The organism is Rothia amarae, from assembly GCF_014705945.2.
Lineage (GTDB): Bacteria > Actinomycetota > Actinomycetes > Actinomycetales > Micrococcaceae > Rothia > Rothia amarae.
The window spans coordinates 1,552,993-2,014,365 of sequence record NZ_CP061538.1; the positions used below are offsets into that span (position 1 = coordinate 1,552,993).

The 461,373-nt window shown below is 52.8% G+C and carries 401 protein-coding genes, 6 tRNA genes, 3 rRNA genes, 10 pseudogenes and 3 riboswitches (2 of these 423 cut by a window edge); of the genes and pseudogenes, 140 read left to right on the top strand and 280 right to left on the bottom strand.

The genetic code is table 11. The features are described 5' to 3' along the window. A protein-coding gene (locus tag IDM48_RS07360) for a class I SAM-dependent methyltransferase (RefSeq protein ID WP_238398075.1) crosses the window boundary here: on the top strand, positions 1–443 show its 3' portion. Its footprint begins 169 nt before the window's first position; the window shows 443 of its 612 coding nt (coding positions 170–612); the start codon falls outside the window, past its left edge; the stop codon is at positions 441–443. 158 nt (positions 444–601) lie between these two features. On the opposite strand, the gene IDM48_RS07365 is transcribed toward IDM48_RS07360, so the two are convergent. Together IDM48_RS07365 and relB are read right to left on the bottom strand one after the other, a co-directional pair. Next, positions 602–871, bottom strand: a complete 270-nt coding sequence (locus IDM48_RS07365; protein WP_151148153.1) for a type II toxin-antitoxin system RelE family toxin — start codon at positions 869–871, stop codon at positions 602–604. Continuing rightward, positions 868–1,113, bottom strand: coding sequence for a type II toxin-antitoxin system RelB family antitoxin (relB, locus tag IDM48_RS07370; protein WP_068171814.1), 246 nt, complete (start codon positions 1,111–1,113; stop codon positions 868–870). Before relB ends, IDM48_RS07365 begins: the two co-directional genes overlap by 4 nt. 425 nt (positions 1,114–1,538) lie before the next feature. On the opposite strand from relB, the gene IDM48_RS07375 reads away from it, so the two are divergent. The 3 genes from IDM48_RS07375 to IDM48_RS11880 all read left to right on the top strand — a co-directional run bounded on the left by IDM48_RS07375 (position 1,539) and on the right by IDM48_RS11880 (position 3,893). Continuing rightward, the gene (locus tag IDM48_RS07375) at positions 1,539–2,372 is read left to right on the top strand and encodes a transposase family protein (RefSeq protein WP_190616741.1); all 834 of its coding nucleotides are present in this window, start codon (positions 1,539–1,541) and stop codon (positions 2,370–2,372) included. Between the two features lie 263 nt (positions 2,373–2,635). Next, a complete protein-coding gene (locus tag IDM48_RS07380; protein ID WP_151147363.1) occupies positions 2,636–3,253 on the top strand; it encodes a hypothetical protein in 618 nt (205 codons plus the stop codon). 451 nt (positions 3,254–3,704) lie between these two features. Continuing rightward, a complete protein-coding gene (locus IDM48_RS11880; RefSeq protein WP_420803884.1) occupies positions 3,705–3,893 on the top strand; it encodes a LexA family protein in 189 nt (62 codons plus the stop codon). An 819-nt stretch (positions 3,894–4,712) separates the two neighbouring features. On the opposite strand, the gene IDM48_RS07390 is transcribed toward IDM48_RS11880, so the two are convergent. Beyond that, positions 4,713–8,162, bottom strand: coding sequence for a pyruvate carboxylase (locus IDM48_RS07390; RefSeq protein ID WP_145177037.1), 3,450 nt, complete (start codon positions 8,160–8,162; stop codon positions 4,713–4,715). A gap of 306 nt (positions 8,163–8,468) precedes the next feature. Between IDM48_RS07390 and IDM48_RS07395 the strand changes: the two genes are divergently transcribed. Beyond that, entirely contained in the window at positions 8,469–9,548 is a 1,080-nt protein-coding gene (locus tag IDM48_RS07395; RefSeq protein WP_190616743.1) for a ParA family protein, read from the top strand. Positions 9,549–9,612: 64 nt separating this feature from the next. Here the strand turns inward: IDM48_RS07395 and IDM48_RS07400 are convergent, their stop codons facing one another. From IDM48_RS07400 to IDM48_RS07420, 5 genes are all read right to left on the bottom strand, one after another. Beyond that, the gene (locus IDM48_RS07400) at positions 9,613–10,206 is read right to left on the bottom strand and encodes a MerR family transcriptional regulator (protein WP_145177049.1); all 594 of its coding nucleotides are present in this window, start codon (positions 10,204–10,206) and stop codon (positions 9,613–9,615) included. A 277-nt stretch (positions 10,207–10,483) separates the two neighbouring features. Beyond that, the gene (gene ftsR, locus IDM48_RS07405; RefSeq protein ID WP_083147291.1) at positions 10,484–11,269 is read right to left on the bottom strand and encodes a transcriptional regulator FtsR; all 786 of its coding nucleotides are present in this window, start codon (positions 11,267–11,269) and stop codon (positions 10,484–10,486) included. Continuing rightward, positions 11,269–11,721 carry an FHA domain-containing protein gene (locus IDM48_RS07410; protein WP_190616744.1) on the bottom strand — a complete coding sequence of 151 codons (453 nt, stop codon included), beginning with the start codon at positions 11,719–11,721 and terminating at the stop codon, positions 11,269–11,271. Before IDM48_RS07410 ends, ftsR begins: the two co-directional genes overlap by 1 nt. Before the next feature lie 214 nt (positions 11,722–11,935). Further along, positions 11,936–12,322 carry a glycine cleavage system protein GcvH gene (gene gcvH / locus IDM48_RS07415; protein WP_068171799.1) on the bottom strand — a complete coding sequence of 129 codons (387 nt, stop codon included), beginning with the start codon at positions 12,320–12,322 and terminating at the stop codon, positions 11,936–11,938. Positions 12,323–12,558: 236 nt separating this feature from the next. Continuing rightward, positions 12,559–16,041, bottom strand: a complete 3,483-nt coding sequence (locus tag IDM48_RS07420) for a bifunctional proline dehydrogenase/L-glutamate gamma-semialdehyde dehydrogenase (protein ID WP_190616746.1) — start codon at positions 16,039–16,041, stop codon at positions 12,559–12,561. Positions 16,042–16,199: 158 nt separating this feature from the next. Here IDM48_RS07420 and IDM48_RS07425 point away from each other — a divergent pair, with 158 nt between their 5' ends. Further along, complete coding sequence (locus IDM48_RS07425) at positions 16,200–17,099, top strand: LysR family transcriptional regulator (protein WP_238397929.1); 900 nt, start codon at positions 16,200–16,202, stop codon at positions 17,097–17,099. 99 nt (positions 17,100–17,198) lie between these two features. Here IDM48_RS07425 and IDM48_RS11735 read toward each other — a convergent pair whose 3' ends face one another. Both IDM48_RS11735 and IDM48_RS07430 read right to left on the bottom strand, forming a co-directional pair. After that, the gene (locus IDM48_RS11735) at positions 17,199–17,324 is read right to left on the bottom strand and encodes a hypothetical protein (RefSeq protein ID WP_274382295.1); all 126 of its coding nucleotides are present in this window, start codon (positions 17,322–17,324) and stop codon (positions 17,199–17,201) included. Positions 17,325–17,435: 111 nt separating this feature from the next. Then, entirely contained in the window at positions 17,436–18,386 is a 951-nt protein-coding gene (locus IDM48_RS07430; RefSeq protein ID WP_068171792.1) for a sugar-binding transcriptional regulator, read from the bottom strand. A 102-nt stretch (positions 18,387–18,488) separates the two neighbouring features. Between IDM48_RS07430 and IDM48_RS07435 the strand changes: the two genes are divergently transcribed. The 8 genes from IDM48_RS07435 to IDM48_RS07470 all read left to right on the top strand — a co-directional run bounded on the left by IDM48_RS07435 (position 18,489) and on the right by IDM48_RS07470 (position 28,045). Further along, the gene (locus IDM48_RS07435; RefSeq protein WP_190616747.1) at positions 18,489–20,255 is read left to right on the top strand and encodes a glycerol-3-phosphate dehydrogenase/oxidase; all 1,767 of its coding nucleotides are present in this window, start codon (positions 18,489–18,491) and stop codon (positions 20,253–20,255) included. A 113-nt stretch (positions 20,256–20,368) separates the two neighbouring features. Further along, entirely contained in the window at positions 20,369–21,154 is a 786-nt protein-coding gene (locus IDM48_RS07440; protein ID WP_190616749.1) for an MIP/aquaporin family protein, read from the top strand. Positions 21,155–21,205: 51 nt separating this feature from the next. Beyond that, a complete protein-coding gene (gene glpK / locus IDM48_RS07445; protein WP_190616750.1) occupies positions 21,206–22,765 on the top strand; it encodes a glycerol kinase GlpK in 1,560 nt (519 codons plus the stop codon). A 67-nt stretch (positions 22,766–22,832) separates the two neighbouring features. Further along, positions 22,833–24,530: an ABC-ATPase domain-containing protein gene (locus tag IDM48_RS07450; RefSeq protein ID WP_190616752.1), complete on the top strand. Its 1,698-nt coding sequence runs from the start codon at positions 22,833–22,835 to the stop codon at positions 24,528–24,530. Between the two features lie 244 nt (positions 24,531–24,774). Continuing rightward, positions 24,775–25,887, top strand: a complete 1,113-nt coding sequence (locus IDM48_RS07455) for an SLC13 family permease (RefSeq protein WP_238397930.1) — start codon at positions 24,775–24,777, stop codon at positions 25,885–25,887. A gap of 123 nt (positions 25,888–26,010) precedes the next feature. Continuing rightward, entirely contained in the window at positions 26,011–26,529 is a 519-nt protein-coding gene (locus tag IDM48_RS07460; RefSeq protein WP_068171774.1) for a methylated-DNA--[protein]-cysteine S-methyltransferase, read from the top strand. Then, on the top strand, positions 26,530–27,279 hold the full coding sequence (locus IDM48_RS07465) for an alpha-ketoglutarate-dependent dioxygenase AlkB family protein (RefSeq protein WP_190616754.1): 750 nt from the start codon (positions 26,530–26,532) through the stop codon (positions 27,277–27,279). 10 nt (positions 27,280–27,289) lie between these two features. After that, positions 27,290–28,045: a DNA-3-methyladenine glycosylase I gene (locus IDM48_RS07470; RefSeq protein ID WP_151147398.1), complete on the top strand. Its 756-nt coding sequence runs from the start codon at positions 27,290–27,292 to the stop codon at positions 28,043–28,045. A gap of 17 nt (positions 28,046–28,062) precedes the next feature. Here IDM48_RS07470 and IDM48_RS07475 read toward each other — a convergent pair whose 3' ends face one another. Then, the gene (locus IDM48_RS07475; RefSeq protein ID WP_190616756.1) at positions 28,063–29,412 is read right to left on the bottom strand and encodes a YjiH family protein; all 1,350 of its coding nucleotides are present in this window, start codon (positions 29,410–29,412) and stop codon (positions 28,063–28,065) included. A gap of 258 nt (positions 29,413–29,670) precedes the next feature. Between IDM48_RS07475 and IDM48_RS07480 the strand changes: the two genes are divergently transcribed. The 6 genes from IDM48_RS07480 (at position 29,671) to IDM48_RS07505 (ending at position 37,014) form a co-directional block, all read left to right on the top strand. Further along, complete coding sequence (locus IDM48_RS07480; protein WP_068171763.1) at positions 29,671–30,318, top strand: IclR family transcriptional regulator; 648 nt, start codon at positions 29,671–29,673, stop codon at positions 30,316–30,318. A gap of 51 nt (positions 30,319–30,369) precedes the next feature. After that, complete coding sequence (locus IDM48_RS07485) at positions 30,370–32,379, top strand: urocanate hydratase (RefSeq protein ID WP_190616758.1); 2,010 nt, start codon at positions 30,370–30,372, stop codon at positions 32,377–32,379. 79 nt (positions 32,380–32,458) lie between these two features. Next, the gene (gene hutI / locus IDM48_RS07490; protein WP_190616760.1) at positions 32,459–33,661 is read left to right on the top strand and encodes an imidazolonepropionase; all 1,203 of its coding nucleotides are present in this window, start codon (positions 32,459–32,461) and stop codon (positions 33,659–33,661) included. Further along, entirely contained in the window at positions 33,658–34,635 is a 978-nt protein-coding gene (hutG, locus tag IDM48_RS07495) for a formimidoylglutamase (RefSeq protein WP_190616762.1), read from the top strand. Before hutI ends, hutG begins: the two co-directional genes overlap by 4 nt. Continuing rightward, the gene (gene hutH / locus IDM48_RS07500; RefSeq protein ID WP_190616764.1) at positions 34,628–36,187 is read left to right on the top strand and encodes a histidine ammonia-lyase; all 1,560 of its coding nucleotides are present in this window, start codon (positions 34,628–34,630) and stop codon (positions 36,185–36,187) included. The genes hutG and hutH overlap by 8 nt, the downstream gene beginning before the upstream one ends. A 173-nt stretch (positions 36,188–36,360) precedes the next feature. Next, a complete protein-coding gene (locus tag IDM48_RS07505) occupies positions 36,361–37,014 on the top strand; it encodes a hypothetical protein (protein ID WP_190616766.1) in 654 nt (217 codons plus the stop codon). Between the two features lie 73 nt (positions 37,015–37,087). On the opposite strand, the gene IDM48_RS07510 is transcribed toward IDM48_RS07505, so the two are convergent. After that, positions 37,088–38,392 carry a cytochrome P450 gene (locus tag IDM48_RS07510; RefSeq protein WP_190616768.1) on the bottom strand — a complete coding sequence of 435 codons (1,305 nt, stop codon included), beginning with the start codon at positions 38,390–38,392 and terminating at the stop codon, positions 37,088–37,090. Positions 38,393–38,466: 74 nt separating this feature from the next. After that, positions 38,467–39,138 (bottom strand): class I SAM-dependent methyltransferase, encoded by a 672-nt coding sequence (locus IDM48_RS07515; protein ID WP_190616770.1) that lies wholly within the window; start codon positions 39,136–39,138, stop codon positions 38,467–38,469. Positions 39,139–39,263: 125 nt separating this feature from the next. On the opposite strand from IDM48_RS07515, the gene IDM48_RS07520 reads away from it, so the two are divergent. Both IDM48_RS07520 and IDM48_RS07525 read left to right on the top strand, forming a co-directional pair. Continuing rightward, positions 39,264–39,434 (top strand): PTS sugar transporter subunit IIA, encoded by a 171-nt coding sequence (locus IDM48_RS07520; protein ID WP_190616772.1) that lies wholly within the window; start codon positions 39,264–39,266, stop codon positions 39,432–39,434. 26 nt (positions 39,435–39,460) lie between these two features. After that, positions 39,461–40,912 carry a glycoside hydrolase family 1 protein gene (locus IDM48_RS07525; protein WP_190616774.1) on the top strand — a complete coding sequence of 484 codons (1,452 nt, stop codon included), beginning with the start codon at positions 39,461–39,463 and terminating at the stop codon, positions 40,910–40,912. 367 nt (positions 40,913–41,279) lie between these two features. On the opposite strand, the gene IDM48_RS07530 is transcribed toward IDM48_RS07525, so the two are convergent. Next, entirely contained in the window at positions 41,280–41,657 is a 378-nt protein-coding gene (locus tag IDM48_RS07530; RefSeq protein WP_190616776.1) for a DUF1304 domain-containing protein, read from the bottom strand. 189 nt (positions 41,658–41,846) lie between these two features. Here IDM48_RS07530 and IDM48_RS07535 point away from each other — a divergent pair, with 189 nt between their 5' ends. The 3 genes from IDM48_RS07535 to IDM48_RS07545 all read left to right on the top strand — a co-directional run bounded on the left by IDM48_RS07535 (position 41,847) and on the right by IDM48_RS07545 (position 43,264). Beyond that, complete coding sequence (locus IDM48_RS07535; RefSeq protein ID WP_068171735.1) at positions 41,847–42,089, top strand: type II toxin-antitoxin system Phd/YefM family antitoxin; 243 nt, start codon at positions 41,847–41,849, stop codon at positions 42,087–42,089. Next, the gene (locus IDM48_RS07540) at positions 42,083–42,355 is read left to right on the top strand and encodes a Txe/YoeB family addiction module toxin (protein WP_068171732.1); all 273 of its coding nucleotides are present in this window, start codon (positions 42,083–42,085) and stop codon (positions 42,353–42,355) included. Before IDM48_RS07535 ends, IDM48_RS07540 begins: the two co-directional genes overlap by 7 nt. Positions 42,356–42,697: 342 nt before the next feature. After that, positions 42,698–43,264, top strand: coding sequence for a hypothetical protein (locus IDM48_RS07545; RefSeq protein WP_190616777.1), 567 nt, complete (start codon positions 42,698–42,700; stop codon positions 43,262–43,264). A 266-nt stretch (positions 43,265–43,530) separates the two neighbouring features. Here the strand turns inward: IDM48_RS07545 and IDM48_RS07550 are convergent. The 9 genes from IDM48_RS07550 to IDM48_RS07590 form a co-directional block, all read right to left on the bottom strand. Next, positions 43,531–43,604, bottom strand: a tRNA-Pro gene (locus tag IDM48_RS07550). 168 nt (positions 43,605–43,772) lie between these two features. Further along, the gene (gene der, locus IDM48_RS07555) at positions 43,773–45,377 is read right to left on the bottom strand and encodes a ribosome biogenesis GTPase Der (protein ID WP_190616779.1); all 1,605 of its coding nucleotides are present in this window, start codon (positions 45,375–45,377) and stop codon (positions 43,773–43,775) included. A 53-nt stretch (positions 45,378–45,430) separates the two neighbouring features. After that, entirely contained in the window at positions 45,431–46,099 is a 669-nt protein-coding gene (gene cmk / locus IDM48_RS07560) for a (d)CMP kinase (RefSeq protein ID WP_190616780.1), read from the bottom strand. A 13-nt stretch (positions 46,100–46,112) separates the two neighbouring features. Continuing rightward, positions 46,113–47,264, bottom strand: a complete 1,152-nt coding sequence (locus IDM48_RS07565) for a prephenate dehydrogenase (protein ID WP_190616782.1) — start codon at positions 47,262–47,264, stop codon at positions 46,113–46,115. Between the two features lie 30 nt (positions 47,265–47,294). Then, positions 47,295–48,356: a pseudouridine synthase gene (locus tag IDM48_RS07570; protein ID WP_068171714.1), complete on the bottom strand. Its 1,062-nt coding sequence runs from the start codon at positions 48,354–48,356 to the stop codon at positions 47,295–47,297. 85 nt (positions 48,357–48,441) lie between these two features. Further along, entirely contained in the window at positions 48,442–49,275 is an 834-nt protein-coding gene (gene scpB, locus IDM48_RS07575) for an SMC-Scp complex subunit ScpB (RefSeq protein WP_190616784.1), read from the bottom strand. Then, positions 49,272–50,129, bottom strand: coding sequence for a segregation and condensation protein A (locus IDM48_RS07580; protein ID WP_190616786.1), 858 nt, complete (start codon positions 50,127–50,129; stop codon positions 49,272–49,274). The genes scpB and IDM48_RS07580 overlap by 4 nt, the downstream gene beginning before the upstream one ends. 192 nt (positions 50,130–50,321) lie before the next feature. Further along, a complete protein-coding gene (locus tag IDM48_RS07585; RefSeq protein ID WP_190616787.1) occupies positions 50,322–51,182 on the bottom strand; it encodes a ParA family protein in 861 nt (286 codons plus the stop codon). Between the two features lie 94 nt (positions 51,183–51,276). After that, positions 51,277–51,987 (bottom strand): GAP family protein, encoded by a 711-nt coding sequence (locus IDM48_RS07590; RefSeq protein WP_145177564.1) that lies wholly within the window; start codon positions 51,985–51,987, stop codon positions 51,277–51,279. Positions 51,988–52,270: 283 nt separating this feature from the next. Between IDM48_RS07590 and IDM48_RS07595 the strand changes: the two genes are divergently transcribed. Then, a complete protein-coding gene (locus IDM48_RS07595; protein ID WP_145177567.1) occupies positions 52,271–53,692 on the top strand; it encodes a cation:dicarboxylate symporter family transporter in 1,422 nt (473 codons plus the stop codon). Positions 53,693–53,813: 121 nt separating this feature from the next. Here IDM48_RS07595 and IDM48_RS07600 read toward each other — a convergent pair whose 3' ends face one another. The 4 genes from IDM48_RS07600 to IDM48_RS07615 all read right to left on the bottom strand — a co-directional run bounded on the left by IDM48_RS07600 (position 53,814) and on the right by IDM48_RS07615 (position 58,719). Next, on the bottom strand, positions 53,814–54,512 hold the full coding sequence (locus IDM48_RS07600; RefSeq protein WP_190616790.1) for a GntR family transcriptional regulator: 699 nt from the start codon (positions 54,510–54,512) through the stop codon (positions 53,814–53,816). Positions 54,513–54,521: 9 nt separating this feature from the next. Next, positions 54,522–56,267 (bottom strand): acetyl/propionyl/methylcrotonyl-CoA carboxylase subunit alpha, encoded by a 1,746-nt coding sequence (locus IDM48_RS07605; protein ID WP_190616791.1) that lies wholly within the window; start codon positions 56,265–56,267, stop codon positions 54,522–54,524. Beyond that, complete coding sequence (locus IDM48_RS07610; protein ID WP_238397931.1) at positions 56,260–57,876, bottom strand: 5-oxoprolinase subunit B/C family protein; 1,617 nt, start codon at positions 57,874–57,876, stop codon at positions 56,260–56,262. The genes IDM48_RS07605 and IDM48_RS07610 overlap by 8 nt, the downstream gene beginning before the upstream one ends. Positions 57,877–57,954: 78 nt before the next feature. After that, a complete protein-coding gene (locus IDM48_RS07615; protein ID WP_190616793.1) occupies positions 57,955–58,719 on the bottom strand; it encodes a LamB/YcsF family protein in 765 nt (254 codons plus the stop codon). A gap of 209 nt (positions 58,720–58,928) precedes the next feature. Between IDM48_RS07615 and IDM48_RS07620 the strand changes: the two genes are divergently transcribed. Continuing rightward, entirely contained in the window at positions 58,929–60,125 is a 1,197-nt protein-coding gene (locus IDM48_RS07620; RefSeq protein WP_238398076.1) for an NRAMP family divalent metal transporter, read from the top strand. Between the two features lie 81 nt (positions 60,126–60,206). On the opposite strand, the gene xerD is transcribed toward IDM48_RS07620, so the two are convergent. The 17 genes from xerD to IDM48_RS07705 form a co-directional block, all read right to left on the bottom strand. Then, the gene (gene xerD, locus IDM48_RS07625; protein WP_151147466.1) at positions 60,207–61,181 is read right to left on the bottom strand and encodes a site-specific tyrosine recombinase XerD; all 975 of its coding nucleotides are present in this window, start codon (positions 61,179–61,181) and stop codon (positions 60,207–60,209) included. Next, entirely contained in the window at positions 61,181–61,924 is a 744-nt protein-coding gene (locus IDM48_RS07630; protein WP_083147286.1) for an NUDIX domain-containing protein, read from the bottom strand. The genes xerD and IDM48_RS07630 overlap by 1 nt, the downstream gene beginning before the upstream one ends. A 26-nt stretch (positions 61,925–61,950) precedes the next feature. Continuing rightward, the gene (gene recN, locus IDM48_RS07635; protein ID WP_190616795.1) at positions 61,951–63,660 is read right to left on the bottom strand and encodes a DNA repair protein RecN; all 1,710 of its coding nucleotides are present in this window, start codon (positions 63,658–63,660) and stop codon (positions 61,951–61,953) included. Beyond that, positions 63,657–64,637, bottom strand: a complete 981-nt coding sequence (locus tag IDM48_RS07640) for an NAD kinase (RefSeq protein WP_151147470.1) — start codon at positions 64,635–64,637, stop codon at positions 63,657–63,659. The genes recN and IDM48_RS07640 overlap by 4 nt, the downstream gene beginning before the upstream one ends. Positions 64,638–64,724: 87 nt before the next feature. Further along, entirely contained in the window at positions 64,725–65,462 is a 738-nt protein-coding gene (locus IDM48_RS07645) for a TlyA family RNA methyltransferase (protein WP_190616797.1), read from the bottom strand. Next, positions 65,459–65,638, bottom strand: coding sequence for a hypothetical protein (locus tag IDM48_RS07650; RefSeq protein WP_068171672.1), 180 nt, complete (start codon positions 65,636–65,638; stop codon positions 65,459–65,461). The genes IDM48_RS07645 and IDM48_RS07650 overlap by 4 nt, the downstream gene beginning before the upstream one ends. Next, positions 65,628–66,620, bottom strand: coding sequence for an HAD-IIA family hydrolase (locus IDM48_RS07655; RefSeq protein WP_190616799.1), 993 nt, complete (start codon positions 66,618–66,620; stop codon positions 65,628–65,630). Before IDM48_RS07655 ends, IDM48_RS07650 begins: the two co-directional genes overlap by 11 nt. Positions 66,621–66,622: 2 nt before the next feature. Further along, positions 66,623–68,164 carry a hypothetical protein gene (locus IDM48_RS07660; RefSeq protein ID WP_190616800.1) on the bottom strand — a complete coding sequence of 514 codons (1,542 nt, stop codon included), beginning with the start codon at positions 68,162–68,164 and terminating at the stop codon, positions 66,623–66,625. Between the two features lie 241 nt (positions 68,165–68,405). Beyond that, a 5S ribosomal RNA gene (gene rrf, locus IDM48_RS07665) occupies positions 68,406–68,522 on the bottom strand. Between the two features lie 102 nt (positions 68,523–68,624). Next, a 23S ribosomal RNA gene (locus IDM48_RS07670) occupies positions 68,625–71,715 on the bottom strand. Between the two features lie 340 nt (positions 71,716–72,055). Then, positions 72,056–73,585: ribosomal RNA gene (locus IDM48_RS07675) — 16S ribosomal RNA — on the bottom strand. The 16S, 23S and 5S rRNA genes sit together here, the layout of an rRNA operon. A gap of 774 nt (positions 73,586–74,359) precedes the next feature. After that, the gene (tyrS, locus tag IDM48_RS07680) at positions 74,360–75,670 is read right to left on the bottom strand and encodes a tyrosine--tRNA ligase (protein ID WP_190616802.1); all 1,311 of its coding nucleotides are present in this window, start codon (positions 75,668–75,670) and stop codon (positions 74,360–74,362) included. An 84-nt stretch (positions 75,671–75,754) separates the two neighbouring features. After that, positions 75,755–78,064, bottom strand: a complete 2,310-nt coding sequence (locus IDM48_RS07685; RefSeq protein ID WP_420803871.1) for a HelD family protein — start codon at positions 78,062–78,064, stop codon at positions 75,755–75,757. A gap of 105 nt (positions 78,065–78,169) precedes the next feature. Beyond that, positions 78,170–78,721, bottom strand: coding sequence for an adenine phosphoribosyltransferase (locus tag IDM48_RS07690; protein ID WP_190616804.1), 552 nt, complete (start codon positions 78,719–78,721; stop codon positions 78,170–78,172). A gap of 163 nt (positions 78,722–78,884) precedes the next feature. Beyond that, positions 78,885–80,333, bottom strand: a complete 1,449-nt coding sequence (gene argH, locus IDM48_RS07695) for an argininosuccinate lyase (protein WP_190616806.1) — start codon at positions 80,331–80,333, stop codon at positions 78,885–78,887. 75 nt (positions 80,334–80,408) lie between these two features. After that, entirely contained in the window at positions 80,409–81,611 is a 1,203-nt protein-coding gene (locus tag IDM48_RS07700; RefSeq protein WP_190616807.1) for an argininosuccinate synthase, read from the bottom strand. A 132-nt stretch (positions 81,612–81,743) separates the two neighbouring features. Then, positions 81,744–83,267 carry a long-chain-fatty-acid--CoA ligase gene (locus IDM48_RS07705; protein ID WP_238397932.1) on the bottom strand — a complete coding sequence of 508 codons (1,524 nt, stop codon included), beginning with the start codon at positions 83,265–83,267 and terminating at the stop codon, positions 81,744–81,746. A 146-nt stretch (positions 83,268–83,413) separates the two neighbouring features. Between IDM48_RS07705 and IDM48_RS07710 the strand changes: the two genes are divergently transcribed. Then, positions 83,414–83,821, top strand: a complete 408-nt coding sequence (locus IDM48_RS07710) for an ankyrin repeat domain-containing protein (protein ID WP_190616809.1) — start codon at positions 83,414–83,416, stop codon at positions 83,819–83,821. Positions 83,822–83,883: 62 nt separating this feature from the next. Here IDM48_RS07710 and IDM48_RS07715 read toward each other — a convergent pair whose 3' ends face one another. The 4 genes and pseudogenes from IDM48_RS07715 to IDM48_RS07730 all read right to left on the bottom strand — a co-directional run. Continuing rightward, positions 83,884–84,363 (bottom strand): arginine repressor, encoded by a 480-nt coding sequence (locus tag IDM48_RS07715; protein WP_190616811.1) that lies wholly within the window; start codon positions 84,361–84,363, stop codon positions 83,884–83,886. Positions 84,364–84,399: 36 nt separating this feature from the next. Further along, positions 84,400–85,332, bottom strand: a complete 933-nt coding sequence (argF, locus tag IDM48_RS07720; RefSeq protein ID WP_190616813.1) for an ornithine carbamoyltransferase — start codon at positions 85,330–85,332, stop codon at positions 84,400–84,402. Between the two features lie 184 nt (positions 85,333–85,516). Then, positions 85,517–86,668: pseudogene (locus IDM48_RS07725) on the bottom strand (aminotransferase class III-fold pyridoxal phosphate-dependent enzyme). A 26-nt stretch (positions 86,669–86,694) separates the two neighbouring features. Next, a pseudogene (locus IDM48_RS07730) lies at positions 86,695–87,348 on the bottom strand (NAD(P)-binding domain-containing protein); the annotation flags it as partial. Positions 87,349–87,476: 128 nt separating this feature from the next. On the opposite strand from IDM48_RS07730, the gene IDM48_RS07735 reads away from it, so the two are divergent. Further along, the gene (locus IDM48_RS07735; RefSeq protein ID WP_190616816.1) at positions 87,477–88,457 is read left to right on the top strand and encodes a quinone oxidoreductase family protein; all 981 of its coding nucleotides are present in this window, start codon (positions 87,477–87,479) and stop codon (positions 88,455–88,457) included. Between the two features lie 6 nt (positions 88,458–88,463). On the opposite strand, the gene IDM48_RS07740 is transcribed toward IDM48_RS07735, so the two are convergent. The 14 genes from IDM48_RS07740 to IDM48_RS07800 all read right to left on the bottom strand — a co-directional run bounded on the left by IDM48_RS07740 (position 88,464) and on the right by IDM48_RS07800 (position 104,747). Next, on the bottom strand, positions 88,464–89,099 hold the full coding sequence (locus IDM48_RS07740) for a hypothetical protein (protein ID WP_190616819.1): 636 nt from the start codon (positions 89,097–89,099) through the stop codon (positions 88,464–88,466). Positions 89,100–89,231: 132 nt separating this feature from the next. Next, positions 89,232–91,784 carry a phenylalanine--tRNA ligase subunit beta gene (gene pheT / locus IDM48_RS07745; protein WP_190616821.1) on the bottom strand — a complete coding sequence of 851 codons (2,553 nt, stop codon included), beginning with the start codon at positions 91,782–91,784 and terminating at the stop codon, positions 89,232–89,234. Positions 91,785–91,786: 2 nt separating this feature from the next. Then, positions 91,787–92,911 carry a phenylalanine--tRNA ligase subunit alpha gene (pheS, locus tag IDM48_RS07750; protein WP_145174948.1) on the bottom strand — a complete coding sequence of 375 codons (1,125 nt, stop codon included), beginning with the start codon at positions 92,909–92,911 and terminating at the stop codon, positions 91,787–91,789. Between the two features lie 130 nt (positions 92,912–93,041). Next, entirely contained in the window at positions 93,042–93,620 is a 579-nt protein-coding gene (locus IDM48_RS07755; protein ID WP_068168109.1) for a hypothetical protein, read from the bottom strand. A gap of 177 nt (positions 93,621–93,797) precedes the next feature. Further along, on the bottom strand, positions 93,798–94,340 hold the full coding sequence (locus IDM48_RS07760) for a hypothetical protein (RefSeq protein ID WP_190616822.1): 543 nt from the start codon (positions 94,338–94,340) through the stop codon (positions 93,798–93,800). Positions 94,341–94,458: 118 nt separating this feature from the next. Continuing rightward, complete coding sequence (efeB, locus tag IDM48_RS11645; protein WP_068168102.1) at positions 94,459–95,787, bottom strand: iron uptake transporter deferrochelatase/peroxidase subunit; 1,329 nt, start codon at positions 95,785–95,787, stop codon at positions 94,459–94,461. 9 nt (positions 95,788–95,796) lie between these two features. Further along, positions 95,797–96,975, bottom strand: coding sequence for an iron uptake system protein EfeO (gene efeO / locus IDM48_RS11650; RefSeq protein WP_068168099.1), 1,179 nt, complete (start codon positions 96,973–96,975; stop codon positions 95,797–95,799). A 49-nt stretch (positions 96,976–97,024) separates the two neighbouring features. Then, positions 97,025–97,864 (bottom strand): iron uptake transporter permease EfeU, encoded by an 840-nt coding sequence (efeU, locus tag IDM48_RS07770; RefSeq protein ID WP_068168096.1) that lies wholly within the window; start codon positions 97,862–97,864, stop codon positions 97,025–97,027. A 109-nt stretch (positions 97,865–97,973) separates the two neighbouring features. Then, positions 97,974–98,840, bottom strand: a complete 867-nt coding sequence (locus IDM48_RS07775) for an HpcH/HpaI aldolase family protein (RefSeq protein WP_238397933.1) — start codon at positions 98,838–98,840, stop codon at positions 97,974–97,976. Continuing rightward, a complete protein-coding gene (gene hpaH, locus IDM48_RS07780) occupies positions 98,825–99,610 on the bottom strand; it encodes a 2-oxo-hept-4-ene-1,7-dioate hydratase (protein WP_190616824.1) in 786 nt (261 codons plus the stop codon). The genes IDM48_RS07775 and hpaH overlap by 16 nt, the downstream gene beginning before the upstream one ends. A 183-nt stretch (positions 99,611–99,793) precedes the next feature. Further along, complete coding sequence (gene hpaD, locus IDM48_RS07785; protein WP_145174936.1) at positions 99,794–100,906, bottom strand: 3,4-dihydroxyphenylacetate 2,3-dioxygenase; 1,113 nt, start codon at positions 100,904–100,906, stop codon at positions 99,794–99,796. 87 nt (positions 100,907–100,993) lie between these two features. Further along, on the bottom strand, positions 100,994–102,514 hold the full coding sequence (hpaE, locus tag IDM48_RS07790) for a 5-carboxymethyl-2-hydroxymuconate semialdehyde dehydrogenase (protein ID WP_190616826.1): 1,521 nt from the start codon (positions 102,512–102,514) through the stop codon (positions 100,994–100,996). A 27-nt stretch (positions 102,515–102,541) separates the two neighbouring features. Continuing rightward, positions 102,542–103,234: a GntR family transcriptional regulator gene (locus IDM48_RS07795; RefSeq protein WP_190616828.1), complete on the bottom strand. Its 693-nt coding sequence runs from the start codon at positions 103,232–103,234 to the stop codon at positions 102,542–102,544. 31 nt (positions 103,235–103,265) lie between these two features. Further along, positions 103,266–104,747, bottom strand: a complete 1,482-nt coding sequence (locus tag IDM48_RS07800) for a fumarylacetoacetate hydrolase family protein (RefSeq protein WP_190616829.1) — start codon at positions 104,745–104,747, stop codon at positions 103,266–103,268. A 90-nt stretch (positions 104,748–104,837) separates the two neighbouring features. Between IDM48_RS07800 and IDM48_RS07805 the strand changes: the two are divergent. Further along, positions 104,838–105,176: pseudogene (locus IDM48_RS07805) on the top strand (hypothetical protein); the annotation flags it as partial. Positions 105,177–105,393: 217 nt separating this feature from the next. After that, positions 105,394–107,289: an FAD-binding monooxygenase gene (locus IDM48_RS07810; RefSeq protein ID WP_190616833.1), complete on the top strand. Its 1,896-nt coding sequence runs from the start codon at positions 105,394–105,396 to the stop codon at positions 107,287–107,289. Positions 107,290–107,356: 67 nt separating this feature from the next. On the opposite strand, the gene IDM48_RS07815 is transcribed toward IDM48_RS07810, so the two are convergent. Continuing rightward, entirely contained in the window at positions 107,357–108,271 is a 915-nt protein-coding gene (locus IDM48_RS07815; RefSeq protein WP_068168074.1) for an AraC-like ligand-binding domain-containing protein, read from the bottom strand. A 166-nt stretch (positions 108,272–108,437) separates the two neighbouring features. Between IDM48_RS07815 and IDM48_RS07820 the strand changes: the two genes are divergently transcribed. Then, positions 108,438–109,859, top strand: coding sequence for an aldehyde dehydrogenase family protein (locus IDM48_RS07820; RefSeq protein ID WP_190616835.1), 1,422 nt, complete (start codon positions 108,438–108,440; stop codon positions 109,857–109,859). A gap of 67 nt (positions 109,860–109,926) precedes the next feature. Next, complete coding sequence (locus IDM48_RS07825) at positions 109,927–111,453, top strand: GMC family oxidoreductase (protein WP_190616837.1); 1,527 nt, start codon at positions 109,927–109,929, stop codon at positions 111,451–111,453. Positions 111,454–111,506: 53 nt separating this feature from the next. Here IDM48_RS07825 and IDM48_RS07830 read toward each other — a convergent pair whose 3' ends face one another. The 6 genes from IDM48_RS07830 to infC form a co-directional block, all read right to left on the bottom strand. Further along, the gene (locus tag IDM48_RS07830; protein ID WP_190616839.1) at positions 111,507–111,947 is read right to left on the bottom strand and encodes a (deoxy)nucleoside triphosphate pyrophosphohydrolase; all 441 of its coding nucleotides are present in this window, start codon (positions 111,945–111,947) and stop codon (positions 111,507–111,509) included. After that, on the bottom strand, positions 111,940–112,848 hold the full coding sequence (locus tag IDM48_RS07835) for a TrmH family RNA methyltransferase (RefSeq protein WP_190618714.1): 909 nt from the start codon (positions 112,846–112,848) through the stop codon (positions 111,940–111,942). The genes IDM48_RS07830 and IDM48_RS07835 overlap by 8 nt, the downstream gene beginning before the upstream one ends. 75 nt (positions 112,849–112,923) lie before the next feature. After that, positions 112,924–113,187 carry a hypothetical protein gene (locus tag IDM48_RS07840; RefSeq protein WP_141669314.1) on the bottom strand — a complete coding sequence of 88 codons (264 nt, stop codon included), beginning with the start codon at positions 113,185–113,187 and terminating at the stop codon, positions 112,924–112,926. A 110-nt stretch (positions 113,188–113,297) separates the two neighbouring features. Next, positions 113,298–113,681 carry a 50S ribosomal protein L20 gene (gene rplT / locus IDM48_RS07845; protein ID WP_068168058.1) on the bottom strand — a complete coding sequence of 128 codons (384 nt, stop codon included), beginning with the start codon at positions 113,679–113,681 and terminating at the stop codon, positions 113,298–113,300. A gap of 114 nt (positions 113,682–113,795) precedes the next feature. Continuing rightward, positions 113,796–113,990: a 50S ribosomal protein L35 gene (gene rpmI, locus IDM48_RS07850; protein WP_068168056.1), complete on the bottom strand. Its 195-nt coding sequence runs from the start codon at positions 113,988–113,990 to the stop codon at positions 113,796–113,798. A gap of 191 nt (positions 113,991–114,181) precedes the next feature. Then, positions 114,182–114,937 (bottom strand): translation initiation factor IF-3, encoded by a 756-nt coding sequence (gene infC, locus IDM48_RS07855; protein ID WP_338019216.1) that lies wholly within the window; start codon positions 114,935–114,937, stop codon positions 114,182–114,184. A gap of 243 nt (positions 114,938–115,180) precedes the next feature. Between infC and IDM48_RS07860 the strand changes: the two genes are divergently transcribed. Further along, positions 115,181–115,597 carry a DUF1844 domain-containing protein gene (locus IDM48_RS07860; protein ID WP_068168047.1) on the top strand — a complete coding sequence of 139 codons (417 nt, stop codon included), beginning with the start codon at positions 115,181–115,183 and terminating at the stop codon, positions 115,595–115,597. 79 nt (positions 115,598–115,676) lie between these two features. Here IDM48_RS07860 and IDM48_RS07865 read toward each other — a convergent pair whose 3' ends face one another. From IDM48_RS07865 to IDM48_RS07895, 7 genes are all read right to left on the bottom strand, one after another. Beyond that, complete coding sequence (locus IDM48_RS07865; RefSeq protein ID WP_190616841.1) at positions 115,677–116,573, bottom strand: SseB family protein; 897 nt, start codon at positions 116,571–116,573, stop codon at positions 115,677–115,679. 47 nt (positions 116,574–116,620) lie between these two features. After that, the gene (gene priA / locus IDM48_RS07870; protein ID WP_151146554.1) at positions 116,621–117,349 is read right to left on the bottom strand and encodes a bifunctional 1-(5-phosphoribosyl)-5-((5-phosphoribosylamino)methylideneamino)imidazole-4-carboxamide isomerase/phosphoribosylanthranilate isomerase PriA; all 729 of its coding nucleotides are present in this window, start codon (positions 117,347–117,349) and stop codon (positions 116,621–116,623) included. A gap of 19 nt (positions 117,350–117,368) precedes the next feature. Then, on the bottom strand, positions 117,369–117,539 hold the full coding sequence (locus IDM48_RS07875; RefSeq protein ID WP_190616843.1) for a hypothetical protein: 171 nt from the start codon (positions 117,537–117,539) through the stop codon (positions 117,369–117,371). After that, positions 117,536–118,243 (bottom strand): imidazole glycerol phosphate synthase subunit HisH, encoded by a 708-nt coding sequence (gene hisH / locus IDM48_RS07880; protein ID WP_068168038.1) that lies wholly within the window; start codon positions 118,241–118,243, stop codon positions 117,536–117,538. The genes IDM48_RS07875 and hisH overlap by 4 nt, the downstream gene beginning before the upstream one ends. Beyond that, complete coding sequence (gene hisB, locus IDM48_RS07885; protein WP_190616845.1) at positions 118,244–118,867, bottom strand: imidazoleglycerol-phosphate dehydratase HisB; 624 nt, start codon at positions 118,865–118,867, stop codon at positions 118,244–118,246. A gap of 77 nt (positions 118,868–118,944) precedes the next feature. Then, positions 118,945–120,060 carry a histidinol-phosphate transaminase gene (locus IDM48_RS07890; protein WP_190616846.1) on the bottom strand — a complete coding sequence of 372 codons (1,116 nt, stop codon included), beginning with the start codon at positions 120,058–120,060 and terminating at the stop codon, positions 118,945–118,947. A gap of 35 nt (positions 120,061–120,095) precedes the next feature. Continuing rightward, on the bottom strand, positions 120,096–120,521 hold the full coding sequence (locus tag IDM48_RS07895; RefSeq protein WP_190616848.1) for a LysM peptidoglycan-binding domain-containing protein: 426 nt from the start codon (positions 120,519–120,521) through the stop codon (positions 120,096–120,098). 245 nt (positions 120,522–120,766) lie between these two features. On the opposite strand from IDM48_RS07895, the gene lexA reads away from it, so the two are divergent. Next, complete coding sequence (gene lexA / locus IDM48_RS07900) at positions 120,767–121,483, top strand: transcriptional repressor LexA (protein ID WP_068168024.1); 717 nt, start codon at positions 120,767–120,769, stop codon at positions 121,481–121,483. 93 nt (positions 121,484–121,576) lie between these two features. On the opposite strand, the gene IDM48_RS07905 is transcribed toward lexA, so the two are convergent. Together IDM48_RS07905 and hflX are read right to left on the bottom strand one after the other, a co-directional pair. Beyond that, positions 121,577–123,640, bottom strand: a complete 2,064-nt coding sequence (locus tag IDM48_RS07905) for an ATP-dependent DNA helicase (RefSeq protein ID WP_190616850.1) — start codon at positions 123,638–123,640, stop codon at positions 121,577–121,579. Further along, entirely contained in the window at positions 123,637–125,250 is a 1,614-nt protein-coding gene (hflX, locus tag IDM48_RS07910; protein WP_190616852.1) for a GTPase HflX, read from the bottom strand. The genes IDM48_RS07905 and hflX overlap by 4 nt, the downstream gene beginning before the upstream one ends. 123 nt (positions 125,251–125,373) lie before the next feature. Between hflX and IDM48_RS07915 the strand changes: the two genes are divergently transcribed. Continuing rightward, a complete protein-coding gene (locus IDM48_RS07915; RefSeq protein ID WP_145174890.1) occupies positions 125,374–125,994 on the top strand; it encodes a class I SAM-dependent methyltransferase in 621 nt (206 codons plus the stop codon). Between the two features lie 50 nt (positions 125,995–126,044). Here IDM48_RS07915 and dapF read toward each other — a convergent pair whose 3' ends face one another. The 3 genes from dapF to miaB are packed head-to-tail and all read right to left on the bottom strand — an operon-like array spanning position 126,045 to position 129,485. Continuing rightward, positions 126,045–126,971: a diaminopimelate epimerase gene (dapF, locus tag IDM48_RS07920; protein WP_068168009.1), complete on the bottom strand. Its 927-nt coding sequence runs from the start codon at positions 126,969–126,971 to the stop codon at positions 126,045–126,047. Between the two features lie 37 nt (positions 126,972–127,008). Then, the gene (gene miaA / locus IDM48_RS07925) at positions 127,009–127,974 is read right to left on the bottom strand and encodes a tRNA (adenosine(37)-N6)-dimethylallyltransferase MiaA (RefSeq protein ID WP_190616854.1); all 966 of its coding nucleotides are present in this window, start codon (positions 127,972–127,974) and stop codon (positions 127,009–127,011) included. Further along, positions 127,974–129,485: a tRNA (N6-isopentenyl adenosine(37)-C2)-methylthiotransferase MiaB gene (gene miaB, locus IDM48_RS07930; RefSeq protein WP_151146535.1), complete on the bottom strand. Its 1,512-nt coding sequence runs from the start codon at positions 129,483–129,485 to the stop codon at positions 127,974–127,976. The genes miaA and miaB overlap by 1 nt, the downstream gene beginning before the upstream one ends. A 34-nt stretch (positions 129,486–129,519) precedes the next feature. On the opposite strand from miaB, the gene IDM48_RS07935 reads away from it, so the two are divergent. Further along, positions 129,520–130,641, top strand: a complete 1,122-nt coding sequence (locus IDM48_RS07935) for a phosphotransferase (protein WP_190616856.1) — start codon at positions 129,520–129,522, stop codon at positions 130,639–130,641. Here the strand turns inward: IDM48_RS07935 and IDM48_RS07940 are convergent. From IDM48_RS07940 to dapB, 12 genes are all read right to left on the bottom strand, one after another. Further along, a complete protein-coding gene (locus IDM48_RS07940) occupies positions 130,622–131,632 on the bottom strand; it encodes a winged helix DNA-binding domain-containing protein (RefSeq protein ID WP_190616857.1) in 1,011 nt (336 codons plus the stop codon). The two genes, IDM48_RS07935 and IDM48_RS07940, sit on opposite strands and share 20 nt — an antisense overlap. A gap of 11 nt (positions 131,633–131,643) precedes the next feature. Next, the gene (locus tag IDM48_RS07945; protein ID WP_190616859.1) at positions 131,644–132,621 is read right to left on the bottom strand and encodes a regulatory protein RecX; all 978 of its coding nucleotides are present in this window, start codon (positions 132,619–132,621) and stop codon (positions 131,644–131,646) included. Positions 132,622–132,747: 126 nt separating this feature from the next. After that, entirely contained in the window at positions 132,748–133,866 is a 1,119-nt protein-coding gene (gene recA / locus IDM48_RS07950) for a recombinase RecA (RefSeq protein WP_068167991.1), read from the bottom strand. 204 nt (positions 133,867–134,070) lie between these two features. After that, the gene (locus IDM48_RS07955; RefSeq protein WP_338019221.1) at positions 134,071–134,265 is read right to left on the bottom strand and encodes a DUF3046 domain-containing protein; all 195 of its coding nucleotides are present in this window, start codon (positions 134,263–134,265) and stop codon (positions 134,071–134,073) included. 151 nt (positions 134,266–134,416) lie between these two features. Then, positions 134,417–134,869: a helix-turn-helix domain-containing protein gene (locus tag IDM48_RS07960; protein WP_068167989.1), complete on the bottom strand. Its 453-nt coding sequence runs from the start codon at positions 134,867–134,869 to the stop codon at positions 134,417–134,419. 204 nt (positions 134,870–135,073) lie between these two features. Next, positions 135,074–135,574: a CinA family protein gene (locus tag IDM48_RS07965; RefSeq protein WP_141669313.1), complete on the bottom strand. Its 501-nt coding sequence runs from the start codon at positions 135,572–135,574 to the stop codon at positions 135,074–135,076. Between the two features lies 1 nt (position 135,575). Beyond that, positions 135,576–136,175, bottom strand: a complete 600-nt coding sequence (gene pgsA, locus IDM48_RS07970) for a CDP-diacylglycerol--glycerol-3-phosphate 3-phosphatidyltransferase (protein ID WP_238397934.1) — start codon at positions 136,173–136,175, stop codon at positions 135,576–135,578. A gap of 19 nt (positions 136,176–136,194) precedes the next feature. Continuing rightward, positions 136,195–139,284: an FtsK/SpoIIIE family DNA translocase gene (locus IDM48_RS07975; RefSeq protein WP_190616861.1), complete on the bottom strand. Its 3,090-nt coding sequence runs from the start codon at positions 139,282–139,284 to the stop codon at positions 136,195–136,197. 109 nt (positions 139,285–139,393) lie between these two features. Continuing rightward, on the bottom strand, positions 139,394–141,106 hold the full coding sequence (locus IDM48_RS07980; protein WP_068167979.1) for a ribonuclease J: 1,713 nt from the start codon (positions 141,104–141,106) through the stop codon (positions 139,394–139,396). Between the two features lie 86 nt (positions 141,107–141,192). Then, complete coding sequence (gene dapA / locus IDM48_RS07985) at positions 141,193–142,128, bottom strand: 4-hydroxy-tetrahydrodipicolinate synthase (RefSeq protein ID WP_068167977.1); 936 nt, start codon at positions 142,126–142,128, stop codon at positions 141,193–141,195. Between the two features lie 110 nt (positions 142,129–142,238). After that, a complete protein-coding gene (locus tag IDM48_RS07990) occupies positions 142,239–142,835 on the bottom strand; it encodes a hypothetical protein (RefSeq protein WP_420803872.1) in 597 nt (198 codons plus the stop codon). 21 nt (positions 142,836–142,856) lie between these two features. After that, a complete protein-coding gene (gene dapB / locus IDM48_RS07995; protein WP_145174864.1) occupies positions 142,857–143,612 on the bottom strand; it encodes a 4-hydroxy-tetrahydrodipicolinate reductase in 756 nt (251 codons plus the stop codon). Between the two features lie 229 nt (positions 143,613–143,841). Between dapB and IDM48_RS08000 the strand changes: the two genes are divergently transcribed. Continuing rightward, positions 143,842–145,854, top strand: coding sequence for an acyltransferase family protein (locus tag IDM48_RS08000; protein WP_238397935.1), 2,013 nt, complete (start codon positions 143,842–143,844; stop codon positions 145,852–145,854). A gap of 14 nt (positions 145,855–145,868) precedes the next feature. On the opposite strand, the gene IDM48_RS08005 is transcribed toward IDM48_RS08000, so the two are convergent. The 5 genes from IDM48_RS08005 to IDM48_RS08025 form a co-directional block, all read right to left on the bottom strand. Beyond that, positions 145,869–147,200, bottom strand: coding sequence for a M16 family metallopeptidase (locus IDM48_RS08005; RefSeq protein WP_068167967.1), 1,332 nt, complete (start codon positions 147,198–147,200; stop codon positions 145,869–145,871). A 119-nt stretch (positions 147,201–147,319) separates the two neighbouring features. Then, on the bottom strand, positions 147,320–149,557 hold the full coding sequence (locus IDM48_RS08010; protein ID WP_190616863.1) for a polyribonucleotide nucleotidyltransferase: 2,238 nt from the start codon (positions 149,555–149,557) through the stop codon (positions 147,320–147,322). Positions 149,558–149,817: 260 nt separating this feature from the next. Next, entirely contained in the window at positions 149,818–150,087 is a 270-nt protein-coding gene (gene rpsO, locus IDM48_RS08015) for a 30S ribosomal protein S15 (protein ID WP_068167963.1), read from the bottom strand. Positions 150,088–150,317: 230 nt separating this feature from the next. After that, the gene (locus IDM48_RS08020) at positions 150,318–151,751 is read right to left on the bottom strand and encodes an amino acid permease (protein ID WP_190616865.1); all 1,434 of its coding nucleotides are present in this window, start codon (positions 151,749–151,751) and stop codon (positions 150,318–150,320) included. Between the two features lie 200 nt (positions 151,752–151,951). Further along, positions 151,952–152,254, bottom strand: a complete 303-nt coding sequence (locus IDM48_RS08025; RefSeq protein ID WP_190616867.1) for a hypothetical protein — start codon at positions 152,252–152,254, stop codon at positions 151,952–151,954. A gap of 187 nt (positions 152,255–152,441) precedes the next feature. Between IDM48_RS08025 and IDM48_RS08030 the strand changes: the two genes are divergently transcribed. Genes IDM48_RS08030 through IDM48_RS08040 form a run of 3 tightly spaced genes read left to right on the top strand, consistent with a single transcriptional unit; the run spans position 152,442 to position 154,506 of the window. After that, a complete protein-coding gene (locus IDM48_RS08030) occupies positions 152,442–152,900 on the top strand; it encodes an S-ribosylhomocysteine lyase (protein WP_190616869.1) in 459 nt (152 codons plus the stop codon). Beyond that, positions 152,900–153,679 carry a 5'-methylthioadenosine/S-adenosylhomocysteine nucleosidase gene (gene mtnN / locus IDM48_RS08035; RefSeq protein WP_238397936.1) on the top strand — a complete coding sequence of 260 codons (780 nt, stop codon included), beginning with the start codon at positions 152,900–152,902 and terminating at the stop codon, positions 153,677–153,679. Before IDM48_RS08030 ends, mtnN begins: the two co-directional genes overlap by 1 nt. Next, positions 153,679–154,506, top strand: coding sequence for an aldo/keto reductase (locus tag IDM48_RS08040; RefSeq protein WP_190616870.1), 828 nt, complete (start codon positions 153,679–153,681; stop codon positions 154,504–154,506). Before mtnN ends, IDM48_RS08040 begins: the two co-directional genes overlap by 1 nt. A gap of 255 nt (positions 154,507–154,761) precedes the next feature. Here IDM48_RS08040 and IDM48_RS08045 read toward each other — a convergent pair whose 3' ends face one another. The 9 genes from IDM48_RS08045 to IDM48_RS08085 form a co-directional block, all read right to left on the bottom strand. Beyond that, the gene (locus IDM48_RS08045) at positions 154,762–155,718 is read right to left on the bottom strand and encodes a bifunctional riboflavin kinase/FAD synthetase (RefSeq protein ID WP_190616872.1); all 957 of its coding nucleotides are present in this window, start codon (positions 155,716–155,718) and stop codon (positions 154,762–154,764) included. An 82-nt stretch (positions 155,719–155,800) separates the two neighbouring features. After that, positions 155,801–156,229, bottom strand: a complete 429-nt coding sequence (locus tag IDM48_RS08050; RefSeq protein WP_068167949.1) for a hypothetical protein — start codon at positions 156,227–156,229, stop codon at positions 155,801–155,803. A 48-nt stretch (positions 156,230–156,277) separates the two neighbouring features. Further along, positions 156,278–156,649, bottom strand: coding sequence for a hypothetical protein (locus IDM48_RS08055; RefSeq protein WP_068167948.1), 372 nt, complete (start codon positions 156,647–156,649; stop codon positions 156,278–156,280). Beyond that, complete coding sequence (gene truB, locus IDM48_RS08060) at positions 156,646–157,671, bottom strand: tRNA pseudouridine(55) synthase TruB (protein WP_151146499.1); 1,026 nt, start codon at positions 157,669–157,671, stop codon at positions 156,646–156,648. The genes IDM48_RS08055 and truB overlap by 4 nt, the downstream gene beginning before the upstream one ends. Before the next feature lie 5 nt (positions 157,672–157,676). Beyond that, positions 157,677–158,117 (bottom strand): 30S ribosome-binding factor RbfA, encoded by a 441-nt coding sequence (gene rbfA, locus IDM48_RS08065; protein WP_190616874.1) that lies wholly within the window; start codon positions 158,115–158,117, stop codon positions 157,677–157,679. Positions 158,118–158,265: 148 nt separating this feature from the next. After that, positions 158,266–161,166: a translation initiation factor IF-2 gene (gene infB, locus IDM48_RS08070; protein ID WP_190616876.1), complete on the bottom strand. Its 2,901-nt coding sequence runs from the start codon at positions 161,164–161,166 to the stop codon at positions 158,266–158,268. Between the two features lie 262 nt (positions 161,167–161,428). Continuing rightward, the gene (locus IDM48_RS08075; RefSeq protein ID WP_145174836.1) at positions 161,429–161,683 is read right to left on the bottom strand and encodes a YlxR family protein; all 255 of its coding nucleotides are present in this window, start codon (positions 161,681–161,683) and stop codon (positions 161,429–161,431) included. A gap of 129 nt (positions 161,684–161,812) precedes the next feature. Further along, positions 161,813–162,838, bottom strand: a complete 1,026-nt coding sequence (nusA, locus tag IDM48_RS08080; RefSeq protein WP_068167938.1) for a transcription termination factor NusA — start codon at positions 162,836–162,838, stop codon at positions 161,813–161,815. A gap of 139 nt (positions 162,839–162,977) precedes the next feature. Beyond that, positions 162,978–163,559, bottom strand: coding sequence for a ribosome maturation factor RimP (locus IDM48_RS08085; RefSeq protein WP_145174830.1), 582 nt, complete (start codon positions 163,557–163,559; stop codon positions 162,978–162,980). A gap of 163 nt (positions 163,560–163,722) precedes the next feature. Here IDM48_RS08085 and IDM48_RS08090 point away from each other — a divergent pair, with 163 nt between their 5' ends. Then, positions 163,723–164,535 (top strand): hypothetical protein, encoded by an 813-nt coding sequence (locus IDM48_RS08090; RefSeq protein WP_190616878.1) that lies wholly within the window; start codon positions 163,723–163,725, stop codon positions 164,533–164,535. A gap of 3 nt (positions 164,536–164,538) precedes the next feature. Here the strand turns inward: IDM48_RS08090 and IDM48_RS08095 are convergent. The 6 genes and pseudogenes from IDM48_RS08095 to ispG all read right to left on the bottom strand — a co-directional run bounded on the left by IDM48_RS08095 (position 164,539) and on the right by ispG (position 173,412). Continuing rightward, positions 164,539–165,329: pseudogene (locus tag IDM48_RS08095) on the bottom strand (TSUP family transporter). Positions 165,330–165,417: 88 nt separating this feature from the next. Continuing rightward, on the bottom strand, positions 165,418–167,229 hold the full coding sequence (locus tag IDM48_RS08100; protein ID WP_190616880.1) for a proline--tRNA ligase: 1,812 nt from the start codon (positions 167,227–167,229) through the stop codon (positions 165,418–165,420). A 185-nt stretch (positions 167,230–167,414) separates the two neighbouring features. Continuing rightward, a complete protein-coding gene (locus IDM48_RS08105; protein WP_190616882.1) occupies positions 167,415–168,824 on the bottom strand; it encodes a hypothetical protein in 1,410 nt (469 codons plus the stop codon). A 93-nt stretch (positions 168,825–168,917) separates the two neighbouring features. Then, positions 168,918–170,663: an LGFP repeat-containing protein gene (locus IDM48_RS08110; protein ID WP_190616883.1), complete on the bottom strand. Its 1,746-nt coding sequence runs from the start codon at positions 170,661–170,663 to the stop codon at positions 168,918–168,920. Between the two features lie 400 nt (positions 170,664–171,063). Then, a complete protein-coding gene (locus IDM48_RS08115; RefSeq protein ID WP_151146474.1) occupies positions 171,064–172,194 on the bottom strand; it encodes a GNAT family N-acetyltransferase in 1,131 nt (376 codons plus the stop codon). A gap of 51 nt (positions 172,195–172,245) precedes the next feature. Then, complete coding sequence (ispG, locus tag IDM48_RS08120; protein ID WP_068168169.1) at positions 172,246–173,412, bottom strand: flavodoxin-dependent (E)-4-hydroxy-3-methylbut-2-enyl-diphosphate synthase; 1,167 nt, start codon at positions 173,410–173,412, stop codon at positions 172,246–172,248. Between the two features lie 157 nt (positions 173,413–173,569). On the opposite strand from ispG, the gene IDM48_RS08125 reads away from it, so the two are divergent. Next, a complete protein-coding gene (locus IDM48_RS08125; RefSeq protein ID WP_151146468.1) occupies positions 173,570–174,268 on the top strand; it encodes an MOSC domain-containing protein in 699 nt (232 codons plus the stop codon). Between the two features lie 3 nt (positions 174,269–174,271). On the opposite strand, the gene IDM48_RS08130 is transcribed toward IDM48_RS08125, so the two are convergent. After that, positions 174,272–175,663: a M50 family metallopeptidase gene (locus IDM48_RS08130; RefSeq protein WP_238397938.1), complete on the bottom strand. Its 1,392-nt coding sequence runs from the start codon at positions 175,661–175,663 to the stop codon at positions 174,272–174,274. A gap of 345 nt (positions 175,664–176,008) precedes the next feature. Here IDM48_RS08130 and IDM48_RS08135 point away from each other — a divergent pair, with 345 nt between their 5' ends. The 3 genes from IDM48_RS08135 to pflA all read left to right on the top strand — a co-directional run bounded on the left by IDM48_RS08135 (position 176,009) and on the right by pflA (position 179,371). Next, positions 176,009–178,129, top strand: coding sequence for a pyruvate formate lyase family protein (locus IDM48_RS08135; protein ID WP_068167911.1), 2,121 nt, complete (start codon positions 176,009–176,011; stop codon positions 178,127–178,129). Positions 178,130–178,203: 74 nt separating this feature from the next. Continuing rightward, positions 178,204–178,458, top strand: a complete 255-nt coding sequence (gene grcA2, locus IDM48_RS08140; RefSeq protein WP_068167909.1) for an autonomous glycyl radical cofactor GrcA2 — start codon at positions 178,204–178,206, stop codon at positions 178,456–178,458. Between the two features lie 28 nt (positions 178,459–178,486). Then, positions 178,487–179,371 carry a pyruvate formate-lyase-activating protein gene (gene pflA, locus IDM48_RS08145; RefSeq protein WP_145174803.1) on the top strand — a complete coding sequence of 295 codons (885 nt, stop codon included), beginning with the start codon at positions 178,487–178,489 and terminating at the stop codon, positions 179,369–179,371. 120 nt (positions 179,372–179,491) lie between these two features. Here the strand turns inward: pflA and dxr are convergent, their stop codons facing one another. From dxr to rpsB, 10 genes are all read right to left on the bottom strand, one after another. Then, positions 179,492–180,796 carry a 1-deoxy-D-xylulose-5-phosphate reductoisomerase gene (dxr, locus tag IDM48_RS08150; protein ID WP_190616885.1) on the bottom strand — a complete coding sequence of 435 codons (1,305 nt, stop codon included), beginning with the start codon at positions 180,794–180,796 and terminating at the stop codon, positions 179,492–179,494. 84 nt (positions 180,797–180,880) lie between these two features. Continuing rightward, a complete protein-coding gene (locus IDM48_RS08155) occupies positions 180,881–182,698 on the bottom strand; it encodes an ABC transporter ATP-binding protein (RefSeq protein WP_145174797.1) in 1,818 nt (605 codons plus the stop codon). Between the two features lie 127 nt (positions 182,699–182,825). Beyond that, on the bottom strand, positions 182,826–183,089 hold the full coding sequence (locus IDM48_RS08160; RefSeq protein ID WP_190616887.1) for a GlsB/YeaQ/YmgE family stress response membrane protein: 264 nt from the start codon (positions 183,087–183,089) through the stop codon (positions 182,826–182,828). Between the two features lie 250 nt (positions 183,090–183,339). Beyond that, positions 183,340–183,930: a DivIVA domain-containing protein gene (locus IDM48_RS08165; RefSeq protein WP_190616889.1), complete on the bottom strand. Its 591-nt coding sequence runs from the start codon at positions 183,928–183,930 to the stop codon at positions 183,340–183,342. Positions 183,931–184,020: 90 nt separating this feature from the next. Beyond that, positions 184,021–184,869, bottom strand: a complete 849-nt coding sequence (locus IDM48_RS08170; protein ID WP_068167900.1) for a phosphatidate cytidylyltransferase — start codon at positions 184,867–184,869, stop codon at positions 184,021–184,023. Between the two features lie 3 nt (positions 184,870–184,872). Continuing rightward, positions 184,873–185,430 carry a ribosome recycling factor gene (gene frr / locus IDM48_RS08175; protein ID WP_145174787.1) on the bottom strand — a complete coding sequence of 186 codons (558 nt, stop codon included), beginning with the start codon at positions 185,428–185,430 and terminating at the stop codon, positions 184,873–184,875. A 114-nt stretch (positions 185,431–185,544) separates the two neighbouring features. Next, complete coding sequence (locus IDM48_RS08180) at positions 185,545–186,162, bottom strand: maltokinase N-terminal cap-like domain-containing protein (RefSeq protein ID WP_068167898.1); 618 nt, start codon at positions 186,160–186,162, stop codon at positions 185,545–185,547. Between the two features lie 90 nt (positions 186,163–186,252). Beyond that, positions 186,253–186,996 carry a UMP kinase gene (gene pyrH / locus IDM48_RS08185; RefSeq protein ID WP_145174784.1) on the bottom strand — a complete coding sequence of 248 codons (744 nt, stop codon included), beginning with the start codon at positions 186,994–186,996 and terminating at the stop codon, positions 186,253–186,255. Between the two features lie 192 nt (positions 186,997–187,188). Further along, entirely contained in the window at positions 187,189–188,019 is an 831-nt protein-coding gene (gene tsf / locus IDM48_RS08190) for a translation elongation factor Ts (protein ID WP_068167893.1), read from the bottom strand. Positions 188,020–188,139: 120 nt separating this feature from the next. Next, positions 188,140–188,970 (bottom strand): 30S ribosomal protein S2, encoded by an 831-nt coding sequence (rpsB, locus tag IDM48_RS08195; RefSeq protein WP_068167890.1) that lies wholly within the window; start codon positions 188,968–188,970, stop codon positions 188,140–188,142. A 583-nt stretch (positions 188,971–189,553) separates the two neighbouring features. Here rpsB and IDM48_RS08200 point away from each other — a divergent pair. Next, positions 189,554–190,111, top strand: a complete 558-nt coding sequence (locus IDM48_RS08200) for a M23 family metallopeptidase (RefSeq protein WP_145174781.1) — start codon at positions 189,554–189,556, stop codon at positions 190,109–190,111. A 186-nt stretch (positions 190,112–190,297) separates the two neighbouring features. On the opposite strand, the gene IDM48_RS08205 is transcribed toward IDM48_RS08200, so the two are convergent. From IDM48_RS08205 to dusB, 8 genes are all read right to left on the bottom strand, one after another. Beyond that, positions 190,298–190,371 (bottom strand) — tRNA-Ile (locus IDM48_RS08205). 85 nt (positions 190,372–190,456) lie between these two features. Beyond that, positions 190,457–191,668, bottom strand: a complete 1,212-nt coding sequence (locus IDM48_RS08210) for a glycosyltransferase (protein ID WP_068167887.1) — start codon at positions 191,666–191,668, stop codon at positions 190,457–190,459. A 202-nt stretch (positions 191,669–191,870) separates the two neighbouring features. Continuing rightward, positions 191,871–192,803: a phage holin family protein gene (locus IDM48_RS08215; protein ID WP_190616891.1), complete on the bottom strand. Its 933-nt coding sequence runs from the start codon at positions 192,801–192,803 to the stop codon at positions 191,871–191,873. Positions 192,804–192,961: 158 nt separating this feature from the next. Further along, a tRNA-Asn gene (locus IDM48_RS08220) sits at positions 192,962–193,034 on the bottom strand. Between the two features lie 103 nt (positions 193,035–193,137). Next, positions 193,138–195,045 carry a DNA primase gene (dnaG, locus tag IDM48_RS08225; protein WP_068167886.1) on the bottom strand — a complete coding sequence of 636 codons (1,908 nt, stop codon included), beginning with the start codon at positions 195,043–195,045 and terminating at the stop codon, positions 193,138–193,140. Between the two features lie 69 nt (positions 195,046–195,114). After that, positions 195,115–195,321, bottom strand: coding sequence for a hypothetical protein (locus IDM48_RS08230; RefSeq protein ID WP_068167885.1), 207 nt, complete (start codon positions 195,319–195,321; stop codon positions 195,115–195,117). 11 nt (positions 195,322–195,332) lie between these two features. Next, positions 195,333–196,658: a deoxyguanosinetriphosphate triphosphohydrolase gene (locus IDM48_RS08235; protein WP_377148848.1), complete on the bottom strand. Its 1,326-nt coding sequence runs from the start codon at positions 196,656–196,658 to the stop codon at positions 195,333–195,335. Between the two features lie 97 nt (positions 196,659–196,755). Beyond that, positions 196,756–198,024, bottom strand: a complete 1,269-nt coding sequence (gene dusB, locus IDM48_RS08240) for a tRNA dihydrouridine synthase DusB (protein WP_190616893.1) — start codon at positions 198,022–198,024, stop codon at positions 196,756–196,758. Positions 198,025–198,108: 84 nt separating this feature from the next. Between dusB and IDM48_RS08245 the strand changes: the two genes are divergently transcribed. Further along, positions 198,109–198,654, top strand: a complete 546-nt coding sequence (locus IDM48_RS08245; protein WP_190616895.1) for a hypothetical protein — start codon at positions 198,109–198,111, stop codon at positions 198,652–198,654. 349 nt (positions 198,655–199,003) lie between these two features. Continuing rightward, on the top strand, positions 199,004–199,336 hold the full coding sequence (locus IDM48_RS08250) for an MGMT family protein (protein WP_190616897.1): 333 nt from the start codon (positions 199,004–199,006) through the stop codon (positions 199,334–199,336). 6 nt (positions 199,337–199,342) lie between these two features. Here the strand turns inward: IDM48_RS08250 and IDM48_RS08255 are convergent, their stop codons facing one another. The 3 genes from IDM48_RS08255 to IDM48_RS08265 all read right to left on the bottom strand — a co-directional run bounded on the left by IDM48_RS08255 (position 199,343) and on the right by IDM48_RS08265 (position 202,501). Next, positions 199,343–200,227: an SDR family oxidoreductase gene (locus IDM48_RS08255; protein ID WP_151146450.1), complete on the bottom strand. Its 885-nt coding sequence runs from the start codon at positions 200,225–200,227 to the stop codon at positions 199,343–199,345. Positions 200,228–200,353: 126 nt separating this feature from the next. Further along, positions 200,354–201,223 carry a DUF2382 domain-containing protein gene (locus IDM48_RS08260; protein WP_068171499.1) on the bottom strand — a complete coding sequence of 290 codons (870 nt, stop codon included), beginning with the start codon at positions 201,221–201,223 and terminating at the stop codon, positions 200,354–200,356. Positions 201,224–201,535: 312 nt separating this feature from the next. Next, positions 201,536–202,501 (bottom strand): GNAT family N-acetyltransferase, encoded by a 966-nt coding sequence (locus IDM48_RS08265; RefSeq protein WP_190616899.1) that lies wholly within the window; start codon positions 202,499–202,501, stop codon positions 201,536–201,538. Between the two features lie 188 nt (positions 202,502–202,689). Here IDM48_RS08265 and IDM48_RS08270 point away from each other — a divergent pair, with 188 nt between their 5' ends. Next, positions 202,690–203,316, top strand: coding sequence for a GNAT family N-acetyltransferase (locus tag IDM48_RS08270; RefSeq protein ID WP_202939866.1), 627 nt, complete (start codon positions 202,690–202,692; stop codon positions 203,314–203,316). A gap of 85 nt (positions 203,317–203,401) precedes the next feature. Here IDM48_RS08270 and IDM48_RS08275 read toward each other — a convergent pair whose 3' ends face one another. After that, the gene (locus tag IDM48_RS08275; protein WP_190616901.1) at positions 203,402–204,784 is read right to left on the bottom strand and encodes a glycine--tRNA ligase; all 1,383 of its coding nucleotides are present in this window, start codon (positions 204,782–204,784) and stop codon (positions 203,402–203,404) included. Positions 204,785–204,901: 117 nt separating this feature from the next. Between IDM48_RS08275 and IDM48_RS08280 the strand changes: the two genes are divergently transcribed. Continuing rightward, complete coding sequence (locus IDM48_RS08280) at positions 204,902–205,126, top strand: RNA-binding S4 domain-containing protein (RefSeq protein WP_186303172.1); 225 nt, start codon at positions 204,902–204,904, stop codon at positions 205,124–205,126. Between the two features lie 53 nt (positions 205,127–205,179). Here the strand turns inward: IDM48_RS08280 and IDM48_RS08285 are convergent, their stop codons facing one another. From IDM48_RS08285 to IDM48_RS08295, 3 genes are read right to left on the bottom strand one after another with little or no spacing between them, the layout of a single operon-like run. Further along, the gene (locus IDM48_RS08285; RefSeq protein ID WP_190616903.1) at positions 205,180–205,851 is read right to left on the bottom strand and encodes an alpha/beta hydrolase; all 672 of its coding nucleotides are present in this window, start codon (positions 205,849–205,851) and stop codon (positions 205,180–205,182) included. A 15-nt stretch (positions 205,852–205,866) separates the two neighbouring features. After that, a complete protein-coding gene (metX, locus tag IDM48_RS08290) occupies positions 205,867–207,030 on the bottom strand; it encodes a homoserine O-acetyltransferase MetX (protein ID WP_420803873.1) in 1,164 nt (387 codons plus the stop codon). A 60-nt stretch (positions 207,031–207,090) separates the two neighbouring features. Next, complete coding sequence (locus IDM48_RS08295) at positions 207,091–208,440, bottom strand: O-acetylhomoserine aminocarboxypropyltransferase/cysteine synthase family protein (protein WP_068171520.1); 1,350 nt, start codon at positions 208,438–208,440, stop codon at positions 207,091–207,093. Between the two features lie 115 nt (positions 208,441–208,555). Then, a riboswitch (SAM riboswitch) is annotated at positions 208,556–208,671 on the bottom strand. A gap of 247 nt (positions 208,672–208,918) precedes the next feature. Between IDM48_RS08295 and IDM48_RS08300 the strand changes: the two genes are divergently transcribed. From IDM48_RS08300 to IDM48_RS08310, 3 genes are read left to right on the top strand one after another with little or no spacing between them, the layout of a single operon-like run. Further along, on the top strand, positions 208,919–211,114 hold the full coding sequence (locus tag IDM48_RS08300) for a S9 family peptidase (protein WP_068171523.1): 2,196 nt from the start codon (positions 208,919–208,921) through the stop codon (positions 211,112–211,114). Next, the gene (locus IDM48_RS08305; RefSeq protein ID WP_190616905.1) at positions 211,101–212,135 is read left to right on the top strand and encodes a hypothetical protein; all 1,035 of its coding nucleotides are present in this window, start codon (positions 211,101–211,103) and stop codon (positions 212,133–212,135) included. The genes IDM48_RS08300 and IDM48_RS08305 overlap by 14 nt, the downstream gene beginning before the upstream one ends. Before the next feature lie 3 nt (positions 212,136–212,138). Next, positions 212,139–213,083, top strand: coding sequence for a hypothetical protein (locus IDM48_RS08310; protein WP_190616907.1), 945 nt, complete (start codon positions 212,139–212,141; stop codon positions 213,081–213,083). 386 nt (positions 213,084–213,469) lie between these two features. Here the strand turns inward: IDM48_RS08310 and gatB are convergent, their stop codons facing one another. From gatB to IDM48_RS08355, 9 genes are all read right to left on the bottom strand, one after another. Continuing rightward, positions 213,470–214,975 (bottom strand): Asp-tRNA(Asn)/Glu-tRNA(Gln) amidotransferase subunit GatB, encoded by a 1,506-nt coding sequence (gene gatB, locus IDM48_RS08315; protein WP_190616908.1) that lies wholly within the window; start codon positions 214,973–214,975, stop codon positions 213,470–213,472. Continuing rightward, positions 214,975–216,564: an Asp-tRNA(Asn)/Glu-tRNA(Gln) amidotransferase subunit GatA gene (gene gatA, locus IDM48_RS08320; RefSeq protein ID WP_145174728.1), complete on the bottom strand. Its 1,590-nt coding sequence runs from the start codon at positions 216,562–216,564 to the stop codon at positions 214,975–214,977. Before gatA ends, gatB begins: the two co-directional genes overlap by 1 nt. A gap of 11 nt (positions 216,565–216,575) precedes the next feature. Further along, positions 216,576–216,872 carry an Asp-tRNA(Asn)/Glu-tRNA(Gln) amidotransferase subunit GatC gene (gatC, locus tag IDM48_RS08325; RefSeq protein WP_190616911.1) on the bottom strand — a complete coding sequence of 99 codons (297 nt, stop codon included), beginning with the start codon at positions 216,870–216,872 and terminating at the stop codon, positions 216,576–216,578. 187 nt (positions 216,873–217,059) lie between these two features. After that, positions 217,060–217,806, bottom strand: coding sequence for a LysM peptidoglycan-binding domain-containing protein (locus tag IDM48_RS08330; RefSeq protein ID WP_238397940.1), 747 nt, complete (start codon positions 217,804–217,806; stop codon positions 217,060–217,062). A 654-nt stretch (positions 217,807–218,460) separates the two neighbouring features. Next, positions 218,461–220,653 (bottom strand): NAD-dependent DNA ligase LigA, encoded by a 2,193-nt coding sequence (ligA, locus tag IDM48_RS08335; RefSeq protein ID WP_068171542.1) that lies wholly within the window; start codon positions 220,651–220,653, stop codon positions 218,461–218,463. Positions 220,654–220,743: 90 nt separating this feature from the next. After that, positions 220,744–221,826 (bottom strand): PP2C family protein-serine/threonine phosphatase, encoded by a 1,083-nt coding sequence (locus IDM48_RS08340; RefSeq protein WP_068171545.1) that lies wholly within the window; start codon positions 221,824–221,826, stop codon positions 220,744–220,746. Continuing rightward, on the bottom strand, positions 221,823–223,037 hold the full coding sequence (locus IDM48_RS08345; RefSeq protein WP_338019217.1) for an adenylate/guanylate cyclase domain-containing protein: 1,215 nt from the start codon (positions 223,035–223,037) through the stop codon (positions 221,823–221,825). The genes IDM48_RS08340 and IDM48_RS08345 overlap by 4 nt, the downstream gene beginning before the upstream one ends. Positions 223,038–223,068: 31 nt before the next feature. Next, positions 223,069–223,563: a PH domain-containing protein gene (locus IDM48_RS08350; protein WP_190616913.1), complete on the bottom strand. Its 495-nt coding sequence runs from the start codon at positions 223,561–223,563 to the stop codon at positions 223,069–223,071. 32 nt (positions 223,564–223,595) lie between these two features. Beyond that, positions 223,596–224,462 (bottom strand): biotin--[acetyl-CoA-carboxylase] ligase, encoded by an 867-nt coding sequence (locus tag IDM48_RS08355; RefSeq protein ID WP_190616915.1) that lies wholly within the window; start codon positions 224,460–224,462, stop codon positions 223,596–223,598. A gap of 135 nt (positions 224,463–224,597) precedes the next feature. On the opposite strand from IDM48_RS08355, the gene IDM48_RS08360 reads away from it, so the two are divergent. The 5 genes from IDM48_RS08360 (at position 224,598) to IDM48_RS08380 (ending at position 230,059) form a co-directional block, all read left to right on the top strand. Next, entirely contained in the window at positions 224,598–224,888 is a 291-nt protein-coding gene (locus IDM48_RS08360) for a YciI family protein (protein ID WP_190616916.1), read from the top strand. Between the two features lie 198 nt (positions 224,889–225,086). After that, positions 225,087–226,709 (top strand): acyl-CoA carboxylase subunit beta, encoded by a 1,623-nt coding sequence (locus tag IDM48_RS08365; RefSeq protein WP_238397941.1) that lies wholly within the window; start codon positions 225,087–225,089, stop codon positions 226,707–226,709. A gap of 48 nt (positions 226,710–226,757) precedes the next feature. Beyond that, positions 226,758–227,165, top strand: coding sequence for an acyl-CoA carboxylase subunit epsilon (locus IDM48_RS08370; RefSeq protein ID WP_233126029.1), 408 nt, complete (start codon positions 226,758–226,760; stop codon positions 227,163–227,165). Between the two features lie 50 nt (positions 227,166–227,215). Continuing rightward, a complete protein-coding gene (locus tag IDM48_RS08375; protein WP_190616918.1) occupies positions 227,216–228,946 on the top strand; it encodes a DUF885 domain-containing protein in 1,731 nt (576 codons plus the stop codon). Positions 228,947–229,021: 75 nt separating this feature from the next. After that, on the top strand, positions 229,022–230,059 hold the full coding sequence (locus tag IDM48_RS08380) for a Gfo/Idh/MocA family protein (RefSeq protein ID WP_190616920.1): 1,038 nt from the start codon (positions 229,022–229,024) through the stop codon (positions 230,057–230,059). 97 nt (positions 230,060–230,156) lie between these two features. On the opposite strand, the gene IDM48_RS08385 is transcribed toward IDM48_RS08380, so the two are convergent. Together IDM48_RS08385 and IDM48_RS08390 are read right to left on the bottom strand one after the other, a co-directional pair. Further along, complete coding sequence (locus IDM48_RS08385; protein WP_238397942.1) at positions 230,157–231,560, bottom strand: dicarboxylate/amino acid:cation symporter; 1,404 nt, start codon at positions 231,558–231,560, stop codon at positions 230,157–230,159. A gap of 468 nt (positions 231,561–232,028) precedes the next feature. Next, entirely contained in the window at positions 232,029–232,805 is a 777-nt protein-coding gene (locus IDM48_RS08390; protein WP_190616923.1) for a transposase family protein, read from the bottom strand. Between the two features lie 138 nt (positions 232,806–232,943). Here IDM48_RS08390 and IDM48_RS08395 point away from each other — a divergent pair. Next, positions 232,944–233,938 (top strand): annotated as a pseudogene (locus IDM48_RS08395) (YeiH family protein). Here the strand turns inward: IDM48_RS08395 and IDM48_RS08405 are convergent. The 4 genes from IDM48_RS08405 to IDM48_RS08420 form a co-directional block, all read right to left on the bottom strand. After that, positions 233,919–234,752: a transposase family protein gene (locus IDM48_RS08405; RefSeq protein ID WP_190616925.1), complete on the bottom strand. Its 834-nt coding sequence runs from the start codon at positions 234,750–234,752 to the stop codon at positions 233,919–233,921. The pseudogene IDM48_RS08395 and the gene IDM48_RS08405 sit on opposite strands and share 20 nt — an antisense overlap. Positions 234,753–234,991: 239 nt before the next feature. Continuing rightward, on the bottom strand, positions 234,992–235,228 hold the full coding sequence (locus IDM48_RS08410; protein WP_068170523.1) for a helix-turn-helix domain-containing protein: 237 nt from the start codon (positions 235,226–235,228) through the stop codon (positions 234,992–234,994). A 116-nt stretch (positions 235,229–235,344) separates the two neighbouring features. After that, entirely contained in the window at positions 235,345–235,941 is a 597-nt protein-coding gene (locus tag IDM48_RS08415) for a hypothetical protein (protein WP_145177611.1), read from the bottom strand. Between the two features lie 325 nt (positions 235,942–236,266). Next, positions 236,267–238,465: a glycoside hydrolase domain-containing protein gene (locus tag IDM48_RS08420; RefSeq protein ID WP_151147867.1), complete on the bottom strand. Its 2,199-nt coding sequence runs from the start codon at positions 238,463–238,465 to the stop codon at positions 236,267–236,269. 267 nt (positions 238,466–238,732) lie between these two features. On the opposite strand from IDM48_RS08420, the gene cmtR reads away from it, so the two are divergent. Together cmtR and IDM48_RS08430 are read left to right on the top strand one after the other, a co-directional pair. Continuing rightward, entirely contained in the window at positions 238,733–239,092 is a 360-nt protein-coding gene (cmtR, locus tag IDM48_RS08425; RefSeq protein ID WP_190616927.1) for a Cd(II)/Pb(II)-sensing metalloregulatory transcriptional regulator CmtR, read from the top strand. Continuing rightward, entirely contained in the window at positions 239,093–239,686 is a 594-nt protein-coding gene (locus IDM48_RS08430) for a cadmium resistance transporter (protein ID WP_190616929.1), read from the top strand. Positions 239,687–239,820: 134 nt separating this feature from the next. On the opposite strand, the gene IDM48_RS08435 is transcribed toward IDM48_RS08430, so the two are convergent. From IDM48_RS08435 to IDM48_RS08465, 8 genes and pseudogenes are all read right to left on the bottom strand, one after another. Further along, on the bottom strand, positions 239,821–240,129 hold the full coding sequence (locus tag IDM48_RS08435; RefSeq protein ID WP_238397943.1) for a recombinase family protein: 309 nt from the start codon (positions 240,127–240,129) through the stop codon (positions 239,821–239,823). Between the two features lie 115 nt (positions 240,130–240,244). Next, the gene (locus IDM48_RS08440) at positions 240,245–240,847 is read right to left on the bottom strand and encodes a recombinase family protein (protein ID WP_145177614.1); all 603 of its coding nucleotides are present in this window, start codon (positions 240,845–240,847) and stop codon (positions 240,245–240,247) included. A 303-nt stretch (positions 240,848–241,150) separates the two neighbouring features. After that, a pseudogene (locus IDM48_RS11655) lies at positions 241,151–241,321 on the bottom strand (trehalase-like domain-containing protein); the annotation flags it as partial. A gap of 168 nt (positions 241,322–241,489) precedes the next feature. Further along, positions 241,490–242,173: a DUF305 domain-containing protein gene (locus IDM48_RS08445; protein WP_068170538.1), complete on the bottom strand. Its 684-nt coding sequence runs from the start codon at positions 242,171–242,173 to the stop codon at positions 241,490–241,492. A gap of 48 nt (positions 242,174–242,221) precedes the next feature. Next, positions 242,222–244,456, bottom strand: coding sequence for a copper-translocating P-type ATPase (locus tag IDM48_RS08450; protein ID WP_068170542.1), 2,235 nt, complete (start codon positions 244,454–244,456; stop codon positions 242,222–242,224). A gap of 51 nt (positions 244,457–244,507) precedes the next feature. Further along, positions 244,508–244,834: a heavy-metal-associated domain-containing protein gene (locus IDM48_RS08455; protein ID WP_068170546.1), complete on the bottom strand. Its 327-nt coding sequence runs from the start codon at positions 244,832–244,834 to the stop codon at positions 244,508–244,510. A gap of 114 nt (positions 244,835–244,948) precedes the next feature. Beyond that, on the bottom strand, positions 244,949–246,076 hold the full coding sequence (locus IDM48_RS08460) for a sensor histidine kinase (protein ID WP_068170549.1): 1,128 nt from the start codon (positions 246,074–246,076) through the stop codon (positions 244,949–244,951). Further along, positions 246,073–246,795: a response regulator transcription factor gene (locus IDM48_RS08465; protein WP_141669382.1), complete on the bottom strand. Its 723-nt coding sequence runs from the start codon at positions 246,793–246,795 to the stop codon at positions 246,073–246,075. Before IDM48_RS08465 ends, IDM48_RS08460 begins: the two co-directional genes overlap by 4 nt. 405 nt (positions 246,796–247,200) lie before the next feature. On the opposite strand from IDM48_RS08465, the gene IDM48_RS08470 reads away from it, so the two are divergent. Beyond that, positions 247,201–247,776: a CueP family metal-binding protein gene (locus tag IDM48_RS08470; protein ID WP_068170555.1), complete on the top strand. Its 576-nt coding sequence runs from the start codon at positions 247,201–247,203 to the stop codon at positions 247,774–247,776. 71 nt (positions 247,777–247,847) lie between these two features. Beyond that, entirely contained in the window at positions 247,848–249,341 is a 1,494-nt protein-coding gene (locus IDM48_RS08475) for a multicopper oxidase family protein (protein WP_190616930.1), read from the top strand. 421 nt (positions 249,342–249,762) lie between these two features. Here IDM48_RS08475 and IDM48_RS08480 read toward each other — a convergent pair. After that, positions 249,763–250,469 (bottom strand): annotated as a pseudogene (locus tag IDM48_RS08480) (IS6 family transposase). Positions 250,470–250,499: 30 nt separating this feature from the next. Between IDM48_RS08480 and IDM48_RS08485 the strand changes: the two are divergent. After that, positions 250,500–251,734 (top strand): IS3 family transposase gene (locus IDM48_RS08485; protein WP_145177647.1). Its coding sequence is split into 2 segments (ribosomal slippage): positions 250,500–250,824 and positions 250,824–251,734, totalling 1,236 coding nucleotides; the frame shifts between segments, so codons are not numbered across the junction. A 35-nt stretch (positions 251,735–251,769) separates the two neighbouring features. After that, positions 251,770–252,915: a glycerol-3-phosphate dehydrogenase/oxidase gene (locus IDM48_RS08490; protein ID WP_238397944.1), complete on the top strand. Its 1,146-nt coding sequence runs from the start codon at positions 251,770–251,772 to the stop codon at positions 252,913–252,915. 229 nt (positions 252,916–253,144) lie between these two features. Here IDM48_RS08490 and IDM48_RS08495 read toward each other — a convergent pair whose 3' ends face one another. The 4 genes from IDM48_RS08495 to IDM48_RS08510 form a co-directional block, all read right to left on the bottom strand. Further along, positions 253,145–254,530, bottom strand: a complete 1,386-nt coding sequence (locus tag IDM48_RS08495) for a Dyp-type peroxidase (protein WP_068172563.1) — start codon at positions 254,528–254,530, stop codon at positions 253,145–253,147. After that, positions 254,530–255,246 (bottom strand): Rossmann-fold NAD(P)-binding domain-containing protein, encoded by a 717-nt coding sequence (locus IDM48_RS08500; RefSeq protein WP_145177641.1) that lies wholly within the window; start codon positions 255,244–255,246, stop codon positions 254,530–254,532. The genes IDM48_RS08495 and IDM48_RS08500 overlap by 1 nt, the downstream gene beginning before the upstream one ends. A gap of 24 nt (positions 255,247–255,270) precedes the next feature. Next, positions 255,271–256,350, bottom strand: a complete 1,080-nt coding sequence (locus IDM48_RS08505; RefSeq protein WP_145177638.1) for a catalase family protein — start codon at positions 256,348–256,350, stop codon at positions 255,271–255,273. Between the two features lie 82 nt (positions 256,351–256,432). Further along, complete coding sequence (locus IDM48_RS08510; RefSeq protein ID WP_068168382.1) at positions 256,433–257,527, bottom strand: ISL3 family transposase; 1,095 nt, start codon at positions 257,525–257,527, stop codon at positions 256,433–256,435. Positions 257,528–257,674: 147 nt separating this feature from the next. On the opposite strand from IDM48_RS08510, the gene IDM48_RS08515 reads away from it, so the two are divergent. Then, a complete protein-coding gene (locus IDM48_RS08515; protein WP_068168379.1) occupies positions 257,675–257,920 on the top strand; it encodes a VOC family protein in 246 nt (81 codons plus the stop codon). 66 nt (positions 257,921–257,986) lie between these two features. On the opposite strand, the pseudogene IDM48_RS08520 reads toward IDM48_RS08515, so the two are convergent. The 3 genes and pseudogenes from IDM48_RS08520 to IDM48_RS11740 form a co-directional block, all read right to left on the bottom strand. Further along, positions 257,987–258,385 (bottom strand): annotated as a pseudogene (locus tag IDM48_RS08520) (transposase); the annotation flags it as partial. A 207-nt stretch (positions 258,386–258,592) separates the two neighbouring features. After that, positions 258,593–259,056: pseudogene (locus IDM48_RS08525) on the bottom strand (IS6 family transposase); the annotation flags it as partial. Between the two features lie 104 nt (positions 259,057–259,160). Then, complete coding sequence (locus IDM48_RS11740) at positions 259,161–259,292, bottom strand: hypothetical protein (RefSeq protein ID WP_255376898.1); 132 nt, start codon at positions 259,290–259,292, stop codon at positions 259,161–259,163. A gap of 45 nt (positions 259,293–259,337) precedes the next feature. Between IDM48_RS11740 and IDM48_RS08530 the strand changes: the two are divergent. Continuing rightward, positions 259,338–260,530, top strand: a pseudogene (locus tag IDM48_RS08530) (IS110 family RNA-guided transposase). A 135-nt stretch (positions 260,531–260,665) separates the two neighbouring features. Here the strand turns inward: IDM48_RS08530 and IDM48_RS08535 are convergent. Continuing rightward, positions 260,666–263,995: an NAD-glutamate dehydrogenase domain-containing protein gene (locus tag IDM48_RS08535; RefSeq protein WP_190616932.1), complete on the bottom strand. Its 3,330-nt coding sequence runs from the start codon at positions 263,993–263,995 to the stop codon at positions 260,666–260,668. Between the two features lie 138 nt (positions 263,996–264,133). On the opposite strand from IDM48_RS08535, the gene IDM48_RS08540 reads away from it, so the two are divergent. From IDM48_RS08540 to IDM48_RS08550, 3 genes are all read left to right on the top strand, one after another. After that, entirely contained in the window at positions 264,134–264,811 is a 678-nt protein-coding gene (locus IDM48_RS08540) for a Maf family protein (RefSeq protein ID WP_190616933.1), read from the top strand. A 145-nt stretch (positions 264,812–264,956) separates the two neighbouring features. Beyond that, positions 264,957–266,774: an acetyl/propionyl/methylcrotonyl-CoA carboxylase subunit alpha gene (locus IDM48_RS08545; RefSeq protein WP_190616935.1), complete on the top strand. Its 1,818-nt coding sequence runs from the start codon at positions 264,957–264,959 to the stop codon at positions 266,772–266,774. 176 nt (positions 266,775–266,950) lie between these two features. Next, the gene (locus tag IDM48_RS08550; protein ID WP_369796749.1) at positions 266,951–268,354 is read left to right on the top strand and encodes an MFS transporter; all 1,404 of its coding nucleotides are present in this window, start codon (positions 266,951–266,953) and stop codon (positions 268,352–268,354) included. A gap of 93 nt (positions 268,355–268,447) precedes the next feature. Here the strand turns inward: IDM48_RS08550 and IDM48_RS08555 are convergent, their stop codons facing one another. Continuing rightward, complete coding sequence (locus tag IDM48_RS08555) at positions 268,448–269,875, bottom strand: NAD(P)H-quinone dehydrogenase (protein ID WP_068168929.1); 1,428 nt, start codon at positions 269,873–269,875, stop codon at positions 268,448–268,450. A gap of 102 nt (positions 269,876–269,977) precedes the next feature. Between IDM48_RS08555 and IDM48_RS08560 the strand changes: the two genes are divergently transcribed. The 4 genes from IDM48_RS08560 to IDM48_RS08575 all read left to right on the top strand — a co-directional run bounded on the left by IDM48_RS08560 (position 269,978) and on the right by IDM48_RS08575 (position 273,770). Then, complete coding sequence (locus IDM48_RS08560) at positions 269,978–270,823, top strand: purine-nucleoside phosphorylase (RefSeq protein ID WP_190616937.1); 846 nt, start codon at positions 269,978–269,980, stop codon at positions 270,821–270,823. A 52-nt stretch (positions 270,824–270,875) separates the two neighbouring features. Continuing rightward, positions 270,876–272,591 (top strand): phospho-sugar mutase, encoded by a 1,716-nt coding sequence (locus IDM48_RS08565; RefSeq protein ID WP_190616938.1) that lies wholly within the window; start codon positions 270,876–270,878, stop codon positions 272,589–272,591. Between the two features lie 27 nt (positions 272,592–272,618). Then, positions 272,619–273,308: a deoxyribose-phosphate aldolase gene (deoC, locus tag IDM48_RS08570; protein WP_190616940.1), complete on the top strand. Its 690-nt coding sequence runs from the start codon at positions 272,619–272,621 to the stop codon at positions 273,306–273,308. A 141-nt stretch (positions 273,309–273,449) separates the two neighbouring features. Further along, positions 273,450–273,770 (top strand): hypothetical protein, encoded by a 321-nt coding sequence (locus tag IDM48_RS08575; protein ID WP_190616942.1) that lies wholly within the window; start codon positions 273,450–273,452, stop codon positions 273,768–273,770. 76 nt (positions 273,771–273,846) lie between these two features. On the opposite strand, the gene mfd is transcribed toward IDM48_RS08575, so the two are convergent. Then, entirely contained in the window at positions 273,847–277,464 is a 3,618-nt protein-coding gene (mfd, locus tag IDM48_RS08580; RefSeq protein ID WP_190616944.1) for a transcription-repair coupling factor, read from the bottom strand. 499 nt (positions 277,465–277,963) lie between these two features. On the opposite strand from mfd, the gene IDM48_RS08585 reads away from it, so the two are divergent. The 12 genes from IDM48_RS08585 (at position 277,964) to IDM48_RS08640 (ending at position 295,950) form a co-directional block, all read left to right on the top strand. Further along, positions 277,964–280,615 (top strand): fibrinogen-like YCDxxxxGGGW domain-containing protein, encoded by a 2,652-nt coding sequence (locus tag IDM48_RS08585; protein WP_190616946.1) that lies wholly within the window; start codon positions 277,964–277,966, stop codon positions 280,613–280,615. Between the two features lie 342 nt (positions 280,616–280,957). Next, positions 280,958–283,849: a fibrinogen-like YCDxxxxGGGW domain-containing protein gene (locus tag IDM48_RS08590; RefSeq protein ID WP_190616947.1), complete on the top strand. Its 2,892-nt coding sequence runs from the start codon at positions 280,958–280,960 to the stop codon at positions 283,847–283,849. 293 nt (positions 283,850–284,142) lie between these two features. After that, positions 284,143–284,982 (top strand): hypothetical protein, encoded by an 840-nt coding sequence (locus IDM48_RS08595; protein ID WP_190616950.1) that lies wholly within the window; start codon positions 284,143–284,145, stop codon positions 284,980–284,982. A gap of 6 nt (positions 284,983–284,988) precedes the next feature. Continuing rightward, positions 284,989–287,958, top strand: coding sequence for a fibrinogen-like YCDxxxxGGGW domain-containing protein (locus IDM48_RS08600; protein ID WP_190616951.1), 2,970 nt, complete (start codon positions 284,989–284,991; stop codon positions 287,956–287,958). A gap of 390 nt (positions 287,959–288,348) precedes the next feature. Then, complete coding sequence (locus IDM48_RS08605; protein WP_068172763.1) at positions 288,349–289,119, top strand: CDP-alcohol phosphatidyltransferase family protein; 771 nt, start codon at positions 288,349–288,351, stop codon at positions 289,117–289,119. 2 nt (positions 289,120–289,121) lie between these two features. Beyond that, on the top strand, positions 289,122–290,045 hold the full coding sequence (locus tag IDM48_RS08610) for a glycosyltransferase family 2 protein (RefSeq protein WP_068172736.1): 924 nt from the start codon (positions 289,122–289,124) through the stop codon (positions 290,043–290,045). 8 nt (positions 290,046–290,053) lie between these two features. Continuing rightward, positions 290,054–291,352 (top strand): O-antigen ligase family protein, encoded by a 1,299-nt coding sequence (locus IDM48_RS08615; RefSeq protein ID WP_238397945.1) that lies wholly within the window; start codon positions 290,054–290,056, stop codon positions 291,350–291,352. Beyond that, positions 291,352–292,866, top strand: coding sequence for an oligosaccharide flippase family protein (locus tag IDM48_RS08620; RefSeq protein ID WP_190616953.1), 1,515 nt, complete (start codon positions 291,352–291,354; stop codon positions 292,864–292,866). The genes IDM48_RS08615 and IDM48_RS08620 overlap by 1 nt, the downstream gene beginning before the upstream one ends. A 2-nt stretch (positions 292,867–292,868) precedes the next feature. Then, positions 292,869–294,107 (top strand): YveK family protein, encoded by a 1,239-nt coding sequence (locus IDM48_RS08625; protein WP_190616955.1) that lies wholly within the window; start codon positions 292,869–292,871, stop codon positions 294,105–294,107. Positions 294,108–294,136: 29 nt separating this feature from the next. Then, on the top strand, positions 294,137–294,586 hold the full coding sequence (locus IDM48_RS08630) for a glycosyltransferase family protein (RefSeq protein ID WP_068172725.1): 450 nt from the start codon (positions 294,137–294,139) through the stop codon (positions 294,584–294,586). 52 nt (positions 294,587–294,638) lie between these two features. Continuing rightward, positions 294,639–295,268 (top strand): glycosyltransferase, encoded by a 630-nt coding sequence (locus tag IDM48_RS08635; protein ID WP_068172722.1) that lies wholly within the window; start codon positions 294,639–294,641, stop codon positions 295,266–295,268. 184 nt (positions 295,269–295,452) lie between these two features. Then, positions 295,453–295,950, top strand: a complete 498-nt coding sequence (locus IDM48_RS08640; RefSeq protein WP_068172720.1) for a DUF2505 domain-containing protein — start codon at positions 295,453–295,455, stop codon at positions 295,948–295,950. 86 nt (positions 295,951–296,036) lie between these two features. Here IDM48_RS08640 and IDM48_RS08645 read toward each other — a convergent pair whose 3' ends face one another. From IDM48_RS08645 to rfbB, 7 genes are all read right to left on the bottom strand, one after another. Further along, positions 296,037–296,462, bottom strand: a complete 426-nt coding sequence (locus IDM48_RS08645; protein WP_068172717.1) for an FAD synthase family protein — start codon at positions 296,460–296,462, stop codon at positions 296,037–296,039. Between the two features lie 231 nt (positions 296,463–296,693). After that, the gene (gene sufU / locus IDM48_RS08650) at positions 296,694–297,152 is read right to left on the bottom strand and encodes a Fe-S cluster assembly sulfur transfer protein SufU (protein WP_068172714.1); all 459 of its coding nucleotides are present in this window, start codon (positions 297,150–297,152) and stop codon (positions 296,694–296,696) included. Positions 297,153–297,176: 24 nt separating this feature from the next. Continuing rightward, on the bottom strand, positions 297,177–298,430 hold the full coding sequence (locus IDM48_RS08655) for a SufS family cysteine desulfurase (RefSeq protein ID WP_190618730.1): 1,254 nt from the start codon (positions 298,428–298,430) through the stop codon (positions 297,177–297,179). A 213-nt stretch (positions 298,431–298,643) separates the two neighbouring features. After that, entirely contained in the window at positions 298,644–299,225 is a 582-nt protein-coding gene (gene pth / locus IDM48_RS08660) for an aminoacyl-tRNA hydrolase (protein WP_190616957.1), read from the bottom strand. 153 nt (positions 299,226–299,378) lie between these two features. Next, positions 299,379–300,095, bottom strand: coding sequence for a 50S ribosomal protein L25/general stress protein Ctc (locus tag IDM48_RS08665; RefSeq protein ID WP_190616959.1), 717 nt, complete (start codon positions 300,093–300,095; stop codon positions 299,379–299,381). Between the two features lie 228 nt (positions 300,096–300,323). After that, positions 300,324–301,742 carry a dTDP-4-dehydrorhamnose reductase gene (rfbD, locus tag IDM48_RS08670; protein WP_190616960.1) on the bottom strand — a complete coding sequence of 473 codons (1,419 nt, stop codon included), beginning with the start codon at positions 301,740–301,742 and terminating at the stop codon, positions 300,324–300,326. A 3-nt stretch (positions 301,743–301,745) separates the two neighbouring features. Then, complete coding sequence (gene rfbB, locus IDM48_RS08675) at positions 301,746–302,744, bottom strand: dTDP-glucose 4,6-dehydratase (protein ID WP_068172702.1); 999 nt, start codon at positions 302,742–302,744, stop codon at positions 301,746–301,748. A gap of 84 nt (positions 302,745–302,828) precedes the next feature. On the opposite strand from rfbB, the gene rfbA reads away from it, so the two are divergent. From rfbA to IDM48_RS08695, 4 genes are all read left to right on the top strand, one after another. Continuing rightward, positions 302,829–303,692 carry a glucose-1-phosphate thymidylyltransferase RfbA gene (gene rfbA, locus IDM48_RS08680; protein ID WP_190616962.1) on the top strand — a complete coding sequence of 288 codons (864 nt, stop codon included), beginning with the start codon at positions 302,829–302,831 and terminating at the stop codon, positions 303,690–303,692. Between the two features lie 202 nt (positions 303,693–303,894). Further along, positions 303,895–305,316, top strand: a complete 1,422-nt coding sequence (locus IDM48_RS08685; protein ID WP_190616964.1) for a tyrosine-protein kinase domain-containing protein — start codon at positions 303,895–303,897, stop codon at positions 305,314–305,316. A 101-nt stretch (positions 305,317–305,417) separates the two neighbouring features. Beyond that, complete coding sequence (locus tag IDM48_RS08690) at positions 305,418–306,275, top strand: nucleotidyltransferase family protein (RefSeq protein WP_151147519.1); 858 nt, start codon at positions 305,418–305,420, stop codon at positions 306,273–306,275. Then, positions 306,260–306,562, top strand: a complete 303-nt coding sequence (locus tag IDM48_RS08695) for a PqqD family protein (protein WP_151147517.1) — start codon at positions 306,260–306,262, stop codon at positions 306,560–306,562. Before IDM48_RS08690 ends, IDM48_RS08695 begins: the two co-directional genes overlap by 16 nt. A 20-nt stretch (positions 306,563–306,582) precedes the next feature. On the opposite strand, the gene IDM48_RS08700 is transcribed toward IDM48_RS08695, so the two are convergent. Genes IDM48_RS08700 through IDM48_RS08745 form a run of 10 tightly spaced genes read right to left on the bottom strand, consistent with a single transcriptional unit; the run spans position 306,583 to position 318,031 of the window. Continuing rightward, complete coding sequence (locus IDM48_RS08700) at positions 306,583–307,731, bottom strand: glycosyltransferase (RefSeq protein ID WP_190616965.1); 1,149 nt, start codon at positions 307,729–307,731, stop codon at positions 306,583–306,585. Positions 307,732–307,736: 5 nt separating this feature from the next. Beyond that, complete coding sequence (locus IDM48_RS08705) at positions 307,737–308,687, bottom strand: glycosyltransferase family 2 protein (RefSeq protein ID WP_238397946.1); 951 nt, start codon at positions 308,685–308,687, stop codon at positions 307,737–307,739. Between the two features lie 45 nt (positions 308,688–308,732). Continuing rightward, on the bottom strand, positions 308,733–309,773 hold the full coding sequence (locus tag IDM48_RS08710) for a glycosyltransferase family 4 protein (RefSeq protein ID WP_190616967.1): 1,041 nt from the start codon (positions 309,771–309,773) through the stop codon (positions 308,733–308,735). Between the two features lie 3 nt (positions 309,774–309,776). Then, positions 309,777–310,991 (bottom strand): O-antigen ligase family protein, encoded by a 1,215-nt coding sequence (locus IDM48_RS08715; protein WP_190616969.1) that lies wholly within the window; start codon positions 310,989–310,991, stop codon positions 309,777–309,779. Then, positions 310,988–312,112, bottom strand: coding sequence for a glycosyltransferase (locus tag IDM48_RS08720; protein WP_190616971.1), 1,125 nt, complete (start codon positions 312,110–312,112; stop codon positions 310,988–310,990). Before IDM48_RS08720 ends, IDM48_RS08715 begins: the two co-directional genes overlap by 4 nt. Continuing rightward, complete coding sequence (locus IDM48_RS08725) at positions 312,103–314,346, bottom strand: N-acetylneuraminate synthase family protein (protein WP_190616973.1); 2,244 nt, start codon at positions 314,344–314,346, stop codon at positions 312,103–312,105. Before IDM48_RS08725 ends, IDM48_RS08720 begins: the two co-directional genes overlap by 10 nt. Before the next feature lie 5 nt (positions 314,347–314,351). Continuing rightward, on the bottom strand, positions 314,352–315,062 hold the full coding sequence (locus tag IDM48_RS08730; RefSeq protein WP_190616974.1) for an acylneuraminate cytidylyltransferase family protein: 711 nt from the start codon (positions 315,060–315,062) through the stop codon (positions 314,352–314,354). Continuing rightward, entirely contained in the window at positions 315,062–316,117 is a 1,056-nt protein-coding gene (locus IDM48_RS08735; protein WP_190616975.1) for an RNA-binding protein, read from the bottom strand. Before IDM48_RS08735 ends, IDM48_RS08730 begins: the two co-directional genes overlap by 1 nt. Further along, the gene (locus tag IDM48_RS08740; RefSeq protein ID WP_238397947.1) at positions 316,108–317,121 is read right to left on the bottom strand and encodes a CgeB family protein; all 1,014 of its coding nucleotides are present in this window, start codon (positions 317,119–317,121) and stop codon (positions 316,108–316,110) included. Before IDM48_RS08740 ends, IDM48_RS08735 begins: the two co-directional genes overlap by 10 nt. Beyond that, on the bottom strand, positions 317,114–318,031 hold the full coding sequence (locus IDM48_RS08745) for a glycosyltransferase family 2 protein (RefSeq protein WP_190616979.1): 918 nt from the start codon (positions 318,029–318,031) through the stop codon (positions 317,114–317,116). The genes IDM48_RS08740 and IDM48_RS08745 overlap by 8 nt, the downstream gene beginning before the upstream one ends. Before the next feature lie 146 nt (positions 318,032–318,177). Here IDM48_RS08745 and IDM48_RS08750 point away from each other — a divergent pair, with 146 nt between their 5' ends. Continuing rightward, the gene (locus tag IDM48_RS08750) at positions 318,178–319,104 is read left to right on the top strand and encodes an alpha-1,2-fucosyltransferase (protein ID WP_190616981.1); all 927 of its coding nucleotides are present in this window, start codon (positions 318,178–318,180) and stop codon (positions 319,102–319,104) included. 50 nt (positions 319,105–319,154) lie between these two features. On the opposite strand, the gene IDM48_RS08755 is transcribed toward IDM48_RS08750, so the two are convergent. Next, positions 319,155–320,858 carry an ABC transporter ATP-binding protein gene (locus tag IDM48_RS08755; protein ID WP_238397948.1) on the bottom strand — a complete coding sequence of 568 codons (1,704 nt, stop codon included), beginning with the start codon at positions 320,856–320,858 and terminating at the stop codon, positions 319,155–319,157. A gap of 396 nt (positions 320,859–321,254) precedes the next feature. Here IDM48_RS08755 and IDM48_RS08760 point away from each other — a divergent pair, with 396 nt between their 5' ends. After that, the gene (locus tag IDM48_RS08760) at positions 321,255–321,869 is read left to right on the top strand and encodes an arsenate reductase/protein-tyrosine-phosphatase family protein (protein WP_068172650.1); all 615 of its coding nucleotides are present in this window, start codon (positions 321,255–321,257) and stop codon (positions 321,867–321,869) included. An 11-nt stretch (positions 321,870–321,880) separates the two neighbouring features. On the opposite strand, the gene IDM48_RS08765 is transcribed toward IDM48_RS08760, so the two are convergent. From IDM48_RS08765 to IDM48_RS08780, 4 genes are all read right to left on the bottom strand, one after another. Next, positions 321,881–322,798, bottom strand: a complete 918-nt coding sequence (locus tag IDM48_RS08765) for a glycosyltransferase family 2 protein (RefSeq protein ID WP_190616983.1) — start codon at positions 322,796–322,798, stop codon at positions 321,881–321,883. A gap of 91 nt (positions 322,799–322,889) precedes the next feature. Continuing rightward, positions 322,890–323,876 carry a ribose-phosphate diphosphokinase gene (locus IDM48_RS08770; protein ID WP_186303235.1) on the bottom strand — a complete coding sequence of 329 codons (987 nt, stop codon included), beginning with the start codon at positions 323,874–323,876 and terminating at the stop codon, positions 322,890–322,892. Positions 323,877–323,879: 3 nt separating this feature from the next. Beyond that, positions 323,880–325,289 (bottom strand): bifunctional UDP-N-acetylglucosamine diphosphorylase/glucosamine-1-phosphate N-acetyltransferase GlmU, encoded by a 1,410-nt coding sequence (glmU, locus tag IDM48_RS08775; RefSeq protein ID WP_233126060.1) that lies wholly within the window; start codon positions 325,287–325,289, stop codon positions 323,880–323,882. A gap of 122 nt (positions 325,290–325,411) precedes the next feature. After that, positions 325,412–325,483, bottom strand: a tRNA-Gln gene (locus IDM48_RS08780). A 120-nt stretch (positions 325,484–325,603) separates the two neighbouring features. Between IDM48_RS08780 and IDM48_RS08785 the strand changes: the two genes are divergently transcribed. After that, positions 325,604–327,436: an ABC-F family ATP-binding cassette domain-containing protein gene (locus IDM48_RS08785; protein WP_190616985.1), complete on the top strand. Its 1,833-nt coding sequence runs from the start codon at positions 325,604–325,606 to the stop codon at positions 327,434–327,436. 39 nt (positions 327,437–327,475) lie between these two features. Next, complete coding sequence (locus IDM48_RS08790; RefSeq protein ID WP_190616986.1) at positions 327,476–328,315, top strand: glycosyltransferase family 2 protein; 840 nt, start codon at positions 327,476–327,478, stop codon at positions 328,313–328,315. Here the strand turns inward: IDM48_RS08790 and IDM48_RS08795 are convergent. Both IDM48_RS08795 and IDM48_RS08800 read right to left on the bottom strand, forming a co-directional pair. Then, positions 328,230–329,006: a transposase family protein gene (locus IDM48_RS08795; RefSeq protein WP_190616923.1), complete on the bottom strand. Its 777-nt coding sequence runs from the start codon at positions 329,004–329,006 to the stop codon at positions 328,230–328,232. The genes IDM48_RS08790 and IDM48_RS08795 overlap by 86 nt on opposite strands. A gap of 120 nt (positions 329,007–329,126) precedes the next feature. Next, positions 329,127–329,903, bottom strand: a complete 777-nt coding sequence (locus tag IDM48_RS08800) for a transposase family protein (RefSeq protein WP_087038209.1) — start codon at positions 329,901–329,903, stop codon at positions 329,127–329,129. Between the two features lie 334 nt (positions 329,904–330,237). Between IDM48_RS08800 and IDM48_RS08805 the strand changes: the two genes are divergently transcribed. The 4 genes from IDM48_RS08805 (at position 330,238) to IDM48_RS08820 (ending at position 332,242) form a co-directional block, all read left to right on the top strand. Beyond that, positions 330,238–330,744, top strand: coding sequence for an acyltransferase (locus IDM48_RS08805; RefSeq protein WP_238397950.1), 507 nt, complete (start codon positions 330,238–330,240; stop codon positions 330,742–330,744). A 38-nt stretch (positions 330,745–330,782) separates the two neighbouring features. Further along, positions 330,783–330,983 carry a glycosyltransferase family 2 protein gene (locus tag IDM48_RS11745; RefSeq protein WP_190616988.1) on the top strand — a complete coding sequence of 67 codons (201 nt, stop codon included), beginning with the start codon at positions 330,783–330,785 and terminating at the stop codon, positions 330,981–330,983. Beyond that, positions 330,976–331,593 (top strand): glycosyltransferase family 2 protein, encoded by a 618-nt coding sequence (locus tag IDM48_RS08815; protein WP_190616990.1) that lies wholly within the window; start codon positions 330,976–330,978, stop codon positions 331,591–331,593. The genes IDM48_RS11745 and IDM48_RS08815 overlap by 8 nt, the downstream gene beginning before the upstream one ends. Positions 331,594–331,720: 127 nt before the next feature. Beyond that, complete coding sequence (locus IDM48_RS08820; protein ID WP_190616992.1) at positions 331,721–332,242, top strand: glycosyltransferase family 2 protein; 522 nt, start codon at positions 331,721–331,723, stop codon at positions 332,240–332,242. A gap of 181 nt (positions 332,243–332,423) precedes the next feature. Here IDM48_RS08820 and IDM48_RS08825 read toward each other — a convergent pair whose 3' ends face one another. The 3 genes from IDM48_RS08825 to rsmA are packed head-to-tail and all read right to left on the bottom strand — an operon-like array spanning position 332,424 to position 335,342. After that, positions 332,424–333,449, bottom strand: coding sequence for a glycosyltransferase family 1 protein (locus IDM48_RS08825; protein ID WP_190616994.1), 1,026 nt, complete (start codon positions 333,447–333,449; stop codon positions 332,424–332,426). Between the two features lie 46 nt (positions 333,450–333,495). Further along, positions 333,496–334,488 carry a GHMP family kinase ATP-binding protein gene (locus IDM48_RS08830; protein ID WP_190616996.1) on the bottom strand — a complete coding sequence of 331 codons (993 nt, stop codon included), beginning with the start codon at positions 334,486–334,488 and terminating at the stop codon, positions 333,496–333,498. After that, on the bottom strand, positions 334,488–335,342 hold the full coding sequence (gene rsmA / locus IDM48_RS08835; RefSeq protein ID WP_222114704.1) for a 16S rRNA (adenine(1518)-N(6)/adenine(1519)-N(6))-dimethyltransferase RsmA: 855 nt from the start codon (positions 335,340–335,342) through the stop codon (positions 334,488–334,490). Before rsmA ends, IDM48_RS08830 begins: the two co-directional genes overlap by 1 nt. Before the next feature lie 184 nt (positions 335,343–335,526). Here rsmA and IDM48_RS08840 point away from each other — a divergent pair, with 184 nt between their 5' ends. Further along, positions 335,527–336,777, top strand: a complete 1,251-nt coding sequence (locus IDM48_RS08840) for a glycosyltransferase 87 family protein (RefSeq protein ID WP_190616997.1) — start codon at positions 335,527–335,529, stop codon at positions 336,775–336,777. Here the strand turns inward: IDM48_RS08840 and IDM48_RS08845 are convergent. The 7 genes from IDM48_RS08845 to IDM48_RS11660 form a co-directional block, all read right to left on the bottom strand. Beyond that, on the bottom strand, positions 336,756–337,826 hold the full coding sequence (locus IDM48_RS08845; protein ID WP_238397951.1) for a TatD family hydrolase: 1,071 nt from the start codon (positions 337,824–337,826) through the stop codon (positions 336,756–336,758). The two genes, IDM48_RS08840 and IDM48_RS08845, sit on opposite strands and share 22 nt — an antisense overlap. Positions 337,827–338,016: 190 nt before the next feature. Beyond that, positions 338,017–338,898 carry a 16S rRNA (cytidine(1402)-2'-O)-methyltransferase gene (rsmI, locus tag IDM48_RS08850; RefSeq protein ID WP_238398078.1) on the bottom strand — a complete coding sequence of 294 codons (882 nt, stop codon included), beginning with the start codon at positions 338,896–338,898 and terminating at the stop codon, positions 338,017–338,019. A gap of 41 nt (positions 338,899–338,939) precedes the next feature. After that, complete coding sequence (locus tag IDM48_RS08855) at positions 338,940–340,520, bottom strand: dolichyl-phosphate-mannose--protein mannosyltransferase (protein WP_068168921.1); 1,581 nt, start codon at positions 340,518–340,520, stop codon at positions 338,940–338,942. 156 nt (positions 340,521–340,676) lie between these two features. Next, a complete protein-coding gene (locus tag IDM48_RS08860; protein WP_083147134.1) occupies positions 340,677–341,807 on the bottom strand; it encodes a TIGR01906 family membrane protein in 1,131 nt (376 codons plus the stop codon). 43 nt (positions 341,808–341,850) lie between these two features. Beyond that, the gene (locus IDM48_RS08865) at positions 341,851–343,152 is read right to left on the bottom strand and encodes a L,D-transpeptidase (RefSeq protein WP_151146837.1); all 1,302 of its coding nucleotides are present in this window, start codon (positions 343,150–343,152) and stop codon (positions 341,851–341,853) included. 102 nt (positions 343,153–343,254) lie between these two features. Next, positions 343,255–343,479, bottom strand: coding sequence for a DUF3499 family protein (locus tag IDM48_RS08870; RefSeq protein WP_068168892.1), 225 nt, complete (start codon positions 343,477–343,479; stop codon positions 343,255–343,257). Positions 343,480–343,497: 18 nt separating this feature from the next. Next, positions 343,498–343,971 carry a WhiB family transcriptional regulator gene (locus tag IDM48_RS11660; RefSeq protein WP_068168894.1) on the bottom strand — a complete coding sequence of 158 codons (474 nt, stop codon included), beginning with the start codon at positions 343,969–343,971 and terminating at the stop codon, positions 343,498–343,500. A gap of 427 nt (positions 343,972–344,398) precedes the next feature. Here IDM48_RS11660 and IDM48_RS08880 point away from each other — a divergent pair, with 427 nt between their 5' ends. Further along, complete coding sequence (locus IDM48_RS08880) at positions 344,399–345,139, top strand: TIGR03089 family protein (protein WP_145175528.1); 741 nt, start codon at positions 344,399–344,401, stop codon at positions 345,137–345,139. Positions 345,140–345,326: 187 nt separating this feature from the next. On the opposite strand, the gene IDM48_RS08885 is transcribed toward IDM48_RS08880, so the two are convergent. Continuing rightward, a complete protein-coding gene (locus tag IDM48_RS08885) occupies positions 345,327–345,878 on the bottom strand; it encodes a GtrA family protein (RefSeq protein WP_145175531.1) in 552 nt (183 codons plus the stop codon). A gap of 244 nt (positions 345,879–346,122) precedes the next feature. On the opposite strand from IDM48_RS08885, the gene IDM48_RS08890 reads away from it, so the two are divergent. From IDM48_RS08890 to IDM48_RS08905, 4 genes are all read left to right on the top strand, one after another. After that, entirely contained in the window at positions 346,123–347,259 is a 1,137-nt protein-coding gene (locus IDM48_RS08890; RefSeq protein ID WP_238398079.1) for a 5-(carboxyamino)imidazole ribonucleotide synthase, read from the top strand. Positions 347,260–347,322: 63 nt separating this feature from the next. Further along, positions 347,323–347,946 (top strand): 5-(carboxyamino)imidazole ribonucleotide mutase, encoded by a 624-nt coding sequence (gene purE / locus IDM48_RS08895; protein WP_151146843.1) that lies wholly within the window; start codon positions 347,323–347,325, stop codon positions 347,944–347,946. 142 nt (positions 347,947–348,088) lie between these two features. Further along, on the top strand, positions 348,089–349,711 hold the full coding sequence (locus IDM48_RS08900) for an LCP family glycopolymer transferase (RefSeq protein ID WP_190616999.1): 1,623 nt from the start codon (positions 348,089–348,091) through the stop codon (positions 349,709–349,711). 30 nt (positions 349,712–349,741) lie between these two features. Further along, positions 349,742–350,797 (top strand): lipid II:glycine glycyltransferase FemX, encoded by a 1,056-nt coding sequence (locus IDM48_RS08905; protein WP_145175537.1) that lies wholly within the window; start codon positions 349,742–349,744, stop codon positions 350,795–350,797. Positions 350,798–350,883: 86 nt separating this feature from the next. Here the strand turns inward: IDM48_RS08905 and glpX are convergent, their stop codons facing one another. Further along, entirely contained in the window at positions 350,884–351,921 is a 1,038-nt protein-coding gene (gene glpX / locus IDM48_RS08910; RefSeq protein ID WP_068168916.1) for a class II fructose-bisphosphatase, read from the bottom strand. Between the two features lie 199 nt (positions 351,922–352,120). Here glpX and IDM48_RS08915 point away from each other — a divergent pair, with 199 nt between their 5' ends. From IDM48_RS08915 to IDM48_RS08930, 4 genes are all read left to right on the top strand, one after another. Continuing rightward, a complete protein-coding gene (locus tag IDM48_RS08915) occupies positions 352,121–352,828 on the top strand; it encodes a DUF4245 domain-containing protein (protein WP_190617001.1) in 708 nt (235 codons plus the stop codon). Between the two features lie 55 nt (positions 352,829–352,883). Then, a complete protein-coding gene (locus IDM48_RS08920; RefSeq protein WP_190617002.1) occupies positions 352,884–353,510 on the top strand; it encodes a carbonic anhydrase in 627 nt (208 codons plus the stop codon). Positions 353,511–353,767: 257 nt separating this feature from the next. After that, positions 353,768–355,174: a class II fumarate hydratase gene (locus IDM48_RS08925; RefSeq protein WP_145175543.1), complete on the top strand. Its 1,407-nt coding sequence runs from the start codon at positions 353,768–353,770 to the stop codon at positions 355,172–355,174. A 190-nt stretch (positions 355,175–355,364) separates the two neighbouring features. Continuing rightward, positions 355,365–357,116 (top strand): pyruvate dehydrogenase, encoded by a 1,752-nt coding sequence (locus tag IDM48_RS08930; RefSeq protein ID WP_190617004.1) that lies wholly within the window; start codon positions 355,365–355,367, stop codon positions 357,114–357,116. 85 nt (positions 357,117–357,201) lie between these two features. On the opposite strand, the gene IDM48_RS08935 is transcribed toward IDM48_RS08930, so the two are convergent. From IDM48_RS08935 to IDM48_RS08950, 4 genes are all read right to left on the bottom strand, one after another. Beyond that, complete coding sequence (locus tag IDM48_RS08935) at positions 357,202–357,765, bottom strand: cadmium resistance transporter (protein WP_190618740.1); 564 nt, start codon at positions 357,763–357,765, stop codon at positions 357,202–357,204. 67 nt (positions 357,766–357,832) lie between these two features. Beyond that, positions 357,833–358,318, bottom strand: coding sequence for an NUDIX hydrolase (locus tag IDM48_RS08940; RefSeq protein WP_190617006.1), 486 nt, complete (start codon positions 358,316–358,318; stop codon positions 357,833–357,835). A gap of 16 nt (positions 358,319–358,334) precedes the next feature. Then, positions 358,335–358,862: a prepilin peptidase gene (locus IDM48_RS08945; RefSeq protein WP_190617008.1), complete on the bottom strand. Its 528-nt coding sequence runs from the start codon at positions 358,860–358,862 to the stop codon at positions 358,335–358,337. 14 nt (positions 358,863–358,876) lie between these two features. After that, a complete protein-coding gene (locus tag IDM48_RS08950; RefSeq protein WP_068172846.1) occupies positions 358,877–359,638 on the bottom strand; it encodes an isoprenyl transferase in 762 nt (253 codons plus the stop codon). A 175-nt stretch (positions 359,639–359,813) separates the two neighbouring features. On the opposite strand from IDM48_RS08950, the gene trhA reads away from it, so the two are divergent. After that, positions 359,814–360,515, top strand: a complete 702-nt coding sequence (trhA, locus tag IDM48_RS08955) for a PAQR family membrane homeostasis protein TrhA (protein WP_190617010.1) — start codon at positions 359,814–359,816, stop codon at positions 360,513–360,515. A 132-nt stretch (positions 360,516–360,647) separates the two neighbouring features. Here trhA and IDM48_RS08960 read toward each other — a convergent pair whose 3' ends face one another. Continuing rightward, complete coding sequence (locus IDM48_RS08960) at positions 360,648–360,977, bottom strand: hypothetical protein (RefSeq protein ID WP_151146854.1); 330 nt, start codon at positions 360,975–360,977, stop codon at positions 360,648–360,650. Positions 360,978–361,071: 94 nt separating this feature from the next. Continuing rightward, a complete protein-coding gene (mca, locus tag IDM48_RS08965) occupies positions 361,072–362,004 on the bottom strand; it encodes a mycothiol conjugate amidase Mca (RefSeq protein WP_190618742.1) in 933 nt (310 codons plus the stop codon). A 186-nt stretch (positions 362,005–362,190) separates the two neighbouring features. On the opposite strand from mca, the gene IDM48_RS08970 reads away from it, so the two are divergent. Together IDM48_RS08970 and greA are read left to right on the top strand one after the other, a co-directional pair. Beyond that, positions 362,191–362,604, top strand: coding sequence for a DUF4307 domain-containing protein (locus IDM48_RS08970; RefSeq protein ID WP_158004418.1), 414 nt, complete (start codon positions 362,191–362,193; stop codon positions 362,602–362,604). Positions 362,605–362,772: 168 nt separating this feature from the next. Beyond that, entirely contained in the window at positions 362,773–363,273 is a 501-nt protein-coding gene (gene greA / locus IDM48_RS08975) for a transcription elongation factor GreA (RefSeq protein ID WP_190617012.1), read from the top strand. An 87-nt stretch (positions 363,274–363,360) separates the two neighbouring features. On the opposite strand, the gene ilvA is transcribed toward greA, so the two are convergent. From ilvA to IDM48_RS08995, 4 genes are all read right to left on the bottom strand, one after another. Further along, positions 363,361–364,629 carry a threonine ammonia-lyase gene (gene ilvA / locus IDM48_RS08980; RefSeq protein WP_145175560.1) on the bottom strand — a complete coding sequence of 423 codons (1,269 nt, stop codon included), beginning with the start codon at positions 364,627–364,629 and terminating at the stop codon, positions 363,361–363,363. A gap of 61 nt (positions 364,630–364,690) precedes the next feature. Then, on the bottom strand, positions 364,691–365,944 hold the full coding sequence (locus IDM48_RS08985; RefSeq protein WP_190617014.1) for an AI-2E family transporter: 1,254 nt from the start codon (positions 365,942–365,944) through the stop codon (positions 364,691–364,693). 171 nt (positions 365,945–366,115) lie between these two features. After that, positions 366,116–367,021, bottom strand: coding sequence for a Bax inhibitor-1/YccA family protein (locus IDM48_RS08990; protein WP_151146863.1), 906 nt, complete (start codon positions 367,019–367,021; stop codon positions 366,116–366,118). Positions 367,022–367,141: 120 nt separating this feature from the next. After that, complete coding sequence (locus IDM48_RS08995) at positions 367,142–368,029, bottom strand: Cof-type HAD-IIB family hydrolase (RefSeq protein WP_151146866.1); 888 nt, start codon at positions 368,027–368,029, stop codon at positions 367,142–367,144. Between the two features lie 182 nt (positions 368,030–368,211). Here IDM48_RS08995 and IDM48_RS09000 point away from each other — a divergent pair, with 182 nt between their 5' ends. After that, the gene (locus IDM48_RS09000; protein WP_190617016.1) at positions 368,212–369,420 is read left to right on the top strand and encodes an ROK family transcriptional regulator; all 1,209 of its coding nucleotides are present in this window, start codon (positions 368,212–368,214) and stop codon (positions 369,418–369,420) included. Positions 369,421–369,521: 101 nt separating this feature from the next. Here IDM48_RS09000 and IDM48_RS09005 read toward each other — a convergent pair. The 21 genes from IDM48_RS09005 to sdhC all read right to left on the bottom strand — a co-directional run bounded on the left by IDM48_RS09005 (position 369,522) and on the right by sdhC (position 393,103). After that, a tRNA-Leu gene (locus IDM48_RS09005) sits at positions 369,522–369,598 on the bottom strand. A 103-nt stretch (positions 369,599–369,701) separates the two neighbouring features. Beyond that, positions 369,702–371,087 (bottom strand): NAD(P)/FAD-dependent oxidoreductase, encoded by a 1,386-nt coding sequence (locus tag IDM48_RS09010; protein ID WP_190617018.1) that lies wholly within the window; start codon positions 371,085–371,087, stop codon positions 369,702–369,704. A gap of 228 nt (positions 371,088–371,315) precedes the next feature. Then, positions 371,316–372,605 carry a S8 family peptidase gene (locus tag IDM48_RS09015; RefSeq protein WP_238397953.1) on the bottom strand — a complete coding sequence of 430 codons (1,290 nt, stop codon included), beginning with the start codon at positions 372,603–372,605 and terminating at the stop codon, positions 371,316–371,318. Positions 372,606–372,720: 115 nt separating this feature from the next. Further along, complete coding sequence (locus tag IDM48_RS09020) at positions 372,721–373,674, bottom strand: Ppx/GppA phosphatase family protein (RefSeq protein ID WP_190617021.1); 954 nt, start codon at positions 373,672–373,674, stop codon at positions 372,721–372,723. A 33-nt stretch (positions 373,675–373,707) separates the two neighbouring features. Continuing rightward, the gene (locus tag IDM48_RS09025; protein WP_190617023.1) at positions 373,708–374,346 is read right to left on the bottom strand and encodes a DUF501 domain-containing protein; all 639 of its coding nucleotides are present in this window, start codon (positions 374,344–374,346) and stop codon (positions 373,708–373,710) included. A gap of 71 nt (positions 374,347–374,417) precedes the next feature. Then, positions 374,418–375,035, bottom strand: coding sequence for an FtsB family cell division protein (locus IDM48_RS09030; RefSeq protein WP_190617025.1), 618 nt, complete (start codon positions 375,033–375,035; stop codon positions 374,418–374,420). 170 nt (positions 375,036–375,205) lie between these two features. After that, positions 375,206–376,483 (bottom strand): phosphopyruvate hydratase, encoded by a 1,278-nt coding sequence (gene eno, locus IDM48_RS09035; RefSeq protein ID WP_190617026.1) that lies wholly within the window; start codon positions 376,481–376,483, stop codon positions 375,206–375,208. A gap of 205 nt (positions 376,484–376,688) precedes the next feature. Beyond that, a complete protein-coding gene (gene mazG / locus IDM48_RS09040) occupies positions 376,689–377,384 on the bottom strand; it encodes a nucleoside triphosphate pyrophosphohydrolase (protein WP_190617028.1) in 696 nt (231 codons plus the stop codon). Between the two features lie 59 nt (positions 377,385–377,443). Continuing rightward, positions 377,444–378,646 carry an adenosine deaminase gene (locus IDM48_RS09045; RefSeq protein ID WP_190617029.1) on the bottom strand — a complete coding sequence of 401 codons (1,203 nt, stop codon included), beginning with the start codon at positions 378,644–378,646 and terminating at the stop codon, positions 377,444–377,446. A gap of 81 nt (positions 378,647–378,727) precedes the next feature. Beyond that, positions 378,728–380,548 (bottom strand): hypothetical protein, encoded by a 1,821-nt coding sequence (locus tag IDM48_RS09050; RefSeq protein WP_190617031.1) that lies wholly within the window; start codon positions 380,546–380,548, stop codon positions 378,728–378,730. 58 nt (positions 380,549–380,606) lie between these two features. Next, a complete protein-coding gene (locus IDM48_RS09055) occupies positions 380,607–381,917 on the bottom strand; it encodes a thymidine phosphorylase (protein ID WP_190617032.1) in 1,311 nt (436 codons plus the stop codon). 156 nt (positions 381,918–382,073) lie between these two features. Beyond that, the gene (locus IDM48_RS09060) at positions 382,074–382,472 is read right to left on the bottom strand and encodes a cytidine deaminase (protein WP_190617034.1); all 399 of its coding nucleotides are present in this window, start codon (positions 382,470–382,472) and stop codon (positions 382,074–382,076) included. An 89-nt stretch (positions 382,473–382,561) separates the two neighbouring features. Beyond that, complete coding sequence (locus IDM48_RS09065; RefSeq protein ID WP_190617036.1) at positions 382,562–383,845, bottom strand: ABC transporter permease; 1,284 nt, start codon at positions 383,843–383,845, stop codon at positions 382,562–382,564. Continuing rightward, the gene (locus IDM48_RS09070) at positions 383,846–385,162 is read right to left on the bottom strand and encodes an ABC transporter permease (RefSeq protein WP_068172884.1); all 1,317 of its coding nucleotides are present in this window, start codon (positions 385,160–385,162) and stop codon (positions 383,846–383,848) included. Next, positions 385,159–386,796 carry an ABC transporter ATP-binding protein gene (locus IDM48_RS09075; protein WP_068172886.1) on the bottom strand — a complete coding sequence of 546 codons (1,638 nt, stop codon included), beginning with the start codon at positions 386,794–386,796 and terminating at the stop codon, positions 385,159–385,161. The genes IDM48_RS09070 and IDM48_RS09075 overlap by 4 nt, the downstream gene beginning before the upstream one ends. Positions 386,797–386,905: 109 nt before the next feature. Continuing rightward, a complete protein-coding gene (locus tag IDM48_RS09080; protein WP_190617037.1) occupies positions 386,906–387,982 on the bottom strand; it encodes a BMP family lipoprotein in 1,077 nt (358 codons plus the stop codon). A 198-nt stretch (positions 387,983–388,180) separates the two neighbouring features. Further along, positions 388,181–389,437: an amidohydrolase gene (locus IDM48_RS09085; protein WP_190617039.1), complete on the bottom strand. Its 1,257-nt coding sequence runs from the start codon at positions 389,435–389,437 to the stop codon at positions 388,181–388,183. Between the two features lie 217 nt (positions 389,438–389,654). Continuing rightward, positions 389,655–390,473: a succinate dehydrogenase iron-sulfur subunit gene (locus IDM48_RS09090; protein WP_068172893.1), complete on the bottom strand. Its 819-nt coding sequence runs from the start codon at positions 390,471–390,473 to the stop codon at positions 389,655–389,657. Between the two features lies 1 nt (position 390,474). Next, complete coding sequence (gene sdhA / locus IDM48_RS09095) at positions 390,475–392,238, bottom strand: succinate dehydrogenase flavoprotein subunit (protein WP_190617041.1); 1,764 nt, start codon at positions 392,236–392,238, stop codon at positions 390,475–390,477. A gap of 39 nt (positions 392,239–392,277) precedes the next feature. Continuing rightward, entirely contained in the window at positions 392,278–392,763 is a 486-nt protein-coding gene (locus tag IDM48_RS09100) for a succinate dehydrogenase hydrophobic membrane anchor subunit (protein WP_190617043.1), read from the bottom strand. Positions 392,764–392,770: 7 nt separating this feature from the next. Further along, positions 392,771–393,103 carry a succinate dehydrogenase, cytochrome b556 subunit gene (gene sdhC / locus IDM48_RS09105; RefSeq protein WP_238398080.1) on the bottom strand — a complete coding sequence of 111 codons (333 nt, stop codon included), beginning with the start codon at positions 393,101–393,103 and terminating at the stop codon, positions 392,771–392,773. 364 nt (positions 393,104–393,467) lie between these two features. Here sdhC and IDM48_RS09110 point away from each other — a divergent pair, with 364 nt between their 5' ends. The 3 genes from IDM48_RS09110 (at position 393,468) to IDM48_RS11670 (ending at position 395,771) form a co-directional block, all read left to right on the top strand. Next, positions 393,468–394,577 carry a mannose-1-phosphate guanylyltransferase gene (locus IDM48_RS09110; RefSeq protein ID WP_190618744.1) on the top strand — a complete coding sequence of 370 codons (1,110 nt, stop codon included), beginning with the start codon at positions 393,468–393,470 and terminating at the stop codon, positions 394,575–394,577. A 191-nt stretch (positions 394,578–394,768) separates the two neighbouring features. Continuing rightward, positions 394,769–395,449 carry a hypothetical protein gene (locus IDM48_RS11665; protein WP_238397955.1) on the top strand — a complete coding sequence of 227 codons (681 nt, stop codon included), beginning with the start codon at positions 394,769–394,771 and terminating at the stop codon, positions 395,447–395,449. After that, positions 395,415–395,771 (top strand): hypothetical protein, encoded by a 357-nt coding sequence (locus IDM48_RS11670; protein WP_238397956.1) that lies wholly within the window; start codon positions 395,415–395,417, stop codon positions 395,769–395,771. Before IDM48_RS11665 ends, IDM48_RS11670 begins: the two co-directional genes overlap by 35 nt. Here the strand turns inward: IDM48_RS11670 and IDM48_RS09120 are convergent. The 3 genes from IDM48_RS09120 to IDM48_RS09130 are packed head-to-tail and all read right to left on the bottom strand — an operon-like array spanning position 395,761 to position 397,860. Then, a complete protein-coding gene (locus IDM48_RS09120; RefSeq protein WP_151146909.1) occupies positions 395,761–396,294 on the bottom strand; it encodes a 2'-5' RNA ligase family protein in 534 nt (177 codons plus the stop codon). The genes IDM48_RS11670 and IDM48_RS09120 overlap by 11 nt on opposite strands. 28 nt (positions 396,295–396,322) lie before the next feature. Further along, positions 396,323–397,390, bottom strand: coding sequence for a tryptophan--tRNA ligase (gene trpS, locus IDM48_RS09125; RefSeq protein WP_190617045.1), 1,068 nt, complete (start codon positions 397,388–397,390; stop codon positions 396,323–396,325). Continuing rightward, the gene (locus tag IDM48_RS09130) at positions 397,390–397,860 is read right to left on the bottom strand and encodes a PLD nuclease N-terminal domain-containing protein (RefSeq protein ID WP_151146915.1); all 471 of its coding nucleotides are present in this window, start codon (positions 397,858–397,860) and stop codon (positions 397,390–397,392) included. Before IDM48_RS09130 ends, trpS begins: the two co-directional genes overlap by 1 nt. 57 nt (positions 397,861–397,917) lie before the next feature. On the opposite strand from IDM48_RS09130, the gene IDM48_RS09135 reads away from it, so the two are divergent. Next, on the top strand, positions 397,918–398,694 hold the full coding sequence (locus IDM48_RS09135; RefSeq protein WP_068171844.1) for a GntR family transcriptional regulator: 777 nt from the start codon (positions 397,918–397,920) through the stop codon (positions 398,692–398,694). A gap of 55 nt (positions 398,695–398,749) precedes the next feature. On the opposite strand, the gene IDM48_RS09140 is transcribed toward IDM48_RS09135, so the two are convergent. From IDM48_RS09140 to IDM48_RS09150, 3 genes are all read right to left on the bottom strand, one after another. Beyond that, positions 398,750–399,634 carry a bifunctional methylenetetrahydrofolate dehydrogenase/methenyltetrahydrofolate cyclohydrolase gene (locus IDM48_RS09140; RefSeq protein ID WP_151146918.1) on the bottom strand — a complete coding sequence of 295 codons (885 nt, stop codon included), beginning with the start codon at positions 399,632–399,634 and terminating at the stop codon, positions 398,750–398,752. A gap of 2 nt (positions 399,635–399,636) precedes the next feature. Continuing rightward, positions 399,637–400,917 carry a serine hydroxymethyltransferase gene (gene glyA / locus IDM48_RS09145; protein WP_068170414.1) on the bottom strand — a complete coding sequence of 427 codons (1,281 nt, stop codon included), beginning with the start codon at positions 400,915–400,917 and terminating at the stop codon, positions 399,637–399,639. A gap of 207 nt (positions 400,918–401,124) precedes the next feature. Next, a complete protein-coding gene (locus IDM48_RS09150) occupies positions 401,125–401,709 on the bottom strand; it encodes a TetR/AcrR family transcriptional regulator (RefSeq protein ID WP_238397957.1) in 585 nt (194 codons plus the stop codon). Between the two features lie 324 nt (positions 401,710–402,033). On the opposite strand from IDM48_RS09150, the gene IDM48_RS09155 reads away from it, so the two are divergent. Next, positions 402,034–403,755: a substrate-binding domain-containing protein gene (locus IDM48_RS09155; RefSeq protein WP_190617047.1), complete on the top strand. Its 1,722-nt coding sequence runs from the start codon at positions 402,034–402,036 to the stop codon at positions 403,753–403,755. Positions 403,756–403,836: 81 nt separating this feature from the next. Here the strand turns inward: IDM48_RS09155 and purH are convergent, their stop codons facing one another. Then, positions 403,837–405,444, bottom strand: a complete 1,608-nt coding sequence (gene purH, locus IDM48_RS09160; RefSeq protein WP_190617048.1) for a bifunctional phosphoribosylaminoimidazolecarboxamide formyltransferase/IMP cyclohydrolase — start codon at positions 405,442–405,444, stop codon at positions 403,837–403,839. Positions 405,445–405,585: 141 nt separating this feature from the next. Next, positions 405,586–406,185, bottom strand: coding sequence for a phosphoribosylglycinamide formyltransferase (gene purN, locus IDM48_RS09165; protein ID WP_190617049.1), 600 nt, complete (start codon positions 406,183–406,185; stop codon positions 405,586–405,588). Between the two features lie 121 nt (positions 406,186–406,306). Between purN and IDM48_RS09170 the strand changes: the two genes are divergently transcribed. Beyond that, the gene (locus IDM48_RS09170; protein ID WP_190617050.1) at positions 406,307–406,729 is read left to right on the top strand and encodes a hypothetical protein; all 423 of its coding nucleotides are present in this window, start codon (positions 406,307–406,309) and stop codon (positions 406,727–406,729) included. A gap of 2 nt (positions 406,730–406,731) precedes the next feature. Here IDM48_RS09170 and IDM48_RS09175 read toward each other — a convergent pair whose 3' ends face one another. Next, entirely contained in the window at positions 406,732–408,504 is a 1,773-nt protein-coding gene (locus IDM48_RS09175; RefSeq protein ID WP_190617051.1) for a cell division protein PerM, read from the bottom strand. A gap of 125 nt (positions 408,505–408,629) precedes the next feature. Here IDM48_RS09175 and IDM48_RS09180 point away from each other — a divergent pair, with 125 nt between their 5' ends. Continuing rightward, positions 408,630–409,406 carry an SDR family NAD(P)-dependent oxidoreductase gene (locus IDM48_RS09180; RefSeq protein ID WP_190617052.1) on the top strand — a complete coding sequence of 259 codons (777 nt, stop codon included), beginning with the start codon at positions 408,630–408,632 and terminating at the stop codon, positions 409,404–409,406. Positions 409,407–409,408: 2 nt separating this feature from the next. Here the strand turns inward: IDM48_RS09180 and IDM48_RS09185 are convergent, their stop codons facing one another. After that, positions 409,409–409,846 (bottom strand): PIN domain-containing protein, encoded by a 438-nt coding sequence (locus tag IDM48_RS09185; RefSeq protein ID WP_151146936.1) that lies wholly within the window; start codon positions 409,844–409,846, stop codon positions 409,409–409,411. Further along, positions 409,843–410,046 (bottom strand): nuclease PIN, encoded by a 204-nt coding sequence (locus IDM48_RS09190; protein ID WP_145175659.1) that lies wholly within the window; start codon positions 410,044–410,046, stop codon positions 409,843–409,845. Before IDM48_RS09190 ends, IDM48_RS09185 begins: the two co-directional genes overlap by 4 nt. Positions 410,047–410,076: 30 nt before the next feature. Then, a riboswitch (SAM riboswitch) is annotated at positions 410,077–410,219 on the bottom strand. 220 nt (positions 410,220–410,439) lie between these two features. On the opposite strand from IDM48_RS09190, the gene IDM48_RS09195 reads away from it, so the two are divergent. After that, complete coding sequence (locus IDM48_RS09195; RefSeq protein WP_190617053.1) at positions 410,440–411,303, top strand: hypothetical protein; 864 nt, start codon at positions 410,440–410,442, stop codon at positions 411,301–411,303. A 76-nt stretch (positions 411,304–411,379) separates the two neighbouring features. Next, on the top strand, positions 411,380–415,072 hold the full coding sequence (locus IDM48_RS09200) for a DEAD/DEAH box helicase (RefSeq protein WP_190617055.1): 3,693 nt from the start codon (positions 411,380–411,382) through the stop codon (positions 415,070–415,072). 161 nt (positions 415,073–415,233) lie between these two features. Here the strand turns inward: IDM48_RS09200 and IDM48_RS09205 are convergent, their stop codons facing one another. Beyond that, positions 415,234–416,181 (bottom strand): DUF808 domain-containing protein, encoded by a 948-nt coding sequence (locus tag IDM48_RS09205; RefSeq protein WP_151146946.1) that lies wholly within the window; start codon positions 416,179–416,181, stop codon positions 415,234–415,236. 214 nt (positions 416,182–416,395) lie between these two features. Then, a complete protein-coding gene (locus IDM48_RS09210) occupies positions 416,396–417,766 on the bottom strand; it encodes an MFS transporter (protein ID WP_190617057.1) in 1,371 nt (456 codons plus the stop codon). Positions 417,767–417,901: 135 nt separating this feature from the next. Here IDM48_RS09210 and IDM48_RS09215 point away from each other — a divergent pair, with 135 nt between their 5' ends. From IDM48_RS09215 to IDM48_RS09225, 3 genes are all read left to right on the top strand, one after another. Then, positions 417,902–418,780 carry an aldo/keto reductase gene (locus IDM48_RS09215; RefSeq protein WP_190617058.1) on the top strand — a complete coding sequence of 293 codons (879 nt, stop codon included), beginning with the start codon at positions 417,902–417,904 and terminating at the stop codon, positions 418,778–418,780. Between the two features lie 60 nt (positions 418,781–418,840). Further along, positions 418,841–419,677: an aldo/keto reductase gene (locus IDM48_RS09220; RefSeq protein WP_190617060.1), complete on the top strand. Its 837-nt coding sequence runs from the start codon at positions 418,841–418,843 to the stop codon at positions 419,675–419,677. A 230-nt stretch (positions 419,678–419,907) separates the two neighbouring features. Next, on the top strand, positions 419,908–420,459 hold the full coding sequence (locus IDM48_RS09225) for a GtrA family protein (RefSeq protein WP_068170453.1): 552 nt from the start codon (positions 419,908–419,910) through the stop codon (positions 420,457–420,459). 3 nt (positions 420,460–420,462) lie between these two features. Here the strand turns inward: IDM48_RS09225 and IDM48_RS09230 are convergent, their stop codons facing one another. Then, entirely contained in the window at positions 420,463–422,880 is a 2,418-nt protein-coding gene (locus IDM48_RS09230) for a Tex family protein (protein ID WP_068170462.1), read from the bottom strand. A 191-nt stretch (positions 422,881–423,071) separates the two neighbouring features. On the opposite strand from IDM48_RS09230, the gene IDM48_RS09235 reads away from it, so the two are divergent. Both IDM48_RS09235 and IDM48_RS11675 read left to right on the top strand, forming a co-directional pair. Beyond that, positions 423,072–424,538 (top strand): TY-Chap domain-containing protein, encoded by a 1,467-nt coding sequence (locus IDM48_RS09235; protein ID WP_190617061.1) that lies wholly within the window; start codon positions 423,072–423,074, stop codon positions 424,536–424,538. After that, positions 424,539–425,318 carry an HNH endonuclease family protein gene (locus IDM48_RS11675; protein ID WP_233125995.1) on the top strand — a complete coding sequence of 260 codons (780 nt, stop codon included), beginning with the start codon at positions 424,539–424,541 and terminating at the stop codon, positions 425,316–425,318. Positions 425,319–425,411: 93 nt separating this feature from the next. On the opposite strand, the gene IDM48_RS09245 is transcribed toward IDM48_RS11675, so the two are convergent. Continuing rightward, the gene (locus tag IDM48_RS09245; RefSeq protein ID WP_145175688.1) at positions 425,412–426,890 is read right to left on the bottom strand and encodes an amino acid permease; all 1,479 of its coding nucleotides are present in this window, start codon (positions 426,888–426,890) and stop codon (positions 425,412–425,414) included. Between the two features lie 265 nt (positions 426,891–427,155). Between IDM48_RS09245 and IDM48_RS09250 the strand changes: the two genes are divergently transcribed. The 3 genes from IDM48_RS09250 to trmB all read left to right on the top strand — a co-directional run bounded on the left by IDM48_RS09250 (position 427,156) and on the right by trmB (position 429,066). Continuing rightward, entirely contained in the window at positions 427,156–427,563 is a 408-nt protein-coding gene (locus IDM48_RS09250; RefSeq protein ID WP_145175691.1) for a hypothetical protein, read from the top strand. Between the two features lie 139 nt (positions 427,564–427,702). Continuing rightward, positions 427,703–428,110 (top strand): hypothetical protein, encoded by a 408-nt coding sequence (locus IDM48_RS09255; RefSeq protein WP_068170486.1) that lies wholly within the window; start codon positions 427,703–427,705, stop codon positions 428,108–428,110. 134 nt (positions 428,111–428,244) lie between these two features. After that, on the top strand, positions 428,245–429,066 hold the full coding sequence (gene trmB / locus IDM48_RS09260) for a tRNA (guanosine(46)-N7)-methyltransferase TrmB (protein ID WP_083147210.1): 822 nt from the start codon (positions 428,245–428,247) through the stop codon (positions 429,064–429,066). A gap of 121 nt (positions 429,067–429,187) precedes the next feature. Here the strand turns inward: trmB and IDM48_RS09265 are convergent, their stop codons facing one another. From IDM48_RS09265 to dnaK, 5 genes are all read right to left on the bottom strand, one after another. Further along, on the bottom strand, positions 429,188–429,418 hold the full coding sequence (locus IDM48_RS09265; RefSeq protein ID WP_068170488.1) for a hypothetical protein: 231 nt from the start codon (positions 429,416–429,418) through the stop codon (positions 429,188–429,190). 121 nt (positions 429,419–429,539) lie between these two features. Further along, on the bottom strand, positions 429,540–429,977 hold the full coding sequence (locus IDM48_RS09270) for a heat shock protein transcriptional repressor HspR (RefSeq protein ID WP_068170493.1): 438 nt from the start codon (positions 429,975–429,977) through the stop codon (positions 429,540–429,542). Between the two features lie 3 nt (positions 429,978–429,980). Further along, complete coding sequence (locus IDM48_RS09275) at positions 429,981–430,973, bottom strand: DnaJ C-terminal domain-containing protein (RefSeq protein WP_190617063.1); 993 nt, start codon at positions 430,971–430,973, stop codon at positions 429,981–429,983. Positions 430,974–431,110: 137 nt separating this feature from the next. Next, positions 431,111–431,701 (bottom strand): nucleotide exchange factor GrpE, encoded by a 591-nt coding sequence (locus IDM48_RS09280; RefSeq protein WP_190617065.1) that lies wholly within the window; start codon positions 431,699–431,701, stop codon positions 431,111–431,113. 2 nt (positions 431,702–431,703) lie between these two features. Then, positions 431,704–433,554, bottom strand: a complete 1,851-nt coding sequence (gene dnaK, locus IDM48_RS09285; RefSeq protein WP_145175700.1) for a molecular chaperone DnaK — start codon at positions 433,552–433,554, stop codon at positions 431,704–431,706. Between the two features lie 599 nt (positions 433,555–434,153). On the opposite strand from dnaK, the gene IDM48_RS09290 reads away from it, so the two are divergent. From IDM48_RS09290 to IDM48_RS09300, 3 genes are all read left to right on the top strand, one after another. Then, positions 434,154–434,642, top strand: a complete 489-nt coding sequence (locus IDM48_RS09290) for a low molecular weight protein-tyrosine-phosphatase (protein WP_190617067.1) — start codon at positions 434,154–434,156, stop codon at positions 434,640–434,642. 108 nt (positions 434,643–434,750) lie between these two features. Next, positions 434,751–435,347 carry a nucleoside/nucleotide kinase family protein gene (locus IDM48_RS09295; protein ID WP_190617069.1) on the top strand — a complete coding sequence of 199 codons (597 nt, stop codon included), beginning with the start codon at positions 434,751–434,753 and terminating at the stop codon, positions 435,345–435,347. A gap of 10 nt (positions 435,348–435,357) precedes the next feature. Beyond that, entirely contained in the window at positions 435,358–436,239 is an 882-nt protein-coding gene (locus IDM48_RS09300; protein ID WP_190617070.1) for an aminodeoxychorismate lyase, read from the top strand. Between the two features lie 14 nt (positions 436,240–436,253). Here the strand turns inward: IDM48_RS09300 and IDM48_RS09305 are convergent, their stop codons facing one another. Genes IDM48_RS09305 through IDM48_RS09315 form a run of 3 tightly spaced genes read right to left on the bottom strand, consistent with a single transcriptional unit; the run spans position 436,254 to position 439,305 of the window. Then, positions 436,254–437,072 carry an energy-coupling factor transporter transmembrane component T family protein gene (locus IDM48_RS09305; RefSeq protein WP_233125939.1) on the bottom strand — a complete coding sequence of 273 codons (819 nt, stop codon included), beginning with the start codon at positions 437,070–437,072 and terminating at the stop codon, positions 436,254–436,256. Beyond that, entirely contained in the window at positions 437,069–438,691 is a 1,623-nt protein-coding gene (locus tag IDM48_RS09310) for an ABC transporter ATP-binding protein (protein WP_190617072.1), read from the bottom strand. The genes IDM48_RS09305 and IDM48_RS09310 overlap by 4 nt, the downstream gene beginning before the upstream one ends. Before the next feature lie 8 nt (positions 438,692–438,699). Continuing rightward, positions 438,700–439,305 carry an ECF transporter S component gene (locus IDM48_RS09315; protein ID WP_190617074.1) on the bottom strand — a complete coding sequence of 202 codons (606 nt, stop codon included), beginning with the start codon at positions 439,303–439,305 and terminating at the stop codon, positions 438,700–438,702. A 43-nt stretch (positions 439,306–439,348) separates the two neighbouring features. Continuing rightward, a riboswitch (TPP riboswitch) is annotated at positions 439,349–439,450 on the bottom strand. A 166-nt stretch (positions 439,451–439,616) separates the two neighbouring features. Here IDM48_RS09315 and IDM48_RS09320 point away from each other — a divergent pair. Both IDM48_RS09320 and IDM48_RS09325 read left to right on the top strand, forming a co-directional pair. Next, a complete protein-coding gene (locus IDM48_RS09320) occupies positions 439,617–439,883 on the top strand; it encodes a DUF4235 domain-containing protein (protein WP_068169978.1) in 267 nt (88 codons plus the stop codon). 17 nt (positions 439,884–439,900) lie between these two features. After that, positions 439,901–441,448 carry an MFS transporter gene (locus IDM48_RS09325; protein WP_238397958.1) on the top strand — a complete coding sequence of 516 codons (1,548 nt, stop codon included), beginning with the start codon at positions 439,901–439,903 and terminating at the stop codon, positions 441,446–441,448. Here the strand turns inward: IDM48_RS09325 and IDM48_RS09330 are convergent. After that, positions 441,445–442,587, bottom strand: coding sequence for a hypothetical protein (locus IDM48_RS09330; RefSeq protein ID WP_190617077.1), 1,143 nt, complete (start codon positions 442,585–442,587; stop codon positions 441,445–441,447). The genes IDM48_RS09325 and IDM48_RS09330 overlap by 4 nt on opposite strands. 36 nt (positions 442,588–442,623) lie before the next feature. Then, positions 442,624–443,232, bottom strand: a complete 609-nt coding sequence (gene dcd, locus IDM48_RS09335) for a dCTP deaminase (RefSeq protein WP_190617079.1) — start codon at positions 443,230–443,232, stop codon at positions 442,624–442,626. 234 nt (positions 443,233–443,466) lie between these two features. On the opposite strand from dcd, the gene IDM48_RS09340 reads away from it, so the two are divergent. The 3 genes from IDM48_RS09340 (at position 443,467) to IDM48_RS09350 (ending at position 445,319) form a co-directional block, all read left to right on the top strand. Then, a tRNA-Gly gene (locus IDM48_RS09340) sits at positions 443,467–443,537 on the top strand. Positions 443,538–443,637: 100 nt separating this feature from the next. Then, positions 443,638–444,654 (top strand): MauE/DoxX family redox-associated membrane protein, encoded by a 1,017-nt coding sequence (locus IDM48_RS09345; RefSeq protein ID WP_190617081.1) that lies wholly within the window; start codon positions 443,638–443,640, stop codon positions 444,652–444,654. 41 nt (positions 444,655–444,695) lie between these two features. Further along, positions 444,696–445,319: a class I SAM-dependent methyltransferase gene (locus tag IDM48_RS09350; protein ID WP_420803885.1), complete on the top strand. Its 624-nt coding sequence runs from the start codon at positions 444,696–444,698 to the stop codon at positions 445,317–445,319. 3 nt (positions 445,320–445,322) lie between these two features. On the opposite strand, the gene IDM48_RS09355 is transcribed toward IDM48_RS09350, so the two are convergent. Beyond that, positions 445,323–446,024, bottom strand: coding sequence for a hypothetical protein (locus tag IDM48_RS09355; protein WP_190617083.1), 702 nt, complete (start codon positions 446,022–446,024; stop codon positions 445,323–445,325). Positions 446,025–446,100: 76 nt separating this feature from the next. Here IDM48_RS09355 and IDM48_RS09360 point away from each other — a divergent pair, with 76 nt between their 5' ends. Next, positions 446,101–447,090 carry a zinc ribbon domain-containing protein gene (locus IDM48_RS09360; protein ID WP_190617085.1) on the top strand — a complete coding sequence of 330 codons (990 nt, stop codon included), beginning with the start codon at positions 446,101–446,103 and terminating at the stop codon, positions 447,088–447,090. Between the two features lie 114 nt (positions 447,091–447,204). Here the strand turns inward: IDM48_RS09360 and IDM48_RS09365 are convergent, their stop codons facing one another. Then, a complete protein-coding gene (locus tag IDM48_RS09365) occupies positions 447,205–449,136 on the bottom strand; it encodes an NHL domain-containing thioredoxin family protein (protein WP_190617087.1) in 1,932 nt (643 codons plus the stop codon). 249 nt (positions 449,137–449,385) lie between these two features. On the opposite strand from IDM48_RS09365, the gene IDM48_RS09370 reads away from it, so the two are divergent. After that, positions 449,386–450,777: an amino acid permease gene (locus IDM48_RS09370; protein WP_190617089.1), complete on the top strand. Its 1,392-nt coding sequence runs from the start codon at positions 449,386–449,388 to the stop codon at positions 450,775–450,777. Between the two features lie 105 nt (positions 450,778–450,882). On the opposite strand, the gene IDM48_RS09375 is transcribed toward IDM48_RS09370, so the two are convergent. The 13 genes from IDM48_RS09375 to IDM48_RS09435 form a co-directional block, all read right to left on the bottom strand. Beyond that, the gene (locus IDM48_RS09375; protein ID WP_190617091.1) at positions 450,883–453,096 is read right to left on the bottom strand and encodes a bifunctional copper resistance protein CopD/cytochrome c oxidase assembly protein; all 2,214 of its coding nucleotides are present in this window, start codon (positions 453,094–453,096) and stop codon (positions 450,883–450,885) included. A gap of 54 nt (positions 453,097–453,150) precedes the next feature. Further along, on the bottom strand, positions 453,151–454,500 hold the full coding sequence (locus tag IDM48_RS09380) for a Dyp-type peroxidase (RefSeq protein WP_190617092.1): 1,350 nt from the start codon (positions 454,498–454,500) through the stop codon (positions 453,151–453,153). 52 nt (positions 454,501–454,552) lie between these two features. Continuing rightward, positions 454,553–455,194 carry a copper chaperone PCu(A)C gene (locus tag IDM48_RS09385; protein ID WP_190617094.1) on the bottom strand — a complete coding sequence of 214 codons (642 nt, stop codon included), beginning with the start codon at positions 455,192–455,194 and terminating at the stop codon, positions 454,553–454,555. 111 nt (positions 455,195–455,305) lie between these two features. Then, positions 455,306–455,899 carry a copper resistance CopC family protein gene (locus tag IDM48_RS09390; RefSeq protein WP_190617095.1) on the bottom strand — a complete coding sequence of 198 codons (594 nt, stop codon included), beginning with the start codon at positions 455,897–455,899 and terminating at the stop codon, positions 455,306–455,308. Positions 455,900–455,921: 22 nt separating this feature from the next. Beyond that, positions 455,922–456,599 carry a hypothetical protein gene (locus tag IDM48_RS09395; protein ID WP_190617097.1) on the bottom strand — a complete coding sequence of 226 codons (678 nt, stop codon included), beginning with the start codon at positions 456,597–456,599 and terminating at the stop codon, positions 455,922–455,924. Between the two features lie 212 nt (positions 456,600–456,811). Continuing rightward, on the bottom strand, positions 456,812–457,099 hold the full coding sequence (locus tag IDM48_RS09400) for an HU family DNA-binding protein (RefSeq protein ID WP_068169956.1): 288 nt from the start codon (positions 457,097–457,099) through the stop codon (positions 456,812–456,814). Between the two features lie 76 nt (positions 457,100–457,175). Beyond that, entirely contained in the window at positions 457,176–457,481 is a 306-nt protein-coding gene (gene rpsN / locus IDM48_RS09405) for a 30S ribosomal protein S14 (RefSeq protein ID WP_068169958.1), read from the bottom strand. 3 nt (positions 457,482–457,484) lie between these two features. After that, a complete protein-coding gene (gene rpmG, locus IDM48_RS09410; protein WP_145175751.1) occupies positions 457,485–457,655 on the bottom strand; it encodes a 50S ribosomal protein L33 in 171 nt (56 codons plus the stop codon). 2 nt (positions 457,656–457,657) lie between these two features. Continuing rightward, a complete protein-coding gene (gene rpmB, locus IDM48_RS09415; protein WP_068169964.1) occupies positions 457,658–457,894 on the bottom strand; it encodes a 50S ribosomal protein L28 in 237 nt (78 codons plus the stop codon). 567 nt (positions 457,895–458,461) lie between these two features. Further along, on the bottom strand, positions 458,462–459,268 hold the full coding sequence (locus tag IDM48_RS09420) for an SGNH/GDSL hydrolase family protein (RefSeq protein WP_068169967.1): 807 nt from the start codon (positions 459,266–459,268) through the stop codon (positions 458,462–458,464). A 107-nt stretch (positions 459,269–459,375) separates the two neighbouring features. Next, complete coding sequence (locus IDM48_RS09425; protein ID WP_145175754.1) at positions 459,376–460,431, bottom strand: siderophore-interacting protein; 1,056 nt, start codon at positions 460,429–460,431, stop codon at positions 459,376–459,378. After that, positions 460,424–461,296, bottom strand: a complete 873-nt coding sequence (locus tag IDM48_RS09430; RefSeq protein ID WP_145175757.1) for an ABC transporter ATP-binding protein — start codon at positions 461,294–461,296, stop codon at positions 460,424–460,426. Before IDM48_RS09430 ends, IDM48_RS09425 begins: the two co-directional genes overlap by 8 nt. After that, positions 461,293–461,373, bottom strand: the final stretch of a protein-coding gene (locus tag IDM48_RS09435; protein WP_190617099.1) for a FecCD family ABC transporter permease. 975 nt of this gene lie beyond the right edge of the window; only the last 81 of its 1,056 coding nucleotides appear in the window; the start codon falls outside the window, past its right edge; the stop codon is at positions 461,293–461,295. The genes IDM48_RS09430 and IDM48_RS09435 overlap by 4 nt, the downstream gene beginning before the upstream one ends.

Here is a 461,373-nt window from a genome sequence, read left to right on the forward strand (position 1 = left end):
GGCCAGGGCACTGGACACATTTTCTCCACGAAACAGGTGCATCTGTAGTGGGGTACGACCCTAGCGATCAATTCGTAGATATCGCCTCCAGCAAGTTCCCCTATTTGAACTTTCACACCGGAACAGCACGCGATTTACCTCCGGCGCACTTTGGCGGGATTCTCACCTGGTACTCACTTATTCACACTGCCCCAGAGCATCTGAATGAGGAATTATCTTTCATCGCAAAGGCTCTCTCCCCTGGCGGGAGCCTGCTGATGGGGTTTTTTACTGGTGATGACATCCTGCCTTTTAATCACGCGATATCCCAAGGCTGGTTTTATCCCATAGATTTCATACGTACCCGACTACAGGAGGCAGGTTTCACGGTGCAGTCATCTAGCACTCGAAAAGATGAAGGTGCACGTGCGCATGGGGATATTCACGCTGTGCTGACGTCGTAGTGGTGCCTCAACTAAGGATTACTATTCTATGACTTGCTAGTTTGGACCCTCCCGTACAAGTCAGATTGAAGGCATCCAGGTGGCGTTCTTCGATGTTCACACCGACACCTCCCCACTGACGGCAGTGAGCTATGGCTAAGTTGTTATTGCCACTCTTTCTAGCGATAGATAGTAGATCGATGCCCGACTTCTAGAGCCAGCAACACTAATTTCCCCTGATCAATATCTAAAATGACCCGATATGACCCTACGCGATAACGCCACAACCCTGAATAGTTACCAGTCAACGCCTTACAGTGGCTCTGCGGATACTCAGAATCGACTAGCTTTTCCAACTCATCTAATACCCGGTGAGCAACCGGTTTATCTAGCTTCTTTAATTGCTTAAGAACTCTGGGGGTCAGTTCTAAGGACCAAGTACCACTCATAGTCCTAGTTCTGCCCGTGCCTCTGCCAGGTTATACGTCTTGATTTTGCCTGATCGTGCCGCTTCAGCATCAGCTTTGAGAGCAAAGGCGTGCTCCATCTCTGCTAGATGCTCTTCCAAGAGGGTATTGATATAAAAAGATACAGGTCGATTGGTTTGTCGGGAGAGCTCTTCCAGGCGTTCCCGAACGTCATTTGAGGGGCGGAAGGTAAATCCCTTACGGGGTTTTGTTTCTACTGTCATGTAATTATCGTATTACACGTCATTCATTGATTCTAGTGAGTGGGAGGTTCTCATATCGGGCTCCCTTTACCAGCTAGGACGTTCAAAGGTAATACAGATGATTTCATGCAGAGATTTACCCCGAAGGATACTGATACTATTGGCCTATTAAAAGTTCTTTGAACTCAGCAAGCAGATGGTCGCCAGAAATTTATGATGAATGCCAGCGCGTCCAAGATGACCGCCGTTAACATCAACACCACCTAAGTCGGACAATAGAAGTAACTGCTCAAGCTGAGAATCAACCGATATAGCTAACCTGCACCGAGGCTTATTCATAAGGGGTAAAAACCAGGAACCCGCCACCAACTAGACAACGGTCCCACCGAAGGCAAAAATGAGCGTTAAATCATCACAAATAACCTCAAGCCAAACCGGAAGAACCGTTGCACAACAAGCGTACAACTGGGCTCACTAGCGCACAATTCGCCACACTCGCCACAGCCCTGAACAAGAACCTTATCTGGAATCAACCAGGCACCAGACCTCGCAAAACCAGCCTGACACAAGCCCTGAAAATTACCCTCATCTATCTACGCCACAACATCACCGAAGACCTCTTAGCTGATATCTTTGATCTCTCGCAAGCCACCGTTTCTAGAATCATCAACCGCATCGAAAGTGCCTTATTGAAGCTGACTGAGTTGAAGGTTCCCGAGCTTGAATCACTCAAGAATGTCCCTGGCTCACTCGTAGTAGACGGCAGGTTAATTCCCATCTGGAACTGGTCTTCACAAGGGCAAATACTGTTTTCAGGTAAGCACAGAAGAACCGGTTTCAATCACCAAGTCATCTGTACCTTAGACGGGAGATTGCTAGCCATTACCGACCCGGTGCCGGGGGCTAGGCATGATGTTTATGCTTTTCGCTTTCACCAGCTAGGGAGGTTCTTGGGTGAGTCCACTTTGGCAGATAAGGGGTACATCGGGCTGGGGTTGCTCACACCGACTAAACGAAAAGCGGGTGCAAGGATGAGGGCTAGGGTGAAGGAGAATAATCGGAGGATCAATCGGTTACGTTCGGTGGTTGAATGGACGATTGCGCAGGTGAAGACCTGGCGGGTTTTACATACGGGCTTCCGTCGGCCGCTCGGTGTTTATTTGCGGGTGTTTTCTTCTGGTGCGGGCGCTGATTTTCTTTGCGGCTTCGGACCCCTTATGAATAAGCCTCCATATACTCTAGAAGCTAAAACCTGCCCCTATACCGGCGACGCCTCTTAAGCTACTCGCCGTCACCCATATCTGATGAAATTAGGGAAATGTCTACTCCGGTTAAACTTTAACGCGTGTGAATTCCTAATAGTTCTTAAAAGTAGCTCTGGACGTCTACCCTCCTGTTTTTCAGGTAAAACCCCAGGGAATATCTTTGTACGCATAGCGCCTTCAGAGCTTAATAGTGTCGCCTATCATGCAGGGGCAGCGATTTTGTGGGTACGATGAGATGAAAGAAAACAAGTATACGGAAAAAACGAAACGAATAGGTCATGACTAATAACCCCCAAATCAGTCGACGAAGCCTCATTCAAGGCGCAGCCTGGGCTGCACCGGTTATCATCGCCTCGGTGACCACACCGGCTTATTCTGCTTCAGCTACGGTTGCGATTGCATCTTCTACTTATTTCGCTTGGGCAGTCGCCTCAGGGCAAACCGTCACCCCTTACTCATGTGCCGGTAAGGCGCAGGTTCAAATCAGCCAGCTAAGCACTCAAAACTCCTACCTGACTGTTAACAATCTTAAAAGCACATCTAAAGTAACCAATCTTAAAGGCTCCTACTGGTTACCAGTGCAGTCTGGAACCACGTTCACCCGAGTCGCTAACACTTCCACGTGTTGGAGTGTTCCAGTAGCTAGCGGTAAAACCACGACCTATAACGGGGTGGTTTTCCGTGAATACACTTCAACTTATACGTGTCCTATTACGGTTTCGGGTACGTCGTGGACTCAGCCTACGAGTTCGAATTTTAAGTTTGTCTCCTCCTGTCAAACAGGGACAACGTTGCCCTCGCGGATTTATCATTATGAGCAGTCAGCGACTGTGACTTCTGCCTCTGGTGCAGTTGCTACTGCGACGAAGAGTAATGGGTGGAGTAATACTTTTTAGGAAGGATGATGTGGCAGACGATATGGCTCTGCCATGGGTCGTTGTGAGTGTGAGGAATTGTGGGAGAGTTGAGCAGTTCTGTTCCTCTCCCGCCTTTCGTTAAAGAGTGATAAGAGGTCCGGCGGGTAGGGGTGATGTCTCTTAGCTCTTATCGTCGCTACCCGTACGTGGTGAGCAGGATTCACACATGCTACTAGTGGACTCACCAATTCCTCATGATGAGTCCTTATCTTGTCAGAACTCTGTTCTATACAGGGGTATGGTTTTCTCAGTTTCCTTCCCCTGCTCAGGATTATCAGCATACCCAGATAGATCTGAATAAAATACTGGTCAAAGACCCTGCCAATACCTGCTTCTTACATATATATATGGGAACTCGCTGGAGGGCTAGGGTATTTATGACCAGGATGAGATCGTCGTTGACCGCTTTATCACACCGGAGACGGGGAAAATCGTCGTCGCTTCTTTGGATGGTGAGTTCACTGTTAAACGGACAGGTGTTGATCGGCGCAGCAGCGGTTGGTTACTACCGGAAAACTCCAAGTACCCTGTTATCCCTGTTGAACCCGAGACGGGTTACTCCATCTTCGGCGTCGTGAGTTATTGTCTCCATCAACGGGGAGTCGAAGGAAGGGTTTAGTCAACAACTTATTGCAGGACTGCTTGATTATGGAGAAGAATAGGTATCATCGCCAACGGGTTATGGTTTCCTAAGCCAGAGGAGTCAGAGATTTTTTCAAATACAGATACAGGCTGGGCTCTTATTTTGCTGGGTTTATTTGCCATATTCGTAGGCTCTGTTCTATTGACCTATCAGCATGTGAACTGGAAAAGCGTTAAGATAACTCCCCCAGAAAACCGTCCTCATATAGAGCTCTTAGTTCTTTCATTCTTCAACATCAGCTGGGGTACCTCTAAGCATCGAGCTCTCTTACTTGCACCCATCGTTGCTGCAATAGCAGGGGGAGTATATTTCCTCGTCGATGGTTTGAATGGTTAATAAATAATCAGGCCTCGATTACATAATGAGTCTGTTATTTAGCTTGATGATGCAGCATCCAGCCAGCTACTAAAACCTGAACTTATCCCAGCGACGTCCTGTAATTTGAGTACACAAAAAGCGTTGATTGCCCAACGGAATTGGTGAGCATTCAACGCTTTTCGTGTATTCAAGCCGGAGCATCCCTAACTGCCCGCTTGAGCAGAAAGCATTTGTACCAGATAGCGCACACTGTACTGGGAAAATTTCTGGTACCTCGTGCAATATCTGGTACTTAGTCTGCTATCTGGTACAAACTGCTTATTTCATAGGATGGGAATGCCGAACAAGCACAGCAGTAAGGTGAACTGGCTGGGTCTGGCATGAATCGCCTTTGCGAGCGCCAGCGAGCCAGGCGAGAAGGTTAGTTCACCGTTGCTGTGCTTGTTCGGCATCAAAAGAACCTTATGAATAAGCTCCCTAGTCCGTCTTCAGCACCAGCAGCAGATCTCCGCCCTGTACCTGAGCGACGTCGTCAAACACCACGCGTTCAACGGTGCCGCCAATCGGCGAGGTGATTGAGGCTTCCATCTTCATCGCTTCGATGGTTGCTACCTGGTCACCAGCAGAAATCTTATCGCCGACCTTAGCGGTAACGGTCACGCCTCCTGCAAATGGAGCTGAGATATGACCCTTATTTGAAGGATCTGCTTTTTCTGCTTCCTTCACATTTGATTCAACCGAGTTATCGCGAACTTCCACGGTGCGTGACTGCCCGTTCAGGGTGCAAATCACGTGACGAATACCCTTAGAGTCAGGCTCGGAAATCGCCTGCAGGGTGGCAATCAAACGCACGCCCCTACCGAGGGAAATCACGTGTTCACGGTTTTCCATCATGCCGTAGAGGAAGTCGCGGGTGTGCAGAATGGAAACGTCGCCAAATTCTTCACGTACCGCTTCAAACTCGCGGGTTGGTGCAGGGAACAGCAAGCGGTTCAACGTGGCGCGGCGGATTTCCGAATCGCCCAGGAGAGCCTGGCGGTCTTCATCAGACAGCTCATTCACACCGGGCTTGGACAGCTTACGGCCCTCCAGCGCCTTTGTGCGGAAAGGCTCAGGCCAGCCGGCGGGCGGAGTGCCCAGCTCGCCGTTGAGGAAGCCAATCACCGAGTCGGGAATATCGAAGCTCTGCGGATTCTTCTCAAATTCTTCAGGGTCAACTCCCATGCCCACTAGTTGCAGAGCGAGGTCGCCTACTACCTTGGACGACGGCGTCACCTTCACAATATGGCCGAGCATGCGGTCAGCGGCGGCGTACATATCCTCAATCGCCTCAAAGCGATCCGCCAAGCCCAAAGCGGTTGCCTGCGCACGCAGGTTGGATAGCTGTCCGCCGGGAATCTCGTGGTTGTACACGCGACCTGTCGGCGAGGTCAGGCCGTTCTCGAACGGCTTGTAAATCTTACGCACTGCTTCCCAATAGGGTTCGAGCGAAAGAACCGCATCCAAATCAATCTCAGGCTCACGAGCGTTGCCATCCATAGCAGCAACGAATGCGGAGAACGAAGGCTGCGAGGTAGTACCTGCCATGGTTGCAGTAGCGACGTCGACGGCGTCCACTCCCGCTTCAACAGCGGCAAGCAGCGTTCCTACCTGTCCCCCGGCAGTATCGTGGGTGTGCAGGTGAACCGGCAAGTCGAAACGGTCGCGCAGAGCAGTCACCAGCTGGCGAGCTGCTTCGGGGCGCAAAAGTCCCGCCATGTCCTTGATAGCCAGAATGTGTGCACCGGCGTCCACAATTTGCTGAGCCAAATCGAGGTAGTAATCGAGGGTGTAGACCTTCTCGTTGGGGTCAAGCAGATTACCCGAGTAGCACAAAGCCACTTCGGCAACGGCAGTGCCTGTCTTACGAACAGCCTCAATAGCCGGAGTCATCTGTGAAACGTCGTTGAGCGCATCGAAGATACGGAAAATATCGACGCCCGTTTCGGCAGCTTCTTTCACGAACGCGTCGGTTACCTCAACCGGGTAGGGAGTATAACCCACCGTATTGCGACCGCGCAGAAGCATCTGAATCGGAATGTTAGGCATAGCCTCACGTAGATAGCGCAGGCGTTCCCAAGGGTCTTCGGAGAGGAAGCGCAGAGCCACATCATAGGTTGCACCGCCCCATGCCTCAATCGAGAAGATATTGGGGGTTACGTGAGCCACTGCAGGAGCTGCCGCCAGTAAATCACGAGTACGGACGCGCGTTGCAAGAAGCGATTGGTGAGCATCGCGGAACGTCGTATCGGTGACTGCCACAGGCTTGTACTCGCGCAAAGCCTTGGCGAATCCCTCGGGACCCAGCTCCTGTAGCTTCTTGCGCCAACCGGCAGGAGGCTCATGGTTAGATGAATCGAAGGGGGTACGGAAGGGTTCTTCTACCTTATCCCCAGGGTAACGAGGGAGCTTTTGACGGGGGTCAGGTCCTTCAATCCGAGGACCGTTCGGCTGATTCACCGTTACGTTAGCAAGGTACTGTAGTGCCTTTGTGCCCTTATCCCCCAGCGGCTTTTTGTTGACCAGCTCAGGGTGTTCGTCAATGAACGGCGTGGAAACATCGCCCGAACGGAATGTGGGGTCTTCCAACACAGCCTGCAGGAACGGAATATTAGTTGCGACGCCGCGTATACGGAATTCCGCCAACGCCCGCTGGGCACGCTGCACCGCTGCGGGGAAGGTACGACCGCGGCAGGTAAGCTTCACCAGCATGGAGTCAAAGTGCGGGGAAATCTGAGCACCGGTGTAGACGGTGCCACCGTCCAAACGAATGCCAGAGCCACCGGCGGAGCGGTAGTAGGTTACCTTGCCGACGTCGGGGCGGAAGCCGTTGGCAGGATCTTCGGTGGTAATACGACATTGAAGAGCGGCACCGCGCACATGGAGTTCGTCTTGGCGGATGCCCAAATCTTCGAGGGTTTCGCCTGCCGCAATGCGCATCTGCGACTGCACAATATCGACGTCGGTGACTTCTTCGGTGACGGTATGTTCCACCTGCACGCGCGGGTTCATCTCAATAAAGACGTGCTGACCAGCGCGTTCACCGGCGGTATCAACCAAGAATTCCACGGTGCCGGCGTTCTGGTAACCCAGTTCTTTGGCGAATTTAACCGCATCGCGGAAGAGCGCCTGACGGATTTCTTCGTCAAGGTTCGGCGCTGGTGCAATTTCCACAACTTTCTGGTGGCGGCGCTGCAGCGAACAATCGCGTTCAAAGAGGTGCACGATGTTGCCTTCGTTATCCGCCAGAATCTGCACCTCAATGTGACGAGGGCGCAGTACAGCTTGTTCCAAGAAGACGGTAGCGTCGCCAAAAGCTGTGTCTGCCTCACGCATGGCAGCAGCCAGTGCATCGGGCAAAGCCTCACGGGTCTCCACACGGCGCATACCGCGACCGCCACCACCGGCAACAGCCTTAACGAAGACGGGGAAACCGATCTTGTCTGCCTCAGCGATCAGGTAGTCAGTGTCGGTGGAAGGTTCCGAAGAATTCAACACAGGAATTCCGGCTCGGCGCGCGGCTTTGAGCGCTTCCACCTTATTGCCTGCTAGTTCTAGCACTTCGGGAGCTGGACCGATGAAGGTGATGTTGTTTTCAGCCGCTGCACGGGCTAAATCGGGGTTTTCCGAAAGAAATCCATATCCGGGATAAATGGCATCTGCACCGGCTTCTTTGGCAATGCGGATAATCTCATCAATATCCAGGTAGGCGCGAACGGGGTGCCCTTCTTCGCCGATTGGGTAAGCTTCGTCCGCCTGCTGGCGGTGAATCGAATGGCGGTCTTCGTAAGGGAAGACGCCGACAGTCTTTGCGCCTAATTCATAGGCAGCTCGGTAAGCACGAACGGCAATTTCACCGCGGTTTGCTACAAGAACTTTTTCAAACATAGAAATGTGTTCCTCTCAGTCTCAGAAAGTTGGTAGAGACAAGACACACGCCAGTGTGCCGCATTACTAATACCGTAAACCATCAGTACTTGTATCTACGTATTGGTCAACTCAATAGTTCATAAAGTGGAAATATTTATCTTCAATCAGCTTTTGATTTGAATAGTTCGGGAAAAATCTGGAGAAATTATCACTGAATTGGGGACTAAGGTTGCCTAAGAGTTACGACGAGATTCGATAGCATTACTTAAAGCTTTTTCGGTTTACGTCGAGCATTCGCACACGATTTATTGGGGGACCAATTTCATGCCTCTTTTGGTGAGTATCAGCAGCCTCAAAGGGGGCGTAGGCAAAACATCGGTCACTCTAGGACTAGCTTCAGCAGCCCTTGCCGCAGACATGCGTGTTCTAGTGGTCGATATGGACCCCCACGGTGACGCCAGCACCGGCCTGGCTGTCGAAGACGGCGGAACCGACGTCGGCACCATGCTTTCCCGTCCCAAGAAATTTACTCTCTCTGAAGAAATAGTCCCCTCCGGATGGAATGCTCTAGCAGAAAAAGCAGTCATGGAACGCCAGCTTCAAAATGAGGCGGAAGACTTCGCTGAGGATGACGAAGAGCCAGATACCGAAGACCCGGCAGAAGATGCGGTAGATACTGCAGAGGGATCAGCGATTGATGCTGACTCCCGCGCTGAAGAAGACGGGGAGTCTAACTACGACGAGCTGGATGAAGGCTACGAGTACGTTACCGAAGACACTTCCGCTGTAGAGGTGGAATACGAAGACGAAACCGCGAATCCCGACCTAGACACCGATAGCGTTGATGAACACCAAGAACTCACCAATCCTGCTAGATCCCGCTGTGGCTCAGTAGATGTGGTGCGCGGTTCAGCGGCAACCACAGGGCTCGAATCACTGACTTTGAAGAAAGCTCTCCCCCGTCTCCGTCAGCTTCTCGATGGTGAAGTAGAAGACTACGACCTCGTGCTCATTGACTGCCCGCCCACTCTTGGCAGGCTCACCTCTATGGCATGGGCAGCATCTGACCGCGTGATTTCTATTGCAGAGCCATCGCTGTTCTCCGTTGCAGGTACAGAGCGAACCCTTCGCGCCATTGCCCGGTTCGAACAAAATTCTGAGTATTCGGTGGGTGCGGCATCCGTCGTCATCAATAAGGTGCAGGATAACAACCCCGAGCATAACTACCGCATTGAAGAAATGACTACCCTCTTTGGCGAGCTGGTAGCTATCCCCTCACTCCCCGAGTTCGAGTCTTTCCAGCGTATTCAGGGTTCTGCCTACCCCGTACATTTCTGGCCTGAGCCCGCAGCGCAAGACTTTGCTCAGAAGCTGACTGACCTTCTCGAAGGCTTGCTGAACTAAACAGGCTCACAAAAATGACCCCGAGGAATCGGGGTCATTTTTTCATTGTCAAGTTTTTCAATTTTTAAGAGCCATATGCTGCTTTTTGAACGCGACGAGCGTGCAGCTCATCTTGTATTTCAGTTTCATCCACGCTCTGGGTACTCTCGCCCGGCAGCTTTGCCAAGTTAGTCTCTAGTTCGCGCCAGACGCGGCCGATAGCGATACCAAATACACCCTGACCAGCCTGCACCAAATCAATGACTTCATTGGGTGAGGTGCATTCGTAGACTGATATGCCATCGCTCATCAAGGTAATACCCGAAAGATCTTCTACCCCGCGAGTGCGCAGATGCTCCACCGAGGTACGGATTTGCTGCAAAGACACGCCGGTATCGAGTAAGCGCTTCACAATTTTCAACACGAGAACGTCGCGGAAAGAATAAAGACGCTGAGAACCCGAACCCGATGCAGAACGCACCGTGGGAGTAACCAGCTTGGTACGAGCCCAATAATCAAGCTGACGGTAAGTAATACCGGCAGCCTTGCATGCGGTGGGACCTCGATAACCAAGATTTTCATCCACCAAAGACAGCGAATCGGTAAAGAGGACGCCCTGCTCTCCCTGAGGAGGTTCGGTAGGCATCACGGCATCAAACCCCAAAAGAGGCTGATCCATCGGCACTGCGGCGAAACCGGTAGCGGAGTTCAATGGACGAACCGATGAGGCCGAGCGTGCAGAGCCGGCGTTCTCGTTAGCTACCATGTGGTGATCCTAACCGTAGTGTAAACAGGGACTCTAGCAATAATACCGCCATGGCAACGCAATCCTCGGTTAATCCGGGGTGCACCTGATGGAATATTGCTGTTTTTAAATTCTGAATGCGGCATCTCTGCCGCATTCAGGACTCCTTAGCTTAACACGCGCAGGAGTGGTTTTAAAAGAAATTGCAGGTTTAGAAGCTGGGCATTGACGATGCAACCAGTGCCATGTGAAGCCGCAAGCATAGCTGGGCGATTTCCGACGCGCGGGCTGCCGCTTTCGCCTGGGAATCTTCGTCTTTTCTCGAAGCCAGCGGAGCTACAGCGGTCTCAACCAAACCGACTTCTCGCTCTGCAGCCGCTCTAAACTGGCGCAGATGACGAGGCTGGATACCGTGGGAGGTCAGCTCGGAACAAACACGGGTGACCACGACGTCGTAGTCGTCGTAGACACCGTTATTTTCCCGAATCAGCCCAAAGTTAATCAGTTCCCTCAATAGAGGCATATCTACCTCAGCAGCTGCAGAGAGCTCACGCAAAGTATAGGTGGCACCGCTGTCTTTGATGCTTGCCAGCGGAGAATCAGACAGGGCAGGCTGAGACTCAGCTGATTCCTGAGACGGAGCAGTCTCAGATGGCGACGTAGACGCCGGCTCAGGCCCCACTGCAACTTCATGCAAAGTGTTGGATTCCACCAGCTCTTTGATAACTTTTAGTGGCAGGTACCGATCCCGTTGCAGTAGAAGAATCAGCCGGAGCTGCTCAACGTCTGCAGCAGAATACTTGCGGTAACCGGTATTTGTACGCTGCGGGTGTACCAATCCTCGGTCCTCCAAGAAACGAATCTTGGAAGCGCTAATGCCGGGAAAATCGACATCTAAAGCACTGAGAACTTGCCCAATGGTTTTGTCCTTAGCCGCTTTAATCTGAGATTCCTCAGTCCCCTCTTTTTCTTGCTGAGTTTCTGAGAATTCAGACATTATTTGCCGGTGCCCAAGAAGAACGAGAAGTGGAACTTACCGATGTTAATTTGCGATCCGTTCTGCAGATATGCGTTATCTACACGGTCACCATTCACATAAGTACCGTTCAGAGAATTATTATCAATCAATTCAAAAGTACCGGCGTTGGGCAAGAAAGCTGCGTGCTGGCGAGATACAGTGACGTCGTTCAGGTAAACGTCTGAGTTGGGGCTACGACCAGCTACGATAGGCTTGACGGCGCCGGTCTCATCCGTTTCAATATTCAGCAAGAAACGTGCACCGCGAAGTTCACCGTTCGTACCAATCAGCAAAGCTGACCCCTCGGGAAGAGTCGCAATAGCGGCTAGCTCCTCCTGGGTAGGTGCGTAGGCAGGCTGCCCGCCAAGCTGCGCATTCGCAGCAATAGCAGTCAGAGCAGATGTTTGGGGGTGAGCCTCGTTATTGGGCATCTATACTTCCTCAATGAAATAACGCACCCTCATAAGGCAAAAAGCCAGGATGCGGCAGGATTTTAGGGATTTTCAATGGTCACGAATCGGTAAACATTGAAGCTCTCGTCCAATCTTAGCCAGTAAGTCTCAATCTTGCATAGAATTATTCAGATTTAAGCAAAAAAATTACCGGCTGCTCCAAAGAGCAGCCGGTAATTACAGCTCTAGGGGATTAGCCGATTTCAGCTTTGTAACCCTCTGCATCCAAAAGACCTTCAAGTTCTGCCTCATCTGCAGGCTTAACCTCGATGAGCCAGCCCTCGCCATAAGGATCAGAGTTAACCAGTGCTGCGTCGTCTTCCAAGGCCTCGTTAATCTTTACAACCTCACCATTGATGGGTGCAAAAAGATCTGAAACAGACTTAGTGGACTCAACCTCACCGAAGCTTTCGTTAGCTTCGAGGGAGTCGCCAACCTCAGGAAGATCAACATAAACGACGTCACCCAAGGAATCCTGTGCGTGGTCGGTAATACCGATACGAACGGTACCCTCGTCGGTGAGGCTGGTAACCCATTCGTGTTCAGCAGTGTAAGAAAGATTTGCGGGTACTTCGCTCATAATGGCTTTCCTTTCAAATGCGTGCGGTAGCCCTCTTCATAAGCGGCCGAGCGCACGATGCTATGGAGTAAATCCTGCGTGCAAAGAGGCAAACGCTCAATAGCGATTACGCTCACATTTAGTATCTCATATTTGCCGGGGCCTCGTGCACTTCACGATTCAAAGTGCACGAGATGTTTAAGGTAAGGAGGTAACCCCCGGCGAGGTTACCTCCTTCATTTACTCAGCTCTTACCCTTAGATAACGCCTTCGGAGAAGCGGTTAGGGTTGCCGAAGCGGTGAGCGGTAATCGAAACAGCCTGTTCCTTGACGAACGGGAGCATTTCGATCATGCCAGCTTCAGTGACAGGCTGGGTGTAGACGGCAATGTCAGGACGCCCACCGAGGGCTTCGAAGATGCCAACGGCGTCCGAACCTACCAAGCGAATACGAGAACCTTCCAAAGGGCCACCCTCGAATTCGCGCACATCACGCTGAGCTTGTTTACTGAGCCACTGGCGATATTCAGCATCTGATTCCACAGTGATTTTCACACCGTGGTTCTCTAGTGCACCGCTCGCAGCCACGGGAAGCGGCTTTGCAGTGGAGAGGTAAACCGGTGCACCTGCGGCCAAACCAGCTAGCAGAACACGTACAACGGAGTGAGCGCTTGCGTCTGAATCTGCACGAACCTGAACTGCCTGGGGCACATAGCGCAAAATATTGCGCTCAACACCGAGCTGGCTGGGGTCATGACCAATACCAAACTCAGAATTCCATGCCAGGGAGTCAGAGGACGCCGAGCGCAGCAAGAACTCAAGCTCGCTCTGATCGACCGAGGAAGGTTCGCGCACCGCACCGATTACTTCGCGAACTGCCACCGAGGTAGGTGAAGCGGTGCTCTGCGATTCCTTGGACTCCCAGTCGGTCAAAGCGGTGAGGTAGTTAGGGCCACCCGCTTTGGTACCGGATCCAACGGTTGACTTCTTCCAACCACCGAAGGGCTGACGCTGCACGATAGCACCGGTAATACCGCGGTTGACGTAGAGATTGCCCGCCTGAACCTTGGAAAGCCACAACTCAAGTTCGCCGGAATCGAGCGAATGCAAACCGGCAGTCAAACCATAGTCAGTTGCATTCTGTAGCTCAATTGCTTCTTCCAAAGTCTTAGCTGTCATGACGCCAAGAATAGGACCAAAGTACTCGGTCAAGTGATACTCAGAGTTAGGTTTGACGCCGGCACGAACACCGGGCGACCACAAACGACCGGATTCATCCAACTTCTTGGGCTCAATAACCCAGTGCTCCCCCTCGTCCAGTTCGGTCAAACCGGAAAGCAACTTGCCTTCAGCAGGTGCAATGACGGGGCCCATCTCAGACTCAATGTCCTGGGGGTAAGCCACATGCAAAGACTGCACCGCATCTACCAACTGATGGTGGAAACGCTTGGAGGTAGCAACGCTACCTACCAGAATGACGGTTGAAGCAGCCGAGCACTTCTGACCTGCATGGCCAAATGCCGACTGTACGACGTCTTTGACTGCAAGATCAAGATCCGCATTCGGCGTCACAATAATAGAGTTCTTTCCAGAGGTCTCACCGAACAGGGGCAGATCCTTGCGCCATGAACGGAAGGTTTCAGCGGTTTCATAACCACCGGTAAGAATCAAACGGTCCACAGCAGGTGAGGAAATGAGCTTCTTTCCAGCTTCCTTATCAGTCACCTTAATGAGGCGCATCAACTCGCGGGGTACTCCAGCTTCCCAGAGAATCTCTGCGATTAGAGCACCGGTCCGAGCGGTCAGCGTAGCAGGCTTGAAGATAACGCCCGATCCCGCAGCTAAAGCAGCAAGCACACCACCGGCAGGAATAGCGGTGGGGAAGTTCCACGGCGGGATTACCAAGGTGAGGTTGACTGGAACCGGCGAAGCGCCGTCCATCTTCTCCTGTTTTTCAGCAAGTAGAGCATAGTAGTTAGCGAAGTCAATTGCCTCGGAAACTTCGGTGTCGCCCTGGTCAAGGGTCTTACCGGCTTCAGCAGCCATTACCTCCAGGAACTTATCTCGATTCAGACCAATCTGAACACCCACATTGCGAAGAACCTCAGCGCGCTCAGCACCTGACTTCTTGCCCCATGCTTTAGAGGCATTGATAACAGAATCAATCAGTTCATCCACCTGAGCGGCTGAAGAAAGCTCGTTATCTTTAAGTGCCTGAAGACCAATTTCAGTTGTCTTGGAACGTTCAAGAATGTCACGACCCCACACGCGGTTTTGCTCCAGTGAAGAATCGGTATCGGGAGCATTTTCAAACCCAAAACGAGGGCGGAACACAGTCTGAGCGGTTTCTTCCAAACGATTCTGAGTACGCTTAGGGCCGGGAACCTCATCGGTTACAGAATTGAGCGAACGCATGAAGCGAGCCTGCTCGCGCTGGAACAACTCATCGCTCTGGTGCAGATCGAAGACGGCACTCATGAAGTTCTCAGACGAAGCGTTTTCCTCCAGGCGACGCACCAGGTAAGAAATTGCGACGTCGAATTCTTCAGGGCGAACAACCGGGGTATAGAGCAAAACATGCCCTACACGGCGCCGGATAACCTCACCCAACTGATCCGCCATACCGATGAGCATCTCGAATTCGACGTCATCCTGAACACCGCGATCCTCAGCCAAAAGCAGTGCAAATGCGATATCAAAGATATTCTGACCAGCAACACCCAGACGGATATTCTTAGTGTGTTCGGGGCGTAATGCGTAATCAAGCACACGCTTGTAGTTGGTGTCGGTGAGCTGCTTGGAATCCCATGTAGTCACGTCCCAGCCGTGAACAACAGCTTCAACGATTTCCATCGACAGGTTAGCGCCCTTTACCAGGCGAACTTTCACGCGAGAACCGCCGTTTTCAACACGCTTGGCAGCCCATTCCTGCAAGTGCTGCATAGCCGCCAAGGTATCGGGCAGGTAAGCCTGCAGTACGATACCTGCTTCAAGATCGCGCAGGTGCTCCTGATCGAGAATCTTGGTGAAAACTGCGATGGTCATGTCGAGGTCTTTGTACTCTTCCATGTCCAAGTTAATGAACTTCTTCTTGGGAGAGTTAGCTGCCAGCTCATAGAGCGGAGTCAGACGGCGGACAGCTTCTTCTACAACCTCATCAAACGCCCAGTGCGAATGGGGGCCAGAAACTGCCGAGACCTTGATGGAAACGTAATCGACGTCGTCGCGGGAGAGCAAACGCTTGGTTTCGCTCAGGCGGCGCTCCGCTTCCTTATCGCCCAGAACTGCCTCACCCAACAGGTTGATATTCAGTTTATTGCCGCCCTCAGTGAGGTGCTTGATAGCGGGGCCCAGCTTTTCATCTCGTGCGTCGATAATGAGGTGGCTGACCATCTCACGCAGCACCTTACGTGCAACGGGAACGGTAGGCCAAGATGCCTTGCCAGCAATCGCGCCACCAGCCTGAACGGCAGCCTTCATGTACCAGGGAAGGAAGGCAGGGGCGAGGGAGGAAATCTTAGAAAGGTTAGTACCGGCGACCGAAGCGTCTTCAGGGCGGACGACGGTGTCCACGAAGCCTACGGTGAAGTCCAGGCCGTTAGGGTCTTTGAGTACGCCAGCCAGCATTTCCGCTGCCTGATCGGAAGGTACGTTCTGCGCTTCTTTAAGCCATTCTTGAACGAGTTTCTGTGCACGCTCAGCAAGCTGCTGGTAGTGATCAGAGGTGAAAGTGTATTCCACGGAATCTCCCAACGATTCTAGGGTGCCGCCCGTAAGCGGCGTTGATGCTCTCTCTATTGGAACACGCTATGACTGCCCGCACACTATTAGAAATTTTGAATCTTATTCACTGATACAGTTAAGAATTTCTTAATAGTTTATTTCTCCAAGGAGACACCGTGTACGACGTCCGCCGCCTGCATATGTTGCTGGAAATTCACGAGCGAGGCACCCTCACCGCAGCTGCCAAAACACTGCACCTCACATCCTCTGCTATCTCCCAGCAAATTTCTGTTCTCGAAAAAGAAGCCGGTACCGCGCTGATCCAGAAAGTTGGACGAGGCGTTCAGCTCACCACCGCAGGGTTGGTGCTAGTTGAAGGCGCGCGCAGAGTTCTAGAAGAGTTTGACTCAATGAAAACACGGGTGGAGAGCCTCACCGGAGAAGCTCGAGGAACAGTGCGCATCGCTATTTTTCAATCGGCGTCCCTCGCTCTTTTACCTGCAGCCCTTGAATATCTGCAGAAAAACCACCCAGCGGTTCAGCTCCACGCGATGCAGATAGAACCCGAAATTGGTCTCAATCTGACCAAGAGTAGGCAATTCGACCTCACTATCGCCGAGACGTATCCCAACCACTTTATTCCAGAGATTCCAGAACTCTCTTACGAATTGCTCACCGAAGACCGTCTAAACATCATTGCGCCCCAAGCAACAGATGCCGAAGAGCTCACCGAGGCCCAAAATCTACGCTGGGTTTTTGAAAATACCGGCAACACCAGCAGACAGTGGGCTATCAACCTTTGCCGAGCCTCCGGGTTTGAACCGCGTGTCGATTTCGATATTGACGACGTCATCACCCATCTTCATCTGGTACGAGCTGGGTACGCGGCGGCAATTGTGCCTCAATTTATTGTGCAAAGTTCTGGCGGGTTGAACGGCGTGAAGATTCTCCGCACTCCTGAGGAACATTTTCGGAAGATCTACATGGTGACCCGTCGAGAAAGCCAAGATCAGCTCTCCATAGGCGCGGTTCGCGATGCCCTTAAGTGGGCGGCACACCGCGATGCCGAAGTTTGATTCATGATTGTTCCAGGTGCCTAACCTAAGGGTCACTAAATCCGCAAAAGTGCATTTATTTGAGTGCACTTTTGCGGATTTAGTGACCCTTAGGGCAAATTACCCCTTATAGGCATCCTCAAAGTCATCACTTTTTTCGGTCATCCCCCAGCCACCGTTTTTGTAAGCGGCATCCACCTGGTAAGGGGATAAAATTATCGAAATTTCCATCAAATTCGATTGCATCAACTTCCTTTTTCGCGTTTGCGCTTGATGAAGGGGAAGACGTGTTTGATGGAGACGACGAACCTGTGGATGGTTCTGCGGTCTGGGGGGCTTTCATTCGAGACGAAGAATTTAGGCAGCTTTCAACAGCAACTCCGCCAGCTGCGCATCTATGACCAGGTCGGTCACTGCGCCCGTCATGAGCGCCCCCATCAGCGCAGATAGCCGGTGCGCTCCCGAGACCACCGCGATACGTCGTTTGATGCGCACTAGTTCAGCAGGGGTCGGACCGGTCGCCCGTCTATTCACCTCAAGGTCCGCAAAAGTGCCATTCTCCCGTAGAAAAACCGTGCACATATCCCCCACTACACCGGTCTGCCTCAGGCGGCGCTGCTCTTCCTCGGTAAAGTACCCGCCGTTATAGACATGCGAGGGAATCGCGCCGCCAAAAGCACCAATTCCAAAAAGTGCGACGTCTGCCACCCTCTGCATTTTCAGCACAGAGCGCACTGATTCTTCCTGCCACATAGCCTCTTTGGTGGTGGCGCGATCGAAAAAAGCCGGGACAGGAAAATGAATCATCTGAGCACTAAATGCCTCGGCTATCTGCCCCAAGATTGCACCTGAATAAGGAATACCCGTATGACGGGCGTTACCCGCCCCATTAAGTTGTACAACCAAAGCGTTTTTGAGCGGGCGGGGAGGTAGTTGTCGGGCAACTTCGCTCACCGTAGACCCCCAAGCCACCCCTAAGACCATGTCATCGTGCATCACATTATTGAGTAAAACACCCGCCTCGCGAGCTACTGCTTGCATCCGCCCCAACGCCGAATCGCGTGGGTTTGTGGGTACTACCAGAGCTTTAACGCGGAACCTATCCCCCAGCTTGGTCGCTAAGTCATTTTTCGGTTTGAAATCATCATTGAGATTAATTTGCACCAGTCCCACCTGCCGCGCTTCTTTGAGAAGCCGTGAAACAGTAGCGCGTGAAACAGATAACCGGGCTCCCACCTGATCCATAGTGAGATGTTCCAGGTAGTAGAGCTGAGCCGCTTCAAAGAGCTGAGTGTTACGTTCTTTCACAGTTCTAGATACTAGTTGAAAATTCTTTCAGATTGTTTGCTTCCGTATAGACTCAGCAGTTCAAATAGAGAAAAGGTAACTATCAACTAAAGGGGTTCGAACGTGTCATCTGCACAGTTTGCACAACAATCACGGCTCACCAAAGAATCGCGGTCAAAGGCCCTTGCAGCCATGACCGATTCAGAGGGGCTAGACATTCTCATCATCGGTGGCGGCGTCACCGGCGCTGGCATCGCTCTTGACGCGGCAACGCGCGGTCTGCGCACCGGCATCGTCGAAGCTGGCGACTGGGCAGCAGGTACTTCCGCTTGGTCTTCTAAGCTTGTTCACGGTGGTCTGCGCTACCTCTACAACCTGGATTTCAAGCTCGTTGCAGAAGCTCTTAAGGAGCGAGGCAATCTGCTGACCAAAACCGCACCCCATCTCGTCAAAGCACAGCCCTTCCTATGGCCTTTGAAAATGCCCGTAATTGAGCGTGCGTATTCAGCGGTGGGAATCGGCATGTATGACGTCATGGCATTCGCCGGCGCCCGTGGCAACGCCACCGTTCCTCCACAACGACACTTCACCAAAAAGGGAACTAAGAAAATCTTCCCGGGCATTAAGGATGACAAATTCACCGGTGCTATTCAGTTTTACGATGCACGCGTGGACGACGCCCGTCTCGTCATCGACTTGGTGCGCACCGCAGCTGGCTATGGCGCTCTAGCCGCTCCCCGCACCCAGGTTATTAGCATTCTCAAAGATTCCTCAGGAGCTGTGAACGGTGCAGTCGTCAAGGATCTCGAAACCGATGCCGAACTCGAAATCAAAGCGAAGAAAATTATCAATGCCACCGGTGTCTGGACCGAAGAGACAGAATCCATGGCGCAGAAAGATGCCGGCTTGAAGGTTCTTGCTTCTAAGGGTATCCACATTGTGGTTCCTCGCGAGCGCATCCAAGCGTCCTCAGGCATTTTCACTCAGACAGAGAAGTCTGTTCTGTTTATTATTCCTTGGCAGCGTTACTGGATTCTTGGCACCACCGATACTCCGTACACCGAGGACATTGAAAACCCGGTGGCTACCGCTAAGGACATCCAGTATGTCTTAGATCAGGCGAATGAACTGATTGCTGAAGAGCTGACTCAGGACGATATTATTGGCACCTATTCTGGCCTTCGTCCGCTACTTCAGCCGGTTTTGAAGGAGGGCTCTGAGAAGTCATCTACAAAGGTTTCGCGTGAGCATACTGTCACCGAGATTGCACCAAATATGAGTGCTATCGCCGGTGGTAAGCTCACCACCTATCGCGTGATGGCTGAGGACGCCGTCGATTTTGCGTTGGGTGACGAGGCGAAGACGCGCCCCAGCGTTACCTCTGATATTCCTTTGGTCGGTGCAAATGGCTACCAGGCAATCTTGGGTTCAATCGAATCGATTGCTCAGAAGCAGGGTTGGGATAAGCAGCGCCAGGAGCACCTGTTGGAGCGCTACGGTGCAGAAATTACCGATTTAGTGTCTCTCATTGAGAAGAATCCGGACCTCGGTGAGCCCTTGAAAAATGCTCCGCAGTTCTTGCGTGCAGATGTTGTGTACGCGGTTCAAGCTGAGGGTGCGCTTCACCTTGAAGATGTTCTGGTTCGCCGTGTTCGTCTGGACTTGGAGCAGCGCGATCGTGGGCTTTCTTCGGCCGAAGAAATTGTTGCACTGATGGCCCCTGAACTTGGTTGGTCTCAGAAGGATGCCCAGCATGAAGTTGATCTATACCGTCAGCGTGTTGAGGCTATTGCTGCGGCGGAGAAAACCTCCACAGATTCTGAGGCAGTTGCTCATCTTGAGGACGTTGAGAGCGTAGCTCCCCGTCAGAAGTTGAACAACGCTTCATAACCCATAGGTAAACATACTAAGTGCATGAGTACCTCCGTTTGAGTGCGCTAAATCGCCGAGGGGATGGTGTTTAGCGCACTCACTGATTTATTCCTTGATTGAAAGGATTCACTATGAATGGTCTGCTTGCAGGAGGGTCTACCCTTCTTACCGGCGCAGACGGCATACCGACGTCTTTAGGGCTCTTTTCCTCTGAGTTCCTGGGCACTTTGGTACTTATTTTGTTGGGTGCTGGCGTTTGTGCAGCTAATAGTTTGAACAAATCGCATGCCAAGGGTGCTGGTTGGGTAGCAATTGCTTTTGGCTGGGGTTTAGCAGTTTTTGCTGCGGTGTATGTTTCTGGTCCTTCCGGCGCGCATTTGAATCCGGCTGTAACCATTGGTCAGTGGGTTGCTGGGAATGAGCTAACAAAAGGCGTTCCTGCAACATTGGGCAACATGTTGGTTTACTTTGCCGGTCAAATGGTTGGCGCAATTGTTGGCGCGATCGTTTGCTGGCTCGCTTATAAGAAGCAGTTCGACGAACCAGCCGACGACGGCGTCAAGCTGGGCGTCTTCTCGACCGGTCCTGCCGTACCCTCGTATGGATGGAACCTGGTTTCTGAAATCATCGGAACTTTCGTTCTGATTGCATTCGTGGTTGCGTCCGGTCAGACCCCCTCCGGTCTTGGTCCTCTAGCTGTTGCACTCATCGTCGTTTCCATCGGATTCTCACTGGGTGGCCCCACAGGTTACGCCATTAACCCTGCACGCGATCTTGGTCCTCGTATCGCTCATGCCCTGCTTCCTATTCCAAACAAGGGCGATTCTAATTGGTCCTATGCTTGGGTTCCCGTAGTTGGTCCCATTATCGGCGCCGTACTTGCCGCGCTGATTGTACCTGCGCTACTCGCTATTTAGAGGTTGAGCTAAACTAACCCCCACAGTAACTATCACAAAGGAGTGGTTGATATGGCAGAGAAAAAACTGCCCGCACGCAAAAAGTACATCCTTTCGTTAGACCAAGGAACCACGAGTTCCCGCGCCATTTTGTTTGATAAAAAGGCGAACATCAAGGCTGTAGGCCAGCTCGAGCACGAGCAGATTTTTCCTAAGGCTGGCTGGGTTGAGCACGATCCGCTAGAAATCTGGAGCAATGTGCGTAAAGTAGTGGGTCATGCACTTTCTGATGCAGGCATCAACCACCACGAAATCGCCGCTGTTGGTATTACCAATCAGCGCGAAACCGCCGTCGTCTGGGATAAGAACACTGGCGAGCCGATTTATAACGCCATCGTTTGGCAGGACACCCGCACACAGAAGATTTGCAATGAGCTTGGCGGCAAAGAAGGCGAAGGCAAGTACCGCGATATCACCGGCTTGCACCTGGCAACTTATTTCTCAGGCCCAAAAATTAAGTGGATTCTCGACAATGTTGAGGGCGCACGCGAAAAGGCCGAAGCAGGTGACCTCCTCTTTGGCAACACCGATACCTGGCTCGTATGGAACCTCACCGGCGGCACTGATGGTGGTATTCACGTTACTGACGTCACCAACGCATCTCGCACTATGCTTATGAACATCAAGACTCTGCAGTGGGATGAATCCATTGCAGCAGATATGGGAATCCCCCTCTCGATGCTCCCTGAGATTCACTCTTCCTCCGAGATTTTGGGGGAAGGTCGCCAAAATGGTCTTCTGCCCGGGGTTCCTATTGCCGGTATTTTGGGTGATCAGCAGGCTGCTACTTTTGGTCAGGCGTGCTTTGAAGAGGGCATGGTGAAGAATACCTACGGCACAGGTAATTTCATGCTGATGAATACCGGTCAAGAACCCGTTATTTCTGAGAATGGTCTGCTCACCACCGTCGCCTACAAAATTGGCGATAACAAGCCCGTTTATGCGCTCGAAGGATCTGTCGCAGTTTCCGGCTCTTTGATTCAGTGGCTGCGTGATAACATGCGCATGATTAACGACGCTGCTGAATCTGAAAAGCTGGCAACCAGCGTGGAAGACTCCGGTGGGTGCTACGTGGTACCGGCTTTCTCCGGGCTATTTGCACCGCATTGGCGCTCCGATGCGCGTGGAGTTATTGTGGGCTTAACCCGCTATATTAACCGGGCGCATATCGTCCGCGCCGCTCTGGAGGCAACCGCGTGGCAGACTCGCGAAGTTCTCGATGCGATGAACGCAGATATCGATCACGCCGGAGTAGACGTAGAGCTCACCGAATTGCGTGTTGATGGCGGCATGACTGCAAATGAATTCCTCATGCAGTTCCAGGCAGATATTCTCGGAGTTCCTGTGATCCGCCCCAAGATTATTGAAACTACCGCTTTGGGTGCAGCTTATGCTGCCGGTATCGCCGTGGGATTCTGGGACGGCGAGCAAGATGTCATTGATAACTGGTCCGAAGATAAGCGTTGGACTCCGGATATGGATACTGAGGAGGTCGAGCGCCAGTACCGTAACTGGAAGAAGGCGGTTTCTAAGACCCTCGACTGGGTCGATGAAGACGTTATCACCGACTAATCTCTCTCAGTAAGTCAAGCCGGGGCATGAAATTGTCATGCCCCGGCTTTCTTATATGCTGAGGTGTATGGGTACTTCATCTCAGCTCTATTCACGGCTTCATTCATTGGACAGCAAATCATACGGTGCGCTCAAACAGCTAGCGGGAACATGGCAGTTTCAGGGCTTTGACTTGCATATTGATAAGGTGCAGCCCGATCCCTATGCGTCGGCGTCGAGAATTCGGATTACCTTACCAGTTACAGCTACCGAGGTACCCCAAGAGTTTTTGCAAGACACTGCAGATCGTGTTGCGGTGAGCGATTTTATTGCCCGAGACATTTACGATGCTATATCCCACGGTCCTCGGGAATTTCAGGCGGTACGCCCTGGACAAGAAATTCTTCCTCGTTCTTCGGTGACCTGTGAGAAAGGTACGGTTCAGGTTGCGCTTACTTTTCAGTTTCCTGCCGCTGGACGCCGAGTCAAGGGTCGCCTCGCTGCAGGACTTTTGGTGGACGACTTACCTGGTTTAGTCAGCTACTCGGCACTCGGCGAGCGGCTGCAACATCATGCGTTGAAACAGCACGTGCAAACCCTGCGCGATTATTTATTTATACAGCGTGAATTGCAGGACAGGCATCTGGTGGGTTTCGTAGCGGATGGTGCTGTTCTTGCCCGTCGCTCAGGCAATTCAGATACCCCATTAGCTAATGCTGTTCCCTTTGAATCTCCCGCAGAAAACAAAGTTTTCTTTGATCTGCCCAGCGGGCGCTCTATCAGTGGTTTAGGTATTCGAGAGGGTATTACTCTTCTGGTCGGTGGAGGTTTTCATGGAAAATCCACGCTTTTGAAAGCGCTAGAACGCGGCGTCTTCCCACATATTCCAGGAGACGGACGCCAGCTGGTAGTGAGCGATCCAACCGCTGTTTCTGTGCGGGCTGAGGATGGCCGAGCCGTCACAGGTACCAATATTTCTACCATGATTAATAACCTGCCGGGGCGGATTGATACGCAAGAATTTTCTACAGCCAATGCCAGTGGCTCCACCTCCCAGGCAGCTAATTTAGCCGAAGCCGTTGAAATAGGTACGCGTACTGTGCTTATTGATGAGGATACCTCCGCCACGAACTTCATGATTCGCGACCAGCGCATGAAAGCTTTAATTTCAGCCGAACCCATTACCCCGTTTGTCGATCGAATCTCAGACCTGTGGGAAGATCGGGGAATTTCAACCATTTTGGTGATGGGAGGGTCAGGAGCGTTCTTCGAACACGCACATACCGTTATTGCTTTGAATGAATACGTTCCTCAAGATGTGACCGAGCGAGCGCACCAACTAGCCAAGCAGTATCACGAAACGAAGCATTCCCTCTCAGAAGGTAATACCGATAAAACGTCCTCACTAGCTTTGCTGGGCGCACCTCGAACGGTTGACCCGAATTCCCTTCTTGTAGAGGACACGCGCAAACCTCCTCGGGGTCGCGGATTAGAGGAGATACAAATCGGTAAAGAGAACCTTGATTTGCGGTATCTCTCCCAGCTGGTGGATTCTGGGCAAACTCAGGCCATAGCACTATGCTTGCCCTTAGTTGCCCGGCGTCTTCAAACAGCTCAGATTCCCCTTGCGCCAGCGGTACAGGAGGTCATCGAGCAGATTGAAAGAGAAGGGTTAGAGACGCTCACAGGGTCAGATTCTAGAGTCCGAGGCGATGTGGTACTCCCCCGTAAAGAGGAGCTTTTTCAAGCAATTTCGCGGTGGCGAAAACTTCGCCTGAAGCGGTAAAAATCTCAGCAGAACTTCATCTTCTGTCACAAATATCGCAGGGGCAAAATACCCCAAGAATCTTCTTAGACCAAGGCTAGTGTGGAAATATAACCTACTTTTATCAGAAGGATTTCCCATGGGCTCCTCCCGGGCTGTATCGCCCACCGAATCCGCCCCTGCCGAAATTTCAGCCACCCCTGATTCTGAGCGGAAACTACCTCGATTTTCCCTCAAAACCCTCTAGTTTATTCTGGCTCATATCGTGTTGATAGCGGTCTTACTCTTACCTCACAGTGAGTCCCTCTCCTGGCAGGGGCAAATTTCTCTTGCGGTACTGGGCTTCGCCTTTATTATGTGGGTTACCGAGGCGGTGAGCTATCCGGTGTCCTCGGTGCTCATTATCGGTTACATTACGATTTTGCTGGGGCTTTCACCCGACCCCAAAGAACCCTCCAAAGCTCTAGGGACCACTGATGCTCTCGCTACAGCCCTGGGCGGATTCAGCTCCTCCGGCGTCGCTCTGGTGGCAGCTGCCCTCGCCCTTGCTGCCGCGATGCAGGCAACAGAACTGCATAAGCGCATTGCTCTCATTGTTTTGAGATTTGCCGGGGAAAAGACCTCGCACATTGTCGTGGGCGCCATTGCTATCTCGATTATCCTCGCCTTCTTCGTTCCCTCAGCAACGGCCCGTGCTGGCGCAGTCGTCCCAATTCTTTTGGGCATGGTAGCAGCCTTCGGTATGGCGAAAGATTCAAAGCTATCGGCTCTTCTAATTATTACCGCAGCTCAATCTGTTTCTATTTGGAATATCGGTATCAAAACGGCGGCAGCGCAGAACCTCGTTGCCATTGGATTCCTGCTACTACCCAAAATTGGTGTTTTCACTTGGAAATCAGCAGAAAAGCTCATCAATTGGGGCACACTGGTGGTCTTTGCAGTGGGCATTTCCCTGGGAACTCTTTTACTGAAGACGGGCGCAGCTAAGTGGCTTTCGGAGGTTACCTTTGGCGCTCTCGGTCTGCAACATATGCCGCTGTTAGCTACTATCGCCTTGGTATCAGCTTTCACCATTTTGATTCATTTGGGATTCGCCTCGGCAACGTCCCTATCTTCTGCCCTCATTCCTGTGTATATCGCGCTAGCTTCGACGTTGACCGCTCCTCAGGATGGTCTCGGGTTTGTGGTGATTCAGCAGTTCCTCATTAGCTTCGGATTCCTACTTCCTGTCTCAGCTCCACAGAATATGCTTGCCTACGGCACAGGAGCGTTCATCACTAAGCAGTTTCTCAAAACCGGCATTCCCCTAACAGTCATCGGCTACCTGTTGGTGCTGCTCTTCTCAACTACTTATTGGAAGTGGCTGGGGCTGGTCTAGAAGTTAGGTTGAGCAACGAAAAGTGAGGGGAAGGATATCTTGTTCCCCCAAGACTTTGAAGTACTTTTCGCTTTAGACTACGATTATCCCCTTCTCTAGCCCATTCTCAAGAAACGAGCACTTATGAGCCAAAATACCTTACATGCAACCCAGGAATGCCCCCTAGGTACTGTGTATCTGGCAACCGACGGCGATTCCCTCACCGGAGCCTGGTTAGAGGGGCAAGCCCACTTCGCAACCGCCGAGGAACTGGGCGAAAAAGTAGACCTTGATTCACAGCCCCTTTTGGCTCAAGCGGCGCAAGAACTTGACGAATATCTTGCTGGAGAGCGAACCTCTTTCTCCGTTCCCATTAACCCCGCCGGGAGCGATTTTCAGCTCGCAGTGTGGCAGGCATTGGAAGAAATCCCTTACGGGTACACCACCACCTACGGAGAAATCTCTAAGATTGTGGGCCCGCATGCCCCTGCTCAGGCGGTGGGGCAAGCAGTTGGGCGCAACCGATGCATCATTTTCATTCCCTGCCACCGAGTGGTGGGTGCCGACGGAAAATTGACGGGGTATGCCGCAGGGGTGGAAACTAAACAATTTCTGTTGGATCTAGAAGAACCTACCTCCGAGAAAGAAACTCGGCTTTTTTAGATGCCGGCTCTTTTCAGTGACGCCGATTTGGTGAGACAGCCGCGGGAGATTTACCCCGGCTGCGTTCATGTGCCCGGTTGGCTATCGATGAATCAGCAGCGATTTTTGGTGGGGGAATTTTTCCGCTGGGGTCAGACTACCCCCGAAAGAGAAGGAATTTCCCGAGGTATTCCTCCTCATTCGCCTGAGATTTACGGCAAGAAAATGTCCGTGCGCCTTACCTCGTTGGGCTGGCATTGGAGCGATTATGCCTATCGCAATGATGCTCCGGAATTTGGTGGTGCGCAGCCGTTTGCTGTTCCAGATTGGTTACAGCGCATGGGTAGGCAGGCATTAGATGCGGCGTATCAGCCATCGACGGCGCCGTCGTGGCCCGCTTTTGATGGTCCACAGCATGCCGAATGGGTTTCTAGCTATTGCCCTGATGTGGCGCTTATTAACTACTACGCACCTCATGCTTCAATGGGAATGCACCAGGATAAGGATGAGCGGTCATCGATGCCGATTGTCTCGGTATCGATGGGCAATACGGGCGTTTTTCGTGCAGGAAATTCGGAAAATAAAAATATGCCCTTTGAAGATATTTTGCTGGCTTCTGGGGATCTAATTGTCTTTGGCGGTCCCAGCCGTTTTATGTATCATGGCGTGCCGAAGATTTTGCCTGATACTTCACCTGCTGAACTCAATTTCCCTGAGGGTCGAATCAATATTACGCTTCGACAGACAGGTCTATCCCCGGCAGGTAACTAAGGAGAACATTATGCCAGAGCCACAGCAGCATCCAGCTCCTGAAAAGTTGACCCCCGATGTGGTGACCGGCGAGGATGGTCTTTCTCGCCCCCGCTGGGCTGCAACAGATGAGCTGATGCGCACCTATTACGACGAGGAGTGGGGCGTACCCATTGCTGATGAGCAGGGTATGTTTGAACGGATCTGCCTAGAAGGCTTTCAAGCCGGTTTGAGCTGGCGCACCGTGTTAGTGAAGAGAGACGCACTTAGAGAAGACTTTTTGGACTTCAACCCCGATGCTGTAGCTCTTCTGACGGACGAGGATGTCGCCCGCATCAAGGAAGACCCGCGGATTATTCGTTCCGAAGCGAAGATTCGCGCTGTCATCAAGAATGCACGCGCTACCCTCGCTCTGCGACAGCGAGCGCAGAGCCTCAGAGAGCAGGTACGCCTCTCCCCCGACGTCGAGCTACCAGCAGCAGAGGCAGCGCTTTTAGGTTTTACACTCCCTAACGGGATGCAAGTCGATGACGGTTTACCTGCGTTGATTTGGAGTTACGGGCCTGAGCAAACTCCCACCCCGCAGAGGTTTGTAGAGGTTCCTACCCGGTCTGAGGAGTCGGAGAATCTTGCCAAGCGTCTTAAAAAAGAAGGATTTTCTTTCGTGGGACCAACGACGGTCTATGCCATGTTTGAGGCTTGCGGAGTGGTCGATACTCACTTGATAGATTCGCATCGGCGCGGCATCTCGAAACTTTGGAACGCCGATGGGTCGCGTCGAGCATGAACCACGTCGATTGCCCGCTAAATAATTAGATGGGCTATGGGGGCAGTAATGAGGATGCTCAGGATAACGCGCTCCACCCAAATTACTAGCAGATGCCAGAATTTCACGGGAATATCGGTTGCCATGATGGAGGGCACCATAGCTGAGAGGAAGATAATTCCTGATACCGCAACTACGGCGATAATGAACGCGGTGAGGGTGTCTCCTTCAGGACCAATTTCAGTAGCGGGTAGGAACATTTCCACCAGCCCCAGGCTGATGGCTTTGCCACCCAGTAAGGGATCTGGCATACCGGCTAGCTTATTGAAGGGAACGAAAATCCAACCCATCCAGTCAAAGATGGGAGTGTATTTTGCCGCCAGCAATCCCAGCAAACCAACGGACATAATCGAGGGCAGAATTGCTGACGCCATGATGACACCGTCTTTGAAATTGAGCCACATGGTCTGAACGATTCCGGGGTTAGCATGTAGAGTTCCGCGTGCCTGTTCCCACGCCACTTGCATCTTATGGCGAGTGATGGGTTGCTCAGGGTTAGGGGTAGACCCTGGAAAGTGGGTGTCTGGGATGGTGGACAGCGGCGGAATACGAACGCAGATAGCTGTCACCACGAAAGTCACAAAAAATGCGGTGAAGAAGTACTGCAACCACAGGTCCATAATCTGCAAAGTATTAGCAACAATCACCATAAAAGTAACCGAGACGGTGGAGAAGCCTGTTGCAATGATCGCCGCTTCTTTGGCGGTGTAACCGCCCTGCTTATATACGCGGTTGGTGAGAAGGAGCCCCAGCGAATAGGAGCCGACGAAACTCGCTACGGCGTCGACGGCAGAGCGACCTGGAGTGCGCCAAATGGGATACATAATCGGGCGAACGAAAACTCCCACAAACTCCATCAGCCCAAAGCCGATGAGGAACCCCAGGAAGATAGCACCGATGGGAACAATTAGACCAACGGACGTTACGAGTGTCTTCCAAAGAAAGGGGCCGATTGTTTCATCTGCCAGCCAGGCAGGTGGCGCCGTCATCATCAAAATGGCAGCGATGAGACCCACCACGTTAAGGAAAGAAAAGATTATTTGCGTCAGGGACTTTTTCCACCGCCCTGTCACGAAAGGGCGAATGGTGCCGAACAGCACCAGAGCCAACATGAGCCAGGGAACGGCTTCGCCTGAGACGCTCTTGACCCAGTTCACCACATGATCCAGCGGTATGGTGCTCTTGCCGCCTACCGTAATGGGAATGAAGAACATGAAGATTCCCAGAGCCGAACAAAGAATTAATTTGAGTGCATCTTTCCCAGCACCGGGGGCATTGACGGGAACGAGAGCTGCAGTCTGTTCCTCGCTAATGGCGTGTTCTGACATGAAGTTCCTTTGAATTCGTCTTTGAATTACCCAAAATGTATCACAGCTCACTTCTCTCGCATCCTTGCGTTTTACGGAAAGTAGCGCGGAATGACAGGGCGAACCCCTCCAATTTTCATCTAATGAAAATTTATTTTTATTCTGCAACAACACCTCTTGAGGGATTTTTCGCTCACATATCTGATGTATTCTTCTGAACGTAAGATGTTTGTGACTCAAGATACAAACCTGGCGAGTGGGAATCGGCGAGGTAGAAATATGCCAACTACGACCACGCGATCTGTTGAACGCGCCCTCAAGCTCCTCACCGTCGTCTGCGATCATCCGGGAATAAACCTCACCAAAGCGTCTGAGCAAGCCGATCTTTCCCCCTCCAGCGCGTTGCGACTGTTGCACACCCTTGAAGAACTCGAATTTGTTCGCCGAGATCGTGCGGGAAAATTCGATGTTGGGCCGCAATTGCTCCGTCTGGGGTTCAAAGCCCTGGGCGACAACACCTTACGGAATCGTTGCCGCCCCACCATGCTCGAACTTGCAGAACGAACCGGCGAATCGGTGTATCTTTCCATCAAACAACACCACCAGGTCCTCTATTTGGCAGTAGTAAACGGAACGCACGCCATCCAGCACAGAAGCTGGGAAGGGCAAACGATTCCTTTGAATTCCACCGCGGTCGGCGCAGTTCTTCTTAACCAGCACAACGATGAAAAATACACGGTAGTCACCAGCGGTGTTGAAGCAGATGTCACCGCTATTGCAACCCCTCTTCAGGTGCGTGGAAAAACCATCGCGGCATTGAGCATGCTTGTCCCGACCTACCGAATTACACCTGAAAAAGAAGCTGAACTTGGTCAGCTGCTACACAGCACGGTTCAAGAACTTTCCCAGAAATTTGAAAATATCTAGTTTTCCCCAACCTAACCAGACCACCCACTCAATGATGAAATGGATGTGAATATGTACAACAACACCAGCACCTCAGAAGCTATGCAAATCAAGCTCGATAACGAATTTCCACCCGAGCCCAGCTTTGACCCCGCCTACCGCCGCGCGCCCTCGCGCGGATTCCGCTTGAACCTCGAACAGACCAAACTAGCCCTGCGCAACGCACTGCGTTATTTACCCGAAGAACTGCATGAACAAGCAGCACCCGAATTCCTTGAAGAGCTACGCACCTACGGCCGTATCTACGCCTACCGCTGGCGTCCACAGGGTCGGATTCACGGTCGCCCCATCGACGAATACGAGGGCAAGTGCATCGAAGGCAAGGCAATGCAGGTGCAGATTGATAACAATCTCGACACCGACGTAGCGCTCTACCCCTACGAGCTCGTCACCTACGGTGAGACCGGTCGCGTCTGCCAGAACTGGTTGCAGTACCGACTGATTATGAAGTATCTGCAGGAATTGACCGAAGACACCACCTTGGTTGTGATGTCCGGTCATCCTCTTGGTCTCTTCCCTTCCCGCCCCGAGTCCCCGCGCGTCATTATCACCAACTCCCTGATGATTGGTCGTTACGACAACCAGAAGGACTGGGAAATTGCAGAAGAATTGGGAGTCGCTAACTACGGTCAGATGACCGCTGGCGGCTGGATGTACATTGGGCCCCAGGGTATCGTGCACGGCACTTTCAATACTCTGCTCAATGCAGGGCGTAGCAAGCTGGGCATCCCCGCAGAGGACGATTTGGCGGGCGTATTGTTCGTATCTTCCGGGCTTGGCGGTATGAGTGGTGCTCAGCCTAAAGCAGCTGAAATCGCCAACGCTGTAGGTATCGTGGCAGAGGTAGACTACTCGCGCATTCAGACCCGCCTAGATCAAGGCTGGGTTGGTCACGCCTCCTCAGATTTGGCAGAGGTTTTCCGCATCGCCAAGGAGCACATTGACTCCAAGACACCCGTTTCGATTGCCTACCACGGCAACATCGTAGATTTGCTCCAGTACGCCGTCGACAACAACATCGAAATCCCCCTCCTGAGCGACCAGACCAGCTGCCACGCAGTCTACGACGGCGGATACTGCCCACAGGGCCTCACCTTCGAAGAACGCACCAGGCTACTTAAGAACGACCGCGACCAGTTTGTTGAAAAGGTTGATGCAACCTTGCGCAAGCACTACGAGCTCATCAAGGAATTGGTTCAGCGCGGCACCTACTTCTTCGACTACGGCAATGCATTTATGGCATCGGTCTTCTCCGCCGGCGTCACCGAAATTGCTATCGATGGCGACGAACGCAACGGCTTCATCTGGCCCTCCTACGTTGAAGATATCATGGGTCCCGAACTCTTTGACTACGGTTACGGTCCCTTCCGCTGGGTCTGTCTCTCCGGTGATCACGAAGACTTGCGCAAGACCGACCAGGCGGCGATGGACTGCATCGATCCCACCCGCCGCCACCAGGATCGCGATAACTATAACTGGATTCGTGATGCAGAGAAAAATGCCCTAGTTGTAGGCACTCAGGCACGTATTTTGTACCAGGATGCACAGGGGCGCATGGATATCGCATTGCGCTTCAACGAGCTAGTGCGTAACGGAGAAATCGGCCCCGTCATGCTAGGTCGCGACCACCACGATGTATCCGGTACCGATTCGCCCTTCCGCGAGACCTCCAATATCAAGGACGGCTCCAACATTATGGCGGATATGGCAACCCAGTGCTTCGCCGGCAACGCTGCACGCGGCATGAGCCTTGTTGCGCTGCATAACGGCGGTGGCACCGGTATCGGTAACTCCATCAACGGTGGTTTTGGTATGGTGCTGGATGGTTCCGAGCGAGTCGACGAAGTCATCAAGTCATCCCTACTCTGGGATGTCATGTGTGGCGTGGCGCGCCGTAGCTGGGCACGCAACGAACACTCTATTAAGACAGCAACCGACTTCAATCACGATTACTCGGGCAAGGGACAGATTACACTTCCCTACACCGTCAACGATGATCTCATCGATTCACTCGTCAACTAGAACCGATTGAGCTAGCTCAACACCCAGGGTGCGAGGTAAATGATGCCTCGCACCCCCTACTGATTCAGGAGAAAAATACATGGCTTCAAGCCAGCTTTTCACCAATATCAAAACACTGGTTACTAACGACCCAGCCGTTGATAACGGCTCATTGGGCATCATCGAAGACGCCGCTTTTATTGTGGATGAGGGAAAAATAGCCTGGGTGGGCTCTGCTGGGCAGGCTCCCGACGCCGACCAGCAATTCGATGTAGACGGACGCGCAGTACTGCCCGGCTTCGTCGAATCGCATTCTCATCTGGTCTTTCAGGGCGACCGCTCGGTAGAGTTTGCGGCTCGCATGGAAGGTAAAAAGTACGAGGCAGGCGGAATTCGCACCACGATTGAGAAAACTCGCTCCGCAACCGACCAGCAGCTCAAGACTAATATTCAGCGTTATATGAATGAGTACCTGAGACAGGGAACTACTACCGTTGAAGTGAAATCGGGCTATGGGCAGTCTGCCGCATCTGAAGTGCAGGGTGTGAAAGTTGCTGCGACTTGCACCGATGAAGTCACTTTACTCGCCGCCCATGTGGCTCCCGAGGAATATGCTGGGCGCCAGGACGAATACGTGCAAATGGCGATTGATGAGATGATTCCCCTCGCCGCTAATTACGCTAAGTGGATTGATGTTTTCTGTGAAAAGGGTGCCTTTACCGAGGAACAATCACGGGCAATCCTGACCGCCGGCGTACAACACGGACTGGTTCCACGGGTGCACGGCAACCAGCTCACCTATGGCTCCGGAGTTCTACTAGCGGTTGAGTTCGATGCCGCGTCGGTGGATCACGTGGTCTATCTTTCTGATGCCGACGTCGATGCTCTAGCGAACAGCAACACGGTAGCTACCGTGCTGCCCGGTGCAGATTTTTCAACACGCAATGACTACCCTAACGCACGGCGTCTGCTCGATGCTGGCGTTACCGTTGCTTTGGGAGCTGATTGCAATCCGGGAACCAGTTTTACTACTTCGATTCCATTTTGTATTGCCATTGCCGTCCGAGATTTAAAGATGAGCCCTAATGAAGCGGTGTGGGCTGCCACTGCCGGCGGTGCCCAGGCGCTACGACGAGATGATATTGGACGAATCTCCCCCGGCGCCCGCGCCAATTTCATGGCGCTGGATGCCCCTAACCACCTTCACCTGGCATACCGCCCCGGCGTTCCGCTGGTGAGTGGAGTGTGGAAGGACGGCACGCTCACCCACGGATCATCCAGATTGCAGGAGAACAACGCATGATTATTGATAGAGCACCAGAGGCTCTTACCGGACGAGACGACGGTGACGGCCCTGAGCACAACCGCTGGTTCAAACAGCTTCTTACGGTCGATGACTTTACCCCGGAGAACCTGAAGTCTTTAGATGCCGTGTTGGTGGGGTTCGCTTCAGACGAGGGTGTCCGCCGAAATAAAGGCAGGCAGGGCGCCCAAAAGGCTCCCGCTGCTTTGCGAGCAGCGCTGGCAAATTTTGCTCTCACCCCGAATCAGGGTGAGCGCAAGACTGCTGATGTGGGCGATGTGGTCACTGCTGGAAATGAATTGGAAGCAGCTCAGAGCCGCCTAGCCGATACGGTAGCTACGATTATCGACGCCGGTGCGCTAGCTATGGTCTTTGGCGGTGGACATGAAGTTGCGTTTGGTACCTATTCGGGAATTGCACAGTCCTCAGCGCGTGCGCAACAGCGTGTAGGAATTTTGAATCTCGATGCGCATTTCGACCTGCGCTCTGCAGATCAGCCCAGCTCCGGTACTCCTTTTCGCCAGGCACTCGAACAAGAAGCAGCCGCCGGCACCGAACTTTCCTACGCTGTCGTCGGTATTAGCCAGCCTTCCAATACGCAGATTTTGTTTGATACTGCTGACCATTTTGACGTGCGATACCTCCTAGATGAGCAAAGCCAAACCGAAAACCTGGGTGACGTTCAACGGTTTGTCCAGGATTTTATTGATTCTGTTGATGTGCTCTATTTGACCGTCGATTTGGATGTTCTGCCTGCTGCTGTTGCTCCGGGTGTAAGTGCTCCGGCGGCGTTTGGTGTGCCTCTGCCAGTGATTCTCTCCTGCGTTCGTCAAGCTGCTACGTCAGGAAAGCTCATTGCAGCTGATATAGCCGAGCTCAACCCCTCTTTTGATATTGACGGACGCACTGCGCGCAGTGCTGCTCGCATTGCTCACACCGTTCTCACCCAACATAGAAAGATAAATCATGACTAACGATAAAGCTGGCCGCCCTCACGTTGAGGTGGGAATTGGTGCCCTTTCTTTCGAAGACGTCATCAACGTCTGCCGCCATGATGCCACGGTTTCGCTCAGTGAAGAGTCCCTCCAAGAAATCGAAAAATCAGCGCAGCGGATCCGCGATTTAGCACATGATGAAACCCCGGTGTATGGAGTCTCCACAGGCTTTGGTGCTCTAGCTTCAAAGCACATTCCGCTAGAGCAGCGTACCGCTTTGCAACGCGGGTTGATTCGTTCCCATGCTGCAGGTTCCGGCCCTGAAATTGAGCGCGAAGTCATCCGCGGCGTCATGCTATTACGTCTTTCGACTATGGCAACCGGTCGTACGGGTGTACGCCCTGAAGTTGCTAAGGCCTACGCTGCGATGCTCTCTGCGGGTATTACTCCGGTGGTCTTTGAATATGGTTCGTTGGGATGTTCAGGTGACCTCGCTCCCCTAGCCCACTGCGCTCTGGCAATCATCGGTGAAGGTCAAGTTCGCGATTCCGAGGGCAATCTCCAGGATGCCGCAGACGCGCTCACCGAAGCTGGATTGACTCCCGTTGAGCTAGCGGAAAAAGAAGGTCTTGCGCTGATTAACGGCACAGACGGCATGCTCTCGATGTTGGTCATGGCAATTACCGATCTTGACCGGTTGGTACGCCTTGCCGACGTCGCAGCAGCAATGTCTGTTGAAGGTCTGGTCGGCACCGATCGTGTCTTCGCCGCTGACTTGCATGAACTTCGCCCCCATCCCGGTCAGATTGCAGCAGCGCGCAATATTCGCACTATTCTGGAAGATTCCGAGATCATCCGCCACCATCAGGGCGAGCATTCAACCTATGTTCAGGATGCGTACTCGTTACGCTGCTCCCCGCAAGTTGCTGGAGCGGTGCGAGACACCATTGAGCATGCGCGTTCAGTTGCTCTTCGCGAGCTTGCCTCTGCCATCGATAATCCGGTAGTAACCAAGGACGGTCGCGTGGAATCGAATGGTAACTTCCATGGAGCACCGGTTGCCTACGTTCTAGATTTCTTGGCTATTGCTGTTGCCGATGCCGCCTCTATTTCCGAACGACGCACCGACCGCTTCTTGGATCCCGCCCGCAACCGCTGTCTCAACGCGTTCTTGGCAGATGACCCTGGTGTAGATTCTGGCCATATGATTGCCCAGTACACCCAAGCAGCGATTGTTTCTGAACTCAAGCGTCTGGCTAATCCGGCATCCGTTGATTCGATTCCATCTTCTGCAATGCAGGAAGATCACGTATCCATGGGGTGGAGTGCCGCTCGTAAGCTACGTAAGTCAGTGGATGGTTTCACGCGCGTTTTAGCTATTGAGATTCTGACGGCTGCCCGAGGTATTGATATGCGGGCTCCGCAGAAACCTGCAGCAGCAACCGGTGCGGTTATCTCCAAGCTCCGCGAAACCGTGGAGGGCCCGGGCACTGACCGCTATCTGGCTCCTGAAATCAACGAAACAGTACGTTTGGTCGCTAACGGTGAACTACTCGACGCCGTCGAGCAGACCATCGGTTCGCTTCAGTAACCAACAACCAGCGCTAACACGCCCTTTGTGATGAGCCAGATGGCTCCTCACAAAGGGCGTTTTTGTAAATATTGGCTCATCAGATGCCAAAAAGCGGGCATAACGGATTCAGAACGCGATAGGGCAAAAGTATTTAGCACAATTAATTCATTCGCCCCCAACTAAGGAAACCCATGCAATCCCCCGCTTCGAATAACCCTCCCAATCGCCGGCAAATTGTGCGGGGTGCTGCCTGGTCTGCCCCGGCAGTTCTCTCCGCCGGAGTTGTCCCTGCCTATGCCTCTTCAAAAAAGGGAACAGCCACTACGACCGCCGGCCAATATTTTCGACACGTTGCTCGCAAAGCGATAACCGGAACTTGCAACGTTACGACCAACCCCACTAGGGGGTATATTGATTCCCTCCCCTACAAATCGCCTGCAGGCAATTCGAATACGAATCGTGACCCTGCAACATCTAATGGGTATTGGGTGGAGGGAACAGCCGGAACGGTTACAAACCTCACCATTAAATCGGTGATTACTTTTAACCACCCCATCCAGATTGAGCCTACCGGCTCGTATGGCAACAACGTAATTCCCGCTGGCTGGACGGTCACGCAAACTGACCCTAAAACTCTGACCTTAACTTTCACTGCAGCGACGTGGAATCTCTCTACTTCAGTAGTAGGTTCGGGCGACGCCACAGGCGTATTCATACAGTTCAAAGTAACAGATGCTTGCTTGGCTGCAAGAGCGCTGACGGTTACTGGGCAAACTACCATGACCTACGCCGATGCTGTCGGCACCAAAACCATGACTAAAAATACTGGTCCGACCTCCATGTAAAAGCAAAAGAGATACCTCCCACCCAGTGAGCCAAATTGGCTAGTGGGTGGGAGGTTTTTCTCTTTCTTACGAATTAGCGCGCAGAAGCAGCATCTACGCTAATACGCACACCTGTCTTAGGACGGGTCAAAATCTGATCCCAGCGGAACTCGGTGTCATCCTGATCCTGTGAAATATGCACGTTCTTCTGCGCCATGGCAGAAATTGCAACAGAAAGAGCAGTCACCGCAATGCGTTCACCGGGGCAGCGGTGGCCAGTATGCACATCGCCGCCACCCTGAGGAATAAAGTAGGCGATATCTTCCCAATTCTCGACGCCCATAAAGCGGGAGGGGTCGAAATCAGCGGCGTTTTCCCAGAGCTGAGGAGAGTTATTGGTACCCAAGATATCAATCAAAACGCGCTGTCCCTTATGCACCGGGCAGCCCGAAACTTCGGCGTCTTCTTTGACATAGCCGGGGAGCATGGGAACAAATGGGTACTTACGGCGGGTCTCCTGAGCAAAGGCAATGGATTCGGGGACATTCGCCCAGCTCCCCTTGGCCTCGACTGCGGAGCGGATTTTTTCTGCCCAGTCAGGGTTCTGTACGAGCGCTACTGCAGCAAAAGCCGCAAAGCGGGAAACCGCAATAGTGGGGCGGGTGAGATTCTGCAGTTCAATAGCTGCAATGCGGGCGGAAACCAGTTCGTCATTTTCATCGCGCAGATCCACGATATGCGCGGTCACGGAATCAGGGTCAACCTCCTGAGTTCCTGAGCGAACATTTTCAATGAGTTGTTCGAACCAGCGGTCCAGCTTTGCGCGGTCAATCCAGGCGAGAGGGTTCTTCAGAGGATTACCGAACGTATCCAGCAGATGGCTCATGCGCTGAGCCTCTTTGACCATTTGCTCATCGGTCATAGGAATACCAGCCCAGCGGAAAGCTGCGCGTCCGTAGGCTACCGCTACATCGTCGTAAACATTGCCGGGCTTTTCAGCCCAGTCAGAGAGAGTGCGCTCCATTTCTTCGGTAACAAGGTCGGCAAAGTGAGCCACGCGTGCGTCGTCGTCATAAGCCATCGCCGCCATCTGAGCTTTGCGCACCTTGTGGGCCTCACCGTCGAGCCCGTGAATTGTTCCCTTACCAAAGAGAGTGTCATTGACGGCGTGAGGCATAGCGCCATCACGGCTAATTTTGGACTCGTCGTAGAAGAAGCCCACGGCTTCTTTGCCGCGAATCATCGTGGCGTCTTTACCCAACATCTTGAGGGTGAAAGGTTCGTGGGAGTTCTGCTTCAAACCAGCTTTAGCACGCATACGCGAAGCGAAAAGGTACCCGTCGGTAATGAAGTTCAGTGATTTATCTTTAAGAGTCTTTTTCTGAGGAGTAGTAGTCATAAAATCAGTCTACTTTCTATTCACCGAAAGTAGACTGATTTAAGAAAAATATCCTGATACTGTACAGAAAATACTTAGCGAACTCGCTTGATAACCAGCACGCCGTCGTCAATAGTGCCTTCTTCACCGTCGGGCGAGGTAACTGTTCGGCTTCTGGTTTCCGCAAGTTTTACTTCAAAACGATCGTCATTTTCCGTGAGAGTATGCGCCTCAACCAGGGGTTGCGGAAGATTCTCCCTCTTCTCGCGGCGAGGGTCATCTTCTTTCATAAACGACGGCATGCCTGCATGTGAAAGAGAGACCAGCTCTCCCCCAACATTCAAGAGTTCAAGTGCGGCTCTAAAAATTCCAATGCGGTCGAGGTCATCAAAGTGGGACTGCATGAAACTGGAAACGATGAGATCGAACTTCCTGTCAGTTCGCCATTCTGCTAAATCCGCCGCCACGAATTCGGCTTCCACACCAATTTTTTCTACAGCTTGGCGAGCGCGTTCGATAGCGACGTCGGAAATATCAATTCCTGTAGCCGCCCAGCCGCGCTGTGACAACCAGATGACATCGCCACCTTCGCCGCATCCAAGATCCAGGACGGTGGTGGGCTGGTATTTTTCAATCAAAGCCACCAAAGTTGCATTGGGTTTACCGGACCAAACCTGCTCTCTTTCCGAGTAAAGGTTGTTCCATGATTCTTGGGGCGTTAGGTTCTCCGAGTTCTGGTGGTGATGGGTTTTGTGTTGATCAGTCATCCCGCCATTCTACCTGTTGAGAATCATTTTCAACATGCAGTAAAGTTCATGTTTGGTCTGCATTGGGGGCTCACCCCATCATGATGAACGAAGGCTTCACCATGCACGTCTGAAAAGGCGATATCGTGACTGCCGGTCAGCCACTCGTTACCTATAATCGTGTTCAAGTGGCTCAGGCTGGATATGATGACACCGTAATCACCATCATCACTAACTCCGGTAACTTCTCCACCGTTGAACCTCAACTCAATAAGCAGCTTCGTGCCGGTGAACTCGCCGTCATCGTCGAACGCTAAGAATAACTCTCTAGATAAGGAACACTATGTACCACAAAGAGCTCAAGCCTTTCCCACAAGATTTTCTCTGGTCTGCTTCGACCTCCGCTTACCAGGTAGAAGGCGCATGGGACGAGGACGGTCGCGGTCCTATTGCCATCGACCTCAAGAAAGATTTACCCGAAGGGACCAGCGACTACAAAGTAGCTGCTGATCAGTACCACCGTTATAAAGAGGACATCGCGCTGATGGCAGAGTTGGGCTTCCGCGCGCATCGGTTCTCTATCGCCTGGTCACGCATCATCCCCGACGGCGACGGCGAAATCAATCCCAAGGGAATCGAGTACTACCACAACTTCATCGACGAATTGCTGGCTCAAAATATCGAACCCATCGTGACGATGTTCCACTTCGACACTCCGATTGCTTTAGATGAAAAAGGCGGCTGGGCATCCCGCACCACCACCGACGCATTCGTGCGCTACGCCGAAGTTCTTTTCAAAGAGTATGGCTCCAAGGTCAAATATTGGCTGACCATCAACGAGCAGAACATGATGATTCTGCACGGTCATAAGCTCGGCATTATCACCACCACCAGTGATGACCCCGACAAGGAGCTCTACCAAATCAATCACAACATGTTCTTGGCGCAGGCGAAGACCATGGCAATGCTTCACCAGATGCATCCCGAGGCCAAGATTGGTCCGGCGCCTAACATCTCCTATGTTTACCCTGCGTCGTCCAAACCGGAGGACGTGATTGCCGCCGATAACTACAACGCGGTGCGCAACTGGCTCTACCTTGATTTGGCAGTGCGCGGTGAATACAACACTCTGGCTTGGGCCTATCTCGAAGAACACGGCTGGGCGCCCACCATTGAAGAAGGCGACTTGGAGATTCTCAAATCGGCTCGACCTGACTTCATTGCTTTCAACTACTACAACACCACCACCATGGCAGATGCGCCCTTGGGTGGCGGTGCCTCAGAACGTAGCGAGGACGCCGACCAGCAAATCGCAGAAGGTGAAGAAGGATACTTCAAGGCTGTTTCTAACCCCCATCTGCAGATGACCGACTTCGGTTGGGAAATTGACCCTGTGGGTATGCGCATGACCTACCGTGCAATCTGGGATCGCTACCGTCTGCCCCTCATCGTGACCGAAAACGGGCTCGGTGCTTTCGACCAGCTCACCGATGACGGGCGGGTACACGATGATTACCGCATCGAGTACCTGCGCAAGCACCTGGAGCAGACGCAGGAAGCGATTACAGACGGCGTCGAAATCCTGGGCTACTCCCCCTGGACTGCTATCGATGTGGTGTCCACCCATCAGGGCGTGGCAAAGCGCTACGGTTTCATTTATGTGAACCGCGACGAGTTCGATCTCAAAGATCTCGCGCGCTATCGCAAAGATTCGTTCTTCTGGTACCAGCAGCTTATTCAGACCAATGAGTTACCGCCAGAAGATTGGAAGCCTTCCTACCCTGAAAATTCATAGTCGCACCTCAGCGAACCGTTAGCGGGCAGTGGCCCGGAAAGGCGTATTTCCGGGTCACTGCCCTGTTCGCACCCGATAGAATTTATTGCAGCGGCTTAGGGGAGGTATCCGTGAAAATACTTCATGTGTACAACCTTTTGTTCTTCCTCTGGCAGATTCCTAAACTTCGCTCTTCTTCGGGCGCGTAAAGGTATCCTGCGCGCTCAAAGCCAAAATGCTACTTGAGATGCATCTGGGTGAGGATCTATCTGCCGATGAACGCACTTATCTCGCCATCCATATTACTCGGTTGGCGGAGGATCTTTGGGGTGTTCATTAGTACTCCCCCTAGTGGACTGTTGGCAGCCTGAAAGAGCCAAAGTAAAACTTATATCAGAGCGGCAGCGATGACGCCGACGAGCGGGGGAACCAGTTGAATCAGTGCTGGACGGCGCTTATCTGCACTGGTGGCGAAAAGGAAGATACCGGCAATTGCCATAGAACCTGCTCCTGCAAAAATGAGCGCTTTTGCCACCGCAAGTGAACCGCTCCATAGCGCTATCAGTCCGGCAAAGGCAACAACCGCCAAAAGTAAGTTGTAGAGCCCCTGGTTTACTGCCATTTCTTTGGTGAGCGCGGCACGGTTGGGGTCCATGTTAAATGTTTGTAAGCCGCGAGGTTTATCCCAGAGGAAAGATTCCAGCACCCAAATGTAGATGTGGATGAGTACGGCGAGGCTGACAAAGATACTGGCGAGAATGAGCATGAGGGATCTTTCAGGGGTTATTTGTAAAGCAAACTAATAGGGGTGGAGCTGTTGACTGGTTTTCGATGTGTTTTTCTTACATATCGCGGGTTCCCTCTGTAGATGGCGATGGTTCTACTATCTTCTCATGATGTGTGATACCTTAAAACATCCTTTTCAGATCGTACGTTATAGCGTACGATCTGGAGTATGACAGCTATTTCGGCCACAAACGCTCGTACACACCTCTATCAACTTATTGACCAGGTCAATAATAATGCGGAACCACTCACGATTACCGGCAAGAGGGGCAACGCCGTCCTGATCAGCGAAGAAGATTGGAAGGCCATCCAGGAAACCCTTCATCTGAGTTCCATCCCTGGAATGGTTCAAAGCATCCTAGCCGCAAAAAATGAGCCTCTCTCTGAAGGAAGCTCGGACCTACATTGGTAAGCCCTGCATGGAAAATTGTTTATTCGAAACAAGCTCAAAAAGATGCGCAGAAACTTCAACGAGCAGGACTAAAAGAAAAAACGCAGAGGCTTCTGCACGTAATTTCCGAAAATCCATATAAGAATCCACCCAGGTATGAAAAACTAGTTGGAGATTTAGCAGGACTATATTCTCGACGAATCAACATTCAGCATCGGCTGGTGTATGACGTCATAGAAGATGAACAGACCGTCCATGTCCTTCGAATGTGGACTCATTACGAGTAAATAGACCAAACATTTGATGGTGCATCTGAAAACTCCGCGCTGAGGCGTCAGGACACAGAATGCAAAGAAAGCAGTAGTCTAGGGGAAGTACCGGTAACCTCGTAGCTGCAAAATCGAACAACTTAGATAGTTTTTTATTTGATAGGATTTCCATTGGATTATTCCCTACGTAGGGAATCACAGGCCTCCGGCAACGCGTGCCGGAGGCCTGATTTATGTGTTTGACTAAAGGAAAAATAGACCATAAACCCTGCAGCAGCGCTTGCTGAAAAATTTGAACAATGGAACGAAGAGATCGAAAATAGAGTTCATGAATTCGGCATCCAAACCCCTGAAGACGGGATGGAAACCTTCATACTTCTCAGCCAGGTAATAACTGTTCTCGAACAATTCAAGGAACAAATACCCGAGGTAAGAGGTTTCGCATATTCCCTTCCTGATTGGGTAAATGCTTGTGGATTCCCATACCACTCCTCCTATGCTCAACGAGTAGATGAGAGAGTTATTAAGGATTTGAAAATGTTCTCTGCTTTCATAGCAATGGCTGCGCGCAACGGCGGAAATGATATGCAAGCAGCATTGCGCAGCAGATTCTCTGAAGAAGTTCGAATTCTCGTAGAAGCAATCGAGAACGACACGTCTTTGGATCCTGCATTGCAGTCACATGCACGTGTACTTATTGACCACATACTTGAATGCTTACAATCAGTTGAATCGGCAGGGATGTTCAACCTTCGTGAGGCAGTGCAAAAACTACGCATCTACGTAGATGCAGCTAGATTCCAAACTAAAGACGAAGACGCAAGAAAAAAGTACGATAAGTTTTATAATTTCTGCAGAGATGTCGCAATCCAGACGGGGTCCAGTCTTATTTCTGAACGAGTGCTTCTTGCACTATCTGGGAATTAACTTATTCAATCTACACAATAATGAGCTCATGATTTTCTCTTCGAGTAATGAATCGTGTATCTGAGCTCTGTTTTAGTAGCCGCCCACTCATCATCTGCTCGATTGATAAGCACGAATTAGATAGCGATGCGTAAATCGTAAGCTCCTACTAACGACATGCAGGACCAGAGGGGCTTTCATATGCTGAGGGATAGATAAATTGTAGATTTTTGGGTATAAAAAAACCTCTCCACTACGCTTCGAACCTAGTGAAGAGGTAATTTTTGTCGGGTTGACAGGATTTGAACCTGCGACCCCTTGACCCCCAGTCAAGTGCGCTACCAAGCTGCGCCACAACCCGATTGTTCTCAAGGTTTCCCTCAAGCACTCGTATAACTATACCCACCTTTAGGGTGAACGCAAAATTGAGATCACCCAAAATTAAAACTTTTTGGGGCGGTTTCAATCACATTTACCCCTTGAGGTAGAGTCCCGGATCAAGTCGGCTCCGGGACTCTACCGGCAAGTGTTATCGACGGGTGCTCTTCGGGCGTCCGCCCTTGGACGCTTTACCAGGTTTTGCTGCCTTGCGCTCACCGAGGGTCCGGCGTTCGCGAACGCGCATCGAGATTTCGATCGGTGTACCGGTGAAGTCGAAAGTTTCACGCAGGCGGCGGACAATGAATCGGCGGTATCCAGGATCCAAGAAACCGGTGGTGAACAGAACGAACTTCGGCGGACGTGAAGAGACCTGCGTGCCGAACAAGATACGGGGCTGCTTGCCACCGCGCAAGGGGTGCGGATGTGCTGCCACAATCTCGCCCAAGAACGCATTAAAGCGACCGGTGGAGATACGAGAATCCCATGCTTCAAGGGCGGTTTCCAGCGCTGGAACCAGCTTGTCCTTGTGCCATCCAGTGCGCGCAGAAATGTTGACGCGCGGTGCCCACGCTACGTGGGCGAGGTCGCGGTCAATCTCGCGCTCTAGCAGTTCGCGGCGTTCTTCATCGAGGGTATCCCACTTGTTGAACGCCAGAACCAATGCGCGGCCTGAGTCAACGACCTGCTGGATGATTCGCACGTCTTGCTCAGAAATCGGCTCAGAAACATCCAGCAAAACAACACAAACTTCAGAGCGCTCAATAGCGGTCTGAGTACGGAGTGAAGCGTAGAAATCTGCGCCCTTTGCCATGTGTACGCGGCGGCGAATACCTGCGGTATCTACAAAACGCCAGGGGCGATCGCCCAATTCGACGATTTCGTCCACGGGGTCGCGGGTGGTGCCCGCTAGATCATTAACCACGGCACGTTCTTCATCAGCAAGTTTGTTCAGCAACGAGGACTTACCTACGTTGGGGCGTCCAACCAACGCAATACGGCGGGGTCCACCCAGCGCTTCAGGTTCAGCATACTGCGAGTGCTCGGGTATCACCTTGAGCAGGGCGTCGAGCAAATCTGCCAAACCGCGACCGTGCACCCCAGAAACAGGGAATGGCTCCCCCATGCCCAGCGACCATAGCGCGTGAACTTCAGCTTCTTGATGCTCGGCATCGACCTTATTAGCAACCAACAGAATAGGCTTCTTGACGCGGCGGAGCATACGAACGATCGCTTCGTCGGTATTTGAAATACCTACGATGGCGTCAACCACTAGCAGAACGACGTCGGCATGTGCAACAGCAATCTCAGCCTGCGCTGCAACCTGCGCGTCGATACCCTTGGCGTCAGCTTCCCAACCGCCCGTGTCAACCAGGGTGAAATCTTTGCCAGCCCACTCTGCCTTATACGATACGCGGTCACGAGTAACGCCAGGCTTATCTTCAACCACGGCTTCACGGTGACCGATAATGCGGTTAATGATGGTTGATTTACCAACGTTGGGGCGGCCCACGATGGCAACTACTGGGTCGGCTTCTTCGGGGTCGGACTCGTTGATTTCAAAGCCCCAAGAACCTAGAAGTTCCTGGTCTTCCTCATCGAGTTCGTAGTCTTCGAGCCCTGCTAGGAGAGCTTCGGCACGCTGTTCTGCGGTTTCATCATCAATTTCTGCGAGGCGTTCGGAGACGTCATCTGAGCCACCGCCGAGGAATTTATCCTCATAATCGTCGCGTTCTGGAGTGATATTTTCTTCCACGTCGCAACCTCTTTTCTATGGTCTAAGTATCTGTGAACAGTCTAGTGCAGACACTAGTTATTGATCTGTTTTTCAACAGCGGCAATCACCGCTGCAATAGTTTGGTCAAAATCAAGATCAGAAGAATCAACCAGAGCAACGCCCTCGGCTGCCTCAGTGAAGTTGTTGACCTTGGAATCTTTAGCATCACGCTGCACAACCTGTTTCTGTAGGTCAGATGAGCTCTGGGTACCGCCGAGCTGAAGCCCCCGGCGAGCCATGCGAACTTCTTCGGAGGCGGTGAGTAGAACCCGCGCATCGGCATCGGGAGCGACGACGGTGGTGATGTCGCGTCCTTCAGCGACCATTCCGCGGGGGGCGGCAGCGATTGCATCTCGCTGCATCTGAATCAGGATTTCCCGCACGCGCGGCACCGATGCTACGGCAGAAACCGAACCCGAGATGCCGGGTTCACGGATTGCTTCTGCAACGTCGGTCTCCCCCACTACGATTGACTCCTCATCGGGGCTGGTGCCCTGGTGCAGGGGAAATTTTTCAGCGGCGGCAATGATTGCCTCGGGATTCGTCAGATCAGTTTGCTGTTTTAGGCAGTACCAGGTGAGAGCACGGTACATTGCCCCGGTGTCGAGGTACTGCAGGTTAAAGTGGCGTGCAACCGCCTTAGACACCGAGGATTTGCCTGAGCCGGAAGGTCCGTCTATTGCTACAACTAGCTTATTCATCTTTGCCTTTCTGTTAGCGAACGACCTTCCAGCCCGCGCTGGTGAGATCCTCTACTAGTTTTTCGTGTTCGTTGGGATTGACCGAAATTTCAGCCATGCCCACAGGTTGTCCGGGAGAATGTTCTAATCGGAGATCCTCAATGTTGACCCCGAGCTCCCCTATGTCGATGAGTAGCCGGGCAATCTGCCCCGGCGTATCGTCCACCAGAACGGTAAGTTGCGAGAAAGCCTCGGGAGCCCCACCGTGCTTACCTGGAATCCTAGCTACCCCGGCGTTGCCTTCGCTCATGAGCTGGGCGATATCTAGGCGCGCTCCTGCAGCAGTGGGATTTTCTAAAGTTGTTATGAGCCGCTCCAAATCATCCCTCACCCCATGCAACGTGGGCACTATATTTTCTGAGTTTGCCGCTAAAATCTGAATCCACAATCCGGGGTCAGATCCAGCGATTCGAACGGTATCCCGCAGGCCTTGCCCTGCTAGCCCCAGCGCATGTAAGGGTGTTTCTTGCAAGCGCGACGCCATCAGAGAACTCATCACCTGGGGCACATGAGAAATCAGGGCGACCGCTCGATCGTGCTCTGCGGCGTCGAGGTAGGTCAGGGTGGATCCCATCTCAATTCCCAGTGTTTGCGCTAGTCGCACAGCAGTGGGCGAAACGTCTGGATGCTTGCAGACGACGAAAGGGCGGGAGGTGAAGAGCTCCCCGCGCGCTGCAACAGGGCCAGATTTTTCTCGACCAGCCATCGGGTGTGTACCTAGATAACGGGAAGTATCTACACCCGATTGTTGAACCTGTTGCAGAATCGACAATTTCACCGAAGCAATATCAATGACAACTGCATGTTGCCAGAGGGTGAGCTGCTCGACCACGATTTGCGCACAAACATCCGGTGGCGCTGCAACCACCACCAACTGAGGTTCGCTCCCCAGCAGTTGCCGAAGATCCGACGGCGCAACACCGCGTTCGGTAGCTACCGCGCGGAGGGAGCGACCCGCACCAATATCCTCTGCAATTGCTTCTATCGTCGGAGAAACATCAGAGAGATACACCGGTATCTTCTGGGCGCGCAAAGCCAAACCTACCGATGCCCCTAACAGACCGGTACCAATAATGAGCACCGAACCAGCAAGGGCAGAGAGGTTTTGATCTTCTGCCAGTTCCATTCGTTTCTCCCCTGTCAAGCGCAACGATTCTTACATATCTACCGAAGCAAGCAGTTCACCAATCTCAACCTTAGAAAGGTTTCGAATAGTGCCCTGTTTCTGCGATCCAATACGAACCGGCCCCATCTCTACGCGAACCAGCTTCTCTACGGGGTAGCCGACTTCTTCAAACATGCGGCGAACAATACGGTTCTTACCGGAGTGAATAACAACCTCAATCAAAACGTGACCGGGAGTTGAATCAACCAGGCGGAAATCGTCAACTCGGGAGACGCCGTCTTCCAAACGAACGCCCTTCTTCAGCTGATTGCTCACACCCAATTCCACAGGACCGCGCACCTGCACGAGATAGGTCTTAGGAATTTCATAAGAGGGGTGGGTCAAACGGTTAGCGAGTTCGCCGTCGTTGGTGAGAAGAAGCAAACCTTCTGTTTCAACATCGAGACGCCCCACGTGAAACACGCGCTGATTCATAGATTTGCGCAAGAAGTCGCTAATGCAGGGGCGACCGTCGGGATCTTCCATAGTGGAGACAACGCCTGCAGGCTTGTTAAACGCCATGTAAACAAGCTTGTCATTGGTCTGAATAGTGATTCCATCAACTCGGACTGAAACCTCATCAGGGTTGACGCGAACACCCAATTCGGTGACTAGCTGCTCGTTGACTGTCACGCGACCTTCTTCAATCATTTCTTCACACACGCGGCGGCTCGCCACACCAGCTTGAGCCATCAGCTTCTGCAGGCGAACGCCTTCGTGGTCATAGAAATCGTAATGATCTACGGGGTCTGCCTTAGGACGACGCGGGCGGTGGGGACCAGCGTAGTTGCTATTCTTGCGGTTGTTAGGGCGGAACTCGCCGAATTCACCGGCAAAGGGCTTACCTGATTTAAATTTAGGCCCCTGACCCTTACCCGGTTTACGGGGGCCGCCGGGTGCACCAGGCTTAGCTCCCTTGTTGGAACCCTTGCCCTTGAATCCACCTGATTTTCCTCCGGGCTTGCCACCGCGGAATTCGTTATTCTTGCCGAACCCGCGACCTGCTCCGCCGCGTCCGTGGTTTCCTGCTCCGCTTCCAGTTCTTCCTGCCATGTGTATTACCTTTTTCTCTCTTGTTCTCTGCGCAATGAGTGCGCTATCTGTCTGTTTCGCGGAGAAATAAACTCCGCTGAATCTTTTAGGGTGTTTCGGTTGCTAGTTCGATGTCGTCAATATCAGGTAAGTAGGGCGCCAAGGCGGGCAGTTCTTCTAAGGAACCTAAACCCAGCTTTTGAAGAAATACATCGGTGGTGATGTATTGATGAGCACCGGTTTCTGGTTCGGGAATGGTCTCTGCAATCAGTCCACGTTTGAGCAAGGTGCGAAAGGCAGCATCGGCGTTTACTCCGCGAACACTTGCCACATAACTTCTGGTCACCGGCTGTTGATAAGCCACAACGGTCAGAGTTTCCATAGCCGTTTTGGGGAGTTTTGCCGTGGAATCTCCCACCACAAACCGCTGCACCCATGGGCTGAAGTCATGTCGCGAGTAGAGCTTCCATCCGCCAGCGATTCTGCGTAGCTCAAACCCTCGGGGTTCGTGAACCGTTTGCCCGTCGTCGTATCCGTTATATTCGCGGTAAAGCTCGTCTAAGCTTTTTTCCACTTCATATTCGGAAACAATCAGAGCCGAGGACAGCTCGCGTACGCTGACGGGCGCATCTGCAACTGCCAAAATTGCTTCAATAGCTGCTTTGACGCCCCCTGGGGTCAACTCAACCCGCGAGATAATTTCAGAACGCTTAACTTCCGTACGTGGTTTTTCCTGCTGCTGTTGCGCATACGATTCGGCGGTTTCGGGTTGCTCCCACGGATTATCTGGCGCTTCGGGAATCTCGGGAAGAGAATCCTCTACCTGCTGTTCAGGCGTCTCTGCTGGGGCGTCGTCCCCCTCCGGGTTCCATGCGCCCGTCGAGAGGATGGCAAGGTCGTCGTCCGTAAAATCGGGGTTTACTCCCGTTATATCGCTCATACACTTGCCTCCTTCTGTAACTCAGGCACCGGGGATTTTTCCCCGACAGCGCTCACAGAAATTTCGCCCAGGGGGTTAGCTTGAGTTACCTCTACTGCCCCATTGCGTATCAGCTCCAACACCGCCAGAAAACGATAAACGGCTATTTCGAATTCTCCGCATCCGCGAATGAGATTCGAAAAGGACTCCTGGGAATTTTCTACCAAGCGTTGCACAATGAAATTTTCTTCGTCCGCAATGGTAGTGAGGGGCTGGTGAAGGTGCCCTAGCTCAACCTGCGCCAAATTCTCATGCGGTTCATCTTCAAAATGCGAAGCACTCAATGCTTTCGCCGCTATCTGAGCAAATTCTTCGGGGCTTATCTCAAAAACCAATTCAGGTAAAACCTGGGCAAATTGGGGTTCTAAAGCAACATCTCGGGGAAAACGCTGCGCCTCGGATTCATAGCGTTCAGCGAGAATACCGGCTACATCGCGGTAAGCGCGGTACTGAAGCAACCGTGCAAAGAGTAGGTCACGAGCCTCCAGCAAAACCACGTCTTCTTCTGATTCCACTTGACCGCGGGGAAGTAACCGTGCTGCTTTCAAATCGAGCAGAGTAGCGGCAGTAACCAAGAAATCGCTTGCTTGGTCAAGAGCGGTGTCTATCTGGCTCTCAAAAAGTTGGTTGATATAGTGCAAAAATTCATCGGTAACTTCGGCGAGCGCTACGTCGGTAATATCGAGTTTTCTGCGGGAAATAAGGGAAAGGAGAAGGTCAAAGGGGCCTTCGAAGTTCTGAAGTGTCAGGGTGAAGCCGGGTGTATTTTCGGCGAATTTTCCCTGCTGGTTGATGATTGTTGTCGGTGCCCTCACGGCAGCGTCCTCTTCTCAAGCTATTGTCGAGATGTAAACTAGCTACTTATATTTTGCCCTGTGTTGGGGGGTAGTTTCAAGACTTCCCGGCGTTGTTTAGCCCACGCACAAACCCGACGCGCGGTGCCGGGTAGGCGACCGCGCGTCGGTCATTGCGGGGTTGAGCAAGAAATTCTTTCGTTGCGGGAGCCTTTAGGGTGCTCCCCCTCGACTAATGAGTTCGCGGGCGAGCTGGCGATATGCCTCTGCACCCGAATGGTTTGAGGCGTAGGAAAGAATCGGTTCTGCCGAGACGGTAGCGTCGGGGAACTTCACCGTGCGTTTAATAACGGTGTCAAATACTTTGTCGCCAAACGCGTCGATAATTCGCGCCAACACCTCTTTGGAATGCAGAGTGCGGGTATCAAACATGGTGGCAAGTACACCGTCGATTTGAAGTTTGGGATTGAGCCGGTCCTGCACCTTTTCAATCGAATCCACCAACAGTGCCACTGCACGGAGGGCAAAGAATTCGCAGATGAGAGGAATGATCACGCCGTGGCTGGCGGTCAATGCGTTAACGGTAAGCAGACCCAGCGAAGGCTGGCAGTCAATCAGAATGACATCGTAGTCGTTCTCGACTTTACGCAAGGCTGAAGCCAAGACCTGTTCGCGAGCTACTTCGTTCACTAGCTGAACTTCTGCTGCAGAGAGGTCAATGTTAGCGGGGAGTAAGTCGATGTTTTCGACTTCTGTGGGCTGAATGACGTCGTGAATATCGACTTTGCGATCCATCATGACGTTATATACAGTCAAATCTAGCTCGTGTGGATTTGCACCGAAACCAGCAGACAGTGCACCCTGCGGGTCAAAATCAACGAGCAAGACTTTACGCCCAACTTCAGCTAAAGCTGCGCCAAGATTAATAGTGGAGGTGGTTTTACCCACCCCGCCCTTCTGGTTCACCATGGAGATAATGCGGGCGGGACCGTGTTCAGGTAGCGGCGCAGGATCAGGAAAGACACGCAAGGGGCGCCCTGTTGGTCCGAGCTGTTCGGCTCCATTTTCGGTCAATGTTTTTCACCTTTGGGTTAGTTGAGTCTATTTCTGACTTTGGTCTTTACCTTCTAGATTACCGCTTTCACCCGTATTCTGAACAAATTGTGTTTCAGGCGAGAAAGCCCCTGAGGGAAAGACCTAGGAATACACAACCTGCCGCACCCAATAGCACCCCGTAAAGACCACGCAGATTGGCGGTCTTGAGGCGGTGAAACCCGTCTGTCATAACATGCGCAAATCGGGGATATTTGTTCCAGCTTGCTTCTATCAAAAGATAGGGGCCAACCATACTAACAACGAAGATTGCGTACGCGCATATCCACTCCACCGGGCTATGGCTCACGCTTGATACGAGACGACCTGCTAAATACATGGTTGCCACAGAGCTCACTCCAATGGAGGAATTCAAATAACCTTCCAGCACAGCTTTGCGAGGGTACAGATGGGAGCCCTTCACCCGATGAGGTCGTTGAGGGAGTTTGCGGCGACTCCACATCACTACTCCAGCAAGCAGTAGGACGACGCCGGCGAAGATATCGATGCTGTGGGTTAGCAGTAATTTAGCGCCCTCCGTGTGTACCGTGCCGATGAGATTTTGGGGATCCACAAACCGAAAGAGAAGAATGAGCGTACTCGCACCTAAAAAGATTCCCAACACAATCCATCGCACAATATGAATCCTGGGGGAATCGTTAATGAGAGCCAGAAAGGTGATGCTATAGAGGGCGGGGCTAAAGCCCATCATCAGACCCATTCCCAACAACGCCGGTGCAGCCATCAAAATCTTCAGTAGTGCATCTATCACGGTATTTAGTATCACATGCTCACCTCTTACGAAGCGGGGAGATACTCATTTCAAAGTTGGTGTTTCCTCGGGCAGTATGCATTTACCCTGAGTAAATCGTGATTCTTCCATGGTCGCATGATGAAATAACAGGTCATACTCGGATTTGGACCCTCAACCTTTCGATGAACTGCAGGTTAATGCCCTAGTATTTTTCTTATCGCCTGTTAGGCACATCTCATCACACATTCTCCGAGCGCTTCCCCTTTGACGTTCTCGGACCGTCGGCGCATTGCGCGTCAAAGAAAGGCTCTGGCATATGACTGCTACTCCTCAGGCTTCTAAGAAGAAGTTTTACCAAGACCCTACACATATGCTGTATGTGTCGGTGATTGTCGCGGTAGTTCTTGGTTGCATCGTGGGTATATTGTTCCCCGGTTTCGCCAAGAGTTTGGCTCCTATCGGCACCGCTTTTGTAGCTCTCATCAAAATGATGATTGCGCCCATTATTTTCTGCACTATCGTGATCGGAGTTGGCTCCGTTGCAAAAGCAGCTACCGTGGGCAAAGTGGGCGGCATGGCGCTGTTTTACTTTATCTGCATGTCTACCTTTGCTTTGGCGATTGGGTTGGTAGTAGGTAACTTTATTCATCCTGGGCACGATTTGAACTATCAGCCCACCGGTTACACTCCTCCGGTGTCTGCTGAGTCTGAACATGGGGACGGCACGATTGGTTTCTTGCTGGGTATCATTCCAACGTCGTTGCTTTCGGCGCTGACCTCAGGGAACATCCTGCAGACTCTCTTCGTTGCGTTGTTGGTCGGATTTGCACTACAGCGTATGGGTGAAGTAGGTAAACCTGTTCTCAAGTTTATTACCTACATGCAAGCACTTGTTTTCCGCTTGCTGATGATGATTATGTGGGTTGCACCTTTGGGCGCATTTGGCGCTATTGCAGGTGTAGTGGGCAGTACCGGCGCCAAGGCTATCGGGTCGATGCTGATTCTGATGGTCGGTTTCTACATCACCTGTATTCTCTTCATCGCTATTATCCTTGGTGGTTTGCTCAAGCTGGTAACCGGCGTCAATATCTTCAAACTGATGAAGTACCTAGCTCGCGAATACCTGCTGATTTTCTCCACATCGTCCTCTGAAGCCGCACTCCCCCGACTCATTGCAAAGATGGAACACCTGGGTGTTTCTAAGCCTGTGGTGGGCGTGGTAGTTCCTACCGGTTACTCGTTCAACCTCGACGGAACCGCAATCTATCTCACGATGGCGTCCATCTTCGTTGCGGAAGCTATGGGTAATCCGTTGGAGATTGGCGAGCAGATTTCGCTGTTGCTCTTCATGATTATTGCATCAAAGGGTGCCGCTGGTGTTTCCGGTGCAGGTATTGCAACCCTCGCAGCAGGCTTGCAGTCGCATCGTCCGGACCTTATCGACGGCGTCGGTCTGATTGTCGGTATCGACCGCTTTATGTCTGAGGCTCGCGCCTTAACCAACTTCACCGGCAATGCAGTGGCAACCGTTCTACTGGGCAAGATTGTGAACGAAGTGGATATGGCTAAGGTCAAGAACGTTTTGGCAGGCAATGACCCCTTCGATGAATCCACAATGGGCAATGACCATCTCGAAGGCGATCAGCACGTAGATAATGCCGTAGCGCAGAAATCTCCGACCAAACAGATTCCTGTCGTTCAAGAACCCACCCGCCATATTGCGGTGGACGACCGTTAGGCTCGTTCCAAAACTCTCAAAAGAAGGGTAGTGCCCCCGGCAAATTCTTCGCCGGGGGGCACTACTGTCATGAGGTTGATTTATTGGTTTTCCGGTGAGCAGTTAACCAGAAGTTCCAATATCAGTCGTGTAGTTTCTGGGTAAATTGCTCCTGCGATATTTTGAGATACTGTCGCAAGGCTGCTTGGGCTTCTTTTTTATGGCCCTGCTCCACCAGCTCTAAAAGTTCCCGATTCAGATCCACAAACCGCGCGTGAAAGCTGGGGACCGTTTCCATCAAGAAAAACAGCAAACGCATCTCCGCCAACACACTGCTCATGAGCGAATCAAGGCGGGGGCTTGCAGCTAGTTGCACTAACTCTTTATGGAAATCTTGGTTGGCACTGGCCATTCCTGATACCGAACCACGCTCTCGGCTATGCTGTGCTTTCTTCAAAATTTCTCTGATATGCGGTTGCGCTCCAGAGGGAGCCAGCTCAATAGCAGCCCCCTCTAGAGCCAACCGAACAGTAAACATCTCACTAATCTGTTCCTTATCGGGCGCGCTCACAAACACACCCCGATTAGGAATTTGCTCCACCAGATTCTGAGCGATCAGAATCATGAACGCCTGGCGCAGTGTATTTCGGGAAATATTGAGGATCTCCGAAATGTGTTGCTCCAAAAGCTTAGTTCCCGGCACCAACACGCCGTCGTTCATTGCACTCCGCAGAACGTTTACCGTCCAACTCGTAACGTGCGCGTGCTGAGCCGACGGCGTGCGAGCAGCTATTTCTGCCAGGCTCGAAACCGTGGAGAGAGTAGATGTTTCTGGATTCACTCTTCTAGGTTACGCGAATTTGAGGAGGGTATCTCCTGCCTGAACGCGTTCGCCGGCTGCAACCTCAAAGTGCGCCACTGTACCGTTCGCATCGGAGAATACAGGAACCTCGGTTTTCATAGCTTCCAGTAACGCAATCTGCTCACCCTGCGATACCTCAGCGCCTTCTTCTACCGTGAAGCGAATTAGAACACCACCCATCGGCGATACCACGCCGGTGGCAGCAGCGGGTTCGGGAACACCGGCGCTAGCACCATTTCCCATAGCGGCGAATACAGCGTCGGGAATGCCGATTCGTTTAGGCGTTCCGTCTATTTCCAGGGCAAAGCGGGTAACGCCCGTGCCGGGCAGAACCTGAGCGCCCACGGGAATCAGGCCCTGTTCGTAGTGGGGATCAATCTCCAGATCGTCGCCCAATACGTCTTCAATCCAGGTGGTGTAGATTCCCAGTTCGCCGTCTTCTGATTTGAATGCTTCGTGCTCAACCATCATGCGGTCAAATGGAACGACAGTGGAAACACCGTTGATTTCTAGCTGCTTGAGCGCATGAACTGCGCGGCGGAGGGCTCTCTCGCGAGTGGTTCCGGTGACGATAAGTTTAGCCAGCATCGAATCAAAGCTGCCGTCGATAACGGTGCCTGCGCGCACGCCTGAGTCCCAGCGGATACCGTGTCCGGTAGGCACGTTAATCGAATCGATAGTTCCCGCTGAGGGCAAGAATCCGCGACCGGGATCTTCAGCATTAATACGGAATTCGATGGCGTGCATGATGGGTTCTGGCATTTCGGTATAGGCGAGGGGCCCCCCTGCCGCTATATCAAGCTGCATACGTACAAGATCGACACCTGCCGATTCTTCGGTCACCGGATGCTCTACCTGAATACGGGTATTTACTTCGAGGAAGGAAATTGTGCCATCGTTTGCAATCAAGAATTCGCAGGTGCCTACACCGGTGTAGCCGGCTTCAGCAAAGATATCCTTGGAGGCTTTCTCCAGCGTCTTAATTTGTTCGGTCGTTAGGAATGGTGCCGGTGCTTCTTCAATGAGCTTTTGGTGGCGGCGCTGCAAGGAGCAGTCGCGGGTTCCCAGGACGACGACGCCGCCGTGCTGGTCCGCTGCCACCTGAGTTTCTACGTGGCGGGGCTTGTCGAGGAAACGTTCTACGAAGCATTCGCCATTTCCGAATGCCCCTACTGCTTCTCGTTGAGCCGATTCGAAAGCGTTCTCAATTTCGTGCATTTCCCGCACCACGCGCATGCCGCGTCCGCCACCACCGTGGGCTGCCTTAATGACGATGGGAAGTCCGTGCTTTTCAGCAAATTCGCGCGCTTCAGCGGGGCCTTCGACCGGCCCGTCGGTTCCAGGAGCCAAGGGAGCGTTGACAGCGAGCGCAATATCGCGAGCTTTAACTTTGTCACCGAGCGCAGTAATTGTTTCGGGTGAAGGGCCAATCCAAATCAGTCCAGCATCGATGACTGCCTGCGCGAATTTGGCGTTCTCTGCGAGAAAGCCATAGCCGGGGTGCACAGCGGTAGCACCAGATTTTTGTGCAATATCGAGAATTTTTTCAACATTGAGGTAGGTCTCTGCAGGGGTAATACCGTCGAGAGCGTAAGCTTCGTCGGCAAGTACTGTGTGCAGTGCTTGCGCGTCCGAATCTGCGTAGATGGCAACGCTTTCGTAGCCTTCTTGAGCGCAGGCGCCGATGACGCGTACTGCAATTTCACCGCGGTTTGCAATCAATACTTTACGCACGGGTGTTCTCCTGTTCGTTGGCTTCGCCGTCTATCTCGAAGCGTGTAAATCTAATGGTTGTTCCGGGCTGGCTTTGAGCAAGTAGCCTCAGATCGTGGGGGTGAACGCAAGCAATCACGGGGTAACCACCGGTGACGGGGTGGTCGGCTAAGAAGACGACCGGTTCACCGTTTGGCGGCACCTGAATCGCCCCCGAAACCATGCCCTCGCTGGGTAGTTCTTCGGTGTTGGCGCGTTCTAGGATTTGTGTATCGGTACCGTAAGATCCGCTTTCTTGCGGCGCAAGCCTGATTCCGATGCGATTGGAATCTGGGCTGACCGTCCATTCGGTACGGAAGAATCGCTGTATTGATTCGGGGGTAAACCAGTCATCACGCGGCCCCACAATTACTCGAATGAGATTAGCTTCTTGCGGGTTAGGCAGTGCCGGGGCAATCACTGGGTGTGCGACGGCAATCCCCGTTTTTTCGGCAACATGAAGGGAATCTCCGGGCTGCAGTGGGGAGGGCCCGATGGATGACATCGTGTCGGTGGAAAAGCTCGTTGCAGCTTCCTCCGCCGCGAACCCGCCGCGTATTCCGAGATAAACGCGTAAGCCTTGCTCGGCAACACCGACACGCAGGGTCTGGCCTGCCATGAGCGCAACGGGTGCATCTTGCGGCACCACTCGATCGGGCTGGGCAGGTTCGGTGACAATAGCAAAGGTGCGTGCTCCAGTAAGGGCTACTACCGTATCTTGCTGCGCCTCCACAACGAATCCGCCCATGAGCGATTCGAGGACGGTCGCCGAGGGCATATTCCCTACTAACAGGTTGGCAGCGTGAGCAGCTACAGGATCAGCAAACCCCGCCGGTGAAACACCCCAGTGGGTGAGTCCGCTACGACCTTCGTCTTCGAAGAGCAGTTGCGCGCCTGCAGTTTTCACGGTCAGCACCGAGTCTGTTGAGGGTTCTGACACAGTAGATTCGGGCGTGGCGACGTCGATGTGCTCACGCACCGCGCGAAAACGCACCGTATTACCCGGTTCAAGAAGCGCAGGAGGATTCTGGGAGAGATCCCACAAGGGTGCATTGGTATGACCGATGAGTTGCCAGCCACCGGGAGAAGTGCGGGGATAGATACCGGAGAACTGTCCTGCCAGACCGACGGCACCGCTGGGTACCGCGGTACGGGGTGATGCGCGTCGGGGAACTTCTAGAACGTTTTCTTCAGCGTGCAAGTAAAAAAAGCCTGGAGCAAATCCGGCAAATGCCACAGACCATTGTTGCTGCGTATGAGCCTCAATGACTTTCTCGATTGAAAGCCCGGTGTGCTCTGCGACGTCTGCTAAATCCTCGCCATCGTACACCACATCAATCAGCTGTTCGCGGCTTGCTTCCCTGCGAATATCGGTGCTAGCCGCGCCGGTAAAAGTGCGCGCAAAAGTCAGAGCTTGATGCGCTTGCTCGAAACGCACCAGCACGGTTTGTGCCGCGGGAATGAGCTCAACCAGCCCAGCTGGCGGTTGATGCTGAAGATGGGAATGCACGGCGAGCGCCGCGCTGAGATCTGCACACTCCACCAGAATGGAGGTCAGACCGAATCGCTTGAGCATTGGAGGTGCAGTCACCTATTGCTCCTAACAGATAGTTCTCAATATTGAACTCAAAGATTGTTCAACAATATTCATCGTATGTGTTTGCGTTGATTAAGCGCAAAAGGAACGTATCTCAACGTCATGTGCGGTCAACGTTTCCCGCACTTTTTGAGCAATGGCAACTGCCCCGGGAGTATCCCCGTGAACACAGATACTTTGAGCATCGAGCGTTACCGTTGAGCCGTCATTAGCAACGACCGTTCCTTCTGTTGCCATCTGCAACACTCGTTGCGCAACTTTGTCTACATCATGGATGACTGCCCCAGGCTGAGTTCGGGGAACCAGGGTACCCTCGGGGGTATAACCCCGATCAGCGAATACTTCATGAACCACCGGAACGTTGAGAGTAAGAGCTTTACGCTCGATTTCACTGTTGGGCAAGCACAGAATCGGAAGGTCTGATCCGAATTCTTTGACGGCGTGCGCCACAGCCTCTGCTTGTTTTTCGTGGTGAACAATTGCGTTATAGAGACCACCATGGGGCTTGACATAGGAAATCCGGGTTTTAGACGCGCGGCATATAGCCTCCAGAGCACCCATTTGATAGAGCACAGCGGCGCTGAGTTCAGCCGGGGTCATGTCCATAAAGCGGCGACCGAATCCCACCAGGTCAGGGTAGGAGACGTGCGCGCCAATGGACACGTCATTCTTTGCTGCCGCTTCAACGGTGGAGCGCATCGTCAGCGGATCTCCTGCATGAAAGCCGCAGGCAATGTTAGCGCTGGAAACAATCTTCATCATGGCGGCGTCATCCCCCATTGACCATGAACCGAACGCTTCACCTGAATCCGAATTGAGATCAACTGTACGAGTCATCGCTCTTCCTTTCGTGTAAGACAGAGATAGACAACACACGAAAGTGTGCTTTATTGTTGAACAATAATAACCTGAAGCCATTCTATGGCTTAGTTAACAACATTTCATCTTGGCGTTTCCCTCGACCTTCTGGGCGAGTATTTTAATAAGGAATATCTGTGGCAGATTTATCACCCACACCTACTTCGGTAGCTGACTCCCGGGAGAACATCAAAAAGGGCGGCCGTTCGGTTCTGCTTGGGGCTCTCTTTCTCATGGCGACCAGTGCAATTGGTCCTGGATTCATTACGCAAACCGGCCAATTTACCTATCAGATGGGCGCGTCATTCGCTTTTGCGATTCTGATTTCGATTTTGATTGACATCGCTGTGCAGCTCAATGTCTGGCGCATCATTGGTGTAACCGGTCGCAAGGCACAGGATCTCAGCAATGACGTCCTGCCAGGTCTTGGTATTTTCCTCGCAATACTTGTGGCGCTCGGCGGTTTTGTTTTCAACGTTGGTAACGTCGCCGGTGGCGGTCTGGGTTTCAACGCGATGCTGGGCATGGATCCCACTGTCGGTGGCATCATCACAGCTGTTTTGGCTATCTTGGTCTTCCTCTCCAAAAAAGCAGGGGCAGCGCTGGATAAAATTGTGGTCGTCTTGGGTGTCATCATGATTTTCGCTACCGCGTATGTAGCAATCGTGTCTAATCCTCCAGTAGGTGAGGCTCTGAAGAACACCATTCTTCCCGAAACCGTTGACTTCGCCGTCATCACCACCCTGGTGGGCGGTACCGTAGGTGGTTATATCACTTATGCTGGTGCGCACCGCATGATTGACGCCGGGGTCAAAGGTCCCGAGTACGTCAAAGACATCGCAACCTCTTCTGTAACCGGCGTTATCGTCACCGGTCTCATGCGTTTCTTGCTGTTCCTCGCTATCTTGGGCGTTGTAGCCAGCGGCGCGGAATTTGCTAAAGAATCTTCTATCGCTGCTCAGGCGTTTGGAATTGCAGCGGGCGAAATTGGAACCCGCCTGTTCGGCCTGATTCTGTGGGGTGCAGCAATTTCTTCGGTGATTGGTGCAGCCTATACTTCGGTATCCTTTATCACCTCTGAGAAGACCTCCATCACCGTCAAGAATGCTTTGACCGTCGCGTTCATTGTTGCCTCTACCTTGGTCTTCGTGCTGGTGGGCAAGACTCCTGCGACATTGCTCATCGTCGCCGGTGCAGTCAATGGTCTTATTCTTCCCGTTGGCCTGGCAGCTCTGCTCATTGTTGCCACCTTCAAGGGTAAGAAGCTTCTCCGCGGTTACAAGTACCCTCTCTGGCTACTTATCGCCGGTTGGTTGAGCTGGATTTTGACGGTCTACTTGGGCATTATGTCCCTGGGCGGAATCGCCAAATTGTGGCAGGGCTAAAAATTTAGTGATTGTCTCCCAAAATCCCGATGCTGTTTAGCATCGGGATTTTTGCTGTGGGACGAGCTCACCGCGAATTCTTTAGAGAGCCCTGGGATGGGCGGAAGCAAATACTTCACGTAGGGTTTCTGGTGTAACGCGGGTATAAATCTGAGTAGTGGTCACCGACGCATGCCCTAATAATTCTTGCACTACACGGATATCTGCGCCACCTTCCAGCAAATGTGTAGCGTACGAATGACGCAGCGTATGAGGAGAGATTTCTGCCTCCAGTTTCGCTCTCTCAGCCGCTTTTTTGAGAATGAGCCAAGCGCCCTGCCGCGTGAGCCGGCCGCCTCGGGCATTGAGAAAAACTGCCGCCGTCCCCTTGCCGCGTGCGGCAAAACCAGGCCTGGCTCGGACCAGATAGTCGTTGAGAGCGCATGCTGCATACGAACCGACAGGAACCATACGTTCCTTATTACCTTTGCCAAAAAGACGCACGACGTCGTGCCCGGCCGCTTCGTCGTCTCCTAGCGCAGTGTGAATAGAAAGATCATCCAAATCCACGCCAATAACTTCGGAAATGCGAGCACCTGTAGAGTAGAGAAATTCAAGAATCGCCCGATCGCGTAAACCCGTGGGAGTACTGATATCAGGTACTTCCAAGAGCTGAGTTACCTGTTCGACGGCGATTGCTTTAGGCAAACGCGCCCCGGGCGTAGGCGGGTGAACGGAAGCAGCTGGGTCCTGAGCTGTTATTTTTTCTCGTAGCCAAAACTTGTGTGCCCCCCGAATAGCAACAATGATACGAGCTACGCTGCGGGCGCTGAGAGACTTCCCCGTGCTCCTGGCAGGTTTTTCAGCTAATTCAGTAGCAAAATCTCTCACGTGTTTTTTGGTAATGACCGTGGGGTCAATAATCCCAGAATCTTCTAAAAATCTCTGGTATTTGAGTAAATCCCTCCGATAGGACTCCACCGTATTTTTTGCCAAACCACGCTCGATGGTGAGGTACTGAAGATAGGTTTCGATTGCGGATTCTAAAGCAGTCACGCGCTGGTGCTCGCGGGGCATTAGCGACCTTCAGCGGGGCGGATTTCCCCTCGAAAGTCAGGATCTCTCAAATATGGGTGAGCGTCGAGAGGAGCCTGGGCAGAATAGAGCGTTTCAAAGTTTCGTGCTTGCGCCGCAGCAACCGCCAAAATAGCGTTCGTTGAGCTGGCATTGTGTATTCGGCCAGAGAGCACAGCTGAAACAGCTTCATCCAAATCAACCCAGCGCATTACGATTTCTGATTCTTCGTGTTCGCGCTCTTGTTGCTGATCGCGGGGGATTTGACTAATTCCTCGGGCAAGATAAATCCGGCACATCTCCCCCATACCACCGGGTGAATTATAGAATTCCATGAGCGAATCCCACTGTTCTGCCTGGATAAAAGTTTCTTCGGCGAGTTCTCGTGCTGCCGCTATCTGCGGGTCTTCGCCGTCGATATCTAGCAGACCAGCAGGGATCTCCCAGAGGTTCGCACGCACCGGATGCCGGTATTGATTTATAAGCAATATTTGATTGTTCTCGTTGAGAGCAGCTACTGCGACGGCACCGGGATGCAACAGAAAGTCACGTTCAAAGGGTTCTGCGCCTTCTTCGAGGGATATCCCCTCTCGGATAACGTCCCAGACATACCCCTCAAATTTGGTGGATCGTGATGTCACGTATCGGGGGTTCGCAATATCGGCTATAGTCTTCTGGTTCTCGGCTATTTGCGGCGCGTTAAGTCGCGCAGCTTCGCCCACCGATGGGTTGAGGTTCTGTTCCATTTTTCCTCTACTTTGAACGCTAAAAATTACTTGGCTTTCTTGCCCATTTCGAGTAGTTCGCGGGCATGCTCCTGCGCCGATGCAGATTGATCGTGCCCCGCCAGCATACGTGCCAGTTCCACCACGCGCTGTTCGTCTGAGAGCACTTCAACGCGGGACAGCGAGGCATCATCATTTTTCAACACCAAAATATGCTGATCTGCAAACGCTGCCACCTGAGGCAAATGCGTGACCACCAATACCTGCACATGTTGGGCAAGCATGGCAAGACGTCGACCAATTTCTATAGCTGCTTTACCGCCGACACCTGAATCCACTTCGTCGAAGATGAAGGTGGGTACCGGATCGACTTCAGCGAGCACCACCTCTAAAGCCAGCATCACGCGAGAGAGCTCGCCTCCGGAGGCACCTTTACCCAGCGGGCGCGGATCCGCCCGCTGATGAGGCTGGAGCATGAAAGTTACGGAGTCTTTACCGTGCGAAGAGAACTTTTCGGTCTCTTCCACCGTCACGACCAAGGATGCATTTGGCATCGCCAGAGCTGTTAACTCCTCTGTTACAGCGCGAGCCAGTTTCACCGCCGTTTTTTCTCGCAGTGTGCGGAGCTGGTCAGACTGCTCGGTCAAGGTCTCCCTAAGCTCCCGCAACTCATTTTCAAGGGCTTCAGCACGGGCTGGATCGTCGGCAAGCGATTCTAGTCGTTCCCGCGAGCTTTGCGCCCATTCCAACACCTCCGCTATATCCGCACCGTATTTACGGGTTAGTGATTTCAGTTGTGCTCTGCGCGTCTCCACTTCGGCAAGCCGCTCTGGTCCTTCTGAATCAAGGTTAGATAGGTACGACGAAATGTCTTCGACGATGTCAGTCACGTGAATCAACGCTTCATTCACTCGCTGAGCAATAGCTTCAATATCTTCATCAGCAGCTGATTCTTGATCCAACGCTGAACGAGCGGAATCAAGAAGGGCCAGTACGTTGGGGGCATCAGCCTCCCCGTACTCGCTTCCCGCAAGAGCCGTTGAAGCGGTCGTCGCGGCGATACGCAGTGCCTCCACATTGGAGAGCTTGGCGGATTCGCTCTTCAGGGCTTCGTCCTCGCCCTCCTGCGGATTCACACGATCGATTTCTGCTAACGCACCCTCTAATGTTTGCGCTTCCAATGCGCGAGCGCGGGTATTTTCGCGGACTTCTCGCAGTTCGGCGGCAGCAGTACGGAATCGTTCGTAGTTCACCCGGTATTTCTTTTTTAACCGCGCTAATTTTTCTCCCGCGTAGGAGTCCAAAGCATGGCGCTGTTCAGCAGAAGATTTGAGGCGAAGCTGATCCGACTGTCCGTGAACAGCAATCAGATGCTGCCCGATATCGGATAGCGTACTGATGGGTGCAGAGCAACCGCCGACGTGCGCGCGGGAACGCCCTGCTGCAGATACAGTCCGCGCAAGAAGGAGCTCGCTGGATTCTGCATCTAGTTCTTCTATCGAGCCTCCTGCGTCTTCGGCGAGGGCTAGAGATGGGTGGTCATGTGGCAGTTTAATAACGGCTTCTGCCAGAGCATTTTTTGCTCCCGACCGTACGGAATTAGCATCGGAACGATTGCCCAGTAACATTCCCAATGCAGTTACTACCATGGTCTTGCCCGCACCGGTTTCACCGGTCAGTACAGAAAACCCCGGTTCTAACGGCAAACGAGCATCGGTAATGACACCGAGGTCGCGAAGGTGAATTTCCTCAATCACTCGTTTATATCCTTCGTTATCTGGGGAAGTGCAGTAGTATCTGTTCGGCGAATTGGCCCCCTCCACCCTTCGGTGGGAAGTTCAAATTTTGCGACTAATCTCTCTGCAAAAGGTACAGGGTGAATGCGCGCAAGTCTCACCGGTTTAGACGATTTCGAAACTTCGATACGCGAACCTGCGGGGATTTCTTGGTTACGTCGGCCATCGCACCACAGCACCGCGTTTTGACCGTATTCTGCAGAGATTTCTACTGCGATAGTCGACGACGGTGCAGTAACGAGGGGGCGCGAAAACAGGGCATGAGCGGCGAGGGGAACAATCAGCATGGCCTCAACCTCTGGCCAAACAATAGGACCACCGCCGGAGAACGAGTAGGCGGTTGATCCGGTGGGAGTCGCCATGACCACCCCGTCACACCCAAAGGTACTAATGGGGCGGGCATCGACGTCAATAGCAACTTCAATCATTTTGGCGCGGTTGCCTTTTTCCACGCTGGCTTCGTTCAGAGCCCAGGTCGCCCCAATTTTCTTACGCCCGTGCCAAACTTGCACGTCGAGCGCCATGCGTTCTTCAACTTCGTAGTCGCTTTGCACGATACGGGAGACAGTCTCCTCTAAATCTGACTCTTCCGATTCAGCGAGGAACCCCACATGTCCCAGATTGACTCCGACCAGCGGAATTTCGGTGTGTCGAATCATCTCGGCAGCGCGCAAAATTGAGCCGTCTCCGCCGAGCACAACGCCGAGCTCGACTTCGTTGAGAGCCACCGACTCACGCATCACTTCAACCGGAACCGGTTCTTGCCACCCCTCCAGAAGCGATTCGAGATCAGAACGTTCCATCACCGGGCTCAGGCCTGCACCGTAAAGTTGGGTACAGGCAAGACGGGCGGCGCGGCGGGCGTCATCACGGCCGGTGTGCGCAAACACCAGAATTTTTCGAGTGAAAGAGTCATGAGCGGTTTGGAAAAAAGTCACGTATCTAGACTATTCCACTCATGAGCTCTTGTGAACTAAAAACGCCTTAAATTCGAATAAGTATTCGAATTTAAGGCGTTGATTAATCTATGCTTTCTTACACCACAAAAAGAATTCGAGGTTTCCATCTTGCCCTGGTAGCGGGCTTTGTTGTTGCCCCGAAACCTCTAAACCGGTCTGCTCTGCGGCTGCATACACTTTATCTAAAGCCATCTGGTGTGCCTGGGGATTATTGACTACGCCACCTGCTCCAATAAAGTGTTTTCCCACTTCAAATTGAGGTTTGACCATCAGCAGCAAATCACCCCCGTGCTGAGTTGACCTCGCTAAGGCGTCCATAACCAGGGTGAGAGAAATAAACGATAGGTCAGAGACCGTCACCTCTACTTCTCCGCCAATCATATCTGGCTTCAGGTAGCGGACATTGAGTCCCTCAAAAACTTCCACCGAGGGATGGTCACGAAGCATGGGCGTCAACTGATTATGACCTACGTCAACTGCCATCACGGAAGCCGCCCCTCGCTCAAGTAACACCTGGGTAAAACCGCCTGTCGAAGCGCCGGCGTCCAAACACCGTTTACCTTCAAGCCGAATCTGAGGGAAAGCTTCTAATGCTCCGGCGAGCTTATGACCGGCTCTCGATACATATCGTGTCAGGTCTGAAGACGCAACTTGGCAAAAATCCTTCTCCCCCACGAGTTGCGAACTTTTGAGCGCAACCTTGCCGTTGACTTTGACATTTCGCTCAGCAATCAACTTAGCAGCTAAGGTACGTGAGGAAACTAGACCTCGTTCAACCAGTGCTTTATCTAAACGTAAGCTCACTCGTCAGGCTCCGCAGGTTCTTGCGCCGTTTCCATCTCATGAATGAGATGAGCGTTGAGACTTTCATACCGCTGAATTCTTTCGATAGGATCTAACGCCAGCACCGCCTCAAGTTCTTTTTCGAACTCAATCAACTCATCGTGGGAGGTTTCTTCAGATTCGGGTTTACTGTTCATGAACGATTTCCTCCGGAGATGTGGGAACGTCAACGTGAGGATGAGCTGCCCACCAAGCTGCGCAGCTAACTCGCCAAAAGTTGAGGTGGTCTGAATCGCCGGACACAGCAAGTTTATTTCCAGTAACTAAAGCGCGATGAGTAGCACAAGATGCCTGTGCTCCATTGGTCTCAATAGAAACTTCGATATCGGGATAGTCTTCGAAAAGTTCACCCAAATTCTTCAGTAGGTAGGTTGGCCGTTCCAGAGGTATTGCAGCCAAAACAGACTCGACGGTATCAACACCGGTAATTACGCATGCCGTCGCCATCTGGGCCCGGTTTCCGCCTTGGATATCGGTATCTAGACGGTCCCCTACCACCAGAGCCTGAGAGCTCTTGAGTTTTTTTGCTCCGGTGGTGAAAATAGCTGACTCAGGTTTTCCAGCAACCAGAGGAGTTCTCCCCGTTGCAGTGGCTACAGCATTCACCAGCGTCCCGTTACCCGGTGCAATTCCTCGTTCTTTAGGAATCGTCAAGTCAGTGTTACTCGCTACCCACACAATATCCGGGTCAGAGAGAGTAAAGGCTGCTTCGGCAAGGTCGACCCACCTTAGTTCAGGGTTAAACCCCTGCACGACGGCGGACGGTGAATCATTCTGTTTCCAGACCGGTTCAAACCCGGCATCTTTCACGCAGTCTGCGAGAGCTTGCGCACCGCAGATAAGAACTTTTGCACCGGGTGTCACTTGGTCTTTAAGCATTTCAGCTGCCGCTTGAGCAGAGCTGACCACGTGCTCGCTATCCGTTTTGACACCAAGCTTCACCAGGTGCTCGGCAACGGTGCTCACACTTCGGGAGGCATTATTGGTAACGAATGCGACCGGCACGCCCATATCCTGCGCTCGGTTGAGAGCCTCCGGAGCCCCTTCAAGAGCGAAGGGGCCAGCGTAGACTACGCCGTCCAGGTCAGAAAGTATGCTATCGTGCCGGTCTAACAGCATTATTAGTCCTCGTGGTTTTCTTTTCGTTCGGTCTCGGTTTTTGATTCCTCGTCGAAAGACTGCAGGTTCTCTTCGGAAGCTTGTTCTTCGCTCACTGTGGTTTCAGCGGAGCTCAGTGCGTCTTCATCCTGCTCATCTTCCTCAACGAAGTCGTCGTCTTCCTTTTCATAGATTTCAGACTCTTCCGTCTTAATTTCGATGTCAGTGAGAGAAACCGAAGGTTCTTCCTCGTCTTCAAAGAGCTCGGGCTCGCCGAAGATATCGAAGATTTCGGGTTCTGCGAATTCGCCCTGTCCCAACGCAGCTTCAGTAACGATTGCGAGTCGGTACCAGCGAGTGGCTTCTTTTTCTCGCCCGTCTTCTTCAAGAAGCGCACCGTAAGCTTCAAAGAGGCGAGGGCTGTAGTCGAATCCACGCTGGCTATTGAGCTCGGGAATCTCCAGCGCCTCAATAGCGCCTGCTAAATCGCCCTGGTCGTGTTTGATACCGGAGACCACAATGGCGGTTTCTACTCGCTCAGCGGGCTTAAGTTCTAGCTGCTTCGATTCCTCTGCCAGTTCAAGAGCTTTTTCGATATGTCCCAGCGCGCGTTCGGTGTCAATCAGCACCGCTAGATGCTCATCTGAGCCGGAGATACGACGATGAGTACGGAGCTCACGCAGAGCAAGTTCAAAATCTTCTGCTACATAGGCGGCGATGCCGGCGGCTTCGCGTACCGCTGCGATGCGGCCTGCGCGGCGAGTTGCAGCTTGAGCATGCTCTAGAGCGAATTTGGGGTCGATGTCGAGGTAGCGGCCTGCCATCACGAGGTGCTGACCGACGACGTCGGCGTTATCCTTTTCCAACGCGCGAAGCTGGCGCAATACTGAGCCATCGAGTTCGCGACCGGTTACATCGGTGTCGATTTCAGGTCCTTGACCTTTCGACGGGCGGTAACCGGCTTTGGGAGCTGCGCTGTCGCGAGCATTGCGACGCTGCTGACCTCCGCGCTGATGTCCGTCTGAGAAACGACTCTCGTTGTTGTTAAAACGCTTGTTCTCTGAACCGCGACGCTCATTGCGGGAATCAGAACGATAACCATCGCGATCACGATTCTGATGTCCCCGGTTATCGCGATTATTAGAGCGGAATCGATCTGATTGTCCACGTTCGTTGCGGTAGCCGCCCCGGTCTTCACGGTTATCGCGGCGACCACCAAAACCACCACGATCATCACGATGCTCACTATCCCGACGGAACCCACCACGACCACCCTCATTACGATCGTCTCGGCGTCTTCCAAATCCTCCGCGGTTATCGCGGCGACCATCGCGGAACTTACCACCCTCATTACGATCGTTACGGCGGTAGCCGCCTGAATTGCGTGAAGCGCGGGAATCTTCACCTTCCTTACGGTTACGATCGCCGAATGACTTTTCTCCAAATTTATTGCCACCGCGGTCACGGCTATATGAGGAGTTACGGTCATTACGCTTATTGAACCCACCTGATCGGTGGTTTGATTCACGGTTATAGTTGGATTCGCTGCGCGATGATTCTGACAAGAATACTCCTCTATGAATTTGGCGTGGAGAAAGTTCCACTGAAGATACCGTTCCCTATTTTATAGGTCATAGTTTATCTTGGGCAGAGCCTGATAGAAATTGAGGTGCGTTTTCCCTTACATCAGGATAGATCCTATTCCCCATTGATTGCAGAAAAGGCCTTACTTCGACTGTAGAAAGCTACTTAAAACAAAAATAGCCTTGGAACTATGCTCCAAGGCTATTCAAGTATCCCAATAAAAACCGGCGGCGACCTACTCTCCCACACCGTCCCCAGTGCAGTACCATCGGCGCAAAGAGTCTTAGCTTCCGGGTTCGGGATGGAACCGGGCGTTTCCCTCTTGCTATAACCACCGCAAATCTATGAAATTAACATGTGCCTATCTTCTTCGTTGAAGAAGAGTGTTTTGTTATTTCAAAACCATACAGTGGACGCAAACACAACCAAACCAAGAAAAAAATATGTAAGCCTTCGGTCTATTAGTACCAGTCAACTCCACAAGTCTCCAGTCCTTGCTTCCATACCCGGCCTATCAACCCCATCATCTATAGGGAACCTCACACAACACAAAGTTGCCAGGAAATCTCATCTCAAAACAGGCTTCCCGCTTAGATGCCTTCAGCGGTTATCCCTCCCGAACGTAGCCAATCAGCCATGCACCTGGCGGTACAACTGACATACCAGAGGTTCGTCCGTCCCGGTCCTCTCGTACTAAGGACAGCCTTTCTCAAATTTCCAACGCACGCAGCGGATAGGGACCGAACTGTCTCACGACGTTCTGAACCCAGCTCGCGTACCGCTTTAATGGGCGAACAGCCCAACCCTTGGGACCAACTCCAGCCCCAGGATGCGACGAGCCGACATCGAGGTGCCAAACCATGCCGTCGATATGAACTCTTGGGCAAGATCAGCCTGTTATCCCCGAGGTACCTTTTATCCGTTGAGCGACGGCCATTCCACAATGTACCGCCGGATCACTAGTCCCGACTTTCGTCCCTGCTCGACCTGCCAGTCTCACAGTCAAGCTCCCTTGTGCACTTACACTCAACACCTGATTGCCAACCAGGCTGAGGGAACCTTTGGGCGCCTCCGTTACTCTTTAGGAGGCAACCGCCCCAGTTAAACTACCCATCAGGCACTGTCCCTGAACCAGATCATGGCCCGAAGTTAGACATCCAATATGACCAGAGTGGTATTTCAACAACGACTCCACACAAACTAGCGTCCATGCTTCACAGTCTCCCACCTATCCTACACAAGCCACACCGAACATCAATACCAAACTATAGTAAAGGTCACGGGGTCTTTCCGTCCTGCTGCGCGAAACGAGCATCTTTACTCGTACTGCAATTTCGCCGAGTTCATGGTTGAGACAGTAGGGAAGTCGTTACTCCATTCGTGCAGGTCGGAACTTACCCGACAAGGAATTTCGCTACCTTAGGATGGTTATAGTTACCACCGCCGTTTACTGGGGCTTAAATTCTCAGCTTCGCCCAAAGAGCTAACCAATCCTCTTAACCTTCCAGCACCGGGCAGGAGTCAGTCCATATACATCGTCTTACGACTTCGCATGGACCTGTGTTTTTGATAAACAGTCGCTTCCCCCTGGTCTCTGCGACCCATACACGCTCGGGGCAGCAAGTGCCCTCCACGCTCAAGGTCCCCCTTCTCCCGAAGTTACGGGGGCATTTTGCCGAGTTCCTTAACCATGATTCTCTCGATCGCCTTAGTATTCTCTACCTGATCACCTGTGTCGGTTTAGGGTACGGGCAACTAGAACCTCACGTCGATGCTTTTCTCGGCAGCATAGGATCACCAAATCCCCCACAAACGGGGTCCCATCACGTCTCAGGCAAACACCAGCGCATTTAACAACCGGATACCCTACACGCTTAGACCACGACAACCATCGCGTGGCTCGGCTACCTTCCTGCGTCACACCTGTTAATACGTTTACCTCCACTCATCGGGTCCTGCAACCCACAACAAGCTCCCCCACAAAGTGAGGGTTACAAGTCGCTTCGCACAGTTAGCATCAAAATATCAGTATGGACGGTTCTTCGTCGGTACGGGAATATCAACCCGTTATCCATCGACTACGCCTGTCGGCCTCGCCTTAGGCCCCGACTAACCCAGGGCAGATTAGCTTGACCCTGGAACCCTTGATCATCCGGCGCACGGGTTTCTCACCCGTGATTCGCTACTCATGCCTGCATTCTCACTCGCATACCCTCCACCACTAGTTCACACCGCAGCTTCACCGGATACACGACGCTCCCCTACCCAACATGTCTAAAACACATTGCCATAATTTCGGTGGTGTACTTGAGCCCCGCTACATTATCGGCGCAGAATCACTTGACCAGTGAGCTATTACGCACTCTTTCAAGGATGGCTGCTTCTAAGCCAACCTCCTGGTTGTCTCAGCAACTCCACATCCTTTCCCACTTAGTACACGCTTAGGGACCTTAATTGATGGTCTGGGCTGTTTCCCTCTCGACAATGAAGCTTATCCCCCACTGTCTCACTGCCGCGCTCTCACTTATTGGCATTCGGAGTTTGGCTGACGTCAGTAACCAATACGGCCCATCGGCCAACCAGTAGCTCTACCTCCAACAAGAAACACACGACGCTGCACCTAAATGCATTTCGGGGAGAACCAGCTATCACAGAGTTTGATTGGCCTTTCACCCCTATCCACAGCTCATCCCCTCCATTTTCAACTGAAGTGGGTTCGGTCCTCCACGACGTCTTACCGTCGCTTCAACCTGGCCATGGATAGATCACTCCGCTTCGGGTCTAGATCCTGCCACTCAAACGCCCTATTCAGACTCGCTTTCGCTACGGCTTCCCCACACGGGTTAACCTCGCGACAGAACACTAACTCGCAGGCTCATTCTTCAAAAGGCACGCTGTCACCCCACAAGGCTCCAACGGCTTGTAAGCACACGGTTTCAGGTACTATTTCACTCCCCTCCCGGGGTACTTTTCACCATTCCCTCACGGTACTGATTCACTATCGGTCATCAAGAAGTATTTAGACTTACCAGGTGGTCCTGGCAGATTCACACGAAATTCCACGAGTTCCGTGCTACTCGGGTGATCAACAATCGGCGTGCCACATTTCGGTTACGGGACTCTCACCCTCTCCGGCCATCCATCCCAAGATGTTCACCTACACAACACAACATCGACTCAGCAGGCGATTGAACCTACCACGCTGACTCCCACAACCCCCATGATGCAACCCTCAACCGGTATCACACACCACAGGTTTAGTCTCATCCGCTTTCGCTCGCCACTACTCACAGAATCATTATTTATTTTCTCTTCCAGCGGGTACTGAGATGTTTCACTTCCCCGCGTTCCCCCCAACCAGCCTATACATTCAACTGGTGGTAACACACCTCACAGCATGCTGGGTTCCCCCATTCGGAAATCCTCGAATCAACGTCCTGTTATCGACTCCCCGAGGCTTATCGCAGATTCACACGTCCTTCATCGGCTCTTGATGCCAAGGCATCCACCGTGTGCCCTTAATAACTTACAAAACACACAAATAATCAAAGATCATTCAAAAATATCTAAGTTTGACAAAATCAAAGAAACACACAACAAACCCACAAAGAGTCCATTGAGCAGTTTCCAGAAGATGCTCGCGTCCACTATACAGTTCTCAAACAACAACCCACCCACACCATCAAGAACAACCACAACAGTCGAACCATCCAATGCGCCAGGCAAAAACAAGACAACAAACAACAGCTTGCAGCCTCAAAACCCAACAATGCGCCTCATCCAACAACCAAAACCAATATTCCACCCATGAGCAAACCACCCACATAACACTCGTATGCGAAAGCGGCCAACCAAAAAGTTGAGCTCCTTAGAAAGGAGGTGATCCAGCCGCACCTTCCGGTACGGCTACCTTGTTACGACTTAGTCCCAATCGCCAATCCCACCTTCGACGACTCCCTCCCAAAAGGGTTAGGCCATCGGCTTCGGGTGTTACCAACTTTCGTGACTTGACGGGCGGTGTGTACAAGGCCCGGGAACGTATTCACCGCAGCGTTGCTGATCTGCGATTACTAGCGACTCCGACTTCATGGGGTCGAGTTGCAGACCCCAATCCGAACTGAGACCGGCTTTTTGGGATTAGCTCAACCTCACAGTATCGCAACCCTTTGTACCGGCCATTGTAGCATGCGTGAAGCCCAAGACATAAGGGGCATGATGATTTGACGTCATCCCCACCTTCCTCCGAGTTGACCCCGGCAGTCTCCTATGAGTCCCCACCATAACGTGCTGGCAACATAGAACGAGGGTTGCGCTCGTTGCGGGACTTAACCCAACATCTCACGACACGAGCTGACGACAACCATGCACCACCTGTATACCAGCCCCGAAGGGAAACCCCATCTCTGAGGCGGTCCAGTATATGTCAAGCCTTGGTAAGGTTCTTCGCGTTGCATCGAATTAATCCGCATGCTCCGCCGCTTGTGCGGGCCCCCGTCAATTCCTTTGAGTTTTAGCCTTGCGGCCGTACTCCCCAGGCGGGGCACTTAATGCGTTAGCTACGGCGCGGAAAACGTGGAATGTCCCCCACACCTAGTGCCCAACGTTTACGGCATGGACTACCAGGGTATCTAATCCTGTTCGCTCCCCATGCTTTCGCTTCTCAGCGTCAGTTACAGCCCAGAGACCTGCCTTCGCCATCGGTGTTCCTCCTGATATCTGCGCATTTCACCGCTACACCAGGAATTCCAGTCTCCCCTACTGCACTCTAGTCTGCCCGTACCCACTGCAATACCGGGGTTAAGCCCCGGTCTTTCACAGCAGACGCAACAAACCGCCTACAAGCTCTTTACGCCCAATAATTCCGGACAACGCTCGCGCCCTACGTATTACCGCGGCTGCTGGCACGTAGTTAGCCGGCGCTTCTTCTGCAGGTACCGTCACTTTCGCTTCTTCCCTGCTGAAAGAGGTTTACAACCCGAAGGCCGTCATCCCTCACGCGGCGTCGCTGCATCAGGCTTGCGCCCATTGTGCAATATTCCCCACTGCTGCCTCCCGTAGGAGTCTGGGCCGTGTCTCAGTCCCAGTGTGGCCGGTCACCCTCTCAGGCCGGCTACCCGTCGTCGCCTTGGTGAGCCATTACCCCACCAACAAGCTGATAGGCCGTGAGCCCATCTAAAACCAGTACAAACCCTTTCCACAAAAAACCATGCGGTTCCTTGTCATATCCGGTATTAGACCCAGTTTCCCAGGCTTATCCCAGAGTCAAAGGCAGGTTACTCACGTATTACTCACCCGTTCGCCACTAATCCAACCAGTGCAAGCACCAGTCTTCATCGTTCGACTTGCATGTGTTAAGCACGCCGCCAGCGTTCGTCCTGAGCCAGGATCAAACTCTCCGTTAGAAAACAAAAAAGCTTGAATAACCTGATCTCAAAATAAAAACGAAACAATGATTCAAACGCCACACGGGGTACGGTGACTCATCACTGCTTCAAGCTGTCATTCTGATAACCAAAAGGTATTCAAAAATACATATAAATATTTGGTATCAGTTTCAGTCAATAAGCCTCCCCAATATTTATGAGAAAAGGAGGCCATTTATTGAACAAAGCACACTATTGAGTTCTCAAACAACAAACCACACGAACCAATCACACCACTCATACCGTGGCAACTGCAGAACGTCAGTCAACATCTTGTTTACATTTTTCGCTACCCTCATCGGGGCAACTCGTCTAGCTTACCAGGTGTCCAGCGACCATGCAACACGAACAACCGTGAAACACACCACATTCTTTCAATCAGAGCAACCAGCAAAACCAGCCACAAACCCGAAGAAAAACACCCTATAAACTTATCCGAACCACCGTCTGACTAGGAGATTCTTTCACTCCCTCGCCCCGGCGACTCGTACTACTTTACACACTCCACAACACCCCCGCAACTCCAGCTTGATAGAGCTGGCTCACATAACTGTCGTTTATTGAATACTCATCTTTCTACCGAGAGATGTTTTACCTAGTAAATCAGGGGTTTTTAACGTCCATTAGACAACACTGTGGCGTATATCAGTAATCTGTTTCACTCAAAATACCTTGACATTCCTAATAAAAAAGCCGAAATCAGACCTGAAGGTCTGATTTCGGCTTTTCACAGCGTATAGAGAGTTAGAACGGTTAGGAATTCCGAACTTCTACTACTGCCATGTTCTTCTTTCCTCGACGAACTACCGCATACTTGCCATGAAGTAGCTCCAGAGCTGCAATGGCAGAATCCTCGCCCTGTACCTTTACGTTGTTGACTGAAGCACCGCCCTCTTTCAAAGTTCGTCGTGCTGCTGACTTCGATTCAGAAAGACCAGTCTCAGTCAAAACCGTAATCATATCTAGCTGGTCCGGAGTCACTACAGCATGCGGTAACTCAGCTGTTGCAGCAACCAGAGTGTCCTCATCCAAATCTGCCAATTGTCCCTTACCAAAGAGTGCCTCTGAAGCAGCAATAACCTTTTCAGTTGCTTCCACGCCGTGGACCAAAGCGGTCACTTCGTAGGCCAAAGTCTTCTGACCCAAACGCTTGTAAGGTTCCTCTTCAACTGACTTCTGGATTTCAGCAATCTCATCACGAGTCTTGAAGGTGAAGACTTTAAAGCGATCAGCGACGTCGGCGTCGGCAGTATTGAGCCAGAACTGGTAGAAGGCATAGGGGGTGCACATCTGCGGATCAAGCCAGATGGCGTTGCCCTCAGACTTACCAAACTTAGTCCCATCAGAATTAGTGATGAGTGGTGTCCCCAATGCATGAACGTGCGCACCTTCGACCTTACGAACCAGCTCAGTACCGGAGGTAAGGTTGCCCCACTGATCCGAGCCACCACACTGCAAAGTAACTCCGTACCGGCGATTAAGTTCTAAGTAATCGTTACCCTGCAGAATTTGATAAGAGAACTCAGTGTAAGAAATACCCTCATCAGAGTTCAGGCGCTTTGCCACAATCTCTTTTTTCACCATGGTTCCCACACGGAAGTTCTTACCAATCTCCCGCAAGAAGTCAATAGCCGATAGCTCCGACGTCCACTCCAAGTTATTCACCATTTGAGCAGCATGGTCGCCCTTGAAATCAAGGAAGCGCTCAATTTGACCGCGCAGTTTTTCGACCCACCCCTCAACTACATCACGAGAATTAAGAACTCGCTCTGATGTCTGGCGAGGATCACCAATCAAACCGGTAGCACCACCCACCAGCCCGAAGGGATTATGACCAGCCAGCTGAAGACGACGCATCGTCAGCAACTGCACCAAATGACCCAAATGAAGTGAAGCCGCCGTGGGATCATACCCAATATAGAAGTTCACCGATTCTTCAGAAAGAGCCTTTTCCAGTGCAGCTTCATCGGTACTCACATGCACCAGACCGCGCCACTTGAGTTCCTGCCAGATGTTCTCGAAAGAATCATCATTGTGCTGCGTTTCAAGAATGCTGGTTGACACTCTTTCTCCATTCATTAGCATTACGTGCTTACTTCATTACTAAGGTACAAACTACCAGGTCGCTATCACTAGCGGTCTGAGCCGCTAAGACTCTAATCCTGAGGGAAATTCCTCGGCCCCAATCAGGTACAGGCGCTGAGTCGGACGAGTCATCGAAACATACAAGTCTCCAATAGAGCCATTAGCTGCCCTCACTAAATCATTGGGTTCGACGATAATAACCACATCAAACTCAAGCCCTTTTGCCTCCCAAGGAGTGAGTACCAAAATCTGATTTTCCAAGGCGGTCTGCGATGTACCGGTCTTATCCCGATGTGCTCGTGCTACCGCATTAGCCACCTGAGCAAATTTTTCTGGAGCAGCAATGACACCGATCAAGCCTCCGGCAGCAAACCGAACTTCTTCCGTTACCTTATCCACAACAGTAGAGATAAGATCTTCAGATTCAACATGTATAAGGAAGGGTGGACACTCCCCCTCTCGAACAGCTCGCGGGGCTGATACATCTTGACCAGCCGCCTGCGCCACGGCAACAGCCGCATCAGAAATCTGAGCGGGGGTTCGATAATTGACGCTGAGCGTATCTAATTCGAAACGCTCCCCCACGAACGGCTCCAACGCGTCCTGCCAAGAATGAGAAGCAGCTGCTGAAGACGCCTGAGCAATGTCTCCGACAATAGTGAAAGACTTCATGGGACAACGACGGAAGAGAAGCCGCCACTGCATCGGTGAGAGTTCTTGAGCCTCATCGACCACCACATGCCCATACGCCCAGGTGCGATCTGACTTAGCTGCCTGAGCCGCCGTCATGCGCTGAGCACCCGTCTCGTTATAAAAAGCAATTTGCTCGGCGGTAATCACACCATCGACGCCAAAATCTTCTAGCTCATAATGCACATTTTCCAGCGCTTTGCGAGCATTCTCCAGGTTAGCTTTATGCTCCGCCGCCGCGCGAGCGGCTGCCGCAGCACCGGTAATCTTTCCAAAATCACCGAGCAATTCAGCAGCTTCATCAAGCAGCGGAACATCCGCCTCGGTGAAAGGAGCAGACGCAGGGCGGACCAACAAATCACGCTCCGCGTCAGTAAACTCCCGCAACGCCGAATCTAAATACTCGCGTTTGGAAAATAGCGAGCGTAATAGAGTCTCCGGAGAGATAGGCATCCACGCCAGATTCAAAGCCCGACGCACATCCATTGATTCACGGACATCGTCCTCAATATGCGGCCGATCTACCTGCCTGCCAGCAGCCTCATCCAGTTTTTCGTTCAGTTGCTGACCCAAGTCCCGGATCAGAATTTTCACAAAAGTCTCGCGTGCCTCATTATGGGGCTTTCCGGTTGAACGTGCTTTCTCCCGCGCATAATCAACCATTTTTGGAGTGAGCATGAGTTCGGTGGAATCTACCGTCAATCGCGTCGGTTCCTTGATGCGCTTTTCGCGGTCTTTCACCGCACGCTTGATAGCACGAACCATCCGAAGATCGCCTTTGAGTCTGGCGACCTGCGGATCGTTCTCTGGAACCGCGCGCAAACCCGGGTAAAGCGACGCCAGGGATGTCATCACAACGCCAGTCTCGCCCAAGGACGGCAGAACACGCTCGATGTACCACATGAACGAAGCGCTAGGTCCGACGACCAAAACACCAGCTTTGTTCAACCGCTCACGAAAGGTATAGAGCAAATAGGCCGCACGATGCAAAGCAACCGCCGTCTTACCCGTACCCGGGCCGCCCTGAACAACGCGGACACCAGGCAAATCAGCGCGAATAATCTTGTCCTGCTCCGCCTGAATAGTTGCAACGATATCGCCCATACGACCGGTACGCTTGCGATTGAGCGCAGCGAGAAGAGCGCCCTCGCCGTGCAAATTGTCCTCAGTATCAAGCATAGTGGAATCAAGAACATCATCTTCGATTCCCACCACATTGCGCTTTTCCAGCATCAAATGACGGCGGCGGCGGACATTCTGCCGGTCAAAAGCCGTTGCCTGATAAAAAGTGCCAGCCTCCGGCGCGCGCCAGTCAATGAGAAGACGCTCGTGTTCTTCGGTGGCCAAACCGATACGCCCGATGTATCGGGTCGTTTCATCGTCAAGATCGAGCCGACCAAACGCTAACCGGTGGTCTACAGCGTTGAGCTGCGCCAACCTATCCTCGTAGTGGCTGGCATACGCGTCTCGTTCCGAACGATTCTGGTGCGTGCCGATTGTTTGCGAACGCCGAATATTTTTGAGCTTGGCATCGGTATCTTCACGCATCTCGTCCAGACGTAAATACAACCGATTGACGTAGTCCCGCTCCAACTGCAATGCCTGAGCATAAGCGGCCTCAGCAGCTTCAGAATCAACCGGGGATACCGGGCCTCGAGCATTCTCCGAATTATGATCAGTCACGCACGTTTCTTTCTCTAAATTTAAAACTGAGACGTTCTAGTTTACGCGTCAAAAGGCCGCTTGGAAATAGGGCGGGTGCCCTTCAAAAGTTAAGGGTGGGAAAACTTATTCAGAGACAATAGATAAAGACTCAACCAGATGCGGTCCAATTGCTTCACGACCGCCTAGCCCCTCTAGCTCGAGGAGTACTCCCACACCCGCGACTTTCAGTTGCGCTTGGTCCATAAGGTTCACTGCAGCAGCAAGGGTACCGCCGGTTGCCAGCAAATCATCCACAATCAAAACGCGCGTACCGGCAGGGATATCATCCCGGTGAATCTCGATTGCAGCCGAACCGTATTCCAGCTCGTACTCCTTGGTATAGGTATCGCGAGGGAGTTTACCTGCCTTGCGAACAGTCATTACACCGGTTCCTGCACTATAGGCAATAGCAGAAGCGAGCAGGAATCCACGAGCCTCCACACCGGCTACGATGTCAAAAGTTCCTGCGAAACGTTCGGTCAGTTCATCGATGCAGCGGCGGAATACCTGCGGATTAGCAAAGAGAGTAGTGACGTCGTAGAACAAGATTCCCGGCTTAGGAAAGTCCTGAATTTGCGCGCACGCTGCGGGCACGGCGTCTCGAATGGAAAGGTTTTGAAGGTCTGCTGAAATCATCGCGGGTAAAACTTTCACACCGAAAAACGGTGATTGCTTTTATAAATGGTCAAAGAATCCTTCAAAAATTATACGCGCAGCAGGAGCCTGCGAGCTCGGAACAATCTCTGACACGCAAAACCCGTCTGCTCTCCGAGAAGAACAGGCGGGCCTTAGAAATGAGTTAGCTATTGACTATTGCAGGTCGCTCGGCAAAATCTTTAAGCTCTGCCAGTACCTTCTTCAACGCCGTTAGTTGCTCTGCCACTGCGCTAGGAGAAGTACCTCCCTGAGCAGAACGAGAATTCAAAGAACCCTCAACTGTCAAGACCTCGCGAACCTGCGGGGTCAGATGCTCAGAGATTGAAGCGAAATCTTCATCTGAAAGATCCCACAGTTCGCAGTTCTTTTCTTCGCAAACACGAACTGCTTCACCGGCAAGTTCGTGAGCCACGCGGAAAGGTACGCCTTGGCGAACCAACCACTCGGCAATATCGGTTGCCAGTGCAAACCCCTGGGGTGCTAACTCAGCTAAACGCTCAGTATTGAAGGTGAGAGTGGACATCATGCCAGACATTGCCGGTAAAAGAACTTCCAGCTGATCAATAGCATCGAAAACCGGCTCTTTATCTTCCTGCAAATCGCGGTTATAAGCCAGCGGAAGAGCCTTCAGAGTTGCAAGCAATCCTGATAAATCGCCAATGAGTCGACCGGCTTTACCGCGAGCAAGCTCTGCGATATCAGGATTCTTTTTCTGCGGCATAATCGAGGAACCGGTCGAGAACGAATCGTGCAACTTCACAAAGGAGAACTCCTTGGTTGCCCACAGAATCACTTCTTCGGCAAATCGAGAAAGATCCACAGCAATCATGGCCGCTACCCAAGCAAACTCGGCATAAACGTCCCGAGCCGCCGTGCCGTCGATCGAATTAAAAGTCGCTGATTCAAAACCCAATTCCGCAGCTACAGCCTCTGGATCAAGACCCAAGGAGGAGCCAGCCAACGCGCCAGAACCATAGGGCGAAACCGCAGCACGCGCGTCCCAATCACGCAATCGCTCCACGTCTCGGCTCAATGCCCAGGCGTGCGCCAGCAACTGATGGGACAAAAGGATAGGTTGAGCGTGCTGCAAATGAGTACGCCCAGGCATCGGCGCATAAGGATGAGCCTCAGCCTGTTCAACCAGTGCATCGATCATGTCTAAGACGCCAGAGGCGATGATGGAGGCATGATCGCGCAGATACATGCGCCCCAAGGTGGCAATCTGATCATTACGCGAACGACCAGCGCGTAATTTGCCGCCCAGCTCAGCCCCCGCACGTTCGATGAGACCTTTCTCCAATGATCCGTGCACATCTTCATCTGAGTTTGCCGGAGTGTAAGAACCATCGCGAACATCAGCTTCCAGCTGATCCAGGGCAGAAATCATCCCCGAAAGCTCAGTGTCGGTAAGCAAACCAGCTTGTTGGAGCACGCGAGCATGAGCCCGTGAACCGGCGATATCGTAAGGCGCCAGCCGCCAGTCAAACTGGGTAGATTTCGACAACGCAGCTAAAGCATCCGAAGGGCCGCCGACAAACCGACCGCCCCACAAAGCACCAGAATTTGTGCCATGTTTTTCATGAGAAGACATACAAAGACCCTAAAAACTTGGAGAAAAAACCACTAGAAATTACAGGGGCGGACTGCAACCAGCCCGCCCACAGTCCTACTTGCCCAACCGCTGATCGCGCGAAGATGCAACCTTAGAAGACATACCAAACAGTTCAATGAATCCCTTTGCCTGGGACTGATCGAAGCTGTCGCCTTCATCGTAAGTCGCCAAGTTGAAATCGTAGAGAGAGGTATCTGAACGACGTCCGGTGACAACTGCGCGTCCTGAATGCAGATCCATGCGAATCTCGCCATTGACCATCTTCTGAGTGTCATCGATAAACGCATCCAAAGACTTCTTCAGAGGGGAGAACCACTGACCGTCATACACCAACTCGGTCCAGCGCTGACCCACAGTCTTCTTGAAACGAGCCTGTTCGCGCTCAATAGTGACGTTTTCAAGTTCCTTGTGCGCAGCAATCAAAGCCATCGCGCCAGGTGCCTCATAAATTTCACGGGATTTGATACCTACTAGGCGATCTTCTACCAAATCGATACGACCAACACCCTGTGCGCCGGCACGATGGTTCATCTGCTGAATCGCCTCAAGCGGTGATACAGCCTGACCATCAATAGCTACCGGAATACCTTCTTTGAAGGTAATGACGACGGTATCGGGAGCCGGCGCGAAAGTTGGATCATCAGTGTAGTCGTAGACATCCTTGCTCGGGCCATTCCAGATGTCTTCGAGGAACCCGGTTTCCACCGCGCGCCCCCAGACGTTTTGATCAATAGAGAAGGGATTCTTCTTTGTGGTTACAATCGGCAAATTATTCTTCTCTGCATACCCAATTGCCTTTTCACGAGTCAACGCAAGGTCGCGAACGGGTGCAATGCACTTCAAGTCGGGGCCGAGAGTCTGAATGGCGACCTCAAAACGAACCTGGTCATTACCCTTGCCTGTGCAACCGTGAGCTACGGTAGTTGCCCCGAAGTCTTGAGCAGCTTTCACCAGGTGCTTAGAGATGACGGGACGCGATACCGCAGAAACTAGCGGATATGCATCCATATACAAGGCATTCGCCTTCAGCGCGGGCATGCAGTATTCGCTAGCAAATTCATCGCGGGCATCTGCCACATATGCTTCGACGGCGCCGCAGTCGAGAGCGCGCTGGCGAATAGTCTCAAGATCCTCGCCGCCCTGTCCTACGTCAACAGCAACCGCAATAACTTCTGTTCCTGTGGCCTCGCCAATCCAGCCAATTGCTACGGAGGTATCTAGACCACCTGAATATGCAAGTACTACGCGATCCTTCATCGTCATCCTTTCGTGGTCTGCCTAGGCAAACAAAAAAATTGGTTATAAATAATTATTAACATGAATCAATAATTATGCAAGTTGGAGTGACCGAAGTGAGCCCAAATTTCTTCATCTTCAAGGAAACTCATACTATTGCGCCAGCTCCCGCTTCAGGATTTTCCCCGTGGGACCCAGCGGTAAATCTTTCACGACCCGAAATTGACGAGGGTACTTATAGGACGCCAGTTTCTCTCGGCAGAGGGTGTTCAGCTCCTCAATCAAAGCATTCTGGGCAGTTATATTTAGAGCCTCCTTGGGAACAATATAGGCACAAATTTCCTCACCCACTCGCACATCCGGTACACCTACCACTGCAACCAGACGCACCCCCGCATGGGAATACATGACATCTTCAATCTCCCGCGGATACACGCTGTAACCATGCCGCAAAATCATGTCTTTAATACGGTCAACAATGAAGATATTTCCCAGCTCATCGATACGGGCCACGTCCCCCGTGGCAAACCAATCGCCGTCAAATACTTTCGCAGTTTCCTGGAGATTACCCCAGTAGCCAGCCATCACATTATCGCCTCGCACCCATAACTCGCCGGGCTCATTTGCAGGAAGTTCTTGCCCATCCTTCCCCCGCACCGCAACTTGGACTCCAGGAATCGCACGCCCCACTGAACCCACTACCAACCCAAATCGTTCTTGGTTGAAGCTGACGACGGGCGCCGTCTCAGACAAACCGTATCCTTCATAGATAGGGCATGCCAAGAGACGCGCAAAATCAGAATGCACCGATGCCGGTAAAGGAGAACCGCCAGATATCCCAAACCGGATTTTTCCGTATAAACCACTTACATCCCGTGTTTCACAGTAGGCAGCTAGGGCCGAGTACATCGAAGGTACAGCTGCGAAGACCGTAACGCCCTTCTGTTCACACAGCTCAGCTGCGGCGTCGGGAGTAAACCTTGGAAGCAAGGCAATGGATGCTCCTGCAGCGAAGACAGCATTCATAGAAACGGTCTGCCCGAAGGCATGGAAAAGCGGTAGCCCACCAAAAAATACATCATCAGAACGGTACTCAAAGAAATCTGCCACGGTGCAAGCGTTCGAAAGCAGATTCTTATGTGTCAGCACAGCACCTTTAGGTTTACCCGTAGTGCCGGAGGTATAAAGAATTACTGCAGGATCATTCTTACCCACAGCATATGAAGTCCACTCCCCTGCATCTTCTGATGATTCATCGGCGGGAAAAGTAGTATGAGCACTTATTTCTATCTGTTGAACCGCAGATATTTGGTGGCTTGAACTCTCTTGGGCGACTCTGGAGCTATCCCAGCAAATCAGCAGGCGCGCCCCCGAATCCTCTATATGAAAATTGACCTCATCGGTACTGAGTAGAGGATTCAACGGCACCACCACGGCCCCCATGCTGAGAGCAGCAAAATAAAGGACAGGCATCTGCACTACGTTCGGTAAGGAGAGGGCAACGCGATCCCCAGGGCAAACACCCAGGTGTTGCAGCCATTTCCCCGCTTGACCTACCGCTGCTTTGAGGTCTGGATAGGACATCTCAACATCACCTGTAACCAGCGCGGTTGATTCTGAAGACGAAGATTCCAGAAGATGGGCAAGATTGAACTGGAATGACTTAGAAAGTGCCACCGTTTCTCCTCTTCAAATATTCGCTGGATTCTGCCGAGCGAAATAGGTGTCAGCATCTTATGCCGTTATGGGCTTATTTTATACAGGCTATTGCATCAATTTCCTTATTATGATTTACTCATAATAAGGGAATGGAAAGGTTTCACATGCCAGTTGAATCAACAAGTTTTGAACTCAGCGATGAAGAAATTGAGTACCTCAATGCCATCTTTGATGTAGTAAGGGCCGGCCACCTTGCCAAGCTAACCTCACTACTCGACCAGGGAATCCCTGTAGATTTTACAGACGCCAAAGGGGATTCGCTTCTCATCCTTGCCGCCTATCATGAGCACACTCAGCTGGTGGAGCTCTTACTAAGCCGAGAAGCAAATATGGATGCACTCAATGACCGTGGACAGACCCCACTGGTCTGCGCAGTCTTCCGCAATAATGAAGAAATCACCAAGATCTTGCTTAACGCCGGCGCAGACCCTCAGCTAGGCCACCAAACCCCTGCAGAGGTTGCTGATTTTTTCAATTTGCCACGCATGAAAGAACTGTTAGCCGGGAAGTAGAGCCGATAGGAACGGTAAGGAACCCAATGGTGCGATGCAACCTCCTACGGTAGGCTCCACATTTACGCGGCCCATTCAAGAAATTGCTCCGCCATCTCTTCTGCTCCCATGGCGGCGCGAGTGATAACCATGACAGTGTCGTCGCCCGCGATAGTACCGAGAACACGGTCGATTCCTGCTTGATCAATGGATGACGCGAGAAATTGTGCGGCACCCGGGGGCGTGCGCAAAATAACGAGATTGCCCGAAGCTTCAGCTGTGATGAGAAGTTCCTTGAAGAGAGAAATCATACGGGCATCAATACCATCTGATGATGAGCGACGGACCGGATGATTAGGCACAGCATAAATAAGACCTGATTTTTCGTCCCGTACGCGTTCTGCCCCAATTTCTACAAGATCTCGGGAAAGCGTAGCTTGAGTGACCTTGACGCCGTCGTTGGTCAACAATTGCGCAAGGTCTGCTTGCGAGCGCACTCGGTGGCTGGAAAGCAGGTCTACGATGCGCGCTTGCCTCGCGGTTTTGGTGGAAGGGATTGCCATCTATTTGTTCCTCGTATGCGAAGTGATTTTTTATTATTATCGGGTAATTGATTCTTCAAGTAAAAATGTGAGAAGTGCTTTTTGGGCGTGTAGCCGGTTTTCGGCTTCGTCCCACACCACTGATTGGGGGCCGTCTATGACGTCAGCGGCGACTTCGAAGCCTCGATAGGCGGGTAGGCAGTGCATAAAGATTGCATGATCGTTCGCCTGAGCCATTGCTCCGGAATCTACTTGATAGGGGCGGAAGATGCTTTCGCGTTGACCTTTTTCTTCCTCTTGCCCCATTGATATCCAAGTATCGGTAATGACAACATCGGCTCCCTGCAGTGCTTCCTCGGGGCTATCGGTGATGAGAATGGTGGCGCCGGTTTCTCCAGCCCGCTGATGTGCTTCCTGAACAACGGTTGAATCGGGTTGATAATCGGCAGGACCAGCAATATGGACGTTCATTCCCGCCGTCACTCCCCCCAGCAGGTAGGAGTGCGCCATGTTGTTGGCTGCATCGCCCAGGTAAGCCAGAGTCTTGCCCCTCAAATCACCTAGATTTTCTTGCATGGTTTGAAGGTCTGCAAGTATTTGGCAGGGATGATATCGGTCAGAAAGTGCGTTAACGACAGGCACTGTTGCATGTGCCGCCATCTTTTCCAGCCCTTCCTGCGCGGAAGTTCGCCAGACAATAGCAGAGGCCATATGAGTAAGTACCCGAGATGTATCTTCAATAGATTCTTTATGACCAAGTTGGGATTCACCCGAGTCCATCACCAGCGGGAAACCCCCCATTTCAGTAATTCCCGTGGCAAATGAGACGCGAGTTCGAGTGGAGGTCTTGTCGAAAATTACCACAACTGTTTGGGGGCCACTAAGCGGTTGCTGAGAAAACCGATCAGCTTTAAACTCTGCTGCTAGACGCAGCACGCGAGCCTGCTCCGTGGGCGTGAGATCTGTGTCTTTCAGAAAGTGTCGAACCATGATTTTCTCCTGTTTATACATGCACCAATTAGTTTATGAATCGGCACTCTCAATAATTATAAGGCTAGGTAGCGATATTTATGCACTATATGCATACAAAATCTATTTGCTTAGGACGCCGCGGCTTCAGCGATAATTGACCCCAGAGCATCAGCAAAACTACTCAGCTCGGCAGCGCTGATAATCAGGGGCGGGGCAATACGTAAAGTTTTCGCATCCGTTGCGTTGAGGATAAAGCCTTTTTCGCGGGCAATATATACGCAGCGAGGAGCCAGGGGGCGCCGGATGCTGTAGCATCTGACTCCAGCTGAATTCCAATCAGGAAACCCGCACCGCTGGTACTTACTACCCCTACTACTTTTTCAATGTGCGCTCGCACGCTGTCACCCAGATGCTGAGCTGATGCCAGTAGATTCTCTTCTTCAATCACCGAGAGAGTCGCCAATGCTGCAGCGCATGCCAGCGGGTTACCGCCAAAGGTAGTTCCGTGCATCCCTGCTTGCAAAATCGAAAGATTTTCTGCCCCGTTCACTAGCAAAGCGCCGATAGGGAACCCGCCCCCAAGGCCCTTAGCCAGGGTGATCGCATCGGGCATAGACTGCGCGTCAAGTTCGCGGGTACATTCCAACCAACGGCCAGTGCGGCCCATCCCCGTTTGTACCTCGTCCACAATGAGGAACGCGTTCTTCTGACGGGTAAGTTCGCGCGCTTTCTACAGGTAGCCACCGGGAAGCGGCAACACTCCGGCTTCTCCTTGAATAGGCTCTACAAATAATGCTGCAACATCATCCGTGAGGTTTTCTTCTAAAGCCTCAATCGTTGCAGGAATATGATTAATTCCTGCGGGCAACGGTTCAAAAGGCTCACGATAAGCAGGCTTCCACGTCAGCGACAACGCACCGACCGTTCGTCCATGGAATATATGGTCAAGTGCAAGAATAGTCTTTTTTCCGTGCTGGTTGGCAAAACGACGGGCGAGTTTATAGGCGGCTTCGTTCGCCTCGGTTCCCGAGTTGCAGAAAAAAGCTTGAACGGGTTCAGCGGAATTAAAAAGCTCAGAGAGCTTGTTACCCAGAGCAAGCTGCTGAGGCGTGGTAAAGAGATTATAAATATGAGCTAGTCGATTTGCCTGTTCATTGACGGCTTTCACCCGCATAGGGTGGACATACCCCAAGGCGTTGACGGCAATTCCCGCCAGCAAATCAAGATAGCGTTTGCCGTTGACATCCTCAAGAAGACAACCGTTTCCTTTTTCAATCACCAACCCCGGATCACCAAAGACCCCCAGCAGATCTTGGTGGTACTGATCCATTAATGATTTTTGCATATCAGTCATAGCGAAGTTCCTCGAATCGACGTAGATTCAATCCCAGGTGTATGCCGGTGCATTCCACCTACCCCATAGGGACTCATAGATCCCATGGATTCGGAACCCAACAAATGAGGTTTCAAGCTCTTGCCCGCGCCGCTTACTCCTGATGCGGCTACGATAACGACGTCGTCCACCTCCAGTAGCTGCCCCTGAAACCCCGGCAGCAACGCAAGAATACTTGCGGTGGGATAGCAACCTGGCACTGCAATGCGCTTCGTGTTTTCTAGATTTTCCCGTTGCTTCTGACCCCTAGGAAAGGTGAACTCAGGCAGCCCGTAGGGCCATGACCCTGCGTATTCAGTGCCGTAGTACTGCTTCCAGTCAGCAGCGTTGATGAGTCGGTAGTCGGCCCCTGCATCGATGACCAGTGTATCTTCACTGAGTTCTGCGGCTAGTTCTCCCGATGCACCGTGCGGTAGGGCGAGAAAGACGACCTCGTGCCCCCGTAAAGCGTCCGCAGTAGTTTCCTGCAACACCATCGTCGAATACTTTCGCAGGTGCGGTGCTATTTCTCCCAGTCGTTGACCTGCTTGGCTGTTGGCGCACACAGTTTTTACGTCTACCTCGGAGTGGGAGGTGAGCAAACGAAGAACTTTGCCACCTGCGTACCCGGTGGCACCTGAGACTGCAACTGAAAGTGTCATGGAGCCACCATAACGCACATTTATACGAATATAAACATATTTATTCATATATTTTGGCGTTTATATCAATATTCCTTTTTCTTGCGTGCATACTCAAACCGTTAGGGTGCTGGAGTAGTCTAGAACACATGAATACTTCACAGACTCAAAACGTTGTCCTTGTCCAAGAAACTGGAGACCCGAGCGTCCTGCGCCCATCGCAAGCTCCTGTGCCCCCTCCTGGCGCCCACGAACTGTTAGTCAAAACGCGCGCTACCGGGGTCAACTTTATAGAAACCTACCAACGAGCCGGCGTCTATTCGGTAAAGCTCCCTTTCATACCTGGTGGAGAGGCATGCGGAATCGTAGAAGCGGTGGGTGATCAGGTGAGCGAATTTTCTGTAGGCGATCGAATAACTACCGCTTCAGCTACCCAAACCTACGGGGAATTCTTTACCGTACCCGAAGAATTTGCCGCTGCCGTTCCAGACGAGATTTCAGATGAGATTGCCGCAGCGCTCCCCCTACAAGGCATGACTGCTCACTATCTCACCCGCTCAACCTTTGCCGTCAACCCCGAACACACCGTTCTCCTCCACGCAGGAGCAGGCGGGGTAGGAGGAATAGCGATTCAACTACTCAAGTCAATCGGCGCTACGGTTATTACTACCGTCTCCATCGAAGAAAAGAAACGCATCGCGCTCAACCACGGCGCAGATCATGTGCTCTTCTACGACAACTTTGCCGAAGAAACCCTAGAAATTACTCAAGGCAAAGGTGTGGACGTCGCCTACGACTCAGTAGGCAAAACAACATTTGACCAAACCCTCAAAACCCTCAAGACGCGCGGAACCGCCGTCCTCTTCGGGGGCGCATCCGGGCAAGTACCGCCCTTTGACCTCCAACAGCTAAATGCCTTAGGTTCGCTGTACGTTACCCGTCCCACCCTGGCTCACTACACGCTCAACCGCCCTGAATTCCTGTGGAGAATGAATGAGCTCTTTGACCGTATTCTGGCCAAAGAGCTCACTGTTACTATTGATCAAATTTTTCCTCTGACTCAAGCAAGCCAAGCCCACGAATATCTTGAAGGGCGGCATACTCGTGGAAAAGTCTTGCTCATGCCTTAGATGAGACTAGTCAAGGTCTTCCTCAGCACGAGCGCGACGGTTGAGGAAGATCGCCGCAAAAACACCAGCTGCAAAAACAACGACGGCACCAATCAGCGACGCCCAGCCCATAATCTGCTGCTGAGAAACGAGAGAAGAAGTAACGGGTTTGAGGCTACCTTTTTCGCCTGTTCGCACAACTTCAACCTGGTGATCTCCGGTTTTAGCCAGAAGAGCATCGACGTCCTTGTCAAAATCGCCCTCAACCGAACCGTTTTGAGTTCCGCGGAACTGAACCGTCTCACCCGGCTGAATCTTCTTTGAATCATTCAGGTTAGAAACATAGGTAATTTCTTTGAGCTGGTCATCTGCAGGAACCGCGCCGCTATAGATAGCCACATTAGATTTGGTCTGCAGGTCAGGAGTCAAATCAACATATGTGCCGCTCATGACCCAGCTCTTGTCCTCATATCCCTTGTTCTGATTAGCTTCGGAAAGCTGGCGGATTCCCAAAACGCAGAGGAAAATTGCCACAATGGTTGCCAAAAGCACCATTGCCACAGTCAACCAGCGTCCGCGATTATCTACCTCGTTTTCATAGACATCATCTTCTGCCATCTCAAAGAAAGAATCGTTGTCTATTTCCTGAGGTTCGTGAACCATAAAAATACTCCAAAATTTAAGGTGCTTGGGGGGCTAATACTACAGTCTACAAGGGATAACTGAAAAAAGGCGGTGTTCTTCGGTTGAAGAACACCGCCCTATCCTCCTTCAAAGAAGAGAATCCAAGGATTTTTAGCCGCGCAAAACTGCTCCAAAACGTTCGGCAGCAACTGCAATAGCAGCTTCACGAGATGCCGAGGCTTCTTCGGCAGTGAGCGTGCGATCGTCAGCACGGAAACGTAGCGCAAATGCTACAGATTTCTTGCCCTCTTCGATTCCCACCCCCCGATAATCGTCAAAGACCCGAATATCTTCCAGCAAATCTCCTGCGCCTTCAGCGAGAGCAGCTGAGATTTCTGCAGCGGGAACGGTAGCGTCAACGATTAACGCTACGTCCTGGTTAGTTGCGGGGTAACCGAAGATACCGTATGCCTCCACCCGGTCGGATTTGTCGTTGAGCATACGAGTGAAATCAACTTCGAAGGCACAGGTGCGCTCCGGCAAATCGTTATCCTTGAGTAGCTTGGGGTGAAGTTCCCCCGCGAATCCTAAGGTTTCACCCTCAGAGTTGCGCAATTCTGCCGTTCTACCTGGATGAAACGCCTGGTGCGTTCCCTGAACCACACTGATTTCTGCCCCTGTTGCATCTGCAATCAGCTGAACTGCATCCAATGCATCGCGCCAATCGTAGGCACGAGCCGTGGTTCCCGGCATTTCAGCGTGCTCATTTCCTGCAAACAAACCGGCAACGTAGCGCGGCTGAAAGGGAATACCAGCGTTGAGATCGGCCAAGACGTCGTCACCAGGTTTGGCGCCCAGCCCTGGAATATGTGTTGAACCGGTCTGAGAACCGGGAATAAATACATGCCCCGATTCAAAGATCGCCAGGTTCTTGAAGCCACGAGAAAGGTTTCGTTTGAGTACCTCTACCAAACCGGGCATCAGAGAACGGCGCAGCCATGCCTGGGTCTCAGCAATGGGGTTTGCCAGCTTAATAGACTCAAGCTTCTGCCCCGCCTCGGGAGTCGCCCAAAGGTTATTAGCAGTCTGTGCAACGAAGGGGTATGCCTGAACTTCAGTCATACCTGCCACGGCAAGCGCATCGAGCACCCGACGCCGCGCGACTTGCTCGTCGGTGTAACCGCGACCGGGAGGAGCAACGGGAAGGGTAGAAGGAATCTTGTCATAACCTACCAGGCGAGCGATTTCCTCGGTGAGATCTTCCTTATCGGCAATATCTGGTCGCCACGAAGGAGCTGTCACCTTGAAGTTTTCCCCGGAGGATACTACTTCGGCACCGATTTCAGTGAGAGCATCAACAATTTGAGCTTCCGAGTACTCTACGCCAACTCGCGCAGAGGTGTAACCGGTAGGCAGCTCGATGGGTTCGTTCTCCACCGTGTTATTGAAATCGGTGACACCTTCTTCCACCGTTGCCCCTGCAAGTTCAACCAAAAGGTCAACCGCTCGCTGAGCTGCTGCTGCTTGCAGCTTGAAGTCCACTCCGCGTTCAAAACGCTTTGAAGCATCGGATGAAAGCTTGTGGCGGCGAGAGGTACGAGCGATGGACACCTCATCGAAACGAGCAGCTTCAATAATGATGGTGGTGGTGTCCGACGAAGTTTCCGTGGTCGCCCCGCCCATCACGCCAGCAAGACCAATAGGGCCTGACTGATCGCAGATGAGCAAATCTTCGGTGTTCAGTTCCCGAGTCTTATCGTCGAGTGTCGTGAGCTTTTCACCGGTGCGCGCCCGGCGAACGACGATTCCGCCGTCCAGTTTGTCTGCATCGTAAAAGTGCAGGGGCTGTCCGGTCTCCAGCATCACGTAGTTTGAGATATCAACGGGAAGCGAAATGGAGCGGACACCAGCCAAGCGGAGTCGGGAGGACATCCAGGTGGGGGTCGGTGCAGCGGAATTTACTCCGGAAACCTGTCGCGCTACAAAGCGTGTGCAACCAACGTTCCCGTGGATGGGCGCCTCATCGGAGATTTCGACAGGCAATCCCGAGTTATTTGCAGCAGGTGCGCGCTCTGCCAGGTCCAATACAAAATCTTCAAACTCAGTGTGAGTGGCGTGGCAGTATTCACGGGCGATTCCTCGGATTGAAAAGGCGTAACCGCGATCCGGTGTCACGTTAACTTCAGCGGCCTGATCGTAGAGCCCCAAAAGTTCCATAGCATCCGTACCGATTTCTGGATCTAACCCGATATCTGAAAGTACGAGGATACCGTTGTGGTCATCGCCGATGCCCAGTTCGCGTACCGAAGCAATCATGCCGGCGGACTTATGCCCGTAGGTCTTACGAGCGGTAATCGCGAATCCGCCGGGCAGAACAGCGCCAGGAAGAGTAACAACGACCTTGTCCCCTACCTTGAAATTATGGGCGCCACAGATAATGCCCTGAACGCCTGATTCTTCGATTCCTTTTCCAGTGAGAGTCTGAGGCTGCCCTTCAGGAACAACCCGAACCTGGCACCAGTTCACTGTCTTACCGTTGGAGTGAGTTTCCGGTTCCATCGAAAGAACCTGACCCACCACAATCGGGCCGGAAAGTTCATCGGTGGGGCGGTGAACAGCTTCTTCTTCAAAGCCGACGGTCACTAGAGTTTCCATGACGTCTTCGGCAGTTGCATCTGCAGGGACCGGTGCGTATTCACGCAACCAAGAAAGTGGGATACGCATTATTAAATCTCCATTCCGAACTGCTGGCTGAAGCGAATGTCGCCTTCGATGATGTCGTGCATGTCGGGAACATCGTTACGGAACATCAGAGTTCTCTCGATACCCATGCCAAATGCGAAGCCTGAATAGACTTCAGGATCAATACCCGCGGCGCGCAATACATTGGGGTGCACCATGCCGCAGCCGCCCCATTCAATCCACTGGGGTCCGCCCTTAGCGCCGGGATGCCAGAGGTCCAGCTCAGCAGATGGTTCGGTAAAAGGGAAGTAGTTAGGACGCAGGCGAATTTTCGCTTCGGGGCCAAACATTTCTTTCACCATGTGGTTCAACGTGCCTTTGAGATGGGCCATAGTCAGTCCCTTGTCAACAGCCAGACCTTCAATCTGGTGGAAGACCGGGGTGTGGGTAGCGTCTAGTTCATCGGTGCGGTACACGCGACCGGGGCAGACGACGTAGACGGGCAACTCGCGGGTCAACAACGAGCGCATCTGAACCGGAGACGTATGAGTACGAAGGAGCAGGTGTGCTTCTGCAGGTTCGATGAAGAAAGTATCTTGTAGTTCGCGCGCGGGGTGATCCGGCTTGAAGTTCAAGGAATCGAAGTTGAACCATTCGGATTCGATTTCTGGGCCGTCTGCAACTTCCCAGCCCATCGCCACGAAAGTATCGGTGAGGCGTTCCTGGAGAATACCCAAGGGGTGGCGTCCGCCTAGGGGGCGGCGAGGTGATGCTGCGGTGACGTCGACCGCTTCTTCCACAAGAATGCGAGCGTCGCGTTCTTCTTCTAGTTCGTGAGTGCGAGCATCAATTGCTTTGGTGAGGCGGCCGCGGGCTTGACCCATGAGCTTGCCAACCTCAGCTTTGTGTTCTTTGCTCAATTCGCGCATCTGCTTGTTGGCAAGGGTAAATGAACCCTTATCCCCCAAGAATGCCAAACGTGTTTCTTTCAGCTCGTCGAAAGAAGCTGAATGTTCTTTGATTGCTGTGTTGGCTCGTTCAAATTCGTCGGTAAATGCCTGACGAACGGTGTCGAGCCCGTTCTCAGAACTTTCCAGAACATCTTTGATATTCGCCAGAATCCGATATGATTCGGGCGTATTTGCGTTCTGGGGCAAAGATTCGCTCATGAATTACTCATCTCTTAACGCGGTGGCTGGGTGCTGAGCCCAGTTTCATTCGTTCCCTAGTTTAGTAGGTGGGCGCAAGTCTTGCGATTCGCGCCCACCTACTGGTTCAAAAGATGAGCTAACTCAAACTTTATTTACGCAGTCCACGATGGAGCTTGGGCTGGTTAGTCTGATAGAGCCAGATGCAGTTGAAGAGTACGACGCCCGAGCAAAGTACTGCCGCAATTACACCGAGAATGTTTCCGCTGAAAAAACCGAAGACTGCCCAAATAATCCCCATCACGATTCCGATGAGAGAAAAAGCAATGCCAATCATACGCCCGTTATTTTCGCGGCGGTTCATGAGATAGGCAACGAGCCCGTAAAGGAAGAGGGCAGTAATCACCTGGCAGACTCCGGCAGCAATGGCTGCGCCGGAGGATAGGTTACCAATTCTTGCAGCAATTTGAGCATTTTGCGTAAATCCCAAGATGATGGCACCTACGAAACAAAGAGCAGACCCCAACAAAACCCACTGAGATTTCTGGATAGCGGGGTTCGGAGTACGTGGCGAGGGGCTAAAGGCGTACCCTGCGTTGGTTGCAAACGGATTGATTGCCTGGTCTTGCTGCTTGGAGAAACCTTGGTCTTGGTAGGTGTTGTAGTCCCCGTACGTCGAACTAGTTCCATAACCGCTTTCGTGTAGTAATTCAGTTTTAGACGGTGCCATTGTATTTTCCCAACGCTTGAAGTACGTAGTTTTGTCCTTTAAGGGTATCGACCGAAACCCATTGTTGCATCATTGATTCCAAATATTTTGAGCATATTTTTCGTGCTTAAATACTTCATCCCCGCTGGGGCGGGGATGAAGTGGTGAGGAGGCCCTCGTAGGTCACGCGGGGTTTGGTTAGACCAAGTTAGCTTTCGTATCAGAGTGGAATGCACGCATCAGCCAGAAAATATTGACGATAAAAAATGCCAGATACACGATGGTGGAAAGCAGCCCCCACGGCATCTCGATAAAGAGCAAACTAAAGATACCGAAGAAAGCACCGATAGTGCCCAAGATACAAAACACGATGCCGGTGATTCGACCAGATTTTTTACCCTTCTTGATTAGGCTGTACACCAGGGCGTAGAGCGCAAGGCCAACGACCAGACCCAAGATACCGCCAAGGAGGGGATCCGTCTGAAAAGCTCCGGAGTCGCTACTGGCGCTCAGCGTAATCCCCGACTCTTGAACAGGCGTAAAAATACCCAAAATCTGAGTGAGGGCGAAGATCGCAGCGGACCCTAGAGTAAGAGACAGTAAGGACTTCACACGAGGATGCTGTCCGGGGGGATAGATTGCACCCGTGGCGGGATAGTTATTTTCGATGGATATAGCCTGAGTATCACTCGGTGCGTGGCTATAACCGGGGTTTTGGTTCTGAGGTGGAGGAATAGACACAGTGAACTCCTGATATCGGCGTTGTGCTTCATTGCACAAACTGAATAAGTATGTGATTTATAAAATACCTTAAGTACGCCGTTACCAGGAGTTTTCGCCGTTTCGTTACGCCGTCGTCTCAATCAATAGCGATTTTCGCCGCTTTGAATAAACCTGATGCAATGAAATCATTCTCGTCTTTGCAACCCGGTGGGATAGCAAACAACGCATTTGAAGTATGACGTAAGTATTCGCTCAGTGCATCAGAACGCATCATCGTGCGCAATAGCGGAACAAAATGAGTGCGAGGATCCCGCACATAGGCTATGAAAAACAGCCCCGCATCAAGGTGGCCCAAACCATCGGTGCCATCCGTATAGTTGAATCCGCGACGAAGCATCTGCACTCCCCCATTCATCTGCGGGTGCATCAGTCGAACGTGAGAATCAACCGGAATAATCGGCCCCTTTTTGCCCTGCATGTCGAACTGGGGAGCATCAAATTCGCCTCCGCCAGAAAGCGGCGCGCCACTGACTTTAGTGCGGCCCACGATATCTTCCTGCTCCTGAAGAGGCGCCCTATCCCAGGTTTCAATCATCATGCGGATTCGACGCACGGCACAATATGAGCCGCTTGCCATCCACTGGGCAGGTTCCTTCTCATCCTGGGTATCCACCCACACGTGTTCTTGAAGAAGCTCCGGCTCTTCAGTTTTAAGATTGGCAGTACCATCCTTAAACCCAAACAAATTGCGCGGAGTTGCCTGCTGGGTACTGGTGGAGGACGTGCGCCCAAACCCTAGCTGACTCCACTTAACGACCGCGCGTCCTGAAGCAATACGCACCAAATTACGAATAGCGTGCACGGCAACCTGAGGATCATCGGCACACGCTTGAATGCACAAATCACCACCGCTACGAGCCTCTTCCAACATGTCCCCACTCATATGGGGCACGTCAATGAGACCCTCGGGCATGTGGTCTTTCAGACCGAACCGATCGTTACCTTGCTCATCAACAAATAGAGATCGACCTAGCCCAAAGGTGATACTCAGGTGCGAAGCAGAAAGGTCTAGCGCTTCACCGGTGTCATCCGGCGGCGCTTTATAGGAGGTTTCCTCCCCCACCGGTTGCCCCGACATCAACCGCGCGCTCGCCTCAGACCAGTCTTTAAAGAGCTTAACCAGCTGCTCCACTTTCTCGGTCTTGACCGTCAACCCCACAAAATGAAGGCGGTCTTGCACAGGGGTATCTATTCCAGGCTGGTGTTCGCCCCAAAACTCGTAGGAGTCGGAAACAGTTTCCTCGGATGAGTTCTGGTGGTTTCCCCAGGCATAGCCGCCCGCCACCGCGCCGGTGAGCGCAGCTGCTCCAGCCACACCCCCGAAGACAGCTCGACGACTGACGCCTGAAGTTTTTTCGTCAGACGATGAAACAGGCTGGTGAATGGGATTCGGTTCAGTATTCATGGGATTCTTCTAGGAGACAACGACGCCGGTGAGCTTACTCAAAGGCTCGCTGAGGGCATCAATAGAGTCGGATAGTTCACGCACTTGGTCTTCACTAAGCTCGGTGTAAGACACGAATCCTTCGCCCTCCCGATGCTGGTCGAGGAGAGTTTGCACGTCTTTGAATTTTTCGTCGATGTTGGACGCTAATTCAGAGTCTTTTTTCTCCACGATAGGGCGAAGATCTTCGAAAGCTACCCGAGCGCCGTCAACGTTTCCTTGAAAGTCCGAAAGATCTGTATGCGACCAGATTTCTTCTTCACCGGTGACTTTAGATGCGGTAACTTCATCAAGGAGACCCTTGGCGCCGTTAGCAATCTGATCCACCGTCAAATCGACATCGCGGGTCTTCTCGTAGAGGGAATTGGTGTCGGTGACCAGTTGTTCGGCAACTCTAGCGCGTTCAGCATCGGTGAGGGCAGTGTAGGTTTTGCCATCGTTTTCAGCAGGTTTAGGCTGCCAGAGATCTTTTTCTATCTTGTGCCATCCGGTCCATTCCTGGCCTTCTTCAACGTCGGCTTCGCGGGCGTCTAGCTTGGGATCAAGATCGCCAAATGACTCAGCAACAGGTTCTATACGTTCGAAATGCAATCGCGCCTGGGGGTAGAGTACACGCGCCTTCTCGAAGTCACCAGACTGATATGCTTCGGCGAAGTCACCAGTAGCGGTCTTGAGCTGCTCTACCTGGTCCTTGACATAGGAGGTGTACTGGGAAATGGCGGTATCGCGCAGAGCCTGCTCATCAGCAGAAACAGCGGTGGCATCGGGGTTCGATGTAACCGTTAGATCTCCCACGATGCCGTCGCCCACCATGCCCGGCTTACAGGAAGTCTTGTACTTACCTTCGGCAAGTTCCACCGTGAGATCACGGCTAATACTCGGGCCAATATTCTCTACTTCGGAGAGAATACGCAATCCATCTTCTGCCAGAACGTAGAATTCGGTTACTTCGTTACCGTCGTTCTTCACGGAGAAGGTAGTCTTTCCTGCCTTTACCTCGGTGGTAGAGAGCTTGCATTCGGAGGCGGTGGAAGTAACAGATACGGTGCCGTCTGAATCGCTGGCACCCTTATTATTCGGAGTGCACCCGGTCAGCGCCATTGCTAGCAGGGAGACAGACACACCTGAAATAAGTAGAGGTTTTTTCACGGTTTTTCCTTGAAATTCAATGGGGTGATAGAGATGTGAGAAAGAAAAATTAAGAAGCGACGCTCGCAACGGCAGTCTTAGGTGAGACTTTGGGAGCACGGTAGGAGCGGACAAAGAAGGTCAGCACAATAGCTACATAAAGTACCCAGACGATGGCTTCCAGCCAGGTGGTTGCCGGAGAAAAATTGAAAATTCCCTTGAGGAGTGTGCCTGCGACCGACGTCGGCGGAATAGTATCCGATACATCGAAAGCAAGGTGGTGCAGTCCGGGCAGAATACCGGCTTCTTGAAGATCATGCACACCGTAGGCAAGAACCCCTGCTGCTACAAAAATAAGAAACGCGCCTGTCCACTTGAAAAATTTTGAGAGGTTCAGTTTAAGGACACCGCGCATCAAAAGCCAGGCAAGAAGTACCGCGAGGAGGATACCAAGAAGGGCACCGACGAGCGCCAATGAGCCCGAACCTGCTGATTGCGATGCTGCCCAGAGAAACAGCGCCGTTTCGAGTCCTTCTCGACCTACTGAAAGAGCCGCCAGAAGAATGACTCCCCAGGTGCTAGTTTCCACCGCATCGATACGCTGTCCCAGTTGTTTGGAGAGATTGCGTGAGTTCTCTGCCATCCAGAAAATCATCCACGTCACAAACCCCACGGCGATGATAGACAGCGCACCGCCAATTGCTTCCTGTGCTTCGAAAGTGAGACCGTTGGGTCCGAAAGTCAGGAAAGCTCCAAATCCTAGCGATATCAGAATCGCCAGCGAAACACCCATCCAAATTTTAGGTAGCAAAAATGCGCGGTTTGTTTTGCGAACGTAAGCAATCAAAATTCCTACGATGAGGGCTGCTTCCAGTCCTTCTCGCAGACCGATGAGGAAATTTTGAAACACGATGAGGTGCTTTCTCTAGGATTACCTGAGCTTTTACTGAGGCATACCTAATGATACGACCCTCACATCTTTATCTCCAAATATTTAGGTATATTTTCATGCGCTAATTCTAGTAACTGGAGGTAATCTGCTGACCGCCTTGATCGCGGCGCCATAACTGCGCTAAATTCTCGGTTGCTCGCGCTAAAAGTGCCACATCCGCACCAATGTTAATAAAGTCCGCTCCCGCGAGGAGATACTCTTGCGCCTGCTCCTGATCAAAGGCATTCACACCCACGATTTTGCCGCGCTCATTCGCTTTCTTGATGACCTCCAAAACAGCAGAAACAACTTCTTCATGATTCTGCTGCCCTAAATACCCCATCGATGCTGCTAGGTCTGAAGGACCAATGAAAAGCGCATCAACACCCTCCACCGCCAAAATCTCATCGACGTTTTTGACTCCCTCAGCAGATTCGATTTGAACCACCAAAGAGATCGATGCGCGGGCATTCGCTAGATACTGAGGCACACGGTTCCACCTGGCCGAACGGGCAAGCGCCGACCCCACTCCTCGGACGCCGGAGCCGGGGTATTCCACCGCAGCGGCGGCTACACGCGCGTCGTCGGCAGTATCGACCATAGGTACAAGCAAGGATTGAGCACCCAAATCTAGATACTGCTTAATGGTGACTTCATGATTGGAGGGCACGCGCACCAGAGCCAGCGTTGGGTAAGCAGCTACAGTACGGAGTTGATTCTGGATGTTTTGCAACGACAGCGGCGCATGCTCACCATCAATCAAAAGGTAGTCAAAACCCGCGCCGGCACAAATCTCTGCGACTCCTACATCACCAGAGCAGACAAAAAGTCCAGTGACCGGTGCGTCAGAATTTTGCTGGGCAACGGGGCTGAAGAGGTCTTTGAAGCTGGGAGGCAAACCGGGGACGGGGAGGTTTGCCTCATCCGCCAGCATCTTTTTTACTCGAAGCGACATGAAATTGACCCCAAATCACCATAGTCAGCATGCACTGTATCTCCGGGGTAAACCCACATTGGCTTGGTGAAAGACCCAGCCAATATTATTTCTCCCGACTTCAATGAATCACCGTGCTGAGCAAGTTTGTTAGCCAGCCACACCACGCCCATCGCAGGGTGGTTCAGTACCGCAGCCGCAACCCCGGTATCTTCAATCGTTTCGTTGCGATACAAGAGTGCCGAAATCCATCGCAAATCTACGGCATCAGGAGCTATGGGAGTTCCGCCGTAAATCATGCCACCGAGTGCGGCATTATCGCTGATGGTATCGACGATGGTGCGGCCTTCCATCTCGATCCGTGAGCTCAAAATTTCTAGCGCGGGAACCACATAGTCAGTAGCTTTGAGCACATCAAAAATGGTGGTGTCTGGCCCCTTCACATCATCTTTGAGGACGAACGCTAGCTCCACCTCGATGCGTACGTTCGAGAATTGGGCGTGTTCAATCACTGATCCGTTCTCAAATATCTGATCGGCAAAAATTGCACCATAATCAGGTTCAGTAATGCCGGTGGCTTCCTGCATCACTTTGGAGGTAAGCCCAATTTTTCGCCCCGCCAGTCGGCGTCCTGCGGCCTCGCCCCGTGCTCGCCAGGTGTTTTGTACCGCGTAAGAATCTTCTACTGTCATCTCTGGGTATTGGGCGGTGAGGCGGGGAATCATGGTCCGAGACTTCTCAGCCTCTGCCAGATTATCTGCAATCGTGGTGAGTTGTTCTTCGGTGAGCATGTTCTTCCTTGGAATGGACAACGGATGAAACGGAGGCTGCAGAGCAAACCACAGGGCTAATACTTTGATGTACCGGATGGGTAGAGATGCGCGGGGGCTCTGTCTGACCGAGGGACCAGCGCGAGGGAAGGAGCATTTCCCCGCACACCTCTATCCAGTAGGTTTATAGGTATAACAGCCCTGTTAGAGCTGGTGCCCCAGTTTGTACTCGCCCTGCTTCCACTCGGGCATTGACTCTTCACCCTCCTCCTTACGGGTATAGGAGAAGCCATCTGCTCCGATGGTTTGTGCCATTTCGGAGTCGTCGGTGCGTTCGGTCAAGGGCATGAGGTTGCCGTCGAGGTCGAGTACACGGGAGGCATCGGTGTACCAGGAAGGCACGACGGGTGTACCCCACCAGTCGCGACGTTGGTTGTCGTGGACGTCCCAGGTCACGCGGGGGTTGTCAGGGTCACCGGTGTAGTAATCCTGAGTGTAGATTTCTACGCGGTGACCGTCTGGGTCGCGCAGATAGAGGTAGTAAGCGTTGGAGACGCCGTGACGCCCGGGGCCGCGTTCAATGTGGTCGGAGAGGCGAAGAGCACCTAGTTTGTCGCAGATTGCGATGATGTTGTGCTTTTCGTGGGTTGCGAATGCTACGTGGTGCATGCGGGGACCATCGCCGCCGGTCATTGCGGTGTCGTGGACAGTGGGCTTACGGCGCATCCATGCGGCGTAAGAGGTACCCTCTGCATCCTGAATATCTTCGGTCACGCGGAATCCGAGGTCTTCCATGTAGGCAACTGCCTTGGGAACATCAGGGGTGACCTGGTTGAAGTGGTCCAAGCGGACCAAAGCGCCGGGGGTGTAAACATGGTAGTCCCAGCACAGACGCTTTACGTGTTCGACCTCGTAGAAGAATTCGTAGGGGAACCCTAGCGGATCTTGGACTCGTACTGAATCGCCCAGTCCTTTAACAAATCCCTCTTTGTTGCGGCGTACTTCGCAGCCGCGCGCAGCGTAAAATTTCTCTGCTTTATCGAGGTCTTCGGGAGTGCGAACGCGGTAGGAGAACGCTGCTACCGCAGGCGTATCGCCTTTACGAAGAATCAGGTTGTGGTGGATAAATTCTTCGAGCGAGCGCAGGTAGATTGCGTCGTCGTCTTCTTCGGTGACGACGAGGCCGAGCACATCTACGTAAAAATCTCGTGAGCGTTTCAAGTCGGTGACGACTAATTCCATGGATGCACAACGCAGCACATCGGGTGCATCTGCATCTGGGGTAACGACGTCGTAGCTGACAAATTCTGGTGCCATGATCTTACTTTCTTATCTAGTGTTCTGGCTCGGGGCTTCTTTGACCTCAACCAGAACGGTGTGCGTGGCGTAAGCGCCATCGGTGGTTTAGTCGGCTTTGCCGAAGACAGGGTTGTGAACTTCACCCAGGTTGATGTGGACGGCTTGCTGGTCGGTGTAGAAATCGATGGAGCGGTAGCCACCTTCGTGCCCGAGCCCGGATGCCTTCACTCCGCCAAAGGGGGTGCGCAAATCACGAACGTTGTTGGAGTTCAGCCATACCATGCCCGCTTCTACTGCCTGGGAGAAGTTGTGAGCACGCTGCAGATTAGAAGTCCAGATGTATGCTGCCAATCCGTATTTGGTGTTATTGGCAAGTTCGAGTGCTTCTTCTTCGGTGTCGAAAGGAGTAATGGCTACTACAGGACCAAATATTTCTTCTTGGAAGATACGAGCGTCGGGAGCGACGTCGGTAAATACAGTGGGCTGCACAAAGTTGCCCTCGGGGAACTCTTCGGGGCGTCCGCCACCGGCAACCAGTCGGCCTTCTTCCTTGCCGAGTTCGACATAACTCATCACTTTTTCGAAGTGCTCGGGGTGCACCAGCGCCCCGACTTCGGTTTTCGGATCCGAGGGAAGACCTACCTTAACGCGCTTCGCCTGAGCCGCATAGCGCTCAACGAATTCATCGTAAATTCCACGCTGGACGATAATGCGTGAACCGGCAGTGCAACGCTCGCCGTTCAAAGAGAACACACCAAAGATGGTGGCATTGACGGCGGTTTCCAGGTCGGCGTCGTCAAAGACTACAACCGGTGACTTGCCGCCGAGCTCCATGGAAAGACCCTTGAGAAAGGGTGCTGAATTTCCAAAGATAATCTGGCCGGTCTTGGACTCGCCGGTGAAGGAAATCAGAGGAACGTCAGGATGCTTCACCAGCGAATCGCCTGCGGTCTCGCCAAACCCGTTCACCAGGTTGAACACGCCTTGGGGCAAGCCTGCTTCTTCAAAAATGCCTGCCCACAGTGATGCCGAAAGCGGTGTGAATTCAGCAGGCTTGAGCACAACGGTGTTGCCGGTGGCCAATGCAGGGGCCAGTTTCCAGGATTCCAACATGAACGGCGTATTCCAGGGGGTAATCAAACCCGCAACGCCAATAGGCTTACGGTTGACATAGTTAATCTGCCGCCCCGGTACCTTGAAGGTGTCATCTGACTGAGCCACAATCAAATCTGCAAAGAAGCGGAAATTCTCTGCGGCGCGTCGCGCCTGGCCCTTCGCCTGAGTGATAGGCAAACCCGAATCATAGGATTCCATTTCGGCAAGAACTTGCTCACGGGACTCCACGATGTCTGCGATTTTGGTCAGAAGGCGAGCGCGTTCGCGAGGTAGCATCGTGGGCCAGGGGCCGTTTTTGAAGGCTTCTTTAGCTGCTTTAACAGCTGCTTCGATGTCTTCTTTTTTGCCGGAGGCTGCTTTGATATAGGGCTTATTGGTGACTGGGTCGAGTACATCGAAGGTATCGCCGTCGATTGAATCGACGAATTGCCCGTTGATATAGTGCTGAATTTTCTCTGGCAAGTCAGCGGGCTGTGCAGCTTTGCGATCAGTGATGGTTTCGGTGTTCATCGTCAAACTCCTTCGTTTGTTCTAAATCTAGAGGGTTCGGTGGGTCTTCCAGTGATTAGTAAGGTACGTTTCTAAAGTAGCGGTGCGGTGTGCTCGCACCGCTTCTTCAATGCCACGCCCCGTAGAACTAGTCTCAATAAGATCGAGTAATTGATAGTGCTCTGCAACTGATTCTCTAGCCCTGTCCGGCACAAATGAAAACGATGAAGTTCTAATATTGTTCAACCGTTCCCACTCAGAATCTGCAAGCTCAGTGAGTCGGTGGTTGGGGCATTTGGAGTAGAGAATTTGGTGGAATTCTTGGTTTTTCTGGGTGAAGGTTTTGGGGTCAAAATTTGCCAGTGATTCGTCCATTTCCCGAATGATGGATCGTGCTACTGCGAGATCTCGGTCGGTAATGTAGGCGAAGGACAACGCGGTTGCCGCTCCTTCCAGCACGCCGAGGGTTTCCATAATCACTCGATATTCTGATTCATCAACCATGGCAACGCTGGCTCCGACGTTGCGCTCAAAATTTACGCTCCCTTCAGCTTCTAAACGGCGTACGGCTTCTCGTACCGGCACAACGGACATATCGAGGTTTGTGGCAATAGTGGAAAGAACCAGTCTGTAGCCAGGGGTGAACTCTCCGCTGGTAATTCGTTCTTTGATCCACAGATATGCCAGTTGTGCTTTGGAAAGCTCGGTACTTGTGGTGATCAGGGGTGGCGTGCTCGTCATAGGGGAGAAAATCTTTCGGCTTTGTCTTCAGCTAGTGGACGGGATTTTCTTTGAGCCACTGCTGATATTTTTCTTTCCATTCTCCTACAGGGGGAAAGAGTCCATCGACGGGGTAGCCTTCGGCTACGCGCTCAGCTACCCAGGAATCTTGGTGTTCTTTGGCTTGGGCGTCGTGTGCGACTTCATCGACCAGTTCGAGGGGAATGACGATGACGCCGTCGTCGTCGCCTACGATGACGTCGCCAGGGAGCACGGTCGCGTTGCCGCATGCCACAGCTACATCAGACTCCCACGGTACGTGCTTACGCCCAAGAACCGCAGGGTGTGCACCCTGGGTAAAAACGGGTAGTCCAATCTCTTGAACTGCTGAGTAGTCTCGAACCCCACCGTCGGTAACAACACCTGCGGCCCCGTTGTTTTTGGCGCGCAGGGCGAGGATATCTCCAAGGGTCCCCGAGCCGGATTCCCCGCGTGCTTCGATGACAATGACCTCACCATCTTTGACCGCATCAAAGCATTGTTTTTGGGCGTTGAATCCCCCGCCGTGCTTCTTGAAGAGGTCTTCGCGGTTGGGCACAAAACGAAGGGTTTTAGCTGTACCTACCATTTTGGTACCGGGAGTCTGAGGGTAGACCCCTTCAATGACGACATTGTTCAGACCGCGCTGGCGCAACTGGGCAGAGAGCCCGGCGGTGGGGATTGTTTCCAAAAGTGCGCGGGTCTCTGCGGTAAGGGATGGTTTAGGGGGTAATCCTGCTTCTTCACGAGAGCCCCAGGCTTCTTCAATCTGAGTTTCATGAGTAGAGGGTAAGGTTCCGATCGCGGAATCAAAGTTGCCTGCTCCTGCGACCACCTGTGTTTTTAGCTTGCCGCTGGTGAGGTTGCCGTTGGCTGCAGGGGCATCGACTTCAATTTCTACGGTATCGCCAGGGGCAATCACCGAAGATTTGGCAGGTGTGCCGGTGAGGATAATATCGCCGGGTTCCAGAGTCATATGTTGAGAGAGGTCAGCGACGAACTGGGGAAGCGAAAAAATCATGTGCTCGTCTTCAGTGGTGTCTTCTTGGCGAAGTTCACCGTTAACCCAGGTACGAATCCGCAGTTCATCTGGGCGGACTGCTGATGCCTCTATCAGTTCAGGGCCGATCGGGGTGTACCCATCGCGACCTTTGGAGCGGACATTTGATCCTTTATCCGCGGCACGATAGTCATAGATACCTAAATCGTTAGCGGCGGTGACATATCTTACGTGGCGCCAGGCGTCTTCCAGCGAAACCCGGTGAGCTACCTTACCGATGATAAGAGCGATTTCCCCTTCAAAGGCAAGCAGTTCCGTTCCCGCGGGGCGTTCTACAGAAGACCCAGAAAATGAGAGTGAGCTCGTTGGTTTGAAAAAGTAGGAAGGTTGTTGAGGACGCCGACCGCGCTGTTGGGCACGGGATTCATATGCCACGTGCACCGCAATGATTTTGCCGGTTTCTTGTTGAAATTTTTGCTGATTAATCTCGACCATTTTGTGAGCCTTATCATGAAATCTCTTGGAATCTTATTTGAAATCGTATATTATCCAATCAAGGTTAGCAAGTAGTGTACGTCACAAATCATGAGTGCGCTTCAGCCCCACACACAAGGAGGTATCGTGGCCGCATACCATGATCCGACAACCACCACAGCCGCTTTACGGACTGTAGCTCAGCGCAAAGAACAACGCCGTGTCGTGGCGGGAACTGTCATTGGCACCAGCATCGAATGGTACGACTACTTTCTCTACGCCTCTGCTGCCGGCCTAGTTTTCACAACCCTCTTTTTCGAACCCCTTGGTCCACAGGCTGCTACACTCCTTACTTTTGCCACCGTGGGTTTGAGTTTTCTTTTTCGCCCCCTAGTCGCGTTTCTCGCTGGCCATCTTGGCGATAAGTTCGGCCGCAAAATAGTACTGATGCAATCAGTCTCATCTCAATTCTTCTTCTCAGAGATCGCTCGGGTATTCCCCTTGGTCTTGCGCACGAGCAGGTGCAGGCTCAATCATCTTTCATCTTTCACCAGAAGAACCATTCCAATCCGATCCTCAACCACTAACCGATTCACCAGCCCCTTCTAACTGAGCGATGTCACCGTCGCCACCGCTCAAAGACGATCCACTAAACAAAGGAGTAACCGTGCATTTTCACCACAACGGATACGTTTCAATAGACCCGCGCGTCGAATTTCCTGCAGGATATGGAGAGAACCGCTCCGAAGAACTCCCTGATGAAATGGATGTTCTGATTGTGGGCTCTGGCCCTGCGGGCATGATTGCAGCAGCACAGCTTTCTCAGTTTCCTGACGTCAATACCCGCCTGATTGAGCGACGGGACGGACGCCTACCCCTGGGCCAAGCAGACGGCATTCAGGCACGCTCCGTAGAAACTTTCCAGGCCTTTGAATTTGCCGAAGAACTCATCCGTGAGGCATACCATCTCACCGAAATGTGCTTCTGGAAACCGGATCCGCAAAACCCCCAGAACATTATTCGGACCGCCCGAACCCCCGATGATCCCAACAATATATCTGAGTTCCCCCACCTCATCGTGAACCAGGCACGAGTATTGGATTACTTTAGAGAGTTTGCCGAACGCTCTCCGGGGCGTATCACCCCCGACTATGGAATTGAGTTCCTCTCCTTAGACATTGACAAAGATGGCACCAACGAATACCCCGTCTCAGTGCACCTTCGGTACGTCGCCGGTGAACGAGCAGGCGAAGAACGCACCGTTTGCGCTAAATATGTAGTGGGTTGCGACGGCGCCCGCAGCGGCGTCCGTAAATCAATCGGACGAACGCTCACCGGCATGTCTGCTAACCACGCCTGGGGCGTCATGGACGTTCTAGCAAATACAGACTTTCCCGATATGCACACCAAATGTGCCATCAGCTCCAAGCACGGATCGATTCTCCATATTCCTCGTGAAGGCGGGCATCTGGTACGCATGTATATCGACCTCGGCGAAGTACCCGAAGACGATAACCACCGCGTCCGAGAAACCACCATCGAACAGATTATCGATCGGGCCAACGCGATTCTCACCCCCTACTCTTTGGACGTCAAGCAGGTTGCCTGGCATTCGGTGTACGAGGTGGGGCACCGCCTCACTGACCACTTTGATGACGTCAACCCGGACGACCGCGGGGCGGTGTGCCCGCGTGTCTTTATTACAGGAGATGCCTGCCATACCCACTCTGCCAAAGCTGGTCAGGGAATGAACGTTTCGATGCAAGACGGCTGGAATATCGCTTGGAAGTTGGGTCAGGTTCTTTCGGGGCGAGCTCCATCTTCTCTTCTCGATACCTATTCGGGCGAGCGCCAGGAAATCGCTAAGAACCTGATTGATTTCGATAAAGAGTGGTCCACTCTGATGGCAACTCCTGCCGATCAGTTACCCGATCCAGCGTATCTGGAAAATTTTTACGTCAAGACGGCGGAATTCCCCGCAGGCTTTATGACCGAATATCAACCGTCGATGATTACCTCGACCGCTGAGCATCAAAATCTTGCTACCGGCTTCCCTATCGGTAAGCGATTCCGGTCCGCGGAAGTCATGCGCCGGCTAGATGCCTATGTCCGCCATCTGGGACATGAACATAAAGCCGACGGTCGTTATCGGCTCTATGTCTTTGCTGATGATGCACCGGTGCAGGAAAAGTCCACGGTAGATGCTCTTGCAGAGAAGCTACTTCATGATCCCCGCTCCCCCTTCGTGCAGTTCCGCAAAGAAGGCGATGATATTTCAACCCTGATAGAACCTAACGTTATCTATCAGAGCGAGTACACCACTTTCACTTGTCCAGAAGTACCAGAAATTTTCCGCCCTCCGGTAGGCGAGCTGGGTCTGGATTACTGGGAGAAAATTTACTCGGTTATTCCTGAAAATAATATTTTTGACGTTCGCGGCATTAGCAAGGACGGCGCCGTCGTGATTGTTCGCCCCGATCAATATGTTGCTGCCGTTCTACCGCTCAATGATTTCGAGGGGATTTGCGCTTACTTTGAGGGAGCATTAGCGCCCGTCAAGTAAATCCATTTTCGTAAAAGGTAAAGGCGGTTGGTTTCGAAAGGAACCAGCCGTCTTTTGCTATTCCACTTTATTGCCCGTCGAGGATTCGTTTACGAAATGCGGCGGGACTTTCCCCGAATTCCTGCTTAAACGCCTTGCTCACATACGCAGAATCATGGAGGCCATACCGCGCGCTAATGGTGTGAATTGGTTCGTGACCGAGCAGAGGGTTGCTGAGATCTTCCCGGATTGCATTCAGACGGCGCCGGCGAATATAAGAGGAAACCGTCAGCTGCCTCTCCGAGAAACGAGTATGCAACTGCCTCAGGGAAATAAAGAGTGCCTGGGCTACTGTGGTGGGGTTGAGATTTTCGTCGTCCAGGTGGGCATCTATATATGAGACGGCGCGGTGAAAAATGATCGTGCCGCCGGTGTCTCCTGCCGTTTCCCTTGATTCTGCGGAGAGGACGGTGACGAGGATATCGAGGGCGGATTTCACTAACGCGAGGGCGTGAGGACCCGACAGCATCTGCATATTTTGCGCGAGCTGTTCAAAAAGGGGTACAGCGACCCGCCCCAGCCCGCTGTTCCTGCTCACCGGTGTTGCTGTTATGAGGTTGATATGGTCCGGGCTCATTTGCATCATCCGTAAAGGGAAGATAATGACGAGACTTGCCTGCTCGGAAGGATAGATTAGCTCATAGGGTCGTTGGGTCACATAAATTCCCAAGTCACCGGGCACTAATGTACAACTTCGCCCGTCCTGAATAAGTTGGCACTCACCGCGTAACTGAAGGGACATTTTGCAGAAAGGTTCTTGGGTGTCGTCAATGAGCGAAGAATCTCGCAAGACCTGATGGGCGCTGGTTTCCATATCGTAGAGATGAACATTATCGAGCTGGACTTCAGTTATTTTCGCCTGAAATTCATCAGGACGGTCAGCAAATATATGGAGGGGGGCAAAAGATTTTGAAACTGACGCCCGCCATTCTTCGAGGTTCACATGCTCTCCTTTCCTGACCGAATGTTCATTCGAATATCTTACACTTCTTATCACCTCATGAGTGATTCAGCACACACTTGAAACCAAACGCTCTGCACGTTCAGACAACATCAACACTGGGTTTCTCCACGACAATCAGTCTAAGTAATAGATTCAAGGAGAAAACATGTCAGCACTTCCCACCACCTTTGAGGACCTCCTCGAAGCAATCGGCGCAAACGATTCAGCAGGAACACCCATTAGCAATCCATCCACCGACGAAACCGTAGGATACGTGAGCGTCAAAAACCTAGATGAGCTCAACTCCACCGTAGAGCGCGCGAAGACGGCACAGAAAGAGTGGGCGAAAGTCTCGCATTCCGATCGTCAGGATTACCTCAACAAAGCCGCAGACGCCATCGAAGCAGTAGCAGAGCCCCTCGCCCAGCTCCTCTCCCGCGAACAGGGCAAACCGCTCAACGGGCCCAACGCCCGCTTTGAAGTGGGTGCCTGTGTAGCCTGGCTTCGCACCACTGCAGCCCTAGAACTAGCCCCAGAAGTACTTGTGGACGACGGGCAAACATACGCCACCATGGAATACCGCCCCCTCGGCGTCGTCGGTGCAATCGGGCCGTGGAACTGGCCCATGATGATTACTATGTGGCAGATTGCACCTTCTCTTCGCATGGGTAACACTATCGTTGTGAAGCCATCGCCTTACACACCGCTCAGTGTTCTGGCGCTAACCTATGTCATGAATTCGGTGCTCCCAGAACATATCCTTCAGACTCTGCTCACTGATGATGAGGCCACCGTAGCCATCACCACGCACCCCGATATTCGAAAAATTATGTTCACCGGCTCCACTGCTACCGGCAAGAAAATCATGGCTGCAGCTTCCGGCACGGTTAAGCGGGTCACGCTGGAACTCGGCGGCAACGACGCCGGTATCATCCTCGATGATTTTGATGTAAAAGAGCACGCTGAAACTCTCTTCTGGGGCGCGTTCTTGAATAATGGTCAGACCTGTGCAGCGCTCAAACGCCTGTACGTACCAGATGCTCTCTACGAAGAGGTCTGCCAGGCCCTTACCGACGTCGCACAGAAAATGCCGATGGGCGATGGTCTTGGTGAAAACAACGTACTGGGCCCCTTGCAGAACCAAATGCAGTTCAAGATTGTGGACGACCTCGTCAAGTCAGCATGCGACTCAGGAGCACGTGTTTTGATGGGAGCCAACCCGGACTACGATGCACCGGGTAACTTTTACCCCACCACCCTGATTGCAGATATTGACCCCGACCATCCGCTGGTGGTCGAAGAGCAATTTGGTCCTGTTCTACCAATTATTCGATACAGCGACCTCGACTGGGCGATCGAAGAAGCGAACAAACTTGAAGTAGGTTTGGGAAGCTCCGTGTGGTCTTCTGACCGGCAACGCGCTCGCGAAGTAGCAGCTCGATTGGAAGCAGGTTCAACCTGGATTAACAATCACGGAGCAATCGATCCGCGAGTGCCTTTCGGTGGTATTAAACAATCCGGATTCGGCGTTGAATTCGGGCTCGAAGGCTTGAAGCAACTGGGTGTCCCCCACATTATCAACGGCTAAATAAATAACTCAGAGAGTCAATTGAGCAAAGATGCTTGATTGGCTCTCTGTGCATTAAGGAGAAGTCATGAAATATCTAGTTATTGGTGCAGGCTCGGCAGGTAACGTACTGGCACGTAGGCTATTGGACGCCGGGCACGACGTCACTCTCGTTGAGGCAGGGAATTACGATGTCAATCCCAATATCGATCATCTGAACACCCTGGGGTTGCTATGGCACAGTGAAGACGACTGGGACTATTACACTGTTCCGCAGCCCGGGGCTAACGGACGCCGTCTTCACGTGCCGCGAGGCAAAGTCATGGGCGGTTCGCATGCGTTGAATGCATGTATTTGGGTGCGCGGAGCACGAGAAGACTACGACAACTGGAGTTACAACGGTTGCCCCGGGTGGAGCTGGGATGAAGTACTCCCATATTTCAAGAAGATTGAAAAATTTGACGGAGAACTCAACGAGACCCGTTCCGATGAAGGTCTGCTCGATGTCTGCTCCACCTACCCACGGCACGATTTACAAGAATCGATGGTGCAGGCGGCGGTTGAGGCAGGATTCCCGCTGAATAAAGATTACAACAGCGGAAATCCAGAAGGCATCTCCCGTATGCAGCTAAATATTCGAGATTTACATCGATTCAGTACGTTCCGCGCCTACATCCTGCCGGTCAAGAACCATAAGAATCTCACGATTCTCACCGGGCACCGAGTTACCCGCCTTCTCTTCGAAGGTACTCAGGTAACGGGTGCACAATTTTTGAAGCAGGACGGCGCTGTTCAAGATATTTTTGCCGGTGCCACGATTCTCTGCGCGGGGGCTCTAGGGTCTCCAGAAATACTCTTGCGCTCCGGCATCGGACCCGCACATGAATTAACAGAACTGGGAATTGAGGTAATTGCCGATGTGCCCGGCGTAGGAAAGAACCTGCACGATCACATGCTAGCCCCCGTCATTTTTACCACCACACAAGAAATCAGTGTGCCTGAGGCCGCACCCGCGCAAACTCATCTGTTTGCAAAGAGCACTGCTGACCAGCTCGTACCTGATACCCAGCCCATCTTTTTCAGCAACCCCATGTATTCACAAGGGTATCCAGGTGACATGACCGGTCCTGACCAAGCATTTACTCTGATGGCAGGTATTGTTCGCCCGCAAAGTCGAGGCGAGCTCACCCTCACAGGCGCTGATATTTCAGACCCTATTTCCTTAGACTTGGCGGCACTCGAAGAACAAACCGATGCGGACGCTCTTGTTGCTTCCCTCAAGCATTGCCGCACTATTGGACGCCAGGCTGCTCTCGCTGAGGAATGGGGTGCTGAAGAAATTTGGCCCGGTCCTCAGGTAACTACAGACGAGGAACTTGAAGAATACGCTCGAAATTCAGTAGTGACCTATCATCACCAGGTAGGAACCTGCGCTATGGGCCAGTCGGCTCAGTCCGTTACCAATCCCCGTACCCTAGAAGTTTATAAAGTCAGCGGTCTATATGTTGCGGATGCTTCGGTGATGCCCACGGTGCCCACCGGCAACACCAACGCTCCGAGCATCATGATTGCCGAGCGAGCAGCAGACTTCATCCTCAGTCCAAAGGAATCCTAGCTACAGCCGAAATTAAAAGAAGCGAGATGGAAAATATTCCATCTCGCTTCTTCTTAGAGAGTCTCTAAAAGCGTTTGAACTATTGGAAAATCTGCAGGAATCCAGTCCAATTCCAGCAGCGTTTCGTCGAGATTTACCCAACGTAACTCACTGTGGTCCTGTAAAGGTTGCGGATTCCCAGCAGAAATTTCTGATGTCCACACGCGCATCGCTGCCCGGTCGTTGAGCTGCCATCCTTGCATAAGCGGACCGGATATCTCCTGCCCCAGGATAGATTCAATCCCTAATTCCTCGGATAACTCTCGTTGCAAAGCCTGTTCACAGGTCTCCTCCGGCTCAACCTTTCCACCGGGGAATTCCCATAGCCCGGCTAACGCCTCGGGCGCACTTCGGCGGGCAACTAAAATTTGCCGGGGTCCATCCAAAGAATCAACGATGGCAGCTCCTACAACCTGAACCGCAAAATCACTCGATTCGGTGGGGTAATCACTCATGAGCCGATCCGCTGTTGATTGCCCGTGCTGAAGCATAGAGACAAATAGCCGCTGCCGTACTCACGTTCAAAGACTCAGCAGAACCGTGAACAGGTACCGCAACCTTTGCCTGAGCGACTGCCTTCTCTTCGCGAGTCAGCCCCTGGGCTTCATTGCCAAAGAGCCACATAGTACGCTGCGCTAAATCGAATTTGGGCTTGCGTTCTAGCTCAATTCCTAGCCGTTGTGCCACAGCGGCGTCGGCTAAATCGTCCAAGCTAACATTTCCGTAACCGTCGGCAGCAAGTACGCCGATTCCCTGTGCTTTTGCGTCTTCTGCAAATTCTTCGAGATCGATTCCCTGCAAGATCGGCACATGGAAAATCGAGCCGACCGTAGAGCGGACGGTCTTCGGATTGTACAAGTCAACCGAGCCCTTGGTCGTCAGTACTAAATCGGCGCCGGCAGCATCTGCTACGCGCAAAATAGTACCGGCATTTCCCGGATCCTGAACACGAGTCAGGACGGCGATAAGGCGCGGGTTAATAGCGTCTGCGCCGAAAATATCGGCCTCAGTAATATCCAGTTTAAATGAAACAGCAATAATCCCCTGAGGAGTCACAGACTCCGCCATGGAGTCCAAAACCTCTTCGGTGACCATACGCATGAACACTTTTCGACCCTGTTCGGGGGTAGGAGTACCGTGAGCGGCCTCCAGCAAATCTACAATATCTTCGTGGCGATCGAATGCAGCCTCGGTGATGTAGACGGCGTCAAGAATCGGACGCTCGTCCAGGTGAAACTTCAGAGCTTCACGAACAGCTTGCGGGCCTTCCACCAAGAACTGATTCTTCTTGGCGCGGCCTCGACGGCTGGCGAGGTTGGCAATATCCTTCACACGATCAGCGTGAGGATTTTCCATAATGACGGGGGTGCATAGGCGTTCTCTAAATTCCACAATCTCTACTGTACCGGAGTTATGTTTATCGCGGTTGGCTTAGTGTTCTTGCATACTCCAGGTACGATAATCTAGCTCTCCCACCGCAAATCGATGGGCAGGTGATAAGTCCTGCGGGAGCAGATCAATTGCAGGCACGCTAAAAATGATTTTCTGCCCGCGGTATCTCGAATTCAGCGTTTGTTCTAATGCATCTGGCTCCATCTGATAGTTGAAGCCGCGATATTTAATCTTGCCGCAATCGGTGGTGTGAAAATATATCGTTGCTTGACGTTGCGAGGAATCACTTTCAGATTTAAACACAGAGGTTTCGCTAGCGGCAAGCAAAAAAGTGCCGCTCTCCCCCGACGGGAAAGCGGCACTTTCAAAAGATATATCAGGTAAATAGCCTCAAATATCCAGCTCGGCTGAAATTATGCAGCCTTGGGAGCTGAAGTATCAGCAGGCAAGTTGTCCTTAGCAATCTTAACGAGAGCTGAGAATGCAGCAGGCTCGCTCACAGCAAGTTCAGCTAGCATACGGCGATCAACCTCAACCTCAGCAGCCTTCAGGCCCTGGATGAAACGGTTGTAGGTCAGACCTTCTGCGCGTGCAGCTGCGTTGATGCGCTGAATCCAAAGACGGCGGAAATCGCCCTTCTTCTTGCGGCGGTGATCGTAGCTGTATACGAGCGAGTGAATGACCTGCTCTTTAGCCTTACGGTACAAGCGTGAACGCTGTCCACGGTAGCCGGATGCTCGTTCGAGGATTACTCGACGCTTCTTGTGCGCGTTGACCGCGCGCTTCACACGTGCCACGTGTGTCTCCTTCGTCTTAATGTCCTGGCCGATCTCAAAATTATCGGCGAGGAGCGAGTTCTAAAAAGTTTTTTCAAGCCCGTCTATAGGGCACAGTCCTAGAAAAGGGTGAGCTTACTTGCCCAGCATCTTCTTGATGACCTTAGCCTGACCACCCTCAACAATCTGGTCAGATGCCAGACGGCGGGTAAGACGTGAGGACTTGTGCTCTAGGTAGTGACGACGGTTCGCCTGCTGGCGCTTTACCTTGCCAGTACCGGTGAGCTTGAAGCGCTTTTTAGCACCAGAGTGGGTCTTCTGCTTCGGCATAGCTGCCGTTCTCCTTACGTTCTGCTTCTCATCTTTCAATGAGAAGAACTCTGTGAGCGAATTGGATTCGCAATTGCGAGGTGGATTCACGCCCTATGGAAACATATGGGTCGTGCAACCAGAACCAACTGCCTCACTCTAGTGGAGCGAGGAGTTTGGTGTCCATTGAACCGCCTATTTCGTGCCCAGAATTACTCTGAGTCAGCCTGCTTAGCCATGTTCTTGAGCTCTTCAGGCATAGCACCTGCAACAGAGTTCGAGACCTCGGTAGCATTCTGAGTGTCAACGCGTTCGCGACCCTTGCGGCCACCGGAACGCTGCTTAGGCTGAGATTCCTTGCGAGCTTCCGCTTTGCCGCGGAGAGGAGCAAGAACCATCACCATATTGCGACCATCAACACGAGGGCTGGACTCTACGGTACCAACCTCTGCCAAGTCAGCCGCCATGCGTTCCAGCAAACGCACACCCATCTCGGGGCGCTGCTGTTCACGACCACGGAATTGAATCATAGCCTTGACTTTGTCACCACCGGTCAAGAAACGACGCGCGTGTCCGACCTTGGTTTCGTAGTCATGGGTATCAATCTTTAGACGGAAACGGATTTCCTTCAAAGAAGCGTTAACCTGCTTCTTACGGGATTCACGTGCTTTAACTGCGGCTTCGTACTTGTACTTACCGAAGTCCATGAGCTTGCATACCGGCGGTTTAGCCGAGGGGGCAACCTCAACCAGATCCAAATCAGATTCCTGCGCTAGTCGCAAAGCATCTTCAACTCGGACAATGCCAACCTGTTCGCCGCCGGGTCCAACAAGTCGAACTTCCGGCACACGAATACGTTCATTGATGCGTGGATCGCTAATGAGTAGCTCCTGTAGCTCAGTGGGTTTCCCCGTGAATAAAATCGTTAGCTCATCGGGGCATAAAGAATGCCTTCGATGCGCGCGCAAACGAAGGCATACCTCAAACAGGATTCACTGGAATCCGTGGGAATACCCGACAACCTGATCACTGGATGAATGCGGTTGATGCGGGTGGGAGATACCTCCGCTTGCAAACTTATATAGAGTTTACTCGGATATGCCCGGATTTTCAACGATTGTGACCAAGATTGGTCTCAGACTCTCGTCAGATTTCAAGCTTTTGCCCGATCCGATACCGCGTTCCGAATTAGAGTATGAGATTCTGAATACATGACTGAAAACAATTCTTTCCGATTCGCCGATGAATCCGGCGAGCCAGCACCTGACCATGAGATTTCCCAGGGACAGATTGACGCCGTCAACGCGCAAATGCGAGATATCGCAGATGTGCCAGCGGTAGAAATCATCACCACCGCAGCCGTGCACCTCATGAGCGCGGCAGCTGTTAAATGTGGTTTGGCAGCTGAAGAAAATGCAGCCGAACTCAAAGACCTAGATGAAGCACGCAAGCTCATTACCGCATTGGCTGGGTTCGTCACCGCCGCAGCACCGGAAATTGGCTCACAGCATGCTGGTCCCCTGCGTGATGGGCTGCGCACCCTGCAGCTCGCTTTCCGTGAAGCTTCCTTTGAACCCGATGCACCCGGGCAGGGCCCCGGAGAGAAATTCACCGGTCCAGTTTTCTAGAGACCCGAGCCTCCCACAAAATAGTTCAGGGAAAGCGCCTTATTTTGAGACGCTTTCCCTGAACTCTCGCTAAACCAGGTTACTGGGAAGTCAACGAAAGTTGCACAGAATCTATTGCTTCGGACAGTTCCCTATGAGATGCCAGTCGTTGCTGGAAAACCTGGATTGCTGTGTTGAGTTGTTCTTGGTTCAGACCGGGTACTAACACCAAAGTGATGTTGAGTTCAGGACCCGGGCCGCCACCGGCAAGCTGCTTTCCTTCTGCGGACAAACTTGCAACACCCTGGCCGGCAGTAATCCGAACATCAGTAACCACTGCTAAATCAGAGGTAATATCCTTCAGCTGCTTCAAAACTTCTGGGCTCTTATAGGAGGGAACCCACGACTCCCCCTTAGCAATGGCCCACAGCGCCGGACGTCGAACCACAAACGTCATATCACTACCGGGGTTGATGACCAGCATCTGATTCTGATCCTCTACTGCAGATAACGCTGTCTTACGCATATCCGCAGCTACCGGCCGCGCTTTGTCATGCCAGGCTGCTAACGCATCAACGTTCGTGAAGATAGGTAGAGCTTTGCGCCCGTCGGGAGCTTCAATACTAATCAAAGCCATATCTGCTTCCTTATCGGAAATGAGACCTTCATCAGTAATCACAGAATGCGAAACTTCAGCCACCACTGGAGCAAAAACACGAGCTCCCCGTAGAGCATCTACCACGTTTTCTTCAACAATATCTCCCGCAACAAAAGCAGCGAAAGCCTGCTGAACAGTAGACTCTGTGCGTCCTGTATCAGAAGGGTACTGATGCGTATGACTCGCTCCCTCTCCCAGATTGCGCCCGCCCCAAGGCTGACCGGCAGTATCGGTCGACCGACCCGCACTCGCTAGCTGAGCCACAATGTGGGCGGGAAGTTCACGCGGTTGCTTCTGCGAATCGCCTGATGCGGACCCCGTAGTTTGAGGAAAAGACATAATGACCTTTGAGTAGAAAACGATATGTGCGGCGTGAGCAGAGGTGATTATCCGGCGACTTCGAGCGCTTGTTCCAGAGTGAATTTACCGGCATAGAGCGCTTTACCCATGATGGCACCTTCAACTCCCGAACCAACAAGGCTTCGAAGGGCTCCGATATCGTCCAAGCTAGAGATTCCACCCGAGGCGACAACGGGCTTATCGGTACGCTCTGCAACCTGCTTCAGAAGTTCTAAGTTAGGACCCTTCAAGGTGCCATCTTTGGTCACATCCGTTACCACATAGCGCGCACAACCATCAGCTTCTAAACGATCCAAGACATCCCAGAGATCCCCGCCGTCTTCTGTCCAGCCACGAGCTGCCAGAGTAGTTCCCCGGACATCCAGGCCTACAGCTATTTTTTCCCCATACTGGCGAATGACGCGCGAAGTCCAGGAAGGATTTTCCAGGGCAGCTGTACCCAGATTTACTCGAGCAGGATTGAGAGAGAGCGCCCGCTCCAAGGATTCGTCGTCCCGAATACCACCGGACATCTCCACCTTGAGATTAACTTTTCGAGCCACTTCGGTCAGAACCTCGATGTTGTTCCCTCTACCAAAAGCAGCGTCCAAGTCCACCAGATGAAGCCACTCTGCGCCTGCGTTCTGCCAAACTAAAGCTGCTTCCACAGGATCTCCATAACCCGTTTCAGAACCTGCTTCACCTTGAACAAGCCGCACAGCCTGCCCATCTGCCACATCAACTGCGGGCAACAATTCAAGCCGTTGGGTACTCATAGCCTTGATTCCACTTTCATTAGTTATAGGTAAAAAGAATAAATCCACCGTAGACAGCCAGTGCAATACCGACAACTGCCATAATAAGTTGCACAATGAGGGGAAGTTTTTGCGAACGGAAAGACCAAGCTCCGCCAATAAAGAATGCACCAAACGCCATGAGCAACAGTCCAGAAAGTGAAGTACTCATGCCTTAGAATCCTCCTGCGATAGCCGGCCAGTAACTTTTAAAGTTGAAATCCAGTTTCGCAACAGAGCAATACCAGCTTCTGAAGACTTTTCGGGATGAAATTGAGTGGCGCACAACGGACCGTTTTCTACAGCCGCGATAAATCGCGTACCGTGTTCTGCCCAGGTGACTTGAGGCGGGTTCATGGTCTCAGAATTCTGTTCGAATTCCCAATTCTGTACTCCATAAGAATGCACAAAATAGAAGCGCTCATTTTCGATTCCCTGAAAGAGAGTCGAGCCTTCGGCCGGCTCTACGGTATTCCAGCCCATATGGGGGATTACGTCCGCCTTCAGTTTTTCGACGGTTCCAGGCCATTCCCCCATTCCCGCAGTTTCTATCCCGTGTTCTACCCCTTTATCAAAAAAAATTTGTAGTCCTACACAAATACCTAAAACGGGACGACCCCCGGCAATTCTGCGACCAATCATACGAGGCGCCTGCACTTGTTGAAGTGCTTTCATCACAGCGTCAAACGCCCCCACGCCTGGAACTACCAGACCATCTGCTCCGAGCACGTCCGCTTCGTCTTTGGACAGGATGACATACGCTCCAGCTTCCTCTAGTGCTCGCACTGCAGAATGAACATTCCCTGCGCCATAATCAAGCACAACGACGGTAGGACGATTCAGCGGGGCTTTGGAGATGCTTTCTGTAGCTACCATCTAGAGTGCTCCCTTGGTCGATGGAATATCGTGATGGCGCGGATCCGATTCGATCGCTTCGCGCAGAGCACGTGCCAGTGCTTTAAACTCTGCCTCCGCGATGTGGTGCGGATCGCGCCCGCCCAGAACGGTCATGTGCAGGCAAATACCAGCATGGTAAGCGATTGCTTCTAAGCAATGGCGAACCATAGAACCGGTGAAATGCCCGCCAATCAGATGAAACTCAAAGCCTGCAGGTTCACCCTGATGCACCAGATAAGGTCTTCCAGAAATATCGACAACGCACTGAGCAAGAGCTTCATCCAATGGAATAGTAGCCATTCCAAAACGGCGGATGCCGGCTTTATTTCCCAGTGCTTCACGCAGAACTTCTCCGAGCACGATGGCAGTGTCTTCCACCGTATGGTGGACATCGATATGGGTATCACCTGTGCATTTAATGGTCATATCGATGAGCGAGTGCTTGGATAGAGCCGTAAGCATATGGTCGTAAAAAGGCACGCTGGTGTCTATGTCAGCTTTTCCCGTTCCATCAAGATTGATAGAAACAGAGACGGACGATTCACTGGTGTGCCGCTCTTGTGAAGCAATGCGTGGACCCAAGCCGGTCGTTGATTCTGCCATTGTTCTCTTTTTCTGGAGAGTATAGGGATAGGACTAGGTTATCGCACCAGCATCTGAAGTGCTGTTTATCTCTGTACCTAGGAGAGTTCTCCGGTGTTACGAAGGTATGCTTCTAGGCTTTCCAGAAAGGCAGAAGTCTCGGATTCGGTGCCTGCGGTCACCCGTAGATGGTGGGCGATGCCGTTATCGCGAACTAGCACACCGTCTTTGAGCAGATACTGCCAGGCTGCTTTTTCATCTTTGAGTCCGCCAAAAAACACGAAGTTTGAATCGGAATCTGCTGGTTCTAATCCGAACTCCCTGAGTTTACGAACGATTCGATCACGTTGAGAGCGGATATCTTCTACATTTTCTAACAGCTGGGTACGATGGCGCAGTGCCGCGAGTGCAGTTGCTTGAGTAACTGCTGAGAGGTGATATGGAAGTCGAACCAGTCGAACGGCATCGCACATAGCCGAAGATGCTGCGAAGTACCCAATTCTTGCGCCTGCCAGGGCAAAGGCTTTACTCATTGTGCGAGAAACGACGAGAAGAGGTCGGTCTTCCAACAGCGTTAGGGCTGTCTGAGAGGGATCTTGGGCAAATTCGGCGTAGGCTTCGTCCACGATGGTGATACCATCATGCTCGCTCATAGCCTCATATACTGCCTCGATAGTCGACAAGTCTAACCCGGTCCCGGTGGGATTGTTAGGCGAACATAAGACCACGAGGTTGGGCTTATGATGTCGAATCTGCTCTACGGCAGATGCAGCAGTCAAGGTAAAATCATCCGCCCGGGAACCAGCAATAAAAGTGGTATTGGTGCCATCCGCAAGTAGAGGATACATAGAATAGGTGGGAACGAAACTCATGACGCTTCTACCGGGTCCACCAAATACCTGGAAAAGCTGCTGCAGAATTTCGTTGGAACCATTGGCAGCCCACAGCTGATTTTCTGTCAATCCGTGCCCTAGATAGGAAGCCAGCTCCTTCCTCAAGGTTGTGAATTCTCGATCTGGATAACGATTGAGTGTCTTCGCTGTTTCAGCCACTTCTCGAGTAATAGCTTCTACAACCTCAACCGGCATAGGGTGCGTATTCTCGTTGACATTCAGGGTGACCGGCACGTCCAACATAGGAGCACCATAGGGAGAACGCCCTCGTAGGTCTTCTCGGAGAGGTAAATTTTCAAGATTTTCCATAGCTTCAGTCACAGCTAAAGTCTAACGAGCTTGACCCATCGATGCTCTTATTTCTCAGCATATAGAGGAATTTCTAACCGTTGCCCCGCATCGATAGAACTCCCCTTCAAATCATTAATTTCGATGATCTGTTGTACGACGTCGCGAGTATCAGCAGAAGTTTCAACTTCTAACGCAATATCCCATAGAGTTTGCCCACCCTGGACGGTAATTTCCTGCGTAACCACGCTGGAGGCTCCCTCTTTCCCTGCATGAGCTTCTGAAGGGTTAATAAGTGCGATGGCTCCCAGCACTATAAGCGCAGCTAATGTGATCAACGGCAATCCCCTGAAGAGAAGCTTTCCTCGGCGCGTAAGTTTCCAGCGCGGTGAAGGCTTAGAAGAAACCTTTTGTTGCGGACGAATTGGGGTGGAGCGGCGGGTAGAAGTCAATCGTTTGGGTGCCGCATGAGGCGAAAGCGAATATGCGCTCATGTGAACTCTCCTTTTGAGTGATGTGTGAGGCCCTTCGAACATTTGATTCGAATATCTGTTCGAAGGTCGTATATATGTTCTATCAGATAATTCGAACATAGTCGAGATTTATTAGAACAAATGTTTGGTTTTCGATGGGATTTGCATTAAAGTTGAGGGAAAGCACACCCTCTTTCTCGAACATGCAAGTTCTCTACATATTCTGCTGAGGGGGTCTGACAAGATAAGCATCAAGGAGAAACACTGTGAGCGACATCAAGAACCACGCTGACCCGAGCGCAAGCCCCGCAGCGCGCCGTCCGCTCACTGCGCGTCAACAGAAAATCCTCACGGCTATCTCGGAGGAAATCGAAACGCGCGGATACCCTCCTTCTATGCGAGAAATCGGAGACATCGTCGGGTTGGCTTCGCTGTCCTCGGTGACGCACCAGCTCAACCGTCTGGAAGAGTTGGGGTACATCAGACGTGATCCCAAACGACCTCGCGCTCTTGAAATTCTTAACGAGGAAGCTACCGAAGGAAAAACTGCTCCCACTGAATCGTTCGCTCAGCTCATTCAATTACCTCAGTTTGACCAGTCATCTGCCGAGACAGCGACCGTTCCTTTGGTAGGTCGAATCGCCGCTGGTGGCCCCATCACCGCCGAGCAGTCCATTGAAGATGTCATGACTCTCCCCCGCCAAATTGTAGGTAATGGAGAACTCTTCATGTTGCGCGTCAAGGGAGATTCAATGGTAGATGCCGCGATCTGCGATGGTGACTGGGTAGTAGTCCGCACCCAAAATACCGCCAACAATGGCGACATCGTGGCTGCGCTCTTGGACGATGAGGCAACGGTAAAGACGTTTCGCCAGCGAGATGGGCATACCTGGTTGTTGCCACAGAACACTCAATATGAGCCCATTCTTGGAGATCAAGCAACAATCATGGGCAAGGTAGTTTCGGTTCTCAGAAGCCTCTAATATATTTTTCAACCGCACAATGCGGGGCGCGAATTGAGTATTCGCGCCCCGCTTTGAGGTTAAATCAACGGACTTCCCCGTTCATTCCAGAGACTATTCTTTATTCACCGATGCTGCTAATCGTTCCAAAGCACCGATGACAATTTCAGTACGTTGCGTCGTCCAAAACGGCGGTAGCGCTCGCACAATATACGAACCGTAGCGTTGGGTTGCTATGCGTGAATCCAGAACAGCGACGACGCCGCGGTCCCCCACCGAACGAATCAATCGTCCGGCCCCCTGAGCCATGCGGATAGCCGCATGATAAGCAGAAACAGCCATAAAACCGTTTCCGCCATTCTGTGCAACGGCACGGGTGCGTGCGGCAGACAGCGGATCGTCGGGCCGAGGAAACGGAATGCGATCCATCATCACTAGTCGACACGAATCACCGGGTACATCAACGCCTTGCCAGAGACTCATGGTGCCAAAGAGACAGGAATTAACATCCTCTGAAAATTCTTTCACCAAAGCGCGCAGAGAGGACTCCCCCTGCACCAAAATATTCAAATCGGTATGTTCGCGCACGTACTCTGCAGCTAATTCGGCTGCACGTTTGGACGAAAATAAACCGAGCGCGCCGCCGCGGGATGCTTCTACTAACTCCACTACTCGCTGGAGCTGTTCTTCGGAAATACCACGCCCAGGTTTGGGCAAGTCGGAGGCTAGATATAGAACTCCCTGTTTGGGGTAATCAAAGGGAGACCCCACGTCGATACCTTCCCAGCGCGGTGCGCCCTGGCCTTGCAACCCGAGGGCGCCTGCAGCCGCATCGAATGACTCACCTACGGTGAGAGTTGCCGAGGTAAGAACCGCAGTTCTACCGTCAAATAATCCTTCGCGTAAGCGCCCCGCTACTGAAAGCGGTGCTACGTTCAAGGTCGCAGGATCAGAATCATCGGCAGCTATGTATCCCCGTCCTGGTTCCCAGGACCCCTGGCGGGATACCCATACCACCTCGTGTTCATCATTGACGCCCAGCATTCGTTCGGCAAGTTCTAGCACCTCAGTGACTTTGGCGCGTGCCATCTGTCTGCCAGCGTCCGTATTTTTAGAATCTGACTTGGTGTCAGAAAGGGCCGCGCGAGCAGAATCTCGTACTGCCTGTAGTGCTGATGCAACTCGCGGCGGTAACCCCTTGGGCAGCAATTCGGCAGGCACACCATCGAGAGCCTGGTCTAATGCCCGTCCGGCTTGTTCAAGAGGTTCATGGCTAGCCTTGGTATGCTTGCGAAGAGACCTCGCCGCTGAAGAAATCATCAGTGGAGAGAGTGCACCTGTCACCGCGCCGGTCACCCGATCAGCAAGCTCATGGGCCTCATCAATAATCACGACTTCGTGCTCGGGCAAAACGCCGATACCTTCAAAAGCGTTAATGGCTAGTAAGGCATGATTGGTAATCACAATGTCGGATTCAGATGCCCGGGCACGAGCTAACTCGCTAAAGCATGACTCCACCAAAGGACACCGCTTACCTAAGCATTCTGCAGAAGAGACAGAAACCTGCCGCCATGCGCGATCCGATACACCGGGCATCAACTCGTCGCGGTCACCGGTATCTGTAGTGTCCACCCATTTCCGCAAACGTAAAATTTCTTCGCCGAGTTTTCCCGTAGAACCCGTGGAAGTATCCATGTCAAAAAGGGTTTCTCCCTCATCTTCGGGATATCCACCTTCTACCTTGTGCAAGCAGGCATAATTATTACGCCCCTTGAGAATAGCAACTTCTGTTTCGCTTTCCGGTTGCCCCTCCACTGACTCTAAGAGTCGAGGAATATCACGGTTAACAATTTGTGATTGCAGCGCGAGCGTTGCAGTTGCCACGATGATGGGTTTATCGCTTGTTTGCGCATAATGAAGCGCAGGCACCAAATATCCTAAGGATTTACCGGTGCCCGTTCCTGCTTGCACCAGCAAGTGCCGATCCGTCTCTAAAGCCTGCGCAACATGGGCTGCCATAGTACGCTGTCCCGGGCGGTTTTGCCCGCCGCTGGATGCCACAGCACTATCCAAGAGTTCGAGCACAGGCTGCGCCCCGGGCAGAGTTTCTGGCTCTAACCCGGTGGGCGCGAGCACGTCGCCTTCTCGCTGGTTTGCCAAGGATTCAGATTCGCTCATGCGCGATGAGTCTCCACCGCTCCAGCCTGCTGTGCTGCTTCAATCTCGGGTTGCAGAACCTCTAGAAGGTCTTCCTCTAGATTGTATTCCTGCAGTTCAGAGGCAACTTCCTCTCGCACGAGAGCACGGACGAACGTACCATCGGAGACGAAAGCAGTCTGAAGAATCTCAGCGTCCCATTCGTGCAAGCGGGAAACAATCTCACCGTGTGCATAGGGGATCAGCATATTGAGTTCGATAGAGGGACGCGGAATAGTATCTGCAATGAGCTGCTTAAGCTCTTCTATGCCCTCGCCAGTACGCGCCGAGACTACAACAGTGTTGGATTCTCGCTGGCGTACTCGTTCAATCACAAATGGATCAGCAGCATCAGCCTTATTGAGCGCGATGATTTCAGGAATATCCTGGGCATCGACCTCTGCCATAACCTCACGAACAGCTTTAATCTGCCCCTCAGGGTCAGGGTGAGATGCATCGACCACGTGAACAATGACGTCTGACTCCGCTACCTCTTCCAGAGTAGAGCGGAAAGCTTCCACCAATTGCGTAGGAAGAGAGCGAACGAAACCCACGGTATCGGAGAGCGTATAGCCCACTCCATCGGGGGTCTCTGCCTTGCGGACAGTAGGATCCAAAGTGGCAAACAAGGCGTTCTCAACCAGTACCCCGGCGTCCGTCAGGCGGTTCAAAAGGGAAGATTTACCGGCGTTGGTGTATCCAGCAATAGCAACTGAGGGCACACGGTTACGACGGCGATTAAGACGCTTGGTTTCACGAGCCGGTTCCATCGCGGCAATCTCACGGCGCAATTTTGCCATGCGAGCACGCAGACGACGGCGGTCCATTTCAATCTTTGTTTCACCGGGGCCACGGGAGCCGATACCTTCGCCACCTGCTGCACGACCGCCAGCCTGACGGGACAGAGAAGCACCCCAGCCGCGCAAGCGAGGCAGCATGTACTCTAGCTGAGCCAGCTCAACCTGGGCTTTACCTTCACGAGATTTAGCATGCTGAGCAAAAATATCTAAAATCAGCGCGGTACGGTCAATAACTTTGACCTTCACAATATCTTCTAGGGCACGACGCTGAGAGGGGGCAAGTTCTGAGTCAACGATGACTGTATCGGCACCGGTGCTCTGAACGATATCTCGCAACTCCAGTGCTTTGCCCGAGCCCAGGAATGTGCCCGGATCCGGTTTCATGCGCCGCTGAACGATGCCGTCAAGTACTTCCGAACCGGCAGTTTCAGCGAGTGCGGCAAGCTCACGCAAGGAATTCTCGGCGTCGGTAACGGTACCTTCGGTCCAAAGCCCTGCCAGGACTACGCGTTCCAGGCGAAGCTGGCGGTACTCGACTTCGGTGACGTCTTCGAGTTCAGTAGATAGACCAGCTACTCGGCGAAGAGCCCGACGCTCTTCAAGTTCTTCCTGATCGCCATCGAATGAGGAATGTTCTGGCTGGTTGGAGGATAGTTCGCGTGCGCGTTCATCGAGCACCGAGCTTTCCTGAAAATTTTGTGTTGAGCGACCCAAAACGCGGTCAACGGTTTCACGCAGCAGTTCGTCACTGGGAACGTTGGTGGTTTTGGATAACGAATCGTGGTTGCTCATAGTTCCTTTCGTCAGGTGTTCTTTCCATTTTAGTCTCTAAGCGGTGGTTTTGGGTCGCGTGTTTTCTCACAGCGAGGGGACAAAGTTTCAGATGAGAAGATACTTTCCCGTAAAGTATTTTTTATGTCTGTTGAGCATTATTTTTCTTCTGATCCCCAGGGAGATTTCACGCCAAAACAGGTGAGTGTGGAGCTTGCCGAAGAGCGTGTTTCTGTGGTGACTGCCTCGGGGATTTTTAGCCCTGCGGGCATTGATAAAGGTACCGCCATTTTGTTGGCGGAAGCTCCTGAGCCTTCCGGTTCTACCGTCCTCGATATTGGTACCGGCTGGGGTCCTATTTCACTTACCTTGGCAAAGAAACTCCCTCTGGCGAGAGTCATCGGAGTTGAAGTCAACCAACGATCTGCTGAACTAACGAGAATGAATGCTGAGCGGCTAGGGTTGAGCAATATTGAGGTATTCGCGCCTTCAGACGTGCCTGGAGATCTTCAATTTGACACTATTTGGTCGAACCCGCCCATCCGTGTGGGCAAAGATGTGCTCCACGATATTTTACGGACGTGGCTCCCCCGCCTTGCGCCCCAGGGGTGTGCTTATCTGGTGGTACAGAAGAACTTGGGGGCAGACTCTCTGCAAAAATGGATTGCTAAGGAGCTAGATTCGGTGGACGCAGGCACGTTTGAGGTCTCCCGCTACGCTACTGCCAAAGGATTCCGCATCCTCGAAGTCGTAAGGAGCGCTTAGAGAGGAACAACGGGAAAGAGCTATTTTTTGGTGCTCTTCCCCGCTGAAAATTAGAGTGTTATTTTGCCGGTCATTTCTGCAGGACCAGCTAGCACCACATGCTCAAGTTCATCAGGACCGAGCACAAAAGTAATCGCCAATGTGCCGCCTGGGACATGAACCAACCACTCGTCGGGGGCGTCTTCTCCACCCCAGAACCGAGTCGCTGCAGCAGCAGCACACGCCCCGGTTCCGCAGGAAAGGGTTTCGCCCACTCCACGTTCGTGAACACGCATTCTAATGGCACCAACATTCGCCTGACCGGTTTCCGCTTCGGTGTCCTCAATTTCTTCGGGAACAACAAACTCGACGTTAGTGCCGTTAGGCGGAATCGGAGATACGGTGGGAGCAACATCCAAGCCGAGGCCCTCAAGTTTGCCGTCAGAACCCAGCGCAACAACAGTATGAGGATTACCCATGCTGATGGAAACACCGGGACGGTTGGTTTTCAGTCCGCGCGCGCTCACCATGCAGTCGGCACCAGTATCACGAGCGGCGTCGCCGTCGATAAATCCCCAGGGACCCATGTCGATGGCGTAACCCGAATCAGTTCGACCAACCGACTTGACACCGGCTCGGGTACCAATCTGGATTCGTTCACCGACTTCCAGGGAAATCAGGTTCTCCGTCCGCAGATACTCAACGAATGCTCGTACCCCGTTTCCACACATCTCAGAGATTGAACCATCCGAATTGCGATAGTCCATAAACCACTGCTCAGAAGGTGCATCGGCGTCAAAAGTTGTAGCCATCGTGGCGCGAATCAAACCATCGGCACCGATTCCGAAATGGCGATCGCATACCTGCGCCACCACATCCGCATCTATATTGAGAACGCCCTCAGGATCGGTAACAAAAATAAAATCGTTACCGGTACCGTGCCCCTTCGTCAGAGGTACGCTAGTGAGATCTCCCCACTTTTTCTGGTGTGTTCCCACGGATAGTCCTTTCGATAGCGCTGTCTTTTTTAGTATTCTACGGGGTTTCGTTCTTTCGCGCGTATGTCTGAGAACGGATGATTTCTAAGGCTTTAGACGTCTTTTGGCTGTCATTCCAGTCCAACCAATTCACTCTAGGATCTGCATTGAACCATGTAATTTGACGACGGGCGAACTGACGGGTTGCCACTGCCGTGTCTTCGATGGCGTCTTCCACCGTGTATATATCCTCTTGCGAGCGCTGGCTTTCAAGAACCCGTAAGAATTCGCGATAGCCTATTGCCCTAGAGGCAGTCTTTCCCTCGCGCAGACCCTGGGCTTCTAGCTTTTCGACCTCGTGAAGCAGCCCTTGCTGCGCCATCATCTCCACTCTGCGGTGAATACGCTGATGAAGCTCAGCCCGGTCACCGTTGAGACCGATTTGCACAGCCGGCTGAACGTACTGACGCTGGGGCATAAAGGAAGTGAAAGTCCGACCGGTCACCTCCCACACTTCCAAAGCACGAATGAGGCGGCGATCATCTTTTACCTGCGCCGCTGATTCCGGGTCAACCTCCTGTAGACGGGCATGAAGTACTCCCCTGCCCTTTTGCTCCAGTTCTTGCTCCAATGCTTTACGGACTGCAGGGTCTGTCTCGGGAAATTCTAAATGATCCAGCGCAGCCCGCACGTAGAGACCAGAGCCACCCACCAAAATCGGTAGCTTTCCCCGACCTTGAATATCTGCCATCAGTTCTCTGCACCGCTGTTGAAAAACCGCGACAGAAGCTTCTTCTCGCACGTCCAAAATATCCAGAAAATGATGGGGCACGCCCTTCATCTCCTCGGCAGATATTTTTGCGGTTCCAATATCCATGCCCCGGTAAAACTGCATGGAATCAGCATTAATACACTCCCCATCCAACTCCCGTGCGATTTCGACCGCCAAATCTGATTTACCGCTGGCCGTTGGGCCCACGATTGACACCACGGGAAATTGACTCGAAGAAAATTCGCTGGACATTATTGGCGGAAGGTGGGGAAGCCCAGGTTGACGGCGCCACCAGAAACCTGGGTGGTTCCGGTTCCACAGGAATCTGCTTGTGAACGATCCCAAGCATCACCAGCACGGGAACGGCGCACCGAATACTGTTCTGCGGTGGGATCAGAAATCAGGTGGAAGGAGCCTGCCTCAGTGACAGGCACGGTCACAAAGTCACCGGGTCGGGGAATCTCGGCGCCTTCAGGAACCGAAAAATGCACCAGACGCATATCTGGGGTGCGGCCTGCCAGACGGTGAGTTTCATCAGCCTTACGCCCCTTCTCGGCTGTAACCATCAGTTCCACCGTCTTACCCAGCTGCTTCTTATTCTCTTCACCCGCTATGCGATCCTGCAAAGCGGTCAGTCGTTCGTAGCGTTCTTGTACGACGTCCTTGGGAACCTGGTTTTCCATGGTAGCAGCGGGAGTGCCGGGGCGAATCGAATACTGGAAAGTGAACGCGGAAGAGAAACGGGATTCTTCCACCACGCGCATAGTTTCCTGGAAATCTTCTTCGGTTTCACCAGGGAACCCAACGATGATATCCGTGGTGATGGCAGCCTCTGGCATCTTGGCGCGTACTCGTTCCAAAATACCCAGGAACTTCTTGGACCGATAGGAGCGCTTCATATCTTTAAGCACCTTATCTGAGCCAGATTGAAGGGGCATATGAAGCACAGGCATCACGTTAGGAGTCTCTGCCATAGCGTCAATGACGTCATCGGTAAACATCGCCGGGTGGGGGGAGGTAAAACGAACTCGTTCAAGCCCCTCAATATTTCCGCAAGCCCGCAACAACTTAGAGAACGCCTGTCGGTCCCCGAACTCCACACCATAGGAATTCACGTTCTGACCAAGCAGCGTTACTTCCACCGCGCCGTCGTCCACCAAAGCCTGAACTTCAGCCAAAATATCGCCGGGGCGACGGTCTTTTTCTTTGCCTCGCAGCGAAGGAACGATACAGAAAGTGCAGGTGTTATTGCAACCTACAGAAATGGAAACCCAGCCCGAATAGACGTGATCACGCTTAGTCGGCAAAGTAGAGGGAAAGACTTCCAAAGACTCCAGCAATTCGGCTTGCGCCTCGTGATTATGGCGAGCGCGTTCCAGCAGAGTAGGTAGCGAGCCAATATTGTGGGTGCCAAACACGACGTCGACCCACGGCGCACGCTTGAGAATAGTGTCCTGGTCTTTCTGCGCTAGACAACCACCCACGGCAATCTGCATGTCCTCATTTTTACGCTTTGCAGGAGCAAGCATGCCAAGGTTGCCATACAGTTTGTTGTCGGCATTCTCACGTACGGCGCAGGTATTGAAAACCACCAGATCGGGAGTTTCCCCCTCTTGCACCGGCACATAGCCGCTGGATTCGAGCAACCCACTCATGCGTTCGGAGTCGTGCACGTTCATCTGACAACCGAAAGTGCGCACCTCATAGGTACGGATTTTTTCGGCGGATTCAGGATTGGTTGATTCAGAAAGATTCAAAGTCACCGTTCAAGGTTACTAGATAGGCGATAATGGCTCTATGGTCCACGAGTCACTCACCGATGGTTTTTCCTCACTTTGCGAGAAATCCTGCGCACTCTATGAGCTTCAACCCGGTGATTCGCCGGTAATGACTCCTAAATTTCGTGCGCTTCTTCAAATGATGGTCACTTTGGGAGCTACGCGCTTGGAGGCAGGTGCATTAGAAAATATAGAGATTCTCTCCGCTGGAATGCGCTCCGTGGTGGTCAGGGGAGATTTCGAGAGGCAGTCTGCGATTCTCAAATATTTTCGGCGAAAAGACTCTGCTGTTAATTCCGGTGGTTTTGGGTATTTACGTGAAAAGCACGGCTTGATATGCCTCAATGACACGGTGCCAGGTTCTTTTTCGCGACTACTTTTTGCCGAGGACTCCCAGCGGGTCTTAGGTATTGAATATGTACCGGGGCGTTCCCTCGCTGACTACTTTCTCGATTCCGCTCAGGCTCAGGCAGCTCTTTCCTCCTGGATTGATTTTTGGACGCCGTTCGCTCAGCAAAATTCCTCGCAAACAAAAGGTGCCATATTTGATTTTGCCCATCGTCTCGCTCAAGCTGATCCGGCGGCGTCGACCCCCGGTATGATTGCATCCCCGCAGATGGCCTTGAAAGGGTTGATTAAGCTCGTCGAGCAGCGGAAAATCCCCGGCAGGGTCGGTGAATCTCTCACACCAATCGAGCTGGATCAGCTGCAACAGCAGTTAAAAAGCATAGTTTTTCCACCTCGTTCTGAGCTTACGATTCTATCGTCGGGAGATTTCTCACCGCATAACATTCTCATCACAGATTTAGAGAACCCCTCCGGCTCCAACATGGGTAGTCGGGGAATCGACGCCGAAGGTTCTGCTATCCACCACCGATATCTACCGCTGGCAGAAATGCTCTTAGGGTTTCCATCTGCCGACGATTCTGGCCGTTACTCGCGTTTTGTGTCGTCCACCTGGTGGCTTGATAGCGCTCGCACGTTGTATGAAAGAGCTTTTGGCTATCCTGGTTATCAAATGCTCACCGACCCGCTTTTAGGGGCAACCATCCTCACCGTTCAGTGTGTCTTAGCTGAACAGGGGCAAAACATCTCGGTACCGCAAACAGTAACAGCTCTTACTACGCCGTTCGACCTATAACGGTTCCGTTTTTCACCGTAAAGTTCCAACTTATCCCGTTCATGGTGAGAACCTCGTGACGGATTTCAGATGCCATAGTAAAAGATTTGTCGCTATACCCCAGCAAATATTCGTCAAATGCGGGTAAATAAAAAGTTCTTTCTAGCGCCTGCTCTAGTTCTTCTGCAGTAATATTCAGCTGCCAGGAGGGCGCAAAATATTCGACATCCCCTATGACCATAGGGACGCAGTTCTCCGCTGACTTCAGGGCGGTGGTGGACTCCCGTTTGGTCAAGCCTGACCACCACGCCAAGTCGCTGACCGTCACGGGGCCGTGTCCATTGACATAACGCGTTCCCAGTTCTGCGAGAGCCTGTCCTGCAGGGAGATGTCGCTGATTAACGCGTAAACGATCGATGTGTTGAAAAGTCTCCCGGTACCCGGCGAGGCTCCCCTGCACCATATCGCCTAGTCCACCGAAGGCTCTGAGAAGATGAGGACCGCGCCCATCAGCGGTACTCACTCCGGCGTCTTCAAAAACTCGATAGGCGTCCCGGCGTTCTAATACTTCACCCGTCTTCAAATTCAGCAGATGCGCATAAAGCGCTTCACGAGCTCGTTCGAAATCTCCTTCAACAAATCCGAGACCATGCCGACGCTTAGCTGCTGCGGCTTCGATGCGCGGGGAACACAGGTGCATTAGCCAGCGAGCATCTTGGGCATCGAGAAAATGTAAAGTACCCCGCATGGGCCAAGCACGCACAATCTCATGATTTGCTACTGCTTCATGTACCAGAGCATCTGTTGCCTCGATATCCTGCCCTGACGCCTCACCGTTTTCAACGCGCAGTGCGATAGCGCGGATACCCGCTTTATATGTTTGCCCCTGAAGAGCCAGCAGGTGACGAATTACGTGCACAGGATTCTTCAACGCAGGTCTTGCATTCGAACCCGCCAGCCCTTGAGCAATCAGACGGCGCGCTTGCAGCTCATGTTCTGGCAAAAGAGTCATTGCAATGGTCCTTAGAAAAAATAATCATCTGTATCAGCTGATTCGATACCATTATCTTCGATGAAGCGGTTAATTTCTTCTTTGACTACGCTAAATGCCATAGAAGAGGGGTATCCCTTACGTGCCAACATGCTGACCAACCGGCGCATAATCTTGTCTTTTTCTTTACGGTCAAAGAAATCCATGGACGGGCGCATTTTCTTACGGACTAGCTCATGAGCGTCGGCTCGCTCGTCTTCCTCGGTTCGTTGTTCCAGAGCGACCTCAGCTAATTCACCGTTAACACCTTTTTCGCGGAGTTCCCGGCGAATTGCCGTCTTAGAAAGTTTCTTGACGTTCGCTCGCGTCCGCACATACATGTGAGCGAATTCTTCATCGTTAATCAGTTTGACAGCTTCAAAACGGTCTAAAACATCTTGAGCGGTGTCCTCGCTGATTTCTTTATCTCTAAGTTTCTTTTCCAGTTGCGCCCGCGATTTTGCTGACGCCGCTAGCTGATTAAGAACGATGTTTTTCGCCTGCGTAAATTCGGATTCGGGTTCTCTGCTGCGCCCCCGTCGTTGCCCCCTGCTGGTGTTTCCTTGAATTAGAGGGGATTCGGTTTCGGCTAGCCGGCTATCTGCACGAAATTGAACGCTTGATGAGGTGCGTTTCTTCTGTGGAATCTTCTCTGGAGGTTCCGCTCCAAATGCCGGAGCAAACGGCGATTTGGGATTAGTCTTCGGTTTCCTAAAACCTTTCTTATACCCCTCCCTATACCTCTTGCGGGGCCGAGCTCCCGAGAGTTTCTGAGAAGCGGAATAAGCCGTTAGGAGTTTCTTCTGAGAGTTTTCTTTCTCTGAAGGCGCTGCAGATGGGGTTGCTTTCCCCGTATAGGGAGTTCCTACCGAGTCGCTCGGTGCTCCTGAGGTATTTCCTCGCCCCGGTAAATCTTCGTGTTCGCCGAGGGCGGCAGGGTGCCATGCAGGAAAGTCATTCGTTTCAGCCATACTTTCCTCCCCCACTTTCTTAAAATCCAGCGCATTCAAAACGGTGAGGCAGGGGCGCTCCCCTGCCTCACCGTTGAGAAGCTTTATTCAACTTATTCGGGCAAAACCATACCCTCAAGCGTTACTTTAGAAGTTCTCGCTCACTGCATCCAATGGATCAATATCCTCAGAGAACTCATCCGCGACGTCAGCGCTCTCTTCTTCTTCATCAGACTCAATAATGCCAAGCTTCACCAGAGTTTTGTACTTGATTTCCTCGGCAAGCTCAGGATTATCCTTCAAGAAACGACGGACATTTTCTTTACCTTGACCCAGCTGATCGCCTTCATAGGTAAACCAAGCACCGGACTTCTTGACGATGTTGTTTTCAACGCCCATGTCAATAATGCCGCCCTCAATGGAAATACCTTCGCCATAGAGAATATCGAATTCAGCCTGCTTGAAGGGCGGAGCCATCTTGTTCTTCACAATCTTGGCACGGGTGCGGTTACCGATGGGGTTAGCACCATCTTTCAAAGTTTCGATACGACGGATATCAATACGAACCGACGCGTAGAACTTCAAGGCTTTACCACCGGTAGTGGTTTCGGGAGAACCGAAGAAAACACCAATTTTTTCACGCAACTGGTTAATGAAGATGGCGGTGGTACCGGTCTGCGCCAAACGGCCGGTGATCTTACGCAAAGCCTGCGACATCAATCGTGCCTGGAGGCCCACGTGGGAATCGCCCATTTCGCCTTCAATTTCTGCGCGAGGAACCAAAGCTGCAACTGAGTCAACCACGATGATGTCAACAGAGCCTGAACCCACCAACATGTCCATGATTTCCAAAGCTTGCTCACCGGTATCAGGCTGAGACACCAACAATGCGTCTGTATCAACGCCCAACTTAGCAGCGTAAATAGGATCGAGCGCGTGCTCGGCGTCGATAAAGGCAGCAATACCGCCTTCTTTCTGAACGCTAGCAACGGCGTGCAAAGCTACAGTGGTCTTACCTGAAGATTCAGGACCATAAATTTCTACGACGCGACCACGAGGCAACCCCCCAATTCCCAATGCGGCATCCAGAGACAGTGCGCCAGTGGAGATAGTTTCAACTTTCACGGCTTCTTTATCGCCCAGACGCATGACTGCGCCCTTGCCATAATTCTTATCGATTTGAGCCATGACGGCTTCAAGAGCTTTTTCGCGCCCCTCTTCTGAAACTCGGCTGACCTGCTGGGTTGTGCGGGATTTAGCTGCCATTATGTATAACCTCACTTGGTTTCTGTGATGGAAGTTTTGCTTCTGACACCACAGTAAGCGCAACGACTGACAATTTAAGGCCTTTTTCGAAATCTGTGGATAAATCCGACCTAAAAATTGAACTTTTTTCTATCTGTGGAAAACTTTACCGGTTTTCGAACATATTTTCTAGTATTCGAACTTAATTAGAACAAAATAACCAATCTAAGACTTTGGGGGAATATCTGGACCCCACCTACGCTCCGGTGGTATCTCCTGCATGGTGCATACAGCAAGCCATACCGCCCGCACGTCTTCTCCGCGGTTAAGCGCTTCTTGAACAGTAACGTTATTGAATTCGGGAAGCACGAGGTCTCGTGCCAGTACTCTCGAATATGAGGGTGTAAATTCATAATCCATCAGAGACCAAAATTCACTGAGTTTCACAGCAACCCTTCCCTTTTAGGTACTTCTCAACCATGCTTTGTCATAAAAACTGCACGCCCATGATTCATGAACGTGCAGTCTAGAAGATTGAGGCGGCGAGAACCACCTTCAAACATCCCCATAATTATCGAGTGGGGCTCAAAGTAGGCTCGCCTGAAGGAATATCCTTGGAAGAAGTAGCGGAAACACCGTATTCACGCTTGAACTGTTCAGAGAACTCAGCGGGAACCGTATCGGGAACATTGAAGCCTTCTTCAACAGCCATACGCTCTGAAACCTCTGCAAGCATCTGAGAGAGAGGAATCTCCAGTGCCTGACAGATAGAAGCGAGCAGTTCAGAAGAAGCTTCTTTCTGACCGCGTTCCACTTCACTGAGATAGCCCAATGAGACTCGAGCCGAATGAGAGACTTCGCGCAACGTACGATTCTGACGCTGACGAACATCACGAAGCACTTCACCAATAGCGTGACGCAACAGGATTACCTTGGGCTCGCGCGAGGTGGGTGCAGTATTTGCGGACTGACCCACATCCTTCCAACGGACGACACCGTTTACGGATACGGGTTGCTTAGTCATTTTTATACCTAACTCCTGGTATTCATGCTCAGATGCCTGAGCGCTTCTAATAGCCTAACTGATTTCAGATAATAAGCAAGATTATTTTATTCTTCAGAAATCTTTTCTATTCACTGAAGCCTTGCATTTAATACAACAGCACGTACCTGTGTTTTCATTCCCCTAAATTCAAAAAATTCTCTGGGTATTTCCTGAGAGAAGGCCTTAGGGGGACGCTGGGCTGGAAGATATCAGTGCGCCCAGTAGTAGATGAAGAGCATCTTCTGCAGCTTGAAGTCGAATCTCTCGGCGATCACCCGAATATTGTTGCTCCACGCTTCGGGAACCTTCGGGAGTAAGAATACCTAAATAGACCCTGCCCACGGGTTTACCGTCATGCGGTGCTGGCCCAGCCACGCCCGTCGTCGAAATAGCAAATTCTGCACCGCATACTCTAGCGGCGCCCTGCGCCATCTGCTCCGCTACCAGAGGGTCCACCGAACCTTGTTCTGCAAGCAACTCTTCTTCAACACCAAGCACCGTTTGCTTGACCTCATTGGCATAAGAAATGACGCCGCCGTAATAAGTAGCGGAGGCACCAGGTACTGTACAGAGAAAATTACCCAGCATGCCCCCGGTCAAAGATTCAGCAGTGGCAAGGTGAACCCCTCTCGCAGTTGCAGCTTCAATAACCTCTCGAGCAAGCTCTTCCAATTCGGCCATCATATTAGGAGGGGTTCTTTGCTAGATAGTCACGGCGGAGTTCGATTGCTTTCTTCACGTAGTCGAGACCCGTCACCACGGTAATAACAACCACAGCCGCCATCACGATATAACCGGGAATGAGAGCCCAGGTACCCAGCTGCCCCAAAGGAGCAACTAAGAGTACCAGCGCAACGGTCTGCAAAACGGTCTTAAGCTTGCCACCTTTGCCTGCAGCCATCACGCCATAGCGAATCACGAAGAAACGCATGATGGTAATCCCCCACTCGCGCACCAAAATCACGATGGTGACCCACCACCACAGCTCGCCAAGAATGGAAAGCATGACAAATGCTGCACCGGTAAGCAACTTATCGGCAATAGGGTCTGCGATTTTGCCAAAGCTGGTAATCAAGTTGCGCGAACGAGCGATGGAGCCATCCAGCCAGTCAGTAATCATCGCCAGAATAAACACCGCCAGTGCCCACCAGCGTGCGCTCAGCGAATCCTCTCCAAAGGTGCCGCCCCCCGCCATGAGCCACACAAACAGCGGAACCATAATGATGCGCAAAGTAGTTAGTACATTGGGCAGGTTCCAGTTGGAAGCCTGTTGGGTTTCGCTCATGACGATCTCTCTTTCTGGATTATCTGCCGGTGAGATTCCAGGCGTCTTCGTCGCCTGGTTCATCAGCTGAGTCAAAATAGTCGGGGGCTGGTTCGCCGAGGGAACTAGCCACGGCATCGGTTCCATAGTGCTCGCCCAAACCGCTCTCAGCGGGAACTGTAGCCGGTTCGGGCTCGGGTGGATCTTCGCCCCGTAGTTTCGCCAAAACTACCGGAAGATCATCGGGAGCTACCAGCACATCGCGTGCTTTCGACCCTTCTGACGGTCCAACGATTTCGCGTGATTCCAGCAAATCCATCAGACGGCCTGCTTTAGCGAAACCGACGCGTAGCTTGCGCTGCAACATGGAAGTTGAGCCAAATTGGGTAGTCACTACGAGTTCAGCTGCCTGCAAGAGAACATCGAGGTCATCTCCAATATCATCATCAATCTGCTTCTTCGGAGCTGCCTGGATGACATCGTCACGATAGCGTACCGGCATCTGGGTTTTGACGTGCTCCACGATGTCATGAATCTCAGATTCACCGACCCACGCACCCTGCACTCGAATAGGCTTAGATGCGCCCATCGGCAAAAAGAGCGCGTCACCCTGTCCGATGAGCTTTTCTGCACCGGGTTGGTCGAGAACCACACGGGAATCGGTAACCGATGAAGTCGCAAAAGCCAGACGCGAAGGTACGTTCGCCTTAATCAAACCGGTGACGACGTCGACCGACGGGCGCTGGGTAGCCAACACCAGGTGAATACCCGCAGCACGAGCCAGCTGGGTGATACGCACGATGGACTCTTCGACGTCGCGCGGGGCAACCAACATGAGGTCGGCAAGCTCGTCCACAATCACCAAAAGGTAGGGATATTCCTTGATGGTTCGCTGAGAGCCCGGCTCGGGTTGAATCTTGCCCGCCTTGACCGCTTTATTGAAATCATCAATGTGCTTATATCCGTAATGAGCCAGGTCGTCGTAGCGGGCATCCATTTCTCGTACTACCCATTGCAAAGCTTCAGCAGCCTTTTTCGGGCTGGTGATAATGGGAGTAATAAGGTGAGGGATACCTTCGTAAGCGGTCAGTTCCACGCGCTTCGGATCAACCATCACTAGGCGAACCTGATCGGGAGTAGAGCGCATCAGAATAGAGGTAATCATCGAGTTCACGAACGACGATTTACCTGCACCCGTTGCACCGGCAACCAGCATATGCGGCATCTTTGCCAAGTTGGCGAGAACAAATCCGCCTTCGACATCTTTGCCCACGCCCATAATCATGGGATGGTGCGCCTGATGAGCTTGTGGAGAGCGCAGAACATCGCCCAACGCTACGGTCTCGCGATCGGTATTTGGAATCTCAATACCAATAGCGGATTTACCGGGAATAGGCGAAAGGATGCGCACATCAGCAGATGCCACAGCATATGAAATGTTTTTAGAAAGCGCAGTAACTCGCTCTACTTTCGTACCGGCACCCAGCTCAATTTCGTAGCGGGTAACGGTGGGTCCACGGGAGAATCCGGTAACCTCGGCGTCCACGTTGAACTGCTGGAGCACGTTAGTTAATGACTCAACGACTTGCTCATTGACCTCGGACGACTCTTTGGCAGGTGGGCCTGCAATCAGCAAGGATTCCTCGGGAAGTTCATAGTTACCCGAAGAGGATTCAACTACCTGTGCCGGCCGTGGTGACTCCACCGGTGCTGAGATCGTGTTGTTCTGTACCGATCGGCTAGTTGAAGCAGGGGTAGCCTTTGGCGTATTTAAGGACGCCGGGGCTGGACTCGAAGCTGCCGGTCGCTGGGGAGCCATTGCACGGGACGTTGTTGCCTGAGACTGACCTGCTGCTACCGATGCCGAAGCGTTAGCTGAGCCAGAAGGCTCTTGATCTCGATTCGATTCTGTTTCTCTGGGACGAGAATCTTCTGGTTCGACCCGTCCGTGATTTACCGCTGCCTGCTGTGCCTGGGCAAGGCGCTGAGCTGGAGCATCTGAATCGGCATACTGGCTAACATCAAAAAGCTCGCTTTGTGCCTTAGCAGAAACAGATTCTTCTTCCTGTGCCATGACATCAAACGCCTTCGTCTGGCGTTTCTGGGCACGCTTTGAAGAAACTGTCTTCTTCTGGGGCTGGGTGGGTGGATCAACATATTCGTAATCGTCAGAAAGCAGGGCGGTATCAAACGCTTCATCACCGTCATAGCGATCCAGACGCCGATCATTTTCATGCCCAGTTCCAAAGCCCAGCCATGCCAAGAGCCCCTTCCGAGGAGGGCTAGCAGGAGCGGGTTCGTGCTCGTAGAGATAGCTGCGGTCATGCTCTTTGGCGTCTAATTGGGTAGTAGCTGGTTCAGGACGCGCGGGCGCCTCCCCCAACATGACCCCCATCAAATGAACGATTTTGGGAACAACTTGGCGAAGAGGAGTTTTGGTAGCAATGAGCAGACCGATCAAGAAAACAAGCCCGATGAGAAGCCACTCAAAGAAACTAATACCGCCCACTAAACGCATGGCAGGGGCTGAGAGAATTAGTCCAATAATTCCGCCACCAGACCACACGCCTTCAAATCCTTGAGCGAGGGTGGGATAACCTGCCAGCTTGGCACCGAGCATGGAGGTGGCTATTACCATGAGCAACATGCCCAGGGCTATGCGGTTGTTAGCGTGAACCTCCACAGGATGGCGGAAGATTCTCCAGGCGAACACCATGCAGAAAATTGGAATGAGCAGAGTTCCAAAGCCAAAGAGACCGCCCACCATCACATGCCAAGCGTGAAGGGGCCATTCAATCCAAGAGTACGTATCGATGGTGCGCCATGCCCACCATTCCACTCCGGCAGTTATCAACCCGATGGTGAGAATCAGTAATGCTCCCCCATCGCGCCGCTCGTCAGGGTGCATATCAGTGCGCAGAGTTCCCATACGACGGACGGCGGCGCCGACCGTGTGTGCCAGGGAAGTCCACACTGCCAAGATGCTCCGTAGCAACCAGTTAGGTGACTCAGATGCAGACTGAGCACCAGAGCGAGCGCGGTTTGAGCCGCCCTTTGCTCGGGTGCTAGAGGAACGTGTCTTTTTCTTTCCAGCCTGGGAAGACCGACCAGATGAGGTTCTCGGTGCCATACGTCCTAAACATTAGTTAGCGAGAGCGGAAAGCCTTCAAGTTAACCTTGAAAGCTTTCCGCTTCAATCTTTAGAAAATAAGTTTCAACTTTACGTTTAACTTACAGGATTAATCCCGGTTTTTGGTAGGGGTATCAATCACTACCGGGATAATCATAGGCTTGCGGCGCAGTCGGCGTGCAACCCATGAACCAATCGTACGGCGAACAATTTGCTGTAGTTGATGATTGGTATGGGTCTTAGAGGGACCTTGATGCAGTGCATCCTCCAGCGCGGTCACAATCTTGGGAGCGATATCTTCGAAGACCGAGTCGTTTTCAGCAACGCCGCGGGCGTGAATATCGGGACCGGAGACAACACGCTTCGTCTGACGATCCACTACAGTCACCACGGAGATGAAGCCTTCTTCGCTCAGAACCAGGCGGTCTTTCAAGTCGTCTTCAGAAACTTGGCCTACTGAGCGTCCGTCCACGTAAACGTAATCGCAACGTACCTGACCTACGATTTCTGCTTTGCCCTCGTACAGGTCAACGACCGTGCCACCGGTTCCCAAGATAATATTCTCTTCAGGAATGCCTGTTTCTTGAGCGAGCTCACCGTTGGCAATGAGGTGACGAACTTCGCCGTGCACGGGCATCACGTTCTTGGGCTTGAGGATGTTATAGCAGTACAGCAACTCGCCTGCAGCAGCGTGGCCGGAAACGTGCACCTTAGCGTTACCCTTGTGGATTACCTCTGCGCCCAAAGCAAGTAGACCGTTGATGACACGGAACACTGAGGTTTCGTTACCGGGAATCAGAGATGATGCCAGAACGATGGTATCGCCGGGTTCTACCTGCACCTTGTGGTCGCCATTAGCCATACGAGAAAGGGCGGCCATCGGCTCGCCCTGCGAACCGGTGCACATCAGAACCAGCTCTTCGGGGCGATAGTTGTCAATCTTTTTCAAATCAACCAGGGTGTTATCGGGGACGTTGAGGTAACCCAATTTTTCAGCGATGGTCATGTTTCGAACCATCGAACGACCGACGAGAACTACCTTGCGCCCGCGCTCGTGAGCGGCGTCCAATACCTGCTGCACACGGTGGACGTGCGAGGAGAACGACGCCACGATGATGCGCTGGTTTGCGTCGCGGAAGACATTAGAAAGCACTTTGCCGATGTTCTTTTCGGTGGGTGTAAATCCGGGAACTTCAGCGTTGGTGGAGTCAGGCAGGAAGAGGTCTACGCCTTCTTCGCCCAGGCGTGCAAAGTGACGCAGGTCGGTGATACGACCGTCCAGGGGTAGCTGATCCATCTTGAAGTCACCGGTATGCAGTACGTTGCCTGCAGTGGTGCGGATAAATACAGCTAAGGCATCGGGAATCGAGTGGTTTACCGCTACAAATTCACATTCGAAGGGACCGAAGGACTCAACCATGCCCTCTTTCACGGTCAAGGTGAAAGGCTTAATCCGGTGCTCAGCAAGTTTTGCTTCAACCAAAGCCAAGGTGAGCTGGGAGCCTACCAAAGGGATATCGGGGCGGCGTTTGAGCAGATAGGGAACCGCACCAATGTGGTCTTCGTGTCCGTGAGTCAGAACAACTGCCACAATGTCTTGCAGGCGGTTCTCAATGTAGTGCAAATCGGGCAGAATCAAGTCCACACCGGGCTGGGATTCTTCGGGGAAGAGCACGCCGCAGTCAACCACCAGCAATTTGCCGTTGATTTCGTAAACGGTCATGTTACGGCCCACTTCGCCCAAGCCGCCCAAGGGAACGACGCGCAGGGTACCGTTTTTCAGCTTCTTAGGCTGACGTAATTCTGTATTAATAAATGGCAATATATATCCTTACTGTTTACGGTGAAAAACGAGCTCACGAACTTGAACGTCAAGTTCGTGAGCCCGCTTCACCATCGGTTAGTTCTCTAGCGAATAAGCGTGGAAGCTACCGACGATTTCTCTAAATCTGCTCGCATGAGCGCGATTTCTTCATCAGTGGGATCCACATGAGGCAGGCGCACGGTGGCTGAATCCAGCTTGCCCTGCCAGGAAAGAATCTGTTTGGCTGCTACGCAACCGGGAACGCGAGTCATCGTTGCCGAAACGATGGGTGCGATCTCAAGGTGAAGTTTCTGTGCGGTGGAAAGGTCCTGTGCCACTACCGCATCAATCAGTTGACGGAAGAGCGCCGGTGCAATGTGGGTGGTAACGCCCACTAGCCCAACTGCTCCCATCGCCATCCAGGGGAGGGTTAAACCGTCATCTCCAGAATAGTACTGAAGATCAGTTGCTGCCATGACCTCGGTCGCAGCAGCAAAGTCAGCTTTGGCGTCTTTAACTGCAACAATATTCTCATGTGTTGCTAGCTTTTCAAAAGTAGCCGGAAGAATTGGGATACCTGCACGCCCGGGGATGTCGTAGAGCATCACAGGCGTTTTTACTGCATTTGCCACGGTGGTGAAGTGAGCTGCTACGCCTGCCTGAGTAGGTTTGTTGTAGTAGGGGGTGACAACCAAAAGACCATCTACCCCAATGCCTTCAGCCAACGATGCTAGGTGCAGAGTATGCGCTGTATCATTTGAGCCTACGCCTGCAACAACCTTGCACTGCTCACCCACCGCTTCTTTGACGATGCGGAAAACTTTTTCATTTTCCTCATCGGTCATGGTGGAGTACTCACCAGTGGTGCCACATACAACCAAACCATCGTGACCGTCGTCCACCAGCGATTGAGCTAGTTCGGCGGTGCGAGATTCATCAACTGATCCGTCCTCCTTGAACGGAGTAACCATAGCGGTCAGCAATCGCCCAAAAATTGGCTCAGCGAATGTTCCTTGGGGTGGGGTTGTAGTCTCAGGCATAGTGCTAGATTACCTTCTTTTCGCGGTGTTTGGGATGTTTTGGCTCTTCAAGCGCGGTTCACTCAGCATTTCCTCAGGTTGAAGACCGAAAGAATGAGACTGGTCAGCGCCTAGATGGATAGATTAGCCGATGTTTTACCCGATTTGAGTGCGATGGCGGTGCGCATTGCTTGGCGGGCTCGCTTCCGGTCCCCTGCGGCTCCGTAGAGGGTCGATAGGTTAAACCAGTGTTTCCAGTTCATGGGGTCCTGCTCTACCGTCTGACTAAATTTTGCGAATTCTTGATCCGCTGCAGCTCGGTCAATTTTCCCTGAAGCAGTGCGGGGTAGCCGGTCTTCGGGCAGTTCCCCGTTCGCCATGAGTTCATCGGCCATGCGTTGGATGCGCGTACCGAAGATGATTTCCCGCACCATCGCCCAGGCACCTATCAGGGGAAGGGCCAGGAGCCCTATCCCCAACAACATTGCCAAGAGGCTGCCCTCTTGAAGCAGAAGCACACCCCGTTGAAAGGTTACGAAGAGATAGAGAACCAACGCCGCTATGGTGATAGCCGCAAAAGTCTTACCTTTACCCGTCGAATCAACGAACACGAAAACCGCTGAAAATGCCAGTGCCACCAAGACAAACATTTTGCTGGCAGTGGGCAGAGGCAATATCAGAACGGTCAATAAACCGACCAGAACGGCGCAGGCAACAAATATTTTCAAAGACTTCATCAAAAGTAAGATCTAGCGAAGATTGAGGTAGCCGTCAAGACCGTGAGTGAGCCCGGGGTGCGCCGCTACTTCTCGCACTCCCAGCAGGACGCCGGGCATGAAAGATTTGCGGTCAAAGGAATCGTGGCGGATGACAAGTTGCTGACCTTCATCTCCCAGTAAGATTTCCTGGCTGGCGGTCAGCCCACGCAAGCGAACCGCATGTACTTTGACGCCGTCGATGTCAGCACCGCGCGAGCCACCCTCGTCTGTTTCTGTGGCATCCGGTGAAGGAGCTACCCCGGCAGCAGCGCGGGCATCGGCAATTTTCTGTGCCGTGTGTGCTGCGGTTCCTGAAGGCGCATCCACTTTCTGCGGATGATGCATTTCGATGACTTCTACGGATTCGAAGTACTGGGCTGCTTTTGCCGCAAATTCGGTGGCTAGAATCGCACCGATAGCGAAGTTGGGGGCAATAAGAACTCCAACCTCTGGATGCTGAGTGAGCAGGGTTCGCAGGTTGTGAAGCTTATGTTCGTCCCAACCTGTTGTACCCACTACCGCATGGATACCATTTTCTACGGCAAAGCGGACATTCTGTTCGGTCGCAGCTGGAACCGTCAAATCGATGAGCACCTCTGCGCCAGTTTCCACCAGTTTCTTCAGTTCCGCTGCGCTAGAGATAGTCGCTACCAGCTCCATATCTGTTGCGTTTTCAACCGCTTTCACGGCTTCTGATCCCATGCGTCCATTAGATCCGGCAACTGCAACTTTCCACATTTTAGTCATCTGCGCCTCCCACTTTTATCAGGTATCGAGTGAATCGTTACCGTGTACATTCTATATCTGCTCCACTCTATCGTCTCCAGGGATACGCCGTCGGATAAACCGTCTTCACTCGTCATAATGTGATTCCCTTGCACAGCGCGAATATCTTGCAGTCAAATGCGTACTAAACTTAAACAGTTGCCATATCCCCCAGGCAGCATTCCTTTTTGAAATTGTTGACGAGGTATCTGTGAACAAAATAGCCGAGACCAAAAACGCTGCGCTCGAAGATCACGTGTTCTATTCCAATGTTGATCCGGCAGAAGCCCAGCGTTCTTTTCGACTACGCGGTTTAGATGGACTACGTGCTATCGCCGTGTGCTCGGTGTTGGTTTACCATTTGTGGCCGACGGTGCTACCCGGCGGCATGATGGGCGTAGATATTTTCTTCGTTATTTCTGGGTATCTCATTACTGCGCTGCTGCTCAAAGAAGGTGCTTTAACCGGCAAGATGAATATCGTCCAGTTTTGGGTACGCCGTTTGCGTCGCCTCATTCCTGCGATTATCGTGCTGGTTGCGGTGGTAGGTGGATTAGTTTTCATCATCGGTGGGGACATACAGGTTGGCTTGGGCAGACAGGTTCTAGGAGCTTTTACCTTTTCGTCCAACTGGCTGTACATCGCCTCGGACAATGATTATTTTGCTCAGACTTCCCCCGAACTGCTCACCAACTTTTGGTCTTTAGCGGTAGAGGAACAATTCTATATTTTCTGGCCCATAGCCCTGGTCTTTATTTTTATGTGGGTAGCTAGTTGGAGAAAGCGCCTTGCCATTCCGCTAGTTCTCGCACTACTTTCCGTGGTATTGAGTGCGGTGCTCACCGCTGTTGGAGCATCTGCATCCCGCATTTACTACGGAACTGATACCCATCTCTTTGGAATCATGCTCGGGGTCAGCCTGGCACTGCTCATTCCCTGGAGCATGTACCCGCCAGCCGATAGCCGCCTCTACCCTGTGGTGGGTTATGGGGAAGGCATCTGGGGCATTTTGCGGGGTCTTGTGGGATGGATCTGCCTGATTGCTATTTTTCCGCTGGCGCGCAGGTGGGGTGATCACGACGCATTTTTTATGCCGTGGGATCTTCTTCTTGCTTCTGTCCTTGCCGTTGGAGTTATCCAGGCTCTGCTGGCAGATTCTCGCGCTCCGGTGGCATCTCTCTTGCGAAATGTACTTTCGCTACCGCCTCTGGTTTGGATTGGCCAACGCTCCTACGGGATCTATCTCTGGCATTGGCCTTTGGCGGTTATCGCCCACTACGTTTTTGGTCCGGAGAATAGGTTTTGGACGTCGTGGGTCGTCCTCTTCGCCTCATTTATTGTGGCGGGACTTTCCTATATGTTCGTCGAAGACCCTATTCGTCGCCTTGGCTTTGGAGGGGCGTTCCGCGCCTTCGGTCGCGCACTGGTCGGACCGGCTAAAGCTTTGCCCATCGTCTCCCTGGCCCTATTTCTCTTGGGTGCAGTGGGTACCGGATTTGCGATAGTGAATGCCCCCGCCATGACCGAGGCGGAAGCGGTGGTGGCATCTGGTGAAAATCACGCCCAAACCACCGTGGCTCCCCAGCCCCAGCCTTCGGCGAGTGCTTCAGCGAAGGACGGCGTGGTGGCCGGTTCTGTCAGAATTATCGGCGACTCAGTTACCGTTGCCTCAGCAGATGCCCTCCAATCAAAACTTCCTCAGGCGAGCATCGACGGCGAAGTCAGCCGCACTTTAGTCGCAGTTCTTCCTCAGATTAAAGAAGACGCTGCCAACCATCAGCTAGGACAGGTAGTGGTTGTTTCGCTCGCCACCAATTCAACGTTGGCACAGTCCCAGATTGATGAGCTGGTGCAGGCTCTGGCACCGCACCAAGAACGCAAGATTGTTTTGGTCACCGGTGCGGCGCCGTCCAATCTCACCTGGGTAGCCGGCTCTAATGATTTGATGCACCAGGCAGCACAGAAATACCCGGATACGGTACTGGTAGCCGACTGGGCACAAGCTGCTGCCGGACACAGCGATTATCTAGTCTCTGACGGTGTCCACCCGCAGGGGCAAGGTCAGCAGGTGTACGCGCAAACTATTGCCGACGCCGTGGCAAAAGCCCAAAAACAGCTCAAGGACGAGGGAAAGCTCAGCGAAGAAGACCTCAAACAGGCGTCTGAGTCTCCATCGGCAGATCCTACCCCCGCCCCCTCGGCTGCCACAGCCAAGGCATGGTAGAAGGCAACGACCGTCTAGCGCACGATGGTCGTGACCATCTGCTGCCTCGATAGCCAGGCGGCAAGCTCACGTACTTCATCGAGCGTTACCGCACGAATGCGCTCAAGTAGCTCGTCCAAGCTGGTGTATTTACCAGAATCAAGCTCCGCTCTACCCAGGCGGCTCATACGCGAACCTGAATCTTCAGAACCCATAATGGTAGCGCCACCCAGCTGACCTACTACCTTAGTCAGTTCTTCCTCGGTCAGCCCTTCCGAAGCTACCTTGGCAAACTCCTCGGTCAACAGCTCTTGAACCTGCTCCACCTTTGCGGGCAGGCAACCGGCATACATACCAAAGTAACCGGCATCAGAATATGAGCCCGAGAACGAGAATGTTGAATAGGCAAGTCCGCGCTTCTCACGAATTTCCTGGAACAAACGTGAAGACATGCCTCCGCCCAAAGCAGAGTTCAATACGGACATGGCGAATCTACGTTCGTCCCCGGCAATGATAGAGGGGCAACCCATCACTATGTTCGTCTGCTCAAATCCTTTATTGACCTCTCGTTCGAGAGCTCCCGGAGTAATATCCACACGCTGACGTACACGACGTTGCGAAGGAGCAACCCCTTCCGGTAAAGACCAGCCATGCTTGGTCAGCGAGTCCAAGACCAGGCGAACAATCTCTGCATGTTCTAGCCCGCCTGCCGCGGAAATAACTAAGCGATCAGGAGTATAGAACTTTCGGTAATGCTCCCACACCGAGGTACGGGGTACCGAACGAATCTCCTCAGGAGTACCGCCGATAGGGCGCCCCAGGGGATTCTCCCCCATCAGCTGCTCCACAAAATTCTCAAAAGCAACATCGGTGGGATCATCTTGATCCATCGCCAGCTCTTCGAGAATCACTCCGCGTTCCTGCTCCAGCAGTTCGGCATCCAGGACGGCGTCAGAGACCATATCCGCAAGAACATCTACAGCCATCGCCACGTCTTCACCCAACACCCTTGCGTAGTAGCAGGTATGTTCTTTAGCGGTCAGAGCATTGGATTCTCCACCTACCTCGTCAAAGGCCTGAGCAATATCTAACGCTGAGCGGGTGTGAGTACCTTTGAATAACAGGTGTTCTAAAAAGTGAGTTGAGCCGAGCATACCCGGTTGCTCATCCCGAGAACCCACCCCTACCCAGAAGCCTATAGACACACTTCGTAGAGACGGCATCTTCTCCGTAATCACGCGGATACCGCCGGGCAAAATAGAACGACGAACCTCGTTTCCGCCTTCGCCCTGTTCGATAACACGGCCCACTTCATAGTTAAGTTCTTCGGTAATGCTCGCGCGATCAGTGGGCAAAATAATAGGCATAAACTTCCTTGCACATTCCAGATATCAGTGAATTTTTCTCTCAATTCTACCGGTTAAAACACAGCGGCTCCCCCACACCTCAGGTGTGAAAGAGCCGCCGGTTACTCAACTAAAAGCGATTACGCTTCCGAGTCTTCTTCTGATTCTTCAGATTCAGCTACAACAGGTGATAGCGAGAGCTTGCCACGATCATCAATCTTGGTGATCTCAACCTGAACCTTCTGACCAATCGAAACGACGTCGTCGACGTCGTTGACTCGCTTGCCGTCATTGAGCTTACGCAACTCGGTGACGTGAAGTAGCCCGTCCTTGCCAGGAGTCAAGGAAACGAATGCGCCGAAGGTTGTGGTCTTGACGACGGTACCCAGGTAACGCTCGCCGACCTCAGGAACCTGGGGGTTAGCAATAGCGTTGATTGCTGCACGTGCTGCATCAGCGGAGGGACCGTCGACCGCGCCGATGTAAACGGTGCCGTCATCTTCGATGGAGATATCGGTTCCAGTGTCTTCCTGAATCTGGTTAATCATCTTGCCCTTAGGACCAATGACTTCACCAATCTTGGAAACAGGAACGCTCACTGAAATCACGCGAGGAGCAAAGTTGCTCATCTCATCGGGAGCGTCAATTGCTGCGTTAAGAACCTCAAGAATGTGAAGGCGAGCCTCACGTGCCTGAGTCAGTGCAGCTGCCAGAACAGATGCGGGGATGCCGTCGAGCTTAGTATCAAGCTGGATTGCGGTAACGAACTCAGAGGTACCTGCGACCTTGAAGTCCATATCTCCCAAAGCATCTTCTGCACCGAGAATATCGGTAAGAGCTGCGTAACGGATTTCGCCGTCAACTTCATCAGAGACCAACCCCATAGCGATACCTGCAACGGGTGCACGCAAAGGAACACCGGCATTGAGCATAGAAAGGGTCGATGCGCATACCGAGCCCATGGAGGTTGAGCCGTTAGAGCCCAGTGCCTCAGAGACCTGACGGATGGCGTAGGGGAATTCTTCGCGTGAAGGAAGAACGGGAACCAACGCACGCTCAGCTAGTGCACCGTGACCGATTTCGCGGCGCTTGGGTGAACCAACACGACCGGGCTCGCCTACTGAGTAGGGAGGGAAGTTGTAGTGGTGGATGTAGCGCTTGGACTTGACTGGGTACAGCGAATCCAACTGCTGTTCCAGCTTGAGCATGTTCAAGGTGGTAACACCCATAATTTGGGTTTCGCCGCGCTCGAAGATAGCTGAACCGTGAACGCGGGGCAGAACCTCAACTTCAGCGGTGAGCTGCCGGATGTCGGTCAGACCGCGACCGTCAATACGAACCTGCTCGGTGAGGATGCGCTGGCGAACGGTGTGCTTGGTTAGAGCGTTGAAAGCTGCGTTGATTTCATCTTCGCGACCTTCAAATTCTTTTCCTTCGCTACCAAGAGCTGCAAGAACTTCCTGCTGAAGCATCCCCGATGCTTCTTCACGTTCCTGCTTACCCGCGATGGAGTAAACATCTGCAATCTTTTCGCTGGCAAATTCGCGCACTGCGGCGTCGACGTCGTCGCCGTGGGAGCCGAACGTAGGCAGAACCATAGGTTCTTTGCCGGCTTCAGCCTTGAGAGCAAGCTGTGCTTCGCACAGTGCCTTGATGAATGGCTTAGCAGCTTCAAGACCTTCAGAGACGATTTCTTCGGTGGGAGCCTGCTTGCCCTGTTCCTTGATGAGCTTCCATGAGTTATCGGTAGCTTCAGCTTCGACCATCATGATGGCAACGTCTTCAGTGCCGTCTGCCTTGGTCACGATGCGTCCGGCAACAGCCATATCAAAAGTTGCCTCAGCAAGCTGGGAGAACTTGGGGAAGCAGACCCACTGACCGTCAATCAGTGCGATGCGAACGCCGCCTACAGGACCGGCAAAGGGCAGGCCTGAAAGAGCGGTGGAGCAAGATGCTGCGTTAATTGCTACGGTGTTGTAGATTTCGTCGGGTTCAATGGTGAGAACGGTGACGACAACCTGAACCTCGTTGCGGATGCCCTTTTTGAAAGCAGGACGCAAGGGGCGGTCAATCAGACGCGCAGCGAGAACAGCTTCGGTGGAGGGGCGACCTTCACGGCGGAAGAAAGAGCCAGGAATCTTACCCGCTGCGTACATACGTTCTTCAACGTCGACGGTCAAGGGGAAGAAGTCAAAGCCTTCACGGGGATTCTTGCCCACTGCGGTAGCGGAGAGCAAGGTGGTTTCATCGTCAATGGTGACGAGAGCTGAACCTGCAGCCTGCTGTGCGAGGCGTCCTGTTTCGAAACGAACGGTGCGCTGACCGAACTTTCCATTGTCAATGATTGCTTCTGCAAATTTAATTTCGGGACCTTCCAAGGTTCCTCCATTTCTGTGTTGATGGTTCGTAGGCGGTTGACGTTCACCATCGATCATCAGTTGAACCCATCGCAACAAACTTTTTGTGCTGCGCTAAATGCAACCGAGGACCGTGAGCTGATACGCAGCCGCCAGAACCATTATTGGTGGTGATTTTCAAAGAAATCACCGATTTTACTAAGGTGAGAGAAGAGGGCGGTATCTACGAATTATTTGAAAGACAAAGAAATTCGTGCAGATACCGCCCTCTCAAGCTCTATTTATCGGCGGATACCGAGGCGCTCGATGAGTGCACGGTAACGTTCGATGTCGGTGCTCTTGAGGTAACCGAGCATGTTGCGACGGCGACCAACAAGGATCATCAGACCGCGGCGGGTGTGGTGATCGTGCTTGTGGAACTTGAGGTGTTCAGTCAGGTCGGTGATACGACGAGTCAAAACTGCAATCTGCACCTCGGGTGAACCGGTGTCACCTTCGTGAGTTGCGTATTCCTTGATAATTTCCTGCTTTACTGCGGGATCCAGTGCCACTGAATAACTCCTAGAGTTAGTGCCGTGTCGGCCCGAATAACATTTTTGTTACCGGGAAGGTGAAAGAGAAGATTTCTCTTTCGACTGACGCATGACCACCACGGACTGCAGTCATACCTTGTCTATTCTAGCGCATGCGGATAAGTCCTGAAAAGGATAGCGGCACAAGAGGGGCAGTGATGCATTACGCACCACTGCCCCTCTTTTCGCTTATTTGCTACTTTTCTACCCTATTTATTCAGGGGCCGTGCGGCGGCACCGTTGGGGGCAGCGGCGTCGTCATGGGGCATAAATTTGTAGATAATCGCCAGCAGAACGCACCACGCCGCACCCACGAGCAGCGCAAGTCGGGTGTCCTCAAAGAAAGCGAACTGAACCACAATTGCCAACATGAACGCCAGGGCAATATAAGACGCCCAGGGCCAACCGGGAGTGGGGAAATCGCTCGTTGCGCCCTCCCGCGCCAACTGTCGTTTGAATGCAATGTGGGATACCAAAATCATTACCCACACCAAGATGGTGGCGAATGTAGCCAAAGAGGCAATCACAAGGAAAGCGTCTTCAAACAGGAAATTCACAACCACGCCGATGACCAGAACCAGACCCATGCACACCACCGTCATGAAGGGCGCTCCTCGACGGTCGGTCTTGGCAAAGGATTTGGGCGCCAGACGGCGCGTTGCCAAACCATAAAGCATACGTCCGGCGCCGTAGACATCTGCGTTGATGGCAGAAATAGCCGCGGTGAGCACCACAAAGTTCAGCACGTGAGCGGCTGCAGGAATGCCCAGAGAGCTGAAGATTTGAACGAAAGGCGAGGTCTCCCCGTCAATTGAGTTCCAGGGCATCAGCGTCATGATAACTGCTAACGCCAGCACGTAAAACAGCAAAATACGCACGGGGGTGGTGTTCACGGCTTTGGGGATCGAGACCTTGGGATTTTCTGCTTCGCCAGCGGCAATACCGATGGTTTCAATACCGCCAAAAGCAAACATCACCACGGTAAAGCAAGCGATAAAACCACCCAGACCGTTGGGGAAAAACCCGCCGTGATTCCACAGGTTAGAGATGGACGAGGGCTCCCCAGCATGAGCGTTGACGCCGAAGATCATCAGCAGAATACCGCCCACAATCATGGCAATAATTGCTGCAACCTTGATGAGGGTAAACCAAAATTCACTCTCGCCAAAGGCTTTCACCTGCACGAGATTGATGGAAAGAATAAGCAGTAGGACAATAGCAATCCATACCCAAGAGGGCGAGTGGGGAAACCAGAACTTCATATAAACGGAGAACGCGGTGACGTCAGCAACTGCCACCAACGCCATTTCGAAGGCATAGCTCCAACCGGTCACAAAACCAGCCCACCGCCCCAGGTACTGGGTTGCATATTCGGAGAAGGCACCGGCAACGGGGTGGGCCAGCGCCATCTCCCCCATAGCACGCATCACCATGAAAACGGCAGCGCCACCAATCACATATGCAAGCAAAACAGAAGGGCCAGCAAGAGAAATTGCACTTGCCGAGCCGTAAAAAAGTCCGGTGCCAATAGCTGACCCCAGGGCGATGAAGAGGATATGTCGCAGAGACAACCCACGGTGAAGCTGAGAAGATTGATTCTCAGCGAGCTGGTTGGACGCGCGGGACCCCTGCGTGTTGTTCATCGGGAGATACCTCGATTGTTGAGCTAAATGATAATGAGCAAAGTATGTGGTTCAAGAATACCCACTTATTTTTATACGTAGAAGCTAATTTATATAAATTCTTAAGTGGGTATTCATTTTTATCTCTTTCTAAGGTGCCCTGCACAGATAAGGGTGTTCCCACATCTTTGGAAACACCCTTATGTATAGCTGGGGGAAGGTTAGGAGCGCTCACGACCCAACGCTAGAGAACCCACAGCGGTTGCACCGGTGACCGCAAGAACAGCGGGCCACGGACCAATCTTTTTGTGCAAAGCATGGGAGTAGCCAAAGCTACCCAGGTAGAGAGCGGTCAAAGCTGCAGCTCGCGCAGTACCGGCATTTTTCTGCCACCCCTTAAATGCAGCTACGCCACCGGCGGCAAGAGCTACCCCGCCCAGCGGACGCACGCCCGTCGCCCGAGCAACTTTATAACCGCCCACCAAACCGGCAGCACTTGCGGCAGTAGGAATAAGAACGTTCATGATGAAACCTCCGTTGATTGGTGTTATTTCTTCTACTTTAATAACCCAATCTGAAGATTTGCCCACAAACTGCTAACTCGCCCCACAGTTTCTCACACCTGATAAGTCAAAACGTTTGGATGGCTTCCGGTGGGTAAGGGATAATAGAAAGAAACCCTCCGCAAGTTCGAAAGAAAGAGGAAAACTCATGGAAAAAATGAACGTAGAATCCTTCAATTTGGATCACACTAAAGTTTCCGCGCCCTATGTGCGCATTGCAGATCGCAAAGAACTGCCCGCAGGTGATGTCCTCATCAAATACGATGTGCGCTTTACCCAGCCCAACACCGATCACCTGGAGATGAAAGCAATCCACTCCATCGAACACCTCACCGCCGAACTCATGCGCAACCACACCGATAAGCTCATCGACTTTGGCCCTATGGGCTGCCAGACCGGTTTCTACGCGCTCACCCTCGGTCTAGAACCACAAGATTTCTTGCCCATCCTCGAAGCCAGCTTCAAAGACATTCTTCAGGCAACCGAGGTTCCCGCAGCCAACGAAGTACAGTGCGGCTGGGGTGCCAACCATTCGCTGAAGGACGCGCAAGAGGCAGTTAGTCAGTTCCTCGACCACCGCTCCGAGTGGGAAACGGTGATGGCATAGTGGCCCACCCCAGTTCCTCTCTCCCACAAGATTTTCAAGACGCCGCCATCGTCCAGGTGGCAATGGATGAAGAAGCAGCACCCTTCTTTGAACTCACCGAGCCCGCAGGCGATTCTTTCAGCTGCGGCATCGCGGAGTTCTTCCCGCGCGTCGTCCGCTCAAACCAGTACGAACAAAAGGTTCTGCTAGTGCGCTCGCGCATCGGGTTAGTCAATGCTGCCGCGGCTATCACTACCGCGCTGCGCCTTGCACCGTCGACGCCGCTAGTTGTCTCTGCTGGTACCGCCGGAGGATTACATACCTCCACTAATGTCGGTGACCTCGTCATCGGCACAGAATTTACCTACACCGACGCCGACGCCACCGCATTTGGCTACGCGCGAGGTCAGGTGCCAGGAATGCCCGAAAAGTTCGACGTAGCACCGTCTTTGGTTGATTCCCTGGGTGCGCTCCCCCAGAGCGAATTAGCACCGGTCGAGTTCACCGGCACCATTCATCGTGGTCCTATGCTCGCTGGTGGTTCCTTCGTGACCGCTCATAATGTGGCTGATACGCGGGTGGTTTTTCCCGATGCGATCTCCACCGATATGGAAACCACCGCCATCGCGCAGGTATGCCACAACGAAGATGTACCTTTCATTGCTGTCCGAGCAATTTCGGATCTCTGCGGCCCCACAGCGGATCAGGTGTTCCACCTAGAAGTTGATTTGGTAGCGCCGGTGTCCGCCCAGGCAGCTCTTGCTGTTATTGACCACGTTATTGCCGCAGGAGGGCACTAATGCAAAACCATAAAATGCGTGATGGAAAGACTATCCCGCCCATCGGTTTAGGTACCTATGGAATGGACGATACGTCCGCAGAACTTCTTGTATCTGAAGCGATTCGCCGAGGTTACCGCCTCATCGACACCGCCAAGAATTACGAGAATGAAAGCGGCGTGGGTAAGGGTGTACTTCGTTCAGGTGTAGATCGGGAAGAAATCTTTGTGATTTCTAAGATTCCAGGCCGCGACCACGGTTACGAAGAAGCTAAGGCATCGATTCGTAGTTCGCTTGAACGCATGGGTTTGGATTATCTGGACATGGTGCTCATTCACTGGCCTAATCCGTCCCAAGGTAAATTCGTTGATACCTGGCGCGGTTTGATGGCAGCGCGCGACGAAGGTTTGGTCAAGTCTATTGGTGTTTCCAATTTCTTGCCCGAACATATCGATCAACTGGTCGAAGAAACCGGTGAGTACCCGGCGGCCAACGAGATTGAGCTGAACCCCTATTATCAGCAAGAGTCGCTGCATCAGTACAACGATGACCACGCGATTCTTACTATTTCTTGGGCGCCTTTGGGTAATCACACCGATTTGCTGGGCCATAGCGTCATCGCCAAAATCGCAGAAGAAGTACAAAAGACTCCTGCCCAGGTTATTCTTCGGTGGCATGTGCAGAGCCAGCTTCTTCCCATCCCCCGCACCCTCAAAGAGGAAAGACTCGAAGAGAACTTTGCGGTCTTCAGCTGGGAATTGTCCGATCAGCAGATGAAAGAAATTAATCTGCTTCATACCGGTATCTCGGGGTTCAACTTTGACCCCGCGACTCACGAGGAAATGTAAGCGTTCCACCGAGTTTGTATCAGAAAGGACGGTTTGTACCACCAAAAGCGTGGTACAAACCGTCCTTTGCATTAACGTTCAGGGTTTACCTCGCCAAGATTTCATAATAGAGCGAATAACTTTGAGGGTCTGTCTTTTTCTCGCTTTTCTGAATGTAAGCACCCTAGAATCTCAGAGGAGTCCAACCTACAGGGAGGGCTTGGCTCACGCTGTGTCGGACTGGAGATTTTCTCTCTGATGGTTAAACCTCTATGTTTAATTTTCAGCCAGCTTTTCCTCGGTATCTAAAACATCCTGGGCTATTTGCTCAATCAAAGCTTCGGCACCGGTGTAAGCCACCGTCGGACGCAGATAATGCAAAAATTCTACGGTGACTTCTTGCCCGTAAAGATTAAAGTTTTCGATGGGTTCATCGGGGCGGTTAATGACGTGAGCCTCAACCTGGCGCTGGGTAATTCCTTCAAAAGTGGGATTAGTACCGATAGAAGTAGCAACCGGGTGGCGCTTACCGTGCTCATCAATGAGCCATCCCGCGTAGACGCCGTCGGCAGGGATAAATCCCCGGGACTGCTGCGAAAGATTAGCTGTGGGAAAACCCAGTTCTCGACCGCGGGCGGCGCCGTGGACAATTTCACCCACCATCCGATGCGGGCGTCCTAAAAGCTGACGCGCTTCCTCGACCTTTCCCTCAGCTAGTAGCTGCCGGATACGGGTAGAAGAAGTACGGTGCGTCTCGTCTGCCATTAGCTCGTCAATGGTCACAACCTCAAAACCAAAGGTTTGACCTAGTTGGCGCATGGTCTGAAGGTCACCGGCATTATTATGACCAAATCGGACATCTTCACCAATTACTACGTATCGAGCGTGCAGCGCATCAACAAACGTATTCTTCACAAATTCTTCGGGCGACTGCCGAGAAAATTCCAGGGTGTAATGCAACAGGATATAGGCATCAATCCCTAGTTCAGCCAGGTACTGCTGGCGTTCGGGCTGACCCATAATCTCATGCAGGGGCTCGTTCGGGCGATGAACCACCGCAGGGTGAGGGTCAAACGAAACCGCTGTGGGAGTGAGCCCCTGTTCGCGGGCAAGGTTTACCACGGTGCCCAGGACGGCTGCATGACCTGTATGAATGCCGTCAAAATTACCAATAGTAACCACAGACGGCCCGAAATCAGCCGGAATCGAGCTGATAGTGCGGTACAAATCCACGTCTTCCTCTTCCCTACTTGAACGGTTCCATATTACGCATCAAAACCTGCCGCTGCCGAATCGAGCAGAAGCAAACTTCATGCTATTTACTCACAGCGCGAGAGGTTGAAGCCTGACGAGTATGGAAGAGCCACCACAGGCCAATGATCGGGAGAACTAGCGGAACGTACCCGTAGCCGGCTCCGAAATGGGACCACACCGACGCAAGGGGGAAAAGATCGGGGCGCATATAAGAGAAGATGCCCACTCCCAGCACACCCAATAGTTCAATGCTCAAGGCACCCACTGCAATGTTCCAGGACACCGCGTCCTTCTTTGCCAAGAAGATTGTCGCTACTAGATAAATAATCGCAGAAACCAGTGAGAGCGAAATCGACAGCGGGGCTTGATCGAACTTACGCAAAATCTGGTAGAGCGCACGAGCACCTGCAGACAGGGAAAAAATCCAGTAAATAACGATCAGCAGGCGGCCGAATCCACTATTTTTGGCGGTGGGTGATTGGTTCATCATGTAATTCTTAGTCTCGTAACGGTAGGGGAAAATCAGGATTCCTAAATTTTAGTAGTAGTACCAGAGCATATTCATACGCTGAACCATCACAATAAGCACCGGCCCAACGATAGCCAGAACCAGAGTAGCCCAGCGCGTTCTCTCACTCATCGACCAGGTAAAAGCACCAGCAGGAATCACCATTGCGGTCAGCAAATACCCGTAATATTCTAGCCAGTCGCCGCTGGGTCCATCAGTCATAAACTGCATGATGATGGAGCCCACAAAATAGATGAATAGCCAGCCCTGCAGTACGATGGCGGAGCCCTGGGACCAGTCGTCCGGCGCTTTACCTCGTAAAAATTGAACCAGACAAATCAGAAAAGCAACGGTTCCCAGCAGACAGGTAATCCAGAACCAGATATCGTAACCGGCGATCATGCGGGGTTCTCCTCAAACGTATGGCTTGCTTCAAAAACCAGTAACGGTGCGGCAACGGGTTGTCCGCGGAAGGTCTTATTTTCTATAAGCCCGACGAGAGTCTGGTTGGGAGCATAAGCGGCTGTAATGCCATCTGTCGCTCCCCCGTTCGTCGCCCGCTGGTGTGCAGAAGTAGAGGGCTCAATGCGGCGTCCGAAAGAAATATCCGTGGCATCTTGAGCACTCAACTCCCTGACGCCAAACAGATGGGCTGCGGCGTCTTCTAAAGGAAACAACGGCAGAGGCTGTTCCTGTTCCCTCAGCTCTGCCAGAGCATCCAACGTATGAGCCTCGGCTACTTGGATTTCGCCAATGCGAGTACGGCGCAAGGAGGTCAAATGTCCGCCTACCCCCAAGGCATTCCCTAAATCTCGGGCAAGGGAGCGGATATAGGTGCCAGAAGAACAGGAAACCGTGATATTCAGGTCAATCACCTGAGCATCAACCGAAGCACCTTCAGCGTCCACCGTAGTAATTGAGGTCCGGTCAATAGAATGTACGGCGAACTCACTAATGGTCACCGGACGAGCGTCCAGTTGTACGTCTTGCCCCTCACGAACGCGAGAATAAGAACGAACGCCGTCCACTTTGATAGCGGAAACCGACGCAGGAACCTGCATGATATCGCCGGTGAGCTTTCCCACTTCCGCCTGTATCCGCGCATCATCGATAGATGCAATCGCTTTGGGTTCAGCGACCTCAAGAGTTTCGCCCTCGACGTCGTCGGTGACGGTTGAAATGCCCAAGCGGATAGTAGCGGTATACGTCTTTGACTCCTCCACAATCCACGTGAGTAACTTAGTAGCTTTCCCAATGCCCAAAATCAGCACTCCGGTCGCCATCGGATCAAGAGTGCCGGCGTGCCCCACTTTGCGCGTCTGGGCAAGCCTGCGCACACGCGAAACCACGTCATGGCTCGTCATGCCCGCAGGCTTATCAACGACAATCAGCCCGGACGGCCCCTGATGCTGTTTTTTAGTCACCTGGTTTATGCCTCTTCGGATTCTTCTTCATCAGGCTTCTTGTACGGATCGGCTTCACCCGCATAGGTAGCGCTCGAAGACGCCTCAGCGAGTTCCTCATCGCGAGAGCGCGCTTTACGCAGCAAGTCCTCAATATGCGACGCATTCACCGGAACTTCATCAGGCACAAAAGTCAGCGTAGGAGTCAAACGGGCAGTAATATTCTTACCTACCTCAGAGCGCAAAACACCCTTGGCAGATTCCAAAGCCGCCTGAGTAGAAGCCTGTTCTTCAGCGGTGCCATACACCGTGTAGTACACGGTAGCGTGCTGCAAGTCATTGGTTACTCGCGCATCGGTAATAGTTACAAAACCCAGACGTGGGTCTTTAATGCGGCGTTCCAATGCTTGGGCAACAATAACCTTGATACGATCCGCAAGGCGGGCTGCGCGTGCTGCATCTGCCATAATTTTGCTCCTTAACGATGAGATTTTATCTTCTAAAAGTTTATCGGGGTTCTGCACTATTTGCAGAAAAATGAGGCGGGGCGCCCAGCAACATAGCCGGGCACCCCGCCCTCTCACTCAACGAGTGTTAGATGATAGACGACGCATCTTAGACGCGGGGCTTCTCCTGAAGCTCCCAAGTCTCAATGATGTCGCCGTCCTTGATGTCGTTGAAGGAGCCGAGTCCAATACCACACTCGTAACCTTCGCGAACCTCAGTGGCGTCGTCCTTGAAGCGGCGCAAGGACTCGATGGTCAGGTTGTCCTGAACCACGTTGCCATCGCGTACCAGGCGTGCCTTGGAATTGCGCTTGATGATGCCTGACTTGACAATCGAACCTGCGATATTACCCCACTTGGAGGAGCGGAATACTTCGCGAATCTCCGCTGAGCCAAGCTCAACTTCTTCGTACTCAGGCTTGAGCATACCCTTGACGGCTGCTTCAATCTCTTCAAGTGCGCGGTAGATGACGGTGTAGAACTTCAGTTCTACGCCTTCACGGTCAGCAAGTTCGGTAACTCGCTCCGCCGGACGAACGTTGAAGCCGATGATGACCGCATTATCAACGGTTGCAAGGTTGACGTCGTTCTGGGTAATCGCACCCACACCACGGTGGATAACGCGAACCTGAACCTCGTCCCCGCCAGCATCAATCTTCATGATGGACTCTTCCAGAGCTTCAACAGCACCGGAAACGTCACCCTTGATGATGAGGTTGAGGGTATCCATGTTGCCCTCAGCCACAGCAGCGTCGAAGGATTCGAGGGTAACGCGCTTGCGGCGCTTAGCCAGCATAGCGTTACGATCGGCAGCCTCACGCTTTTCAGCGATTTGACGGGCGGTACGCTCTTCTTCGGTCGAGATAAAGGTATCGCCTGCACGAGGAACGGTAGAAAGACCCAGAACCTGCACGGGGCGTGAAGGACCAGCTTCTTGTACAGCGTTCCCGTTTTCATCGAACATCGCACGAACACGACCGTGTGCCACACCGGCCACGATAGCGTCACCAATATGCAAGGTACCGGACTGAACCAAGACGGTGGAAACCGCGCCGCGACCCTTATCCAAGTTAGCTTCAATGGCAACGCCACGAGCTTCCTTGTTGGGGTTAGCGGTGAGCTCTAGAGCACCGTCTGCGGTGAGGCAGATAGCTTCAAGAAGCTCGTCAATGTTCAGACCCTGGCGTGCAGAGACATCCACGAACATGGTGTCGCCACCGTATTCTTCAGGAATTAGACCGTATTCGGTGAGCTGACCACGAATCTTATCGGGGCTAGCGCCTTCCTTATCAATCTTGTTGACTGCGACAACAATCGGAACCTCAGCGGCCTTGGCGTGGTTCAGTGCTTCAACGGTCTGTGGCATAACGCCATCGTCCGCTGCAACAACCAGAACAGCGATGTCAGTGACCTTGGCACCGCGGGCACGCATAGCGGTAAACGCCTCGTGACCGGGAGTATCAATGAAGGTTAGAGCGCGCTCTTCGCCTTCTACCTCGGTACGGATTTGGTAAGCACCGATGTGCTGGGTAATACCGCCGGCTTCGCCTTCAATAACGTTGGTGTTACGGATAGCGTCCAGCAAACGAGTCTTACCGTGGTCAACGTGACCCATAACGGTTACAACAGGAGGACGAATCTCTAGGACATCGTCATCTTCTCCTTCAGCTTCAGCATCCAAGTTGATGTCGAAGGATTCGAAGAGTTCGCGCTCTTCGTCCTCAGGTGAAACAACCTGAACCTTGTAACCCAGTTCAGCACCGAGGAGCTCGAAAGTTTCCTCATCCAGTGACTGAGTCTGAGTTGCCATTTCGCCGAGGTGGAATAGCACGGTAATCAACGATGCGGGGTTTGCATTAATCTTCTCAGCAAAATCCATAATCGAAGCACCGCGACGCAAGCGAATAAGAGTTTCTCCGTCACCGCGAGGAACTACTACGCCACCTACTGTGGGTGCCTGGATCTGATCTTGATCCCTACGGTTCTGCTTCTTCTTCTTGCCTCGACGTCCGCCGCCGCGACCGAAAGCACCCTGGGCGTTACCGCGACCGCCGCCGGGGCCACCGCGACCAGGGCCACGGTTGAATCCGCCCCCGCCTCCGCGGCGAGGACCATTGCCACCGCCAGCGTTGCCACCGCGACCGGGTGCACCGGCTGCAGGAGCTGCCATCTTGGCAGGCATCATGTTAGGTGAAGGACGGTTTCCGCCGCCCCCTGCATTTGCAGGACGAGGTGCGTTGTTACCTGCGGGACGGGGTCCGCCCTGACCTGCGTTAGCAGGACGCTGGTTACGACCGCCACCTGCGGGACGAGGGCCACCGTTGCCACCTGCGGGACGAGGACCGCCCTGACCGCCACCTGCGGGACGAGGGCCGCCACCGCGCTGATTACGACCGGCAGGACGGGGTCCGCCCTGACCTCGTTCGCCGCGCTCATTACGCTTGCCCATACCCTGCTGGGATGAAAAAGGATTATTTCCGGGGCGAGGACCTGGTTTAGCGCCAGGCTTGGGTGCGCCAGAAGGCTTAGGTGCTGCTGCGCCTGGTTTAGGAGCTGCGGCGCCTGGCTTAGGTGCGGAAGGAGCAGAAGATTCGTTCCGGTTCATGCCCTGCTGCGTAGAGAAGGGGTTGTTACCGGGACGAGGTCCACTAGCTTTCTGAGCCGGCTTAGTTTCTGCCTGCTGGGTTGCAGGCTTCGCAGTTGGTTTGGCACCGGGCTTCGGTGCGTTGCCGGGCTTGGGCGCAGCGGCTCCGGGCTTTGCAACGCCGGGCTTGGGTGCGCCAGAAGGCTTAGGTGCGGAGCCCTTGGGCTCTGCTGCCTTTGCCTGGTTTTCTGCAGGCTTTTCCCCTGCAGCTTGAGGGAACGCTGAACGTAGTTTCTTTTCTACGGGCGGTTCCACGGTAGATGATGGACCTTTGACGAATTCGCCAAGTTCCTGAAGCTTACCGATAGCTTCTTTAGAAGTAATTCCCAACTCTTTTGCGAGTTGGTGAACGCGGGGCTTAGCCACATTTCTCCTGTCCTGGTTCGCACCAGGACGGCGCGAACCTTTAATACTTGAAGAGAGTAAACCGGCTTCGAGGATTGAAGCTAGCTACTTTTTTGCCTGTGTGAGAGCACAACAAAGTACTCATCGTGCGGCACTCATAGAGTTTCCATCAGTTTTCTGACTCGCTTTCGCATAAGAAGTCGTCAAACTAGTTGACTTACATATTGGTTCGCCTTGACCTGTTTGGCATGTGACCGCTCAGGCTAGAACCGGTTATACAGCACTATGCTGTCATCACCAGTTCCTGAGGCTGTACTCGGGAACGGAACGCCCTGTGAAAAGCTCCCTTGCGGTGAGCTTTGCTCAGACATTCGGAGTCGGGATGAATCCAAGCTCCACGCCCGGGTTTGTTCTTTTCATCATCAAACACTGCAAAAGGAAGAGGTTCCCCTGCGCGCTTTTCGCAGACGATGCGAACAAGTTGATGGGGTGAGTCTTTGACTCTGCATCCGATACACGTACGGAGGGAATCAAGCATGGTACCCTCCTTAGGCGTAACTGGACGAAGGGCGCACAAAAGCGCGAAACGTCCATCTCAGACTGAAAAGTCGAACTAGACTATGTTCCAGTTTAGCCCCGAAGGAGGGGTTGAGCGCAACTAAGTGAGTTAGTTCGCATTATCCTCGGAGGGTTCCGTCATCCGACCTGCCTCTTCCATTGCCTGGTTAAAGCGAGATTCAGAGAGAATATCGATGCGCCAACCGGTGAGTTTTGCTGCCAGACGAGCGTTCTGACCTTCTTTGCCAATAGCAAGAGACAGCTGATCGTCGGGAACCACAGCACGAGCAGAGTATGAACGCTGATCCGTGACCGTCACGCTCTTAACCTTTGAAGGAGAAAGAGCCGCAGCAATGAACTCAGTGGGGTCATCCGAGTAATCGACAATATCGATTTTCTCGTTGTTCAATTCGCTCATGACTGCGCGTACACGCGAACCCATTTCACCAATGCATGAGCCCTTAGGGTTGATGCCGGGTTTAGTTGCCATGACCGAAATCTTGGTACGATGACCCGCTTCACGAGCAATGGACATGATCTCTACCGAACCATCTTGGATTTCAGGTACTTCGTGTTCGAAAAGACGGCGAACCAAGTTGGGGTGGGTTCGGGAAAGTTGCACTGAAGGACCTTTAGGTCCGCGACGAGCCTCCAAAAGATAGGCACGCACGCGCGAACCGTGCGGGTAACGTTCACCGGGAACCTGCTCAGAAGACGGCAGAACAGCCTCCACCGTGCCTAAATCAACGTGAACCATACGGGGATTCGGACCCTGCTGAACCACACCGGTTACTAGTTGACCTTCGCGATCCTTGTATTCACCCAACAAATGTGAATCTTCTGCGTCGCGCAGGCGCTGGTAGATGACCTGACGAGCGGTCGATGCGGCGATACGCCCAAAGTTATTGGGGGTGTCGTCGAATTCGCCTATCTGCTCATCATCATCATCGAGCTCAGGAGCCCAAATAGTGACCGCGCCAGTCTTACGGTCAATCTCAGCACGTGATTCTCTAATCGCGCCGGGCTGTTTCTGGTACGCCAGCAACAGAGCGCTCTCAATCATCGGAATGAGTTCCTCAATTGAAATGTCTCGCTCTTTTTCCAGCAGTCGCAGGTTGCTCAGATCGATATCCATAGCCGGCCTTTCCGTGTAGAACAGGGCCGGGACACTTGCGGTGTCCCGGCTCCGTCGATGTGTTCAATTCACGCGAGCTTTCCCGCACAAAACATCTTGTCGATTAATACGTCTTGGAGTAAGTCTAGCGAACTTAGACCTAGTGGTTGAACTCAATCTCTACATTTGCGCTAGAAATTGAATCCCAAGGCAAGGTTTCTTGGTCTTTATAAGACTCCGGTTGCCCCTTTTTCGTCTGCTTTTTGCGGCGGATTTTGACGCCTTCCTCTAGGACTTCGTCTAAGCGAGCGAGGAAGGGCTCACCGTCGGTCAGTTCAATATTGAGCAGGCGGTTTAGGGATCGTTTCCAATGCCGACGCTCGGTCAGGGCGCGCGTAGCGCCAGGTGAAGAGACCTCTAACAGGTAGGGTTCTTCACCGTCATTAGCTTGATCGAGTACTGCTGAAATGCCCTGGGAAACTTCGGCAATGGTGTCGAGGGAGAGGAAGTCGGTGCGTTCTTCGGTGTAGTCAATCACGATTTCTAAGGTGCGGTTCTTGCCGGAACCTTTAGCGTTCAGCGACTCTAGTACGCATCCGAACTCTTCGATGACGGGAACAATTGCGGTGCGGATTTCTTCGGTGTTGATAAAGGGCTTGCGGGGTGTACTGGTTTGGATACCTGCCGCTGCGCGTTCAGCCGCGCGTCGTTCACGGGAATTCAGCTCTGTTTTCTTTGCCATGAATTACTTTCTCTAGGGAAGTAGTTGATAGTTGTATATTCTTCGTGCTTAACGGTAGCGAATGAGCTGCGGTTGTGCATTGTTTTTTCTCTGGAAGCGTGCTCGGGGGCTGCTACGAACCTGTGCGAAGATAGAGAGGGTTCTGTTGGTTGAGAAGAGGTGCATGATGAAAACATCGACGGGTATATCCATGCTTGCAGCGGTAGGGATCCTTGGTTTGGATACTTGGGGGTATAGCTCGGCTCAGCAGACTGAAAATGTGGAAACACAGCTTGCTCCCCAGGTTCGTATGGTGCAGACTCTGCAATCTATTCAAGACAACTCTGCGCAGGCATCCATCGATCAACTGATAGAGAAGCAATTGGAGCAGGTGCCTGAAAGCGCCCATGAACTGAGCTCCACTGAAACATCAGAAGTACCGGACTTTTCCCTCACGTCCGGAGTTGATGAGCTCTGGAATATCGCCGTCGATGATTCGACGGACGCCGCAGACCGCGCTCAAGCACTCACTTTCGCCCAGCAGCTCTGGCATGCGGGTAGTGCAGAGAAATTAGTTAAAGGCTCACCAGAGTTTGTCGAAACTGTGCATATCAGCTGTGATTCTCCGAATCATGCTGAATCTGCCCCGGACAGTGTGCAGGATACCTTGGCATCTGCCCATGCCTATCTTTATGCAGCACAAGTTATTGACGCCCGTTCCCCTGAGCCGGAGGACAACGTCGATGAAAAACGCATATCCGATGCGCTTGCTCAAGCCGAAAAGTGGGAGCAAAATCTTTCGGAGGCAACTTCTTGTAATTTTCAGGTCCCCGCCCAGCAACCTGCTTATGACTTCGATGAAGCGCACGCTGCAGATTCTTTGAAATCTCTTCAGAACAATGTAAAAACGAACGCTCAGGCGGTTTGGGCTGATTCCGCTGTGCCTACTGACTCGCCCATCTTCGGGGAGTCGGTGAAACTTTCGTTTGGAGAGTAGTTCCTAGAAGAAAAGTGCTCTGCCCCAAAGATCCCACGCCATTGTAAGAATCAATGCAGAAACTACCCCCATCATCATCACTCGAATGAACTTATTCCCCCGCGCTATGGCTGTTCGTGCACCCAGGTAGCCACCGCAAAGATTTGCCGATCCCAGCAGAAGTCCCAATGACCAAACCTGGTACCCGGCAAGCGCAAAGAAAATCAACGCTCCAAGGTTAGTCGCAAGATTGATAATTTTTGTTTGAGCAGTTGCCAGCAAAAAGTTGTATCCCAGAAGACTAATCAAGGCAATCATCAAAAATGAGCCGGTGCCCGGTCCGAGTAGCCCGTCGTAGAACCCAATCACCACGCCGATACCCAAAGCTGTGAGAATATGCCGAGCCCCCCCGTATGTTTGAGTTGCTGCAACTCCCCCAGATTCGGTTTGAAAACAGTAAACAGCAGAACCCCCACCAGTGCGCAGACAATAATGGGTTTGAAAAGGGTTGTAGGGATATGGGTTGCAACTATTGCCCCTCCCATACTCGCAAAAAATGCCACGACGGCGGTAGGTAGCGAAGTTTTGAGATCGTTGGAAGTCCGCCGGTAATAGGTGGTGGCGCTGGCAGCTGTTCCAAAAACTGAGCCCAGTTTATTGACCGCTAACGCCTGGTAGGGAGTGAGTCCAGGTACAAGCATCAGCGCCGGTAGCTGAACCAAACCTCCACCGCCAACTACCGCGTCGACCCAGCCAGCAGAGAAACCCGCGCACACCATTAAAATCAAGGTCATTGGATCCATTGATTCAAACATGAGGGGGCTCCTTCACTAGCCCACGAAGCAAAAGTTCTCCGCGCCCTCATTTTCAGTTCCCTTTTTTCAGGTCGCGGAGATACTTCTTTTATTTATTTACTTCTCGCACAATTTCTTCTGCAGCGGACTCGACGGCAATATCCCGAGCCTCGCCAGAACGGCGATCTTTCAGCTCTAGCTTGCCGTCCTTGAAACCACGCCCTACCACAACGATGGTAGGAACGCCCAGCAATTCGGCATCGCCAAACTTCACACCGGGAGATGCCTTGGGGCGATCATCGAACATTACGTCAAGACCGGCTGCAGATAATTCTTCCACTAGCTTTTCAGCGTATTCGGTAATGTCTGCGCCCTTGCCGGTAGCTACCACATGAACGTCTGCAGGGGCTAGATTTCGAGGCCAGATTAGGCCCTTATCGTCATGGTTTCCTTCAGCAATCGCTGCGAGCGCACGGGTAACACCCACACCGTAAGACCCCATGGTGACAGTCTGCAACTTGCCGTTTTGGTCTAGAACCTTGAGCCCCAGAGCTTCTGCATATTTGCGGCCCAGCTGGAAGATGTGCCCCATTTCGATGCCGCGGGCTGCAATGAGAGGTCCCGAACCGTCGGGAGCGGGATCACCTTCTCGAACTTCACAGGCCTCAATCACGCCGTCGGCCTCAAAATCGCGTTCGAAGACGAGGTTGTACACATGCTTCTCAGCTTCGTTAGCACCGGTAATCCATGTCGAACCGGAGACTACACGGGGGTCAACAAAGTATGGGATTTCGGTCTCTGATTCGGTGCCAAGCAGTTTTGCATCGAGAGAGAGACCGGGGCCAATATACCCCTTGACCAGCTGGGGGAATTTTTTGAAGTCTTCCTCGGTGGCTGCTTCTACCTCAACTTCGCCGCCAATACCGAGCAATACGCCCACGTTCACTTCGACGCGGCCCATGTCGACCGCGCGGTCGCCAGGCACGCCAATGGCAACAAGCTGGCGGGTGCCATCGGGGTGAATGACTGCGATAACAACGTTTTTCAGGGTATCTGCAGCGGTCCATTGCCCCTCTGATTTGGGGTGAAGCGCATTGGACTGTTCTACCAGAGTCTCGATGGTGGGTGAGTCTGGAGTTACCTCGATGGACGCCGCGGGGGTGTTACTGGCATCGATAGGTTCAGGCACTACGGTTGTGACTGCTTCAACGTTTGCCGCGTATCCACCTTCCGACCGCACAAAAGTATCTTCGCCGACAGGCGTGGGGTGCAAGAACTCTTCCGAGCGGGAGCCACCCATAGCACCAGATTGTGCCTTCACGATGGCGATTTCTAAGCCAAGACGCTCAAATATACGCTGGTAAGCCCCTCGGTGGGCGAAATACGCTTCTTCCAAACCGGCGTCGTCAATGTTGAAGGAGTAGGAATCCTTCATAATGAATTCACGACCGCGGAGCAGTCCGGCACGAGGACGCGCTTCGTCGCGGTACTTGGTCTGAATCTGGTAGAGATAGACCGGCAAATCTTTGTAGGAGCTATAAAGGTCCTTGACCAAAAGGGTGAACATCTCTTCATGGGTAGGAGCCAAAAGCATGTCAGTGCCGCGGCGATCCTGCAGGCGGAAAAGATTATCGCCGTACTCGGTCCAGCGGTTGGTCGCCTCATAGGGTTCACGGGGCAAAAGAGCAGGAAAATGAACTTCCTGTGCACCAATCGCGTTCATTTCTTCGCGCACTATGTTCTCAACTTTGTTGAGCACCTTAAGACCCAGCGGCAACCAGGTATAAATGCCGGGGGCAGCACGACGAATGTACCCGGCGCGAACCAGCAGTTTGTGGCTGGCGACCTCGGCATCTACCGGATCATCGCGCAGAGTGCGCAAAAAGAGTTGTGAAAGGCGAGTAGTTGCCACCTGAATCATCCGTTTCTCTTGGGGTTCTCCCCCAGCACGCAGGCTAGAGGCATTTTGTTTTATTCTACTGTCTCACGGCATGCACAACAGAAAAAGTAAAAAAGAGCGGTGCGCACCCTCTAGAAAGGATGCACACCGCTCTAAGACGCGACCATTAAGCTAAATCAGCACATCAGACGTCGAGAGATAATCCCCTACCAGTTGAAGAACGCCTGAGCTTCAGGATTTAACGTAATTTCTGCCTCATAGGTTGGATTGACGAGCTTACTATCTGGCATGAGCCATTTGATAGATCCATGCTCAAATTGCTGCGTTTGGTATTTGAGGCCGCCTTCTTCCACAATTTTTGCCTCAGCAACAGGCACGCCCAAAGCGCTCACCTTACTAGGCTCAAGATTCCAATCGCCTTGGTACCACTGCTGAGCTTGCGTCCAAGATCCACGACCCACTATGGATTCTTGATATCCCAGCCATTCCGAGCGATAGGCTTTAGCTCCTGTTACAGGAGTGTGATCTGCGTTAGCTTTGATGATGTACATGGCACGGGCATCTGTGACGAAAAGGGCACCGCCCTCTTCACCGGGTAGCCCTGGCATATCTGAGTAGGAAGCCTTGGACCAGTCGATGGAATTAATATCAAGCGGGGTATAAGGAACTTCGTGGTCAATCACGTAGTCCTCAACAGGCTGCCAGGTCTTTGTTCCATCTGCATTGACAACATACTGGGAGTGCTGCACGCTGACGGAGCGCTCGCCATAGGCTTGAAGTGCGAACTCATTGACTGCTGACTCACCGAAGATGCTGACATAGCCCATATCGCTGTCGCCGCCGTCAGGGGAAAATGAGATGATAAGCCCGCCATAATACGAAGGGTTCTTGATGTATTCGGTATAAACCGGTCCTTCAAGTATTCCGCTGTTTCCGATCTGCTGGTCGTAAAGGAAAACGCGTCCTTTATATCCTACAGCTACTGCGTAGTAACGACCGTCAGTGACGATAATGTCTTCAGCCGTAACGGTAGAGTCAAAGGATTTATGCACCATATCAAGAACTTTGGCTTTGGTTGCAGCTTCGTTGTCTGCTGCTGGCTTGGCATCAAAGCATGCCTTGGCTGTGCCTCGCGTTTGCAACCATTTCTTACCTTCGACTGAGTTCAAATCAATGGATGAACCCGCAGTCGCCTTGGTGCCACCGACGACGACGAGGTGGCGGGTCTTGCCGTCAAAAGTTGTTACCGATGGACCACAATAAGTGTTATTCCAGGCGTCACCTTCGAGGGCGCCAACCACACCGATACCGCCTGCTTTTTCATATGCCTGAGCACGATCGGCACCGGTAATAGCTTTGACGCCGGTGGATGAACCCCAGGTAATAACAGACTTTTCAAAAATCTGCTCGCAGCCTTTACCCTTAACGCATTTCTCCGGCGATAATGGCTGGCCGTATTTGGCAGGGTCTGTTTTCCAGAGTTTGGTGATACCAGCGTTGGGGTTCATGTAGACACTCGGAGTAGGGGCCGCCTGAGCCACACTGGGTAGTAGCGCGACGAGAGCAGTCGCAGAAAGAAGCGAGACGCCCCATTTGTTGGATGAAAATTTCATCATTTTTCCTCTTCGTTGAGTTTTAGGGGAAGTGCAACAGGAATCCTTCTTCCCATTGCACTTCTTATAGGAATAGCCCGAGAGCTTCCCGGATTATTAGCCAAGACGCGAGTCATAAATTTTTTGTGTTTCAGCGTCCAAAGTGACAACAGCATCCTTAGCCGCAGCATCCCCTACTGGCACTTCCCATTTAATGGAACCGTGTTCAAACTTCTGAATCTGGTAGGTAACGCCGTTTTCTACAACGGTTTTACCATCCTCAAGAGGAACACCTAGGAAAGCGTGAGGAGCGGTATCTCCTGAAGGGGTGGGGTTAGACCAGGCGGAGAAATCATTGTAGGTAAAGCGTCCGTCAAAGGGATAGAAGTAACCTAACCAATCAGAACGGTATGCGGCTGCCCCCGCTTTGGGAGTCCCATCTGCATTTGCTTTGATAATAATGGATGATGCTGGACCGTCTTGATAGAAGAGCGCTCCACCTGCCTCGTTGGGAAGACCCGGCAACTCGTAATAGTGTGCCTTGCTCCAGTCGACCTTGGCGGGATCGGTGGGAATCCAAACAGGTTCACGGTCGATATGCTCTGTGACTCTAGTCCCATCTGCATTCTCAACGGTGTAATACACGGACTGAGTCTTTTCTCCCCCAGCCCAGGCAGATTTACCATCGGCGGTAGTGAAAAGGGAGACTGCCCCGTTATAGAGGGGACCTCCACGTCCATCGCCGTATACTTCGGTCCCATCCCAAGTACCAAAATGGCTAGGGTTCTGCAGAAATTCGTCGTAGACGCGGTTGTCCATCACTCCAAACTCTCCTGATTGGGAGTCATAGATAAAGGCAAAGGCTTCACCTTTTTCTGCGTAGAGGTGATTACCGATTGGTACAAGATTTCCTGTGTAACCGTCTGCAGGAATATCAAGGCGTTGTCCAATGATCTTAGAGTAGGCTTTGGCACCCTCTAGGGAAATATGAATCGAGTGTTCTCCGGTAGCGGGGTTATACGTCACGGTGCCACCCTCAAACTGCTGGGTGTACGCTTTGTCCTGCCAGGCAGGCTGGGCAACAGGCATACCGAGAGCAGCTACTGGATCAAACGCAGTATTTTGGTACGCCCGCTCCCAGTTATTCCAATAGATATTGGTCTTGGCGAACAGGGGCACCTCATAAACAGTTGCACCAGCTTTTGGCTTCAAGTTGGCATCTGCTGCGACGACGTATGAGGTGGTGTCTGTGCGGAAGGTGAGGCGGCCGCCGTTCCACTCATGGCTTGCTTTGGACCAGTCAATATTTGTGGGGATTTGGTTATTTTCACCGGGAGCAGGAGGAGTAACTACCGAGGTAAAGCACTTCTTGGATGTAGCGCGATCCTTAATCCACTGTTTGCCTTCGACCGAGTTCAAATCGATAGAAGAACCAATAGTTGCTTTATCTCCACCCACGACGACGAGGTGGCGGGTTTTACCGTCAAAGGTAGTAACTGAAGGGCCACAGAAAGCGTTATTCCAGGCGTCGCCCTCTAGAGCACCAACCGTACCAATTCCGCCAGCCTTCTCAAACGCCTGAGCACGCTCTGCGCCGGTCAGCGCCTTGACACCGTTGCGGGAATTCCAGGTGATAACAGACTTTTCAAAAACCTGTTCACAACCTTTTCCTTTAACGCATTTCTCTGGTGAAACAGGATTACCGTACTTGGCAGGGTCAGTTTTCCAGAGCTTCGTAATACCAGCATTTGGGTTCATATAAATGGTTGAGGATTCGGCAGCTTGAGCTGCTCCGGGAGCCAAGCTGATCAAGAAAGTAGCCGAAAGAAGGGTAGCGCCCAGTGTGCGTTGTTTTTTACCCATGAGTAATCTCCTCTAAAAGTGCATCTATGTATGTAGGGATGTGCGAAAGACGCGGCTAAAGCAGGTAAAAATGCCTGTCAGCCGACTCTTAAAAGAATTACGGAAAATAAAGCTTTCACTCAGATATTACTCAGAGTTTTGAAAATTTGTCCCTACATCTGTGGGCTAAGGCGCAAAAATACCTGTGACTAGGGGAAATTATGCTAACCCCGTTTGACCCACAACTCGCATCCCCCCTCTGACAAGGGGATTTAAACATTTTTGATGTTTCCTTCAAATCAAAAGATAGATATTTAAACGACAGATTACTGAGTGAGTGTCATTTTTACTGCGCACAGCGAGTTAAAGACTAAAAAGTTTATTACGAACTCAAGACGCTGATCAGGCGAACTTTTCAGACTTAGAAGAGGATAGTGGCAAACGTGTTTTCTTCACTCATACCCAATGCTGCATAGAGTTTACGCGCCCGGGTATTGAAATCATTCACATACAAGCTGATGTGCGGAAAACGCGGCCTGATGAGCTGGAACGCCTGAGCAAGCAACGGCTCAGAGAGCCCAAACCCTCTGTAAGCAGGGTGTAGCCACACCCCTTGAATCTGGCAAACATCGGCATGCGCCAACCCCAAATCCGCCTTAAAAACCACCACGCCGTCGTCGTTCGTTGCCACCACAGACCGCCCGGTTCTAATGAATTCGTCGACTCTGCGGGCATAGCCCACAGGATCCCTAGACATAGGATCGTAGCCGACTTCTTCGGTAAACATAGCAACCGATGCCTTGAGCAAAGATTGGCGGTCTGAGGTCCTCGCCCAACGAGCGCCACCGGCAACGACCTGAGGTGCTTCTAAATCTGGACGGTATAACGACTGCACAGCCAGGCGTTCAAGCGAAACATCCAGAGGTAGATACAGAAGCGGTTGGTTCTCTCGGATCGACAATGCTTTGCCCATTTTAGGGGCAAGTAACTCCCAGAGGCCAAGGACGTCCTGTTGCGCTCCAAAAATGGAAGCTACTGTCCGAGACGAGCGAGCAATAACGGTTGCCACCTGAGCGCGGTAGGCATCAGGAATCACCAGAGGTACGCAGTTTGATCCCAGCCAAAACGCACCTACGAGGACGTGGGAAATCGGCGCTGCACTACGCAGTGGCTCTTCTCCATCGTCTTCTAGCTCTGAGGATGATGGACGAGCTTGGGAGATGGGGGAAAGAAATATATCGGCAATTTGTTTGATACGGGGGCTCAAACTAAGACCGCTCTGCCGCCGGTGCTGTTCAGGCTCTAACCCGGCGTTGGCTACGGGCGCCGTCGTCTCGTCGCTGGTCGGTTCAAAAATACCCATGAACCCGGCAGACGTTCGCAACGCCGGCATAGCTGACGACGCTGGCAACCCAAACAGATCAAGGTGCTCAGCTGCATAGAGAAAAGCTACCGGATCCGTGTTAATCATTGCTTCTAAATCAGCCCGATCCTCCATGGTGAGGGGGCGAATCAGCGCATCACGCGATGAACGCTGAAGAAATGAAAACACGTTTCCGGTGGCTTTCTCGTAGGAGGTTCATCGAAGAGAACCTACGGCTGGCTATTTGACGGTGACCTCGGGCGCGGCATCATCTGGCACGAATTCACCGCGTGCTTCCATCTCAGAAGCAATACGGTTTGCTTCTTCGATGAGGGTAGGAACGATTTCTGATTCGGGTACAGTCTTGATGACTTCACCCTTCACAAAAATCTGGCCCTTTCCATTACCGGAAGCAACACCCAAATCGGCTTCGCGAGCTTCGCCGGGTCCGTTGACGACACAACCCATGACGGCAACGCGCAGGGGAACCTTCATACCTTCGAGACCGGCTGAGACGCTTTCTGCAAGTTCCCATACATTCACCTGGGCGCGACCGCAGGAGGGGCAAGAAACAATATCGAGTTTACGGGGGCGCAGGTTCAGTGATTCAAGAATCTGAGAACCGACCTTTACCTCTTCAACAGGAGGAGCTGAGAGAGATACACGAATCGTATCGCCGATACCTTCAGAGAGCAGAGCGCCGAAAGCAGTTGCGGACTTAATAGTTCCCTGGAATGCAGGACCAGCTTCAGTCACGCCCAGGTGCAAGGGCCAGTCGCCCGCTGCTGCGAGCTGGCGGTAAGCCTCAACCATCACTACGGGGTCATTATGTTTCACTGAAATCTTGAAGTCGCGGAAGCCGTGCTCTTCAAACAATGAGGCTTCCCAAACTGCCGATTCCACCAGGGCTTCAGGGGTTGCCTTGCCGTATTTCTCCAGCAGGCGCGGGTCCAGAGAACCAGCGTTGACGCCGATCCGGATAGAAGTACCGTGCTCCTGCGCTGCCTGAGCAATCTCTTTAACTTGGTTATCAAATTTGCGGATATTACCAGGGTTCACACGAACCGCGCCGCAACCGGCTTCAATCGCCTGGAAAACGTACTTGGGCTGAAAATGAATGTCAGCAATCACGGGAATCTGTGACTGCTTGGCGATGATTGGAAGCGCCTCGGCGTCCTTATCGGTGGGGCATGCAACACGAACGATATCGCAACCTGCTGCAGTCAGCTCAGCGATTTGCTGTAGGGTCGAGCCGATATCGTGTGTCTTGGTCGTTGTCATCGACTGCACAGAAATAGGAGAATCTGAGCCTACGCCCACCGAACCGACGTTGAACTGGCGGGTTTTGCGGCGGGGTGCGAGTGTGGGCGCTGGTGCCGCTGGCATTCCTAGATTGACCGAAGCCAAGATAAATCCTCCAAAGTTTTTGCCTAGATACGTGAAAACCACGCATCACATCAACATCCTATTCTGCCACTTCATTCCCTCAGGAGCGATATAGGAGCAAAGTACATTTGCCCACGTTGTTCAGGGCGATCAGAGTGCGTTTGAATATGATGGAGACATGGCTTCTTCACTTTTGAAAATTCCCGCTGCCGGAGGCACACACGGCGTCGTTGTTTCAACCAACGTTGCCCGACCAATCCCCTGCCCTACCGGGGAAGATAAGATTTCGGGGATCAACAAACTGCCCCAGAAATTCATCTCGGTATTTGCTCCGGGGCCGAATTATGGTGACGGCTCAGGAGTAAAAGGTGATGCTATTGGAGACTGCAAACATCATGGAGGCGCCGATAAGGCAGTCTATGCTTTTGCTTTAGAAGAATTACAGTGGTGGTCTAAAGAAAACAACAGCACCTATAAGTCGGGCGCTTTCGGGGAGAACCTGACGACGGAGGGCGTCGATTGGAGCACCGCAGTCATTAATCAAAAGGTACGCGTTGGGTCAGCTCTGTTGCAGGTGAGCGTGCCTCGCCAGCCCTGTCGCACTTTTGCATCCTGGCTAGATCAAAAGGGTTGGGTCAAGACTTTTACCCAGCACGGTGATTCGGGTTGCTATTTTCGTGTGCTTGAACCCGGCGTTATTGCTCCCGGAGATGTCCTGGAATTTCTACCCGCGTCAGAGCATGGAATCACTATGGGTATGGCGTTTCGGGCGAAAATGGGCGATAAGGAGCTTGCGCGCCAGGTCTATGAAGCACAGTGCCTGCCATCGCACCACCATGAACAACTGGCTAAACTACTCCGTATTAACCGCCCCTAGACCTTAGAAAATACTGACTGGCTTGAAAACATCGGCAAGAATCAGGATGCCGGACATCGCCAAGAACGCCCCGGCAACTATCCAGGTCAGTGGTAGGAGCTTGACGGGGTCGAAAGCCCCCGGCGAAGACTTTCCTCTCAGCTTTGCCCATATTTTACGAATCCCCTCCCAGAGAGCACCCAGCACGTGGCCGCCGTCCAACGGTAGTAAGGGAATCAGGTTGAAGACAAAGAGCATCAGGTTCATCGAGCCGATAAGCGAAACCAACGAAGCAACCTTGGAGTGCAGATCGATTTTGTCCGTTGCCGCTACTTCACCGGCGATTCGCCCCACGCCCACTACAGAAACCGGTGAATCTGCTGCTCGCTCACCGTTGGTCAGTAATGTCTGCGCCACACCCCAAACGCGGACAGGAAGTTTAATGAGGGTAGAACCAATCTGCTGCAAATTCTGCCCCACGGTAGGTAGTACATCGCTCACAGTGCCGGGAGTCAGTTCACTCGTCGGACCAACTCCGATGAAACCAACCTCCACAGTTTGATAGGTGCCATCGGCATTCTTCTCATACTGGCCCGTTAGCTCATTGAGCACAGGGCGCGCGGTGAGCATCGGCTCAATAGTAAGTTCGGTGCGCGTGCCATCGCGCTGCACCGTAACAGGCACACTCTGATTAGCGTGGGAGCGAATAAGTTCGTTCAGCTGATCCCAGGAACTGACCTCAGTTCCTGCAAACGACAGAATCTTATCCCCTGGTTCGATACCCGCCTCAGCCGCAGGAGATTGAGGCGCATCGTTTCCGCAACCATCCGAGGCAGCGTTATCGACGTTCGTGGCTGAGACCTTTTGAACGCACTGAGAAACTGATGAAATCGTGGTGGTAGGTTGCTGCTGACCAAAGCCCAAAATTAATACAGCAAGGCAAAGTACACCGATGAGTAAATTCATGGTGGGCCCGCCCAGCATGATAATGATTTTCTTCCAGACAGGTAACTGATAGAAAAGTCGCCCCTTATCGGTGGCAAGAATCCGTTTGGCGTCCGCGCGTCGGGCTTCATCATATATATCTGCTAGCGGTCCAGGTTTTTTCTGGGGGTCGCGCGTCGCCCCCGGAGGATACATGCCCACCATAGCGATATACCCGCCCAGCGGTATAGCTTTGAGCCCGTACTCTGTCTCGCCTCTTTTCACCGAAAACAGCGTTTTACCGAACCCAATCATGTACTGAGGTACTCTCACACGGAAAATTTTCGCAGGAACTAAATGCCCGATTTCATGGAGGGCAATCGAAGCGGCAATAGCAATGACCATCACCACCACACCACTGATAAAGAGTGCAACTCCCACTAAATTCTCCTGAACCGTCATTCGTTGAACAATCGTGCCTCCGTGAAGCATACACACGGAGCTCCCCGTAGCGATTACTCACGGGATGCTAGCTATCCAATCACGAAAACCTGTGGATAACCCAAAAGGTCATTTTTACACTAAGAATAAGGTTCAATTTACATAAACTTCACAAATGAAAATATAGAGAATAGTTTGGAAATTCTATTGAAGAGTTATCCTGCATAACATTTCTCATAAGCCTGATATTCTGCGGTTTTTGACTCTACTTCTACTCAAAATGACTCTTAACATTCTTGGTGCGGGGCTGACCTTCACGCAGCAATTTTATAGAGTAAGAGTATTCGAACATTCAATATTTTATTGAATAAAAGCACCTCTATAGGAGCACAACAGATGACCGTAACAGTAGACCGTCCAGATACCATCCAGCCCGATCAGAACGATCCAAAAACTGAAGCTTGGGCTGGGTTTGTTGGTGGTCCCTGGCAGGAGCATGTAGATGTCCGCGATTTCATCATGCGCAACTACACTCCCTTTGAAGGTAACGCTGATTTCCTTGCAGGTCCCACCGACAAGACCCTGCGTGTATGGGACACTCTAGAGAAGAAGTACCTCTCAGTTGAACGCGAACGCCGCGTCTACGATGTTGATACCGAAACTCCCGCTGAGATTGACGCTTTCGGCGCTGGCTACATTAGCGAAGACGACGACGTCGTCGTTGGCTTGCAAACCGATGTTCCTCTCAAGCGCGCCATGATGCCTAACGGCGGCTGGCGCATGGTTGAAACTGCAATCCGTGAAGCCGGTAAAGAACCCAACGAAGATGTCAAAAAGATCTTCACCGAGTACCGCAAGACCCATAATGAGGCAGTGTTCGATATCTACACTCCTCGCATTCGTGCGGCTCGTTCCTCTCACATCATCACCGGTTTGCCCGATGCATACGGTCGCGGTCGCATTATCGGAGACTACCGCCGTGTAGCCCTCTATGGTGTCGACTTCCTGATTTCTGAAAAGGAAATTGACAAGGATCGCGTAGCCGATCAGGGTTTCTCCGAGCACTGGGCGCGCTACCGTGAAGAGCACTCAGAGCAGATTAAGGCTCTGAAACGCTTGAAGAAGATGGCTGCCAAGTACGGCTTTGATATTTCTGGTCCTGCAAAGACCGCCAAAGAAGCTGTGCAGTGGACTTACTTCGGTTACCTCGCCTCCGTGAAATCCCAGGACGGCGCAGCTATGTCTATTGGTCGCCTCTCGGGTTTCTTGGACGCCTACTTTGAGCGCGATCTCAAAGCCGGTCTGATTACCGAATCTGAGGCTCAGGAAATCATTGATGCGCTGGTTATCAAGCTGCGCATCACCCGCTTCCTGCGCACTATTGATTACGATCAAATCTTCTCCGGCGATCCCTACTGGGCAACCTGGTCAGACGGTGGGTTCAGCGACGATGGTCGCACTCTGGTCACCAAGACCTCCTTCCGCCTGTTGCAGACCTTGCGTAACCTTGGCCCTGCTCCCGAGCCCAACATCACCATTTTCTGGGACGAGCGGTTGCCCGAAGGTTACAAAGAATTCTGCTCATCAATTTCTATTGAGACCTCATCCATTCAGTACGAATCTGATCCGCAGATTCGTGACCAGTGGGGCGACGATGCCGCTATTGCCTGCTGTGTTTCTCCGATGAAGGTCGGCAAGCAGATGCAGTTCTTCGGTGCGCGCGTCAACGCTGCGAAGGCTTTGCTGTACGCCATCAACGGTGGCCGCGACGAAGTGAGCGGCAAGCAAATCGTTGAAGGTCATGATCCTATTTCCGGTGACGGCCCCCTCGATTTCGATGAGGTCTGGCAGAAATATGAAGAGATGCTCGACTGGGTAATCGGTACCTACGTTGAGGCTTTGAACATCATTCACTACAGCCACGACAAGTACGCCTACGAAGCTATTGAAATGGCTCTGCACGATTCAGATATTATTCGCGCCATGGGCTGCGGCATTGCAGGTCTCTCCATCGTTGCGGACTCCCTGGCAGCTATCAAGTACGCCAAGGTCACCCCGATTCGCGATGAGACCGGTCTGATTGTGGATTACAAAACTGAAGGTGACTTCCCCGCCTACGGTAACGACGACGATCGCGCAGACGATATTGCTGCGACCATCGTTCACACGGTCATGAGCAAGATCAAAGCGATCCCCATGTACCGCGATGCAATCCCGACCCAGTCCGTACTTACCATTACTTCCAACGTGGTTTATGGCAAGGCAACGGGTAACTTCCCCTCCGGTCACCGCGCAGGCACGCCCTTCTCCCCCGGTGCAAACCCCGAGAACGGCATGGACACCCACGGGATGGTTGCCTCAATGCTTTCCGTCGGCAAACTGGATTACCAGGACGCCCTCGATGGCATCTCGCTAACCAACACCATCACGCCTACCGCGCTGGGTCGCACCAAAGACGATCAGGTCAAGAACCTCGTCGGTATTCTCGACGCTGGATTCTTGCCCGAAGAAGACTAATCAACCCCGGTAGGACGCCGAACCGCGCGCGTCCTACCACCACCCTTTCAACACAATTCATCAAGGAGAACATCATGGCAGTAAAAACTTTTGAAGAGCGTCTTGCATCAATGAAGGCTAACCGCGAGGCAAAGCCTGCAGGCCAGAAGGGCCTGTACCACGCGAACATCAATGTTTTGAATCGTGAAACTCTAGAAGATGCAATGGAAAACCCCGAGAACTACCCCAACCTCACCGTTCGCGTTTCAGGCTACGCAGTAAACTTTGTGCGCCTGACCCGCGAGCAGCAGATGGACGTTCTCTCCCGTACTTTCCACGCAGGCGCATAGAACTTTCACATCTTTGGGATAGGACTTTATGTCTTCAACAACGGTTACATTAGAAACCGGGTCGACGCTGGGAGAGCAAGATTTTGCTCCCCCGGCGTCTCGCCATGCAGGGGCAGGAACCTGGGGTCTGGGAGAGCAAACAGAATTTGAACGTAGCCAGCAACTCGCTCTGATGCGCGCGGGCAAGCTGGGTTCTGTGCACTCCTGGGAACTGGTGACGGCGGTAGATGGCCCCGGAACACGTATGACGGTGTTCATGAACGGATGCCCCTTACGCTGCCTCTACTGCCACAACCCCGATACTTTCAATATGAAAGACGGGCAACCCATTGAAGCTTCCGAACTCATCAAGAAGCTCAAGAGGTATAAAAAGGTTTTCCGCTCTACCGGCGGCGGTCTGACTATCTCCGGTGGTGAAGTACTCATGCAACGCGCTTTTGCGTGGAACTTGCTCATGAGTGCTAAGTCGATGGGCATTCATACCTGTATCGATACCTCCGGTTTTTTGGGGGCTGCGGCAACAGATGACTTTTTAGAGTCTGTTGATTTGGTGTTGCTCGACGTCAAATCGGGAGATGAAAAAATCTACCGTGCCCTCACCGGCAGAGCGTTGCAACCTACCATCGATTTTGGTGATCGTCTCACCGCGCTCGGCAAAGAAATCTGGATTCGGTTCGTTGTGGTCCCCGGATACACCGACTCGGTAGAGAACGTGGAGAAGGTCGCCGATATCGTCAGCAGATGGCGCACCGCTGTTTCACGCGTAGAGGTTCTGCCCTTCCACCAGATGGGTACCGACAAGTGGAAGTCTTTGGGGTTGGATTACAAACTCGAAGATGTCTCCCCTCCTACCAAAGAGGAGACCGAACGAGTGCGTGAGCAATTCCGTGCGCGTGGTCTGACCGTTTTCTAAACTTCATCCAGTGGTTTCGCTGTTCTTCTCAGCAGTGATCCTGACAGGGGTCAGCAACTTAAAAGACCGTGGCCGCAGGAAAATTCCTGCGGCCACGGTCAACACGTTTTTGATACTCCTCTATTGTGCCAGGATTTCGTTCGCACGTATACGAGCCCAGCGCTCTGCATGCAAAACTGAGTCCAAAGTCAAATCTTTTTCTTCGGTTTTGGCCTCAGATTGGTCGTGTTCGTCCAATACTTTGCCCACAGATTCAATGATGTCGGTAAAACGTATCTTCCCAGCATGAAATGCTGCTACAGCTTCTTCATTCGCCGCGTTAAAGACGGCGGGGAAGGTGCCGCCTCGACGTCCGGCGTCTTTAATCATGTTCACCGCAGGAAAGGCCTCGTGATCGAGGGGCTCAAAAGTCCATTCGGAAGCTTTACTCCAGTCACACGGCTGCGCGACCCCGGATATACGGTGCGGCCAGGTAAGACCCAGCGCGATGGGCAACAGCATGGTGGGCGGGCTTGCCTGGGCGATGGTCGAGCCGTCTACAAATTGCACCATCGAATGCACTACGGACTGACGGTGAACGGTTACATCAATCCGGTCTAGGTCAACGCCAAAGAGATGGTGGGCTTCAAGAACTTCCAAAGCCTTATTGACCATAGACGCCGAATTGGTGGTGACGACTAGACCCATGTCCCAGGTGGGGTGAGCTAGAGCTTGTTCGGGGGTTACCTCGCGAAGTTGCTCGTATCCCATACCGCGGAAAGGGCCGCCAGAAGCAGTCAAAATGAGCCGGTCCACTTCAGCATCGTGCCCGCTAGCGAGCGCCTGGGCAAGAGCTGAGTGCTCGGAGTCGACAGGAATCATCGGCTGCTCTAGCGGCGATGCGTCTACCGCTGCTTTGACCAATGCCCCGCCTGCAATGAGGGATTCCTTATTTGCCAACGCCACCTGCGAGTGCGCTTCGAGCGCAGCGAGGGTGGGCTGCAGTCCGATTGAACCGGTGATGCCGTTGAGGACGACGTCGGCGCCTGCTTGTGCGGCGCGTGTTGCAGCGTCTTGTCCCCAGATGATTTCTGGGCGGTAGGAGGAATCTGCTTGAGATTGGATTGCTTCTCTGAGCTGAGCTGCGTGTTCTGCAGTTCCCGACGTTGCTATGAGCTCGGGGCGGAACGCTACAGCCTGCTGAGCTAGCAGGTCTAAGGAGGATGTTCCCGCAGCCAGAGCCTTGACTCTCAATGGGGCGCCGTCATCGGAGGAAGGAACCCCAGCTAGTGAGTTGAGGTGCTCTATTACTTCAAGGCCTTGTGTACCGATGGAGCCAGTAGATCCCAGCAGGGTTACCGTGCGCGAACCGGAGAGAAACTCTTTGAGCTGTTCGGTTAGTTCTTGGCGGGATGAATTCAGGCGCTGTGTTGATCCAAATCTCATACGTTTAGTTTCTCATAGAAGAACAGCGCCACCGCTCTTTCGGGAAAGCGGTGACGCTGTTCGTCAGGTTGAAACTACAACTAGTTAGCCCACGATGTCGAAACTTTGCAGGCGTTTCTTATCCTGCTTTGTCGATGAGTTTTGTAGGCTCAGCAGCTCGGAATAGATACCGCCTGATTGTGCTAGTTCTGTTGGTGAGCCGATCTCTTCGATCTTGCCGTTGCGCAAGGTGACGATTCGGTCAACTGCCGAGATAGTGGAGAGGCGGTGAGCAATGATGAGGGAGGTTCGCCCTACCATGAGCTCGTCGAGACCCTTTTGGACGGCGCGTTCTGCCTTGGTATCCAGTGCTGAGGTAGCTTCGTCCAGAATCAGGATGGGGGCGTCCTTGAGAATAGCTCGCGCTACGGCGATGCGTTGCTTCTGTCCTCCGGAGAGTTTCAAACCGCGCTCACCAATTACGGACTGGTAGCCATCTTTAAACCCGCGAATAAATTTATCTGCGTTAGCTTTGATGGCTGCTTGTTCTATTTCATCTTCGGTAGCGCCCGGACGTGCGTAGGCAATGTTCTCTGCGATAGTGCCAGAGAATAAGGAAGCGTCCTGGAACACCATGCCGATTTGCGAACGTAGCTTTTCAAGGTCGCCGCCAACGATGTCCATTCCGTCTACGGTTACTGAACCGGTACGAGGATCATAAAGACCTTCTAGCAAGGCCATCAGAGTTGATTTGCCGCCGCCTGATTCACTCACAAACGCAATCTTTTCTCCGCGTTTGATGGATAAATCGATATCATGCAGAACATCTTCCTCTCCCTCATAACCAAAGGTGACGTTATGGAAACGGATGATTTCTTCGCCAGGAGCCGCCTTGACCGGCTCTGGCTCCTGAGAGTGTTCACCTTCCGCAGTAATAGCCAGGGACCGCGGATCTGCCGGATGTTCCATCACCTTGAAGTAATCCTGCGAACCAGCGATGGCGCGCTGCGTAGCATCCACAATCCAACTCAGAGAAGTCACAGGAGCCACAGCCATGGTCATCAGCTGAATCAGCAAAACCATGTCGCCAATGGAGAAAAACCCCTGAATAGTGCGAACAAAAATAATCAGGTACAGCACAAAGAACATGATATTCAAGAAAGCCAGGCGATAAATATCCATCAGGTGCCAGTAGCGGGACTGCTTCTGGGTTGTACCAATGGTGCGGTGAAACAGCTTGCTAAACAGGCCAAGCTCGCGGCGTTCCTGACCAAATGACTTCACCACGCGAATCTGTCCAATGACCTCGTTGAACCTGCCCGACGCCGCGTCAATATCCTGGTTCTTTTCCGTTTCCCACACCTGCCACTTCACACTGGTGCGGCTGGTCAGCCATAGGTACACGGGGAAGATAATAATCAGCAGGACGGCAAGCGGCCAGTAATACCAGCCGCTGATGGCAAGCACAGCCACGGTGGTAATCAGCATGGAAGACATCGTATTGGAGAACATTTGGATGAACCGAGCAATCTCAGTAATAGTACGGTTCAAACGCGAAATGATGGTGCCGGTAAGTTCTTCATCGAAATATGAGAGAGGAAGCGAGAGCAACTTGTCGAAGTAACGCACCGACAAGCTGGTACGCATGCGTTGGCTCATCACATCACCCAAATAGCCGCCCACGTTGTTAAAAATAGTGTTGAGCAACTGAGAGGCAAGATAAGCCACGGCAAACCATACGATAACGCTCAGACCGCGTGACTGGTCTCCATTGTGATAAGCAACCACCGTATCGGTAGCCCCTTTGATTACGAAGGGGGCAATCAGCGCGCTCGCTGAGGTAAGGATGGCGCACAGCATAATGCCGACATAGAAGGGGGTGAGTTCTTTAGTGGCTCGAAGAATGCGGAGAATACTGCTCAAGTGATGTGCCCTCGTCAGTGAAAGTAGTGTGAATCGTTTGATTTGAGTCTAGTTGGATAAGTAAATGCAGAGACAAAAAATTCCCCCCACCTTAGAGGTGGGGGGAATCTCTCAGCTGAGAGGAAGCTTAGCGCTTGTTAGCAACCAACTTGCCCCAGATGAACAGGACGATCAAAGCACCGATGATGGAGGTGATGATAGTTCCAATGCTGATTTGATTGATGCCGTTGGACAGACCAGGGATGAAGTTACCAATCAAACCGCCGAGGAATGCACCAATGATACCGAGAACCATAGTCGTGAGAATACCGCCACCCTGCTTACCGGGCATGATGAGTTTTGCTAGCGCGCCAGCAATCAGACCGAGAATAATCCAGCTAAGAATACTCAAGATGTTCTTCCTTTCTGCAGAGACAAACATCGTTATTAGTTCGCCTACTTATTAATGTAACTGTATTAGCATACACATACTTTTCAGGAAAACATGCGTTATGCGGACAAATTAGTAAGTAATCTGAGTTACAGGGAAAGTCTTCATTTTCAACGTCGTCACGCATCGTTTTAACATTCTGGGATAACTGACATCTGATGAAGAAGCCCCTTTTCTCACAACCGCGAAAAGGGGCATCATCCAACAACGACTAGCGCAAATCGAGCATGAGAGAAATACACCTATCTAAGAAAGCGTCCACCTGAGTTTCTTCATAGCACATGTCCCCCGTTGCACTAGAAAACACAGCATTGCGAATAATAGCCGGAGAGAGTTCTTCTGCCGAACGAAAATGGTCGCGCAGCCGATTGCACAATGCGTCGACGTCCTTCACAAAATACCCTTTGGTGAGCTTATGAGATGGACGGCGGAAACGATGCCCTTCTGCTCGATTGAGACGCCCCATCACCAACTCTGCCGTTTCTTCAACGGCATGCTCCCATGCGATTCGTCCGTGTTTTTCGATAAACAGACGACGCTCAAATTCGGCAAATCGATCTTCCACTCGATCGAGCGCATGATCGACGTCGGAAGGCGAGTACCCACCTTGCTCAGCTTCAAATGACTGCCGGCGAATATCAGCGGAGCTTTGAACACGGCTATCTGGAATGCCCTTCCGTAGTAGCTCAAAGTCATCCGCTAACCCCGCGAAGTACGCATCAACTTCAGTGCGCGAATACCCCTGCTGGTGTTCATCCACCACAATAAATTCGCCGATACTTGAAGTCTGTCGGTGCTTCACTAGCCCTCCAAATGTATTAAAAATAAATGGGTGCGGTAGAGAACTACCGCACCCATCATGCCACGAAGACCGAACAATTCAATGAAGCGATTAGGCAATCAGGGCAAAAAGAGCGAACAACACATAGCCAATGGCGAGGCAAAAAACAATGGAATCCAAGCGATCCATTACCCCACCATGACCGGGCAAAATATTGGACATATCTTTAATTCCGATTTCGCGTTTCACCATAGATTCAGCAAGGTCTCCTGTGGTTGCCGTAATCACCAGAAATACTGCTAGCACTACGCCGAACCACCAGGGCTCATCAATGAACATCGAAGCAATGATGCCCACGATGATGGAACCCACCATGGAACCGGCGAATCCCTCCCAGGTTTTCTTGGGTGAAATCTTAGGAGCCATAGGATGCTTGCCCCACAGAACCCCTGCGATATAGCCCCAGGTGTCATTACCGATTGCCATAATCAGAATCATAAAAATCTTGCCCGAGCCACCTTCTTCTCGGAAAAGAAGCATAGCCAGTGCCAGCATGAAAGGAACCCATGCAATCGCAAAGATTGACCCCATGACCGACATAATCATGCCGTCTTTTGAACCAAAAAGACGGAAAGCAATCAGGCAAAGAATCGAGGCAACGACGGCGAAAATCAGCCACTGACCGCCCCCCACATAAGCAATGAAAGGTAGCACCAGAGCAATCACAACAGCCGGTACTAGAGGAATCCCCATGCCGCGCTTCTGATTAATGCCGTTCACGATTTCCCAGGTACCCACGCCTGCTGCCGCAGCAGCCAAGCTGACCAAGAGCCAGGGAATAAAGAATAGGCCAATAATTAACAGCGAGCCAAGCACAACACCGACCCCAATAGCAGCGGGCAGGTTACGCCCCGCCCGCGACTTCTTAGGTTCGGGTTTCGTTTCAGTGAGCTGGCTCATCGATTAAACCTCGAGAAGCTCAGCTTCCTTGCGCTTGTAGAGCTCGTCGATGGAATCAACGTGCTTCTTCGTCAACGCATCGAGTTCCTTTTCACCGCGTGAACCTTCGTCTTCGCCAATTTCGCCGTCCTTGACAGCCTTTTCGATGGCGGTCTTTGCAGTACGACGGATGTTACGAACGGATACACGTGCTTCTTCAGTCTTATTTCCGACGAGCTTGATGTAATCACGACGGCGCTCTTCGGTCATCTCTGGCATGACAACGCGGATAACGTTACCGTCATTGGCAGGGTTAGCGCCCAAGTCAGAGTTGCGCAGGGCGTCTTCAATATCCTTCAACGCAGACTTGTCATAAGGAGTAATCAAGATAGTGCGAGCCTCGGGAGTCTGGAAAGAAGCCAGCTGCTGCATAGGAGTAGGAGTGCCGTAGTACTCTACAGTGATGGATGCAAAGAGTGAGGGGTTAGCTCGCCCCGTGCGTACATTAGCGTATTCGTTCTGCAGCGCAACAATGGCTTTGTCCATCTTGGTGCCTGCATCAGCGAGAGTTTCTTCAATCACCTGTGATCTCCTTTAGTAGATGTAGCGCTCAAGACGCTAAACGTATAGCTCTTTCCAGTCTAGTGGATTTAGTGAATGTGTGCTGAATTGGAAAAATCCAGTTACTCCTAGAAATTATGGGAACCGTACGGTGGCTACTACATATTCTTGAGCAGGGTTCTCTTCCCACTCACCCACCAGTAGTAATTCTCCGGGGGCGGGCACATAGGTTGCGGCGTCCTGCAACTTTTCGGGAAAGTCCACTACAAAGTTTCTTCTGATGCCATCAATCTCTATGCTGCCGGTACACGTGTACAGGGTGGATGCATTTATTTGAACCGTATTGAGATTCCACTGCCCAAATCGATGATTGCCTTCGCCTCGTACATCAAGGACGTGAACCTCCCGTTGCGATGGCAGGGCACCCTGTTCTTGCCCCAGAACAGTATCGAGCAGTTCTCCTATTGCAACCCGGTCTTTGGTCATAGGGCTCACCCACCGGCACCCTAGCACGCCATGCTCCAGAGTCAAAAGAGTTGTATCATCTGAAATTTTACGAGCACGGTAGGTCAAGGGAATCTGATACAGCTCCCCCGCCGCAGCAAGGCATACTAAGCTCTCAATCCCCACTTCTCCCTCACGATCAAGAAGCCTCCAACTTGCGTAGAGATCGCCGGTACCTATCAACCGATTCACTATGTGCGTTTTGGTCGGGTTCAACTGTGTCTTATAAATCTTTGCAATTTTTCGCATAGTATTTTTTCCTTTCCTCAAAAACAAAAAGGGTCCCTCCGCTACAAATATTTTTTGCAGCAGCGAGGAACCCAGATTGAGAGCCATAACTTAGGCGGTGACGAGCGTGCCCATCTCTTCACCCAAAATGGCGCGGGTAACGTTACCATCGCCCTGCATACCAAAAACACGCATTGCCACGTTGTTGTCTTTGCACAGGGAGAACGCAGTCTGATCCATAACACGGATATTGCGCTGCAACGCCTCATCGTAGGTCAGGTGGTAAAGACGTTCCGCATCAGGATCCTTATTGGGATCCGCAGTGTAAATGCCGTCTACGCCATTCTTCGCTACCAGAACTTCATCTGCCTGAATTTCCAACGCACGCTGCGCTGCCACAGTATCAGTGGAGAAATAGGGTAGCCCTGCGCCTGCACCGAAAATAACCACGCGGTCTTTCTGCATATGGCGAATAGCGCGACGGGGGATGTAGGTCTCAGCAACCTGAGGCATAGTAATTGCCGACTGCACACGCGTGTCAATCCCCGCCTGCTCCAAGAAATCCTGCAGAGCCAACGAGTTCATCACGGTACCCAGCATTCCCATGTAGTCAGCACGTGAACGGTCCATACCAGCTTGGGACAGCTCAGCACCGCGGAAGAAGTTACCTCCACCAATCACAATAGAAGTCTCAACCTGGCCCACGGTTGCAGCAATCTGTTCTGCTACTCCGCGGATGACCTCAGTTGAAATACCGACTTGGCCACCGCCAAAAACCTCGCCCGAAAGCTTCAGGAGGACGCGACGTCGTCCTGTATCATCGCGATGGATAGCGGGGGTAGGTGCATCAGTCATCGAGAAACCTCTCATATCGGTATATTCGTATTATTTTGTGCCTCCAGGGCACCCTCTAGAACAGCATACGACAAAGGAGAGCACCGGAACCGGCACTCTCCTTTGTAATCGGCGAATCTGTGCACAAATCACACTGCACTTTCAGGCTAGTTCGAACTAACCTGAGGACTCACCTAAGGATTCAAAAAGAACTTATGCACCCACGCGGAAACGCTCGAAAGCGGTTGCGGTAGCACCGCTCTCTTCCAGAACCTTAGCTACAGACTTTGAGGAGTCCTTAGCGAAGTCCTGATCAAGAAGGGTGTTCTCCTTGTAGAAAGCCTTCAGCTTGCCTTCAACGATCTTAGGAATGATCTGCTCAGGCTTGCCCTCAGCTGCGGCGGTTTCCTCAGCAACACGCTTTTCAGCATCGACATCTGCTGCGGGAATAGCCTCAGAGTTCAGGTACTTGGGTGACATTGCAGCAATGTGAACTGCTACGTCGTGAGCAACGTCGTCCTTGCCTTCGCCGTCAACAGCGAGCAAAACGCCAACCTGCGCAGGAAGATCCTTGGAGGTCTTGTGCAGGTAAACAGCTACGGTCTCGCCCTCAACGCGTGCAACGCGACGAACAACAACCTTTTCGCCCAGCAGTGCGCCAGCGTCGGTGGTCAGTTCTTCAACGGTCTTACCGTTGATAGAAGCTGCATTGAGTTCTTCAACGGTGGAAGCGCCTGACGCAATAGCTGCTTCAAGAACGTTGTTACCGAATTCGATGAAGGGGTCAGACTTAGCAACGAAGTCAGTTTCTGAGTTAACCTCAACCATGTAGCCAACGCCGTTTTCAACGCGTGCTGCTACAAGACCCTCAGCTGCTGCACGGCCTTCACGCTTGGTGATGCCCTTGAGGCCCTTCACGCGAATGATTTCCTGTGCCTTCTGCTGGTCGCCGTTAGCCTCGTCAAGAGCCTTCTTAACGTCGAGCATGCCAGCACCGGTCTTTTCGCGCAGAGCCTTGATGTCTGCTGCGGTGTAGTTCGCCATAGTGAACTCCTTGATTGTTTTAGTTCAAAGTTCTTATCTGCCCAGTATTTTACGCCCGGGACAATGTGAAAAGAAGACGGCGCCCACCTAAGTGGGCGGGCACCGTCCTACACAGCATAATTATTCTGCTGAAGCTTCGGTTGAAGCAGCTTCTTCGGTCTGAGCTGATTTCTCAGTCTTAGCTGATTCGTGCTGTTCGAGGAGCTCGCGCTCCCATTCAGCCATAGGCTCTTCAGCGGAGCCCTTACCGGACTTCTTGTTGTTGCGCTCCAAGAGACCTTCTGCAACAGCATCTGCGATAACGCGGGTCAGCAGGTTGACCGAGCGGATAGCGTCGTCGTTACCGGGGATGGGGAATGAAACCTCATCGGGGTCACAGTTGGTGTCGAGGATAGCGACAACGGGGATGTTGAGCTTCTGAGCTTCGTCAACTGCAAGGTGTTCCTTCTTGGTGTCAACGATCCACACCAATGAAGGTGCCTTCTTCAGATCGCGGATACCGCCGAGGGTCTTCTCCAGCTTTTCGTGCTCGCGGCGAAGAAGCAGCAGTTCCTTCTTGGTGAACTGTGAGCCTGCTACGTCGTCAAAGTCAATCTGCTCAAGTTCCTTCATACGATCGATTCGCTTGGAAACGGTCTCGAAGTTAGTGAGCATACCACCGAGCCAGCGGTGGTTAACGTAAGGCATGTTAACGCGGGTAGCCTGTTCAGCAATAGCTTCCTGAGCCTGCTTCTTGGTACCAACGAAAAGTACGGTGCCACCGTGAGCAACGGTTGACTTTACAGCTTCGTATGCCTGGTCAATGAAAGCCAATGACTGCTGCAAGTCAATGATGTAGATACCATTGCGCTCGGTGAAAATGAAACGCTTCATCTTGGGGTTCCAGCGGCGGGTCTGGTGACCAAAGTGAACACCGGAATCAAGAAGCTGACGCATAGTTACGACGGGCATGTCGTCTCCTTTGTAGCCGTGCCGACCCCTTATTCAAGGCTAGCCGTACACGCGCATAGTAGTTATCGGTTACATGTTGAGCTTTAGCTCGTCCTGGAAATACTCAGATTCTCTGCTTATCAGCAGATCCTCTCAGGCCTTCACCGGCTGATGCCGGACCGAAAGTCCCTTCGCTTCTCTCTTCACTCACAAGCGAGTTCGATTAGCTTTGTATTTCGCGTTGTCAGATCAGATGGTTTCCCCTCTGATAAATACCGTATGTAATCGGTATTTTTTACTCTTCTCTGATCACAGAAATGATTTCGAGCACGGATAACCCGCACAGAGCAAACTGCAATGTTCAACTATACAGTATTTGTCCCGATTGTGGAGGTCACTGCGTCCGCTTAAACCGGGCTCGAAAAGTAGGTTACACGGCGTTAGATCACCGCTTCGTTCTTAACTTTGCGTACTGAAGCTTGTGGATAATCAAAAAATCGGTGTATTTAGGGCAAAGATATCCACAATTTTTGTAAAACGTATTTTGGGGTGAGATTTTCTGATGAGCTAAGAGACGACCGAACATATTTCTCAAGGACTTCAAATGCCCCGGTTATGTAACTCTTTCAGAGCAGTTCTTCATCTACGCACGGTACTCATCTGCTGGTTCGTCGTGCTGCTATTTACACATGCGCTTGCTCTATCTCCTGCGATTTCTAGCGAATATCCACGCTGGCAATGGCCTACCCATCAGGGTGCGCAAGTTCTGCGCAACTTTGACAAGCCTGCTCAAAAATGGAACTCCGGGCATCGCGGGGTGGATTTAGCGGCAGACGACGCAACGGTTCGCTCCCCCGCCGCGGGAAAAGTCGTGTTTGCCGGCAAAGTAGTAGACCGCACAGTGATAACGATTGAACATGAGGACGGACGTCGTTCAAGCTTCGAACCCGTCGCTCAACCGTTAAAAGTGGGCACAGCTGTAAAGGCGGGAGAGAAAATCGCCGAGATAGATCCGGCGATTTCTCACTGCTCCCAGCTATGTATCCATTGGGGCGTTCGAGAAGGCACCGGCAAATCCGCCGAATACCTCAACCCTTTGCTCTTTTTAGGGGTAGAAGATCCAAGCGTCCTGCTACCGATTGGTGAAGACTTTGCGGCGTAGCAAGCTGAGAGGGGCGATGTGACCGGCGTAGCTCGTTTTGACCAGATATACCTGGTCAAAACGAGCGTAGACGGTCAGTCACTTATCACCGCGGAGATGACTAGGGCAAGAAAAAAGTCGTCCCAGTCGGATTCATACCGACCGGAACGACTTATCACATGGTAGCTCCGAACGAGCTAACCTCTGTAGGGCCTGCGGGACTTGAACCCGCGACCAAGGGATTATGAGTCCCCTGCTCTAACCAGCTGAGCTAAAGCCCCCCGCTGTTTCTATAAACAACTCTTATAGATTACCTGAGATAATCAAAAATTCTAAAATTGTTTGCGCACCTTCGTGGAACTACCTTTAGTTTTTGTGCTGGCTCGCTACGAATTCATAGTACTTCTGGCTGGACGTATAAAGAGATTCGAACATGTCCCATGTCTTCTTCGCCGCGTGCTTTTTCACCATTTCGTGGCTATAAGCGCCCATCGCTTTCCGTTCAGCTTGAGGGAGTTCCAGAATAAAGCCTAGTTTCTCAGCAAGATCGGAAGAATTACCTGGTTCAAACAAAAAACCGTTTTTTCCCTCTTCTACCAAGTGAGGTAGCGCGAGCGCATTAGCGAGCACCAACGGGCGCGAAGCACTCATAGCCTCCAGCGTCACTAAAGATTGCAATTCAGCAGTACCTGGCTGACAGAATACATTTGCTCTCAGATAGCCTTCGCGTAGCTCTTCATCGCTGACGTATCCCAAGAATCGAACACGGTCTTCGACTCCGCATTCCTGCGCCTTCTTCTGCAGAGTTTCTAAGATTTCTCCAGTGCCCGCAATTTCTAACACCACGTGGTTGAGACGCGATGGTAACTGCGAAAACGCTTCAATCAGTACATCGATGTTTTTCTCAATCGCCAGGCGTCCAGCGAAGAATATCCGCATTTCTTCTGGATTTTTAGAAATGACTTCATCAGGATTTGGCTCGTAATCAGCCAATTCAATCCCATTGGAAATTGGAATAACTGGTTTCTTGAAATGTCCCGATTCTTTCATCGCTTTAGCCGCGATGGGAGTCGGGGTCGTTACGATCTGGGCACGCTCCAAAATACGGCGCATATCCCCCCAGCTGAAACGTGCAAAAGCATCATTGAACCACTGGGGAAAAGGTAGAAATGGGTCAAGATTCTCCGGCATAAAGTGGTTGGTTGCAATAATGCGAATACCCCGCCGTTTAGCCTGTAGCACCAGAACACGCCCCACAATATAGTGGCACTGAACGTGCACGACGTCGGGCTTTACGTCGTCGAGAATCTGACCTACTTCACGCCATATACCCCAGGGCGTACAAATACGGATGTAGGGGTGGGTAGGTGCGTGGTGAGATACTAGACGATGCTCTGTGATGCCGTCTACCAGTCGTTTCTCGCTCTTCGCCTCATCGGGGTTAGCAGCTACCACATGAACTTGATGCCCTCGATCCTTCATAGCTACCGCCAACCGATGTCCGAATTGAGCAGCACCGTTAATATCTGGTGGGTAAGTATCGGCGCCAATCATGATGGTCAGGGGGCCAGTGGTCATCTGTGTTTGCACCTATTCACGTCTTGAGGATTGAAAGCTCTTTTTCAATTGTGCCATGTTCAGATTGAAGCTTGCCACGAGGATGCTGTATTAAGGGGGAAAATATAGGCGTCTGGACGACGGCGCACACCTGTGCGGTTACAGAAAAACGCCCCGTACCTTTCGGTACGAGACGTTCATCTTTTACGTGCTCTTAGAGTCTTTAGCGCTTGATAAGTTTTCCGAGGAATACAAAGAACGCGCTGACAGATGCTGCAAGAGCTGCGAATGAACCCCAGCGGGCTTTGAGGGCTTCAGGGTCAGTTGCATTCTGGGTGAACTGACGACCGTGAGATGCGAACTTTACTTTTGCCTCGCCGGGAGCGTTCTGAACATTAGCCTTGGAGCCAGCAACCAGGTTGGTACCTTCGGACTTCACGCTGTTAACCTGTAGGTCTAGGTCATCGCGAAGAGTCTTGAGGTGTTCACGGCGCTGGTTGGTTCGCTGCTTGAGCTGGTCTTCGTTAGCGGCAGGAGCCTGCCCGCCTTCCTTCTCAGCTTCTTCCTTTTCAGCAGCCTTCTTGGCTTCCTTCTCTTCCTGCTTTGCCTTCGCCTTTTCTTCCTGTTCACGCTTCAAACGTGAGGAATTCATGGCGGAGCCATCTTTGAGAACACCCAAGTCGTAGAGAACACCGAAGATTGCGGATTCGGGCTTGAACGGAAGTTGCTTCTTAATCATGCCGATGCCGATGAGAACAAAAATTGCGGTGAGAATCAAGAACACTGCTGCGAGAACGAGTGCTGCGAGCCAGCCGGGCATAATCTCTGCCAGGCCTAGAATAGCTGCGCTCACCAATGCAATGAGCATGCAGAGAGCGAAGAAAAGACCAACAGCGGCAACCGCTGCGCCCTTACCTACGCCAATGCCTTTATCTTTGAGTTCAAATTTTGCAATCTGAATCTCGTCTTTAATCTGTTTGGGCGCTAGACGACCGATAACCTTAGTGGCATCGATAGAACGGCTTGCGCTTTCCTTGAGATTTGCAAAGGCTGTGCGTACACGGGGGCCTTTTGCTGCATCAGTGCGAACACCTTCAACGCGGACGCTTTCTGCGCGTGCGCTGTCGGGGTTGACTGTCACGATTTTCTCGGTCATACCCTACCTCTAAACTAAGTTTACTTTGGTTTTAGTGTATCAGCCCTTTAGTTTATACGGTGTAGCGCCTGGTCATTACCTGAAAATAGTTCGTTTCGACAAGTTTATTGTTTAAAATCAAAAACCCACCAGCAAGAACTGGTGGGTTTTTATAAATGCTCCCCCGACTGGACTCGAACCAGTAACCCTTCGATTAACAGTCGAATGCTCTGCCAATTGAGCTACGGAGGAATATTTTGTTAGGGCTTTTGTTCGCCGCAACGAGTAATAACTCTACACAGGTTTATAGAACCGTGCAAATTGAACGAGGGTGACCTCCCTCACTTGCACCAGATTAGTCCTGCCCCTCCATGATGCTACGCCGTCGAAGTTCTAATTCCAGGAGGGAGCGCTGGATATCTTGGAATTCTTCGGCGTCGGCTGTCGGGTCTAATCTTTGGAGATTCATCAACAGGTTGGATTTTTGGCGATTGATTTGCTGTTCAAAGAGCCTATTTAAGATGTCGTGCACATAGCGCGCCAGCTGTTCTTCGGTTCGCGCAGGAATCGGTGAGACTGTGAGTTCGGCAAGTAGAGCATGAACCGGTTCGGGGGCCTGCGAACGTACGCTGTTAACCCAGTGGGTGCCGGGGGCAGGAACAACCTCTGCAGCTGCACCAATAATGCCCTCAGCAATTCCCGAGTGCATGCGGTAGCGGTATTGAACCTTAGCAAGTTCTTGCCACTGGGCATTGGAAAGATAGTGCGGCACCTGGACAACCACTTCGAGAGCTTCCCGTTCCATCCGCGCTACGGGATCGCGCATGTCAGGTATCTCAAACGGGTTAGCTTCTTGCTCTGCACGAGCCTGCTCCGCCCGCTCGACGGCATCTTTCGCTTCCTGCTCTGCCTTAGCTTTATCCCGGTGGCTCTGCTGAGGGTTTTCCTGGGCATAGTTAACGGCGCGTAGAACTTCATCGGTTTCGATGCCCAGCCAGCCCGACACCTCGCGGATATAGGCAGGGCGAAGCGTACGATCCTTAATCCCAGCAAGGATAGGAGCCACCGCTCTCATACCGCGAATCCGCCCTTCGAGCGTGTTCATGTCGTAGTTTTTGAGGGTAGCTTTAAGGGCGAACTCAAAGAGCGGACGGCGAGAGGCAATCAGCGAACGCACGGCGCCGTCGCCACGGTTCAGGCGTAAATCGCAGGGATCCATGCCGTCTTTTGCAACGGCCACAAAGGTTTGAGCAACGAATTTCTGGTCGTCCTGAAAAGCCGAAAGGGCAGCTTTCTGCCCTGCGGCGTCGCCGTCAAAGGTAAAGATAATTTCGCCGCCGGTGCCGTCGTCGCTAATGAGTCTGCGGACTACCTTGATATGTCCGCTGCCAAAAGCGGTTCCACAAGTTGCTACAGCTGTATCAACACCTGCAAGGTGCGCAGCCATAACGTCGGTATACCCCTCGACCACCACGATTTGGCGTTTCTTAGCAATATTTCGTTTTGCGAGATCGAGGCCGTACAGCACCTGAGATTTCTTATAGAGCTGAGTCTCTGGGGTGTTGAGATATTTTGGGCCTTGGTCGTCCTCAAAAAGTTTGCGAGCGCCAAAGCCGATGGTCTCCCCTGCGATACCGCGAATGGGCCACATGAGGCGACCGCGGAAACGATCATAAAGCCCTCGATTGCCCCGGGAGAACATGCCGGTGGCCTCGAGCTCTTCCTCGGTGAAACCTTTAGCGCGCATGTATTTCAGGAGGTTATCCCAGCCGCGCGGGGCATAGCCCACGCCGAACTGCTGAGTTGAACGCGGATCAAATCCTCTCCCACCCAGAAATTTTTGGGCTTCTTGAGCGGCGGGGGTGTAAAGATTTTTTTGGAAGAATTCGGCGGCTACTTTATGAGCGTCTAACAGGCGCTGGCGGCGCCCCACTTCTTCCTTACTGATGCCGCTGCCCTGCTCGTAGTGGAGTTCGTAGCTAATGCGGGCGGCCAGCTTCTCTACTGTCTCCGTAAAGGAAGTATGATCCATTTGCATAACGAAAGAGATGACGTCACCAGATTCACCACAGCCAAAGCAGTGATAGGTACCCATCTGCGGGCGTACGTGAAAGGAGGGGCTCCGCTCATCATGAAAAGGGCATAACCCTTTGAACGAACCAATACCTGCAGATTTGAGGGTTACATAACCCTCAACTATTTCGCGGATATCGGTACGGGAACGAACCTCATCTATATCTTCACGTCGAATCAAACCAGCCACCTACACATGATAGCCAGCATTGCTTCTGCGCGTGAAGAGAGTCAGCTGAGGGCGTGGGGCTGATGTGACCTACAGTTCGTCGTCGTCCTCAAGCGGAGGTTTGGGATTCTTTCGCCCTAGCCCAAAATCAGCCGGGGATAACCCTATGCAGAGCACAATAGCGAAAGATGCCAGCCCCCACACCCATGACCCAATGAGTGAACCAATCATCAGCCCCACGCAGAGACTTGCGATGGAGACAATAATGATTTGTTTGACCGAATTTTTTGATCGCATGGGGTTCCTTTCTACCACAGTGGTTTATCGCCCAGAACCCAGTGGTTACCGGTAATACGGCGGTATAGCGCCACGGCAGAACGATCGGTGAGGGATGCCACCTGATCGACTACTAAACGCAGTTTAGCTGTGTCATCATTTTGACCCAATTCGCGCATATCCGCGCGAAAGACCGAATCCATATAGTCGGGGTTTTCCAGCAGAGCTTCTACCAGTACCCCCAGGATTTCTTGCTGATTTTCATAGTGAGGTTGAGCGTCGCGTACCGTCATAACGAAGGTGGTGGCGATGCCCTTCATCAGAGCAATTTCGTGTTCGGTTTCTTCAGGCACAATGAGTTGCGCGGAGTAGCGGGTGAGAGGTCTATCGACTCCGTACTGTTGCCGGGTGGCTTCCATCGACGTCGCAGCGAAACGACCAATCAGTTTTGAGGTGAGCGCTTTGAACGCTGCCATCGACGCCCGGGTACCGCTCATATAGGGAACCCACCGTTCCAAAGACTCCAGACGCATCAGGGCGGCATCTAATCTTTCATCCTCCACCGCGGGTAGATACCACTGCCTGGTTTTCTCAAACAGTCTCTGCCGGTTAGCAGTATCTTTGAGAACTTCTAGCTGAACGTGACCGCCAAAAACAGCATCTTCAACATCGTGGACCGAATAGGAAATATCATCCGCCAAATCCATGACCATAGCTTCCATGCATTTTTGCTGCGGTGCCACACCGGCTTCGCGAGCACCGCGTCTGAACCAGTCGAAAACGGGCATATCATCGGCATAGACCCCGAATTTACGGTTGGGCCTGCCGTCAGCTCTCTCGGGAGCGTCTTCAATACGCCACGGATATTTGCAGGTGGCATCGAGTGTGGCACGGGTGAGATTGAGCCCTGCCGAACCGCCATCGTGGCGAATCACTTTAGGTTCGAGTCGAGCCAACAGGCGCAAGGTCTGTGCATTACCTTCAAATCCCCCGGCCTCTCGCGCGAGATTATTCAGTGCGGTTTCTCCATTATGCCCAAAAGGCGGGTGACCCAAATCGTGGGACAGGCAGGCAGTATCGACGACGTCGGGGTCGCACCCCAGCATGCGCCCTACCTCGCGGCCGATTTGAGCAACCTCAAGCGAGTGAGTCAGTCGGGTGCGCACAAAATCATCCGTATCAGGGTCCATCACCTGCGTCTTCGCACCCAAGCGGCGTAATGCACTGGAATGAAGAACCCGCGCACGGTCGCGTTCAAAAGCCGAGCGATAAATATTGCGATGGTGTTCGGGAACCCATCTCGCGGCATCCTGATCCGAATAGCCGGGAGTATTGGCTACTTCTTCGCCCAGCACCATGCCGTCTTGAGGGTCAATGATTTTGCTCATGCTTTTATTCTACGGGGCATGACAATGGGCGCCTGCTTAGTCAGCAGGCGCCCTTGAAAGAGAAGTTTTAGCCGCCCGATACGTCTAGTTCCGCATCCACCAGACCGAGCCGCTCGGCATCACCCAGAATTCGCGAATCGAGCCATCCGTTGGGCAGATGGGGTTTCTTGGGATTACCTGCACGTCCTCGCGGGCCTTCAACCGCTTCCCCGGGGTAGCCGATTGAGTGATCGAGCTCGGAGAGATACTCACGAAAAGTTGCCAAATCGGGCACAGTTGCCATTTTCTGGCGCAGCTGGCCACCCACCGGGTAGCCGTGGAAGTACCACGCAACATGCTTGCGGATCTCGCGTAACCCCTTGAGCTCATCGCCAAAGGTTTCCACCAACAGTTCAGCATGGCGGTAAATCATGTCGGCTACTTCACTCACACCGGGCTTGAAGCGAGCTTCCGAGCCTTCAAATGCATTCTGCAAATCACCAAAGAGCCAGGGGCGACCTTGACAGCCTCGTCCGACGACTACTCCGTCGATGCCAGTCTGCTCGACCATGGCAATCGCGTCTTCGGCACTAAAAATATCACCGTTACCCAGCACGGGCACATCGGGAATAGCTTCGCGCAAATCGGCGATAGCGTCCCAATCAGCCTGACCCGAGTAGTGCTGTTCCATGGTTCGACCGTGCAAAGCGATGGCAGCTACACCTGCATCGCGGGCAATCTTTGCTGAATCCAAGAACGTTAGATGGTTATCGTCGATGCCTTTACGCATTTTGACGGTGACCGGAATATCATTGCGTGCTGCCTCTTTCACCGCATTCTGCACGATGGCGGTGAACAAATCGGTCTTCCAGGGAAGAGCCGATCCGCCACCTAACTTGGTGACTTTAGGTACAGGGCAACCAAAGTTGAGGTCGATATGGTCGGCGCGGTCTTCTTCTACCACCATGCGCACGGCTTTACCCACGTTGACGGCGTCTACACCGTAAATCTGAATGGAGCGAATCTTCTCGTCATCGTCGTGCTCAATGATACGCAGTGACTCAGGACGGCGCTCCACCAGCGAACGCGCGGTCACCATCTCTGTAACATACAGTCCGCCGCCGTATTCGCGGCAGAGACGGCGAAAAGCCTTATTGGTTACGCCAGCCATGGGCGCAAGAATAACAGGCGTTTCTACCGTATGCTTGCCCAGTCGCAACGGGGGTAACTGAAGTTTCTTCGTCTTAGTTTGAGGGGTTTCACTTGTTTGAGTCACCCTGCAATTCTTGCATAATCCGCACTGTCCGGCAGGTAGGGGTGGGTCACAGCAACAATTACGCCAAAAGTAAAGTTTCATTGACAAATCACATATGCCATGAAAAGATGTGAAATATCAAGAATTCTTGACACGTCACAAATAAATAGCCCTTGATGAGAACCAATGAAGAAAAACCCTTCAGAACTAGACAGTATTACAAACGCCCACCAACAGGTCTTAGATGCATCTGCTCAACTAGAGGAGGCGGTGAGACGAGCTCGCCAATCGGGCGTCACCTGGCAACAAATCGGCGATGCGATGGGGGTTTCCAAGCAAGCTGCCTCTCAAAGGTTTCAGCAGGCTTCTCTCAAACTTACGGACAAATCGCTGGATTCAATCACAAAAGAAATCGAGCAAATTACCGACTCATTTTTTACCGCGTTAGACCGTGAGGATATTTCAACACTGCATTCTTTGATGACTTATATGACAGCCCGGCAGCTTTCCCAACGAAAGATTCTCAGCATCTGGCATCAAACAAAGGAGGCATGCGGAGATTTTATAGAAATCAGCAATTCGCGGATTGAGCACAACGGGACAACTTTTGTATATACCTATCGGCTTCGCCACCAATGGGGCGAACCAGTAGGCCAGATACTTTTCAACATGCGCCAACAAATTACAGGATGGGTGATTTTCCTTGACGACTCAGCAGAACTCCCCTGGTAATACCCACAAATCCTCCGAGAAATACTGGACCATCGCCGTATGGGTTGTATACGGACTGGTGCTCTCACTCTTTTCAGAACACTGGCTCATAGGAGTAATAGGTGCCCTCTGTTTCGCAGTGGCCAGTTTTTTCGTACTTTATGATTTTCGCTCAGGTTCTCAACGAATCCAGTGGAAACCATGGCTAGTTACCTACGCAGGTTCCTTGGGAATTAGTATGGGAACTCTTTTATTTGATAGTGGTTCGCAGTGCATTATCTGGTCAATAGTCTTTTTAATCATGCTTCGAGCCCTTTATTCTGAAAGCGACAGCCAGAAGAACCGCAAAGCAAAGGACGTGATTTAACCGATGGACGATCTTCGCATTGAAAAGGTTCTGCGCGCAGCAGAATGTATACCTGCCGGCAAAATGGCTACCTATGGGGATCTTGGCAAAATTACTGGCGAATCACCGCGCGTCGTCGGAAACCTCATGGCAAAGTGGGGAACCAACGTACCCTGGTGGCGCGTCTGCAATGCCCAAGGCAAAATCGCCGGGCATTTCAACCAGGCTCTCCCCCACTGGCAAGAAGAAAATATAACCCGCAATGATAAACACACCGGGATTAAACTAGCGGCGCACCGCGCAGACTATGCTGAGCTGGTGCGCCATTGGGAAACAGCTACTCAAAACTTAGAGTAAAACCGCTTACGGGGTGGGACGACCGCCGGTTAGACCAAGGGTCTCACCGGATACATACGAAGCTTCATCCGACGCCAGGAACACGTAAGCGCCCGCAATCTCAACAGGCTGACCTGCGCGACCCACGGGAGTGTCCTGACCGAACTGAGTGAGCTTCTCCGTCGGCTGACCGTGGCTAGGCTGCAATGGAGTCCAGAATGGTCCGGGTGCAACAGCGTTCACACGTATGCCTTTAGGCGTCAAGTCCTGAGCTAGCCCCTTAGAGAAGTTGTTCATTGCAGCCTTGGTGAGCGCGTAGTCCAGCAAAGTCTCCGAAGGCTCATATGCCTGAATCGAAGAAGTGAAAATGATTGAAGAGCCAGGCTTCATATGCGTTACTGCAGCTTTGGTCACGCGGAATGAAGAGTAGATATTAGACTTCATGGTCTTGTCGAAGTCCTCGTCTGAGATTTCCTCAATCCCGTCATGCCAAATCTGACGGCTAGCGTTGTTGACCAAAATGTCCAAGCCACCAAAGGCTTTAACAGTTTCTTCAACGATTTTCTTGCACTGTTCCAAATCCATGAGATCGCCGGGAAGAGCGAGAGCTTTCTGACCAGCGTCCTCAATAGCTTTGATGACGCGATCGGCGTCAGGCTGCTCCTCAGGCAGGTAGGATATCGCCACATCTGCGCCTTCACGTGCATAAGCGATAGCAACCGCCGCGCCGAGACCAGAATCGCCACCGGTAATAAGCGCCTTACGACCCTTCAACCGACCGTTGCCTTTGTAGCTTTCTTCGCCGATATCTGCCAGAGGAGTCATCTCGATATCTAGACCGGGATTAGGCTGGCTCTGCTCGGGGGGAGAAATAACGGGAAATTTCTTGCGGGGATCAATGAGCTCTGACATGGGAGTATCCTCCGAACTTTAAAAGTTTATATTTGAAAAGTATTTCTTATACAAAGAGTCTCCCACTCGAATGAATGGGAGACTCTTTTAATGCTTAGCTAATAAGTTTGCCTGAGGCAATCAAAATTAGATGCGATCCTTGCGGTCACGAGCATCTACATCGTCGCCTTCAACGCGGATTTCTTCCTTGCGAACTTCACCCTGTACACGCTCGGTGTCGGTGTGAACGTCCTTTGAAACGTTGACGCGCTCGGTAGCAACGGTGTCTACGGTAACGTTGGGTCGCTCTTCGTAAGCGGTTACGGTTACGTCCTCTGCGCCTTCCTTGAAGTCGTAGCCAGCGTTGGTGCGTGCCTCTGCTGAGTTAGGATCAATCTTCTCGCGCTCTACATGGATTTCTTCGCGACGTACGGGAACCTCAACGGTCTCGGTGTCGGTGGTAACAACCTTGCGCAGACGAACACGACCGGTTTCGCGAGCAGTTGCGGTGTTGGAAACGTTTAGGCGCTCTTCGTGAGCTACAACGTCGCCGTCGCGGCCAGCATGAGCTTCGCGGCGATCCTGGTCTACACCAGCAGCTGCGTGACGGTCGGTGTGGTCTGCGTGACGGTCACCAGCAACACCTGCTGCGGTGCCTGCGCCTGCTACACCAGCGTGGTTTTCACGACGCTCATTGGTGATGCCTGAGTGACCATTGTAGTAGTCGTAGATGCGCTGTTCTTCTTCAGGTGAAAGTTCGCCGTCTTCAGCAATGTTCGGAGCGTCCTTGACGAATTCCTTGCTGAAAGGAACGGTGATGTCGTCACCGTTGTACTGTGCCTGGTTGACAGGAATGAAGGATTCGTTGGTGCCGAACAGACCGGTGTTTACGGTTACGAAAGTGGGCTCTGAAGTATCAGCGTCTACGTATACAACGCCGACCTTACCGATTTTCTCGCCGTCCTGTGAAAAGACGGTGGAACGCTTCAGGTTTTCAATAGTGTTTGCGTTAGTCATTGCTTCCTCTTTCTAACTTTGCTTTGATACGGATTTCCGAAGTTCATTCGTTTACAGAACTTCGGTCTGACGCATCGACCAGAAATATCATAAGCATGCTCATCATCGTTTTGCAACTCAAACTAAGCGTACTGATAGTAAGTTTCCTGATTTTACGATTTATTACAGGGCTCTCAGCCACCCAAAACCCTAGTTTTACAAGTTGAAACACCGGATAAATCGAGGTTAAATCCGCTCAACGAATAAATCGAGGTTAAATCCGCTCAACGAATAAATCGAGGTTAAATCCGCTCAACGAATAATTCGAAAAACTTAATCTACGACCACGAAGGAGTTCTCCACCACCGATGCAGCCCCCATCTTTATGAGCTGATCAATCAAGATGGACAAGTCTTCCATCGACTCGGTGACCTCCACAGTGACGGGATACTGGGCAGCCAGGGGTGAAAGCATCTGCAGGATTGCCTCTCGGGCCTGGGGATAGTCAAAGTCGTATCCCAGCAGAACTTCGGTAGCCGCATCGTCCTCTACCTCAAATCCCGGCATGTCGTGCTCTAGCGGACGGTAGCTGACGGCAAACGCTTTGATGTCACCTTTTTTCCCATTTGCTCGCGCCGAGAGAACATCATCTCGTAGAACTAATGCACCGAATGCCTCTGCCTCATCGGAGAGGAAAAGCCTGTTCACGCGGCCCAGCGACGTCTGCGCCGGAGGGTCCCACTGATGCGAACGCTGATAGAAATCCCAGACCTTTTGAGTGAGTTCTACAGAGCCGGTAGCTATATCTTCAATTGCTTGAGTCATTTCACCCTCCTCGTTCTGGTGGAGGGGTACACCGGGAACAGCCCCAGCCTCTATTCGAACGACGCGCGTGCGCTGAATCTTCTTGAAACCTTGGGCTAACGCAAATTCAACGGCATCGGATTCCACATCAACTTTTGAGCGAAGCGAGACTACTCCCGAAGGAGAGTCTTGCGCCAGCCTACGCAGGCGTTCTAACAGTTCGGTGCCAATCCCGCCCCGGCGATGGTCGGGCGCCACCTCAACATATGCCCATAGATGCTCAGCATGCAGGGACGTTTCATAGACAGTTGCAGCGGCAATCGCTACCCCTTTATGCTCAGCAACAAGGGTGCGGCGCCAGGGCGATTCGTCAGAATCCGGAGCGAAAGACGCACGGAAAGTCGCCGCTGAAGTGCTTTCGGCGTCGGGCCAAATTTGGAGTAGCTCGAGGTCGTCGCCCTCTTGCCAGGGGCGAAAAGTCAAATCATTTTTCATCGGGAGGGAAATCATTTCTTAGATGGGTCAAATTCCAATTTCACTCAACTTTAGCGCAGGCAAAACTAAAGCGGAAAGGCTCCATCTGCTGGCTGAGAAGAGGTGGTTCACCAAGTGTTCATATGCACGTCGGTGCAGTTTAAAGCAATCTTTTGCCAAGGTATCTGAGAGTTCCGTAGGGTAAGAATATGACTATTGCAGATATGTTCTTATCCAAGCCCACGCTCGCTGGTTCTCTAGTAGAGCTTCGCCCCTTTAACGATGAAGCAACTTCCGCGATGGTCGAGATCTTGAAAGATCCTGAGGTACTGGTTAAGACGGGATCAGTACACACCATGGAGCAAACAGAAGAAGAGCACAGCTTCTCAGAAGCTCAACACTGGTATGAAACACGAAACCAGCAGAAGAACCGTCTCGATTTAGCGATTTTTTGCAAAGACACCCAGCAGTATGTGGGTGAAGTAGTTTTTAACGAATACGACCCTCGCAACAAATCCGTCAATTACCGTATTGCAATTGGCGAGGGTGGCCGCGGTCGCGGTTTGGGAACCGAAGCCACCCGTCTCATGGTGGACTACGGTTTCGAGAAACTCGGTCTCAACCGTATTTCTTTGGAAGTCTACGATTTCAATAAGCGTGCGCGATACGTCTACTCCTCCTGTGGTTTTGTGACCGAGGGGCGACTGCGCGAAACACTCTATTACAACGGCACCTTTCATGATTCGATTATCAAATCAATTCTTCGCAAAGATTGGGAGAGCTTGAAAAATCCAGACATGATCAGTGCACCTACCCTCGCCACCGTCTCGATCTGATTTTTTCTGTCCCCCTGCTTCATTGTAAAAATGCCCCCATGCCGAGTTAGTTCTCAGCACGGGGGCATTTCTATAAAGACGGCTACTAGCCTACAAGTTTAGATGCGAGATAGCTCTTGACCTGATCTAGTGCAACGCGCTCCTGGTTCATGGTGTCGCGTTCACGAATCGTCACTGCCTGGTCTTCGAGAGTATCGAAGTCAACGGTGATGCAGAATGGAGTACCGATTTCGTCCTGACGGCGGTAGCGGCGTCCGATAGCTCCCGACGTATCGTAGTCAATATTCCAGTTCTTACGCAGTTCAGCCGCCAGCTTCTCTGCGGTCGGTGTCAGCTCTTCTTTCTTAGACAGAGGAAGAACTGCGGCCTTGACCGGTGCCAAGCGGGGATCAAGCTTGAGCACGGTGCGCTTATCAACGCCGCCCTTAGTGTTGGGGGCTTCGTCCTCAACATAGGAATCAACCAAGAACGCCATCATCGCGCGGGTCAGCCCGAAGGACGGTTCAATCACGTAAGGAACGTAGCGTTCACCGGTTCCCTGGTCGAAATATTCCAGCTTAGCGTTGGAATGCTCGTTGTGGACGCCGAGGTCGTAATTGGTGCGGTTAGCAACACCCATCAACTCGCCCCAGGCGTTGCCCTGGAAACCGAAGTTGTATTCGAGGTCGATAGTGCCATCGGAGTAATGCGCGCGTTCGTCCTCAGGTACATCAAACTTACGCATGTTGTCGGGGTTAATGCCCAGGTCAACAAACCAGTTCCAGCAATCCTCAACCCAGGTATCGAAGTGCTGCTGAGCGTCGTCGGGGTGAACGAAGTACTCGATCTCCATCTGCTCAAATTCGCGGGTGCGGAAAATGAAGTTACCGGGAGTGATTTCGTTACGGAACGCCTTACCAATCTGCCCAATACCAAAAGGAGGGCGCTTGCGAGCAGCAGTGACGACGTTGTTGAAGTTCACGAAAATACCCTGAGCGGTTTCAGGACGCAGGTAGTGCAGCCCCTCTTCATTATCAACAGGACCCAGGTAGGTTTTCATCAAACCGGAGAAGTTCTGAGGCTCAGTCCACTGACCCTTATTACCGCACTTGGGGCAGTTAATATCTGCCATACCATTTTCAGGAGCCTTGCCGTGCTTATCTTCAAAAGCCTCCAGCAAGTGATCCTGGCGAAGACGGGTGTGGCAGGAGAGGCACTCCACCAACGGATCGGTGAAAGTCGCTACGTGGCCGGATGCCTCCCACACTGCGCGGGGAAGAATAACCGATGAGTCAAGACCCACCATGTCCTCACGTCCGCGCACGAAAGTCTTCCACCATTCGTTACGAATGTTCTCTTTCAGTTCCACGCCGAGAGGGCCGTAGTCCCATGCTGAGCGGGTACCACCGTAAATCTCACCTGCCTGGAAAACAAACCCGCGGCGCTTAGCCAGGGTGATGACGTTATCAAGGGTGGATTTAGCTGCCATGCTTTACTCCTAGTACTCCGCCGCTGGATACGACGTGCAGGGGTTGGATAAATGTCTTGCGCGCTCTTGCGCTACTTCCAGCCTAACAGTTAGCTCACACCCGATAGAATGAGCGGCATGAATGAAATTGAAGAAGTATTGATTCGGGACGACATGATTCGCTTAGGCCAGTTCATCAAACTGGCAAATCTAGTCGAAGACGGCGCACAGGCACGCGAAGTCATTCAAAATGGTCTCGTGAAAGTTAACGGCGACATTGAAGAAGCACGCGGAAAGCAGCTACACGACGGCGACGTCGTCGAACTCAACGGATTCGCTGCACGGGTGACCGTAGAAAACTAAGATGTTCTACCCCAAAGTCCGCCAAGCACTCCTCTTGGCGGACTTCTAAAATATTAGAGAATATGTTTCTGCATAAAGCGGGCGATATCTCGTACTTCTTCAGGGTTAATAGAGTGGGGCAATCCCTGGTAGACGTGCAACTCCACCTGTGCGTTCTCTTTGAGCCAGTTCGTTGCAAAGTCCACACGTTCGGGGGAAATAACGGTATCGGCGTCTCCACGACCGTAGAAAACTGGCATGTTCTTCGCCTTAAACTCAGCATCCTTGAAATAGTCTTCACCGTCAGGAATCACGAACCCACTGCAACCAATGACTGCATGGACGAGGTCTGGACGACGGCGCGCCACCGACGTCGCCATTGCCATGCCCTGCGAGAACCCCATCAGGGTCACTGCCTCATAACCTGTAGTTTCCTGTTCTAGAAAATCAATCACGTAGTCGGTCGCAAGTTCCACCGCACGTTGATTCGATTCCAGCGTGTTCGTTAGCGGATACCACTGGTAGCCAAAAGCAGCGCCGGGGATGATTGCGGTGTCCCCTACCTCGGACAGCGGCGTACCCACAGGTTGAGGCGCACGCAGACCGGCGTAGGTCACTGACCCGCCGAGCATTTCACCAATCTGCAGGAGGTCACGCTCGTTGGAACCATACCCGTGAAGCATGAGAATCAGGTGAGTACCTTCGCGCTCTTCAGGACGGTTGGAGTATTCAATAACGAAATTCATGCTCGCCAGCTTACCTTAGAAGGTACGGCGTAAGACCCGTTCGATCTGATCGGTTTCAATCAGAAACCCGTCATGCCCCGACGGCGAAAGAATCGCCGTAGCTTCCCCCGGCTGAGGTAGCGAGGCTGCCATGACGATAGATTCCGAGGGATAAAAGAGACGATCCGAATCAACGTAGGCGATATTCCATTCACAAGTTGACGCTGCCAAAGCAGTGGTCAGGGAGCCCCGTCCGCGTGTGATGTCGTGGCTGATTAGCGCATTATTAATCGCCAAATAGCTATTGGCATCGAAGCGGTCCGCAAGTTTTTTCGCATGATAATCCAAATAGGATTCAACAGCGTAGCGTCCCCGCTCCCCTGCCTGACATTTTTGCAGTGGTCGCTCCCCACGCTGGGCCACTCGGCCAAATCTAAAATGGAGTTCAGGGGCTGAACGATAGGTGGTGTGCGCGATGCGCCGAGCAAGACCTAAGCCACCTTCAGGGGGTAATCCATCGTAATAGTCTCCGCCGGCAAAATTCGGGTCCAGGGAAATCGCGAGGTTTTGTGACTGTGCCCAAGCAATCTGATCGGCTGTAGCAGAGGGACCTGACGCAATGACGACACAGTGCTCTACCCTGTGCGGGTAAGTGAGTGCCCACTCCATAGCGCGAGCGCCGCCTAACGAACCGCCTACTACGGCGTAGAAAGTTTCTATCCCCAGGGCATCCGCCAGATGCGCTTCAGCATGGACAGTATCTCGAATTGTTACCAGAGGAAACCTCGATCCCCACGGCTTTCGCGATGAATCAATAGATTCAGGGGTAGGTGATGACGGCCCCGTAGAGCCGTAGCAACCGCCCAGAATATTGGGAGCTAGAACAAAGTATTTTTCAGTATCAATCACGCAACCGGGGCCCACGATCCCCTCCCACCAGCCCGCCGCTTGGGCGGGGCTGGTGGTATGGGAATCCTCGGTTATGTTCGCCCGGGAAACATGTGTATCGCCGGTGAGCGCGTGCAAAATGAGAACAGCATTATCGCGGTGTTCATTGAGCTCCCCCCAGGTTTCAAACGCCAGAGTGACCTGGGGAATGATCTCTAAGGATTCTAAGGTGAGGCTGCCAATTTCACACGTTTGAACTAGCCCGTTCTGCGGTGTTTTCACCTGCTGCGGTTGGGTGGGGGCAATCGTCAAGACGTTCTCTCCTTCGAAAACTCACGGCGCGCGATAACGCCGGTCAGCGCACACATACTTTTAGGCTACGGCGGAGAATCCCAATTCCAGGTCCGCCAAGATATCGTCAATATTTTCGATACCTACAGAGAGGCGCACGAAAGCGGGATTGATTCCCAATGCTTCGAGTTCTTCTACGCTGGACTGGGAATGAGTGGTCGATGCCGGGTGAACCGCCAGCGAACGCACGTCGCCTATATTCACCAACAGCGAGTGGAGTTGGAGCGCATCTACGAACTTCTGCGCTTTTGCTGAATCAGCATTCTTGAGAGTGAACCCGAGGACGGCGCCGGGGCCACGGGGAATGTACTTCTGCTTGAGCTCGTAGTAGGGCGATGATTCTAGCCCCGCCCACTGCACCGATTCCACGGCGTCGTGATTTTCGAGGAATTGCGCTACCTTAGTGGCGTTTTCTATATGGCGTTCGACGCGTAACGAAAGAGTTTCAAGCCCAATTGCTATGTTGAACGCGTTAAAAGGAGATATAGACTGCCCCAAATCGCGGAGCAACCCTACGCGCGCTTTGAGAATGTAAGAGAGATTGACGCCGAATGCGCCGTTCTTACCTAAATCGCGGGCGTAGACCAGCCCGTGGTAACCCTCATCTGGTGTGTTGAAGAGGGGGAATTTCTCGGGGTCTTTCCCAAAGTCGAAATTACCCGAATCTACGATGGCTCCTCCCACCGATGTTCCGTGTCCGCCAAGGTATTTGGTGGCGGAATGTACCACGATGTCTGCGCCAAATTTGAAAGGGTTTAAGAGGAAAGGGGTAGGGATGGTGTTATCGACAATAAGAGGTACGCCTGCCTCGTGGGCGACCTCTGCAATCGGCTCGATATCAAAGACATCGCCCCGAGGGTTAGGCAGCGTTTCGCCAAAGAACGCCTTGGTGTTGGGGCGCACCGCGTTCTTCCAGTCCTCGATATTGAGAGGATCAGCGACGAACGTAGTTTCGATACCTAAATTAGCCAGGGTGTATTTGAGCAGGTTAAAGGATCCGCCGTAAAGAGAAGGGGACGCGACGATATGGTCGCCTGCTCCTGCCACGTTCAAGATAGCGTTCGTCGTTGCCGCTTGACCCGAAGAAAGTAAAAGTGCTCCTACGCCACCTTCCAAAGCGGCGATTCGGTTTTCGACTGCCTCTTGAGTGGGGTTGTTAATGCGGGTATAGATGGGCCCCAGTTCTGCCAGGGCAAAGCGATTAGCCGCCTGCTCTGAATTCTTGAAGACGAACGAGGTGGATTGGTAAATCGGTAGGGCACGGGCGCCGGTTGCCGAATCAGGTTCTTGTCCTGCGTGAATTTGTTTCGTTTCGAATTTCCATCCTTCAGGCTGCGAAGGAGTGGGTATGGCGTTCTGTTCGTTAGTCATGCTTGCTCCAAATAGGTTGTAGACGTTGGAACCGCATGCCAAATCTTTAGGGTGTCTAGTGATCGCAACAAAGATTATTGATGGTAGGTATGTCCCCAAAGAAGATGGGGCATCGGTCCCGCGCTTGCACACCCCGCCGGTGAGGTGTACCCGGTCATCACCCAGGGCACCCCACCGCGAGAGGAGGGTTGCCGACCAGTAAGCTGGGGCTTAACACTGGTTCTCTTGACCTGCTTTCATGCTAGCCAAAGGAGGCTAGGGAGGGTCAAGGAGGGCAGAGTTTTATGTCGAACATTTCTGACCCTCAGAATTTCGGCGTCATATTTTGTCATAGAGTTAACATTCGCGGTGCCAAAAACATGTATTTGCTCAAAGCACGCCGATGCTCTAGAACCGAACTATTTGAATAGCGTCTAAAATGGGGATATAGCCATGAACACCCAACATGGGGTTGCATCACAACTAGAGGGGACTTCTTATGACTACTTTTTCTCCGTTGCCTGCGCCTCGTGCGCGTCAGCAGATGACTACCAGAGTCTTTCATGACGATACTTTTTACGATTCTTTTGAATGGTTGCGAGAGAAAGAGAAGTCAGAGGTTATCGATTACCTCACAGCGGAAAACGAATACTGCGAAAAGGTTACCGCCCAGCAACAACCATTGCGCCAAACCATTTTTGATGAAATCAAAGGTCGCACACTAGAGACCGATTTATCGGTGCCCACCCGTAAGGGCAACTGGTGGTATTTTTCACGCACGGTCGAGGGGCAACAGTACCCCCTGATGTGCCGCGTCCCAGCGGTTCGAGAAGGAAGCGTAGAGGAACGTTTCACCCCTCCGCTGGTTGAATCGAATCAGCAGTTAGAGGGAGAAGAAACTCTGCTCGATTGCAATGCTTTCGCAGCTGATTTACCTTTTTTCTCGCTTGGTTCCTTTGAGCCCTCGCTCGATGGTGAGCTCCTGACCTTCGGCGTCGATGACGCCGGCGACGAGCGCTACACGCAGTACTTCAAGAATCTGAACACCGGAGAAATCAGCTCGGATCGTCTCGAAGATATTTTTGCTGGTGCTTTTCTCACTGCCGATGCCACCTATCTCATCTATTCCTTGGTCGACGACTCGTGGCGCCCCTATGAAATTCGCGCACACAAAATCAACAGCTCGGATGAAGATATCGTGCTCTTCAAGGAACCCGATCAAGGGATGTGGCTCGAAGCTAATCTTTCAGAAGACCGAACTCATGTGGTGCTCACGTCGTTCTCTTCCGAATTCACTGAGGTTCGCTTGGTGCCCACAGACAATCTTCGTACCACACCGATGGTCGTGATTCCGCGGACAGAGCGTGTGCAATACAGCGTTGAACCCATCATCATAGCGGGGCAACAATATCTCATCATGGTGCACGATTTCGAGGCGATTAACTCAGAGATAGTGCTCTCTCCGATGCCCACCGGGCTAGGATTCTCAGACTTACGGCAGCAGTGGATTAAGGTAATGCCCCATCGTGACGACGTGCGTGTGGAGGGAGTCTCCTTTTCGTCGCGCCATCTAGTAGTAACTGCTCGCCAAGATACCACGGTCAAAGTTTTCCTGGCTTCTTTAGATGCTCTTGCGCAGCTGAAGGTAACGGATTCCCCCGCCGGTCTTACTTTCACTGAGCCCGCTGGTTTTACCGAAGAAATTTACACTACCGGGGTACTGAGCACTTCGGTCGATTCGCCCATCGTCCGCATTAATTACACCTCATGGGTAACTCCTACCCGTATCTTTGATTATTTTCCAGAACAAGAATCACTAATTCTACGCAGAGAGACGCCGCTTCTTGGGGGCTTTGACTCCGAGGATTACCTTGCCTATCGGATGTGGGCTCCTGCGCGCGATGGAAAGATGATTCCGCTGTCGGTGGTGCATCGGGCTGATCTCGATAAGTCCCGAGAAAATCCGGTGTTGCAGTACGGCTATGGCTCCTACGAAGTCTCGGTCGACCCCTATTTTTCGATTCCCCGCCTATCCCTGCTCGACCGCGGTGTCATCTTTGTTGTCGCCCATATTCGCGGTGGCGGTGAGCTGGGGCGGTCTTGGTATCAGGACGGCAAGAAACTTCAGAAGAAAAATACTTTTTTTGACTTTGTCGACGCCACCGAATTCTTAGGGCAACTGGACTGGGTAGACGCCCAGCGTATTGCCATCCACGGTGGATCCGCAGGGGGTCTTTTGATAGGTGCGACCCTTAACCTCGCTCCGGAAAAATACTGTGCGGCTATTGCCGATGTTCCTTTCGTCGATGCCTTGACCACCATTCTTGATCCCAATCTGCCTCTCTCTGCGCTGGAATGGGAAGAATGGGGTAACCCCATCGAAGACCCTGAAGTCTACTCCTACATGAAGTCGTACACTCCTTACGAGAATATCCGCCAGGCAACTTACCCGCCTATCGTTGCGGTGACCAGTCTTAATGACACTCGTGTGTTCTACGTTGAGCCAGCCAAATGGGTGGCAAAACTGCGAGAAACAATTTCACCCGATTCCCCTACACCATTACTCAAAATTGAGATGGACGGCGGTCACGGCGGCGGCTCAGGGCGGTACACGCAGTGGAAAGAAACCGCCTGGATTTACGCTTTTGCACTGACATACTTGCTCGACCAGGATGGTTGGAATGAGTCCAACTGAATACGCCCCCGCGTCTCACTCCGTTGCTCCCCGTTTCCCCCATGAAGTTCTCGAAAGTCTTCTGATGCAAGCTCCCTACCGAGATATGTGGGGGCAGTTCGTACAACGCCGTCGGGGAAAAGGCGTCAACATTCGTGCTGTGGCAACCTTCATGGCATACGAACTCTCCGATGCCGCCGGTCACGAGATAGCACCTGAGCAGTACAAGGATTCAATCCGCCGTGCGCTCAAAGGTGAAATGCTCACTGACCGCACAGCAATGCGATTTATCTCCGCATTTGGTTTTACAGCATCCGAAGCCGATGAACTCTGGCGCGCTATCGTGCATCACCGCTACCTCGATAAATCGATTGTTTCCCGTCATGCCAACCATGCCCGACGGCAAGATCCTAAGCGCGAATACGTCACCCTCTCGGAAACTCTCACTCTTACTATCAATAAAGATGGTCTCATTCGGCAATTTGATTTTGTTGAGGTGGTAATGGTCGAGCACGATAAATTGCAATATTTCAATCCGCTCTTTGAAGGCGCTGGTTTAGATATTGAAATTGTCGAAGGCGGAAAACTCAAAAAGATTACTACCGAGTATGAGGCGGGGGCAGAAAACGAAGAAAATGATATTTATAATCTCGTCATTGAAGCCCCTTACCCTCTCGCTAAAGGGGAGATTCACCGTCTACATGTACGGGCATACGTACAAGAACAGGTCGAAGACAACCCAGACTTCGTCAATCACTTTGGAATTGGTGCTTCAGAAAGACCAAAGTTCAATGTCACCACTTTGCTTATTTTCGACGAGGGACCCGCAGTAATTCGTCATTGTTTTTGGGATGACAATGCCTATGAAAATCCCGTCGTGGAGGAAATTCTTTCCCCCGGTCATACCCATTATTCAATGCATTATCCAGTGATTCATAAAGCTTACTGCGGATTCATATGGCCGATACGACGCCCCGACGGGAAATTCGGGGATATAAACATGCGAGGTAATGTTCTTGTCCCAGGATCGACCAAAGAGTAAAGCATGACAAAAAAGCGCGAAAAAATTGATCAACGAGTAAATTCTTTTCTCTCTCAGCTTCAGCCGCAAACCTCTTCTCCTGCCCATACCAATCAGGCAAGTCTGTTGCTACGGGATGCCCTCTTAGAACCTTCCACTCACAAAATATGGTCCCGCTATATTTCGGATAACATAGCCACAGATAAAAATGTGTTGAGTTATCGAGCTATTTCTCGTGCTATTTCAGCCTCTGAATGGTCCCGGTATGGAATCGAGTCTCCACCGAACCGGTACAAAGATCGCGTACGGCGGGCAATTCTTGGTGAACGACTCACTCTTGATACCCTCCGTCTTTTTACCGAAACGTTTCCTATCGATTCACATGTTGCGCAGAAAATATCTGATCTCATTGCGCTTAATGCAACTCAAGAAACACCTCCTGATGAAAAACGTATTCCTCGGTTTGATTTCACTACCACGCTCTACGATGTTTACGTTGATAAAAAATTTCGCAGCTATAAGATACGGTGCAATCTCGTCTTTCGGGCATTAGAAGATTCTTGTGATTATATCTGGGCTCCTGTTGGCACCGATGTTGAGAATATAGAAATTCATCACGGTGGCTCTCTCAAATGGCATGAAAAATTCAAGATGTTTTCATTTGAGTTAGATACTCCCCTCAATGCCTCAGAATGTGGGGAGTTACTGTACACCATCACTTTTGAGGATGCTCCTCAGGAAGAGGAGGACGCTATTTTGGCAATGCAATTCGGTAAACCACGTTCCAGCGTATTTTTTAGATTCTTTTTCGATTATCCCGCAGGAGCTCCGGAAAAGCTGATGGTTTCGAGAAAACCAACAGAGAAGAATTCTACTCTTCCCGAGATCCTCTCCGAGATCCCCGTGCATCAAGGACGCGCTTCAGCGTATTTTGACCGAGTTCGAAATGACCTGATTTTATTCTATTAAAAAGAAAAGAACCGCATCCTTAAACCGCGCTTAGTATCCGCCTGCGCCATAAGAGCGACATCTGCTCTCCTACACTTATATCGTTGCTGATAGATTTTGAGTGGCTAGCAGAATCTAGAACATAATGAAGCATTGATTGTCGGTTTCATTATCTTCAGCAACACCCCAGATACTTGTGCTTTTCTGGTGGCCAAGTATCAACGAGCGTTTGGGATTCCCCTACCAAACGCCTGAGGAGCCGGCATAGCGTGAGATTACTCCGCTGCCGGCTCTTCCCCACTTTAAAGCACATTTTTCGTGCTTATCTAAAAAGCGCCGGGTAGAAATATCTACCCGGCGCTTTCTTACGGTGCGTATCCTAGAAACTTATGAAAGCCTTATAGGAGCTAGCCTTCTACGCCTAGCTTCTCTAAGATGAGCTCGCGAACGCGACCAGCGTCTGCCTGCCCACGGGTTGCCTTCATCACCTGACCAACGATAGCGCCGGCTGCCTGCACCTTACCGCCGCGAATCTTATCTGCGACGTCGGGCATTGCAGCCAGAGCATCATCGATGGCGGCAGTAAGTGCGCCATCGTCAGAAACCACAGCGAGGTTGCGCTTTTCGACAATCTCAGCGGGGCTTCCCTCACCAGCAATGACGAATTCCAGCACCTGGCGGGCAATCTTGTCGTTGATTTTCTTCTGCTCAATCAACTGGTTGAGTTCAACCACTGTCTGGGCGGTAGCACCGGTTTCAGCCAAATCGACTTCGCGCACCTTGGCGATACGAGCGATTTCGCCCATCCACCATTTACGGGCGACCGCCGGGCTAGCACCTGCAGCCACGGTTTCCTCGATGGCATCCATAGCACCAGCATTGACGACGTCACGGAATTCCTCGTCCGAGTAACCCCAGTCAGCCTTCAAGCGGCGACGACGCTCGGCGGGCGGCTCGGGAAGTTCCGCGCGAAGACGCTCAATCCACTCAGAGTCCGTCACAACGGGAACTAGGTCAGGCTCTGGGAAGTAACGATAATCATCGGCATCAGATTTAGGACGGCCCGCAGTAGTCTCGCGAGTGTCCTCATGCCACATACGGGTTTCCTGAACAATCTTCTGACCAGAATCCAAAACAGCTGCATGGCGCTGAATCTCATAGCGCACGGCACGCTCTACCGAGCGCAACGAGTTAACATTTTTAGTTTCTGTTCGGGTACCGAATTCAGTAGTTCCCTTAGGCATGAGGGAAACATTGGCGTCGCAACGAACGTTACCGCGCTCCATCTTCGCATCAGAGATGCCCAGGTTCTTAACGATTTCACGGATGGCTGCCACATAAGCGCGCGCAAGTTCAGGAGCTCGCTCGCCCGCACCCACGATGGGGCGAGTCACAATTTCAATCAGGGGTACACCTGCGCGGTTGTAGTCCACCAAAGAGAACTCTGCACCTTGAATACGACCGGTTGAACCACCCATGTGGTTGAGCTTTCCCGCATCCTCTTCCATATGTGCTCGCTCAATATCAACGGTGAAAACGGTGCCGTCTTCAAGCTCAATATCAATCGAACCATTCTCAGCGATGGGCTCATCGAACTGAGAAGTCTGGAAGTTTTTGGGGGTATCGGGGTAGAAGTAGTTCTTACGAGCGAAGTGGGAAACTTCTGCGATGTCGCAGCCCAGCGCCAAACCCAGTTTGATAGCAGATTCGACAGCCTTACCGTTCACTACCGGCAGTACGCCCGGAAGACCGAGCGAGACAGGGGTGATGTTGGTGTTTGGGGTATCGCCGAATTCGTTGGGAGCGTCGTCGAACATCTTCGTTTTGGTGTTCAACTCAACGTGCACCTCGAAGCCAAGTACGGGGTCGTACTTCTCCATCGCTTCTTCAAAGCTCAAAATTTCTTCTGACATTACTTAGCTCCCCCAAAATCGAAGTCGCGAATCAAGGATTCGGTGTCGGGCATCTGTGCCCACAGCGGAGCACCCCACTTGTTATTCAGCAACGCCTCCAAGCCTGCTCCCACGCGGTAAAGACGTGCATCTTCATGGGCAGGAGCGGTGAACTGGATACCGACGGGCAAACCGTCTTCATCTGCAAGACCGGCAGGGATTGAAATTGATGGCACACCTGCCAGGTTGGTGGGTACGGTCGCGATATCACCTAGGTACATAGCCATCGGATCACCCTCGGTCTTCTCTCCCAGCTTGTAAGCGGTGGTGGGAGCGGTAGGCGAGACCAAAACATCGCATTTTTCAAAGGCAGCAGCATAATCGCGCTGAATCAGGGTGCGGACCTTCTGCGCAGAACCGTAGTAAGCATCGTAGTAACCAGCAGATAGTGCATAGGTACCCAAAATGATGCGACGCTTTGCTTCATCCCCAAAACCGGCGGCACGAGTAGCGCTCATCACGCGCTCAATGGTTACGGGACCTTCTTCAGGGAGCTTACGCAGACCGAAACGAACGCCATCGTACTTGGCGAGGTTAGAAGAAACCTCAGAAGACATAATCAGGTAGTAAGCTCCCAGTGCTTCCTTGACGGAAGGCAAGGAGACCTCAACGATTTCAGCGCCGGCTGATTTCAGCAGATCAATGGACTCATTGAAGCGAGCATTCACGCCTGCCTGGAAGCCATCGCCGTTCAGTTCCTTGATGATACCGACGCGCAGACCCTTGAGACCGCCTTCAGTAGCGCCTTCACGTGCCTGAGCTGCATAGGGCCCCACCGGTTCATTGAGTGAGGTGGAATCCTTCGGGTCATAGCCGCCTACAACTTCATGCAAAAGTGCAGCGTCAAGAACAGTGCGGGTACAAGGACCCACCTGGTCAAGCGAGGACGCCATCGCGATAACACCGTAGCGAGAGATAGAACCGTAGGTGGGCTTGACGCCGACCGAACCGGTCACAGCTGCAGGCTGGCGAATTGAGCCACCGGTATCGGTTCCCAATGCCAAAGGAGCCTGGAAAGCAGATACTGCGACGGCAGAACCGCCACCGGAACCACCTGGGATGCGGTCTAGTGCCCAGGGATTACGGGTAACACCGAACGCAGAGTGCTCTGTGGAAGAACCCATAGCGAATTCGTCGAGGTTGGTCTTACCCAAAATCGGCATACGAGCGGCACGAACCTTCTGGGTAACGGTGCCGTCATAGGGGCTCATCCAGCCTTCCAACATGCGTGAAGCCGCAGTGGTGGGCTGTCCCTTGGTCACAATCAAGTCTTTAATAGCAATCGGGACGCCGGCAAGTTCAGGGAGTTCTTCACCAGCGGCACGGGCGCGGTCTACCTCTTCTGCGACCTGCAGAGCCTGCTGAGCGCTGGTGTGCAAGAAGGCGTTCAATCCGTCTTTACCTGCAGAGCGGTCAGCACTATCCAGCGTTTGACCATCGGTAGCTTCAATACGATCCAGGTGGGCCTGGGTAATCTCAACGGAAGAAATCTCCGAGGATTTAAGCTTCTCTACCAGCTCAGCGGCTGATAGTTTAATCAATTCGTTCATCGCTCTCCCCCTTAGCTTTCTTCCAAAATGGCAGGAACCTTAAATTTGCCGTCAGCTTCATCGGGAGCACCCGAGAGAGCTTCTTCAGCGGTGAGAGTTTCTCCTACTACGTCTTCCCGGAAAACGTTCTTCAAAGGAATCGGGTGGGAGGTTGCGGGGATATCATCCGAAACCGCATTTGATACCGATGCTACAGATTCAACGATCACGCCTAGTTCTGAGGCAAGCGCCTCAAGTTCGGCGTCCGTCATTTCAATATGAGCCAGCTCCGCAAGGTGGGCTACCGTCTCACGGGTAATGTCAGACATGAATACTCCGTTAGTGGCGAAAAGTTTTCCTCATCTAGTCTAGCTCTCAGAGCCAAATTTGGCGCATTAGAGCAAGAAGCCGAAGAACGGCATGAGTTTTTAACAGAGAAGAACCCCGCAATAGCTGAGCCATAGCGGGGTTCTTCGAAACCATCACAAGGATGATGAGCTTTTGTTCATTGAAGAATTAGAGGTAGATAACCTGTCCAACTTCGATGAGGTCGGGGTTGGTGATGCCGTTAGCAGCTGCCAAGTCCCAGTAGGAGGTGTAACCGTGAGCCAAAGCGATTTCTGAAAGGGTATCGCCAGCCTGAACGGTGTAGGTGTTAGCTACAGGAGTTGCGGCAACAGGTGCCTGAGCGGCGGGCGCTACAGGAGCCTCAGTTGCGACGGGGGCAGCAGGTGCTTCAACAGCAACAGGTGCCTGAGCGACGGGAGCCTCAGTTACGACGGATGCAGCAGGTGCTTCAACAGCAACAGGAGCCTCAGTTGCAACGGGCGCAACGGGAGCTACAGCCTCAGCCTGAGGTGCCACAGTGGTTTCCTGAACAGGAGCTGCTGCAGGTGCAGCAGTGTTTGCGGTTTCACCGGAGCCGTAAAGACCAAGGTTTGCGGAGCAAGCAGGCCATGCGCCCCAGCCCTGACCGGCAAGTACGTTTTCAGCTACACGAATCTGCTCAGCTTTGGAAGCAGTGGTAGGTGAACCGGAGCCACCAAATGCAGCCCAGGTTGAAGGAGTGAACTGCAGACCACCGGAGAAGCCGTTGCCGGTGCTGATGCCCCAGTTACCACCGGACTCGCACTGTGCCAGTGCGTCCCAGGTTGACTCTGATGCAGCATTTGCGGGAGCAGCGAAAGATGCTACTGCTGCGCCACCAACTACGAGAGCTGCTGCTGAGCGGGTTACATTACGGCGAATTGAAGTCTTTTTCACGATGCTCCGAGAGGGCCACCTAACGCTCGTCCAGTCCCCTGGCTTCAATGCGTTGCCGTCTACCCTAGATGCTATTGGGTATCTGTTGAGGTTTTGCCCTGTAGACGGACTCAGGTGTGCGGCAAAACCCGGCATGTTCATCAGAGCGAAGTTTGCTCTGAATCATGTGCCCCGATCGCTCGGGGATTTCGTTCGTTGATAACGATACTGTAACGATTTCGATTCTGCCAACCACTTTTTAGGATAAATCACGAAATGGTAAAGAATTCAGCAGGTTTAGCGTTTTCCGGGTGTTTTCCCTGAATTTTTTATGTCACAGCCTTAACCCCACGCAAAATCCGCGCCATTCCAAGGTAAAAATTCATAAGCAGACTTCGTACTTTACCGGTTTTTTTGTTACCAAAACGCAATATTTGCATCCTCAGCGCCATAAAAAAATTTTAAAAAAACTTGTATAGACCACCCTGGAAGAGAGGCTTTTTAAGGGACATCGCCCAAAAATGCGACCCGCCTCTCATACGAAGACGCATCCTTTCTACTCCTTCTGAGCTCCTAAAAATTTTGCAACGTACAACACAACAGTCCAGCCGCCCTCTGTCGTCTTTCAAAGGACGGCTGGAACTGCTTTTTATCTGCTATAGCCCAGACTCATAACTATTGTTCGGGACCATTCTCTAGAAGCTCCTTAAAACCTGCCTCATCCAGAACCTTAACTCCCAGTTGTTGAGCCTTGTCCAGCTTGGAACCGGCAGAGACACCAGCTACGAGATAGCTGGTTTTTTTCGAGACGGAGCCCGATGCCTTACCTCCGCGTACTAAAATCGCTTCTTTTGCCGAATCACGGGTGAAATCCTCCAAAGTTCCCGTGACTACAATCGTCAGTCCCTCAAGATTTCTCTCGATACTTTCGTCCCGTTCGTCCTCCATTCGGACGCCCGATGCCGCCCAAGCATCCACAATTTCGCGATGCCAATCTACGCTAAACCATTCGATGACAGAGCGCGCAATAATCGCCCCGACGCCGTCGACGTTAGCCAGACGCTCCTCGCTAGCGGATCGAATCGCGCCCATAGAGCCAAATTCGGTTGCTAAAGCTCTCGCAGCAGTGGGGCCCACATGGCGCATAGAGAGAGCCACAAGAACCCGCCACAGCGGCTGACTCTTCGCTTTCTCTAACTGAACCAACAAATTTTCAGTATTCTTGGTCGGTTTAGAGGGGGTCTTAGCAGTGGGCTTGGTCCAAAAATAGGGAACGTTCTCCATTACCCCGGTGCCTTGACCCTTCACCTTTTTCTCCCGCTCAATCTTGACCTCTGCAAGATCCTCTGCGGTGAGATTGAAGAGCTCTGCCTCCGACGTAAGCGGTGGTGTTTGGGGCTCAGCAGGAGCGGTTAGAGCCTTAGCTGCCTCATACCCCAAAGCCTCAATATCAAAAGCTCCCCGTCCAGCGGCGTAAAAAATACGCTCACGGAGCTGCGAAGGGCAGGTTCTAGGATTGGTGCACCGGATATCGACGTCACCCTCTTTCCCCGGCGCCAGGGGCGCCCCGCAGCTGGGGCATTCGGTGGGCATCACAAACTCTCGCTCACTGCCGTCGCGCAACGCAACTACAGGCCCCACGATTTCAGGGATGATATCCCCCGCCTTTCGCAAAACCACAGTATCGCCGATGAGCACACCCTTAGCCTTCACCACATCCTGGTTGTGTAAGGTAGCCATTTCTACCGTTGAGCCCGCTACAACTACCGGCTCCATCACTCCAAAGGGTGTCACGCGCCCGGTACGACCGACATTTACCTGGATATCCAACAGCTTGGTATTGACTTCTTCCGGCGGGTACTTATAGGCAACAGCCCAGCGGGGAACACGCGAGGTATACCCCAGCTGGTTCTGCGTACGGAAATGGTTGACCTTTATGACGATGCCGTCAATCTCATGCACCAGTGAATGACGCTGTTCGCCATACTTCTCAATAAATTCTAGGATTTCATCCAGAGTGGTCAGCACCTTGCTGTAGGGGCTCACCGGCAGCCCCCACTCTTTCAACTGATCATAGGTCTGAGCCTGGGTCTGAATATCTAACCCGGTCTGAGCTCCAATACCGTGCACAAACATGGACAGCGGACGACGAGCGGTCACCGCCGCATCTTTTTGGCGCAGGGATCCCGCTGCAGCGTTGCGGGGGTTAGCAAAGGGTGCGCGTCCTTCTTCTACAATGCCCTCGTTGAGCTTCTTGAAATCGGCTGAGGAAATAAAAATTTCACCGCGGACTTCAACTTCTTCGGGCCAATCTTTGCCTGCCAGCTGGGTTGGGATGGATTTGATGGTGAGAACATTGTGGGTAACATCCTCACCGGTGGTGCCGTCTCCACGGGTTGCCGCGCGCACCAGTTTGCCCTTGCGGTAAAGCAGGTTAATAGCCAAACCGTCAATTTTTAGTTCGGTCAGCCACTGGGGTTTCTCCCCCGCAATACGGGTTGCATTCGCTTCAGTTTTTTCAAACCACGCTTTGAGCTCTTCAATGGAGAAAACATCTTCCAGGGAATACATGCGGCTCAGGTGAACCACCGGTGCGAATGCAGTGGAAACTTCACCGCCAACTTCTTGGGTGGGAGAATCGTTTGCAACAATCTCTGGGTGCAGAGCCTCAAGCTCCTCCAACTCCCGATACATGGCGTCGTATGCAGCGTCGGAAATGGTGGGGGCGTCGTCCACATAGTACTGCTGGCGGCTTGCTCGAACCTGCTCAATCAGTTGGGCGTAGTGTTCTTTCAGCTCCTCGGAGATACCTTGGGGAGCTGCTTCTGGGATATTTTGCTCATCAGTCACCCTCTCATTTTGCCTCATTGCAGTTACTCAAGACCATAAGAGGGGCTTTAAACACTCGATCCGGCACAGCTATCTTTTCGATGCTGCGCCGGGTTGAGAAGGGGTTACTTATTCGCCGTGCTCGCGCATGAGGCGGCGTTCGTCATTGAAGGACTCCTGCTCCACGGTGGCGGTGTGTTTAGCTTCAAAGTCTTCTGAGCGATCCACCAGCCGATTCTGCTGGGTCTGGGTCAGTTCTTTGAGCAGTTCGGCATTTTTCTGAGCTGTTTCTTCTGTGATGGCATCGGCAACCACCACGGTGATGTTGTCGCGACCACCTGCTCGCAGTGCCGCCATCTGAAGCACATCGGCGGCATCTTGCGGGTGCTGAACCGTAGCAAGAACGCGCGCCATGTACTGGTGGGAAAGCTCGCCGGAAAGACCGTCTGAGCACATCATTAATCGATCGCCCTCACGAGCGGGAATGACCCAAAAATCAGGTTCCCAATAGTTACCAGTACCCAGGGCACGAGTAATAACGTTGCGGCGCGGATGGGTGAGCGCCTCCAAAGCGGTAATCTGCCCCGTATCAACGAGGTACTGAACTTCTGAGTGGTCTACCGTAACCTGCTCCAGATGAAGCCCCTCTACTGAAGCGCCCGAGAGTGAAAGATTCGCATCTTCTGGCTCGTACTCATCGTTACGCACCAGGCGGTAGGTTCGGGAATCACCCACGTTGAAGATGAACCACATATCCTGATCCCCAATATTGGTCAGCCACGCGCCCGTCACCGTAGTACCGGCGCGCTGATTGAGAACATCCTTAATCTTCTCGTCTGCCTCACCAATAATCTCGCGTAGCTTCTCCAGCGTACGCATAATCTGACGGTTCAGGGCAGTCGTTCCTTGACGACGTCGCCGCAACAAACCGCGCGCCTCTGCTTCATCTGCGGCTTCCCCTTCAGCCTCTAGCTCAAGAGCATAGGCTGCAAGTTCTTCGTCACTCATTCCACCAGGGCGGGTAAAGAGAGGAGCGTAAGAGATCGTGCGAGCGCACAGGCGAGAGGCAACCTCGCCCGCTTCATGACCGCCCATGCCGTCTGCAACAACATGGAGGGTTCCGGCGATAGCAAACGAATCCTCGTTATTATCGCGGTGGGCGCCAACGTCTGTTGCGCTACCAGCCAGAGTAGTCAGGTGTGATGTGCTCATTCGAAATCTATCTCCAATTCGTTTCCTATACCGGGGGTCAACCCCACCGGCCGGATCTCTCCAAAACCGCGAATATCCTGAATATCTCGGGGAGTGAGGACAAATCGCTGATCGTCTGCGAGCGTATGTGCGGTGCTATCATCGGTCACGACATCTCCCGGGTTTGCTACTGCAACGAGCCGGGAGGCGAGGTTGACGGTGGGACCGTAGATATCGCCCAGCTTGGGGAGGATTCGCCCCCAGACAAAAGCTACGCGAGCTTCTGGCAGGTGCGGATCTTCTTTAATAAGTTTGGATAAAGCCAGCGAAATTCGCGCTGCGGCTTCAGGTGTTTCTGTTAAAAACATTACTTCATCGCCGATGGTCTTGATAATTCGACCACCGCCGACGGCGACTACCTCGGCGCATCTCTGTTCGAAAGTCTGCACTAAATCTGCCAGGGTTTGTTCGTTCATGCGGCGAGATAGCGTGGTGTACGAAACCAGATCGGCAAATCCTACGCCCCGTACTAAAGGGAGCAGGGTGGGGTCATCAATATCGTTCTGTTCAGAACGCAACGCCAAACGCAGCACTGCTGCAGAAAGCTGGCGGCGGTATCCATAAATCAGGATTTCTTCAAGGTCTTCGAGTAGCTCGGGGAGGAACTTCAGCAGTTCTTGGCGGGCTTTGGAATCCGTATAGCCCTTGTTGGTCATCATGTCTTCAACCAACGCTTCAATCTGCCACGCCACCATGCGGTCGGTGAGCTGACCAATCGAACGCGTAATGGAGATGACGCCCTCTTCAGTGAGCCCGTGCTCGCGGCTGAGCCCGGTAATAGTGCCCAAGGCGTCGGCATCGGACTCAGTGAAAAACAAATCTTTATCGGTGAGATTGGGAAAGCCCAAAGCACGCCAGATTTTTCGGGAGGTCAGCAGAGAAACGCCGCTTTGAGCGGACACGTCTCGACGGTTCAGATGCCTGTTGTCCCCCAGGAGAACTTTCTCCAGTGCTCGCATGGCTGCGCGGTCTTCAGGGGTGCGATACAGGTTGCTCTGTGCGCGGTTTTCCAGATATTGAAAGTGCTCTGAGGTCGGCTCCGCTGGTAGGTTCTCGGCTGAACCGGGTGCCGTTGATTCCACGTGAGCTGTCCTTCCATTGGTCGCTGCTTGATCAGCAGGCAAAATTCTCTGTGATTTACGATACTCCACAAAACGTTCGGAGGTAGACACGAAAAACCGTGATTCCTCAAGAAAATTTGAATCAATACATGCCTGACCAGCTCAAACGCTGCATCAGCCGATTCTGTGCTCCTCGAATTTCATGAGAAAAATCATGCCCTCGAGGAACTGACCGCAGTACGTGGACTTCCCCTTGAACATGCAGGTGAAGATGAGCGCCGTCCGCACCGCGCAGAGCAGCAGGGCGGACGTCAACGCCCTCAATAACTGCCAATGGTAAAGACACCTGCGAGGAGGTCCCAAACCCGCGTTGGATGACAACACGGGAATTCGTTAAGAAGAAACCCGTACTCCCCCAGCGCACCACTCGCCGCAAACACTTACACGAAAAGAAAGTCGCCAGGAAATATCCGGCCCATGCCAGCACAGAGGAATCAGCAGAAATAGTAGAGGCAAAGCTAAAAGCCAGGACTGCCCCCAGTCCTTCCCAGAGCGCCGGAAGTAACGCGCTGGCTTGCGAGCGCGTAGCAATCAAAACTTCTTCACCCGGGGCTAATGTTCCTCTAAGTTTCATCATCCACCAGAGTACGAGAGATTCCTGAAAAAATCTCAGGAGCGCCAATCGGTGCGTGGGCGGAGATGCACAACATCACCCACCGAATAAGAAGCTGTTTCCCCGCTGGAAAGTCGAACCATGATTTCACCGTCCTCCCCCAAATCTACTGCGGTGCCGTGAACCTGTTGATCGCCGGGGAGGTGAACAGTGACTTCTTTACCGAGAGTACTCATGCTCTGGTGTAGGCGTTCTCGAAGGGAAAGACCGTCGAGAAGTGGACGAGTGGGGTCTGCCTCTGCAGTGAAAAATGCGCGGGCAAACTGGGCGAAGGTTTCTGCTACGTTAGAAAGCACTTCTTCTAGGTTGACCGTGTGCCCTGTTTCTACCCGGAGAGAGGTGGCAGTTTCTACGGGAAGCTGTTCGGCTGTCATATTAAGGTTGAGCCCAATTCCCAAAATTACTGAATAGTGCCCACCCGGTTCACTCACGAGTTGAGAGAGAATACCGCAACACTTTTTTTCTCCGATAAGGATGTCGTTGGGCCATTTGATGCTGGGCTGAACCGAATAACGGCGCAAACTATCTGTTGTAGCCAGGGCAAGAAGTTGAGTGAGCCAGTGTAACTGGTGAGGTGGTACCCGATATGCAGGGTTAGCATGCGGACGAACCACAAAAGAAACAGCTAAGGCGCTGCCTGCTGGGGCAGTCCAGACTCTGTCTAAACGCCCCCGCCCTGATTGTTGGTCTGCCGTTGCTACCAGCGAGAGCTCCCCCCAGCCCCGAGCGGTCACTGCATCTGCTAGAGCTAGTTGCTGAGAGGCGTAGGCGTTGGTCGAACCCACCGCATCCAAGATAATGGTGCGGGAAAAGGACGGCAGAACGAGTTGAGAGGCATCAATCGTAGGGGCAGGTTCCAGCATGAAATATCTCCTCGTCCGCACAGAAACAGGTATGGGCTTCGGTCTTAGGTCTTACCTGAGATACATTAGAGCATAGATTGAATACCGTGATTCGGCTCGCATGAGATTCTGGATCATCAAATAGAGGAGTTTCCTTTGAGTTACTTTGCATGCACCTATGTGTACGGCCCAGCGGAAGAACAGGCAAAATTCCGCCCCGCGCATCGCGCTTATTTAGGCGAGCTAGTGGAGGCAGGCAAGCTAGCAGCTTCGGGCCCCTTCGTAAGCGAGGACGATCCGGGGGCTTTGCTGTTGTTCATAGGTCAAAGCACCGAAGAAGTTGAAGAATTAATTGCCCACGACCCTATGCATCAGGGCGGCGCCGTACTGTCTTATACCGTGCGCGAGTGGAACCCCGTGATGGGTAGCGTAGGACCTCAGAACTAAGTTCACCCGGCCATCCGAAATCACAGGCGGTGTGACTGACCGGTCACTCCAAATAGCTGGTGCTAATAGCCGATAAACGTGAAAAACCCCTCTGATTTCGGTGTTCTCTTTGACCGCCGGTGCCCCGAACGCACTATAGTTGTGGAGTTATACACGCTCGATTACAGCGCCTCCCGAGCCAATCTGCAAGGAATTGAAGTGTCCGAAATCAACAACAGTTCATCTGTCACAACCTCTGAAGAATTCGATGTCAGCACCACAGCGGGCAAAATTGCAGACTTTTATGCGCGCAGGGAGGCTACTTTAGCTCCTACCGGTCAGGCACCCATTGACCGTCAGCACGCACGCGGCAAACACACTGCCCGAGAGCGTATCGAGATGCTTCTCGATGAAGATTCCTTTGTAGAATTCGATGCGCTCGCCAAACACCGCACCAGCGCTTTCGGTATGGACAAGAAACGCCCGGTAGGCGACGGTCTGGTGTCTGGATATGGCACCATCGACGGACGCCTGGTTGCAGTATATTCCCAAGATTTCACCGTCTACGGCGGTTCACTTTCGCAGGTTAACGGCGAAAAGATTGTCAAAGTGCAAAAGTTCGCCCTGCAGAACGGCTGCCCCGTCATCGGCATTAACGACGGTGGTGGCGCTCGTATTCAAGAAGGCGTGGCGTCTTTGGCGATGTTTGCCGATATCTTCCGCATGAACGTGCGCGCGTCCGGCGTCGTTCCGCAGATTTCGGTCATTATGGGCCCTTGCGCAGGTGGCGCAGCATATTCACCGGCTCTAACCGACTACATCATCATGGTCGATAAGACCTCGCACATGTTTATTACCGGCCCAGACGTCATTAAGACCGTAACCGGTGAAGAAGTCGATATGGAAACCCTCGGTGGAGCCCATCAGCATAATGCGGTGACCGGCACTTCCGCCTACCTGGCAGAAGATGAAGAAGACGCGTTCGATTTCGTGCGCGAACTCATTGAGTTTTTGCCTTCGAATAATCTCAGTGAGTCGTTCCCGCTGGAGCATGACCAAGAGGGCGACATCAACGTGGATGACCTAGAGTTAGATCAGCTCATTCCTGATTCTGCTAATCAGCCCTACGACATGCGCACGGTCATCGAATCCGTTGTGGATGAGGGGCACTTCCTTGAATTGCAGGCGCTCTACGCGCCCAACGTGATGGTAGGTTACGCCCGCGTTGAAGGACGCACAGTCGGCATTGTAGCCAACCAGCCCATGCAGTTCGCAGGAACGCTTGATATTAATGCATCGGAAAAAGCCGCACGCTTTGTGCGCAACTGCGATGCGTTCAATATCCCCGTTCTGACTTTTGTAGATGTTCCCGGCTTTTTGCCCGGCACCGATCAGGAGTTTAACGGCATTATCCGCCGAGGTGCTAAGTTGCTCTACGCCTATGCTGAAGCAACCGTTCCGCTGGTCACCGTGATTACCCGCAAGGCGTACGGTGGCGCGTACATTGTGATGGGCTCCAAAAAATTGGGTGCAGATATCAACCTGGCGTGGCCTACCGCTCAAATTGGTGTGATGGGTGCCCAGGGTGCCGTCAACATTCTCTACCGCCGTGACCTCGCTGCGGGAGAGGAAGCTGGCGAGGACATCGAGGCTAAGCGCGCCGAACTGGTACAGAAATACGAAGAGGAGCTCTTGAACCCCTACCAGGCTGCAGAGCTGGGCTACATTGATGAGGTTATCGCCCCCAGTGAGACCCGTCTTCGCATTATTCAGTCGCTCAGAGCGCTGCGGGATAAGCGCGCTGCCAGCCCCGCCAAGAAGCACGGCAACATCCCCCTTTAAGCGACGCCTCGTCCTTTTCTTTTTTGAATCTTCTGTTGGAGTTTATCTGTGGCTAATTCAAGGTCTTTCCCCTACCTGCCGTTTGGCAATCGCGAGCGTACGAAAGCTGAAAAACTCAGTGGGGCGCCGCGGCACAAGGGTGAGCCCCAGCAGGGCATTTCAGATAAGAAGACTAGTGTTGATACTAGTGAAGTGGCTTTTTCGGGCATTGATGAAAGCCGCCCTTCTAACACTGCTCAGGACAACCAGCAGCCTTTTATTACCGTGCTCCAGGGGAATCCGACCGATGAAGAAATAGCGGCGCTCACCGCCGTTGTTTCTGCAATGGCTGCGCAGAATACTCACGATGAATATTCAGCATTAGCCCTGTGGCAACGCCAGCTCAACCGCGGTCAACGTCTGGGCGATCTGTTGCGTCCTGGCCCTGGCTCCTGGCGGCGCGCTCGTCCGATGTAGGGGCAAGCCCCTTTTGAATGAGGTGTGGTGCGAGTCATAGAATAATAGCTATGACAAAATTTTCAACTCTGCCTGCCATCTACCGTGAAGAACGAACCTCAACGGCTATTGATGCTATCGCCAACGAATTCTATGAAAAGCAATTAGAACTTGACCCTGAGTGGGCAACCCTTGCCGGACGAACCGGTAGGGAATCCGAATACGGTGATTATTCACCGGCGGGTCGCCTACAGCGCATCACTTTGATTCGCCAGACGCTGGAAAAATTGCGCCATGCAGCGCCGGTAGACGACGTCGATCGAGTGACTCTCGATGCCATGAACGAACGTCTGGGGCTTGAGGTAGAACTCTTTGAGGCGGGTCTGGGCGATTGGGAACTCAATAATATCGAGTCGCCCGTCCAAAATATTCGCGCGATATTTGATCAGATGAAGCGGGAGACTCCCCAGGATTGGAAGAATATCGCAGCACGCTTGCACAACGTCGATGGTGCAACAGCCGGTTTTATTCAGTCCCTTGATGCTGCACGAGAGAAGGGAAATATTTCCCCTCGCCGGCAGATTGATATTGTGCTCGAACAGATTTCTGCTTACACCACTGAGGGCGGGTTCTTTGATGAGGTAGCCGCTGAAGTTGCAGCAGCCGCTCCCGAACACGCGGATTTTGCCACAGAAGGCGCCACCCGTGCCAAAGCTGGCTATGAAGAACTCAGCACCTACTTGAAAGATACGTTGTACCCGCAAGCTGGTGAGCAAGACGCCGTGGGTGAAAAACGTTATTCGCTCTATTCTCGCCAGTTCCTAGGTTCGGTGGTTGACCTCGATGAAACATACCGCTGGGGCGTTGAAGAGCTCGACCGAATCATTGCCGAGCAGAAGGCGACGGCAGAGGAAATCAAGCCGGGTGCAACTATCGAAGAGGCGAAGAAAATTCTCGACGCTGACCCCGAACGTACATTGCACGGTACCGACGCCCTGCGCCAGTGGATGCAGACTCTCTCCGATAGCGCCGTTGAAGCCCTGGGCAGAAAGTACTTTGTGATTGAAGGAGCCATGCGCGAGCTGGAGTGCATGATTGCCCCTACCCAAGAAGGCGGCATCTACTACACCGCACCCTCCCCTGATTTTGAACGTCCCGGGCGTATGTGGTGGTCTGTTCCTGAGGGTGAAGATACCTTTGGTACCTGGCAGGAAACCTCCACCGTGTATCACGAAGGCGTGCCCGGGCATCATCTGCAATCGGCAGTCGCAGCCGCTATGGCTGAGACCATGAACCAGTGGCGTGCGAACGCAGTGTGGGTATCCGGTCATGGTGAAGGATGGGCGCTGTATGCCGAACGTCTGATGGAAGAACTCGGGTTCCTCTCCGATGCCGGCGACCGCATGGGCATGCTAGATGCTCAGCGCATGCGTGCGGCACGAGTCGTCTTTGATATTGGGCTGCACTGCGGCAAAGAAATTCCCTCCCGCTGGGTTGAAGAGCTGGGGCTTGAACCGGGGATTTGGGACGCCGATTCGGGCTTTGCTTTCTTGAAGGCAAACCTTGATCTTTCGCCGGGGCAGCTACGTTTTGAGTTCCTGCGCTACCTCGGCTGGCCCGGTCAAGCGCCGTCGTACAAGATCGGTCAGCGGATATGGGAGCAACTGCGCGATGAGGCTAGAGCTGCCGGCACCGCGGGGGAAGACGACCGTGATTTTCATACTCGCGCGCTGAAATTGGGTTCGATGGGATTGGATTCGCTCCGCAGGGCACTCTCCATGGATGCGCCAGGCGCAAACTAAGAATTTGCTGTGCCATCGAAAGAATCGATACCGAGATAGTTGCCTCCTTGTCCCCGCCCGGGTTTAGATAGGAGTATGCATTTCGGAATTATTTCAACAGGCCCCATCAGTGCGGAGTTTTCTCAAGCTATCAAGTTCACTGATGGGGCTGATATTTCCGCCGTTTTTAGTAGGAACGCTGAGTCCGCCCAGGCTTTTATTGACCAGCAGCAGTTGCAGGCAACCGCGTTCGATTCGGTGGAAGCGCTCTGCGCAAGCAACGACGTCGACGCCGTCTATATTGCATCCCCCAACTCATTGCATCTCTCGCATGCGCTGGTAGCTATCCAGGCGGGCAAGCACGTTGTGATTGAGAAGCCTGCGGTGTGGAATCCGGCTCAGTGGGATCAGGTCTGGGGAGCAGCCGAAAAGCATAAGGTTCTAGTTTTTGAGGCGGCTCGCCATATCTATGAACCTGCCCAGAAAATTGTTCGCGACTACCTGGTAGGCAAGAAACCTAAAACGGTTCGCCTGAATTTTTCGCAGTATTCTTCCCGTTGGGATGCCGTTGAAGCCGGTGAAGAGCCCAACATTTTCTCGCTGAAAACGGGCGGTGGCGCACTCGTTGACCTGGGTGTTTACCCTATCTACGACGCTATCTACTGGTTTGGTGAACCCGACGGCGTCCGCTACTTTCCAGCTCTAGCACCTACAGGGGTAGACGGCGCGGGAACTTTGGTGTTGGTCTACAAGGACTTCAACGTCATTATTACTATCGCTAAGAATGCTCATTCAGATGCGCCGTCGGAAATTCTGCTGGGTCGGGAAACTCTGCGACTTTCTTCCGTCCAGGGAATCGACCTGGTGACCGAATATACTGCCGGAGATGAGCAGGTCCTTTTTGATTCGAAGGCTACCCCAGGTTCCCGCCCGCTCTCGGAGCTGATGCGTTTTGAGGCAGAGTTTTTCTGCGACATGATTCAGGCACATCTTGAGGGAAACTTCGATGAGGCTCGAGTAAACCGCTACCGCTCGCTCACGTTGCTTTCCCGCTCTGTGAATGAGGTCTGCACGAATGCACGCTATACCGCGGGTATTTTCTTTGAGAACGAGACGTTGGAGATTTCTGGTTAATGTTCCACGAAGCAGTAAAGGACACTCATTTGAGTGTCCTTTACTGTTTTAAGGTGCCTGATGCCTTTTTACCTTATGAGGGATTCAGCTCAATCAGCTACGCAACTTTGCTTCCGATGAGCTTGGTTGAGTTTGCTGTCTCATCACCGAATGAATCGCCAGTTTCGGTAAACCCGTCATTGGTGCGGGGCGCGTTGTAGATGGATTCGTCCATGATGCCCTCTCGCTTAGCAACGATAGCAGCAACCAGAGCCTGCCCAGCTACGTTGAGCGCGGTGCGACCCATGTCGATAATCGGGTCAATCGCTAGGAGCAGACCGACGCCGTCCAGTGGCAAGCCCAAGGTGGAGAGGGTCAGGGTGAGCATGACGGTTGCACCGGTAGTTCCAGCGGTAGCCGCAGAGCCGAGAACGGACACCATCATAATGAGCAGGTAGTGCGTGAAGTTAAGGTCAACCCCGTAGAACTGCGCCACGAAAATAGCCGCCAGTGCCGGGTAGACCGAAGCGCAACCGTCCATTTTTGAGGTAGCTCCCAGCGGGATGACGAACGAGGCATAGGAGCGGGGCACACCGAGGTTCCGTTCGGTGATGGACTGGGTCAGCGGCATCGTACCCATAGACGAGCGTGACACAAAGCCCATTTGGATGGCGGGCCAAGCGCCGGTGAGGTACTGCTTGACCGATAGACCATTCACCTTGATGAGAATCGGGTAGACCACGAACATGACCAGCAGTAGCCCCACGTAGAGCGCCACCACGAATTTGGCGAGTGCGCCCATGGACGTCCAGCCGTAGGCGTAGACCGCGCGCCCAATCAAGCCGACGGTGCCCAGGGGCGCCAGGCGAATAATCCACCAAAGAATTTTCTGGACAATTTCCAGCACAGAATTCACCACGGTGAGGAAGGGCTGGGCGGCGGGGCCAACCTTGAGTGCAGCGACGCCTACGACGCCGGAGATGACCAGCATTTGCAGAACGTTGAAGGATGCCGAGCCGGTGAGCGCACCGGAGTCTGATTCGCTAATGTTTACGCCCAGTCCGAGGAAGTTCACGGGAATAAGGCCGGTGAGGAAGGCGAGCCAACTCCCCTGTTTGCCTTCGTAGCTAGGCGGAGTGGCTAGTCCGGTGTTTGCGCCGGGTTGTACGATGATGCCCAGCGCAATGCCGATAAGTACGGCGATAAATGCGGTGATCGCAAACCAAAGCAGGGTTTGTGTTGCGAGCCGAGCGGCGTTGGTGACTTTGGAGAGGTTGGCGATGGAGCTGACCACCGCGGTGAAGATGAGCGGAACGATGGCTGCTTTGAGGAGGGTGACGTAGCTGGAACCGATGGTGTCCAAGGTGGTCATGAGCCAGTTGGGGTTCTCTTGGGCGTCGCCGCCCATCCAGGTGGCAATGAGACCGAGGACGACGCCGACGACGAGCGCGGCAATGATTTGATTGCCGAAGGAGGTCATCCAAGCAGGAAAACGTGGAGTGTGAGTTCGGGGAGTAGACATGTCTACAAGGTACGCCTTGATGACTGCGGCACGGTAGCTTTCATGACAAAATATTACTTTACGAGTGAAAGTATTTTGGGGCACAAACAGAGGGGTGGGGTGCGGTAATGTTTTTTGCATCGAGCTTGAAGATGTCTAACCCTCTGCGGCCATGAGCAGTAACAACGAAACCTGTTACCCATTCAAAAACCAGCGCCCCCCTACCCAGTTATTAGTAGATAACCTACATTATGAAGCATAAATTATTCTGGTTATTGAAATCTAACACAGTTAATATTGAACTGCTCTTATCGCGTTGTATTCAGTAGGTTATAGCGATGAACGATGCCAGGATTACTCGCTCTATCAGGCTTATATATAAGGGTGAAACCCAACAACCCATCATCCATTAGGAAACAGCCGTGTCAGACAGGTCTTTTTACACTCAAATAAACCGCTTAGAAAAATAAAAGCGAGCATCATTGAGGCTTATTCAAAAGTCCTCCCAGCCGCATAAAACACCAGACCCCGCACCACCGAAAACACCTGCCGATACAAACTCAACGGCCGCCTAAACCCCGAATAAAGAACCCGCCAGGTCTTCACTTGAGCGATAACCCGCTCCACCACAGCCCGTAATCTATTGATAATGCGATTATTATCCTTGACACCCTGAGGCACTTTCACACCAGGCTTACGCCTGGTCGGGGTTGCTAACCCCAGGCCTATATAGCCCTTATCGGCCAGAGTCGAGGAATCCAGTAGCTGATCTAGCCCGTGAGCTCTGAAAGCATGAGCATCATGCCTTGCCCCGGGTAGCGGGTCAGTGATGACTAAGAGCCTGCCATCGAGGGTGCAGATGACTTGGTGGTTGAAACCGGTTCGTTTATGTTTGCCCGAAAAATTTGTTTTTCCTAGTGAACGCCAGTTCCAGGTGGGTACAAGAGTTCCATCGACAACCAAAGAACCTGGTACATCCAGGCTCATTTTCAAAGGCTGTTCTAGAGGTTTGAAGACCTTTGCAAGCGCCTTTTCGATAGTGTTGATGGTCCGTGAGATAGTAGGTTGCGAGACGGTGAAGATTTCAGCAAGTAGCTCTTCGGTGAGATTGTGTCGGTGGTAGAGCAGAGTGGTTTTGAGTGCCTGAGCTGGAGTGAGGGCTGGTGGTCTTCCTCCTGGTTTACCCCAGATGAGTTGGTTGGTCAGGGCTGTCAGTAGAGCGGCAAATTGCGTGGCGGTAAGGCCGGTTGTACGCTGGTGGTGCAACGGTTCTTCCTGGTGCGGTTTGAGAATATTTGTGGTTATTTATCCTCAAGGTTGCCGCTATGGTGGGGCCGTTGTTTAGTTGGTGGGGGTTGGGGTGTGTACCCCCTTATGAATAATCCTCAAAGGAGGAGTTAAAAAGTGAAGCCCTTAAAAAGCAAAGCCTTTATTTATGGTTTATTATTCACATTTATCATCGCAGTTATAAGTTTATTAGGCTCAAAGTTACCATTTTTAGATAAGATAGGTGCTTTAACAATTGCTATACTGATTGCGATTCTATATAGACATTTTAAGGGTTACCCTGAAGCATATCGTTCAGGAATCGCATTTTCGTCTAAACGTTTACTGAAATTAGCTATTATATTATATGGATTAAAGCTAAATATTTATGATGTAATTGGAAAAGGTAGCGATTTATTATTAATCGATATTGGAGTCATCCTTTTTAGTATCGGATTAATGTTATTACTAAATAAATATATTAAAGGAGATAAAAACCTCATCCTATTATTAGGTATTGGCACTGGGGTGTGTGGCGCGGCAGCTATTGCAGCAGTATCTCCAATATTAAAATCTAGAGAAAAAGATTCTGCGATTAGTATTGGTATTGTCGCACTTATTGGCACTATATTTTCGCTCGCATATACTGTAATATATTCTGTTTTTACAATATCTCCTGAAGTATTTGGGGTCTGGTCAGGTACAAGTTTACATGAAATTGCACATGTAATTCTTGCTTCGGGCTTCTCAGGTCAAGAGGCTTTGAGTATGGGACTGTTAGGAAAACTGGGACGTGTGTTTTTATTAATACCTCTGAGTATTATTTTAATCTTAATTATGAGAAAAAAATCGCATAGTGAGACTGAAAAAAACGTATTGATGTACCTTACTTTTTACTTGGTTTTGTCATAATGGCACTATTCCATACTTATGTATCCTTGCCACACATGGTTATGCAAATTATAGATAACATCACTACTATATGCTTATTAATGGCAATGGTTGCATTAGGGTTAAATGTTTCATTTAAAGACTTAAAAGATCGTGCTTTCAAACCATTAATAGTTGTCATTATTGTATCTATTTGTTTATCAACTGTGACATTTATTGTTGCTAAGTCCTTTTATGGTTAGAATATAAGTATAATAAAAAATTGATATAGAGAGGCTTATTCATAAGGGGTCCGAAGCCGCAAAAAAAATCAGCCTCCGCACCAGAAGAAAACACCCGCAAATAAACACCGAGCGGCCGACGGAAGCCCGTATGTAAAACCCGCCAAGTCTTCACCTGCGCAATCGTCCATTCAACCACCGAACGTAACCGATTGATCCTCCGATTATTCTCCTTCACCCTAGCCCTCATCCTTGCACCCGCTTTTCGTTTAGTCGGTGTGAGCAACCCCAGCCCGATGTACCCCTTATCTGCCAAAGTGGACTCACCCAAGAACCTCCCTAGCTGGTGAAAGCGAAAAGCATAAACATCATGCCTAGCCCCCGGCACCGGGTCGGTAATGGCTAGCAATCTCCCGTCTAAGGTACAGATGACTTGGTGATTGAAACCGGTTCTTCTGTGCTTACCTGAAAACAGTATTTGCCCTTGTGAAGACCAGTTCCAGATGGGAATTAACCTGCCGTCTACTACGAGTGAGCCAGGGACATTCTTGAGTGATTCAAGCTCGGGAACCTTCAACTCAGTCAGCTTCAATAAGGCACTTTCGATGCGGTTGATGATTCTAGAAACGGTGGCTTGCGAGAGATCAAAGATATCAGCTAAGAGGTCTTCGGTGATGTTGTGGCGTAGATAGATGAGGGTAATTTTCAGGGCTTGTGTCAGGCTGGTTTTGCGAGGTCTGGTGCCTGGTTGATTCCAGATAAGGTTCTTGTTCAGGGCTGTGGCGAGTGTGGCGAATTGTGCGCTAGTGAGCCCAGTTGTACGCTTGTTGTGCAACGGTTCTTCCGGTTTGGCTTGAGGTTATTTGTGATGATTTAACGCTCATTTTTGCCTTCGGTGGGACCGTTGTCTAGTTGGTGGCGGGTTCCTGGTTTTTACCCCTTATGAATAAGCCTCTTTATATAATGAATGAATAATAATTTAAATAGGTAGAGGAATTCCGCCCGTAATCATATAACTGGCCCCAATTCCTGCTGCAAAGAATTGACCATCGGAGAGAGGGTTTTCTTCAAAGCTTATTCAAGAGTGATGATGGTCCGAGAGATGGTCGGCGGGGAGGTGTTGAACAGTTCCGCAAGGAGCTCTTCGGTTATGTTATTCCGATGATAGAGCAGAGTCGCTTTCTGAGCTTGAGGCAGGGTGAGTGCTGTTGGGTTGCTGCCTGGCTTGCCCCAGGTGATGTGGTGGGTGAGGGCTGTGAGCAGCTTGGTAAATTGCTGGTGGATGAGGCCGGTTGTACGCTGGTGTGGCAATGGTCTTCTCTGGTTGGCTGAGTTTATTTAGTCGAAGATTTAACTCTCATTGTGCCACTGGTGGGGCCGATGTTTAGTTGGGGCCACCCTTTAGGAATAAGCCTCTGAGTTGGGAATTAATTAATTCTCACGTCTGCAAAGTTTCTCACCCTTACTTTTTCAGCAACTTCTAAAAACAGAGGGTCCTCAGGTGAGGCATTTATATAAAAGAGAGACTCATCTTTATTAGTCATATCCCCACCCCAAGAAACTATCCCTTCATAGTCTTTGAGTACTTCTTGAATTATCTTAATTTCATATGCAAAATAGGAGTCAATAGGCATAGAAGGTCGGATTTGAAGCGCAGTACCGGATGATAAATTAGAGTAAGGGGTTTGAATCGCCTCTTCGGTTTTAGCTTTCCATCCCGAAATTTCCCCGGGTTTAATATCTTTCACTCGGTAATGCATCTGACGCACCAAATCCGAAAGAATGATGTTCACATCCCCGATTCTCATCTCGCAACTGGAACTGATCCCTGAAATAACACATCTTTCAATGGATGAAACACCATCAGCTGGATTTTGCACGGGCCATCCATTGAGCGAAAATTCATAATTATCTTGATTTAACTGGCTCGCCTGAGCAGGGGGTTGAGAAGAAACAACTGGGCATATTGCAACAGTCAATGAACCCGCAATAAATTGTCTACGATCTAAATATTTAATAAACACTTGCAACACCTTTACAAATAAGAAAAATTGAGGGAGCTAGAAAAATTATATAAGCCAGTAGTTTTATGAATAAATTTCGATATATTTTATAAATTTTTCTATTGGCGATGTAAAAAACACTTACTGCCAAGAGGAGAGAGGGTAAGAAGAATACAAAAATATATAAAACAGGATTCTCTAACCTGTCGGACACATAGTAATTATTCAAAGGACCAATATATTCTATATAATACTGGACTAGTATAAAAGATGGAACAATGAGTAATAAGCTGGAAGCTATATTTCCTAATACCCAACCTAAAGAATATCTTATTTTCATTGCGAATTAGCCTCGGCAAAGAGTATTATAATTTTCCAGAACATCATAAACGCCTTTTACTTCTTTAGAGTACACTTCGGCCTTAGGTCCGACTCCGTTATAGCGTCCAATGAGCGCTTGAATATCCGCTGGCTTCATGGAGAGACTAGGTCTGGGAACACCAATATCGTTCGCATCCCAAAAATGCAAATATGCAGTACATTTAATATTAAAATCAATATCATCTTTTAATTTAAACCAAACAGTTCTTAAGTCTTTTACTGGATCGAACAAATTACCGTTTATTATTTTCTTAGATACACAATAATTCCACCCAGATATTGCTGAAGATGCAAAAATTTGTCCCCATCCGGTTGACGACTCACTTTTGGCACCCACGATGACTGCATCGTCAGCTGCGATATCAGTAGGATTCCACTTACGTGACTCCCAAAGAACCGGGGCTTGTATCAAGGCCTTTCTGATACCCAGCTCTCGAGCTAGATTTGTAATTAAAATATCCTTTGAGAGGATGCGGTTAAAGGCCATGGTGGTAGTCACTCCACCTAAAGTAGCCCAATCTCTGTCTGTCCAACCATCACCCCCAGTTTCAGGCACTCCAATGGATACTAGATATTTTTGTAAATCTTTTAGTAGCGCATCTTTATATAGTTTTTCGTTAAAGAAAACATCAAGTTTTGATGAAACAGAAGTTTGGTTATAGGTATTTTGCCCAATATCTCGACCTGAAGAGATATTCTTATCAATCTCAATCAAAGAGTCACCAGTTCCAACACTTACTGTATCAATCTGATCGAAAGCCCAGTTAGTGGGTAAAGGGTACCCTAAGTTACCGGAGAATCCACTTGACATATCACACACAAAGCTAGTCGAAGAGAGCCCTTCATCGAAAACTCGTTGGCAGACATTCCTGGCACCATATATGCCCACCTTGTAACCCGAACTTGAAAGAAGCGCATTATTGAGTGCTCGGAAATACGGAAGAACATTAGAGGTGACTTCACCGTCTAAAGCATCATAATCAACCGAGAAGTAGATTATCGTTCCATCTTTGAAACCAAACTTCTTAGCCCAGAAAGTTGCATCTTCAGCATCCTGAGCACCCTGAGCAGGGGTGAAATAGTCTACAGAGTTATTAAAGGTCTGATAGATGGGGAAACATCTCAAACCATTTGATGCAATCGTAGCGAGTTCCCCAGGTTGTATCTGCTTTTCTAAGAGATTCTTTGTAGAAGGATTATAGAGATAGCGCCCTACATATCTATACCCTGCCGCATATAAAGCTTTAGCTCTGGCATCAGTAATTTTAGTAACGCCATCACAAGCAGAACCTGCTCTGCTCTGATCTCCATAGGAAACAAGCAAAGAGCTCCATGTGGCAAAATCAGCCTTCCCTGTTGCTGGAAGCTTAGCGAATGTCTGGAACGCAGTAACAGCTGTTGAGACCTCTGCTGTAAAAGATCCAAACGCTACACTTCTTTTATTGAGAATCATCGCTGCTGTGAACAGCTGAGCCCAGATACCAGTGCTGCCCACTTGAAGTACGTGATTTTTCAGAGAACTCTGGGTACCAGGGCCAAAGACTCCATTCGCTACTCCATCAGCCATTCCAGCCTCATATTGAATGGCGAACAGCATGCATTGCGCTACGGTTCGGGAGTGATAGCCTTCTGCCGGAATGATTTGAAAATCTCTTCTTTTAACATATCGTCCATTCAACCACTGTTGAATTTGACGGATGGAAGGATTTCCTCCGGAGATTAAGACATAAGGGTCCATGTTAAGTAACCCTTTAAATACTTTAGGCTCTATTCCTGATCCTGGCAGAGCGCTGGAGACACCCATGTCCTTCTTTAATTGAGTCACTGAAGCTTGGACGGTGGGGTTATACGTCCCGTCGATTTTTCCTCCGTCGTAACCTTTGCAGTAAAGACCTGATTGGATAATTTTGAGGATATTTTCGGGGGTTTTTGTACTTGCATTGATAACGGGAAACTTTGTTTGCAAAGTAGAAAGGGTCGTTGGGCCGAAGCCGTCGGATAAATTTGTGATTCCTAGTTCGTGTTGTAGTGCTCTCGTGAGAGCGTACATGACGGTCCAGCTGGTGTTTCCGTTTTCTGGTACAGCTGCGATTCCGAGCGTAGCGCCCTTGTTATAGGTGGAATTGATGAATTGTTGTGCTTTTAGTACCATTAGGTCGCTCATTGAGCCTCCAGATTTTTAGATTGATTAGAGTTAACGATACGTGGTGTAGGTCGTATGCGAGCTGATCTGAGATGATTAGTAGTTTAAACTTGTCGCACGTTGTCTGGGGATCAAATATATTGTGCTGAATTCGTATAGAAACGTTTATCAAAAACGAACGATTTCGACACAGGCAGTACCGAAGGGCGCTGGTTTGCCACGCATCACCATCAAGCCGACGTTCGACCCTCGTTGCAACAGTTCAGCAGCTACTGTATAGTTCAGTGTATGCTGACTATTGCTTCGCGCTTGGACGTGATGAACCGATTGGGTCGAGCGATGGCCGATCCCACCCGATCCCGTATTCTCCTGACCCTGCTGGGCGGCCCGGCCTACCCGGCCGCTCTCGCCCGAGAGCTGGAACTGACGCGGTCAAATGTGTCGAACCACCTCACTTGCCTACGGGACTGCGGAATTGTGGTCGCCGACCCGGAGGGGCGAAAGACCCGATACGAGATCGTCGACGCCCATCTTGCCCAGGCGTTGAATTTACTGCTGGATACCACTCTGGCTGCCGACGAGAATGCTCCGTGCATTGACTCGGCATGTGACGTGCCCGGGTGCGCCACCGGAGAGGGGAACAGGTAAGTGGTAACTAGTCTCCTAGGGGCGGTTGGTCTGTTTATCGCCACCAATATCGACGACATCATCGTGCTCTCGCTGTTCTTCGCCCGTGGGGCCGGCCAAGCGGGGACCACACTTCGGATCCTGACCGGGCAGTACCTTGGTTTCGCGGGCATCCTCGCAGCCACGATTCTGGTCACCCTAGGGGCGGATGCCTTCCTGCCCACCGAGGCGATCCCCTACTTCGGGCTAATCCCCCTGGCCCTGGGACTGTGGGCGGCCTGGCAAGCCTGGCGGGGAGACGATGACGACGATGACGCGAAAGTCAGCGGAAAGAACGTAAGCGTCTTGACCGTCGCCGGGGTGACCTTTGCCAACGGTGGCGACAATATCGGCGTCTATGTCCCGGTTTTTCTCCACGTGAATACCGCCACCGTTATCATCTACTGCGTCGTCTTTCTGATCCTGGTGGCAGGCCTGGTCCTGTTGGCGAAGTTCGTGGCCACCCGTCCACCCATCGCGGAGGTTCTCGAACGCTGGGAGCATGTGTTGTTCCCGATCGTTTTGATCGGCCTGGGTATCTTCATCCTCGTCAGCGGCGGCGCCTTCGGCCTTTAATAAGCTCATCTCTTATGCTCCTAGGGCCTCTCTAGGTTTCCTCACCGGCATCAACTGAACCGTCTATGAAGTTGTGAAAGGCCGTTGCCGCAGGGACTCGACCACGCTAGGGAGACAGAAATTCTAAAACTGCCCTATTGGGGTGTACACGCTGCTACAGCTTGAGGAGCATCTGACCGGTCGAGTGTGTGGACGACAATGACATCGCCTTCACGGGCCTGATCCAGTGCCTTGTGCAGTCCGGGGCGGTTGGTGATGGATCCGGATTTCTTATCAACGTAAATGTATTTGCTGGCAATACCTTCCTGGCGCAGAGCGTCGATTTGTCGGTCAAGGTCCTGTTTCGCGGTCGACACCCGGGCGTAGCCAACCTTTTCGCCAGACACACCCTCGGGCTGTTCGGAAATATCTAGAGGCAGCGACACATCTGTTCGTTTATCCATAAACCCACCCTAGCGAACAGGCGTTTTTGTAGTTCACAATATGTTCGTTTGGGGTGTTGTCAGAGTCAAAAGTCGTTGGCACAGATTCCGAGAGTCATCCTGTCGCAATGCCCGGTTATGTGGACTTCGAGGGGTCCTTCTGCCGCGTAGGTAATACCCCAGTTTCTTTGCGCAGCGCCCGGTAGACGGTGGTGCGACTAACTCCCAGAATTTCGCCGATCTGAGCGACAGTCATGTCTTTTTGTTCGTAGAGTTTCCGTGCGGTGCGCAACTTATCCCCGGACAAGGAGGGCGGCCTGCCGCCGGTGCGGCCGCGAGCCCGGGCAGCCTCAAGCCCGGCGTTGATCCGCTCCCGGATCAGGTCACGCTCAAACTCTGCCAGTGAGGCGAAGATGTGGAAAATAAGTCGCCCGCCGGAGGAGGAAGTGTCGATGTTTTCCTGCAGCGACCGAAACTCCACTCCCCGCTCTTGGAGGCCGGCGAGTTGATCAATCAGATGCCTAATTGACCGGCCCAATCTATCCAGGCGCCAGACCACCAACGTGTCACCGGGGCGAAGTTGATCGAGCAACTTGTCGAGTTCAGGACGCGACTCCAACAATCCGGAGGCGGTGTCGGTGAAAATCCGGTAGCAGCCGGCCGCAGTGAGAGCGTCGTGTTGGAGTCGGGCGTCCTGGTCGCCGGTGGAGACCCGGGCGTAGCCGAAATCATGTCCCATACTCAAAAACGTATCAGAACCCGTGCGGAGGTCAGTGAATGGGCACATAGAATACGGCACTGTGTTGTGATACAAAAGTGTAACGCGCCCACCTTTACGTATGGGACTATTTCGGAAACCGGGTTTTTGTGTCAGAAACGAAGCTTAAACGGTCGTTTGTGACACATTGAGCGACGGTGCTCAAAAGTAGGCTCATGGAGCTAACTTTATGTGTCAAAAGTCTATTTCAATAATAGATTGATTCACAACCTATAAGACGCGGGCGGGTGAGGCTATGAGGAAAAGCCCGGCGGGACAACCCCCGGGCACATCTACTAGCCAGTGACCATCACGATGGTCGCCGAGAAGAGCGGAAAAGGCCGCCTGGGAGTCAAAGCGCGGCAGACACAACCAATCAATGCTGCCCTGCCGGCAGACCAGGGCGGCCGTGTGAGTATCGGACAATAATGCGTAGTCCTCCAAGGGTCTGGACACAGGAGCTTTCCCCTTTCCTCAGTGGTGCGACCAGAGGGAGAAGAAACATCCACCCCGGTGCACCCGCTGCGGTGACAACGACCCATCGCCCGCAGCAGGTGGCAATCGTCACGGTTATCCCTCTTTTTCAGATTCCAGTCCTCGGGATCAGAAAAAGACGGGCACCTGTCATAGGTCAGTGAGCATCTGCTGCATCTGAGCGATCTCGACCTCCTGGTCGTTGATAACTTGTTCGGCCAGGGTGATCGCATGGGGATTCTGGCCGTCAGCAACCTCGTCACGGGCCATGTCCACCGCACCTTCGTGGTGGGCGGTCATCTGCTCCAGGTAGAGGCGGGCAGCCTCGGTGCCCTGGGCTTCCTCAAGGGCTGTCATGTCCTCCTGGCTCATCATCCCGCTCATGCCACCCATCTCGCCGTGATCCATGCCACCCATCTCGCCGTGATCCATGCCCCCAGAGTCGGTGACCGGCTGCTGCCCCCAGGCCTCGAGCATGGCGTTCATCCGATCAATCTCCGGTCCCTGGGCGTCAATAACCCCCTGGGCAAACTCCACGACCTGGGCGGGGATACCCTCCTTGGCCAGGAGCATCTCACTCATCTCCACGGCCTGCTGGTGATGGGGGATCATCATCTGGGCAAACATGATGTCCGCGTCGTTGTGATCGGCGGAGATCTCCCCGTCCGCCTCAGTCGTCGCCGTGGTGGCCGAGGTCGTCTCAGGGGTAGTCGTCGCAGTGCTGGTGGCCGAGGTGGTGGCGTCGGTGTTGCCTGACTCGGTGGCCTCACCGCAGGCGGCCAGCGCCAGGGTGGAGGCCACGGCGAGAGTGGAAAGAACAAGGGTGCGCTTCATGGTGGAGCCTTTCAGGGTCATATGGGGGCAGTGGAGAGAAGTGGTGGATCAGTGGACGGCGGTGGATGCCGGAGTAGGCGTGGCGTGTTCCTCTTTCGACTCGGTCGGAGCCAGGTGAGCCGGGTCCAGATCAATGCGGCGTAACAGCTGGGCGTTCAGGGCCACCACGATGGTCGAGGCAGACATCAAGATCGCGCCCACGGCCGGGGACAGCACGAACCCGATCGAGGCAAGCATTCCGGCGGCCAACGGCACGGCGAGGATGTTGTAGCCAGAGGCCCAGATCAGGTTCTGGATCATCTTGCGGTAGCTGGCCTGGGACAGCTCAATCATCGACAGCACTGCCCGCGGGTCATCACTGGCTAGGACCACCCCGGCAGATTCCATGGCCACATCCGTGCCGGCACCGATGGCGATACCGACGTCCGCGCGGGTCAGAGCGGGGGCGTCATTGACACCGTCACCGACCATGGCCACGCTCAAACCCCGGTCCTGCAGCTGCGTGACCTTGGTGTCTTTGTCCTGGGGCAGGACCTCGGCGAAGACCTCATCAATGCCTAGGTCCTGACCGACGGCGTGGGCCACCTGCTGCGCGTCGCCGGTGATCATCGCGACCTTCACCCCGCGGTCCTGCAGGGCTTTCACGGCGGCGCGGGATTCGGGGCGGATCTTGTCCCCGACGGCCACCGCACCGATGATCTGACCGTCGCGGACAATATGGAGCACACCGGCCCCACGCTCGGTCCAGGCGCTGGTGGTGTCGGTGAGCTCGGCCGGGGTGGTGAGGTTGAACTCGCGCAGCATGTTCGGCCCGCCCACGAGGATCTCAGCGCCATCGACAGTGGCCCGGACCCCCCGGCCGGAGGCGGCGCTGAAACCAGTTGCACGGATTTGCCGACGGGAGGCCTCGGGATGGGCGGCCGCGGCCGCCACGATGGCGCGGGCCACGGGGTGCTCACTGTCGGCCTCCGCGGCGGCGGCCAGGGCCAGCAGCTCGCCCTCGGTGACGCCGACAGCTGCCGCGACACCGGTGACCGCGTGCGCACCCTCGGTCAGGGTGCCGGTTTTGTCGAAGAGCACCACGTCGATGGTGCGCATCCGCTCGAGCGCCATCCGGTCCTTGATGAGCACCCCGGATTTCGCGGCCCGCTCGCTGGAGATCGCAATGACCAGCGGAATCGCCAGGCCCAGGGCATGCGGGCAGGCGATGACCAGCACCGTGACCGTGCGCACCACGGCATCGTCCGGGCTGCCGATAATGGTCCACACCACCGCGGTGATCAGAGCGGAGATCAGCGCGAACCAGAACAACAACGCCGCCGCCCGATCCGCCAGGGCCTGGGCCCGGGAGGAGGACTCCTGGGCGTCAGCAACCATGCGTTGGATCCCAGCCAGGGCGGTGTCCCCGCCGGTAGCCTCCACCCGGATGCGGACGGTGTTGTCGGTGGCCACGGTACCGGCGACCACCTTGTCACCGGTGTCGCGGAAGACGGGACGGGATTCGCCGGTGATCATTGCCTCATCGAATTCGGCGGCTCCGTCGAGGATGATTCCGTCGGCCGGCACCCGGGCACCGGCCCTCACCAGCACGACGTCGTCGACGACCAGCTCGGAGATGGCCACGGTGCGGGTGGTCCCGTCGATGACTTTCTCGGCCTCATCCGGCAGCAGGGCAGCCAGCGCATCAAGCGCGGAGGACGCGGCCCCGAGAGCGGACATCTCCAGCCAGTGGCCCAGCAGCATGATGGTCACCAGCAGGGCCAGCTCCCACCAGAAGTCCAGCTCAAAACCGCCCAGCCCCAGAGTGGTGACCCAGGAGGCGACAAACGCCACGGTGATGGCCATGGCGATCAGGAGCATCATCCCGGGTTGGCGGGATTTCAGTTCTTTCCATCCGCCCTTGAGGAAAGGCGTTCCGCCGTAGACGAAGATAATCGTGCCCAGCACCGGGGGGATCCAGGTGGATCCGGGGAATGCCGGGAGGTGGTAGCCGAGCAGGTGGGCGACCATGGGGCTGAAAATAACGACGGGAATGGACAGAATCAGCGACCACCAGAAGCGGTCCCGAAACATTGCGGTGCTGTGTCCGGCGTGTTCGCCGTGACCATGAACGTGGTGGTCGTCGTCCAGGGCAGAGTGCGGGTGATCGTGGGGCATCGCCTGGCCGTGGGTGTCGGCATCTGCGTGGTGTTCGTGGCTGGCATGATCCGGGTGTTGGGTGTGGTCTGTTTCCGGAGCGGGGTGATCACCATGGTGATCACCGGAATGGTGGGGAGTGCTCATGACGTTCCTTTCGCTCAACCCGGTCGGGGTCGAGATGATGGGTAAAACTGATCAGGATAAGACGGTGTAGCCGGTCTCCTCGATAGCCCGGCGAACCATCTCCGGAGGTACGACACCGGTGACCGTGACGGTGGAAACACCACCAGCAGCGAGATCAACCTGGACGTCGTCGACCTGGGGAAGGGCCTGAAGGGCCTGGGTCACGCTTTTCGCGCAGTGCCCGCAGCTCAGGCCGGTGACCTGGTAGCTAGAGGAGGACCCTCCTGCTGACGAGTCGCTGGCGGCAGGGATGGAGGCGGTGTCGGCACGTGAGGCAGGTCCGCAACAGCTGCAGCCGTGGGAGGCCATCGGCAAGAGGCGGGGCGGGGAGGTGATCATGGGAAAGCTCCTACGGGTCGGTGGGATGCGGCGATGCTACTCTCTAGCATATACCCCAGGGGGGTATATTTGGAAGGGATGAAGGGCACGGCCCTCACGCGGGGCAGGGTGCGGTCACCGAGCAGCCTCCTCACTGTCGGGAGGGGACAGCGGGAGGCGGAGGGTAAACACCGCTCCGCGACCGGGTCCGGGGGAGGTGGCGGTGAGAGTGCCGCCGTGGGCCTCGATCAATGCCTTGGAGATGGTCAGACCGATCCCGGCCCCGCCGTTGTCCCGGCTGCGGGCGGCATCCCCCCGGTAGAAGCGTTCGAAGATGTGTCCAAGCTGGCCAGGTGGGATGCCCTCGCCGTCATCGGCAACGTGGATGAGCGCGGTGGACGCCCCCTGTCGGTGGACGCTGATCCGGACCTGCCCACCGGCCGGGGTGTGCCGTAGCGCGTTCGACAGGAGATTGCTCATCACCTGGCCGAAGCGTTGCCGGTCCACGAGCACCCGGGCGGTGTCCGTAATGGTCTCGACCTGTAAATCGACGCCTTTGTCAGCATAAGCTTCCCCCGCGGCAGCAGCGGCGGTATGGAGCAGATCCCCGAGCCCTTCCTCCGCCAGGTCCAAATCGATCCGGTGTTCCTGGGCCCGGGAGACATCGTCGATGTCTTCCATCAACCGGGTCAGGCGGGCGAGTTGATCAGCCATGATCGTGTGGATGGCATTATTCCAGTCCACAACCCCGTCCTGGAGACCATCGAGGTAGACCGTGAGCACCGATAAGGGGGTGCCCATTTCGTGGGCCAGATCAGAGAGCATCTGGCGGCGGACCTGTTCGATGTGTTCCAGCCGGTCGGCCATGGTGTTGAAGGCATGCGCCAGGGTGGTGACCTCGGGGCCTGCTTCTCCGGCGGGCACGCGGATACGGTAGTTGCCGGCCGTCAGGCTGGTAGCGGCGCGGGTGAGATCCTGCAGGGGGGTGCGCAGGCGACGCGATAACCACAGGCTGGCCAGCAGGGCGCTGATCAAGGCGGTAGGCAGGGCGACGGCCAGGGTGATCAGGTTGGCGTCCCGGTAGGCCTGCTCGGCATGGAACAGCTCCAGCGAGGGGTCCTCCTGGCCGGTCATCAACATATGATCATGGAACAGGGTCGGGCCCACCATCGTGGCCACGGCCGCGGCCACCAGCAGGCTAATCACCACGACCAACACCTGGGCGGCCAGGAAGCGGAAGGTCAGGCCGGGTCCGTGATTCATGGCTGCCCCACCCGGTAGCCCACGCCACGCACGGTGTCGATAAACCCCCGGCCCCGGGTGTCGGTGCCGAGCTTGCGACGCAAGTTGCCGATGTGGACATCGACGATGCGTTCATCACCGACCCAGGTGGTGTCCCAGACCTCGGTGACCAGGTCGTGGCGGGTCAGCACCTGGCCGGGGCGCAGAGCCAGGGCAAGCAGCAGCTCGAACTCCGTGCGGGTGAGCTCTACGGTCGTCTCCCCCACCCGCACCTGATGGGCGACGGGGTCAAGAATGAGGTCACCAACGATCAAGGGGGTGGTCACCTGCGGTGGGGTGGTGCTGGTGCGCGGGCGGCGCAGCACCGCATGCACCCGGGTCACCAGTTCCCGGATGCTAAAAGGTTTGGTGATGTAGTCATCCGCCCCCAGGGTCAAACCGCTGATCTTGTCGTCCTCGCTGCCACGCGCGGTGAGCATGAGGATGTAGCAGTCCGAGAAGGTGCGGATCCGTCGGCACACCTCCAGGCCGTCGAGTTCGGGTAGCCCCAGATCCAGCACCACAACATCGGGGGAAAAGTGACGGGCCTCGTCCAAGGCCTGGGTGCCGGTGTGCGCCTGGCGGGTATCGAAGCCGGCCCGGATGAGGTAGGAGGCCACCATCTGAGCCAGGGGTTGTTCATCATCGACGACCAGCACCCGCCCCGGGGGCGTGGCGGTGGTCGGTGTGTAGTCAGCCATAGACCCCAGTATCGCTCCGGCCAGGGGGGAATACCACCCTCGCTCAGTGCCCGGCGGGGAAATCTTCATCAAATCTTCAAACATCACCCTTCGACCGCCGTCACCCCTGTGCCCCACCCCGGGCCGGCGGCATCGCCTCCACTGGTCGGTTCAGCAGGCGCCACCAGGGATTTCACTGCCTGCACCGCATACCCGGGGCGGGTAGAAGGACATCGCCCACGGCTGTGGGGTGGTGACCCGGTGGTGACCCAGCCCACCGAATTCACCCCCTTTTCGCCCTGTCATAGTGCTGTGAGCAGGGTTTTTGGTTTCTAGTCCGTCAGGCACCCGTGTTAGATATAAGGTATGGCATCGACCTTGAGGCGGTGTCTTCTCACGGTCTTACCACGATCCAAGGAGATTGACGTGAAACGAGCAGCGATCGCAGCCGCCGCCCTTGCCCTCGCCCTCACGGGGTGTTCGGCCGCCGACCCGGAACCCACCGCCGACGGGACGGTGTCCCAGGATACATTCCTGACTACCCATGGCCTGGGCGCCATGGACGCGGTGGAGATCATTAATCACCTCGACCGGCAGAAGGTCACTGAGCGTCCCACAGATCTGATCGCCTCAGTGCGTGCCGATGAACTGCTGCCCTCGAGCGATGACCAGGAAGTCGTGGTCGATCTTCCCGACAATCAGACGTATGTCTCGATCGCACCCTATCTCACCTCCACCCACGACTGCTTCTACCACAGCCTCACGACCTGCCTGGGGGAACTCGACAATGAGGATATCCAGGTCACGATCACTGATGAGGCGACCGGTGAGGTGCTGGTGGACGAGGCGACAACCACCTTCGACAATGGGTTTATTGGCTTCTGGCTTCCTGATGATACCACCGGCCTGATTGAGGTCAGCTACCAGGGGCGTACCGGCACCACGGAGTTTTCCACCACCGACGACGGTGCCACCTGTGTCACAGACCTGCGCCTGACGTGATGGCTCAGCAGGGTCCTCACCTGCGCCTGTCTTCCGTATCACTGAAATCTTGCACCAAGAAAGGTTAAATCATGACAAACGCATCTTCCCGACGACAGTTTCTGCTCGGCGGGCTCGTCCTCGCCGGCACCGGGGCCCTGACCGCCTGCACCAGCAACCCTGGACCCGCTGCCTCGGCATCAGGTTCCTCCCTTCGCCCCACTCCCACCCCCACTGCGCTCGGTGAGCCGACGGTGCGCCGGACACTGACCGCCCGGCCCCTCTCCCTGGATATCGGCGGCATCGAAGCCAAGACGTGGGGGTACGTCTCTGACACCGGGGATGCGGCCATTGAGGCCACCGCCGGCGACGTCCTCCAGGTCGATATCACCAATGAACTGCCTGAGAGCACCTCTATCCACTGGCATGGCATCGCACTCCACAACGCAGCCGACGGTGTGCCCGGCATGACCCAGGACCCCATTGAACCTGGCGAGTCTTTCTCCTATGTTTTTGAAGTCCCCCACGGTGGCACCTACTTCTACCATTCCCACACCGGCCTGCAGCTTGATCGCGGCCTCCACGCCCCACTGATTATCCGTGACCCGCAAGACGCTGAGGACCAGGACGTCGAGTGGACCATCGTGCTCGACGACTGGGTCGATGGCATTCAGGGCACTCCCGACGATGAGCTCGACAAGCTCACCGGAATGGGTTCGGGCGACCATAACGGGGGGATGGAAATGGGCGACCATAACGGGGGGATGGAAATGGGAGACCACGGCACCCCGGACCGCGTACTGGGCGGGGATGCCGGCGATGTGATGTATCCGTACTACCTCATCAACGGACGTATCCCCCGTGCTCACCGGACCTTCGAGGCTCGCCCGGGCGACAAGGCCCGCCTGCGGTTTATCAACTCCGGCGGTGACACCATCTTCAAGGTGGCCCTCGGTGGTCACCGCATGACCGTCACCCACACCGACGGCTTCCCTGTCCAGCCCTGGGAGACCGAATCGATCTACCTGTCCATGGGCGAGCGTGTCGACGTCGAGGTCATCCTCGGCGACGGCGTCTTCCCGCTCACGGCTTTGGCGGTGGGTAAGGACGACCGCGCCTTCGCCGTCATCCGCACTGCCGGCGGCCAGGCCCCTCGCCCCGATGTCGACTTCCCCGAGCTGTCGTCCACCGGACTGCTTCTGTCCTCCCTGAAGCCAGCAGACCGTGCACTCCTGCCCGAGGGCACACCAGACCGAGAAGTCAGCATCGACCTGGGCGGGCAGATGATGCCGTATGAATGGAGCATTCTCACCGACGGCCAATCCTCCCCCGCGACCGTGCAGGAGGGCCAGCGCCTGCGGATGGTCATGCGCAACAGGACCATGATGCCCCATCCCATGCACATCCACGGCCACACGTGGGCGCTGCCCGGCAGCGGCGGGCTACGCAAGGACACCGTCCTTCTCCGCGGGGGTGAAACCATGATCGCCGACCTGATCGCTGAGAACCCCGGTGAGTGGGCATTTCACTGCCATAACGCCTATCACATGGAAACCGGGATGTTCAGCTCGCTTCGCTACAAGTAACCCCCACAGTAGGGTTGAGTGCCGAGGTGGGCAGAGTCGCTGCAGACCACCCACCGGGCAGCATGATGACCTTCCTCGGTGTTGTGGTCCTCCGGGACAACCAGAACACCGTCTTCTTCCCCACCGCCCGGCCGCGGTGTTCCTGAGGGAGGTCACCGCCGATGACATCCTTGATGTCGCCCTGCCGCTGGCCGAGGAGGCACCAGCATCATGACCGTTGATGTGATGGCGCAGTTGGCGATCGGCTAGCAGTTCGCCGACGCCGCGGCCACCGGGTCACTGATGATCGGCATCCTGGCTGCGGCAGCTGCAGGTCTGATCTCGTTCGCTTCCCCGTGCATCGGGTGCTGTTGCAAAGTTGGGCGGAGAGCAGTGAAGACTCAGTTTCTCATTCCCTGATCGCCGCTGCGTGTGGGCGTTCTCAGGCCGTCTCGAAGACCCGGTTGACGATCACCGCGTCCGGGTTCGGTTGCCCGTAGGCAAACATCGTGCCCTGACCTTTCCGCAATGAATCGCCTCCATCCCTTTCCACGTCCGATATGCAGATGTCCGGTTCTTAAACGCGCCTTTCGGCCCGAGGATCCGCTTCAGCCGACCATGGTCGCCTTCCAAGATATTGTTGAGGTATTTCACCTGCCGGTGTTCCACTGTTGGCGGGCAGATTCCCTCTGACTTCAACTCGGCGATTGCCTTGGCTAGGGAGGGTGCTTTATCGGTGTTGATCACTCTGGGATACCCGGCTGACGCATTGGACCTGAGGGCCTTGGCCAGGAAACGCTTCGCTGCGACCACGTTCCGCTTCGGAGAGAGGTAAAAGTCCAGGGTCTGGCCACCGGCGGTGCTCGCCCGATAGAGGTAGCACCACCTGCCGCCGACCCGGATATAGGTCTCATCCACCTGCCAGGAACTGGCCTGCCAGTCGGGTACCTGCCGGTACCACCGAGTGTGCTTGTCCAGCTCAGGGCCGTATTTCTGGACCCAGCGGTAGATCGTGGTGTGATTGACCGGCACGCCCCGCTCAGTCATCATTTTCTCTAGATCGCGGTAGCTCACCCCGTAGCGGCAGTATCACCGCACTGCCCACAGAGTGATGTCACGGGGGAAATGACGACCGGAGAAGATGCCCATGGCTGTGATTATTTCACGCCGGTCTTTCTACTGCCCCAACTTTGCAACAGCACCTACGAGTCCACCCCGGGCGCCACGGTCCGCGGCATCGCCGAGGATCTCGGCATCGTGCGCGGCACGCTGCGGCACTGGCTCGAGGTCTACGGGACCGGCAAGAAGACCGCCGCTGACGGGACATTGACCTCCAGCCCACTGCAGTCCAAGCCGTCGCCGACAAGCCCTACGGGTCCCGCCGGTGAGACGCCTGAGCAGAAGATCGCCCGGCTCGAGGCCCGGGTCAACGAGCTCGAGGTCGAGACGACGAAGCTGACCACCGAGCGGGAGATCCTCCAGCGGGCGGCCAAGTATTTCGCTGGGGAGACGGGCTGGTGAGTCGTTTCCAGTTCGTCGCCGGCAACTCCGCCACCTTCGAGGTGAAGCGACTGTGTGAGCTCGTCGAGATCGAGCGCTCGTCCTACTACGCCTGGCTCAAGGCTGCCCCGGCCCGAGAAGCCAGGGCAGCTGACGACGCGGCGCTGGCAGAGCGGATCAGGGCTGTCCATGCCGAGGACAACACCCAGGGTGCGCCACGGATCACCGCCGAGCTCAACGACAGCGCGCCTGCCGGTGAGCGGGTAAACCACAAGCGCGTCGCCAGGGTGATGCGGCTGCAAGGAATCCGGGGCTATGTGAAGAAGCGGCGGGTGCGGACCACGATCCCCGAACCGTCTGGCCAGAAGTACCCCGACTTGCTCAAGCGCGACTTCACCGCCCCGGCACCAGGGCTGCGCTACGTCGGCGACATCACCTATCTGCCGATCGCCGACGGCACGAACCTCTACCTGGCGACCGTGATCGACTGCTACAGCCGTCGGCTTGTCGGGTGGGCCATCGCTGACCACATGCGTACCGAGCTCGTCGAGGACGCGTTGAAGGCCGCCGCCGCAACCCGGGGCACCCTCAAGGGCAGCGTATTTCACAGCGACCACGGGTCGGTCTACTGCTCGAAGGACTACGCCAAGCTCTGTCGCAAGCTCGGCGTCACCCAGTCCATGGGCGCCGTCGGGTCCAGCGCGGACAACGCATTGGCCGAGTCGTTCAACGCCACCATGAAGCGCGAGGTTCTCCAAGACGCCGCCTGCTGGAGCAACGAACTGGTCTGCCGCCGGCAGGTCTTCAGGTGGCTCGTCCGCTACAACACCAAGCGACGCCATTCGTGGTGCCGCTACGTCCCGCCGGTCCTCTACGAGACCGGCAACACCGCTACGCTGCCGACGGCTGCGTAATCACACCCCGTGTCCAAGATCCGGGGGTAGGGCCCTTGCGCGGTGCCGTCTACTACACCGACGGTCAGCTCGAGGACGACGCCCGCCTCGTGATCGCGCTGGCCCGCACCGCCGCGGCGCACGGCGCGGACGTCCTCACCCGGTGCGCCGCGACCGACCTGCGTGAGGACCGACTCACCCTCACGGACGAGACGACGGGCGAGAGCGTCGAGGCTCGGGGCACGGTCGTCTCGGCGACCGGCGTGTGGGCCGGTGAACACGACCCGTCGTTGCGGATCTCGCCGAGCCGCGGATCCCACCTGGTCGTGCGGGCCGAGGCGCTCGGGTGTCCCAGCGCCGTGTTCACCGCGCCGGTGCCGGGTCACTTCGGCCGGTTCGTGTTCGCTCTGCCACAGAGCGACGGCCTCGTGCTCGTCGGCCTCACCGACGACGCCGCTCCCGGGGTCGACGGCATCGCTCCGCCGGTGCCGGAATCCGACGAGGACTTCCTCCTCGCCACGATCAACCGCGCGCTGGAGCGCCCCCTGACCAGGCAGGACGTGGTGGGCCGGTTCGCCGGGCTGCGGCCGTTGGTGCTGCCGACTCCGTCGGGCGGGTCGACGGGAGGGACGAAGAGGCGGATCGGGAGGCACGGGTTCGGGGAGAGGCGCGAGCACGGCGCGTCGGGGGATCTGTCGGAGGGCGCGGAGCGCCCACTCGTCGAGGCGGGCGCGACCGCCGACGTGTCCCGACGGCACCTGCTCATCGACGAACCTGGCCGGCCCCTGACGATCGCCGGGGGCAAGCTCACGACCTATCGCACGATGGCCGAGGACGCCGTGGACGCCGCCTGCCGTCGTCTCGGGACGGACCGGGAGTGCCGGACGAGGATGCTCCCGCTCGTGGGCGCGGCGCCGCGGGAGGTGCTGGCCCGTCTCGAGGAACCGACCCGTCTCGTGCGCCGTTACGGCACCGAGGCCGGTCGTGTCGCGGAGTTGGGCCGTCGGTACCCCCGGTTCGCGGGCCCCGTCGCCGAGGGCGTCGCCTACACCGTTGCGGAGATGCTCTTCGGCGTGCTGGCGGAGGGCGCCCTCACGGTGGAGGACCTCGTCGAACGCCGCACCCGCACCTCCTTCGTCGAGTCCGCCGTCCCCGCCGCCCGCGAGGTCGCCGCCCAGGTCCTGGAACTCGCGACCACCTGACCCCCGCCCCCCGGATGACGTCATGCGGGGTGAGGAAGGGGGCAGGGGGGCCATCGACACGGCTGAGCGCGTCGAGCGCGTGCTCGCCCTCGTGAGGTCCGAGGGCGCGGACGGCCCCAGAGCCACGGCGTTCCAAGTCGAGAGGCCCCCTCCCGGGTTGGGAGGGGGCCTCTCGTTCATCGCCGGTGCGGACGACCGGGCGAGCACCGGTCTCGATCCGCCGGCCTGGTCAGCTCTCCCAGCCTGCGTCGGCGATCCAGCGGAGGGCGGTGAGGGAGGGCATGAACATGTATTCGCCGCCGCGGAGGCGGTTGAACGTGGTCACGCCGTCGACGCGCTTGCGGACGGGGCGGTCGGGGATGGTGAACCGACCCGGTTCCTCGTGGAGTCCGACGACGGGGTCGCGTTCGGTACCGAGGTCGACGAAGTTGCCGCGGTTGATCCACTCCTGCTGGAGGAACTCGACCGTGTCGTAGGCGCGGGCGCTGATGAAGATGAAGAACAGGCCGCGCTCGTCGTCCTTGTCGTCGGCGGCGGTGAGGTCGGGGTCCCATTCGGGGCCGAACGTCGAGGAGCGGCGGATGATCCGGTGGATGTTCTCGTCCGTGAGGATCGTCAGCTCGCTGCCGCGCGGGTTCATGCGGCGCACGTGCGCCGAGTGGGGGCACATGAGGCCGCGGCGGTCGTCGGAGTAGTCGAAGTCGTCGTTGCGGGACTGATCCATGCCGAGGTCGACGTCGTCCTTCTCGGGGGAGAGGACGAGCGGCGCCCCCGACCGCCACCGGCCGACGAGCTTGGCGCCCAAGGCGTCGCGGGACTCCTGCGTGTCCTCCTCCGCGTGCTCGCGGAGGAAGTCGTTCCAGGCGCCGACACGGCTGTCGTACTTGCGGAGCACGACGAACGAGCCGTTACGACCCAGCACGTCCGGCGAGGGCATGGCGACGGGCGAACCCGTCTCGCTGTCCTCCCCGAGGATGAACTCGCCCGCCGCGATGGCCCGCTCCTGCCCCGGGAGGGCGTCGACGCCGGCGCCCGCGACGAGCGGCTGGCTGAGCGAGTCGTGGTAGCCGAACGGGTTGGCCGCATCCGGCGCCCCGAACGCGTGCGTGCCGAGCAGGGTGACCCCGTCGATCTCCTCCAGGTACCCCAGAGCCTTCTCCACGGCGTCCGCCCGGGACTCCTCCGAGTCGGCGTAGATCGTCACCGCGACGTGCAGGGAGTCGTCCTTGTAGAACTCCTCCCACGTCTCCGGGGCGTTCTCGCCCGTGTCCATGAGCTGGCCCGCGCGGGCCGCCATGCCCTGCCGGAACGGCAGCGGGAAACTCGCGAGGGACTCCTCCGGCAGGCCCATCGCCTTGAGGCCGGCGTGGCTGATCGCCACCCCCGTCCACGCGTGCATGTCCGCGGTCCAGTCCTGCGCCGAGGGGACGTACTCGACGAGCCGGCCCAGCAGGGCACGACCCCCCTCGGGGGTGTCGACCCGCAACCCCGCGTGGATCCCGACGTAGGGCTCGGGCCGCGACCGCAGGATGAGGGACTGGATGTCGTCGAGTTGCAGCGTGACGCTCTCCCGACGGAACCGCTTGCGCAGCTCCCTGAGGTGATCGAACGGCATCAGTAGTCCACCCCCTGCGGCGTCGCCACCGCGTCCGACAGCGCCGACAGGGCCTCCCGGGTCGTCGCGTCCATCGCGGTGTTCGCCGCCATCGCGTCGAAGAACGTGTCCAGGGCCTGCTCCATGCGCTGGTACCGGCGCACGTCCACGACCGTCACCTGCGGGTTCGCGACGAACCACGCGGCGGCGTCGATCTGGTGATTCGCGATGTAGTCCTTGACGTCGGGCGAGTCGATACCGGGCCAGCCCTCGACATTGGCGAACAACAGGTCCATGAGCTCGGGGATCTTCGTCGCGAAGTCGTCGATGTAGGTGTCCCAGTCGCCGTCGTAGGCCGTGGCGAACAGCACACGCGTGTCGTCGTCGAAGAACACGAACCGCATGTTGTGCAGCGTCGAGACGCGCTTGGCGCCGTCGAAGTCGCCGCCGGTGAGGCCGAAGATGCGGCGCAGCCGGTCGGCGCCGCCGGGCCTGAGGTCGGCGATGGCGGTCAGCTCGGACACGTTGCCGGAGCGGGCACCGGCCCGGCCAGCCGACATGTACGTGCCCTCGTGGAGCGGGTTCTTGTCGGTGAGCAGGGAGTTGATCGCGATCTGGGAGATCGTCGGCGCGTCGGCCGCGACCTCCTTGACCACGCGGCGGAACTCCTCCATGCGGCTCTCCTCCGAGAGGCGCGGGTCGATGCGGGTCTGTTCGGACGTCAGCTTCTCATTCATGGGGTCCTCCAAGGGGGTGGGGGGTCAGGCGGTGAGGTCGGCGAGGGAGTCCGGCTCCCGGCGGGCCACGGCGTTGAGGTCGTGCCGCTGCCGCGAGGACGACTCGTAGGCGAGCTTGCGCACGCGCATGATCGACCCGAGGGGCCGATGAGCCTCGACTCCGTTCCACGGGTTGAACGCGAGGTGGTCGTCACCGGCGACCCGACGGGCGGGCAGGCTGACATCCTGCGGGTCGAAGCGGACCGTCGCGACGGTCCGGAAGGGTGCCTCGTCCTCGTCCCAGAGCACGGCGGCGTCCTCGACGGGCATGGTCTCCAGGTCCGTGCACAGCTGCGCCCGCAGCTCGTACGTCGCACCCTTGGTCATGAAGTGGCGGACGACCGCGGTGCGCATCGCGTCGAAGTCGTCGCCGACGTCGACGCCGGTGAGCTCGGCGACCTCCCCGGTCGGCGCGAGGGACATCTTGGCGACGTGGTCGCCGTAACGGATCGCGGCCTGGGTGTAGAAGGTCTCACCGAGCATGTGGGAGTAGTCGTTCGCGAGGCCCTGGATGGTCGCGCCGGGGGTGCGACCGAGTTTCTCGGTGATCGAGGCGATGCCCCGGGCGGCGGCGGAGACCGCCTTCTGCGCGGCGGCCGGGTTGCTCGCGTTCTTCTCGAGGATGTCGAGCATGTCCTCGTACTTGGTCACGGTGCCGAACGCGAGCGTCGGGAAGTTCACCATGAGGAAGTCCTGGTTGGCGCCGCCGAGGTCGGGGGAGAGACGCTCGCCCTCCACGTCGATAATCTTGAGGGCGAACCCGCGGGGGGCGGGGATCTCGTCGGAGTGGATGTCGCCGGGTGCCGAGGACAGGCGCGCGACGACCTCGTGGGTGCCGGGGGTGGCGAAGATGCCCTGCGCGAGTTCGTGCGGCAGGTCGTCGTGCACGGTGAGCTGCCCGGTGAGGATCGCGTGGCTCTTGGCGTGCGCGTCGCGGTGGGCGTGGCGGTGACGGTCGGCGTTCTCGGCCTGGGTGGCGGCCATGCGCTCGACGATGCGCTGGGAGATCTCGGCCTCGTTCTCCACGGGCACTTCGACGTCATCGTGGTAGCGGATGGGGTTCATCGGTATGCCTCCTCGATATCGTGATAACAATATTGTACTGGACTCAATTTGGCTCTTCAACTTTGAGCGTGGTGCTGGGTGTTCACGCCGCGATCGGTCGGGGCGCATAGCCAATGATGCGGCATCTGTAGTTCCGATGGTTGCGGTACCCGCGCCCGACCCTCTTGATCGTCTTGGCGGTCAGGTTCGCCGCCTCGGTGCGAGCGTTCGTGACCCTGGTTCGGCAGAAGGTGAGCAGCTCACGACGCCAGGCCAGCAGGGTCCGGAACAGCGCGGCCGGCTCGGGCAGGTGGGTGGCTCGCACGGCGCTCTCAAGGCGGGCCCAGTGCCGCTGGAAGGAGGGCGTGTCGGTGGCGGTGAGGACCTGGCGGACGTGTTCCTTGATGCCCCACGCGACGGCCAGCTCGACGTCCTCGGCCAGGATCTGCTGCAGCTTGGTGCGCTGCCGGACGGTGAGCCGGTCACCGGCGCAGGTGAGCAGCTTGCGGTACTTCCACGGGGTGTCGGTCGCCCGTCCTCGGCGCTCGTGCAGCTCCCACACCCGGCGCCTCCTCACCTTGGTGACCATCTCGTTGGCCAGCCGCACCACGTGCCAGTGGTCCACGCTGACCTTCGCCCGCGGTAGTGCCTTGCGGACCGCGGCCCGGAACTCACTCGACATGTCCAGGGCGACGACCTGCACCCGCCGGCGCCACCACCGCGGCCGCGCCGCGAGCCAGGAGGTGACGACCTTGCCGCGGCGGCCGTCGACGACGTCCAGGATCGCGCCGTCGTCCAGGTCGGTGAACACGATGGACCGCGGCTCGGCCCGGCAGACGGATATCACCTGCTCGGTCAGCCGGGTCGTGACCCTCGCCCGCGCGGGCAGCTGCTCGGTCTCCTCGGTGAACGACCGCCGCGGGCACAACGACTCACGGCAGGCGTAGCGGCGCTTGCGCACGAGCACGTCGAGCCGCTCACCCCCGCACGGCACGTCCTTCACGCGCTGGGTAGGTCTTGCCTGGATCCGCGAGGACAGCACCCCGCAGGAGGGGCAGGCGCCCTCGCTCGTGGTCGTCTCGATCAGCACCTGCCGCGGTTGCTCAACGCCGACGCCAGGGGTGGCCGAGACGACTCGGTAACCGGACAGGTTGAACAGGATCGACGCCGCATCGACGTCGAACGTAGGCTTGTGCACGCTCGCGGTCCTCGCTCATGAGATGTCTAGACAACACCCATGCTGGCGTAGGGCCGCGAGCCCTACTTCAGGGCCCCACCACGCTCAAAGTTGAAGAGCCAAGAATGGCCAGGCGGACGCAGTTGGCGACTCGACAGCACCTACATCGTGATCGAACAGTCACCCGACATGCTGGTGAAACCACACAACCGGAAGCGCCCCGGGCTCAACCACCTGGCCTTCCACGCCGGCGACCACGACCGCGTCAATGCCCTCACCGCGGCAGCCGCCGACCACGGCTGGGCACTCATGTTCGCCAACAAACACCCCCACGCCGGCGGTCCACAGACCTACGCCGCCAACCTATCGAACACCGACGGCTACCAAGTCGAGCTCACCGCGAACAACCCGTAGAACTCGCCGATCCACAGGTCTTGACGAGGGACTGTCCGCCTAACGGTGTAAGTGGCGTTTTCATGGTCAGCGGTCTTCGGCGGCCGGCATGCGGTCGGCGAAGGTGATAGCAAAGGCGTTCAACGCTGGCTTCCAGCGCATGGTCCATCGTGTCTGTCCGGTGCCCTTGGGGTCCAGACTCCGAGTGACGAGGTACAGGGTCTTCATCGCGGCCTGCTCGTTGGGGAAGTGGCCCCGGGCGCGGATCGCCCGGCGGTAGCGGGCGTTGAGGGACTCGATCGCGTTGGTCGAGCAGATCACCTTGCGGATCTCGATGTCGTAGTCCAGGAACGGGATGAACTCCGCCCAGGCGTTCTCCCACAGCCGCACGATCGCCGGGTAGGGCTTGCCCCATTTCTCGGCGAACTCCTCGAACCGGTCCCTGGCCGCGGCCACGGTCGGGGCGGTGTAGATCGGGCGCACGTCGGGGCTTGACCTCGGTTCTTGGACACGCTGAATCCAGCACCTGCTGGGGAAGCGAGATGATCCAGGAATCATGGCCAGGAAGAACTACTCCGAGGAGTTCCGTCGTCAGGCCGTCGACTTGTACGAGTCGGTGCTGTTGCAAAGTTGGGCGGAGAGCAGTGAAGACTCAGTTTCTCATTCCCTGATCGCCGCTGCGTGTGGGCGTTCTCAGGCCGTCTCGAAGACCCGGTTGACGATCACCGCGTCCGGGTTCGGTTGCCCGTAGGCAAACATCGTGCCCTGACCTTTCCGCAATGAATCGCCTCCATCCCTTTCCACGTCCGATATGCAGATGTCCGGTTCTTAAACGCGCCTTTCGGCCCGAGGATCCGCTTCAGCCGACCATGGTCGCCTTCCAAGATATTGTTGAGGTATTTCACCTGCCGGTGTTCCACTGTTGGCGGGCAGATTCCCTCTGACTTCAACTCGGCGATTGCCTTGGCTAGGGAGGGTGCTTTATCGGTGTTGATCACTCTGGGATACCCGGCTGACGCATTGGACCTGAGGGCCTTGGCCAGGAAACGCTTCGCTGCGACCACGTTCCGCTTCGGAGAGAGGTTAAAGTCCAGGGTCTGGCCACCGGCGGTGCTCGCCCGATAGAGGTAGCACCACCTGCCGCCGACCCCTAAGAAAAAAGCACACAAGACGCCCCCCCGTTACCTTTTAAGGGCGCACACAAAGACACCAAAAACAGGTGAAACTAGAAGCGTAAGTAACCGGCCCGCCCCGGCATGGCTCAATGCCCCCAGCCAACACAAATAATGGTCAGGGGGGTGTCGCCACCGGGGCCGGGAACGGTCCACAAACCATCGCTAATAGAAGCACGATCCAAAGCCAATGTAACGTGGGTGCGAGATTCGTGAACCACCGGTTACTTCACACCATAACCCGCAAAACACAAAGGTGCGAAGAAATGACCGAAAACCTCACCATTTACCTCGGACTAGACGTCGGCAAAACCAACCACCACGCTACAGCGCTCACCAGCAATGGCAAAAAATCTGGGATAAACCCCTACCCCAATCAGAACCCAAAATCCGTGAACTACTGACTAAGCTCAGCACCCAAGGAACTGTTCTGCTAGTAGTGGACCAGCCTAAAACAATCGGTGCCCTGCCGATAGCTATCGCACAAAACATAGGTATCCAAGTCGCCTACCTGCCAGGGCTAACCATGCGAAGAGTAGCTGATTTGCACCCCGGTGAAGCAAAAACAGATGCTAAGGACGCCTTCATCATCGCTGAAACAGCCCGCACCATGCCCCACACCCTACATGGAATAACAGTTGCCGATGAAACCACCTCAGAACTCTCCATGCTCTGCGGTTTTGACGATGACCTAGCAGCACAAGCAACAGCAGTTTCAAACCGTCTGCGTGGCTTTCTCACTCAGATTCATCCACACCTTGAGCGAGTTTTAGGTCCTAGACTTTCGCACCAGGCGGTGCTTGGGTTGCTCAAGAAATACCCTGCTCCTGCAGAACTTCATTTTGCAGGGCGCACCAAGGTGCGTAACCTACTGAAAAAGAAAGCACCTCGGCTTGCACCGAAGCTTACGGAAGAAATCTTCCAAGCTCTTGATGAGCAAACAGTCATCGTTGCTGGAACAGCAAGTGCTTCTCAGATTATTTCTTTCTTAGCTGCCCAGCTTGAGCTGATTCTGGCACAGCGTAGTGAAGCAGAGCAGCAGATACTGGATTTGGTGGAAGCTCATCCTTTATCAGCAGTTATTCGTTCGATGCCTGGGGTGGGTGTGCGCACCAGTGCCAGGATTCTAACTGAGGTGGTGGGTAAGGATTTTAAGGATGCTTCTCATCTGGCGTCTTATGCTGGGATTGCGCCAGTGGATAGAAAATCGGGTACCTCGATTAAGGGTTCCCACGCCTCACGGCGTGGGAACAAAGCACTTAAGCGAGTGCTTTTCTTATCTGCTTTTGCTTCGTTGAAGGCTGATCAGGCTTCGCGTGCTTATTACGATCGCAAGTGTGCGGAGGGTAAGCGGAATAATCAGGCGGTGATGGCGTTGGCTCGTAAGCGGTTGAATGTTTTGTTTGCGATGTTGCGGGATGGGTGTTTTTATGAGTCTCGTGTGTCGGTGGGGGCTTGACGAAAACTATAGAAGCACCCCCCTGGTGTCGAAAACACACGGTTTGCCCACCGACACAGAAAAGAACCGTGCGCGGTGGGAAAACCGTGTGCTTTCGGCGCTCCGTACAGCTACTTCGTCAAAAGACGCCGCGTCTTAGTAAGCAATCTCGCGCAGCGTGCGAACCGCTACCGAAATCGTCGCTGAATCGGCACGTCGTGAACCTGCTGCGTAGAGATTAATGAACTCAGAAATCTCCTGGGTCAGACGGCGAATCGCCGGTGCCTGCAACGGAGTGACTTTCTCCCACTCCCGAACAAGCTTCATTGCCTGGGCAAAAGTCTCCGGCTGAGCTTTTCCGTTCTCCTCGGCAAATCCGATCAGCTTGCAGGTCAGCGCCGTCAGCGCCTCATACAAGTCCGATCGGAGTGACGCGCGGGCAATCGACTCCCAGCGCCCTACTCGGGGAAGCTCGGTAATGGCAATCATGGTGTTTGAAGCATTGAATCGCTCATACAACGCAAAGTAAAGCGGTGCTACACGTTCGGTGCTCCAGCCGGTTTGTTCGGCGATGGAGACGATGTCAACCAGAGCAATCTGCTCCCAAACCTCCGCCCACAAATCTGCAAGAGCGCCGTCGACTCCCCAGCGGTTCACTGCCCGCTGGTTATCCCGCACACGTTCGAGCAGCTTACCGCCCAAGAAAGATTCCAGGTGACCGCACAGCGATTGAACCTGCGAGAAACGGTTGATGAAAGACTCCATCACACCCTCAATTTCCCCGGACACCTCTGCGCGAGCGAGAGTTCCTTCCTGCACTACCTTGCGTACGGCGCGATCGGTGAAGCGCTGAATGCCATAGACCAAAGAACGCCAGACATCGGGGTCAGTGGTGGGGGCAAGTTCGCGCACCTGCTGCATGGCGTCCTTCAACCCAAAGATGGCGCTCACTGCCAAGAACGAACGCACCACGGTGGAAACGCTCGCACCGGTTTCTTCAACCACCCGGAACACAAAGACAATTCCAGCGGTATCAACGACTTCATTGGCTACCTTGGTGGCAATAATTTCTCGGCGCAGAGGGTGAGACCAGAAATGCTTCCCATATTTCTCCCGCACGGCAGAGGGGAAGTACTCCTGCAGAACCGGCTCTAGCCAGCGGTCCTGCCCAAAGTTTTCATCAATCAAAGTCTGGGTAAGCCACAGCTTCGAGTAAGCGGTGAGAACCGAAAGTTCGGGGCTGGTCAAGCGTTCCTTGTTATCCCGGCGTTCTGCCAGCTCGTCGTTGGTAGGCAGGAACTCAACGTCGCGGTCCAGTCCAGCATTGTTCGATAGGAACTTGATAAAACGGGTTGCCGCTGAATTGGTAGGACGAGTGCCCAAGCGTTCTGCTTGCAACAGAATGTTTTGGTCGATGTTCGAGCGCAACACCTGCTGCGCAACTTCCTCGACCTGTTCCTCAATCAAAGCCGCACGCTCGTCCTTGCTAATCTCTCCAGCGTCAACCAAACGATCTACCAGAATCTTCAAGTTCACTTCGTGGTCGGAGGTCTCCACACCCGCTGAGTTGTCGACGGCGTCAGTATTGAGCAACACCCCATGGCGAGCCGCTTCAATGCGAGCGCGCTGGGTCAACCCAAGGTTGCCGCCCTCCCCTACTACTTTGACGCGCAGTTCGGGGGCAGTGATACGCATGGAATCGTTGGTGGAATCGCGGACGTCGGCATCTGTTTCGCTGCTAGAGCGCACATAGGTGCCGGTTCCGCCGGTGTAAAGCAAATCCACCGGAGCGGCGATGATAGCGCGAATCAATTCTGCGGGGGTCAGTTCCGAGACTTCATCCTCAATGCCGAGCGCCTGCCGAATCTGCTCATTGATTTCGATGGTTTTATCGGAGCGGTTGAAGACGCCACCGCCCTCTGAGATGAGTTCCCGGTTGTAGTCGGTCCAGTAGGCGCGGGGCAGGTTGAAGAGGCGCTCGCGTTCGGCAAATGTGGTTTGAGCATCGGGGTTAGGGTCGATGAAAATGTGCCGTGAATCGAAGGCGGCGACCAGGCGAATATGGGGTGAGAGTAGGACGCCGTTGCCAAATACGTCGCCCGCCATACCACCGATTCCGACCATGGTGAAGTCTTCGGTTTGAATGTCTTTGCCGAACGAAGCAAAATGGCGTTTCACCGATTCCCACGCGCCCCGGGCGGTAATGCCCATGTCTTTGTGGTCGAATCCGACCGAGCCGCCGGAGGCAAAAGCGTCGCCCAACCAGAAACCGCGCTCTAGCGAAAGGGAGTTAGCGGTGTCGGAGAAAGTTGCGGTTCCCTTATCGGCTGCGACCACCAGGTAATGATCGGGGCCATCAAGAATCACCACGTTATCGGGGTGAACAATCTTTTCTTCGCCATTTTCGCTCACCAGGTTATCGGTAACATCCAACAGCGATCCGATGAACAGCTTGTAGGCGTCTACGCCCATCTGCGCATAGAGTTCCTTTTCGGCGTCGCGGTCGGGAAGTCCCTTGGGGAAGAAACCGCCCTTAGAACCGTTAGGAATAATGACGGCGTTCTTGGTGCGCTGGGCTTTGACCAGGCCGAGAATCTCGGTGCGGAAATCCAGCGGGCGATCGGACCAGCGCAAACCGCCGCGGGAGACCATTCCAAAGCGCAGGTGAGTACCTTCGACCTTTGGTGAGTAGACCCAGATTTCCCAGAGCGGGCGCGGCGCCGGCGCACAGGAAATCTCCTGCGGGCGAAGCTTGAACGCTACCGTCTCTTTATTTTGAAAGAGGTTGGTGCGCACGGTGGCTTGCATGACCTCAAGCAGATGGGAGAAGAACTGCTCGGTGGCGGCATCGGTGATTTCGCCCATCTGTTTCTCGATACGGTCTGCAAGTTCTTCCCGGTGGTCTAGACGCTCCTGCCGGTCCAAATCCAGTTCAGGGTCAAAGCTCGTATGGAAATACTCAATAAATGAGGCAGTAAGCTCTGGGTAATTCAGATAGTACCCAGCAATAGTTTTGGTGGTGGGTTTGACCCCCAGCTGCGCCAAGTAAGCCGCATAAGCACGCAAGACGACGACGGTGCGCCAGGAAACCTGCTGGGCGGTGATGAGCTGGTTCAGCTCGTCGTCCTCAGCTTCTTGAGTCAACACAGCATTGAGTGCGTCTTCTGCAAGTTCAAGTGCGCGGTCGTTCTGAGGGAAATCGGTGTGCTCTAGTTCTAATTCAAAGAGGGTGATGTCCTTCCCCTCAAAGGTGACGGCAAAAGCTGCCTGGTTCTTGACGGAAATACCCAGGTGCGCCAGCAGAGGAAGCACAACGGCAATGGATTGCGGTTGCGACAGGTACAAACGCAAAGTTCCCTGAGAAGGAGCTTTCACGATAGCCGGAGCGGATGAGGAACTGAGTTTCTCCAGCGCTGCAAAATCAGCGCTTCCCAATTCGGGTTCTTGAGATAGCGGTTTGAGGGAAAGGTTGGGTAAAGCGCTCATGGGATTCCTCCGATAGCTGGTTGGAAAGAGACGGTCGTTTCATCGTTTTCGTTTTCAATCTATCGAAGCCAGCGGCAACAATAAATACTGGAGAACCTGAAATTCCACATAATAGACCTCGCCCCATAAACTGAACATATGCTCACTGAAAATACTGTTCAACCCGAAACTCGTCTGATTCTCGCATCCAGCTCCCCCGCCCGGAAAAAACTTCTCGAAGATTCCGGTGTGGAATTCACGGTGATTGTCTCTGAAGTAGACGAAGAACAAGCCTTGCAGCAAGCACAAGAGCACGCCTATGCTTCCGGTCTAGGAGAGATTACCCCGGCGCAGACCGCCCTGTTGCTGGCAAAGGCTAAGGCACAGGCAGTAGCGCAATTACCAGAATCGGAAGGGGCACTGGTTTTGGGCTGTGATTCAGTGTTTGAAATGAACGGTCAAGCCTTTGGCAAACCCCACACTGCAGAAAAAGCACTAGAGCGCATCCGTCAAATGAGCGGCAATGAGGGCGTGCTACACACCGGTCACTGGTTGGTCGATAACCGCACGGGGAGCCGCGCCCCCGAAGCATCCAAGTTGCGCAGCGCCGTCGTGCGTTTTGAAGAGATGAGCGAGGCTGAAATGATCGCATACGTGGGCACCGAAGAGCCCCTATGGGTGGCGGGTTCATTCACCATCGACGGCTTTGGGGCGGCGTTCATCCGCGAAATCGAGGGAGAATTTCACACGGTCGTTGGCCTATCGGTGAACGCATTGCGCTCCATGCTGAAAGAAATGAATCTCTCCATCACAGAGTTTTGGAAGAAATCAGCGTAACTTTTAAACATATTCGTAGTGTTTTGACGGTAAAATCGACAAGCAGACGCACAAAGCATAACCGTGAGCGCTCCAGAGCCACAGAGTTTCAGCCCGATTCAGGGCAGTTTCCTCTCGACGTATCGCGGATCAAAGGAGTTTTTCATTGTCCACTACCCATGACCGCGATTTCGCTCATTTTGTTGCTCGTGAGGGCCGCCATACGGGCCCCGTTTCCAAGGTTTTAATTGCCAATCGCGGTGAGATTGCGGTACGAGTTATTCGTGCTGCGCGTGATGAAGGTATTAAGACAGTGGCAGTTTACGCCGAGCCTGATCGCGATGCGTTGCACGTGCGCCTGGCTGATGAAGCCTACTCTTTGGGTGGTTCCACTGCCTCTGATTCCTATCTGGTCATTGATAAGCTCCTGCAGGTTGCTGAGCGCGCTGGCGCTGATTCGGTGCATCCCGGTTACGGTTTCCTCTCAGAAAACTCCGAGTTCGCGCAGCGTGTGATTGACTCTGGTCTGACCTGGATTGGTCCTTCGCCTGAAGCTATTACTCGTTTGGGCGACAAGGTTGCTGCCCGCCATATTGCGGAGAAAGTCGGCGCTCCCCAGGTTCCCGGAACCCAGGATCCCGTGGAATCTGCCGCTGAAGTTGAAGCTTTTGCCGACGAATTTGGGCTGCCCATCGCCATTAAAGCTGCCTTCGGTGGCGGCGGACGCGGCATCAAGGTGGTTCGCCAGCGTGAAGATATCCCCGAGCTTTTTGATTCGGCAGTTCGCGAGGCAACCGCAGCATTTGGTCGCGGTGAATGCTTTATTGAGCGATTCTTGGACTCGCCCCGCCACGTTGAAACCCAGTGCTTGGCGGATGCCGCCGGTAACGTCGTCGTGGTATCTACCCGCGATTGCTCGTTGCAGCGCCGCAACCAGAAACTGGTTGAAGAGGCTCCTGCTCCCTTCCTTTCCGAGGCGCAACTTGAACGCCTCTACGAATCCTCCAAGGCGATTCTCAAAGAGGCAGGCTACCAGGGCGCTGGAACCTGTGAATTTTTGATAGGAACCGACGGCACCATTTCCTTCCTCGAAGTCAACACCCGCCTTCAGGTGGAGCATCCTGTCTCCGAAGAAATTTCTGGAATTGATTTGGTGCGCGAGCAATTCCGCGTGGCCCGTGGTGAGGAGCTCGGTTTTGATGATCCGGTTCTGCGCGGTCATTCTTTCGAATTCCGTATCAATGGTGAGGACGCCGGGCGTTCGTTTATGCCCTCCCCTGGTACCGTGGAAAAATTAGCTATCCCCACCGGACCCGGTGTGCGCTGGGATTCCGGTGTGATGGAAGGCGACGTCATCGGCGGTTCCTTCGACTCCATGCTGGCAAAGCTAATCGTAACCGGCTCCACCCGCCAGCAGGCGATTGAGCGCTCGCGCCGCGCCCTGGCAGAGCTGGTCATTGAAGGTATGCCCACGGTGGCGAACTTCCACCGCCAGGTCTTGACCGAGCCGGCTTTTGCCGCTGAAACTGCTGAAGATTTCACAGTCCACACCCGCTGGATTGAGACCGAATTCAACAACACCCTCAAGCCCTACGACGGCGGGTTCGGTAACGTTGATGCAGACGAAGATGACCGGCAAAAGGTAGTGGTTGAAGTCAACGGCAAGCGCATGGAAATTCTCATGCCCCAGCTTGGATCTGCGCCGTCTACCAAGGCTCCTGCTGCAGCGAAGAAGCGTAAAGAGCGTTCCGCCCGCGCCGTCTCGACTAATTCCAACGAGCTGACCTCGCCCATGCAGGGAACTATCGTCAAGGTCGCAGTCAAGGACGGCGCTAAGGTAGCTGAAGGTGATCTCATCGTAGTTCTTGAAGCCATGAAGATGGAGCAGCCCATCACCGCGCACAAGGCAGGCAAAGTTGCGGGTCTCAAACTGAAAACCGGGGAAACAGTTTCAGCCGGTTCGGTGATTGCAACTATCAAGTAAGCGTCTGAGCACAGCGTTTCAAAAGCGGAAATTCCTGAGCGGGAGTTTCCGCTTTTGCGCTCTCACCTGCCGGTTTATCCCTGATGAGTCTCAATATTTGAAAATACCCTGCACGGTTTCGCTCAGCGTACATACAGTTACCTGGCATACACATTTAGTTTGAGCAAGGGGTTTTTATGATGTCGCAACCGTCTTCGAACACTGCTGCCCAGACGTCCGTGCCGCGTTCACGCATCATCACGGCGTCATTGGTGGGCACCACCATCGAGTTCTATGACTTTTACATTTATGCCACCGCAGCTGTAGCTGTGTTCCCCGCCCTCTTCTTTATTGGAGCAAATGAGACGGCGAAGTTGCTGGCGTCGATGGCGACGTTCGGCGCGGCCTTTGTGGCTCGTCCGATTGGTTCGGTAGTTTTTGGGCATTTTGGCGACCGAATCGGTCGTAAAGCTACCCTGGTGGGTGCGCTGCTCACGATGGGTATTGCCACCTTCTTGATTGGATTACTTCCCACCTATCACCAGATTGCGCTGTGGGCCCCTGCCATGCTCACCATTTTGCGTTTCTGCCAGGGTCTAGGACTCGGCGGCGAATGGTCGGGCGCGGCACTGCTCGCTACCGAATACGCTGAAGAAGGCAAACGCGCCCGCGCAGCGATGTGGCCTCAGTTAGGCGCTCCATTCGGCTTTATCCTTGCCAACGGTTTTGTGCTGGTTCTGACGTCACTGTTGAATTTCAATTCAGCACGCGATGCGGGAAATCTCGATCACGACTTCTTGGTCTGGGGCTGGCGTATTCCTTTCTTAGCGTCCATCGTGATGGTGCTGGTTGGGCTGTACGTGCGCGTCAAGCTCGAAGAAACCCCGGTCTTCTCGCAAGCTGTGCAGAACAATGAGAAAGTGAAGACTCCGCTGGTAGAGGCGTTCAAGACCTCCTGGTGGCCCATGATTCAGGGAACGTTCATCATGGTTGCTTGCTATGTACTTTTCTATTTGATGACTGCTTGGATTCTCTCTTACGGCATCGGCAAGGTTGAAAGCGGCGGGTTGGGTATCCCCTATCACCAGTTCCTCATCATCCAACTTATCTCCATTCTGTTCTTTGCCGCCGGTGTGCCTGTCTCTGGCTGGTGGGCTGATAAGGCAGGACGCCGCCAGCAACAGTTAATTACCACAACACTGATGGTGCTATTCGGCCTGTCTTTCCGGTTCGTGATGGCACCTGAGGTAGTTGGAACCGGCGCCAACGCCAACATCACGCAAATCATTATCTTCATGTCGGTGGGCATGGCGCTGATGGGCCTAACCTTCGGTTCAATGTCGGCATACCTGCCCGAGCTTTTTCCAACCAATGTGCGTTACACCGGGTCGGGAATTTCCTATAACGTCGCTTCTATTCTGGGTGCAGCGCTCACCCCGTTTGTGGCTGTCTGGCTGAACGCCCATTGGGGTGTAGGAGCGGTCGGCGCGTATCTTGCGTTCGCTTCGGTTATTTCTATCGTCTTTATCTTGCTCACGCACGAAACACGGGACGTCGACATGTATGCAGCGAATCCCCGCGACTCCATCCGCCCATCCTAAAATTCATTCTCAGAGCACGCGAAAAGCGGGGCGAGATTTCTTTTCAGAATCCCCGCCCCGCTTTTATCTTAGAACCGCTAGATGTATCGCGTTCTAGTTCTGCGACTCAGCGTTGTGCAGATGACGAGCCGCCTCAGCAATCGAGCCGGACAGCGAAGGATAGACGTTGAAGGTCTCAGCAATATCATCCACATGCAGCTTGTTATCAATAGCGAGTGCAATGGAAAAGATAAGTTCGGACGCACGCGGACCCACAACCACACCGCCAATGACAGTTCCCGAATGCTTGCGGGCAAAAATTTTCACAAAACCATCTTTGACCGCCATCATCTTGGCGCGAGCGTTAGTGGTCAATGACATCATGACCATATCTGCTTGGTATTTGCCTGAGGCTATTTCTGCCTCGCTGACACCCACCGTTGCGATTTCAGGGGAGGTAAAGATGTTCGATGCCACCAAGTGAGTACGCAAAGGCTTCACCGAATCACCCATCATGTGCGCAATAGCCACACGCCCCTGCATACCTGCCACCGAAGCCAGCGGGTAGACTCCGGTACAGTCACCGGCAGCGTAGATGTTAGGAATGTTGGTACGCGAAACGCGGTCAACGGAAATATGACCTGATTCGGTCGTCTCCACTCCAGCCGCTTCCAAGCCCAGGTTCTCCGTATTGGGGATAGAACCCACGGCAATGAGCACGTGGGAGCCGGACACTTTTCGCCCGTCGCTCAACGTAACAATCACGCCTTCGCCGTCCTCGGTATATTCCGCCGATTCAGCACGCGAGCGCGGCATGACCTTCACTCCGCGGCGGTCAAAAACGTTCTCCAGAACCTTCGCGGCGTCTTCGTCCTCGCCAGGAAGCACCTGATCACGCGAAGAAATCAGCGTGACGTCTGAACCTAAGCCATTGTAGGCTGAGGCGAATTCGGCACCGGTCACACCTGAACCCACCACGATCAGTTTTTCGGGGACTTCTTCGAGGTTGTAGAGCTGAGTCCAGTTCAAGATGCGGTGGCCGTCTGGCTTAGCCGTAGCTAGCTCGCGAGGATGGGTACCCACCGCCAGCAAAATATAGGCAGTCTCTAGCTGGTACACCAGGCCTTCGGAGTCGGTCACCTCAACGGTGTGCTCATCTACGAGCTTTCCGCGACCTTTAATTACCTTGATGCCGCTACGCTCCAGCGTGCGCTTAATATCCGCAGACTGAGACTCTGCCAAGCGAAGCAAACGCTGGTTCACCTTGGTCATGTCCACATGAGGGGTCTGCAAAGAACCACGCTCGCCCAGGGTAATCCCCAAATCAGCCGCTTCAGAGATACGCGCCATCAAATCTGCTGATGCGATGAGGGTCTTTGAGGGAACGACGTCGGTCAAAACCGCCGAGCCGCCAAAACCTTTGTCTTCGATAATGGTGACGTCTGCACCGAGCGAGGAAGCTACCAGTGCAGCTTCGTATCCGCCGGGGCCTCCGCCGAGAATAATAATTTTGTGCGATGCATAATCTGTTTTAAGAGTCACATGTTCATTCTCTGCTAGATATGAAAATGGTTCAAATGAATACCGGGCAAAAAGTGCCTTTCTTTACCTCCCGCATCAGGTTTTTGGTAGGTTAGGCATGTGATGACACAGAAAAATTTGGACGCCGCTGGCCTCCCCACACACCATGAGGACTACCCCGCAAACGCTCTAGCGCAAGAAGCTGCAGCCTATATTGCTGAAGCAACGGGAGTTGACCACCACGATATTGCACTGACATTAGGCTCCGGCTGGGGTGAGGCTGCCTCTCTCATCGGTGAGACTACCCACGAGATCTCCGCGGACCTGGTTCCCGGTTTTCACAAATCTGCGGTTGCTGGGCATCCAGGCATTCTCTCCTCTATTCTGACTCCTTCGGGCAAACGCGCTCTGGTCATCGGCGCACGTACTCACTTTTATGAAGGTCGAGGCGTTGACGCCGTCGTCCACGGTGTTCGGACTGCCGCAGCAGCCGGCGTCAAAACCATGATTTTGACCAACGGATGTGGCGGACTTAACCCCGACTATGAACCGGGCATGCCAGTGCTCATTTCAGACCACATCAACGCCACAGCGACTTCTCCTTTGCAGGGTGCACATTTTGTGGATCTCACCGACTTGTACTCACCACGAATCCGCGAAATCGCACGCGGTGTTGATTCGTCGTTGCTCGAAGGCGTTTACTATCAGACCTCCGGCCCCCACTACGAAACTCCAGCAGAAATTCGCATGATGCGCACTCTCGGCGCTGATTTGGTGGGCATGTCCACTGCGCTTGAGGCGATTGCCGCACGTGCTGCCGGACTAGAAGTTTTCGGTATTTCTTTGGTGACCAACATGGCTGCTGGTATTCAACAGACCTCCCTCAATCACGAAGAAGTAATCCAGGCAGGTAAGGACGCCGGTCCACGTATCTCGCAACTGCTCGCATCCATCATCGAGCAACTTTAAGGTTGCTGGCTTCACCAGTTAGCTAATTTTTATTTACAGTCAAGGGGAAAAAATGACTACCGCTTCACAACTTTTAGAGCAGGCACAGCATTGGATGAGTATCGATCCTGATGAGCAAACTCGCACGCAGCTTCAGGACATCATTGACCGCGTTGCCGCAGGTGACGATGCCGCTCTGGCCGACCTCAGCGACCGTTTCTCGGGAACGCTACAGTTCGGTACTGCCGGACTTCGCGCAGAACTAGGCGCCGGTCCTATGCGCATGAACCGGGTTGTTGTTCGCCGTGCAGCAGCAGGACTAGCCTCCTACGCCAACGAGCGCGCAACCGCCGAGAACTGGGATAAAATCACCGCCGTCGTCGGCTACGATGCCCGCTACAACTCCGATATTTTTGCAGAAGAAACGGCGGCAATCTTTGAAGCCGCAGGGATTCATACCCAGCTCATGCCTTCTGCCCTCCCCACCCCTGTGCTGGCGTGGGCAACCCGCGAATACAAAGCGGAAATCGGTGTAATGGTCACTGCCTCCCACAACCCGCCGAACGACAATGGATACAAGGTGTACCTCGGCGGCAACGCGGTGGAAGAGCACGCTTCAGGCGCTCAAATCGTTCCGCCCTTCGACGGCGAGATTGCCGGGCACATCTCACGAATCAGCGATTCCACCATTACCCTCGCTAAATCCGGCTGGGACATTCTGCCCGAAACAGTGGCAGATGACTACACCTCCCGCATCGGTGAGCTCACCGAACAGACAGAACGCAACTTGAGCATCATCTACACCCCCATGCACGGCGTCGGCGGAAAAACCATGCTGGAAGTTCTGAACAACGCAGGTTTTGAGACGGTAGCACCCGTTGAAGAGCAGTTTGCGCCAGACCCCACGTTCCCCACGGTCTCCTTCCCCAACCCCGAAGAACCTGGCGCTCTCGATTTGGCATTTGCGCTCGCCCAAGAACGTGATGCAGATTTGATTATTGCCAATGACCCCGACGCCGACCGCGCCGCATTTGCTGTCTATGACCCGGCAGTGTCCACGTGGCGTCAGCTACGCGGCGATGAGATTGGCTCGCTCCTGGGCGTCGCTATGATTCAGCGCTTAGGCGATATTTCTGCGCTCGACCCCGCTCCGGTTTTCGCAAACTCTATCGTTTCCTCCCGCCAGCTCGGTGCTATCGCCCGTGCTGCTGGCATTACGCACTTTGAAACTCTCACCGGATTCAAGTGGATTGCCCGCATTCAGAACCTTGCCTACGGTTACGAAGAGGCAATTGGCTACAGTGTGGCGCCTGAAGCGGTGAAAGATAAAGACGGCATCTCAGCAGGTCTGATGGTTTCGCTCTTTGCCGAGCAACTCAAAAACGAAGGTTCATCCCTGATTGAGGTCCTGGATCAGATTTCTCGGGACTACGGTGTGTTTGCCACTGACCAGGTATCCATTCGTGTGGAGGACCTCTCGTTGATTGGCACTATGATGGGCTCGCTCCGCCTGAACGTCCCGGCAACCCTAGGCGGCTCTGCAGTCACCGAAACGGTTGATTTGACTGCAGGTAGTGAGAACTTGCCACCCACCGAAGGAATGCTCTTCCTCACCGAAGACAATTCGCGCGTCATTGTTCGCCCCTCCGGCACCGAGCCCAAACTCAAGTGCTACCTCGAAGTAATCCGCCCCGTTGCAGAAGGTGACGATCTGAAGCAGGTACGCAATCAAGCGCAAGAACAGCTGGGCAAAATCGCCGACGACATACGCGCAGCTCTTGGTCTATAAGACACATAAAGAATGAAAGAAGAAATCATGGCTGAACTCTCCCGTGAAGAACTCGCGGCAATGATTGACCACACCATCTTGGCACCGAATGCCTCTGAAGCTGACGTACGCCGTCTGTGCGGCGAGGCAAAAGAATTTGGCTTTGCTTCGGTGTGTGCAAACCCCGTGTGGGCTTCCGTTTTGGCAGATGAGCTACAGGGCTCGGCTGTACTGGCATGTGTCGTAGTGGGCTTCCCCTTCGGCGCATCCGCCACCGAGGTCAAAGCGTTTGAAGCAAAAACTGCAGTAGCCGCAGGTGTGCAAGAGGTCGATATGGTCATCAATATTGCCTCTGCAATTGCAGAAGATCGCGACGCCCTGGTTGCTGATATTTCAGCTGTCGCCCAGGCATGCCACGACGGCGCAGCAAAGCTGAAGGTCATTATTGAAACTTCTGAGTTGACCGACGCGCAGAAGGTTCTTGCATGTGAAGCGGCAGTTGAAGCAGGTGCCGACTTTGTGAAAACTTCCACCGGTTATTCTTCCTCCGGTGCTACCGCTGCCGATATTGCTCTGATGCGCAAGACTGTGGGGCCGGATATTGGTGTGAAAGCATCCGGCGGCGTCCGTACCCGCGAGCAAGCTCTGGAAATGATTGAAGCAGGAGCCAACCGTATTGGTGCTTCAAAGGGTATAGCGATTATTGGTGCAGGCGAAGCGTCCGAGGGCTCCTACTAGAAGGCCCGCTAAATTCTGGCAGAAGTAGAGGGGTGGGGAAATTTTATTAACACATCGTGCATAAGATTTCCCCACCGCCTATACTGGACAGTAAACACATACATTCCCCGTCTTTGAACGGGTACCTGATGGAGAGCATTGATGGCACATACCAATCAGCAAGATGCACAAGAACGTTCAAACGTGGAGTCTTTCGGCATGCAACGCGGCGCAGATAACCCTCGCGGTCCCCAGCACTCAGGCGAAGGTCGGCTCGGTGAAAACATCCTGCTGTTCGTCATTGCTATGGCTATTTTTGTCTTCGGCATTTTCACGTTAGGCTTCTACCCCGATGGCGGCTGGATGGTCTGGACTGGCTCCGTTGTTTTGATGATGGTCTCCTGGTTCGTTGGTTTCCATCTGCTGTCTTCTAAGACCAACACTCACACTGCCCAGAATGGCACTGATTTGAACCTGCTCTAATTCTTTAGATTCAGTCCATAAATAAAAGGTCCGCTTCTCTCATAGGTGAGAGAAGCGGACCTTTTGCTGTACCCTTCTAGCTTTCGAAGATCGCCTTGAGGAAATCGCTGGTCCACTCAACCATGGCTTCGTCTTGGAGGTCTTTGCCGCCAACTCGCGCTGTCTTAGGTCGGGGTACCAGAATCTGCCACTGTTCGGTACCGGGAACCTGCTTGTGCAAAGAACCGGGGTACATTCTCGTAAGTCTCATCTGTTTGGAGTCTGGAAGATCGTTGACGGGATAGAAACGAACCTTAGGCCCCATCGCAACGATTTCTTTGATACCAGCAGCGCGAGCGCGCAGACGCAGGGAAGCGATACGGAAAAGGTTTTCAGTAGCTTCTGGCACTTCACCGTATCGGTCCACCAACTCTTCGTGTACCTCGGCAAGTTCCTCTTCGGTGAGTGCCTGGGCAATTTGCCGGTAGGCAGCCAAACGCAGACGTTCGGAGGAAACGTATTCGTGCGGTAAGTGGGCATTGACCGGTAGATCTACCTTGATTTCTGCCGGTGCGGCGTCGTCGTTCTCCCCGCGGAAATTAGCCACCGCTTCACCGACCAAGCGTAGGTAGAGGTCAAACCCCACGCCGGCAATATGACCGGATTGTTCGCCGCCGAGCAGGTTGCCTGCGCCGCGAATTTCAAGGTCTTTCATGGCAAGCTGCATGCCTGCGCCCAGTTCATTGTGGGTTGCCACAGCTTTGAGACGTTCGAGGGCGACTTCACCGAGCATTTTGTCTGAGGGATAGAGGAAGTAGGCATAAGCGCGTTCGCGCCCACGCCCCACTCGACCGCGCAACTGGTGAAGCTGCGAGAGACCGTAGTTTTGTGCCTGATCCACAATCAAGGTGTTGGCGTTAGAAATATCCAAGCCAGTTTCAACGATGGTGGTACAGACCAAAACATCGAACTTTCGTTCCCAGAAATCAACGATAATCTGCTCTAGTCGGGATTCACTCATCTTGCCGTGTGCCACCGCAATTCGAGCTTCGGGAACCAGCTGCTGCAACTCCCCCGCTACTCGTTCAATCGATGAAACACGGTTATGCACGAAGAAAACCTGGCCCTCGCGCATGAGTTCACGGCGAATCGCTGCAGAAATCTGCTTGTCGGTTCGAGCCCCCACATAGGTAAGAACCGGGTGGCGTTCCTCTGGGGGTGTAGCCAAGGTAGAGGTTTCGCGAATGCCGGTCAGCGACATTTCCAGGGTACGAGGAATCGGGGTAGCGGACATCGCGAGAACATCCACGTTAGTTCGCATTTGCTTGAGTTTTTCCTTGTGTTCAACGCCGAACCGCTGCTCTTCGTCAATAATAACCAGACCCAGGTCTTTGAACTGGGTGCTCTGCGAGAGAATACGGTGGGTGCCGATTACCACGTCTACCGAGCCGTTCTTAATACCTTCGAGTGTTTCTTCAGATTCTTTCTTTGTTTGGAAACGAGAGAGAACGCGCACGCGAACGGGGAACCCCGAAAAACGCTCATTGAAAGTTTCATAATGCTGCTGCGCCAGCAAAGTAGTGGGCACAAGCACCGCAACCTGCTTGCCATCTTGCACCGCTTTGAAAGCAGCGCGCACAGCAATTTCTGTTTTGCCATACCCAACATCGCCCGAGATGAGGCGGTCCATGGGAACTTCCCGTTCCATGTCCGCTTTAACATCATTGATGGCTGAGAGTTGGTCAGGTGTTTCGTTGTAAGGGAAGGCTTCTTCGAGCTCGTGCTGCCAGGGCGTATCCTGCCCGAAGGAGTGCCCGCGCGAGGCTTGCCTCGCCGAATATAGCTTGATGAGGTCAGCGGCAATCTCTTTGACTGCCTTGCGAGCGCGGGATTTGGTTTTCGCCCAGTCTGAGCCACCCATTTTTGAGAGAGTAGGGGCGTCGCCACCCACGTAATTTGAGACCTGGTCTAGCTGGTCGGTGGGCACAAACAGGCGATCTTTTGCCCCGCCTCGTTTTGACGCCGCATACTCCAAGACCAGGTACTCTTTCATTGGTTTAGGCTGACCGGGTTTAATGGTCGCACCGGCGATGGGGCGCTGGACTAGCTCAACGAACTGACCGATACCGTGTTGTTCATGTACTACAAAGTCACCGGTCTTGAGTGACATCGGATCCACCGCATTTTTACGACGACGCACAGGTAGCTTGGTGCTACGAGCATCGCGCGAGGTGTAGGCAGAGGATCTCCCCAAAATATCTGCTTCGGTGAAGAACGCAATTTTGGCGCTCTCCAGCACGAAACCTTTACCTGCTGAGGCTGTAGTCAACTCGATGATGCCCGGCTCAGGTTCGTTTTCCAAGGAGTCGACGCGGGCGGCGGGGATTTCGGCGTCCTGGAAAACTGTTAGCAACCGGGTTAAAGAACCAGGGCCGTCGGTTACAGCGATAACCTGCCAATTTTCGCGAACTTTGTTCTTCACCTCATCGAGCAATTCGCTAACGTTACCTGCGAATGCATGAGGTACTCGCGCATCTATGGTGAGCGAATCAACCCCGTCATCAATAGCATCGTCTACCCCCAGCGCGGTCATACCCCACCAGCCGAGGTTGCGGTCCAATGCCGTCTTCCGCACGTCCGCCACCGACCGGAACGCACCGGCGGCGAATCCTGCGGCGTTTTGTCCGAGATCAATAGGCGCGTTGGAATCGTCGGCAGCAGATTCCCATGCGGCTAGCAAAAACTCTTCGTTGGTTGCTACCAGATCAGCTGCACGAGTGCGTACTTTCTCGGGTTCTAGAACGATAGGAAGTGAACCTGCGGGCAGAATTTCCAGGAGCGTGACCATGTGTTCAACCAGAAGCGGAGTCAGCGATTCCATGCCTTCGGTATAAATGCCGCCGGCAATTTTTTCGAGCATGGCGGCAGCCCCAGGAAAGTCTCCTTTGAGTCGTGCTGCCCGGGACATCACATCGGGAGTAATAAGAAGTTCACGGCAGGGTGGTGCTGTGATTGAGTCGGGTTGCTCGCCCTGGTTGAGCGTGCGTTGATCCGCGACGGAGAACCACCGGATGTTTTCAATTTCATCACCGAAAAATTCAATACGCACCGGGTGATCTGCCACAGGAGAAAAGACATCCAAAATACCACCGCGCACGGCAAATTCGCCGCGTTTTGACACCAAGTCTACCCGCGAATATGCGGCGTTTGAGAGGTCTTTGACCACGGAATCAAAGTCCCGCTCCTGCCCTACTTTGAGCGTGACAGGTTCCATCAGTTCGAGACCGGAAACCATCGGCTGAATCACGGCTCGCACCGGCGAAATGATAATACTGGGAGCCTTGCCACTGGCAAGACGGCGCAGCACCGTCAGCCGCTGACCTACCGTATCGGTGCGCGGTGAAAGACGTTCGTGAGGCAGGGTTTCCCAGGCAGGGAAAAGCGCAATTTCCTCCGCAGGTAAGAAAGATTCGAGGGCAGCGGCAGTATCTTCGGCTTCCCGCTCGGTCGCCACCACCGCTAATACGGTGGAGTTAGTTTCCCCCGCCCGGCGAACCTTCTCAGCAATCTCAGCCAAGAGAACAGGGCGGATGCCGTCCACGGCACCAATCATGAGCTCGCTTGCTCGGGCAGCCAGCGGTTGCGCAGCTGCCTGAGAAACTCGGTCAAAACCTGGTTCGTGGGATAGAAGAGCGGTAAGACCCCGCAGACTCATAAATTGCTTCTTTCTAGCGAAGTATGCCTCAAAATGCTTGTTTATTATCCCATAGCCCGCGGAACAGATACAGAAAAAACGGGAACTTCTCACCTCTAGCGAAAGTAGAGAAAGCAGCGGATTCAGGTTCCGACACAGACGTTTTGAAACTTCATTCTTTAGTTGTGCTATGTCCCTATTTCATCCGGCAAATTCACTCATTTGGGGCGAATCTAAATAGCATAACCGCCTATCAAACTATCTTTTCGCCCCAAAGTATAACGGCATCATGCTTTTGTCCCCCATGTTCTCCATACAGCCCACAAACGCCGTATTCCACTCAAACACGCGCTCGAAAACTGCAACAATAAGGACTTAGCGCGCAACTTCCTTCGGGGAAATCGGCTTCGCAACCGAGTTCGGGGAAATCGGCTTCGCAACCGAGTTCGGGGAAATCGGTTTCGCAACCGAGAAGGAAAGTTCAGCGCTCTTCGCACTTATTGATTTATATGGGGGAATAATGACACGCGCCTTTCCGCGAAAAGCGTTTTCTATCGCAGGCTCTTTTATGATGCTTGGTGCTATTAGTGCACCCATCTCACCTGCAGGCGCAGTAGATAATGCTGCTCAATCATCTACTACCCAGTTCACTGCAGACGGCAAATCAAGTGCCACCGCTGCGGCGTCCTGCTTTGAAATTAAGAAAAACGATCCTGATTCCAAGTCAGGCTCATACTGGCTCTACACCCCTCAGATGGCGGCACCTGCACAGTTCTACTGCGATCAGGAAACTGACGGCGGCGGCTGGGTCATGATTGGTCGCGGACGCCAGGGCTGGAGCACGCAGAACAACGGCATCGGCAACCCAGATTCACTGGCAAGCAACCCCGATGGCACTGATGCCTTCAAACCGGTACAGCTTCCTTCCAACACCGTTGACGCGCTTCTGAATGGCAAAGCTCCCAGCGAGCTGTCTGCCGATGGTCTGCGCATCAAGCGCGCTAACAGCATTGATGGTTCAAAGAACCAAGAAATTCGTTTGCACCGCGATAACATTCAAGACTGGTCCTGGGAATTTACCCAGCCTGCCCACTACAGCAACCTCGTCATCAATGGCGCTGACAACACTGCGTATAAGGCAACCGACCCTTTCGACGGTCGCATCGCGTTGAACTCCACTAACTCAAATTTCAACATCTTCTTTGCAGGTTCAGCCGCTAACCAGTGGAACAACGGTTTTCTCTACGGTCCCCGTGTAACCGGTTCACCAGCAGCGGATTCATATCTCTGGGCGCCGACCGAAGGCGGCGGTTATGCTGCTCCCTTCTCGCAAATGTTCGTTCGCCCCGAAATCACCCAGCAGGATCTCAACCTTAGCCAAATCGGCGATCAGGGCACCGAAGCAAGCACCCGTCGCGCTCTTCCTAATAGCTACTCGGAAAAGGTTAAGTGGCGTACTAGCGACGAAACCGCATCGGGAAACACCAGCGAATTGCACACCTATGTTCAGGCTATCGAACAGGTTGGAAACACCGTTTTCACCGCCGGTGACTTCAAGTACGTTGAAAACGCTGATACCGGTGAAAAAGTTCAACAGTCCTACATCGCAGGTTACGACGTCAACACTGGCGAGCTAGTTCGCACATTTATGCCCACCTTCAACGGGCAGATTAAAGCTCTAGCTGCACTGCCCGGTGGAAAGCTGGTTGTGGGTGGCGAATTCACCCAGGTTAATGGTGAAGCTCATAACGGTATCGTCGTACTTGATCCTGCCACCGGTGCAATCGACCCTTCCTACAAGTGGAACCTGGAAAGCCGCAATGCTAACACCGACGTTAGCATTCGCTCTTTCGACGTACAGGGAAACTACCTTTACATCGGCGGCAAGTTCACCCATGTCAAGGGCAGCACCTCCGATACCTACGCCTACTCTAAGAATGCAGCACGTTTCACGCTCAACAACAAGAGCGTGGATTGGAACTGGCGCCCTAACTTCAACGGTTCGTTGACCGGCATTTCCGCTAACGAAGCTGGAACCGACGTCTACGCTTCAGGCTACTTCTCAACTGTGAACGGTGCGCCCGCATTCCGCCTAGCTGACCTCAACACCACTGATGGTAAGCTTGCGCGCGATTGGCAGTGGAAGTCTTCTCACGAGTCCACTAACCCCAGTGCCGGCTTCCAGCTCGATGTTAAAGCTGGTCAGGACACCGTTTGGGTAGGTGGCTCGGAGCATATTATTCACTCGTACAACCAAAATGATTTGCAGCGCGTGAGCTCTTCTATTACCCGCCAGGGTGGAGATTTCCAGGACATCTTGGTCAACAAGGGTACCGTCTACGGTTCATGCCACTGTGGAGACGCCATTTACCAGGGTGCAGATACCTGGGATTCACCGTTCGCTCAGGCAACCGATGTGCACCAGATTCGCCTCACCGCAGCTTTTGATGAGGAGACCGGTGAAGTTCTCTCTGACTTCAACCCGCAAATTTCTGGTAAGAGGGGTCACGGCATCTGGGAACAGTTTGTTGATTCCACCGGCACTCTTTGGGTAGGTGGAGATATCAACTCTTCATTGGGTCAGAAGGGCACGCAGAAAACTGTAGGATTTGCTCGATTTGCTCCTCGCGACATCGTAGCTCCTCCCACTCCCACCAATCTTCAGGTAAAGACCACCAACGGCAAGGATCGCTTGACTTGGTCTGGCGTTAACGACGCCGGTACTGTTTACCAGGTTTTGAAGAATGATCGCGTGATTGCTACCGTTCGTTCCACTCAGTTTGAGTTGGAACACGAAGACGGTGCACGCTACTTTGTCCGTGCAATGGATGCAGCTGGAAACTACTCCGCTTCAACCCCTGTCGCTACTGCAGCAAAGAGCGAACCGACTGCTCAGCCTACTCCGTCCACTACCGCAAGCCCCTCGGCACAGCCTTCTCAGAGCCCCACGGCGTCTCCCACCACTGCGCCTACGGCTACTGCGAAGCCCTCGCCGACTCCTACAACCGCACCTACAACCGCTAAACCCACCGTTGCCCCTACTCAGCAGCCTACGGCTCAGCCGGTAGTTACCGACCCTAAGCCTGTCGTCAAGCCTGAGATTATCGATGGTAACGAAACCGGGCAGAATCACACTGATCCCGCGTCACACACCAGCGTAGGTCAGAAGTAATTTAAGACCTGAGAGCATTGTGCGGAACGTGCCGATACCCTTTCGCTAGTTTTACTTCAGTGAGGTAAATGAGCCGCTCGTTGAAAAATCATTCATGATTTTTCAACGAGCGGCTCATAGCTTTTAAAGCAGAATCTGCCCGCGCATCTGTCATATAGAGCTGACAACTAAATCAATAGTGTTCTACAAAAAGCGCGGAAGCTGTTGATCAGCTCTAGTTGCCGTTCATGTCTTAAGCATTATTTACCGCTCAGTAACCTAAAATGACATTGTCTGTTGCTCCGTACAACCGTCGGCTCAAACATACACTTTCAATCTCTCGCATTTTCCCCATGAGGCTTTATGAAAATTTCACTACGTCAAAAAATGACGGCAGCTGCCCTAATCGCCTTGAGCGGCATCTCATTAGTAGCTCTTCCAGCACAAGCTCAGCCGGCTACGTCTCCCAAAGCGGATGGTTTGAGCAGCGCCACCGCTGCGGCGTCCTGCTATGAAATCAAGCAAAATGATCCCGCCTCAAAATCTGGATCTTACTGGCTTTATACGCCCCAGATGAGCGCTCCTGCCCAGTTTTACTGTGATCAGGAAACCAATGGTGGAGGCTGGGTTATGATCGGCCGCGGTCGTGAAGGGTGGACCGATACCTACGAGGGCAAGGGCAATGAAGCAGATATCGCGGCTAACCCCGATGGTACTGATGCCTTTTCACCCGTTCAGCTTAAATCCACTACCGTGGATGCCCTCCTGAATGGGCAAGCACCCAGCGCCCTAGACGACGGTGTTCGCTTTTACCGTGCCACCGATAAAGCGGGAACAAAATGGCAAAATTCTTACGCTCACCGTGACCAGATTCAGAATTGGTCGTGGGCGCTTTCTTCATGGGCTAACTGGTCCAATATCTCTTTCGATAACGGCCCTACTTCTCCCTGGAGCAAAACCTACCCTGGGACTATGGATCGTATTGCTCAGTACAGCTCTACGGTCAACACCATTCTTTTTGCTGGCAAAGCAGCTCAGAACTGGAATCTCGGTTTCGCGTTTGGTCCTAGTGTTTACGGTGAGAATAACGCAACCTCTTACATTTGGGGAGCTACTCCCACAGCTGGCAATGCTATTCCTTTCACGCAAGTCTTTCTGCGCCCTAAACTTACTCAGTCCGATCTGAAGTTTGCGGATATTGCAGATTCAGGTACTCCGGCAAATACCCAGCGTGCCCTGCCCAACAGTTATTCAGATAAGATGCGATGGCGTACTTCCAATGAAACTGGAACTGGCGTAGTGGGTGAGCACAACACCCTGGTACAAGCTTTCGGACAGGTCGGAAATACTGTGTTCGTTGGTGGCGACTTTAAGAATCTGGTGAGCGCTGACGGCGAAGTAGTGAATCAGCAATTCTTAGCTGGTTTTGATGTTAATACCGGTGAGTTGGTACGCGGTTTTACCCCTATCTTTAACGGGCAGATTAAAAACGTCATTGGTTTGCCCAACGGTAAGTTGGCAGTGGGCGGCGAATTTACCGAGGTCAACGGTAAGCCAGCAGCTGGGTTAGTGCTGCTTGATCCGGCAACAGGTGTCACTGACACCTCGTGGAACATCGGATTAGAAAACCGAAATACTGGCGGAGTCGTAGCAGTAAATACTCTTGATGTTCAAGGCAACTACCTCTATGTAGGTGGAACCTTTACGCATGCCCGCGGCAATACGTCATCAGTTGCTGCATATTCTAAGAACGCAACCCGGTTCCGCTTGGATAACGGCGGGGTGGACTGGAAGTGGCGTCCTTTGTTCAATGGAACGGTCAACGGTATTAATGCTTCGGCAGATGGCAAGCAAGTCTTTGCAGCCGGATATTTTTCTACGGTGGGCACGGAGTCAGCGTTTCGCCTCGCCTCGCTGAACACAGTGGATGCCAAGCTGACAGCGCAGTGGAACTGGAAGCCTAGCTTCGACGAGGCGCGTACACCAGAATGGAGCTATCAATTTGATGTTCAGGATGTCGGAGGATCAGTCTGGACCGGCGGAACAGAGCACCTGATTTCCCAATACACAAAAGATAATTTCACTCGTCTTTCTAGCTCCATCACCAAAGACGGCGGAGACTTCCAGGATTTGAGCTACCACAACGGAGTTGTTTTCGCAGGATGCCACTGCGGCGATGGTATGTACCAGGACGCAGACTCCTGGAAGAACGCCTGGAATCAAGCAACCAACGTGCAACAGATTCGTTTGATGGGTGCTTGGGATGCGGAAACAGGTAAATACCTCCCCCAGTTCAACCCGCAACTCAAAGGCTTTCATGGCAACGGCGTCTGGGAATCTTTCACTGATTCAAACGGTGTGTTGTGGGCAGGTGGCGATATCGCCACTTCACTCGGTGCTTATGGGGTGCAGAATACTGTAGGTTTTGCCCGATTTGCTCCTCGGGATTCAGCAGCTCCTATGGTTCCTACAAATCTTCAAGTTTCCGTTGATAACGCAACAGATAAATTGAGCTGGACAAAGAGTGCTGAAAGCGGTGTTGTCTACCAAATTATTCGAGATAACCGTGTGGTGGGCTCGACCTCTGAATCAACTTTCTCTCTGAATCATCAGGACGGCGCACGCTACTTTGTCCGTGCAATGGATAGTGCGGGGAACATCTCAGCTTCTACGCCAGTGGTTCTCTCTCCCGTTACACCGTCAACCCCAGCAACTCCTACTCCCGAGATAATTTCTCAAAAAGTCGTCTCTACCGGAGACCAGTGGCAGTACAAACTCGGTCTAGCTGCTTTAGATTCTTCGTGGAAGGACGTCGCGACGACTGAAACTGGGTGGAGTTCAGGTGTTTCGACGCTGGGCTGGGGTAGTTCTAACTTGGCTACCGTCATCGATCGCGGTGATAAATCACCTATAAGTGTCTATTTCCGTAAAGAAATTTCTGTGAATTCTTTGGAGGAAGTCAAGAAGTTTCAGATTAGTACCGTAGCCGACGATGGAGTGGTGGTTTACCTTAACGGGAAGGAAGTGGGGCGTAAGAATATCTCCGCTCAGCAACCTACTTTTACCACATATGCAAACACAGCGCCGTCGCAATCAAGTGCAACTGCCGCTCCTCTTGTAATCGACGTTTCGCCTAATCAACTGGTAGAAGGCTCCAACGTAATTGCGGTTGAAACACACGCGAATTGGCGCAACAGTCCCATTTCATTTGACACTCAAATAGCACTTGATAGAGAAGTGCGTAACCCACAATAGGGACAGCTTATTATCCCCAGGCAAGGGGCTGGTGCGGATACTCTTCGCCAGCCCCTCCACCCAAAATGCTGAATTTTGTAGTCCACATCTCCCACCACAACACATATATGGGTACAAATTGGTGAATGATTATCTGAGCCAACAAATCTAAAATTAGAACAGCTGATTATTTTCCCGGGAAATAATATTTGAGGAAAAAATCGCATCGCTCGCAAGCATAAAAATATTTTGATCTGAAAGACGCTCTCTTCTCATCAAGAGGGCTGAATCGCCACATCACTTTAGAGGCACATATGTACTTAACTCAATATCGCACGCAGAAAAAGCTGGTAGCCCCCGCTGTGCTGTCGGCATCCTTAGTAGCAACGCTCCTTTTAAGCGGCTGCTCCGACAATTCCACTGATTCGGCTCCTGCGGAATCTTCCTCCTCCGCGGCATCGTCGTCAGCATCCACCTCAAGTTCTACATCCTCACCCAGCGCCTCACAGAAGGCATCTCCTTCGGCAAATGCTGCCACCTCCAAAGCAGTGGAGACTAAAGAAAAAGCAGCGGAGAACAAAGAATCAGACTCTGCGGATGCTCCTTCAGAAAACTATGCCGGTGCTGAGGCTCTCTCTTCGGCAAAATCTACTGACCTCTCGAACGAGCAAGTCACTAAGACTCAAGACCTTTATTCTTCTTACGAAAAAGTACTCACTGCTGTAGGAACTGTAGAAGTTAAATCGGACAAGGAAAGCGACTCAGCGAGTAGCTCCAAGGAAGATAACACCAATACCCCGAACCTTGCTCTGGATGATAAAACAGTCTCCGACATTGAAAAGGTCTCCACCGGTAGCGCTAGCGATGAATTTTCTGCTAACGCCCTGGAATTTGGAACCAATGACTGGAAGCAGGAGGGGACCTCTAAAATCGTAGGTGAGCCCAAAGTTGCTGATTCCAAGTACAACGGTGCTCCCGCGAAGGTTCTTGAAGTTTGCATCGATTCATCCGATGTAAAGGTCAAAGACAGCGCTGGCAACACGCTGACCGACCCCAATACCCCCAAAAAATCACTCAACATCTTCACTCTTGTTGAAGATAACGGCAACTGGAAAATTGCCTCCCACGATTTTCCCAATAACCCGGATTGCTAAAGAATTATGAAAAAAATATCACTCGCACGCTCGGTAGCAGCCTCTGCAGCAGCATTCGCCTTGGGCGCTTCGCTGTTGCCGCTGACCGTAGCGCAGGCAGCACCCACCGTCGATGGTTCTTCCAGCGACAAAGCGGCAGCATCCTGCTATGAAATCAAGAAAAATGACCCTTCTTCAAAATCGGGCTCTTATTGGCTGTACACCCCTGCCATGGAAGCTCCTGAGCAGTTTTACTGCGACCAGGAAACTGACGGCGGCGGCTGGGTTCTGATTGGACGTGGCCGTGAGGGATGGAGTGAAGAATACGCCGGCAAGGGCAAGGCCGCTGACTTAGCATCTAACCCCGATGGCACCGATGCGTTCAAGCCTGTTCAGCTCCCCTCGGAGACAGTCAACGGCTTGCTTGATGGCAAGTCCCCCTCTGATCTCCAAGATGGCGTTCGTTTCAAGCGCGCTGCCAACTCTGATGGCTCTGCTTGGCAGGAAGTACGTGCGCACCGTGATCGCACTACCCGTTGGTCTTGGGCTCTTCAGGGCTATGCAAGCTGGTCCAATATCTCATTCGATAACCCCTCCGGGTACGATGCAGACGCTAATTATGCTTCCAGCATCGGTCGTGTAGGTAACTGGAATAACCGCATGAACGCTATGTCGTTCACTTCGACCGCAGACTTCAACTGGAACCTAGGTTTCAGCTACGGTGCTTACATGACCGGCACTAATTCTGCCAGCTCCTACTTGTGGACTCCTACCGGTCGCTCAGCTATGCCTTTCACCCAGGTTTATGTGCGCCCCACCTTGACCCAGGATGACGCAGGCTTCCAGGATATTCCTGATGCGGGTTGGGGTGCCGAGAAGCAAACCCAGCTTCCCAATAACTACTCCTCCACCATGAAGTGGCGCACTTCTAACGAATCCGGCACCGGTGCGACCTCCGAAATGAACACCCGTGTTCAGGCTATCTCTCAGGTGGGTAACACAGTCTTCACCGGCGGCGACTTCAAAAATGTTGTCAGTCGTAGCGGTGAAGTAGTTGAGCAGGCTTACCTCGCTGGGTTCGATGTTGATACCCAGGAATTGGTGCGCGGCTTCACCCCTACGTTCAACGGTCAGATTAAAGCTGTTGAGGGACTTTCTAACGGCAAACTTGCTGTAGGTGGCGAGTTCAACGAGGTCAATGGTGAGCCAGCGGCAGGATTTGTTGTACTTGATCCAGCAACCGGTCAAATCGATCATACTTTTGACTGGAAAGTTGAAAACAGACTGACCAGCGGTACTTCCGTCGTAAAAACCATTCAGGAAAAGAACGGTTACCTCTACATCGGTGGTTCCTTCACCCATGTCAAGGGTGCAACTTCGACAAACTTTGCTTACGCACGTAATGCATCACGTTTTGATATGAAGTCTGGTTCAGTGGACTGGAATTGGCGCCCCAACTTCAACGGTTCAGTCAACGGTATCTCTGCTGCGGACGACGGTAGCGCGGTCTACGCTGCAGGCTACTTCACCACCAACGGCACTGACTCTCAGTACAAGCTCGCTGCTTTGGACCCCACCACGGGTAAAAAGCAGAAGGACTGGAACTGGAAGCTTTCCTACACTAACCCTCTCACAGAAGGTAAGCAGGGTTTCCAGTTTGATGTTCAGACCGCTGGGGACACCGTATTTGCCGGTGGCGCTGAGCACCTTCTCGCTCAGTACCGCACTTCAGATATGAGCCGTCTCTCTTCATCCATCACTAAATCCGGTGGCGATTTCCAGGACATCTCCAAGAACGGCGACGTTATTTATGGAGCTTGCCACTGTGGTGACTGGGTCTATGAAGGCGGAGAAACCCACGACGGTCCGTGGAATGAGAACAAGAACATCGATATGATTCGCCTCATTGGCGCATTTGATGCGAAGACCGGTCAGGTTTTGCCTAAGTTCAACCCCAACATCGCCGGTGAAAAGGGTCATGGAATTTGGGAAAGCTTTACTGATTCCAAGGGTAACCTGTGGGTTGGCGGCGACATCACCAAGACCATGAGTGCTTCCGGCGTCCAAAATACCGTTGGTTTCGCTCGCTACGCCCCTGCAGACGTTACTCCCGCTGCAGCTCCTTCTAACCTTGCGGTTACTACCGTGGATGGCATAGATAAGTTGACGTGGAAGAGCAATACCTCTGCGGGTACTACTTACCAGGTTCTTCGCAACAACCGCGTCATTGCAACTGTGCCCAAGGGTCAAACCACTTTCGAAATTAAGAATACTGGTGATTCACGGTACTTCGTGCGCTCGGTTGATGATTCCGGTAACTACTCGGAAACTACTCCGGTTGCAGTAGCGACCGCAGCCGCAACTCCGACTGCTGAACCTACTACTCCAGCGCCTACTACCCCGGTACCTACAACAGAGCCTACTGTTGAGCCCACTACCCCGGCACCTACCACTCCCGCGCCCACTACTCCGGCTCCGGTAGTAGAGGACAAGGTGGCAGTTGCCTACGGTGATAACTGGAACTATCAGGTAAGCCCCTGGTTCATCAGCAATACATGGAAGAATTACGACACCACAGTACGTTCCTGGGGTAATGCCGCAACTCCAATGGGTTGGAATGTTCCAAGTCTGAAGACTCAGCTGAATAACACTCCATGGCGCCAGCCTTCCTCCATTTACCTTCGTAAAGAAATCACCATCAATAACCCGGCTGATTACCAGAACCTGGTTCTAAATTACCGTTCAGACGATGGCACTGTTCTCTACGTGAATGGTCAAGAAGTCAAGCGCGACAACATGGCGACTGGAACGATTACTCCTTTCTCACTTGCACGTAGCTCCAAAACCAACAATCAGGGAATCAATTCTCCTCTTGAAGTTAGCATTCCAGCTTCTTCATTGAAGCAGGGTAAGAACGTTATTGCTGTTTCAGTTCATGGCTACCGCCAGTCCAATGCTGGAGTGAGCTTTGATATGCAGGCAACTTTAAAGAAGTAAGGCTATAGCTTCATCAATATTTTATTGGTGAAATGCCAGGCGAAAACAGCGGGTCCAAAAGTTCTGACAAACTTTTGGACCCGCTGTTCTATAGTGATTTCTCTTTTCATCTGAGCACCCAATATAGGGTCGGAAGGTCAGAATAATTCTTCAGGATTCGCCACTTATTTGATGGTGATTACGTACCTAAGTGATGTAGACCGCTCAAAACAGCGCTTCGCTAGGCACATAATGCCCCACAAACTCGATTAAATGGAGTTGCTACCGGCTTTCTAACGTGCACATCGGTAGTATTTTGCATAACAATGGGTAATTTACGCCCATACATACTCGCTAACAATAAATACGACCGTATATAAAGGTTATTTCCTTTATCAACGGATCAACATGATGGGTCAAATACACTTGAGTTCGCACCTTAGATCTTCATCTCAGCCAACAGGATTTCGAGATACTCTTGCAGCTTTGGGAGCTGCACAGAAACCAGGGCATGGCGTTCCCGCCTATACCCGCTGGGTAAACCGTCGTTTTGCCCGTTACTTTGCAGCGGCAGCGGTCAAATTTGGAGTTACCCCCAACGGCGTCACCGCCATCAGCTCTGCCCTCTCACTCGTGGGCATCTTAGCGTTGATTTTTCTCGAACCTTCATTCTGGACAGCCCTGTTAGTCGCAGTTTTCTTTGCGTTGGGTTATGCCATGGACTCTGCCGACGGCCAGGTAGCCCGAGTCACCGGAGCATCATCTCCTGCAGGCGAATGGCTCGATCACGTGGTGGATTCCATCCGTACCCCTGCCCAGCATTTGGCAATCCTCGTCGGTTTCATCCGCTTCCAGGATCACTGGCCTGTACACGGCTGGGCTCTGTGGTGGCTTCCTATGGCTTTTGCTGTACTCACCGTTGGCCACTTCATGAGCCAGATTCTCGCGGAGCAGTTGCGCACCAAGCGCAAAACAGCTGCCCCTCCAGCCGGTGGAACCATGCGCTCCTTCATCAACCTACATATGGATGCCGGCACTTTCTGCTGGATCTTCATTTTCTGGGGATGGGGTTGGGGCTTCATCGTGGTCTACGGACTTCTATTCCTGGCTAACTTCGCAACTACAGCGCTCTCAATGCGCCGTAAATTTATTTCACTCTCGCAGCCCGCCCAGGAGGCATAAACATGACTACATCTCAGGTTTCAGCAGTTATTGCAACTATTGGTTCGCGCCCTGAGCTCTTGCGCACCGCCGTCCGCTCCATCTTTGAGCAGGACTACGCAGGTCCCATCGAGGTCATTGTTGTTTTTGACCATGTGGAAATCGATTCGCTCTCCGATTTAGAGATTCCTTCGAACCGCACTTTGAAGACCGTTCTGAACAACGGTCCGCAAGGTCTTGCAGGTGGTCGCAATACTGGTATCTCCACCGCAACCGGTGAATTCATCGGTTTCTGCGACGACGACGATTACTGGTACCCCACCAAAATTCGCAAGCAAATCGAGCTATGGGAAAAGACCCCTGAAGCTTCAGCCATTTCTTCCGGTATTACCGTGCGCTCAGGTGGGCAAGATATTGAACGCCTTGCACCCGCTACCGCAACTTTTGATGACTTCTTGATTTCCCGCATTACCGAGATTCACCCTTCAGCAATGCTTTACCGTCGTGAAGATCTGCTGACTTCTGGCAAAATTGGCCCCGTAGATGAAGATCTTCCGGCGGCTTACGGTGAAGACTACGACTTGTTGTTGCGCGCCACCCGGTTCGGTCCGGTAGCTTCCGTTCCCGAGGCACTCATTTTGGTACTGTGGGATCGCCCCTCCTTCTTTGCCGGTAAATGGCAGTCAATGATTGACGGTCTAACCTACATGTTGCGCAAGTTTCCTGAATTCGAACGTCACCCCAAGGGCGTTGCTCGCATCGCGGGTCAGATTGCGTTTGCGTATGCGGCTTTGGGCAATCGCGAAATGGCTAAGGCGTACGCTAAATCTACCCTCCGTCGCAACCCTGCGCAGTTGCGCGGATGGGCAGCCTATGTTGTTTCCACCGGCGTTATCAAGCCACAGACCCTTCTCGATCTGGTCAACAAAACCGGTCGCGGTCTTTAAGGCGTCTAATGCTTTCCACCCTCTTTATGCCTCAACAGGGCGAACGCTTTGCAAGAAGCTCTGTTGATTCAGCGTATTCAAAGATTCCAGCGTTACCTGCCTGGCCTCTTTATACTCTTCTGTATGGTTTTCCTCTGATCTGGGCTCTTGGCTTGGGTCAGTTTGCCCCTACTATTCTCGCCATCATCATGGTCTTCTATATGGTGGTGCGCAGAAACATCTTGGTCTACAAGACACAGTGGATTTGGTTTGCCCTTATTTTTTGGTGCGTGGTGTGTACAGTATCCCTTCACGGGGGTAGCGATATTTTGGCGTGGGGACTTCGTTGGGTAAATATTCTCAACGTAGGTATCTACGGCGTGTATTTCTTCAATGCACGTACATCTATCACCAATCAAGGGCTGATGGGCGGTCTTGTCACGGTCTGGTACACCGTGGTGATTTTGGGCTATTTGGCTTTGCTCTTCCCAGAGTTCCGCCTCACTACCCCTATGAGCTTTTTGCTTCCTGGCGGGTTGAAACAGAACGAATTGGTTCGTGACTACGTCATGCCACCGCTGGCTGAAATCCAGTTACCTTGGGGCGCTCCTGAGCCATATATTCGCCCGTCGGCACCGTTTCCTTACGCTAATAGCTGGGGTCTGGCGTTCACTTTCTTGACGCCGGTCGTGATTGCCACCTTGATGGCAGCCGATAAGCTTCGCACCAAAATTATTTTGGGTATCTCCATTATTTTGGGCTTGGTGCCTGCCATCGCTACCAGTAACCGTGGAATGTTCATTGGCTTGGGCATCGCCGTGGTGTATGTAGTGCTTCGCTATGTACTCAGCGGTAACTTGAAAGTCGCTTTCTACTCGGTGGTCGCTGCAGCGCTTGCTGTCGCAGGTCTGTTTGCTTCAGGTGCTATTGCCAAGATTCTTGGCCGCCAGGAATATTCAGATTCTACCGGCGGTCGTGCTTCGCTGTATCAGGCAACGTGGGACGCCGTCATGCAGTCGCCTGTGGTCGGCTACGGCACGTCTCGAATGAATGTATCCATTGGTATTTCTATGGGCACTCAGGGTTACCTGTGGGCTCTGATGTTCTGCTTTGGGTTAGTGGGGCTTGCATTGTTTGTCATCTTCATGCTTTCCTCCATCATCTCCACCTGGGATGTGCAGTCTGCAGCTGGGCTATGGATTCATTCGGTACCTGTCACTGCGATCTGCGTCTTTATCTTCTACAGCTTTGACATTATGCAGATGGCAGCCATGATGCTGTGTCTGACCATGATTATGAGATCTCAAGTTAATGGGGAGGGGATTTAATGCCCTCACTTGCTAAGAGCGGTGCATTTTCATCCCTCTTCGTAGTCTATGGAGCAATCGCGGCGTTCGTCGCTACCTTAGTAGTGACGCACGGGCTAGGCGAAGCTGGCGCGGGTCTATTTTTCCAGGTGATGGCGCTTTTCACGATTGGCACGTCGCTTTCGGTTTTTGGCTCGGACACGGGTTTGGTTCGTACGGTTTCTGCCCAGCGGGCGGTGGGTCGTTACTCGGCAATACCGCGTTTGATTCGTTTTGCGACTATTCCTTCGCTGTGCATTGCTATCGGGCTCACTGTAGTGGCACTCATTTATACTTTGCCGGCACTGACTCCGTCACTAGATCATGACTACCGGGTGGCAGTAAATGTCTCCGCACCGTTCTTGATTGCCGCTGCCGCCATGACAATTTGTTTTGGCGTGCTTCGCGGTCTCAACCGAGTGGTTACTTTTACCGCTCTCCAGAATGTTCTGCTACCCACTCTGCGCATTCTGGCAGTGTTGCTGGTAGTAAGCATGGCTGGCTCAATGTTGTCTTTGGCACTGGCATGGGCAATTCCTGTGGTGGTTGTTGGATTGATCGCCCTGGTCTTGGTTCGCAAATACATGCCGCGCGCTGAAGACGATGTCGCAGAAGGTAGCGTTCCTGCAGAGACCGCCAAAACCTTTTGGGGGTTTAGCGCCGCACGCGGTGTTTCTGCAGTGGTTGAATCCATCCTCGAATGGATCGACGTACTTTTTGTGGCAGCATATGGCGGCGTTGTCGCTTCGGGTATCTACGGCGCCGTCAACCGTATGGTGCGCATGGGCGTGATGGTAGAACACACCGGTCGAATTGTGACCGGTCCCTCTATCAGCGCGGCTATCGCCACCAACGAATTGGATAAAGCCCGTCGTATCTTTCTAGGAAACACCAGAGCCCTCATCGCAATTGGATGGCCCTTCTACATCACGTTGGCGTTCTTCGGACCTGTTCTCATGACCGTTTTTGGTCAGGGATTCGACCGGGGCGCAGGAATTCTCTGGGTGATCTGCCCTGCCATGATGATTATGATGGCAGCCGGCGGTGTCCAGTCAGTTCTACTGATGAGCGGTAAGTCGCGGTGGCAGCTCTATAACAAGCTGTCCTCGCTGGCTGTTTCGTTCATCCTAAATTTCCTCTTGGTACCTACCTATGGGATTTGGGGAGCAGTAACGGCATGGGCCGCAGCTATTCTGGTGGATACCGCTTTGGCTTCCTATGAAGTTCTGAAATTAGTAGGTATTAGCGCAAAACCCACCGAAATGTTCCCCATCATGCTTGCAGGCGTGGGGGTACCTCTTTTGGGCGCGCTAGGAGTGACTTGGTTCATGGGGATGGGCTGGGTTCAACTCTTTGTCTACGCGGCCATCGTGATTCCGATCTACGGCATCCTGCTCTACGTCTTTAGACACGCGATGGGCGTCGAGATGATTTTCAAATCTCGAAAAAAGAAAAAAAGAATTGGTAAACACTTTGCATCGAAAGAGAGCAACTAAACATGGCTAAAGTAGCAGCACGCAGAGCGAGTGGGGATTCGCAGCGTTCAAATCAGGCGGTAGGGGCAGTTTCGCTCTCCGACCAGCTCAAGAAGATGCTTCGTCATCCTTTGATTATTCTGACCGCCGTCATTATTGGCGCTATCTTAGGCGCCCTGGCTTCGGTTGCAGCAACTCCCAAATATCAAGCAACCGCTACCGTTTTGGCGACCCCCGTCTCGCCAGACCCCAATGCATTGGCAAGCAACCAGCTCACTCTGAAGATTGATACAGAAGCAGGCGTTGCCGCTTCTCGTGAAGTAGCTGAAGAAGCTGCTAAGGAAATCGACGTCAACGACCAAGGGCTCGTCTCACGTTTGGTACACAACGTTGAGGTAGCACCTCACTCCGGTACCGAAGTCATGGATATTACTGCAACTGCAGATAATCCCGAAGACGCAGCACTTTACGCTAACTCCATCGCGAAGTCCTACCTGAAGGTACGCACCGAAGCAGCACAGGAGCGCGTAGACGCCGCTGCTAAGGAAGCTAAGAAAGAACTGGATAATCTTCCTAAGGATTCTTCAGAGCAGGTCAAGGCAACTCTGACTGAAAAGCTTGCTCAGATTCAGCTGACTAACACTGAAGCTGGCCGTGTTATCAGCGAAGCTAAGGCTCCTCAGGCATCCCAGAACCTGGGCATGCTCAAGACTGCTTTGGTGGGTGCTTGCCTCGGTCTTCTCATTGGAGCTGTTTTGGCATGGATTGCAGACTCTCGTGCCCGCAAACTGGCTCATGCTGATCGTGCCGAAGAGGTTGTTCGGGGTCCTGTGTCTCACATTCGTCGCGGTTCCGAGGTTGAGGATACTCGCCGGGCACTGATGGCGTTGGGCGCTCCTGTCGGACATGTTTCTTCAGAAGATCACCGCGGAGTCATCGTCTACTCGCCGACCCCTCAGCTGGCAGAGCAGTATGCTTCGGTCGTGGGTGAATCTATTTCTCAGGAAAACGTTCATTTCACCGACTCCATCTCAACGGCGCTTTCCAATGAGCCGACATTCCAGGCAGTAGCTGATCAGCCAACCGTCGTTGTCGCTTCTCATGAAGCAGGGTTCTCTGAGGTTCTCTCAGCGGCTGAAAATCTAGGGGCAGCTCTTATCGTGGTGGATTCTTCCACCGATTCTGCACAACTTCGTGAATTTGCCCAGCTCGCAGCACGCACTTCACACGCCGATATCGAATACGTCTATCTGGCATCCTAAGCAACACATCTTTGGGGGATAACAACACAATGAAAGCACTCTATGTAGCGAGCGCGGGCGGTCACCTTGCCCAGCTCATCGCTATTGATAAGTTCTGGAAACAACACGATCGCACCTGGGCAACTTTTGAGCTACCTGAGGTAAAAGCGGCGTTGGACGGCGAGAAGATTGATTGGGTTTATTTCCCCACTACTCGCAACATTCCAAATGCCGTGCGCAATGTGGGAGTCGCTTGGCGTACTCTGCGCAGGGAGAAGCCCGACGTCGTCATCACGTCTGGTGCTGCTGTCGCAGTTTCTTTCTTCGCAGTGGCAAAGATTCTAGGCATTCGCACTGTCTTTATCGAAGCTTACGATCGCATCACGATGCCGACAATGAGCGGACGCTTATGCTACCCCATGAGCGACCTTTTTGTTGTTCAATGGGAAGAGCAACAGAAGGCATTCCCCGAGTCGGTTAATATCGGCGCGATTATGTAGCTCCCTCGCTCTTTGCTTACTCACTCCATCTCTTAGAAAGTAGATTAATCGCATGGCAACACGCAGCGATCCCCAGAAACCTGTGGAAGAGGACGTGCCTCATTACGATCTTGTGGTTTCCATTGGAACTGACTATCACAAATTTGATCGATTGGTAGGTTGGGTAGAGTCTTACCTGACTCAGCATCCTGAGGTAACTTGCCTCTTTCAGCATGGTTTTACGGAAGGCCCCCGTAATTCCACCGACAACGTAGACCGCATGCCTCGTAAAGATCTGCTTAAGATCTACGAGAATGCTACCGCCGTACTGGTGCAGGGCGGCCCCGGTTCAATTTTGGACGCGCGCGAAGTCGGAGTTATTCCAATTTCTGTTCCTCGCCAGGCTGAGCTTGAGGAAGTGGTAGATAACCACCAGGTTGAGTTCTCCAAGGTGATGCAGTCTTATGGTGAGACAGTTATTGCTCAGGATGCCAAGGACCTGCACCAGAAGCTAGATGATGCTTTGGCGAACCCAGAGAAATATCGTGGTTCCCGTCGTCGTCCTGGTGCTGACGAAGCATCGGCTCGGCTTTCCGAGGTTTTTGAAACTTTTGCCCCCTCCCCCGGCCACGACGTACGCAAGTTTGCTCGTCGTTGGAAGCAAGTAGTTTTGGGAATCGTCGGAGAGAAGTTTTCTCGTTAGTCTGAGATAGTTTTGGCGGCATAACCTATTCCGCCAGGTTCTAGAGGGCTTGATGATTTCTACAGGGCGCTCAATGCGATAGCTTATAGCTCATATCGTGTTGGGCGCCTTGTGCGTATTCCGTATAAGATATTAGAAGATAGAGCACCGATGGGTGCTTTCATTTCATAGAGAGGTACGTGTTATGGCTGTTAATGAAACAACCACTGTAAACGCAACTGTTGATCAGGTTGCACAGGCTTTTGCATCTGAGGATTTCGCACGTTTTGTGTGCGATAAGTTGAAGATTGGTTTTGAAGGTTTCTCAGTTGACGGCGATCCTTCGGGTGCTTTTACCGCGACCTCAACCCGTGCGGTGAGTGCAGATCGTGTTCCTGATATGGCAAAGAAGTTTGTCTCTAAAGGTCTGAAGATGACTCAGGTTGATTCTGTTTCTGCGCCCGCTGCAGATGGTGCGCGCACCGTAGAATCAGAAATCAACGTTACGGGCATGCCTGTGACCGCTAAGGCTTCACAGCAGTTGGTTCCTCAGGGCGAGCAGACCGTTATTAATGTTTCCGGTGAAGTTTCCTGTGGTATTCCTTTGGTGGGCAAGAAGATTGCTGCTGCCGCTGAGCCTTACGTGGGTAAAGTAATGACTAAACTCGGTGGTTACATCGAAGAGTGGCTTCAGCAGAAGTAATTTCCGGTTTTAAACCTATAAATCTTAAAGCTCAAGGGCGGTTCCTGAAAATTCAGGAACCGCCCTTGAGCTTTAGCTATTAGATTTTATGCTGCGTTGGGGGTGAGCGCTGCAAGAGCTGCGCGCAGCTTAGTAGAAGAAGTGTGTGCGGTGTAGGGGAAGTACACGACGTTCACGCCTACCGCAGCAAAGCGGTCTTCGAGATCTTTACCCTTTGGAGTGCCTTTCCAGTCATCACCCTTGAAGAAGGTGTTGAATTTGACTGATTCCCAGGTCTCTAGCTTATCCTTGACGGTCTCCGCGCGTACTTCGTCCACGAAGTCGATGTGGGAGACAATTTCCATGCGTTCTGCCAGAGGCACAATAGGCTTGCGACCCTTGGTCAGTTCTAGCATTTCGTCTGAAACCACGCCTGCGATGAGGTAGTCGCAGTTCTTTTTTGCTTCACGGAGGATATTAAGGTGTCCTACGTGGAAAAGATCAAAAGCGCCTGCTGCGTAACCGATATTCATAAATTCCCTTAGTCAAAAAACGAGTGTGCGAATAATATTACGCCACATAGGAGCTGACATACCGAAACCTCTTGCGCCTAGTTTGGTGGACAGTATACCCCCTTTCGTGAGCGGATGGGGTCAAAATATGATGCCGTTCATGCTGGTGGGTCACATATTATCTTGGCACGCATCCTGACGGCAGTTGCATCTCCTGCTGCAACCGCCGTCATCTATACAGGCTGAAAAAGTTTACTTCGCTACAGTGGCTTCTTTGGTGGCTTCTTCAGCCGCAACCCACGAAAGCATTGCACATTTGACGCGTGCTACGAATTTCGAGACACCTGCGAAAGCAGCGGCGTCGCCAAAGTACTCTTCATCGGGTTGAATCTGCCCGCGCGAGCGCAACATTTCGCGGAATTTGTCCACCATCTCCTGGAATTCTCCCAAGCTCATTCCTGGAGCCATATCGGATAGAACTGAGGCAGATGCCATCGAGATGGAACAGCCGTCCCCTTCCCACGATACTTTTTCAATGGTCTGGCGGTCATCCGAGAGCTCAACGCGGAGGTTAATCTCATCGCCGCAGGTGGGGTTGTACTGGTGGTTATCGGCGCTGGCATGCGTGCCGGGATCTACGAACCCTTCACCGGTGCGCTGCTTGGAATGGTCAAGAATAATCTCTTGATATAGGGACTCGAGTCCGCTCATCGTTACTCCTAGAAAAGCTTGATATTAGTCGTTGATGCCAAAGTAGGGGCGCACTGTGGCGAGGGATTGCAAGAACCGGTCGACGTCGTCGGTGGTGTTGTAGATGTAACCCGACGCGCGGGTTGAGGCGTTAATCCCCATCGCCCGGTGAAGCGGCTGTGCGCAGTGGTGTCCTACTCGAACGGCGATACCTTCGGTATCAAGAATCTGTCCGACGTCGTGTGGGTGCACGCCGTCGACGTGTACTGCAGCAACTCCGGCTCGCTCCATACCGACGGCCGGCCCCAGCAGGCGCACACCGCTTATTTCACTGACGCCTTGAGCCAGACGTTTGCCCAGTTCTGCTTCCCAGGCGTGAACGTTTTCCATGCCGAGGTGGCCCAGGTATCGTACCGCCTCAGCAAGTGCAACCACCTGAGATACCTTCTGGGTACCTGCTTCAAAGCGGGTGGGAGGCGCCATGAATTCAGCTTCTGTCATGGTGACTTTGGTGATCATAGAACCACCGGTCAAGAAAGGTGGCATATCTTTGAGGAGCTCGCTCTTACCGTATAGAACGCCGATACCGGTTGGCGCGAGCATCTTGTGACCTGAAAAGGCAGCAAAATCTACATCTAGTTCGCGGAAGTTGACCGGCATGTGAGGTACCGACTGGCACGCGTCGAGCACAATAAATGCGCCTGCTTGGCGACCTAATTTCACCAGATAATCGACGTCTGTAATCGATCCCAGCACATTAGACACATGGGTAAAAGCTAGGACTTTGGTGCGTGCGGTGATGACCTTTTCGGCTTCCTCATAGTTGAGGGTTCCGTCTTCAAGCACTGGAATCCAGCGCAAGGTAGCACCGGTTTTCTTGGCAAGCTGCTGCCAAGGAATGAGATTCGCGTGGTGTTCCTGTTCGGTCACAACGATTTCGTCACCCTCTTGGAGCGCAAATTTTTGGGCAGCTTCTCCCCCGAGCCCTTCAGAAGCATTCGCAAAAGAATAGGTCACCAGGTTCAGCGCTTCAGTAGCATTTGCCGTCCACACAATGTCGTTTTCACGGGCGCCAACGAACTCGGCAACTACACGACGGGCCTCTTCGAAGAGGTCAGTCGATTCCACAGCCAGGGTGTGTGCCCCGCGGTGAACCGCTGAGTTAGCACCCGTGTAGAAGTTCCGTTCGGCATCCAAAACCTGAACCGGGTTCTGGCTGGTAGCACCGGAATCGAGGTAGGTGAGCGGGTGACCATTCACTTCCAGAGAAAGAATGGGGAAGTCTTGACGAAGCTTCATCACGGTTTCATTGTTCAGAGGGGTACTCTCTGGCAAAGCGTATTTAGTGCTCACGTGCTCTTCCTTTTATTGACGATTATCTACGCGTGTTCATGCTCTCTTGGCATAACGACATATTTTTATAGCTTATTCCCCGCGCGCAAAATTGTGTAGTAAGGGCAAGCTCAGTTGAGAACACCTACCCCCCTAGCGGCACGGCGTCTGGCAAAAAATTTATGATGCCGAGTGAAATTTCTGTTGGGCTGCTACCAGACCATCGGAAATCAGCAATTGGACGGCGTCTGCGGCATTACCCACTAAGAAAGGAAGCTCTTTTGCTTCCGTAGAGGAAAAGGGCTTCAGCACAAAATCTGAGACCTGCATCCGCCCGGGTGGACGCCCGATTCCAGCACGGACTCGGTAATAATCTTTTGTGCCCAGCGCCTTAGACATATCGCGCAGTCCATTATGACCGCCCTCTCCCCCACCGATTTTCAGCTTGATTGTGTCAAAAGGGATGTCCAGCTCGTCATGTACCGCAATAATTTTCTCTGGATTAATGCCATAGAACTGTGCAAGCCCCGCCACCGGCCCACCTGAGGTATTCATATAAGTGAGCGGCTTTGCCAAAATAACTTTGGGCCCGCCCATGCCCAGGCGTCCCTCTAACACCATTGCTCGGGCTTTATGCCGCTTGAAAGAGCCGCCCACCTCAGTTGCTAACTCATCGATAACCATCTGCCCAATATTATGGCGAGTCTTTTCGTATTCAGCGCCCGGGTTCCCCAAGCCCACAATCAACCATGCGTCGCTCATCTTTTCTCTTTCCCTAGAGCTTTCAGTTATATCAGCTAGTTTACGTTTTAGATTTTCCAGCAAAGAATTCTCCTCACAAGAATGGCCCGCACCTGCTCTGCAGGGTACGGGCCATCTCTCACACCAATGGTGTTCTAGCTTGAAGCTAAAACATTAGTCCTGGGAGTTGTCTGAATCGTGTGCTTCGCCAGCCTGATCTGATTCTTCAGATGCCTCGACGACGTCGCCCTCAGGAGCTTCAGGTTCGATGGGGTTGCCATCTTCGTCCAGCTCAATGGGGTTACCTTCAGCGTCGGTTTCGCCTTCTTCACCGGGCTCAGGAACGTCAAGTTCCTGGGGCTCGGATACGTTAACAACGAGCAGTTCTTCGTCTGCAACGAGGGTAACGCCAGAGGGAAGCTTGATGTCGCCGGCAAGAACGTGCTCACCGATGTTGCGGCCTTCGATGTCAACAACGATTTCTTCGGGAACCTTGAGTGCGTCAACCTCAACCAGCAGTACGGTTTCTTCCTGGTTAGCGATAGCTTCTTCAGCAACTTCACCCTGAACGGTCAAAGGTACTTCAACCTCAACGCGTTCGCCGCGCTTCACGAGGATGAGGTCCATGTGCTGGATTTCAGGACGAATGGAGTGGCGCTGAATGTCCTTGATCATAACGAGGGTGGAATCACCTTCGATGTCCAGGTCAAGAATAGCGTTCGCGTTACGTGCTGCAAGGGTGGTTGCGTGACCGGGCAGTACAACGTGCTTGGGCTCTTCACCGTGGCCGTAGATTACTGCGGGGATGTCGCCAGCCATGCGGATGCGACGTGCGTAGCCCTTGCCAAAGTCTTCGCGCAGGGTTGCTGCGAGTTTGGTGGTATCTGCCATGAGATACTCCTTTCACTGGATATTTATTGCGCCAAGCAGTGCACTGACGCCAGAAAATAAATTCCAGTTCAGCCACCGTCGGTCTCGGACCTACCGGAGTTTCCTCACGATATTCCACCGCCTTGGCTGTTGTTCTACTGTGTGAACAACTCTCCTATTATGACGGGTTCACACCGAAAATAGCAAGATAACCCAAGCAACCTTCGGCGAGTTCTACTTCACAATCTTCTAGTGTTCCCGAAGATACGTTTCCAATGCCTCTTCGTGAGAGCGCGGGGTGAAACCTGCTACCGCGATCTTCTCCAAACTCAATGCAGAGTTGGTGGGGCGGGGAGCAAATGTTTCTACGTTGGCAAAATACTCTGCGGTAGAGGTAGGAGAGACTCGCCCGCCGTCATGCCCTGAAAGTTCAAAGACCTGAGTTGCAAGATCTGCCCACGAGATAACGGGACCAGAGTTGGTGACGTTATAGATGCCGTACTCCGCCCCGGAATCTAGCAAGTGAAGTGCGGCAGTAGCTAGCTCTTGCGTGAAAGTGGGGCGCCCAAACTGATCGTTGACGACCGCCGGATTGATTCCACGCTCCGCCAACGATTGCATGGTTCGCACAAAATTCTTCCCATCACCAATCACCCAGGAGGTACGCACTACAAAATGCCGCGGCGCACCCTGAGCAGCAAATTCACCGGCAGTTTTAGATTGGCCATAAACGCCCAAAGGAGAGACCGGATCTGTCTCAGCATATTTTTGTCCCACCGGTAGCGTTCCATCAAAGACGTAGTCGGTGGAAAAATGCACCAGTGGAATTCCAGCGTCGCGAGCAACCTGTGCAAGCGCAGAAACTCCCGTGGCATTGGCAGCCCACGCCGCGCGTCGTCCTTCAGGGGTTTCTGCATCGTCAACGGCGGTGAAAGCCGCAGCATTGATGATGCCGCGCATTGAACGCCATCGATACCGGTCAACCCACGCCGAAGGATTAGCCAGGTCAATTTCAGCTCTACCTGCAGCGATGAAAGGAATATTCTGCTCGGTCAACTGACGCTGCAATTCTTTTCCGAGTTGCCCACCGGCACCGACGATGAGAAGTGGCGCGGGCTGAACGGGTTGGATATCTGCTAACCGCGGATGATTCTTGTCTTTTTCTGATAATTCCGCTTGTTCTAGCGGAATCGGCCACGAAATATTCACCGTTTCATCCGCAAGGTTAAGGAAGGAATACTCCCCCTGAGCGTCTGCCGACCAATGGTCGTTCACCAGGTAGGTATAGGCAGTGTTGTCTTCTAAGGTTTGAAAGGAATTCCCGACGCCACGAGGAACGAACACCGCCGTATCAGGACCCAGCTCAACGGTAACGGTTTTACCCAAAGAATCCCCAGCGCGGAGATCCACCCAAGCACCAAAAATCTTGCCCGTGGCAACTGAAACAAATTTATCCCAGGGCTCAGCGTGAATACCGCGAGTTGTTCCACGAGCCGCATTGAAAGAAATATTATTCTGCACCGGTCCAAAATCGGGAAGACCTAGCGCAACGAGTTTCTCCCGTTGCCAGTTCTCTTTGAACCAGCCCCGGTTATCGCCGTGGACCGGCAAATCGATAATGAGCAGACCTGGGATATCGGTGGTGTGTACCGCTAACTCTTTAGTCATGTTTTACTGGCCTACCTTGGAATATTTAGCTTCAACCTCAGCTTTGAGAGGTTCCCACCAGTCTCGGTTCTCGGCGTACCATTCGATCGTGTTTTCCAACCCCGACTCAAAATTGGTAAATCGTGGCTCCCACCCCAGCTCTTCTCTCAGCCGAGAGCCATCGATGGCGTACCGCAAATCATGCCCGGGGCGGTCAACTACATGGTCAAAAGCGTCTTCGGGCTGACCCATCAGGCGCAAGATAGTGCGCAATACCGTGATGTTATTTTCTTCGCCGTTGGCACCAATGAGATAGGTCTCCCCCAGCTTGCCTTTTTCCAAGATAGTCAGCACCGCAGAGGAGTGATCCGAGGCGTGGATCCAGTCACGAACGTTCAACCCTTCTCCATACAACTTGGGCCTAATACCCGAAAGAATATTGGTGATTTGGCGGGGAATAAATTTTTCGATGTGCTGGAAAGGCCCGTAGTTATTCGAGCAGTTAGAGATAGTTGCCTCGATGCCGAACGAGCGCATCCACGCGCGCACGAGAAGATCTGACCCCGCCTTAGTAGATGAATAGGGCGACGACGGATTGTAGGGAGTTTTTTCCGTGAATTTGGCGGGGTCATCCAGTTCTAAATCACCAAACACCTCGTCGGTGGAGATGTGATGGTAGCGAGTCTTATACTCACGTACGGCTTCTAACAGGGTAAAAGTTCCGATGAGATTGGTATGGATGAACGGCGTGGGATCGTTCAGAGAGTTATCGTTGTGGGATTCTGCGGCGTAGTGGACAACGGCATCGGCTTCGTCCACCAAGGGGTCTACAGTATTTCGGTCTGCGATGTCCCCCTTAACTAATTCAAATCGCGAAGGGTCCAGCCCCTCCAAAGACTTCTCGTTAGCTGCGTACGTCATCTTATCGAGCACCGTCACAGAATGGTCTGTGTTCTCTAGAAGGTGGTGAACAAAGTTTGAACCGATGAAGCCGGCTCCGCCGGTCACTAAGATTTTTCCCATGCTTTATATGGTACGGGAGATAATATTTATTGACTCACTTATGAATTGAAATGTTTTATTGATTCTCGTGACACAATATGAATCATGAAGGGAATTATTCTAGCTGGTGGCACAGGCAGTCGTCTCCACCCCATTACTTTAGGTATTTCTAAACAGTTGACTCCTGTTTACGACAAGCCCATGATTTACTACCCGCTCTCCACCCTGATGCTTGCGGGAATCCAAGACATCCTGATTATTACCACCCCCGAAGATCAAGACCAGTTTCACCGCTTGCTCGGTGACGGCTCTCCATTTGGCGTGAACTTTTCCTATAAAGTTCAGCCTTCTCCGGACGGACTTGCACAAGCTTTCATTCTGGGCAGAGAGCACATTGGCAACGAACCTGTAGCTCTCGTCCTCGGCGACAATATTTTCTATGGCCCTGGGCTGGGAACCCAGTTACGCAAGTACAACAAGATTGATGGCGCAACTGTTTTTGGTTATCGCGTGGCAGATCCTCGCGCCTACGGCGTCGTCGAATTCGATAGTAATTTTAAAGCTATTTCAATTGAAGAAAAGCCCGAAATTCCTAAAAGTGATTTTGCCATTCCCGGTCTTTATTTTTATGACAACGACGTCGTAGAAATCGCCTCAAATATTGCACCTTCACCACGCGGCGAATTAGAAATTACCGACGTGAATCGGGTTTATTTAGAGAAAAATAAATTGCAGGTTGAGGTACTTCCCCGCGGCACCGCGTGGCTTGATACCGGAACTTTTGATTCACTTGCCGATGCCACCAACTTCATTAGAACGGTGCAAGCCCGGCAAGGGTTATCCATCGGATGCCCTGAAGAAATTGCATGGCGTATGGGCTATATAGATGACAAGCGCCTGGAGGAACTTGCATCTCCTTTGGTCAAAAGTGGCTACGGTCGCTACCTACTCGGTCTCCTCAAGAAATAAGTTACGTTTCCCAAGGTTCTTCAAAGTTCTCTTTCGCTGGGAGAAACATTGAGGAACTTATGAAAAATCAGCATCTGCTATGAAAGGCATTACTTTTCTTTTGAACAAATGCCTGTCCCCTACTTAGGGAACAAAACTGGTGCTAAGATTGCCCTAAAATCAGTCCGCACATCGCTTGCTTCCACCCTCAAAAGGTTCTTTTATGACAGTTCTAGATTTCGTGCGCATGGTACGAGTCAATGCCAAATATTTGCTTATTGGCACGCTCGTAGGTGCTCTCCTCGGGTTCGGCTATTCCCTCTTACAGCCTAAGGTCTACGCGTCGTCGGCTACCGGATACGTCACCGTCGGTGAATCAACCGGAATTGGCGATGTCATTTCAGGTTCCAGCGCCGCTAAAGATAAGGCAAGCTCCTATCTGGCTTTGGTTAGCTCCGGCCCTGTTGCCGATGAAATCGTCAAGCAGAACCCCAATATTGGGATGAGTGCTGAAGAAATCAAGGGTCATTTGACGGCATCGCTTGAAGGCGATTCAGCCCTCATGAAAGTTCAGGCGACAGCTTCTAGCCCCGAAGCCGCACAGACTCTAGCAAACACCTCGCTTTCGGCTACCGCCAAGGTAGTGAATGACCTCGAAGGTTCTACCACCGTGCGCGTGGTCCCTCTCGACGACGCTACGTTGCCTGGCGCTCCTTCAAGCCCCAACACTAAACTCAATGTGCTTGCCGGTGCTCTCGCAGGTCTAGTACTTGTCTTCGCAGCGATCTTCTTACGGAAAGCAATCGACGTCAGGGTTCGTACTCGCGACGACGTCGCCAAAGCCACCAAAACTGGTGTTCTGGGTACTCTCCCCGAGACCGAACAGCTCTCTGAGAAGAACCTTTTGACGAACCAGGACGATCACACGTCGCAAGAGGCAATTCGTCAGCTTCGCACGAACCTTCGTTTTGTGAACGTGGATAACCCACCTAAGTCTGTTTTGGTTACCTCTTCAGAACCGGGTGAAGGTAAGTCCACCGTTTCGACCTCCTTGGCTCGTTCACTCGCTGAGTCCGGCCAACCGACCATCTTGATTGACGCCGACCTTCGCCGTCCTACTATCGGCAAGAAGTTCAATATTGATGCAAAGATTGGTCTGACCCAGGTACTAGCAGGGCAAGTTGAACTTGCTGAGGCAGTGCGCCAGTACGAAGATAGCCAGCTCTTCCTTTTGCCTGCTGGGCGTATTCCGCCTAACCCTTCAGAGTTGCTGGGTTCGGACAAAATGCGCCAGCTAGTGAAAGAACTCTCCAGCGAGTTCATGGTCATTGTAGACGTTCCGCCGCTCCTGCCCGTTACCGATGCTTCGTTGCTTTCCTCCGCAGTTGACGGAGTTATCTTGGTGGCTACAGTGGGCAAGACCCGCAAGGAACACCTTGAAGAAGCTGCCAACATGCTCAATAAGGTGGGTGCGGCCCTCATCGGCGTTGTCATCAACCGTACTCCGCTGAAGGGCCTAGGAAACTCCTACTACGGCTTTGGCTATGCAGGATATTACGGCGGCTACTCGTCTTACTATGGCGAGGACGCTTCGAAGAGTTCCAAGAAAAAACGCGGTAGCAAAAGAGCTACACGCAACAAATAATATGTGAAGATAGTGCGGAGCAAGAGGGAATGCTCCGCACTATTTTCTTACACACAGCTATGAATACTGCCTCACTTTTAGAGAAACATATATGGGGAACAATGCCAGAAAAATTGCCTGATGAAGTCTCCGTACCATTGCCAGCCCGGATTCGTTTATCGCATGCTTATTTTCAGAATTTGGCGAATGCAAACGACATCGACTTGCTTCATGTCAAGGGATATGCCTTTGGTACGGAGGTGTATGCACCCAACCGCAATAGCACCGATGTAGATTTACTGGTGCGACCTGCGCATGTGGCGCGATTTTTATACTTGCTGAAAAAAGATGGCTGGCGCTCGTTGACGACGTTTGAAAGCGGCTCGATTTTCGAGCACGCTGCGACTCTTTATCACCCCTCCTGGGGACTCACAGACGTCCATAGATACTTTCCCGGAATCAATTTCTATGACCAGGCGGGTGCATTTGAGAAGCTGTGGGAAAAGCGTCGTCTCAAGCAAATTGCGCACTTTGACTGCTACGTTCCGCAACTCGTTGACTGCCGAAATATTGTTGTAGTGCATGGCGCGCGTTCTACTGGACATGGACTACATAGCGATGTGCTGCATTTGCAGAGAACTTTGACTGACGCGCAGTGGCAGGAAATGCGCGAACGAATTCGAGAGTTTAATTCTGAGATTGCTTTTGATGCTGCCCTTGGCGATATTGAAAAGCACCGCGGAAATAGACAGTACCTGTTCTGGAAATCCGCGGCAGAGCCAACGCCCCTTCCGCTGCAGTGGTTAGGGCGTCTACAGCGCGCTGAAGGGTTGAAGCAAAAGCTGCATGTGCTTACGAATATCGCTGAAATCAATGATGACCATTTGGCGATGACTTTGGGCCATGAACCTACCCATCAAGAAAAACGACATCTCTTTTTCGAACGTTTTGAGAGGATTCTCCGGTGGAAAAACAAATAGACCCCCTCTACTTGCGGGCGGAACACACCGCGTTCGTATACGAGACTGATCTCGATGACAGCCAAGAAGGCTCAGACAAGCTCTATCTTGCTAATCTGCTGACCTCTGAGCTTCTGGTACTTGAAGGGTCTGGGCCAGTAATCTGGGATCTTCTGGATGAACCTAAAACAGCGAATACGCTGATGACACAAGTGGCAGAGACATTTGAGGTTTCTGTAGAAACGGTAGAGGGCCCTGTACTGAGTTTTCTCAGCAGTTTAGAAAATCAAGGTTTCGTGCAGCACTAAACGGCATTGTCTCTCCCCTCCTAGAGATCTCCCATTTTCTCTTGGAGTTTCTTCTTAAACCAGTGTTCAGAAAATCTATCCGAATAGTCGTGAATAGCTACGCAATCCCATTCACGACTATCAAACTGAACCAGTCCCGCTCGCACATGGTCGACGTCAGGCGATTGAATAAAGATGCCGTTGATATCTTCGCGGATAGTATCTAAATACCCGCCAGCTTGTAAGGCGATAGTAGGTTTGCCAAAGGAGCCCGCTTCCAATGGGGTAAGCCCAAAGTCCTCGTACGATACCGCTAAAAGAGCCCGGCAGTTTTGGTAAGCGTAACGTAGCTGGGCATCAGAAATGTTACTGGCAAACTGAACGTTCTCAGGCGCCATCTCGTGGAGTTCCTCAGCCATAGGACCGTCGCCTACTACCAGCAATTTTTGGTTGAGCCCGGCAAACGCTTGGACAGCCACGTCAACGTTCTTATAAGGCAAAAGCCGGGAGACCACCAAGAAATAATCCCCGTCCTTCATGAATTCTTCCAGTTCAGGGAGGGGTTCTATGCCTTTTTCGCTGGGAATAGAAAAGGGTGGGAAAATAACTTCGGATTCCTTACCACCGTAAACAGCTTCTATACGTTGCTGAATGGTCGTTGAGTTAGCCGCATATGGGCCAGCATGACGCGCAGCGCGTTGGTCCCAGAGAAGCAGAGCTGGCCGTAGGAAACGCAGAACAAAGCTCATGACTTTTCCCGTGTGATCTCCTAAATACTGATCAGTAAGGTAGACCCAGCGTGCTGGTGAATGACAGTAAATGAAGGATTTCTCCGCAAAATTGAACCCGTGCGCCCAACCCGTTGACGATACAAGTGTTTTACGAGCAGGTACTTTCAAAAGGGAAGATGCTAATGGCAAAAGAGGTAGCGCTGCCCGATGGTTTTTACGAAAGAATTTGATGCGGTTCAGGGGCGATACGACGATCTTAGCGTTCTTGAACTCGGGATAGGTTTTCTCGGGGTCGTAGAGGGTCGTATATATGGTCGCTTCAGGGAAAGCACGGTGCATAGCAAGTACTACCCGCTCCGCTCCCCCACGCTGGGTGAGGTAGTCGTGAGCAATCGCAATTTCTTCAGTTGCTGCGGGGGGCGCCAAAAGGTTTTGAAAGAAAATAAAGGGGGATGGCATGGGGATTAGAAAACTTTCCGTGCTCGTGAGGGATATCTGATACCGGCATAAGCAGATGCTTCTACGAGTAGCGAAATAAGCTTTTCGGAGATTTTGTGCGGAAGGTTGTCCGCAATCTTATCGATGGTATTTCCGGCGATTTCAATATTTTTTTCGGTAGCAAGTTTTGCAACACTCTTGACGGCGGTCCCCCAAATCCCTGCTGGGTCTAGGTTCTTCAGTACGTCGGTGCCGTGTTTTTCCACGAAGAGGGAACGAGCTGCGCCCGAGTGTAAGGCACGGGTAGCACGTGAGGCAGTTGTAGTCGCCGCGATATGGTGTTTCGTAGCGAGCTCAGGATCAATCAGAACCTTCACTCCAGTTTTGTGCATTAGATAGCCAAAATCGACATCTTCCCAACCATATAACCTGTATCGCTCATCATAACCACCGATCTTATTAAATATCTCTCTTGTTAGTGAAACATTGCCTGCCCAAAACATCCAAGAGTCCTGATCAGTACTTTGGTAAGCATCCTCGCGAAATTTTTTGTCTCTATAACGACCGTAAGCTCTTGCGTAAGGAGTCTCCGGATAGTTATTGAGATACAACCCAATAACTCCCACCTCGGAATTACATTTCTGATGATGAGAGATATGCTTCTCAATGTAATCGGGGCTGGGTTCGAGATCGTCGTCGCAACGAATCAGCACATGAGCATCTGCTGCCTGATGACCGGCGTTGAGGGCTTTGGAACGCCCCTGGTTCTCTTCAAAAACGATCGCTTCAATATTGAGAACGCCGCGCTCTTTGTACTGTTGCACTACCTGGGCAGAGCCGTCAATATCACCATCGCACACCACAATGACCTGAAAGTCTTTTTCTGTCTGCTGCTCCAGCGCATCAAGCGGAAAATGTAGCTTGGCGGCTCCCCCCCGTGTGGGAATAATGACGGCAGCTTTATACAGAGTCATCATGTCTACTTTCGTTGGTCATCAATTGAACAAGCTTTTTGGTTATTCTTAGAGAATTTCTAAGAGTAATTCACGAAGATGGGCCTTACCAGCCTCAGGCGAAAACTCTTCTTGCCAGCGCCAATAACTGGAGTTAATGATTTTCTCTGTCTCTGCAGGATCATTTTCGAGTTGATCAGTGACTTCTAAAATTTTCTCCGCAAGACTATGAACATTGTTTCTTTCAAATATCCAGGGATAATCCTTCCCCACAACTTCTGGCAAAGCACCGGCGTCAGATACGAGTAATGGTTTACGACCACTCATGGCTTCAGCGGCTACTAGTCCAAATACTTCATCCCAGACCGAAGGAACAACAATTATGTCAACAATTTCATAAAATTTGGCAGGATTTGTTTTTCCAATCTGACTGCAATCTGCCCCTAAACTTGTGAGGGCTTTAGACACCACATTTCTTTCAGCGGCGTCAATAAAATCTGATTCACCTGCCACAATAAGTTGAAAGTGAAAGTTCGATTCCCTATTCAAATGATAAATAGCATTTGCCAAGATATCCGTACCTTTTATAACTGAAGGGCGTCCAATAAATCCTATTTTCACAGGAGACGATACTTTTGATTTGCCAAGTTGCCCAGTAATTTCATCTACCCAATTATGAAAACTTCGTGTTTTTTTTACTACCTGAGATCCGAAATCGCTAGGTATAAGGGTTACCAATGCGTTTCTTTGGGCTGGTTTAACTAACCAACGAGACATACCTTGAGGCACTTGATGCAGATGCACAATTCGGTTCTGATGTCCTGCAGTAGCAAATGCGGGAACTAAACCATTGCACCACAAAAGTCCTTTACGCGAACGCTGATCCCAGATTCGAAGGTGGGCCATGTATTGCTTGCGCGTAGTGGCGGGAAGACAAACTACATCAAACCCTTCATCTGCTGCAGCTTCCACCACTTCTGAGGGAGAAGCAGGACCTACAATAGTGACCTCGTGTCCTAAAGAACGCAGCGCTCTGGCGATATTGAAAAGCATAACTTCGCCCCCGCCGATATCACCATTGTTTGTAGCAATATTTATTTCCTTTGGCATGGCTTAAATATTTACTCCCTGAGTATGCGTGGAAGGAGCAATCCTAAATTCATGACCGATCGTATTTGTCTTGGGACGACTACAGTAAAGTAATGCCAACCCCATGACAAGACCCCAGGGCATAGTAAGAAATACCTCGCCCAGACGCCATCCACAAATCATGAGCAAGACGGTGGCGCCTTCTGCATACATCGACCGAGTTGATCGTGTCTGCTTCATCAAGAACGCAGCATAAATAGTCGCCCCAACTATGAGAAGCAGATAAATCCAACCGCCTTCAATTATCAGAGTCCAAAAAGAATTGTGAAAGAAAAAGGTTCTATCCTCTACCTCCACAAAAGCCTGTCCGAGTCCTAGACCATGCCACGGTGCAGCATCGATTTTAAGCTGAGAAGCGTGGTCAATACGGCTTCTCAGTAAATCGGTACCAGTACGATCAGCGAAAGCTCCTGCCTGTGCAAAATTGGTTTCAAGAAAATCAACCAGTCGCACCATGAAAATTGCTAATAACGCCTTAAAAACAATGTTTAATCGTCTCGCTGTAAAAATCCATACAAGAGCCAGCCCAAATCCTGCAATAGATGTACGCGATCCTGTGAGCCATAAAATCCCCGTAAATATTATTACCGTCAGAATCTTGTGCCAACGCTTGGACAAAACTGCTAACAGCAAAAGCCCTAACGTTGCATAATATAGTCCCGAGACATTCTTATCAGCTAGCCATCCCGTTAAGAAACCAGGGTAATAGTCAGGAGCTATACCTAGATAATATGCTGGAACATTGATTAAAGAGCTGAGTGTCATTCCAAATATGAGTGATTTAAAATCGATTCGTCCATCGGCAATAAAAACTGCTACAAAGAAAACACCTAGGATACGAATTATGCGACGTAATATTTCTCCATTTGTCGATATTCCTAGAACAGCAGAATCAAAGGTAACCCATAGAAGCCCAAAAATCACAAGGAAAACAAAAAGAGCTATCTTAGGAACATCATTCTTAGGTCTTCTTAAGAAGCCAATGCCCGCAAGCAAAGTTCCTGCAAGAGTGGCCAAAGGCAAACCAGCTACAGAGTAGGTGAAGATTATCATTGTCATTCCCAGGAGGAAATCTACAATCACAATCTTGCCTGTAGAGTCAGCCAGGTCATGCAGTTCAGTAGAAGCACGCTCTTTCCAGGTGCGGTGCTGTTTCTCTTGTTGCGTCATCGCCGTCATTTTTGCTTCTCCTTGCGATAACTTTCAGCTATCTTGATCGCCATCTCCGTTGAACTGAGCCACTCAAATGATTTATGTCCAGGCTCATTCAGCTGTTGTTTAATTCTTTCTACTACAGCTTGTCGCAAATTCTCATGCCCTATTTCTGCAAGCGAGGGCACTAATTCGCTCTCCTCAAGAATTTCTGCGTTTCCACCGACGTCGGTTGCTACTATCTTCAGTCCGAGTGCCTTCGCATCCAACAGTGTGTACGAAAGGTTCTCCCAGACAGATAGTTGAACCAGTACATCCGCTCTGCTCATAGCCTCGGATGCATCTACAAAACCTGGAAAACGCACTGCATCCGAGATTCCTAGCCGCGCAGCTAACGCCTCCAGCCGAGCCAGTTCGGACCCCTCACCCGCTATTTCTAGGGTTGCTCCCCCCAATTCTTTGCGGAGTTCAGCAAACGCCTCAATCAAGACTTCTAACCCTTTCTCGGGTGCAAGACGAGCCAGCGAGAGAATATGAGGATTTTTCGACGTAACCCTACTTATATTCATTGCGGTCTGAGGAGCATCAACGCCATTGAAAATAACTTCAACATTGCGAGCGCCCCATTTGCGTTTCATTTGATCCTCGGTTGATTGGGATACCGCAATGGCATGATTGGTGAGCATCAAGCGCGCTCGATGAATGAGTTCCCTTCCGCGCGCTTTCAGGGGGCTGGAATGATAGACAGCATCATTTCCTGCAATGCCGTGTTCAGTGGTAAAGAGAGCCGGAACGAATGTCTCTCGCTGCACGATACGCCGTAAACGTCTGCTGACTACCACTGCGCATGCAACGATATCGGCATAGGCAAGGTGAGAGTGGACGACGGCGGGACGCAGTTGCTCTATCTGTTGGTTGAGTATATTGAACGACTTGATAAAGCCTGCAGAAGTGCCAAATTCACCGCGAATAGCACTGTTCCCCAGCTCATCAAGTGTATTCGCTAGAGCACCGTCGGCCACAAGAACTTTAAGTTCATAACCGGGTAGCCCGGTGCGAGCAACATCCGTTGCGTGCCGGGCTACACCGCCAAATTCAGGAACCGGGATTGCCCACAGGGCTACCGGTAGTGAATTTTCTACAGCCACTTTTCCAACCGATCAAGCGCGGTAAAGAAACCTTCACCGTTATTGATGTGACCCTGCCAAATTTCAGGGATAAATGATGAAGTGGGGCTCAATTCGCGCAGTTGCTTACCCAGTGCAGCCCAGTCGACGTCACCTTCGCCAACCTGCACGCCTTCGCCATCCACACCAACGCCGTCGACCAGGTGAAGGTGGATGGTACGAGGTGCCAACAAATCAACGGCTTCAGAAAGGGGCATCTTCAGGGAGTTTGCGGCAAGCATGGTGTGGGAGATATCCAGGCACAAATCCACATCGTACTTCTCGGCAAATTCTGCTGTATCCCGCGGGTCGAGGAAGAGGTTGTGGAACTGTTGACCGCCCATCAGCCAGGGGTAAGGAGGCAGGGTCTGTGCGGCGATTCGAACACCTTGTGTGTTCAAGCGGGAGAGCGCTTCCCCAATACGGTCGTATTTTTCGGCACGTGCAGCGGGCGCAATATGTCCGTCTTTGGTGAAGCCCCCCATGGTCACCACCATGACCGGGTCATCGTCGAGAGTGAAGTACTTCTTCAAATCCCGGGTGATATCGATGGTGCGCTGAACCTCAGCAATTGAACGTTCCCAAATCTCTTTGTCGGCTGATGCCAAATCAACCAAGAAATCCCCAGCGAAAAGGTCTGGCAGATGGGTGGTGAAACTCATCGGCAGCTTCTCGTTAAAGACCTCATCAATATCAATCTCAAGGTCCTTGTAGGAGAAGTGGAATTCTAGGAAGTCCGGATTAGCCTCTTCAATCAGCGGCTTATAGTCATGGTAGCGAACAGGCAAGCCCCAGGGGCGGTCAAAGGTGAAGTCGCGGCGGGTGACCAAGTCATCTTTCAAATCACCTTCGTAGAAGAACGAACCGGCTTCTACTTCACGTGCCATGGTGCGTCCCACCAACTGTGAAAGGTAGTTGGGTTGCAAGCCGCGACCGGGCGACTTAACCTCAACGTCGGCTTCAGTCACGACGTCGCCCTTCGCGATAGTGCGGGTAGCCACCAACGATTTAGCCAGGTTCACGCGGTTCATCAACTCACCGGTTGAAACTTCGCGCGGTGCAGAAGTACCAATGGCTTCTTCGATATCGCGAATTTGCGTGACCATCGCTTTGAACTCATCGGGAAGAAGCGAAACTGTGTGGTCGTTACCTTCCAGAGTCTTGTCTGTGGTGAAGTGTTTTTCAATGATTTTTGCCCCGCGTGCCACCGCAGCGAGGGGAACATGAAAACCGCGTTCATGGCCTGAATAGCCAACAAGGCATTGGCCGATTTCTGCCAAGCGGTCCATGTATGCCAGGTTGACGTCCTTAAACGGCGCGGGGTACGTGGACTGGCACTGGAGCAAAGCGTAAGAAGCGCCCTGATTTTGCAAGAGTTTGACCGACTCGCGGATTTCTTCTTCGCGGCTCATGCCGGTAGAGACCATCATAGGTAGTCCGCGCGAAGCGACGTCGCGAAGTAGCTCGTGGTTGGTGAGGTCAGCAGAGGCAATTTTCATGCCGGCAATGCCGTAGTCAACAAGAGCCTGAACTGATGGAGCGTCCCACGACGTGCACATGATATCCATGTTGTGCTGTTTGACGTGGTCAAACACTTCATACATCTGATCCACCGAGAAGCTGAAGCGGGAGAGCAAGTCGAGAGTATATTGAACGCCTAAATCTTCACCGGCTGACTTTGAGCCCTTCTGGCGGTAGAGGGCTTCCATGTCACGCAACTGGAATTTCACGGCGTCGGCGCCAGAAGCAACTGCTAGATCAACCAAACGCTTGGCGAAGTCGACGTCGCCCTGGTGGTTGTTGCCAATTTCAGCAATGATGAAGGACGGCTTGTCCTCCGCAATTTCGTGCTTACCAATGCGCAGAACGTTCTGCTCATTCATGGCAATGGCAACGAGGTGGCCCCACTCGTCGATGAGAGGAAGATGGGAGATACCCTGCGCAAACTCACCGTTGAGAACAGCGGCATCGGTATCAATCGGGTAGCTACGCACGTTCTTGTTCGCCACCTGAATAGCTGAGGTTTCCAAAGATTCTGCCGGATTTGCGATGAGCCAGCGGCGGAAGTCACCATCGGAAAGCGAACCCTGCAACATGCCCGATTCGTTCACTAAGAAAATTATGCGCTGCTGATTAGCGGAAATTTTCTGAAGAGCTGTAAGAACGGGGTCTTCTGAGAAAACGACGAAGGGGGTGGTATTGCGTTCAATAATCATGGGGGTTAGTTCACGTTTTTCTGGATTTGTTCTAGCTGATGTTCTGCAAGGGAAAAGTCGATGGGGGCATCGATGTCTACACCCTCAATATCTTCGAGCATGAAAAGTTCGATTTTTCCGGCAAGGCGGTTGTGGAATTTTTCGTAGATTTCAGTCTTGGTGATGTACATGGATCCGTTTTCACGGTAACGGAAAGTTTCACGGGTGAGTTCTTGACGGCGGGGGCGTGCCATCACTTCGTATTGTGCTGTAGGCGGCTCAGTGGCAGCCCAGATAAAGGGGCCGATAGGGATAACACCGACCATCGAGTCGGAATCTGAGGCAGCAAACTGTCGCACCGCGCGTGCGAGAGTTCCTGGTAACCGAACAGGGCTCGTTGCCTGCAAAAGCATAACGGCATCAGGCCGACGGCCCTCGTGACTCATGAATTCAATCGCGTGTTCGATAACCGGTTCAGTGGCAGTAGTATCTTCGGCAAGCTCAGCAGGGCGCATAAAGGGTACTTCTGCACCGTATTCGCGGGCAATATCCGCCAACTCTTTATCGTCCGTTGAGACAACGACGTCCAGCTCAATTTCTGGTGCCAGCGCGGTCTTTGCGTCCAACGCCTGTTCAATCGTCCAAGCAACGAGCGGCTTGCCGGCAATCGGCTTGAGATTTTTGCGGGGAATTCCCTTAGAACCTCCGCGAACCGGTATAACGCAAAGAATGCGCATTAATTCTCCAATGTGTCTGCGATGATGCGAGCTATTTTTTGTGCTGGCTCGGTTTCAGGCGCTAGCGGCGGAGCTGTGGGTTCGCTCCCCCACTGACTCAGTCCATAGCGATTCCAGAATTCGAGTAACCATTCAGGAGGATTGGGGTGGTACACCCAAGCCGGGATTCCCCGAATCGCGGCTTCTAATACTCCGGTGGAAAATACTGAAACAACTGGATTATTGAGTTCGTTGAGGGGCGTTTTTGATGAATCGATAGTAACCCCCCGTTTAGCCCACAGCTTGTGGGTCATAGTAGAGAGTTTATCTTTCTCAGAGGGGTGAGGTCGATAGATTGCTCCGTGATTTTGGCAGAATTTATAGGATGCTCGCGCAAAAGAAGCCCGAGAGAGCTCAGCACCATGCATTTGCCCTAGAAAAATAGGAGTTTCAGTAATTTCAGAGGCATTCACAGGAGGCTTTTGAAGCGCCTCATAGAAGATCTGAGCTCCTACAACTTCAGCCTGAATATCTGACCGTCCTGAAATCCAAAACTCGGCGTCTGCTGGGCTAAATGCAAACAAACGACTGTTTGCTGGTAGAGGAGGGGCAAAGGGGGTATTGAGACCATGCTGGATAACGTTAAAAGTCCATCCCCGTCGCTGTCCTAGAGCATAAGCCCATGAGCCCACCGGAAGATAGTGCCCCGCAGCAATCACCTGCTTGACTTCCTCCAGGGAAACAGGCATAGATTCTGAGTCAGAGATTTCCTCGACTATTTGATAACCCCTGGTTTCTAAGAATGCTCGGTGCTCCCCTAACGTAACTACAGCAACAGGAACGCCCAGCTCTTCAAGATGTTTTGCAGGCTCCAGCAATGCCGCAATTTGGGTAGGAGAGGTTGCTTCCAGAGCGACCAAGATTTTCGGAGCATCCGAACCGCGCCGCAGTAACACAAATTGCCGGGGTCTGTCTTCAGTTTTTCTCCGCAGCCGATGAGCTAAATAACGAGCAAGGTTCTGCTTCTCCGCCCATTTTTGCCAAGCAGTCAAATCCTCAGAAAATTTTAGACCCATAGCCTATCCATCTTTTGTGCGCGATGAAAGAATGTGTGTTCAGCGAGACTTCGCTTCCTACCAGCTTCTCGAATCGATTCGCTCCACTGAGGATCCGAAATAACCCGTTGGCACAGCTCAACCAGCTCATCATTCGATTGGTATAAAAGTACTTCTTTACCAACGTCGTAGAACTCCTCGACGTCAGGGCGATCAATGAGTTGCAACCCATTCATTCCGGGCACTTCAAAAGTGCGCATAGCAAGCCCCGCTTGGAGGCCGTGGATATTAATGGCTCCTGCAGCACCTGCCTGAATCTGATATGCCTCTTTCAAAGGAACATCTCGTTCAGCAGGCAGATTGGGGCGGTTCCACTCCCACATTCGCAGCCGGTCATAGGGATGGTGAGACCAACCTCGTCCGTAAACCCGAACTGGAATGCCCGCGTCTTGAAGGTGCAGCATCATCTCAACACGGTTTTCATAACGCGAACCCACAAAGACTATTTCTTGAGTACGATGCGAGGGTGGATCAGCAAGCTTGGGGTCATATCCATTGGGCGCGAAATAAGCATTTATTCCTGCATTGGAGAATTCTTCAGCTTCAGAACGCGCGTAGCTGAGGACAACTGGGAGTTGTTTTAGAAAATCAATGGAGTAGCGGTGTCTCTTGAGATCATCGTAGAGCCATAGCATATAGGGAATGTTGAGGCGCTTAACCCGTTCCCAGAAGCCATCACCGAGGGTATCTGCTTTGATGACAATCAGCTTGTCAGGCCTTACTTCGTTCAGCTTTGCAATTGCTACAGCAGTTGCATGTTTTTCAGCAGCTTTCTGTCCGTCAAACCCGATTTTGGAGGGAAGCTCGTACTGTACCTTATTACGGATTTTTGCCGATGCGCCGTCGAAAGCGTCATATCGGTGGATTACAGTCTCATATCCCAGTTCTTTAAAGCCATCAGCAATTGAATAGCAATATCCATGGAAAGCCGGGCTAATAATGAGGAGTTTTTCTTGCTTAGCCATGAACCATTTTCTTTCCATCACGGATGATTTTAAGTTCATCTGCAAAAGTTTTAAGAGGGTGAACTTCTTTATTTTTCAATGACCGCGCGGCATTAAAACCAAAATTAAGTAAGCTGACGGCGGTTAGCGTGGGGGCAAGGATACGGTGTTTATTCCATTTTGCTTCATACATAAAATGGGAGGTGGTGAGCCATTGTCGGCGCTTCGTACTTTCAGAGGAACCGCCACCCTCGTGCGTGACCATAACATCACCTAAGAAAATCGCAGGATACCCTTTGTCACGAAGCCGCATTTGCAAATCAACTTCTTCACTATTCATGAAGAAACGCTCGTCAAACCCTCCTACTTCCTGAAAGATTCGGGTGGGCAGCATAAGGCATGCGCCCATCAACCAATCAACGGTCAGGGTCTTTCCACCGACAGCTCGGACGTCGTGCCCTGCTAATCGATGCCACCAGTTAGTATCGCGGAATCGAGCGACGGGAGTAAACCAATTCCATGCGTGTATGAAAGTGCTGGGGAATTTTCTTGCTACCCATTGCGCTTCCCCTTCATGACCCACAACTTGAGGTGAAAAAATAGCAGGTTTTGCTTGTTTCTCCACGGCGTTCAGCATTTCTTCTACAAAGGTGGAAGTAAGTTCAAGATCACTGTTAAGAATCATGAGCCATTCACCAGTAGCTTGTTCTGCCCCAGTATTTACATTCGTACCGAAGCCACCGTTGGTAGTCCGGTGTATGACTTTAACTCCTCCGACCTGCGGAAACGGTTCGGGCGAATTATCGTCCGAGACAATAATTTCAATCTCTCCATCAAAGGTTTGCTGTTGCAGTTTCTCGATGAGTTTCATAGTGGGGGCAGACTCCCCATAATGCGGTATTACTGCTGACACCGCAGGTTTTGAGCTCATAGTTCCCCTCGATTTTCCCGAACACTATGCCACATATTAGCCCACAGAACGTTCTTCAGCCTCATAAGGAAAGTCATACACCGCAACTATTCTTAGATAGGAGCTATACATCCACACTCAGCAACCCAATATTTGGTAGGTAGATAATGCCGCAAAGCGAATCTCAAGAAAACGAAAGAATCAGTTCGCTGGTTGAAGCAAACAAATTAATATCCCGTGCACAGAAGAAAATAGAACACTTCGTCAGACAACCGTATGGATATGCCATTCGCTTCATTCGGAGGGGCCCAGAGACTGTTCTTATTGTGCCACCCATTGCTAGAGGAGGAAACTGGCTATATGAATGGATGAAAGCATACTCCCAGCAAAATTCGACTGGAGAAAAAGTACAAATTACATTTCGAGTGGGGATGGAACCTTGGATTAATGAGTTTCCCCTATTGCAACAGCTCACGATAAAAGATGAAGATATTCGTTTTAGGAGCCTGCGCCAGATCGGGGTTAATCCAAGAATTAATGAAAATTTTACCCCTCTGCAAATATCTCGTTTCATCTCCGAAGTCTTGCTTACTTCCCCTCTTTTTTCGGAGCATCGCAAGCATGCTTTAGATGTTGTTACCCCCACTAGCTTGGTCATTAACGTTAGGAGAGGAGATTATTATTCTAACCCTCATATTAAATATCAATTCGGTATTGATACAGTGAGATACATTCGCAAAGCATTAGAGCAACTTCTTAACGATTTTCAACCGACACAAATCATTTTGGTTTCAGATGACTTAGATTGGTGCACTGAACATCTTGATTTTCTTACGAACATAGCCCCCACACGTTTTGAAAAAATCGGAAAGACTATGTTCGATGATCTAGCAGTACTATCTGTAGCATCTAACCTTATTCTTACCAATACAACTTTTGGCTATTGGGGCGCTTATATTGCCAGCAAGGAGCACAATGCACGAGTTCTAGCTCCAAATGTCCATGAAAGATCTACCCAACATGAGAGAGTTCCCCCGCAACACCTCAAAGGATGGATTTCGATAGAACCGGATGCCGGTTCATGGCTCGATTGATACTAAGATGAAGGAATCAGACTTTTCTGGTTCCCTCATCTTTTGGATTTTTATTTTGACAGATCCCCTAGCTCCACCAAATGAGCAAACTCCGGATTTTGCCGCTGCACTTCAGCAAATGTTCCTTGAGCCGCTATCTCTCCCTCAGATAGATAAATCAGTTGATCAACACTTTTCACGGTGGAGAGACGATGGGCAACAATAACCACTGTTATTTCTTTGGAAAGCTTATTGATAGTTTGAGTAATCTTATGCTCGGTTTCATTGTCTAAAGCAGAAGTAGCCTCATCCAAGAAGAGCACTGAGGGATTGCGGTAAAGTGCACGCGCAATGCCAAGCCGTTGTCTTTGCCCCCCGGAAAGACGGGTTCCGTGTTCCCCGATAGGAGTGTCTACTCCATGATCGAGACCCTCAATAACATCGGCAAGTTCTGCAATCTGTAAGCATTCCAGCACTCGCCCTCTATCAATCTCCGCGGGCTTCAGTCCAAAAGCTACTGCCTCGAGCAATGTCCCATTACCCAAGAACACGTCCTGAGGCACATAACCAATTTTTGCGTGCCATTCATTCAAATTCTCATTAATAGGTTGCCCGTTTTGGGTTATTTGTCCCGAACTTGGGGTGGTCAGCCCTAGCATCAGATCTACCAATGTGGTCTTACCTGAGCCAGACCCACCTACCAGAGCTAAAGAACTACCTGCTGGAATAATAAGCGATAAGTTTTTGAGAACTTTATGATCGCCATCAGGATATGAGAAATCTACATTTTCAACTTTTACAGTAGTAGGAATATACCTTTCATTAATCTGAGCGAACACACCAATATCAGGCTCATTTTCAATGAGATTAAAGGAAGATAGCTGGTTATTCGCCCATTGAATTTCATCTATAACAATATTGACGGCAGCATGTCCGGAGCGAAGGGTACCTAAAGAACCAACAACCCTTACATAGCTGGGTAAAATTCGAATGCATGCGCCTGCAAATACCAAGAGGTAAGAAGCCGATTGGATACCACCCGTCATTGTCATAAACGCCATAATGAGCATGATGCCTACGATGAATATGATTTCTAAGAGGTATTTTGGAACATCAATTAGAAATCGTTTTGCACGCGCTGCTTCTGCTTCCATCAGACGAGCATGCTGGTAATCATAAACCTGACGGTCTGAGAGCCCTAAGAGTTTAATCTCGCGGAAACCATTGATTGCCTCAAGAGTCTTGAAATTAATTTGGATGGCTGCGTCAATTCCTTCAGCCCCCGCTTTACGGTTACGCTCACTCATTAACTTTTGCAAGATAAACGATGTAGCTCCAAAATACACGAAAGCAATCAACGCAGGAATTGGCATTACGACTAAAAGGAAAACCATCAAAAAGATTATGCTGAAGACTTCACCTAAAACAGAAAGCCAGCCACCCACATATTGACCGTAGGCTTGCGAAACGGCTTGTCCTACAGCTCTAATAATTTCTGATGCAGACCGCTTTTTATGTGAAAGATAATCTTCGCTCATATAGCTTTGTAAAACTGCTGTAGCAGTCGCAGCTTCCTGACGTGCGAGGAACCCGCTACTCCACCACTTGATGGTGAGAGAAAGTATGCCTTTGAGGATAAAAGAAACCACGAGGATAATCGAGGCAATTATTATAAAGGTCTCCCGATTCGGGTTGCCCAAGAAGTCCGCAATAACCCCAAGATAGCCAGTGCTGTAGTCCGCTCCCATTGCGAGCTGGATAATAGGCAGAATCACTGCAACACCTAGCATATCGAGCAGAGACACGAGAAAAAGCAATACTACGTTAAGTACAAGTAGAGCAAACTTCTTTCCGGGAAAGAGCCACCGCAACTTATCTAGACTGTCCTTCATCATTCCTCATGTATCCGTGCACTGCAATTTTAGATGGGCCTTCTTTACCTGACAGACAGCTGTCCCCTAAATGGCTACACCCCTAAGGCTTCAATATAACAGTTTCTTTCTGCGAGGAAGCCCCGAACCAAGCGGTTTTCTTTTTTGGCATCAAACACATTTACTCGAACAGATTTCCTTCCATATATTTATGGTGGGAAGACTTCTATGATTCTGGAAATCCACTATCGCTAGGTAGGATGAAGGGAATCAACTGAAAAGAGAAGGGCTGAGAAAGATATGGGTAGATTCAACATCGCATCTATTCGAGGCGTTAAAGCTCCGTCGAAATCCCCGTCAGTTCCATGGTCGAGCTCTCAACCCTCCCATAAGATCCTTTACGTATGCACTGGAAATATCGCCAGATCCGCTTCCGCTGAGGTCATTTCGACCCACAAGGCTCATGGTTCAGGGTGGACGTTCGAAAGCGCGGGAATTGGTGCGGTCGTAGGTGGTCCTGTAGCTCCATTTATTGATGAGGAGCTCTCTGCGCGGCGCCTTAATTTTGCGCCCCATAGAGGGCGGCAGATTACTTCATCAATGGTTAAAGAGGCTGACCTCATTTTAGTGATGGAACTTCATCATCTTGACTGGATTGTTCGGGAGTGGCCTCAGTATCGCTCCAAAGTACATTTACTCAAGCAAATGGCTCGCTTACGCGCGCAAGCAGGAAGGCGAAGCGACCCCATCTCATATATGAATCTCACTGAAGATCGCCCAACTAAAGCAGATAATATTGCTGATCCTTTCCGAAAAGGGAAGAAAGCGGCAAAAATAGCAGTTCAAGAAGTTGAAGAAGCACTAGAGATAATTATTCCATGGCTGGGTAACGTAGCGGGTGTAAACAACTCTTAATCAGGAAGAGTTCACAGACCTCTACCGAGCTGAGAAAGCGGCTTTTTCCCCAGGACTTGGTATTGAATATATCCTTCTAGAAGTCCAATATTTGTAAAAAATCTTTCCTGCCAAGCACGGCTTAGTTTCTGTTCTTTTATGACTTGTTTGAGTCCAGCAGCCAAAGTAAAAAGTACCATAATGAAAGGAAGCTTCCCTTTCGTTATCGGGTTTGCTTTCCAATTACCCATAGTGGTCAACAACAGCGCAGAACTCTTCGCCCGTTTTCTCATGACCTGCCCTGAACGAATCTGTTTTTCTGGCATTCGATAGGCGATCGTCGCAGGCGGAAAAGAACCAGCTGGATATCCTGCTAAATAAGCGCGATACCCAAATTCATTATCCTCAGCACCAGGTTCATAGGTAGGATCAAAACCACCTAGCTCCCTAAATAGACTACGTCTAATTCCTAGACTGCCCCCGGCGAGAACTGGCCATTCAGGGTTAAAGGTTTCTTCCCGCGGCGGTTCATATTCAAAATATTCAAGGTAGCTTAAAGCTCTTTCGAGGCTGGTAAAAGCACTATACGGAACTGGTGGATAGCCACCACAAAATATAGTTTTCTCTTCAAGCGCCTGTTGAGAATGAGCAATATAATGTTCGCCAATTGCATCATCTGCATCTAAGAAAAGTAATTGCTCTCCTCGTGCTTTATTAGAACCCACATTTCTAGCGTAAGAAGCTCCAGCCAATTCGTTTGCTTCCAAAACTTTAATGTCGATTTTTTCGCTCCATTGTAGAGCAGTCTCAACTGTGTTATCTGTGCATCTATTGCACACCACTATAACTTCGAAAGGCAGGCACTCTGTTTGCCGGTAGATAGATTCAAGTTGTAAATCTATAGTAGCTGCGGCGTTGTGCGCGGGAATAATAATGGAAGTGTGAATCATTCGGGATCTACCTACTTTGAACGGGGGACATGTTAAAAAATACTACCCATCAATTCATGAAATTGATGGGTAGCATTGTTAAGAAAACTAGCTAGTTTGACCGACCGTTGAACAGGCTGGTCACTGAACCGTCCTCGAAGACTTCCTTGATAGCCAACGCAATCAATGGAGCGATGGACAGAACAGTGAGGTTCTCGAAGCGCTTTTCTTCAGATACAGGCAGTGTGTTGGTAACAACTACCTCACGAGCGCCTGAGTTTGAAAGACGTTCAACAGCGGGATCAGAGAATACAGGGTGGGTTGCAGCAATGATAACGTCTTTAGCGCCGTTGTCTTTGAGCACCTGAACCGCACCAGAAATGGTTCCGCCGGTATCGATCATGTCGTCGATCAGAACAGCAGTGCGTCCCTTGATGTCACCAACAACTGCCTTGGAAACAGCCTTGTTGGGTACGTTGATATCACGGGTCTTATGGACGAATGCTAGCGGCGCGCCTCCCAGAAGTTCAGCCCACTGCTCAGCCACGCGTACGCGTCCGGTATCAGGGGAGACAACGGTGACGTTCTTGACGTCTTCAACCACGCTACGAACGTGCTCAGCGAGAAGTGGAATCGCCATCAGATGGTCAACGGGTCCATCAAAGAAACCCTGAATCTGCGCGGTGTGAAGATCCACGCTCATCAAGCGATCCGCGCCAGCAGTCTTGTACAAATCTGAAATCAAACGAGCAGAGATAGGCTCGCGTCCCTTATGCTTCTTATCCTGACGAGCATAGGGGTAGAACGGGGAAACAACCGTAATGGAACGAGCTGATGCGCGCTTGAGCGAATCAATCATAATGAGCTGTTCCATCACCCACTCGTTAATGGGCGCAGGGTGAGCCTGTACTACGAACGCGTCTTTACCGCGTACCGAGTCTTCGAAACGAACGTAGGTTTCGCCGTTTGCAAAGTCGTAAGCAGAAGTAGGTAGAACTTCGCAGCCTAGTTCCTGTGCGATTTGTTCGGCTAGTTCGGGATGCGCACGTCCTGAAACAAGCACCATCTTCTTTTCGCCGGGATTAGTAATCTCCGTCATGATTTACTTTTCGCTTTCCTCGGATGAGTTTTTAGCTTCAGCGCCTGCGGCTGAAGCAGCTTCCGCCGCTTCTGTGCCCGCGCGGTTTTCTAGTACCCAGCCATCGATATTGCGCTGGGGAGCTACGTTGATGGCGAGTGCACCGGCAGGTACGTCCTTACGGATTACAGTACCAGCACCGGAGTACGCGCCGTCTCCAATATTGACAGGTGCAACATACATGTTGTCGGAACCCATGCGCACGTTATTTCCTACAGTGGAGCGGTGCTTGTTCACGCCGTCGTAGTTGACGAAGACGGATGCCGCACCGATGTTGGAGTTCTCGCCGATGGTGACATCTCCTGCGTAGGAAAGGTGAGGAAGTTTAGAACCCTTGCCGATTTCAGTGTTCTTCGTTTCCACGAAGGTACCAATCTTGCCTGATTCGCGAAGAATCGTACCGGGGCGCAGGTAAGCGAAGGGGCCAACGGTCGCACCAGCTTCAATGAGGGCGTCTGAACCATGGGTGCGAGAAATGGTAGCGTTCTCGCCAATTTCCACGTTCTTCAAAGTGGAATCAGGACCAATAACTGAACCTGTTCCCACAGAGGTAGTGCCCTGCAACTGAGTGCCGGGAAGAATAGTGACGTCGTTGGCAATGGTCACGGTGGAGTCAATCCAAGTGGTCTGCGGGTCCACGATAGTTACGCCGTTACGCATGTGCATTTCGGTAAGACGGTCATTGAGCTTACGACCGAGCTGTGCCAGCTGTACGCGATCGTTAGCGCCTTCAACTTCCCAGCGATCTTCGATAGCAAGAGCGGACGTGCGGTGACCATTTTCACGGGCAATAGAAAGAACATCGGTAATGTACTTTTCACCCTGCGCGTTATCGGTGGTGACCTCGGTGAGAGAATCGCGTAGAACACCTGCATCAAAAGCGTAAATGCCCGAGTTAATTTCGGTAATTTTCAGCTGTTGGTCAGTTGCATCCTTTGCTTCCACAATGGCAGTAACCTCACCGGACGCCGAACGCACAATACGACCGTAAGAGCCAGGGTTCTGAATGTGAGTTGTCAGAACGGTGACTGCGTTGCGGTTCTCTTCGTGCTCAGCAATGAGTTCGCGGAGGGTTTCCGCACGAAGCAAGGGAACATCGCCGTAGGTCACGATGACGGTGCCTTCGACGCGCGCGGATTCATCCAGCCCCAACAAACCTACTTCAACAGCTCGCCCGGTACCGGGGACGTCATCCTGATCGACGATGGTGACGTCCGAGTCGAAGTCAAGAATATGAGCAGCAACTTTGTCGCGTTGAAATCGAACAACCGCTGCAAGACGCTCGGGATTAAGCTCACGGGCGGCGGCAATAGCGTGCTCAACCATAGAACGACCACCAATGCCATGCATAACTTTGGGGGTGTCTGATTTCATGCGAGTTCCAGCCCCTGCGGCTAGAACAATAACTGCTGATGGGGCATTCTGATCTGCGGTAGTCACAGTCTTAGAACTCCTAAGAGGTGGGAAACTGTCTACTGCTTGAGATGTAGACGATGCTCCGCCACTAGGACTCGAACCTAGAATAACGGCTCCAAAGGCCGCTGTGTTGCCTATTACACCATGGCGGAATGTCTAGTTAACGTGCGAACAACGCGAAGTATCCAGACAGTTTTCTATAGTAGCAAAACTCCCCCACTTATTGAAAATGCGGTGTCACCGAGTCTATCTATACCTAGTACTGTATAGATGTGGCACATTTACTAGGCGGCGAATCGCTCCATCTCGAATTTCCTACCCGAACGATTTTTGAAGGCATCACAGTTGGTGTCAATGAAGGTGACCGTATCGGTATCGTCGGTCGCAATGGCGACGGCAAATCGACGTTACTTTCCCTTCTCGCTGGCAGAATTACCCCTGATTCTGGCAAGGTAACCGTTCGCTCCGGTACTCGAATTGGCTTTCTCGATCAGTCGGATATCCTCGATGATTCACTCAGCGTGGGCGAAACAATCGTAGGAGATACTCCTGAATACGAATGGGCATCCGACTCCAAAGTACGCGATGTTATTAGCGGGCTAGTCTCTGATCTCGATTGGGACGCATCCGTTTCATCTCTCTCAGGTGGGCAACGACGTCGTGTAGCACTCGCTTCCCTGCTAGCTGGCGACTGGGATGCTCTGTTCCTCGACGAGCCCACCAACCACCTCGACGTTGAAGCAATTACATGGCTTGCCCGTCATCTCAAAAACCGCTGGAGTAAAAATGCCGGCGGCCTACTGGTTGTTACCCACGACCGTTGGTTCCTTGACGAAGTCTGCACCGATACGTGGGAAGTTCACGATGGAATTGTTGAGCCCTTCGAAGGCGGATACGCCGCGTACATTCTCCAGCGAGTTGAACGCGACCGCCAGGCAGCAGCAGTTGAAGCTAAACGCCAGAACCTCATGCGCAAGGAACTTGCCTGGCTACGACGTGGCGCCCCTGCTCGCACCTCCAAGCCAAAGTTCCGTATCGATGCGGCGAATGAACTCATCGCAGACGTACCACCCGTCAGAAACTCGATAGAACTCTCGCAGATGGCTGTTACCCGATTGGGTAAGGACGTCGTGGATATCGAAAACGTAGATGTTTCTTATGAGGATTCCACTCAGCCCAGCGGGCACCGAGATGTTCTCAAAAAAGTCACTTGGCGTATTGCGCCTGGTGAACGAACAGGAATTTTGGGTGTCAACGGTGCTGGCAAATCTACGCTGCTCGGATTAGTAACCGGCGCTGTCGAACCTTCATCTGGCAGAGTAAAGCGCGGCAAGACGGTAAATATCGCCACACTTACCCAGCAACTGGATGAGTTGAAAGATGTAGAGAATGACAGGGTCTCAGATGTAATTGGGCGAAAGAAAACCTCTTACGTTACCGGCGGCAAAGAGCTAACTCCCGGCCAGCTCTTAGAGCGTTTAGGGTTTACCAGCGCGCAACTCTCGACTCCGGTTAAAGATTTATCCGGTGGTCAGAAACGTCGCCTGCAGCTCCTTTTGATTCTGCTGGATGAACCTAACGTATTGATTCTCGACGAACCATCTAACGACCTCGATACAGATATGCTTGCCGCGATGGAGGATTTGCTGGATACCTGGCCCGGCACTCTACTGGTGGTTTCGCACGACCGTTATCTGATGGAACGTGTGACAGATCAGCAGTACGCCATTATTGATGGGACTTTCCGCCATCTTCCTGGAGGCGTGGACGAGTATCTTCAGCTATCCGCAGCTGGACAGGGCGGCAAATCAGCTGGCGCAGTTTCGGGCACCTCTCCCCTGGGTAAACAACAAGACGCAGGCAGTGAGTCTGCGGCGCCCAAGGCAAGCGGGGCAGAAGTTCGTGCCGCTCAAAAAGAAATCAACCAGATTGATCGTAAATTGGAGAAGCTTACTCGATCCAAGGAATCAGTGCATGAAAAGATGGCCAACCACAATCAGAGCGATTACGAGGGCTTAGCTAAATTTAGTGCTGAGATTGCAGATATTGATGCAGAAATAGATGAGCTAGAAATGCGCTGGATGGAGCTTTCAGAGATTATCTGATGTAAATTTGAAATCAATCACTTTGAGAGGATTACTGCTTTGCTCCCCCAGGTATCCGTTATCATTCCTGCCTATAACTGCACTTCGTCATTAGGGTTGCAACTTCGTTCATTAGTGCGTCAAGAGTCATTAATAGATTTTGAAATTATTATTTGCGACAACAATTCATCAGATAACCTAGAAGAATGGCTTGCAGAATGGAGAAATGACTATTCTTTTATTCGATACATAGATGCTTCTCAGGTTCCTGGAGCTGCCTATGCCCGCAACATGGGTGCTCGCCATGCCAAAGCTCACAAGTTAGCGTTCTGCGATGGGGATGACGTAGTCAGCAAAAATTGGGTTCTAGCCGCCAGTGAGGCTTTAGAACATTCACCTGTTGTTACCGGATCGATTCACACGGTTTTTGAAGAAGAATTCACCCAGCTCACAACGATTCAAGAATGCGATCATCTTATCCAAAAAGAAATAAAGGACCTCAGCAATACTGACCTAGTACCTGTCAAAAAAGGATCCATCGCTCCGGTGTTACTTGGTGGAAATTTTGCCATCACCAAAGAACAATATATGGCACTCGGTGGCTTCGATGTGAGTTTCTCCAAAGGGTCAGAGGATAATGAGTTCTCCTACCGGATAATGAAAGCGGGAATTAAACTTCAATACTGCCCTGCCATGGGTCTTCTGTACCGTATTCGCAAGCCTGGATTCAGCCTTCTCAAAAGGTCATACCAAACGGGAAGAACATTCGCAGACCTTTGTGCAAAACACAATGCCTGGGATGAAGCAGTGAGGCTTATTCAAAAGTCCTCCCAGCCGCATAAAACACCAGGCCCCGCACCACCGAAAACACCTGCCGATACAAACTCAACGGCCGCCTAAACCCCGAATAAAGAACCCGCCAGGTCTTCACTTGAGCGATAACCCGCTCCACCACAGCCCGTAATCTATTGATAATGCGATTATTATCCTTGACACCCTGAGGCACTTTCACACCAGGCTTACGCCTGGTCGGGGTTGCTAGCCCCAGGCCTATATAGCCCTTATCGGCCAGAGTCGAGGAATCCAGTAGCTGATCTAGCCCGTGAGCTCTGAAAGCATGAGCATCATGCCTTGCCCCGGGTAGCGGGTCAGTGATGACTAGGAGCCTGCCATCGAGGGTGCAGATGACTTGGTGGTTGAAACCGGTTCGTTTATGTTTGCCCGAAAAATTTGTTTTTCCTAGTGAACGCCAGTTCCAGGTGGGTACAAGAGTTCCATCGACAACCAAAGAACCTGGTACATCCAGGCTCATTTTCAAAGGCTGTTCTAGAGGTTTGAAGACCTTTGCAAGCGCCTTTTCGATAGTGTTGATGGTCCGTGAGATAGTAGGTTGCGAGACGGTGAAGATTTCAGCAAGTAGCTCTTCGGTGAGATTGTGTCGGTGGTAGAGCAGAGTGGTTTTGAGTGCCTGAGCTGGAGTGAGGGCTGGTGGTCTTCCTCCTGGTTTACCCCAGATGAGTTGGTTGGTCAGGGCTGTCAGTAGAGCGGCAAATTGCGTGGCGGTAAGGCCGGTTGTACGCTGGTGGTGCAACGGTTCTTCCTGGTGCGGTTTGAGAATATTTGTGGTTATTTATCCTCAAGGTTGCCGCTATGGTGGGGCCGTTGTCTAGTTGGTGGGTGTGAGGTGTGTGCATACTTTTGAATAAGAGGCTTATTCAAAAGTCCTCCCAGCCGCATAAAACACCAACCCCCGAACCACCGCAAACACCCGCCCATACACGCTCAGCGGCCGCCGGAAACCTGTATGCAAAACCCGCCACGTCTTGACCTGCGCGATAACCCGCTCCACCACCGATCGGCGTGAATTAATGAACCTGTTCACCACCTTCACATCTGCAGGCATCCTGCGGGCTTTGCTGCGTCTTACTGGGGTGGCCAGCCCCAACCCGATGTAACCCTTATCAGCCAAAGTGCTCTCATCAAGATATCTTTCCAAGCCATGATGCTTGAAGGCATAGGCATCATGCCTAGCGCCAGGGACCGGGTCAGTGATGGCCAGTAGTTTCCCGCCCAGGGTGCAAATCACTTGATGGTTGAAACCGGCTCGTTTATGCTTACCAGAAAAGTTTGTTTTTCCTAGTGAACGCCAGTTCCAGGTGGGAATTAGGGTGCCGTCGATAACCAGTGAACCAGGGATTTTCAGGCTGTTTTCTATAGACTGTTCTAGCGGCCTGAGGGCTTTCTCAAGTGCTTTTTCAACGGTGTTGAGGGTCCGTGAGATGGTGGGCTGGGAGGTGTTGAAGATTTCTGCGAGGAGTTCTTCGGTGAGGTTGTGTCGGTGGTAGAAAAGGGTGACTTTAAGACCCTGGGCCAGGGTTAGTGCTGGTGGTCTTCCGCCTGGTTTTGCCCAGGTGATATGAGAGGTGAGGGCTGTCAGTAGCGTGGTGAATTGCTGAGGTGTGAGCCCTGTTGTACGCTGGTGGAGCAACGGTTCTTCCGGTATGGCTTGAGGTTATTTGTAGTGATTTAATCCTCTTATTTTTGCCGCTGGTGGGGCCGTTGTCTAGTTGGTGGGGTGTGGGTGTGTTCCTACTTTTGAATAAGCCTCAGTGCCTTATCATGGATTTAGTTATTTTTCCGCACCTAAGTCTTTCGTGAAAGCATTGCTGATTTCTTTTCTGTCTAACCCTGAGCAAAGACTAACCCAATGGGCAACATTTTTTACAGTCATTGGCCTCACCGTGGGAAGGCTCAAATCACAAGTTGACAAGAATAGAACTTAATACCCGCCAGACTCAGGCTTGTAGAAAGGAATAAAATAATTGGCTGCTACTTGGGGCACAAAAGCTCGACAACAAATAACCCAGTTGCTTAACCATTGTGAGTTAGTTCCAGGTGCCATACGAGCGGAAATATTGAGACGCTTAGGGCATAAGAATATTGGGAATGCCTTCATTAATCCTGGTTCTACTTTCCCAGGGTTTGGCACCGCTATTGGAGATGGAACTTTCATCAATCGAGAAGTTTTTTTCGATGACTCTGAACTTATTATTATAGGGAAGAACGTTGGAATCGGCCCACGTACATGTTTTCTCACCGGATCCCACCATATAGGTCCAGCAACCCACCGTATAGAAGGTGGAGGTAATCATCAGCCTATAGTCGTGGAAGATGGCTGCTGGCTAGGAGGAAATGTCACGGTCCTTCCCGGTGTAACTATTGGACGCGGTTGCGTAATAGCTGCAGGAGCTGTAGTCACCAAAAGTTGTGAACCTAACGGTCTTTATGCCGGTGTTCCCGCCCGCCGCATCCGTGATTTAGACGAATAAATGTAAACATAGATCACCCACCTACAAAGAAGATTCTCATGGATATCTCCCCTGATGTTAGCGTTATTATTCCCGCCAAAAATACAGAGAAATGGATAGGTGAGCAACTTGAATCACTTTCTCGACAAAAGAATGCTCCGTATTTTGAAGTAATCATTGTAGATAATGGAAGCACTGATAAAACTCGGCAAATAGCACACGATTTTAGAGGTTCATTTGGTTCCCCCCCGCGTGATTGAAGCTTCAGAAATTGCAAGCGCATCTTTTGCTCGCAATAAAGGTGCCGAATCTGCCCGGGGCAGATTACTTCTTTTCTGTGACTCTGATGATTATGTTTCAGAGCAGTGGGTTCAGTCTTTGACCGCGGCGTTCGAGGCGTCTCGCCCCTCTCTAGTTTCTGGAGCGCTCCATCATGAGAAATTTAATGACCAAGATGTTCTAGAGGCATATGAGATTCCGCCTGACCCTTCATTAGATGCGAATGATATATTTTCCACCGACGTATCTAGTTTCGCCGGTTATTTACCTACGGTGCCTGGTGGAAATTTTGCTATAGGTAAATCAGACTACCTTCGACTAGGTGGAATGAATCCTGATTTTCCCGGAGGATCCGAAGAAACTGACTTTTCCTGGCGAGCAGTAGAAGCTGGGCTAAAAGTAGTCAAGGCACCCAATGCTGTAGTTCATTACAGGCTCAAGCATGATTTTAGAAGCCTCTTTAGACAACAAAGAATTCAACAATACGCACGAATTTACCTCTGGACTCTCTATGGTAGTAAAGGTATGAACGGCCCTAGCTTAAAGTGGTCCATGGAACAGATTATAAAGCAACAAAAAACCTACTATTAATACCATTTAACCGTAGACTCCGACTCAAATATGCACGAGTAGTCGGAGGAAATATTGGTGCCATGCAAGGTAACCTTAAATACTCTATATTACCAAACATAAATCTCCCCCTACCCCAAAAGGACTCATGATGTTTTCAGCCATTATACCCACCATGCAAGGCTCATCGTACTTAAAGCCCCTATTGAAAATCTACGAAAATCATAATTTAATAGATGAAATATTAATTATTAATAATTCTAATCGTAAATTAGAGATCAGTGAAAAATTTTCTAAATTGCGAGAAATTTATCACGGTGAAAATATATACGTAAACCCCGCTTGGAATATAGGGGCGGAGCATGCAATCGCAGAATATCTTCTCATTTCGAATGACGACATTATCATTGAACCTGAATTGATTGATAATATTGCCAATTCACTTAAATTAAATCCAACTATCGGCCTCTTGGGTGCTGCTAGAGAGACAGTATATGAACCCGAGCATCACTCATGCAGAGATTATTCTATATATAAAGTACATGAAGTCCCTGCTGGCTATGGAGTACTATTCGCCCTTAAAAGAGAGAACTATAAACATATTCCTGCCAATATGAAAATTTATGCTGGGGAGTATTGGATTTTTTGGAATCAAGATAACTATAATTAGGCATTCAAAAGTAGTAAATTAAAAACTGTTATGCATACAACTTCAGGTAAATCAGAATTCTCTATAATCAAGAATGAGGATGTTCGAAATTACGAAAGAGCCATGAGAGATGTCTTGGGAACTAAAAATTGGCACAGAAAAGCTAGTTTAATATCAAGAATCCATAAATTTTTTTAATCATTCAAAGAGACTTATTAAAAATAGATAAAAATATAAAAATTTCGTAAATATCTCTTTCAAGGTTATTTGAAATAATTTCTAAATTAGAAAATAAACTCACAAACCTAAATCTCCAATCAAAATTTTCTAACGTATTGATAATTTGTTGTTGAGCATAGTGATTGTCGATAGTTTTTAATTTTTCAGCAATCTTATACAAACCTTCTGCTACATCGTCATAAGGGACTTCTAAAGCTGCCTCCGGCCAAAGGTATTTTTCAGATACCTTGGTCTGAGGTATCTGTCCTGCTACCATGCACCCCCATCCTAGAGCGTCAATCCAGCGTCCAGTCAGATACTCTTTTGTGGGGTGGGTATAGCGCGTCGGACTAATTTTGTTTGTAAAGGCCAAAACTACCTTTGAATCTTTGAGCGCGCGTTCTAAATGTTGAGCAGATTCAGCAGGGGAGTTACCGAATGGCGGGCGTCCTTGAAAGGATAGTCCAAGCTTTTTTGCCTGATCACCTGTTGCAGCATCATCTTCCCAATCACGTGGCTGTCTCCCCACGCGGAGCAAATCATTAGTCTTATGAATATCTAGCCGCTGACCTATATTAGACCAAATATCTGCACCCCAAGTAAGTGCAGAAACTGATGCCACTCCCGCTTTTTGCCACTCGTCTATATCTCCCGGATCAGTCACGAAAATATGATTGTAAATACCTGTAGTAGCAATTCGTGGAATACGTTCCGCCCAAAAACTATCAATAACCCAGCCATAAATTTCTGAATACAACCGAGAAAATATACCTACCTGGGAAATAGCATAGAGCTGACCGGGGTCGTAGGCAATAACGAGTACTTTTTTCTTTCCCTTTTTAAGACGAGGAAATGCTCCTATAATCTTTGCAGGTTTCTGTAAAGATTTATGAACGTCCACATATATTGGTTCACTGTCAAGATATGAACATAGTAACTGCGCCATTTTTCTTATGGGTTCCCACCCAGCATCGCTAGGTACTGCAACTATGACATCAAGTTCTGCCATCTCATCATCTTTTCTTTTTTGGGGGGAGGGGAAATTTTAAGAGTCTTTAGAAAGAAATCCGTGATGGCGCTTCTACCGCCACCGCGAAACGGCCCTTCCGTTTGAGCGCCGCCTCTAACTGGTGAGCGGACTCTGCCGAATCCATCAGGAAGGCAATAGTAGGGCCAGAACCTGAAACGAAAGAACTAATGATTCCTTCATGCTGAATCGCCAATGTCTTCTTCAATTCAGGAGCCAGCGCACACGCAGGAGCCGCCAAATCATTCTCGATATACCTGGCGATTTCACAGATCCTAGCAATCGGCGCGGACTGGGCTCGTAGCGCCTCCAACAGAGCCTCGGGCACCTCCAACCCGTTGGTCGACGGATAGTCGCCCACCGCGCGTCCACGGTCTAGCTCTGCAAAAACGTGCGGAGTAGATAACCCGAAAGAAGCAGGAACCATCACCAGATGCAAAGGCTGTATTGCCTCAGATAGTTCAACGGGGGTTAGCTGATCGCCCACCCCTAAACCTACCGAGATTCCTCCCTGTAAGGCGAAGGGAACGTCGGCACCCAATGGAGCCGCTAGCTCAAGCAAATGTTCTCCTGAGAGCTCTGTAGCGACGACGCCGGTACGCACCAAATATTCGTTGACAGCAGCCATAGCCGCCGCGGCATCCGCCGAGCCGCCTCCCATACCACCAGCTACAGGAACAGCCTTTTCGATATGAAGATGAAGGGACACATCCTCAACAGATAGCCCCTGGGCATCTATCACAGCTAATGCTCCACGGTAGGCAAGGTTCTTTTCATCTAACGGAACCGAGGCAATATCAAACGCTCCGCTGGCTGCCATCTCAGCCAGAGGCGATTCCACTGCAATAGATATGCTCTGTGAAATCCCCTGGGAGATTCCCTCAGATACCGTCACTTTTTCTAGTAAAGAGACCGACGAGTACAAGCTAGCTACCGGGTGATAGCCGTTCTCTTGCACATCTCCTACGGCAAAGAAGAGGTTGATCTTTCCCGGTGCCGTTTTGCTCACCTGAACGGACATTATGCGTGCTTTCCTTGGGCAGCGATACTGCGTACGTCGAGTTGGTCGCCAATATTAAGCTCAGCGGCGGATTCCGCGATTTTCACGAAAGCGTGAATATCGAGTTTTTCGCCACGCAGTGAGGAATCAATACCCGCGTGATCGAGCACTTCACCTGCCAACGCAGATGAACCAGCCCATGTTGCGAGTGCAGCTCGCAGAGTCTTGCGTCGCTGGGCAAATGCCGCATCGACGATGGCGAAGATGAGCTCGCGCGGGACATACGAAAGGGGTTGTGTGCGGCGTTGAAAAGCTACTAGCCCTGACTTGATTTTGGGTGCTGGCCAGAAGACGTTTGTGCCAATCACGCCGGCTTTTTGAACCTCACAGAACCAGTTGGCTTTCACGGAGGGAACGCCGTAGATTTTTGAGCCCGGTTGAGCTGAAAGGCGGTCTGCAACTTCGTCCTGAACCATCACCAGGGCGTGCTGAATGGAGTCGAACTGCGCAAAGAGGTGGATAAGCACGGGGACTGCCACGTTATAGGGCAGGTTGGCGACTAAGGCGGTTGGGGTCTTGGGCAGTTCTGTTACTTTCATGGCGTCGTTGAGTACGACATCGATGCGTGCTTCAGAGCCCGGGCGGAACTTTGCAATAGTGTGCGGTAGTTGAGCTGCCAAGGGCGGGTCAATCTCCACTGCCACCATGTCTTGGGCAGCGTCCAAAATCCCCAGAGTGAGCGAGCCGAGCCCCGGTCCTACTTCTAGAACCGTTTCGTCCGGCTTAATGTTCGCCGCAGCAACAATTCGGCGGATGGTATTAGGGTCAATCACGAAATTTTGGCCCAAAGTCTTGGTGGGGCGGATGCCGAGCATGTCGGCTAGTTCTCGTATTTCCTGGGGACCAAGGAGTTGCTGTTCAATCACGGCTCAAGTTTACCTAATATTGTGAACCTTATAAGGCGAAGTACCCATTTATAAGGTAGGTTTGTTATGCTCCCAGCCTGCTGGGGGTACTGTCTTATCGCCAATTGCTAGCGCACCGTGTACTGAGGAAAATATGTCTGAAATTTCTCCCCGCTCTCTCAGATCTTCCTTTTTCGCTCGATTAATGAGCTCTCCTGCCGTGATAGCGAGCGGTGCGTTTGTGGCAATTATTAGCCTGTTCCCTTTCGTATTCACCGACACCACGCACCTGCGCCCAGTTTTTGATTTGGCAGTCTACCGCGGGGCAATTGTCCACTGGTTAGAAACCGGTGACATTTACAGTTGGACTCTTCCGCCTGAGCATTATTACGGTTTCACCTACCCGCCGTTTGCGATTTTTCTCTTTCTGCCGATGGCGTTGTTCGATAGCTCCCGCACGCTCAATGTGGTGTTCTTAGGGGTCAATTCGCTGGCGCTGGTAGCAACGCTCGTGATGGTTTTTCGCTCGTTCCGCTTTCCACGCAATCTCTCGCTGGGGCTTTCTCTCTGGCTTTTCCCCCTCACGCTGTTGACCTTCCCCGTTCAGGGAAATATGTGGATGGGGCAAATCAACCTCATCATTTTGTTCTTGATTTTGGTTGATGCGCTCTTACTCACCGGCACTCGCTTTTCGGGTATTCTCAGCGCAATTGCCGCGTCTATCAAAATGACACCGGCGCTTTTTATTCTCTTCTTTATAGCCCGCAAGGACTGGCGCGCCGTCGCCCGTTTTATTCTCACTGGCGTGGTGGGCATCGTCATCAGCTTCATCTTCGCCCCGCAGGTGAGCTGGGAATTTTTTACCCGCCGCATCTTCGAGAGCAACCGGGTAGGTTCCATCGTTGAACCACTCAGTTTCAACATCCTCGGTGAAACATCGCGTCTCTTCTTTGAACCGGTAAATAGCATCTTGTTCGCGGTACTGGCAATAGCGCTACTGTGGGTAGGATTCCACTCCACTCGCCTGCTAATTCAGCAGAATGAGCGTTTACTGGCCGCTTGCACCGTAGGGTTCTTAATGCTGATGGTCTCCCCCATCTCCTGGAACCACCACTGGGTGTGGGCAATACCCGCTATTCTCGGGTGCGCCCTCTACGGCTGGCACAAAGAAGACAGCGCTTATATGTTCCTCGCAGTTTCAGGCACCGTCCTCTTTTGCCAACGCTTCCAATCATGGTTCTCAGGCCACGGCTGGGACATCGGTTACTGGCCGCTGTGGACCGTAGCCCTACATATCCTGCCAGCTCTATGGACGACGGCGTTCATCACCCTGCCCTGGTTCCGCCAGCGCCGGGCGCGACGTCGTACTGCTGTACCTCAGAATCAGCTTTCCCAGAGCCCGTAAACGTTCTGAGAATTCTGTGCAATAGTCCTGCACAATTCTTCGAGGTCCATGCCCCGGTGCTCTGCCATGAACCGCACCGTGTAGTTGGTCATGTAGGAGGCATTGGGGCGTCCTCGGAACGGGTGCGGGGTCAAAAACGGGGCGTCTGTTTCCGCCAGAATAAGCTCGGGTCGTGCAAGACGTAGCGATTCCTGAATGCCTTTGGAGTTCTTGAAAGTAACTGTTCCAGAAAAACTCATGAACCAGCCCTGCTCATTGCAGATACGCGCTAGCTCGGCGTCGCCAGAGTAGCAGTGGAAGACCGTTTTCTCCGGTGCGCCTTCTTCGAGCAGAATGCGAACTACATCCTCATGCGCATCGCGGTCATGAATCTGTAACGCCTTTCCGTACTTCTTTGCCAGGCGAATATGCGCACGGAATGATTCTTGCTGTGCGCCAATACCGTCTTCGCCCGTTCGGAAATAATCCAAGCCTGTTTCGCCAATGGCGCGTACCCGCTCATCCTGCGCGAGCTCCTCGATAGTAGCCAGCGCCGAATCTAACGTGTCTGCTTCCGCAAGCTGAGGAGCCTCATTAGGGTGCAAGGCAACAGCGGCAAGTACACGGTGATCTGCATGGGCTGCTGCCACAGCATACAGAGAAGAAGGTATATCGCAGCCCACCTGAACAATGTGCCCGATGCCTAAGACCTCCCCGGTATCGAGCGCATCACGCGCTGAAATAGCGACGTCACCGTCTAACAGATCCATATGCGTATGGTTATCAACAATGGGATACGGCAGAGGCTCGGGCGCCGGGGGGAAAACCAGGTTGCGGGAGCGCCCATTATCGCCAGTTGTCGAACGACGCCGAGTGCCCTCCCCCGATTCTTCGCCTGCCACGCTGTAACGCTCTGCCTCATAGGCAGGAGGAACCTCACCAGGAATGACGCCTGCGGGAGCAGAGAAAATAGACCTCTGTAGCTGTTCATCGGAGGGAACTTGCGCGCCCCACCGCTGCGCCAGCTCCAAGAAATGGTCGGTGGACATAGCACCTTGATCGTTGCACATGTTGTTCTCCTATTCGTCTCAGCCTCAGTATTGAAGGGAAATTCAAAAAGCGTATAGATGCCCAGCAAGCACAGCAAGGGTGAACTAACCTTCTCGCATGGCTCGCTAGTCCTCGCAGACGCGACTCATGCCAGTCCCAGCCAGTTCACCTTACTGCTGTGCGCTGGGCTTTCCCCGGTGAATAAAACCCTTATTCTTCGCGTGCCGCCAGCGTTGCCTCGTAGAGTTCGCGCTTGGATACTCCGAACCTCTCGGCAATCTCACCGGCTGCTTGTTTAAGCCGCATTCCGCCGTCCACCAGCTCTTGAACCTGCTCTGTCAGGTTTTCTGCAGACTCTGCCTCTGGTGCGGGGGCTCCTGCTACGACCAGAGCGATCTCGCCGCGAACTTGTGTATTTTGTGCCCACTGCCTCAACTCTGCCAAGGTTCCACGGATTACTTCTTCATGTAATTTTGTGAGCTCCCGGCAAACTACCGCGCGGCGGTCTTCGCCAAAGTACTGTGCGAAATCCCCCAGCGTGGCCGCGGTACGATGCGGAGATTCGTAGAAAACCATGGTTCTCTCTTCGGTCTCCAGCGATTTGAGGCGGCGAGTACGGTCTGAGCCTTTTCGCGCTAGGAACCCCTCAAACGTAAATCTGCCCGAGGGCAAGCCAGATACCGCGAGAGCAGAAAGAACCGCAGACGGTCCCGGAGCAACGGTTACCGGTAATTCAGCCTCTGCTACCGCCTGCGCTGCTGCGTAACCGGGGTCAGAAACAGTAGGCATACCAGCATCAGACATGAGCAAAACCATCTGCCCAGCCTCTACCGCCTCAACAATCTGGGCGGAACGGGCGCTCTCGTTGTGGTCATGGTTAGTGATGACGCGCCCACGCGTGTGCACACCCAGCCCCGATGCAAGACGGCGAAGGGTGCGAGTATCCTCTACCGCAATAACATCTGCGGTTGCTAAATATTGCTTCAACCGGTCAGTGGCATCGCCCAAGTTCCCAATAGGAGTACCTCCCAAAATCAGTACGCCACCTTCATGGCGAGAGTGACCCACCGGCGCAGGCTCAAAATCCTCTATCGGTTCTTCTGGTGCTTCTTGTTCTTCGTGCACGGTATCTCCTAAATCCAAGCGTCAAACCACATGCGCAAACGCCACTGGTCATAAGGAATTGTTTGGGCGGTCCAAATGGGCCAAAAGTGAATAGAAACCAGCAAGACGGCGACCACAAACAAACCGACGACCAGCAGTCCCAGCTGCTTGCGGCGTCGCGAATCGCCCCGGCGTCCCAGCGCCAATCCCAACAAACCTGCCAACATCAAAATGAGATAGGGTTCAAAAGAAAGCGCATAGAAATAAAACATGGTGCGCGTGGGGTAAGCGAACCAGGGGAAATATCCCACGGCAAAGACCACGAAAAGGGTCCCAAAGCGCCAATCCCGTCGGACCAGCCAGACACCCAACGCAAAAACTGCCACGATAATAAAGGACCACCACAGCAGCGGATTACCAATGTTTAGTACCGCTTCAGAGCACTTAGATACCGTACAACCGTGAGTACCCAGCGTAGGTGATTCGTAGTAATAAGATGTGGGCCGCCCCAGAATCAACCACTCAGGAGCAGAAGACTGATAGGTATGGGGCGTGCTCAAACCATTGTGAAATTCAAACGCCGAGCGGTGGTATTCCCATAAAGAACGCAGTGTCGGCGGTAACCATTGCACACCTTCAGAAGGGTGATTCGCCGCCCACTGGCGGTTATACGCAAAATCAGAGCGGAACCAGCCGGTCCAGGTAGCAAGGTATGTCGCGCTACCGACCACGATGAGGTAGAAGAAAGCGGGGACGCCATCGAGCACGACGCCGGGTACAAACCAGTTTTTTACCCCGGTCATACGGCGGGCGTTGAGATCCCAAAAAACTGTAATGAGGCCAAAGATTGCGATGAAGAAAAGAGCGTTCCATTTGGTGCCCACCGCGAGACCAGCGCAGATACCAGCCAGCAGTCGCCACCATCGGAAGCCCAGCCAAGGACCATACTTCATGAACGCGTCTTGGGGCAAACCCCCGTGCAGAGCAGCATGTTCAGAAATTCGCGCTGCTAGACGTCGTCGAGCCTGTTGCCTATCCAAAAGTAGGCAGACAAACGTGGCGAGGATCCAGAACATCAAGAATATATCGAGCAGGGCGAATCGGGACTGCACCAGGTGTAAGCCATCTACCGCTATGAGTAGTCCCGCCAGAGAAGCCACGGTCACTGAACGGAACAGAATCCAGCCCGCCAGCATGATGAGCGCCACCGAAAGCGTGCCGGTCAAGGCAGCGGCAAAGCGCCACCCCAGGGGGTTGTTATCGCCAAAGAGCATCATCCCCAGCGCAATCATCCATTTACCAACCGGTGGATGAACGACGTACTCGCCCGTTTCCTGTATGCCGGTGGGATGCCCCGCTACGAACGATTGGTTAGCGTCCTCGGCCCAGTTGCGTTCATACCCAAAATGCAGCATCGAGAAAGCATCTTTGGCGTAGTAGGTCTCGTCGAAAACTATGGCGTTAGGGTTCGAAAGATTCCAAAAACGCAGGGCTCCCGCCAAGAGGAGAACCAAAAGTGGGACTACCAACCCCAGCCGGGGAAAGGGCACGCTGGTAACAGCTAAACGCGCGCGCAAGGCGGCATCGGTGAATGCCTCCGGCAACGTCATCACCGCGCGGTGTGCTCCCCCGCCTGCGGTGGGCAAAGCCTGGGTTTCGGTTTCAGTTCGTCTCATCATCACCTGAGCAATTCTACAAGCCTGCGGACGGAACACAGGCGGCTTACCCCTACGCTTCGCTGTGGATTCGCTGATGAGCAGTGTGCTTTAGACGCCCTCAGTCAGACGACGGCGAAGTTCCAATCGTTCTTCGGCGCGTCGTTTTGCCAGCTCACGGCGATATTTAGTCGGCCAGGTCAGGGCTAGCAGTAGAAGCGAAATCAACAAAGTAATAGCCGCTACCGCAATTGCTGCATCCACCCAGAACTGTGGAGGATACAGGCGAATCAGCGTATCTGACATGCGGAACTGCCAGTTACCCTGTGGGAACAGCACATGGTGGAAGGTTTCAAAGAGGGTTTCCCAGCCCAGGGCGCCTAGAACACCAAGTGCAATCATCAGCACGAGAGCGATGAGTGCTCCAGCAAAGAGTGATTTTCGGATAACGCCCGGAGCGCGGTTGCGTAGTGAACGTGATGCCAACAGAGCCAAAACAACCAGAAGTAGTGTGCCTAAGGTCGCCCACCATAGCACCATCTTGACGTCGCTCATATGCCCTACCTCGCTGGAGAGGAACAGGTTATGCCCGCCCGCTGTTTTGAGATTGGCTAGATAACTCTCAGGTGCTAGGTTCCGCACATAGTCCATGCCGTAGGAGCCGTAAGTCATACGCTCGTCGGGGGAAAACCCATAGCTGTCCTCAGGAAATCCTGGGCGATGGTACGTCAACCAGAGGAAGGGAGCAGACGCCACACCTCGGATAGCTAGCATGAGAGTCACAAACGGAATAGTGAGTGCGATAAGCGTTGCCCGCAGTTTCAAGGCTTTCGGGCGATCTTTGACGGCAATTTCCCGCACTTCCGCTCGTCGCTGAGCTTCTTCCTCTTTCTCCGCAATAGTAGAAAACCGCACCGACTGATCGACCGGAGCAGCGGAAGAAACGGAAGTAGCTTCTGAGCCGGTAGTCTTCTCTTCAACTTTCTCGCCAGAGAACGCTACCGGTTTGAACGGCTCCACCGAGTCAACCGGGGAATCATGCCCACCGAAAACAGAATCTGCCGTCCCTGATACCGCCGCAGAATCTACCTTGTAGGTTCTCTCCGCGCGTCGAGCATTTAGCAGCTCGTCGGCAGAAGCGGTTGACGCCGCAGGCTTCTTCGAAGAAATAGCAGGAGACAGTTTGCTCCATTCGTTGCCCTCAGATGCGGAAACTGAGCCTTTAGTCGATCGTAATGCCACCTAAATCTCCTCACCGCGCCTGCGGCAGTCGTCTTCCACTTTTTTACCAGTTGCCCTTCCAGGACGAATCCTGGTAGTGCTCGAAAGGAATGTTCCAATCCCCATAGCCGTCATCGGGGTCTGCTTGCGGGTAGTCGGTGTTGACCGTTTCTACAATGTCGCCGGGGTTGAAGAGGTCAAAGAAATATTTAGCGTCTTCCGGCATCATGCCAATGCACCCGTGGGACACATTTGCTACACCCACGTAAGGGTAGGCACTGGGTAGAGCCTGGTGCACGAATACACCTGACTCGGTCAGACGCGACACATTAGTAGCCCAGAACGGCTCGTAGTAGTGGGGATCCCCTTCTTTGAGTTTCAAAGAAGTGGGGTTAAAGAAGTATTTATCAGCCTGTTCCAATACCACAAGCTGACCAACGACCGAGGGCCATTCGGGATTACCCAGTGTCACCAAGTTTTCGTGAACAAGTTTGTCATTGACATACAGCTTGGCTGTCTTGGTTTTGTTATCCACGAACGCGTAGTGCTTATCTGAGGTCGAGAAATTACGGGTGACATTTCCATTGCCAATCATGCCGTTGCCAAGATCCAGCCCCAAGATATTCGCCTGAATCTTTATAGCTGAGTTCGCTGCCCAGTAGTTTTCCGGGCGATAGCGTGCCATATAGTCCGAGTACCAGCGCATTTTGCCGCGCTGGTCCCCGCCACCGGTTACCTTGATAGCTTTTTCAATTTCCGCCTTATTCACCACAGGCTCAGAGAAATTGAACTCGATGATTTGCCCGACGCCGTAGGTGGCGCCTTCAACAACATTGATGGATACATCGGCTTCGTTAGCTGCCGAGACAGTAGAAAAGGTTGATTCGCCCGAGCCTTCAGCACCCTGAGAATCTTTTGCTTTCCAGCTCACAGTATAGAGCGAGTCAAAGGCGAGAGGTTCCGAGTTGGTCCACTCGTTTCCTGCTTTATTGAGCGTGCCGGGCGCATCTACCGGTGCTCCCTGGGCGTCAACGGTGGTCAGTTTTACCTCGGTCAAGGTGGAATCTTCGGTAGTGACTTTGATGGGAGTCACCGGATTAATTTCTACTTCTTCAGCGGTAGGAACAACCGTTACCACACCAGAAAATTTAGGAGCCTGAGTAGGGGTGGGGCTAGAGGCTGCCGATGCCGAATCGCTCGCAGTACTCGAAGTTTGCTTCTGGTCTGCGCCACAAGCGCTCAAGCTGAGGGCGCCAACGCCGATGAGGGAGGCAGTCAAGAACGGACGGCGGCTCATCTGCTGAGAAACAAAGAGGGAATCTTCAGACTGGTTTTTCTTCTGGGATGGATTCGGCGACTGGTGCATGAATTGACCTAACCTTTTATAACTAAATAAGAGTGATTACCTGGAGGGGAAATACGAAAAGATTCCTCGCACCTCGCGGGGGGGAATCTTTGCATACAGGTGTTAGAGGGAGGAAGACTCAGAGCCGAGACCGTGATCTCGAACTACTTCCCACCCCTGAGGGGCGGTGAGACGATCGGCATGGAATTCGCACAAATCGTAGGCATGGGGTTCACGATGTTCGGAGAGTGCACCAATAATCGCCTTAGACTCGCTGTAGGCGTAGTACAGGGTGAAGACCGCTTCTCGTGAGCATGTCTGGCGTGAACAGGAACGAGCCTGAGCCATGTCAAAAAATCCTTTACTTTAGACTGCCTGCTTGCGCAGACGACGACGCTCGCGTTCTGAGAGACCACCCCAGATACCAAAACGTTCATCATTTTCCATAGCGTACTCTAAGCATGCTTCGCGCACTGGGCACTGACTGCACACGCGTTTTGCATCCCGCGTGGAGCCGCCTTTTTCAGGAAAGAAAGCTTCAGGGTCGGTCTGGGCGCAAAGGGCGTCTGCCTGCCATGCTAGCTCACCTTCTTCGCCGTCTGTACTGTATAGACCAGCAGCTTGCTCCCAGAGAGAAAGTGCTTCTGGGTCAGATGAGAACAAGTCAATGTTCTTTTGGTGTATTGCCTGTTGTTGAGGCTTTTGAGGCGAATCTGCCGCAGCGAGAAACGCGTTTGCCTGTTCTTCGAGGTATTGAGCCGAGTGCATAGTATTTTGCTGGGCTTTATAACTCAAGCTTTCGGTATTTTCACCATTTGCTTGGGGGGAGTACAAGCCCATTTTTCGTCCCTTCCGTATCCCTATTTTGGAGGTTTGAACGTTGTTATCCAACGCAGGCGCATAACACCCTCAGAAATATCGGCATCCCTTTCCGCGGAGAGAGGGCAAACTGCGAAATTTGCTCAACCTCATGCATGCCATAGAACATGCAAGTCAATCCACGAAAAAGAGACACCGAAATTACTCTGCATATAATTACACGCGTGTAACGTGCGTTTCGTCAAGCTGAGGGAAAAAATTTCCTCAAAATACGGGTAATAAACTCAAAAGTTTGAACATATTTGTGGTATTGATTCCAAATACTTGCAGAAACTTCATCCATATGCCGTTGAACAACAAAAAGTGGGGAAATTGTTGATATTTCGGCGGCTGTCCGGAAAATTCTTGCAGTATTACATGGGGTGTTTTGTGGGTAAAATAGGGGCTCATGAGCGCAAACACTTCTTCTTTCAAAAATCTTGAACAACTTTTTGTCACGGTGCGAAATTTTCAAACTCCCGCTTTGCTTTGGTACTCAGCTGCCAGCGAGCGCATCGAGCTTTCCGGCAGGGTGTTGGATAATTGGGTGAGCAAAAGTGCAAATTTTTTGGTGGATGAGTGCGATCTTGAATCAGGATCCCCCATTGATGTTCCCATGGGCGTTCATTGGCGGTCTTTAGTAATCGCCTTAGCGGCACTGCGTGTAGGCGCGACCATCTCTTTCGAGGTAGATTCTGCCGACGTTCTTTTTTCCTTTGATTCTGCGGTGGTAGAAGCTTCAGATGCCGAGTATCCCGTGATTGTTGATAGGGGTTCTCTAGCTCCTCGGTTTATGGGCGAGGTACCTGCAGGGGCTCTTGATTTTTGTGCTGAGGTGAGAGCTTTTGGCGACGTCTATTCGGGGTTCGAGACGCCCGTGCCCAGCCGCGTTGCTATGGGCGGGCTGTCTTATAGTGCGTTGCTGGAGGCAGTTTCCACTCAGATTATTGCTCTTGGTGAGGAGTTGGGTTCGGCTTCTGCCGTTCAGTTTACTGCGCCTGCGGTTTTGACTGCTGACTACCTGATTCAGGTTCTAGCGGCTGTGGCGATGGGGCGCGGTGTCGTGATCTTGGATCCGACGATTCAGTGGGAGCAAGCGAAGGTTGAGCAGATTCTTGCCCAGGAACGGGCGGTACCACTGGTCTCCTAAGGAATGAGAGATACTATCCTTCCGCAGTGAATTCGTTTCAAGGTAAAAACCCAGCAAGCGCAGCGCAAAGATGAAGTGGCTGGGTCTGGCATGAATCGCATTAGTGAGCGTTAGCGAACCCATGCGAGAAGGTTAGTTCACCGTTGCCGCGCTTGCTGGGTGGCGAATAGAGCCCTGTAAAAGAACTTTAACGCTTTTTCATGTCGGGGGTAATCACCGGGAGTTTGCCGGTCATGGCATCGGTGGCTTCGTCTAAGAAACGCGCGATGGATTCTTCACGGGTGCTCTCTTCCTTGCCCTTGTCTTTTCCAAAGACCCAGAAGCGGTACATGAAGTAGCGAACGATGGTTCCTAGGACGGTACCGATGATGGTACCTGAGATAAAGGATGCGGTAGCGGATGTAAGGCCCAGGGCGTAGTAGCTGACCAGCACGCAGGCTAATTCCACGCCGATACCGATGGCGTTGACGATGGCGAATTCCGCCGCTTCACGCCATTTGTTCTCGGTACGCTTTTCGCGGAAGGTCCAGAGGCGGTTCATCACCCAGGAGAAGATGGTGGCGATGATACCAGCGATGACTTTTGCTTTACCGTGGGAATCTGCCATGACCGAGTGCATGAGCGTCCATGTAACGGTTGCGTTGACGATGAATGCCAAACCGCCGACTGTAGCGAACTTGAGAACCTCTTTGATGAAGAGATGCCAGACATATGTGAAGCGTTCGCGAAGATTAGACACTCAAACCCCTGTGGTGATTCTGTTGAAGACAATTCCCCTATTTTAGTGGCACGCTTGGCATTTTAGCCCCTTATCGACAGGGCATGAGGGATTTTTTTCAAGATGTAAAGTCTGCTATGTCATTCTTCGAGGGAAATCTTGAGCATTTTTTCTTTCAAGGTGAAGAACACGGTAGCCTAAAGGGGTGATTTACCCTGTGACTGGACCAAAAATTGGCGTTGTTGGCGGCGGGCAGCTTGCTCGCATGATGGCTCCTGCAGCTCATGAGCTCGGCTTTGATTTAGAAATTCTTGCTGAGTCTGAGGATGTGTGCGCGGTACAGGTTGTGCCGCACGCTCCTGTGGGCGACTATAAAGATTTTGATGTTCTCTTGAACTTTGCACGCGATAAAGATGTGCTGACGTTCGATCATGAGCACGTCCCTACTGATTTCTTACAGAGACTGATTGACGAAGGGGTCAATGTTCAGCCCCGCCCAGGTGCGCTGGTGCATGCTCAGGATAAATTGGAGATGCGCAGGGCTGTTGAACGCTTGGGTCTGCCTAACCCTCGGTGGGCAGAGGTGAAAACCCTCGATGAACTGCTGTCCTTTGGCGATGAAATTGGTTGGCCGGTCGTCCTCAAAACTCCGCGTGGCGGTTATGACGGCAAGGGCGTTTTGGTGCTCGATGACGCCGATCAGGCGCGCGGTGCCGACGTCGCCCGTTGGTTCGAGCAGCTCCCCGAACGCACTGATTTCTCCTCTTTGCTGGCGGAGGAAAAAGTTCCCTTTACTCGTGAGCTGTCAGCTTTGGTGGCGCGCCGAGATTCTGATGAGGTCAAAGCCTGGCCTGTTGCCGAATCAATTCAGGTGAATTCGGTGTGCGATGAGGTTATCGCCCCTGCGCCCGGTATTTCAGCAGAAACTGCCCAGGCGGCGTCGCAGGCAGCGATTACCCTCGCTACTGAGCTAGGCGTGACCGGTGTGATGGCGGCTGAACTTTTTGAGGTTCCCGGCAGCGCGCAAGGATTCTTAGTGAATGAGCTTGCTATGCGCCCGCATAACTCTGGGCACTGGACTCAGGACGGCTCCGTTACCAGTCAGTTTGAGCAGCATCTTCGTGCAGTTCTCAATCTTCCCTTGGGTGCTACTGAGGTCAAGGGTGAAGTTGCCATCATGAAAAACTTCTTGGGCGGAAGCAATGAAGATATTTTCGGCATGTACCCTGCTGCTCTCGAAGAAGATCCCCGTGCCAAGATTCATTTTTATGGCAAGGGCGTGCGTGCCGGGCGCAAGATTGGTCACGTCAATATTGGCGGGAAATCCGATCAGGTCGAGGAACTACGTCAGGCAGCAACCCGCGTCACCAATATACTCTCCCACGGAACCGCAGAACTTTAGACCCTAAAAAATAGCTGACGGTCGCTGCTAGGTAGCGACATCATCCACAGAAAGGGGAGCCTCATGAGCTCACCATACACCGCAGATGCACCTCTCGTTGGCATCGTTATGGGCTCAGATTCCGATTGGCCCACGATGGAAGCTGCCGCAGAAGTTCTCGAAGAATTCGGCATTCCCTACGAAGCCGATGTGGTCTCCGCGCACCGTATGCCTGAAGACATGATTTCTTACGGTAAGCAAGCAGCCGAACGCGGCATCCGCGTTATTATCGCTGGCGCCGGCGGAGCGGCTCACCTGCCCGGTATGCTGGCATCTGTCACTCCTCTGCCCGTCATCGGTGTGCCAGTACGCCTAAAGAACCTTGAGGGCATGGATTCTTTGCTATCTATTGTGCAGATGCCAGCCGGTGTGCCCGTAGCGACCGTTTCTATCAACGGCGCCCGCAACGCAGGACTGCTGGCTTTGCGCATCCTAGGTTCAGGAACCGACGATTTCGCCGAGCAGGTTCGTTCAGATCTCATGAATTTCGCCTCAGATCTTCGCCAGTCCGCTATGGACAAGGGCGCATCCTTGCGTACTAAGGTCTCCGAACGCTCGGATGAGGATGAGCAAAGCGAGCGTCGTGCAGCAGTGAAGCAGAGTGATTTGCTCGCTGGTGCAGACGATATTAAACCCTACGCTCCTTAGCATTAACATTCCCACACGTGAAAATTTGCACCTCGTATGAAGCTAGGATTTTCCGGGGTGTTCACAGAATATTTTTGTAGGCTGGTCGAGAAGACATGCTGTTATCTTCTCGACCACCGCAGTTTAACCAGCAGGAGTTACCGTGCACAGCGAAGACTTTAACGACGTGCGTCCAGCACCTCGGAAGGGATCTGCTCAGCAAGAGTCAGCTCGTGGGACCCGGCAAAGGCAGTCTCGTCAACCGGTTATTTCAGCAACCAGAGTGCGGGGGCAAAAACTAGGGCAGGAGTCTTTCTCAGACCCCATTAATTACCCTGAATTTTCTTCAGACAGCACCAAGGTTAAACGTGCCTGGCTGTTCATGGCTCTCACCTTTTTTATCCCCGGAGCTGTGCAGCTGATTACCGATAGAAAGACACTGGGACGACGCGCTCTCACCGTGACTTTAACGGTGTGGGCTGTGGTTCTGCTGGCGATCGTTTTGGCAGTAGTTCGACGCACCTGGTTATTTTCGCTATTTACCCATAACTTCACCCTGGTCGCGCTGGTCATTGCGCTCGTGGTCTTGGGACTGGGTTGGCTCTATCTTTTTCTCGATACCTTGCGCGTCATCAAGGTTCGGCAGCTTCCTCAGAGGGCTAAAGTTCCAGTGATTCTCGGTTTGGCTGCCATGATGTTGGTGGTCGGCGGCGGGATTGGCTACACGGCATACGTTGCTAATACGGGCCGTGGCGCGCTCAATAAAATCTTTGCTGGTGGTACCGATCTCAAAGAAGAAAACGGGCGTTACAACATTCTGCTCATGGGTGGCGACGCCGGTGCCGACCGCGTGGGTCGCCGTCCAGACTCAATGACGGTGGTATCCATTGACGCCGATACCGGTCAAGCGGTCACTATTTCGGTTCCACGTAACACTCAGAATGCGCCGTTTTCTCCTAACTCGCCACTCTGGCAGGTCTACCCCGAAGGCTTCAATTGCGGAGACGAGTGTATTATCAATGCGCTCTACACCGATGTGATGCAGAATCATCAGGACCTCTATCCCGATTCCAATGATCCCGGGGCTGAGGCGACTATGGACGCCGTCTCGGGTGTGTTGGGCATTGAGGTCAACAATTACATGCTGATTGATATGGACGGTTTCGCCCAGCTCATTGATGCTCTAGGAGGCATCACTATTGATGTGGGTGGTCGTGTTCCCATCGGTGGCGGTACTGATTTGATGACCGGTCAAAAGAACCCCATCGACGGTTATATCGAGCCTGGAGTGCAGAAGCTCGATGGCTTCCATGCTCTGTGGTACGCGCGCTCCCGCGAAGGCGCCACCGACTACGAGCGTGAGGCGCGGCAACGCTGTGTTCAGGCAGCTATGCTTAAGCAGATGAATCCCACCAACGTCCTCTCCAAGTTCGGTGATATTGCCGCCTCTGGTGAGCAAATTGTCGAAACTAATATTCCCGAAAATTCGTTGAGCGGTCTTGCTGATATAGGTTTGAAGTCCAAGGACTTCCCGCTGATTCAGTACGCTGCAGGTCCGCCTTACTACAGTGATACGTTCCCCACCTACCCCGATTTTGATCAGCTCCATGCCGATGTGCAGAAGGTACTGCAGGACTCTAAGGACGGCATCCAGCCCTCTGGCGTAGCAGAAAATGCTGGGTTCTTTGGAGGAGATACATCAGCTCAGGGGGCTCCGCTGACGTCAACAGTGGAGATTCAGACCGTAGCCGAGCTCTCGGAAAACGGTACTTGTTCGGTTCCCTAAACCCCAGGTGAACCCGGTAAGCTGGGTTGCATGAGTAATATTCTGCAGTCAGAAGTATGGGCTAAATTTCAGGAGTCAAACGGCCACCGGGTCTTCCGCGGTGAAGGTGACGGATGGCGCTATATCGCTACCTTAGAGGGCGGTAAGACCGGGCGTTATCTGTATGCCCCGTACGGACCTGAAGCAAACAGCGCTGCAGCGTTTGATGAGGCAATTGCTGATTTGAAGCGCGTGGCTGCAGAGAATAAATGCTGGTTTATTCGAGTGGAACCTACGGACTCCTCCATCTGGGGTGAAGGCTCTGGCGAGGAGTTCTTGAAGAATCGCGGGTTCAAACTGTCGCCTCGTCAGATTCAACCCGGTCACACTCAGGTGATTGATTTGGAGCAGTCTGAAGAAGAGATTCTCAAGGCAATGCGCCCCACCAACCGCAACCTGCACCGCAATATCCACAAAAAGGGTGTGACGTTCGAGGTTTCCCATAACCCCGAGGACATCGACATCCTCACCAAGTATTTAGAGCAGACCGCTCAGCGCAACGATTTTAACCGCCAGCAGGACGACTATCTCAAGCAAGTAGCGCGCGTCCTGATGCCTGAAGACGCCGCGCGGCTCATCATTATTCGCAGCGAAAATGGTGAAGCTATCGGCTCCACGTTTGTCTACGATTCGGATGATACACGCACCTACGCTCACGCGAGCTACTCGTTTGAGCACCGCAAGCTCAGCGCTAATAACCCGCTGGTCACCACCATGATTTTTGATGCCAAGAAGAAGGGTCTGAAATATGTAGACCTCTTTGGCATCGCCCCTAACGATGATCCCGACCACGAGTGGGCAGGCTTCACCAAATTCAAGAAATCATTTGGCGGACGCTCAGTGGCTTATCCTGGCACCTGGGATTTGCCGGTTTCGACTAACGGCTATCGCGCTTACGAGGGAATTCGTGCCGCTCGTGAAAGCCTGGGCAAGGCACAGAAGACCGCACGCCAGCAGGTTATCCCCCAGGCTAAAAAGCTGGCGGGTAAGGCGAAAAATACCGCGGCATCCGTGGTAAGCACGGCTAAGGCTCGCCTGAAGAAATAGGTAAAAACGCTCTTTAGAGAGAAAGGCTCCACATGCAGGTGGAGCCTTTCTCTATGCCTAAATTTCTCTATGCCCACATATTGGGTTTAGAAATCGTATTCATCGGTCATACGAACTTCAGACTTACGGTTGAGGAGCTTATCCCAGCGGCTCAAATCGTGCTGAGCTTCGACCGTACGGACGGTACCTGACTGCGCACGCATAACGATTGAATGGGTAGTAATGGTCTTACGTCCGTATCGAACGCCGCGTAGCAACTTGCCATCGGTGATACCGGTTGCTGCAAAGAAGCAGTTATCCGAGGTCACCAAATCATCGGTGGTAAGCACGCGGTCGAGGTCGTGACCAGCGTCCAATGCCTTCTGTTTCTCGGCGTCATCGGTAGGAGCCAGGCGACCCTGAATAATTCCACCTGTTGCTTTGATAGCGCAGGCAGCGACAATACCCTCAGGAGTTCCGCCGGTTCCCATCATCAAATCGACGCCGGTACCGTGGCGAACAGCGGCAATCGCGCCGGCGACATCGCCGTCCAATATCATGCGAGTACGCGCACCGGTTTCGCGGATTTCTTCAATGAGCTTGGCGTGACGCGGGCGATCGAGTACGCACACGGTGAGCTGATTGACCGGCTTGCCCAAAGCTTTAGCGGTCAAGTGCAGGTTCTGTTTAACCGGCAAACGCAAGTCCACCAAATCAGCAGCGTCGGGACCAACTACAAGTTTTTCCATGTAGAACACTGCAGAAGGATCAAACATGGTTCCGCCGTCTGCCACAGCAAGAACTGATAAAGCGTTATCCATACCCAAAGCTGTGAGACGAGTGCCATCAATAGGATCTACCGCAACGTCAAACGCTGGACCGGTTCCATCGCCCACATATTCACCGTTGAATAGCATGGGAGCTTCATCTTTTTCACCTTCGCCGATAACGACCTGCCCATTAAAACGCACAGTAGAAAGACGGTAGCGCATCGCATCTACTGCTGCGCCGTCTGCTTTGTTTTTATCTCCTGCACCCACCCATGGTGCTGATGCGATAGCTGCTGCCTCTGTTGCTCGCACCAATTCCAACGCCAAGTTTCGATCTGAGTAAATTTCCTGCTGGCCAGTCAGATTTTCTGACATATAATCCTCACCCTCGAGTATTCTGTCCATCGCTTATGCGGCGATTACTGAGCATCGTTGCTCTATGCTACTTCTCCACCATAGTTGGCTTAAGTCTCTGTCGCCTCTCTATAAGCTATTTTTAAGTAGATTTAGCGTTAATTTTGCACAAGCTCCCGCGCATTTAGATTTTTTGCTCGCTCTCAGGGACAATAAACGAGTGAGTATTAACCCTGAGGAACTTCCCAACCATCCCACAGAGTCTGCCTCCGCAGCCTCGTCTGCTTCTGCCCCTCAGTCGGCAGAACCGGAGGTAAAGCCGCAGATTACCGAAAAGCAAGCGGCTCGAATCAATGCCCCAGCACGCAACATGATTATTTCCATGCTGGTGATGATTGCTCTGTTGGTGCCTTTCCTTTTGCTGGCGCCCCAGCTCACCAACTCACAGAATCATTACGACCCCAACGTCGATCTACACGGCACCGCCTATAACGCATCTCAGGAGGCAAAGTACCCGGTTGCCGCGCCAGAGCCTGAGGGGTGGACCTACAACTTTGCCCGCTGGACCACAGCACAGGCGGATAAAATCGATGTGTGGAGCACCGGAATGGTGACACCCAGTCAAAAATACATCGAACTGATGCAGGCTAAAGGAACTAACCCCACGTGGATCGCTAACAAGGTAGAAAACGCAGCGATTTCAGGCGAGAAAGAAATCAACGGCACCACCTGGGAAATCCGCACGCTTGAAGATCCCAAAGAAGATAAAACAACTACCTCTTATATTGCTGAGGTCAACGGCACTACCGTAATTCTCACAGGCGAAGCGGAACCAGCCGAATTTGAGCAGCTAGCAAGCGCCGTCGTCGACTATTCCAGAAACCCCACCATGACGACGGAGCCCACCGCCTCTTCTGGTATTAAGTAAATCATCAGTAGACTGACATAACGTATTAGTTGGTACAGAAATTAGTGGAGGAATCATGTCCCCAAAGCTCACCCCTGCTCAGGCTCTGAAAGATCTGCTGGCGGGCAACCAACGCTTTGTGAGCGGAGAAGTAAAACACCCTAACCAGGACGCCCAGCGTCGTGCTGATTTGGCATCGGGTCAGAACCCCTTTGCTACTTTGTTTGGTTGCGGTGATTCCCGTCTCGCGGCAGAAGTAATTTTTGACCAGGGTCTTGGCGACATGTTCGTGGTACGCACCGCAGGGCACGTGGTCGAATCAGCAGTATTAGGCTCTATCGAATACGCAGTGGTAGAGCTGGGCACGCCGCTGGTCGTCGTGCTCGGACATGACTCCTGTGGCGCCGTCACTGCTGCTAAAGATTCGCTGGAAAAGGGCGAACTACCCGGCGGTTACATTCGCAATCTGGTGGAACCCATTTTGCCGTCTGTGATTGCGCCGCATCTGCCAGAAGACGCCTCAGTCAATGACATGGTTCGCGAACATACCAGGCAGACCTCCGCCCGTATTTTGGAGCAGTCCCACCTGATTGCCCAGGCAGTCAAAGATAACCGCACCGCCGTTTTAGGCATGTTCTATCATCTGGCAGAGGGTGAAGTTGAGATTGTCTTCGCCTCGGAAAACCTGGCAGATCAGGTCTAAATTCTGAGAAATTTGATGGGTATTCATAGAGTATCCAAGCTGTCGACCGACGCAGCATCGGCAAGCAATCCCTCTTGCCTGCTTCGCTAGCGCTCAGAAAGACAATTCACGCCAGACCCAGCCAGCTTGCCTCCTGCTGCGTCGGTCTCCAGCGCTACCTTGTGCATCAGCATCTTCGCTCCTCATATTTCGCAAAGTTGCAGCTTTTTCTACCCTCGACCATGTAGGACGAGCCCAAACAGACTAAGGTTAGAACTATGGCAGAAAACACTGAATACCGCATTGAACATGACACCATGGGTGAAGTTCGAGTTCCCAAAGACGCCCTCTACAGCGCACAGACTCAGCGCGCAGTGGAGAACTTCCCTCTCTCCGGTCAGACCCTCGAATCAGCGCATATCAAGGCGCTCGCCCTGATCAAGAAAGCTGCAGCAACCGCTAACGAAGAACTGAACGTGCTCGACGCTGAGCGCGCACAAGCAATTCGTGATGCCGCTGATTTGGTAGCGTCCGGTGAGTACGATGAACACTTCCCCATCGACGTCTTCCAGACCGGTTCGGGAACCTCCTCAAATATGAACACCAACGAGGTCCTCGCCAACCTGGCGAATAAAGCACTAGAAGGCAAGGACGTCTCGGTTCACCCTAACGACCACGTCAACGCTTCGCAGTCCTCTAACGACGTTTTCCCCACCTCAGTACACGTGGCAGCAACATCGGCGCTCATCAATGACTTGAAACCCGCCTTGGAATACCTCGCTGAGTCTTTGGAACGTAAAGCTGAGGAGTTCAAGGACGTCGTCAAGTCGGGTCGTACCCACCTCATGGACGCAACCCCTGTAACTCTGGGTCAGGAGTTCTCCGGTTACGCAGCTCAGGTTCGCTATGGCATCGAGCGTATTGAGGCGTCTTTGCCCCGTGTAGCTGAAGTTCCCCTGGGCGGAACTGCTGTGGGCACCGGCATCAATACCCCCGATGGTTTCTCTGCTCGCGTGATTGAACTTCTCGCTGAAGAAACCGGTCTGCCCCTGACCGAAGCACGCAACCATTTTGAGGCTCAGGCAAACCGTGACGGTCTGATTGAAGCATCGGGTCAGTTGCGCAACATCGCCTACTCCTTCATGAAAATTAACAACGACCTTCGCTGGATGGGTTCTGGTCCAAACACTGGCCTGGGTGAGCTGCACATTCCTGATTTGCAACCTGGCTCATCTATCATGCCCGGCAAGGTCAACCCAGTGATTTGTGAGGCATCCATCATGGTTGCTGCGCAGGTCATCGGTAACGACACCACTATTGCGCTTTCCTCCACCAACGGTGCGTTTGAGCTCAACGTGGGTATTCCCGTCATGGCAGCTAACCTCCTGCAGTCAATTCGCTTGCTCACCAACACCTCCCGCGTGATGGCAGACAAGATGATTGACGGTTTGGAAGCTAACGTAGAGCGTGCCCGTTTCTTGGCTGAAGCTTCGCCGTCCACCGTAACTCCCATGAATAAACTCATCGGTTACGAAGCCGCAGCAAAGATTGCTAAGTACTCGGTAGCGCATAAGGTCACTGTTCGTGAAGCTGTGATTGCGCTTGGTTATGTTGAGCGTGGTGAAGTCACCGAAGCTCAGCTCGATGAGGCGCTGGACGTCACCAAGATGCTCGGTAACTACTAAGCCTTCCATGACATTCAGGAGGTAAATCCCCGCCCTTGCTCTCAAGAGCGGGGATTTCTTTATATGACACAAAACTCTGTGATACCAACGATAAGCACCAGCGTTTCGAATCACAGTAGGCTTACTATAGGAATATTTCAGCAATCTAATCTGCTAAAGATAGAAGAAAGACAACGAAAGGGACACTTCAGTGAAACTTGCAGAACAAATAATCCAGCAGCTCATTGATGCCGGCGTCAAGCGTATTTACGGCGTCGTGGGTGATTCACTTAACCCAATTGTGGACGCCGTCCGCGAATCCGGCGGTTCCGCAAAGGGCGGTATCGACTGGGTACACGTTCGCCACGAAGAAGTTGCAGCTTTCGCAGCGAGCGCGGAAGCTCAGGTCACCGGTGAATTGGCAGTATGTGCTGGTTCCTGCGGTCCTGGCAATATGCACCTGATTAACGGGCTCTACGACGCACATCGTTCGCAAGCTCCTGTTCTGGCTATCGCCTCGCATATTCCTTCTGCTCAGATTGGCACCAGCTACTTCCAGGAGACCCACCCCGATCGCCTGTTCGCTGAGTGTTCCTCGTATTCAGAGATGGCGATTAATCCCGCACAGACCCTGCGCATCATGAATTCGGCTATGCGCCACGCCATCGGAAACCGCGGCGTCGCCGTCGTTTCGATTCCCGGTGATATCGCTGCAGAAGAGGCAGTGGAGAACGTTCCCGAGTGGGGAGATTTGCGCCGCGGCGCCATCGTTCCTGATCAGCAGACCATCCAGGAAATTGCCGATCGCATTAACAAGGCGGACAAGGTAGCTATCTTCGCTGGTGCCGGTGTGGAGGGTGCTCACAGCGAGTTGGTTGCCCTGGCAGATAAGGCTGCGGCTCCTGTGGGTCACTCCATGCGCGGCAAAATGTTTGTTCAGTACGACAACCCCTTCGACGTCGGCATGACCGGTCTGCTCGGTTACGGTGAAGCTGCAGAGGGCATGAAGGAAGCCGATCTGATGATTCTCATCGGCACCGACTTCCCCTACGATCAGTTCCTCCCCGATACCGACACCATCCAGATTGACCGCAACGCCGCCGTCATGGGCCGCCGCACCAACGTGGGTTTGATGGTCGAAGGGGACGCCGGGGCCACCTTGCGCGCCATCCTGCCGCTGGTCAAGTACAAGAAGAACCGTAAGTTCCTCAAGAGCCTGCTCAAGAAGAACGAAGCCATCATGACCAAGGTCGTAGGAGCTTACGCTGAGAAGCCTTCCCGCAAGGGTCCTATTCACCCCGAATACGCTATGGCTATTTTGGACGAAGTTGCATCTGAAGACGCCATCTTCACTGCAGATACTGGCATGTGCAATGTGTGGACCGCTCGCTATGTCACCCCTAATGGCAAGCGTCTTTTGCTCGGTTCGTTCCTCCACGGATCGATGGCGAATGCGATGCCCATGGCAATTGGTGCCCAGGTTTCCCAGCCCAACCGCCAGGTAATTTCAGTATCGGGCGACGGTGGACTCTCCATGCTGCTGGGCGATTTGCTCACTGCTAAGATGTACAACCTGCCCCTCACCGTGGTTGCGTTCAATAACTCAACTCTGGGTATGGTCAAACTCGAGCAGCTGGTGCAGGGCTTTGAAGATTATGGTGTGGATGTTCCTGCAACTAACTACGCGGACATCGCAGAAGCTATGGGCTTCCAGGCAATTCGAGTAACCCGCGCTAAGGATCTGAAGGCAGCCTACGAGAAGGCTCTTGCCCACAATGGTCCTTCGTTGGTCGAGGTTATTACCGACCCCAACGCTCTATCAATGCCTCCTGAGGTTGAAGCTAGCCAGATTGTTGGATTCGCGACGTCGCTGTCGAAAATTGCGCTGAACCGTGGCGCTGGTGAAGCTGTGGCTATGGCACGGTCGAACCTGCGCAACGCGCGTGCTTGGCGTCAGTTCTAACCTTCTAAAAATCGATTGACCGCCGTAGCGTGTTTTGACCATGAATACCTGGTCAAAACACGCTACGGCGGTCAAAACTTTTAACCTACAGCCCGAATGCTCCCCCGCTGACCAAAATCGCAATACCTAGCACAATCAGCACCAGCGGAAAGAGAAAACGCTCCCCTTTTTCAAGCAGTTCATCGATGCCTGGGCGGGTCGCTACAAATTTGGCGAGATAGACAAGTGCCACGGTCATCAGCAGGAAGAGTAACGAATACACCAGCACGCCCTGATAGCCCACGCTTAAAAAGACAGGCACATAGACGCCGATGTTGTCTCCACCGTTTGCAAAAGTTACGGTTGCCACGGTTGCTATAGAGACGCCTCGGGAGCTATCAAGCTCATCGTCGTCCTCGCCACGAAATGCATCCCAAGCCGCTTTGAGCCCGAGAACCAGCGGGATTAAACCAAAATATGGGATAGCTTGTGGGGGCAAGAAAGTGTTCGCACCCCAGGCAGTCAGAATAGCCACGGCAAGGATACCCACGAACCCCGCCATCTGACCGAGCATAATGCGCGCGGTCGTTCTAGACTTTCCGGCTCCTCGGGCAAAAAAGAGCGAAAGGATAATGACGTCGTCGATGTTCGTGACGACAAATAACCCCATGGCTTGAATTATGTGAGTGAGCACTAGAAACCCCTTCTAAAATTGCTCTACAACTGATGTGTATTTTCTAGACCGATTCAAATCCGAAACGCGCGCCGTTGCGCCAATCTAGCGCAGCGTCGATGCGGTCAATCATGCGTTCCCCGCACAGATCGTTAATTTCCTCGCGGGTTGCCCAGTGAACCTCTGATGATTCTTCATCGTTGACTTTCGCTTCACCCGCAACATATCTGCAAAAGAAAGTATGGTCTAAGAACTGACATTTGTCCCCATTAGAAAATTGCTGGGGTGGATCTGCTTTGAGCTGGGCAAATGCCACTACCTCGATGCTTACATTGGCTTCTTCTTGGGCTTCGCGGACGACGGTGAGCGCAGGGTTCACCCCCGGGTCCACGATGCCGGTAATCGGCGTCCAGCGCCCGTTATCTGACCGTTTAACCAGCAGAATTTTGCCGTCTGATTCGCGTTGAATGACTGCGGTAGCTCCAGAGAGCCACAGCATCTCATGACCAATTTTTGCTCTTAAGCTGGTAATAAATTCTGGTGTTGGCATAAAGGACTCCTCCAGTTTAGGCGGGTATAAAAAGGGCGAAGGTGGCGCCGATGAGCATGAAAGGGCCAAACGGGATATGGGTTTTTGCACGTGCTTTGCGGGTCACCACCAGCGCAACGCTCACCAAACCTCCCAGTACAAAAGCAATGAGAGTTGCCCAAATACTATTGAGAGGAGCAACAAAACCGCATATCAAACCGATAATGCCGGCAAGTTTAACGTCGCCTAGACCCAGTGCGTTGCGGGAAGCTTTGCGTAGAATCCAGTAAGACCCCATCAGAAAGACAGCACTATAGGTGCTCTGGCGGGCGTGCCAAAAATCATCGCTCAGTATGAAAATCAGAAAAATCGGTATGCCCACCCAGAGATACAGTGGAAGAACGATTCGATCCGGTAAGCGGTGCTCGCGGATATCAATGACACTTAAGCGCACTCCCTGCAACAGAAAAACAACCAGCGCGAACACCAGCAAAGCGCCTTGAACGCCGGCTACTACATGCCCTGCACTAGCCTGCGCAAAATAATGGTTTAGGTAAACCTGCATGAAAAAGTATCAGCTTATGAGCCGTAGCGGCGCTGGCGGTTGGAGAAATCTCTGAGAGCCCGCAAGAAATCGACGCGACGGAAATCAGGCCACAGAGCTTCGCAGAAGTAAAACTCAGAATAGGCGGATTGCCATGTCAGAAAGCCAGAGAGCCGTTGCTCACCCGAGGTGCGAATCAATAAATCAGGGTCAGGCATACCCTTGGTGTAAAGGTGGCGGCTAATATCTTCGATATCAAGACCAGCGGCCACCTCTTGCATCGAACGCCCCGCGGCCGCCTCTTCTTTGAGGAGTTCACGAACGGCGTCCACAATCTCCTGCCGCCCGCCGTACCCCACGGCGATATTCACTTGAAGGTCAGAGATTTCCTCGGTTTGCTCCCCAGCTGCGTCAAATGCTTGGCACAGCGACGCCGGCAAAGAGGTCAGTTGCCCCACCGGCCGAATTTTGCCTACTTTACTCTCAGCGAGGTAGCCCACCAGGTTCTCGATGACGTCCAGCAAATCTGCCAGTTCGGCAGGGCTCCGCTTGAGGTTTTCAGTAGAAAGCATGTAGAGAGTCACCATCGGAATGCCCAATTCCCTGCACCATGACAGAAAATCGACCACGTTCTTAGCACCCGCCTCATGCCCGTGTTTGGTGCTCTCCCCCAGTTGCGCTGCCCAGCGGCGGTTGCCGTCCATCAGCACACCAATATGTTGGGGAAGTTTGTCTGCAGGAATTGCACCAGCCAGTGAGCGCTCGTACACGTTATACAGTGGCTGAGATAGCTTCACGGATCTGGCTCCTTAGGCATCAATGGACGTATTGCGGTACCAACACACGGTTGGCAACACTTTTTATCGTACCGCAGTCTCTCCGCGGTCGCGGTGATGCGCGGAGGCAGTAGAGTCTTTCCCGCAATAGAGGGATAATAGGTGCAACGATTGGTCAAAGAGATGTGAGGTTCTGATGTCAACTGTTGCGTCTTCAAAGAATAAGAAATCTCGCAGGAAAGTTCCTGCACCCATCGTCATTAACGGTGTTGAGTTGAAACCGCTGATGCGCGGATGGCTACACGCGGGGTTCGCCCCGTTCGTTTTTGTGGCGGGCATCGTCCTGATTGCGCTCTCCGGCGGCGGGCGTTTGGGGCTGGGGTGCGCGATTTTTGCACTAACCGGCGTCATGCTTTTTGGTTTTTCTGGAATGTATCACCGCGCTTATTGGCCCGAGCGTCTGCGCTTGTTCTTCAAACGGCTCGACCATGCAAACATTGCCCTCGTTATAGCTGGCACCTACACGCCTCTTGCTATGGCTCTTCTGAGCGATGCACAGCAAACCACGTTGCTCTGGATTATTTGGGCGTGCGCGCTGTCGGTGGTGCTGTTTAGGGTTCTATGGACGCATGCGCCGCGCTGGCTCTATACCCCAATTTATGTGGTGATGGGGTTGATGGCGGTGTTCTACCTCGGCGACTTCTGGCAGGTATCTCCCCCGGCGACCGTCCTAGTAGCGGTAGGTGGAGCCGTCTATATCTTGGGCGCGGTGTTTTACGCTCTCAAACGCCCCCACCTGTCCCCGCGTTATTTCGGCTTTCACGAACTATTTCATGTGTGCACCATTATCGGTTTCACGCTGCACTATATAGCAGTTGTCTTCGCGATTTCTTCCTGAATCCCTGGGCGCAGGCATAGTATTGGGGCGGCTCATAAGGAAAAGAAACAACTCCAGACCGGTGCAATAGTTATAAGCAATCTCCTCATCCAGCGCAAAGAAAAGGGGCTTCCCATCGGGAGCCCCTTATGTTTACAAATGGAAATTTTCTCGTGTCTCAGATTTCAACGCCAGATTCTTCAGATCATCAGCGGTGGTGACCGAGACCGACCCCTCTTGCTCTTGGAGGGCGCGAGCGCGCTCTTCTGCCTCACGCGCCATCGCGTACTCGTTGCGGTAGCGTAGACGGCGCGCACGTCGAGTCATATCCAACATCAGCAAAATAATCCCGATACCCAGAATCAACGTGATAATAAATCCCATGATTCCAGGGGAACCGGTGGGCGAGCCGTCCTGGTTATACTGCTGTTGCGTGGCATCGGCTGCAACAATTACTGTGCTAGCTAGAAGAGGGTGAATCACGTTTCTTGTATCCCATCAGTGACGGCGCGGGCGCTACAGCACCCTTATTCAGCCTTATTTTACGCGTTTATTCAGATTATTTGGAGTCTGACCGCTAGTTCGAGAAATCGATACCATCGGCGAAGTCAAATTCTGGTAGTTCTGTTTTGACGCGCGAATCAATGAGTACGTAATCTTCCCAGGGCCAGATGTCGCGCTGCTGTTCGGGGCTGACGGCGAAGAAAAGATCTCCGGGAGCTACCTGCGAAGCGTGGGCGAGCAGGGCTTGGTCGCGCCGGGTGAAGTACTCGACAGCTGGAATTTTCGTGGTGGTTTGGTGGCGGGAAACCGGCGGAATCTTCCCCTCTTCAGCCTCCTGGCGCATCGCAATCCACTGGGCATAGGGGCTGTCTAGTCCCTGCTCCAGCAGAAATTCATGGAAAGCAAGAATACGCTGAGGGTTAAAGGCAAGGTCATAGTAAAGCTTGGCAGGCGCCCAAGGCTTGCCCTCGTTGGGGTATGCAGAAGCGTCACCTGCTTTTTCATATGCTTCTACCGCAACTTTATGACTCATAATGTGGTCGGGGTGGGGGTAGCCGCCGTTTTCGTCGTAGCTGAGAATAACGTGGGGCTTGAAATCCCGGACAAGACGAATCAGTGGCGCTGCGGCGTTTTCCAGCGACAGCGTGGCAAAGCTACCCCAGGGCAGCGGGGGTAGCGGGGGTAGCGGATCACCCTCAGGTAGTCCTGAATCTACAAACCCAACCCAGCGGTGTTCGATGCCCAAAACTTTGGCAGCTTCTGCCATTTCCTGCCGACGCAAGCCCGGCAGGTCACGGAAAGCTGCGGGGTTCTCTTTTACCGCTTCGTTGAGAACGTCGCCGCGTTCGCCACCGGTCATGGTTGCAACCATGACGCGCGCGCCACGCTCAGCGTAGGCGGCCATAGTGGCAGCGCCTTTGGAGGATTCGTCGTCGGGGTGCGCGTGTACAGCAAGAATACGCAAGCCCGAGTAATCGTCCGCCAGGGGCTTGAGCTCCGAGAGCAACGATGTATTCGGTTCTTCTGCAGTATTCAATGAATTATTTGTAACGCTCACCAGGGAAACTCCATGATTTCTTCGATATGGTAGAAAAAGGTATGTGGGCGCATCTGTAAAAGCGCCATAGTTAGTCTAGCTAATAGACCTGAAAATATACCGATGGATATTACCCAGTGTGAATGGAGAATGAGCATGTCTAGCTCCTTGGACTCCCGCTATGGAACAGCGAATCGGCGTCAAAAGCTACCGCGCTCATTCTGGATTTCACTGGCTGTGATTGTCTCTGTGATTGGTATTGCATTTGTGGGTTGGGTTCAACTGCATCAGGCGTCATCCAGCCCAGATTTTAGGGACATCAGCCACAATCTCAAGAGCGACGACGAAGTCACGCTGACCTTCGAGGTGGTCAAAGACCCCGAATCTACGGCAATCTGCGCGCTGAAAGCACTGAATGAAGCCAGCGCGCCGGTGGGATGGACCGAAGTCACTATCGGCCCCAATTCGCCGGAGATGGGTGACTCTACCGTCCGCCAGCAAACCTCAACGGTGCGAGTTCTTTCCACTGCCACTACGGTCACGGTCGACCGCTGCTGGAACGCCGGCTAACGACGCTGCCTCCCCCAGCTCGTCATATATCGCTTGAGACTAATACCACTGCGAATATTAGCCAAACACACTAAGTGCACGTAGAATAGGGCACATTCGAACGGGGCTGGTTGCCAGCCCCTCTTATTATGTAACTACAGATTCCCGTCTGTATGGAAGGAGAACATCATGGCTGAAGAAACTGAAGGCGCTTGGATGACCCAGGATGCATACGATCGTCTCCAGGAGGAGCTCGACCGTATCTCTGGTCCCTACCGCCAGGAAATCATTGAGCGTATCGCAACTGCCCGCGATGAGGGCGACCTCAAAGAAAATGGTGGCTACCATGCTGCCCGCGAAGAGCAGTCCAAGAACGAGGGTCGCATCGCGCAGCTCAAGCACCTGCTAGAGACTGCACAGGTAGGCGAGCCTTTGAAAGACGACGGCGTTGTCGAGCCCGGCATGGTCGTTGAAGCCGAAATTGCTGGCAAGACGATGAAGTTCCTCTTGGGCTCCCGCGAAGTAGCGGAAACTCTGGTGGGCGATGAAGACCTGCAGGTTTTCTCTGAGAAGTCACCGATGGGTTCTGCAATCAACGGGCATAAGGTAGGCGACAAGGTCTCCTACGAAGCTCCCAATGGTAAGACCATGGAAGTTCTTATTAAGACCGCTAAGCCTTTCTCTGCATAAGGCGTAGAAAACCCTCAAAGCGCGCTGAACGAATAAAGCCCGGCTGAGTTTTCACTCAGCCGGGCTTTACTAATCCCTCAGAATTTTTTAATACACCACGATAGGTTGGTAGCCTGCATCGGTTAATGCTGAGAGAACTTCTTCGCAGTGCTCATTTCCTTTGGTTTCCATGTCAATGGTGATAGAGACATCACCCATGGATAGCGCACCGCCCACGCGGGTATGGTCAACGCCGGTGACGTTGGCATCCAGCGAGGAGATGATGGAGGAAATAGTGGTCAACTCACCGGGGCGATCTTGTAGCATCATTTTGATGGTGAGATAGCGCCCGGCAGCTGAAAGACCGCGCTGGATGACTTTGAGCATCAGCATCGGGTCAATATTTCCGCCCGAGAGCAGGCAGACGGTTGTGCCTAGATTCCCGTATTTTTTCTCGATTTCACGATCCATGACCGCTGCCACCGGCACTGATCCGGCTGGTTCGACCACCAGTTTGTTGCGCTCCATCAAGAAAATCAATGCACGCGCAATATCGTCTTCAGAGACCGTATGGACATCGTCTACGAGCTCTTTAATGATGTCAAAGGGCATCTGCCCCGGTCGACCAACGGCAATGCCGTCTGCGATAGTGGAGACTTTTTTCAGCGGTACTAAAGCGTCGGCAGCCAGCGACGGCGGGTACGCGGCGGCATGTTCTGCCTGCACGCCGATGATTCGGATTTTTCGCCCCAGCTTTTCTTCGAGCGCCCGAACCGTGACCGAAATTCCTGCCAGAAGCCCTCCACCGCCGACTCCAACAATGATGGTTTCGACGTCGGGAACCTGTTCAAGAATTTCCAGACCGATCGTTCCCTGACCAGCGATAATATCCGCGTTATCAAAGGGATGTACGAAGACGGCGCCGGTTTCTTCGGCATACCTCTTTGCTTCGGCGAGCGCCTCATCGACCGTAGCGCCGTGCAGAATAACCTCAGCGCCACGGGACTTCGTAGCTGCGATCTTGGGCAGAGCCGCGCCCAATGGCATGTAAATGCGTGCCTTAATACCAAGTTGTTCAGCAGCTAGAGCAACCCCTTGTGCGTGGTTACCAGCCGAGGCGGCAACTACGCCGTAAGCTTTTTGCTCGGCGGAGAGCTTAGCCATACGAACGTAGGCTCCACGCACCTTGAAGGAACCTGACCGTTGCAGATTCTCACATTTGAGGTAAACCTCGGAGCCCAACGCGTTTGTGAGGGCCCTCGAGTGTTCCACCGGCGTCAGCTCAATCACCGATTCAAGAAGTTCGGCAGCCTGTTGAACGTCATCGAGAGTTACCGGTAATTCAAGTGCAGAATACGCCACGGTGGGTTCCTTCATCTGGTGGATACATATCTTCAACGTGAACTAAGCATAGTACCCAGTCACCCTGCAGAAGGGATTAGATTCCAATGGATGAAACGTCTTTATCGTGGCCGTCTTTTCTCAAAGCTTCTAGACGTTCTCTGACCATCTGGGCAATGTCTTTCTTCTTCTGGCGTTCAATTTCGTGTTCAAAGAGGAAAGGTTCGGAGCGAATCGAAGAGTCATCTTCCCATTCCCGATGAGCGAGGTAGCGAATCACGGTGTTGATGACAGCCAAGATAGGTACGGCGAACAGAGCACCGGCAATACCAAAGAGCAAGGATCCACCAGCTACACCCAAGAACACAGCAAGCGGGTGAAGCGAAACAGCTTTACCCATGACCAGCGGCTGAAGGATGTGCCCCTCAATCTGCTGAACGATAATCACCATCAGCAGCATGAGCAAAGCATTCACCAGACCGTTTGCTACCAGGGCAAGCAATACTGCTACCACACCGGTCACAACAGCACCCACCATAGGAATAAATGAGCCGATAAAGACTAAGACGGCAACGGGTAGTGCAAAAGGAACGCCCAAGAAGAATGCAGAAAGTCCGATACCTACGGCGTCGATAAAAGCAACCAGAACCTGCATGTGTACGTAGCTCACAAGCGACTTCCACCCACGGCGTCCTGCACCATTGAGGGGACGGCGAGCTGCTTTGGGGAATAGACCGACGAGGAAGAGCCAGATCCGCTCGCCCTCCATCAAGAAGAAGATCAGGGCAAAGAGGCAGATAATCAAGCCGGTACCGAAATCAGCAGCGGTAGATCCTACTGAAGCCACACCCGATAGAACGGTAGAAGAATTCTCTTTCAACCAGTTCGCAAACTGCGAGATATAGCTGTCTATCTGTTCTGCACCAAAGTTAAACGGTAGGTTCTGCAAGGACGCCATGAGCTGGTTATATCCTTCTACCACCTGAGTAGACAGAGAGGAAAAACCGCTGGTCAGTTGCTGTCCGACCAAGGTCAGCAGAAGAATGACACCGATAATCAGCCCGAGCTCGGCGATAGCGGTGGCAAGACCTGCACGGATTTTATGGCGTCGCAAAAAATACACGACGGGAACAATGAGAGCAGCTAGCAAAACCGCTACTGCCAAAGATATTACAATCAGGCTCACCTTAGAGAGAGCAGTAAAAATGGCATAACCGGCAATTCCCACGACAATCAGACGCCAAGCCCATTCTGCTGCGGTGGATAGCGCAAAAGGAATGTAGGCGCCGGCTGTACGAGCGCTACTTCCACCTCGTATATCCCGACTATCAAGCTCTAGATTTTCATTCATATTCATATTCATTTCATCGATGGAGAGGGCAGATATGCTGAATCAATTTACTCAATAAAGAAGCCCCCTTATTTATCTATAGTAGGGGATGGAATATCTCTGCAACATGAGAAAAACGCGCACATCATTATGATGTGCGCGTCTTCTCTAGAGCTTTAAGGACTCTTAGGATTAGTCATCAGCTAATGAGCGGGCGTAATAGATTACGCGCAGAATTTCGATGTAGAGCCAGACCAAAGTGACGACCAGTCCGAATGCTAGGCGCCATGATTCGCGCTCTGGAGCACCGTATTGGACAGCTTCGTTTACGTTGGTGAAGTCCAGGACCAGCGAGTAAGCACCCATCAGGATAGCTAACAGACCAACAATAAGACCCAGTGGAATTCCAAAGAGCTCGAAATCGCGCATATTAGTTTGGAAGAAAATTGCAGAGCCCAAGTTAATCATGCAGAACACGAAGTATGCAATCATCGCGCCCAAGAACACCTTGGTGACCTTGGATGATGCGCGTACCTTACCCGAGCGGAAAAGCGCCAGCATGGTAGCAAAAACGATGAGGGTACCTAGAACAGCTTGCCCCACAATGCCGGGGTATACGGACTCGAAGAAGACCGAAATACCGCCCAGCGCCATACCTTCGAGAAGGGAGTAACCCATCACCAAAGCGGGCGAAACCTTTTTCTTAAAGGAGTTCACCAGACCAAGAATGAGACCACCGAAAACACCTACAAACATCAAAATGGGCATAAACCAACCCAGGGCAGCGCCCACTATGACCAAGCCGAGGTTCAAACCGGTCTTGACGATGACGTCGTTAATCGTCAACCGATTGGTGTCAGCAGGTCCTGCCGAAGGAGCTCGATACATCGAGTTCAAATCCTCAGCAGTGGGCTGAGCATATTGACCCTGAGCATACTGGTTCTGACCGTACTGGGGTTGTGCGTAGCCGGTACCGTAGCCGTGAGGTTGTGCAGAATAATTTTGTCCAGCAGTAGCGCTATCGGCACCGAAGCGACCAAAGCGCGAATCTTGCTTCTGCGAATTAGTCATGGATTGAATAAGGGGATTGCCAGCCAAGGCTCTCAGTACTCCTCTATAGTTTCAGTGATTTTATGAAATGTTATCCCAAATGTACCTACAAATCGAGAGGGTTTACCTGCTGGTGAACAATTCCCAGCCAGTGTTCACTTTCAATAATTACTGCTGGGCGCTCTCTAATTGGTCGAGCTTGACCTCGATATATTTCAGTACCGCGCCGTCCTCGTTCGTGCCAATAACGGTGTCGGCAACAGCCTTTACATGGGGGGCAGCGTTTTCTACGGCGATCCCCTCCCCTACATACTGCAACATCTCAAGGTCATTGGAATTATCGCCAAAGGCAATCATTTCTTCGGGTTTAATGCCCAGCTCCTGCCCCACCCATTTGAGAGCAGAACCCTTATTCACGCCACGTGAGACCAAATCTATCGCGCCGAAACCGCTGGCTACAGGAACAACGCTAGAGGGCAACAGATCCACCAGTTGCTTCAAGATGTTCTCAATATCCCGCCGGTGAGTTTGCAACGCGAACTTAACCACCGATGCATCTCCCATCTCATCCAAGCTCTCAATCACCTGAGTGCCAGGATAGAAACGATTGATAAAGCTGATGTAGTCCAATTCTCGGGGTACTTCGGCACCTAAGAACTCCATGTGTTCACGCACAATGCGGGTGATGGGTTCTGCGCGGTCACGAATCAGAAAAGCTCCCTCATGGGCGGAAATGATAAAACCGAGATCGGGAAACTGATCCAAAACTTTAACCACAGCAGCAACTGTCTCGGGGGAAAAAGCAGAAATGAGGATATCTCTATCTTCTCGCGCTATGTAGCCTCCGTTTTCAGCCACATAGAGGATGTTCCTGCCCAAAAAGTCTTGCATGTACTGCAATAGCTTGGGAAACTGGTTACCGCTAGCCACCACGAACTTAACGTCGAGTTTTTCCATGCGCGTTAGTAACCGGCCAAAATATTCATGGTCGAATGTCTTCTCGGCATCGGTGAGTAGCGTTCCGTCCATATCGGTGGCAATAAGTTTGAGCGTCAAGGTTTCTCCCAACCTGAGTAGTGTCTGAGCTTACATCCAAACCTACCTTGAAAGCTCATCAATATGCACGGTTTAAACAGATATCAACTTGCTTTCAACACATTTATGGATTTCAATATCTCTTTTGAGGGCTCAGTAAGGCTAGGCTGAGTAATATCACACGCATATATAGAGGATTTCTCATGAGTTATGAGCCGAGCGCATCATCTCCAGCACCAACTTCGGACAGGCTTTTCTTCAAGTACATTATGGAGAATGGCCCTAGTTCTCGTGCAAAAATAGCAGCTGAGCACAATCTTTCCCGCCCCACTGCCTCTGAGGCTGCTTCGCGTCTGTTGGAGCGCGGCTACATCAAGGCGTTGGCAAAGGATGCCGGAGCCTCTGGCAAGCGCGGTAGAGTACCAGGACTCTACGACCTTTCAGAGTCCTTGGGATGTCTCCTCACCGTTATTGCCGAGATTGATCGCTTGAGTGCCGCTCTCTACAATCTTCGCGGTGAGCAACTTTCCGAAGCATCAGTATCTACCTACTGGGAAAGTAGTGAGGTCATCCAGCATGCTTTGGAAACCCTGATTGATGAGCTGGTCAAAGACATTTCCCTTCCGGTACTTGCCGCGACTGTGGCAGTGGTCTCCCCTGTCAATCCCAATACCCAGCAGTTGGGGAATATCCCCGACATGGGGCACCACGATCAACCTCTAGATTTCTATAGTTACCTCACCGAACGTTTCAATTGCCCTGTTATGGTTGACGACCGCATCAACTGGGTTTTACTGAATGAAACTCGTGAAGGTATTGCCCAACACGTCCCCGTAGTGCTGGGTATTCATCTGAACGAAGGAATCTCTGCAGCTCTTGCCATCAACGGTCGCCTCTATCGAGGAGTATCGGGGCGCAACGGCCTCATCCACTTAGTTACTGCAGAAAACAAGAGTTTGCGGCAGCGCCTGCAACATCTCGGAGTGGTCGATGAGCACAGCTTTATCCGAGACGACGGCGGCTACCTCAATTTCGAGAAAACCGCTGAACTCATTGTGGCTGATCCGGAATCCGAAAGTTCCCAGCTCTACCTCATGAGCCTTGCAGAGAGCATCGTCAACGCAGCAATTATTACAGACCCCTCGGCGCTTCTATTGACCGGCCCCGCCGTCGAAAATAAGGCGTTCTTGAGCCTGCTCACCGAGCTCATCAGCAAAAAATACCCCTGGCACGATCTCAACATCATTGTCAGTGAGGACGGTGCGCGCGCTATCCGTGATGGTGTTCGTGAAGGCTCTCATCTGCTCGCGATGGTACGTTTGGGGCTTGCTAATCCCCATGAACTGGGATTGCTTTATCCCCATCGACCCATCAACTTTGGAATCAGCGCTCCAGCAAATGAGTACAAGTAGAGACTAATCTCTCTCCTCATACCTGTTTCATATGCAAAAGCGCACCGGCTCATGAGAGCCGGTGCGCTTTTTATCTCTGCCTCTGCTGCAGGCTGAAATCATGGTGCTCCCACTGGGACTCGAACCCAGAACACAAGGATTTTAAGTCCTCTGCCTCTGCCAATTGGGCTATGGGAGCTGAGCTGTGCCTACCGCCAAAACGGTAGGCACAGAAAACTATCTAGTTATTTATACCAGAAAATTCGGAATACGTTATATTCCGCCGTAAGAAGGCGTCTCGATTAGAGACGTGCCTTTGACTTTTCAGGAGCGGTACCGGTAGCAGTTTGGAATGCGCGGCGGGGTGAACGCTGGTGACGAATCGAAGTGGTGTCGCGACCGAAGATCTGGTTCATAGCCCAGCCAGCAACCACGCGAGCGGTACGCTCGGTGGTGGGGATAGCCATGCCGTGGTAACCGCGGTGCATCAACCATGCAAGAGGACCGCTGATGCTCTTGCCCTTGATGTTTGCAACGCCCTTCCAGGAGCCCAGGCCTGCTACTGCACCCATGTTCTCGTGGTAGTAGTCGGTCAAGGACTCGCCGCGGCGAGCTGCCAAGAGGTTTTCAGCAAGCTTAACTGCCTGACGTGAGGCGTGCTGCGCGTTAGGTACGCAGAAGCCGCCAACGCCGCCACCGGAGAGGTCAGGAACAGCAGCGTTATCGCCAGCAGCCCATGCGCCTTCGATAACACCATTATCGCCGGTAACACGCAAATCTGCGCCTACGCGAACGCGACCGCGCTCGTCGATGGGGAAATCAGTGTCTTTGAGCATGGGTGAAGCGGCAACGCCTGCAGTCCAAATCAAAGTATCGGTGTCGAGTTCACCGGCAGGGGACTTATCACCCATGTTGATGAGCGCCAAGTGGCCATCAGTTGCGTCTGCAAGAGAGGTATTCAACAGAACCTCGATGCCGCGGGCACGAAGTTCAGCAACAACCTTCTCTGCACGGTCAGCAGGAACCTCAGGCATAATGCGAGGAGCAGCTTCAACCAATACAAAACGCAAATCTGAAACGCGCAGACGATCGTTACGCTTAACAGCTTCACGGGCCATATCTTCGAGTTCAGCAATGGTTTCAATCCCTGCGAAACCGCCACCGACAATAACGAAGGTCAACGCACGACGGCGAGCGTCTTCGTTCTCTTCCAAAGAAGCAACTTCGATACGCTCAAGAACCCAGTTGCGTACAGCAACAGCTTCTTCAACGCTCTTCATGCCAATAGCTACTTCAGCAAGACCGGGGATGGGGAACGCGCGGGTTACAGCGCCTGCGCCCAAAACAATCTCGTCATAGGTAATGTCAAAAGCTTCGCCAGCGTCGATAGGCTCAACGGTAGCGGTCTTGGTAGCGTGGTTAATCTTGGTGATACGTCCACCAACGATTTCGGTGTCGCGCAGGTGCTGGCGCAAAGGAACGGTAGCGTTGCGTCCTTCTATGGAACCTGCTGCAACTTCGGGAAGGAAGGGCTGGTAGGTCATGTAGGGGTTAGGCTCAACGATGGTAACAACGCCGCCGGTTTCTTTCACAGCTTTCTGAATCTTCTGTGCCACGGTGAAGCCCACGTAACCGCCGCCTACGATAAGTACGCGAGGACGATCCTGAGCCAATTTGGTGAATGCCATATTATGCTTCTTCCTTGTCTTCTAGGTGGTGCTTTAGACAGCACATACCATAGTCTGCGCCGAAAATATTTACTTTAAAAATAACACCTTTTAGATAGTGGTGTACTCGGGCAGATGAGTACATTTGCTCATAGGCTATCTTGCCATCTTAAAGCAACAAATAACATTTGCACCGCGGAAGAGCGGCACAGATTTAGCTGAAAGATAACCTTACTTCACAACATATTCTTACTTTATGCTTCGTGGCTCGCGATTTTTGCCGCCCTTGAGCCACTGAACCGTTCCTGCAGTGATAATAACTACCCAGAAAGCAAAGCCTCCGAGCACAATAAACGGGAGAATCCCCGAGTCTTCAGCCGGGCGTGAGGGGGTAGGGGCAGCAACGTCGTGCACCTGCTCGCCTTTTTGGTGGACAGGTGTTGGCGTGGCAGAGGCATCGGCAACTTCCTGGTTTTCCGTTTTGCGATGTACAGCAATCCATTCTTTAACAGAACCCAGAGGATTCTGCGATGCATTGTCGGAAACGTCCTCCCCTAGCGCCTTAGAGGGGTTGATAATTCCAAATCCATAGATGGGGTCACGCCCGGGTTCGCCCCCGTCATCGGCAGATTCAATAATGCGCTGAATAATTTGATGGGAAGTCAGGTTCGGGTACTTAGCTTTAATAAGAGCTGCTAACCCGGTCACGAGAGGGGCTGCTCCCGATGTACCAGACCACACCGCGTAGTTATCTCCGGGTATTGCCCCCATCAAGTTTTCACTGGGCGCAGCAACTGCAATGGAAATACCTTGCGAGGAGGAAGACCACGAATCTTTCCTCCGCGCGTCCACACCTCCGACGGTGAGCACACCGGGGATAGTGGCAGGGGCACCCACCTGGGTCACGCCCGAACCCCGGTTGCCCGAAGAAGCTACGATGAGCACTCCTTTTTCTTCAGCATAAGCGAATGCCTCGTCCCATGACTGCGGCCAGGAGGTGTTATTAGACCCCACCGAGAGGTTAATAATATTGGCATGATGATCGACCGCATATTTCACTGCCTGAGGAATCTGCTCGTCAATCGACTTGTGGTTCTCCCCCACCGTTCCAATTTCAAGCGAAATAGGCATGATTTTAGCGTCGGGCGCCACGCCCAACATCCCTGCCGGCTTCCCGGGCCAGGAGGAATCCCCAACAGTTATGCCGTCGTCGTGCCCGTGCCCTGCAATCATTGAGGCCACCAGCGTCCCGTGCTCCGGTTCTACACCTAGACCTTCGCCGCCGTCGTCGTCACCTTTATCGGAGGCGTCCCACCCTTTTACCACGTTGTTTTTCAAATCTTGATGGGTGGCGTCTACCCCTGTATCAATGACCGCTACCGTGACACCTTCACCGGTGCTTTCTTTCCACGCGTCATCGAAACCATAGTCAGTCAGCCAGTATTCGCGTGCACGAATCGAATCTCCCGGCGGAGTGTCAATAGCTGGAATCGAAGGCAGGTAAGAAGGCGGCGCTGAAGGAGTAGGTACAGCAAGCACTGCACTTGTACCTGACAGACTGAGCGCGCAGGTGAGCCCCGCCGTAGCTAAAAGGGCAGGTAACGTTCGGTGGCTTCGGGGAAATGAATCAAACATGGGGGGACGCGTCGAGAGATTAGCGGGTTGAATCTATTTGAGAGAGCACCAGGCCATCTAAAATATCGAATTCGCTGGCGATGGCACCGTCAATTTTTCCCCCGCTGAGCTGCGAGAGGCGTTCAACGATACGTGCCCAGATAAGCGCACCGGTGCCGATAACGTCGATGCGGCCCTCATGCATAAACCCCAGAGCCGCGCGTTGTTCCCTATCCATGGAGTAGAGCGAACGCGCTGCTTTTTCAATTTCTTTAACCGGCAGGTAGGTGGCGTTGATTGCCTGTGAATCATAAGTATCAAGATTGAGGGCATGGGCGGTCACTGTGGTGGCGGTTCCCGCCACGCCAATTAGCCGCTCAGCCGAATAGAAGTCAATTGTCTCTGCGGCTTCATCAATTGCACGATCGACATCGAGGAGAATTTGCTCCCGCTGTTCCACCGTCAGAGGCGAGGACGCCGCATAACGTTCGGTAAGCCGCACGCATCCGATGTTCAGCGAACGCGCCGCTACAATCCCCTGTTGGTTTCCCAATACAAATTCGGTAGAACCGCCACCCAAATCGACCACAACGGTGCGCTGATCCGAGTTATTAACCGCCGACGCCGCACCGGCAAACGAAAGAGCTGCCTCTTCTTCTCCGGCAATGACTTCGGGGCGTACTCCCAGTATTTCTTCAATACCCTCGATAAAAATTTGCCGATTCTGGGCGTCGCGAGTGGCGCTAGTTGCGCCAAAGCGCAGGCTCTGCACATCATACCGAGCCAGTATTTCCGCGTATTCACGAGCAACAGCAAAAGTACGTTGGAGCGCAGCCTCTGCGAATTTTCCGGTGGCATCCACGCCTTCGCCCAGCCGAACAATCTTCATGATTCGTTCTAAATCGACGAGCTGAGGGCCGTTTTCAGTCTGCTCCACCTCGGCAATGAGTAATCGAATGGAGTTAGTTCCGCAGTCAATGGCACCGATACGCACCGTAGTACCTCTTTCGTTGTCAGCCGGTAGTTTTTAGCCCTCAAATGATTCGCGCCAGGCGGGATCACAAGCGCATTGCTCGGGTGTCCAATACTCAGCAATCAAATCAAGGGTTTCATCGCCAAAAGGATTGATGCCGCGACCCACAGAAAGGGTGTGCCCTAATACGGCGTGCAAGCACTTCACGCGGGTGGGCATGCCACCGGCTGAAATACCGTCAATCTCAGGGACTTCTTCGGTTCCAGTCTGGAGGCGAATACGCTCACGCTCGGCAATGTAATTTTCGTGCGCCGCCTGATACTGCTGGGCGATTTCTGGATCCTCTGCAATGCGATCAGTCATCTCATACATCTTGCCCTCTGCCTCAAAGCGGCTAGCTGCCGCTGTAATGACGGGGTGAGCAAGGTAAAACACGGTAGGAAAAGGCGAGCCATTGGAAAGGCGCGGTGCAGTTGCCGCCACCAGCGGATTTCCGCAAACGCAACGGGCGGGGATTTCTGCGACGTCGCGTACCTGCCGACCTAATTCTTGCGATAGCACGTGAATATCAAGCGCGCTGGGAGCCAGAGTTTCTGCAGTCACTCCAAACCCACCGGGAGAACCGGTATCCGAGGTAGAGAGGGCTGCCGCAGACGAATTTTTCTGCGAAGTACTAGTGTGTTCGGTGCTCATCATTTCCTTGAAATGTATTCAGCACCTTCCAGTGCTGAGAAATGGGATAAATCGTTAGAAAGTAAAGATTACTACGGGGTAGATGCTGAAGTCGTAGCCGCGGGTGTTGAGGTACTGGTAATTGAGTCAGCAGAGGCGCTCGCAGAGGCAGCAGGCTGATCTGGTGCAGTGGTGGTGCTCGACGACGGATCGACCGTCGTATTCTCGCTCTTCTCGCCGTCTAATGCAGCAGACTGGAACGAATTCCACAGCCCATTAGCCCAGGAGTCCTCGGGCGCAGTTTGTGCTTGAGCCGAGGTGTCGTCTGCAAGACTGGATGTAAAGTCGGTGCCCACCACCAGGTAGGGAGTCTCTCCCTCGCTGACGTAGTAGAGGCGGCTTTTCGCCTGTTGTTTGACGTAATTGTCATCTTTCCACCAGCTCAGCTGAGTCTTCAAATCAGAATTCTCTGCTTGGAGTTGGGAAATATGGTCTTTGACCTGATTAATCTCAGCCTGTTGCCGGAAAAACGTAGAAACCGAGGCGTAAGTGGTCAAAATAATGACGAAGAGAACAACCATCGCGATGAGAAAGCGCCCTGAAAAGGCATGAGCTGCAACAGGAGTGCCGCCTGTGGTATCGACGGGCTTACTTCCGGTACCAAAAAAACTCGCTAACGAGCGTCCGCGTCGTTTCTTCTTCTGAGCCACCGTGGTTGTACCCCTTACTCCGCTTTGATAAGGCACCTCTTGTGAAAAACTAGGTGCTTCTTGAAATTCTACCCGTTAGAACTGAACCTGCGCTGGATACAGCAGTGCCCTCGACTGTATCAAGCCGAGGGCACATCTGTTATCTCACGAGATGATCGTGAAAGTTTCGCTTACTTGAAGCGGGGGAATGCAGACTTACCTGCGTAAGTTGCGGCATCGCCCAGTTCCTCTTCAATACGAAGAAGCTGGTTGTACTTAGCAACGCGCTCGGAGCGGGCAGGAGCACCGGTCTTGATCTGACCTGCGTTGGTTGCAACAGCAAGGTCAGCAATGGTGACGTCCTCGGTCTCACCTGAACGGTGGGAAACCATGCAACGGTAATCGTGGCGCTGAGCCATTTCCATAGCGTCGAGGGTCTCGGTCAGTGAACCAATCTGGTTTACCTTCACAAGGAGAGCGTTAGCTGCGCCCATTTCGATGCCCTTTGCAAGACGCTCGGGGTTGGTAACGAAGAAGTCGTCGCCAACAATCTGGACCTTGTCACCGATGGAATCGGTGAGGGTCTTGTATCCGTCCCAATCGTTCTCATCCAGGGGATCCTCAATGGAAACGAGGGGGTACTTAGCTACCAAATCAGCGTAGTACTTAGACATTTCGTCTGCGGTCTTCTTCTGACCTTCGAACTCGTATGCGCCGTCCTTGAAAAATTCTGAGGATGCGACGTCGAGAGCCAAAGCAATCTGCTCACCGGGCTTGTAGCCAGCCTTCTCGATTGCTTCAACGATGAGGTCAAGAGCTGCGGCGTTGGATTCGAGGTTAGGAGCGAAGCCGCCTTCGTCGCCCAAACCGGTTGCTAGACCGCGGTCGTGAAGAACTGACTTGAGGTTGTGGTAAACCTCAACGCCTGCGCGAAGAGCCTCAGAGTAGGTGTCGAAACCGATAGGAGCAATCATGAACTCCTGGATGTCAACGTTGGAATCAGCGTGTGAGCCACCGTTGAGGATGTTCATCATAGGTACAGGAAGTACGTGTGCGTTGGGACCACCGAGGTAACGGTACAGGGGCAGTGCAGATGCTTCGGCTGCTGCCTTTGCGGTTGCCAGGGAAACACCGAGGATAGCGTTTGCGCCGAGCTTGCCCTTGTTGTTGGTGCCGTCGAGCTTAATCATGGTGCTGTCAACCAGGCGCTGATCGATAGCGTCGATGCCGATAATTTCTTCAGCAATCTCTTCAATCACAGACTGAACTGCGCCTTCGACGCTCTTGCCCTGGTAAACTTTCTTGTCGCCATCGCGGCGCTCTACGGCTTCCCATTCACCGGTGGATGCGCCGGAGGGTACAGCTGCGATTCCCAAAGAACCGTCATCCAGAAGAACCTCTACCTCAACAGTGGGGTTGCCTCGTGAATCAAGAATCTGACGTGCATGTACTGAGATAATTTCAGACATAATAAACGCTCCTTAGAAGCTTACAAAGATTGGCTATTGGTTAACCCGTAGCAAGTGTTGTCAAAAACCACGAGAGCCTCTTCCACTTCTTATTTTAGCAAAAAACCCACATAAGCACACAGGTTCGCAGTGATTCCATCCGACTAAATCGGGATTTTCTTTCCTTCAATTCAGCTTTTTCCCACGCATACCCACACACCCCGCCTTATTCCGAAGCAGAAAGACCGTCTTCAGCTTGAGCGATTACCCCTCGCGTATAGGCTCGCAACGCGCGTTCAGGGTCAAGCCCCTGAGCGCGTGCTCGTTGCACAGCAACAAACAAAAACGCTCCCAGCTCTTCTTCATTGCTTACTTCATCCAGCATCGGCGCTTGCTTGGATTCCTGCAGTTCCACCCCACCTTTGTCTGCTTTTGAGAGAGTTTTCTCTGCCAAAGATAGAGCGGGCAAATGAGGCGGAATACCGTCGAACACCGACGTTCTCTCCGGTTTTTCCAGCTTTTTGAGCTCGTCCCAGCGAGCCACGACGTCGTCGATGTCAGAAGATTCGCCCGCAAAGACGTGCGGGTGGCGTCTCTCCATCTTTTCGTTGAGTCCACGAATCACATCGACCACGGTGAACCGCTCATCCCCCGGCGTTTCCTGCGCAATGCGGGCATGAAAAACTACCTGTAGGAGCACGTCGCCCAGTTCTTCTTTAAGCAGATTTCGATTTACGCCCTGAGGAGCCTCAATTGCTTCGATCACTTCATACGCTTCTTCGATGAGGTAACGCACCAAAGATTCATGGGTCTGTTCCGCATCCCAGGGGCAGCCACCGGCTGAGCGCAATCGGTCCATCACCGCCACCAAACGGGCAAACTCCTGAGCGGCCTGCTGAGTAACTTTTTCGTGGTTTTCCATCAATTCTTTCCCCGGTAGACGTACGGCACATTAATTTTTACTCACTCAGTATTGTGCTTTTAACTCTGACCCTGTGATTGCGCCTGGATGAGTTTCAGATAGGGACCTTGCACCGAACGCGTCAGCATCTGCTTCTCGTCCATCGAAATAAAAGCACCCTCGATTGCGTTCATGGTCAGCTCAAAAAATTCATTGGCTCCGTATCCAAAATTTTGCGCCAGTTCAGTGAATTCGCGGGTCATGCTGGTGCCACTCATCAGGCGGTTATCGGGTCCCACTGCCACCGAGAAACCAGCATCTCGCAAGAGAGTTATCGGATGTTCCTTGATAGTTCGAGCGAACTCGCTCTGACTTACTTTGCCTTCATGCACAGCATAAGCGGCGTCGGTATGCAGATTGGAGCAGGGGCAGACTTCCAAAGTAATACGGCGGTCTTTCACCCAGCTAGCAACCTGCCCCAGCTGCAAAATGGGATCAGTGGGATTCATGCCCGGCATTAGTTCCCCGGTCGGATCGACGTCGGCAACCGTGGTGTAAGAGAAATCTTCGGTAATACGGACGCCGTGACCTAAACGCAGAGCACGACCCTGCAAGAGCGCCGAACGAATAGATTCAATTCCCGCTGCCTCACCAGCATGCAAGGTGACGGGCATGAAATTTTCTGCGACATAATCCAAAGCGCTCTGATGATATGCGCAGTCAAAACCGTCTTCAGGGCCAGCAAGATCAAAACCTACCACCCCAATCCGGCGATGGCGCACGGCTGCTTGCGCTACCTCTAGCGAGCGGTCATTTTGCCGCATAGCGCAAACTAGTTGGTTGACCAAGACGCGGCCACCGTGTTCGGCAACGAATTCCATGCCTTCCATCAGACCGTCTGCAACGGCTTCAATTGCTTCGTCCAGGTTCATGCCGCCTTCGGTATGAAGTTCCGGTGCCCACCGTACCTCGCCGTACACAACGCCGTCACCCGCCAATGTTAAAACATGCTCTTTAGCTACACGACGCAGATGCTCAGGTCGTTGAGTCAGAGCCACGGTGTGGGAGAACGTCTCTAAATAGCGATCCAGCGAGCGCGAATCAGATGCCTCTTCAAACCAAGTTTGGAGGGCAGCGGGATCGGTTGCAGGCAGTTCGTATCCAATTTCCTGCGCGATTTCAATCATGGTCTGGGTCTGCAGTCCCCCATCTAGATGATCGTGCAAACACACTTTAGGGAGGGTCTGAATCCAGCTGAAATCTGCCGAGGGTGAGGTGCTCATATCGTCCTGTTAATCGTTCCGGTTAACCAAAAATGGTCGGGCTATCCTTTCAAGGATAGCCCGACCATTCTTATCTATGTTTTAGAGAGTCCACGACGCCAAAGCGCGGTTCATGTGATCAGGGATGTTTGCCCCGGTGCGGGGGAACATCCGTAGTTCCTCTACATACTGCTGAGCGGGTAGTTCGTCAGAGTATTTAGCGAAAGCGCCTTCATTCTGGTAATCGAACTTTACCTGCGGCGGAATGCCGGGGGTGAGGCGGATATTCATAGCCAGCGGCGACCCAAAACCTTCCTTGTAGGAATCAGCTTTGAGTTGCAGAACGTTGAGCTCGTCTTCGGGAATCAGGTCAAAGGTTCGTTTCTGATCCCAGAAACCGCCCTGGCGGACGTGGGTTAATGCATCGTAGTACGAGCCCAGAGTTCGAATACGAATCAGCACGGTAGAGACATCGCGAGCTGAACCGTTCTCTCCGAAGAGAGCTTTTTGAACGCCAGCAAGTCGGTTGACTACCTCTGCTTCGGTCAACACCAGGTTGCCTTCGGCAAGATTGGTGGTGGACGGCTTGGAGAAAGTACCACCGGTTGCTGAGAAGGACGGCGCTACGTCCACTCCGCTGGCAGCCTCAGGGACCTCAGCAGCAACAGTCTGTGAGGATGACGAAGCGGCAGGAGTGTGTGGCTGCATAACTGTGAATCGACCTGCTGCAGAAGTTGCGACTGTTTTCTCATCAGCGCCAGCAGTGTTCTTATCCTGGTGAGTGCGAGGGGCTTGATTCGTCTGCTCAGATGCAGTCTCTTCTTCCCACTCATCATCCACGTAGTCGGGCATAGTGGCAGTAGCCAAAGAAATATCGGGGGCTGAGGTCACAGCAGGTGCCTCAGAGGAGCTTCGCTGGTCATTGCGGGTTTGCTCTGATCCCTGAATGTCCTTCTCTGCATGTGATGCGCTGTGCGTATCAAGTTCAGTTGATTCAATGCGGGCGTTCTGGGAGGAATGGTCCTCCAGCTCATCGATAACATCGCGACTTTGAACGAAACGGGTCTCCTCGAGTTCCTCAGAGATTGCTTCCTCTTCAGCAGGGCTCAAGGAATTCAACGCACCGGCGTTCTCCTCAGGCTCACCATCGCTGACGAACGGGTTATCTTCATCCGCGACATCCTCGGTGGTGCCCGCAGATGCATCCGAAGAATCAGCCGTAGATGTGTGTTCGTCGTTCTCCACATCGTTTTTCTCGGTGCCGAAAGCTACAGCCTTGAAACTTTCCTGTGCTGCAGGAGGCTCCTCTTCAGTAGTAATTCGCTGAGAAACGCGGCTCAAACGATCCTGTGCAGAAAAAGCAGACTTCTCTTCTTCTTTATCTGCTACAGCAAAACGAGAATGATCCTGTGCCGGTTCGGTCTCGTCCTGCTCGTCGAAAGGAGACACAACGCCTGCAGGAACCGTGTACTGCAAGTTATGGCTAGTGCCCATCTCGGTGTTCAAGAAGGACGCCTGCACGTTTGAGTCCTCAGAACCGTCCAGCACAATCAGAGCACGGTTAAAGGGGCCGCGAGCGCCTTTTTCTTCATCTACATACAGCTGAGCAATCCCATCGAACCACTCATTGCCTGGAACAACCACAGTTTCTTCAAGTTCCTGGCCGTTCTCATGCAGAGTCAGGTTCATGTCATTACCATTTTGCTTCAAATCCAAAGTCAGCTCACCACTGCCTTTTTTGCGCATCATTTGAGCGACGGCGTAGAGACCAGAACCCTTCTCCAAAGTATGGGAGGGGGCTGATACCTTTGAAGCGGTCTGCGCAGTGGGGGCTGCATCTGCGGAACCAACGGGCTGGTCGGAACGATCCGATACCAGCGGTTCTTGTGGTTCCTCTCGTTTACGACGGCTAAAAAGTCCCATAGTTTTTCACTTCCTGTGAGTTGAGAACAATCGATAACTTCAAGCTTATAAGGCAAGACTACTTTTCTGGTGCACCGACCTTACCCAGAATCAGAGGCTGAGGCACAAATTCGCCGCCAATTGACCAGGCGCCGTCCAACGCTTCCACCGCGCGTTCGAAACGTTCCGGGGTGTCTGTCATCAACGTCAGCAAGGACTGGCCCTTTTCGACGGGATCTCCGGGTTTAACGTGCAACTTGATTCCTGCTGCCGCTTGAACCGTATCTTCCTTGCGTTCTCGGCCAGCACCTAGACGCCAAGATGCTACGCCCACAGCCAGCGCATCTAACTCGGTGAGGGTGCCTGACTCTTCAGCAACCACGGTATGAGTTTCTTTCGGCTGCGGCAGAGCTGCATCGGGATCCCCACCCTGATCGGTAATCATACGGCGCCACACGTCCATTGCCCGACCGTCCTTCAAGGCTTCAGCAGGATCCTCTTCCACACCCGACGCCGCCAGCATTTCACGGGCAAGCTCTGCGGTTAGCTCCACGACGTCGGCGGGGCCGCCTCCGGCAAGAACCTCCACAGATTCCTCCACCTCAATGGCATTACCTACTGCCAAACCCAACGGCGTATTCATGTTGGTCAAAAGAGCCGAAGTTCTTACCCCGGCATCCATACCCAGAGCAACCATCGTTTCCGCAAGCTCCCGCGCACGTTCACTATCCTTCATAAACGCGCCAGAGCCCACCTTCACATCCAACACCAACGAACCGGTTCCTTCAGCAATTTTCTTGGACATGATAGAACTTGCAATCAGCGGAATCGCCTCAACGGTTGAGGTAACGTCGCGCAAGGCATAGAGCTTCTTATCCGCAGGAGCCAACCCCGATCCTGCCGCGCAGATGACAGCCCCGGTACTTCCCAAAATCTCCATCGTGCGCTCATTCGATAGATTCGCCTGCCACCCGGGAATTGATTCCAGCTTGTCGAGGGTTCCACCGGTATGACCCAGCCCCCGGCCGCTCAACTGGGGAACCGCTACCCCATAGACCGCCACCAGGGGTGCCAACGGGAGCGTAATCTTATCGCCCACTCCCCCGGTGGAATGTTTATCACTGGTCGCAATTTTCTTTCCCGGGCCGACCAGGGAGGAGAAGTCTAGGCGCTCGCCAGATCGAATCATCGCCTCAGTCCACCGAGAGATTTCTGCCCGGTTCATCCCGTTGAGAAAGATTGCCATGGCAAGGGCACTCATTTGTTCATCAGCAACGACGCCGCGTGTATAGGCATCGATAACCCAGTCAATTTGTTGGTTGCTGAGAACTTCGTGATCTCTCTTAGCTCGAATAACCTCTACAGCGCTGAAGGGCTCATGATTACTCATATGTAATCTCCTCTATCTGTACGTTCGCCGGATCCATCGAGTGCCCGACCATTTCTTTTAGAGTACGGAAGATTGAGGAGCAGTGCCAGAACGCAGGTTGAGGTTTATCCAGAAGGTTTCAAGCCGCTCAGCAAGTACAAGATCGGTGAAAAACTCCTAAGCTAATTTCTCTGGACCAAAAGCATCCGGAAGCATCTGCTCAATCGTGCGGATGCCGCTCACACTCTGAATGAGCATTCCTGGCGCCGCATGCTCGAAGAGTAGCTGCCGACACCGACCGCAGGGCATCAGCGCCTGACCATCGCCGTCAACACACGCAAATGCAACCAGTTTGCCTCCGCCCGTCCTAAATAAATCAGAAACGAGCGAGCACTCTGCGCAGAGGGTAATGCCTAACGAAGCGTTCTCGATATTGCAGCCGCTCACGATTCGCCCGTCCTGCGTCAGTGCTGCTGCGCCCACTGCATAGTTCGAATAGGGAGAGTAGGAGTTTTTCATAGCTGCAGTAGCTACGGCGGTGAGCTCATCCCAGTCAATTTTTGGAGTATCTGCCATTGGTTTTCTCTCTTTCGGGTTGAGGACTGAGAGTAAAAAGCCGCGCTTTCGAAGAGTTCCGAAAGCGCGGCATTATTTTCATCAAGGTATTAGCCCTTGACGTAGGGCTGACCGGACGCCGCAGGACCGCGTGAGCGACCGACGACGCCGGCAACTGCCAAGATAGTGACGACGTACGGAAGCATTGCCAAGAACTCTGCCGGAATCGCTGTGCCCAGGATAGACAGGATGAACTGCATTTGGAGCGAGAATCCGAAGAGGATTGAAGCAAATAGAGCCCCCATGGGCTTCCAGCGACCAAAAATCAAAGCCGCCAAAGCAATGTAGCCTTGGCCCGCCGTCATATCGGCGTTGAAGGAGCTCACCGAAACGAGCGTGAAGAACGCGCCGCCCATACCGGCAACCGCGCCTGCCCACAAAACGTTGGTGAAGCGCAAACGGTTGACGTTGACGCCAAGGGTATCTGCTGCCTTGGGATGCTCGCCTACCGCGCGAGTGCGCAAGCCCCATTTGCTCTTGTTCAAAGCAAACCAAATGAGAGCAACCACAATGTACATGAGATACACAAGCACCGACTGGTTGAACAGAACCGGGCCCACCACGGGAATCTGAGAGAGTACAGGAATCTCAAACGATGGCAGTTTAGGAGCCGAGTTGAGGTTCTGGGCATCGGGCTGGAGCACGCGAGTAAAGAGGAATCCGGTCAGACCGGATACCAAGACATTCACCACAACACCCACGATGGTCTGGTCCACAATGTATTTGATGGAGAACAGTGCCAGCAAGAAAGAAACGAGAACGCCACCGAGCATTGCAGCCAGCAGACCTGCCCAGGGGTTATGGGTGATTGAACCTACCAGTACAGCGGAGAAAGCGCCAAAGAGTAGCTGACCTTCAATAGCGATGTTGACGATACCTGAACGCTCACACAGCAAACCGCCCATTGACCCAAAAATCATAGGAATCGATAGCGCTAGACCGCCAGAGAGCAGGTTGACCAGCGAAACTTCAGAGCTCTTAGCGGAGCCAATCGCCCAGACCAAGATGAAGAGGATAAAGAATACCCAGAAGACGGCGGTGAGGCCCTTACCGAGTTTCTTGCCCGAGTTCATCTGTACCGCTGAAAGCGCTGCGATAGCCAGCAGAACGAGGATAGCAATCCAGCCGAAAGCGGTCGCAGAGAAGGTGAGGTTGGGAATATTCGCCCAGGTGATGCCGTCTGAAAGGCGGAATGTCACGTCGTTGTGGGGAGCTTTGAAAGCTACCAGCAAGAGTGCAACTAGAGCGAGTACACCAAAAATAATGGTGTTTTTCCAGTTTTTCACTACAACGGTTTCTTCCACAGGCACAGTATCAATAGTTGCTGCACTCATTTACTTTGCCTCCGCTACGGCTTTTGAAGAAGCCTTCTTTTTCTTGGGCTTGGACGGATCGGGAAGTCTAAAGATAGACCGGACCAGCGGCGGGGCTGCAATGAAGAGAACAATCAGAGCCTGCACGACGAGCACGAGATCGATTGGAGTTCCTGTTTCTACCTGCATGGAGACACCGCCGGCGCGGAATGCGCCGTAGAGCAAAGCTGCGAAGAAAGTACCCCACGGGGTCGAACGCCCTAGCAGCGCCACGGTAATGGCGTCGAATCCGAAGGATGCCGCGACGCCGGTGGTCAGCACACGCTCGGTGCCTGCCACCTGCGCGCTACCGGCAAGACCAGCCAGTGCACCGGCAATAACCATCACCAAAATGTAACCCGATGCTACCGAGATACCGGCAGTTCTAGCCGCGTGGGGGTTAGCACCGACCGCGCGAAGGCGGAAACCAATGGTGGAGCGATTCATCAACCAGGACACAAAGATAACTGCCAGCACTGCAATGACGAAGCTCCAGTTGAGCCGGAAGCTGTGTCCGAAGAGCTTGGGGAAGATAGCGTAATCTTCGAAGCTCGGTGAAATAGGGTTGGTGTTACCGGGGCGCTGCAAAAGCGGGGTCTTGAGTAAGTAGAGCAGAAGATTGACCGCAATGTAGTTGAGCATAATCGAAAGGATAACCTCGTGAGCTCCGGTTTTTGCTTTCAGCAAGCCCACCAGACCGCCCCAGAGACCGCCACCGAGGATACCGCCGAGAACGATTAGCGGAAGCATAATGAAGAGGGGGAGCTGCCAGGTAATCGCAACGTAAGTTGAAACGATAGCGCCCAAAATAATCTGACCCTGCGCACCGATGTTGAACAAGCCGGTACGGAAAGCAATTGCAACCGCCAGGCCAGCCAAAATCAGCGGAGTCGCCACGGTAAGAGTTTCCATGAAAGGGTAAATCGCTTTAGTAAACGATTTTGCTTCATAATTGAAAATGGAACCGCGGAACATCGCTAGGTAAGCTTCGGACGCTGCTTTCCACGCTGCAGAGAGAGTGTCCATGGGGCGAGCAAAGAAGTAACCTGCGGCTTTTTGGGTAGCAGGGTCAGTAATTGCAATGAGCAAACCGCCCACTACCAACGCGGCAACCATTGCACCAATGGATAGACCAATACCGCCACCGGCAATCCGAGTAAATAGCGAAGGCTTTTCGTGCTCCTGCATCTGCGGATTGGGGGTAGAAGGAGTTGGCTGGCTCTCAGTTCCTAAGGTGGTAGCGCTCTGCGCTACCGATGCCGCAGAATCGAGGGGAACAGATGAATTTGCTGTACTCATGGGGTATCTCCTTCTGCCCAGGGAAGTACGGACTGATCAGCGGTGTGTTCTGCTTTATCTGCTCGAACAGAACCTGTTGTCTCTGGTGTGGTTGTTTCTAAGTCCGCGTCAGTTGCCGGTACAGATTCACGGGCTTCTTCGTAGGTTGCCCCAGCCATCATCTGCCCCAAAACGTTACGGGGAGTGTCGTTGGGAACAATACCCATCAACTCACCGTGGAAAAAGACTGCGATACGGTCTGCTAGCGCGTAAACCTCATCGAGTTCGGTGGAGACGATAATAACGGGAATACCCTTATCTCGTTCCGCCACAATGCGTTTGTGTATAAATTCGATAGAGCCGACGTCGACGCCGCGGGTAGGCTGCGAGGCAACAAAAAGTTGCAAATCGCGGGTAAGTTCACGAGCGACCACAATCTTCTGCTGGTTGCCGCCGGAGAGGGTTGATGCCGCGTCATATTTATTTCCCACGCGGATGTCGTACTCTTGAACCGCGTGGTCAGCGTTTTGAGCGATGGCAGAGCGGTTGAGAGTTCCTGCTGAGGAGAATTCTTTGCGATCGAAAAGATCGAGAATGAGGTTTTCTGCGATAGAGAAGGACCCGACCAGCCCGTCGGTGCTACGGTCTTCGGGGACAAATCCCACGCCAGCGCGAAGAACTTGACGGGTGTTAAGCCCCAGCAGTTCGGTGGAATTAATCTTCATCGAGCCGGTAGCTTTGGGGTGCATACCGATAATGGTTTCGGTCAGCTCTGTCTGTCCGTTGCCCTGCACGCCTGCTATCGCAAGGATTTCGCCACCCCGGACGGTGAAATTAACGTCTTTCAGCAGCGGTACGCCCTGGTCTGATACCAGATTAAGGTTTGAAACCGAGAAAGCTTGGTCGGTGAGGTGTGGCTGGTCTTTATCAACGACCAACTGGACGTTTTTGCCCACCATCAGTGCGGCGAGCTCGTTCGTTGATGCGCTGGGATCAGCATTTCCCACTACTTTGCCGCGGCGAATAACGGTAATTTCATCTGAAATTTCACGCACTTCTCGCAACTTATGCGAAATGAACACCAAAGATTTACCGTCTTGGCGTAGCTGACGCATGATTCCCAGCAACTGATCTGTTTCAGCGGGGGTCAGTACAGCCGTGGGCTCGTCCAAAATCAAGACCTCGGCGTCGCGCACGAGCGCCTTGATAATCTCCACTCGCTGCTGGACGCCGACGGGGAGATCTTCAACGATTGCATCAGGGTCTACTGCGAAACCGTAGCGGTCAGAAATTTCCCGAATTTTCTTGCGAGTTGCTTCAAGGTTGAGACGACCTCCGCTGGTCTCCTCAGCGCCCAGAGCAATATTTTCAGCCACAGTGAATACGGGAACGAGCATAAAGTGCTGGTGCACCATACCGATTCCAGCAACCATCGCATCAGAGGGGCCCTTAAAGTTTACGGGCTGATCATTAATAAAAATCTGGCCTTCAGTGGGCTCGTAGAGACCATAGATGACGTTCATCAGGGTTGATTTACCCGCACCGTTTTCACCCAAGAGGGTATGGACAGTTCCAGGTTCAACCACTAAATCAATGCGGTCATTCGCGGTAAAATCGCCAAAACGTTTGGTGACCTGTCGCAATTCGAGTTTCATCGACGCGCTTTCTTGTTCAGCAGGAAGAGGTGTTTAGCATGAGCGTATCAAAGCGGCCCGACCGCGCAAAAGGTTGCCGGTCGAGCCGCTTTGATAAGGAACTCACACTTTATTTGGTGGGGGTGCCGTCGGTCTTTACGGTGATTTCACCAGAGACAATCTTTTCCTTGATGGTATCGAGCTCGGACTTGGTTTCGGAGGAAACCTTATCCTCGAAGTTGTGGAAAGGAGCTAGACCAACGCCGTCGTTCTGGAGGGTGCCGATGTACTTCTCGTTGGTGAATTTGCCGTCAATGTCGTCCTTGATGGTGGATTCAACAGCTTCCTTCATCTTCTTCTGAACAGAGGTAAGGATGATGTCCTGGTAGTTAGGGTTGGTCTCATAGCCATCGGAGTCAACCCAAATAACAGATGCAGGTGCATCTGAGTGAGACTTGTTGTACTCGGTTACAGCTTCGAGAGTACCGGCGCCCACAGGACCAGCAACGGGCATAATGACGTCTGCACCCTGATCAAGGAAGTTCTGGGTCAGAGTCTTACCCTTGGTCTGGTCGGTGAAGTCACCGGTAAAGGAATCGGTACCAAGAACCTTGACGTCCTTGTTCTTTTCCTTGTTGTAGTAATCAACGCCCTGCTTGAAACCCTGGGTGAAGATGGTAACGGTAGGCATCTCAGCGCCACCGTAGGTTGCTACTTTGCCGGTCTTGGACTGAGCTGCTGCCAAGTAACCTGCCTGGAAAGCTGCCTGAGCTGTATCGTAAACGATGGGGCGAACGTTGTCCGCTTCGATAGAACCATCATCGACGATAGCGAAGTGAATGTCGGGGTTATCCTGAGCGGCCTGCTTGGTAGTATCAGCCAGAGCGAAGCCAACGCTGATGATGGAGTTGCAGCTCTGCTGAACGAGTGAAGTCATATTGGGGTTGAAGTCAGCTGCAGATTCAGACTGCGACTCAGCCACCTTAATACCGTAATCTTCTTCAGCGGCTTTAACACCCTTGTAGGAGTTCTCGTTGAAGGACTTATCGTCAAAGCCACCCTCATCAGAGATAATGCATGCCTTGTAGTCCGAAGCTTCTTTGTTAGAGGAAGAAGATTCTTCAGGTGCGGCACCGCAACCTGCCAAGAGAAGTGCTGAAATACCGAGAACGGTACCTGTTGCTGCAAAACGTGAGCGAGTAGCCATGTGAGAGCTATCCCTTCGTGTGTGTGATACAGAGGTGCAGAGTAGCTGATGCCGGCAGTATGTGCTCTACCCGCTCAGTTGCATTCTGTGTTTCGAGATACACGTTAATAGTAATGGGTGAATCGCCTCTGTACAGCCACTATTCATCTTTTTAATACCGATTAGTAATATGGCCTCACGTTTTATCGTTGATTTTTTCTATCCGTAGTAGCTCGATGAACGAAACTGCTCTGCAGAGAGCTTGGCAATTTCCCAGCGAACCGCCCGTAACGCAGTCGATGCCATGACCTGCACACCGCACTTGATTGCGCGCTCGTCGGGGTTATAGTCATCGCGGTGTAGGTCGTAGGTCGGACCGCCAGGGGTACGAGTGCCCAAGCGGATCATCGATCCAGGTACTTCTTGCAACATCCAAGCGAAGTCTTCTCCGCCCATCGACTGCTCTACCAGCACCACAGAGTCCTCCCCCAGTTCAGCGCGTGAGGCAGTCTCTACCATGGTGGTTTCATCTTCTGTATTAACTACAGGAGGGACGCCGCGAATATGCTCGACCTCCGCCTTCACGCCATAGGGCGCGGCAACCTGTTCGATGACGTCGTCGAGGATTTCTCCTGCGCGGTACCAAGCATCGGCGTCGAGGCAGCGCATGGTCCCTGCCATAAAGCCTTCTGAAGGAATTGCGTTGGGAGCCACACCCGCTTCAATCTGTCCCCAGGCAACCAATACGCCCGAACGTACATCCATGCGACGCGAGAGAACCGCAGGCACATTGATTGCTATCTGGCTCATGGCGTAGATGAGGTCTTCGGTCAGGTGCGGGCGGGAAGTGTGCCCACCGTGGCCACTGAGTCTAATTTTGATGGTGTCTGATGCCGAGGTAATGGCACCGATGCGCGTACCGATCTTTCCTACGTCCACCTTCGGCTCGCAGTGAAGAGCGAATGCGCGGGGAATATTCTTGAGCACGCCTTGCTCAATCACTTGAACTGCTCCGCCGGGTAACTGCTCTTCTGCGGGTTGAAAAATGACGCGCACGGTGCGACCCAGCGGAGCTTCCTCATTGAGCTGGTGCAAAGCAATCGCAACTCCCAACATGACGGTCTGGTGAATATCGTGCCCACATGCATGCATGACGCCGGGGTTCTGCGAGGTGAACTCTAACCCTGTGGTTTCGAGGATAGGTAGCGCATCTATATCCGCGCGCAGAGCGACCGCATAAGGGCCGCCCCCAATGTCCACGAAACAACCGGTGCCCTCAAACCGTTGTGGTTTCATTCCCGCTGTCTCAAGTTGCGCAACAATGCGTTCAGTCGTATTGAACTCCATGAAAGACAGCTCAGGGCTCTGGTGCACGGCACGGCGGAACTCGATGAGTTGGGGAAGAATCTCTTGCACACGAGAGTCGAATGCCGAACCAGATACGTCAAGAAGTGTTACTGCAGATGTTGGAGCCATTCAAATACCATAGCGCGAAAGCTTTTCATTCGCTGGCTTGGGAAGATCTGTTAACTTCCGCAAAGTTTATGACAGATTGTTACGCGTAGCTTTTCTGGATGCCGCGGCGCGATTGGTCAACCCTCCGGCCGGCATGGCGTTGGAAAGCACTCCCCCTTAAAACCCAGGAGCCCGCCACTCATCAAAGAGTAGCGGGCACCTGTGAGAAGCCTATGCGTTAGAAGGAGCGAGCTAAAATAGCCTGCTTCACTTCAGCAATTGCTTTGGTGATCTCAATACCACGAGGGCAAGCCTCGGTGCAGTTGAAAGTGGTACGGCAACGCCATACACCCTCTTTGTCGTTGAGGATTTCCAAACGCATATCGCCGGCGTCATCACGAGAATCGAAGATGAAACGGTGGGCGTTCACAATCGCTGCAGGACCAAAGTACTGACCGTCGGTCCAGAACACGGGGCACGATGAAGTACACGCTGCACACAAGATGCACTTGGTGGTGTCATCGAAACGCGCGCGGTCAGCCTGCGACTGGTATCGTTCGCGCTCAGGTTCGTGGCTGTCATTGACCAAGAAGGGCATGACCTCGCGATATGCCTGGAAGAAAGGCTCCATATCAACGATAAGGTCTTTCTCACAGGGCAAACCCTTGATGGGTTCCACAGTGATGGGTTTGGACAAGTCAAGATCCTTCAACAAGGTCTTGCACGCCAGACGGTTACGACCGTTGATACGCATGGCATCCGAACCACAAATACCGTGAGCGCACGAGCGGCGGAAAGACAGTGAACCGTCGATTTCCCACTTCACCTTGTGCAACACGTCAAGTACGCGGTCGGTGCCGAACATCTGAACTTTGAATTCGTCCCAGTGAGCTTCTTCAGAGATTTCTGGGTTGTAGCGACGAATTTGAACGGTGACATCGTAGGACTTGATACCGTTCTCACCCTCGCCGTTCTCCGACGCAATCGAAACCTTTGACTCAGGCTCGCGTGCCTCAAAATCGCTCTTGGGAGCTGTGTTTGCTGCTGTTGATGCCATTTTAGTACTTACGCTCCATCGGTTCGTAGCGAGTAAAGATTACGGGCTTAGTGTCAAAACGCAGACCTGCAATACCCTCAAGCTCGGCTTCTTCGTCCAAGTAAACCATCGAGTGCTTCATGAAGTTCTCGTCGTCACGGTCAGGGAAGTCCTCACGGAAGTGACCACCGCGAGATTCCTGGCGGTGCAGAGCAGCAACCGACATCACCTTAGCCAGCTCAAGCAAGAAGCCAAGTTCAACTGCTTCCAGGAGGTCAAGGTTAAAACGCTTGCCCTTGTCCTGAATGGAGATGTTCTTGTAACGCTCTTCAAGACGGGTAATGGTGTTGATGGCGTTGTGGATGGTCTCAGCGGTACGGAAGACCTGCATGTCGGCGTCCATGACGTCCTGCAGTTCCTTGCGGATTTCGCCTACCTTTTCAGTGCCATTGCCATCGCGCAGCATGGAGAGCAAAGCCAGGGTCTTATCTGCGGCGTCTTCGGGGACGGGCAAGTACTCAGCGGTGTTTGCATATTCCGCTGCCTTGATACCGGCGCGCTTACCGAACACGTTGATGTCGAGCAGGGAGTTGGTGCCCAAACGGTTTGAACCGTGGACTGACACACACGCTACTTCACCAGCGGCATAGAGACCGGGGATGGTCTCTTCGGAGTTAGCGAAAACCTCGGCGTCAATGTTAGTGGGGATACCACCCATTGCGTAGTGAGCCGTTGGGAATACCGGAACGGGCTCGGTGTAGGGCTCAACACCCAGATAAGTACGAGCGAACTCGGTAATATCGGGTAGCTTTGCGTCGATATGAGCAGGTTCCAAGTGGGTAAGGTCCAACAGAACGTAGTCTTTGTTGGGTCCGCAACCGCGACCTTCGCGAACTTCGTTAGCCATCGAACGAGCCACGATGTCACGAGGAGCGAGGTCTTTAATGGTAGGAGCGTAACGCTCCATGAAGCGCTCACCCTCGGAGTTGCGGAGAATACCGCCCTCACCACGGGCTGCTTCAGAAACCAGAATGCCCAAACCGGCAAGACCGGTCGGGTGGAACTGAACGAATTCCATGTCTTCCAGTGGGATGCCGTTGCGTAGCGCAATCGCCATGCCGTCACCGGTGAGGGTGTGAGCATTCGAAGTGGTCTTGAAAATCTTGCCACAGCCACCGGATGCAAAGACAACAGACTTTGCCTGGAAAACGTGAACGTCGCCAGTTGCCAGATCGTACGTTACGACGCCAGCAGGACGGCGGTTTCCATTTTCGTCGTCGACCATGACCAGATCCAGTACGTAGTACTCGTTGAAGAATTCAACGTTGTGCTTGACGCAGTTCTGGTAAAGAGTCTGAAGAATCATGTGTCCGGTACGGTCCGCTGCATAGCATGCGCGACGAACCGGCGACTTACCGTGGTCGCGGGTGTGACCACCGAAGCGACGCTGGTCGATACGACCCTCAGGGGTGCGGTTGAAGGGAAGACCCATTTTTTCCAGATCCAGCACAGCGTCGATAGCTTCTTTAGCCATGACCTCTGCGGCGTCCTGATCTACCAGGTAGTCGCCACCCTTGATGGTGTCAAAGGTATGCCATTCCCAGTTGTCTTCTTCAACGTTTGCCAGTGCAGCACACATGCCGCCCTGTGCCGCGCCGGTGTGTGAACGGGTGGGGTAAAGCTTGGTGAGAACCGCAGTGCGGGCACGCTGACCAGATTCGATAGCTGCGCGCATGCCTGCGCCACCAGCGCCAACAATCACTACATCGTACTTATGTACCTGCATTGAATAATGCTCTTTTCTAAATCTTTTTCGACTCGCGGATTACGGTGCGGGGCAGAACGAAGGAAGAAGTTCTGCGGGGCTACCGGTGGGGCAGGGGCTGAAGGTGAAGATAACCAAAGTGCCCACCAGCAGAACGAATGCTGCTGCCAAGAAAAGGATCAGCTTGAGCCAGAAGCGAGTGCTGTCTTTTTCTGCATAATCCATGATGATGGTGCGGATACCGTTGGTTCCGTGCAGCATAGCAAGCCACAGCAGAACTGCATCCCATACCTGCCAGAAGGGGTTAGCCCATTTGCCACCGACGAATCCGAAGTCGATGCGGTGTACGCCCTCGCCCATCATGAGGTTCACGAAGAGGTGACCGAAAATGAGGACGACGAGAATAACGCCAGAGACGCGCATAAACAACCATGCCAGCATCTCAAAGTTGTTTCGCTTTGAGTTGGAACGGTTGTACTTGATGCCGTTAACCACATTGTCATTACTGCGCGGTGCGGAAATACGGGTTTTAAGAGGAGTAGCCATGGAACGATTAACCTCCGAATGTGTTCATGAGGTGGCGGATGAGGAAAGGAATCATGACGACTGCCCACAGAATAAGAACGCCCCAGAGCATTCCTTTCTGGTTTTTTGCACCGTTCTTCCAAAAGTCAATCAGAATGATACGGATGCCGTTGAATGCGTGATACACGATGGCAGCTACGAGCACTGCCTCGCCGAGCCCCATCACGGGGTTCTTGTAAATGCTCATGATGGCGTTGTAAGCCTCTGGGGACACACGAACCATTGCGGTATCTAGGACGTGCACCAAAAGGAAAAAGAAAATCGCAATACCGGTAATGCGATGGGCTACCCAAGACCACATGCCTTCACGGCCGCGATATAGGGTGCCTTTGGAGTTGCCAGGCACTGAATAACCTCCTGAGAGTTGCCTATGGGGCCCACATACGCCTATGTATGGGGATGCATGTGATTCCCTAAACAGCAAGAAAGGACTGTTCTACTACTGTCAAAGATTACCAGGTCAGATTGACCTTTACTGACACCCTGTACACTATAAATTCCTCTAAAATTCAGGAAATTAAGCCATTAAATTGTTCGCGAATTGTATTTTTACTCGTAATAGCGGGGATTAGTCGGCGATGAGTGAGCTAGCCCATGAGTGTAATGAGTGTATTAAAAGCTGTTTTTTCAGGTTTATGACGTAAAGCTCTGTATTCTATTACATGATGAGAACTCCACTAGAACGATTTTACCCGCTGATCCCAGCCGGAGGCGTTGGATCCCGCCTTTGGCCCATGTCGCGCGCAAAAGCCCCCAAATTCTTGCTTGACCTCACCGGAAGTGGCGATTCCCTCATTCGCCAGACCTATGACCGTCTAGTGGATTTGGCTTCCGATACCGTGATGGTTGTGACCGGCGAATCGCACGCGAACGCAGTCACCCAGCAGATTAGTGAACTGCGCGGTTCCGACATCGTTTTAGAACCCTCCCCCAAGGATTCCGCTGCCGCTATTGGTCTTGCCTGTGCAATCCTTTACAAGAGGGATCCAGAGGCGATTATTGGCTCTTTTGCAGCCGATCACGTGATTGATCCTGTCGCTGAATTTCAAAAAGTTGTTCGCGAGGCAGTGGAAACAGCTGCTACCGGAAAAATCGTAACCATTGGTATCACGCCCTCCGCACCATCGACCGCATTTGGTTACATCCGCGCCCGGACGTCGCTCAAAATTGAGGGCGCGCCGTCTGCCCTTGCTGTTGATTCGTTTGTCGAAAAGCCTGACGCCGCAACTGCTACAAAGTATGTCAAGTCGGGCGAGTACACCTGGAATGCAGGTATGTTTGTAGCTCCTGCGCAGCTCATGCTTGTTCACTTAGAGAAGAATCAGCCTGAATTATTTGCAGGTATTTCACGCATTTCCGAAGCGTGGGATACCCCCCAGCGAGAAGATGTCATGAACGCCGTTTGGCCTACTCTACCCAAGATTGCCATTGATTATGCCGTCGCAGAACCTGCCGCTGCTGCAGGCGACGTCGCCATGGTTCCCGGATCCTTTAGCTGGGATGATGTGGGAGATTTCGACGCAGTCACGCGCCTGAGCCAAGAAAAGAGCGGGGAGACACTGACCATTCTTGGCGATAATCAGAATATTCTAACCCAAACTTCTACCGGCATTATTTCTTCGGATACCCAACGGTGTATTTCGGTCATTGGCATGGAAAACGTGGTGGTAATTGATACCGAGGACGCTCTCTTGGTCACCAACCGCAAAGATGCCCAGAAAGTAAAAGATACGGTCGCCGAGCTAAAATCTCGCGACCTCACTGAGCTTCTTTAGAATACTTTCGATTTCAACCCGCCACTGGCCATGTGGCGGGTTTTTTATTGCCTCATAATGCAAATGATTCTCATTTAAGTTATATTTTTTCCATGCGAAAAATACACACCACTCCAGCCCTATCCACAGTGCTTCTCTTTTCTGCTCTGACATTATCCGCGTGCGGTGGGGGAAAAGCTTCGCACACCGAGATGAATTCTGCAGAAAGCACCCCCTCCTCGACCACCTCAGCACCCACCATCAAAGAAGGCTCAACTCAGTCATCGCGCATCGCCCTCAGCTATGACGGCGGCATCATGATAGTCGACGGAAGAGAGATGGAGCTTATTAAATCTCTCCCCCAGGAAGGCTTCCTACGCCTGAATCCATCGGGAGATAACCGCCATATCACTGTGGCCGATGGCTCTAGCTACAAGATTCTGGACGCAGGTTCATGGGAGCAACCCCACGGCGATCATTCCCATCTCTACACCGCTGAGCCCACCCTCAGCTCGCTCGAATTTGCAGCAGACCATACCGGGCACGTCATCACTCACCATCAGAAAACCGCCATGTTTGTCGATGGAACCGGCACCTTCGAGGTCTACAATCCTGCAGAACTCACCGGAGAAAATCAGCGCACCGCAGAGCAGCTGAAAACCAGCAAGGTCACTCTCCCCCAGCCCCATCACGGATTTGCGATTCCTCTTGGAGACGACCACTACTTGGTAGCACAGGGTTCGGAGGAAAAACGCACGGGTGCGGCAGTGGTCGATCAACACGGTAAAAAACTTGCTGAAAATAACCAGTGCCCCGGAGTTCACGGTGAGGCAGTAGCTCAAGACGAGACGAACCAAAGTGCAACTGCCCGACGGCGTCAGCTACACCTTTAGGTCCCTCGCGCGTGGTCCTCAGGGCGAAGCATTGCTTCTAACCACCGACGGCAAACTACGCTATTTCGACCAACACACAGGAAAAGAGCTAGGTTCGGTTGACCTCATGGGACCTTGGGAAGAATCTGAAACCTGGCAGGATCCCCGCCCAGCCATCTGGGTTACTGGAGAAACTGCCTACATCACAGACCCCTCCACCAAGAAATTGATGGCGGTTTCCCTCAAGAATCTGCATAAGGGTCAAGCTGAAAAATTTGCAGAACTAGAACTTCCCGAAACCCCTAACGAAATCAGCGGTGTTAGCGGAAAAACTATGAAATAGAAATAGTGGCAACGTTCTCCCACGAATGACCATCAAAATAATAGATTCCTATTTCTTGCACCTCAAACGAGCGTAATTCCTCGGGCAGATCAGCAAAATCTTCCAATGAAGCCTGGAGCAAATCTGTTGGACATTGGTGCGCGATGGTCAAATGGGGAACAAACTCAAAAGGTGAGGCGCTCTGTCCGAGATGGTCGATACACAGGGTGCGCAAACTATGAATGCTGGCATCACCATGTTGCACAGGTAAATAGCTCACGGGAGTCTGAGGCGCAAAAGTTTCAGGCTCCCCCAGTCCAATAGGGAAAGGTACAAATGAGCGCACCTCGCGCATAAAAGTATCCGAAAGGTGAAGCCCATCCTTCACCGGAGCAATGTGCACCGTGATATGGCTGGGATAACGGGGTTCTGATGCCGCGTGTTTAACTTGCCACCCCAAAATTCGCTCGCTCAGAGCAGGAGGAACCGCAGCGACAACGCTGAGGTAATGTTCTCCCTGCTCTAGAGTGGGCGAGTTCGTCATCTTTCATTCCCTCAATAACGGATGGCTACTACAGGCTAGCCTGCGGCATGAAACCAATATTTTTGTATACGTTCTCGACAGTCACAGCAGCTACTTCACGCGCCTTCAAAGCGCCCACCGCCAGCAGACGGTCAAGCTCTGCAGGGTCATCGAGCAATTCCAACGCACGAGCGCGAATTGGTTCCATCGTCTCGGAAACCAGTTCAGCAAGGTCAACCTTCAGATGCCCGTACATTTTACCCTGGTATTCTTCAACAATTTCATTCACCGGGCGCTGAGATACCGCCGAATAAATAGAGAGCAAGTTAGAGACTCCGGGCTTTGCATCACGGTCAAAAGCGATCTCGCTGCCGTCGTCGGTCACCGCTGATTTAATCTTCTTAGCTGTCTTTTTGGGCTCATCTAGTAACCAAATGATGCCCTTCTCGTTCTGTGCCGATTTTGACATCTTTGAGGTAGGGTTCTGCAAATCGTAAATCTTTGCAGTCTCCTTCAAAATTAGGGGCTCAGGCACGATGAAAGTATCACCATAGCGGGAGTTAAATCGCTGAGCGAGGTTACGGGTGAGCTCCAAGTGCTGGCGCTGGTCCTCACCGACAGGAACGACGTCCGCCTGGTATAGCAAGATGTCAGCAGCCATCAGTACGGGGTAGGTAAACAAACCTACACTGGCATTTTCTGAACCCTGCTTAGCTGATTTGTCTTTGAACTGAGTCATACGCGACGCCTCGCCAAAACCCGTCAGACAGTTCAAAACCCAGGCTAACTGAGCATGCTCTGGAACATGCGACTGCACAAAAAGCGGAGTCTTCTCAGGGTTAATACCGCTTGCAATGTACTGAGCTGCTGTCTTACGAGTACGCTCATGCAACAGCGCTGGATCCTGCGGCACGGTAATAGCATGCATATCGGGTATGAAATACAGGCACTCAAAGTCCTGCTGCATGCCTACCCAGTTATTGAGCGCACCAATATAGTTACCCAAATGCATAGAATCTGCCGAAGGCTGAGCACCTGAAAAAGCACGGGGCGCACCATGAGCGGCATTGGGGATAACTGAACGGTCAAACGAATCAGACTTTGCTTCAGCCGACATTATGAATCTCCCTTAGCGTCTTTGATCATGCTCATACCATTACTAGCAGTTGTATCAATAGTATCCAGTGCGCGCTCAATCATTGCTTCAGATTCTGAAGCGTTCGCTGCTAACTGTTCTTTGATAACGTTCGACTGCACCAATACGATTTTAAAGCTGTGGGCAAGTTTGTCGTCCAGCAGCGCATTTTCTTCATTTCGACGAATGACGCTCGCCTCATCAAAACTCTTCTGCGAGGCATTCGCCTGTTTCATGACGCCCCAGGCGAGGTAGGCAGCCACGCCGAGCCATGCCAAGAGAATACCGGCAATGATCCATCCCAGAACAGACTCCTCATTCTTCGCCTGAATAATCGCGAAGATAAAAAGAATCAGCAAGACAGCGCCGCCAATGCAGGCACCGAGAATTGCTTTGAAGCGGTTCTGCTCAGTAGTAGAAGTGGAAGAATGTGAAGTACCGGAGGATTGCATAAACTCTATTATGCCAAATAGATTAAAGCTCACTGACATCCAGTTAGGATGTAAGGTATGACCAGCGTAAATCCCCCTAAATCCGCTGAAAGCTCATCTGTCTCCCGTTCATTTTCAGGAGCCCGCCTACCCGAAGGTTCTTCCCCCAAGTACCATCGTCTAGCTAGCTTTCTCAGTACTTCCTTTGTCAAAGATGCTCCCGCGCATACCCCCCTACCCACCGAACGCGAACTCCAAGAGTATTTTGGAGTAAGCCGCGATACCGTGCGTCGAGCTATTTCATCACTTCAGCGCCAGGGTCTGGTGTACAACGTGCAGGGCTCAGGATCTTATGTGGCAGAGGAAAATCGCCGCATCAAAGAACCCCATTTGGTCTCCTACACAGACGATATGGTGGCGCGCGGCTTTACTCCCTCCACCATCACCATGGGTTTCAAACACCTAGAAGCCAACGATTCCCTAGCCAATCTTCTAGGTGTTACCGCCGGAACGCCCATCATCGAAGCCGTTCGGCTACGTCGTGCCAACGGGGACCCCATGTGCTTTGAAAAAGCGAGATTTCTCAGCGAAGTCTTTAAAAACTCCACTCCAGAATTGAATGTGCCCTTAGAACGGCAACTCGCACAGAATGGCTACCGCATAGAACGGGTTAAAGAAAAGGTTTCTGCGGTGAGCCTGGACTATGAAGAGTCAGCAGCACTGTCCGTCCCCCTTCATACTGCCGGTCTACGCATCGACCGCATCGGCTATACGAACCGGGGCAAACCCATCGAAAGCACTGTGGCAGTCTACCGCGCCGACCGCTACGACTTCGAATTTGATCTCTACCGCTAGAGAACAAATATTCCCGCCGCTGAGTTACTCAGCGGCGGGAATATTTTGCCTTCGATTACTGCTCAGCAGCCATACGTTCAGCGGTTTCTACCACGTTCACCAGCAACATCGCACGAGTCATCGGACCCACACCGCCGGGGTTAGGTGAGTACCAGCTCGACTTTTCGATCGCTTCAGGGCTGATATCGCCGGTCAGCTTCTTCTTTCCGGTCTCGGGGTCTTCAATACGGGACACTCCGACATCCAGCAGAATTGCGCCGTCTTTAACCTGATCTGCCTTGACGTTGTGGGGCTGGCCTACTGCAGCCACAATGATGTCGGCATCGCGCAGAGCGCCATCGACATCTTCGGTGCCGGTGTGAACAAGAGTTGGAGTAGCGTTGACACCCTTACGGGTCAGCAAAAGTCCCAGCGGACGACCCACGGTAATACCGCGACCCAGTACTGCAACCTTTTTGCCCTTCCATGAAAGACCGTGACGCTCTACCAGTTCAATCACACCGTTGGGGGTGCAGGGAAGCGGCGAATCCAGTTCGTCACCCACATTAAGGACCAGACGACCCAAGTTAGTGGGATGCAAACCATCAGCATCCTTATCAGGATCAATCTTTTCCAAAATACGGTTAGTATCAATGTGCTTGGGCAACGGAAGCTGAACAATGTACCCGGTGCACTCGGGGTTGTTATTCAAATCTTCAATTTCTTTTTCAAGTTCTTCCTGAGTAATGTCCTCGGGAAGATCCTTACGAATCGAAGCAATCCCGATTTCAGCACAGTCGCGGTGCTTACCACCAACATACGAATGTGATGCGGGATCGTCCCCCACCAAGACCGTACCCAGACCAGCCGTAACACCCTTTGCCTTCAACGCTTCAACGCGCTCGGCAAGTTCTTTCTTAATCTCTGCTGCTGTAGCTTTACCGTCTAGAATCTGCGGCATATTTACCACTCCTCAATTCCGTTGTACAAGGGAAACTTCTCACACAGAGCAGTCACACGTTCATGCTGAGCTGCAACATCTGCGCCTGGTTTCAGGGTCTCTGCGATAATATCTGCCACCTCGGTGAAAGCTTCCGCGTCGAAGCCACGGGTAGCAAGTGCTGGGGTGCCGATACGCAAACCGGAGGTAACCATCGGCGGGCGGGGGTCGTTCGGCACTGCGTTACGGTTCACAGTGATGCCCGCTTTGTGCAATAGATCTTCTGCTTGTTTGCCATCCAACTCAGAATCCACCAAGTCAACCAGCAAGAGGTGGACGTCGGTGCCGCCGGTCAGCACCTTTATGCCCGCCTCTGCGACGTCGGACTGAGAAAGACGCTCGGCGATAATGTGAGCACCTTCCAGCGTACGCTTTTGGCGATCCTTAAAATCTGCAGATGCAGCAATTTTGAAAGCGGTAGCTTTAGCAGCAATCACATGCATGAGCGGTCCGCCCTGCTGTCCGGGGAAGACTGCCGAATCAATCTTTTTCTTCAGCTCTTCTTTGCAGAGGATAAAGCCCGAACGGGGCCCACCAATCGTTTTATGAACGGTGGAGGATACGACGTCGGCGAAAGGAACCGGGTTCGGGTGTAGCCCTGTTGCCACTAGCCCTGCGAAATGAGCCATATCGACCCAGAGGTAAGCCCCCACTTCATCGGCAACCGCACGGAACGCTTCAAAATCAAGTTGACGAGTATAGGCAGACCAGCCAGCGATAATCACCTTAGGCTTATTCGCCACCGCAAGTTCACGCACCTGCTCCATGTCAACGCGACCGGTTTCTTCGTTGACCTCGTAGGCAACAACGTTGTACAGCTTGCCGGACACGTTCAGACGCATACCGTGGGTTAGATGCCCGCCGTGAGCCAAGGAAAGACCCATAATGGTGTCCCCAGGGGTCAACAGCGCATGCATGACGGCATTATTTGCCTGCGCACCCGAGTGAGGCTGAACATTCGCATGGTCAGCTCCGAAGAGCGACTTGGCACGTTCAATTGCTAGGGATTCTACGACGTCAACATATTCGCAGCCGCCGTAGTAACGACGTCCGGGGTAGCCCTCGGCGTACTTGTTGGTCAAAACCGAGCCCTGGGCTTCGAGTACTGCACGCGGCACAAAGTTCTCAGAGGCAATCATTTCCAGAGTGTTCTGCTGACGCTTCTGCTCAGAATGAATTGCTTCAGCAACCTCGGGATCAATCTCTGCCAGAGGCACATCAAGAATCTGTTGGGAATCGCTCACGCGGACTCCTTTCAAGTTTCGGTCTTCTTCTCTAACGGAGAAGGACCTCATAGAAAACGGTGATGAGGTCAAAAAGACCATCCACTCTAGTTTATGTGAACCAAACCGCATTGCCACCCGGTTTATGGATATTAAGCAAGCTTGTTTATGGATTATCCATCAGGGCTTTACCTTGCCACCCGGCAAAAACGAGTAGAGAGAGTTTTTCTACGCCTGGGTCAAAATTGCTTCGGCAAAATCTCGATATGAATCATGGGAAAAATGAGAGAGAGTTTGCGATTGCAAAACATACCCACAAAAAACGCTCAGCACGGCTGCGCCAATGACCTCTAGCCATTCTTCGAGCTCTTCTTCATCAAATTCGAGAGCTGCTTGTGCCCACCCACGATATCTTTCTTTCGCAGCGTTCTTCAACGCTTCAAGTTGAATATCGGCAACTTTTCGTACGACCTCATAGGTAGCGGCTTCACCCCATGTTGATTGCAACAACCGGCATGTTGCAGGGTTGACTCGCAGCGTCTCTAACCAGTTCAGCACATACGCCCAAGGCTCCATTTTTTCAGGCTGACCTGCACCGACGCCGCCTAGGCGTGGGGTATTTTCTTGCAGAAATATCTCAAGATCTATCGTTGCCGCCGCTACCGTAATCTCTTCTTTTCCAGAAAAGTGATTATAGATTGCACCGGCAGACATACCTGTCCGCTGGATAATCTCACTCATGGATGTGCGTTGAAAACCTTTATCAAGAAAGGCCAAACGTGCAGATTCCACGATATTTTCTCTAATCTGCATTCGGTGTTCTTCGCTAATTCGAGGCATATTTCTAACTTACCTAAATCGAACAGTCATTCAGGACACGCTCATCACTTATGGCTACATCGTGTTCAATGCAACATCCTTGCCAATACGCCTAGTCACAGAAATAACTCTCTGTCTTTCCCTCTACCGTCAAGCTCATATTTACCGCCAATAGATTTTTTCGTCCGCCGCCCAGCCTCTTGTCAAAATCATTCTTGATAAACTAAGGCGTTACTTTCGATGGGGGAACATGGGGAGTAACACAATGACAATCTCAATTCAGAGAGTCTCTCTCGGAAATGCGCGAAAGGGCACATCATGGGGAATGCTCAATCGCGTCGTGAAGCGCGAGAAGCCCGGCGGAAGAAGAACGTCCGTAAGTGGGTAGCACTCAGCGGCGCAGGCATCGTCTTACTCAGCGGTGGAATACTTACTTATAACTTAGGCAGCAATAACCAGACTCAGGATCCGCAAGCGATCCCCTCTAACTGCGCCACCACTCAACGCGTGAGCGTAGAGACCACCAAAGCTATGGCGGAAATTCTTAAAAACATTCCGGTCTCTGACGAAGACTGCATCACTCTAGCTATCAGTAGCGACTCAGCGACGACCGAAACCGCCCAGCACATTATTAGCGGCAAGTCTGCCCCTAATCTATGGATTCCAGATTCTTCAACCCGAGCAGAGCTAGCTCTTGCGGGCAAGGCTCAAGTAATCACCAAAGCAGACTCTTTGGCCAGCACTCCAGCAGTTATCGTAACGACCGGAAACAATCGCGTGGAGAGCTGGAATGATGCTCTACACGATTCTTCCAGCATAAAAATGAGCGAGCCTAAAGACGATTCCGGTGCTTTTATGGCGTTACTCAACGCCACAGCCGAAACAAGTCATAACGCAATTTCGCAAGAAGATTTTAGCGCCAACATTGGACTACGTGCCCAAACTATCGGTGTAGACGATCCGGAGCGCAACCCCTCTGATTTACTCTCCTCGGTGAGCGATCACAGCATTGATTCTGCCATTGTGACTGAGTCTGATTTTGCTCAATACCGCAAAGATCATGCAGATTCTAAAGTGAAGGCCTACGTTCCCAGTGGAAAAACAGGCATGCTAGATTTCCCGATGTACCAGCCAACCACCGGCGCAGACACCAACCGAACTGTTGGTTTAGCCGCCGATAAAATCGAGAATTACATCAATTCTGACGAGGGTAAAAAAGCTCTTGAAGAACAGGGGCTACGTTCTGACCCCGGTCACGAACTTGCCGAAAATACGGTAGGCGTGGTTGATTCTCTCAGCACCGACAACCCCAAGATTCTTGCCAACATGTGGACCTCCTACCTACGCCAGTCCGCTCCGCTCAACGCGTTGGTGGCAGTGGACGCCTCCGGCTCAATGAGCACCAAAGTAGGAGACAGCGGACGCACCCGCATGGATATTGTTAAAGAATCCGTAGTTTCCGGTTCCCAGCTCTTTCCACCCCGTGACTCCATTGGTTTGTGGAGTTTCGCGCTGGATATCGCCAAGGATAACCAGGGCAAATCGCTGGATTACAATCCGCTCGTCCCCATCCGCAATCTCGGCGAAGATGTCGATGGAAAGAACCAGCGAGAAATCTTGCGTACCGCCGGCGAGAAAATTCAGCCCTACCCCGATTCTCATACCGGGCTCAACGACACCACTTTGGCAGCATTCGAAGAGGTCAAATCTCAGTTTGACCCAGACGCCGCTAACGTCGTTGTTATTATGACCGATGGTGAAAACTCAGATAAGGACTCCATTTCCACCGAGGATCTTATTCGAACCATCAATGAACAGCAGGATAAAGAGAACCCGATTTATATGCTCTTCATTGGTGTATCCGATGATGCAAACATGGAATCGCTGCGGCATTTAGCACAGGAAACTAAGGGTGAAGCCTTTACGGCAAACTCAGCTGAGGACATTCAGAAGATTTTCCAGGAAGCACTTTCCGTAGCAGATGAGCCCACCGGCCCCACCGCTACAGCGGCAGCAGCCTATTCAGCTCCTGCCCAGTAAATCTGAATAACCAGTACACCAAAAATTTTGCCCCGAATGATAATTCATTCGGGGCAAAACTGTGAGGAGACCTCGGTTTGTTTAGTGGAAGAAGTGGCGGGCGCCAGTGGTGTACATGGTGATACCGGCTTCTTGGGCTGCCTTAATGACTTCCTCGTCGCGAATAGAACCACCGGGCTGGACGACGGCGCGCACACCGGCGTCGAGCAAAACCTGCAGCCCATCAGCGAAGGGGAAGAAAGCATCTGATGCCGCTACCGCTTCCCGTGCGCGTTCGGCGTCCCCAGCCAGTGAATTAGCGCGCTCGACCGAAAGCTTGCAAGAGTCAACACGGTTGACCTGTCCCATGCCGATGCCTACTGCAGCGCCGCCATTTGCCAGTAAAATGGCGTTTGACTTGGCAGAACGCAGAGCTTTCCACGCGAAAGCGAGGTCTGCGAGGGTTTTTTCGTCGGCAGCATTACCCGCTACGAGCTCCCAGTTCTCGGGTTGATCGCCCTCTGCCTGAAGGCGATCAGCTTCTTGGAAGAGTACGCCGCCTGAAACTGCGCGATATTCCAAGGAGCCGCGGGAGAATCCCTCGGGCAGAACGAGTATGCGCAGATTCTTTTTAGTCTGCAAAATCTCCAACGCTTCAGGCGAGTAGGAGGGAGCAATAATGACTTCGGTGAAAATATCTTTCACGGTACGAGCCATACCTTCAGATACTTCAGTATTGGTTGCTATTACGCCACCGTAGGCTGAAAGCGGGTCGCAAGCGTGTGCTTTGGCGTGTGCGTCTGCCACAGGATCGGTAGCTCCGGGAGTGGCTACAGCAATACCACAAGGGTTGTTGTGCTTGATGATAGCAACGGCGGTTTCCTCGAAATCGTAAGCAGCACGAAGCGCAGCATCGCCGTCGACAAAGTTGTTGTAGCTCATTGCCTTACCGCCGAGCTGTTCTGCCTGGGCAATGCCGGGAGCAGCGGCGGGATCGACGTACAGCGCGGCTTTCTGATGCGGGTTTTCCCCATAACGCAGAGTTTCGGAACGTTCGAAAGAAAGCCCGGCAAAGGGAGGCCAGAAGTTGGCGTCTTCGTCCTGTTCAAACTGCTGGGCAGTCCAGGTGGCAACAGCGGTGTCATAGGCTGCGGTATGAGCGAACGCCGCAGAGGCTAGACGACGGCGCTCGGCCAGGGTGAATCCACCCTCGGATGCTGCACGTACAACGTCGTCATAACGTGTCGGGTCTACTACCACTGCCACAGCATCATGGTTTTTAGCGGCGGCACGAACCATCGAAGGCCCGCCAATATCAATCTTTTCTACAATCGCGTCCTGATCAGCACCCGATGCGACGGTTTCCACGAAGGGGTAAAGATTAACAACCACCAGGTCAAAGGGCTCAATATCCATCTGCTGGAGCGTATCAATATGATCCTGTTTGCGGCGATCAGCCAAAATTCCCGCGTGGACGCGCGGGTGCAGAGTTTTGACTCGACCCTCTAAACATTCGGGAAAATCCGTAATGTCGGAAACTTCGGTGACAGGAACACCTGCTGCTGAAATGGTGGAGGCGGTAGAGCCGGTAGAAATAATAGCAACCCCGGCCTGGTGGAGACCGCGGGCAAGATCTTCAAGACCTGTTTTATCGAAAACAGAGATAAGGGCGCGTTTGAGAGGTACGCGATCGAGCTCGATGAGACTCACAGATGACTCCAATTTCTTGATCCTCGCTCTCAGAGGTGGTTCTGAGAACATCTGGATGGTTAGGTATTGGGTCGATGTAAGCCCCGACCCTTGGCTTCAGTTCTTGAATCATCAAGAACCTAAATCTTTGGATCGGCCTGGCTACCGATGTTGCGGTTTCTCTTTCGGCAGGCGAGGGGAAGATTCGGCGGCAAGTTCAGAGATAGTCTGAACGAGCAGTTTTCTTTCTTCGACTTTGATGCGCTCGTGCAGGGTTTCTTCGGTGTCTTCGGGCAAAACCGGCACTGCCGCCTGCGCCAAGATAGAACCGGTATCGACGCCAGAATCAACAAAATGCACGGTCAGCCCGGTGATTTTCACGCCGTGGTCGAGAGCGTCTCTAACGCCGTGTGCGCCGGGGAACGAGGGCAATAAAGCCGGGTGGGTATTGATGATTCTGTTCTCAAATTGCTGGACGAAATCGGCGTCCACAATCCGCATGAATCCCGCAAAAATAACAAAATCTGGGGAGAACGAGGCAACCGTTTTTTCCAGGTGTCTATTCCACTCTGCGCGAGTTTCAAAATCTGCAGGCTCTACTAAAAAGGTCTCAATGCCTGCCCGTTCGGCACGTTCGATGCCCACACAGGGTTTATCGGCACCGACGGCGGCAACTTCAACCTCAAGCTGGCCGGCTGCTACGGCGTCCAGAATCGACTGCAGGTTAGTACCGGAACCTGAAACCATCACCACAATGCGCATATCAGAGAGTTTACCGTACAGTTGCAGCCGTTATCATGCGAAGAGGGAATGAGCCCAGGGTGATTATCTGCTAACTTTTCCCGATAGTTCCTGTTACGGTTCGCGGGGTATTCTTATCCCTATGTCTGAAAACGTAAATACTTTAGAAGAAATGCCTGCGCCTCAGCGAGAAGCCCGGAAGAAACTGCTGATTATTCAGCGTCTCATGCTTGCCGCTGGTGTGCTTTCTTTCGTTTTCATGATGTACACCGGCTGGTGGCTTGTTGCCGCGCTGGTGGCTGAATTGCTTGCCCTCGGTTTGGGTATCCGCTCGTTGTTTCTGATGCCGCGTGCACGTAGCGGTGGCTTCGAATACACCGTGCTCCTCCTCTTTTTGCTGGGAATCGCATATCTCACCTTTGGCACCGTGGTTCAGCTCGTTTTCGTGGAACAGACCAACGCTTACGCCGAGTGTATCCAGAATGCACTGACACTCAGCCGCCAGGGACAGTGCAACCAACAGCTTCAGGACAACCTGCTCGGGGCTCTGCTCGGCGGCGAGTAATTCTAAGAGTCGTTTTCTTCCCGCGTTTTTCGCTGTTTTTTGAGGGATTTAGGACGGCGAATCACCGCGCCGCGAGCCAGCTTAGGTTGCTCTGGCGCCGCCTTTGATTCTTCAGCGCGAACGCTCCCCTGGTTTAGATTTTCTGAAGTCTCAGATTGCTGTGCAGGTTCTAGTGCGGCGGGTTCTACTGCTGAATCTTTCTCGGCGGAAACTTCTCCTTCTTCGGCGGAGTCTGCAGAAACATTTGCCTCAGTGGACGTTAACTCTGCTGCATCTTGCTGCTGGGCTGAGTCTGCTGGGGATTCTTCGGCTTCGTCGAGAACAAAAACGTCCTCAGATTCAGTCTCTGTAGCCACTGAATCTGCCGCTTTCGAGCCCTTAGAACCGGAGCGCGCTGCCTTTTTCTCGGCCTTTTGCGCAGCTTTAGCCTTCTTCTGTTCTTTTTTCAGACGGCGCTTATTCTCGCGCGATTCGCCAGCAAATCGATCCAGTTCTTTACTGTTATCCGGTTCAATCATCGGTGCCAGTATCGACCCCAACAGTACGCCTACAGCTATCCACAGCGCCGTCAGTAATCCAAAGAACCAGGGGGTAGGACCCACATGAGTGAATCTGCCTAGACCCAAAGAACCGTGAGCGAACCAGCCCACCGCCGCCGTCATGATGCCTGTAGGGACAGCGATAAATACAGCCAGGCATAACGTAGAAAGGAGAGCTGATAACCAGCGGAAACGAATCTTCAGCGAAACCCACTCATCAAAATGATTTTCACCGGCGCGGAAGAACCACCATCCAGCAAGAGCACCCGCAAGAATCGGAACCAGCACCGCCAGATAAGAGAAAGGGTCAATGGGCTGCGGAATTGCCCCCAGCACAGGAAGAGCGGGCATAGCCCCCACTGAAGTCTGCGAAAGGTTGGCAATGGTACCCTCGCCAAACGAGAACCCTGCGCCGGTACTCCACGCCATCGCCCAAATAATCAGGTTAGGAACAATGCCGAGTTGAAGCAGAGTCACAGCGGTGTCCCCCACTGCCCCAGCACTGAGAAGCTGGTAAACCGCAAGAATATCGTTCCAGTTATACAGAACGGTGAGCGCAAAAAGTAGCGCGCCCCCGGCAATAAAAGCCAGCAAAGCAACCAAGGACGAACGCAAAACCGCCCACACGTAAGATCCAGCCCACCTGGAATACTGACTAAATTTACCAACCCACTCAGCCGCATTCACACCAATCATGCGAGCCAAAGAGCGCGATTCAAACCAGGCACCGCAAATCGTTCCCAGCAAAACCACCCAGAGCGGAACGAGAAAAGCCAGTAAAGGATGGGTGGTCACTGTAGCAGTCGAGGAAAACAGGCTTAACGCCAACGAAATCGCCAGATAGGTGAGACTGCCCGATACCAGGGGAACCCAAAATTGGCCTTCATAGGATGCCTGCGCCAACCGTCGTCCAGACCGAAAGCACAATGCCAACGGCACAAGAGTCAGACCCAACGGAATAAGGCTGAACGTGCCAGATACCGCCGCGAAAGAACCGTGTTGGGGAATATTCAAATCCAGTGGAACACCATGAATCAGCAACCAAATCTGGCTGGAAAGTTGTGAGACACCCAGCAAAGAGGAGTCATTAAACCCGCCGGCAAACCACACTGCCACCAATAAAATGAGCACGGTCGCGAACGAAAGTACAGCAGTCATTAACAGTTCGATAGCCCCCTGCATCCAAAGAGGCATAGGGAGCGAACGTTTCGGCGGGGTTTTGGAAGTGGTGTTCATCGTCCTTTATCTTTTCACGAACTGCACCCTCAGGTGTAGCTGGCAGTCGCTTTGAGCACGATTTGAATCCACATTTTTCGAAAATAGCCAGCAAGCTCTCAGGTTCTCATCCCTAAACTAGAGAGATGAGTAGTTTTTCATCTATGCCTTATGTTCTCATCACCGGCGCGTCCTCTGGGATTGGCGCAGCTTTTGCCCGTGAATACGCCACACGGGGATACTCTTTAGTGCTGAGTGGACGGAGGGTCGAGAAACTTGAAGAACTCGCTCACGAGTTGAGGACCTCCGATATAGATATAGAGATTCTCCCGGCAGATTTGCTGAAGGGCGACGACGTCCAGCGCCTCATCGCGCGTCTTCAACAGGAGACGAACCCCGTAGAAATTCTGGTCAACAACGCTGGTTTTGGTCTAGGCAAAGACTTTCTTTCAGCAAGCGTTCAGAGTCATCTCAACCAAGTGGAGGTCTTGGCAAAAGTTCCGCTGGCACTGATGCACACGGCGTTGGGCCCCATGGTTGATAGGGGGCGGGGGCGAATCATCAACGTCGCGTCTATTGCTGCCTTTACTCCCGGTGGAACCTACTCTGCAGCTAAACGGTTTTTGGTGTCTATCAGTGAATCAGCGAATTTGCAGTATGCTGCCCGCGGGGTAAGTGTCACCGCCGTCTGCCCCGGACTAACGCGGTCAGAATTTCACCATGTTATGGAGGTTTCTGAGCCTCAGGTGCCAGGGATATTCTGGCTGAGCGCCGAGCAGGTTGCTCGCACCGCCATTACAGCGAATATTCAAGGCAAAGCGGTAGTAGTGCCGTCGGCGCCCTACAAGATTATGCGATGGAGTAATGCCCTACTTCCCCAGAAAATCATTGGAAAAGCGCTTGAGCGAACCCGCAATTACTAGGGTTATTCTTCAGTAAAAGGATTAGTCGCCTGAACACCCCACCGTTGATACACCTCTGCTTTGGAAGAGGCAATCTCCAGCTGGTGCACTTGAGCCGTTGCACAGATGAGCCCCTCTAAAGCCGCGGTGGGGAGCGGCACGGTTCTCTCAGAACCTACCGCGTGGAATCCCCGCTCAGCCTGGCGACCAGCCCATTCCAACGAAACCTTTTCATCGATTTCTAAAACGTGCTCCCCAAAACGATCTACCAGTTCGCTGAGCCAGCGTTCTGTTTCCGCATAGGGGTAAAGTCCTTTAAGCTCGCCCAAGCTTAACACCGAAATGTAGAGAACTTTATAGGAGTTACGCCGCAGAAAAGCTACCACCTTCGGGTCAGGAGTCGCTTTGCGGATTTCCGCCAGCACATCCGAGTCAAGAAGGAGTCCGGAAAACTGGCTCATGCGACCTGAAGTACGCCATATTCAGTGGCAGGAACCCCTGATGGATTTGGGGTCAGCAAAAAGTTGAGAAATTCCGAACGCTCATTAGAGATGCGGGTGTAATCCTGGATAGAAACTGCGGAGTAGCCTCCACGAGCAGTCACCGCAACGGTGCTGAGGTTCTTCTGAATAGTTTCGTGGGGTCGAGCGGTGGTAGTCATAGCCACACTGCGCTTTCGCGCATTCCTTTCGAAGTGCTCTTGTCTGTACCAGCCTGCGTTGGTAGCAAACGCGCTAACAACGCGAATACAGACCGCTTCGTCATCCGAGCCACCCGTGAACATGGGGTTGGCGTTCAACTAAAGTCGGAGCTTGTCAGTTGAAACTCTTGAAGCTGTTTAAAACCATAACCCACCGTTTCTGAAAATAAAATACCGTCCCAGAAAAAAATTGATTTACCCGGGAAGGAAGCCATCCCCTAAAATGTGAAAAGGGTAAAAATTGAGGGCGAAAAAACTTTCGTTCTCAATCATTCACCTCCTCTGCACCTCCAAAGACCCATGTCTTTGATAAATCCCCCCCCAATGAGGTATTGCCCGCCAAGGAAGCCCTACATGTTATCCAATAACGCAATAAAGTTTCTCTCCCGACGTCTCATAGCGCTCTCTGCCACCGCAACGCTTGCCTTGGCAGGATGCTCTCCCGTCGCCACCAACCAGAACGCTCCGGATGAAACCAAAAGCCTCACCGAAGTCCTAGAAGAAAATCCCGATGCCGTATTACCCACTCAAAATGACATCAGGGTACAAAAAACTATCCCCTACCTCATGGCCTCCCCCACAACCGAGCACTTTAACGCAAAACAGTGGCAAAAAACCTCAACCCGCATCCCAGCAACTCAAAAACAGCTGATGTCGGATAACCCGCTTCTTGCCGAACAGGTCAACCAAAAATGCGTAGCCTACGAGCAGCTGGGGCTGGGATTATTTAGCACCCCCGGTGGAAAATTTACTATCCAAAAAGGCGAACGCCGTCGCATTGCTCTGGGACAGAATGGGATAGACCAGCTTTCAGGGTATATTTCAGTATTTTCTGTAGCAGATGCCACAGCTGCCCAGCAGCTCATCTCCACGTTAGAAAAGAACTCCGTCGATTGCACAGAAGCCCTGACCCAGCTCTATCCCGGTAGCGAAGATGCTTTTGAGATACATCGAAATCCCACTCCCAGCGGAGCTCCCAGCAACCCTGATTTGACGAGTTTGAGCGGCCAATACTCTGGAGATGCCTTTGGTTTACGAGTCACCAGGGTAGACAACTTTCTCGTAAGCACTTGGTTTAGAACAACCGGACATCATGATGATTCCAACGTGATGGAAACTACCGATTTCATTCACCGCATCGCCGTAGATAAAGCGGAAAAACACTCTTCGGCTTCCCGCAGTGGACGCTCGCAGACAGCAACTTCTGAACAATCATAGGTAGCACTTCACCACGAAGAATTGTTCTCGGCTAATCTGGTTAAGTTAACCGTTTGGCCCTTATACGGAAGAGACTATGAGCGATTCGACTGCTTTTCCCGCTATCCCCGTCACGGCTGCTGAGATTATTCGTCAGGTAGGGCACGGGGCATATTCACGCGGGCAGAAGTACATGCGGGCGGGCAACGTAGCACGGTATAACTACGATGACGACGCGCGGATACTCACCGGTGTGGTGACAGGCAACGATGTCACCCCTTATTCCACCAACATCACATTTCCTGCAGTCAAAACTCCCGGTTCACTAGCATTTTCTGCACGATGCACGTGCCCAGTACGCACTGATTGCAAACACGCGGTAGCGCTCATGCTCACCGCCATTGACCGGGCAGATAAGGCGCGTAAGGCGTTGACATCGTTGTCCCCCACCTGGCGTTCCACCCCTACGCACGATGGCGACGGCGCTCCGCAGGTTCCTGAAGACTTCAAGAAACGGTTAGAAGAATTCGGGGTCTACGCGGCGTCTCAACTAGAGAACCGCGCTGAAGATTCTGCAGAAAATTTAGAAGATTTGGCGCTCCTCAACGAGGAGAAACTCTCAAAGGTTCCCGCGTGGAGGCGGTCGCTATCGCATACGTTGGCAGCTCGCCCCGAATTTGGTAGCGATCACGCGCGCAGAGCATCGGCGGCTCTGGATCTTTCCTTTCACGTAGGAACAAAATTTGCGCTAGGTAATAAGTCCAAAATCCCGCAGGTAAGTATCCAGGCAAGACCACTCATGATGGGTGCTCGCGGCAAATGGATTAAAGGCGGTTTGAGCTGGGAGAACTTCCAACGGGACCTTTCGCGGAGTATGAGTAGTCATACTCTCTACCCCGAACATGAACGCTGGTTTGCCGAATTCTATTCAGTGGTTCGCCCCTGGCAGTCGGCATATACTTCCCACCGCGATTGGGTGTCTTTGACTGCAGTCAATTCCTCGCTCCTGTGGCGGGTACTCGAAAAAGCCCGAGCCATCGGTCTGCCTATTTTGCTGGACGGTGAAGAAATAAATTTCTCTCTGGCTGATGCGACGTCGGTGGAGCTACTGGTGGAACCTCTTGCGGAGGCGGGTAAAACCGATGACACCGGTTTGAGTCTCAACCCCGTTCTGCGCTGGGGCAGATATTCCATTCCTGCTGAGCACTGCCACAAGTTGGGCGAACCCCGCATGGGTTTTGTGGCGTTAGGGGGTCGAGCACAGGCACGCTACGTGCAATCTGCCGAATCCGCCAAGTGGAGTATCACCCGTAAGCCAGCCTTAGATCTGGTGGAAGAATCTCTCGAAGAAACGACGCCGGCAGAGGGCTCCCCCGCCCGACCCGAGTGGATGAATGAGGCAACCAATATCGTCTTTATCCCCCTCGCCGATCCGCTCGATCCGGTAGCCGAATCATTGGCGACCTCTGGCGCCATCGAAGTTCCCGCCCGGGATAAAGAGAGCTTCTTTGCGGAGTATTACCCTGTTCTCTCTCGCACGGTTCACCTGCATACGGTCAATCACAGCGTTGAGCTTCCCCCTGTTCGCTCGCCCCAGCTTGTATTGACGGTAAATTTTGAGGAAGAAAACTCACATACTGCTCGAACCGCTTGGCATTGGGAGTATCCCACCCATCCGTTAGCCACCGAAGATACTGACGAAGACGCGATAGAGATTCTTCCTGCCCTGGGTTACCCAGGCGAAGACCATCAAGATATCCGCGATACCAAGTTTGAATACCGCGTACTCAAAGAGGTCAAGGTCATCCGCCCGGCAGTGCCTTTTACCCGCAATACCTATGAGGGGTGGGCAACCCGGACCCTACTTGAAGACTCGCTGCCCCGATACCGTGAGATTGACGGCGTGCGCATTGACTTTGAGGGCACCGTGCCTGAATTCAAAGAACTCGGTGAACAACCAGAAATCACAGTTTCAGTAGAGTCGACGGGCGATAGGGATTGGTTTGGCCTGGGAATCACCATCAAAATGGGTGAATGGTACGTCCCCTTCGCCAAAGTTTTCGAGGCTCTCAACGCCGGAAAAACTCACCTCTTGCTAGGCGACGGCAGCTACTTTGCGTTAGATCGCCCCGAGTTCATGAAATTACAAGAACTCTTGCGTGAAGCCAGTTCCCTGCGCGATAAAGAAGCTCCCCTCCAGATTTCCCGCCATCAGGTAGGAATGTGGGAGGAGCTCGAAGAACTTGCGGCAGAAACTGAAACGGTCGATGCGTGGGATAGGCAAGTTGGCGCCCTGCTGAATGTCACTAACGGTCCAGCCCCCGAGCTACCTGTAGGGCTACATGCCGAGCTACGCCCCTACCAGGTCGAGGGTTTCCAGTGGCTTAACTTCCTCTGGGAGCATGAGCTCGGAGGCATACTTGCCGACGACATGGGTTTGGGCAAAACCGTACAGACCATCGCCCTCTTTGCCCGCGCCAAAGAACTATGGACGCACCACCAAGACCGCGAGCCAACCGAACGTTTCGCCCCGTTCTTGGTAGTTGCCCCGACGTCGGTAGTACCCAACTGGGAGCGCGAAATCAAAAAATTTGCCCCAGAACTTTCCGTAGCAACCATCTGTGAGTCTCAGAACAAATCCAAGAAACCGTTGGCTCGCACCTGGATGGATGCAGACGTAGTAGTCACCTCCTACGCACTGTTCCGCATTGATGAAGAAGCCTACGTAGACGCTGGTTTCCAGCAACCCTGGAACGGCCTTATTCTTGATGAGGCGCAGTTCGTCAAGAACCCCAAAACAAAAGCTCACCGCATTGCCCGGGACATTCCCGCCCGCTTCAAATTGGCGGTCACCGGCACCCCCATGGAAAACAACCTCATGGAGCTGTGGTCCATGTTCTCCATCGTTGCGCCTGGGCTCTTCCCCAGCGCCCGCAGGTTCAAGGACTACTATGCCTCCCCCATCGAAGGCGGCGAAGACAAGAAAGCACTGCCCCGCCTGCGCCAACGCATTCGCCCACTGATGAAGCGCCGCACCAAAGATTTGGTCGCCGCAGATTTGCCTGAGAAGAACGACGTGCGCGTGGACGTACCATTAGCCCCGGCGCACCGCCGCGCCTACGACACCGCGCTTCAGCGCGAGCGCAAGAAAGTTCTAGGACTGCTGGAGGACATGGACAAGAATCGTTTTACGGTCTTCCAGTCACTCACCACCATGCGCCGCATGGCATTAGACGCCAGCCTCATCGACCAAGAGCAATACGGCAGCGTGGCGTCGTCCAAGCTGGACTACCTGGAAGAGAACCTGCCGGAAATCGTCGCCGACGGTCACCGCGCGCTCATCTTCTCGCAATTCACAACCTACCTCAAAAAAGTTGCCGAACGCCTGGACTCGCTAGGGATTACCTATCTCTACCTGGATGGCTCAACCCGCGATCGTGCGCGAGTGCTCGAAGCCTTTGAACTAGGGAACGCGCCCATCTTTCTGATTTCGCTGAAAGCTGGCGGCTTCGGCTTGAATCTGACCTCCGCTGACTACTGCTTCATTATGGATCCCTGGTGGAACCCCGCAGCAGAACAACAGGCGGTAGACCGCGTACACCGCATAGGTCAAACCCGCAATGTGATGGTCTACCGCCTGGTATCAGCCGGAACAATTGAAGAAAAAGTCATGGATCTCAAGGATTCCAAAGCGGCGCTTTTCGACGCCGTCGTGGACGAGGGTCAGTTCTTCTCGCCCTCCCTCACCGCCGAGCAGGTGCGCGATTTGCTCACCAGCTCAGAGGAGTAGGGGATTTATGAGTTCCTTACTTCCGTTTGGCACAGCATCGGCAAGCAATCCCTCTCACATGGCTCGCGAGCGCTCGCAGATGCGATTCACGCCAGACCCAGCCAGCTTGCCTCACGCTGTGCCAAACAGAAGTTCAGGAAACTAATGAGTAAATCAGGACGTTAGTGAGCTGCCTTCTTCTTACGCGGAATCAGATGCATAATACCGACCACGATGAAGCCCACGATAGCGCCGAAAATCATTGCAACAACGGTTTCAGCAATCCAGCCAACGGTGGCGCCAATCCAGCTGTGGGACAGTGAATGGCCCCACTCAGCCGCATGATGGGCAACAGAGTAAGGGAAGTGCCAGCCGAGCGCATCCAAACCGACGAGCAGGATGTGTCCACCGACCCAGAGCATCGCGAAAGTACCCACGATGGAAATGAAGGACATTACCTTGGGCATAGCTCGAACTAAGCCCTCACCAAATTTCTGAGCGCCCGCTGACTTGCGGCGAGCGAGGGCGAGTCCGATATCGTCCATCTTCACCAGCAGACCCACTACGCCGTACACCAGCAAGGTAATGAGGATGGCCACCACAACGAGCGCGGCGGCACGCATCCAAAAAGTACCGTCGGTGGCAATCGAGTTCATGGAAATAACCATGATTTCAGCAGAAAGAATGAAGTCCGTACGAATAGCACCGGAAACAATCTGCTTTTCTGCTTCTGGACCACGAGCAGCCGAGGGCGTCTCAGTTTCCTCATGTGCCGGGGAGAATAACTCAAAAACTTTTTCTGCTCCCTCAAAAGCGAGGTACAGACCACCCAGCATCAACAACGGGGTGAGCGCAGCCGGAAGCAACCAACTCAGCAAAAGAATAACGGGAAGAATAAAAAGTAGCTTATTGCGCAGTGAGCCCATCGCAATTTTCTTGATAATAGGCAGTTCTCGCTTAGGCGAAATCCCATCCACATACTGGGGAACTACTGCAGTATCGTCAATGACCACACCCGAAGCCTTGACGCTCGCGCGCCCCGCTGCGGCTGCGACGTCGTCCACGCTGGCGGCGGTTAACTTCACCAGTGCCGCGACGTCGTCCAAAAGGGCTGCCAAACCACCGGCCATGAAATGCTCTCCTTGAATTGCCCCTGTGGGCTGGGTTGAGGGTTAATCAGTGTTAATCAGTGTTAATAAGCATACTGCACAAGGCTGTAGAGCTTGGGGACTGCGAGTTGAAGGGCACTCTGTACAGGTCGCTCCGATGAAAAGGTCACTAAATCAGTCAAAATGCACTGAAATAAGTACACTTTCGCTGATTTAGTGACCTTCAGAGCACACACTATTCAGATTTTGGCGGGACGATCGTGATGGACGCGGTCGCCGGATGGTCGGGATTGTGCTGGATTTCGGGAAGAGCGTTGGTTTCGGGGTCCGGTTCGAAGACATAGCGCCAGAGGGCAGGAACCGCTAGCGTGAAACCGCCAATAGCTAGAATGCAAACAGCACCGCCTAGCATTGCCGCCACCGCCGATCCCACGAGTTGGGCGACGCCACCGACCATTGCGGTGCCGAGGTTGGGGCCACCGGTCACGGTCACAATGAACATCCCATTCATGCGACCCAGCATGCTGTCCGGCGCTGCCGTTTGAATAATGGTGGAGCGGAAAACCGACCCCAAAGCATCACACCAACCAGCGAATGCCAGGCCCGCAGCGCCCAGTAAAATTGCCCAGAGATTCTCCGCCAGCGACGTCGAGGGGTTACGCCCGTCCAACCAAAAGGCTACAGCGCCAAAAGCGAAGAACCCGGCACCCCAGCCTACGTATGAAAGGGTGAGAAAACGCCCCTGACGGCGTACGTTCTTGAGCCAACCGGAGAAAGTCACGCCTAGGAAAGCTCCTACTGCACCTGCGGAAAGCAAGACGCCAGATGCGGCATCACCGCCACCAAATGCCACTACAACAAGGGCTGGAATAAGGGGTTTTGCTTGCGCGAAAATCATGCCGATGAGGTCCACCACGAACGTCATGCCGACCACGGGAACCTGACGTACGAACGAGAAGCCTTCGACGACCGAACGGATACCACGGGAGGCCCCTTCAGCTTTCTTCTCCGGCACCATGGGAGGTAACTCGTAGAGGGCCCACAGCCCTACCATCATGGCGAAAACGTTAATAGAGTACGTCCATGGATAACCCACCGTTGCCACCAGCGCACCGCCAAGCATGGGGCCAACGCTCATGCCCAAGGTTCCCACCGTCATATTTAAAGCGTTAGCAGCCGGTAGCAGACGGCGCCGAACTAGCCGTGGAATAATCGCACCGCGCGCTGCCTGGTTGATGGGTTGAAGCAGCGATTCCAAGGCAACCAAGCCATAGAGTAACCAAATATTATGAAGCCCCATCCACGCGTGAACGGCAATTGCCACAGTAACCAGCCACATGCTGATAGATGCCAGGAGAGCAACCTTGCGACGGTCGTAGGTATCAGCAATGACGCCGCCGTATAGACCACCCAAAATGAGTGGTCCAACCGCCACCAATCCCGTCAGACCCACCGCGCCTGGCGAACCTGTGATGGAGAAAATCTCCAGGGCAATCGCAATCGCAGTGATCTGAAACCCCATGGTAGAAAACACCGACCCCATCCAGATACGGCGGTAATCTCGGCTTTCTTTAAGCGGGGTGGTGTCCATGAACAGTGAGGGCATGAACACCAGTGTAATCAGGACGTAGAAGCAGGTGGGTCACCTTTTCCGCGAAAATGCGCTGAAATAAGTACACTCTCGCTGATTTACTGACCCTTCAGCAGAGAGAATAGAAGAAACACCGATGAGAGGAACACTATGAACATTCCCGAGAACCAACCCCTGAAAACTTTTTCCGATGGCAAGACCATTCCCCAGATGGGCTTCGGCGTCTGCGGTATTGCCCCGGATGCCACCGAACGTGCCGTGCTCACAGCGTTTGAAACCGGCTACCGCCACGTCGATACTGCCACCATCTATAAGAACGAAAAAGAAGTTGGTTCAGCGCTGAAAAATTCGGGGCTTACCCGCGAAGATGTCTTTGTGACCGGCAAGCTGTGGAACACCGATCAGGGTTTTGAAACTGCTCTGGAAGCCTGCGAAAAATCGTTGGAATTACTAGATACCGATTATCTTGACCTCTATCTGATTCACTGGGCCCAGCCTGCCCTGGGAAAGTACCGACAGTCATGGGACGCGCTTATTGAGTTGCGCGAGCGCGGACTGGTCAAATCTATTGGCGTTTCGAATTTCACGACCGAACAGATTGATTCGTTGAAACCGAGCAGGGTTACTCCCGTGGTGCATCAGATTGAGCTACACCCCTATCTCAATCAGCAGATTCAGCGCGCCGATAACGCCGACCGTGGAATCTTGACCGAGGCATGGTCGCCGCTCGGGCAGGGCAAGGATATTAACGACGACGCCGTCGCCGCTATCGCCGCCGAGCACGGCATTACTAATGCGCAGGTTATTCTTGCCTGGCATTTGGCGATTGACAATATTGTGATTCCTAAGTCGGTCACTGCCGAGCGTATTCGCGCTAATTTTGAGGCTCCGCAGGTGCATTTGACCGTTGATAATCTAATGGCTTTGGGTTCGCGTCCCCAGGGTGAGCGATTGGGCGGAGATCCCGCTGAAGGCGATTTGGGTGCGCCCGAGTATTCAGACCGCGACTCTTTTCGTTCAGCTAAATAAGTAGAGAGCTGCAGCGCCGCTGAGTAAGCTAAAACTGCATACTCTCTGGAAAGGAAAAATATGACTGCCTCACCGCTGAAAAAATTCAATGATGGTAACGAGATTCCCCAGCTGGGCTACGGCGTCTGGCAGGTTGAGAACGAAGTTGCAGAGAAGGTCGTGGAGCAGGCATTAGATGCCGGTTTCCGCCACGTTGATACCGCTCAGATTTATGGAAATGAAGAGGGCGTTGGCGCGGCTCTTGCTCATTCTTCGGTGAGCGAAGACGACGTTTTCGTGACCACCAAGGTGTGGAATGACCAGCAGGAGTTCGAGAAGGCACAGGCCTCTTTTGAGGTGTCGATGAAGAAGCTTGGTCTCTCCAAGCCGCTGGATTTGCTTCTCATTCACTGGGCGAAGCCGGTTCAGGATACCTACCTTGAGGCGTGGAAAGCACTCATTAATTTGCAGAAACAGGGCAAGGTGCGCAGCATTGGCGTTTCGAACTTCCCCGAGGAGCAGTTGCGCGAAATCATTGCCGAAACCGGCGTAACCCCTGCCATCCACCAGATTGAATTACACCCCTACTTCAATCAGCACGCTTTGCGCGAGGTTCATAAAGAATTGGGGATTTTGACCGAGGCGTGGTCACCGCTGGGTCAGGGGGGCGACATTTTGAACGACCCCGTGGTCGTGGAGATTGCTCAGGCGCACGAGGCAACCCCTGCTCAGGTTGTCATTGCCTGGCATCTGGCACTGGGTAACGTGGTGATTCCTAAGTCGGTTACCCCAGAGCGCATCAAGGAAAACTTCGCGGCACTTGATATCAAGCTCACCGACGACGAGGTAGAGAAGATTTCTGCTCTGACTAAGAACGACGGTCGTATTGGCCCCGATCCCAAGGACTGCGACTTCTAAGCGGTACACGACTGCAGAATAAACCGGGTGAGGTGTTTCTACCTCGCCCGGTTTCTTGATTTTTGGCTGGGTGCTCCGTCCATATTTTTATGAATTGTTGCCAAATCGCAACCAAATATTGAGGTTTCTAGGGTTGAATTTTCAGCTTATTTGTACTCAACGGTGCTATTTTTGGGTTAGATGATACAACCTGCCTCCGGTGGAGGAGCGTCTGAAGAAATCGAGTAACCATGGTCAGCAATATCAATAAACTCCTTGCCAGCGAAAAAATTCGCTTTCTGATGGTGGGAGGTTTCTGCTTTATTCTGACCATGACTATTAATTACGGTCTGAAATATACGATTATGACCGAGAAGCCCACCACTGCCCTGCTCATAGCCACAGCCATTGCCTCTGTGGTCTCCTATATTCTCTCTGCGCGTTGGACGTGGAAGGACGCCGGCGGCGATCCCCGCCCCAAGGAGATGGTTGGTTTCACGCTGGTGACCCTCGGCGGGATCGCTTTAAACGCTGCGCCACAGTGGGTATCTCGTTACGTTTTCCATTTGGAAACGCCCTATATTTCCCTGCTTGCCCAAGAAACCTGCGACTTCTTGGCTGGTCCCATCCTGGGTACTCTCATTGCCATGATCTTTCGTTACTGGGCTCTTGATCGGTTTGTGTTCCACGGTAAGCAGGCGCGCCAGGACGCACAGCTGAGCGAAATCATTCCAATTACTCGCCCGATTCCCCGCCAAAAACTGCAAGCACCAGCGGGGAATTCAATTGACAAAGCGGCATAGGCGTTACCGGCGGCGATGCGCCACGCCGCTACCTTTTCGAGCTCCACCAGGCTTTGATGCGTTCGTCCGTGCAGAAGAATGATTCCCCCGCACGTGCTTTGGCTTCGCGGGTTTTTCTTCAAGGAGCAGAGACAGCGCTATGCGGCCACGCTGGGCGTTAACCTCAGTCACCCGCACTTTCACGACGTCGCCAGAGCGCACAATCTTGTGCGGATCATCCACGTAGCCGGTACTCATCTGCGAGATGTGCACCAGTCCATCCTGGTGTACTCCGATATCCACGAAGGCGCCAAAGGCAGCCACATTTGAAACCGTTCCTTCAAGAATCATACCGACGGCGACGTCGTCAATCGTCTCGACGCCGGGGGTGAATTCGGCGGTCTGGAAGTCCGGCCGGGGATCACGCCCGGGTCGTTCGAGTTCGGCAAAAATATCGCGTACCGTGGGCAGCCCAAAACGTTCGCTCACATAATCTTCAGGCTTCAACTGAGCCAGTTTCTCAGCGGAAACCGAGCTGCCTTGCATCCCTCCGGCGTCATGTACGATAGCGCGAGCGAGATCGTAGGCTTCGGGGTGAACGCCTGAGGCGTCGAGGGGCTCGGAGCCATCTGCAATGCGAATAAACCCGGCAGCCTGTTCGAATGCTTTAGGGCCAAGACGGGGAACTTTCAAGAGATCCTGGCGGGTGGAAAAAGCACCATTTTCCTCACGGAACTTCACGATTGCCTCACTGGTGGTGGCGTTGATACCCGCTACATGTGAGAGCAGGGCGGGAGAGGCAGAATTGACCCACACGCCTACCGCATTCACACAATCTTCCACGGTGGCATCCAGAGATTTGGCAAGGATGTTTCCCGGTATATCGTGCTGATACTGACCCACTCCAATAGACTGCGGGTCGATTTTTACCAGCTCAGCCAAGGGGTCTTGTAAACGGCGGGCGATAGATACCGCCCCGCGTAAAGAGACATCCATGTCGGGTAGTTCTTCGGTGGCTAGTGCAGATGCCGAATACACGGATGCACCGGCTTCAGACACCGTTACTTTCTGTACACCGTCATTCCCCTGTTGCGCCAGCCGTTTGAGGAGATCACCCGCCAAGCGGTCTGTATCGCGCGAAGCGGTGCCGTTTCCAATGGAGAGCAGTTCTACCTTAAACTCACGCACCATCGTTTCTAGCTGGTCCAGCGCCTCATCCCAGCGGTTTTGGGGGGCATGCGGATAGATGACAGCCGTATCTAGTACCGCGCCGGTAGGAGAGACCACCGCAATTTTGACGCCGGTGCGAAGCCCCGGATCCAGACCCAGCACGGTGCGGTTGCCCGCCGGTGCAGCCAGCAATAAATCACGCAGATTGGAGGCGAAAACTGCCGCCGCGTCCTTTTCTGCGCGCTCGGTGAGTTGGGTACGCAGGTCGGCAGCAAGGCGGGGCAAAACTTTTTGCCGCCATGCCGAGCGAACGGTAGCGGCAAGCCAGCCCAAAACGCGTTCGTCATCTGAGACCGTATTCAGAATCTGCACGGGAATGCCCAGGGCAAATGCCACCGCCGATTCGAAGGACGCGCGGGCGGTCTCATATCCTTCGGTGAGGTTTTGATGGCGGGCTAAAGCTTCACCCTTGAGCCCGGTTTTAGGGCCGGGAACCTCTGCCACATCTACGGTGACTTTGACTTCCCCGGACTTTTCAGCCCGCATGAGGGCCATCAACCGGTGCGAAGGAATCTTACGGATTCTCTCGGAAAAATCATAGTAATCGGAAAATTTGCTGGTCTCTTGTGCCAGCACAGTGCGGTGGCTCGGCACCACCTTTGAGGTAATTACTCCGGTGTTCCAGAGTTTTTCTCGCAGCTCGTCCATGAGTTCGTGGTCGTAGACGGCGTATTCATGCAAGATAGCGCGGGCACCAGCGAGGGCAGTTTCAGTATCGGGTACTGCTGTGTCGTCCGGTGCGCCCTTTTCTGCAGGGTGAATGTAAGCGGCAGCGATATCGTGCAAATCTGCCAGCGGAACTTCTAACAAATCGTCCACTAGAGGCTCTAATCCAGCTTCCAACGCTATCTGCGCTTTGGTTCGCCGCGCCACTTTGTAGGGAGCGTAGAGCGATTCCAATTCATTCTTGGTGGACGCCGCCAATACTGATGCCTTCAGCGAGGGTTCGAGCACACCCCGCTCGGTGAGCAACTGTAAGATACTTGAACGCCGGTCTTCAAGCTCTCGCAAGTACCCCAGGCGATCTTGGAGCAAGCGAAGCTGGACGTCACTCAGCCCACCGGTTTTTTCCTTGCGGTAGCGAGCGATGAAGGGCACCGTAGCACCAGAATCGAGCAGCTCAATTACTGCGCGAACGCTGGAGAGTTCCACTCCCAGTTCGCCGGTGAGCGCGCTCTCAATTTGATGCAAAACGGTGCTGGCTGATGTCATACCTCTAGTTTCTCATTAGAGGGGATTCCCCGCTAATCGAAGGGGAAGGCTTATTCAAGTAATAGAACTACTTATGATTGAAGCCCTCAACTGAGCGGACTACATTTGAAAAGATACATTATTTTCAATCGGAGTCATTTCGTGATTGCATGTAGTGTTCTTTAACTGACTTTAGAAAGTAGCTACCTACCGTGAATGAATCGGATTCATACGAGAAGTTTGTTGAAAACTACTCAGATCTCCTGGACCAGCTGGTTCGGGCGGGGTGGACTCCCGGCGAAGCATACAGTCGTTTTACTACCCTCTTTCCCGAGGTAAACCCTGACTTTGTGCATAAAGCTATTAATTCCGGTCGCTGGACTTTCATAGGTCGCAAGGAGAATCTACTCAATAATGTGATGATGGCAGCGGCTCTCTGGTATGCCGTAGCAGTCACCCACGATCTTGATCCTGAACCTGAGTACACCGCGGTTCACCTTGACCCTGTAATTGTTCAGGATTTATCCCGTCTCTTTACTACTGCAGGGGTAGATGCTCAAAAGATCGCTTCTATCATGAGCCGCTGTGGCGCCACGTTGAAGCACCTGGCAGAAAACCCCTATATTCGCTTAGACGAGGTTACCTACGACGATTTCCTCGAAGACTTACCCGCCGAGGTTCAGGGAATCTCAGATGATGTCTTTCTCTGGCCCCCGCAACGCTCGATCATCGAAGATCGTCTGGGTGAGGGAAATTTTTCTCAGGCACTTTTGCGGGTTGGAATTTGCCCTCCTGACTTGGAAGAACTCGGCATGAGCGTTTCTGCTTCAGCAGTCAGCGATCGTGCTTTTCGCAACGCCTTAGGGGAGTTCCTTAGTTACTGCATTCGCTATGACCGTAACCCCACTGTTCTGCTGTACGGTAGCTGGGCTGTGGCTCGCAATCAGATAGGCAGAGCACCCCTGGTCGGTGCAGTGCGCGCCAAATACGGTTCCTGGCATCGGGCGCTGAAACTTGGACGTCGCATGGTCAACGATGCTCTGCAGATGAGCCATGCTAAGGCTGTGCCCGCGCGTCCGGTGGAGTCCTATACCTCTTCAGAGTCCGCTCCGCTCCGCATTGAAGATTTGAAGGCGCAGGGTATCGGGGTGGTGCAACAAGCACCGCATAACCCCCATGAGGTAGAACGTCAGGCATGGAAGTCTCTCACCAACGTTCTCTTCGCCAGATTAAGAGAACTTCCCTGGAACCAGACTCTACGAGTTTATTACCTCACCCCGGGGTCAATTGCCGCAGGTGATTACACCCCCTACGTCAGCATTTTGCGCTCCCCCGGCGGGTACCTGTGCGAGATTACAGATTCTAACGATTTCTCAATGCGCAAAGAGGAATACAACATTGAGTATTTGCGAGAGCAAGGTTGGGGTGAGCCGAGCGAAGGAACTCTCACCTGGTCCCAGAATTTCTTTGACTCCTCTGCTGCTGCCGAGCACATTATTCGCGCCATGCGAGAGGGTCTGCACTGTGAACGCCCCGATTATTTCCAGTCTGATGACCCCACTAATTCCTCTCGTACTCATGTAGTGGATCCTACGACCGGGTCTGTTCCGATGGTTCCTGCCCAGTTCATCGAGGATTCGACTACTCGAATCAGCGTACAATCTGAGCTGAACGACTAAGTGGCACGCAGAAGACTTAGATCAAAGAAGCTCCCCCTCAAAGTTCGTTTTTACCTCAGCCTGATTTTCCTAGCAATCCTTGTGGTTGCGGGCATTTTTTGGTGGGGTAAGAACGGCTGGGACTGGGACGCCGCCGTCGATGCCTTGCGCCCCGCTGGTACGCCCGTCAGCACAGGTTTTGCTCATAGCGGGATATCAACCTACTCCACAGCGTCAGATGTCTTAGGCACCTTAGAAGTTCGCCAGCCCGGTGAGGTAACGGGATATTCGCGGGAGATGTTTGGCAAAGCATGGTCAGATGTGGATGGTAACGGCTGCGATCAGCGCAACGATGTGCTCACCCGCGATCTGCAGAATCTCAAGCGCAACGAGAACTGCAAGGTCGTTTCAGGCACTTTAGTTGATCCTTACACCGGCTCCTCGGTAGATTTCACGCGCGGTGAGCAGACCAGCCAGTTGGTTCCCATCGACCACGTAGTAGCACTATCAAATGCCTGGCAAACAGGCGCCACTTTGCTGAGTGAGTCTCAGCGAGCGCAGTTGGGCAATGATCCGCTGAACCTTCAAGCAACCACCAGCGCAGCAAATAGGGAGAAGTCCGATGCCGACGCCGCACATTGGCTTCCTCAACGTGGCTACCAGTGTGAGTACGTGGGGCGTCAGGTGTCCGTCAAAGCAGCTTACGGTCTCTGGGTCACGCCTACCGAGAAGCAGGCAATGGAGCGGGTTCTCAAAACCTGTCCTGAGCAACCCGCTTACCGTTCAAACGTCAAAAAATAAGATCATCGAACATGGACGCCGTCTTGCGCTTTAGAAGCGCAAGACGGCGTCCTGATTCGTATATCTCACCTTGGCGGATAAGAGCCTAACAACTTATAGTGTTTTGTCTTTTTCGCGAGGAGGAACAATATCTAGTGCCTGGGTGCGTTCAAGCTTAGCCTTCTCTTGCAAACGTGCGGAGTTGGGGTTGCGGCGAACGATTGCCCAGCCAATAGCCAAAATGATGAACCATCCGGGCATTGTAAACAGTGCAATCCGGGTATCTTGGAACAGAGCCAACACAATAATCATGGCGATGAAGAATGCCAGGGTTACATAAGCTGCTCCCACACCACCGGGCATCTTGTAGCTGGAAGCTGCGTGACGCTCAGGGAACTGTTTGCGGTAGGAAATGTAGGAAATGAGAATCATTGCCCAGTTGAAGATTGCCAGAATAGCGGCCACAGTGGTCACCAAGGTAAATGCACCAATCACTGAGTCACCCGAGTAAAGCAGAATGATGGATGAGAGAAGCAATACGGAGGTGAGGAATAGTGCGTTACGAGGTACACCGTTCTTACTAAGGAGAGCAAACACTTTGGGGGCGGAGCCTTCTTCTGCAAGACCGTAGACCATACGAGAGGTGGAGAAGATACCGGAGTTAGCCGAGGACGCTGCAGAGGTGAGAACCACGAAGTTCACTACCGATGCCGCGGCACCAAAGCCAGCCAAGCTGAACATGGAGACGAAGGGGCTATTCTCAGGAACAATCTTGGTCCAGGGAGTCACCATGAGAATTACTGCCAGAGTCAGGACGTAGAAGAGAATAATACGAACGGGGACGGCATTAATTGCCTTAGGCAAAGTGGTGTAAGGATCTTTGGTTTCTGCAGAAGTTGTACCTACAAGTTCAGAACCCAGGAAGGCGAACAGCGCAATCTGGAAAGCACCGAGAAAGCCCATAGCGCCCTTGGGGAACCATCCGCCGTGTTCCCAGAGGTTGGATACGCGTGCGGTGTCGCCGTTTTCGGGAGTGAAAGCGGTGGCAACCATGATGCCACCGACAATAATGAGTGCAAGAATTGCAACAATCTTAATAATGGCGAACCAGAACTCGATTTCACCGAAGTTCTTTACCGAAGGTAGGTTCAGCGCGAGAAGCAAACCGATAATAACTAGCGCTGGTAGGAAGAGGGGAACATCTTCCCACCAGAATTTCACGTAGCCAGTAATTGCAATAACGTCCGCTACTGCAGTAACAACCCACATAAACCAGTAGGACCATCCGACAAAGAACCCGGCACCGGGACCAAGAATGTCGGATGCGAAGTCTGAGAAAGACTTATAAGACAAATTAGATAGGAGAAGCTCACCCATAGCGCGCAGAACCATAAAGATCGCCGCGCCGATAATGATGTAAACGAAAAGAATGGATGAACCGGTTAGGCTAATAGTTTTGCCTGAGCCCATGAACAGACCGGTACCGATTGCACCACCGATTGCAATGAGCTGGATATGGCGGTTACTGAGACCTCTTTGTAGCGAGCCGTCTGATTCAACTTCAGCGACGTCGTTCTGTGCGTGACTGGGCACGTTACCTCCAGAATGTATGTAAACCGTCTAGTTACGCATGGGGAAAACGGGAGTTTCTTCCGGTTGCAGATTGCGTAACACAGTGGTCCTAGTTACATCACAGATTAGACGAATTTCCCAGACGTTGCCAACCTCAAAGACTCAAAAAGGTGTATTTCTCATGATGTGGCACAACTTAAAGATTCCTCATTTTGCGCCCCAATCAACACCATAAGATGGCATACACTGTAAGTACGCTTATAAAATTTTGAAATTAGGAGTAATAATGTCTTTTCTTTCAAACGTTGCACTTCGCTCTACTACCGGTGCCTTCATTTTGAATTCAGGCCTGGGCAAGCTCAATGCTGACGAAGAAACCTATAAGTGGTTGCAGGATATGGGTTCTAAAGCTGTACCTAGCTTGTCCACCCTCTCCCCCACTACTTTCGGGAAGGGTCTCGCTTACTCCGAAATTGCGCTGGGCAGCGCGCTACTTTGCCCCGTAGTTACTGCCAAAATTGCAGGTCTTGGTCTTACCGCATTTTCCGCGGGATTGCTCACCATGTACCTCAACGATGACAGCCTCACCCTCGACGACGGCGTCCGCCCCTCCCAAGAAGGCGTGAGCTACGCCAAGGATATTGCTTTCCTCGGCTCCGGTCTTGCATTGGCTCTCTCGCGCAAAAAGAAGTAAAACGCACCTCGCCCCACGGTTCGCACCAGAGTGTTTTGCCTTACCCTTGCAATATTTTTCACGAATGTAGGTGCTCTTGAATTATTTTCCGTGTAAAGTCTTTTCTTGAAAACAAACCTTATTCTGAAAGGAAAATGACATGTCATTTCTCTCCAATCTTGCATTGCGCTCCACCACTGGCGCCCTCATCCTGAACTCCGGCATCGGCAAGCTCGGCATGGACGAAGGCACCTACGGCTACCTCCAGCAGATGGCTAAGGTAGGCGTTCCCCAGGTTGAGAAGCTTTCCGCTAACACCTTCGGCAAGTCACTTGCTTACGGCGAAACCGCTTTGGGTGCAGCACTCCTTCTTCCCGTTATTCCCGCAAAGCTCGCTGGCTTGGGTCTGACCGTATTCTCCGCTGGCATGCTCACTATGTACTTCGGTGACGAAAACATGACCATGGAAGACGGCATCCGCCCCTCCCAGGAAGGCACTGCGCTGGCTAAGGACTTCGTTCTTCTCGGCGCTGGCTTGGCTCTGCTTCTTTCCAAGAAGAAGAAGTAATAACTTTTTGTTGACTGAATGCTCTGTTGCTCTTTGAGCGGCAGAGCATTTTTTGTGCTTTAAACTAGAGAGGTTGTTCCCGGGTGGTGCTTTGAGTTTCCGCAGGTACCCGGCATATTAAAGGAGAATCCCTTATGGAAACCAATAAGCAAAAGGCAGATTTTGCGGCTCAAGAAGAGTTGCGCGAGCAGGGTATTGAGCCTACCGAGCAAGAAACTCCCGAAAAGTTTCACCGGCAGCCACTCTCGTTTGTCCGTCGTGGCGATCGACTCACCGGACGCCGCTTGAAGGCGTGGGAAGATTTCTCCCCTACCCATGTGTTGGATTTGCCGCGCCTTTTGACCGACACATCGGTGGCACCCGAGGCTGAGTTCGATGCCGAAAAAATTTATGGTCGCACCGCTCCCCTGACCGTGGAGGTTGGCTCCGGCTTAGGTGAGGCGATTGTTCATCGCGCGGCGCAGCAGCCTGAGCGTAACTTTTTGGCGGTTGAGGTTTACACTCCCGGCATTGCAGATTTGTTGCGCAAAATGGCGGCAGAGGGTGTGGAGAACGTACGGGTGGCACAGGCAAATGCACCAGAGCTTTTGGACAACATGTTTGATGAAGACTCTATTGATGAGCTGTGGGTTTTCTTCCCGGACCCCTGGCATAAGACTCGCCACCATAAACGCCGCCTGATTTCACCGGAATTCGCCGATAAGGTAGCTCGCGTCTTGAAGCCCGGTGCTACCTGGCGTTTAGCAACCGACTGGGAAGAATACGCGATTGTAATGCGAGACGTTTTGGATGCTCACCCCGATTTCGAAAACCTGCACTCTGGTGAGGGCGCTACCGAGCAGGATCCTGCTGGCGGCTGGGCTCCCCGATGGGACGGTCGCGTGCTGACATCGTTTGAGCGCAAAGCCGGCGAAGCTGGACGGCGGGCCCACGACCTGACGTATCGACGTCGCTAATTTAACGAGCAAGGGTCACTAAATCCGTAGAAGGGCACTTATTTCAGTGCCCTTCTACGGATTTAGTGACCCAGAGGAGTTCACGCTTTAAGGCAGACGGCGTCGTCGAGCTACAGCAGGACTACTTCGACAAGTCGAACCACTCGCCGCCGGCATTACCGTAGTCATTGTTTACATATTCAGGATGAGAGTTCACGACCGTACTATTGCCGACATAAATAGAGTTACCGCGACTAATCTGCGGCTGGTTACCAGAAATAGGATGCACGCGAAAGACTTTAGGATAAGCCCAGGCAGTACCTAGGATCACCTGAACGGCAACAAACAATAAAACTGCATCAGAAAATATCATGGGGGAACAATCTGCTGGAAAAATGGGGGATGTCGATTGGGGGGAAATCAACACCTATTTAGTTTACACGTAAAGTAAATATTTTCAATTATTTCCAGTAGATTTCCATCACAGCGAGAATTTATTTGCCTCCGCGATTAGGGCGATATAGAACTACTGCCTGCGAACGAGGCTTACCCGCCGGGCGCTTACCGCGCGCCAAATGCACTACCTCACCGCGCGACCCCGCAGCGAAGACCCGCGAGGATTCCGCCAACTTAGCATGTGCGACGTCCAGCTCCTGCGCCATCTCCTGCATACGAGCATGCATCTCATCCAACTGATTCTGCAAGCCCATAATGCGCTTAATACCCTCTAAAGAAACGCCTGCCTGCGAAAGATCCTGTATTTCCTGCAGCTTCTCGACGTCCCGTTGCGAGTAACGACGGGCGCGCCCCGGAGCACGCGACGGCTCAACCAGACCCATGCGATCATACTGGCGTAAAGTCTGGGGGTGCATACCCGCAAGCTCAGCAGCAATCGAAATAACGTAAACCGGTCGGTCTGATCCTAAAGCCATCTGTTACTGCGCCGCCTTCCTCATCAAATCGCTGCGAACATCCCCTTGAGGAGCCAGCTTCAAGAACTCAGCAAATGCAGTTTTCGCCTCATCCGTGAGATTCTGAGGTAGCTCAACTTCAGGGATAACAATCAAGTTGCCGGTGCCCTTTGCTGTCTTAAACCCGCGGGCTTTGGCGCGCATCTTTTGGCCTGCTGGAGCACCTGCCTGCAAACGTAATTTCACGCTCTTACCGTCGGGAGTAGGTACTTCGAGTACGGCGCCCTCCACGGCTTCCTGCAAGGAAACAGGAACATGAACCACTACGTCGTTGCCATCGCGCTCAAAAACAGGGTGCGAATCAACAAATACGTGAAGTATCAAATCTCCAGCACCGCCGGGACCTTGTTGCCCTTTGCCCCGCAGTTTCAGCTTCTGACCATCTTTGACCCCCGAGGGAATACGAATCTTAGTCGTTGCTCCCGACGGCAAGGTCACTGATCGTTCGGTACCGTTGAAGGAATCCTTGAATGAGATACGAGCATTTGCCTCAACGTCGGCACCCTTGCGAGGAGCCTGCTGGAAGCCGCCGCCAAAGTTGGAGCCACCACCAAAGCCGCCGAGCCCTCCGGCGCCACCACCGAACATTCCACCGAGCAAATCCTCAATGTTAATGTTTTGACCACCGCCGGACTGGCTAAAGTGAACGTTTTGCCCGCCGGGGAACCCTCCCCCGAAGCCACCGGGGAATCCGCCACCCTGGGCGCCAGCAAAACCAGCGGCACCGTACTTGCGGATCTGGTCGTATTCCTCGCGATCCTTCTTATCAGACAGGACGTCGTAAGCCTCAGCTACTTCTTTGAACTTCCGCTCTGCCTCGGCATCTCCAGGGTGTTGGTCGGGGTGATACTTGCGCGCTAGCTTGCGGTAAGCCTTTTTGATGTCTGCATCGGAGGCGTCTTCAGCTACCCCCAGCACCTTATAAAAATCTTGATTAAGCCAGTTTTCACTTGCCATCGAACGCCTCCTTATCTCAGCGTAGGTAAATCTCTTTTAAGTCTTCTCAAAAAATATTATTGCTTTTCATAGAATGGGCGGGCTCGAGAACTTCGAGCCCGCCCCAATCTAGCTTGATGGGCTATCTCAGCCCGATTTTATTCAGCAGTAGCAACAGCTACCTGAGCCGAACGCACCACGCGGTCTTTGACCTTGTAGCCGTTCCGCAGAACCATCGACACATGATCGGGTTCAACCTCAGAAGTAGGCTGCTGAAGAACCGCCTCGTGAATCTTCGGATCGAAAGCCTCGCCGACTTCACCGAAACGCTCCATGCCGTGCTTGCCCAAAGTTTCTTCAAGCTTGCGGGCAATGGCGGCAAAGGGACCGTCTTCCAAATCGCCGTGCTGACGAGCGGCATCAATATCATCGATGACTGGAAGGAGCGCGCTCACAAAATCTGCCATCACAAATTCGCGAAGCTGCTCTTTTTCCTTAGCACTGCGATTCTTGAAGTTAGTGAACTCCGCCTGCAAACGTCGAAGATCCTCAAGTCGCTCAGCTGCCAGCTTTTCGTTTTCGTCGACCGAATCCTCCACCGAGGCTTCTTCGGGTGCCGTAGCAGATTCTTCCTCTACTACGGCGTCCTCAGATACACCTTCGGCTTCTGGGTGGCCTTCAGCGGAGGGCGCCTCGAAAGCGTCTTCCAAAGGGTCATTGCCCTGCTGCTCGTTGGTGTTTTCAGCCATGATTAGTTCTTCTTCTCGTCTTCGTCGTCGATTACTTCTGCATCCACTACGTCGTCGTCATCAGCCTGTGCAGAGGAGTCGCCGTTAGCGGCCTCTGCCTGAGCGGAAGCGTAGATAGCCTCGCCCAGTTTAGTCTGGGACTGCTGTAGCTTCTCAAAAGCGGACTTTACTGCGTCGTCGTCGTCACCTTCAAGAGCTGCCTTGACTGCGTCGACGTCGCCCTGAACCTCGGTCTTGACATCCTCGGGAAGCTTGTCGCCATTTTCCTTGATGAGCTTCTCGATGGAGTAAGCGGAAGTCTCAGCCTGGTTGCGGGTCTCAGCAGCTTCACGGCGCGCCTTGTCCTGCTCAGCGTGAGCTTCGGCATCCTTGACCATGCGATCGATGTCATCTTTGGACAGCGAGGTGCCGCCGGTGATAGTCATCGACTGCTCGGTGCCGGTGCCCTTGTCCTTAGCGGATACGTGGACGATACCGTTAGCATCGATATCAAAGGTAACCTCAACCTGAGGAACACCGCGAGGAGCAGGCGCAATACCGGTCAGCTCGAAGGTACCGAGGTTCTTGTTATCGCGAGTGAATTCACGCTCACCCTGGAATACCTGAATCGATACTGAAGGCTGGTTATCCTCAGCGGTAGTGAAGGTTTCACTGCGCTTGGTGGGGATAGCGGTGTTGCGGTCAATCAGCTTGGTCATGACGCCGCCCTTAGTCTCAATGCCGAGAGAAAGCGGGGTAACGTCAATCAGCAGAACATCCTTGCGGTCGCCCTTCAGAACGCCAGCCTGAACAGCTGCACCCATTGCAACAACTTCATCGGGGTTGACGCCCTTGTTGGGTTCGCGGCCACCGGTGAGCTCCTTGACAACCTCAGCCACAGCAGGCATACGGGTTGAACCACCAACGAGAATGACGTGTGCAATCTCGGAGATGGATACTCCGGCTTCCTTGATGACGTCGTTGAAAGGCTTCTTGGTGCGTTCCAACAAGTCTGCAGTCATGTCCTGGAACTTAGCACGGGTCAGCTTCTCGTCCAAGTGAATGGGACCCTCAGGAGTTACCGAGAGGTACTGCAGTGAAATGTTAGTGGAGGTAGCTGAAGAAAGTTCCTTCTTAGCCTGCTCTGCTGCTTCACGCAGACGCTGAAGAGCAATCTTGTCCTTGGAAAGATCTGCGCCGGTCTTGGACTTGACCTGCTCAAGCAGCCAGTCAACGATGCGCTGATCCCAGTCGTCACCACCGAGGCGGTTGTCGCCTGAAGTTGCGCGAACCTGAATGGTGGAGAAGCCGTCTTCGTCCTTACCAACTTCAAGGAGCGAGACGTCGAAAGTACCGCCACCGAGGTCGAATACGAGGATGAGTTCGTCTTCCTTGCCCTTATCCAGGCCGTATGCAAGAGCTGCGGCGGTGGGCTCGTTGACGATACGCAGAACGTTCAGACCCGCGATTTCGCCAGCTTCTTTGGTTGCCTGACGCTCAGCGTCGTTGAAGTATGCAGGAACGGTGATAACCGCATCGGTCACCTTGTCATTCAGGTATGACTCGGCGTCGCCCTTCAGCTTCATCAAAATACGAGCTGAGATTTCCTGGGGGGTGTACTTCTTGCCGTCAATGTCGGTGGTCCAATCAGTGCCCATATGGCGCTTGACGGATGCGATGGTGCGGTCAACGTTAGTGACTGCCTGACGCTTTGCGACGTCACCTACCAAAACTTCGCCGTCTTTGCTGAATGCAACGACGGAGGGGGTGGTGCGAGCGCCTTCTGAGTTTGCAATAACCTCAGGTTCGCCACCTTCAAGTACTGAAACGACCGAGTTGGTGGTACCGAGGTCAATACCTACTGCACGTGCCATGTGTTTTCTCCTTAGTGAGTTCGTATATTTAAATCTTTTGCAAAACCGGCGAGTCTCTAAAGTTGAGTGCTCGTTTCGCTTTTGCCTTGATACAAGTCTCTCATGTTTGGGGAAAATGTCAATAGAGTTGAGTCAGATAAGCTCAACTTTTATTCGTTAAATCATAGCAAGGTAGTATTTTTCGGTCTCAAAACCCTGATTTTGAGCGGTTTTTAGGCAGAAATTAAGAGAATTTCACCCTCAGAGAACATAACCAAAATTGAGTTAATATCGCTCAACTTATTGAAAAGCCACCAAAAGATTGGCCCGCTTTCGCTCCTCTGTGCAGATGCAAAAAGTCCCGTGATCTTTGTGTGGAGATCACGGGACTTTAAGTCGTTCTTCGAACCATCGAAGCAATCTGAAGAGCCTATACCGGGTGCTGCCCCGGCTTCTGCTCCAGGTAAAACCGCTGAACAGATTCGGCTCACAGTAAAATGTGTGTACCGCAAAGACTATACACAGGTTTATCAAGAAATCCTAAGGTATTTTGGTGCAATAGCCACTTGAGTAGGTATTTATTCAAGCCCCTTACGCATTGATTGAAAGAGAGTCTAACGATGTACAAAATTATGACAGTCTGCACCGGCAATATTTGCCGGTCTCCCACCGGGGAATTTCTTCTCAAAGATGCCGCTAAGAAGGCAGGGCTCGACGTCGAAGTCACCTCTTCTGGCATCTCCGATGAAGAACACGGTAACCCAATTGACCGCCGTGCAGCGAAAGTTCTCAATGAGCTCAACATCAATACTTCCGCTCATCGTGCCCAGCAGTTCACCGTGTCCCAGCTCGATGCCCAAGACCTGATTTTGGCGATGGATTTGAACCACTATCGTGCACTCATGCGAATGGCGAGCACCGATGAGCAACGCAAAAAAATCCATCTTATGCGCGAGTTCGACCCTGAAGTTGCAGACCAAGAACACGATTCTTTGGGAATCTACGACCCCTGGTACGGCGGTCAGGAAGACTTCTATACAACTTTTGACATGATTAAAAACGCCGTTCCCGGTGTAATTGACCATGTCAAAAAGGAGATTGAAGACTAAAGGAACAAGGCGGCCCCACAAAAGTACATTCTTCCGGCAAAAGTACAAGCTCGAACGTGTATTTTTGCTGAAATTGTGTACTTTTCTCGTTATTTTCAGGAAGCTGTCATGCGCATTTCATCACCCCAAATCATCGCCGAAGATGATGCAGTCAATCTTTTGCGCGATCACATTTGCGAACGCGCACGTCAGACCAACAAATTGCTCGTCGTGGGTATCGATGGACGCTCGGGCGCCGGCAAAACAACCCTCGCTGCAAATCTTGCGCATTTATTAGGTGCTGACTTTCCGGCTGTCACGCTTTTTCACCTAGAAGATATGTATCAGGGGTGGGAGGGGCTTGCACCTGCTATTGCCGACTGGTCTTCATTAGTTAATCAACTGCGCGAATCTGACTGTGGCACCTGGACTGGATGGGACTGGGAAACGTCAACACCCCTGCCCCGCCAAAAGTTATGTAAAAAGCAAGAACCAGTCGAGCCCGCCATCTTGATTGGCGAGGGCGTGGGTGCTTTCTGCGCCGACATCGATATCACATGCTGGGTCGAACGCCCCGACCACGAACGAAAAGCCGCAGCCCTGGTGCGCGATGGGGAAACCTACCGCCCCTTCTGGGATATATGGGCGCAACAGGAGCAAGAGCTCTTTAAAACCCAGGAACACCACTACTCAACCGCTGATTTCATCATCCGCCAACAGAGTTAGAATAGTGACCATGACAACAGTTGTAATGCTCACCGAAGACCACCCCAACGGTGTTCTGGTAGATGCGTCTAAGCCTCTCATCAACATTGAAGACCAGGGATTGACGCGCGGCGACGGCGTCTTCGAAACCATGCTTGCCGCCAATCGCACAGTACGCAAGCTCGATATGCACCTGAGTCGGCTCACTAATTCTGCCCGCATGTTGGATTTACCGGCCCCCAATCAGAATGCGCTAACCCAGGCGATTGAGCTGGGGCTCAAAGAAGCTGCAGAGGGCCCACAAACGGTGCTGGGCTCCGAAGAACACGTTGTCAAAATTATTATTTCCCGCGGTACTGCCGAGGAAGGTGCTCACAGCTGGATTACTGTAGCTCCAGCGCCGCAATCTACCCTCGAGCAGCGCACAAACGGCGTCAAAGCGCTTACTCTGCCACGCGGGCATGACCCGGCAGAGGAAGGTAGCTACCCCTGGCTTCTCACCGGTGCCAAAACGCTCTCCTACGCGCTCAATATGGCGGTTTTACGCTACGCCAAAAAGCAGGGTGCGGACGACGTCATCTTTGTAACCGATGACCGCCGCATCCTCGAAGGAGCCACCAGCTCGGTTATTGTGGCGCGGGTAAACAACGGGGTTAAGACTCTGCTCACCCCCGAACCTAACCACGGGATTCTGCCCGGCACTACTCAGGGGGCAATTTTCAAGGCAGCGCAGAAAAACGGCTGGGCGCTAGGATTCGGGCCGCTCTATCCCCAGGATTTGTATGAGGCAGACGGCGTATGGCTGACATCCTCTGTTCGTCTACTTGCACCGGTGACCCACCTCAACGGCAATCCCCTACGGCACAACGAGGAGTTCACCGCCGAGCTCTTGGACTACCTCGCCCAGGGGTAGCTTTTCAGGTTCGGTTACTGCCACATCCACAGCAGGGTACCGGCAGTGGCCGATAGACCTATGCCTGCCGCACAAATAGCGAGCGCCCCCACGAAAAACCACAAGTCAGCTCGGCTATAGGTAGGCACTCGCGCCCATGTTCGTTTGCCGGATCCGAATCCGCGCGCCTCCATTGTGGTCGCTAACCGGGTTCCTCTGCGAATTGCCTGAACTAGGAGCGCGAAAGTTTGCCCTACCAGTGTTTTGAGCCGTTGCCACAGGCTATCTTGAGAGCCCAGACCGCGAGCGCGTCGGGCTTGCCCCAGTACGTTCCATTCGCTCATCATGAGACCCACGAGTCGCAAGGAGGCGAGCGCTGCCAGCACAAATCGCGCGGGCAATTTTGCGGTCTGTGCTAGGGAATCGGCGATGTCGGTGGGGTCGGTGGTGGTAATCAGCATGAGGCCGGGAAGCGCTAGAGCTAGCCCGCGCAGGGCAAGGGTTACACCCACCGTTAAAGAATCTGTCGTAATCCAGAGAACGCCCCAGTGAATCAGAGTTTCTCCGGTTTTTTCGACGAGCAATGAGGTAGACCAGCCCGAGAGTAGCGCGGCAAACAGGATGGGCCAGAAGGTGCCCAGCAGTTTGAGGGGGTTCAGCCCTAACAATCTGAGGGCGACCAGTTCAAGCAAGAAAATCGAGCCAACGCTCACCCAGTCTTTAACGAGTAGTAGCCCGATAGTCATCAAAAGGGTTGCCAGAAGTTTGACGCCGGCGTTGAGCTGTCCCAGCCGCCCGGTACGGGCTGGAGCTGGTGCGAATAAGTCCGTGGACGAGAGTAAAGGTGCGCTCACAGTGCCCTCCTTGATGCGGCGTCCGTCGAAACTCGATGTGTTGAGTCAAGAACGAACGTTCGTCCACCTACAGCTCGCACAAAATCAAGATCGTGGGTCACTGAAATGACCGCCACCGATTCATCGAGCAACTCGCGAATTAGAAGAACTAGCTCTTTCCAAGTATTAGCGTCTTGGCCAAACGTAGGTTCATCAAGAACCAGGACGCGTGGAGCACTAGCCAACGCCGTGGCAACCGAGAGCCGACGTTTTTCACCGCCAGACAATGTGAAAGGGTTTGCGCTCTCCACATGTTTAAGCCGCAGCCGCTCTAGCAATTCTTCGACGCGCACGTGTAACTGCGTTTCATCCACAGGTTGTCTACGAGAACGGGCAATATGACGGGGTCCAAACTCTAGTTCTTCCCGTACGGTGGATCGGATGAACTGCTGTTCGGGTTCCTGAAATACCAGCCCAATACGGGAGGCGAGATCCGCCGGTTTCCATGAGGCTATATCGCTTCTCAGGGCTGGGTCTTTCATATCTACGCCCTGGCTCAGTTCAGGACTTGCTGTCAGTTCACCCGCCACCGGCAGGAGCAACCCGGCAAGGGTGAGTGCAAAAGTTGATTTACCGGAGCCGTTAGGCCCCAAGATTCCCAGGTGTTCACCAGCTCGCACCTGAACGCTGAGATTCTGGGCAACCGGTTGCAAGCCAAGATGAGGTGAGCGACCAGCTAGCAAATCTGCGCGCCGATTTTTGATGATGCGGCGGGAAGGGTTCTGCCGGGTCACGGCAATTTTCTCCGCCGTAATCAATACATCACCGGCTACCGCTTCCCGTGCTGGAAACTCAGGTGAGTAATCCGGAACCCAGACGCCGGCGGCAATCAGCTCAGCCCGTGCGTCCTGCAATACCTGCAGGGGTGTTCCATCGTGAGTTATACCGTTGCGGTTCACCACAATGACCCGGTCCACATACTCCGCCCAGATTTCTACCCGGTGCTCAATCACAACGAGCGTGGCACCGGTCAGACGCTGAGCCCGCAGCACGGCATCGCGAACCTCTTTTACACCTTCAGGGTCAAGGTTGGCGGTAGGCTCGTCCAACAAAATTGCCCCGGCGTGCATCGCCAAAATTCCCGCTAGCCCCAGGCGTTGCTTCTGCCCGCCTGAAAGCGCTGAGGTGGAATGATCCAGCGCCAGGTGGTCTAATCCCACCGCAGCTAACGATTCATCGACTCTGCGCCAGATTTCTTGGTGAGGCACCTGCAGGTTCTCCGGCCCGAACGCGACGTCGTCGCCCACTCTCGCTAAAACTACCGACGATTCGGGATCCTGTTGCATCAGACCGCTCACTCCACGGGCATCCTCAGGTGTATACCCGTTGAGGGTGAGGGTGCCCAGCTGAGACTCACCGTCTTCGTCATGCAACAACCCGCCGATCGCGTGTAGCAGGGTAGTCTTTCCCGCGCCTGAAGGACCCAGCAAGAGTACTTTTTCTCCCGGTTCAATACGCAGGTTAATCTCTGAGATGACTGGTTGGGCATGTGCAGGATAGTGCCAGCCAAAATTTTCAGCGACAATCGACGCACCGGAAGAAGTATCAGAGCGAAAAGACGGAACCGGAGAAGTCTGCACGATATCCCCTAGCGGATTTCGCTTCGAGTGCGCTGAACCCTACCCGATGCCAAGGAAGAAAGTACCCCGGTCTTAGCCAGTGCCTTGGTGATAATCCACGAGAGCAAGCCAGCAAAAACCATGCCAGAAATCATCGAACACGCCACATAAATCACAGCGTTAGTGCCGGTTACTTCCGACGCGTAGTAAATGAGGATTTCGGAGAATCCCATGGCGAAACCTGAAACCGCTGCCGCCAGCAACGCGCTTGAAAGATTCCATACGCGGTAGAGCAGAACTGCAAAAACAATCTCCGCGCCAATTCCTTGGATTAGCCCTGAGAGAGCAACCATCCACGAATATTCCGTGCCCATCAGCCCAGAAATGATAGCGGCAAGTAGCTCAGTATAAAGAGCCGCGCCGGGCTTACGAATAATAAACCCGCCCAGTACACCGGCGAGTAACCAACCACCACCGGCAAGAGGTGCGAACTGCGGCGCCAGCGCCAGTACCGCCGTCAGCGCCGGGTAAATCGCATTCGACCAGACCCAAAAAATAAGACCGCAGGCAACTGCCAGAACAGACGCCACTACGATGTCGTTCACGCGCCAGCGCAATGAATAATTCCGTGCCATTAAGATTCCTTCCACGATATGAGGAAGGGGAGCCGCATACTGCGGACTTGAGACTCGACATCCCTACGCCGGTACTAACCGGATCAGGTTCGAGGGTCTGCTTTCGCACTCTCAGCACCCTTGAAGGCGCTCCCCTGTCGTTCAATACGCGCTTTCGCGTATTCAGCTCATCAGCCTTATTCAGTATAGGTGTTTTGGCGCCACCTCAAAACTCTGCCCAGAGCCGAAGACTTACGCCTGCGCGACATTTTTCCATGTTGCCAGTAGAATTGCTAAGGATACTCATCAATCGCGACATGAAAGGCAAGCTCATGAATCCAATTCAGCTCGCTGGCACCGTTGCCTCACTCGGTGGTGTGGCACTGTCCAACAAAATTCTTTCGGCAACCTGGAAAAAGGTCACCGGAAACAATCCTCCAGACAAGAACCCCGATGACGACGAGCGCTGGCGCGACATCATCCTCTGGGCAATGATTACCGGTACAGTCGGCACCATCATTAAGGTCGCTGTGAGCCGTCAAGCTTCAAAATATGAAGCAAAGAAGTCTGAAGACTCACTAGGACAGCGCGAAGTCTAAGCAAATTCTTTGCTGACATGCGCAAACACAGTGTGCTTTCTTCCTCTTTGGAAGAAAGCACACTTTTTTATGCTCGGGCTGATGGTCTTACCGCATCTGAAATCGACGTAAACAATTCTTCTCAGCCCGGCGCACGTTCACAAAAATGCCAGAATCTCGCTACTGTTAGACCCATGACACCACGCTTTTCAGCTCAAACTGAGCACGCCGATACTGCCCCCTCTGCGGCTCCCCCGCTGGCAAGTAGTGACGCAGCACCCCGATCGACGATTGCAGCATGGGCGCTGTGGGACGCCGGTGGAGCAGCCTTCAACGCGGTCATGACCACGTTCGTCTTCGGCGTCTATCTCACCTCCAAGAATTTTGGGGATCCAGAGCATGCTTCGTCGGTGATGTCTATGGGTCTTACCCTTGCTGGCCTGCTTATTGCGTTGACCGCCCCCATTACTGGCCAACGTTCTGATACCTCGGGCAAACGTACCTTCTGGCTCGGTTTCAACATGTTTGCCGTATCCATACTCATGGCGCTCTGCTTCTTTGTAGCGCCCTCGGAATCGTATCTGTACTTGGGCGTAGCTCTGATTGCCCTCGGCAACATTATGAACGAATTTGCCACGGTGAATTACAACGCCATCCTGCCCCAGATTTCTACGCCTCACACGGTCGGGCGCATCAGCGGAATCGGCTGGGCATCGGGTTATTTTGGTGGCATTGTGGCATTAGCAATTGTGCTGGTGTTCTTTATCGGTTTGGGTTCAAACACCGGTTTACTCGGTATCCCTTCTAACGATGCTCTCAACATCCGCGCGGTCGCTGTGTTCTGCGCCGTTTGGACAACAGCTCTTTCTATACCGCTGTTGGTGAGTATGCGCCGTCGGGACCGTTTGAATCCGCCGCTAGCGCAGGCAAGCACCGAGCGTATGAGTTTCAAAGACTCCTACAAAGAACTGTTCTCCACCATTCGCCGGCTTTTCAAACAAGCACCGCAGACCCTCTATTTCCTCTTCGCCTCGGCAATATTCCGCGATGGTCTCACAGGAGTCTTCACCTACGGTGGCATTTTGGCGGCGGGTACCTTCGGCTTTACCACCACTCAGGTCGTTATCTTTGCAATCGCCGGTAACGTGGTGGCAGGCATCGGCGCTCTCATTGGCGGCAAGCTCGACGACGTCATCGGACCCAAAATGGTCATTATTATCTCACTGGCTGGGGTACTCTGCGCCGCCACCCCTTTGCTGTTCAGCCAGGAACGAATCATGTTCTGGATTTGTGGGTTGCTCCTCTGCTCATTTGTTGGTCCTGCGCAGTCTGCATCTCGAACCTATCTCTCACGGTTAACTCCACGCGGGCAGGAAGGCGAAATCTTCGGCCTCTACTCCACTACTGGACGCGCGGCGTCGTTCCTCGCTCCCGCACTATTCGCGCTGTTTATGAACCTCTTAGGCGCACAAATCTGGGGAATCGTAGGAATTATGGTGGTGATTGCCCTGGGTCTAGGTATGGTTCTGCCGCTGACGGCAGCACCTCAACGTACAGTCTTGAAAAACAGCGAGGCTACTAGCTAGCGGATAATCCTGCTGACCCGAAGTTCTTCGATAACCCGATCAAATTCATGTTGCGGAATGGAACCGTAGATTTCTTGCAGGTTGGTACGCAGCTGATCGGGTGTCAGCGGGTTTTTGAGCTCAATCCAGATATCAGCGGCAAAAGGGGAAATCTCGATGAGACGATCCTCCACGGTCAAAAGCATGCGCTCATCTACCAGATAACCCGCGCTGCCAGCCATCCGGCTGAGACGCTCATTGTCCGTTGAGATTTCTACTGAATCTGCCTGCTCGCTTTGAATATCGACGTTCTCTACAGGGAGCTGCAACTGACCGCTCATCAAAGATTGCAATAGAGGAAGAGTCTCAGCAATTTCCGTATAAACCAGTTCGATCGCGCCGCCACAATGCTGAATCAGCTCAATCAACCGGTCAATCCCGTTCTCGGTACGTACAAGCCCTGAGGTTTGCTGCACGATTTCTAGCAACGCGTCGGCAAGAGCGACCCGTTGCAGGCGCGGCTCTACTGGCTCGTTCTGGCGGTTCAACAAAATCACGTGGTGCAGTTTAAAGGTGAAATCGCTAGGGTTAGCCGTAGAAATACCCAGGCTCTGCGGGTCAATCTGCTGTTTTGCTTCATGTCCCTCGGTAATCACCGACAGAGGTTTGGGGTAGGGCCGAAGATGAAAATCGTGCTGAACAATCGCCGTCTCGTCGGAGAGATAGGTGAAGTGCTGCCCTAAAAATTTAGAAGCGGTTGTTTTGCCGCGCCCTGAGGGACCCACCATAATCATCGCTGATTTATTCTGAGGATCGCCCAATGCAGCAGCGTGAAAAAGATTGAGCGAACCAGCGAGCTGCTTCAGCATGCACAGCGTAACTTCAACAGTCAGACGCTCGTGCCCCACCTCCTCGTCAGAGACCACCAGCAAGTGAGCCATACCAGGAAAATCGGCTTGAAGATGCCGCTCATTCCGCTCAGTAATGACGATGCAGGTCTGGGGGTACTCACTCACATACTTCTGGACCGTGCCTGAGATGATGCGAGGCTGCAATGCTCCCCACTCTGCGAGCGCATCATTGAAGAACCTTTGAGAAATGGACTCTTCAAAGACTAGATAAATATCCACGCCAGCAGGGCTAACTTGAAATCCTCGCATGGGGGGCTCCTTGAGGTGGGTGAGGAATGTGAGGGGTTAGGTGTTATCGGTGCTGGAAATCTCTTCCAGCGGGATTTCCGTGCGGTGAAAATTGAGGTAGCTTCGCGACGCCGTCGGCCCGCGTTGGCCCTGATAGCGGTTTCCGTAGGCGCCGCTGCCGTAGGGGTGCTCGGTTTCAGAGGTGAGACGGAAGAAGCACAGCTGCCCCACTTTGGAACCTGGCCAGAGCATAATGGGCAGGGTTGCCATGTTGGAAAGTTCGAGGGTCACATGACCGGAAAAACCTGGGTCAATAAAGCCGGCGGTCGAGTGCGTGAGCAACCCCAAACGTCCCAGCGATGATTTACCTTCTAGGCGGGCGGCTATATCCGCAGGAAGAGTGACTTTTTCGTAGGTTGCGCCCAGTACAAATTCGCCGGGATGAAGGATGAATGGCTCATTGGGGTCAACTTCTACCAGGTGGGTGAGCTCCGACTGATCTTTGGAAGGATCAATATGAGCGTATTTGTGGTTATCGAAAAGACGGAAAAAACGGTCTATGCGCACGTCAACCGATGCTGGCTGAATCATGGACTCGTCGAATGGTTCTAGGACGATCCGTCCGTCATTGAGTTCTTTGCGAATATCGCGATCTGAAATAAGCACCCTCTAAAACTATCGTATGACTTGCGTGTTCTGTCGGATTTAAAGGCTCTGACGGTTTGTACCAGATAGCGCACACTGTACTGGATACGTTCCTGGTACCTCGTGCGGAATCTGATACAAACCCCGGCGGACGGCGTCGAGATCGCCACCGACACCGCCCACCGCCTACCGCAGTTAGATATCTTGTGCGCGAAAAGATACACTGTAAGGGATGCTTTGTTCAGCAAAGCACCTGCGGCTGTAGCTCAATGGTAGAGCGCACGCTTCCCAAGCCTGATACGCGGGTTCGATTCCCGTCAGCCGCTCTCTTTTCTCTCTGTGGATTTCCCCTCACCTGCCCTTATTCTCATGGGCGAACCATTATTCTTTAAAGCAGAACAATCCATTCCCCCCTCAAAGGCATTCATGACTCCCCTTGTCCTGTGCACTCTCACCATCATCATCACGCTCGTTGCAAGCGGCATCGCCAAGGCGAAAGACCGCGCGAGCACTGCCGCCGCCATCGTTAACCTCAAGTTGGACCGCTGGCTACCCCTTAAATTTGTATCGCGCGTTCTACCCTGGGGTGAGATTGCGCTGGCACTTTGGCTCCTTCTTGTACCGGGTTGGCCCACTATTTTAGGCGGAATCGCTGCCGTCATTCTTTTTGCCGCTTACTGGATTGTGATTGCCCGCGCGGTTGCCACCGGCAACACAGCCAGCTGCAACTGCTTTGGAGGTGCCTCCGAAGCTCCGGTTTCTCGGTTCACGCTCATCCGTAATACTGCGCTGCTGGGCGCAGCAATTGGTGCACTGGTTGCGGCGGTGCAGACCCGCACCTCTGCGCTCGTCATTCTGCTTCATCTCGACGGCGCCGGCTGGCTTTGGATTCTAGGTGCCGTATTTGCTGCTGCTGCGCTGTGGGCAATGTATCGCTCTGAGCTACTCGCAACCCCCGCTGTAGAAGCCGCTCACGAGGTAGCTCCTCAGATGATGCAACCCGCTCCCGTCGAGGGCGAGGCGATTGAGGACGACGAGTATATTCGCCTCCCCATCCCTTATGGCACGTTGGAAACCAACCTGGGTACTCGCTCTTTACGCGAGCTAGCCGAACAGCGTGCGCGAGTTCTTTTCTTCCTCTCCCCCGGCTGCGGCCCCTGCCTTGAGATCATCCCGAAGATTGCAGATTGGCAGAAGCGCCTCCCCATGCTGAGCCTGCACCCGGTAGTTTCTTCTAAGGAGCAAATCGCGCAACTTCACATGCCCGAGGAGATTGAGGTGTGGGTTGACCCCGGCTTCAATACTCAAATCGCATTTGGTCGTGGAACTCCTATGGTGATTGCGCTGGGCATTGATGGACTGTTAGCTGGCGGCCCGGTCTTTGGTAGCCACTTGGTTACAGACTTTATGGACGATTTGCTCTATGAGTTCGACGCCGCCTAAGCCGCTAAACTGGTGGGATAACGGTTCGTTGAAAGGAACATATCGTGCGAGAAAAGTCGCTGTGGCAGATTCAAACTGAACGTAATCCGCAACATTCTGATTGGTACATCCAGCGTTTTAAGACAATGCAGGAGGCAGGGCAGGACATCTATGGCGAGGCTCGTCTGATTGATGCAATGGTGCCCCGCAACGCGAAAATCCTGGATGCGGGCTCAGGTCCGGGACGTTTAGGCACCTACCTCCAGCGCGCCGGACACCAGGTGACCGGCGTCGATATTGACCCCAAACTCATTGCTGAAGCTACCCGCATGTGCCCCGAAGCTACCTGGATTACGTCTGATTTGACGGATCTTTTGCAGGCACTAGATGTCCCTGAAGTTGCTGAGCTGGGTGAGAGCGGTTTTGACGCGATTGTTTGCGCTGGCAACGTCATGACCTTCTTAGCAGAATCCACCCGCTTACCCGTTCTGAAGAATTTTCGGGCAGTACTCAAAGCCGACGGACGCGCGGTCGTAGGCTTCGGCGGCGGGCGCGGTTACGACTTTGAGCAGTTTTTTGCCGATGTATCTGCTGCAGGGCTGCAGATTGAGCAAACTTTCTCTACCTGGGATCTGCGCCCGTTTGCAACTGATTCGAACTTTCTAGTGGCAGTGTTGACCCGCTAGGTTCTAACTCCAAAGGATATTGAACTGGCGCAGGGTTTCTTCCGGAAGCAGTGCCCCGGCGGCGAGTACTATCAAGACAATCAACGAGACGATGGAAACGGCAGCGGACTTCCACCCGGGATGTAGCTCGTTGAAAGTCACCAGCCCGGGGTGCTGCTTGTTCATTTGCACTACGTTGATTCGCGGGTAAACCACGGTTTGATCGGAGATATCGGCTGCGATGCGTCGCATCGTTTTGCCGTCCCAAATTCGACCGTCGAGGCGGAATACTTTTTTGCCCGCCGAGTTGAGCGCCCACATCGCAGGAATTCCCTTGTGGCGCAGCGATTTAGCGCCGCCGTCTGGAAGGTTCATAGATTTTTTGGACGCGAGCCGCTCGGCAAACACCGTTTGGCTGATGTTGGCAAGGGGAACGACATTCCATCCTATGGTTCTGCCCCGCAGCAGGTGGGTGGAGGTGCGCACCACGATGTTCGGTTTCAGAACAGAGTAAATCGCAAACGCCGCAGCAATCACCACCACAATCAAAATTATGGTGTAGGGCAGAGCAAACCGGCGCCTGGTCAGCAAAAAGATAATTGCCAGTATGACGAGCGCCGGTGGGATCGATGCAAAAATCCTACGGTGGTAGCTGTGGATGCGGGGGTGGTATGTCCCCTGAGCTTCCCCATATTTTTCAGGGACCTGATAAACGTGTTCTGCCATATGTTTATCTTAGGGGGCACGATGCACCTGTCGTTACGATATAAGCCGCGTGTTCTATGTGGGCTAAATTGGTAGCATGCGTTTTTCTTCTCGAGTGGACCGGATACTCGCTACCTGGGCGGTTGCCATATTGTGTGCAGTAATCATTGCGCTGGTGGCACTGGCACTAATCAACAGAACCGTCTACAACCCGGCGGGGCAAGTAAGCCAATATTTTGCTGCAGTTCGAGAGGGAAATGGCGAGCGTGCGTTGGGGATTCTCGGTGCTACCGTGCCGGAATCTAACGGAGCGATGCTCGACGGCGATGCGTTGCGGGCGTCGATGGCGCAGCTGAAAGATCTAGAAGTTGCTCAGACTCAGTACAGTGACGATGGCTCCCACGCGGTAGTGACAGTTTCTTATACCCTCGATGGGCAGCCTCAAACCACCGATTTTCAGTTGAGTAAGGTGGGCTCGCACTGGGGTGTTTTTGACCAGTGGCATATCGATACCAAAGAACTCCCCGTGGTCAACGTTGCGTCGTCGGGTGATTCAGCTGCTACTCTCAATAACCAGAAGGTCGCTATTGACCAGGGCAAGAGGGCTTTCGCCGTCACTTATCCGGGCGAGTTTACTGCCACCTATGAGTCAGCGCTCTATTCAGCTAAGCCGCAGACCGCGCAGGTGGTTTCAGCAGATCAGAAGCCGCAAACGCTCAGTATCGAGTTGGTGCCCAGCGAGACGGCTCAGAATTCTATTGTCTACAGCATTAAATCCCAGCTCGATCAGTGCGCTATCCAAAGCAGTCTGTACCCGGCGGGATGCCCCTTTGAATACGATTTCACCGGCAGAGTCCAGGGCGATGTTAAGTGGTCTATCGAGAAATACCCCGAACCCCAAGCCAAGCTGTCTCCTGAGGGAAAGTGGGTTCTGCCCGATTCGCAGGGAACCGCAAAAGTATCTTTCACCCAGCTTGATTTATTGACTGGTAAAACATCACAGGTCAATGACACGGTGAATTTCATCTACTCAGGCACGCTAGAAACTACAGATACCGATGTCACTGTGCATCCGGTTTCTCATTAGTTTTAGAGAGAGTATCCCCCTCTAAGCTACAGCGATAAAGCCAAAGCGGCGGTAGAACTTCTTACACTCGTTCCACCGCCGCTTTGTTACCGGGGTACACCTCAGCAGTGACGTTTAGCTATTCACACCGCGCAAATCGAGGGTGAGCTCGGTTTCATCGCTGGCATTTCCTGTTACTTTGACGGGAATACCCCAGTCTTGCTGGTAGAGATGGCAGGCAGCGTGGTCGGGGATTTCCCCGCCAGGCTCGCCATCGCAGGCTGCAGCGCGAGCGGTAATGTGCAAAACCGCCTCGGTAATTTCGGGGTTGAGCTTAAGCGAGCGGGTGAGCCCCTGACTGGTTCCTGCACCTTCCACGATGAATTCTTCAGGAGTGGAGGAGACCTTCAGCTGAGTAGGATCACCCCAGCGGTAATCAAGTTTCTGCCCGCTGGGTGCAGTAAATCGGGACACCAGCTCCAAGGTTTCCCCGGCTAGCTGAGTAGCGGGACGTGCCGTCTGTGATGCACCCTCGTTCACCTTTTGAGCCTTCTCTGGCAGGTTAACTCGTACCAGCTGGTGGGCGTTAGCTTCAACGACGACGAGTCGGGTTCCGCCGTCCTCGGTCGGCTCACACAAGACATCTGAGGGCTCATCAAAACCTCGGGCAAGGGTGGTAAGTTCTCCTGTTGCCGGGTCAAAACGGCGAATGGCGCCATTGTAAGTATCGGCTACAGCAACCGACTGATCCGGCAGAACCGTAACTCCTAGGCAGTGCTGCATGCGCGCCTGTTCGGCGTCGCCATCGACGAATCCAAAGTCAAAAAGACCTCGCCCCACGGCGGTAGATACTTGCACGGTATCGCCTTCAAAGCTGATAGAACGCAGGGCAGAAGTTTCAGAGTCCGCAACCCATAGAGTACCGTCGGCTGCTTCTGCAAGACCAGAGGACTGCGCGAACCATGACGCATCGGCGGCGCCGTCTTTGAGCCCCTCAGCACCGGTACCGGCAAAGACCTTAACCTGACCGCTGACCGGCTCAAAGCTAAAGATCTGGTGGGTTCCTGCCATCGCGATAATGAATTTTTCGGCGCGGGAAGACCACAGAATGTCCCAGGGGGAAGACAGCGCAACGGTCAGCGGATCGGCGCCGTCCACAATTTCGTTGGGATCCGCATTGCGAACGTTTTGCCCATCAATCAGTCGCTGCACTCCGCTACCTGCCAGCGTGGTGACGGTACCGCTTGCCAGGTGCAGCCCGCGCAAACGGTGGTTGACAGAGTCAGCTACGACGACGTCGTAACCCAGTTTCTCGCGCAATTCGGCAGGTACTAAAGCAAGCCCCTGAGGTTCGTTAAAGCGAGCGGCAGTAGCGCCGCCGTCCGCCCAGCCCTTTTCGGGACCGCCAAAGGTTGCCAGAGCGGTCTCGAAATCATCCTTGACCTGTACCAGACGATGGCGTGCGGTATCGGTCACCAAGAAAGAACGCTCGCCGTCGGCAAATTCTGCGGGGAGTTCCACCGCTTTACCGGGAAACGCGAAAGTACCCTCTGGCTTGGGGCGGGGAACGTAGGGGCCGTCGCCGCGGTGCAAAGTACCCTTCTGCTCGTGCTCTTCGGCAAGTTCACGTACCAGAGAAATCAGACCTTGAACATGTCCCTCCCCCGAAAGGTGCGCCACAATGTACCCTTCAGGGTCAATGACCACCAAGGTAGGCCACGCGCGCGCCGTATACGCCTGCCAGGTGGTCAGTTCGGGGTCATCCAAAATCGGGTGCTGAATATCGTAGCGATCAACCGCAGCAGCAAGTGCCTTGGGATCTGCCTCATGTTCAAACTTCGGAGAGTGAACGCCCACGGTCACCAAAATATCGGAGAATTCTTCTTCCAGCGGGCGCAACTCATCCAACACGTGCAGGCAGTTGATGCAGCATAAAGTCCAGAAATCAAGCACCACAATTTTGCCGCGCAGGGCTTCTAAGTCTAGATTTTTCCCACCGGTGTTGAGCCAGCCTCGGCCCACCAGTTCTGAGGCGCGAACGCGCGGCGAACGAATTGATTCAGTCATCTGTAGCTCCTAGAAAATGATGAGAAGAGGATAGTGGTCTCTATTGGTTAGAGTACAACCCGGTTGGGTCTGCCCCAAGTTACCTTTCGAAGAGCGAAATATGAAGTTTTTCTACCTTCACCCCAGCGCAGTTCTCCGCGGCTCCCCTCGGCATTTAGCCGCGACATGAACGTGTCTTACGTATTTGCGTTGTAAAGTTACTGTGACTCATTTTGATCGCCACTATTTTTTAGCGCTGAAAGGTCGATCATGGCAGAACACACAACACCGGTAGCTCAGGCTGAGCGGCAACTTTCGCGTTCGCTCAAACCGCGTCATCTTTCGATGATCGCCCTCGGCGGTGCCATCGGGGCGGGCCTCCTTGTGGCGTCCTCCACCGCGATTGTGACGGCAGGCCCGGCGGTTATTCTCTCCTACGCCATTGCAGGACTAGTGCTGACTTTGGTGATGCGTATGCTGGGCGAAATGGCATCTGCTTCTCCAGAAACAGGCTCATTTGAGGCATACGCCAACCGTTTTATCGGTCGATGGGCTGGATTTAGCGTCGGGTGGCTCTACTGGTGGTTCTGGGCAGTAACCGTAGCGATTGAGGCAACGGCGGCTGCAACTATTGTGCATCAGTGGTCCCCTGCCATTCCTCAGTGGGCAGCTGCAGGCGTTCTTGTTTTGCTCATGATGGTGCTGAACCTTGTCACCGTTCGTACCTATGGTGAAGCAGAGTTTTGGTTCTCCTCCATCAAGATTGGCGCTATTCTGGCGGTAATTCTCACCGGTGTACTCGCTTTGCTGGGCATTATTCCTAACACCCCTGCAACAGTTTCCAATTTGACGGCGGGGGGCGGATTCTTCGCCAACGGTATCGGCGCGGTGTTCACCGCCGTCCTTGCTGTTATCTTCTCCATGTTTGGGGCCGAGATTGTGACGGTAGCCGCCGGAGAATCTGAGCACCCGCAGGCGGCAGTCACTAAGGCAGTCAACGCCGTCGTTTTCCGTATTCTGTTCTTCTTTATCGGCGCGGTTGGAATCACTATCATGGTGGTTCCTTGGACCTCGATTACCTCCGGGCACTCTCCATTCGTCACGCTTTTTGAAGTGCTGGGCATCCCCTACGCGGGCGTCATCATGAACGTCGTGGTCTTCACCGCGCTCGTTTCCTGCTTGAACGCGGCGCTGTATAGCTCATCCCGCATGCTCTTTGCGATGGGTCGAAACGGCAATGCGCCCGCCTTTTTTGGCAGGGTATCTGGCGTCAAGAGCCCGTGGAGCGCCGTCATCTTTTCGTCGCTGATTGGGTTGGCATCGGTACTACTCAATTACTTCATGCCAGAAGCCGTTTTCGCGCTGTTGGTCAATTCCACCGGCGCCATCGGAATTTTTGTGTGGCTCATCATAGCCGTCTCGCAATTGCGCTCCCGCAAGGTTTTGGCTGCACAGGGAATCAATGTGTTGAAACAACCCGGCGTTTTGAAGATGTGGCTTTTCCCTTACCTGAACTGGGCAATGATTCTCGCTCTCGGCGCGCTTCTAATCTTCATGGCGGTGACCGAAAGCCACCGGGTTGAGGTGCTTATTTCGACGACGGTCGCGGCGGTCGTCGTGGTGCTCGGTGTGTTGAATGCACGACGGCAGGCGAAGGGTTAGCCTCCCAGAAGCTTTCGTACACCCAAAACGTTGAATACTCATCCAATATTCTCAGCATTCAACGTTTTGGGTGTACTTGAAACCTAATTTCCTGCCCCTCGCCCTCTACTTTCTCCGTTCATCCCGTTCGTTGAGGTCAAGGAACATGTCGTTGTAGGCGTTGAGCTCGGCGTCGCCATCGCGTTCTTCCTTGCGGTCAAAACGGCGCTGAACCTTCTTATCGTTCTGTGCCCAGAGCACGCCGACCATGACCGCAATAATCATGGTTGGAATTTCGCCGATGCCCCACATCAGGGATCCGCCCAGCTTCTGGTCATCGATGGCGGAAAGTCCCCAGGGGCGGCCGAGATTACCGAACCAGGACGCTGCCAGTAGGGTGTCCATACTCATCATGGCGATGCCTACGAAGGCGTGATAACCCAGGGTTGCAATAAGCATAATGAGCCGGAAGGGGTAGCCGGGACGGTTAGGAATGGGGTCGATACCAATCAGAACCAGCGAGAAGATGTAACCGGTGATGAGGAAGTGCAGAATCATGAACTCATGGCCCACATGGTACTTGAGCACGAAGTTCAGCATGGGGGTGAAATATACAATCACAATCGAACCCGCGAAGTTCACCGCGGCGAAGATGGGGTTAGTAATAACCTTTGACCACCCTGAATGTACCAGTCGCAGAATCCACTCGCGGGGGCCGCGGGTGCCGTCCTGCCTAGGTTCGAGCGCCATCAAAAGCAGGGTGACGGGCGCACCTAACACCAAGAAAATGGGCACGATCATAGTCAACGACATATGCTCCACCATGTGCGCTGAGAACAATACGCGACCGTAGACCGCGAGCGCGCCCGAAGTCACGTAGTTGAGCAAGAAGAGACCTACGAACCATGAGAGCAGCCGTACTACCGACCACTGACCACCTGCTCGTTTCACTTTTACGAAAGCCCAGAGGTAAGCAAAAGCTAGGAAGAGAATAACCGCTACCCAGAACCAGTCAAAACGCCACTGGGTAAACCATTCGGCGCGATGCGGCTCAGGGGGCATGTCGTACCAGGTGATAATGCGTACCGGTGAGGCATCTTCAGAGAGTGTTTCAGGTACCGGCGGTGGGGTGCGCGAGAGCGATACCGCTAGCCCGCTGGTAGCACCCATTAGTACGATTTCCACGAGAATTGCCGTCCATAGACCGCGAATGAGCCCGACTTCGCCGCGTTGCATTCCCGGGATGAGGCTCATGCGGTGCAGCGCGCCGATTGCGCCGAGGACGAGAGTCAGCATCAACTTGGCGATGACCAGTTGTCCATAGGTTGTCGTGAAAATTTCATCCCAGCTATTCATACGCACTGATGCGTTGACGACGCCCGAAAGAGTCACCAGCACAAAACCGCCGAGTGCCAGAACCGAATAGCGGCGCAGGACAACTACCGCCATTGGCGCACGACGCTCGGTAGCTGATTCGCTGCCGCGCGCAGATTCGGTGAGGGTACCGCTGCCGGCGTCTTGGGCCGAAACCTGGCGGGAGATATAGACCAGCGCGATGAGACCACCACACCAGAGCGCTACGCCTAGGAGGTGCAGTCCAAGAGAGTTGACCGCTCCCATGTGGTCGTCTCCGCCTGAGGAATGCCCACCCAACGCCATGGAGACCAGCGCAATCATGGAAAGCGCCAGGGTGAGGAAGAGACCCATCAGCGAGCGAACACCAAAAATGAGGGTCGCCACAACTGCCGCCACGATGACCGTGGTTGCTTGTTGTTTTCCGGAGTCAATCGTGGTGATGTAACTGGTAAGTTCCGATGTGTATGCGCTGGTGAGGCTTACCGGTCGCCCAGAAATATCGGCGTAGGCAAGAATAAGCACGCAGAGCGCCAGAATGGTCCAGGCAACTGCCATAGCGGCGCCGAAATTCAGTAAAGAAACAAACGGTGGATATTCGTCACGTTCCAAGTTCTTCTGCCGTTGTTCTGCACTGTATTTGTGCGCCATGTTGATGCGATTTTTTCGCCAGGTGGAATCGCTAAAACGAGGAACAATTCCGATTGCAAAAAGAAGGGAGCCCATCACCGAAATCATGGTGAAGTTGTGCAGAGTTTCGGCTACGGGCAGGCTCCATCGCACGAACCTTCCGGCGTCGGCCAGGTCGGTTGCTGCGTTGATGCCGAGCAGTGCCAAGGTAACCAGCAGGAAGGTGAGGGCGGCAAAAGGAAATACCCATACCCACTGACGGCTCAGACCGCGCTTGTTCTCAGGCACGGTTTCACCGGCAGACGCCGCGCGGCTGCGCCCCGACGATGCCGAAGTGGTGGAGGGTGTTGGTTTCATAGCCATAATATTCCTGATGCGTTATATACGCTGTTGTGGGGTTTTCGAACGAGTCTAGGCGAAAAGCTTCTCGCCAATGAACCCTCCGGGTTGGCATCCGCCGGGTATCGCAAAAACTGCCGACCCAATGGGCACCGTCCAGGTATTGAGCATATCGAGTTCGGCTAGACGCCGCTGGATGGGCACAAATTGTTTAACGGGGTCTGCCTGATAGGAGGCGAAGATTAGCCCAGAATTAGAGACTCCCCCGCTGGTTTGCCCGTGCTCGGAGAATCCTGACGCATCGCTGACGGGCATGTCGTAATTATATCCCCGCCGCAAAATGTGCTCTTCGGGTTTTTGAGCGGAGGCTCGACGGATATGCGCATAGGGGGCGATAACGTTGAATCCCAGCTCGTTTGTTGCCGAGAGGTCTGCCACGTCGTGCTCGTTAGTTCCCGTCAGCGGCGCGCCGTTGCTGAGTTTGCGCCCTACTGCGTCTTCACGCGCCGGGCGGTCTGCCTGATCCCAGGTATCTAAGTTCATGTGGATGCGGCGGATAATTACCGACGTCCCGCCATCTTCCCAGGGGGTGAGAGAATCGGCTTCTCCCCACACATACTCATTCATGGTACCCGCCTCGGTGGTGGGGTTGACGGTGCCGTCTAGCTGCCCAAAAAGATTACGCATGGTTTGTCCGGGTTTCTCTGAACCATATGCTCGGCGGAAACCCTCTTGCACCCAGCGAACCCGCCCAAAAGAACGCACGTCCTTGAGAAGCATTCGCTGAGCGTGAGCGAGGGTGAGGCGATCGTCCGCGCAGAATTGCAGGAGCAAATCGCCGTCATTCCACTGCTGCTGAAGTTGGTCAATTTTTTCAAATGCCGGCAGCGGTTGTAGCCAGGAGGGCTTCTTCACGCCAGCAATTTCAAAGATTCTTTCGCCAAATCCTAGAGTTACGGTCAGAGAGGCAGCAACCTGGGCAAGTTCAGGTTCTTGGTCCACCACAGGTGTTTTACCTTCGGTGAGGTGCGCGGCGTCATCGGTGAGAATTCTGAGCAACCGCTCCAGACCATCTTTATCTATGCCGTTGTTGAGATCAACAGCAACGAAAGAGGCATAGGTTGGTGCCGGGGTTTCAATCCCCGCCTGGCGCGATCCAAAAAAAGGTACGCGCTGACCTATCAGCGGTGGCTGGGCTTCATCTTTCGGTTGGGATTTCTGCGCGGATTGAAGGGCCGTTTGAGTACCCAAAGTAGCGGCTACTCCCACCCCCAAACCTACGGTACCGGCGACGACGGCGCGTCGACTAGCGCCTGCCAGCGGGGTTGACGATGCGCTGGCTTGGGCTGAGTGTTGCTCAGCCTTGGCGGTTTCAGAAAATGAATTTTCAGTACCCTGAAGCGGTTGTTCAGAATGACTCATAATGCGCTCACGTTCTCACGTTCAAAGGCGATTAGGGAGAATCAAAATGCTGCTAGGAGCAGGTGGGCATGGCTGATGCAGATTCGGAGGAACCGTGCATCGAGTGGCCCATGTTCATCTGAGAATCCATGCTTGCGGAGGAAGAGGCTTGTTCACCGGGCGCATATTCTTCTTTAGCACCAGAATAGTCGCGTGCTTGCCCCTCGAACTCATAAGATTTCCCTTGGTCATCTTTGAGGGTTATTTTTACCGTGTGACCTGCAGGGATAGAGCATTTCATGTCCATGAGCATGATGTGATTTCCACCGGGTTCTAGCTTGAAAGTCTCCCCCGGTTCGATGGTCATCGAATCAACCTGTTTCATGGTGGTGGTACCGGTCTTCGGATCGATTTCGGTGGTGTGTAGCTGAGTCATATCGCTCACCGAAGATTCGGCGCTGACCAGCTTGATTGCTTTGTCGCTGTGATTGGTAACATCGCCAAATGCCGCCGTCATCTCCCCCTGCCCCGCTTTGACCCAGGTTTGGGTAAATTCGAGGTCAGATTTTTCGTTTGATGCGGAGACAGAAACAGAAGCCGAAGCAGAGGAGTTGTCCGCCGCGTTATCGCTTGATGCGCAGCCTGACAGCGCAAGACTTCCCAGAGCAAGCAGGGAGAGGGCAGGGGCAATAATTTTGTTGTTCATGTTCAACATGGTGTGATTTTTCCTTACAGTTCAAAGGGCAGCGCACTATGGCGTCTGCGAAGTATGAAAGCGTAGGTACGCCAGAAAGAGCTTTCATAAGAAAGCCGAAGAAGCGGGAAATTACCGCTGAGGGCGGCGGGTTTTGGCAATAATGGCAACAATTGCGCCAAATGCTACTAGACCTGCGAGCACAAAGAGTCCAAGCTTGACCACACCGTTAGAGTCAGTCGTCTGTTCAGTAGCCTCAGAAGTACTTTCTGCAGACTGCGAAGCTGCAACGCTCGAAGATTCCTGAGCACCCTCCCCTACGGTCAACTCATAGGAGCCCTGGATGGGGTGGCCGTCCGAGGAGACCACGCGCCAGGTCACGGTGTAGGTATCATCGTTAGTCCCATGACCTGCGATTTTCTGAACCACGGTTTTGCCCTTAACGGCGGGTGCACCGTTGGTTACCTCTTTACCTTCAGAGTCGGTTACCCGAACCTGAGTAGCACCCTCGACCTGGGTGAGTTCGCCGCTATAGGTAAGTTCAATGTCCTGAGGGGCTTCCTGCAGTGAGGAATTCTGTTCAGGAGTAGAGGAGACTAGCTCGTCGTGTGCTTGAGCGGGACCCATGAGCCCCAGTCCCAGAATAGCTAGAGAAGATGCCGCCGCTACTCGCAGCGAGGTTGAAAGAGAAGATGAGCGGGTGAAACTGGTGAATACTTTTTTCATGATGAGTCCTTAAACAAGATAGTTAGTGCAGGGTTGAGAAAGAAGCAATAACTATCGGAGGACCGCGCACCACTCTGACATCAGAGAGTACCTGTTGAATCTGCGAAATAGCCGACGGGCGCTGCGCCATTAGCTTCGGTAACCGGGGAATCATCGGCAGAGCAGGCAGAACAAACCATGCTCGCAGCTCACGTCTAAAGGCATGCTCAATCTTTTCGCTGAGCTGTTCACCTCGGCGAAGCATCAGAAAAGTAATAAGAGCGGCGCCCAAATGCAAGGCAACCATTTGCCACGATAGATCGTGGTGCTGCGCCATCGCAGGGTGACCCAACGCAGCTCCTGCCGGCAACCCGTGGTGGGTGTGAGCCGCGGAAACCTGAGCCACGCTACCGGTGCTCATATAGAGAAAGTGCAGCAAACCCTGGGAAAGAACTACCGAAGCCGCCATGCCCAGTCGAGGTAGACGGCGCCCAGCAAGTGCCACACAAACGAGCGCTGAAAGCGCCGTGCAGAGTAACCAGAGCAGAGGATGCGGGAGATTCCCCCCGGCAAGACCGTGCGACGCCGCGCCCAAAATATTAGCGCCAGCGGCAACAATCCAACCACGAATCAGGCGGTCTGAACGCGATAGAGCCGGTTCTCTCGGCCCCTTGAGAATAGTTGAGACTGGGGCGGTGCGCCCAAGCGTTGAACTACGCATAGTGCACCCTCTCCTCTCAACAACGTAACCTGTGGGTTTAATACCGGCAGATTATTAAAGTTTAGCGGACTCCCCGGCATTCTTCGCTACCGCGGCCCCGTGCCTTCGCTACGCTCCAGCACCCCACCGCTGTTATGAGAATACAAAAAAAGGGAGCCACCTGAGGTGACTCCCTTTTCTCAGTCGAGCTGAGAAAGTCTGTTACAAGAAAATTACTTCTTGTTGGAGACTGCTGCCTTCAGCTTGGAACCAGCGGTCAGCTTAACGCCGTGACCAGCCGGAATCTGAATGGTTTCGCCAGTCTGAGGATTGCGACCGGTGCGTGCTGCACGATCGGTGCGCTCGATTGCCATCCAACCGGGGATGGTGATCTTCTCGCCCTTAGAAACTGAAGATTCGAAAACCTGGAACAGTGCGTCAAGAACGCCGTTCACTGCTGCCTGGCTGGTGCCAGCCTTTTCTGCAACCTCTGCGACGAGTTCGCTACGGTTCTTAGCCATTAGATGCCCCTCCTGAGACTTTATGTTTATCTAGGCAACTAGCCTATTTGATAAGGCTAATCGTTCTAGCCAAACCTTACCAGCTTGACTTGGTAATGCCGGGCAATTCGCCGCGGTGTGCCATCTGACGGAAACGAACACGTGAGATACCAAATTTCTGGAAGGTACCACGGGGGCGGCCGTCAATCTGGTCACGGTTACGAACGCGAACAGGTGAAGCGTTACGAGGAAGCTTCTGCAAGCCGAGGCGTGCTGCCTCGCGCTCTTCAGGAGAAGCGTTTTCGTCGACTAGGGTCTTCTTCAGCGCAAGGCGCTTTTCTGCGTAGCGTGCAACGATTTCTTTGCGCTGCTCGTTACGAGCGATCTTTGACTTCTTAGCCATGACTTATCGCTCCTCTCGGAATTCTACGTGCTTACGAACAACGGGATCATACTTCTTCAGAGTCATACGATCGGGGTTGTTACGGCGGTTCTTACGAGTTACATAGGTGTAACCGGTACCCGCAGTGGACTTGAGCTTGATGATAGGACGTACGTCCTTGGTCTTTGAAGCCATGATTAAATCTTCTCCCCGCGTGCGATGATGCTTGCAACTACAGCGTCAATGCCACGTGCATCAATAACTTTGATGCCCTTTGCAGAAACGTTAAGGGTTACAGAGCGGCGCAGTGAGGGAACCCAGTAGCGCTTCTTCTGAATGTTCGGGTCGAATCGACGCTTGTTGCGGCGATGCGAGTGGGAAATGCTGTGTCCAAAGCCGGGAACAGCTCCGGTCACCTGGCAGACTGCTGCCATAGTTTTCTCCTCCATTTGTTGACGAAATGACGGTGCGCGGTGGGTGCACACTTGTTTTTTCACAAGCGGCTTGCGTCCCGTCACCAAGGTAGAGCACCGGGTTATTCTCCGGGCTAGAGTGTTTGAGACTCAGCTTGGGTGAGAAGACAAGCCAAATCCCTGCCCGCGGGATAACGGTGAATAATTCAAGGTGTCGAGAGGTGTTGCCACCAATGCGACAGCCTTAAATACTAGGTAAATACAGGCTTTCTTGCAACCTAAGCGCCGGTTTAATACCGCTCATATCACAGGGAACTCTCTCGAAGTTCAGTGATACCGCAGAGAACCGGTCTTGGGCGCAGAAACGCAAAACCAGAGCCAAGCATATCAGAGATATGGCGTTTTTCCTTGATTTTTCAGGGTTTAAGTGACCTTTAACCCTTAACTTTTTCTTTGCGGTTTAAGCGTGCCCGCAAAGGATTTTTCCCCTAAATTACATCGGTGCAATTTATGGTGTGACTTTAACGGCTTAATCCTTAAAACTTCAGGACGCCCCTGTCATATCCCCGAATTCCGCAGGCAGTCATTCTATTGCTCTACTTCAAAACGGGTCAGTTCGGGGTACTTCGGTGAGATACCGTCGCCCGAGCTCGTTCCGCGAATGCGGCGTCCAACCCAGGGCACCACAAATTCGCGCGCCCATCGTGCATCATCGCGCACTTTTTGCATACGAGTCGGACGGGCGTTGAGAATATCTAATGGCATGGTGAGTGCATCGGGTTCAAGCGAGACTGACTGGTCGCTCAAAACGTCTAAGACCTTTCGAGCCATTTTGATATGGCCACGAGTATTAAGATGCAGCCGGTCCGGCGCAAAGTAGACGGGATGAGCGAATTCCCGCATACGCCAAAAATCAACGATGTGCACCCCATTCTCGTCCGCAACTTCGCGGAGAAGTTCATTGTAAAGGGCAGTTTTAGGGCGGGTGGATTTGAAGGCGTTGAAATCTCGTACGTCCATACCGGTGAACGTGAATACTTCAATCCCCTCAGCGCGAAGGGCTGCGAAGGCCTTTCCCTTGCGCTCCAAAAGCTGATCAAGTTTAGTGCTGGGGCGCAAAATATCATTGCCTCCGCCATAAAAGCTGACCAGGTTAGGTTTGAGATCAACCGCAGCTTGAACTTGCTCGTCTATGATCTGATCCAAGAGCCGTCCACGAATCGCAAGATTGGCATAGAGCGCCTCAGAATCTGCCAACATGAACTGTTCCGCCACACGGTCCGCCCAACCACGCACCCCGTTAGGGCGGTCGGCGTCGATATCGCCTACCCCTTCGGTAAACGAATCGCCGATAGCTACATAGCGGATGGAGAACTCATTATTTAAGATAGACATACTTCAACTTTCTCAACGAGGTTTATTCCATCTTTTCATAAAGAGGGGTGAGCAAAAGCGCGGGGTCCAGTATGCGCTCCCTCACCTGCGGTTGTGAGCGAGTTGGCTCAGCTCTCCGCTCGTCCCCGTTTCCAGTACCCCATGAACGAGATATTGCCCTTATCTAGCCCCGCATCGTTAACGCAGATGCGTCGCAGCGTCTTAATAACCGCCGACTCTCCGGCGATAAACACGTAATAATCACTGTCTTCATCCGCTAATCCCCACACGATTTCTTCGTCCGTCACTTGTTCGATGACTCGGTACTGGATGTTGAGTTTAACGTCGAGGATTTCACGCAACATGCGGTAGAGTTCTTCGCCTCTGACCGATGACGCACCGTTGCACCCGCGGGGAAGCCAGCGCACAGTGACATGTGGGAATGCGGTTGCGGCATCGGCAATATCAGCTATTTCCGGCGTCATAATATCGCCCTCGCCAGGCACTTCCAACAAGATATCTGCCCGCGTATTGCGGTCCAAAGTGCGCACGATAGAAAGTGCCGCAGGTACAGCAGTTTCGTCCGCAAGCACCAAGATTTTCGACGCTTTACCCGGGTTCCAAGAGCTCCATAGGTTATTGCCGCGCATAGGAGCGAGGAAAGAGATAGAGTCCCCCACCTGCGCCTGGTTAGCCCAGGTAGCACCGGGGCCCATCTCTCCAGCAGAATCGGCATGAAGCACAAAGTCGATATCGATTTCAGGTACGATGTCGGAGGGGTATTCACGGTCTAATACCGAGAGGTCGGCATCTGCAGCCGGTCTGAACTGAGTAGCCGGCGGGGATATCGCATCAGCAGGTATAAGCCGGGAATTACGCACAGTATAGGTTCGCATCCAACCGCGTTCATCCGTAGGCTGAGCAAACCACTGTGCGCGCCAGTTATCTTCGAGCACAATGTCGGTGGGCTGGGAGCTACCTGCCGGCGGTATGAACAGCTTGATGTAAGCGTCAACCACGTCCCCGGTGCCTTCGGAAATTTCTTCTGCTGCGTGATGTAGTGAAGGTCCGGCCAGAGAGATGCGCACGTAATGCTCGGTGAGCTGTCGTACCCCTGTCACGACCACGGGGAACAATCCAAACTGATGAATCACCGATTGTCTGTGCGTACGTAGCTTATTCATTAGAGTTGTCCTCTCGATCGGCTTCACTCATTGCTTGGCCGGCGTTTGCTTTTGAGAACCCTCCGCGGGCAACACGGGCGTGAGGAACCACTACGGGGGCGCCGCTCTTTTCCGGATCGTGCACCGAAGCTTTCAAACCGAACACGCGATGTAGGTTTTCACTGGTCATAACGGATTCTGCCTTGCCAGCACATGCGATTTCGCCGTCTTTCATGGCAATCAGGTGGTGGGCGACTCGTGCAGCCAGGTTAAGCTCGTGAAGCACGAGAACCATAGTAGTTCCCCGCTCCTCATTGAGGTCGGACAGCAAGTCCAGCAGGTCTACTTGATGGGCAAGGTCCAGATAGGTAGTGGGCTCATCGAGGAGCAAAATATCGGTCTGTTGGGCAAGTGCCATGGCAATCCATACGCGCTGGCGTTGACCACCGGATAATTCGCTGACTGAACGTTCTGCTAAACCCATGGTGTTGGTGGCTTCAAGTGCCCAGGCGACCGCTTCGTCGTCTTCAGCGGTATTGCGTTTGAAAACTCCCTGATAGGGGTATCGGCCGCGAGAAACCAGGTCCGCCACGGTGATGCCGTCAGGGGCAATGGGGCTCTGCGGGAGTAGTCCAACCATCCGAGCAAATTCTTTACCGGGGAATGTGTGAATGTTCTTTCCATCGAGGGTAATTTCGCCAGAAGAAGGCTTGAGCAAACGAGAAATACCGCGCAATAGTGTAGATTTTCCACACCCGTTGGGGCCGATAATTGCGGTAATTTTTCCCGCGGGAATGGCAAGGGAGAGGTCTTTGACAATCGTTCGAGTGCCGTAGCCGAGGTCGACATGTTCGATGCGCAGTTCGCGGTAAGTGCAGGCGGTCATGAGCGACCTTCTTTCTGAGATTGGACCAGTAACCAGATGAGGATGGGAGCGCCAAATGCGCCGGTCAAGACGCCGAC

What these genes read in the sequence shown, in the direction of transcription:
- IDM48_RS08575 (WP_190616942.1), top strand. Translation starts at nt 273,450, where the DNA reads ATGGCACATACCAATCAGCAAGATGCACAAGAACGTTCAAACGTGGAG.
- IDM48_RS09075 (WP_068172886.1), bottom strand. Translation starts at nt 386,796, where the DNA reads ATGAAACTCGAATTGCGACAGGTCACCAAACGTTTTGGCGATTTTACC.
- pyrH (WP_145174784.1), bottom strand. Translation starts at nt 186,996, where the DNA reads ATGACTGATGCACCTACCCCCGCTATCCATCGCGATGATACAGGACGA.
- IDM48_RS08610 (WP_068172736.1), top strand. Translation starts at nt 289,122, where the DNA reads ATGACTACATCTCAGGTTTCAGCAGTTATTGCAACTATTGGTTCGCGC.
- IDM48_RS08940 (WP_190617006.1), bottom strand. Translation starts at nt 358,318, where the DNA reads ATGCCAACACCAGAATTTATTACCAGCTTAAGAGCAAAAATTGGTCAT.
- rsmA (WP_222114704.1), bottom strand. Translation starts at nt 335,342, where the DNA reads ATGCTCGGCATCCGCCCCACCAAGACTTTGGGCCAAAATTTCGTGATT.
- IDM48_RS09120 (WP_151146909.1), bottom strand. Translation starts at nt 396,294, where the DNA reads ATGACGAACTCGCCCACTCTAGAGCAGGGAGAACATTACCTCAGCGTT.
- IDM48_RS08685 (WP_190616964.1), top strand. Translation starts at nt 303,895, where the DNA reads ATGACAGTTCTAGATTTCGTGCGCATGGTACGAGTCAATGCCAAATAT.
- IDM48_RS07400 (WP_145177049.1), bottom strand. Translation starts at nt 10,206, where the DNA reads ATGGATCAGCCTCTTTTGGGGTTTGATGCCGTGATGCCTACCGAACCT.
- IDM48_RS11745 (WP_190616988.1), top strand. Translation starts at nt 330,783, where the DNA reads ATGGATATCTCCCCTGATGTTAGCGTTATTATTCCCGCCAAAAATACA.
- rpmI (WP_068168056.1), bottom strand. Translation starts at nt 113,990, where the DNA reads ATGCCGAAGCAGAAGACCCACTCTGGTGCTAAAAAGCGCTTCAAGCTC.
- IDM48_RS07465 (WP_190616754.1), top strand. Translation starts at nt 26,530, where the DNA reads ATGCCGGCTCTTTTCAGTGACGCCGATTTGGTGAGACAGCCGCGGGAG.
- IDM48_RS11735 (WP_274382295.1), bottom strand. Translation starts at nt 17,324, where the DNA reads ATGCAATCGAATTTGATGGAAATTTCGATAATTTTATCCCCTTACCAG.
- IDM48_RS07955 (WP_338019221.1), bottom strand. Translation starts at nt 134,265, where the DNA reads ATGGATTATGAATTTACACCCTCATATTCGAGAGTACTGGCACGAGAC.
- IDM48_RS09315 (WP_190617074.1), bottom strand. Translation starts at nt 439,305, where the DNA reads ATGGCACGGAATTATTCATTGCGCTGGCGCGTGAACGACATCGTAGTG.
- trmB (WP_083147210.1), top strand. Translation starts at nt 428,245, where the DNA reads ATGGAAACCAATAAGCAAAAGGCAGATTTTGCGGCTCAAGAAGAGTTG.
- IDM48_RS07740 (WP_190616819.1), bottom strand. Translation starts at nt 89,099, where the DNA reads ATGGTTCACGAACCTCAGGAAATAGACAACGATTCTTTCTTTGAGATG.
- IDM48_RS08030 (WP_190616869.1), top strand. Translation starts at nt 152,442, where the DNA reads ATGGAAAAAATGAACGTAGAATCCTTCAATTTGGATCACACTAAAGTT.
- IDM48_RS07440 (WP_190616749.1), top strand. Translation starts at nt 20,369, where the DNA reads ATGAATGGTCTGCTTGCAGGAGGGTCTACCCTTCTTACCGGCGCAGAC.
- IDM48_RS08935 (WP_190618740.1), bottom strand. Translation starts at nt 357,765, where the DNA reads ATGGGGTTATTTGTCGTCACGAACATCGACGACGTCATTATCCTTTCG.
- dapA (WP_068167977.1), bottom strand. Translation starts at nt 142,128, where the DNA reads ATGCCTGAGACTACAACCCCACCCCAAGGAACATTCGCTGAGCCAATT.
- IDM48_RS08595 (WP_190616950.1), top strand. Translation starts at nt 284,143, where the DNA reads ATGTACTTAACTCAATATCGCACGCAGAAAAAGCTGGTAGCCCCCGCT.
- priA (WP_151146554.1), bottom strand. Translation starts at nt 117,349, where the DNA reads ATGAGTACCCAACGGCTTGAATTGTTGCCCGCAGTTGATGTGGCAGAT.
- IDM48_RS08750 (WP_190616981.1), top strand. Translation starts at nt 318,178, where the DNA reads ATGCCGCAAAGCGAATCTCAAGAAAACGAAAGAATCAGTTCGCTGGTT.
- IDM48_RS07480 (WP_068171763.1), top strand. Translation starts at nt 29,671, where the DNA reads ATGCCAACTACGACCACGCGATCTGTTGAACGCGCCCTCAAGCTCCTC.
- IDM48_RS07515 (WP_190616770.1), bottom strand. Translation starts at nt 39,138, where the DNA reads ATGACTGATCAACACAAAACCCATCACCACCAGAACTCGGAGAACCTA.
- rfbA (WP_190616962.1), top strand. Translation starts at nt 302,829, where the DNA reads ATGAAGGGAATTATTCTAGCTGGTGGCACAGGCAGTCGTCTCCACCCC.
- IDM48_RS09400 (WP_068169956.1), bottom strand. Translation starts at nt 457,099, where the DNA reads ATGGCTAAGAACCGTAGCGAACTCGTCGCAGAGGTTGCAGAAAAGGCT.
- IDM48_RS08880 (WP_145175528.1), top strand. Translation starts at nt 344,399, where the DNA reads ATGAGCGCAAACACTTCTTCTTTCAAAAATCTTGAACAACTTTTTGTC.
- IDM48_RS08230 (WP_068167885.1), bottom strand. Translation starts at nt 195,321, where the DNA reads ATGCGATCAAAAAATTCGGTCAAACAAATCATTATTGTCTCCATCGCA.
- sufU (WP_068172714.1), bottom strand. Translation starts at nt 297,152, where the DNA reads ATGAGCGGACTCGAGTCCCTATATCAAGAGATTATTCTTGACCATTCC.
- IDM48_RS09200 (WP_190617055.1), top strand. Translation starts at nt 411,380, where the DNA reads ATGAGCGATTCGACTGCTTTTCCCGCTATCCCCGTCACGGCTGCTGAG.
- IDM48_RS08830 (WP_190616996.1), bottom strand. Translation starts at nt 334,488, where the DNA reads ATGTCCGTTCAGGTGAGCAAAACGGCACCGGGAAAGATCAACCTCTTC.
- ligA (WP_068171542.1), bottom strand. Translation starts at nt 220,653, where the DNA reads ATGAGGCAAAATGAGAGGGTGACTGATGAGCAAAATATCCCAGAAGCA.
- IDM48_RS09385 (WP_190617094.1), bottom strand. Translation starts at nt 455,194, where the DNA reads ATGTTGAACATGAACAACAAAATTATTGCCCCTGCCCTCTCCCTGCTT.
- cmtR (WP_190616927.1), top strand. Translation starts at nt 238,733, where the DNA reads ATGCTGACTATTGCTTCGCGCTTGGACGTGATGAACCGATTGGGTCGA.
- IDM48_RS08700 (WP_190616965.1), bottom strand. Translation starts at nt 307,731, where the DNA reads ATGCCATCCCCCTTTATTTTCTTTCAAAACCTTTTGGCGCCCCCCGCA.
- IDM48_RS07655 (WP_190616799.1), bottom strand. Translation starts at nt 66,620, where the DNA reads ATGCTGTTAGACCGGCACGATAGCATACTTTCTGACCTGGACGGCGTA.
- IDM48_RS08250 (WP_190616897.1), top strand. Translation starts at nt 199,004, where the DNA reads ATGGACGATCTTCGCATTGAAAAGGTTCTGCGCGCAGCAGAATGTATA.
- IDM48_RS08615 (WP_238397945.1), top strand. Translation starts at nt 290,054, where the DNA reads ATGCTTTCCACCCTCTTTATGCCTCAACAGGGCGAACGCTTTGCAAGA.
- IDM48_RS07830 (WP_190616839.1), bottom strand. Translation starts at nt 111,947, where the DNA reads ATGAGTGATTACCCCACCGAATCGAGTGATTTTGCGGTTCAGGTTGTA.
- recA (WP_068167991.1), bottom strand. Translation starts at nt 133,866, where the DNA reads ATGGCAGCTAAATCCCGCACAACCCAGCAGGTCAGCCGAGTTTCAGAA.
- IDM48_RS08420 (WP_151147867.1), bottom strand. Translation starts at nt 238,465, where the DNA reads ATGAGCGACCTAATGGTACTAAAAGCACAACAATTCATCAATTCCACC.
- hflX (WP_190616852.1), bottom strand. Translation starts at nt 125,250, where the DNA reads ATGAGCAACCACGATTCGTTATCCAAAACCACCAACGTTCCCAGTGAC.
- IDM48_RS08495 (WP_068172563.1), bottom strand. Translation starts at nt 254,530, where the DNA reads ATGCCGTTCGATCACCTCAGGGAGCTGCGCAAGCGGTTCCGTCGGGAG.
- miaA (WP_190616854.1), bottom strand. Translation starts at nt 127,974, where the DNA reads ATGTCCAGCGAATTTTCTTCGAGTCAATTTCCCGTGGTGTCAATCGTG.
- IDM48_RS09210 (WP_190617057.1), bottom strand. Translation starts at nt 417,766, where the DNA reads ATGCCCTCACTGTTCATGGACACCACCCCGCTTAAAGAAAGCCGAGAT.
- purE (WP_151146843.1), top strand. Translation starts at nt 347,323, where the DNA reads ATGAGCTCACCATACACCGCAGATGCACCTCTCGTTGGCATCGTTATG.
- IDM48_RS08100 (WP_190616880.1), bottom strand. Translation starts at nt 167,229, where the DNA reads ATGATTCAGGTGGCAACTACTCGCCTTTCACAACTCTTTTTGCGCACT.
- IDM48_RS08740 (WP_238397947.1), bottom strand. Translation starts at nt 317,121, where the DNA reads ATGGCTAAGCAAGAAAAACTCCTCATTATTAGCCCGGCTTTCCATGGA.
- IDM48_RS09225 (WP_068170453.1), top strand. Translation starts at nt 419,908, where the DNA reads ATGGTCAGCAATATCAATAAACTCCTTGCCAGCGAAAAAATTCGCTTT.
- IDM48_RS08260 (WP_068171499.1), bottom strand. Translation starts at nt 201,223, where the DNA reads ATGACTAACGCAAACACTATTGAAAACCTGAAGCGTTCCACCGTCTTT.
- IDM48_RS07875 (WP_190616843.1), bottom strand. Translation starts at nt 117,539, where the DNA reads ATGAGTACTTCACTTTCTGGACTGTTGCTCATGGCGTTTGGTGCATTC.
- IDM48_RS09025 (WP_190617023.1), bottom strand. Translation starts at nt 374,346, where the DNA reads ATGAGCACCGAACACACTAGTACTTCGCAGAAAAATTCGTCTGCGGCA.
- IDM48_RS09180 (WP_190617052.1), top strand. Translation starts at nt 408,630, where the DNA reads ATGAGTAGTTTTTCATCTATGCCTTATGTTCTCATCACCGGCGCGTCC.
- IDM48_RS07895 (WP_190616848.1), bottom strand. Translation starts at nt 120,521, where the DNA reads ATGAGCGCATATTCGCTTTCGCCTCATGCGGCACCCAAACGATTGACT.
- trhA (WP_190617010.1), top strand. Translation starts at nt 359,814, where the DNA reads ATGTCAACTGTTGCGTCTTCAAAGAATAAGAAATCTCGCAGGAAAGTT.
- greA (WP_190617012.1), top strand. Translation starts at nt 362,773, where the DNA reads ATGGCTGAAGAAACTGAAGGCGCTTGGATGACCCAGGATGCATACGAT.
- argH (WP_190616806.1), bottom strand. Translation starts at nt 80,333, where the DNA reads ATGTCTTCTCATGAAAAACATGGCACAAATTCTGGTGCTTTGTGGGGC.
- glmU (WP_233126060.1), bottom strand. Translation starts at nt 325,289, where the DNA reads ATGAAATCAGACACCCCCAAAGTTATGCATGGCATTGGTGGTCGTTCT.
- IDM48_RS08730 (WP_190616974.1), bottom strand. Translation starts at nt 315,062, where the DNA reads ATGCGCATTCTTTGCGTTATACCGGTTCGCGGAGGTTCTAAGGGAATT.
- relB (WP_068171814.1), bottom strand. Translation starts at nt 1,113, where the DNA reads ATGACAGTAGAAACAAAACCCCGTAAGGGATTTACCTTCCGCCCCTCA.
- IDM48_RS07505 (WP_190616766.1), top strand. Translation starts at nt 36,361, where the DNA reads ATGCAATCCCCCGCTTCGAATAACCCTCCCAATCGCCGGCAAATTGTG.
- IDM48_RS09155 (WP_190617047.1), top strand. Translation starts at nt 402,034, where the DNA reads ATGGGGAATGCTCAATCGCGTCGTGAAGCGCGAGAAGCCCGGCGGAAG.
- IDM48_RS08970 (WP_158004418.1), top strand. Translation starts at nt 362,191, where the DNA reads ATGTCTAGCTCCTTGGACTCCCGCTATGGAACAGCGAATCGGCGTCAA.
- IDM48_RS08085 (WP_145174830.1), bottom strand. Translation starts at nt 163,559, where the DNA reads ATGGCAAAGAAAACAGAGCTGAATTCCCGTGAACGACGCGCGGCTGAA.
- IDM48_RS09070 (WP_068172884.1), bottom strand. Translation starts at nt 385,162, where the DNA reads ATGAGTACAGCAAATTCATCTGTTCCCCTCGATTCTGCGGCATCGGTA.
- IDM48_RS09365 (WP_190617087.1), bottom strand. Translation starts at nt 449,136, where the DNA reads ATGACTGAATCAATTCGTTCGCCGCGCGTTCGCGCCTCAGAACTGGTG.
- IDM48_RS08040 (WP_190616870.1), top strand. Translation starts at nt 153,679, where the DNA reads ATGCAAAACCATAAAATGCGTGATGGAAAGACTATCCCGCCCATCGGT.
- IDM48_RS09110 (WP_190618744.1), top strand. Translation starts at nt 393,468, where the DNA reads ATGAGAACTCCACTAGAACGATTTTACCCGCTGATCCCAGCCGGAGGC.
- IDM48_RS09375 (WP_190617091.1), bottom strand. Translation starts at nt 453,096, where the DNA reads ATGAAACCAACACCCTCCACCACTTCGGCATCGTCGGGGCGCAGCCGC.
- IDM48_RS09135 (WP_068171844.1), top strand. Translation starts at nt 397,918, where the DNA reads ATGACCAGCGTAAATCCCCCTAAATCCGCTGAAAGCTCATCTGTCTCC.
- IDM48_RS09090 (WP_068172893.1), bottom strand. Translation starts at nt 390,473, where the DNA reads ATGGCATCAACAGCAGCAAACACAGCTCCCAAGAGCGATTTTGAGGCA.
- IDM48_RS09360 (WP_190617085.1), top strand. Translation starts at nt 446,101, where the DNA reads ATGCGTTTTTCTTCTCGAGTGGACCGGATACTCGCTACCTGGGCGGTT.
- IDM48_RS08005 (WP_068167967.1), bottom strand. Translation starts at nt 147,200, where the DNA reads ATGCCTATTATTTTGCCCACTGATCGCGCGAGCATTACCGAAGAACTT.
- IDM48_RS07535 (WP_068171735.1), top strand. Translation starts at nt 41,847, where the DNA reads ATGACAGCTATTTCGGCCACAAACGCTCGTACACACCTCTATCAACTT.
- IDM48_RS08605 (WP_068172763.1), top strand. Translation starts at nt 288,349, where the DNA reads ATGGGTCAAATACACTTGAGTTCGCACCTTAGATCTTCATCTCAGCCA.
- hisB (WP_190616845.1), bottom strand. Translation starts at nt 118,867, where the DNA reads ATGGCAGAATCAACGACCGGCTTGGGTCCACGCATTGCTTCACAAGAG.
- IDM48_RS08020 (WP_190616865.1), bottom strand. Translation starts at nt 151,751, where the DNA reads ATGAACAACACGCAGGGGTCCCGCGCGTCCAACCAGCTCGCTGAGAAT.
- IDM48_RS09060 (WP_190617034.1), bottom strand. Translation starts at nt 382,472, where the DNA reads ATGGCAGATACTCCAAAAATTGACTGGGATGAGCTCACCGCCGTAGCT.
- pgsA (WP_238397934.1), bottom strand. Translation starts at nt 136,175, where the DNA reads ATGAGCGAAACCCAACAGGCTTCCAACTGGAACCTGCCCAATGTACTA.
- IDM48_RS08890 (WP_238398079.1), top strand. Translation starts at nt 346,123, where the DNA reads ATGATGGCTCCTGCAGCTCATGAGCTCGGCTTTGATTTAGAAATTCTT.
- IDM48_RS08735 (WP_190616975.1), bottom strand. Translation starts at nt 316,117, where the DNA reads ATGGGTCTAAAATTTTCTGAGGATTTGACTGCTTGGCAAAAATGGGCG.
- IDM48_RS07775 (WP_238397933.1), bottom strand. Translation starts at nt 98,840, where the DNA reads ATGTCGCTTCGAGTAAAAAAGATGCTGGCGGATGAGGCAAACCTCCCC.
- IDM48_RS07630 (WP_083147286.1), bottom strand. Translation starts at nt 61,924, where the DNA reads ATGGAACAGAACCTCAACCCATCGGTGGGCGAAGCTGCGCGACTTAAC.
- IDM48_RS09300 (WP_190617070.1), top strand. Translation starts at nt 435,358, where the DNA reads ATGACAACAGTTGTAATGCTCACCGAAGACCACCCCAACGGTGTTCTG.
- IDM48_RS09205 (WP_151146946.1), bottom strand. Translation starts at nt 416,181, where the DNA reads ATGGCCGGTGGTTTGGCAGCCCTTTTGGACGACGTCGCGGCACTGGTG.
- IDM48_RS08820 (WP_190616992.1), top strand. Translation starts at nt 331,721, where the DNA reads ATGATGTTTTCAGCCATTATACCCACCATGCAAGGCTCATCGTACTTA.
- IDM48_RS08625 (WP_190616955.1), top strand. Translation starts at nt 292,869, where the DNA reads ATGGCTAAAGTAGCAGCACGCAGAGCGAGTGGGGATTCGCAGCGTTCA.
- IDM48_RS08075 (WP_145174836.1), bottom strand. Translation starts at nt 161,683, where the DNA reads ATGCTTGATTCCCTCCGTACGTGTATCGGATGCAGAGTCAAAGACTCA.
- IDM48_RS08350 (WP_190616913.1), bottom strand. Translation starts at nt 223,563, where the DNA reads ATGATGAAACTTAGAGGAACATTAGCCCCGGGTGAAGAAGTTTTGATT.
- IDM48_RS09345 (WP_190617081.1), top strand. Translation starts at nt 443,638, where the DNA reads ATGACTCCCCTTGTCCTGTGCACTCTCACCATCATCATCACGCTCGTT.
- IDM48_RS09050 (WP_190617031.1), bottom strand. Translation starts at nt 380,548, where the DNA reads ATGGGACTTTTTAGCCGTCGTAAACGAGAGGAACCACAAGAACCGCTG.
- IDM48_RS07595 (WP_145177567.1), top strand. Translation starts at nt 52,271, where the DNA reads ATGACTGCTACTCCTCAGGCTTCTAAGAAGAAGTTTTACCAAGACCCT.
- IDM48_RS07460 (WP_068171774.1), top strand. Translation starts at nt 26,011, where the DNA reads ATGAGCCAAAATACCTTACATGCAACCCAGGAATGCCCCCTAGGTACT.
- IDM48_RS08655 (WP_190618730.1), bottom strand. Translation starts at nt 298,430, where the DNA reads ATGAAGCTTCGTCAAGACTTCCCCATTCTTTCTCTGGAAGTGAATGGT.
- IDM48_RS08985 (WP_190617014.1), bottom strand. Translation starts at nt 365,944, where the DNA reads ATGAATGAAAATCTAGAGCTTGATAGTCGGGATATACGAGGTGGAAGT.
- IDM48_RS09140 (WP_151146918.1), bottom strand. Translation starts at nt 399,634, where the DNA reads ATGCCGCAGATTCTAGACGGTAAAGCTACAGCAGCAGAGATTAAGAAA.
- IDM48_RS09190 (WP_145175659.1), bottom strand. Translation starts at nt 410,046, where the DNA reads ATGACTACCACCGCTCGACCCCACGAAACTATTCAGAAGAACCTCAGC.
- IDM48_RS07715 (WP_190616811.1), bottom strand. Translation starts at nt 84,363, where the DNA reads ATGGCAATCCCTTCCACCAAAACCGCGAGGCAAGCGCGCATCGTAGAC.
- dapB (WP_145174864.1), bottom strand. Translation starts at nt 143,612, where the DNA reads ATGACTAAAATGTGGAAAGTTGCAGTTGCCGGATCTAATGGACGCATG.
- IDM48_RS08200 (WP_145174781.1), top strand. Translation starts at nt 189,554, where the DNA reads ATGCCCCGGTTATGTAACTCTTTCAGAGCAGTTCTTCATCTACGCACG.
- IDM48_RS09010 (WP_190617018.1), bottom strand. Translation starts at nt 371,087, where the DNA reads ATGGCATTCACCAAATTGGCTCAGGATCGTCCTCGCGTACTTATCGTA.
- IDM48_RS08170 (WP_068167900.1), bottom strand. Translation starts at nt 184,869, where the DNA reads ATGAGCCAGCTCACTGAAACGAAACCCGAACCTAAGAAGTCGCGGGCG.
- IDM48_RS09390 (WP_190617095.1), bottom strand. Translation starts at nt 455,899, where the DNA reads ATGAAAAAAGTATTCACCAGTTTCACCCGCTCATCTTCTCTTTCAACC.
- grcA2 (WP_068167909.1), top strand. Translation starts at nt 178,204, where the DNA reads ATGGCAGTAAAAACTTTTGAAGAGCGTCTTGCATCAATGAAGGCTAAC.
- IDM48_RS07650 (WP_068171672.1), bottom strand. Translation starts at nt 65,638, where the DNA reads ATGAACAGTAAACCCGAATCTGAAGAAACCTCCCACGATGAGTTGATT.
- pheT (WP_190616821.1), bottom strand. Translation starts at nt 91,784, where the DNA reads ATGCGTATCCCACTTTCTTGGTTGCGTGAATACGCACCGGTCCCTGCA.
- IDM48_RS08110 (WP_190616883.1), bottom strand. Translation starts at nt 170,663, where the DNA reads ATGGGTAAAAAACAACGCACACTGGGCGCTACCCTTCTTTCGGCTACT.
- IDM48_RS08825 (WP_190616994.1), bottom strand. Translation starts at nt 333,449, where the DNA reads ATGGCAGAACTTGATGTCATAGTTGCAGTACCTAGCGATGCTGGGTGG.
- IDM48_RS08295 (WP_068171520.1), bottom strand. Translation starts at nt 208,440, where the DNA reads ATGACTAACGAACAGAACGCCATACCCACTCCTTCGCAGCCTGAAGGA.
- IDM48_RS07735 (WP_190616816.1), top strand. Translation starts at nt 87,477, where the DNA reads ATGAATACTTCACAGACTCAAAACGTTGTCCTTGTCCAAGAAACTGGA.
- IDM48_RS08945 (WP_190617008.1), bottom strand. Translation starts at nt 358,862, where the DNA reads ATGCAGGTTTACCTAAACCATTATTTTGCGCAGGCTAGTGCAGGGCAT.
- IDM48_RS08540 (WP_190616933.1), top strand. Translation starts at nt 264,134, where the DNA reads ATGCTCACTGAAAATACTGTTCAACCCGAAACTCGTCTGATTCTCGCA.
- IDM48_RS08870 (WP_068168892.1), bottom strand. Translation starts at nt 343,479, where the DNA reads ATGGCTCAGGCTCGTTCCTGTTCACGCCAGACATGCTCACGAGAAGCG.
- IDM48_RS08180 (WP_068167898.1), bottom strand. Translation starts at nt 186,162, where the DNA reads ATGCGAAAAATTGCAAAGATTTATAAGACACAGTTGAACCCGACCAAA.
- IDM48_RS08210 (WP_068167887.1), bottom strand. Translation starts at nt 191,668, where the DNA reads ATGACCACTGGCCCCCTGACCATCATGATTGGCGCCGATACTTACCCA.
- IDM48_RS09355 (WP_190617083.1), bottom strand. Translation starts at nt 446,024, where the DNA reads ATGGCAGAACACGTTTATCAGGTCCCTGAAAAATATGGGGAAGCTCAG.
- cmk (WP_190616780.1), bottom strand. Translation starts at nt 46,099, where the DNA reads ATGAATAAGCTAGTTGTAGCAATAGACGGACCTTCCGGCTCAGGCAAA.
- IDM48_RS07795 (WP_190616828.1), bottom strand. Translation starts at nt 103,234, where the DNA reads ATGACGAGCACGCCACCCCTGATCACCACAAGTACCGAGCTTTCCAAA.
- sdhC (WP_238398080.1), bottom strand. Translation starts at nt 393,103, where the DNA reads ATGTGGTCTTGGGTAGCCCATCGCATTACCGGTATTGCGATTTTCTTT.
- IDM48_RS07975 (WP_190616861.1), bottom strand. Translation starts at nt 139,284, where the DNA reads ATGGCACCGAGAACCTCATCTGGTCGGTCTTCCCAGGCTGGAAAGAAA.
- IDM48_RS08300 (WP_068171523.1), top strand. Translation starts at nt 208,919, where the DNA reads ATGACTACTTTTTCTCCGTTGCCTGCGCCTCGTGCGCGTCAGCAGATG.
- IDM48_RS08560 (WP_190616937.1), top strand. Translation starts at nt 269,978, where the DNA reads ATGACACAGAAAAATTTGGACGCCGCTGGCCTCCCCACACACCATGAG.
- IDM48_RS07690 (WP_190616804.1), bottom strand. Translation starts at nt 78,721, where the DNA reads ATGATTTCAGCAGACCTTCAAAACCTTTCCATTCGAGACGCCGTGCCC.
- dusB (WP_190616893.1), bottom strand. Translation starts at nt 198,024, where the DNA reads ATGAAACTTTACTTTTGGCGTAATTGTTGCTGTGACCCACCCCTACCT.
- IDM48_RS08665 (WP_190616959.1), bottom strand. Translation starts at nt 300,095, where the DNA reads ATGGCAGATACCACCAAACTCGCAGCAACCCTGCGCGAAGACTTTGGC.
- IDM48_RS08590 (WP_190616947.1), top strand. Translation starts at nt 280,958, where the DNA reads ATGAAAATTTCACTACGTCAAAAAATGACGGCAGCTGCCCTAATCGCC.
- IDM48_RS07510 (WP_190616768.1), bottom strand. Translation starts at nt 38,392, where the DNA reads ATGACTACTACTCCTCAGAAAAAGACTCTTAAAGATAAATCACTGAAC.
- IDM48_RS08310 (WP_190616907.1), top strand. Translation starts at nt 212,139, where the DNA reads ATGACAAAAAAGCGCGAAAAAATTGATCAACGAGTAAATTCTTTTCTC.
- IDM48_RS08090 (WP_190616878.1), top strand. Translation starts at nt 163,723, where the DNA reads ATGATGAAAACATCGACGGGTATATCCATGCTTGCAGCGGTAGGGATC.
- IDM48_RS07940 (WP_190616857.1), bottom strand. Translation starts at nt 131,632, where the DNA reads ATGACTCTTTTGCCAGAACATGAGCTGCAAGCGCGCCGTCTGATTGCT.
- IDM48_RS09000 (WP_190617016.1), top strand. Translation starts at nt 368,212, where the DNA reads ATGAGTTATGAGCCGAGCGCATCATCTCCAGCACCAACTTCGGACAGG.
- hutG (WP_190616762.1), top strand. Translation starts at nt 33,658, where the DNA reads ATGATTATTGATAGAGCACCAGAGGCTCTTACCGGACGAGACGACGGT.
- IDM48_RS08340 (WP_068171545.1), bottom strand. Translation starts at nt 221,826, where the DNA reads ATGAGCACATCACACCTGACTACTCTGGCTGGTAGCGCAACAGACGTT.
- ftsR (WP_083147291.1), bottom strand. Translation starts at nt 11,269, where the DNA reads ATGTCTGAATTCTCAGAAACTCAGCAAGAAAAAGAGGGGACTGAGGAA.
- IDM48_RS08450 (WP_068170542.1), bottom strand. Translation starts at nt 244,456, where the DNA reads ATGAGCACTCCCCACCATTCCGGTGATCACCATGGTGATCACCCCGCT.
- IDM48_RS07530 (WP_190616776.1), bottom strand. Translation starts at nt 41,657, where the DNA reads ATGCTCATTCTCGCCAGTATCTTTGTCAGCCTCGCCGTACTCATCCAC.
- IDM48_RS09185 (WP_151146936.1), bottom strand. Translation starts at nt 409,846, where the DNA reads ATGAGCCAGTTTTCCGGACTCCTTCTTGACTCGGATGTGCTGGCGGAA.
- IDM48_RS07835 (WP_190618714.1), bottom strand. Translation starts at nt 112,848, where the DNA reads ATGGAAAATCCTCACGCTGATCGTGTGAAGGATATTGCCAACCTCGCC.
- IDM48_RS09380 (WP_190617092.1), bottom strand. Translation starts at nt 454,500, where the DNA reads ATGAGTCATTCTGAACAACCGCTTCAGGGTACTGAAAATTCATTTTCT.
- IDM48_RS09320 (WP_068169978.1), top strand. Translation starts at nt 439,617, where the DNA reads ATGAATCCAATTCAGCTCGCTGGCACCGTTGCCTCACTCGGTGGTGTG.
- IDM48_RS07905 (WP_190616850.1), bottom strand. Translation starts at nt 123,640, where the DNA reads ATGAGCGAATCTGAATCCTTGGCAAACCAGCGAGAAGGCGACGTGCTC.
- IDM48_RS08640 (WP_068172720.1), top strand. Translation starts at nt 295,453, where the DNA reads ATGGCTGTTAATGAAACAACCACTGTAAACGCAACTGTTGATCAGGTT.
- IDM48_RS07825 (WP_190616837.1), top strand. Translation starts at nt 109,927, where the DNA reads ATGAAATATCTAGTTATTGGTGCAGGCTCGGCAGGTAACGTACTGGCA.
- deoC (WP_190616940.1), top strand. Translation starts at nt 272,619, where the DNA reads ATGGCTGAACTCTCCCGTGAAGAACTCGCGGCAATGATTGACCACACC.
- glpX (WP_068168916.1), bottom strand. Translation starts at nt 351,921, where the DNA reads ATGTCAGAAAATCTGACTGGCCAGCAGGAAATTTACTCAGATCGAAAC.
- IDM48_RS08535 (WP_190616932.1), bottom strand. Translation starts at nt 263,995, where the DNA reads ATGAGCGCTTTACCCAACCTTTCCCTCAAACCGCTATCTCAAGAACCC.
- IDM48_RS08375 (WP_190616918.1), top strand. Translation starts at nt 227,216, where the DNA reads ATGACAAAATTTTCAACTCTGCCTGCCATCTACCGTGAAGAACGAACC.
- nusA (WP_068167938.1), bottom strand. Translation starts at nt 162,838, where the DNA reads ATGGATATCGATCTGAGCAACCTGCGACTGCTGGAAAAAGAGCGAGAC.
- gatB (WP_190616908.1), bottom strand. Translation starts at nt 214,975, where the DNA reads ATGTCAGAAGAAATTTTGAGCTTTGAAGAAGCGATGGAGAAGTACGAC.
- IDM48_RS09085 (WP_190617039.1), bottom strand. Translation starts at nt 389,437, where the DNA reads ATGGCTCCAACATCTGCAGTAACACTTCTTGACGTATCTGGTTCGGCA.
- IDM48_RS08760 (WP_068172650.1), top strand. Translation starts at nt 321,255, where the DNA reads ATGGGTAGATTCAACATCGCATCTATTCGAGGCGTTAAAGCTCCGTCG.
- IDM48_RS09270 (WP_068170493.1), bottom strand. Translation starts at nt 429,977, where the DNA reads ATGGCTTTAGGATCAGACCGACCGGTTTACGTTATTTCGATTGCTGCT.
- xerD (WP_151147466.1), bottom strand. Translation starts at nt 61,181, where the DNA reads ATGCCCCGCGAGCACCAGCGCGTGACTGCTTTAGAATCCGCAATCGAA.
- purN (WP_190617049.1), bottom strand. Translation starts at nt 406,185, where the DNA reads ATGCGCATTGTGGTGATGGTTTCAGGTTCCGGTACTAACCTGCAGTCG.
- IDM48_RS07525 (WP_190616774.1), top strand. Translation starts at nt 39,461, where the DNA reads ATGTACCACAAAGAGCTCAAGCCTTTCCCACAAGATTTTCTCTGGTCT.
- IDM48_RS07860 (WP_068168047.1), top strand. Translation starts at nt 115,181, where the DNA reads ATGACTGAAAACAATTCTTTCCGATTCGCCGATGAATCCGGCGAGCCA.
- eno (WP_190617026.1), bottom strand. Translation starts at nt 376,483, where the DNA reads ATGTCTGAAATTATCTCAGTACATGCACGTCAGATTCTTGATTCACGA.
- IDM48_RS08055 (WP_068167948.1), bottom strand. Translation starts at nt 156,649, where the DNA reads ATGATCGCCGGTTACGATATCTGGTTCTGGATTACCTGTCTGCTGGGA.
- trpS (WP_190617045.1), bottom strand. Translation starts at nt 397,390, where the DNA reads ATGTCGGCTGAAGCAAAGTCTGATTCGTTTGACCGTTCAGTTATCCCC.
- IDM48_RS09150 (WP_238397957.1), bottom strand. Translation starts at nt 401,709, where the DNA reads ATGCAGATTAGAGAAAATATCGTGGAATCTGCACGTTTGGCCTTTCTT.
- IDM48_RS09170 (WP_190617050.1), top strand. Translation starts at nt 406,307, where the DNA reads ATGTCTGAAAACGTAAATACTTTAGAAGAAATGCCTGCGCCTCAGCGA.
- IDM48_RS08635 (WP_068172722.1), top strand. Translation starts at nt 294,639, where the DNA reads ATGGCAACACGCAGCGATCCCCAGAAACCTGTGGAAGAGGACGTGCCT.
- IDM48_RS07565 (WP_190616782.1), bottom strand. Translation starts at nt 47,264, where the DNA reads ATGGAACTGGCAGAAGATCAAAACCTCTCTGCCCTTGCTGGTTCGGTG.
- IDM48_RS08275 (WP_190616901.1), bottom strand. Translation starts at nt 204,784, where the DNA reads ATGGCAGCTAAATCCACCCTTGATAACGTCATCACCCTGGCTAAGCGC.
- IDM48_RS11665 (WP_238397955.1), top strand. Translation starts at nt 394,769, where the DNA reads ATGAATTCTGCAGAAAGCACCCCCTCCTCGACCACCTCAGCACCCACC.
- rbfA (WP_190616874.1), bottom strand. Translation starts at nt 158,117, where the DNA reads ATGGCAGATGCAGCACGCGCAGCCCGCCTTGCGGATCGTATCAAGGTT.
- IDM48_RS09080 (WP_190617037.1), bottom strand. Translation starts at nt 387,982, where the DNA reads ATGGCTACTCGCTCACGTTTTGCAGCAACAGGTACCGTTCTCGGTATT.
- IDM48_RS07820 (WP_190616835.1), top strand. Translation starts at nt 108,438, where the DNA reads ATGTCAGCACTTCCCACCACCTTTGAGGACCTCCTCGAAGCAATCGGC.
- IDM48_RS09395 (WP_190617097.1), bottom strand. Translation starts at nt 456,599, where the DNA reads ATGCGTAGTTCAACGCTTGGGCGCACCGCCCCAGTCTCAACTATTCTC.
- gatA (WP_145174728.1), bottom strand. Translation starts at nt 216,564, where the DNA reads ATGAACGAATTGATTAAACTATCAGCCGCTGAGCTGGTAGAGAAGCTT.
- IDM48_RS08280 (WP_186303172.1), top strand. Translation starts at nt 204,902, where the DNA reads ATGAATGAAATTGAAGAAGTATTGATTCGGGACGACATGATTCGCTTA.
- IDM48_RS08565 (WP_190616938.1), top strand. Translation starts at nt 270,876, where the DNA reads ATGACTACCGCTTCACAACTTTTAGAGCAGGCACAGCATTGGATGAGT.
- IDM48_RS08725 (WP_190616973.1), bottom strand. Translation starts at nt 314,346, where the DNA reads ATGATTATTGAACGCAATACCACCCCCTTCGTCGTTTTCTCAGAAGAC.
- IDM48_RS07410 (WP_190616744.1), bottom strand. Translation starts at nt 11,721, where the DNA reads ATGCCCAATAACGAGGCTCACCCCCAAACATCTGCTCTGACTGCTATT.
- IDM48_RS07470 (WP_151147398.1), top strand. Translation starts at nt 27,290, where the DNA reads ATGCCAGAGCCACAGCAGCATCCAGCTCCTGAAAAGTTGACCCCCGAT.
- IDM48_RS08865 (WP_151146837.1), bottom strand. Translation starts at nt 343,152, where the DNA reads ATGCACCAGTCGCCGAATCCATCCCAGAAGAAAAACCAGTCTGAAGAT.
- IDM48_RS09275 (WP_190617063.1), bottom strand. Translation starts at nt 430,973, where the DNA reads ATGGCAAGTGAAAACTGGCTTAATCAAGATTTTTATAAGGTGCTGGGG.
- IDM48_RS09370 (WP_190617089.1), top strand. Translation starts at nt 449,386, where the DNA reads ATGGCAGAACACACAACACCGGTAGCTCAGGCTGAGCGGCAACTTTCG.
- IDM48_RS09330 (WP_190617077.1), bottom strand. Translation starts at nt 442,587, where the DNA reads ATGCGAGGATTTCAAGTTAGCCCTGCTGGCGTGGATATTTATCTAGTC.
- IDM48_RS08465 (WP_141669382.1), bottom strand. Translation starts at nt 246,795, where the DNA reads ATGGCTGACTACACACCGACCACCGCCACGCCCCCGGGGCGGGTGCTG.
- IDM48_RS08690 (WP_151147519.1), top strand. Translation starts at nt 305,418, where the DNA reads ATGCCAGAAAAATTGCCTGATGAAGTCTCCGTACCATTGCCAGCCCGG.
- hutH (WP_190616764.1), top strand. Translation starts at nt 34,628, where the DNA reads ATGACTAACGATAAAGCTGGCCGCCCTCACGTTGAGGTGGGAATTGGT.
- IDM48_RS07485 (WP_190616758.1), top strand. Translation starts at nt 30,370, where the DNA reads ATGTACAACAACACCAGCACCTCAGAAGCTATGCAAATCAAGCTCGAT.
- IDM48_RS08460 (WP_068170549.1), bottom strand. Translation starts at nt 246,076, where the DNA reads ATGAATCACGGACCCGGCCTGACCTTCCGCTTCCTGGCCGCCCAGGTG.
- IDM48_RS08285 (WP_190616903.1), bottom strand. Translation starts at nt 205,851, where the DNA reads ATGAATTTCGTTATTGAATACTCCAACCGTCCTGAAGAGCGCGAAGGT.
- IDM48_RS09220 (WP_190617060.1), top strand. Translation starts at nt 418,841, where the DNA reads ATGACTGCCTCACCGCTGAAAAAATTCAATGATGGTAACGAGATTCCC.
- IDM48_RS08455 (WP_068170546.1), bottom strand. Translation starts at nt 244,834, where the DNA reads ATGATCACCTCCCCGCCCCGCCTCTTGCCGATGGCCTCCCACGGCTGC.
- IDM48_RS09065 (WP_190617036.1), bottom strand. Translation starts at nt 383,845, where the DNA reads ATGAGTGCAGCAACTATTGATACTGTGCCTGTGGAAGAAACCGTTGTA.
- IDM48_RS07700 (WP_190616807.1), bottom strand. Translation starts at nt 81,611, where the DNA reads ATGAAGGATCGCGTAGTACTTGCATATTCAGGTGGTCTAGATACCTCC.
- IDM48_RS07570 (WP_068171714.1), bottom strand. Translation starts at nt 48,356, where the DNA reads ATGGCAGGAAGAACTGGAAGCGGAGCAGGAAACCACGGACGCGGCGGA.
- IDM48_RS08745 (WP_190616979.1), bottom strand. Translation starts at nt 318,031, where the DNA reads ATGAGCTCAAAACCTGCGGTGTCAGCAGTAATACCGCATTATGGGGAG.
- hpaH (WP_190616824.1), bottom strand. Translation starts at nt 99,610, where the DNA reads ATGCTCACCGAAGAACAACTCACCACGATTGCAGATAATCTGGCAGAG.
- IDM48_RS09250 (WP_145175691.1), top strand. Translation starts at nt 427,156, where the DNA reads ATGTCTTTTCTTTCAAACGTTGCACTTCGCTCTACTACCGGTGCCTTC.
- IDM48_RS07475 (WP_190616756.1), bottom strand. Translation starts at nt 29,412, where the DNA reads ATGTCAGAACACGCCATTAGCGAGGAACAGACTGCAGCTCTCGTTCCC.
- IDM48_RS08765 (WP_190616983.1), bottom strand. Translation starts at nt 322,798, where the DNA reads ATGATTCACACTTCCATTATTATTCCCGCGCACAACGCCGCAGCTACT.
- IDM48_RS08255 (WP_151146450.1), bottom strand. Translation starts at nt 200,227, where the DNA reads ATGTCAGAGCTCATTGATCCCCGCAAGAAATTTCCCGTTATTTCTCCC.
- IDM48_RS09130 (WP_151146915.1), bottom strand. Translation starts at nt 397,860, where the DNA reads ATGCAATCCTCCGGTACTTCACATTCTTCCACTTCTACTACTGAGCAG.
- IDM48_RS08235 (WP_377148848.1), bottom strand. Translation starts at nt 196,658, where the DNA reads ATGGTGCTGGGCGAAGAAGTAGCCAATACTCCCGGCTATTCGGATCAG.
- rpsB (WP_068167890.1), bottom strand. Translation starts at nt 188,970, where the DNA reads ATGCCCGTCGTAACTATGCGTCAGCTTCTTGATTCCGGTGTTCACTTT.
- IDM48_RS07395 (WP_190616743.1), top strand. Translation starts at nt 8,469, where the DNA reads ATGCCTCTTTTGGTGAGTATCAGCAGCCTCAAAGGGGGCGTAGGCAAA.
- IDM48_RS08630 (WP_068172725.1), top strand. Translation starts at nt 294,137, where the DNA reads ATGAAAGCACTCTATGTAGCGAGCGCGGGCGGTCACCTTGCCCAGCTC.
- IDM48_RS08355 (WP_190616915.1), bottom strand. Translation starts at nt 224,462, where the DNA reads ATGCTGGAACCTGCCCCTACGATTGATGCCTCTCAACTCGTTCTGCCG.
- IDM48_RS08845 (WP_238397951.1), bottom strand. Translation starts at nt 337,826, where the DNA reads ATGTGCAACGATCAAGGTGCTATGTCCACCGACCATTTCTTGGAGCTG.
- IDM48_RS08905 (WP_145175537.1), top strand. Translation starts at nt 349,742, where the DNA reads ATGAGTAATATTCTGCAGTCAGAAGTATGGGCTAAATTTCAGGAGTCA.
- IDM48_RS08500 (WP_145177641.1), bottom strand. Translation starts at nt 255,246, where the DNA reads ATGAATGAGAAGCTGACGTCCGAACAGACCCGCATCGACCCGCGCCTC.
- IDM48_RS08385 (WP_238397942.1), bottom strand. Translation starts at nt 231,560, where the DNA reads ATGTCTACTCCCCGAACTCACACTCCACGTTTTCCTGCTTGGATGACC.
- IDM48_RS09425 (WP_145175754.1), bottom strand. Translation starts at nt 460,431, where the DNA reads ATGAATAAGCTACGTACGCACAGACAATCGGTGATTCATCAGTTTGGA.
- argF (WP_190616813.1), bottom strand. Translation starts at nt 85,332, where the DNA reads ATGGTTCGACACTTTCTGAAAGACACAGATCTCACGCCCACGGAGCAG.
- IDM48_RS08125 (WP_151146468.1), top strand. Translation starts at nt 173,570, where the DNA reads ATGGCTTCTTCACTTTTGAAAATTCCCGCTGCCGGAGGCACACACGGC.
- IDM48_RS07935 (WP_190616856.1), top strand. Translation starts at nt 129,520, where the DNA reads ATGGTCCACGAGTCACTCACCGATGGTTTTTCCTCACTTTGCGAGAAA.
- IDM48_RS07365 (WP_151148153.1), bottom strand. Translation starts at nt 871, where the DNA reads ATGAGTGGTACTTGGTCCTTAGAACTGACCCCCAGAGTTCTTAAGCAA.
- IDM48_RS08435 (WP_238397943.1), bottom strand. Translation starts at nt 240,129, where the DNA reads ATGGATAAACGAACAGATGTGTCGCTGCCTCTAGATATTTCCGAACAG.
- IDM48_RS08585 (WP_190616946.1), top strand. Translation starts at nt 277,964, where the DNA reads ATGACACGCGCCTTTCCGCGAAAAGCGTTTTCTATCGCAGGCTCTTTT.
- scpB (WP_190616784.1), bottom strand. Translation starts at nt 49,275, where the DNA reads ATGAGCGATATAACGGGAGTAAACCCCGATTTTACGGACGACGACCTT.
- sdhA (WP_190617041.1), bottom strand. Translation starts at nt 392,238, where the DNA reads ATGCAGGTACATAAGTACGATGTAGTGATTGTTGGCGCTGGTGGCGCA.
- rfbD (WP_190616960.1), bottom strand. Translation starts at nt 301,742, where the DNA reads ATGACTAAAGAGTTAGCGGTACACACCACCGATATCCCAGGTCTGCTC.
- IDM48_RS08620 (WP_190616953.1), top strand. Translation starts at nt 291,352, where the DNA reads ATGCCCTCACTTGCTAAGAGCGGTGCATTTTCATCCCTCTTCGTAGTC.
- IDM48_RS08270 (WP_202939866.1), top strand. Translation starts at nt 202,690, where the DNA reads ATGACTATTGCAGATATGTTCTTATCCAAGCCCACGCTCGCTGGTTCT.
- IDM48_RS08840 (WP_190616997.1), top strand. Translation starts at nt 335,527, where the DNA reads ATGTCTGAAATTTCTCCCCGCTCTCTCAGATCTTCCTTTTTCGCTCGA.
- IDM48_RS08855 (WP_068168921.1), bottom strand. Translation starts at nt 340,520, where the DNA reads ATGACGTTGCCGGAGGCATTCACCGATGCCGCCTTGCGCGCGCGTTTA.
- IDM48_RS09295 (WP_190617069.1), top strand. Translation starts at nt 434,751, where the DNA reads ATGCGCATTTCATCACCCCAAATCATCGCCGAAGATGATGCAGTCAAT.
- IDM48_RS07915 (WP_145174890.1), top strand. Translation starts at nt 125,374, where the DNA reads ATGTCTGTTGAGCATTATTTTTCTTCTGATCCCCAGGGAGATTTCACG.
- IDM48_RS08705 (WP_238397946.1), bottom strand. Translation starts at nt 308,687, where the DNA reads ATGATGACTCTGTATAAAGCTGCCGTCATTATTCCCACACGGGGGGGA.
- hisH (WP_068168038.1), bottom strand. Translation starts at nt 118,243, where the DNA reads ATGGTAGCTACAGAAAGCATCTCCAAAGCCCCGCTGAATCGTCCTACC.
- efeB (WP_068168102.1), bottom strand. Translation starts at nt 95,787, where the DNA reads ATGAATACTGAACCGAATCCCATTCACCAGCCTGTTTCATCGTCTGAC.
- IDM48_RS08050 (WP_068167949.1), bottom strand. Translation starts at nt 156,229, where the DNA reads ATGATGAACCAATCACCCACCGCCAAAAATAGTGGATTCGGCCGCCTG.
- IDM48_RS08025 (WP_190616867.1), bottom strand. Translation starts at nt 152,254, where the DNA reads ATGAACGTTCTTATTCCTACTGCCGCAAGTGCTGCCGGTTTGGTGGGC.
- IDM48_RS09195 (WP_190617053.1), top strand. Translation starts at nt 410,440, where the DNA reads ATGTTATCCAATAACGCAATAAAGTTTCTCTCCCGACGTCTCATAGCG.
- IDM48_RS09265 (WP_068170488.1), bottom strand. Translation starts at nt 429,418, where the DNA reads ATGATATTTTCTGATGCAGTTTTATTGTTTGTTGCCGTTCAGGTGATC.
- mazG (WP_190617028.1), bottom strand. Translation starts at nt 377,384, where the DNA reads ATGGAAAACCACGAAAAAGTTACTCAGCAGGCCGCTCAGGAGTTTGCC.
- hpaE (WP_190616826.1), bottom strand. Translation starts at nt 102,514, where the DNA reads ATGAACACCGAAACCATCACTGATCGCAAAGCTGCACAGCCCGCTGAC.
- IDM48_RS07755 (WP_068168109.1), bottom strand. Translation starts at nt 93,620, where the DNA reads ATGGCACCGTCTAAAACTGAATTACTACACGAAAGCGGTTATGGAACT.
- dnaK (WP_145175700.1), bottom strand. Translation starts at nt 433,554, where the DNA reads ATGGCACGTGCAGTAGGTATTGACCTCGGTACCACCAACTCGGTCGTT.
- tsf (WP_068167893.1), bottom strand. Translation starts at nt 188,019, where the DNA reads ATGGCGAACTACACCGCAGCAGACATCAAGGCTCTGCGCGAAAAGACC.
- IDM48_RS08925 (WP_145175543.1), top strand. Translation starts at nt 353,768, where the DNA reads ATGGCAGAAAACACTGAATACCGCATTGAACATGACACCATGGGTGAA.
- gatC (WP_190616911.1), bottom strand. Translation starts at nt 216,872, where the DNA reads ATGTCTGACATTACCCGTGAGACGGTAGCCCACCTTGCGGAGCTGGCT.
- IDM48_RS09290 (WP_190617067.1), top strand. Translation starts at nt 434,154, where the DNA reads ATGTACAAAATTATGACAGTCTGCACCGGCAATATTTGCCGGTCTCCC.
- pheS (WP_145174948.1), bottom strand. Translation starts at nt 92,911, where the DNA reads ATGAGCGAATCTTTGCCCCAGAACGCAAATACGCCCGAATCATATCGG.
- hutI (WP_190616760.1), top strand. Translation starts at nt 32,459, where the DNA reads ATGGCTTCAAGCCAGCTTTTCACCAATATCAAAACACTGGTTACTAAC.
- IDM48_RS08380 (WP_190616920.1), top strand. Translation starts at nt 229,022, where the DNA reads ATGCATTTCGGAATTATTTCAACAGGCCCCATCAGTGCGGAGTTTTCT.
- IDM48_RS09280 (WP_190617065.1), bottom strand. Translation starts at nt 431,701, where the DNA reads ATGGCTGAAAACACCAACGAGCAGCAGGGCAATGACCCTTTGGAAGAC.
- IDM48_RS08305 (WP_190616905.1), top strand. Translation starts at nt 211,101, where the DNA reads ATGAGTCCAACTGAATACGCCCCCGCGTCTCACTCCGTTGCTCCCCGT.
- rfbB (WP_068172702.1), bottom strand. Translation starts at nt 302,744, where the DNA reads ATGGGAAAAATCTTAGTGACCGGCGGAGCCGGCTTCATCGGTTCAAAC.
- rpsN (WP_068169958.1), bottom strand. Translation starts at nt 457,481, where the DNA reads ATGGCTAAGAAGTCAAAGATCGCTCGTAACGAGCAGCGCAAAGAAATC.
- hpaD (WP_145174936.1), bottom strand. Translation starts at nt 100,906, where the DNA reads ATGGCACCAGAATTTGTCAGCTACGACGTCGTTACCCCAGATGCAGAT.
- mfd (WP_190616944.1), bottom strand. Translation starts at nt 277,464, where the DNA reads ATGAGTCTGCGGGGTCTTACCGCTCTTCTATCCCACGAACCAGGTTTT.
- IDM48_RS09215 (WP_190617058.1), top strand. Translation starts at nt 417,902, where the DNA reads ATGAACATTCCCGAGAACCAACCCCTGAAAACTTTTTCCGATGGCAAG.
- IDM48_RS08130 (WP_238397938.1), bottom strand. Translation starts at nt 175,663, where the DNA reads ATGCTTCACGGAGGCACGATTGTTCAACGAATGACGGTTCAGGAGAAT.
- IDM48_RS08920 (WP_190617002.1), top strand. Translation starts at nt 352,884, where the DNA reads ATGTCCCCAAAGCTCACCCCTGCTCAGGCTCTGAAAGATCTGCTGGCG.
- rpmG (WP_145175751.1), bottom strand. Translation starts at nt 457,655, where the DNA reads ATGGCTTCAAAGACCAAGGACGTACGTCCTATCATCAAGCTCAAGTCC.
- glpK (WP_190616750.1), top strand. Translation starts at nt 21,206, where the DNA reads ATGGCAGAGAAAAAACTGCCCGCACGCAAAAAGTACATCCTTTCGTTA.
- IDM48_RS08550 (WP_369796749.1), top strand. Translation starts at nt 266,951, where the DNA reads ATGATGTCGCAACCGTCTTCGAACACTGCTGCCCAGACGTCCGTGCCG.
- IDM48_RS07380 (WP_151147363.1), top strand. Translation starts at nt 2,636, where the DNA reads ATGACTAATAACCCCCAAATCAGTCGACGAAGCCTCATTCAAGGCGCA.
- IDM48_RS07710 (WP_190616809.1), top strand. Translation starts at nt 83,414, where the DNA reads ATGCCAGTTGAATCAACAAGTTTTGAACTCAGCGATGAAGAAATTGAG.
- IDM48_RS08645 (WP_068172717.1), bottom strand. Translation starts at nt 296,462, where the DNA reads ATGAATATCGGTTACGCAGCAGGCGCTTTTGATCTTTTCCACGTAGGA.
- IDM48_RS07390 (WP_145177037.1), bottom strand. Translation starts at nt 8,162, where the DNA reads ATGTTTGAAAAAGTTCTTGTAGCAAACCGCGGTGAAATTGCCGTTCGT.
- IDM48_RS08440 (WP_145177614.1), bottom strand. Translation starts at nt 240,847, where the DNA reads ATGGGACATGATTTCGGCTACGCCCGGGTCTCCACCGGCGACCAGGAC.
- rpmB (WP_068169964.1), bottom strand. Translation starts at nt 457,894, where the DNA reads ATGGCAGCAGTCTGCCAGGTGACCGGAGCTGTTCCCGGCTTTGGACAC.
- IDM48_RS08600 (WP_190616951.1), top strand. Translation starts at nt 284,989, where the DNA reads ATGAAAAAAATATCACTCGCACGCTCGGTAGCAGCCTCTGCAGCAGCA.
- IDM48_RS09430 (WP_145175757.1), bottom strand. Translation starts at nt 461,296, where the DNA reads ATGACCGCCTGCACTTACCGCGAACTGCGCATCGAACATGTCGACCTC.
- IDM48_RS08445 (WP_068170538.1), bottom strand. Translation starts at nt 242,173, where the DNA reads ATGAAGCGCACCCTTGTTCTTTCCACTCTCGCCGTGGCCTCCACCCTG.
- IDM48_RS08245 (WP_190616895.1), top strand. Translation starts at nt 198,109, where the DNA reads ATGAAGAAAAACCCTTCAGAACTAGACAGTATTACAAACGCCCACCAA.
- IDM48_RS08135 (WP_068167911.1), top strand. Translation starts at nt 176,009, where the DNA reads ATGACCGTAACAGTAGACCGTCCAGATACCATCCAGCCCGATCAGAAC.
- IDM48_RS09045 (WP_190617029.1), bottom strand. Translation starts at nt 378,646, where the DNA reads ATGAGCACCTCACCCTCGGCAGATTTCAGCTGGATTCAGACCCTCCCT.
- IDM48_RS07615 (WP_190616793.1), bottom strand. Translation starts at nt 58,719, where the DNA reads ATGACTCGTACAGTTGATCTCAATTCGGATTCAGGTGAAGCGTTCGGT.
- IDM48_RS08710 (WP_190616967.1), bottom strand. Translation starts at nt 309,773, where the DNA reads ATGCCAAAGGAAATAAATATTGCTACAAACAATGGTGATATCGGCGGG.
- IDM48_RS08505 (WP_145177638.1), bottom strand. Translation starts at nt 256,350, where the DNA reads ATGAACCCCATCCGCTACCACGATGACGTCGAAGTGCCCGTGGAGAAC.
- IDM48_RS11660 (WP_068168894.1), bottom strand. Translation starts at nt 343,971, where the DNA reads ATGGGCTTGTACTCCCCCCAAGCAAATGGTGAAAATACCGAAAGCTTG.
- IDM48_RS07965 (WP_141669313.1), bottom strand. Translation starts at nt 135,574, where the DNA reads ATGATGGCCGAATTGGAAGAGCTTGCTCGAGAGGTTATTGAAGCTGCA.
- IDM48_RS07945 (WP_190616859.1), bottom strand. Translation starts at nt 132,621, where the DNA reads ATGGCTGAAACGAATGACTTTCCTGCATGGCACCCTGCCGCCCTCGGC.
- IDM48_RS09420 (WP_068169967.1), bottom strand. Translation starts at nt 459,268, where the DNA reads ATGTCTATCTTAAATAATGAGTTCTCCATCCGCTATGTAGCTATCGGC.
- IDM48_RS09100 (WP_190617043.1), bottom strand. Translation starts at nt 392,763, where the DNA reads ATGGCTACTCCTCTTAAAACCCGTATTTCCGCACCGCGCAGTAATGAC.
- pflA (WP_145174803.1), top strand. Translation starts at nt 178,487, where the DNA reads ATGTCTTCAACAACGGTTACATTAGAAACCGGGTCGACGCTGGGAGAG.
- IDM48_RS08215 (WP_190616891.1), bottom strand. Translation starts at nt 192,803, where the DNA reads ATGACCGAGAAAATCGTGACAGTCAACCCCGACAGCGCACGCGCAGAA.
- IDM48_RS08265 (WP_190616899.1), bottom strand. Translation starts at nt 202,501, where the DNA reads ATGAAAAATGATTTGACTTTTCGCCCCTGGCAAGAGGGCGACGACCTC.
- IDM48_RS09255 (WP_068170486.1), top strand. Translation starts at nt 427,703, where the DNA reads ATGTCATTTCTCTCCAATCTTGCATTGCGCTCCACCACTGGCGCCCTC.
- IDM48_RS07865 (WP_190616841.1), bottom strand. Translation starts at nt 116,573, where the DNA reads ATGTCTTTTCCTCAAACTACGGGGTCCGCATCAGGCGATTCGCAGAAG.
- IDM48_RS08715 (WP_190616969.1), bottom strand. Translation starts at nt 310,991, where the DNA reads ATGACGGCGATGACGCAACAAGAGAAACAGCACCGCACCTGGAAAGAG.
- IDM48_RS08105 (WP_190616882.1), bottom strand. Translation starts at nt 168,824, where the DNA reads ATGATGAAATTTTCATCCAACAAATGGGGCGTCTCGCTTCTTTCTGCG.
- IDM48_RS09230 (WP_068170462.1), bottom strand. Translation starts at nt 422,880, where the DNA reads ATGACATCAGCCAGCACCGTTTTGCATCAAATTGAGAGCGCGCTCACC.
- IDM48_RS07960 (WP_068167989.1), bottom strand. Translation starts at nt 134,869, where the DNA reads ATGACTAAGCAACCCGTATCCGTAAACGGTGTCGTCCGTTGGAAGGAT.
- IDM48_RS09055 (WP_190617032.1), bottom strand. Translation starts at nt 381,917, where the DNA reads ATGAGTAATCATGAGCCCTTCAGCGCTGTAGAGGTTATTCGAGCTAAG.
- IDM48_RS07800 (WP_190616829.1), bottom strand. Translation starts at nt 104,747, where the DNA reads ATGGTCGAGATTAATCAGCAAAAATTTCAACAAGAAACCGGCAAAATC.
- IDM48_RS07450 (WP_190616752.1), top strand. Translation starts at nt 22,833, where the DNA reads ATGGGTACTTCATCTCAGCTCTATTCACGGCTTCATTCATTGGACAGC.
- IDM48_RS08770 (WP_186303235.1), bottom strand. Translation starts at nt 323,876, where the DNA reads ATGACGGAGATTACTAATCCCGGCGAAAAGAAGATGGTGCTTGTTTCA.
- IDM48_RS09175 (WP_190617051.1), bottom strand. Translation starts at nt 408,504, where the DNA reads ATGAACACCACTTCCAAAACCCCGCCGAAACGTTCGCTCCCTATGCCT.
- ilvA (WP_145175560.1), bottom strand. Translation starts at nt 364,629, where the DNA reads ATGAAGGAACCCACCGTGGCGTATTCTGCACTTGAATTACCGGTAACT.
- gcvH (WP_068171799.1), bottom strand. Translation starts at nt 12,322, where the DNA reads ATGAGCGAAGTACCCGCAAATCTTTCTTACACTGCTGAACACGAATGG.
- IDM48_RS07545 (WP_190616777.1), top strand. Translation starts at nt 42,698, where the DNA reads ATGGAAACCTTCATACTTCTCAGCCAGGTAATAACTGTTCTCGAACAA.
- IDM48_RS08475 (WP_190616930.1), top strand. Translation starts at nt 247,848, where the DNA reads ATGACAAACGCATCTTCCCGACGACAGTTTCTGCTCGGCGGGCTCGTC.
- dxr (WP_190616885.1), bottom strand. Translation starts at nt 180,796, where the DNA reads ATGAGATTTGGATCAACACAGCGCCTGAATTCATCCCGCCAAGAACTA.
- pth (WP_190616957.1), bottom strand. Translation starts at nt 299,225, where the DNA reads ATGAGCGACGCATGGTTGATTGTGGGCTTGGGGAACCCGGGCGCTGAA.
- IDM48_RS09325 (WP_238397958.1), top strand. Translation starts at nt 439,901, where the DNA reads ATGCGCAAACACAGTGTGCTTTCTTCCTCTTTGGAAGAAAGCACACTT.